Here is a 458,420-nt window from a genome sequence, read left to right as displayed (position 1 = left end):
GACGACGCCGTCCGCGTCCAGGCGCACAAGGCCGTCCCCCACGCGCGGGGAGGCGTCCATGTCGACCTGCTGCCCCTCGAAGGGAAACGATCCCGCGGCGATCATCTGCGCCAGGTCGGACGCCGACTGGAGGTAGGTGAGCTCCAGGCGCGAAGGGGTGCGCACCGTAAGGAGGTTGGTGTTGCGGGCGATGACTCCGAGGACGCGCCCCTCCCTGCGTACGGGGATGGACTCGACCCGCACCGGCACTTCCTCGCGCCACTCCGGGTCGCCCTCGCGCACGATGCGGCCCTCGTCGAGCGCCGCGTCGAGCAGCGGACGGCGGCCGCGCGGGACGAGGTGGCCGACCATGTCGTCCTGGTAGGACGTCGGTCCGGTGTTGGGGCGCATCTGCGCGACGGAGACGTAGCGCGTGCCGTCGCGCGTGGGCACCCACAGCACGAGGTCGGCGAAGGAGAGGTCGGAGAGCAGCTGCCACTCCGAGACCAGCAGATGGAGCCACTCGAGGTCGGAGTCGCCGAGGGCCGTGTGCTGGCGTACGAGGTCGTTCATGGAGGGCACGTGTGCGAGCGTACCTGGCGGTCCGGGCAGGTCCGGGGGTGTGCTGCTCCCGGCGCCGGTCCCCGTCGGGCAGCGGCGCCGGGGCGGGACCCTCAACCCGACCCCAACACCGCGGCCCTTCAGGTGCATCGGCGGCCAGAATGTGCGGTACCGGCCACCGATTGAGGAGTGCCCGGCGCGGTCAGGGCAGAGAGCACCGGCTCCTCGGCCGCTCTTCTGTGCGGGAAGAGCGGAGCTTTACTCCCGCATTGTGGACTAGACCATTCTCCCATGTCTATGCGCGGGACGGGGTTTGTTGTCGGATCTTCCTCCAGAATCGGGGGCAGGTCCGGGCCTGGCGGGGAGCCCGCGCCGACGCCTCACCCGACCGCCACCGGCCCCGGCGTCGACCCCGGTGTCGGCTCGCTCAGGCCTCCGGCCAGGCCCGCATCGCCAGGTCGACGACAACCTGGAGGTCTTCCCTGGTGGCGCCGTCGCGGGACTGCTGGGACAGGCCCTGGAACACCGCGCCGACATAGCGGGCGAGGTCCCCTGCGTCGACACCGGCCGCGATCTCACCCGCGTCGATGCCCTGCTGGATGCGGGCCGCGAAGGTCGCGACGTTCGCGTTGCGCTGCTCGCGCAGGGTCTGCTCGACCTCCGGCGTGGTGCAGTTGGTCGCGGCGTGGATGACGAGGCATCCGTGGGGAAGGCCCGGCTCGGTGAAGGCGTCGACGGCCTCGCGCAGGGTGCGCTCCATCGCGCCGCGGGCCGTCGGCTCCTCGGCGAGGACGCGCCCGCCGAAGGCTCCGTACGAGCTCGCATAGCGCACCAGGACCTCCTCGAAGAGCGTCCGCTTGTCGCCGAAGGCCGCGTACAGGCTCGGGGCGCCGATGCCCATCTCGCGGGTGAGGTCGGCGACGGACGTCGCCTCGTACCCGTGCTCCCAGAACTGTCGCAGGGCCTGCTCCAGCGCCGTCTCACGGTCGAAGGAACGCGGCCTGCCTCGCTGTTTCGTCGCCATGGGTGAATTTTATAGCGCGCGCTAGAAAAGCGGGTGGCGATCCGCTACGGTTCTTTGTGTAGCGACCGCTAGAGAAAGTTGGGGGGCGCCTGACCATGGGTGCACTGACGGAGACGACGGCAACCGGGCAGACCGCAGAGGCGGCGGAGGGGGCCGCGGGAGACGGGGCGCGGGTGCAGCGGCTCGCGGGCAAGACGGCCCTGGTCACGGGCGCAAGCCGGGGTATCGGGCGGGGGATCGCCGAGAGGCTGGCCCAGGACGGGGCGCGGGTCGCCGTGCATTACGGCAGCAATGAGGCGGCCGCGAAGGAGACGGTCTCGGCGATCGAGGGGGCGGGCGGCTCCGCCTTCGCGATCGGCGCGGAGCTGGGCGTGCCGGGCGACGCGGCAGCGCTGTGGGCGGCGTTCGACGCGCACGCGGACGGCCTGGACATCCTGGTGAACAACTCCGGGATCGGCACGTCGCACTCGTTCACGGAAACGGACGAGGACGAGCACGACCGGCTGTTCGCGGTGAACGTCAAAGCGCCGTTCTTCATCACCCAGCTCGGCGCGGAGCGACTGCGGGACGGCGGGCGCGTCATCAACATCTCATCGGGCCTCTCCCGCGCCGCCGTGATGCCCCAGATCATGACGTACGCCATGACCAAGGGCGCCCTGGACGTCTTCACGCAGAACCTGTCGAAGGTGCTCGGCGCCCGCGGCATCACGGTCAACTCGGTGGCCCCGGGCATCGTGGACACGGACGTCAACGCCGCCTGGCTGCGCGGCGAGGAGAACAAGCAGGCGTGGGAGGGTGCGGCGGCCATGTCGGCCCTCGGCAAGGTCGGGACACCGCAGGACATAGCCGACGCGGTCGCCTTCCTCGCCTCGGAGGACGGGCGCTGGGTGACGGGGCACTGGCTGGACGCGACGGGGGGTTCACTGACCTGAGGTGCCTCGGCCCGGCGGGGCGGGAGCGGGACGGCTGGCCCAGAGGGACGACAGCCCCGGGGGGACGACTGGCCGGGGGGCCGCCGGGCACCCCCTCACCTCACCTCCCTCACCTCGCCCCCGTCACTTCGCCCCCCCCTCACCTCGTCTCCGTCACCTCGTCTCCGTCACCTTGGCGAGAGCCCTGGGCGCGTCCGGGTCCTGGCCGCGGGCGATCGTCACCTCATAGGCGAGGAGTTGGAGGGGGATGATCTCCAGGATGGGCTGGACCTCCTCGGGGACCCCGTCCGTCGGCAGGGCGAATCCGGCGGAGGCCCGTTCGACCTGCGTCTTGGGCCCGATGACCACGAGGTCGGCGCCGCGCCCGCGGAGCCGGTCGAGGACAGGTTGGAGCGCCTCCCCTCCCCTGCCGTCCGGGACGACGGCGATGACCGGTGAGATGTTGTCGACCATGGCGAGGGGGCCGTGCAGCAGGTCGGCGCCGGAGTAGGCCAGGGCGGGGATGTAGCTGGTCTCCATCAGCTTCAGCGCGGCTTCCTTGGCCGTGGGATAGCCGTAGCCGCGAGAAGTGATCACCATGCGCTCGGCGAAGCGGTAGCGGGCGGCGAGCGTCCGGATCTCCGGCTGCCGGGCCAGGAGGTCGGCGGCGAGGTCGGGCAGCGGGCCCGCGGCGGCGCCGTCGCCGTCGCGCAGCCCCTCGATGAAGAGGTAGAGGGCGAGCAGGGACGCCGTATAGGTCTTCGTGGCCGGGAGGGCCTTCTCCGGGCCCGCGAGGATGTCGATGTGGTGCTCGGAGACGGCGGCGAGCGGGGAGTCGGGGTTGTTGGTGACCGCGAGGGTGATGGCGCCGGCCTCGCGGGCGGCCTGGGTGGAGGCGACGAGGTCGGGCGAGCCACCGGACTGGCTCACGGTGACGACCAGGACGTCCCGGAGGTCGGGCTTGGCGCCGTAGGCGGTGGTCGTGGACATGGAGGTGAGGCCGCAGGGCAGGCCGAGGCGGACTTCGAGGAGGTACTTGGCGTAGAGGGCGGCGTGGTCGGAGGTGCCGCGGGCGGTGAGGAGGACGAAGCGGGGGCGTTGCGCGGCCACCTGGCGGGCGGTCTCGCGGATCGCCGGGGCACCGGTGTCGAGGAGCCGCCGCAGGACCTCGGGCTGTTCGGCCATCTCACGGGACATGATGCGGCCGGGCTGCTCGCTGTAAGGGGAGGACGACATCGCAGTCATGCTTCCCACTGTGCTGGCTACTGGCCGGGAGCGCTTGCCCTCCGGGCGGGGAGGGGGACGGGGTTGGGTCGGGGGCGTGGTGCGGAGCCCCGGCCTCGGGGGTGCTGCGGCGTGGGGCAGGCGCTGCGGTGCGGTGCAGCGTAGGGCAGGCGCTGTGGTCCGGTGCGGCGTGGGGCAGGCGCTGCGGTCCGGGTGGCGCCACCGTGACGCGGGCGGTCGCCGGGGTCCAGGGGCAGGCGCCGGGGTCCAGCGGCAGCCGCCGCGACCTGGGCCGGCCGCCGCGCGAGGGAGACGTCGGACGCGGCCCAGCAGGCTCGATCCGGCGGGCACGACTCAGCGGGCTCGACCCGGCAGGCGCAGCACGGCAGGCGCAGCACGGCAGGCGCAACACGGCACACGGCAGGCGCAGCACGGCAGGCGCAACACGGCGGACACAGCAGGGCAGCTGAGGGCCACCGTCAGGTCGGCGCGCGGCGGCCCCAGCGCGGCGGCCGCTGCTCGGCAGGCGGAGGCCGGGGTCGGGTCGGAGCATGGACGTGTGGGGGCGTGCGCGTGTGCGGGCGGGAAAGTGCTGGTGTCGTGGGCGCCCGGGGCGTCCGACCCCTGCACCTGGGTGGTGCGGCTCTGCTAGATTGGTCTATACCACACTCTTCCGAGCGCCAGTCCCGCTCCTCCCCTACACCAGATCGGCAGGCCCAGCGTGGAAGTTGTCATCGTCCCGGACGCCAAGGCAGGCGGCGAGCTCATCGCGGAGGCCATGGCCGCCCTCGTGCGCCGCAAGTCCGACGCCCTGCTCGGTGTCGCCACCGGCTCGACCCCGCTGCCCATCTACGAGGCGCTGGCGGCGAAGGTCCGCGCGGGCGAGGTGGACGCGTCGCGGGCCCGGATCTGCCAGCTCGACGAGTATGTGGGGCTGCCGGCGGGGCACCCGGAGTCGTATCGCTCGGTGGTGCTGCGTGAGGTCGTGGCGCCGCTCGGGCTCGACGAGTCGGCCTTCATGGGGCCCGACGGCAGTGCCGCGGACGTGCAGGGCGCGTGTGAGGCGTACGACCGGGCGCTGGCGGAGGCGGGCGGTGTCGACCTGCAGTTGCTGGGGATCGGCACGGACGGGCACATCGGGTTCAACGAGCCCTGCTCGTCGTTGGCGTCGCGGACGCGGATCAAGACGCTGACCGAGCAGACCCGGGTGGACAACGCGCGGTTCTTCGACGGCGACATCGACCAGGTCCCGCACCACGTCATCACGCAGGGCATCGGCACGATCCTGGAGGCCCGGCACCTGGTGCTGCTCGCGACGGGTGAGGGCAAGGCCGACGCCGTGGCGGCGACGGTCGAGGGTCCGGTGGCCTCCGTGGTCCCCGCCTCCGCGCTCCAGCTGCACCCGCACGCGACGGTGATCGTGGACGAGGCGGCCGCGTCCAAGCTGAAGCTGGCGGACTACTTCCGGCACACGTACGCCAACAAGCCGGAGTGGCAGGGGCTGTAGGCGACACGGCGGCACGGCGGCACGGCCACATAGCCGCACAGCGACGTACGAAGCGTATGCAGGAGGGGGCGCCCCAGAGCCTGGGGCGCCCCCTCCTGCGTACGCGAACTGCTCCGGTCCGAGCCGCCCGGCGCCGCCGACCTGCATCGGCAGGCAACCGCACCGGCGCGGGCGCCCGCGCGGGGCATCGGCGCCAAGTCCGGCCCTGCCCGATGCCCCCGTCCGGACCCCGGGGTCACCCCCCGACAAGCACCTCCGCCGCGGCCTGGCCGCAGACCCGGGCGGCGCCGTACGTGGCGATGTGCAGGGAGCCGGTGGGCTTGGACTGGGGGACGCCCATCTCGACGACGACGGTGTCGGGGCGGGCGGTGAGGAGGTGGTCGACGGCGGCGGCCATCCACGGGTGGCGGTGGGCGTCGCGGACGACGGCGACCACGCGTCGGGAGCCCGCCGCCGCGAGAGCCTTCGCGCCCGCGTCGTCGCCGCTGAAGGAGCCGGTCTCGGTGCCGGGCAGACGACGGGTCAGCTCGGCGGCGACGCCCCACGGGGTCTCGTCGCCGACGGCGATGTTGGCCAGCGGGGTGAAGGCGGCGACGTAGGGCGCCTCGGTGAGCGCGCCCGCGGAGGACTCGGTGTGGGTGACCGTCAGGGCGCGGCGGGCCGCGCGCAGGCCGATCTCCGGGTCCGCCGCTCCCCCGGCGCCGGCCGCGCGCGAGGCCGAGGCCCAGTCGGCGAGGGCGCGCACCCGGGCGGCGGCGTCGGCGAGCCGCTCCTCGGGGAGTTCGCCCGCGCGCACGGCGGCCACCAGGGCGTCCCGCAGCCGCAGCACCGTCAGCTCGTCGTGCAGCCCGCCGCCCACGCAGATCGCGTCGCAGCCCGCGGCGACGGCGAGGACGGTGCCGCGCTCGATGCCGTAGGTCCCGGAGATGGCGCGCATCTCGATGCCGTCGGTGACGATCAGGCCGTCGAAGCCGAGTTCGCCGCGGAGCAGGTCGGTGAGGATGCGCCGGGACAGCGTGCCCGGCAGCTCCGGGTCGAGGGCGGGGACGCTGATGTGGGCACTCATCACCGCGCGCGTACCGGCGGCGATGGCCGCGCGGAAGGGGACGAGTTCGCGGGCGTTCAGGACGTCCGCGTCGACGTCGATGTGCGGCACGGCGTGGTGCGAGTCGACCGCGGTGTCCCCGTGGCCGGGGAAGTGCTTGGCGCAGGCGGCGACGCCCGAGGACTGCATGCCCTCGATGTAGGCGCCGGTGTGCCGGGCCACCAGGTCCGGGTCGGAGCCGAAGGAGCGTACGCCGATGACCGGGTTGCCGGGGTCGGAGTTGACGTCGGCGGACGGCGCCCAGTTGAAGGTCACCCCGCACTCGGCGAGGCGGCGGCCGAGCTCCGCGGCGACGCCCCGGGTGAGCGCGACGTCGTCCACGGCGCCGAGCGCGTGGTTGCCGGGGAAGGAGGAGCCGGTGCGCACCTCCAGGCGGGTGACGTCGCCGCTCTCCTCGTCGATGGCGACGACGATGTCCTCGCGCTCGGCCCGCAGTTGGGCGGTGAGCGCGGCGACCTGCTCGGGCGTCTGGATGTTGCGGCCGAACAGGCCGACGGAGGCGAGGCCCTCGCCGATGCGGCGCAGCAGCCAGTCGGGGGCGGTGGTGCCGCCGAAGCCGGGCTGGAGCACGGTCAGGGCGTCGCGCGTGAGGGAGTCCTGGGTGCCGGCGGAGGCGGTGTAGGAGGAGGTCATGGTGCGTTAGCCCTTCACGGCGCCGTCGGTCAGGCCGGCCACGGCCCTGCGCTGGAGGAAGACGAAGAGGATCAGGATCGGGATGGCGAACAGCGAGGCCGCGGCCATGGTGGCGCCCCAGTCGTCGCCGAACGCGGTCTGGAAGCTGGAGAGCCACACCGGCAGGGTCTTGGCGTCCGCTTCCTTGTTGAGCACGAGGACCAGCGGGAACTCGTTCCAGGCGGTGATGAAGCCGAAGAGCGAGGTCGACATCAGGCCCGGCGCGAGCAGCGGCAGGATCACCCGGCGGAAGGCCTGCATCCGGGTGCAGCCGTCGACCATGGCGGACTCCTCCAGCTCCCTCGGCACGGCGGCGACGAAGCCGCGGAGCGTGAGGAGGGTGAAGGGCAGGATCATCACCATGTAGAAGAGGGTCAGCGGGATCAGGCTGTTCAGCATGTCCGCGTCGCGCACGATGATGTAGATCGCGATGACCATGACTTCCCACGGCGCCATCTGCGCCAGCATGAAGCCGATGATGAAGCCGCGGCGTCCCTTGAAGCGCATCCGGGCGAGGGCGAACGCCGAGGTCACGCCGATGATGAGGGAGAAGACGACGGCGAGGATCGTGACGGTGAGGGAGTTGCCGACCATGGTCCAGAAGTGGTCGACGTCCATCGCGGTCTTGAAGTGTTCGAGCGTGGCGTCGGTCGGGAACCAGACCGGGTCCTCCGCGATGATGTCGCCGGTCGGCTTGAAGGCCGTCGCGAACATCCAGTACACGGGGAAGACGCAGAAGACGAACATGACGACGGCGACCAGGTTGGGCCACAGCCGGCCCATCAGCGAGCGCTTCACAGCTCGTCCTCCTCTTGCTTGAGCACGATCCGCAGGTAGAACGAGGTGATGGCCAGCAGGATGACGATGGTGAGCAGCGCGATCGCCGCGCCCATGCCGAAGTGCTGGTTGCCCATGCCCTCGATGTAGGCGTAGACGGGAAGGATCTCGGTGAGCCGGTCGGGGCCGCCCTCGTTGATCGTGAAGACCTGCACGAACGCCTTGAAGACCCAGATGATCTCCAGGAACGTCGTGGCGTAGAGGAAGGGCCGCAGGTACGGCAGCGTCACCTGGGTGAACTGCTTCCAGGCCCCGGCGCCGTCGAGCGACGCGGCCTCGTACAGCTCCTTGGGAATGGTGGTCGTGGCGGCGTACAGGTTGATCGCCACGAAGGGGATGGACATCCAGACGATGAGCAGCAGGACCACGAAGAAGGTGGAGTACTGCGTGGCCAGCCAGTCGTGGTCGGCCATCGAGTCGAAGCCGACCTTGGCGAGCACCCAGTTGACGACGCCGAAGCGCTGCGCGAACAGCCACTGGTAGACCGTGCTCGCCGCGACGACGGGCATCGCCCACGCGAGTACGAGGCCGACCAGGAGGAACGTGCGCATCTTCCGGCCGAGGCGGGCCAGGAGCAGTCCGACCAGCGTGCCGAGGATCATGATCAGCACGACGTTGACGGCGGTGAAGGCGACCGAGCGGCCGGTGACCCGCCAGAAGTCCTCGCTGCTGAGGACCTCCTTGTAGTTGTCGATTCCGTTCCACTCGGTCAAGTGCAGAATGAACTGCCGCATGTTGAGGTTCTGGAACGACAGGATCCCGTTGTTGACCAGCGGCCAGCCGAGCAGCAGCAGGGTGGCGATGATCGCGGGGGCAAGTAGCAGATAGGGCGTGAGGCCGGCGAGACGTCCTGGGGACCTGCGCGGGCCCTTTGGCCGTGGCCCGCCGTCCAGTGTCTGCACCTCCGTCGGGCCGGAGGGCGGCCGTTCGGTCTTCTGCACGGTCATGCTCGCCATCTCTTTCGTGGGCAACGCGAAACGCTGGGGGCCGGCGCGGGGGCGCCGTGGTCAGCGCGGGGAACGCGGGGTGGCGCCACCGGGGGGCGCGAAGAACGCGGAGTCGCGCGGGGAGCGCACGGAACCCATGGGTACGCCGGGGGCAGCGGGGTCGGTTCACCCGCCGCCCCCGGCGGGGTCAGTGTTCTCGGAGTTCTTACTGCTTCTGCGCCAGGCGCTTGTTGAGCTCGCCCTCGACCTTCTTGGCGGCGTCGGCGGGCGAATCGCCGTTGAGCACCGCGGTCATGTAGTTCTTGATCGGGTTCGGCGGGTTCTCGACCGCGCCCCACTCCGGGATCAGCGGGGTGGTGCCGCCGCCGGCGGTGGCGGGAGCGGCGGCCTCGGCGGCCGCGTTGCCCTTGAGGTTGGACTCCAGGGCCTTCTTGTTCGGGATCGTGCCGCCTTCCTTGGCGAACTGACCCTCGAACTTGTCGGACAGCGCGATCTTGAGGAACTCCTTGGCGAGCTCCTGCTTCTTGCTGGTCGCGGCGACGGCGAGGTTGGAGCCGCCGAGGAAGACGCCCTCGGGCTTGGCGGCGGTGGCGCCGGGGATCGTGAAGAAGCCGATGTCCTTCTCGATCTTCTTGTTGGCCTTGATCGCGGTCGCGGCCTCCCAGCTCATGCCGATGAAGGCGCCGGTCTTGCCCTTGGCGAAGACCTCGGCCTGCTGCGGGGTGGCCTCGTCCTTGTTCTTCGGCGCCTTGGAGAGGTCCGCGAACTGCTTGTACGTCTTCATGGCCGCGGCGACCTTGGGGTCGTCGAGGTTGGAGACGTACTTGTCGCCGTCCTTCTTGACCAGCTCGGCGCCCTCACCGATGGTCAGGCCGACGAAGTGGTACCAGTTCTGGCCGGGCAGGTAGATCGGCTCGGCGTCGGTCTTCTCGCCGATCTGCTTGAGGTTCTTGAGGAACTCGGCGCGGGTCTTCGGCGTCGTCTTGATGCCGGCGTCGGCCCAGACCTTCTTGTTGTAGACCACGACGCGGTTGAGGACGAACCACGGGGCGGCGTACTGCTTGCCGTCGATGACCGAGGCCTTGTTCATCGACTCGGTCCAGTCGGCGCCGATGGACTCCTTGAGGTCATCGAGCTCGGCGAGGCCACCGGTCTTGGCGTACGCGGCGGTCTGGGTGTTGCCGATCTCGAAGACGTCCGGCGGGTTCTCCTCGGAGAGGGCGGTCGTCAGCTTCTGCTGAATGCCGTTCCACTGCTGGACCTCGAACTTCAGCTTCGCGCCGGTCTTCTTCTCGAAGGCGGCCGTGACGTCCTTCTGCCACTGGTCCGGCGTCGAGCCGTCCATGGCCCAGAGCGTCAGCGTCTCGCCCTTGAAGCCGTCCGCCCCGGACTTCTTGTCGTCCTTGTCGTCGCCGCCACAGGCCGCGACGGAGACCAACATGCCCGCGACACCGATAGCCGCTATGAGCTTGCGCTTCACAGTCATCCTCCTTTGGATGCCAGCCAACCCCCCACCCGCAGCGACCAAGAGGACCGAAAGACTGCCCGTGGGACTGGACCTGGTCTTTAATGGTGTAGACCAGTACGGGGAGCTTGGCCTAGACCTTTATAGGTGTCAAGGGTGTATAAGAAGGGCAGTCACGTCCGTTATCGGACCGACACCTGAGTGGGTACGGGCCCGTGTCGCACCCCCGGAAACACCCCGGGACCGCGGCCCCGCGCGACCTTCGCGCGAGCAGGGGGCGCCCCTCGCCCCGGACCGTGCCACGATGTGAGCCGCGACAGACGGAGGACCCGGTGGCGACAGCGCAGGAGCCGGTGACAGCAGCAGCACAGGAGCCGGGAAGGCGGAGCATGGGCACAGAGGCGGGCAGTACCCAGGCCGGGGCGGGCGCGTCCGTGACGGGGGAAGCGTCCGTGACGGGAAACCCCACCGCCTCCACCACGGCGGACGGCCCGGGCCCCGGCAAGTCGGTACGTCCGGCGAGGGTGCCCAAGTACTACCGCCTGAAGCGGCACTTGCTCGACATGACCGAGACCCTGCCCCCCGGCACCCCGGTCCCGCCCGAGCGCACCCTCGCCGCCGAGTTCGACACCTCCCGCACGACGGTGCGCCAGGCCCTGCAGGAGCTGGTCGTCGAGGGCCGCCTGGAGCGGATCCAGGGCAAGGGCACGTTCGTGGCCAAGCCGAAGGTCTCGCAGGCGCTCCAACTCACCTCGTACACCGAGGACATGCGGGCCCAGGGCCTGGAGCCGACCTCCCAGCTGCTCGACATCGGCTACATCACCGCCGACGACACCCTCGCAGGCCTCCTCGACATCGCCACCGGCGGCCGCGTCCTGCGCATCGAGCGCCTGCGCCTGGCCAGCGGCGAGCCGATGGCCATCGAGACCACACACCTCTCGGCCAAGCGCTTCCCCGCGCTCAGACGCTCCCTGGTGAAGTACACGTCCCTCTACACGGCGCTCGCCGAGGTCTACGACGTGCACCTCGCGGAGGCCGAGGAGACCATCGAGACCTCCCTGGCCACCCCGCGCGAGGCCGGACTGCTCGGCACCGACGTCGGCCTGCCCATGCTGATGCTGTCGCGGCACTCGCTCGACGGATCGGGCCAGCCGGTGGAGTGGGTGCGGTCGGTGTACCGGGGCGACCGGTACAAGTTCGTGGCCCGGCTCAAACGCCCCCAGGACTGATCCCGTCCGCCCTGTAGCGCGGATCACGTTCCTGCCCTACCGTCCTCCCGTCACCGCAGATCGTGAACGGGAGGACGGCCCGTGCGCACAGCGAACCCCAAGAGCATCGCCCTCTGGACAGTCGTCGCGCTGGTCGGCGCCTCCGGCTGGACCGTACTCGCCCTCTCCCGGGACGAGGAGGTGTCCGCCGCCTGGATGGTGGCCGCCGCCCTCGGCTCGTACGCCATCGCCTACCGCTTCTACGCGAAGTTCATCGCGTACAAGGTGCTCAAGGTCGACAAGCGCCGGGCCACGCCCGCCGAGCGGCTCGACAACGGGATCGACTACCACCCGACCGACCGGCGGGTGCTTCTCGGCCATCACTTCGCGGCCATCGCGGGCGCCGGGCCGCTGGTCGGTCCCGTGCTCGCCGCCCAGATGGGCTATTTGCCGGGCACGATCTGGATCATCGCAGGAGTGATCTTCGCGGGGGCCGTGCAGGACATGGTGGTCCTGTTCTTCTCCACCCGCCGCGACGGCCGCTCGCTCGGCCAGATGGCGCGGGACGAGATCGGTCCCTTCGGCGGGGCCGCGGCGCTGCTCGCCGCCTTCGCCATCATGATCATCCTGCTCGGCGTGCTCGCCCTGGTGATCGTGAACGCGCTCGCCGAGTCGCCGTGGGGCACCTTCTCCATCGCGATGACGATCCCGATCGCCCTGTTCATGGGCTTCTACCTGCGGATCCTGCGGCCGGGGCGGGTCAGCGAGGTCTCCCTCATCGGGGTCGCGCTGCTGCTGTTCGCGCTGATCGCGGGCCGCTGGGTGGCGGAGTCCTCGTGGGCGGAGGCGTTCACGCTCGCGCCGTCGACGCTGGTGATCTGGCTGGTGGCGTACGGCTTCATCGCCTCGATCCTGCCGGTGTGGATGCTGCTCGCGCCGCGCGACTACCTGTCGACGTTCATGAAGATCGGCACCATCGTGCTGCTCGCGCTCGGCGTCCTCATCGCGCTGCCGACGCTGAAGATGGACCCGGTCACCGACTTCGCCTCGCGCGGCGACGGACCGGTCTTCGCGGGCTCGCTCTTCCCGTTCGTGTTCATCACCATCGCGTGCGGCGCGCTCTCCGGCTTCCACTCCCTGATCTCCTCCGGCACGACGCCGAAGATGATCCAGAAGGAGACGCAGGTCCGGATGATCGGGTACGGCTCCATGCTGATGGAGTCGGCGGTGGCGATCATGGCCCTGGTGGCCGCGTCGATCATCGACCCGGGCCTCTACTTCGCGATGAACGCGCCCGCGGGCGTGGTCGGCGACACCGTGCAGGAGGCGTCGAAGGCCGTCGCGGGCTTCGGATACACCATCTCCCCCGAGGACTTGGCGCAGGCCGCCAAGAACGTGGAGGAGAGTTCGCTGCTCTCGCGCACCGGCGGCGCGCCCACCCTCGCGATCGGCGTCTCGGAGATCTTCTCCAAGGTCACCGGCGGCTCGCTGAAGGCCTTCTGGTATCACTTCGCGATCATGTTCGAGGCGCTGTTCATCCTCACCGCGCTCGACGCGGGCACGCGCGTGGGCCGCTTCATGCTCCAGGACATGCTGGGCAACGTCTACAAGCCCTTCAAGAACATCAGCTGGAAGCCGGGCCTCGTCCTCACCAGCGCCGCCGTGACGGGCCTGTGGGGCTACTTCCTCTGGGTCGGCGTGCACGAGCCGCTCGGCGGCATCAACCAGCTCTTCCCGATCTTCGGCATCGCCAACCAGCTCCTCGCGGCCGTCGCGCTCGCCGTCTGCACCACCCTGCTCGTGAAGTCCGGGCGCCTCAAGTGGGCCTGGATCACGGGCGTTCCGCTGGTCTGGGACGCCACGGTGACGCTCACGGCGAGCTGGCAGAAGGTGTTCTCCAGCGACCCGCGCGTCGGCTTCTTCAAGCAGCGCTCGATCTACCAGGACGCCATCGACGACGGCAAGGTCCTGCCGCCCGCCAAGTCGATGGACGACATGCACACCGTCGTCACCAACTCCACGGTGGACGGCGTCCTTTCGGCCGCGCTCGCGCTCCTCATCGTGATCGTGATCGCCGACGCGCTGCGCATCTGCGTGCGCCACATCCGCGATCCGCTGTCGTCGAAGCTGAGCGAGGCGCCGTTCGAGGAGTCGAAGACGGTCGCGCCCGCCGGTCTTTTCGCGACGAAGGAGGAGAAGGCGGAAATCGCCGCGGCCCAGGAGCGCGAGACGGCGGGCTCGCCATGAGCGGCCCCCTCCTGCGCGCGCTGCGCGGACTGCGGTGGTACGTAAGGGAGTTGACCGACGAGTCCGCGTACGAGCGGTACGTGGCGCACCTCCGCAAAGATCATCCGGACGCCGTCGCGCCGAGCCGCCGCGCGTTCGAGCGGATGCGGACGGACCGGCAGGAGTCGGACCCCCGCGCGGGCTTCCGCTGCTGCTGAGTCCGTCGTTGAGCAGGCACGACGGCACTTCCGGTACCCGTCCGTTATACGGACAGGGGTTCCGTACCGCGAGATCTCTGACTTAGATTTCCCGCACGTTAAGAACGGGATAAGTGAGGGAACGGAGCCGCGGTATGTCAGATGCGCCTGAAGTGCCAGTTGCGCCTGAAGTGAGACAGCCGGTGGTCACGCCGGTCCGCGTGGTCATCGCCCTCTGCCTCGTGGCGCCCTTCGTGGCGATGCTCTGGGTGAGTTCGTACGCGAAGGCCGACCCGACCTTCATCGGGATCCCGTTCTTCTACTGGTACCAGATGCTGTGGGTGCTGATCTCGACCGCGCTCACGATGATCGCCTACCAGCTGTGGCAGCGTGACCAGCGCGCCCGCAAGGCCATCGAGGAAGGTGCGTCCCGGTGAACGACGGCGTGAACGGCGTCGCGCTCGCCGTCTTCATCTTCTTCTTCCTCGCGGTCACCGTCATGGGCTTCCTGGCGTCCCGCTGGCGCCGGGCCGAGAACGAGAACAGCCTCGACGAATGGGGCCTGGGCGGCCGGTCGTTCGGGACCTGGGTGACCTGGTTCCTGCTCGGCGGCGACCTCTACACCGCGTACACCTTCGTCGCCGTCCCGGCGGCGATCTACGCGGCGGGCGCGGCCGGCTTCTTCGCCGTGCCGTACACGATCCTCGTCTATCCGCTGATCTTCACCTTCCTGCCGCGCCTGTGGTCCGTCTCGCACAAGCACGGGTACGTGACGACGTCGGACTTCGTCCGGGGCCGCTTCGGCTCCAAGGGTCTTTCGCTCGCCGTGGCGGTCACCGGCATCCTCGCGACGATGCCCTACATCGCGCTCCAACTGGTCGGCATCCAGGCCGTCCTGGACGTGATGGGCGTCGGCGGCGGCGAGGACACGAACTGGTTCATCAAGGACCTGCCGCTGCTCATCGCCTTCGGCGTGCTCGCCGCGTACACCTACTCGTCCGGGCTGCGGGCGCCCGCGCTGATCGCGTTCGTGAAGGACACCCTGATCTACATCGTGATCGTGGTGGCCATCATCTACATCCCGATCAAGCTCGGCGGCTTCGACGACATCTTCAGCGCGGCCAATGAGAAGTTCTCCGCGACGAACGAGGCCACCGGCAAACCCGTCGGCTCCCTGGTCCCGGGCGACGCGGGCACCTGGACCTACGCGACCCTGGCCCTCGGCTCCGCGCTCGCCCTCTTCATGTACCCGCACTCGATCACGGCGACGCTGTCCTCGCGCAGCCGCGACGTGATCCGGCGCAACACCACCATCCTGCCGCTGTACTCGCTGATGCTCGGCCTGCTCGCGCTGCTCGGGTTCATGGCGATCGCGGCCGGAGTGAAGGTCGAGAACGGGCAGTTGGCGATCCCGCAGCTGTTCGAGGACATGTTCCCGGACTGGTTCACGGGCGTCGCCTTCGCGGCCATCGGCATCGGCGCGCTCGTCCCGGCCGCCATCATGTCCATCGCGGCCGCGAATCTCTTCACCCGCAACATCTACAAGGACTTCATCAGGCCCGACGCGACACCCGCCCAGGAGACGAAGGTCTCCAAGCTGGTCTCGCTCCTGGTGAAGGTGGGCGCGCTCGCCTTCGTCCTCACCATGGACAAGACGGTCGCCATCAACTTCCAGCTCCTCGGCGGCATCTGGATCCTGCAGACCATGCCCGCCCTGGTCGGCGGCCTGTTCACGCGCTGGTTCCACCGGTGGGCGCTGCTCGCGGGATGGGCGGTCGGCATGATCTACGGGACGGTCGCCGCGTACGGGGTCGCCTCGCCGACGCAGAAGCACTTCGGCGGCTCGTCCAAGGAGATCCCGGGCATCGGTGAGATCGGCTACATCGGCCTGACCGCGTTCGTCCTGAACGTCGTCGTGACCGTCGTCCTCACCTTCGTCCTGCGGGCCGCGGGCGCCCCCGACGGCGTCGACGAGACGTCCCCGGAGGACTACACCGCGGACGCCGGCGACAAGGGCGTGGCGGTCGAACTGCCGAAGGTGGGTGCCGGGCACTGACGCCCGGGGCCCCGGCCCCGCCTGGAGGCCGCCGCGTCCCCGCCCGGGGCGCGGCGGCCTTCGCCGTGCCGCCTCCGGCCCCGAACCGGCGTACGAAAGAATGGGCCCATGCCGCGCACTCACCTCCTGCTCCCCGCCGCCCTGCTGCTGCTCGCGCCCCTCGCCCTCACCGGGTGCGGCACCGAGACCGCCGGGTCCGAGAACAGGGCCTCCGAGGACGCGGGCTCCGGCGCCGGATCGACGCCCTCCCGGGCCGACCTGGAGGACCGCGCCCGCGCCGCCCAGACCCGGACGGCGCACGTGTACGTGACCGAGGCCGACGGGTTCACGCTGGCGGAGCAGTCCGTGGGCGTCCTCGGGGACGACGGCTTCCAGGCGGTGTACGTGGCGAGGAAGGGCGGCGCGCAGATCAAGGTCGGCGTGGAGCGGGGCACCGTCGACGACACGTCCTGCCGAGGCCTCCACCCGCCCGCGAAGCGCTGCGAGAAGGACGGCAAGGGCTGGTACCGCACGCCGGGCCCCGGCGCGCCCGACAGCACCGACGCGTCCGGCTCCTGGCACGCGTACGCCCGCTCCGAGCACGGCCTGCGCATCCAGCTCTCCGCCGACCCCGCCCTCGTGGACCGCGACACGCTGCGCGCCGCCGCCGAGGAGGCGCACCGCGCGGACGCGGCCGAGCTGGACGCCGTACTGCCGAAGAAGACCTCCCCCGCGACGCCGGTGGAGCGCGGCGACATCCCCCGCGACGGCGACGGCGCGCCCCAGGACCCGCCGGGCGCGGGTGGCTGAACGCCCCCTCGGAATGCCACGCCCCGCCCCCGAGTTGAGGTTCAGGGCGCCCCGTCGCGCGACAGCGCCACTACCCTCCGACACAACATCTAGGGGTGGCACCGAAAGCCAGCACAAGATGTATGCTCGTCCTCGCTGTCGCCGCAGGGGAATCCGGTGCAAGTCCGGAACTGTCCCGCAACGGTGTACTGGTACGCATTTGTGCGCTCGCGCCCGCAACATGCGCCGGTGAGTCCGACGACCTGCCGACAGCGCACCTGGACCGTCCGGTCCCGGTGCCAGAGACGTCCGGGCCTCGCGGAATGGGTTGGTGGACGCGGAGTCGCCCCTGCGCGGGCGCGTCCGTGCCGTCCTGCCCCCTCGAAGGCCCAGAGCCGAGCGAGGGAGAGCACCACGTGACCATCGCGCCCGCCGAACCCGCGTCAGCGCAGGCCGCCGAGCAGGCCGAGGCCCAGCAGGCCGCGCAGACCACCGACGGACCGGGGACCGCCCTGCTGCGCGTCCTGACCGACCTCACCGCCGACCTCCCCGACGCCGACCCCGGCCGGGTCGCCGCCGCCGCGCTGCGCGGCCGTTCGGCGAAGGCCGACGAGGTGGAGCTGCGGGAGCTCGCGATCGAGGCGGCCGCCGGCCTCATCTCCGAGGACCCCGCGTACTCGCAGCTCGCGGCCCGGCTCCTGACCATCGGCATCCGCGAGGAAGCCGCCTCGCAGGGCGTCACGTCGTTCTCCAAGTCCGTCGCCGTCGGCCACCGCGAGGGCCTGATCGCGGACCGCACCGCCGAGTTCGCCACGCTGCACGCGGAGCACCTCGACGGCCTCGTGGACGCCGCGCTCGCCGACGGCGCCGACCGCCGCTTCGGCTACTTCGGCCTGCGCACCCTGCACAGCCGCTACTTGCTCCGGCACCCGATCACCCGCAAGGTCGTCGAGACCCCGCAGCACTTCATGCTGCGCGTGGCCGCCGGTCTCGCCGAGGACGCCTCCGAGCGGGCCCTGGACGAGGTCGCCGCGCTCTACCGCCTGATGAGCCGTCTGGACTACCTGCCGTCCTCGCCGACGCTCTTCAACTCCGGCACCCGGCACCCGCAGATGTCGTCCTGCTACCTCCTGGACTCGCCGCTCGACGAGCTGGACTCGATCTACGACCGCTACCACCAGGTCGCGCGGCTCTCCAAGCACGCCGGCGGCATCGGGCTCTCGTACTCCCGTATCCGCTCGCGCGGCTCCCTGATCCGCGGCACCAACGGGCACTCCAACGGCATCGTGCCGTTCCTGAAGACGCTCGACGCCTCCGTCGCCGCCGTGAACCAGGGCGGCCGCCGCAAGGGCGCCGCCGCGGTCTATCTGGAGACCTGGCACTCCGACATCGAGGAGTTCCTGGAGCTGCGGGACAACACCGGCGAGGACGCCCGGCGCACCCACAACCTGAACCTGGCGCACTGGATCCCCGACGAGTTCATGCGCCGCGTCGCCGCCGACCAGCCGTGGTCGCTGTTCTCCCCGGCCGACGTGCCCGAGCTCGTCGACCTGTGGGGCGAGCAGTTCGACGCCGCGTACAAGAAGGCGGAGGCGGCCGGTCTCGCGCAGAAGACCATCCCCGCCCGTGAGCTGTACGGCCGGATGATGCGCACCCTCGCGCAGACCGGCAACGGCTGGATGACCTTCAAGGACACCGCCAACCGCACGGCCAACCAGACCGCCGAGCCCGGCCACACCGTCCACTCCTCCAACCTCTGCACGGAGATCCTGGAGGTCACGGACGACGGCGAGACGGCCGTGTGCAACCTGGGTTCGGTGAACCTGGGCGCGTTCGTCGACACGGCGAGCGGCGACATCGACTGGGAGCGGCTCGACGCCACCGTGCGCACGGCCGTCACCTTCCTCGACCGCGTCGTGGACATCAACTTCTACCCGACCGAGCAGGCCGGGCGCTCCAACGCCAAGTGGCGGCCCGTGGGCCTCGGCGCGATGGGCCTCCAGGACGTCTTCTTCCAGCTGAAGCTGCCGTTCGACTCGCCCGAGGCGCGCGCCCTTTCCACCCGCATCGCCGAGCGCATCATGCTCGCTTCGTACGAGGCGTCCGCCGACCTCGCCGAGCGCCCCCAAGCACCTTCGACAGGCTCCGGTGCAGGGGGGACCCCCATCGGCCCCTTCCCCGCCTGGGAGAAGACCCGCACCGCGCGCGGCGTCCTGCACCCCGACCACTACGACGTCGAGCTGACCTGGCCCGACCGCTGGGCGGCCCTGCGGGAACGTATCGGCAGGACGGGCATGCGCAACTCGCTGCTCCTCGCCATCGCGCCGACCGCCACCATCGCGTCCATCGCGGGCGTGTACGAGTGCATCGAGCCGCAGGTCTCCAACCTCTTCAAGCGCGAGACCCTGTCCGGCGAGTTCCTCCAGGTCAACTCCTACCTGGTGCAGGAGCTGAAGCGGCTCGGCGTGTGGGACGCGCAGACCCGCGAGGCGCTGCGCGAGTCCAACGGCTCGGTGCAGGGCTTCACCTGGGTCCCCCAGGACGTCCGCGACCTGTACCGCACGGCCTGGGAGATCCCGCAGCGCGGCCTCATCGACATGGCCGCCGACCGCACGCCGTTCCTGGACCAGGCGCAGTCCCTGAACCTGTTCCTGGAGACGCCGACCATCGGCAAGCTCTCCTCGATGTACGCCTACGCCTGGCAGCGCGGCCTGAAGACCACGTACTACCTGCGCTCGCGCCCGGCGACGCGCATCGCCCGCGCGGCGTCCGGCCAGGCCGCCGCCGCTGCCCCCGTCCCCCAGCAGGTGACCGACCCCGAGGCGATCGCCTGCTCCCTGGAAAACCCCGAGTCCTGCGAGGCCTGCCAGTAATGTCCCAGTCCGACCTGCACACCACCACGACATCTGGTGAGAAGAACCTGCTCGACCCCGGCTTCGAGCTGACGCTCCGCCCCATGCGCTACCCGGACTTCTACGAGCGCTACCGCGACGCGATCAAGAACACCTGGACCGTCGAGGAGGTCGACCTCCACTCGGACGTGGCCGACCTGGCCAAGCTCACGCCCGAGGAGCAGCACCTGATCGGCCGTCTGGTCGCGTTCTTCGCGACCGGCGACTCGATCGTGGCGAACAACCTCGTGCTCACGCTGTACAAGCACATCAACTCCCCCGAGGCGCGGCTCTACCTGAGCCGGCAGCTGTTCGAGGAGGCCGTGCACGTCCAGTTCTATCTGACGCTGCTCGACACCTACCTGCCGGACCCGGACGACCGCGCCGCCGCCTTCGCGGCCGTGGAGAACATCCCGTCCATCCGGGAGAAGGCCGAGTTCTGCTTCAAGTGGATGGACTCGGTGGAGAAGCTGGACCGCCTGGAGTCCCAGGCCGACCGGCGCAGGTTCGTGCTGAACCTGATCTGCTTCGCGGCGTGCATCGAGGGCCTGTTCTTCTACGGTGCCTTCGCGTACGTCTACTGGCTGCGCAGCCGGGGTCTGCTGCACGGCCTCGCGACCGGCACCAACTGGGTGTTCCGCGACGAGACGATGCACATGAGCTTCGCCTTCGAGGTCGTGGACACCGTCCGCAAGGAGGAGCCGGAGCTGTTCGACGACCGGCTGCAGCAGCAGGTCACGGACATGCTGAAGGAGGCGGTCGACGCCGAGCTGCAGTTCGCGCGCGACCTGTGCGGTGACGGCCTGCCCGGCATGAACACCGAGTCGATGCGCGAGTACCTGCAGTGCGTCGCCGACCAGCGCCTCCAGCGCCTCGGCTTCGCGCCGGTCTACGGCTCCGAGAACCCGTTCTCGTTCATGGAGCTGCAGGGCGTTCAGGAGCTGACCAACTTCTTCGAGCGGCGCCCCTCGGCGTACCAGGTCGCCGTGGAGGGCTCGGTCTCCTTCGACGACGAGTTCTGAGCGAGGTCCTGAGCCGGGACCCGGACCGGGTCCTGAGCCGGGCTCCGGCTTGAGAGCTGCTGCCCTCGCTCGGCCTCGCGCAGCTGGCGGTCGATCCGCCGGTCGTGCGCGTGGCCGATGAGCGAGGGCAGCGCCATGAGCAGGAAGACTCCGAGGACGGCCAGCGTGTTGAGTGCGTCGTGTGCGTTCATGACATCCACTCTCGCGCCGGCCGTCCTTCGCCGTCAGTGGCAGGACTGTCGTACGACCTCGATTTCCTGCCAGCCCTGCGGCACACTGGCAGGATGCTGACCAACGTGGCCGCCGTCGTGCTCGACGGCGTGCACCCCTTCGAGCTCGGCGTCGTGTGCGAGGTGTTCGGCCTCGACCGCAGCGACGAGGGGCTTCCCGTGTACGACTTCGCGGTCGCCTCCGCCGAGGGCCCCGTGCTCTCCACCCACGCCGGGTACTCGATCACCGCCGCGCACGGCCTCGACCGCCTGGAGGAGGCCGACCTCATCACCGTCCCGGCCGGCGACTCCTACGTCACCCGGGAGTTCCCGCCCGACCTGCTCGACGCCCTGCGCCGCGCCGCCGACCGCGGCACCCGGGTGCTCAGCGTGTGCACGGGCGTCTTCGTGCTCGCCGCCGCCGGGCTGCTCGACGGGCGGCGGTGCGCCGTGCACTGGCGGCACGCCGATGAGCTGAAGCGGCGCCATCCGCGCGCGATCGTCGAACCGGACGTGCTCTATGTGGACGCGGACCCCGTCATCACCTCCGCGGGCACCGCCGCGGGCATCGACGCCTGTCTGCACCTGGTCCGCAAGGAGAACGGCACGGAGGTCGCCAACGCCATCGCGCGCCGGATGATCGTCCCGCCGCACCGCGACGGCGGCCAGGCCCAGTACATCGAGCGGCCGCTGCCCCGCACCCGCTGCGACACCGTCGGCGAGGTGCTCGCGTGGATGGAGCGCCATCTCGACCGGGAGCTGACCGTCGACCAGCTCGCCGCCCGCGCCCATATGTCGCCGCGCACGTTCGCGCGCCGCTTCCAGCAGGAGACGGGCACGACGCCCTACCGCTGGCTGCTGCGCCAACGCCTCCTTCACGCCCAGGAGTTGCTGGAGGCGACGGACGAGACGGTGGACGCGATCGCGGGCCGCGCCGGATTCGGGAACGCGGCCGCGCTGCGCCATCAGTTCGTCCGCGCGCTCGGCACCACACCCAACGCCTACCGTCGGACGTTCCGCGGGCCCGGGGCCGACTCGGCCGCCTGAGAGCGGGGGCGAGCCGGCCACGGGCCCCGGGTCAGCGCCGTTCGGCGCGCAGGACCAGCTTCTTCGGGTGCAGCGTGATGCCGACCTTGGTGGCCGTGTCGGTCGACTCGACCGGGCTGAGGCGCCACTTCGGCAGGACGGTGGCCAGGATGAGGGTCAGCTCCGCCAGGCTGAAGTGATCCCCGGGGCACTTACGGTTGCCGACGCTGAACGGCATCATCGCGAACTCCGGGACGCTCGCGGCGCGTTCCGGATTCCAGCGGTCCGGGTCGAACTCCAGATGCCGCTCGAACGAACGCGGATCGCGCTGCATCGCGTACACGCTGTAGACGATGTCCGCGTCGGCCGGAATGCGATAGCCGCCGAGGTCGGTCTCGGCCACCGAGCGGCGCGTGAAAATCCACGCGGCCGGACGTATACGCATCGCCTCCGTGACGACATTGCGGGTGTGCGGCAGCTCCTTGAGATCGGCGAAGGCCACCGGGCGTCCCGACGCCACGGAATTTACTTCTTCAACCAACCGCCTTTCCTGCTCGGGGTGTTCGGTGAGCAGATGGAACGTCCACGCCAGCGTGGACGCGACATTCTCCGCGCCCGCGACGACGAGGGAGACCACATGGTCGTGGATCTCCTGATCGGCGAGCGGCTCTCCGGTTTCGTCGTGCGCGCGGAGCAATTCGGCCAGAAGGTCCTGTTCCTGGCCGGTGCCGAGGGCGCGGCGTTCGGCGATGATCTCGTCGACGAGCGCGTGCAGATCCGCGAGCGCGCGCTCGAAGCGCCGGTTGGCGGGGGTCGGCACCCGGTAGAGCGGGCCGACGGAGAGCACCATGCGGCGGTAGAGACCTTCGAAGACGGTGTGCAGCGAGTCGCTGATGCGTTCCGCCTTCTCGCCGATCGAGTCGACCTCCAGGAGCGAGCGGGACACGATGCGCACGGCGGTGCGGAACATCTCCGCGCTCACGTCCACCGTGCTGCCGTGGTCCCAGCGGGCCGCCGTCGCCTGTGCCTCCTCGGCCATCACGCGCGCGTAGTCGGCGATGCGCTCGGGCCGGAACGCGGGCTGCATCATGCGCCGCTGGCGGCGGTGCACCTGGCCGTTGCTGGTGGCCACGCCCTTGCCGAGCAGGACCTCCAGGGTGTCCCAGAGGGGCCCGCCGACGATGTACTCCGGGCTCTTGAGCATCCGCCCGACCAGTTCGGGATCGTTCACCGCGTACGCGGTCTTCGGCCCCAGCCTGATCCGGACGAGATCCCCATGGTCACGCAGGGCGGCGAGGAAGCCGAGCGGGTCGCGCACCAGGTTCCAGGCGTGGCCGAGAACCGGTGCTCCGCCCTGCACCACCGGTGGGGTGCGCAGCTGTGCGGTGGTCGTGGTCGCGGGTATCGCGGAGGCCGTGGATTCGACGGTCATTCTTCACCACCAGAGGGATCGGTTTCTGCCAGGTCGGTGCTCGGGAATTCGGGAACTCCGGCGTCGGACACATACGGGGGAAGGGACCTGTCGTCCCAACTCTCCACGCGATACCTGCCGGATTCGTGATGGAACCAGTACACGGAACTGAACCAGTTCCGCATGTTGAAGACACACGATTGGAGCGCGGCGCCGATACGCCTTCCGTAGGCGCCGTCCGCCGCCATTTCGTCGGCCAGCAGAATGAGTTCCGGCTCCACCGCCAGGAAATCACTGACGCAGTCGCTCACGCGTCGGTGGACTTCCGCGACCGTCTCCTGGAGCGAGAGTCCCTCGTGCTGCATGAGGGATATCCCGAGGTTGTGCACCTCGTCGCCCGCCAATTCCTTGGGGAGCGAGCAGAGGTCGTTGTACCAGGCGGAGAAATCCTGGGTCGCGAGCGCCGCCGCGCGATATGCCGGGTGTTTGCGGACGGCGTCCGGCAATTCGCAGCGCGCGGTGGGTTCGAGCAGATCGATCCACACCCAGTGCGCGAAGGTGAGGCGGCGCAGTTCCACGTACGCCTCGACGGCCGGGACGGTCCCGGTGCGCCGGTTGCCGAACTCGTGGTCGTAGGCGTCGATCACCGGATGGAAGTGCCGGGCGAACCGCGCGTTCCAGCGTGGCCCGAGGTGCGAGTAGAGCCTCAGGACACAGTCCGCGAAGCCCGCGACCAGTGGGTCCGGATGGGTCAGTTGCTGCCGCGGGTGCTCCAGGGTCGCGTGCAGCCCCTGGCACAGCCGCCGCCACTGCGCCGTCCTGCCGTGCACCGCGTCGCGGTCGTGCCGGTCGTCCCAGCCGAAGAACCAGGAGCTCAAGTCCGCGATGGCGGCGAGCAGTTCGTCAGGGGCGCCGATGTAGTACCCGGCGACCAGGTCGGTGTAGCAAAGGCTGTCGGCATATGCCGCAACCTTGTCGGGGGGCATGAGCCGCTTTTCCAGGAGCCATGCCCGTGAGTTCTCCTGAAGCTCTGGCCAATACGGATGCAGATGACGAGGAAACTCCGACTCCACCACCGGAAGGGCCAGTGGGGGCGGTACGGATACCGCCCGCGTTCGAACGGCTGGACGCATCGCCCCGGTCGGCTTGCGGCGTTGCCGCGGTACGCGTTCCGCCGCATATGCCGGAAGCCTTGTCGGTACCCGTGCCGTCCGGTCCGACTGCGAAGTGCTGTGTGAGGAAGCAGGCACGAACAAACCCCTCTCGACCGCCTGAGGACACACGCCCCTCCCGCCGTGCCGGGCGCGCGCCGTTGCGTATCCCCGCGCTTTCCATTCAGCACCACAACTGACCGTTCAGGGAACAGATTTGCGCCATTCACTACCCCGGTGTGCCGAGAACATCCCCTTACGTGACCGAATCTGGATCACCGGCGTCCGATCGTGGGCTAGTCCTGTCCGGTTCTGCACGGGTACGCCAACGGCCCCTGGTCAGTGGGGTGTTCCCGACCAGGGGCCGCTGCTGTCACGTACTGCTCGTGCGCCTCAACCGCTGCGCAGTTCAGTCATTCGGCACCACGGGGTAGCGCGGTGTGCCCTCTTCCATCTGCCGCAGCGCGTCCTTGCGCTCCCGCTTGGAGAGACGGTCGATGTAGAGATACCCGTACAGGTGGTCCGTCTCGTGCTGCAGGCAGCGTGCGAAGTAGCCGGTGCCGCGCACCTTGATGGCGTTGCCCTGCTCGTCCTGACCGGTCACGACGGCGTAGTCCGGGCGGGCCAGCGGTGCGTAGGCCGTCGGCACGGACAGGCAGCCCTCGCCCGAGTCGTCCAGGCTGCGCTGGTCGGCGGGCAGCTCCTGGAGCACGGGGTTGCACACCACGCCCACGTGCCGGACGCCCTCGTCGTCCATGCAGTCGTAGACGAAGACCTTCAGGTCCACGCCGATCTGGTTGGCGGCCAGGCCCACGCCCTGCGCGGTGCGCTGGCTGGCGAACATGTCGTCGACGAGCTTCGCGAGCTCGTCGTCGAAGGCGGTGACGTCCTTGCACTCCTTGTGCAGGACCGGGTTGCCGACGACCGTGATCGGCCGGGACGTGCCGCGCTCGCGGTAGTCCGTCTCGCGCTCCTCGGCGTCCTCGGTGTCGATGACGAAGCCCTCGTCGTCGACCGGGAGCACTCCACCCGTGAAACTCTGCTCAGTGTCCTGCGCCATGTCCGCCGTATGCCTTCTTCCTGGGACTTCCTGGGAACCGCTGCCTGTGGTGCCCGTACAGGGTACGGCGTCCGCACGCGCCGGACGGGCTCTGCCCAGGGCTGCCGGACAGGCTCTGCCCAGGGGCTAGCAGACCTCTTCCAGGTCCCGCCAGTCCCGTGAGTCCGGGCTGTCGGCCACCCAGCCGTCCAGGAGTCCCCGCACCAGGCCGGCCGGCGCGGCCAGGCCGCACTCGCGCTCCGGCACCCACAGCGCCCCCGGGCTGCGGTGCCCGAGCGGACCCGGGTGCCCGGGCTCGCTGTGGTCGTGGGGGTCCAGGTGCTCCCCGTCCCCCTCGTCGCTCGGCATCCGCGACTCCGAGCACATCCGGCACAGCAGCCGCACGGACGACGACCAGTCCTCGGCGGCGAACCCGGCGTCGGCGGCGAGCCGCTCCAGGGCGTCCCTGTCCTCCTCGGTGGCGGCCTCCAGGAGCACCACCCAGGTGGGCACCGGCGAGGGCGCCCACAGCTCGATCTCGTCGAAGACGGGGTACGCGTGCCCGGCGGCCGTGGTCCGCTCGCCGTGCGGCACCCCGTCGTGCAGGACGACCTCGCCCCAGCGGCGCCCGGAGGACGGCAGCGGGATGGAGAGCACCTCTATCCGCGCCGGGTCCAGCCTGCGCCCCCACACGACCTCCGCCTCGCCCTCCGGCGAGAGCCGCACGGCCGCGCTGCCCAGCTCCATGCCCATCGGTTCACCCGTGGCGGCGACACCGCCGGGGACCTTCAGGCCGTACGCCTGCCAGGCGCGGCGCGCGAGCGGCCAGTCCTGGAGCGCGGTCGCCGCGATGCCCACGTTCCACCAGTCGGGGGCCCCGGCCGAGCGGTCGAGCAGCGCCACGGCCCTGAGGCCAGCGGCCCGCGCCTGCTCCCAGTCGTGCCGGAACTTGTGCAGGAGCGCGAGGTTGAACCAGGACTCCGACAGCCAGGGTTCGAGATCGGCGGCGCGTGTCAGGAGCGCGCCCGCGTCCTCGTAGCGGCCGTCGCCGATGAGCGTGAACGCCCGGTCGGTGGCCTGCCGCCAGGAGGCGGAGGGCCGGTGCCGTCCCTTGCCGAAGATCCTCACGATTCCCGCCTGCCAGCTCTTGTCGGGGTTTCCCCGCTGCCGTGCTGTCGCGCTTCCGCGCTTCCTTCGCATCCAACCACGGACCGTCGGACGGCCGCTCATTACCCATGGGTTACCCAGCTGGGCACGGGGTCAGACGGCCCGTGGCGCACACCACCGCGCCGTCACCCGCACTCCCCCGCGGGCCCCCCACGAAGCCCGCCGGGACCCTCCTGGGGCTCCTTTGGCGGCCCGGGTACCTGCCGCCGCTCGCCCGGCCGCCCGCGGCCCCGCGCGAGCACCCGTGCCAGGGCCTCCACGACCTCCGGCTGGTACTCCCTGCCGGTGCCGAGGCGCAGCCGCTCCAGTGCGCTGAGCGGCCCCTGCGGCCCGTGTTCCCGAGCCATCTCGTCGTATGCGTTCGCGACGCGCACGATGCGCGCGGTGAGCGGCTGGTCGCGGTACGGATCGGCCTGGCGCTCCACCACCACGGCGACGTCGGCGGCGACACCTGTCTGGCGTACGACGGCGCCGCCGAGCAGGGCGATCCGGCGCTGCTCGGCCTCCGGCAGGGCCGCGGTGGCGCCCGCCGGGACGGGGTCGACGAGGGAGAGCTGGCCGATGTCGTGCATCAGGGCGGCGTGCTCGAGGACGCCCAGGTCGGCCCAGGAGAGGCCCAGCTCGCGGCCGGTGGCGCGGCTGAGGTCGGCGACGCGGCGGGCGTGGCCGGGCGGGGTGTACCCGGCGATCTCGGTGGCGCGGGCGAGGGAGGCGATGGTCTGCCGGTAGGTGGTCCGGACGGCCGCGTACCGGCGGAAGGCCAGCTGGGTCAGGAGCAGCGGCAGGCTGAAGACGGGCAGCGCCCACAGCCCGGCCACGGCGACCGCGAGCGCCATCACGGCCCCCGTCGCGCACACGGCGGACCCGATCCCGGCCATGCCCCGCAGCTCGTCCCGCAGCAGCGGCCCGAACGGCCACCCCGACCCGGCGTGCGCCATGGCGGCGGCGAGCACGGCGTCGCACAGGGCGGTGAGCGCGAGGAGGGTCACGATGACGGCGGCGTACCCCGGCCCGTGTCCGGCGACGGCCTCCAACCGCCCGGAGTTGTACAGGGGTTGGAAGCACAGCGCGGCGAAGGCCACGGCGAGGACCCGGCGGGCGATGTGGTCGGGGGACGGGCCGCGGCCGAGCGCCACGTGCGGCACGGCCGCGACCAGTCCCGCCGCGACGACGACGGCGACGACCTGGAGGACCCCGTGGTGCGTCGGCCGCCCGCCGCACTCGCCGAGCAGGGCGTACGCGAGCGCGCCCGCGGACCCGAGCGGCGCGGGCTCCCGCTCCGCGCCGCTCCCCCACCGCGCCAGCTCCCCGACGGCTATGAGCACCCCGAAGGCCAGCGCGACCCCGGGCTCCTCGGCCCCGTTCCAGAGGGTCGCCCCCAGCGCCCCGGCGGCGACGAGCCCGGCGGCCCCGCGCACCGCACCCGGCACGGCGGCGGGCAGCCGCGGCCCACGGCGAGCGGTCACCGGCTCAGGGGGCGGAACGCTTCGGGGAGGTGCGGGGCGGCGCCGGGGCGGGCCTCGGGGGCGGGCGCGGTGCCGTCCGGCGGGACGTCGTCCTGCGGGGCGCTCCCCGCCGTCACCTCCGAGTCCCACCCGTGCCGGTCAAGGGCCCGCACCAGCGCGCCGACCATCGCCGCGTCGAACTGGGCCCCGGCGCAGCGCCGCAGTTCGGCGAGGGCGGCGGGGACGGGGCGTGCGCGGCGGTAGGAGCGGGACGAGGTCATGGCGTCGAAGGCGTCGGCGACGGCCACCACGCGGGCGGACTCGGGGATCTGGGCGCCGGTCAGGCCGTAGGGGTAGCCGCTGCCGTCGATGCGTTCGTGGTGGTGCAGGATCGCCGCCCGCGCGTCGCCGAGGAAGCCGATGCCGCGGACCATCTCGTGCCCGTACTCGGGGTGCAGCTCGATCACCCGGCGCTCCTGCGGTGTCAGGGGTCCCTCCTTGCGCAACAGCCGGGTGGGGACGCCGAGTTTGCCGACGTCGTGCAGGATCCCGGCGAAGCGGAGGACCTCCACGCGCTCGTCGGGCATGCCGAGTTCGCGGGCGATCAGGACGGCGGCGCGGCCGACGCGCTCGCTGTGGCCGCGGGTGTAGCGGTCCTTGATGTCGACGGCCTGCACGAGGGCGCGGATGGTGGCCCGGTGGGCGGCGCGTTCGCGGTGGTACTGGGCGAACACCCAGCACGAGACGCCCATCGGAAGCAGGACGAGGAGGGCCGCGGGCGGGCCGTAGGGGCTCTGCCACAGGACGGCCATCATCAGTCCGGCGAGGCCGTGCACGGCGACGGGCGCGAGCGAGCGGGGCAGCGTGCCCTGCCAGGCGTTCCGCGCGGGCACCCGCTCCGCCGTCACGAGGATCCCGCCGTCGAGCGCGGCGAGGACCCCGGCGAAGGCGAGCACGGCGGCCGCGGCGGGCAGCAGGACGTACGGGAAGTGGGGCGCCGACGCGGCCCAGGGGCCTTCGAGCGCGGCGTACGCCTGTCCGGCGGCCCAGGCGGCCAGGGCGAGCTGCGCCGCGCGCCAGGCCCGGCGCAGCCACCGCGGGCGCCGCTCGACGCGGGCGCAGAGGGCTCCCGGGACGGCGACGAGGGCGGCGGCCGCGGGCGGCAGCAGGAAGACCCCGGCGAGCAGGACGGGGAAGAACGTGCGGGCGGCGACGCCGTGCCGCACGGCGCGCTCGCCCCCGGCGTACAGGGCGGCGAGCAGCGCGACGACGGTCCACCGGGTGTGCGGGCCGAGCGCGGGCGCGACGCAGGCGGCGCCGCCGAGGGCGACGCACAGGACGTATCCGCGGGCCCGTGCCGGAACCGAGCGCATGGCCGCCTCCTCCCCCGATCCAGGTCCGGAGATCCGGAGACTAGAACGGGGTTCGGGCATGCCACGGCTCGCAGCCGCGAATTAGCACCTTCGAGTGAGAAAGCGCGTGAGAAAGAAGAGAAACGAACGTCCGACGGCCGAATTACGCCGCCCGGATCAAGACCCCCCGGATCACGACCCGAGGGGTCGGGTCAGGCCGTGCCGTCCACCGGCGTGGCCGTCAGGTCCTGGTCGGGCACCGCCTGGCCCGAGCGGATCAGGTCGATCCGGCCCATGACCTTGGCCCGCAGGTCGGCGGGCACGTCGTCCTGGCCGCAGCAGCGCTTCACCAGCTTCTTGACCGCCTGCTCGAGGCCGTACTTCTCCAGGCACGGAGAGCACTCCTCGAAGTGCGTCTCGAACTTGGTGCAGTCACTGTCCGGCATCTCGTGGTCCAGGAACTCATAGAGATGGTCCAGGACCTCACTGCAGTCAGTCTCGTGCGGCTCTTCGCAGCTCATGAGCCCGAGCCTTTCGCTTCGTTCGACTCCCCGGCACCGGCCGGGACCAGCCCGCGGTCACGCGCGTAGTCCTCCAGCATGCCGCGGAGTTGGCGGCGGCCGCGGTGAAGACGGGACATCACCGTACCGATGGGTGTACCCATGATGTCGGCGATCTCCTTGTACGCAAAGCCCTCTACGTCCGCGAGATAGACGGCGATGCGGAATTCCTCCGGAATCGCCTGCAGCGCGTTCTTCACGTCCGAGTCCGGCAGGTGGTCGAGCGCCTGCGACTCGGCGGAGCGCAGACCGGTGGACATGTGCGACTCGGCACGCGCGAGCTGCCAGTCCTCGATCTCCTCGGCGGCGCTGCGCTGGGGCTCGCGCTGCTTCTTGCGGTACGAGTTGATGAACGTGTTCGTGAGGATCCGGTACAGCCACGCCTTGAGGTTGGTGCCCTCGCGGAACTGGTGGAACGACGCGTACGCCTTCGCGTAGGTCTCCTGCACCAGGTCCTCCGCGTCCGCAGGGTTGCGCGTCATGCGCAGCGCCGCGGAGTACATCTGGTCGAGGAACGTCAGGGCGTCCCGCTCGAAGCGGGCCGTGCGCTGCGCGGCCGTCTCCTCGGGCTGCCCGGACTGCTCGGCGTGGCCGTTCTCGGTCCCTGCGTCGGTCCCAGTGACCGGACCCACCTCCTCCAACGACGTGGCGGGTCCGAAAGCGGCCCCACTCGAATCGGAGGATAGACGACGACCCCCTCCGCGCGCCGCCCGAATAGGAGCGGCCTTGGGCGCGCTCAGCACCGTCCACTCCAGGTCAGAGGTGGTGGAGCGGTCCGGGCAGATGGTCGGTCCCATGCGGTGGGCTCCCTCTCGTACGAACGGCTGTCGGGGTCTGCTGGCGACAACAGCCGTCACGCACCCAACATTCCCGCCCACCGCGCGACGGCGTCCGTGATGCGTTTCACTGCCTCGTCCTGTCCGATGTCGGCCTTTTTGGGCACGGCGAAGGAGTGATCGCCGAAGGGGATCTCGACGAGTTCGTAGGCGCCGCCGGCGGGGAACTCCGCCGGTTTGCCGAAGGGATCGTTGCCGCCCTGGACGACGAGGGTCGGCACTCCGGCGCCCAGGAGCTCGTCCGCGCGGGACTTCTCCGGCTTGCCGGGCGGGTGCAGCGGGAAGCTGAGCGCCAGCACGGCCGCCGCGCCCAGTTCGCCCGCGGTGCGGCAGGCGACCCGGGCCCCGGCGCTGCGACCGCCCGCGATCACCGGGAGGCCGGGCTTCGTGAGCGCGGGCCACAGGCCGCGCCAGCCGACGTCGAGGGTCTTGGGGGCGGGCGCCACCTTCTTGCCCGCGACGCGCCACGGCTGCTCCACCAGGGCGACGGTCACGCCGTGCGCGGGCAGCCCGGCGGCGAGGGCCCGGAGGTCGCGCGCCTCGATGCCGCCGCCCGCGCCGTGGCTGACGGCGAGGACGAGCCGCGCCTTCTGCGCCGGGTGCCAGGTGATCCTGGCCGTTCCGGCGTCGGTCTCGACGGTCTCGCTCTTGGCCGTACCGGCCGACTCGCTCTTGGTCACGTCAGAAGAGTGTGCCCTCTTCCGGACCCTCCAGCTCCGTCAGCAGCTCCGGTCCGTTGTTCCTCACACTGCTCACGGCCGTGGACACGGGGTACGCCCGCATCAGCCCGTGCGGCGGCGGCTCCAGGAGGGAGCGCAGGTCGTCCACGTCCGTGCGGGCGGGGTCGAGCCAGGCGTCCCAGCGGTCGGGGGTCAGCATCAGCGGCATGCGCGGGTGGATGTCCGCGAGGGCCTGCGGGCCCTCCTTGGGGCCGACGGCCAGCGGGGCGGTCTCCGCCTCCGTGGTGATCACCGAGCACGTCACCCACCAGGCGAGCGGATGCTCGTCGGGGAGCGTCCTGTCCCGCCAGAACTCATAGAGCCCGGCCATCGCGAACACCGACCCGTCGGCCGGGGTCACGAAGTACGGCTGCTTGCGGGGCCGCTTCTTCTTGCCCTCGACCTCCAGCTCCCGCTCGGCCTCGCCGGTCACCCACTCGTAATAGCCGTCCGCGGGCAGCACGCACCGGCGGGTGGTGAAGGCCCGGCGGTACGACGGCTTCTCGTGCACCGTCTCGGCGCGCGCGTTGATCATCCGCGCGCCGCCCTCGGGCGTCTTCGCCCAGGACGGTACGAGTCCCCACTTCAGCTTGCGCAGCTGACGAACCGGACGGCGGTCCTCGGCGTCCTTAAGAGGACGGTCGAGGACGGCGTAGACCTCTTTGGTGGGAGCGACGTTGTAGTCGGGCTCAAGAGCCTCTCCCGGCTCCCACTTCTCGATCTCGAAGATTCCTGCGAGATCCTCTGGTCCACGACTCGATGCATACCGTCCGCACATACGTGCCAGACTGCCATGCTGCGGCCTACGACAGGGAGCCAACGAAGCAATGCACACCTCCGCTTCCGCCAGCCTGAGCGACCTCTGGGACCGCCTCACCGGCACCCAGGCCGCCCCCGAGCAGTGGCTCGTGCTCGTCACCGCGGCCGTCGCCCTCGCCGCCGTCCTGCCGCACGCCGTCTGGCGGGTCTCCCGCAACGCCGTCACCATCGCCCACGAGGGCGGCCACGGCCTGGTCGCTCTGCTCACCGGGCGCCGCCTCGACGGCATCCGGCTGCACTCCGACACCAGCGGCCTGACCGTCAGCCGCGGCAAGCCCACCGGCCTCGGCATGATCCTCACCGCCGCCGCGGGCTACACCGCGCCGCCGCTGCTCGGCCTCGCGGGCGCCGCGCTGCTCGGCGAGGGCCGCATCACGGCGCTGCTGTGGGTCGCCACGGCCCTGCTCGTCGCCATGCTGGTGATGATCCGCAACGCCTACGGCGCGCTGACCGTGATCATCTCGGGCGGGGTGTTCCTCGGCGTCTCCTGGCTCGCGGACACGGACGTCCAGGCGGCCTTCGCGTACACCGTGGTGTGGTTCCTGCTCCTTGGCGGCGTACGTCCCGCCTTCGAGCTGCAGGCCAAGCGTCGGCACGGCGGGGCCGGGGACTCCGACGCGGACCAGTTGTCGCGGCTCACGCACGTCCCGGCCGGGATGTGGCTGTTCCTGTTCCACGCGGTGTCGCTGTGCTCGCTCATAGGGGGAGCGCGCTGGATGCTCACGGTGTGACATCGGGCCGACGTCCCCCGGTCACCCCGTGGTGGCCCGGTACTCCCCGCCCGTTCCCTGGTTCGCCTGGGTTTCGCCACTTTTGATCAAGATCTGCGGTCGGCGCGAGACACTAAAGTGTGGGCATGACCGTGAACCCGACACACACCGCCCTCTGGCCCGCCCCGCACGCGAGCGGAGCCGTCGCCGCGACGGTCCACGTGCCGGGCTCGAAGTCGGTCACCAACCGTGGCCTCGTCCTGGCCGCGCTCGCCGCCGAGCCGGGCTGGCTGCGCCGCCCGCTGCGCTCCCGCGACACCCTCCTGATGGCGGCCGCGCTGCGCGCGATGGGCGTGGGCATCGAGGAAGGCGTAGGTCCCGACGGCTCCGGTGAGGCCTGGCGCGTGATCCCCTCGGGCCTGCGCGGCCCGGCCACGGTCGACGTCGGCAACGCGGGCACGGTCATGCGCTTCCTGCCGCCGGTCGCCGCCCTCGCCGACGGCCCGATCCGCTTCGACGGCGACCCCCGTTCGTACGAGCGCCCCCTGCACGGCGTGATCGACGCGCTGCGCGCCCTCGGCGCCCGCATCGACGACGGCGCCGACGGGAACCCCGGCGCCCTGCCCCTGACGGTGCACGGCGGCGGCGCCCTGGACGGCGGCCAGGTGGAGATCGACGCCTCCTCCTCGTCGCAGTTCGTGAGCGCCCTGCTGCTCTCGGGCCCGCGCTTCAACCAGGGCGTGGAGGTGCGCCACGTCGGCAGCGCCCTGCCCTCCATGCCGCACATCCGGATGACCGTCGACATGCTGCGCGCGTGCGGCGCCCAGGTCGACACCCCCGAGGCGGGCGGCGAGCCGAACGTCTGGCGGGTCACCCCCGGCGCCCTGCTCGGCCGCGACCTGACCGTCGAGCCCGACCTGTCCAACGCCCAGCCGTTCCTGGCCGCGGCCCTGGTCACCGGCGGCCGCGTCACCGTGCCCGACTGGCCCGCCCGCACCACCCAGCCCGGCGACGCGCTGCGCCGGATCTTCACCGAGATGGGCGGTTCCTGCGAGCTGACCGAGCAGGGCCTGACCTTCACCGGCACCGGCTCCGTGCACGGCATCGACGTCGACCTCAGCGAGGTCGGCGAGCTGACCCCCGGCATCGCCGCCGTCGCCGCCCTCGCCGACTCCCCCTCCACCCTGCGCGGCGTCGCCCACCTGCGCCTGCACGAGACGGACCGCCTGGCCGCGCTCACCAAGGAGATCAACGAGCTGGGCGGCGACGTCACCGAGACCGCCGACGGCCTGCACATCCGCCCGCGCCCGCTGCACGGCGGCGTCTTCCACACGTACGACGACCACCGCATGGCCACCGCCGGCGCCATCATCGGCCTCGCCGTGCCCGGGGTACAGATCGAGAACGTCGCGACCACCGCCAAGACGCTGCCCGACTTCCCCGAGCTGTGGGCCGGGATGCTCGGGAACTGACGGGCGATCACGACCATGCGCCGCTACGGCAAGAACCCGGACGAGGACGACATCCGCGTCCGCCCCAACCGCAAGGGCAACCGCCCGCGCACCCATATCCGCCCCAAGCACGAGGACGCCGCCGAGGGCATGGTCCTGACCGTCGACCGCGGCCGTCTCACCTGCCTCGTCGACGACCGCGTCATCGTCGCGATGAAGGCCCGCGAGCTGGGCCGCAAGGCCGCCGTCGTCGGCGACCGCGTCGGCATCGTCGGCGATCTCTCCGGCAAGAAGGACACCCTCGCGCGCATCGTCCGCATCGAGGGGCGCTCCTCCGTCCTGCGCCGCACCGCCGACGACGACGATCCCTACGAGCGCGTGGTCGTCGCCAACGCCGACCAGCTCGCCATCGTCACCGCCCTCGCCGACCCCGAGCCGCGCCCCCGCATGATCGACCGCTGCCTCGTCGCGGCCTACGACGGCGGCCTCACCCCGCTGCTCGTGCTCACCAAGTCCGACCTCGCGCCCCCGGACAAACTCCTCGAGCTGTACGGCGACTTGGACATCCCCTACGTCGTCACCAACCGCGAGGAGCTGGAGAACGGCGACGCCGCCGACCGCGTCCGCGCCGAACTCGCCGGAAAGATCACGGCGTTCGTCGGCCACTCCGGCGTCGGCAAGACGACCCTCGTGAACGCCCTGGTCCCGCCCGAGCGGCGGCGCAGCACCGGCCATGTGAACGCGGTGACGGGACGCGGCCGGCACACCACCACCTCCGCCCTGGCGCTGCCCCTGCCCGACGACGAGGGCTGGGTCGTCGACACCCCGGGCGTGCGCTCCTTCGGCCTGCACCACGTCGACCCCTCACGCGTCATCCACGCCTTCCCCGACCTGGAGCCCGGCACGGAGAACTGCCCGCGCGCGTGCGGCCACGACGAGCCGGACTGCGCGCTCGACGCGTGGGTGGCCGAGGGGCACGCGGATCCGGCGCGCCTCTACTCGCTGCGGCGGCTGCTCGCGACGCGCGAGCGGCACGAGGGCGACTGACACGAAGGCGGCTGGCACGAAGGCCGCTGACACGGAGACGGCTGATCGGCCCTGAACTCCGCGTTGTTTACGCCCCCGTCGCTCCGGTAAGTGCATAATCGCACCAAGATTGAATCAAGCTTTGGTGAAGCGGTCACGGAACGTACGGACGCGGGAGGCACAACCATGGCGTGGCTGCTGGTCATCGTCGCCGGGATCCTCGAAACGGGCTTCGCGGTCTGCCTGAAGCTGTCCCACGGCTTCACCCGTCTCTGGCCCACCATCGCATTCGCGGCCTTCGCGCTCGGCAGCTTCGGGCTGCTCACGCTGGCCCTGAAGAAGCTGGACGTGGGGCCCGCGTACGCGGTCTGGACCGGCATCGGGGCCGCGGGCACGGCGATCTACGGCATGATCTTCCTCGGCGACCTGGTCTCCACGCTGAAGATCGTCTCCATCTCGCTGGTGATCGTCGGCGTCATCGGCCTCCAGCTGTCGGGCTCGGCGCACTGACGCCGACCCATCGGACACGCCCTAGCGGCCCGCCGCCCCCGCGATCACCCTCCGCACAAGCCGCGCCGGGTCCTCCTCCCGCCCCGCGGGCGCCACCACGTACGACAGCGCCACCCGCACCGCGCTCTCGCACGCCCGTGCCAGCTCCTCCGTCTCCGAGGGGCGGCCGCGCTCGGTGAGTGCGGCCATCGCGCGGTCCCTGACCTGGGCGAGGAGTTCGGCGGGTGTGGGCACGCCCGCGTCGGCGCGGCGCTGGGCCGGGACCGGGGAGCTGGACACGGCCGCCCGGCTCGGCATCGGCAGCCGCTCGCCCCAGAAGCCGGTGAGCACGGCCCGTACCAGGACGTTGTCGCGCGCCGCCCCGATCGTCCACGCGCTCACCGCGGCAAGCCTGTCCACGGGGTCGCGGGCCTGCGCCAGCGCCCGCTCGACGCCCCGCAAGTACGCGTCGGTCTCGCGCCGGAGCAGCGCCCTGGCGAGGCCGTCCTTGCTGCCGAACTCGTTGTAGAGGGTCTGCCGGGACACCCCGGCGACGGCTGCCACGTCGACCATCCGCACCCCGGCCCACGGCCTGCGGGCCAGCGCGGTGTAGGCCGCGTCCAGCAGTGACTCCCGCGCTGCAGGCATCGTCGCCTCCCGCTGCCCCGGGCCTGGACGGCCCTTGCGGTCCTGTTCGCCAGAGTTGACGCGCCCGCGGGCACTGTCAAGGGTTCCTGCGGGCACCGCCCGATACGCGCTGTGGCCCGTGCGAAACGAGATCGATACTGTTCACCCATGCCCGACTACCACGATGATCTGCGCCTCGCCCACGTCCTCGCGGACGCCGCCGACGCCGCGACCATGGACCGGTTCAAGGCCCTCGACCTCAAGGTCGAGACCAAGCCGGACATGACGCCGGTCAGCGAGGCCGACAAGGCCGCCGAGGAGCTGATCCGCGGCCAGCTCCAGCGGGCCCGGCCGCGGGACGCGATCCTCGGCGAGGAGTACGGCATCGAGGGCACGGGCCCCCGCCGCTGGGTCATCGACCCGATCGACGGCACCAAGAACTACGTACGCGGCGTACCCGTCTGGGCCACGCTCATCTCCCTCATGGAGGCGGGCCCGATTGATCCTGCGCCGCAAAGCGGCTCGTTTGAGGGTGGTGGTGGGAGACGGGAGGGCGGTTATCAGCCGGTCGTCGGCGTCGTCTCCGCGCCCGCGCTCGGCCGCCGCTGGTGGGCGGCGAAGGGCGGCGGCGCGTACACGGGCCGCAGCCTGACGTCCGCGACGCGGCTGCGGGTCTCCCAGGTCTCGCGGCTCCAGGACGCCTCGCTCGCGTACTCCTCGCTGAGCGGCTGGGAGGACCAGGGGCGCCTCGACGGCTTCCTCGACCTCACCCGGGCCTGCTGGCGCACCCGTGGCTACGGGGACTTCTGGCCGTACATGATGGTCGCCGAGGGCTCCGTCGACCTGTGCGCCGAGCCGGAGCTGTCGCTCTGGGACATGGCGGCGAACGCGATCGTGGTGACCGAGGCGGGCGGCCGCTTCACCGGCCTCGACGGCACCCCGGGACCGCACAGCGGCAACGCGGCGGCGTCGAACGGCCTGCTCCACGACGAGCTGCTCGGCTACCTCAACCAGCGCTACTGACCCGGGCCACCGCCGCCGGCGTACGGCGAACGCCTGCGCTCCGGCGCTCGTGACGTCCGGTGAACTGACCCCGTACGCCCTCTTGTTGCCGCCCCGCGCGCCTGCGACTCTGAGAGTTCCCCCACTTGTGAACTTGTGAACCCGTTCTCCAAGTCGATGACGGGGAGGCCTGCCTCCGCCCTGAAGCGGAGGCAATCCTTCGGCATCGCGCGGACCACGGGTTCACCAAGGAGGTGGCTCCAGCCCATGCTCGTCCGCGACGCCATGAGCACGATGGTCCTCACCATCGGCCCCGCCCACACCCTTCGGCAGGCCGCCCGGCTGATGTCGGCCCGCCGCGTCGGCGCGGCCGTCGTCCTCGACCCCGACACCTACGGCCTCGGCATCCTGACCGAGCGCGACGTCCTGATCTCCCTCGGCCTCGGCCAGGACCCGAACGTCGAGACCGCGGGCACGCACACGACGACGGACGTCGTCTTCGCCGCGCCGACCTGGACCCTGGAGGACGCCGCCGACGCGATGTCGCACGGCGGGTTCCGGCACCTCATCGTGCTCGACGGCGACGAGCCGGTGGGCATCGTCTCCGTCCGCGACATCATCCGCTGCTGGGCGCCGATACGGCGGCGGGCGGCGACGCCGGCCTGAACACAGGCCTGAGCACGGGCCTGAGCACGCCCGACGGGCCGGACTCCCTGGGGGATCCGGCCCGTCGCCTACGGCAGGAACGCTGCTGGTCAGCCGCGGAGGGCCTGGACCGCGGCCTCCAGGCGCTTGCCGAAGTCACCGTCCGCCTGGCGGAAGTTGTCGATGGCGCGCTCCGCGATGTCGTCGCGGGAGACACCCGCGATGTTGCCCGCGAGGTTCTCGATCAGGCGCGCCTTCTCGTCCTCCGACATCAGTCGGTAGAGGTTGCCCGCCTGCACGAAGTCGTCGTCCTCGGCGTGGCTCGGGGTCTCGTGGTTGCCGGTGCCCCCGCTGACGGGCGTGGCCGCCCACAGCGCGCGGTCCGTCTGGAAGGGACCGCCGAAGCTGTTCGGCTCGTAGTTCTTCGCGCCCTTGTGGCGGCCGTCGTACAGGAAGCCGTCCCGGCTGTTCGTGCGCGCCTCGGTGGCGTGCGGGCGGTTCACCGGGAGGTGGTCGGCGTTGATGCCGACGCGGTACCGATGGGCATCGCCGTACGCGAACAGGCGGCCCTGGAGCATCTTGTCCGGCGACGGGCCGATGCCCGGCACGAAGTGGGCGGGGCTGAAGATGGCCTGCTCGACCTCCGCGAAGACGTTCTCCGGGTTGCGGTTGAGCTCCAGCTTGCCGATCTCGATCGGCGGGTAGTCCGCGTGCGGCCAGACCTTGGTGAGGTCGAAGGGGTTGAAGCGGTACTTCGCCGCGTCGGCCGCCGGCATGATCTGCACCTGCACGGTCCAGGACGGGAACTCGCCGCGCTCGATGGACTCGCGCAGGTCGCGCTGGTGGGAGTCGGGGTCCTTGCCCGCGAGGACCTCGGCGTCCGCGGCGGTCAGGTTCTTGATCCCCTGGTCCGTCTTGAAGTGGTACTTGACCCAGAAGACCTCGCCCGCCTCGTTGCTCCACTGGAACGTGTGCGAGCCGAAGCCGTCCATGTGCCGGTACGACGCCGGGATGCCGCGGTCGCCGAACAGCCAGGTCACCTGGTGCGTGGACTCCGGGCTCAGGCCCCAGAAGTCCCAGACGTTGTCGGCCTCCTGCGAGCCCGTGTACGGGTCGCGCTTCTGGGTGTGGATGAAGTCAGGGAACTTGATGGCGTCCCTGATGAAGAAGATCGGGGTGTTGTTGCCGACGAGGTCGTAGTTCCCCTCCTCGGTGTAGAACTTCAGCGAGAAGCCGCGCGGGTCGCGCACCGCGTCGGCCGCGCCCAGGTTGCCGGCCACCGTGGAGAAGCGGAGGAAGGTCTCCGTCTCCTTGCCGACCTCGGAGAGGAACGCGGCGCGCGTGTACTTCGTGACGTCCGCGGTCACCGTGAACGTGCCGTAGGCGCCCGCGCCCCGGGCGTGCACGACGCGCTCCGGGATGCGCTCGCGGTTGAAGTGCGCCAGCTTCTCCAGCAGCAGCTGGTCCTGCACCAGGACCGGTCCGCCGACGCCCGCGGTCTCGCTGTTCTGGTTGTCCGCGACCGGTGCGCCTGCCTCGGTCGTGAGGGGTCCCTGCGTCACGTGCGCCTCCTGCGTCATTTGGTGCAAGTCCTGTCCCTTGGCTTATGCCGAACTCGATCCTACGATAGACAATGTCTAAGTCAAGTAAGCTTCCAAAGTCACACCCGTTCGGGACCTGGTCCCCTTGCCTGTTAGGCTGGCTGCATGAGTGACCTGTTGGAACGACTGCGCGGACGCGGCTGGCGGATGACCGCGCAGCGGCGTGTCGTGGCCGAGGTCCTCGACGGAGAGCACGTGCATCTGACGGCGGACGAGGTCCACGCCCGCGCCGTCGACAAGCTGCCGGAGATCTCCCGGGCGACCGTCTACAACACCCTGGGCGAGCTGGTCTCGCTCGGCGAGGTCCTCGAGGTCTCGACGGACCGCAGAGCCAAGCGGTACGACCCGAACGCGCACCGCCCCCACCAGCACCTGGTGTGCGCCCGCTGCGGCGCCATCCGCGATGTGCACCCGACGGGGAACCCGCTGTCGGCGCTCCCCGACTCGGAGCGCTTCGGCTTCACGATCTCGGACGTGGAGGTCACGTATCGGGGCGTGTGCCCGAACTGCGTGGCGGCCGCGTAGGACCCGCTACTTCTCGTACGAAGGCCCGGCACCGTGGGGTGCCGGGCCTTCGCCGTTCTTCGCGCACGGGTGGGGCCGCACATGCCGAAGGCCCGGAATCGATGAACGATTCCGGGCCTTCGGTTTCAGTAGCGGGGACAGGATTTGAACCTGCGACCTCTGGGTTATGAGCCCAGCGAGCTACCGAGCTGCTCCACCCCGCGTCGGTGAACCCAACAGTACGCCAGGCCCACGACCAGCGCAAATCGCTTTCTGAAGCTACGCGGTCAGCTCCTGCCGCAGCGCCTCGCGCAACCGCGCGGCCCGCTCGGCGACCTCCGCGGGCCCGAGCTCCACGGCCCGCGAGGCCCACCGCTGCCCCTCGGTGAGCTGCCCCCGCCGCGCGTACAGCAGGGCGAGCCGCAGCGCCGCCCGTCCGTGCCCCGCGTCGGCGGCCCGGGTCCACCACAGCGCGGCCTCCGGCTCACTGCCCTCCCTGGCGAGCAGCAGCCCGAGGTTGAACGCCCCGTTCCGGCTCCCGGCCTCCGCGGCGAGCCGGTACCAGCGCGCGGCCTCGACCACGTCGCCCCGGCCCGCGGCGAGCATCCCGACCCGCACCTGGGCCCGCCGGTGCCCCTGCTCGGCCGCGCGCTCGTACCACTCCTCGCACTCGGTCTTCTGCGCGGCGGGCTCCCCGAGCGCGGGCGGCCCCGCGGGCGGCCGCCGCGCGTCGAGCACGGTGCCGAGCCGGTAGGCCGCCTCCGCGCTGCCGCCGCCCGCCGCGCACCGCAGGTGTCGCTCGGCGTCCCGCTCGTCGCCGTCGCGCAGCCGCGCCGTGCCGACCTGGAGGGCGGCCTCGGTGTGCCCGGCCGCGGCGGCCCGCTCGTACCACTTGAGGGCCGCCACGTCGTCACCCCGACTCGCGTACAGAATCCCGAGGTTGAACGCCGCGTCCACGCTGCCCGCCTCCGCGGCCTTGGAGAACCACGGCTCCGCGCCGGCCGCGTCGCCGCCCTGGAGCAGCAGCACGGCGAGCGCGTTGGCGGCCTCGCGGTGCCCTGCGTAGGCGGCGCGGCGGTACCACTGGTCGGCCTGCGCGGTGCGCTTCTGCTCGGCGCAGAGCAGGCCGAGGTTGTACGCGCCGTTGTTGTCGCCCGCGTCCATGGCCGCGCGGTACCAGCGCTCGGCGGTCTGGGTCTCGCCGCGCTCGGCGTGCAGCGCGCCCAGGGCGTTGGCGGCGTTCCCGTCGCCGTCCTGGGCGGCCCTGAGCCACCACACGGCGGCGTTCTCCTCGTCGCCCGCGTCACGCAGCAGGAAGCCGAGCGCGCAGGCGGCGCGCGCCTCGCCGTCCTTGGCGGACGTCAGGTACCAGCGCCCGGCCTCCTTGAGGTCGCCGCGCCGCTCCAGGATCGCGCCCAGGTGCAGGGCGGCCCTGCGGTGTCCGCGCGCGGCCGCCTGGCGGTACCACTGCTCGGCCTCGTCGGTGAGCGAGAGGCCGCGGTCGCCGCGCCGGGCCTCGGCGCCGCCCGCGCGGACACCGTCCTTGCGTCCGTTGTCAGAGCGCGCGTCACCGGAGCGCGCGCCACCAGCAGGGCGCATGGTGCCGATGCGCGCCCCCATGTCGGGGTGTACGAGACCGGGCTTCGCACCGTCGGTCCGCGCGCCCGCGCCGGGGCGCACGGGCTGACCCGGCTGGCCGGACAGCGCAGACAGCGCGGGGCGCAGACCGGTCCCGGTCCGGACTCCGGACTCCCCGGGCGCCTCCCGCTCCGCGCGCTTGTCGAGGACCCGCGCCAGGCGGTACGCCGCCTCGCGATGGCCGCGCTCGGCCGCCGTGCGCATCCAGCGCTCGGCGCCCACGTCACCGCGGTGCTCCAGGAGGTCGGCGAGGGCGTACGCCCCCAGCGTGTGGCCCTGCTCGGCGGACTGCCGGAGCCAGTACTCGGCGGCGGGCTCGTCGCCGCGCTCGCGGTGGTGCCTGCCGAGCGCGTGCGCCGCGGCGGCGGAACCGGCGACGGCGGCGATGCGCCACCACCCTGCCGCTTCGTCGACATATCCACGCTGGTGCAGAAGGACGCCGAGGTTGTTGGCCGCGGCACGGTCACCGGCCGCGGTCGCGGCCCGCAGCAAGGATTCGGCACCGTCGAGATCACCGCGGCGCAGCAGCAGGCTGCCGAGAACGCTCATCGCGTCCACGTCTCCGGCCTCAGCCGCGATCCGGTGCCGCATCTCCTCAGCGGCCGACCCGGGATCCTCCCGTTCGGCCGGCTGCGCAAACCGCCCACTCTCCAACAGAGTTGCCTTGTCCCCCATAACGTCCATCGTCGCACCACCTGCAACCTGGGTACACCTGGTATACCGCAGCCAGTGAGGTCACTTCAGCGTTTTGTCGACATGCCCACAGAGAGATAAGTGAAACACAGCTTTGCCCAACTCCCCCCGCCCGGACCACTCTTCGCACGAACCCCACACCGATGGCATGGGCCACCGGTATAGGCCCTGCTCACGCCCGGACCGCACCGGCACATGACGAAGGCCCGGATCCTCTAGAGGATCCGGGCCTTCGCTTGAGTAGCGGGGACAGGATTTGAACCTGCGACCTCTGGGTTATGAGCCCAGCGAGCTACCGAGCTGCTCCACCCCGCGCCGTTGTGTTGCAACCGTACCACGGCGCGAGGTGGTGCCCGTGCGCTGCCCGCGCGCTACGGGCGGGCAGCGCGGCGACTAGCCGCTGTCCCCGCCGCCCTTGTCCGGCTCCTTGTCCGGATCCTTGGCCGGCTCCTTGTCAGAGCCGTCCGACCCCTTGCCGTCACCACTGCCCGACGGCTTGGTCTGGGCGTCCTCGGCCCGCTGCAAGGCGTCCTGCAGCTTCTGCTGCGCCTTGCCGTAGGCCTCCCAGTCGTCGTTCTTGAGGGCCTCCTTGCCTTCGTCGATCGCCTTCTGGGCGTCGTCGATGGCCTTCTGGAGACTGGGGTTCCCCGTCGTCGGCGGCTTCTCCTTGTCGGGCTTGCCCGGCTCGTCGCCCTTGTCCGGTGGCTCGGTGGGCGTCTTGGCATCCGTACCGAAGACCACGTTGAGCGCCTTGTCCAAGGTGTCCTCGAAGGCGATCTTGTTGCCGTAGGTGACGAGGACCTTCTTCAGGAGCGGATACTTCAGCCCGCCGCCCTTGACGTAGACGGGCTCCACATAGAGCAGGCCTCCGTCCAACGGCACGGTGAGCAGATTTCCGTAGTCGACTTCGGAGTCGCCGCCCTTGAGAAGTCTGATCTGTTCCGCGATCGCTTCGTTGGAGTTGAACTTGCTCTGGACCTGTTTGGGTCCGTCGACCGTCGTGCTCGACGGCATCTTCAGGATTCTGATCTTGCCGTAGTCATCGGTCCCCGGCTCGGCGTTGACCGACATGAAGGCACTCAGGTTGTCCCGGCCGTTGGGATTGAAGGACGTCGTCAGCGAGAAGTCCTGCTGCTTCTGGCCGGGCATCTTCATGCTCAGGTAGTACGGCGGGACGGCGCTCGACGTCTGGTTCGTCGGGTCGTCCGGGACCTGCCACACCTCGCTGCCGCTCAGGAACGTCTCGGCGTCCTTCACGTGGTAGCGGGTGAGCAGTTCGCGCTGCACCTTGAACAGGTCCTGCGGATAGCGCAGGTGGTCCATCAGGGCCGGGGAGATCTCGCTCTTGTCCTTGACGGTGTCCGGGAACGCCTTGCGCCACGTCTTGAGGACGGGGTCCTTGGTGTCCCACTCGTAGAGCTTGACCTCGCCGGTGTAGGCGTCGACGGTCGCCTTCACCGAGTTGCGGATGTAGTTGACCTGGTTCTGCTGGGCCACCACCGCGCGCTGGTTGTTCTGCGCGGTCAGCGAGTCGGCCGTGGTGTCGCCGAGCGTGGTCCGCGACGCGTACGGATAGCCGTTCGTCGTGGTGTACGCGTCGACGATCCACTGGATCTTCTTGCCGACGACCGCGGGATAGGCGTCGCCGTCGATGGTCAGCCACGGGGCGACGGCCTCGACGCGCTCCTTCGGCGTGCGGTTGTACAGGATCCGCGAGCCCTCGCCGATCGCTCCGGAGTACAGCATCTGCGGTTCGCCGAACGACACCGCGTACGCCGCCCTGTTGAGCGGGTTGGAGAGGTTGACGCCGCTCTTGCCCTTGTAGCTGGTCGTCTTCTCGCCGTCGTCGTCCGAGTAGTCGATCTCCTTCTGGGGACCGCCGACGATCGAGTACTGCGTGGTCTTCTCGCCGTAGTAGATCCGCTGCTCGTACTTCCCGAGGCTGCCCTTGGACGGCAGATCGGACTCGGTGAACTTCGGCCTGCCCTGCTCGTCGGCCTCGGTGCCCTTGGCGGCGACCACTCCGTACCCGTGGGTGTAGCGGAAGTGGTCGTTGATCCAGTTGTTCTTCGGGATGCCGTCCAGGTTCAGCTCGCGCAGACCGATGACGGTGTCCTGCTCCTTGCCGTCCTTCGACTTGTACCGGTCGACGTCCAGGTTCGACGGGAAGCCGTAGTAGTTCTTCATCTGCTGGAGCTGCTGGAACGTCGGCGAGACGATGTTCGGGTCGAGCAGGCGCAGGCTCGCCGCGCCCGCCACGTCGTCGCGCAGCTTCGTCTTGTCGGTGGTCCGGCTGACGCCGGGGTACTCCGTGACGTCGGTGCCGCCGATGCCGTACGCCTTGCGGGTCGCCTCGAGGTTCTTCTCGACGTACGGCGACTCCTTGGCCTGCTCGTTCGGCTGGACCTGGAACTTCTGCACGATGGCCGGGTAGAGCCCGCCGATGAGGATCGCGGAGAGCACCATCAGGCCGAAGCCGATGACCGGCAGCTGCCAGGTGCGCCGCCACAGCGTCGCGAAGAACAGCAGCGCGCAGATGACGGCGATGCAGAACAGGATGGTCTTCGCCGGGAGGTAGGCGTTCGCGTCGACGTAGCGCAGGCCCGTCCAGTTGCCCGTGGCCTTGAAGTCACTGGACTTCACCGCGAGGCCGTACCGGTCGAGCCAGTAGGCGACCGCCTTGAGGGCCACGAAGATGCCGATGAGCACCGAGAGGTGACCGGTGGCCGCGGCCGTGGCCCGCCCGCCGGGGCTGGTGATGCGCAGCCCGCCGTACAGGTAGTGCGTCAGCGCGGCGGCGATCACCGCGAGCACCACGGCCGCGAAGCCGAAGCCCAGCAGGAAGCGGTACCAGGGCAGGTCGAAGGCGTAGAAGGACACGTCCAGGTGGAACTGGGGGTCCTTCTGGTGGAACGGGACGCCGTTGACCCACATCAGCCAGGTGCGCCACTGGCCGGCGGCGGACGCGCCCGCGATCAGGCCGACGAGGGCCGTGATGCCGATCAGCAGCCACTTCTTGTAGGGCGCGATCGCCATTCGGTACCGGTCGAGGCTCTGCTGCTCCATCGACATGGCGCTCAGCGGCGGGCGCAGCCGGTGCGCCAGCCAGATGTTCACGCCGACCGCGGCCGCCATGATGAGGCCGAAGACGAAGAACAGACCGATCTTGGTCCACAGGGTCGTGGTGAAGACGGATGAGTAGCCTACGGAGCGGTACCAGAGCCAGTCCGTCCAGAATCCCGCGAACATGACGAACGCCATGGCCAGGACGGCCAGGACGCCGAGCGTCATGAGCAGGGTCCGGACACGACGGGACGGTCGGCCCACTCTGATCCGTGGCCCCGTCGGGCCTCCGCCGCGGTCCGGCATCTGGAAAGCCAAGGTGCGCACCTCGAAGTTCGCTGTAGCTGTGGCTGGCTGAAACGGGCCCCGCGATCGTAGAGCCCACTCATGCAACTTACCGATGCTTTACTCAGTTCCCGTTCCCGGGTCCGAACGAGGCAGGATATTGGGTATGCCCAACGTTTCCCCCTCCGGCCCACCGATGGCCGCGAGTCCCCTCACCCGCGCAGTGCTCGAAATCGACGACTATGTCGCCGGACTCGGCTGGGATCAGCCCGCACGGCTCTTCGCGCTCGTCGACACCGCCCGGCTCCGTGTGCAGGAGCCCACCCTGGCGGACCGCCTCGGCCTCGCCGACGCCGCGGCCGCGGCGCCCCTGACCCCCATCGAGCAGGAGGAGCTGCCCGCGGGCTCCCCGCTCGACGAGTTCCTCGGCACCATCGCCTGGCCCGACTCGGTCGCCGGCTGCGCCCTGAGCGTGGAGCGCCTGATGCTCCCGCCGTCCGCGGAGGCGTCCGTCCCCGAGGGCATGAGCGAGAAGCAGCTCGCGAAGTGGGTGGCCAAGCACCCCGAGCGCCAGGAGGTCCGCATGACCGTCGCGGTGCTGCGTGACGGCGCCCGCGAGTCGGCGCTGCGGCTGCGCGAGAAGGACGCGGCGACGGACGTCCTCACCGGCTCGGACCTGGTTCCGGGGCTCGCTGAGGCGCTGGCGGCGACATTCGCGGAGTAGGCGGAGCAGGCGGAGCAGGCAGAGCAGCTTCCTGATCCGTCGCGGAGCGGCTCGCCGACGCTGCTCGCGCGTTACATGGCCGGGGCCGGCGTCCGCCGCCCCGGCCACTGCCGTCGGATCAGCCCTTGGTGGTGCACTTCGGCAGGTCGGCGGTGTCGCCCTCGCTGATGGCCTTGAGCGACTCCACGGCGTCCTTGATGGTGTTCACCTTGACCAGCGTGAGCCCGTCGGGGACGTCGCTCGCTGCGGACGCGCAGTTGTCCTTCGGCGTCAGGAAGTACTCGGCGCCCTTGTCGCGCGCGCCGACGGTCTTCATCTCGATGCCGCCGATCGGTCCGACCTTGCCGTTGTCCTCGATGGTGCCGGTGCCCGCGACGAACTTGCCGCCGGTGAGGTCGCCCGGCGTCAGCTTGTCGACGATGCCGAGGGCGAACATCAGCCCGGCGCTCGGCCCGCCCACGTCGGCGAGCTTGATGTCGATGGTGAACGGGTACGTGTGGTCGGTCCCGGCCTTGATGCCGACCATCGCGACCTTGGGGTCGTCCTCCGCCTTCGTCGTGGTGATCTTCACCTGCTCGGTCGCGGCCGGCCGCTTGTCGGCCTTCTCCGCGGCGGCCGCCTCCTTGACCGGGACGATGCCGAACACGACCCGCTCGCCGGGCTTGTGCTTCCTGACGAGCTTGGCGACGTCCGTGAACTGCTTCACGGGCTCGCCGTCGACGCTCCTGATGACGTCACCGGCGTGCAGCCTGCCCTCGGCCGGGCTGTCCTTGTAGACGGTGGAGACGACGACCTGGGACTTCACAGGGATCTTCAGTTCCTTCAGGGCGGCGACCTTGGCGCTCTCCTGGGACTGGCTGAACTCCTCCGCGTTCTCCTGCGTCGACTGCTGCTCGGTCTTGCCGTTCGGGTACAGCGTGTCGTGCGGCACGACGATGTTGTCGTGCGCCAGCCAGCCGTACACGGCCTCCGGGAGGTTCATCTTGTAGTCGGCGCTGGTCACCCTGACCGTCGTCATGTTCAGGTGACCGCTCGTCGGGTACGTCTTGCGGCCCGAGATCTGCAGCACCGGCTCGCCGTCGTGGTCCCCCAGGGTGTTCACCGTCGGGCCCGGTGACATCTCCGAGTACGGCACCTTGATGAGCACTCCGGCGCAGAGCAGCGCGATCAGCATCAGGGTGGAGGCGAGCATCGTCGCAGTGCGGCGTGGCATGGAACGACAGTACGGGACGGTCCTGTGGGTGCATCCCTGGGGCGTCCGTACGGGATCGGGCGGGGGCCCGGCAGGGAGCGGGCGGGGGCTCGGCAGGGATCGGGCGGGGATCAGGCAGGGGTGTCGGAGCCCGAGTGGGACTTCTCCATCGCCTCGCGGAAGGCCGCGTAGCCGTTCAGCTCGCTGATGTCACCGGTCCTGCCGCTCTTGCGGTTCCGGTTGGCCCAGCCGGCCCACAGACCGGCACCGACCGCCGCCAGAAGCGGAATCAGCAACCAGGCAAGCGACGCCACGTCGACCTCCCGACCCCATGAGCGACCAAAACTGACTGATCAGCAGATTAACCATCCGCTCCGTCAACGCTCACGGCAGGGGTCTGGTTACGCAACCGGAGCTCTCCTGGGCTACGCCCCGACCCACTCCTCCTGGCCGTCGGAGAACTTCTGGTGCTTCCAGATCGGCACCTCGTGCTTGAGGTCGTCGATCAGCTTGCGGCAGGCCGCGAAGGCCTCGGCCCGATGCGGGCAGGACACCGCGACGACGACCGCGAGGTCGCCCACGGCGAGGTCACCGACCCGGTGCACGGCCGCCAGGGCGCGCACGGGGAAGTCGGCGACGACCTTCTCTGCCACGCGGCGCAGCTCGGCCTCGGCGCTGGGGTGGCTGGAGTACCCCAGCTCGTCCACGTCGGCGCCGCCGTCGTGATCGCGCACCGTCCCGACGAACAGCGCCGTCCCGCCCGCGGAGTCGTCCCCGACGGCCTGGAAGACCTCGTCGAGCGAGAGCGGGATGTCCCGGATCGCCAGCAACCGAATCGGCTCATCACCAGCCCGCTCACCGGGGTGGTCCATCGGATTACGCACCATGCCCCCATCGTGCCCCACACCACTGACATCCAGGAATAGCCGTTTCCCCCGTCCCGGCCACCCCTCGCTTGGACGTCCCTACAGACCGCCGACGCCTCCACCGCTGTGGGCAGTCGTTCCGGCAGAGCGCTAGAGCCGCCGCCGAGCCTTCCGAGCCCGCCGCACCAACGCAGCCGTACCCAACAGAGCCACCGTCGCCCCCGCGGCCCCCGCAGCCGTGGCGTCCTTGCGCCCCAGCCGCCGCCCGGCGACAGTCCGCCGCCCGGCGACCTCCTCAAGCAGCTCCGCGAGCACCTCTTCGTTGGTCCACTGCGGCCGCCACCCGGCATCGTGCAGCCGACTGACGCTGACGACCCACGGGTACATCGTGTAGGCGAGATCCCCCGCCGGGGACGGCGTGAGCCCGATCCGGTGGAGCCGGGCCGCGGCCCCGAGAGCGACCGCGGACGGCAGTTCCATGCGCCGGATCCCGCTCAGCTCCTCGACCTCCTCCTGCTCCAGCCACCCGTCGCACCCGACGGCCAGATCCCCGTCGACCTTCTCCACGACGGCGTACTCAAGCGCGCTGCACAGATCGTCGACGTGACAGAACTGCCAGGCGGGCCGCGACCCGGCCACGACCAGCAGCCGAGGCGACTCGAAGTACCTGGTCAGCGCGGTATCGGTGCCGCCGACGAGGATCGCGGGCCGCACCACGGTGACGTTCAGACCGGGATGCGCGCGCGGCGCGCGGCGGGCGAGCCGCTCGATCTCCAGGAGGTCACCGACGCCCGTGGCCTCCGCGGTCGCCCGCAATTCGGCGTCTTCGGAGAGGGGCAGTTCGTTGTCGGCGAGCGCTCCGTAGACCATCGCCGAGGTGCACAGGACGACCCGGTGGACGCCCGCGGCGGCGGCCGCGGTGAGGACGGTCTGCGTGCCGCGCACGTTGTACGCGGTGCGGGCGGCGGCGTCGGTCTCCAGGTCGAGGTCGAGCGCCAGGTGCACGACGACGTCCACGCCGCGCAGCTTCTCGGCGATGGCCGGGTCCCGGACGTCGAGGATGTGCCACTGCGCCCGCGCGCACTCACCGCGGCGCTCGTCGATGGCCACGACCTGCTTGATCTCCTCGGACGCGGCCAGGCGCTCGGTGAGGAGCGCGCCCACGCCCGTGGCCGCGCCGGTGACGGCGACGACGGGGCCGCGCGAGGAGGACGGGGAGGCGGACGAGGAGGCGGACGGCGAGCCGTCGCGCAGCGGCACCACGGCGGGTGCCGTCTCCCGCGCCGTCTCGGAGTCCGGCCCTCCGCCTGCCTCGGGCGGCGTCGGGTCTTCGGGGTTTCGCGCTGCGCGAACCTGTGGATCTGGGGAACTCACCGGGCGTCTCCAGCGGTTGTCTTCAGTACAGACGCAAACTGACGCGTACGTACCAGGTGGCACCATCCTGCCGCAGCCCCCGGGGCGGCGGAGCACCGAGGCCCGAACCCGCCGCGGTGTCTACGCTGGGTGGTGTTGTCGGGCAGCCGCCGCCGGACCCAAGATCCGGTGGCCTTACGAGCCGAGGAATCCCGTGAGTGACACCCCATTCGGATTCGGCCTTCCGCCGGAGGAGCCGGAGAACGGCGACGAGGGCAAGAAGAAGGACACCCCCGGAGGGGGACAGGGTTCCGGCGGCCCTGCCAACCCGTTCGGCTTCGGGCCGCTGGGAGCGGGCGGCGCGGGGGGTGACAACCCCTTCGCCGCGATGTTCGGATCGATGAATCCGAACGACCTGGGGGCCGCGTTCCAGCAGCTCGGCCAGATGCTCTCGTACGAGGGCGGTCCCGTGAACTGGGACATGGCCAAGGACATCGCCCGCCAGACCGTCTCCCAGGGCACGGCGGACGGCACCAAGGACGCGAGCGTCGGCCCCGCCGAGCGGACCGCCGTCGAGGAGGCCGTGCGCCTGGCCGACCTGTGGCTGGACGACGCGACGTCCCTGCCGTCGGGCGCGGGCAGCGCCGTCGCCTGGAGCCGCGCCGAGTGGGTCGAGGCGACCCTGCCGGCCTGGAAGGAGCTCGTCGACCCGGTCGCCGAGCGGGTCGGCCTCGCCATGGGCGACGTCCTGCCGGACGAGATGCAGGCCATGGCGGGCCCGCTGATCGGCATGATGCGCTCCATGGGCGGCGCCATGTTCGGCCAGCAGATCGGCCAGGCCGTGGGCGTCCTCGCGGGCGAGGTCGTCGGCTCCACGGACATCGGGCTCCCCCTCGGCCCCGCGGGCAAGGCCGCGCTCCTGCCGGTGAACGTGGAGGCGTTCGGCAAGGACCTCGGCGTGCCGATGGACGAGGTGCGCCTGTATCTCGCCCTGCGCGAGGCGGCCCACCAGCGCCTCTTCGCACACGTGCCGTGGCTGCGCTCGCATCTGTTCGGCGCCGTCGAGGGGTACGCGCGCGGGATCAAGGTCGACACCTCCAAGCTGGAGGACGTCGTCGGCCAGTTCGACCCGCAGAACCCGGAGCAGCTGCAGGAGGCGCTCCAGCAGGGCATGTTCCAGCCCGAGGACACGGCCGAGCAGAAGGCCGCCCTCGCCCGCCTGGAGACCGCTCTCGCGCTCGTCGAGGGCTGGGTGGACGCGGTCGTGCACGCGGCGGCCAAGCCCCGGCTGACGTCCGCGGACGCGCTGCGCGAGACGCTGCGCAGGCGCCGGGCCACCGGCGGCCCCGCCGAGCAGACCTTCGCCACCCTGATCGGCCTGGAGCTGCGCCCGCGCCGCCTGCGGGACGCCTCGCGCCTGTGGGCCTCACTCACGGACGCGCGCGGTGTGGACGGCCGTGACGGCCTGTGGGCCCACCCGGACATGCTCCCGACGGCGTCGGACCTGGACGACCCGGACGGCTTCGTGCACCGCGAGCAGCTGGACTTCTCCGAGCTGGACAAGATGCTCGGCGAGGCGGCGAGCGGCGACACGTCCGGCAAGCCGGACCTCAAGAAGGGCGACGCCACGGACGGCGGCCCGGGCGAGGGCGGCTCCGGCGAGGGCAAGGACGACGACGGCAAGTGAGCCTGCACGACGACGCGGTTCTCGTACTGAAGGCATACGAAGACCGGTACGAGGGCCAGGACGAGCTGCGCCAGTACTACCTGGACCACCTGTCCGCGCACCCCGAGGACGGCCTCTGGAAGGCCTGCACGGACGGGCACGTGACCGCGAGCGCCCTGGTCGTGGACCCGGCGCGCGGGCGCGTGCTGCTCACGCTGCACAAGAAGCTGCGGATGTGGCTCCAGATGGGCGGCCACTGCGAGCCGGGCGACACGACGCTGGCCGGAGCCGCGCTGCGGGAGGCGACGGAGGAGTCCGGCATCCCCGCTCTGACGCTCCTGGCGGGCGGCCCGGTGCGCCTGGACCGGCACCCGATCCCCGGCCCGTGCACCCAGCACCTGGACGTGCAGTACGCCGCGCTGGCCCCGGCGGACGCGACCGAGGCGATCAGCGACGAGTCCCTGGACCTGCGCTGGTTCGCGTACGACGAGGTGGCGGACGTGGCGGACGAATCGGTTGTGCGCCTCGTGGAGGCGACCCGGGCGCGCCTCTAGGCGTGCCCCCGAAAGAGGCGCGGGGAACTGCGCGACCGGCCACAACCGGCCCGCAGCTCCCCGCGACCTGCTCCTGATCCCCGTCTCGTCCCCGGGGAAGCCCTCAGTTCCAGACGTTGCCCTGGTTCTGTCCCCGGGCGCCCTGCTGCCCCATGCCGAACTGGGCACGCGCGCCCTGGCCGATGTTGGCGTGCTGCGGCGGCAGCATCTCGCTGGGCTGGACGAGGGCGTAGCCCTGGCCCATGAAGCTGAGCTCCCAGCCCTCACCGGTGTTGCCGCGGCGCCGCCAGACGCCCGAGGAGTGCGTCTGGGCCTGCATCTGCACCCGCAGCCCGTTGGACCAGGCGACGATCGCGTCCGCGTCGGCGTTGACGTACCGGTCCGGGGTGACCTGGAGCATCAGCGGCTGGCCCGACGTCATCAGGGCGACCTTGCCGCGCCCGGTGATGTTGAGCTGGTACTTCCCGGAGCCGGAGATGCCGTACTGGCTGTCCACCGCGATGACCTGGTGGGTGAGGGACGAATCCATGGCGAGGACATAGGCGCTGTCCACCGTCAGGCCGTCCTGGTCCACGTCCACCAGGTGGATGTACTGCGCGAGGTTCGCGAGGTAGACGGTGCCCTGCCCGTGGCAGCGCATCAGGTCCAGGCCCTCGCCGGTGTGCGCGCGGGCGCGCTGCTGGCCGCGGCTCTGGAACTCGGCGTCGAACTCGATGAGCCCCTGGTAGGCGACCATCGAGCCCTTGCGGGCGAGCACGTCGTCGTGGCCCTCCAGGGCGACCCGCAGGAGCTGCGGGTTCTGGACGGAGTAGCGCTCCTGAGTCTGCTGCTCAGCGTGCGCGAAAAGCGAGCTCTGCATGGTGTGTTGCTCCCCCTCAGCTCCGGATCCGGAGGCGGTCGGTGCTGTCCTCACTGGGCTGTACGACGACGATGCCCTCTCCGGAGAAGCCCATCTGGTAGGCCTCGCCGCTGCCGCGCCCGATCAGGGAGCCGGCCCTGAAGCTGCGCTTGCCCTTCACCTTCAGGTTCGGCGACCAGGCGATCAGTGCGTCCGGGTCCACGTACGTCTCGTCCTCGCCGCGGCCGCAGTCGACGACGATCGGCGTGCCGCGGGAGGTCAGCGCCACCCAGCCCTGGCCGGAGACCTTGATGTTCCACAGGCCCTGCCCGGCGAACTTCGCCAGGCCCTTGACCCGCTCGACACCCCACTGGAGGCTCGCGTCGAAGGCGAGCAGGTTGGTGCCGTTCACGGAGAGCGAGTCGCCCGCCAGGTTGATGATGACGACATCGGCTCCGTAGTCGGCGAGGTAGAGCAGGCCGTCTCCGGAGCACTTCATCAGGGGGGCGCCCTCGCCGGTGATCCAGTCGCGTGCGATCTGGCGGACGGCGGGCGGGTTCGGCTCGTACTGCACGAAGCCTTCGTAGGCGACCATCGACCCCACGCGCGCGAGGAGGTCGTTCCCGGTCTGCATGGCGACCTTGACCATGTGGTGGCCGTGGTTCTCCATGCGGGCGGCGACGGGTGCCGGGGCAAAGCCCGCGAGCTGCTGGTTCATGACGGGCTCCCTCAGACCTCGAACGGCTGGACGACGATGAAATTGCCGGGCGCGCCACGGAACTGGAGGTTCACGCTCTCCCCCGTGGAGCCCGCGGAGGCGTTGCCACGCAGCCTGACCTGGCTGGACACGATGGCCTGTGCCGCCGCCGACCAGGCCACCACGGCGTGGCAGTCGGCGAACGTCGTCGGCGTGACGGGCAGCACGACAGGCATGCCGTGCGTCTTCACGACGACCGTGCCGGTCCCCTGGAACTGCATGACGAACAGCGCGCCACCGGGGATCCCGTGGCCCTCGATGCGGCGCACCTCGTGCTGCAGCGTCTCGTCGAAGGCGAGGACGTTCTCCGCGGAGACGCAGATCGCGTCGCCCTGGAGCTCGATGGGGTGCAGGTGCGTACCTTCCTCCGCGAGGAAGACCTGACCGCGTCCGGAGCAGCGCATGAGCTGCATCTCCTGGCCGGTCGCGTTGCCGACGATGCGGCCCTGGAAGCCCGCGCCCTTGTAGCTGAACTCGACCTTGCCCTGGTAGAGCACCATGCTGCCCTGGCGGGCGAGCACCGGCTGGGCGCCGACGCCGAGGTCGACGCGGACCAGCTTCTCGTTCTGCTGCGTCCAGCGCTGTCCCGTGCCCGCCTCGCGGTACTTCTGGAGCGCGGCGGCCACACCGGCGGCCTGCGGGGCGCCCTGCGGGACTCCGCCCGGGGCTGCCTGGCCGAACGGGGCCGGGGCCTGGCCGGGGATCTGACCGGGGACCTGGCCGGGCATCGGGGCCTGCGGCGGCTGGCCGTAGCCGGGCGGCGCGGGCGCGGCGGCCTGCTGGCCGTAGCCCGGGGGCAGGGGCGCCGAGGGCTGCTGCTGGTCGTAGCCGGGCGGGGGCGGTGCCGAGGGCTGGCCGTAGCCGGGCGGAAGGGGTGCAGAGGGCTGCTGGCCGTAGCCCGGGGGCGGGGGCGGGGTCTGGCCCGGCTGGGGCTGGCCCGGCTGGCCGTACGGGCCCGGGGCCTGCGGGGGCGGGACGGCGCCGCCCGGCTGGTTGAGCGGCGCGACGATGGTCTGCGCGGCGTGGACCGAGGGGTCGGGGGCCGGGGCGGGCGGCGGGGTCGCGCCGCCGGGGGCGCGAAGTGCTGGGCGGGAGCGGGGTCGGGCGCGGGGGCCGGAACCGGCGCCGGGGGCGGCGTGGCGGGACCCGCGGGCGCGCCGAACGCGGGCGGCGCCGCGGCGGCGGGCGCGGCACCGCCGGCGGGCGGCGCGAAGCCGGGGGCGGCCTGCGGCTCGGGGGCCGCGGGCTCCTCCTCGGCGACCTCGCCGCCGAAGTTCCTGATCAGCGCGTCGAGGCCGCCGTCGAAGCCCTGCCCGATCGCGGCGAAGCGCCAGACGTCCTTCAGGTAGAAGTCGCCCAGCATCAGGGCGCGCTCGGTGGAGAACTCCGAGCCGTTGAAGGAGTACCGGGCCACTTCCTCGCCGCCGGCCACGATCCGGATGTACCCGGAGGCGAGCTGCGACATCTGCCCGGCGCCGTCGATCGCCGCCGTGAACGACAGCTTCTGGATCTGCGGCGGGATCCGGTCCAGCGTGACCCGGAAGGACTCGTCGTCACCGGCCTGCGCGCCCAGGAGCTGAAGCGACTCCTCCGGAGACTTCGGCTGGTTGAAGAAGATGAAGTAACGGTCGTCCGACAGCCGCTCACTCGCGTCGAGGCCGAAGCAGCTGATGTCGAAGGTCACCCCTGGGGCAGCGATGTGCACGCCTACGTACAGATCGGTCCCCGCGGTGAGGTCACTGATCTTGGCCTTGTGGCCGCGTTGGAATTCCCTGGCCATACGTAACGACCGTCCCCCATCCCGAGTGGTTGCGTCGCGCCAGGCTAACCGCTCCGTCCGACAGCGGACGACGTCGGTACAGACCCGGTACACAACCGGCGCACCAGGCGCCCCTCACTCCTCGCGGGCGGCCGGAAGGTGCGGCAGCCGGTCCGCCGCGACCACCCCTTCGAGGTAGCCCCGGGCCCGCTCGGTGCGCGGATACGCGTCGAGGAGGCGCCAGAACCGGGGCCCGTGCCCGGGCACGAGGAGGTGCGCGAGCTCATGGAGCAGGACGTAGTCCACGACGTACTCGGGCATGCCCTGCAGCCGGTGGGAGAGCCGGATGCTGCCCTCCGACGGCGTGCACGAGCCCCACCTGGTGTTCTGATTCGTCACCCAGCGCACGGAGCTGGGCCGGGCCCGGCCCTCGAAGAACTGCTCGGACAGCCTGAGGGCCCGCTCGGACAGCTCGCTGTCGCCCAGAACCCGCTTGCTCTCCTGCGCCGCCAGCTTGTCCAGCATGACGCCCACCCAGCGCTGCTCCTCCGCCTCGGACATCCGGGCGGGGATCAGGACGACGGTCCGGTCGCCCTCCCGGTACGCCGAGACCGTTCTGCGGCGGCGGGCGCTCCTTCGCACCTCGACCGCGCTCGCCGCCGAGCCGGATGGCGGCGGGCTGGTCGCGCTGCGCTGTGGGCTTCCGCGATGCAGTGGGTCGGCGGGCACGCCATGACGTTACCCGCTTGGCGTGGGGGAAGTCCCGCCTCCGGGACGGTTCGGTCCCGATCCACTCCCCATGCGCTGCATTAGTACGACAAGTACTCAGCGCCTGTGGACAACCGCGCGCACGTCGGGCCCGGGCCGGGCATTCTGGCATGCGAGCGGCCGCACGACGACGACCACGACGACCACGACGTCCGGCCGGACCGACGGGGGGCCGAACGATGCATCCGATCCTGAAACCGAGCCTGCGCCGGGGCTGGCGCGACCTGAACACCGTCCAGTTCGGGGCGACGCGGGCACACGCCCGTGTCCTCGGGCCCGTGGACACGGCGACGGGCAGCTTCCTCTCTCTCCTCGACGGCACCCGCGGGCTGCCCCTGCTGCGCGCGGAAGGACAGCGGATAGGACTGCCGGACGGCCATGTGGACCGGCTCCTGCACCGGCTGGCCCGCGCCGGACTGCTCGACGACGCGACGGGCGGGGGCCCGGCGGCCGACGCCCTGCGCGCCCGCACGGACGTGATGGACCGGCTGCGCCCCGACCTCGCCGCGCTGTCGGTCGTCACCCCGGAGCCGAACCAGGCCGTCCGCACGATGGCCGCGCGCCGGGCCACCCGCGTGCGCGTCAAGGGCGGTGGCCGGGTGGGGGCGGTCGTCGCCTCGGTCCTGTCCGGGGCGGGGGTCGGCGAGGTCGATGTGATGGACGGCGGCTGCGTCGAGCCGTGGGACGTCGCTCCGGGCGGGGTGCCGCCGGATTCGGTGGGACAGCGAAGGGACGCCGCCGCGAGAACGGCCGCACGGCGCGCGGCGCCCGGACGTCCGCCCCGCCACCCCGAGGACCGGGGCGACGGCGAGCGCGCCTGGTCTCTGGTCGTCCTCGCCCCGCGCGACGGCCTGGACGCCTTCGCCCCCGACCCGGCCGCCGCCGAACCCCTGATCGCCACGGGGACCCCGCATCTGTACGCCGGGGTGATCGAGGGCACAGGCGTGGTCGGCCCGCTGGTCCTGCCCGGCGCGACCGCCTGCGCGGGCTGCCTCGCCCTGGACCGGGCCGACGCCGACGCGGCCTGGCCGCGGATGCTGGCCCAGTGGCGCTCGGGTCGTCGCCGCCAGGTCCCGGCCTGCGACCTCGCCCTCGCGGCGACGGTCGCGGGACTGGCCGCGGCGCACGCGCTCGCCTTCCTCGACGGGGCGGAGCCGGCCCTCGCGGGGGTGCGCTGGGAGGCCTCGACGCCCGGCTTCGACTGGCGCAGACACCGCGCGCGGGCGCATCGTTCGTGCCCCTGTGGGGCGAGTGAGCAAGTAAAGGGGGAGCGCGCCTCCGTGGATCGAGAGCCGCACGAGACAATGGCCGAGTAAGCGTCCGAAAGGGCGCGGCTGTCTGGGATTTGGAGGGGCGCATGTCTGATCTTCCCCGGAAGGCGGTCACCCGTACCGCCAAGCTGGCCGCGCTGCCGCTCGGCTTCGCCGGGCGGGCGACCTGGGGGCTCGGCAAACGCATCGGCGGCAAGTCGGCGGAGATCGTCGGCCGGGAGCTGCAACAGCGCACGGCGGAGCAACTGTTCAAGGTCCTCGGCGAGCTGAAGGGCGGCGCCATGAAGTTCGGGCAGGCGCTGTCCGTCTTCGAGTCGGCGCTCCCGGAAGAGGTGGCGGGGCCCTATCGAGCGGCGCTGACGAAGCTTCAGGAAGCGGCACCGCCGATGCCGACGCGCACGGTGCACGCGGTGCTCGCGGAGCGGCTCGGGGCGGACTGGCGTGATCGTTTCCAGGAGTTCGAGGACAAGCCCGCGGCGGCGGCCTCGATCGGCCAGGTGCACCGGGCGGTGTGGGAGGACGGGCGCGATGTCGCGGTGAAGGTGCAGTATCCGGGCGCGGGTGAGGCGCTGCTCTCGGACCTGAACCAGTTGAGCCGCTTCGCCCGGGTCCTCGGACCGCTGATCCCGGGCATGGACATCAAGCCGCTCATCGCCGAGCTGCGCGACCGCGTCTCCGAGGAGCTGGACTACGGCCTGGAGGCACAGGCCCAGCGCGTCCACGCCGAGGAGTTCGCGGACGACCCGGATGTCGTGGTACCGGACGTGGTCCACCAGAGCGAGCAGGTCCTGGTGACGGAGTGGATGGACGGGGTGCCGCTGTCGGAGGTGATCGCGGAGGGGACGCAGGAACAGAAGAACCGCGCCGGCCAGCTCCTGACGCGTTTCCTCTTCTCGGGACCGGCCCGCACGGGCCTGCTGCACGCCGACCCGCACCCGGGCAACTTCCGGCTGCTGACCGGCGAGAAGGGCGAATGGCGGCTCGGCGTCCTCGACTTCGGCACGGTGGACCGGCTGCCCGGCGGACTGCCCCCGACGATCGGCGACTCGCTGCGGATGACCGTCGAGGGCGAGGCGGACGCGGTCTACGACATGTTGTGCGAGGAGGGCTTCGTCAAGGAGACGGTCGACCTGGAGCCGGAGGCCGTCCTGGACTATCTGCTGCCGATCATCGAGCCCGCGGTGGCGGAGGAGTTCACGTTCACCCGTGGCTGGATGCGCAGCCAGGCGGCCCGGGTGGCCGACCCCCGCTCCCCCGCCCACCAGTTGGGCAAGCGGCTGAACCTCCCTCCGTCGTATCTCCTGATCCACCGCGTGACGCTCAGCACCATCGGGGTCCTGTGTCAGCTGGGCGCGACGGTGCGGATGCGGGAGGAACTGGAGGAGTGGCTGCCGGGGTTCGTCGCCCAGGACGGCGAGGAGTCGGCCGACGTGCCGGACGACCTGGTGGACGACGGGATCGGGGAGGCGGTGGAAGCGTGACCGTGCGCAGAACGCCCCGCCGCGCGGCGCGGGTTGCGGTGATCGCCCCGGACGACGCGGTCTTCCTCTTCGGTTACGACAACGAGGAAGTGGGGGTCCACTGGGCCATGCCAGGCGGTGGCCTGGAGCCGGACGAGGCGCCCCGGGAGGGCGTGTTGCGGGAGCTGCGCGAGGAGACCGGCTGGTGGGACGTGCGGCCCGGGGCCCTGCTGTGCACGTGGGAGCACGACTTCACCCGTGCGGGCGTGCCGGTGCGTCAGCACGAGCACATCTATCTGGCCCGCGGGCCACGGCGCGCGCCCACGGACGAGGCCGCCGCCGCGCACGCCGAGGACGGCATCCTGCGCTGGCGCTGGTGGACACCGCGGGAGCTGGCCGAATCGCCCGAGCCGCTGTGGCCGCCGCAGCTCCCGGAGCTGCTGGACGCGCTGCGCGCCGGGGGCGGCGCGGTGCCGCAGGCAGTCGATCTCGGGTACCAGCCCCAGGTGGCGGCGCGCCGGGGCTGACGCCCGGGCGGGCCGGGCCGCCGTCGGACCAAGGGGCGGCTCACCACCAGGCGGAGTCGAGTCGTCCCTCGATGGCCCGGATGTTGTCCCGGGAGCAGGCGTCGCAGAAGTAGTGCCGGGCGCCGTTCTCCACGGAGCAGATCCATGTCGGGGGCCGGCCGTCGGCGACCGTGCCGCAGCGGAAGCACACGACGTTCTCGGTGTCGTTCTCGACGTCGTGCCGGGCGTCCGCAGGTTCAGGAGGCTGCTGGTCCACGCGGCGACCCTATCGCCGCCACCGGAGGATCGGTGCGCACAACGCACCGCGGGGGCCGGTCCGTTCGGACCGGCCCCCGCGGGGTGATTCCGTGAAGCTCACCGGGAGCTTCGTCTGTGCCTGTGCCGCGGGCGCCGTGTGCGCCGCGCTGCCGTGCATGTCGTGGTGCCGTGCATGTCGTGCCTGCCGCGGCGGCCAGGGACCTCGCGGCCGCCGCGGTTCTCGCGGATTCGCAGGACTACTGCATGACCGCGATGGCGAGGGCACGCCTCGCGCGCAGGGACGCGCGCTCGGCGCGGCGCTGCATGCGGCGGGCCGCGATCAGGCGCGCGGCCGGGCGGTTCTCCTCGGCCTCACGCAGGCGTTCGTGCATATGCGCACGGGCCAGGGCTTCTGGGATGAGTTGCATTTCGCGGGTCCTGTTCTGGCGCGAGCCGGTCGCGCCGGTGGTGGTGAAGTCTGAGATGGCGGAGCCACTGGGCTCGCTCGTGGGTGCCTTCATCGGGGCCTGCTTCTTGGGGTCGTGCGTCACGGGGCGATCGATCGTTCCGGCGGTACTCATGCCACGACCGGGTTCTTCCGCGGACGGCCACGCGGCCGCTTGCGGGCGACGACCACGCCCTGGACGAACAGCTCGCCGCCCCAGACGCCCCACGGCTCACGCCGCTCCTTGGCGCCGGCCAGGCAGGCCTCCATCAGCGGGCAGGTACGGCAGAGGGACTTGGCGTACTCGACGTCGGCCGGGGACTCGGCGAAGAAGACCTCCGGGTCGTAGGCACGGCAGGGGACGGGTACGCCGAGGTTCTCGATGGCGTCGTCGAGCGCGGTGAGCGCGGTGAGGGGAGTCAAGGTCGGGTCCTCCGTGGGTGCGGGCGGCGGGAGAGTGTCTGAAGGCGGTACGGACGGGGCGTGCGCTTCGAGTTGCACGGTGGTGTTTTCCTCGTCTGGTCGTGCCGGCCTGGGTCGGCCGGTTGGCGGCTGGTACCGGGTCTTGCTCAGCCCCTTCGCTCTGTCTCCCGGTTTTGGGGAAAACAGAAGGGCCGCGGATCCCGGGTGGGGTTCCGCGGCCCTGAAGGCGCCGGTCTGATCGAGATCAGACTGGATCACTCCAGGGTTCGAGCCCACGGAAGGCCCACATCGTGTGGTGCTGCTGCTGCGTCTTGTTCCGGAATCCGGCACCGGCTGCCGCGAAGACATAGGCCTGTGCCTGTGCCGTCGCTACTGCTTCCGATGCCTTGGTCGGTCGCTCATTGCCCTCGCGGATCTCAAGACCCGACAGAGGCAGGGCGGGGGCGGCCGGACGCACGGCGGCGCTGCCGAGAGACGGAGCGGCGTTGCCGACGGACAGACCGGTGCCCTGGTTCGAGAAGCCGAGCAGGCAGGAAGCGACGACCGAGCGATCGGTCATTTTGACGGTGCTGATGAAGCTCTTGTTGTTGCTGATCACTGGAATCGCCTCCTCTCGGCGTCTAGGGGAGCGGCCGAAACCGTTCCTCGGACTGACAAGTACAGCACGGGACCAGGGCTTCGGAGAAGCCGCCGTTCCCGTGCTTAAGAACCTATGGGTCTTCCTTGCGCATGCGCAAACTATTTTTTCGACGAGTTTGAATCAGTTCGCCTCGTCGCCCTCCGCAAGCTCCTGACCTGCACAGATAGCGAGGACGTCGGCGCCGAAGTGACGCAGCTTGCGGACGACGACGCCCGGGATGCGGGCCAGCTCGCCCTCGTCCTCCGGCACGGCCTCCGCGATGGCGATCAAGGTTTTGTCCGTGAAGACGCAGAACGGGGGCTGTCCCAGGCGCCTCGCCTGGCCCGATCGCCACTCGAGGAGCCGTTCGTAGAGCCCTTCGTCCATGTCCGACGGGCAGTCCTCGCAGCGCATGAGCTTCATCTCACCGGCGTCGGTGAGGGTGCGGCCGCAGACACGGCAGCGCGCGGGGCTGCGGCCGCCGCGGGCGCTCCCGGGGCGCCCCGGGAGCGCCGGGCTCCCCGCTCCGGCCGGTGCCGCGCTCGATGCCGCCGGGTCCGCCCGCCGCGCGCGACCCCGCGGCCGCGCCCGAGCCGGGGCGCAGGCCGTCGAGGAAGCGGCTGGCCCGGCGGCCGGCGCGGCCGCCAGGGGACCGGGAGAGGGCCCAGGACAGGGAGAGGTGGACGCGGGCGCGGGTCACGCCCACGTACAGGAGCCTGCGCTCCTCCTCGACCTGCTCGGCGGTCTTGGCGTACGTGATCGGCATCATGCCCTCGGCCAGGCCGACCAGGAACACGGCGTCCCACTCCAGGCCCTTCGCGGCGTGCAGGGAGGCCAGCGTGACGCCCTCGACGGTGGGCGCGTGCTGCGCGGCGGCGCGCTCGTCCAGCTCGGCCACGAGGTCGGCCAGGGTGGCGTCGGGCCGGGCGGCGGCGAAGTCCTCGGCGAGGCGCACCAGGGCGGCCAGCGACTCCCAGCGGTCGCGGACCGCGCCGGAGCCCGCGGGCGCCTTGGTCGTCCAGCCCTTGGTGGAGAGCACGGCCCGCACCTGCGAGGGCAGGTCGACCATGTCGTCCAGGAGGGTGTCGTTGCCGCCGAAGCGGGCGGCGCCGCGCAGGGCCGCGCCCGCCTCGCGGACCTCGGTGCGCTCGAAGAAGCGCTCGGCCCCGCGGAGCAGGTAGGGGATGCCCAGGTCGGCGAGGGCCTGTTCGTAGATCTCCGACTGGGAGTTCGTGCGGAAGAGGATCGCGATGTCGCCTGCGGGGACGCCGTCGGCGATCAGGGCGCGGATGCGGCGGGCGGCGCCCTCGGCCTCGGCGGGCTCGTCCGCGTACTCCGTGTAGACGGGGTCGGTGCCGCGCTCGCGCTGCGAGACCAGTTCGAGGCGGTGGTCGGCGGCGCGGCCGACGGCCTGGGAGAGCAGGCCGTTGGCGAGGTGGACGACCTGGGGCGTGGAGCGGTAGTCCCGGACGAGCTTGACGAGGGTGGCGCCCGGGTGGCGGGTGCGGAAGTTCAGCAGGTGGTCGGGGGTCGCGCCGGTGAAGGAGTAGATCGTCTGGCTGGCGTCGCCGACGACGCACAGGTTGTCGCGGTCGCCGAGCCACAGCTCCAGGAGGCGCTGCTGGAGCGGGCTCACGTCCTGGTACTCGTCGACCACGAAGTGCTGGTACTGGGAGCGGACCTGGTCGGCGATGTCGTGGCGGTCCTGGAGGATGCCGACGGCCAGGAGCAGGACGTCCTCGAAGTCGATGACCGAGCGGTCGCGCTTGAGGTCCTCGTACGCCGCGTAGAGCTGGGAGATCTCGGCGGGGTCGCGGGGGGTGTCGCGGCCGGACTTGGCCGCGACGGCGGCGTAGTCGGCGGGGACGGTCTGGGTGACCTTGGACCACTCGATCTCGCCGGTCACATCCCGCAGTTCGTTGCGGTCGAGGCGGACGCGGCAGGCCGCCGCGGCCTCGGCGACGAGCTGGACCTTGCGCTCGACGAGGCGGGGCAGCGAACCGCCGACGGCCTTGGGCCAGAAGTACTGGAGCTGGCGCAGGGCGGCGGAGTGGAACGTGCGCGCCTGGACGCCGGTGGCACCGAGCTGGCGCAGGCGGCCGCGCATCTCCCCGGCCGCGCGGTTGGTGAACGTGACGGCGAGCACGCTGTGGGGCTGGAGGATCCCGGCCCGCACGCCATAGGCGATGCGGTGCGTGATGGCGCGGGTCTTGCCCGTGCCCGCGCCCGCGAGCACGCACACCGGCCCGTGCAGGGCGGTGGCGACCTCGCGCTGCTCCGGGTCGAGCCCGTCGAGCACCGCGTCGGCCGTGTCCGGGACCCGGGGGAAGAGGGTGGAGTGCGTTGCTGCTGTCACCCCGCCATGCTGCCAGGTCCCACGAGGCGGCCGTGCCGGTTGTCCACAGGGGGGCGCTCGCAGTCGTACTAATGCGGGAATGGTGACCGGGTCGCGTACGTTCGAGTCAGTGCGGCTACGCACACGACGTGCGGTGACGCACCCCGAGGCTTAAGGAGCGCGAGAGACATGCCGGGCACTGTGACGATGTACAGCACCACGTGGTGCGGCTACTGCCGCAGGCTGAAGAGCCAGATGGACCGCGAGGGCATCACGTACGAAGAGATCAACATCGAGCACGACCCGGACTCCGCGGCCTTCGTCGAGAAGGCGAACGGCGGCAACCAGACGGTTCCCACCGTTCTCTTCCCGGACGGCTCGACGCTGACCAACCCCTCGCTGGCCCAGGTGAAGCAGAAGCTCGCCGCCTGACCCACGGGCCGGTCGGCCGCCCGGCTCAGCCGAGCGTGCCGGGCCTCGGCAGGGGCTTGCCGTACCAGAGCTCGATCAAGCGGGCCGCAATCGAGATGCCGTAGGGAGGCAGGACCTCCCCGGACTCGAAGGCGGCCCGCAGGTCGTCGCGGGAGAACCAGCGCGCCTCGTGGATCTCCTCGCCGTCGACGTTGATCTCCGAGGACGTGGCGCTCGCCATGAAGCCCAGCATCAGGCTGGAGGGGAACGGCCAGGGCTGGCTCGCGACGTACTCGACGTCGCCGACCGTGACGCCCGCCTCCTCGAAGACCTCGCGGCGCACGGACTGCTCGATCGACTCGCCCGGCTCCACGAAGCCCGCGAGGGTCGAGAAGCGGCCCTCGGGCCAGTGCACCTGACGGCCGAGGAGCGCGCGGTCCTCGCTGTCCGTCACCAGCATGATCACGGCGGGGTCGGTGCGCGGGTAGTGCTCGGCGCCGCAGGCCTGGCAGCGGCGGATGTGGCCGGCCGCCGCGATGACCGTGCGCTCGCCGCAGCGCGAGCAGAAGCGGTGCATGCGCTGCCAGTTCTCCAGGGCCACGGCGTGCACCATCAGGCCCGCGTCGCGCGGGGAGAGCAGCAGGCCCGCTTCGCGCAGGCCCGCCGCGCGCGCGGAGGCGTCCATGCGTCCGGGCAGCGCGTCCTTCTGGAGCGCGAAGTAGCTCACACCGTCGTCGTCGGTCCCCAGGAAGTAGCGGTGCGCCTCGGTGAGGGGCGCCTCGAACGACGGGGTCATCACGAGTTCCGTGCGTCCTTCGGGGGTCTCGTCGATGAGCACCTGGCCGCCGGACACCACGAAGACCCGGGTCGAGGGGTGGCTCCACGCGGCGGCGAGCCAGGCCTCGTCGAGACGGTGGTGGGCCGCGCGGTCGATGCCGCTCGGCGCGGTGAGCGAGACGGGACGGTCAGCTGCGCGGTCGGTCCAGGTGGTCACTGGTGCTTCCAACTCCCCCGATGGAATGGGTGGTTCAGCGAGCGGGTCTCTTCAGTGTGCATCGCGGTGCGCGAGGCGTTTCGCCGGTTCAGTGGGCGCCGCGCCAGTGCTCCGCGAGGTCGCCCCACAGGTAGGCGCTTGTCTCGGCGCCCTTCAGGAGCAGATCGAGCTCGACCTTCTCGTTCGGCGCGTGCCAGCCGTCCGAGGGAATGGAGATGCCGAGGAAGAGCACGGGCGCCCCGAGGACGTCCTGGAGGTCGGCGGCGGGTCCCGAGCCGCCCTCCCGGGTGAAGCGGATGTCCTGCTCGAAGGCGCGGCCCATGGCGCGGACGACGGACTGCAGCGCCGGGTGGTCCAGGGGCGTCAGACAGGGGCGCGTGGCCCCGCTGAAGGTGATCGTGTGCCCGATGCCGGCGGGCAGCTGGTCGGCCACCCACGCGCGGACGGCCTTCTCGACGCGCTCCGGGTCCTGGCCGGCGACCAGCCGGAAGGAGAGCTTCAGGAAGGCGCTCGACGGGATGATCGTCTTGCCGCCGGGGCCTTGGTAGCCGCCGCCGATGCCGTTGACCTCGGCGGTCGGGCGGGCCCAGATGCGCTCCAGGGTGCTGTGTCCGGCCTCTCCGTAGGGCGCGTGCGACTTCGCCGTACGCAGCCACTCGGCCTCGTCGAACGGCAGCTCGGCGAAGAGCTCGCGCTCGCGGTCGGTCAGCTCGACGATGCCTTCGTAGAAGCCGGGCACGGCCACGCGCGCGTGCTCGTCGTGCAGGGCGGCCACGAGGCGGGCGGCGGCCGTCGCCGGGTTGGGCACGGCGCCGCCGAAGGAGCCGGAGTGGATGTCCTGGTCGGGTCCCGAAAGCTCGATCTCGCACTCGGCGAGGCCCCGCATGCCCGTGCACACCGTGGGGGTGTCCTTGGACCACATGCCGGTGTCGGAGACGATCACCGCGTCGGCGGCGAGGCGCTCGGCGCGCTCCTCGACCAGGGCGCGGAAGTTCGGGGAGCCGGACTCCTCCTCGCCCTCGACGAGCAGCTTCAGGTTCACCGCGGGCGCGCTGCGGCCGGTGACGGCGAGGTGGGCGCGGACGCCGAGGGTGTGGAAGAAGACCTGGCCCTTGTCGTCGGCTGCCCCGCGCGCGTAGAGGCGGTTGTCGCGGACGACGGGCTCGAAGGGGTCGGTGTCCCAGCCGTCCTCGACGGCGGCGGGCTGCACGTCGTGGTGGCCGTAGACGAGGACGGTGGGCGCGTCCGGGTCTCCGGAGGGCCACTCGGCGAACACCGCGGGGGCGTCGGCCGTCTCCCACACCTCGACCGTCGGGAAGCCGGTCGACGTGAGCCGCGCGGCGAGCCAGTCGGCGCTGCGGCGCACGTCGGGCGCGTGGTCGGGCTGTGCCGACACGGACGGGACGCGCAGCCACTCGGCGAGGTCGTCGAGGAAGGCGGCACGGTGGTCGTCCAGGTACGCGCGGACGGCGCTGACGACACTGTCAGAGCTGTTGACGGTCTTGCTCATGGTCACGAGCCTATCGGCCCGCGGGAGTGCTCCGGTCGGGCGGCCGGTCACCCCGCTGTCCGGCGGCCGCTGCGGCCTCGCCGAGCAGCATCCGCTCCAGCTCGGCCCGGCCCGGCAGGTTCGCCGGGCGGACGGTCTCGCCGCTGCGCACGTAGAGGAACGCGGCCCCCACGGACTCGGGCGGCAGGTCGTGCTGCTCGGCCCACGCGAGGCGGTAGACGGCGAGCTGGAGGGGGTCGGCGTCCTGGGTGTGACCGGTCTTCCAGTCGAGGATCTCGTACGTGGTGTCGTCGCCGTCGCCGTGCTTGTAGACGGCGTCCATGCGGCCGCGGATGACGCGGCCCGCGAGGGCGATCTGGAAGGGGTACTCGACGCGGTGGGGGGTGCGACGGGCGTACTCGGTGCGCTCGAAGGCCTCCTTGAGCGCCTCCAGGTCGCGTTCGTCCGCGATCTCCGCCTCGCCGGGGCCGCCGCCCGGCAGCTCGTCCGGGCCGAGCATGGGCAGCCGCAGCTCCTCGAAGCGTGCCTGCACCCAGGCGTGGAAGCGGGTGCCGCGGCGGGCCGCGGGCTGCGGCGGCCGGGGCATGGGCCGCGCGAGCTCCTGCGCGAGGGCGTCCGGGTCACCGGCGAGGCGAAGGAGCTGGGAGGCGGTGAGCGTGGTCGGCAGGAGGACGTCGCGGACGCTCTCGCGGGCCCGAAGCAGCTCGCCGGTCAGGGCGTCCAGGTCGCGGTCCCAGGAGGCGAGGGTGCGGGATTCCTCCGGGGTGAGGCGCGGGGGCGCCTGGGGGGTGCGGGCGTGCGGGATGGCGTCCGTGGTGGGGGCCGTCTCGTCGGAGGTGGTGTGCCTCGGGTGGGGCGGGGTCGGGGGCTCCGTGGACGCGGGGCGCTGCGCGGACGCCGACCGCCCCGGGGATGTCGGGTGCCCCGGAGACGTCGGGTGCCCCGGGGACGTCGGGCGCTCCGTGGACCAGGAGTGCCACTCCGAGGGGTCCTCGGTGCCCGTTCCGTGGGTGGCGTCGTCCCCGAAAACGTCGCCTTCGTAGACGTCGGCATCGCCTTCGTAGACGTCGGCACGGCCTTCGTAGGCGTCGATCTCGTCGTCGTCCGGCGGGGGCGGCCAGTCCGGGTCCGTCGCGTACTCCGGGGGCTCGGCGGCGTACGCGGAGACGGGGTCGCCCGCGGCGGGGTGGGGATCCTCGTGGGAGCGGGCGTTGTCGGCCGTGAGGCGGTCCAGGTGGGCGAGGACGGTGTCCGCGGCGGCGCGGCGGCGGGTCAGGGAGTCGGCGTCGAGGGGCAGCGGCCAGGCGTGGTCGGCGGTCTTCTCGTGCAGCGCCGGGTTCTCCTCGTCCTCGGCCGGCGCGTCCGCCCAGGCCTCGATCTCGCCGTGCCCCGCGGCGCAGTGGTCGTACAGGGCGGTGAGGAAGTCGGACGGGCCGCGGGGCTTCTTCTGGGTGGGGCCCCACCAGTGGCCCGAGCCGAGCAGGAGGCTGCGGGGGCGGGTGAACGTCACGTACCCGAGGCGCAGTTCCTCGGTGTGCTGGTGGTCCTTCATCTCGGCGTGGAAGGCCTTCATGCCCTTGGCGTCCCACGCGCCGACGTCGGGGAGCGTGTCGGCGTCCCCGCGCAGGGCGTGCGGGACGACCTTGGCCTGGGCCGTCCACTTCTCGCGGCCCTGCGTGCTCGGGAACGTGCCGGTGACCAGGCCGGGCACGGCGACGACGTCCCACTCCAGGCCCTTGGACTTGTGGGCGGTGAGGACCTTGACGGTGTTCTCGCCGCCGGGCAGGGCGTTGTCGAGGCCCTTCTCGTACTGGGCGGCGGTGCGCAGGAAGCCGAGGAAGGCGAGCAGGGAGGCCGAGGGGTCGTTGGCGGCGAAGGACGCGGCGATGTCCAGGAAGTTCGACAGGGTCTCGCGGCGGCGGGCAGCCAGGGCGTGCGGGGACGCGGAGAGCTCGACCTCCAGGCCGGTGACGGCGAGCACGCGGTGCAGGACGTCGAGGAGCGGGTCGGCCAGGGAGCGGCGCAGGTCGCGCAGTTCGGTGGCGAGGCGCGCGAACCGCACCCGGGCCTCGGCGGAGAACGGCAGCCCGTCGTCCCCGGAGCCGTCGCCGGGGGTCTCCAGGAACGTGTCGAGGGCGTCCGCGAGCGATATCACCTCGGACGGGTCGACGCCCTCGACGGCCTCGGCGAGCCGCCGGTCGGCGTCCTCGGGTCCTTCGGGCGCGCTGTGCCGCACGAGGAGGCGGGCGCGGCGGCCCAGGAGGGCGAGGTCGCGCGGGCCGATCCGCCAGCGGGGGCCGGTCAGGAGCCGCACCAGGGAGGCGTTGGCGCCCGGGTCCTGGAGGACTTCGCAGACGGCGACGAGGTCGGCGACCTCGGGCAGGTGCAGCAGGCCGGACAGGCCGACGACCTCGACGGGGATGTCGCGGGCGACGAGGGCGGCCTGGATCTCGGCGAAGTCGCCGGCCGTGCGGCACAGGACGGCGATCTCACCGGGGGCCTTGCCGGTGGCCACGAGGTGGGCGAGGGAGTCGGCGATCCAGTCGATCTCCTCGCTGTGCGTGCGCAGCAGGGCGCAGCGCACGCTGCCGTCGCGCTCGGCGCCCGGGGCGGGCCGCAGGGCCTCCACGCCCGCGTGCAGGGCGCGCAGCGGCGCGGCCAGGCCGTTGGCGAGGTCGAGGAGGCGGCCGCCGCTGCGGCGGTTCTCGCTGAGGGCGTGGCGCGTGGCGGGGCGGCCGTCGGCGTGCGCGAAGTGGTCGGGGAAGTCGTCGAGGTTGGCCACGGAGGCGCCGCGCCAGCCGTAGATTGCCTGGCAGGGGTCGCCGACCGCCGTCACGGGGTGGCCGGTGCCGCCGCCGAACAGGCCCGCGAGGAGGACGCGCTGGGCCACCGACGTGTCCTGGTACTCGTCGAGGAGGACGACGCGGAACTCCTCGCGCAGGATCTCGCCGACCTCCGGGCGGGTGCGGGCGAGGGTCGCGGAGTGGGCGATCTGGTCGCCGAAGTCGAGGAGGTCGCGGGCGCGCTTCGCCGTGCGGTACCGGTCGACGAGCTCGGCGAGCTGGAGGCGGGCGGTGGCCGTCTCGGGGACCTTGCGCAGGTCGGCGTTGGTGAGCTTGGCGCCCGCCAGGGTGCGGAGCAGGTCCACGTCGTGCGCCCGGAGGCGGTCGGGTGCCACCAGGTGCTCGGCCAGCTCGCCGTCGAGCGTGAGCAGGTCGCTGACGAGGTCGGGGAAGGAGCGGGTCAGCGCGGGATACGGTCCCGGGGCCTCGCGCAGGACGCGGGCGGCGAGCTGGAAGCGGGTGGCGTCGGCGAGGAGGCGGGCGGTGGGCTCCAGGCCGATGCGCAGGCCGTGGTCGGTGAGGAGGCGGCCCGCGAACGCGTGGTACGTGGAGATGACCGGCTCGCCCGGAGGGTTGTCCGGATCGACGGTCTCCGGGTCGGTGACGCCCGCCTTGATCAGCGCCTTGCGCACCCGCTCGGCGAGCTCGCCCGCCGCCTTGTTCGTGAACGTCAGGCCGAGCACCTGCTCCGGGGCGACCTGCCCGGTGCCGACCAGCCACACCACGCGCGCGGCCATCACCGTCGTCTTCCCCGACCCGGCTCCGGCCACGATCACCTGCGGGGCGGGCGGCGCGGTGATGCAGGCCGTCTGCTCCGGGGTGAACGGGATACCGAGGAGCTCTTTGAGCTGCTCGGGGTCGGTGAGGCGAGGAGACACGTCAGAGAGGCTAGCGGCGGCCACTGACAGTCGGGGCGGGACGGGATCGTCCGTCGCCGCCGCGCGCGTCCGTGGCCGCCGTCACAGGAGCGGGGCGGATCAGAGTCCGGCCAGCTGCTTCTGGTCGACGACCTCGCCGGGCGCCGGGGCCTTGACGTCGACGGGCTCGCCGTAGCCACTGAAGGTCGCCGTGCCCTTCTCGTCGCCGTCGTTGGTGACCTTCAGGAAGTAGGGCTTGCCCTCCATGGCGACGTAGAAGGTGGTGGTCTCGTCGCCCTTCTTCTTGACGAGGACTGCGGCCTTCTTGCCGTCGACCTCGGCGTCCTTCTCACGCTTGAGGTTCTTGAACTTCTTGCTCTCGAACATGTCGCCGAGGGCGCAGGCGCTGTCTCCCTTGGAGGGCGCCTTCACCCAACGTCCCTTGACGCGCCCGGCGATCGTGGCGCCGGCGGTCGTCTTCCAGTACTTCTCGTCGGCCTTCATGTACGAGGCATCGCCGACGGTGAGGATCTCGGAGTGGCCCTGCTTGCCCGAGTCGATCGTGGCCTTGCAGTCGCCGCCCTTGGCGACGGTGAACTCGCCGGTGGCCTGCCCGGTGCTCTCCTTGACCTGGCTCTTCATCGTGAAGGAGCCCGCGTTCTTGGAGGTCTTGGAAGCCTTCTTGGCGATCTTGTCGGCGCTCATGCCCTCGAAGGGGTCCTTGTCGCCGCCATTGTCGCCGCCGCAGCCCGTGACGCCGATGACGACGGCGGCGCAGGCGGCTGCCACTGCCAGGAGCTTCCGGTTGGCTGCCATGTGTGCTTCTCCTAGGAAAGACGTTCAGTTCAGCGAGACTTTAGATGGCCTGTGGGAGTGCTATGAGGCACGGGTGAGCGGACGTGACGTTGGCCACCGGCGGCTGCGCGCCGGTCACTCCACGACTTGCCTGCCCTCCGGGCGGGCGCTGCACGAGGCGCGGAAGGCGCAGTGCGTGCAGTGCTGGCCCGTGACGGGCGTGAAGCGCTCGTCGAGGACCTTGCCCGCCGCCGTGGCGAGGAGGTCGCCGACCCAGTCGCCGGACAGCGGCTCCTGGGCCTGGACCTTCGGCAGCGCGTCACCGCCGTCCTTCTTGGCCGCGCCCTGGCGCAGCTGGACCAGTTCCGCGCCGCCCACGTCGGGGCGTACGCCTTCGAAGACGTCGTCCGCGGCGCCCTCGCGCACGGCGAGCTGGTAGACGGCCAGTTGGGGGTGGCGCTCGACGTCGGCTGCGCTCGGGGACTGTTTGCCGGTCTTGAAGTCGACTACGTAGGCGCGGCCTTCGCCGTCGCGTTCGACGCGGTCCATGGAGCCGCGTACGCGTACTTCGTAGGGGCCCGCTTCGAGCGTCACGTCGAAGTCGTGCTCACTGGCGACCGGGGTGCGGCCCGTGTGGGCACCGCTGACGTGCCACTGGAGGAAGCGTTCGAGCGCCACACGCGCGTGCTCCTTCTCCTGGTCCGACTTCCAGGGGGCGTCGAAGACGAGGGCGTCCCAGACGGATTCGAGGCGTTCCATGAGGACGTCTAGGTCGGCGGGCGTGCGCCCGGACGCGACCTCGTCGGCGAGGACGTGCACGACGTTGCCGAAGCCCTGGGCGGCCGTCGCGGGCGCGTCGGCCTTCACCTCGCGGCCCAGGAACCACTGCAGGGCGCACGTGTTGGCGAGCTGGTCGAGCGCGCTCCCGGAGAGCGCGACGGGCTTGTCGCGGTCCCGCAGGGGCACCGCGCTCGCCGTCGGCTCGAACATCCCCCACCAGCGGTGCGGGTGCGCGGACGGCACCAGGGGGCGCTCGTCGGCGTCGGTGAGCGCCGCGAGACGGGCCAGGCGCTGGGCGGCGGCCGCGCGCAGGGCGTCCGACACGTGCGGGTCGACGGTGGTGGCCCGCAGCTCCGCGACGAGCGCGGAGACCGAGAGCGGGCGGCGTGGGCGGCCGGTCACGTCCTTCGGTTCGACGCCGAGTTCGGTGAGGAAGCGGGAGGGCTGGTCGCCGTCGTCGGCGGGCGCCTTGACAGCGGTGACGACGAGGCGCTCCCGCGCGCGCGTGGCGGCCACGTAGAACAGCCTGCGCTCTTCGGAGAGGAGCGCTCCCGGGGTCAGGGGCTCGGCGATGCCGTCGCGCCCGATGCGGTCGGCCTCGAGGAGGGAGCCGCGGCGGCGCAGGTCCGGCCAGAGGCCTTCCTGGACGCCCGCGACCACCACGAGCCGCCACTCCAGGCCCTTGGAGCGGTGTGCCGTCATCAGGCGTACGGCGTCGGGGCGCGCCGCGCGGCGCGTCAGCGTGTCCGCGGCGATGTCCTGCGCCTCGATCTCGTCGAGGAAGTTCAGGGCGCCGCGCCCGCCGGTGCGCTCCTCGGCGCGGGCCGCGGTCGCGAACAGGGCGCACACCGCGTCGAGGTCGCGGTCGGCGTTGCGCCCCGCCGCGCCGCCGCGCCGCGCGGCGCGCTCCAGGCGCCGCGGCCAGGGCGTGCCGTCCCACAGGTCCCACAGCGCCTGCTCGGCGGTGCCGCCGTCCGCCAGCCGCTTCCTGGCCCGGCTCAGGAGCTCGCCGAGCCGCTGGGCCCCCTTCGCGTACGAGGGGTCGTGCGCTGTCAGCCGCTCCGGCTCGGCGAGGGCGCGGGCGAGGAGCTCGTCGGACGGCGGCGGGACGTGGTTGCCCGCGGCCCGCTCCTCCTCGCGCAGGGCCCGCCCGAGGCGCCGCAGGTCGGCGGCGTCCATGGCCGCGAGGGGGGAGGTGAGCAGGGTGAGAGCGGTCTCGGTGTCGAGCCAGGCGGGGACGGTGGGTTCGGCTTCGCGGGGGCCGCCGGGGGACGGCTCGGTGGATTCCGGCACGGCTGCGGGGGACGGCTGCGGGGACTCGGGCGCGGCTTCGGACGACGGCTCCGAGGAGTCCGCCCCGGTCTCGGACACCCCCTCCGAGCCTTCGGCCTCTGCTTCGGACGCCCCCTCCGAGCCTTCAGCCTCTGCTTCGGACACCTCCTCCGGAGGTTCGCGCGTGACGTCGGACGCCATCTCCGTAGGCTCCGCCTCGGCTTGGGACGCCACCTCCGACTCCGCCCGAGCCACCGCCCGCAGCGCCGTGAGCAGTGCCGTCACGGCGGGCTCGTGGCGCAGGGCGATGTCGTCGCCGTCTATGTCCAGGGGGACGCCCGCCGCGGTGAGGGCGCGGCGGAGGGAGGGGATCGTGCGGGCGCCCGCACGGACGAGGACGGCCATCTCGTTCCAGGGGACGCCGTCCTCCAGGTGCGCGCGGCGCAGGATGTCCGCGATGTTGTCCAGTTCCGTGCCGGCGGTGGGGTACGTACGGACGTCGACGCGGCCGCCGTCCCGGACGGCCGTCAGCTCGCGGTGGGCGCGCACCTTCTCCGCGGGCAGCCGGGTGAGCGGCATGCGCGCGGTGACGAGACGGGTCGCCGCGAGGAGCCGTGCGCCGGAACGCCGGGACGACGTCAGGACCTCGACCGGCGCCTCGGTGCCGTCCGCGCGCGGGAAGTCGGACGGGAAGCGGAGGATGCCGTTCACATCGGCGCCCCGGAAGGCGTAGATCGACTGATCGGGGTCTCCGAAGGCGACGAGGTCGCGCCCGCCGCCCGCGAGCGCGTGCAGCAGCCGCACCTGCGAGGGATCCGTGTCCTGGTACTCGTCCACGAACACCGCGTCGTACTGGGCGGCGAGCGCCCCGGCGACCTCGGGGCGGCGGGCGAGCAGCACCGCGCGGTGGACCAGCTCCGCGTAGTCGAGCACCCCTTGGAGGTCGAGCACGTCCAGGTACTCGGCGAGGAAGGCCGCCGCCGCGCGCCAGTCCGGCCTGCCGCCGCGCCGGGCGAAGGCGTCCAGGGCGTCCGGGCCGAGGCCCAGTTCGCGGCTGCGCGCGAGCACCGCGCGGACCTCGTCGGCGAAGCCGCGCGTGGTCAGGCAGGCGCGCAGCTCGTCCGGCCAGCGCACCCGCGCCAGGCCCTCGCGCGCCAGGTCGGTCTGGCCCGCGAGGAGTTCGCGCACCGCCACGTCCTGCTCGGGTCCCGAAAGGAGTCGCAGGGGTTCCACGAAGAGGTCGGCGTCCTGGTGGGCGCGGACGAGGGCGTAGCAGAACGAGTGGAACGTGGTGGCCTGCGGGGCGTCGGCGGCGCCGATGCGCCGCGCCATGCGGTCGCGCAGCTCGACCGCCGCCCGGCGGCTGAACGTGAGCACGAGGACGCGCTCGGGATCGGTCCCCTTGGCCACCCGCGCGGCCACCGCCTCCACCAGCGTGGTGGTCTTGCCAGTGCCCGGACCTGCGAGAACGAGCAGCGGACCGCCCGCGTGGTCAACCACGGAGCGCTGCCGTGCGTCCAGCTGAGGGGGATCCGCGAGGACCGGAGGCGTACGCACAAGGCGATAGGCACCCGGAGTCCCCTGTCGTACCCGAAGGTGCGACGGGTGCCGGGCGTGCCGGGCGGATGAAAGGGAGCTCACGTGGATCGCCGGTCCTGGTGGGTCTAACGGGTCGAGGTGCGGCTGCGTGTCAGCTGCGGGGTGAGTGTGAATGCGTGCTGTCGACGCTACGCCAGCGGATGAGCGGGGCGCGTGGCTTCCCCCGTACGGACCTCGGGGCCGCCGCCCGGCCCGCGCGTGCCGGAAGCTGTCAGGTGTGAGCCTCCGGAGCCACGTCTGTCACGGCTGCCGTGCCTGTCGTGTCTGTCACGTCCGCCGCGCCTGTCGCGCCTTTCGTGACCGTCACGTCCGCCGCGGCCACCGCTCCGCCGTCCCACCGCGCCCTGCGCATGTCAAGGCGCGGCATGCTCCGCTCCGACGCCCGGCCCGGCTCCCGCAGCGGCGTGCCCTCCGCGCGGTACGCCTCCAGGGCCCGCAGTTCGTGTCCCGGCAGCAGCACGCCGTCCGAGCGCACCACGCGCCACCACGGCACCGCGCCGCCGTAGAGCGCCATCACCCGGCCGACCTGGCGCGGGCCACCCTCCTCCAGCCACTCGGCGACGTCTCCGTACGTCATCACCCGGCCCGGCGGAATGCGCTCCGCCACATCGAGCACCCGTTCCGCGTACTCGGGGTACTCGGGTACGTCGGGGTGGTCCACCAGCTCCGGTTCCGGTCGGCTCTCCTCGCTCATCCGGCCCATCCTGCCGCATGGCACCGACATGGTGACGGCTCCACGACAGAGGGTGCGGTAGGGCGTGCGACGAGGGACGAAGTGGCAAATCGTGACCGTTTCGCGCCCCCAGATTGCCCCCTGATGCCCCCCGTTGTCAGCGGGGCATGCCACCATCGTGCGGGCGGTGACTGGTGATACGAGATCAAGAAGAGGCGACGGAGCAGCAGGGCGTGCATTCCGACAAGACGGCTGGCACCTCTGCGGACACGGCGCGCCCGGACACCGATGAGCTGGTCGTGAAGCCCCAGGACGAGTCCGCCGAGCCGTCCCGCGGCGAGTCTCCGGAGCCGTCCCCGCCCGAGCCCTCCCGGCCCGAGTCATCCCACGACGAGTCCCCCGCCAAGCCCACCGAGCCCGCCCCCCACGACTGCGCCGAAGTCGACGACGACCCCCACTCCGAGCGCGTCGAGGGCGACGAACCCCTCCTCCCCGCGCGCGTGCACCGCCCCTCCGACCTCATGCGGCTGCTCGTCGGCATCCTGGCGATCGCCGCCCTGCTCCTGATCTCCGCGTTCGCGCACGGCACGACGTCGGGCCTGGAGCAGGACATCAACGCGGGCACGGGTGAGCCCCCGGACCTGCTGATGAAGCTGGCGGGGCTCACCGCGAGCATCGGGGTGCTGCTCGTCCCGGTGGCGTTCGCGATCGAGCGTCTGATCAAACGCGACGGGCTGCGCATCGCCGACGGGGTCCTCGCGGCGGTGCTCGCGCACGGCGTGACGCTGGCCACCGACCTGTGGGTGGCCAAGGCCGCCCCGGAGTCCATCCAGGACGCCCTCACCCAGCCCTCGCCGGGTGACATCAACTCGCTCACGGACCCGGTGCACGGCTATCTCGCGCCGGTCATCGCGTACATGACGGCCGTGGGCATGTCCCGCAGGCCGCGCTGGCGCGTCGTGCTGCTCGTGGTGCTGCTGCTCGAAGCCTTCACGATGCTGGTGTCGGGGAACACGACACCGTTCTCGATCATCCTGACGGTGCTCATCGGCTGGACCGTCGCCTACGGCACGCTGTACGCGGTCGGCTCGCCGAACGTGCAGCCCACAGGGCAGACCCTGCTCGCGGGCCTCCGGCACGTCGGCTTCCGGCCAGTGAGCGCGGCCCGTGAGGAGTCCGGCGACGCCTCCGACCAGGACAACCGCGGCAGACGCTACTTCGTGACGCTGGAGGAAGGCCCACCCCTCGACGTCACGGTCATCGACCGCGAACAACAGGCGCAGGGCTTCTTCTACCGGGTGTGGCGCAGGCTGACGCTGCGCGGCATCACCCAGCGCCGCAGCCTCCAGTCGCTGCGCCAGGCCCTGGAGCAGGAGGCCCTCCTCGCGTACGCGGCGATCGCGGCCGGGGCGAACGCGCCCAAGCTCATCGCCACCTCCGAGCTGGGCCCGGACGCCGTCATCCTCGTGTACGAGCACACGGGCGGCCGCTCCCTGGACTCGCTGCCGGACGCGGCCCTCACCGACGAGCTGCTGTGCGACACCTGGCGCCAGGTCAAGGCCCTCCAGTCGCGCCGGATCGCGCACCGCAGGCTCGCGGGTGACGCGATCCTGGTGGATCGTTCCGGCACGGTGATCCTGACGGATCTCCGGGGCGGCGAGATCGCGGCCGGCGACCTGGTCCTGCGCATGGACATCGCGCAGCTCCTGACGGCCTTCGGCCTGCGGGTCGGCGCGGAACGCGCCGTCGCCACGGCCGTCGAGGTCCTCGGCCCGGACGCCGTGGCGGACTGTCTGCCGCTGCTCCAGCCGATCGCGCTGACCCGCTCCACACGCGGGACGCTGCGCAAGCGGGCCCGCGAGCGCGCCCAGCGGGAGCGGGACGCCGTCCTGGAGGCCTCACGCAAGGCGAAGGCGGCCCGCACGGAGGCCGAGAGCGCGGAAGCCGAGAGCGCGGCGACGACGACCGAAGACACCGGGACCGCTGGGACCACCGAAGCCACCGGCGCCACCGAGTCCGCCCTCGCCCCCGACCCCGCCACCACCCGCCCCGACGACCCCGTCACCGTCCGCAAGACGGACCCGATCGCCGCCCGCACCGCCGACCCGGGAGCCGCCCGCAAGACCGAGACGGTCGCCGCCCGCAAGTCCCTGCGCGCCGAGAAGCAGGCTGAGAAGCAGGCCATAGACGAGGCCCTGGAGCAGGCCCGCGAGGAGGACCTGCTCACCCAGATCCGCCACCAGGTGCTGCTGATCCGGCCGACGGCCCCCGTGGAACCGGCGCAGCTGGAGCGGATCAGGCCGCGCACGCTGATCAGCTTCATCGCCGGCGCCTTCGGCGCGTACTTCCTGCTGTCCCAGCTCACGCACATCGACTTCGGCACCATCTTCGGAGAGGCCGAGTGGGGCTGGGTGGCCGCCGCCGTGGCGTTCTCGGCGCTCAGCTACTTCGCCGCGGCGATGAGCCTGCTCGGCTTCGTGCCGGAGCGGGTGCCGTTCCTGCGGGCCGTGTCCGCGCAGGTCGCCGGGTCCTTCGTGAAGATCGTGGCGCCCGCGGCGGTGGGCGGCGTGGCGCTGAACACCCGCTTCCTCCAGCGCTCGGGAGTGCGCTCGGGGCTCGCGGTGGCGAGCGTCGGCGCCTCGCAGCTCTTCGGCCTCGGCTCGCACATCCTGCTGCTGCTGATCTTCGGGTACGTCACCGGCACGCAGAAGACGCCGACGCTGACCCCGTCCCGTACGGTCATCGCGGGCCTCCTGACGGTCGCGGTGCTCGTCCTCGTGGTGACCGCCATCCCGTTCCTGCGGAAGTTCGTCGTCACGCGCGTGCGGTCGCTGTTCGCGGGTGTCGTGCCGCGCATGCTCGACGTCCTGCAGCGGCCGCAGAAGCTGCTCACCGGCATCGGCGGCATGCTGCTCCTGACGTTCCTCTTCGTGCTCTGTCTGGATGCCTCGGTGCGGGCCTTCGCCAGCGAGGAGATGGGCACCCTGAGCCTGGCCAGCGTCGCGGTGGTCTTCCTCGCGGGCAACGCGCTCGGCTCGGCGGCGCCCACCCCGGGCGGCGTCGGCGCCGTCGAGGCGACCCTGACGTTCGGCCTCATCGCGGTGGGCGTGCCGAAGGACGTGGCGGCGCCCGCCGTGCTCCTGTACCGACTGCTCACGCTGTGGCTGCCGGTGCTCCCCGGGTGGCTGTTCTTCAACCATCTCACCCGTAAGGGCCTGTTGTAGGCACAGGTCTCCGTAGCGGGCCCTGTAGGCACAGGTCTCCGTAGCGGGCCGCACACCGGGAGGTCACCCGCACGGCCCGTGTCCCGAGCGGCAGGGCCGCCGCCCCCGCAGGATGGAGCCATGCCCAAGCTCCCGCCGCGCGCCAAGGCCATGGCCGCCACCGCCGTCCTGCTGACCGCCGCGCTCGCCGCGTGCGGCGACTCCGACTCCGGTTCCTCGGACACGGCCCTGCCGGACCAGAAGCTCAGCTGGAAGGACTGCCCGGCCCCGTCCGCGGCGGAGGGCGGCGGGGACGCGCCCTCGCCGCTGCCCGGCGGCGCCGAGTGGCAGTGCTCGACCATGAAGGCGCCGCTCGACTGGGACGAGCCCAAGGGCGACACCGTCGACCTCGCGCTGATCCGGGCGAAGGCGAGCGGCGACGAGGACCGGCGCATCGGCTCGCTGATCTTCAACTTCGGCGGCCCCGGCGGCTCGGGCGTCACCACGCTGCCCGCGTTCGGCACGGACTACGCGAAGCTGCGCACCCGCTACGACCTGGTGAGCTTCGACCCGCGCGGCGTCGGCCGCAGCGCGGGCGTGAAGTGCGAGGACGACGAGCAGCTCGACGCGTACTACCAGCAGGACGCGACCCCCGACGACGCCGCCGAGCGCGACAAGCTCATGGACAACGTCAAGAGCTTCAACGGGGCGTGCGAGAAGAACTCCAAGAAGGTCCTCCCCCATGTGCGCACCACCGACGCGGCCCGCGACATGGACCTGATGCGCCAGGTGCTCGGCGACGACAAGCTGCACTACTTCGGCATCTCCTACGGCACCGAACTCGGCGGCGTGTACGCCCACTTGTTCCCCAAGAACGTGGGCCGCGCGGTGTTCGACGCGGTGGTCGACCCCACGGAGACACCGGAGCAGGGCTCGCTCGGGCAGGCCAAGGGCTTCCAGCGGGCGCTGGACAACTTCGCCGAGGACTGCGCGTCGCAGGCCGACGACTGCCCCGTCGGGGACGACGAGCAGGACGTCAAGGACCGCATCGCCAAGCTCCTCAAGGACCTCGACAAGAAGCCGCTGCCCGCCCTGCCGCCGCGCGAGCTGACCCAGACCGCGGCGACGAACGGCATCGCGCAGGCCCTGTATTCCAAGGACTTCTGGCCCTACCTCACCCAGGGCCTGGAGGACGCCTACGACGGCGACGGCAAGATCCTGATGGTCCTGTCCGACTCGATGAACGGGCGCAGCGAGAACGGCGAGTACAGCAACCTCCAGGCCGCGAACGTCGCCATCAACTGCGCCGACGACAAGCCGCGCTACACCCCCGAGGACGTCGAGAAGAAGCTGCCCGAGTTCCGCGAGGCCTCGCCCCTGTTCGGCGACTACCTGGCCTGGGGCATGGTCAACTGCTCCGACTGGGCCGTCGACGGCGCGGCCGACCACCCGGACGTGAGCGCGTCGGGCGCGGCCCCCGTCCTCGTCATCGGCAACACCGGCGACCCGGCCACGCCGTACGAGGGCGCGCGCAAGATGGTCGACGCGCTCGGCGAGGGCGTCGGCGTCGAGCTGACGTACAAGGGCGAGGGCCACGGAGCGTACGACAGCAAGAACAAGTGCGTGCGGGGCGCCGTGGACGGCTATCTCCTGAACGGCACGGTGCCGAAGGCGGGCACGGTCTGCTCCTGACCGCCCGCCGGAGCCCTTGTCAGTGGCCGTGCCTACTATGGCCTGACTGCCTTCCGAGGGGGGAAGCGTCATGCCGCGTTTCGTACGGTCAGCAGCTCTGGCCGCCGCAGGTGTTCTGGTGGCCGGGCTCGCCGTGGGATGCGGTGGCTCGTCCGACGACGAGGACAGGTCCGACGGGAAGCGGCCGGGGCCCACGGGCGCCGACCCGGCGCCGCGCCCCGACCCCTCCTCCACGCTGCCCGCGGCCGTCACGACGCAGAAGCTCGACTGGGGCGGCTGCAAGGCCTCGGGCGGCGAGCAGGCGCCGGGCGACGAGTGGCAGTGCGCCACCCTCAAGGTTCCGCTCGACTACGAGAAGCCGGACGGCGAGACCATCGGCGTCGCGCTGATCCGCGCCAAGTCCACCGGCGAGGGCGACCGCATCGGCTCGCTCCTGTTCAACTTCGGCGGCCCGGGCGGCTCCGGCGTCTCCATGCTGCCGTCCTTCGCCGATGGCTACAGCAAGCTCCGCGAGCGGTACGACCTGGTGAGCTTCGACCCCCGCGGAGTGGGCGCCAGCGAGGGCGTGCGCTGCCGCAGCGACAAGGACACGCAGGCCGCGGAGCGGACCGACCTCACGCCGGACACCCCGGCCGAGGAGAAGGCGTACTTCAAGGACGCCGCGGACTTCGGCGCGGGCTGCGCGCGCTCCGCGAAGAAGCTGCTCCCGCACGTCTCCACGGCCGAGGCCGCCCGCGACATGGACGTGATGCGCCAGGTCCTCGGCGACGCCAAGCTGCACTACTTCGGCATCTCGTACGGCACCGAACTCGGCGGTACGTACGCCCACTTGTTCCCCAAGAAGGTCGGCCGCCTCACGCTCGACGCGGTGGTGGACCCGACGGCGGGCGGGGTCGGCCACGCCGAGAACCAGGCGCGCGGCTTCCAGCGCGCCCTCGACAACTACCTGAAGGCCAACGGCCAGGACCCGAAGGCCGGCACGAAGAAGATCGTCGACCTGCTGCGCCGCATCGACGCGAAGCCGCTGCGCACGGACACCCCCGGGCGGAAGCTCAGCGAGTCCCTGGCGACGACCGGCATCACGGTCACGCTGTACAGCAAGCAGACCTGGCCCGCGCTGACCAACGCCCTGGAGGAGGCGGAGAAGGGCAACGGCACGGCGCTGCTTCAGCTGGCCGACGCGTACAACGAACGGGACGCGTCCGGGCGTTACAGCACACAGGCCCATTCGCAGCGCGCGATCTCCTGCCGGGACGGCAAGGAGCGGCCGACGCCGGAGCAGGCGAAGGCGAACCTCGACCGGTTCCGTGAGATATCCCCGCTGTTCGGCACGTTCATGGGCTGGGACACGGCGGGCTGGTGCCACGAGTGGCCGGTGGCCGGGCTGCACGACAGCCCCGAGGTGAGCGCGCCCGGCGCCGACCCCGTCCTGGTCGTCGGCAACACCGGCGACCCGGCGACGCCGTACGAGGGCGCGCGGAAAATGGCGGACGAGCTGGGCAAGGGCGTGGGCGTGCACCTGACGTGGAAGGGCGAGGGCCACGGGGCGTACGGCAACGGCAGCGACTGCGTGGACGGCACGATCAACGACTATCTGCTCGACGGCAAGGTCCCGGACGACAACAAGGTGTGCGAGTCCTAGGGTCCCCGGCCGACCCGGCCCCGGGCTGCCGGGGCCGGGCAGCCGAAGGCCCCGCCCACCGGAGGGTGAGCGGGGCCGGGAGAACGGCTCGGACCGGCTAGTACACCGGCTTCTCGGGCTCGATCTGGTTGACCCAGCCGATCACGCCGCCGCCGACGTGCACCGCGTCCGCGAAGCCCGCGGACTTCAGCACGGCGAGGACTTCCGCACTGCGGACACCTGTCTTGCAATGCAGGACGATCTTCTTGTCCTGGGGCAGCGTCTCCAGGGCGGTGCCCATGAGGAACTCGTTCTTCGGGATCAGCTTGGCGCCCGGGATGGAGACGATCTCGTACTCGTTCGGCTCGCGGACGTCGATGATCTCGATCTTCTCGTCGGCGTCGATCCACTCCTTGAGCTGCTTGGGAGTGATCGTCGATCCCGCCGCCGCCTCCTGGGCCTCCTCGGAGACGACGCCGCAGAAGGCCTCGTAGTCGATGAGCTCGGTGACGGTGGGGTTCTCGCCGCAGACCGCGCAGTTCGGGTCCTTGCGGACCTTGACCTGGCGGTACTGCATCTCCAGGGCGTCGTAGATCATCAGGCGGCCCACGAGCGGCTCGCCGATGCCCGCGAGGAGCTTGATGGCCTCGTTGACCTGGATGGAGCCGATGGAGGCGCAGAGCACGCCGAGCACGCCGCCCTCGGCGCAGGACGGGACCATGCCGGGGGGCGGGGGCTCCGGGTAGAGGCAGCGGTAGCAGGGGCCGTGCTCGGACCAGAAGACCGAGGCCTGGCCGTCGAAGCGGTAGATCGAGCCCCAGACGTAGGGCTTGTTGAGCAGCACGCACGCGTCGTTGACCAGGTAACGCGTGGCGAAGTTGTCCGTGCCGTCGACGATCAGGTCGTACTGGCTGAAGATGTCCATCACGTTCTCGGCCTCGAGCCGCTCTTCGTGGAGGATCACGTTCACGTACGGGTTGATGCCGAGGACGGAGTCCTTCGCGGACTCGGCCTTGGAGCGGCCGATGTCGGCCTGGCTGTGGATGATCTGACGCTGCAGGTTCGACTCGTCGACCTCGTCGAACTCCACGATGCCGAGGGTGCCGACGCCCGCCGCCGCGAGGTACATCAGCGCCGGTGACCCGAGGCCGCCGGCGCCCACACAGAGCACCTTGGCGTTCTTCAGCCGCTTCTGCCCGTCCATCCCGACGTCGGGGATGATCAGGTGGCGGGAGTACCTGCGGACCTCGTCGACGGTGAGCTCAGATGCTGGCTCGACCAGGGGTGGCAGCGACACGGGGACTCCGTTGGTCGGAAGTGCGATCGGGGTCCCCCGGCCCCGCCGCGGCCGGGCTGGGGGACATCAGTTCTCCTGGTAACACTGCCATGGCCATCTTCATTCCGAGACACCTGGTCCGACCCGCGAGACGATCTCGTCCCAGTAACCGGGCAGCGACTCCCAGGGGTCTCCGGCCGGGCCGGTGTCGGTGCGGTCGGTGAAGTAGATCGTCGAGGCGCCCTGCCAGCGGGCGACGCGCAGGGCCTCGTCGAGGTGGCCGCCCGGCATGCCGTGGACGAGGTGGCAGAAGCGTTCGGGCGGGTGGTCGGCGGTCCACTCCGCGGCCTGGGACCAGCGGTAGTCGCTCCAGGGCCCGGCGAAGGTCACCAACTGGTCGGCGGCGTCGGCGTATCCGGGGTACGGGTGGGTGCCGTGGCCGAAGACGATGTGGCCGTCGTCGGACCCGTCCCGGAGCAGGGCGCGCAGGGTGGTGACCGTGCGCGCGACCTCGGGGAGCGCGGTGCGTTCGGTGGGGCAGCGGCCGAGGAAGAAGCCGTCGACGAGGTACCAGTCGAGGTAGCGGTGGGCGTCGGAGACCAGCTCGCCGAAGCCGCGTGCACCGTAGGTCACATCGAGCCGGCCGAGGACGCGGACTCCGGCGTTCCGCAGCCGTCCCGCGGCGTCCAGGCAGTGCGGGTCGGGCCGGTCGCCCGGACCATTGTCGATATTCAGGACAACCCAGTGCAAAGGGGTGTCGGGTCGGGTGAGTTCGGCCCATTCGGTGGGCGCGAGCAGGGGGTGGGCGAAGCCGGGGACGCCGAATCCGACGGCTACGTCGGTCTGGGCGACGCCGGTGGCCGTGCTGCTCAGATGCGGCATGCCGCCTCCATCCAGATGTCGGCCAGGGACTCTTCGAGGTTGATGCGGGGCCGCCAGCCGAGCCGGTCGCGCGCGGTGCGCACGTCGGCCTGCTGCCAGCTGCCGCAGCCGTCGGGGTAGGGGTACGCGGTCGGGCCCGCGTGGTCGGGATCGGCGCGGGGGTGGCCGATGACGGGCCGGACGGAGGGCTGGTCGAGTTCGTGCAGGGCGCCGCCGTATCCGGCGACGCGGGCGAGGACGGCGGCCGCGTCCCGCAGCCGCACGGCCCGCCCGGAGCCGATGTTGACGATGCCCTGGGCGGCGGAGAGGGAGGCGGCGTGCACGGCGCGGGCGATGTCGCGTACGTCGATGAAGTCCCGTTGGACGCCGAGTCCGCCGAGTTTGAGCTCGCCGTCGCCGGACTGCATGGCGCGCCGCATGGCCTCGGCGAGGCGGCCGAGCGGTGAGCCCGCGGGGGTGCCGGGTCCTGCGGGTGAGAACACGCGCAGGACGACGGCGTCGAGGCCGGAGCCGAGGACGAGTTCGGTGGCGGCGAGCTTGCTGACGCCGTACGGCCCGCCGGGGCGTGGCACGGCGTCCTCGGCCGTGGACGATCCCGGCTGGCTGGGGCCGTATTCGGCGCCGCAGCCGAGCTGCACCAGGCGGGCGCCGCAGCCGCTGCGGCGCAGGGCCTCGCAGACGGTGGCGACGGCGACGGTGTTGTGCCGGGTGAGTTCGCGGGCGCCGCCGCGGGTCGCGCCGGCGCAGTTGATGACGACGCCCGGGTGCACGGCGTCCAGGAAGCGGGTGAGCGCGCCGGGGCTGCCGCTGGCGAGGTCGAACCGTACGTCCGAGTCGTCGCCCCGGCCGAGCGCGGTGAGCTGTACGGCGGGGTCGGCGAGCAGCCGGTCGGCGACGAAACGGCCGAGGTATCCGTTGGCTCCGATCAGCAGCACCCTCATCGGACGGCTCCCGGGACGGACGCTCGGAAGGTGGGGGTGGTCATCTGGGTTTCTCCTTCGGGGTGTTGCCGAGTGCGGGGAGGTTCGTGGTCTCGCGGTACGGGCGGGCTTCGGGGACCGGGTGCGCCGATCGGGCGGGGTGGGCCGGGGCTGCGGGGGCCGGGTGGGTCGATCGGGCGGGGTGGGCCGGGGCTGCGGGGGCCGGGTGGGTCGAGCCGGTCGAGTCGGCCGAGTCGGTCGACCGGGCGGGGCGGGTCGAGTCGGCCGACCGGGCTGATCTGGTCGAGCTGATCGACCGCGCCGCGTTGGCTTGAGGGCCGGGGCGGGGGCGGTGGGGCTGGTGGCCTTGGTGTGGCCACGGGGTCCGGTGGGGGTGACGGCGCTGATGGCGCTGGCCGCGCAGGAGGGGCGCGTGCGGGCGCCGCCGCCCGGCGCGGTCCCCGTGAGGGACGGCCGCCGCGGCCGCGTCGGCCCGCGCCGGGCCGCTCATCGGGCCCCCTCCGCCGCCGCGTGGGCGGAGGCCCGCCCGAGGACCCGGACCGCGCGCACCAGGAGCACCACGGCACCCGTGGCGCAGGTGAGGGCGGCGAGCGCCCCCGTCCCCGCCGCGTCGACCAGGCCCTCCACGGGCGCCGCCAGGAATCCGCAGCCCGGCAGGCGGCCCGCGAACAGCAGGGCCACCGCCGCGGCCTGGGCCGCGCCGACCGTCGCGTACACGAGGGCGGGCGCGCGCCGCGAGCCGTGGGCGCGCAGCATCCGGCCGAGCCACAGCAGCGCGGCCAGCGCACCGGCCCCGGCCGCCGACAGTGCCGTGCCCGGGCCCGGCACGGGCAGCGTGCGCACGCCGGTGATCAGCGCGCCGGCCGCGCCCAGGTACAGCGCGAAGACGACGATCAGCAACGGGCGTACGGAGGCGGCGAATTCGGCGAGGCCGCGGCTCGCGCCGAGCCTGCCGCCCGCCCGTACCGCGAAGAGCCGCGCGCACCACGTGCCGGGGGCGACGGCGCCCGCGAGGACGAGGGCCGCGGCGGCCGACGGCGCCCAGGGCCCGTCGGGTCCGCCGGACACGGCCGCCCGCAGGAGTCCGTCGCCGAGCAGGGCGTACGCGAGGAGCCAGCACACCCACATGTGCGTGGGCCGGGTGGCGGGGAGGGCGGCGCGCAACGGTCCGTACCGCAGGGCGATGCCCGCGGCCGCGGCCACGGCGAGGGCGCCGCCGAGCATCACGGCGAGGCGCGGGCGGCCCTCGACCAGGCCGAGCCCGGCGACGGCGAGGGCGCAGGCCGCGCCGGGGAGCAGCGCGAACACGGCCCACCCGGGCGGTACTTGAGCAGTGGTGTCGGCGCGGACCGCGTGGGTGTCACCGGCGAGGTCGTCCCACTCCGCGCTGTCCTGCGGCACGCGCGCGTACATCTCCTCCGCGAGCGCGAACACGTCCCGGTGCCGGAACCGCGCGGCCGTCCGGTCGGTCACCCCGTGCGCCTCCAGGCCCGCTGCGATCTCCAGCGGGTCCACGGCGCGCTCGCACAGGTCGCGGTGACGGTGCATCAGCGCCTTCACCGGGTCGGCGGGGCCGCGGCGGGGGGTGGTCGCGGGCGGTTGTGCGGGGGCTGTGGGGGCTGTGGGGGTCGGAGCGGGATCGTGTACAGGGGTCGAGACAGGGGCCTGTGCGGGGGTCGGTGCGGGATTCCGCAGGGGGGCCACTACGGGATCCCGTACGGGAGTCGGTGCAGGGCTCTGCACGGGAGCCGGTGCAGGGCTCTGCACGGGAGCCGGTACGGGGCTCCGTACGGGAGCCGGTACGAGGCCCTGCACGGGAGCCGGTACGAGGCCCTGCACGGGAGCCGCTGCGAGGCTCGGCGCAGGAGCCGCCCCGCCGACCGATCCGGGCGCTCCCTCCCCCGTACCCGCCGCCGCGCCTTCCGCCGTCCCACCCGCCAGCTCCGCCGACCGCGCGTCCCAGCCCCCCGCGCCACCGGGCGCCCGGGGCACGTCCACCGACCGTTCCGGCCGCCCCGTCATGACAGCGCCTCCCTGAACCCGAGGCCCAACCCGGGCCGCCCGCCGCCCTGTTGTCGCGCTTGCCGGGGCTGCCGTGCCGCGACCCAGCTCGGCGCGGGCGCGGGGGCGGACGCGGGCACACCGGAGGCCCCGCCCGGCCAGGGCGCGCCGGACGCACCGGCCGCACCGCCCGTCCGGCCCGTCCCGGTGTCGGCCGTGCCGCCGACGGCCCACCGCCCCGGCACGTACGCCTCGGCGGGGTGTGCGAACGGGACGGGCTCGCCCGCCTCGTTCACGGCCTCGCGACGGACCGGGCAGTGCGAGACGATCTCCAGGTAAATGCCGTTAAATGCTGCGAGGTTCTGCTCGACGGTGAAGAGTTCCAGGGCCCGTGCCCGCGCCGCCGCCCCCAGGCGTGCACGGCGCTCGGGGTCGCGCAGGAGCGCCACGCACGCCTGCGCGAGCGCCCGCGGGTTGCGCGGCGGCACCACGAGTCCGGTGCCGCCGATGACCTCGACCACGGCGCCGACGTCCGTCGAGACGGTCGCGCGGCCGCAGAGCATGGCCTCGATGAGGCTGATCGGGAAGCCCTCGACGACGCTGGACAGGACGACCACGCCGCCCGCCGCGTACGCGTCCGGGAGGTCGGGCAGCTCGGGGCCGCCGATCTCCTCGAAGGACACGGGGTTGGCGCCGACCGCGTGCGCGCCGTCCGCCTCGTCGGGGAAGAGCTGCGCGGCGAGGGCGCGGCAGTGCGCGAGGTACGCGGCCGCTTCGGGGCCGTCCGCGAGGGCGCCGACGATGCGCAGGCGCGCCTTGGGCTCCTCCTTGCGGACCTCGGCGAAGGCGTGCAGGAGCGAGATCAGGTCCTTCGACGGCTCGACGCGGCCGACCCAGATCAGGGTCTCGGGCTCGCCCGGGTCCTCCCGCTCGCCGACCTCGCCGAAGCGGGCCGCGGGCAGTCCGGGGTAGACCGTGCGCAGCTTGGCGCGGTCCGCGCCGCACCGTTCCTGCCAACGGCGGGCGTGCGCGTTGCCGGGGGTGATGAGGGCGGCCTGCCGGTACACCTCGGCGGCGAGGCGGCCGTGGAAGGAGGCGAGCAGGGCCCGGGCGGGCGCCGCGAGGCCCGCGTCACCGGCCCCACCACCACCGCCACCGACCTCGCGCCCACCGCCAGCCGCGCCGGCGCCACCGCCGGCCCCAAAGCCCGCCCCGGCCCCAAATCCCGCACCCGCACCCGCACCCGCACCCGCACCCGCACCCGCACCCGCCAAATAGTGCGCCCGAAGCTGCACCCCGTACTCGGTGACAAGGAGCGGCACCCCCGCGAAGTGCTTGGCCAGCAGCCCCGGCAGCGCGGCGCCGCCGCCCGCCGTGGCGTGGCAGACGTCGACCGCGCCGAGTTCGTCGTCCCCGTACCAGTCGAGGGACAGCGGGCGCAGCACGCGCTCCAGGCGGTCCACGACGGCGAGGAGGTCCGGTACGCGGGCGGCGCGCGCGGCACGCAGTGCGCCCGGCGCGCGGCAGGCGCTCTCCAGGGCGCGTACAGCGGCCTCGGAGCGCAGGGCACCGCCCAGGCCTCCCGTGTCACGGGCAAGGTCGGCGAGCGCGTACAACGCACTGCCGAAACGGTCCGCCAACTGGCCGGAGCCGTCCCGCTCCCCCGCTCCCGCCCCGCTTCCGGGCTCCGCACCCGCTCCCGAGCACACCACCCGCGCCAGCTCACCGAAGCTCTCGGCGAACCGCCGCCGCACCCGCCACCCGAAGCCGAACCCCGAACCGGACCCGAACCCCGAACCGGACCCGAACCCGGAACCGGAACCACCGAACGCGAACGCGGAGCCACCACCGACCCCGGCCCCCGAACCACCGGCCCCGAAGCCCCCTCCGACCCCCGACCCGCCCCCGGCCTCGACCCCCACCGCACCACCGGCCGCCGAACCCCCCGCCCCCCACAGCGGAGCGCTCCGCACCCGTCGCACCTGCGGCGGCAGCGCCACCCATCCGCGCGCCTCCTGCCGCTCGCTCCGGCTCAGCGCGTACACGTCGAACTCATGCTGCCCGAGCCCGCGCACGAGCCGGTCGCACCAGAGCCTGGCCTCACCGTCCACATACGGATAACCACCCTCCGTAAGCAGTCCTATGCGCACGCGTGCACCCCCGATCTCCCATATGGGGAGCCGCCGTTGGACCGGCGGCTCGCAGCGGGACGAACGTATGCGGACATGACGGTGGCGCGACGGACGGTTGTCCATCGCGCCACCAAAAGGGGTGAAGAGCCGTAACTTTCCCGCGCCGGTCGCGTTCCGTCGCGCTATAGCGGACGTACGACTGGCTTACAGCGCAGCAAAAGCCGCAAGAGACCAGAATCCACCCGGCAGATCCTCACGGTGTGTCACGCTGCGGCCAGCTCCTTCCCGGTGCCGCCGCCCTCGCCGCCCTCCGCGCTCTCTGCGCCCTCCGTGCCCGCCGCGCGCGCCTCCCGTGCGGCCGCCGCCACGCGCCGACGCGCCGCCCGCCGCTCCTGCGCGGCCGCCGGGTCGAGCGCGGGCACGGCCGCGAGGAGCTGCTGCGTGTACGGGTCCTGCGGCGCGCCGTACACCTCGTCCACGGAGCCGTACTCGACGATCCGTCCGCGCCGCATCACCGCGACCTTGTCGCTGACCTGACGGACCACCGCCAGGTCGTGCGCGACGAAGACGAGGGCGAGCCCCAGCTCCCGCTGGAGTTCGGCGAGCAGCGCCGTGACCTGCGCCTGCGTGGTGACGTCCAGGGCGGAGACCGGTTCGTCGCACACGATGAGGCGGGGCTCGGCGGCGAGGGCGCGGGCGATGCCGACGCGCTGGCGCTGACCGCCGCTGAACTCGTGCGGGTAGCGGCCGTAGTGCGCGGGGTCGAGGCCGACACGCGTCATCAGGTCGCGGACGCGGGTGCGGATCGCGTCCTCGTCGCGGTCGCCCCGCGCCCGCAGCGGGTCGGCGACGGACTCGCCGACCGAGCGGCGCGGGTTGAGCGAGGAGACGGGGTCCTGGAACACCATCTGCACCCCCGGCACGACGCCCTTGGCCTGCTTCTCCGCACCCCCGTAGCGGAGTTGCCCGGCCGTCGGTTCGAGGAGGCCGACGAGCATCCGGCCGAGGGTCGTCTTGCCGCTGCCGCTCTCGCCGACGACGCCGAGCGTCTCGCCGCGCCGCACGCTGAGCGACACCCCGTCGACGGCCGCGAAGGCCTTCTTGCCGCGCCCGAACTCCCGCCGCAGCCCGTCGGCCTCGACCACCACGTCGCCCAGGTCGGCGGAGCGCTCCTCGCGGACGGCGTCCACACGGGGCACGGCGCTCAGGAGCTGCCGGGTGTACGTCTCCCGGGGCGCCGACAGGACATCGGCGACGCCCCCGCTCTCGACGACGCGCCCGTGCCGCATGACGAGCACGTCGTCGATGCTCTCCGCCGCGACGCCGACGTCGTGCGTGACCAGGAGCAGACCCATGCCGGTCTCCTCGCGCAGGCCGTGCAGCAGGTCGAGGATCTGCGCCTGCACGGTCACGTCCAGGGCGGTCGTCGGCTCGTCGGCGATGAGCAGCTGGGGCTCGCAGGCGAGCGCCATGGCGATCAGGGCGCGCTGGCGCATGCCGCCGCTGAACTCGTGCGGCCTGGACCGGGCGCGGCGCGGCGCGTCGGGGATCCCGACGCGGTCGAGCACCTCGACGGCGCGGGCTCGGGCGGCGCGCCGGGAGGCCTTGGAGTGCGTCCGGTACACCTCGGCGATCTGGTCGCCGACCGCGTAGTACGGGTCGAGGGAGGACAGCGGGTCCTGGAAGACCATCGCGGCGACCGGGCCGCGCAGCCTGCGCAGTTCGGCGTCCGTGGCGGCGCCGACGTCGGTGCCGCCGACGCGTACGGAGCCCGTGACGCGGGCGCCCGTGTCCCGGTGGAGTCCGAGCAGCGCGGACGCGACGGTCGACTTGCCGGATCCCGACTCGCCGACGAGGCCTAGGGCGCCGCCGCGCTCCAACGTGAAGGAGACCGCGTCCACGGCGCGCACGTCGCCGAACTCGACGCTCAGGTCGTCCACTTGGACAAGACTGCGGACGAGGCTCTGGTCGGGGCTCATGACAGCACCACCCGTCGGTCGGCCACCGCGTACAGCACATCCGCGACGGCGTTGGCGAGGACCACGAAGAAGCCGGTGACCATGACCATGCCGACGACCACCGGCAGGTCGACGACCCGGACCGCGTGCACGAGTTCGCGTCCGAGCCCGGGCAGGCCGAACAGCGTCTCGGTGAGCAGCGCGCCGCCGAACATCGACCCGAAGTCGTTGGCGCTGAGCGCGATCACGGGGGCGAGCGCGCCGCGCAGGGCGTGCCGCCCGACGATGGACCGCTCCTTGACGCCGTACGCGCGGAAGGTGCGCACATGGTCCTCGGCGAGCGTCTCCAGCATCGAGGCGCGGGTGAGGCGGGCGTACTTGGCGGCCTCGATGAGCGCGAGCGACACCCAGGGCAGCAGCAGGTTCCACGCCCACTGCTGCGGGTCGTCGGTGAACGGCACGTACTGCGGGAACGGCAGCCACTGGAGCTGGCCGCAGACCACGATCATCAGGAGCAGGCCGATCACGAACACGGGCGTGGCCGTGCCCGCGAGGGTGACGCCGGTCAGGACGCGCTCCGTCAGACGGCCGCGCCGCCAGGCGGAGAGCACGCCGGTGCCGACGCCGAGGATCAGCCACAGCACCATCGCGCCGAGCGCGAGCGAACCGGTGACGGGCACCTTGTTCAGGATCAGCTCGGTGACCTGCTGGTCGGTCTGGTACGACAGGCCGAGGCAGGGCGCGTCGCAGTGCAGCACGCCGGTGCCGGTGGAGTAGTCGTGGCCGACGACGATGCCGCGCAGGAAGTCCAGGTAGCGCGTGTACAGCGGGTCGTCGAGCCGCAGCTGGTCCGAGACCTGCTGCACCTGGGCGGGCGAGCAGCGCGGGCCGCAGGTGATCTGGGCGACGTCGCCGGGCGCCACGTAGAAGACGGCGTAGATGACGACCGAGAGCACGAAGAGCGTGACGACGGCGCCGAGGACCCGGCGCAGGACGAAGCCGGTGAAGCCGCCGCCGAACAGACCGCCGAGCGAGCCACGGGCCTTGGTGGCCACGGAGGCGGAGAGGGTCGCGGTCACGATGCGCCCTCCCGCTTGCGTCCGGTGCCGATCCGCAGCCGGGACGCGGCGCGCGGGTCGAGGGCCGTGCGCACCCCGTCGCCGAGGACGGTGAGCGCGAGCACGGTCACGAACAGCGCGGCGGCGGGCAGCAGCAGGTACTGCGGGGCCGCCTGGTACCAGACGTCGGCCGAGGTCAGCATCTGTCCCCAGGAGGCGGTGGGCGGCTTCACGCCGACGCCGAGGAAGGACAGGGCCGCCTCGACGGTGATGTTGCCGGGGACGAGCAGCGCCGCGTACGTGATGACGGGCGCGGCGAGCGCGGGCAGCAGCTCGCGGCGGGCGATCCGGACGCCGCCCCAGCCGCTGAGCCGGGCCGCCGCCACGTGGTCGAGGGACTTCAGGGAGATGGCCTTGGCGCGCACGATCTTCGCGATCCCGCCCCAGCCCACGAACCCGATGACCAGCGCGACGAGCACGGGCCGCGGGAAGCTGGTGGGCACGACGGCCAGCAGCGCGAGCGCGAGGACCATCAGGGGCAGCGCCACCATGACGTCGGTGGCGCGGCTGAGCGTCTGGTCGAGCCAGCGCCCGCCGAGGCCGCTGGCGAGCCCGACGGCGACGCCGATGGCGACCTGGAGGACGGTGGCGACGACGGCGACGCCGAGGGACACCCGGGCGCCGTACACGAGCCGTGCGAACAGGTCGCGGCCGGTCTGCGGTTCGACGCCGAGCCAGTGGTCGGCGCTCATCCCGCCGAACGAGCCGACGGGCACACCGCCGCGGGCGGAGTCGACCAGACCGGGGTGGTACGAGGTGGGGTCCTGGCCCTCCAGGGCGGTGAGCAGGGGCGCGGCGAGCGCGACCAGGACGAGCAGCGCGACGACGGCCGCCGCGACGAGGGCGGCGCGCTGCGTGCGCAGCCGCCGCCAGAACTGACGGGCTCCGGAGGCGGGGGCGGGTGCCGTGGTGGCACCCGCCCCCGGGGTCTCCGAGGCCAACAGGGCCTCACTCATGACAGGTTGACCTGAATCCGTGCTTCGGTGCCGTGCTACTTGACCGCGACCTGGGAGACGTCGAGGACGCCCGTCCAGTCACTGATGACGACGTTCTTGACGTCCTTGCCGTACAGGCGCTTGTAGACGGGGTGGAACAGCGGCACGTTCAGGGCCTTGGCGCCGATCTTCTTGTCGAGGGCGCCCCAGCGCTTCGCGGCGGCGGCGTGGTCGGTCAGCTTGTTGATCTCGTCGATCTCCTGGTTGACCGACTTGTCGTTCAGGAAGCTGGAGTTGAAGTTGTAGCCGTCCTTGACGATCTGGCGGCCGTCGAAGATCGGGGCGAGGAAGGGGCCGCCGGAGGGCCAGTCGGCACCCCAGTGGGCGAGGAACAGGCCGGGCTCGTCCTTGGCGTCGTGGACCTTGTCCTCGTAGTCGTTGTCCTCCAGGCCCTGGAGCTTGACGGTGATGCCGGCCTTCTTGAGGGCGTCCTGGAGGGCGGTGGCGATCTCGGGGCTGGTCTCGAAGTTCTTGTCGTTGGAGTGCGTGAGCGTGATGGTCAGGCCGTCCTTGTGACCGGCCTGCTTCAGGAGCTCCTTGGCCTTCTCGGCGTTGCCGGAGGCGCCCGCGGGGAAGTGGTCGAACTTCGTGTATCCGAAGGATTCCTGGTTCGGCAGGAAGGTGGTGGCGGGCTCGGCGAGCGAGGAGCCGCCGGCGGCGTTGATGACGGAGGTGCGGTCGACGGCGTAGGAGATGGCCTGGCGGACCTTGGGGTCGTCGAACGGCTTCACCTTCGGGTTGAAGGCGAGGTAGTTGGTGTAGCCGAAGTGGCCGGTGCCGACCTGCGCGGCGAGCTTCTTGTCGCCGGTGACCTTGGCGAGCTCGGCGGGCCCGAGGTTGGTGTCGGTGGTGATCGCGGCGGCGTCGGCGCCCTGGCTCGCGGAGAGCCGCTGGTTGATGACGGACGAGTTGAGGCCGGAGCGGACGTCGATCTTGTCGGGGTAGGCCTTGCGCTCGGCGTCGGTCTTGGCGGACCAGTGCGGGTTGCGCTCCAGCTGGAGCCGCTCGCCGTCGCCGCTGTTCTTGACGACCTTGTAGGGGCCGGTCGAGACCGGGTGCTCCTCGTACTTGGTGCCCTTGTCCTTGGCCTTCGGGACGGGCGCGAACGAGGTCTGCGTGGCGACGTAGTCGAAGTCGCCGACGGGCTTGTTCAGGCGGAAGACGATCGTCTGGTCGTCCGGCGTCTCGACGGAGTCCAGGCCCTTCTTATCCTTGTAGGGGCCCTGGTACTTGTCGCCGCCGATGAGCCAGTCCCGCAGGAAGGGCGCGCCGCCGGACAGTTCGGCGGCGAAGGAGCGCTCGATGCCGTACTTGATGTCCTTGGTCGTGACGGGCGTGCCGTCCTCGAACTTGACCCCCTTCTTGATCTTGTACGTCCACACGGTGGCGTTCTTGCTCGGCTTGCCGAGGCCCTCGGCGAGGTCGGGGACGACCTTGGTGCCCTCGGCGCCGTCCTCGCGGTTGCGGGTGGTCAGGGTGCGAAAGACGAGGCTCGGGACGTTGCCGCCGCCGGAGGTGTAGAGGCGCGCCGGGTCGAAGTCGCTCTGCGGGTTGCTGTTGAGGACGGTGAGCGTGCCGCCCCGTTGCGGCTTGCCGCCGCCGCCCGCCTCGTTCTTGTCGTCCGGGCCCGCGCAGGCGGCGGCGCCGACGGACAGCACGACCAGGGTGGCGGACGCCACTGCCACGCGACGGGATATGACGGACCTTTGACGGTGCGGACGACGCAGACGCATCGGAGTGCCTCTCGGAAAGCGAAAGAGAAAGATTCAAGGATTCGCGAGAGCCCACCCAGGGCGAAGCGCGCCGAGCGCGGCTTCGGGCCTGCCGCGGCCCGCCGCGCGCACCGGCCGAAGGCGGTTCGGGCACACGACGGGGAGAAATGCGGCAGAGCCGAGAAAAACGAAGCAGAAGCGACGCACTCGCCGGGGGCGGGCGTCAGCGACAGTGAATGTCGGCCACGCAGAGCGCGGTCACGCCGAACAGCGCCAGCTCAAGGGCGGCGCTCACGGAGGCGTGACGGATCGACATGCGGAGAAATATGGACGATGCCGCGCGGAAAGTCAACGCGATGCCCGGTTCGTCCCCCGTTCCGGTGCCGGGACCGGCTCAACTCTCGGGGAACGCCCAGGGGTTGGCCTTGCAGCGGATCCCGTCGTGGTCGAGGAACTTGGTCTGCTGCTGCATGACCGGTGCCAGCTCGCCGTCGCGGCGGCAGTCGACGTGGCCGTAGCCGAGCCGGTGGCCGACCTCGTGGTTGATGAGCATCTGCCGGTAGGGGTGGATGCGGTCGCCGTAGGTCTTGGCACCCCGGGCCCACCGATAGGCGTTGATCATGACGCGTTCGGTCGACGCGGAATCGCACGACACATTCTGCTGGAGCGTGTCGAGTCCGGATTTGGCGCACCATTTCGCGGTGGTCACCGGGCTGGCCAGCGTGATGACGAAGTCGGGCTTCCCGGAGGAGATCCGCTCGAAGGTGCGGCCGCCGCCGTGCGCCCAACTCCGCTTGTCGTTCAGGGTCTTCTGCACGGCCTGCGCGAACAGGCCGCCGTCGAGGCCCATGCCCTTCTCGACGTCGACGCGGTAGCGGAATCTCTGTCCCTTGCCCGGCGCCTTGTCGAATCCGCGGACGGCGTCGAATTCCCCGGACGCGGCGAGTTTCGCGTCCAGCGGGTATTTCTTGCCCATTTTCTCGTCGTACGTCGCGGGGCGGGGCGGGGCGGGCTTGGTGGGCGTCGGCCGGTCGTCCGAGCGGGACGCCGGGTCGCGGCCGTCGCGGGTGTCGCCGCCCTTGTCCGCGGCCCGTGCGGGCGAGCTGTCGTCGCCTCCGCCGTCGGCGACCTGACCGGCCACGATGACGGCGAGGACGGTGGTGACGGCCGCGGCGGCGATGCCGGTGACGGTGCGGGCACGGTTCTTCTCGCGGCCCTTGGCGGTCCGCGCGTCGGGCCCGCCGTCGTCGTCGCCGTACGGGTCGCCGTCGCCATCGGCCCCACCACCGTCACCGCCGTCGAAGCCGTCGGACTCCCAGGCCGTCACGGACTCGTACGGGTCCCGGGGCGGGGTGCGCCGCGAGGGCACCCCGCGGGCACCGAAGAGGTCAGGCTCGTCGAAGTCAGCGAGGTCGGAGAGGTCGCCGTCGAAGGCGTCCACATAGTCACGCCGGGGCCCGGCCCCACGCGCCCCGGGCGGCACGACGCCGTACCCGGCCCCCATCCGGGACCCGGCGCCGGCGACCTCGCCCCAGCCGCCCCCGGCCTCCCGCTGCTCGGGGTGCCCGCCGCGCACGTGCGGGGTCCCGCCGGGCGGGGTCTGGCGGGGCACGCCGTGCGACGGGGTGTGCTGCGGCACGCCGTGCGGGGGCGTGTGCTGCGGGAACCCGTGGGCCGGGGTGTGCGCGGGGTCGCCGTAGGGCGGGGTCTGCCGGGGCAGGCCGTGCGGCGGGGTGCCGTGCGGGGGCGTCTGCTGGGGGACGCCGCGCGGCGGGGTGTGCTGCGGGATGCCGTGCGGAGGCGTCTGCTGCGGGACGCCGTGCGGCGGGGTGTGCTGCGGGACGCCGTGCGGAGGCGTGTGCTGCGGGAACCCGTGGGCGGGCGTGTGCGCGGGGTCGCCGTACGGAGGCACGGCCTGGGGGATGCCGTGGGCGGGCGTGCCGTCGGGGGCCGTGCCGCGTCTGCGACGGCCGGAGCCGCCGTCCTGCGCGGGGGCGGCCGGGGCCGACGGGGGCGCCTGCTGCGGCTGGGGCCTGGCGGCGGCGCCCCCTATGCCGGAGGTGCCGGTGGTGTCCGATGCGGCGGCCGGGCCGCGGCGGCTATGACGTCCCACGCGGCGCCTCAGCTCCTCGAACCCGAATCGCGATGGTCGCTCACACGGCCACCATCGCGCACACCAGGCGTCTCACTCAACTCATCCGGACCGGCCAACTCCCCTGTATCGGCCAGAAGTTCACGAATCGCGGTGGCCACGGTCTCCGGATACTCCATCATCGCCACGTGCCCCGCGTCCGGCAGCGTGAGCAGCCGGGAGTAGCGGAAGGCGGCCGACGCCCGGCGCGCCATCCGGTACGACACGAGCTGGTCCCGGCCGCCGTACACGAGCAGGGTCGGCGCGAGCACCCGCTCGGCCTGCCGCCACAGGCCGTGCTGGCCGCCGAGGGTGTACGCGTTCACGATGCCGCGGGCCGACCGGGCCATCGCGTCCCAGAAGTACGGCAGGGCCAGGCGCCGCTCCATCTCGCGCACCGCTGCCCGGAAGCCCTCGGGCGTGACCCGCCCCGGGTCGCCGTAACAGAGGCCGAGCACACCGCGCACCCGCTGCTCGGCCGTCCAGCCCTCGGTGAGCCGCGTGAACAGGCCCGCGACGCCGGGCACGGCGAGCAGGCCCGTGGGCACCGCCGTGCGCTGCACCCGCAGCTCGGGCAGCGCGGGCGAGATCAGCGTGAGCGTGCGCACCAGGTCCGGCCGGACCGCGGCGACGCGGGTCGTCACGGCGCCGCCCATCGAGTTGGCCACCAGGTGCACGGGGCCGCGGCCGCCGGCGTCCAGGTGGCGGATGACCGCGCGCGCGTGCCCGGTGAGCGAGTAGTCGCCGTCGTCCGGCGGCGGCGAGTCCCCGAAGCCGGGCAGGTCGAGGGCCTCGCAGTCCACCACGTCCTCGAGCAGCGGCATCAGCGCCGACCAGTTCAGGGAGGACCCGCCGAGCCCGTGCACGTACAGCGCGGGCGGCAGTCCGGAGCGCGTCGACGGTCGCGAGCGCACGTTCAGGGTGAGCCCGGGCAGCGCGACCGAGGCGAGCCGCTCGCCCTCGGCGACGGCGACGGCGCCCGGCTTGGGGGCGGCGGCAGCGGCCAGCGCGTGCGGCAACTCGGTCGAAGGCATGCGGGCAATGTTACGAGACGATCACGCGTGGGATCGCGTGTTCGGCATCACAGATCCCGTACAGATCGCGTAGCGCCCCCCGCACGTCTTCCCTAGGCTCGTAGACAAGCGAGCCTAGGAGTCCACATGACCGTCGACCCCACCGACCCCGAGACCTTCCAGGACGAGGGAACCGGGGACGAGAGCAGCCCGGAGACCCCCGAGGCGGACTCCGCCGAGCAGCACACCGACCTCACCCCCGAGCAGGACGACTCCCTCCAGGGCTTCGACTCCGACACCGCCAATGAGGCCGATGTGGCCGAGCAGGCGCGCGTGGTGTCCCTCGACGAGGACGACTACCGCTGATCCGGGCGGCCGACAAACACACAGCTGCCCGTGTTTGCCCTGCTACGCACGGCTGCGCGGATCTGTCGAGGGCATCCAGTCCGTGAAATTCTGCGCTCGCACCGCGCACATCACAGTTACCGAAAAGTACGATGGCGGCGCGGCGCACACCGCAGCACAAGGACGACTTTGGGAGGCGGCGTGACAGCCATCGAGCAGACAGAGGCGGCACGCCCGCGGGGCACACGCCTGCCGCGCCGTGCCCGACGCAACCAGCTCCTGGGCGCGGCCCAGGAGGTCTTCGTGGCCCAGGGGTACCACGCGGCCGCCATGGACGACATCGCCGAGCGGGCCGGCGTCAGCAAGCCGGTGCTCTACCAGCACTTCCCCGGCAAGCTCGACCTCTATCTGGCGCTGCTCGACCAGCACTGCGAGAACCTGCTGCAGGCGGTGCGCGCGGCGCTCGCGTCGACGACGGACAACAAGCAGCGCGTCGGCGCGACGATGGACGCCTACTTCGGGTACGTCGAGGACGACGGCGGCGCGTTCCGCCTGGTCTTCGAGTCGGACCTGACGAACGAGCCCGCGGTCCGCGAGCGCGTGGACAAGGTGACCCTGGAGTGCGCGGAGGCGATCTGCGAGGTCATCGCGGAGGACACCGGACTCTCCAAGTCCGAGTCGATGCTCCTGGCCTCGGGACTCGGCGGCCTCTCCCAGGTGGTCGCGCGCTACTGGCTGCACAGCGACGGCGGCGTCCCGCGCGAGAAGGCGGTGCAGCTGCTCACCTCGCTGGCCTGGCGCGGCATCGCGGGCTTCCCGCTGCACGGCGCCGAAGGTCACTGACCGCGCGTTTGTTCCCGTCCCCCGCGGCCGCCGTGTTCGCTCCTGGCGTGCACGGCCGGAACCGATCCTGTCCCCTCTCCGGGCTAATCTGTGCTGGGTACGGCGCGGGCGACCGCGCACATCACTGACCGTCGGAGGGACAAAGCGTGGAGGTCAAGATCGGCGTGCAGCACGCGCCTCGCGAGATCGTTCTGGAGAGCGGTCAGAGCGTCGAGGAGGTCGAGAGCGCGGTGGCCGACGCCCTGTCGGGCAAGGCCCAGCTGCTGACTCTGGCGGACGACAAGGGCCGCAAGGTCCTGGTGCCGGCCGACCGCCTCGCGTACGTGGAGATCGGCGAGCCGACCGTGCGCAAGGTGGGCTTCGGCGCCCTGTAGGACCGCACGCAGGACGACGGAAGGGCCCGGAGGCGATGCCTCCGGGCCCTTCCGTCATGTGCGCACACCACGGTGGCGGCTCCGCCGCGGGCGCCTCGACTGCGTGGCGGGTGCGCCGAGTTCACCGCCGTCCCGCGCTCCGGTGCGCGGTGGGTATGGAGGGTTGCGTTCCGGCAGCCGGGGTAAGACCGGCTACGACCGTTTTGCACCTGGTCCATTCAAGGGAGGGAACACACCGTGATCCTCGAAGCACTAGGCTCCGCACTGATCGGCCTGGCCCTCGCCTGGGCGACGGCCCGCCGCCTTCCGCACCGGCTGCCCGCACGGACGCTGGTCCTCGCGACCGGCGTGGGCGGAGCGCTGATCGGAGCGTTCATCACGCACATGGCGCTCGGCCCCGGGAGCAGCCCCGCGACCCTGGTCGGAGCCCTGGCCGTGTCGGCCGCGCTCCTCTCCCTGCTCCTTCGCCCCACCCGCCGTCTGCACCGCCGCCAGGCCCCTGCCTGACGGCGGAACGGAGTCACGAGCCAGGAGTCACGGGGCAGGAGTCAGGCGGCAAGACCCAGCGCCGCCATCCGCTTGGTGTGCGCCTCGGTGATCCGCGAGAACATCCGGCCGACCTCCGCCAGGTCGAACCCGTCGGCGACCCCGCCGACCAGCATCGTCGACAGGGCGTCCCGGTCGGCGACCACCCGCTGCGACTGCGAGAGCGCCTCGCCCATCAGCCGTCGCGCCCACAGCGCGAGCCGCCCGCCGACGCGCGGGTCGGCGTCGATCGCGGCCCGCACCTTCTCCACGGCGAAGCTGGCGTGGCCGGTGTCGTCGAGGACGCCGAGCACCAGGCTGCGGGTGTCCCCGTCCAGGCGGGCCGCGACCTCGCGGTAGAAGTCACTCGCGATCGAGTCGCCGACGTACGCCTTGACCAGGCCTTCGAGCCAGTCGGACGGCGCCGTCTGCCGGTGGAAGCCGTCGAGCGCCTCGACGAAGGGCTCCATCGCCGCCGTCGGCTCCTCGCCGACCGCCGCGAGCCGGTCCCGCAGCCGCTCGAAGTGGTGGAACTCGGCCGACGCCATCTTCGCCAGCTCCGCCTTGTCGCCGAGGGTCGGCGCCAGCTTCGCGTCCTCCGCGAGCCGCTCGAACGCCGCGAGCTCGCCGTAGGCGAGGGCGCCGAGGAGGTCCACGACGGCGGCGCGGTACTGCGGGTCGGCGGAGGCTGTCTTCCAGTCCTGGGCGGCGACCCCGGTGGGGGCGGCGGAATCGGTGTCCGCGTTGTCTTCGGGCGGCTGCGCGGCGGTGTCAGGCGTCTCCATGAAGCGCACAATAGCCCGCCCACCGGATGGCGTAAGGGCCTGGTCAACCACTGTGACGACAGCAACGTGAGGAATTCGCCGGACACGCATGCGAGATTCCGGGGTACAGTGGTAATGCGCCCGCCGAATATTCGACGGGCCGCATGAATGAGGATGCCCGGTCGGTGGCCCGATCGGCTCCGACCAGACAGCCCTCCAGGGCGTACGCACCGTGCGTACGGCAAGCGGAGGGACCCCCTCAGCGGTGTGAGCGCTCGAGCGTCGGCAGTGGTCCCGTACCACCCGGCTCGCCCGGCTCTTTCCAGCAGGCGGCCGGCAGTCCCCGGCACGGTCACGACCCCCAGCGTTCGCCTCGCGCCGCGTCTCACAGAAGAGGCATTGCCCTGACTACGACTTTCCGAGAGCTCGGGATTCTTCCCGAGACAGCCGAGGCCCTCGAGGCCGTCGGCATCATCAACCCCTTCCCCATCCAGGAGATGACGCTCCCCGTTGCCCTTTCCGGCACCGACGTCATCGGCCAGGCCAAGACCGGCACCGGCAAGACGCTGGGCTTCGGCCTGCCGCTCCTCGAGCGCGTCACCGTCCCCGCGGACGTCGAGGCCGGGCGTGCGGCGCCCGAGCAGCTGACGGAGGCCCCGCAGGCCCTCGTCGTCGTCCCCACCCGCGAGCTGTGCCAGCAGGTCACCAACGACCTGCTGACCGCAGGCAAGGCGCGCAACGTCCGCGTCCTCGCCATATACGGCGGCCGTGCCTACGAACCGCAGGTCGAGGCCCTCAAGAAGGGCATCGACGTCGTCGTCGGCACCCCGGGCCGCCTGCTCGACCTGGCCGGACAGCGCAAGCTGAACCTGAAGCACGTCAAGTGCCTCGTCCTCGACGAGGCCGACGAGATGCTCGACCTGGGCTTCCTGCCCGACGTCGAGAAGATCATCAACATGCTTCCGGCGAAGCGCCAGACGATGCTCTTCTCCGCGACGATGCCCGGCGCCGTCATCGGCCTCGCCCGGCGTTACATGTCGCAGCCCACGCACATCCGCGCCACCGCGCCGGACGACGAGGGCGCGACGGTCGCCAACACCACGCAGTTCGTGTACCGCGCGCACTCCATGGACAAGCCGGAGATGGTCTCCCGCATCCTGCAGGCCGACGGCCGCGGGCTCGCGATGATCTTCTGCCGTACGAAGCGGACGGCCGCGGACATCGCCGAGCAGCTGGAGCGGCGCGGCTTCGCCTCCGGCGCGGTCCACGGCGACCTCGGCCAGGGCGCCCGCGAGCAGGCCCTGCGGGCCTTCCGCAACGGCAAGGTCGACGTGCTCGTGTGCACCGACGTCGCCGCCCGCGGCATCGACGTCGAGGGCGTCACGCACGTCATCAACTACCAGTCGCCCGAGGACGAGAAGACCTACCTCCACCGGATCGGCCGCACCGGCCGCGCCGGTGCCTCCGGCACCGCGATCACGCTCGTCGACTGGGACGACATCCCGCGCTGGCAGCTCATCAACAAGGCGCTCGACCTGGGCTTCAACGACCCGGTCGAGACGTACTCCAGCTCTCCGCACCTGTACGAGGAGCTGAGCATCCCCGTCGGTACGAAGGGTGTCCTGCCGCGTGCCGAGCGCACCCGTGCCGGGCTCGACGCCGAGGAGATCGAGGACCTCGGCGAGACCGGCGCCCGTGGCTCGGGCTCGCGCGGCTCCCGTGGCGCGCCGCGCCGCGGTGAGCGTGCCGCTGCCCGGCCGCAGGCCGAGGAGGCCGAGCGTCCCGCGCGTACGCCGCGGCGTCGGCGTCGCACCCGTGCGGGGGCGCCGCTCGACGCCGAGGCCACGCCCTCGGCCGCGCCGGTCGAGGCGGCGCCTGCGGCTGCTGCCGCGGTGACCGAGGAAGCCGCGCCGCGTACACCGCGGCGTCGGCGTCGGACGCGTGCGGGCGACTCCGCGGCGGCCGAGCCGAAGTCGACAGCGTCGGCCCCGGCCGCCGCTGCCGCCGCCCCGGCCGCGGAGGAGGCCCCGGCCAAGCCGCGCCGCCGCCGCACCCGCAAGTCGGCCGAGCCCTCGGACAGCTAGCCCACAGGGTGGCCCCCGCGGCCACCCACCCCCCGCGCCCGGAGGCCCCGCCCCCGGGCGCGGCCACATCTCCCCCGCCGCTCCGCGGCAGAAACATCTCCCACCCCGCCCACCCGTTTCCACTGGTCCGCAGGCGTCAGCCCGCCAGTGCCCCCAGGGGCAGTTCGGCGTCAGCACCACATCTGTGCCCGGCGCCCATGCCTGAGCCCACCCCACCCGACACCCCTCCGCAGCGGCCGACGGCCACGGCCCGCCCCCTGCGGTGCCAGCCCCCTACGGAGCGGCAGCCACTGTCCGTCCCACCCTGTGGGCAGCTGGTCCGCCCAGAGGGCGGAACGGGTGGGCACAGCCCAGGCCGACGGCGCCCGTTGGTGTGCGGGGCCTCGTCCGGCCTTCGGTCGGCTAGGGGCGCAGTCGCTTCCAGCCGCCCCCGCTGTGGGCAATCGTTCCGCAGGGCGATGGGGGTCCCCCCTGCTCGAGCGAAGCCGAGAGCTTGGGGGAGGGTGGGCACAGCCCAGGCCGACGGCGCCCGTGGTGTGCGGGGAGGGGCACGGCCCCACGCCGACAGCGCCACGACGGCAAGGGCAGGGCATGCCCAGGTCGACGACCCCGCGCCGTCGGCGCAAGGGCACCGGCGGGGCAAGGGCACCGTCCCCCCAAGGCCCAGGGGCCAGTAGCCTCGGGGCCATGAGCAGGCCCCCCACCTTCACCCCGCCCGAGGGCACCCTCGCGTACCCCCTCCGGACGGAGCGCGGCGAGTTCGCCGTGCTCGACACCCGCCCGACCGGCCAGGTCAAGGGCACCGCCCTGCTCCTGCCGGGGTACACGGGGAGCAAGGAGGACTTCATCGCCCTGCTCCGCCCTCTCGCCGACGCCGGCTACCGCACCGTCTCCGTGGACGGCCGCGGCCAGTACGAATCCCCGGGCCCGGACGACGAATCGGCCTACGCCCAGGCGGAGTTGGCCAAGGACGTGCTCGCCCAGGCGGCGGCCGCCCGGACCCCGGACGAGGGCCCGCCGCACCTGATGGGCCACTCCCTGGGCGGCCTGGTGGCCCGCGCCGCCGTCCTCCTCGCCCCCGCGGGCACCTTCGCCTCGCTCACCCTCGTCGCCTCGGGCCCGGCCCGCGTCTCCCCGTCGCAGCGCACCCGCGCCACGCTCCTCACGGACGCCGTCGCGGCGCACCCGATGGACGTCGTGTGGGAGGCGATGCAGACCCTGGACCCGGTGGAGGACGTGAGCGTGCACGTAGACGGCGTCGCCGGCGTCGGCGCCGACGCCGCGGCGCTGCGGGCACGCTGGCTGCGCAACAACCCGTCCCAGCTCATCGCCACCGGCAGGCAACTGTGCGGCGAACCCGACCGCGTCGACGACCTCGCCGCCGTACCCCTGCCCAAGCACGTGCTGTCCGGCGAGAGCGACGACACCTGGCCCGTGCCGCTGCTCGACGAGATGGCGCGCCGCCTGCGCGCCCACCGCACCGTGGTCACCGGCGCGAACCACTCCCCCAACACCGACCGCCCGGCGGCGACGGCGACCGCGCTGGCCGCCTTCTGGGACCGGGCGGCCGACCGCAACGGAGGCCCGTGCTAGCTCAGTAGCACTTCTGCAAGTGGTCCCAGAAGCCGTCCCGCAGCACCCGCCGCAGGTCGGACTGGCCGCGCAGCGAGTAGTCGAGCAGCCGCTCCGCCTCGACGAGGAGTTCCTGGTCGACGGACCCGGGCAGGTAGGGGTGGCCGGGCAGCAGCCCCACCAGCGCCTCCCGGCCGCGGGCGGAGAGCCACCGCGCGGAGATCTGGGCGCCGACGAAGCGCACGTCCTCCCGGGAGGGCCGGGGCATGGCCTGCGCGCCCTCGTGCGGGACGGCGGGGCGGCGGGTCACGAACGGCTTGAAGAAGTCCGCGTCGAAGGTGCGCTGGCTGTCGACCTCCCACAGCAGCGGCTCCGCCTGGTTGCGGCCGTCGGGCGCGTCGATGCCCCAGAGGTGCACGCGGGCGCCGTACCCCTGCGCCGCCTCGACCGCGGAGACCAGGTCCTCGTCGCCGCCGATGAGCGCGGCGTCGCTGATGGCGCGGTGCCGTGCCAGGGACTCCAGGTCGCTGCGGATCAGCGAGTCGACGCCCTTCTGCTGGTTGTTGGCGTTGAGGTTGCCGAGCCGCACCTTGACGTCGGGGAGCTCCGCGATCGTCTGCTGTTCGGAGGTGTGGATGCGGCGTCTCGCGCCGTCGTACCAGTACACGCGCAGCAGTCTGCTGTCCGCGAAGATCGTGCGCGCCTTGTCGATCAGTGCGTCGATGAGCGCCTCCGCGTCGAGGTCGAAGGCCCGCCGGTCCTCGGTGCCCGCGGCGAGCCGTCCGGCGGCGGCGTACAGATAGCCGGCGTCGACGAAGATCGCGTGCGTGGACGGGGTCTTCGCGACCTCGGCGAGCATGCGCTCCAGGAGGCCGTTGGTGCGCTCAAGCCGGAGGGTGATCTCGCCGATCTCACGGACCGTGCTCTCACCGAACTCGTCAATGGTCTCGTCCATGTCCATACGGAACGCATTGTCTCGTCCGTCACTCGGCAGGCACAACCGGTAGCTGTCACTCAACGAACACAACCAGCCGCGATACAGTCACGAAACGCGGCGTTCATTAGTCTCGCGAAAATTTTCTTTAGCGTAGGGAATGTTTGAGGGAGTCAAGCCGTTGCACCCTACGTAGCCAGCAGTTCTCCTTCAGGAGGATCACCAGACGAAGGGAGAAGCCCATGCGCTTCGAAATCATGCGACTCGACGACGTCGACGGCACCGCCGTGGACACGACCGTCGTGGACGCCGCCTCCGTCAACCGGATCGTGCAGCAAGCCGCCGCCATAGGGCAGCGCCTCTACATCCGTCCGGCCGACGCCTCGGCCTCATAACGGCGCCGAACGGCCTCATCACACACTTCAGAGCCCTGTACGACACCGGCGCGTCCGGTGCCGTACAGGGCTCTGTGCGTGGGTCGCGGTCACCCGCACGGCTCAGCCGCCGCGGATGACCTGCGTGACGCCGTTGATGATCTGCTGCACGGCGATCGCCGACAGCATCATTCCGGCGAGCCGCGTCACGAGCACGACGCCGCCGTCCTTGATGACGCGGATGATCAGCAGCGAGAAGCGCATCGCCACGAACAGCACCACGTGGATGGCCAGGATCGCCGCCCACACGGAGACCTGCTCCATGCCGCTGGCGTGCTGGACGGCCAGGATCACCTGCACGATCGCGCCGGGGCCCGCGAGCAGCGGCATGCCGAGCGGGACCAGGGCGACGTTGACGTCCTTGGTCTGCTGCGGCTCGTCGGTCTTGCCGGTGAGCAGGTCGAGCGCGACCAGGAGCAGCAGCAGACCGCCCGCGATCATCAACGCCTGGGTGGAGACGTGCAGATAGTCGAGGATCTGCTGGCCCACGACGCCGAAGACGGCGATGACTCCGAAGGCCACGCACACGGCCTGGAAGGCCATCTTCTTCTGGACCTTGGCGGGGCGGCCCGAGGTCAGCGCGAGGAAGATCGGCGTGACCCCAGGGGGGTCCATGATGACAAAAAGGGTGAGAAAGAGGGATCCGAAGACGGCGACGTCGAACACAGTGATGGCCTTGCAGAGGAGAGTCGTACAGAACAGCGGGCGGTGGCCCGGGGACGCGTACCGCGGACGACGGCAGCGCGTGCCGCGGACGGTGACGGTGACGGTGGGGCGTTACGGGGACGGGGGCGGCGCGGGACGCGGACGGTGGCGCGTTACGCCGACGGGTCTCCGCCCGCGCCCGGCACCGGGAACGCTCCCGTCGCCCGGCGCGTGATCTCGCCGTAGATCTCGGGGTCGGTGGTGTACTCCCCGAGCACGCACGTCTTGCGCGTGCCGTGGTAGTCGCTCGACCCGGTGACGAGCAGCCCGAGGTCGGCGGCGAGGCCGCGCAGGCGGGGGCCGGACTCGGGCGCGTACGCCAGCTGTTCGGGGTGGTCGACCTCGATGCCGTCGAGGCCCGCCGCGGCCAGCTCGGCGATCGCCGACTCGGGCACCACCTTGCCGCGCTGGGCGGCGGCGGGGTGCGCGAAGACGGTGACGCCGCCCGCGGCCTTGACCAGGCGTATCGCGTCGAAGGGGTCGAGCTCGTGCTTCTCGGCGTAGGCGCGGCCGCCGGCGGCGAGCCAGTCGGGCGTGAAGGCGGCCGAGACGTCCGGTACGACGCCCAGCTCGACCAGGGCCTCCGCGACGTGCGGGCGGCCGACGGATCCTTCGCCCGCGATGCGCGCGACCTGCTCCCAGGTGACGGGGACGCCGAGCTCCTGGAGCTTGCCGACCATCGCCTTGGCGCGCGGCACCCGGTCGTCGCGGACGAGTTCGCGCTCCCGGGCCAGGTCCGGCTCCTCGGGGTCGAAGAGGTACGCCAGCACGTGCATCCCGACGCCGTCGAGGCGGCAGGACAGCTCGGCGCCGGTGACGAGGGTGAGGCCGGGCGGGAGTGCGGCGATCGCCTCCGCGTGGCCGCGGGTGGAGTCGTGGTCGGTCAGCGCGACCACGTCCAGGCCGGCCGCGGCGGCGTTGCGCACCAGCTCAGCCGGGGTGTCCGTGCCGTCGGACGCGGTGGAGTGGGTGTGCAGATCAATTCGCACGCAGGGCTCCACGCTTCTCGGGACGGCCGGGGGGACGCTCCAGTCTAACGTTCCCCCACGCCCACCTGGGGCGCCGCCGATCCGGCGCTCCGCGCCTGGTCCTCAATCGCCGGACGGGCTTTCTCCCACCCACCCGCCCGAACTCGCACCGGCCTGGCCAACGGCCCGGCACCGTCAGCCCCGCAGGGGGGCACCCCCGTATCGGCGCTCCGCGCCTCGTCCTCAAACGCCGGACGGGCTTTCTCCCACCCACCCGCCCGAACTCGCACCGGCCTGGCCAAGGCCCGGCACCGTCAGCCCTGCGGGGGGGGCACCCCCGTATCGGCGCTCCGCGCCTCGTCCTCAAACGCCGGACAGGCTCTCCCCGCCCGCCCGCCCCCATCCATTGCTTCGGCTGGGGCGGTCCGCACAGCCTGCCCGGTACGCCTTCAGCCCGTCTCGGGGAAGTTTTCAGCCCGTCCGGCGTTTGAGGACGAGGCCGCAGGCCGATCGGGGGCGGACCGTCCCACCCGGCGGGGACACCCACCCCCTGGGGCCCAGGGGCGCAGCCCCGGTTTCGGTGAAGGGGTGGGACTGGGGCGCCCCGCGAAGGACGGCGCACGCGCCCTACGGCATCAGCAGCCGCGGCGAGAGCGCCCCGCACGGCACCAGGTCGACCTCGGCACCGGCGTCGCGCAGGTCGGTGAGGACGAGCTCGTCGTACATGAGGAGCCCGGACTGCTCGGGCCAGGCGATGGCCCACAGCCAGAGCCCCCGCGCCTCACCGGCGAAGACGGCCCGGTCATCGGGCGCACCCGGCACGTGCCACATGGCCGTGGGCCGCCCGGCGGCAAGCACCTTGGCCTGGGCGGGCTTGCCGACGCTCATGGAGGGCCCGGGATCGGGCCCGTCGATCCCGGCGTACCGCGCCCCGAGCCCGACCCCCAACTCCTCGGCGACAAGCACGAGTTCCCCGACCCCGCCGAGCGGCGCGGGCCCGGAGCAGGCGACGGCGGTGGCCCGGCCACCACTGCGGTCGTCCCCGGCGCAGGCGACCCCGGTGAAGAGCCACCCGACGGGCAGCGGCCACGGCATCCACACGGGCACCTGCGCACGCCGCACGACGACCTGGAGGGCCTCGACGCTGGGCGGGATCACGGGCTGCAGCGGGTGCACCGTGCCGTGCACATCGCACTGCCAGGAGTCGGCAAAGAGGCCGGGAGCCCTGACCCGGCCACCACACTTCGGGCAACTGGGTTCGCCCCTCATAGCGCCCAACGGTCCTCCCCCCTCGCCGCCCCGTCAAGGACGATCACCCGTCCGGAGGCCGCCTCCACGAAACTGCCCGCTACTTTCCCGGGCCCACCACCAGGCAAAACTAGATGTAGCTTGCATTAGTTAGCTCAGCTAACTTATTATGTGTATACGTCAACGATCTACGTCCGGAAGCACACGAAGGAGCTGCGGATGACCACCCCCACAGCCGGAGCACACGAGGACCCCTTCGACGCCGGGGCCGGCGGCCTGCTGCGCCAGCCGAGGGCGGTGTGGGCCACGGCGGGCGCGTCCGTCGTGGCGTTCATGGGCATCGGCCTCGTCGACCCGATCCTGCCGTCCATCGCCCAGGGCCTGCAGGCCACGCCGAGCCAGGTCTCGCTCCTGTTCACCTCGTACTTCCTGATCACCGCCGTGGCGATGCTGGTGACCGGATTCGTCTCCAGCCGCATCGGCGGCAAGAAGACCCTCCTCGCCGGGCTCGCCCTGGTGATCGTCTTCGCCGCGCTCGCCGGTACGTCCGGCTCGGTCGGCGAACTCGTCGGGTTCCGGGCCGGCTGGGGCCTCGGCAACGCGCTGTTCGTGTCGACGGCGCTCGCCGTCATCGTGGGCGCGGCGGCGGGAGGCAGCGCCGCGGCGATCCTGCTGTACGAGTCCGCGCTCGGCCTCGGCATGGCCTGCGGGCCGCTCCTCGGCGCGCTGCTCGGCGACGCCAGCTGGCGCTACCCGTTCTTCGGCACCGCCGCCCTGATGGCCGTCGGCTTCCTGTGCATCACGGCGTTCCTGAAGGAGCAGCCGAAGCCCGCGCGGAAGACCTCACTGCTCGACCCCGTCAAGGCCCTCGGCCACGGCGGCCTCGCCTCGGTGGCCGCGTCGGCGTTCTTCTACAACTACACGTTCTTCACGGTCCTGGCCTTCACGCCGTTCGTCCTGAACATGACCCCGTACAAGTCGGGTGCGGTGTTCTTCGCCTGGGGCGTGCTGCTCGCGGTGTTCTCGGTGCTCGTCGCGCCCCGGCTCCAGGAGCGGTTCGGCTCCCTGAAGGTGCTCGGCGGTTCGCTGGTGCTGCTCGCCGCGGACGTCCTCGTGCTCGGGTACGGCAGCCGCACCGCCGCCGTCGTCTGCACGATCCTGTCCGGCGCCTTCATCGGCGTGAACAACACCGTCTACACGGAGCTGGCCCTCGGCGTCTCGGACGCGCCCCGGCCCGTGGCCAGCGCCGGTTACAACTTCGTACGCTGGTTCGCCGCCGCCGCGGCCCCCTACTTCGCGCCGAAGATCGAGGAGTGGAGCGACATCCACATCCCGTTCGTGGTCGCGGCCGTCACGGCGGTGCTCGGCGCGGTGGTGGTGTGGGTCCGCCGGAGCGCGCTCACGCACGAAGCCGAGGAGCTGGAGACCCGGCACGCGACGGAGGACAGTGTGGCCGTCTTCGCCAACTGACGCGGCGGAGGCGGACGTTCAGTCCAGCGGTACGGACGTGCGCAGGGGATCGCGCAGGTCCGTGCCGCTGTTCAGCCAGCGCTCCTGGAGGGCCCCGGCGCCGTGCACCCGCTTCCACGCCGCCTCGTTGGGCGTCATCGGAAGCAGCGGCAGGAACTGGACGGGGTCCATCGGCGCGTCCAGGTCCAGGTCCTCGACGAGGCCGCCGGGCTCGGCGACGAGGACCGAGGTGAACGGCGCGCCCGGCCACAGCGGCTCGCCCACGTCCAGGGAGGCGCCCGGCGCGACCACGAGGCCTTCCACCTGCGGCGACGCGGCGAGCACGGCCAGCGGGCGGAGCACCTTGTCGGTGTCGACGAGCCCGCCGCGCACGGAGAGCACCAGTTCGGCGCGCGGCCCCTGCACGGGGTCGGCGAGCACGGCCGTGGGGTCGGTCATCGGGTGGGCGGACATGCCGAGCGTGGCGTACCGCACGACGTCCCCGTCCGTGAAGCGCACCACTTCGATGCGGTCCGTGCCCAGGAACGTCACCGCCGCGCGTGCGTCCGGTTCCCCCAGGCCACTCCGGAGACGGGCCTCGACCAGCGCAAGAACATCAGCCATGACGCGAGCATAGAACTCGTCAGTGATGGGTAAAGGCGGGGGTTCGGCTGCCGGTCGGCTGATACTGTTGGCCGCTGGCCCGGGCAGCACGCAGAAGCGTCGCCTTCAAGCCCGGACGCAGGACGGCGCGTTACGCGCCAGGGACCTCCCCTACGGGGGACCGGCCGGAGGAGGTGGGGCTGCAGTGGATCGAAGTCGACCGTGCAGTACCACTCGCTCTTCCGCCCGCTGAACGTCCCGCAGCAGCGTAGCTGCGGCCGCGCGCACGGCCCCTCCCGGACGAAGCGTCCGCATCCGGCCCGTACCGCGCACGACGGAAGAGCACCGCGTTTCACCTGATCTGCATCAGTAGCGTTGCTGCCATCGCGACGGTGCGGTGCTCCCCGCTTTGTGGACGTGCCAGATCCCGCAGCAGGACGTCCCCATTCCGGGCAGTTCCACCCGTCGCCGGCGGCCCTTTCGTCGAAGGAGCCTGCCCATGTCGATGATCCGTGACCTGCGTGACGCCGTGCGCCCGTCCCAGCGCAAGGACACCTCCTACAGCTCGTACGACGCCACCCGCGACCCCAGCGCCGTCTCCGCCGTCGTCGACTGCGCCGTCTACCGCGACGGCCGCCGCGTCGCCTGCGACGACACCCTGACGCCGCACGAGGCGATGCTCCAGGTGCGCCGCGACGGGGGCTTCGCCTGGATCGGCCTGCACGAGCCGACGGAGGCCGAGTTCGCCGGGATCGCCGCCGAGTTCGGGCTGCACCCGCTGGCCGTGGAGGACGCCGTCCACGCCCACCAGCGGCCCAAGCTGGAGCGCTACGACGACACGCTCTTCACGGTCTTCAAGACCATCCACTACGTCGAGCACGCCGAGCTGACCGCCACCAGCGAGGTCGTCGAGACCGGCGAGGTCATGTGCTTCACCGGCCGGGACTTCTTCATCACCGTCCGGCACGGCGGCCACGGCTCGCTGCGCGCGCTGCGCCGCCGCCTCCAGGACGAGCCCGAGCTGCTCGCCAAGGGCCCCTCCTCGGTCCTGCACACCATCGCCGACCACGTCGTCGACGGCTATCTCGCGGTCGCCGACGCCATGCAGGTCGACATCGACGACGTCGAGAACGAGGTGTTCGCGGCCACCGGCAAGGGCGTCTCGCGCGGTGTCGACGCCGGGCGGATCTACCAGCTCAAGCGCGAGGTCCTGGAGTTCAAGCGCGCCGTGTCGCCGCTGCTCCGCCCCATGCAGCTGCTCAGCGAGCGGCCCATGCGGCTCGTCGACCCCGACATCCAGAAGTACTTCCGCGACGTCGCCGACCACCTCGCGCGCGTCCAGGAGCAGGTCCTCGGCTTCGACGAACTCCTCAACTCCATCCTCCAGGCCAACCTCGCCCAGGCCGCCGTCGCCCAGAACGAGGACATGCGCAAGATCACGTCCTGGGCGGCCATCATCGCCGTACCGACGGCCGTGTGCGGCGTGTACGGCATGAACTTCGACCACATGCCGGAGCTGCACTGGCGCTTCGGCTACCCGATGGTGCTCGGCCTCATCGGCACCGTCTGCTACACGATCCACCGCACCCTCAAGCGAAACGGCTGGCTCTGAGGCGCGTTGCGGGCCTCGCTAAGCTCTCCGCATGACTGCTGACGCGCTGTTCGACCGCGCCCTCGTCGAGGAGGCCACGAAGAAGTCGGGGCTGATCTGGGTGCGCGGCGCCGCGCCCGACGGCCCCGTGCGGGCCCTGTGGCACGTGTGGGTCGACGGCGCGGCCCACCTCGTCGGGGACGGCCCCGGCGAGCAGCCGCTGCCCGACCTCGTCGACGGGGCGGGCGCCGAGGTGACCGTGCGCAGCAAGGACAAGGGCGGCCGCGTGATCGCCTGGACCGCGGCGGTGACCGAGCTCGCGCCGCGCTCCGAGGCCTGGGAGGCGGCCGTCGCCGAGCTCAAGGGCAAGCGCCTCAACGCCCCGGACGGGGAGCGGATGGTGGAGCGCTGGGCCGCGGAGTGCCGGGTGCTGCGGCTCACGCCGGGCGCGGCGAGCACGGACCTGCCCGACGGCTCCCTCGCGGCGGCCCCCCTGCCGACGGACGCGACGACCCGCAAGCCCGTGCCTGCGGCGCTGCCCCGGCTGCTCCTGCGACGCAAGAAGAAGCAGAAGCGCTGACGCGCCCTCACTGCGTGGGCAGCTGCTTGCCGTAGTCCACCGTCTCGTCCTTGCCGGGCTCCTCCAAGACGAACTCCTTGCCCCACTCGGTGAGCCGCAGCGTGCCCGCGCCGCCCGCCCGCTGGAGCCGCAGCGGATACGGCGCGCCCTCCAGGGACACGTCCAGCGTGCCGCCCGCGCCCTCGTCCCCGGCGATCTTGATGACGCGCCGCGTGCCCGAGTCGGACCGCTCGCCCTTGGACAGCTTGCCGTGCAGGGCGAGGGTGCCGTCGAGCATCAGGTCCTTGTCGGTGAAGCCGCTGAGCTGCCGGTACGCGGGGTCGCCCGCGGGCACCTTCACGAACTTGCCGTTGAGTTTGGCCGCCGCGGCCTGGTCGCCCGCCCCGCCCGCCTTGCCCTCGGCACCCCCGGCGCCCTCGTTCTGGTGCTTCCAGAAGCCCGAGTCGGCCTTCAGATACAGGTGCTCGCCGACGCGGAGCAGCTGAAACGTCCCGCCCTTGACGGTCACCGTGCCCTCGCCGCCCGATCCCTTGAGCCGCATGTCGAGCTTGTACGTCTGGCCCTTGCTGACGACGGTGCCGGAGAGGCGGACCGCGTCGGCGCCCTTGGCCGCCTGCCGCGTCTTGCTCTGGATCTTCGCGGCGGACAGCTTGCCCACGCCGTTGGTGCCCGCGTCCGGGTCCTCGCCGCCGCCCCCGCAGCCCGTAAGACCGGCGCAGCCCGCCACGAGCCCCGCGCACACCGCGCTCAGCAGCGCCGACCTTCGGGTACGACGGGCCTGTCGCATCGCAGTCACAGGTGGCGCTGCCTCTCGTGCGGACGTCCTCTACGGCGGCGGCCGTAGCGCGGCTACGGCCTGGCGTACCGCAGCGTACCGGTGTCGCGGACCCGCCTCGGAGCCAGTCCGTACGGACGTCTCACCAGGGCGGATACGTCAGGCAGGGGCTAGCCTGGGGCGCGTACGAAAGATCGTATAAATGCACCTGAAAGCGACATCGCTCGATACGACCAGCGGTAGTGAGCAGCAGGGAGGCGCCGCGCATGGCGGCAAGCGCGCCCCGGATCTTCGTCTCGCACCTGGCCGGCACCGCCGTCTTCGACCCGAACGGCGACGAGGTCGGCCGGGTGCGGGACCTCGTCGTCATGCTCCGGGTGGGCCGCAGACCGCCGCGGCTGCTCGGCCTGGTCGTGGAACTCGCCACCCGCCGCCACATCTTCCTGCCCATCACCCGGGTCACCGGCATCGAGTCGGGCCAGGTCATCACCACCGGCGTCCTGAACGTGCGGCGCTTCGAGCAGCGCCCGACGGAGCGGCTGATCCTCGGCGAGATGCTGGACCGCCGGGTGCGCCTGGTGGAGAGCGGTGAGGAGGTGACCGTCCTCGACATCTCCGTGCAGCGGCTTCCGGCCCGCCGTGACTGGGAGGCGGACCGGGTCTTCGTACGGAAGGGCAAGGGAGGGGCCTTCCGGCGCAAGGGCGAGACGCTGACCGTCGACTGGTCGGCCGTGGACGGGTTCTCCCTGGAGGAGCACGGACAGGGCGCGGAGAGCCTGCTCGCCACGTTCGAGCAGCTGCGCCCCGCCGACCTCGCCAACGTGCTGCACCACCTGTCGCCGAAGCGGCGTGCGGAGGTCGCCGCCGCGCTCGACGACGACCGGCTCGCGGACGTCCTGGAGGAGCTGCCGGAGGACGACCAGATCGAGATCCTCGGCGCCCTCAAGGAGGAGCGCGCCGCCGACGTCCTGGAGGCGATGGACCCGGACGACGCCGCCGACCTCCTCTCCGAGCTGCCGGAGGACGACAAGGAGCGCCTACTCACCCTGATGCAGCCGGACGACGCGGCCGACGTGCGCCGCCTGATGGCGTACGAGGAGCGCACGGCGGGCGGTCTGATGACGACCGAGCCGATCGTGCTGCGCCCCGACGCCACGGTCGCCGACGCCCTCGCGCGGGTGCGCCAGGAGGACCTCTCCCCCGCGCTCGCCGCGCAGGTGTACGTGTGCCGCCCGCCGGACGAGACCCCGACGGGCAAGTACCTGGGCGCGGTGCACTTCCAGCGCCTCCTTCGCGACCCGCCGTACACGCTCGTCGGCTCGATCCTCGACGACGACCTGCGGCCGCTGCGCCCGGAGGCCGAGCTGCCGGTCGTGGCGGGCTTCTTCGCCGCGTACGACATGGTGTCGGCGCCGGTCGTCGACGAGAGCGGTTCGCTGCTCGGCGCGGTCACCGTCGACGACGTGCTCGACCACATGCTCCCCGAGGACTGGCGGGAGACGGAGTACCACCTCCAGGAGGGGGCCGGGCATGGCGGCAGCTGAGCGGGAGCGGGAGCGCGACAAGGACGGGCGCGGGCGGGAGCGGGAGGGGCGCGTCCGGTTCCGGCTCGACCAGCCGCGGGCGCCGCGCCGCAAGCTGCTGCCCGACTACGACCCGGAGGCCTTCGGGCGGCTCTCGGAGCGGATCGCGCGGTTCCTCGGCACGGGCCGGTTCATCGTCTGGATGACGGTCGTCATCATCATGTGGGTCGTCTGGAACGTCTCCGCCCCGGCCGGCCTGCGCTTCGACCAGTACCCGTTCATCTTCCTGACCCTGATGCTGTCGCTCCAGGCGTCGTACGCCGCCCCGCTGATCCTGCTCGCGCAGAACCGCCAGGACGACCGCGACCGCGTCACCCACGAGCAGGACCGCAAGAGCAACGAGCGGTCCATCGCGGACACCGAGTACCTCACCCGCGAGATCGCCTCGCTGCGCCTCGGCCTCGGCGAGGTCGCCACCCGCGACTGGATCCGCTCCGAACTCCAGGACCTGGTCAAGGAGCTGGAGGAGCAGCGCGAGGTATTCCCGTCCGAGAGCGCTGGGTCACGTGATGCAGGCGACCGCTGACGGCCCTTTCCCGCCTTCGGTTACCGCGCCGTACGCCCACCCGTCGCCCACCACCACCCTTCTAAGGAATGGCGCTGCGCGCCGCCGTACTATCGGGTGTATGGCTACGGAAGACGCGGTGCGTGAAGCACTGGCGACGGTGAACGACCCCGAGATCCAGCGACCCATCACCGAGTTGGGGATGGTCAAATCGGTGGAGATCGGCGCCGACGGCGCGGTCGCCGTCACCGTGTATCTGACGGTCTCCGGCTGCCCCATGCGCGAGACGATCACGAAGAACGTCACGGACGCGGTCGCCGCCGTCGAGGGCGTCACGCGCGTCGACGTGACCCTGGACGTGATGAGCGACGAGCAGCGCAAGGAGCTGGCCACCGCGCTGCGCGGCGGCACCGCCGAGCGCGAGGTGCCCTTCGCCAAGCCCGGCTCGCTGACCCGGGTGTACGCGGTCGCCTCCGGCAAGGGCGGCGTCGGCAAGTCGTCCGTGACGGTGAACCTGGCGGCGGCGATGGCCGCCGACGGCCTCAAGGTCGGCGTCGTGGACGCGGACATCTACGGCCACAGCGTGCCGCGCATGCTGGGCGCCGAGGGGCGCCCCACCCAGGTCGAGAACATGATCATGCCGCCGTCGGCGAACGGCGTGAAGGTCATCTCGATCGGCATGTTCACCCCGGGCAACGCACCCGTCGTGTGGCGCGGCCCGATGCTGCACCGCGCGCTCCAGCAGTTCCTCGCGGACGTCTTCTGGGGCGACCTGGACGTGCTGCTCCTGGACCTGCCGCCGGGCACGGGCGACATCGCGATCTCCGTCGCGCAGCTCGTCCCGAACGCGGAGATCCTCGTCGTCACCACCCCGCAGCAGGCCGCCGCCGAGGTCGCCGAGCGCGCGGGCTCCATCGCCGTGCAGACCCACCAGAAGATCGTCGGCGTGGTCGAGAACATGTCAGGCCTGCCCTGCCCGCACTGCGGCGAGATGGTCGACGTGTTCGGCACCGGCGGCGGCCAGAAGGTCGCGGAGGGCCTGACGAAGACCACGGGCGCGACCGTGCCGGTGCTCGGCTCCATCCCGATCGACGTGCGCCTGCGCGAGGGCGGCGACGAGGGCAAACCCGTCGTCCTCACCGACCCGGAGTCGCCCGCGGGCAGCGCCCTGCGCACCATCGCGGGCAAGCTGGGCGGCCGCCAGCGAGGGCTCTCGGGGATGTCGCTGGGGATCACGCCCAGGAACAAGTTCTGACGAAGGCCGGACGGGGGCATGACCAGCCCGTCCGGCGTTTGAGGACGAGGCGCGAAGCGCCGATCGGCGTGCACGCGAGTGTGGGGCACCGTCAAGGCGAACGGCGCCCCACACCCTGTACCGGTCCGGAGGACTACCCCGCGTATTCGGCGATGTCCTTGATCACCGAGAAGCCGAGGCCGTACGCGCTCATGCCGCGCCCGTACGCCCCCAGATGCACCCCTGACTCGGTGGACCCGGCGAGCACCCAGCCGTACTCGGACTCCCGGTAGTGGAACGAGGTCGGGACCCCGTCCACGGGCAGGGAGAGGGTCGACCAGTCGGACCCGTGCAGGTCGTCGGCGAGGACCCAGGCGGTCTCCGTCTGCTGGTCGAGCCAGTCGTCCCGCAGGCTGTGGTCCATCTGGCCGGGCCAGGTGAAGGACAGCAGCCCCACCCCGGCGAGCCAGGCCGCGGAGGACACCGAGGTCGCCTCCAGGACGCCGGTGCCGTCGGCGCTGCGCCGCACCGGGTTGGCGGCGATGGTCACCACGACCGCGAACCGCTCCTTGTCGCCGTTCCCGAAGGAACCCTCCGCCCTGACCGACGGCTCGTCACCGTGACCGATGGAGCCGTGCTCGACGGCCCCGTCCGCGGCGGTGCCGACCTGCATCAGCCAGCGCGGTCCCGTGAAGGCCTCGTCCAGGCCGTACCAGGGGAAGGGCGCCAGCAGGTAGCCGTCGACCGTACGCCGGGCGGAGGGCACCGCTTGCGCGGCACCATCCGCGGCCGGCGCCTGCGCGCCCACCCGACTTGTCGTCTCCATGTACCCGGCCGCCTCCTCGCTCTCGTCGGTCCGGAGCGGCCCGCCCCCCTCGGGCGTCCTCACGCCGGACAACAAGGCAGGATAGCCACACCGATTCCGGATGCCGGTGAACCGGTCGGCGGAAGGGGTGTTCGCGACCGTCCCGACCAGGCCGTACCGGGCGCCGGGCGGCGCATCTCGGACACGCACCGGCGCACGCGGGCGCCGGGGGCGGCGCGAGGTTCCGCCGGACCGCCGTGCGGTGCCCGCGGGGGCCGACGGGTGCCGTCAGGCGTCGGCGGGTCGCCTCAGGTGGCGTCCGCGTCGAACGGCGGCGGGTCGCCTGCCGCCGGTTTTCCGGGCTCGGGCCGCTTCTCCATGTCGATGCGGCCGCCGCCGGAGCCGTTCGCCGACGTCGTCGAGGAGCCCGCGGAACCCGTGGCCCGGCTGCCCGAGTCGTCGCCGGAATCGCTGTCGCGCCCGTGCACGGCGTCCGCGACTTCGGCCATTTCCTTCTTCAGGTCGAAGCCGTTGCGGATTTCCTTCAGACCGAGGTCGTCGTTCTCCATCTGCTTGCGGATGAACTTCTTCGGGTTCAGGTCTTCGAACTCGAAGTCCTTGAATTCCGGGCCCAGTTCATTCCGTATGTCCTGCTTCGCACTGTCGGAGAATTGGCGGATCTTGCGAATGGTCCGCGACACGTCCTGAATGAGCTTCGGCAGCTTGTCCGGGCCGAAGATGAGCACGGCGAGGATGACCAGCGTCACTATCTCGAGTGCGCCAATGTCGTTGAACACCTTGAAAGCTCCTTGCCGTCCGGACCGGGTCTACGGTACCCGCCGTGGTTGTCCGTCCGGTAGCCGCAGGGCGACACCGCGGACAACGCGGGGCGGTGCGGCGCGGCCTGGGCGCCGGACCTGGTGGGACCGCAGGCCGTCCGCAGGCTGCCCCCTGCCTACTCCCCGCTCGCCGTGCCGAGGACCAGCGTCACCTTGCGCTCGTCGCCGCCGCGCTCGACGGTCAGCTCCAGGCGGTCCTTCGGGCGGTGGGCGCGGACCTTGACGATCAGCTCGTCGCCGGAGTGCACGCGCTGGCCGTCCACGGCCGTGATCACGTCGCCCGCCTTCAGGCCCGCCTTGGCGCCGGGCCCGCCCCGGTTGACGGCGGGGCCGCCGTTCCGGCTCTCGCGCGCGATCCTGGCGCCGTCGCCGGTGAACTGCTTGTCGATGGTGACGCCGATGACGGGGTGCGTGGCCCGGCCGGTGTTGATGAGTTCCTCGGCGACCCGCTTGCCCTGGTTGATGGGTATGGCGAAGCCGAGGCCGATGGAGCCGGACTGGCCGCCGTCGGGGCCGGAGTCGTTGCCCGCGGAGCGGATGGCGCTGTTGATGCCGATGACACGGGCCCGGGAGTCGACGAGGGGTCCGCCGGAGTTGCCCGGGTTTATGGGCGCGTCGGTCTGCAGCGCGTTGACGTACGAGACGTCGCTGCCGTCACCCTTCTCGCCGCCCGCCGTGATGGGGCGCTCCTTGGCGCTGATGATGCCGGAGGTGACGGTGTTGGCGAGGTCGAAGGGCGCGCCGATGGCCACGACGGGGTCGCCGACCTGGACGTTCTCGGAGTTGCCGAGGGGCAGCGGCTTGAGTCCGCGGACGCCGGAGACCTTGACGACGGCCAGGTCGTAGCCCGCGTCCCGGCCGACGACCTTGGCGCTCGCGGTCTCGCCGCCGCTGAAGGTGACCGATATGTCGCCGCCGGAACCGCCGGGCTCGACCACGTGGTTGTTGGTGAGGATGTGGCCCTTGGCGTCGAGGACGAAGCCGGTCCCGGTGCCCGCGCCGTCGTCGCCGCGCACGTGCAGCGTCACGACGCCGGGCAGGGCGCTCGCCGCGATCCCGGCGACGCTGTCCTTGGACCGCTTCTGCGACCCGGACTCGGCCTGCGGCAACTCCACGTCGCCGCCGAACCCACCGTCCCGCTCCAACTGCGCCCCGACGACCCCACCGATCCCACCCGCGACCAACGCGATCACCGCGGCCCCGAGCACCAGCACCCGCCGCCCCCGCCGACGCCGCTGCCCCTCGGTCTCGACGGCGGCACCGGTCTGCTGCAGCGGCGCACTCCAGGGGTCATAACGCTGCCAGGGCCCACCGGCCCCGGCGGCACCTTGCCCAACGGCTCCTGTTCCGGCGCCCTCCGGCCCGGGATTCGGCTGGGCGAACGCGTCGGCCCCGGGCGGGGGCGTGCCGTGGGTTGGGGCGCCGTGCGGCGGGGGGCCCTGGGGCGAGGCGGCTTGGGGGTACGGGCCGGGGGCCGGGGTGGCGGGCACGGGGGCTCCGTGGGCCGCGGCGGCGTCCAGCGGGGTGCCGGACGCGGGCGTGGCCTGGGTCTGCGTGCCGTGGGCGTGCGGCACGTGGCCGTGGGCTGCGGAGGGCTGGGGGGTGCCGGGGGCCGGGGCGCCGGGCACGGGGGCACCCTGGGACACGGCGGCGTCCAGCGGGGTGCCGGGCGCGGGCGTGCCGTGGGTCTGCGTGCCGCGGGTGTGCGGCACGTGCCCCTGAGCAGCAGCGGGCTGAGGCGTACCGGGAGCCGGAGCGTCGGACGCGGGCATGCCCTGGTGCAGGGGGTTGGGGGCAGGGGTTCCGTGCGGCGCGGCCGCGTGCGTGGGGGTGCCCTGGGCGGGCGTGCCGTGGAGGGGCGCGCCGTGAGCTTGCTGGCCGTGTCCCTGGGGTCCGCTCTGTCCCTGGCTTCCGGGGTACGGGGATCCGGCTCCGGGCGGCGGTGTGCCGTGCGCGGGGGCGCCAGCGGCCGGGGCGCCGGGTATGGGGGCGCCGTGGCCCTGGGTCCCGTGGCCCTGGGTCCCGTGGACGGGGGTGCCTTGGGCCGGGGTCGCCACGGGGTGCTGTACCGGCGGGGCGGGGGCCCAGGGCCCGGGCTCGCCGTAGGGCGGTGTGCTGTACGGGTCGGGGTCGTGCAGGGGGCGGGGGCGGTCGGTGGGGGCGCGGTCGACGGGGGCGGGCACGGGGTCAGCAGGCGCAGCACCAGCACGACCGGCGTCAGCGGACGCGGAGGCCGTCGCACCGGCCGAGGTCACGTCGGCCTCCGGCCCGGCAGCCCCGGCCGTACCCGCACCTCCGCCACCAGCAGCACCACCACCCACACGAACCGTCCGGCCGCTCTCGACGTCCCCGGACGCGGAATCCGTGCCCCGAGGCAACTCGTCGTGAGGCCCCGCATCATGCGCCGCCACGTCGCGGGCCACCACGTCCAGACGCTGCTCGCCGGAGGCCACCTCGTCCCGGAGCTCCCCGCCCGGGGCCACCTCGCCGGACGGCCCGGCCAGGCGGTCCCGTCCCTCAGGCCCAGTGCCAACGTTCGGCTCGTCCATGCTCTCCCCACAACTGGCCCGCGGCGGACGCCGATTACGTGCTTGTCGCCGGGTCCGCCGAGTCCCCGGCGGGCACGGCCCACCGAGGATTCAACCAGGTCTGCTTCGCCGACGTGCAGCTCACGTCGGCGAAGGGGGGTGGTGGGCCGTCAGTGGTACTGCCTGCCGTAGAGCGGGTCGGGCCTGGGGGTGGCCTTGGGGGTGGAGTCCACCGTGGCGTTCAGGGTGAGGCCCTGGGGTGTGCCGTCCCTGGACTCGTCGGCGACGGCCCGCACCAGCGGGGACATGACGCCCGCCCCGGCCAGGAGCGGGGCCGTGACCTGCGGGGTGTCCGGCCCGTGCCCGGGGCGCAGCCGACCGCCCGCGAGCAGGGGTGCGGCGGCCGTGGTGGGCGCGAGGGCCGGGGACCGGGGTCCCTGGACGGAGAGCGGATTGGCGCCGCGACGCCGCACGGAGTCGGGCACCGCGGCGTTGGCGGTGCTCGGGGAACGCAGCGGCGAGGCGTTGCTGTTGGCTGCGCCGGCGCCGGCCGCACGCTGCTCGCCCGCGGTCAGGGGCGTGCCCATCGTGACCCCGCCGAGTGCTATCGCGGCCAGCGACACCGCCCCGGCCGCGGCGAACGCGAACCGGCGGCCGAGCCAGACGGACCGCTCGGCCTCGGGCCGGCCGACGTCATGGATGCGGAAGCCGCGCTGCTCACTGGGCAGCACCGCGGCGTGGGCGCCCGAAGGGTCGTACCCGGCGAAGGGCTCGGGTCTTCCCCCGCGGATGCTGAAGACACCGCCCTGGGGCAGGCCGGTGGTCTCCGACGACCCGGTGGCGAAGCCGTCCTCGACGGGCGTGCGCGGGCCCCCGGACCGACCGATGTCGTCGATGTCGGCGGCGGGAAGGCTCTGAAGGCGGGCGAGAAAGCTCTCGCTGGGGGGCGGCGCCGCGGTCTGCGCGAAGACGTTCTTGAGGCGGCGCTGCGCGTCGGCCTCGGCCTTGCACTTCGGACAGGTCGCGAGATGCGCGAGCACTCGCTCGCGCGCGTCATGACCGAGCTCACCGTCGACCAGCGCGGCGAGCCGGTCCCCCAGGTGCTGCTCGGCGAGATGCCGCTCGGCAGGATTGGACCGTGATCCACTCACGCGGTCGCGCCCCCTCCTCCCAGCGCCACGGCTCCGCTCACGGCCAGCGAGCGGCGCTCGGCGCGGGCCTCGGGGGAACGGTGCTGGAGGGCCTTGCGGAGCTGGGAGCGACCGCGGTGGATACGGCTGCGGACCGTACCGAGCTTGACGCCCAGGGTGGCGGCGATCTCCTCGTACGAAAGGCCTTCGATGTCGCACAGGACGACGGCGGCGCGGAACTCGGGCGCGAGGGTGTCCAGCGCCTGCTGGACGTCCGCGTCGAAGTGGGTGTCGTTGAACACCTGCTGGGGGGACGGCTCGCGGCTGGGGAGGCGCTCGGCGGCGTCGTCACCCAGGGCGTCGAACCGGATGCGCTGCTTGCGGCGCACCATGTCCAGGAAGAGGTTCGTGGTGATGCGGTGCAGCCAGCCCTCGAACGTGCCGGGCGTGTACGTCGACAGCGAGCGGAAGACGCGGACGAAGACCTCCTGCGTGAGGTCCTCGGCGTCGTGCTGGTTGCCCGTCAGGCGGTAGGCGAGGCGGTAGACGCGGCCGCTGTGCGTGCTGACGATCTCTTCCCAGGTGGGAGGAGTCCACGCCTGCGATTCCGCGTCAGCGGCAAAGGTCGCGGTCTGAGCGGAGTCGGTGGCGCGGGAACGGTCAGCGGTGTCGGTCACGGATTTCGGCTTGCCCGCCCGTCCGAGAAAGCGCTTGAGTGGCCTTCTCCGATCTGCGCGCGCAGCCGCACCTCCCCTGTCGGCTCTGGTGGTGTCCAGTGGAGCCCCTACCATAACCACCTCGCCCGTTAGCTCCGGATAAGCGTTTTTACGTGAATTTGGTACTTGGCTCTTGCCGTACCCGGCCCGTCGGGTCTGCTTCACGCAAACTCCGCGAGCCGACTTGAGTTCCAGATCCATGTCTATGCCCCCGCTGTCCTCACACCCCTTCTAAACGCACGGTCCCATCTGCGGGTTCCCGGCCCCAACGGATACAGTCACGGCCAGGCAACCACGGGGACAGGAGAGGGCCATTACCGGCAACCGGCAGACGAGCTGGGCGTTCGCCGACGCCTTTGTCGCCGAGGACGAGGCGCTGCGCTGGGCCCGGGACCGGGCGCGGGAGGCCGGGCTGCGCTCGGTGTCCCCCGGCACCGGCGCCGCGCTCGGCATGCTGGCCGCCACCGTGGACGCCAAGGCGGTCGCCGAGATCGGTACGGGCACGGGAGTGTCGGGCATCCACCTGCTGCACGGAATGCGCCCCGACGGCGTCCTGACCACGGTCGATCCGGAGCCGGAGCGCCAGCAGTTCGCCCGCACGGCCTTCCGCGCCGCCGGTTTCGCGGGCAACCGCGCCCGCTTCATCCCCGGGCGCGCCCTCGACGTACTGCCCCGCCTCGCGGACGGCGGCTACGACCTGGTCTTCTGCGACGGCGACCGCACGGAGTGCCTCGACTACCTCGCTGAATCGTTGCGCCTGCTCCGTCCGGGCGGCCTGGTCTGCTTCGAGGGCGTCTTCGCGGACGGCCGCACCGTGGACTCGGGGCCGCAGCCCGTGGAGGTGCTGCGGCTGCGTGAGCTGCTGCGGGCCGTCCGCGAGAGCCAGGACCTGGTGCCGTCGCTGCTCCCGGTGGGCGACGGCCTCCTCTGCGCCGTCAAGCGCTAGGCGCCGTCAGGCACCAGGTGCCGTCGAACGCCGGGCATTCGGCGCCCGGGCCGCCCGCCGACCCGGTGATTCCGGCCTTTCACCCCGGCGGAATCCGGACGTCCGCGCAGGCCGCGGACCCCGCGCGGGCCCCTCGCCCGTCAAGCCCACGTATGCCTTCGGCCCCCGTACACAGCGCTGCCCCGGCTCGTCGTACGATGCCGGGGCAGTGCAAAAAAACGGTGAACCCTGTGGGCGCTTTCGCGTCAGCCGACAACCTTTTTCAGGGCGTCGCCGAGGGCGTCGGCCTCGTCGGGGGTCAGTTCGACGACAAGTCGACCGCCGCCTTCGAGCGGAACGCGCATGACGATGCCCCGCCCCTCCTTGGTCACCTCGAGCGGGCCGTCGCCCGTCCGCGGCTTCATGGCCGCCATGCTCGTTCCCCTTCCTGAAACCAGCTTGTCGCAGCCGACAACCCAGGTGTCAGCGGCATCGAACACATTGCTTCCAGGTCATTATCCCGCATCGCGGGACCCGATGACCAACATCAGTCGGCATCGCTTGCGCAACGCGCGTCCGCAAAACCACTCAATTCGGCGATGTGACTGCAATACTTCGCCGCCCCACACGCTTCTCCCGCCCCGCGCACTTTGACGCAGGTCACATCGGCGACGGCGTACCGAGGGCCGATGATCTAGGTCATGCTGGGCCCGAAGCCCACCGGGCAGCGGACCACCACAGCGGACCACACAGGACAGCGGAGGGGACCCACCATGGCCGACACCGTGCTCTACGAGGTGAGCGACGGGCTCGCGACGATCACGCTGAACCGCCCCGACGCGATGAACGCGATGAACGTCGAGGCCAAGGTCGCCCTCCGGGAGGCGGCGCGCTCGGCCGCGGCGGACCCCGCCGTGCGCGCGGTGCTGCTCACCGCCACCGGACGCGCCTTCTGCGTGGGCCAGGACCTCAAGGAGCACGTCGGCCTGCTGCAGCAGGACCGCGAGACCGGCTCCGGGCAGACCATGAGCACCGTGCGTGAGCACTACAACCCGATCGTGCGGGCCCTGACCGGGATGCCGAAGCCGGTCGTCGCCGGGGTCAACGGCGTCGCGGCCGGCGCGGGCTTCGGCTTCGCCCTCGCCGCCGACTACCGGATCGTCGCGGACACGGCGTCGTTCAACACGTCCTTCGCGGGCGTCGCGCTGACCGCCGACTCCGGCGTCTCCTGGACCCTCTCGCGCCTCATCGGCCCGGGCCGCGCCGCCGACCTGCTGCTCTTCCCGCGCGGCATCAAGGCACAGGAGGCGTACGACCTGGGGATCGCCAACCAGGTCGTGCCCGCAGCCGAGCTCGCGGAGACCGCCCTCAAGACGGCCCGCGCGCTGGCCGAGGGCCCGACCCTGGCATACGCGGCGATCAAGGAGTCGCTCGCCTACGCCGCCGGGCACACCCTGGACCAGGCCCTCGACAAGGAGGACGAGCTGCAGACCCGGGCGGGCGCCTCCGAGGACCACACCATCGCGGTGAAGGCGTTCCTGGACAAGGCGAAGCCCGCGTACCTCGGCCGCTGAGCGACCCGGGGCCTCAGGCCCCGCCCGCCTCGCGGGCCACACAGTCCGCGAGGTGGTCGTTCACCAGGCCGCAGGCCTGCATCAGGGCATACGCCGTGGTGGGTCCGACGAAGCGCAGGCCGCGCTTCTTCAGCGCCTTGGACAGGGCCGTCGACGCGTCCGTGACCGCGGGCACGTCCGCGAGGGTCCGCGGCGCCGGGCGCCCGGCCGGGTCCGGGGCGAACGACCAGATCAGCTCGTCCAGTTCACCGGCGGACCAGTCGGCGAGCACGCGCGCGTTGGAGAGCGTCGCGTCCACCTTCGCGCGGTTGCGGATGATGCCCGCGTCGGCGAGCAGCCGCTCCCGGTCCGCGTCCCCGAACTCCGCGACTGCGGCGATCTTGAAGCCGGAGAACGCGGCGCGGAAGCCCTCGCGACGGCGCAGGATCGTGATCCACGACAGGCCCGACTGGAACGCCTCCAGGGACACGCGCTCGAACAGGGCGTCGTCGCCGTGCACCGGGCGGCCCCACTCCTCGTCGTGGTACGCCACGTAGTCCTCGGTGGACAGGCCCCAGGGGCAGCGCAGGCCGCCGTCCGGGCCCGGGATCGCCCCGCCGCTCATCTGCCGTCCTCCGGTCGCTCGTCCGCCGGCGCGGGGGCGCCGTGCCGCTCCTGCCCGCGCTGTGCCGCGTCGTACTTCTTGAACAGGCCGGGCCCGCCGACCGCCGTCGCCTGGGCGCCCGCGAGCGCTGACTCCAGCTCGGCGATGCGGGCGTCCCGCTCCGCCAGCTCGGCGGCGAGCCGGTCCAGGCACTCGTCCACGTCCACCATCCGATAGCCGCGGACCGTCATCGGGAAGCGCACCGCCTCCACGTCCGCGCGGCGCAGCGGGCGGTCCGGCGGCAGCGGGTCGGTCAGCCGCTCCGGCGGCGCCTCGGGCAGCGCGCCGCTCTCCCCGCCGCCGAGGACCGCCAAGGTCACCGCGCCCACCACGACGACGAGGGCGATGACCAGGAACAGGAACATGACCATCTCTGCGGTCCCCACGCTCGGATGCCGGCCGCACCGCGGCCGACACGGAAACTGTCTGGCTCCGATCGTGCCATGCGGGTGTGACAGTTAAGGTCGCAGGCGGCCGGACCGCGTGGCCGGACAGAGGAACGACAAGGAGGCTCACAGGGGATGCTCAGGCTGGGCAGGCGCGAGTTCGACGCGCACGAGCCGGTGATCATGGCGATCGTGAACCGGACCCCGGACTCCTTCTACGACCAGGGGGCCACGTTCCACGACGAACCCGCCCTCGCGCGCGTGGAGCAGGCCGTCGCCGAAGGCGCCGCGATCATCGACATCGGCGGGGTCAAGGCCGGGCCCGGCGAGGAGGTCACCGCCGAGGAGGAGGCGCGGCGGACCGTCGGCTTCGTCGCCGAGGTGCGGCGGCGCTTCCCCGACGTCGTCATCAGCGTCGACACCTGGCGGCACGAGGTCGGCGAGGCCGTCTGCGACGTCGGGGCCGATCTGCTCAACGACGCGTGGGGCGGGGTCGATCCCAAGCTCGCCGAGGTCGCCGCGCGGTACGGGGTGGGGCTCGTGTGCACCCACGCCGGTGGCGCCGAGCCGCGTACGCGGCCCCATCGCGTCCAGTACGACGACGTCGTCGCCGACATCCTCCGTGTGACCGTCGGGCTCGCCGAGCGGGCCGTCGAGCTCGGGGTGCCGCGGGAGTCCGTGCTCATCGATCCCGGGCACGACTTCGGGAAGAACACGCGGCACTCGCTGGAGGCCACGCGGCGGCTCGGGGAGCTCGTGGACACCGGGTGGCCCGTGCTCGTCTCCCTCTCCAACAAGGACTTCGTCGGGGAGACGTTGGACACTCCGCTCAAGGAGCGGGTGGTGGGGACGTTGGCCACGACCGCTGTGTCCGCGTGGCTGGGGGCGCAGGTGTATCGCGTCCACGAGGTCGCCGAGACGCGGCAGGTCGTCGACATGGTCGCCACGATCGCTGGCCACAGGCCTCCAGCGGTGGCCCGGCGGGGGCTGGCGTAGGCCCTGCGGGGCATTCCCCAATCCCGCCCCTTCCCGAAACCGGGGGCTGCGCCCCCGGACCCCCGCTATCGGCGCTCCGCGCCTCGTCCTCAATCGCCGGACGGGCTAGATGATGTGCTGCTGTATTTCAGCCCCTCCGGCGTTTGAGGAGCGGGGTCTGGGGCAGAGCCCCCCACGCGGCGGAGCCGCACAGTGTCACAGCCGGGAAGGGGCGGGACTGGGGCGCACCCGCGAGGGCAACGCCCTACCGGCCCACTTCCTTCGTCACCAGCGCCACCGCCTCCTCCACCTCGTCCGTGACGTGGAAGAGGAGGAGGTCCTTCTCGGAGGCCTTGCCCTGGGCGACCACGGTGTCGCGGAGCCAGTCGACGAGGCCGCCCCAGTAGGCGGTGCCGAAGAGGACGATGGGGAAGCGGGTGACCTTGCGGGTCTGGACGAGGGTGAGGGCCTCGAAGAGCTCGTCGAGGGTGCCGAGCCCGCCGGGCAGGACGACGAACCCCTGGGCGTACTTCACGAACATGGTCTTGCGGACGAAGAAGTAGCGGAAGTTGACGCCGATGTCGACGTGGGGGTTGAGCCCCTGCTCGAAGGGCAGCTCGATGCCGAGCCCGACGGAGATGCCGTTGGCCTCGCGGGCCCCCTTGTTGGCAGCCTCCATGGCGCCGGGCCCACCGCCGGTGATGACGGCGAAGCCCGCGTCGACGAGCGCCTTGCCGATCCGCACCCCGGCCTCGTACTCGGCGGTGCCCGGCTTGGTCCGGGCGGAGCCGAAGACGCTGATGGCGCTGGGGAGTTCGGCGAGCGCGCCGAAGCCCTCGACGAACTCGGACTGGATGCGCATGACCCGCCAGGGGTCGGTGTGCACCCACTCGGTGTCGCCCTCGGTGTCGAGGAGGCGCTGGTCGGTGGTGCCGGGCGTGATCTGATCGCGCCGCCGCACCACAGGACCCAGGTGCTGCTCCTCCGGCGGACCCTGTGCTTCCGGACTGCCCATGAACATCCCCTTCCACTGCCGGTCGACCCCGGCCCACCCGCACGGCCGCGCTCAACTCGTTCGTTGTGCCACTTCAGCGTAGGTCTACGGGCGTTACGCGGGGCGTAACTCCAGAAGTCGACAGGCCGCGTCAGGCCGCGGGGCCGGTCAGCCGGTGAGCCAGGCCCGCAGCCGCTCCTCGGCAAGCGGGATCTCGGACGCCCGGACGCGCTCGTCGACCTTGTGGGCGAGGATCGGGTTGCCGGGGCTGTAGTTGACCGCGGGCACGCCGAACGCGCTGAAGCGGGCGACGTCCGTCCAGCCGAACTTGGGCCGCGCCTCGCCGCCGACCGACGCCATGAACGCCGCCGCCACGGGGTGCGTGAGGCCGGGCCGGGCGGCCGGGGAGTGGTCGTCGACGATGAACTCGTCGATGCCGCAGTCGGCGAAGTACGCGCGCACGAAGGCCTCGGCCTCCTCGGGGGTGCGGTCGGGCGCGTAGCGGAAGTTGACGACGACGGTGCACTCGTCGGGGATGACGTTGGTGGCGACGCCGCCCTCGATGCGGACCGCGTTCAGGCCCTCGTGGTACTGGAGTCCGTCGACGACGGGCTTGCGCGGCTCGTACGCGGACAGCCGCTGCAGGATCGGCGTCGCGGCGTGGATCGCGTTGGAGCCCATCCACGCGCGCGCGGAGTGCGCCCGCTCGCCCTTGGTCTTCAGGAAGACGCGCAGGGTGCCCTGGCAGCCGCCCTCGACCTGGCTGTCGGTGGGTTCGAGGAGGACCGCGAAGTCGCCCGCCAGCCAGTCGGGGTGGGCCTCGGCGACCTTCCCCAGGCCGTTGAGGTGGGCGGCGACCTCTTCGTTGTCGTAGAAGACGAAGGTGAGGTCGCGGTTCGGCTCGGTGACCGTCTGCGCGATGCGCAGCTGCACCGCGACGCCCGCCTTCATGTCGCAGGTGCCGCAGCCCCACAGCATGCCGTCCTCGTCCAGGCGCGAGGGGACGTTGCCCGCGATCGGCACGGTGTCGATGTGGCCCGCGAGGACCACGCGCTCGGCGTGGCCCAGGTGCGTGCGGGCCACCACGTTGTTCCCGAACCGGTCGACCGTCAGGTGCGGCAGGGCGCGCAGGGCCGTCTCGATGGCGTCGGCGAGCGCCTTCTCCTCGCCGCTCGGCGACGGGAAGTCGACGAGCGCGGCGGTCAGCGCGGCGGCGTCGAGCGTGAGGTCGAGCGGGGCCGCGCCTGCCGTGGCGGGCTGAGCGGCGGTGTGAGCTGGCGTCCGGTCCATGGCTTCGACCCTAACTCTCCGCGCGGGGACACCCGCCCGGGGCCGCCCGGGCCCGTCCGCTCCAGTACCTTGGGGCCCGTGTCCGGAACCGCCGCCTCCGCTCGGCGCGGCCGCCTCCCGCGCGTCGGGGTGGCCGTGGCCGTCCTGCTCGCGGTCGTGGGCTACGGGGTCATGCAGTACGTGTCCGGGGAGCCGGGGCCCCGGTGCGCGGTGGTGTCGGGCGACGGCGACGGGGCCACGTACGAACTGAGCGCGGAGCAGGCCGTGCACGCCTCGACGGTCGCGGCCGTCGGCACCCGGCGCGGGATGCCGGAGCGCGCCGTGACGATCGCCCTCGCGACCGCGCTGCAGGAGTCCGGCCTGCACAACATCCGCCACGGCGACCGCGATTCGCTGGGCCTGTTCCAGCAGCGGCCCTCACAGGGCTGGGGCACCCGGCGGCAGATCATGGACCCGGTGTACGCGGCCGGGCGGTTCTACGCCCGCCTGGCGGAGGTGCCGGGCTATTCGCGGCTGCCCCTGACGGTGGCCGCGCAGCGGGTCCAGCGCAGCGGCTTCCCGCAGGCGTACGCCAAGCACGAGCCGGACGCCGTCCTGCTCGCCGCCGCCCTCACGGGCCGGGCGCCCGCCACCCTCACCTGCGAGGGGCGGCCCGGCACGGATCCCGGCGGACCGGAGCGGGTGCGCCGGGCACTGGTGCGGGACTTCGGGGCGGAGGTCCTGCCCGAGCGCGGCCGGGCCGAGCGCATCCGGCCGAAGGGCGACGCGGCGGGCGGCGGCGTGGTCCGCGTGCCGGTGCCGGACGCGGTCGCCGCGGGCGGCGGTGCCGCGCGGCGCGGCTGGGAGCTGGCCCACTGGGCCGTGGCCCACGCCTCCGCGCTGCGCATCGAGCGGGTCTCGTACGCGGGCCGTGAGTGGCGGGCCCGGAGCGACGGTTACGGCACGTACACGCCGTCCACCGGGGATTCTGTGGATTCCGCTGCGAATTCCGGGGATTCTGTGGATTCTGCGGATTCCGGGCATGGATGGCGAAAGGCGGAGGCCGGTCCGCAGAAGTCCGAAGTGAGGCAAAATACCGGGTCCGACGGTGCCGCGCATGACTCCGGCGGCGCATCCGGCGGGGTCGGCACGGGCTCCGGGCCCGCCGGTGAGGTCCGAATCGTCACTGGGCAATAGTGCGGCCGATCACCCGAAGGGGGCATGGCGGTCGCCGCGCGGTGACACCGGTGGCGGATGTTCGCGCGACCCTTCGCGCATGTCGCAAAGCCCTTGGGAACAAAGGGCTTTACGGGGTTCAAGCCTTCAGAAGCGAACGCTGTTTGCCCGATTTTATCCGGACCCGATTATGCGACGCATTGCCAACTCTTTACGTTGGCGCACCGCAACCTTCGGGACCTTCGAGCGGTAGTCACTGCGTCCGAGCGCCGCAGTCCGCACCGCGCCCCGCAGTGCGGATCGGCCGGGCACCTCACACGTTCTCTCCGTTCTGAAGGAGCATCATGTCCCTCCCCCTGACCCGTCGGATCGCCCGTGCCGCGCTGCTCGTTGCGGCAGCGGCACCCGTGGTCGGTGCGGCCGGCTCCGCCAGCGCCGCCGAGCTCCCGGCCGCCCCCGCACTCGGCGGGGTCACCGCCCTGGACGGCGCGAACCTGGGTGACGCCGTCGACGACGCGTCTCGGAACGTCACCGACCTGGCGGGGCAGGCCGGAAGCAAGGCCGTGAAGAAGGCCGTTCCCACCGCGGGCCAGGCCCTCGGCAAGAGCGTGCGGACCACGGCCCCTGCCGCCCAGCAGGTCGGCGGCGACCTCGCCGGATCCGCCGGTGACGTCGTCGGCGACACCGCGGGCACGGCCACCCAGGGCGGCCTGCCCACCGACGCGCTCGGCAAGGGCGCCCCGACCGACCAGCTGCCGCTCAAGGGCCTGCCCCTCGGCTGACCCCGCCGCGGGCACACGACCGATCCACCCGCGTACGCACCCCCCGCCCGCGTACGCCGAAGGGTGCGGGAGGCCCAGCGCCTCCCGCACCCCTTCGTCGCGTCGTGCGCGCCCCGGCAACGCCGGGACCCGGCTCACCGCAGGCGCGACACCGCCGCCGCCACCCGCTCGTCCGTCGCCGTCATGGCGACCCGGACGAAGTTCCGCCCGGCCTCGCCGTAGAAGTCGCCGGGAGCCACCAGGATGCCCAGGGAGGCGAGGTGGGCGACCGTGTCCCAGCACGACTCGTCGCGGGTGGCCCACAGGTACAGGCTCGCCTCGCTGTGCTCGATGCGGAAGCCGTGGCCGAGGAGGGCGTCGCGCAGAGCCGTGCGGCGGGCGGCGTACCGCTCGCGCTGCTCCTGGACGTGCGTGTCGTCGCCGAGGGCGGCCACCGCGGCCGCCTGCGTCGGGGCGGAGGTCATCATCCCGCCGTGCTTGCGGATCTGGAGCAGGTCGCCGAGCACGTCGGCGTCACCGGCCAGGAACGCCGCCCGGTACCCGGCGAGGTTCGAGCGCTTGGACAGCGAGTGCACCGCGACGAGGCCCTCGTAGGAGCCGCCGCACACGTCCGGGTGCAGGACCGACGTCGGCTCCGCCTCCCAGCCCAGCTCCAGGTAGCACTCGTCGCTCGCCACCAGCACTCCGTGGCCGCGCGCCCACGCCACGACGCGCGTCAGTTCGTCCTTTGACAGGACACGACCGGTCGGGTTCGAGGGCGAGTTGAGCCAGAGCAGCTTGAGGCCCGCCGGGTCGAGGCCCGAGCCCGCGGGGTCCGCCGCGAGCGCCTCCGTGTCGTACGTGACGTACTCCGCGCGGGCCAGACGGGCGCCCACCTCGTACGTCGGGTAGGCGAGCCGCGGGTAGGCGACCTTGTCCCCCGGGCCGAGGCCGAGCTGGGTCGGGAGCCAGGCCACCAGCTCCTTGGAGCCGACGATCGGGAGCACGTTCCGGTGCGTGACGCCGCGCGCGCCGAGGCGGCGCCCGCACCAGCCGGTGAGGGCGTCGCGCAGCTCCGCGGTGCCCCACACGGTGGGGTAGCCCGGCGAGTCGGCGGCGTCGATCAGCGCCTTCTGGATCAGCTCGGGCACGGGGTCGACCGGGGTGCCCACGGACAGGTCGACGATGCCGTCGGGGTGGGCGGCCGCCGTCGCCTTGTAGGGCTCCAGCTTGTCCCAGGGGAAGTCGGGGAGGCGGTCGCGCGGCGACGCTCCACGGGTGCCGGACGGGCGGTCGGTGGCTCCAGACACGGACGGGCTCCAGGTGTGTAGTTCGACAAACGCCCCGGTCCCGTACAGCGGAATGAGCCGTACGGGACCGGGGCGGCGCTTCGGCGGCCGCTTACTGGTTCTGCGGCGGCAGCGCGGCGATGAAGGCGTGGTCGCGCTCGATCAGGCCGAGCTTGCTGGCACCACCGGGCGAGCCGAGGTCGTCGAAGAACTCGACGTTCGCCTTGTAGTAGTCCTGCCACTCTTCAGGAGTGTCGTCTTCGTAGAAGATCGCCTCGACCGGGCAGACCGGTTCGCAGGCTCCACAGTCGACGCATTCGTCCGGGTGGATGTACAAGGACCGCTTGCCCTCGTAAATGCAGTCGACCGGGCACTCCTCGATGCACGCCTTGTCCTTGACGTCGACACAAGGCTGCGCGATGACGTAGGTCACGCTGTCGTTCCTCCTCGATACGGGCGTTGGCGGGCCGTCCTCAGGCTCCGCTCGCCTGGCGCGCGGGAGCGCGGCGTCGTCGATGCCCGCACCTAGTATCTCCGTTCCCGGGCATGATCCGAACAGGAGGGGCGTACAGAGCTGTGGAATTCACCGCCGGCGGACGGCTAGAGGTCCGAATCACCCCATCTGACGTGGGCAAACGTGTCTCTGTCCGACGCCTGGTCGAAGGTGGTGCACCGCCACAGGAGTTCACCGACACGGTGGGTGTTCTCACATCGTGGAATGACGGTGTGCTGGTGATCACACGCCGGGACGGGGAAATCGTCCGGATCGAGCAGCGGACGCTGGTCGCGGGCAAGACCGTGCCCGCCGCTCCCGCCCGCAGGCGCGGCCCCGCGGCCACGTACGAGGAGCTGGCGCGGGTCGCGGCGCGGGCCTGGCAGCCGGTGGAGAGCGAGCGGCTCGGCGACTGGGAGCTGCGGGCCGCGGTGCAGGAGGTGCGCGCCGACGGCGCGGGGGCCGGGCGCCGGGCGGGATTCACGCGGCGCGCCAACTCCGTGCTGCCGCTGGGGGATCCGGGGCGCCCGCTCGACGAGGCGCTCGGTGCCGTGCGGCGCTGGTACGCCGACCGGGGGCTGCCCGCCTACGTGCAGACCGCGACCGGGGGCGCGGGCACGCAGGAGCGGCTGTGCGCCGAGCTCGCCGAGCGGGGCTGGGAGCGGGAGGTGAGCGCCGAGCTGCGGGTGGGCGCGCTCGCGCCGGTCGGGGACCTCGACGCGGAGACCGGGCACGTGGCGCTCTCGCGGTCCGTGGACGCGGACTGGCTCGGCCGCTACCAGCGGTCCGGGGAGGTCGGGCCGCAGGTCCTGCACGTGCTCGGCAGCGGCCCTTCGGTGTGGTTCGCGACCGTGCCCGGCGGCGAGGGGCCGCCCGCGGCGATCGGGCGGTGCGTGGTGGACGGGCGGTGGGCCGGGTTCATGGCGGTCGAGGTGGATCCGGCGCGGCGGCGCGAGGGCCTGGCGACGGCCGTGATGGCGGCCCTCGCGCGCCGGGCGCTCACGGAGGGCGCGTCGGCCGCGTGGCTCCAGGTGGAGCAGGACAACGGCGGCGCGCGGGCCCTCTACGACGGGATGGGCTTCGCGACCCACCACCACTATCACCACTACCGAGAACCGGAAGGGGGCGGTCCGGGTGGTGGCGTAGGACAGTGAGCCACCGCGGGGATCCGTCGAGGGGGTGACCCGGAAGGGTGACGGGAGGTACGGGGCCGGGAGGCCGCCCGGGTCGTGACGGGCGGTGCGCGCGTGAGCTGTCCTGAGTGACGGAAACGACCAAGACGCGGTCGGTCCGGACGACGGAGAGTGCGGGCGGCGGGCGCGGGCATGAGCGGTGCGATATGGCCAGTCACCGGTGGACCCGACGCTTACGGCTAAGGTCCCCCGGGAATTTGCCTCACCGGCAACGCGACGGGGGACACCGCACGACCGCACCACCACAGGCCCCAGGGGCACCGCCCGACCTCGGCGCCCCGGCGACCGCACCACCGGCAACCGCACCACGGATGAACCCGACCGGAGAATCCCACCGGTGCCAGACAGAAACGACAGAGGCACGGATGCGCGCACAGCCCGCGAAGTCCAGTGAATGGCGGCGCAGGTTCGCCGACGAGGCCAGGTCCGAGCGGCCCGACCTGTCCCTGTTGTGCCTGCTGCTCAGCGGGGAGGCGGACCCGGAGCTGGACGAGGCGGGCATCGACGCGGCGCAGATCGAGCTGGACAAGCTCGCCGGACAGCTGCCCTTTCGCCCCGGCGGGCCACGCGAATGGGCGACGGCGGCGGCCGAACTCCTCGGCGGACAGCACGGGTTCCACGGCACCCCGCCGGACTACCAGCGCCTGGAGTCGTCCCTGCTCCACCAGGTCCTGCGGCGCAGGCGGGGCCTGCCGATCCTGCTCTCCGTCGTCTGGATCGAGGTTGCAAGGCGCGCCGGGGCGCCGGTGTACGGCGTGGCGCTGCCCGGCCATTTCGTCGTCGGCTTCGGCTCCCCCGACGCCTACGGCAAGCCGGAGCAGGTGCTCGCCGACCCGTTCAACGGCGGCCGGCTGCTGTCCACCGAGGACGCCGAGCAGCTGGTGGCGCAGGCGTCGGGCGGCAGGCTGAACCCCTCGCTCCTGTCGGCGGCCGACCCCCTGAACATCATGCTGCGCATCCTCAACAACATCCGCGCCTGGGCCGCGGCCCGCTCCGAGCGCTCCCACGTGGCGCTGTGGGCCCTCGAGCTGTCCCTGCTGCTGCCCTCGCACCCGGCCCGGCTGCGCTACGAACGCGCCCATCTGCTGGTCGAGCGCGGCGACTTCCTGGCGGGTGCGCGGGGACTGGACGAGTACGCCGAGGTGGTGGCGTCGATCGAGCCGACGACGGCGGAGCGGGTGCGCCTGGAGGCGCGGGCGGCGCGGGCGAAGCTGAACTGAGGGGCGGGGCGGGCGCAGCCGCCCTGGAGGGCGGGGCGGGCGCGGAGCCGGGCCAGAAGGGCCGGGGGTGCGCGCGGTGTTCGTATGCGATGACCGTAGGCGGTCCCTGTAGGCGAAGTGCTTGGCCCGGGCATCGACCGGTAGCGATCGGTCCGGACGGGCACCACGGACGTATGCACCCCCGACCCGCACGGACCACACCGTGGCGCCGGGCCTTCGCGGCCGAGGCCAGGGCCGAGCGGCCCGACCTCGCGCGGCTGTGCCTGCTGATCGGCACGGAGGCGGACCCCGCCCTCGACGCGCGGGGCATGGCGGCGGCACGGCGGCGTCTTGACCGGCTCGCGGCCCTGCTGCCCGCCGGCCCCTGCTGCCCGCGCGCGTGGGCGGCCGCCGTCGCCGAACTCCTCGGCGTGCGCTGCGGGTTCGGCGGGCGCCCCGGCGACTACCAGCGCCTGGATTCGTCCCTGCTCCACCAGGTCCTGCGGCGCGGGCGCGGCCTGCCGATCCTGCTCTCCGTCGTCTGGATCGAGGTCGCCCGGCGCGCCGGGGCGCCCGTCCACGGCGTCGCCCTGCCCGGCCACTTCGTCGTCGGCTTCGGTCCGCACGACGCGTACGAGAGATGCGTACTGGCCAATCCCTTCGACGGCGGACGGGTCCTGAGCGCCCTGGACGCGCAGCTGATGGTCGCCGGGGCCACCGGGGCGCCGCTCGACCCCGCGATGCTGCGGCCCGCCGGTGCCCTGGACATCGTGCGGCGCGTCCTCAACAACATCCGCGCCTGGGCCGCCACCCGCCCCGAGCGCGCCGACGTCGCCCTGTGGGCCGTCGAACTCGCCCTGCTCCTGCCCGCGCACGAGAACCGGCTGCACTACGACCGGGCCCAGCTCCTCGTCCGGCTCGGCGACTTCCGCACCGGCGCCGCCGAACTCGACGCGTACGCCGAGGCCCTCGCCGCCGACGACGCGGAGGCGGCGGACCGGGTGCGCAGGCAGGCGAGCGCGGCGCGGGCGCGGCTCAACTGACCGCTGCTCGACGGGCCGCCCCTCGACCGGCCGCCCTCGACCGACCGCCCCTCGACCGACCGCCCCCCGGCCGACCGGCCTTCCGCCGACCGCCCCTCCGCCGACCGCTCAGAGCCAGCCCTTCTCGCGGGCGATGCCGACCGCCTCCGCGCGGTTGCGGGCCGCCAGCTTCTGGATGGCCGTCGACAGGTAGTTGCGGACGGTGCCCTGGGAGAGGTGCAGGGCGGCGGCCAGCTCGGCGTTCGTGGCGCCGTCGGCCGCGGCGCGCAGGATCTCGCGCTCGCGTGCCGTCAGCGGGTTGGCGCCCTCGGCCAGGGCGGCGGCGGCCAGGGTGGGGTCGATGACGCGCTCCCCCGCCAGGACCCGGCGCACGGCGTCGGCGAGTTGGGACGCGGGCGCGTCCTTGACCAGGAAGGCGACGGCCCCGGCCTCCATGGCGCTGCGCAGATAGCCGGGCCGCCCGAAGGTGGTGAGCACGACGACCTTCAGCTCCGGCAGGGCCCCGCGCAGCTCCGCCGCCGCCTCGATGCCGGTGCGGCCCGGCATCTCGATGTCCAGGAGCGCCACGTCCACGTCCCCCGCCAGGGCGGCGGCGAGGACCTCGTCGCCGCGGGCGGCCTGCGCGACGACCTCGATGTCCGGCTCCAGGCCGAGCAGCGCGGCGAGCGCCTCGCGGACCATCGACTGGTCCTCGGCGAGGAGCACGCGGATGGGGCGGTCGGGGGCGGGGGTGCCGGGGGCGGGCCCCGTGCCGGGCGCCGACGCCGTCCCGGGGGCGGGCCCCGTGCCGCCGTCCGCCCCGGTCCCGCCCGCTGCCCCAGTGGCCCTCACAGGCCCGTCCGTACCGCTCATGCGGATGATCCTAGGGCGGTGGGCGCGACGCCCTCCTGGGGGCCCGCGACCAGCGGTACGCGCGCCGCGAGCCGGAACCCGGGCCGGTCACCGCCGTGCCACCGCCGCCCGCCGAACACCGCTCCCGCCCCGGCCCCGCCCCCGGACGACACGTCGAGGACCCCGCCGACCGCCTCAAGGCGCTCCGTGAGCCCCGTCAGGCCGTTGCCCTGCCTGCCGGGTCCGCTGCCGGGCGGGAGGCCCACGCCGTCCTCCCCCGGGCCCACCCCGTCGTCCTCGACCGCGAGTTCCAGGAAGGGCCCGGCGAGGGTCTGGTGGCGGGTCAGCGTGACCGCGCAGCGCCGGGCGCCGCTGTGCCGTACGACGTTGGTGACCGCCTCGCGCAGCGCCCAGGCGAGCGCGGCCTCCCGCTCCTCGTCGGGCGCGGCGTCGCCGCCGGGTGCCTCCAGGGGGACGTCGGCGTCGATGCCGGCGGCGGTGAGGGCCGTGCGGGCCCCTGCGAGCTGTCCGGCGAGGGTGAGCCGCCGATAGCCGGTGACGGCCTCGCGCACGTCCACCAGGGCCTGACGGCTGACCTGTTCGATGTCCGCGACCTGCTGGGCGGCCTTGTCGGGGTGGTCGGGGAGCATCCGCCCGGCCAGCTCGCTCTTCAGGGTGATCAGGGACAGGGAGTGGCCGAGCAGGTCGTGCAGGTCCCGGGAGAGGCGCAACCGTTCCTCGTTGGCGGCCAGTTGGGCGACCGTGGCGCGCGCCTGGCGCAGTTCGACGGTGGTGCGGATCAGCTGCCGCACGCCCGTCATCGCGAACCCGACGAGGAGCGTGGTCACGCCGAGGCCGGGGAACAGGTCGGCCGCGTCGGTCTCCCGCGTGCCGATCGCCACCATCAGGAGCGTGACCCCGGGGATGGCCCACACCGCCCGCCGCATCGGAAGCACCGCGCCCGCCGCCACCGCCACGTACACGAACAGACCGAGCCAGGCCGTCCCCATGGTGACGGCGAGGACCACCGCGAGGACGGTGAGCGCCGCGAGCGTCACGTACACCACGCCCCACTCCCGGATCCTCGTGGTGTACCGGAAGACCAGCGTCAGGTAGCAGCCGACGAACGCCGTCAGGCCCAGCGAGCCGAGGACGGTGGCGGTGACGCCGTGGCCGCCGTCGATCAGGTCGTTCACGGGCCCGGCGAGGAAGACCAGCCAGATGCCGATCCAGGCCAGCTTCACGCGGGCCTGGCGGCGGTCGAGGACGGGCTGCCCGAACGCGTGCATGGGGTGTCGGTCGGGGTCGTGTGGTTCGTTCACGCCTTCAGTGTGTCCTTCCGGTACAGCCAGGCCGCGCCGCCCGCGAACAGCAGGAAGTACGCGAGGAGCAGCACGACGTCCCCGGCGTGCGGCGCGCCGCCCAACTCGATGGACCTGCCGAGGGCCGCGTACGCGTGGGTCGGCGTCCAGTCGGCGAGCGTCCGGAGCCAGTGCGGGAACGTGGTGGTCGGCATCCACAGGCCGCCCAGCAGGGACAGGGCGAAGTACAGGATCATCGTGACGGGCCGCACCGCGTCACCCGTGGCGCTGTAGCCGACGGCCACGCCGAGCGCGGCGAAGCAGAGGCTGCCCGCCCAGATGGCGCCGGTGAGGGCCAGCCACTGCCAGGCGTCCAGGCGTACGTCCTTGACGGCGGCGGCGGTCACGAAGACCACCACGATCGACGGCAGGCTGACCACGGCGGCGCTCGCCGTCTTCGCGAGGACGTAGCCGCGCCCCGGCAGGCTGGTCAGCCTGAGCTGGCGCACCCAGCCGCTCTGCCGCTCCTTGGCGATGCGCTCGCTGTTGCCCATCAGGACGGCAGTGAGCGCGCCGAACGACGCCATCGACACCATCATGAACGCGGGCAGCGCGAGGCCGGTCCCGTCGACCTTCGTGGTGCTGTCGGCGCCGCCCGCGATGATCACGAAGAGCAGGGCCGGGTAGATCACGGAGAAGAACAGGAACTTCTTGTTCCGCAGGGCGCGCCTGACCTCCAGGGTGACCAGGGCACCCGAGGTGAAGCGCGGGCCGCCCGCGGTGCGGGGGTTCGGTGTGGCGTGCGTGGTCATGTGGTTCTCCTTGTGAGGCCCGCGGGTGCGGTGCTCCTTCTCCGGGCCGCGGGTGCGGGCGGCCTCGTCGATCGCGACGCTCGTTCCACTCGTTCCGCTCGTCCCGCTCATGCCGACCTCGCCTCCTCCGCCGCCGTGATCGCGACGAAGGCCTGCTCCAGGCCGAGGCCCGCGACCTCCAGGTTCCGCGGGTGGACGCCGAGGCCGTACAGCGCGTACACGGTGGCGTCGGCGTCGGTCGACTGGAGCCGGACGGTGTGGCCGGAGATGTCGAGCGCCGACAGGAACGGCAGCTCCCGCAGCCGCTGTTCGACGGCCGCCGCCCCGTCCGCGCGCAGCTCGTCCAGGTCGAAGCCGATCTTGCGGGCGCCCGCCCGCGCCTTGATCTCGGCGGCCGTGCCGTCGGCGAGGAGCCGGCCGCGGTGCAGCACCAGGACGCGGTCGGCGATCGCGTCGGCCTCCTCCAGGTAGTGCGTGGCGAACAGGACGGCGCGGCCCTGGTCGGCCTGCTCGCGCATGGTCGCCCAGAAGGCCTGGCGCGCGGTGACGTCCATGCCGGTCGTCGGCTCGTCGAGGACGATCAGGTCGTTGGCCCCGGCGGTGGCGAGGGCGAACCGGACGCGCTGCTCCTGGCCGCCGGAGAGCTTGTTGACCCTGCGGTCGGCGATCTGGGCGATCCCGGCGGCGGCGAGGACGTCCTGGACGCGGTACGGCCGCGGGTGCAGGTCGCAGGCGAGCCGGACCAGCTCGCCCACGGTGACCTCGTCCATGAGGCCGCCGGACTGCAGCATCGCGCCGACCCGCCCCGCGGTGATCGCCTCGCGCGGTCCTGTCCCGAACACGCTCACCGTGCCGCTGTCCGGGCGCCGCAGGCCGAGGAGCAGGTCGAGCGTGGACGACTTGCCCGCGCCGTTCGGCCCGAGCAGCGCCACGGTCTCGCCCGGGTACAGGTCGAGGCTGAGCCCGTCCACCGCCACCACGTCGCCGTACGCCTTGGTCACCCGGTCGAAGCGCACGGCGCTGCCGACTGCCCCCGCGGCCGTGCCCGCCGTTGTCTCTGTCGTCGTCATGTGCACCATCGTTGCTGGTCACAGCGGTGCCCCGGCAGTGTCGTGTGTGACAGGACCGGGATGACAGTTGTCATGTCGTACGGGTGACAGAGCGGCGCGGCGACCGGGCGGCGGGCCGTCCGGGGATCGGCGGAGGAACGCGGACGGGCGGGGCGCCTTCCGGCACCCCGCCCGTTTCGTCCCGCTCCGGCTTCGGCTAGCTCGGATTCGTCTCGATCACGCCGTTCCGCTCCGCGGGCGTCTTGCCGCGGAGCGCCTTGCCCATGGCCACGGCGACGTCCGTCGGCTGCACCGGCGTCTTCTTGCCGTTGGCGCGCTGGATCATGATGCCGTCGAACGTGTTGCCGTAGAGCTGCTTGAGCGCCTTGAGGTCGTACGTCTCCGTGAGCCTGCCGCTGCTCGCGGGCTTCGCGCCGAGGATCTGCGGCAGCGACTTGGCCGGGCCGAGCGGGATCGACGCGCTGGTCCCCTTGACGCTGATGGTGACGTTGGCGGACATGGCGGGCTTCGCGAACCGCGTCATGAACGCGTCGACCTCGGCGTCCGAGACCGTGGGCTTGCGGTTGGTGACCGGCACCGCGACCGTGCCCGCGCTGCCCGTCTCGACCTGCTTCTTGTACGCGGCGGCGACGGCCTCGGACGCCTTGGCGGCGTCGATGCCCTTGCCCGCCTTGCCGTAGACGGCGACGGCCTTGCCGGGCACGAACTTGACCGTGCCCTCCTTGGCAGAGCCCGAGCCGCCCGCGGCGCGCTCCAGGGCGGCCGCCAGCTTCTCCTCGTCGACGGGCATCTCGGGCTCGACGACGCGCTCGCCGCCGAAGAGGCCGCCGATCACCGACACCGGGTTGTAGTCGCTGCCCGCGGCGGCGCGCACGGTGGCCTGGCTGTCGAGGGTGAGGCCCGCCTGGTCCGGCTTGAGGGTGACCTGGTCGCCGCCCACCGTCAGCTTCAGGGGCTTGTTGACGCGCTCGCCGAGCGCCGCGTCGAGCTTCTTCACGGCCTCGTCGCGGGTGCCGCCGCCGACGTCGACGCCGAGGACGGTGGTGCCCTTCGGCACGTCGGCGTGGTTCATCAGGAGCCCGGCGCCGTACGCGCCGCAGCCGAGGACGACGACGACTCCGCCGAGCAGGACCACCTTGCTGCGGCCCTTTTTCTTCTTCTTGGCCGCGGGCGCCGCCGGCACGTTCGGCTGCACCGGCTCGGGCAGCTTCGGCGGCGTGTGCGGACCCGGCTCGTCGAGGTGCGCGCCGGGCGCGAACGGCGAGTTCTGCGCGGGCGGGACGACGGGGATGCCGCTGTTCAGCGTGTCGCCGGAGACGTTGCCGCCGGGGCCGCCGGGCACGCCGGGCGCGCCGGAGACGGGCGGACGCTGGCCGGAGGCGGGCTTCTGCGGCGTGAGGATGGCGGTGTCGTCGCTGAGGCGGGGGGTGACGGGGGCGCCGGGGCCGTTGGGGGCGACGGGGTTGCCGGGGCCACCGGGGGCGCCGGGGGCACCAGGTCCTCCGGGGTTGCCGGGGCCACCAGGGGCGCCCTGGCCGCCGGGTCCGCCCGGGCCGTCGCCCAGGGGGCCGCCGTCGGGGAAGGCGTCCGAGCCCGAGCCGTAGCCCGCGCTGCCGTAGAGGTCGGTGCCGTTCGGATAGCCGCCGAGGTCGGGGCCGGGGCCGGGCGGCAGCATCGGGCCGTCGCCGGTGACCGGTCCCCCGGTCGGCCCGACGGGGCTCTGGCCGGAGGCTCCGTACTCGCCCTCGCCGCCGGAGAAGTACGGCAGGTCCCCGCGCTGCGACTCGCCGCCGCGCGGCCCGCCCGAGCCCAGCGGCCCGTTCGCGACGGCACCGGACACGTCGTACGCACCGGTGCCGGACCCTGCGCCCGGACCGCCCGAACCGGAACCGGAAGCGCCGGAAGAGCCGGAGGACGGCGCGCCGGAGGACGGCGTGCCGGAGGACGCCGCGGGGCCCGGTGCGCCCTTCGGGGCGGACTTGCGCGGCGCGAACCAGTCGCTGGCCTTCTCGTCGCCGTCCTCGGCGCCCGCGGCGCCCTGGGGCGCGGCCGGACCCGAAGGGGCGGCACCGGCGGCCGGGGAGGCGGAAGCGGAGGATGCCCCGGTCGCGGAGGGACCCGACAGACCCGTCGTGCCCGCGCCACTGAGAGCGCTCGTGCCCGACCCCGCGCCCCCGGCGCCGTCCGCGCGCCGGTCGTCCGCGCCTCTGTCACCGTCGGCGTCACCGACGGGCGTGCGCATGACGACCGGGGGGATCGGCCGCGAACCGGGGATGTTGATCCGGATGCGGGTGGTCAGCGTGGTCTCGGTCTTGGGTTCGTCGTTCCGCTCGTCGCCGGCACCCCGGCCGACGCCGTCCGGACCGCCCTCGGGCGCGGCGCCCTGTGCGGGCGAGCCGTACGGCGGCGTGCCCGACGGGTACGCGGCCCCCGTGCGTCCCTGGGGACCGGAGGACGAACTGTCAGTTTCACGACTCAAGGCAGGTTCTCCTGGTTGGCTCCACCGCCCGTTTCGACCACTCGGGCGGCTCGGCGGCGCGCACCACCATACTGGCCGCCGCCCACGGTCATCCCGTGACCGGCGTCAAACCCGTGCGGGACACGGGCTCAAGTGGTACGTCACTTGCCAAGTCGGGCGTCGGACGCGCCCGGTTGCGGTGACTGCCCGAGGGTGGCACACATCACAGCCACCCCCATACCGCCCAACAGGAAGACGTACGAGCCGAGACCGGCGCCGAACACGAAGTCGCCCTCCGGCCGCGTCGCGGTGAGCAGCATGACGGCGACGAGCCAGCCCGCGGCGGGCGCGACGGCCCCGCCCCGGGTGCCGGTGGCGCGCGAGCCGCCGTAGAAGGCACCGGCGGAGCCGGCGAGCGCGAGCAGCAACCCGCCGGGGAACCAGCCCTGTTGGGCGAGCGCGCCCGCCACCCCGACGACCGCGCCGAGCAGGAAGAGCCCGGCGTACGCCACCAGGCGCACGGCGTTCAGCGGCTGCGCGAGGAAGCCTCCGGGCGCCGCGGACGCACCGGCACGGCCGGAACCGGCGGCCGGGCGGGCCGGGGTGGCGGCGGCCTTGGCGGCACCGCTCTTGCCGCTTGCGCTCGCCTTGCCGCCCCCGGCCGTCTTACCGCCGGATGTGGACGTATCACTTCCGCTCCCCTTGCCGACGGCTCCGGCGCGGGCCGCCTTGGCCGACTTGCCCGCCTGCACACCGGCTCCCTTGGCCGAGGGCGACGAAGAGGATGAAGAAGACGAAGAGGACGAAGCCCTCGAACGCGCGCTCACTTCGCTCCCTCCGCCACGCCGAGCCCCGCGAAGAGATCCGTCTCGCGTCCGCCGTCCACCGTGCCCGCCTCGCCTCTCACCAGTTCGTAGTACTCCACGTCGAAGATCGGCTGCGCCAGGCCGTTGGACAGGGCGAACAGCCGCTCGTGGACCTCGATCTGGGTCGCGTGGGCGCGCATCGCCGCCGCCTTGGCCGCCCCGAAGGCCCGCCCGTCGATCTCCGTCGTGACGCGCTCGTCGTCGGTGACGCCGGGCACGTCGGCCACCGCGGCGACGGCGGTGAAGGGGGAGGCGGGCAGCTCGTCCGGGAGCCGCCGGAAGCGGTCCTCGACGGTGGTGCGGGGCGCGCGGTTCCAGTAGACCTTGGCGACGGTGTGCGCGTCGCCGAGGTCGGCGCGGAAGGCGGGCTCGGCCGCGAGCTCGACGGCGCGCATGGCGACGCGGTGGGCCTGGATGTGGTCGGGGTGGCCGTAGCCGCCGTCCGGGTCGTACGTGACGAGCACCTGCGGGCGCAGTTCGCGGATCACCTCGACGAGGTCGGCCGCCGCCTCGTCGACGTCGGCGGACCAGAAGGCGCCGGGGCGGTGGTTCTGCTCGGTGCCCATCATCCCGGAGTCGCGGTGGCGGCCGGGGCCGCCGAGGAAGCGGTGGTCGGTGACGCCGACCTCCTTCATCGCGGCGGCGACCTCACCGATGCGGTGGGCGCCGAGCGTGTCCTCGCGGTCGGCGGCCAGATGGGCGAGGTCGGGCGGGATGACCTCGCCCTCCTCGCCGAGCGTGCACGTCACCACCGTGACTCGGGCGCCCTCGGCCGCGTACTTGGCCATGGTCGCGCCATTGTTGATCGACTCGTCGTCGGGGTGCGCGTGCACGAGCAGCAGGCGCCGGGCGGGCTGTTCCGTCATGGGAACAGCCTACGAGCCCGGAGCGCGCCCGCCGCGGGCCCGCGAGCCCCTCGCGCCCGCTCGCCTCCCGCTCCCCCCGGCCTCGGGCCCGCCCGCCCCGGTACTCCCCTCTCTGCCCCCTTTGTCCCCCTCTGCCCCTTGACCACCGGGCCCCCCTCCCCCTGTCCCCCCGCTCCCCTCGCCAGACCGAGTCCGGCCGCGGCGGCCCGTACCGCGGATGCCGTCAGAACTTGATGTCCTCGATGACCCCCGCCAGGTTCGTCGACAGCTCATCGATGGTCGGCGCGAGCGACGAGCTGGCCAGATAGAAGCCGAGCAGCGCACAGACGATCGCGTGGATCGTCTTGAGCCCCTGTTTCCGCACCAGCATGACCACGATGATCGCCAGCAGCAGCACCACCGATACCGAGAGTGCCACGGCGGTTCACCTCCCATTCCCATCACGCGACAACGTTCCGACCGACTGCCCCGAGCCGCCTCGGGACCGCCCCCTGCGTCCGGCCGACAGGACCCAACTCGCCGTGCCAGCAAGGTCATACCCACCAAGCGCTACGGATCATAACTATGTGTCGAGCCACATGAGTCGGAGCACCGCAGCACAAGGGGCGCATGAGCCATAGGCTCGGGGAATGACCACCGAGACCCCGGAAACCGACGGGCCCCAGGACGGTGCCGCGCAGCGGCTTTCGTTCCCGCGCCAGCACGCCCGCACGCAGCGCTTCTCCCTGGGCGCGCCGCGCGCCTTCACCGTGGCCCCCGACGGCTCCCGCGTCGTCTTCGTCCGCTCCGCGTCCGGCACGGACCGGACGGGCGCGCTCTGGGTCCTCGACCTGTCCGACGGCGGCGCCGAGCGGGTCGCCGCCGATCCGCGGGCGCTGCTCGACGGCTCCGCGGAGCGGCTGTCGGCGGCGGAGCGGGCGCGGCGCGAGCGCAGCCGCGAGGGCGGATCCGGCATCGTCGGGTACGCCACCGACGCGGCCGTGGAGCTCGCCGCCTTCGCCCTGTCGGGCCGCCTCTTCGTCGCGGAGCTGCGCGCGGGCACCGCCCGCGAACTGTCCGCCCCCGCCCCGGTGATCGACCCGCGACCCTCGCCGGACGGACGGCATGTCGCGTACGTGTCCGCGGGTGCCCTGCGCGTCACGGGCGCCGACGGCACGGGCGACAGGGCGCTCGCGGCGCCGGACGCGGTCGAGGCGGACACCGTGACGTACGGGCTCGCCGAGTTCATCGCGGCCGAGGAGATGGACCGCCACCGCGGCTTCTGGTGGTCGCCGGAGTCCGACCGGCTGCTCGTCGCGCGGGCCGACGACGCGCCCGTACAGCGCTGGTGGATCGCCGACCCGGCGCACCCGGACCGGGAGCCGACGTCGGTCGCCTATCCGGCGGCCGGCACCGACAACGCCGACGTACGGCTCTTCGTGGTCGGCCTGGACGGGGTGCGCACCGAGGTCGCGTGGGACCGGGCGCGCTATCCGTATCTGGCGCGGGTGCACTGGTCGGCGGACGGGGCGCCGCTGCTCCTCGTCCAGGCCCGGGACCAGCGCAGCGCGCTGTATCTCGCGGTGGACCCCGACAACGGCTCGACGCGGATGGTGCACGCCGACGAGGACGCCGACTGGCTCGAACTCTTCCCCGGTTCGCCCTCCTGGTCGCCCAGCGGGCGGCTCGTGCGCATCGCCGACGAGGGTGGCGCGCGCGTCCTCGCCTGGGGCGAGCGGCCGCTGACGGGCCCTCAGCTGCATGTCCGCGCCGTGCTCGACGTGACCGAGGACTCCGCGCTGATCTCGGCGTCCGCGGGTCCCGGCGCCGCCGGTCCGGAGATCGGCGAGGTGCATGTCTACCGCGTCAACGAACTCGGCGTGGAGCGGGTCTCGCAGGAGCCCGGGGTGCACTCGGCGGTCCGCGCGGGCGAGGTCACCGTGCTGGTTTCGGCCACTCTTGACCGTCCCGGCTCACGGGTGTCCGTGCTGCGCGACGGCAAGCAGGTGGCGACCGTCGCCTCGCACGCCCAGCGCCCGGGGCTCACCCCGCGCGTGACGCTTCTCGAAGGGGGCGCGCGGCGGGTTCCGTGCGCCGTGCTGCTCCCCACCGGGTACGAACCGGCGGACGGGCCGCTTCCCGTACTCATGGATCCGTACGGCGGTCCGCACGGGCAGCGTGTGATGAAGGCCCACAACGTCTATCTGACCTCGCAGTGGTTCGCCGACCAGGGCTTCGCCGTCGTCGTCGCCGACGGGCGCGGGACGCCGGGGCGGTCGCCTGCCTGGGAGAAGTCCGTCAAGGGCGATCTCACCCGGACCCTCGACGACCAGGTCGAGGCGCTGCACGCGCTCGCCGAGCGCTTTCCGCTCGACCTCGGCCGGGTCGCCATGCGCGGGTGGTCCTTCGGCGGCTATCTCTCCGCCATGGCCGTCCTGCGCCGGCCCGACGTCTTCCACGCCGCCGTCGCGGGGGCGCCCGTCACCGATCTCCGTCTCTACGACACCCACTACCAGGAGCGGTACCTGGACGATCCGCGGACCTCGCCCGAGGCCTATCGCAACAGCTCGCTCGTCTCCGACGACGGGCTCGTCGATCCCGGGGAGCCGCATCGGCCCATGCTCATCGTGCACGGGCTCGCCGACGACAACGTGGTCGTCGCGCACGCGTTGCGGCTGTCCTCGGCGTTGCTCGCCGCCGGGCGGCCGCACGAGGTCCTGCCCCTCTCCGGGGTCACCCATATGACCCCCCAGGAACAGGTGGCCGAAAACCTCCTGCTGCTCCAGGTCGACTTCCTGAAGCGCGCGCTGTCCCTGAACTGACCGCGCCCGTCCACGGCCCGCCGGCCGCGGGGGTGACCGGTCGGGGTGACATGGCGCACCCCGACCGGTCCAACGGCACCCGCACGGCCGTACTCCCCACCCTGCCCGCCCCATGTCTCCCCCACGGGTCAACGGGGTTGCCCACATGTTTCCTCGTCCCCCAACCCCACCCCTTCCCGAAACCGGGGCTCCGCCCCTGGACCCCGTAGGCGGTCGTCCCGTGGCGGTGGGACAGTCCTCCCCCGAATCGGCGCTCCGCGCCTCGTCCTCAAACGCCGGACGGGCTGAGATATCCCCCGCGGGGCGGGCCGGAAAGACACTGCGGAGCAGAGCAGAGCTGCGGGGCAAGGCTGAAGCGCGGAGCAGGGCTGGGATGCGAGGCAAGGCTGAATCACGGGACCGGGTTGGGCTGCGGGGCTGGGCCGAAGTGCGGTGTGAGCCGTTTCGCGGCTGAAGGTGCCGGGCTGTTGCGCAGCAAGGTGCAAGTTCGGACGGGCGGGCGGGAGAAAGCCCGTCCGGCGCTTGAGGACGAGCGCGCAGCGCGACCGGCGGTGCCCCCGGCGGGGCTGAGGGTGCCGGGCTGTCGCTCGGCTGGTCCAAGTTTGGGCGGGCGGGTGGGAGAAAGCCCGTCCGGCGCTTGAGGACGAGCGCGCAGCGCGACCGGCGGTGCCCCCGGCGGGGCTGAGGGTGCCGGGCTGTTGCTCGGCTGGTCCACGTTTGGGCGGGTGGGCGGGAGAAAGCCCGTCCGGCGCTTGAGGACGAGGCGCGGAGCGCCGATAGCGGGGGAGGACTGTCCCACCCGCCACGGGACGTCCAGAGAGCCGCCGCTCACGGCACCACGTGCTTCTCCTCCGCGAAATGACAAGCAGAATCATGCTCCGCAGGCCCCCCGACCCCCCGGAACTCCGCCGGAACGGCAAGGGCAGGCACCTCAAGCGCACACCGCTCCTGCGCCTTCCAGCACCGCGTCCGGAACCGACACCCGGAAGGGGGATTCGCGGGCGACGGCACATCCCCGCTCAGAATGATCCGCTCACGGTGCTCCCGGGCATCCGGATCGGGCACGGGCACGGCGGACAGCAGCGCCTGCGTGTAGGGATGCGTCGGATGCTCGTAGATCTCGGCGTCGGTCCCGGTCTCGACGATCCGCCCGAGGTACATGACCCCGACCCGGTCGGAGATGTGCCGCACGATGGACAGGTCGTGGGCGATGAACACGTACGAGAGGTGGAATTCGCTCTGCAGCCGATCGAGAAGGTTGACGACCTGCGCCTGGACGGAGACGTCGAGCGCGGAGACGGGCTCGTCGGCGACGATGACCTCGGGCCGCAGCGCGAGCCCGCGGGCGATGCCGATGCGCTGCCGCTGACCGCCGGAGAACTGGTGGGGGTAGCGGTTGATGTACTCGGGGTTGAGCCCGACGACGTCGAGGAGTTCCTGGACCTTGGCGCGCCGCGACCCCTTGGGGGCGACTTCGGGGTGGATCTCGTAGGGCTCCCCGATGATGTCGCCGACGGTCATGCGGGGGTTCAGGGACGTGTAGGGGTCCTGGAAGACCATCTGGATGTTGCGCCGGACGGCCTTGAGGGCCCGCCCGGACAGCTTGGTGATGTCCTCGCCCTTGTACTGGATCTCCCCGGCGGTGGGCCGCTCCAGGTTGACGAGCATCTTGGCGACGGTGGACTTCCCGCAGCCGGACTCCCCGACGATGCCGAGGGTCTCCCCGGCGCCGAGTTCGAAGTCGACGCCGTCGACGGCCTTGACGGCGCCGATCTGCCGTTTGATGAGGATGCCCTGCGTGAGCGGGTAGTGCTTGACGAGCCCGCGCACCCGGAGGAGCGGCTCGGTCGTGACCGGCTTCTCGGCCACGCCCGCCGTCTTGGCCATGTCAGCCACGGAGGGTCTCCTTCCAGAAGTGGCAGGCACTGCGCCGCTCCGCGGTGAGTCCCTCGTACGTGACCTGCGCGAGCGGCGGGACGTCGGTGCGGCACACGTCCTGGGCCATCGGGCAGCGCGGGTTGAAGGCGCAGCCCGGCGGGATGTTCATGAGGTTGGGCGGCAGGCCCTTGATGGCGAAGAGGTCCTGGCCCTTCTGGTCCAGGCGCGGGATGGATTCGAGCAGGCCCTTGGTGTACGGGTGCGCGGGGGCCTTGTAGATCTCGTGCACGGGGGCCTTCTCGACGATGCGGCCCGCGTACATGACGGCGATGGTGTCGGCGACGTCGGCGACCACACCGAGGTCGTGGGTGATCAGGATGAGGCCCATGTTCAGCTCGCGCTGGAGCTCGGCGAGGAGTTCCATGACCTGGGCCTGGACGGTGACGTCGAGGGCGGTGGTGGGCTCGTCGGCGATGATCAGGGAGGGTTCGAGCGCCATCGCCATGGCGATCATGATGCGCTGGCGCATGCCGCCGCTGAACTGGTGCGGGTACTGGGTGACGCGTTCCTTGGCGGCCGGGATGCGGACCCGGTCCATCAGCTCGACGGCCTTGGCGCGGGCGTCCTTGCGGGACATCCCGCGGTGCACGACGAACATCTCGCCGAGCTGGTCGCCGACGCTGAGCACGGGGTTCAGGGAGCTGAGGGCGTCCTGGAAGATCATGGCCATGCCCGCGCCGCGGATCTTGCGCCGCTCGTCCTCCTTGAGCCCGAGCAGGTCCTTGCCCTGGAAGAGGATCTCGCCGGAGGTGATGCGGCCCGGCGGGATGTCGAGGATGCCCATGACGGCCTGCGCGGTGACGGACTTGCCGGAGCCGGACTCGCCGAGCACGGCGAGGGTCTCGCCCGCGTCCACGGCGTAGTCGACGCCGTTGACGGCCTTGGCGACGCCGTCGCGGGTCCTGAACTCCACGTGCAGGTCGCGGACTTCGAGCAGCTTGGCTGCCGTACCGGATTCCGTGTTCGCCATGGGCGCTACCTCAGCTTCGGGTCGAGGGCGTCGCGCACCGCGTCGCCGAGCATGATGAACGCGAGCACGGTGACCGCGAGGGCGCCCGCGGGCCAGAGCAGCATGTGCGGGGCGTTGCGGATGTACTGGGACGCCGCGGAGATGTCGATGCCCCAGCTCACCGTGGGGGGCTTCAGGCCGACGCCCAGGTAGGACAGGGTGGCCTCGAGGGCGATGTAGGTGCCGAGGGCGATGGTCGCGACGACGATGACCGGGGCGACGGCGTTGGGCGTGATGTGCCGGAGCAGCATCCGGGAGTTGGAGGCGCCGAGGGCGCGGGCGGCCTGGACGTAGTCGTTCTGTTTGGCGGTGATGACGGAGCCGCGGGCGATGCGGGAGATCTGCGGCCAGCCGAGCAGCACCATGAAGCCGATCACGGGCCAGACGGTGTTGCTGGTGACGACGGAGAGCAGCACCAGGCCGCCGAGGACGACGGGGATCGCGAAGAAGATGTCGGTGATGCGGGAGAGGATCGCGTCCCACACGCCGCCGAAGAACCCGGCGAGCCCGCCGAGCACGCTGCCGAGGACCGCGACGCCGAGGGTGGCGCAGACGCCGACGGTGACGGAGGAGCGGGCGCCGTACACGGTGCGCGTGTAGACGTCGCAGCCCTGGCCGTTGAAGCCGAAGGGGTGGCCGGGCGAGGAGCCCTTCTGGGCGTTGGCGAGGTCGCAGTCCAGGGGGTCGCCGGAGGCGATCGCGGAGGGCCAGAGAGAGATGAAGACCAGGAAGAGGATGATCAGGCCCGAGATGACGAAGACCGGGTTGCGGCGCAGGTCGTGCCAGGCGTCGGACCACAGGCTGCGGGCGGGCGCGGCGGCGCCGGTGCCGCCGGGTCCGCCTTCGGGGCCGCCCGGGGCCAGCGTCGTCGCCTCACTCGCCGCGAGGTCCATCGCGCCGCCCGCGCCGGTCCCTGCGATGGCGCCCTCGGCGGGCTCATGGGGTTCAGGCATAGCGGATCCTCGGGTCGAGTACGGCGTACAACAGGTCGACGATCAGGTTCGCAAGCAGGAAGACGAGGACGAGCACCGTCACGAACCCGACGACGGTCTGGGTGCTCTGCCGCAGGATCCCCTGGTAGAGCTGGAAGCCGACGCCGTGGATGTTGAAGATCCGCTCGGTGACGATGGCGCCGCCCATGAGCGCGCCCACGTCCGTGCCGATGAAGGTGACGACCGGGATCAGTGAGTTGCGCAGCAGGTGCTTGGTGATCACGCGGCGCCGCGGCAGGCCCTTCGCCACGGCCGTGCGGACGTAGTCGGCGCGGCGGTTCTCGGCGATGGAGGTCCGGGTGAGGCGGGTGACGTACGCCAGGGAGACGGACGCGAGCACGAGTCCCGGCACGATCAGTTCGTCGACGGTCGCCTCGGTCGACACGGACGGTTTGATGACGCCCCACTCGACGCCGAGCAGCAGTTGCAGGAGCAGACCGGTCACGAACGTGGGGATGGAGATGACCACGAGCGTCAGGAGCAGCACGACCGTGTCGACGGGCTTGCCGCGCCGCAGGCCGGTGAGGACGCCCAGCGAGATGCCGATGACGATCTCGAAGACGATGGCGACGAGGGTGAGCCTGAGGGTCACGGGGAACGCCGAGGACATCAGCTCGGTGACCTTCTGGCCGTTGAAGGCGGTGCCGAAGTCGCCGGTGAAGACGTTGCCCATGTACGTCGCGTATTGCTGCCACACGGGCTTGTCGAGGCCGAACTCCTTCTTCAGCTGGGCGGCCGTCGCGGGGTCGCACTTGCGGTCGCCGCAGAGGCCCGCGATGGGGTCGCCCATCACGTTGACCATCAGGAAGATCAGCAGGGTGGCGCCGAAGAAGACCGGGATCATCTGCAGCAGACGCCGGATCACATAACGACCCATGGGGCTCGCTCCAGGAGTAGTGGGAGCGGCCGCCCGGCGGGGGTGCCGGACGGCCGCTCCACCGGCGTCAGTTGACCTTGATCTCCGAGTAGACCGGCACGCTGAACTGGTTCAGCGCGACGTCGGAGACCCGGTCCGAGTAGCCGGCGCTGCCGTTCTGGTACCAGAGCGGGATGGCGGGCATGTCCTTGGCGAGGATCTTCTCGGCGTCCTGGAACTTGGTGACGGCCTTGGCGGCGTCCGTCTCCCCGTTGGCCTCGTTGATGAGCTTGTCGAAGTCCTTGTCGGAGTACTTGCCGTCGTTGGACGAGGCGTCCGTGTAGTAGTTCGGCTCCAGGAAGTTCTGGATCAGCGGGTAGTCCATCTGCCAGCCCGCGCGCCAGGCCCCGTCGAGCTTCTGCTGGGACGCCTGGCTGCGGAAGTCGGCGAAGGTGCCGATGGGGTTGCCGACGCAGGCCTTGTCGTTGCCGAGGGCCCGGTTGATGGAGTTGCAGACGGCGTCCACCCACTCCTTGTGCGAGCCGGTGTCGGCGTTGTACGAGATCTTGAGGGTCCCCCCGGGAATGCCGCCCCCTTCCTCGACGAGCTTCTTCGCCTCCGCCGCGTCGTACTCGCACCACTCACCGCACACGCTGTCGCTGTAGCCGCCCTCCTCACCGAGCACCGGCGAGGTCCAGTCCTTGGCGGGCGTGCGGGTCTTCTGGAAGATCGTGTCGGTGATCTGCTCGCGGTTGATGGCCCGGGAGAGCCCCTGCCGGACCTTCTCCGACCCCGCCTTGTCCCACTTCTTGTCGTAGAAGGGGAAGGCGAGGGTCTGGATGATGCCGGCGGGGGTGTTGATGTACCGGTCCCCCAGGTCGCTCTTCACGTTCTTCAGCTGCGAGGCCGGAACGTCGTCGACGAGATCGAGGTTCCCCGCCATCAGATCCGTGTAGGCGGTGTTGTTGTCGGTGTAGACCTTGAGGTCCACGCCCCCGTTCTCCGCCTTGTCGTCCCCCTTGTAGCCGTCCCACTTCCTGAGCTCCATCTTGGAGCCCTTCTGGTACGACTTCACGGTGTACGGGCCGTTGCCGACGGGCTTGGACAGCCAGGCCGCGTGGTCGTCGAAGAACGCCTTGGGCAGCGGCGCGAAGGAGGGGTAGCCGAGGGTCTCGGGCCAGGTGGAGAACTTCTGCGTGAGCTTCACGGTGAAGGTCTTGGGGTCGACGACCTTGAGCCCGGACAGGGTCTCGGCCGTCGCGTCGCCCTTCTCCGGGTGCACCTCGGCGTACCCCTCGATGTACCCGAAGAAGTAGGCGTTCTTCTGGTTGTTCTTGAGGTGCGCCCCGTAGTTCCAGGCATCGACGAACGACTTGGCGGTGACGTCCTCACCGTTGCTGAACTTCCACCCGTCCTTGAGCTTGACGGTGAAGTTCTGCGAGTCCTTGCTCTCGATGGACTCGGCGATCATGTCCTTGGCCTCGCCGGTCTTCGGGTCGTACCGCTTCAGCCCCCGGAAGACCATGTCCAGGACCTTCCCGCCCTGGACCTCGTTCGTGTTCGCGGGCTCCAGCGGGTTCTGCGGATCCCCCCAGGACGACCCCACCACCCCGGAGCCGTCGCCGCCGCCACCGCTGCTCCCGCCCCCACAGGCCGTCGCCGCGAGTGCGACGGCCACCGCACCAGCGGCCCACTTGGCGTGCGTGGCTCCACGCATGGAGTGCCTCCTCGATCGCTCTGCGCGCCGACAGTGCGCGCGTTACCGCAAATATCGCGGCAGAGCGGACGAATCGCACATTTAGCCCGGCCGTATGAGGGGGAGGCCATCCGGATGCCGCATTCCGGGCCAAGAAGGGCTCGCTAGCCTGGGCGCATGGACTACGCCACGATGCGGGCGATCGCCGAGCAGCTCGGGGCCTACGCCGAGCAGTTCGAGGGCTCCTGGCGCGTCGAAATCGGCCCTTCCGGACCGATCCTGTCCATGACGTGCCCGTCTAAGAGGCACGCAGGCACAGTCCGCCGCATCCGCAGACAACTCCACGACCAGCTCCTCGCCACCCACCCCGGCTACATCTGCGCCAACGGCCCCGAGATCGAGCACTACCTGATCGTCGACCCCAGGAAGGGCACCGTCGAGGTGCACTCCGAGCCGTGCGGGACGCATTACGGGGAGAAGGAGCCCTACATCTTCGGCGACCAGGTCCCCCTGGGCCCCTGGACCGTGGACACGTCTGCCTTCCGGCGCTACGGAAAGACGGACCGCTGGCCGCGACGAAACGTGCGTGTGCCCCGCCGGGCTTGCCGGCGGGGCACACGCACAGCACCACGGCGCTACGCCGCGTGCACCACGTCCTTCTCCTCCGCGAAGTGGCACGCCGACTCGTGGGCGGCGGGCGTGTCCTTGCCCACGAAGCGCTCCGGGATCGCGAGGAGCGGGATCTCCTCGGCGCAGCGGTCCTGGGCCTTCCAGCAGCGGGTGCGGAAGCGGCAGCCCGAGGGCGGGTTGGCCGGGGACGGCACGTCGCCGGTGAGGATGATGCGCTCGCGGCCCTCGCGGGCCTCCGGGTCGGGGACCGGGACGGCCGAGAGGAGCGCCTGCGTGTACGGGTGCGTCGGGTGGTCGTAGATCTGCTCGTCGGAGCCGATCTCGGCCATCTTGCCGAGGTACATCACACCCACGCGGTCCGAGATGTGCCGGACGATCGACAGGTCGTGCGCGATGAAGAGGTAGGACAGGTTGAACTCGTCCTGGAGCTTCTCCATCAGGTTGATGACCTGGGCCTGGACGGACACGTCCAGGGCCGAGACCGGCTCGTCGCAGATGATGATCTCGGGGTTGAGCGCCAGGCCGCGCGCGATGCCGATGCGCTGGCGCTGACCGCCCGAGAACTGGTGCGGGTAGCGGTTGATGTACTCGGGGTTGAGGCCGACGACGTCGAGGAGCTCCTGGACCTTGCGGCGGCGGTCACCCTTCGGTGCCACCTCCGGGTGGATCTCGAAGGGCTCCCCGATGATGTCGCCCACCGTCATACGGGGGTTGAGCGAGGTGTACGGGTCCTGGAACACCATCTGGATGTTCCGGCGGACGGCCTTGAGCGCCCGGCCGGACAGCTTGGTGATGTCCTGGCCCTTGTAGAAGACCTCGCCCGCGGTGGCCTGCTCCAGGGTCATGAGCAGCTTGGCCACCGTCGACTTGCCGCAGCCCGACTCGCCCACGATGCCGAGCGTCTCGCCCTGGTAGAGGTCGAAGGAGATCCCGTCGACCGCCTTCACCGCCCCGACCTGGCGCTTGACGATGACGCCCTGGGTGAGCGGGAAGTGCTTCACCAGGTTGCGGACCTGGAGGATCGGCTCGCCGCGCTCGGCGGGGGCCTCGATGGCGGCCACCGCCTGCTCGGGCGTCTCCGCGTCGACCGTTTCCACCTCGGAGACGTTCGGCGTGGCGTCCGTCGGCTCGTCGTTCTTGCTGACCTCAGCCATGGATCGTCTCCTTCCAGAAGTGGCAGGCGCTGCCGCGGCCCACGAGCTCCGCGCCGTCCCGCTCCGTCACCGGAACCAGCGGCGGTACATCCGTGCGGCAGATGTCCGTCGCCTTGGGGCAGCGCGGGTTGAACGCGCAACCCGAGGGGATCTTCAGGAGGTTGGGCGGCAGGCCCTTGATCGCGTAGAGCTCCTGGCCCTTCTGGTCCAGGCGCGGGATCGAGTCGAGCAGACCGCGCGTGTACGGGTGCGCGGGCCGCTTGTACAGCTCGTGCACCGGCGCCGTCTCCACGATCCGGCCCGCGTACATGACGGCGATCTTGTCCGCCACGTCCGCGACCACACCGAGGTCGTGGGTGATGAGGATCAGACCCATGTTGTACTCGCGCTGGAGCTCGGCGAGCAGGTCCATGACCTGCGCCTGGACCGTCACGTCGAGCGCCGTGGTCGGCTCGTCGGCGATGATCAGGTCCGGCTCCAGGGCGAGCGCCATCGCGATCATGATGCGCTGGCGCATACCGCCGGAGAACTGGTGCGGGTAGTCGCTCACCCGCTGCTTGGCGGCCGGGATCTTCACCCGGTCCATCAGCTCGACGGCCTTGGCCTTGGCCTCCTTGCGGGACAGGCCCTCGTGCACCCGGAACATCTCGCCGAGCTGGTAGCCGACGGAGAGCACCGGGTTCAGGGACGAAAGCGCGTCCTGGAAGATCATCGCGATCTTGCGGCCGCGGATCTTCCTGCGCTCCTCGTTGGACATCTTCAGCATGTCCTGACCCCGGAAGACGATCTCGCCCTGCGGGATCTTTCCGGGCGGCATGTCGAGGATGCCCATGATGGCCTGCGCGGTCACGGACTTGCCCGAGCCGGACTCGCCGAGCACGGCGAGCGTCTCGCCCGCGTCCACGCTGTAGTTGACGCCGTTGACGGCCTTGACCACACCGTCGCGGGTGTGGAACTCGACGTGCAGGTCCTTCACGTCGAGCAGCCGGCCGCTCTTCTCCTCGCCCGAGCGGGGGGCGGGGACGTCCGCGGTTTTCTCTGTGATCGTCACGTACGCCTCCCTCAGCGCAGCTTCGGGTCGAGGGCTTCGCGTACCGCGTCGCCGAGCATGATGAACGCCAGCACGGTGATGCTGAGCATTCCGGCGGGGAAGATCAGCGTGTGCGGGTTGTTCCGGATGTCCTGCGTCGCGTCGGAGATGTCGGCACCCCAGGACACGGCGTCACTGCCGAAGCCGAGGCCCAGGTACGACAGCGTCGACTCCGCGACGATGTACGTGCCGAGGGCAATGGTCGCGACGACGATGACCGGGGCGACGGCGTTCGGCAGCACGTGCCGGAACAGGATCCGCTTGGTGCCGGCGCCGAGGGCCTTGGCCGCCATCACGTAGTCCGCGTGCTTGGTCGTGATGACCGCGCCACGCATGACGCGCGCGATCTGCGTCCAGCCGAGGAACGCGAGCGCACCGGTGATCACCCACACGTCGCGGTCGGTGAAGGCGTTCAGGACGACCATCGCGCCGAGCAGGAACGGGATGCCGAAGAACACGTCGGTGATCCGGGAGAGCAGGCTGTCCCAGAAGCCACCGAAGTAGCCCGCGAGCATGCCGACCAGACCGCCGAAGAAGGTGACGAGCAGCGTCACGCCGAGACCGACCATCACCGAGTTCCGGGCGCCGAAGACCACGCGGGCGTAGATGCTGCGGCCCTGCCGGTCGTACCCGAACCAGTCGTCCTGGAAGAAGTGGGTCAGGTTCGGCGAACCGAGGAAGTTCTTCGTCAGGTCGCCGCTGCCGGGGTCGGTGCTCGTGAACAGGCCGGGGAAGGCCGACACGAGGAGCACGAGGAGGATCAGCAGGCCGGAGACGACGAACAGCGGCCTGCGGCGCAGGTCGCGCCAGGCGTCGCCCCAGAGACTGCGGGCGCCGCCCACCTCGCCGGCTTCGGCAGCCTTGCCGCTCGGCGGCGCGAGCGCCACCTCCGGCTCGTCCGCGGCCGGGGTCTTCATCAGGTCAGGCATAACGGATCCTCGGGTCCAGGACCGCGTAGAGCAGGTCGACGAGCAGGCTGGCGAGGAGGTACACGATGACGAGGACGGTGACGATGCCCACGATGATCGCGCCCTCACGCCGGGCGATCCCCGTGTACAGCAGGTTGCCCACGCCCGTCACGTTGAAGATGCCCTCGGTGATGACCGCGCCGCCCATCAGGGCGCCGATGTCCGTACCGAGGTAAGTGACCACGGGGATCAGGGAGTTGCGCAACAGGTGCCGGGAGATGATGCGGCGTCTGGGCAGACCCTTGGCGACGGCGGTGCGGATGTAGTCCGCCGACCGGTTCTCCTTGATGGAGGTACGGGTCAGTCGGGCCACATAGGCGAGGCCGACGAGGCCGAGCACGAGCGCCGGCAGCATCAGCTGCTGGAAGTTCTCCGAGTCCTGCACGGTCGGTTTCACCCAGCCGAGTTCGTTGCCGAAGATCAGCTGGAAGCCGAGGCCGAACACGAAGATCGGGACGGAGATCACGAGGAGCGTGAAGAACGTCACGGTGGTGTCGATGATCCGGCCGCGCCGCACACCGGCGATCACACCGAGGGTGATGCCGACGACGAGCTCGAACGTCCAGGCCATCGCGGCGAGCCGCATGGAGACCGGGAAGGCCTGCGTGATCTCGTCGAGGATGGGTCGGTTGCCGGCGATGGTGTTGCCGAAGTCGCCCTGGAACAGACCCTTCATGTAGTGCAGATACTGCTCCCAGAGGGGCAGGTCCAGACCCCGGTCGTGCTTGATCTGCGCGACCTGTGCCGGGTCCGGCGGCTTGTCTCCCCACAGCGCCTTGACCGGGTCACCCGGGAGGGCGTTCACCATCAGGAAGATCAGCAGGGTGGTCCCGATGAAGACCGGGATCATCTGGAGCAGTCGCCTCGCGACGTAGCGCCCCATAGTGGTGCCTCCGTCCATTGCGGAGCCGCCCGGAAGCGACGCCCGGGATCGCCGGGCGTCGCTTCACGGTGCGGTACTCCGGCGACTGCTACTTCTCGAAGACCTCGACGTCGGACAGGATCGGGTCGCCCGCCTGGTCGAACTCGATCTTCTTGACGTTGTTCGAGTAGGCGGAGAGCGTCTTGTTGTACCAGAGCGGGATGCCCGGGAAGCTGTTGACCAGCTCCTTCTCGGCCTTCTGGTACAGCTCGGCGGAATCGTCGATCGTCTTGGCCTTGTCGGCCTCAGCGGTCAGCTTGTCGAACTTCTTGTCCGAGAAGCCGCCCTTGTTGCCGTCGACGCCGGTGCCGTAGAGGTCGGCGAGGAAGTTGCCGTTGAACGGGTAGTCGAGCACCCAGCCGGAGCGGTACATCGACTTGACCTTCTTCTGGTCACGGATCTCCGTGTCGGCCGCGAAGTCCGTCACCGCGTCGCCGGTGCACTTGACACCGGTGGCCTTGGTGATGGAGTTGCAGACCGCGACGACCCAGTCCTTGTGCGGCTGGTCGGCGTTGTACTGGATCTGGATCTTGTTGCCCGGGACACCGCCGCCGGCCTTGATCGAGTCCTTGGCGGCCTTCGGGTCGAACTTGCAGAACTTGCCACAGGCGTCGTCCTGGTAGCCCTTGACGCCCTTGGCGACCCAGCCGGTCGCGGACTCACGGGTGCCGTAGAACACCGTCTTGGCGATGGTGTCGCGGTCGATCGCCATCGACAGGCCCTGGAGGACCTTGATGTCGGTCTTCTTCCACTGCGGCTGGTAGAAGGCGAAGTTGACCGTGTTGAGCGCCGAGTAGTCGGAGACGATGGCGCGGTCGCCGAAGTCGTTCTTGAAGTTGGCGAGCTCGCTGTTCGGCACGATCGGCATCGTGTCGACGTTGTCCGACTTCAGGTCGGCGTAGGCCGCGGTGTCCTTGGTGTAGGCCTTGAAGTCGATGCCGCCGTTCTTCGGCTTGTCCTCGCCCTTGTAGCCGGGCCAGGTGCGGACCGAGATCAGCTTCTTGCGGTCCCACTTCGAGAACTTGTAGGGACCGTTGCCGACCGGCGCCTCGCCGTACTTCTTCGGGTCCTTCAGCGCGGCCGCGGGCAGCGGGAAGAAGGGCTTGTAGACCAGCTTGTACTGGTAGTACGGGATGCCGTTCTTCAGCGTGATGGTGAAGGTGTTCTCGTCGACGACCTTCAGGCCGGACATGGCCTTCTTCTTGGCCTTGCCCTTGGCCGGGTGGACGTCGTCGTAGCCGACGATGTCGCGGTACCAGGCGCTGTTCTGCTGGCCGTTGGCCGGGTCGGCGGCCCAGTTCCAGGCGTCCACGTACGACTTCGCCGTGACCGGCGTGTTGTCGTGGAACTTCCAGCCCTTCTTGAGCTTGACGGTCCACACCTTGTTCGCCTTGTCGGGCGTGACCGACTCGGCGTTCTCGTAGGTGATGTTGCCCTGCTTGTCGTAGTGGACAAGCCCCGTGAAGAGGGCGTCGATGACGACGCTGCCGTACGCCTCCATGGTGTTGGACGGCTGCAGCAGGTTCTGCGGCTCACCATTGGCGTAAGAGACGATCCCCTTCGGGTCGACCTTGCCGCTGCCCTTGTCGTCGTCGCCTCCACCACAGGCAGTAGCGGTAAGCGCCACAACACCGGCTATGGCGACCCACTTGGCGCTCTTGGCACCACGCATGGGGTTCCTCCTCATGAGTCCACTTGTTCACTACAAGAGGGGGTACGCGGAGCAGCGCCGACACCCCTGCCGGCGAAGATCGAGTACCCCAGTGTGCTCGTGAGTCGGCGCTCCCCACAGCGCGTGACCCATTGACCCGAGCTATACGCGGTCAACTATTAGCCATGAGGTACGGCCCGACCACACCCTTTTGGTCTCGGTTCAATCACACCTGGCACGTACAACTTCCAAAATCCGGACAAACCGATCCCAGATAGATGGTTGCGAAACGGACGTGTTACACATCTAACGGTCAAGGGGGTCCGCATACCGGACAGATCGCGGGTGAAAACCGGTTGCCAGACGGCCCGTCGACGGCCCCCGGGGTCGACGCGCGTCACACCCCGTCACCGTATCGCCCGGCGCAACGCGAGAAGCCGGTTTTCCCACACACGTCGTGTGCGGGAAAACCGGCCTCAGCGACCGAAGGGGCGCGGGGAACTGCGCGACCGGCCACGACGGAGTCGCGGACGAAGGACGGCAGGTGGCGGCCCGGCCCAGAGAGCCAGGCCACGCCCGCGTGGGTCAGCCGTGCTTGGCGCGCGAAGCCGTGCGGCCGCGCTCCTTCTGGTCCAGGACGACCTTGCGGATGCGCACGGCCTCCGGGGTCACCTCGACGCACTCGTCGTCGCGGCAGAACTCCAGGGACTGCTCCAGGGAGAGCTTGCGCGGCGGGACGATCGCCTCGAAGGAGTCGGCCGAGGAGGAGCGCATGTTGGTGAGCTTCTTCTCCTTGGTGATGTTCACGTCCATGTCGTCGGAGCGCGAGTTCTCGCCGACGATCATGCCCTCGTACACCTCGGTGCCGGGGTCGGTGAACAGCACGCCGCGCTCCTGGAGGTTCGTCATCGCGAACGCGGTGACGGCGCCGGCGCGGTCGGCGACCAGGGAGCCGTTGTTACGGGTCTTCAGCTCGCCGAACCACGGCTCGTGACCCTCGTGGATGGAGTGCGCGATGCCCGTGCCGCGGGTCTGGGTCAGGAACTCCGTACGGAAGCCGATGAGGCCGCGGGACGGGACGACGAACTCCAGACGGACCCAGCCGGAGCCGTGGTTCGACATGTTGTCCATGCGGCCCTTGCGGACGCCCATGAGCTGCGTGACCGCGCCCATGTGCTCCTCGGGCACGTCGATGGTCATGCGCTCGACGGGCTCGTACGTCTTGCCCTCGACCTCCTTGGTGACCACCTGCGGCTTGCCGATGGTCATCTCGAAGCCCTCGCGGCGCATCTGCTCGACCAGGATCGCGAGCGCCAGCTCGCCGCGGCCCTGCACCTCCCAGGCGTCGGGACGCGCGGTGTCCAGGACGCGCAGCGAGACGTTGCCGATCAGCTCGCGGTCCAGGCGGTCCTTGACCTGGCGGGCGGTCACCTTGCGGTCCTTGACGGCCGCCTTGGCGTCCGCGCCCTTGCCGGTGCCACCGCGGCCGACCAGCGGCGAGGTGTTCGTACCGATGGTCATGGAGATCGCCGGCTCGTCGACCGTGATCAGCGGGAGCGCGATCGGGTTCTCGGGGTCGGCCAGGGTCTCGCCGATCATGATGTCCGGGATACCGGCGACGGCGCAGATGTCGCCGGGCCCGGCGACCTCCGCGGGCTTGCGGGTGAGCGCCTCGGTCATCATCAGCTCGGTGATGCGGACGTTGGCGATCGAGCCGTCGCGCTTGATCCAGGCCACGGTCTGGCCCTTGCGCAGCTCGCCCTGCTCGACGCGGAGCAGCGCGATGCGGCCGAGGAAGTTGTCGGCGTCCAGGTTGGTGACGTGGGCCTGGAGCGGCGCGGTCTCGTCGTACTCGGGGGCCGGGACGTGCTGGAGCAGCGTGGTGAAGAACGGCTCCAGGTTGGTGCTGTCGGCCGGGACGGTGCCGTCCTCCGGCTTGGTCAGCGAGGCCACGCCGTCACGGCCGCAGGCGTAGACGATCGGGAACTCGATCTGGTCCTCGTCGGCGTCCAGGTCGAGGAAGAGGTCGTACGTCTCGTTCACGACCTCGTCGATGCGCGAGTCCGGACGGTCCGTCTTGTTGATGCAGAGGATGACGGGCAGGCGCTGCATCAGGGCCTTGCGGAGCACGAAGCGGGTCTGCGGCAGCGGACCCTCGGAGGCGTCCACGAGGAGGACGACCGCGTCCACCATCGACAGACCGCGCTCGACCTCGCCGCCGAAGTCGGCGTGGCCAGGGGTGTCGATGATGTTGATCGTGATCGGGTCGCCACCGTCCTTCGGGTGGTACTTGACCGCCGTGTTCTTGGCCAGGATCGTGATGCCCTTCTCACGCTCCAGGTCGTTGCTGTCCATCATGCGGTCGTCGAGGGACTCGGCGGCGTGCGCGGCGAAGGCGCCCGCCTGCTTGAGCATGGCGTCGACGATGGTCGTCTTGCCGTGGTCGACGTGGGCGACGATGGCGACGTTACGAATGTCGTGGCGCGTGGGCATGCGAGGTGCGCTTCTCCCGGGAGGCTTGGACGGCGGCGCGTACGTCCATTTCGTACGCGTGCCCTGCCGGGCAGACGTGCCACGGCCTTACCCCATCCTACGGTGCCTCGCCGGGGGCGGCTTGTCGGGCTCCTCGGGCGGCCCCGGAACGGGAGGTTCCGCCAGGCCGGGGGCGCCGTCGATCGCGGCCTCCGGCCTGGCTCGTCCTCAATCTCCCCCAAGCTCTCAAGGAGCAGGGAGGGGCCCCACTACGGGCGCTTGACGGCCTTGGTTCCCGGCTTCAGGAAGCCCATGTCCTCATACGTCGGCGTCTCGAAGCCGAACGCTCCCGCGTTGGCGAGGTTCGTGCGGGCCGCCACCAGCTGGGGGCGCTGGTAGAGGGGGACCGAGCCCGCCGCCGCCCAGATGCGGGCGTCGGCCTTCTTCACCAGGGAGCGGTTCTCGCCCTCGTCCAGCTCGCTCACGGCCTGGTCGAAGAGCTGGTCGATGTGGTCGGTGCCGACGCGGGTGTAGTTCTGCTCGACGTTCAGGGAGCCGTCCGCGGCGGGCACCGGCTTGGCGAAGATCGGGCGGGCGTCGGTCGCGGGGAACGCGGACGCCGGCCAGGAGTACAGCGCCAGGTCGTACTGGCCGGACGCGATGTGGTCCTTGAAGTAGCTGTCGTCGGCGACCTTGGCGATCTCCGTGCGCACCCCGATGCGCTGCAGCATCCGCGAGATCCGGTCGGCGACCCCGCGCAGCGACTCCGAGCCCGCCCCGGAGGGGAGCACGAAGCGCAGCGTCAGCGCCTTGCCGTCCTTGGCGAGCGGCCCCGCGGCGGCGCCCTTGGCGGCCTTGGGGGCGGCGGTGCCCTTGGGGGCGTACGCACCGGGGGCGCCGCCCTGGGCCTGCTTCTTCGCGTGCTGCTTGGCGTGGCCGCCGGGGTCCTTCTTCTGTTCCTTGTCGGCCTCGCGGCGCGCGGTGAGGGCGTCGGCCTGCCGCATCAGGACGGCCTGCTGGTAGGCGGCGGCGCGGTCGGGGCTGAGGAGGGCGGCGCGGGGGTCGCCGGGCTTCTGGTCGTCCTCGCCGACGATGTAGGTGCCGTCGTCGGACTCGGAGCCCGAGCCGGAGCCGGAGTCGGAGTCGTTCTCCGAGGACTCCGACCCTGCGTCGCCCCCGTCACCGTCCTTCTTCTTGCCCTCCCCCTTCTCCTTGCCCTTCTCCTTGAGCGGGCCGCCCGGCGTCCAGCCCGCGTCGGCGAGGAGGGCGGAGGCCTCCGCCGTGTCCTGGTCGCCGAGGGCGCCGCTGTTGTCGGCGTACGCGTCCTGACCGGCGAGGGCGAGGTGGCTGCCGACGGGCTCGGCGGGCAGGCCGAGGGGCTTCAGAACCGTTCTTGCGAGTTCGTCGCGGTTCAGGGCGCGGGCGACGGCGCGGCGGACGCGGTCGTCGGCGAGGGGGCCCTCGGAGCCGTTGAGGGCGAGCTGGGTGTAGGCGGGTTCGAGGGACTTGCGGACCTCGTAGCCGCGCAGGCCGGACTGTTCCTCGGCGTACCGCTCGACGGCCTTGCGGGTCTTCGCGCGGGCCTCCTGCTCGATCTCCGCGGCCTCCTCGTCGGAGCCGTGGGCGCGGGCCCAGGAGCGCAGCGCCCCGGCCGGGCCGATGGCGGCGCCGGGGCCGTGGGCGAGCGGGCCCCGGGCGCCCTTGTCGCGGGCGGCGAGGGCGATGCGGCCCGCCTCGTCGGCGTCGATCTCGGCGAGGTCGACCTTGCCCTCGGCGAGGGCGGCGGCGCGCTTGTCGCGGGGGACCTCGCGCAGGACCAGCTTGTCGAGCTTGGCGGGGCTGCCCCACCAGCGGGCGCTGCGGCGCAGGGTCAGCTCGCCGTCGTCGCGGTCGACGTCCTTCAGGGCGAAGGGGCCCGCGGTGACCTTGAGCTTGGTGCGGGCGCCGTCGTTGAAGGAGTCCGGGGTGCCCATGACGTCCTTCGGGTACAGCGGGGAGAACAGGGAGCGCCAGTCCGCGTAGGGCTTGTCGAAGGTGACGCGCACCTCCAGGTTGTTGGCGCCGCGTTCGATCTTGCCGATGCGGTCGTAGCCGGCGTTGCGGGCGGTCCAGTACGCGCTGTCCTTGCCGGAGAGTGCGCGCCACTGGGCGGCGAAGTCGTCGGCGCCGATCTCGCGGCCGTCGCTCCACACCGCCTGCTGGTTCAGCTTGTAGAGCACGACCTGCTGGGGCTCGCGCTCGACGACCTTCGCGGACTCCAGGAAGTCGGCGTCCGCCTCGGGTCTGCCGCGGGAGTCCAGGCGGAACATCGACGGCAGGACGGCGCCGGCGACGCGGGTGGTGGCCTCGTCGGCGTCGGACTGGAAGGAGTTGAAGGTCTCGGGGAGGGCGTCGACGGCCCACTTCACCGAGCCGCCGTCGGCGACCCGGTCCCGGGCCGCGGGGGCGATGTCCTGCCCGGCCGTCGGGGCGCTCGACTCCTCGCCGGAGCCGCACCCGGTGAGGGTGGGCAGCGCGAGGACTCCGGCGGCGAGGAAGACGGCGGATCGCCTGGAGCGGTCGAGGGGCATGACGGGTACCTCCGGGGGTTGCCCGTGCGGGGTGCACGTTTGGCGGTATCGCGGGGGAAATATGGAGTTGATCACACGTATGTCATCCACTGAACGTGAGGGATCTCTGGCGGGGGCGCCGACACGACGGGGTGCCCTCGGTAAGCCACCCGCTCGGCGCAACGGCCCCCTGGGCCGGGGTGGCCCCCGATCGCGCTGCGCGCTCGCCCTCAAACGCCGGGCGGGCTTTCTCCCACCTGCTCGCCCTCACTCGACCGGGCACCCGTGGAACGCACAGGGGGCTGACATTTTGAGCCCGTCCGGCGATTGAGGACGAGCGCGGAGCGCGATCGGGGGCGCCCCGGCGCACAGCCGGAGAACCCCTGCCCCCGGGCGCCCCCGTCCGACCAGGCGCCCCGCCGGAGACCTCACTCGGAGGGGGCGAATCCACGCACGTGGGTTCCCAACACGGGATGTGAGGAGCGACACTCTCAGGCGCATGAGCGTTGCCGCCGCACCTGTGAAGTGAGGGCAAGTCATGGCTCTGCACGACGATCTGACGGCCATTCAGCGCTGCGTGGACGACCTGGTCCGCACTGTGGGCAGGATCGCGCAACGCGCCGACGCGGACCTCGCGGGCGTCGACTTCCGCCGCGTCCGCATGGACACCGACCACCTGCGCGAGAGCGTCGCCCTGCTGCGCGCCGCGGCCACCTCCGCCGCGGCGCCACCGGCCCCGCCCGCGCCCCCCAAGACCCGCCCCGAGCTGGTCACCATCCCCGACACGCCGTACGACCGGTCCCTGTGGACGGACTCGGACGACGAGGGCCTGGGCGCCCGCGACCGCCGCGCGCCCTAGCGGCCCCCGCACCGAACCGCCCGTCGACGAAGGAGTGGAGCCTCGTTGGCCACTGGCACGGAACCCCATCTGAAGAAGGGCACGGGCCCCGGCGGCGTACGGCACGGCACGCGCGCCGCCATCACCGCTGCCCATTTGCGGACGGACCGCTGGTGGCTCCAGCCCGCCGCGACCGCCGCCGGACTGTTCGCCTTCGTCGTGTACTCGACGTGGCGGGCGTTCGCGAACGCCGACTACTACGAGGCGCCCTACGTCTCGCCGTTCTACTCCCCGTGCGTCGCGGAGAACTGCGAACCGATGCGGAACGGGCCCAACTGGGAGATCTTCGGCAGCTGGTGGGGCCTTTCCCCGGCGCTCCTGATCCTCATCTTCCCGCTGGGTTTCCGCCTCACCTGCTACTACTACCGCAAGGCCTACTACCGCGGCTTCTGGGCGTCACCGCCCGCCTGCGCGGTGGCGGAACCGCACGCGACGTACACGGGTGAGACGCGTTTCCCGCTGATCCTGCAGAACATCCACCGGTACTTCTTCTACGCGGCGGTGCCGGTCGCGGGCATTCTCACGTACGACACCGTCCTCGCCTTCCGCAACGAGGACTACGAGTGGGGACACATGGGGCTCGGCACCCTCGTGTTCCTGGTGAACATCACGCTGATCTGGGCGTACACGCTCTCCTGCCATTCCTGCCGGCACATCGTCGGCGGCAAGCTCAAACACTTCTCCAAGCATCCGGTGCGCTATCGGATGTGGCGCTGGGTCGGCTGGCTGAACGGCCGGCACATGCTGCTCGCCTGGGCGTCGCTGATCAGCGTCGCGCTCGCGGACTTCTATGTGTACCTGATCGCTTCCGGTGCTTTCGATGACCCGACCCTCTTCTGACAACGCAAAGGGTGCTTCTGATGTCTCAGGTGGAGCGGCAGCAGTGGGACGTCGTGGTCGTGGGCGCCGGTGGCGCCGGGCTGCGGGCCGCCATCGAGGCCCGTGAGCAGGGCGCCCGTACGGCCGTGATCTGCAAGTCGCTGTTCGGCAAGGCCCATACGGTGATGGCCGAGGGCGGCATCGCCGCGTCCATGGGCAATGTGAACTCCGGCGACAACTGGCAGGTGCACTTCCGCGACACCCTGCGCGGCGGCAAATTCCTCAACCAGTGGCGGATGGCGGAGCTGCACGCCCGCGAGGCGCCCGACCGGGTGTGGGAACTGGAGACGTGGGGCGCGCTCTTCGACCGTACGAAGGACGGGCGGATCTCGCAGCGGAACTTCGGCGGGCACGAATATCCGCGGCTCGCGCACGTCGGCGACCGCACCGGCCTCGAACTCATCCGCACGCTCCAGCAGAAGATCGTCGCCCTGCAACAGGAGGACGAGCGCGAATTCGGCGACTACGAAGCCCGGTTGAAGGTATTCCAGGAATGCACCGTCACCCGCGTCATGAAAGACGGCGAGCGCGTTTCGGGTGCCTTCTGCTACGAGCGCGAGAGCGGGCGCTTCTTCGTCATCGAGGCGCCGAGCGTGGTGCTCGCCACCGGCGGCATCGGCAAGTCCTTCAAGGTGACGTCGAATTCATGGGAGTACACCGGGGACGGGCACGCGCTCGCGCTGCTCGCCGGGGCGCCGCTCCTGAACATGGAATTCGTGCAGTTCCATCCGACCGGAATGGTCTGGCCGCCGTCGGTGAAGGGCATCCTCGTCACCGAGTCCGTGCGCGGCGACGGCGGAGTGCTGCGCAATTCCGACGGCAAACGCTTCATGTTCGACTACGTCCCGGACGTCTTCAAGGAGAAGTACGCGGAGTCGGAGGCGGAGGGCGACCGCTGGTACGACGACCCGGACAACAACCGCCGCCCGCCCGAGCTGCTCCCCCGCGACGAGGTGGCCCGCGCCATCAACTCCGAGGTGAAGGCGGGCCGCGGCTCCCCGCACGGCGGGGTGTTCCTGGACGTGTCGACGCGCATGCCCGCCGAGGTCATCCGGCGCCGACTGCCGTCCATGTACCACCAGTTCAAGGAGCTGGCGGACGTCGACATCACGGCCGAGGCGATGGAGGTCGGGCCGACCTGCCACTACGTGATGGGCGGCATCGCGGTCGAGTCGGACACGGCGGCGGCGCGCGGCGTGCCGGGGCTCTTCGCGGCCGGTGAGGTCGCGGGCGGCATGCACGGCTCGAACCGGCTCGGCGGCAACTCCCTGTCCGACCTCCTTGTGTTCGGGCGCCGGGCGGGGCTCCACGCGGCGCGGTACGCGGACGACCTCGCCACCGCCCCGGTCGTGGACGACGCGCAGGTGGACGCGGCCGCCGCCGAGGCGCTGCGCCCGTTCAGCGCCGAGGGCCCGGAGGCGGGCACGGCGCCCGAGAACCCGTACACCCTGCACCAGGAGCTCCAGCAGACCATGAACGACCTGGTCGGCATCATCCGCCGCGAGGGCGAGGTGGCCGAGGCCCTGGAGAAGCTGGCGGAGCTGCGGCGGCGCGCCCGCAGGGCCGGGGTCGAGGGGCACCGCCAGTTCAACCCGGGCTGGCACCTGGCGCTCGACCTGCGCAACATGCTGCTGGTCAGCGAGTGCGTGGCGCGCGCGGCCCTGGAGCGCACGGAGAGCCGCGGCGGGCACACCCGCGAGGACCACCCCGGCATGAACCGCGAGTGGCGCCGCGTGAACCTGCTGTGCGCCCTCGCCGACCCGACGGGCGTCCTCTCGGTGAGCGACCCGGCCCACGGCCAGATCGACCTCACCCGGGTCACGACCGACCCCATCCGCCCCGACCTGCTCGCCCTCTTCGACAAGGAGGAGCTGGTCAAGTACCTCGCCGAAGAGGAGCTCTACGAGTGAGTACGAGGACGACTTCCGGCACGGGTTCCGGCGCGGCCGGGAACGAGAGCGGGGCGACCGGGGGCGGCGACGAGGGCTCGGGGGCGTACGACGCGCGCTTCCGGGTCTGGCGCGGCGACGTCGAAGGCGGTGATCTGAAGGACTTCACCGTCCAGGTCAACGACGGCGAGGTGGTCCTCGACATCATCCACCGGCTCCAGGCCACCCAGGCCCCCGACCTCGCCGTGCGGTGGAACTGCAAGGCGGGCAAGTGCGGTTCGTGCTCCGCGGAGATCAACGGGCGGCCACGCCTGATGTGCATGACGCGCATGTCGGTGTTCGCACGCGACGAGGTCATCACGGTGACGCCGCTGCGCGCCTTCCCCGTGGTGCGGGACCTGGTGACCGACGTGGGCTTCAACTACACGAAGGCCAGGGAGGTCCCGGCGTTCGTACCGCCGAAGGAGCTCGGTCCCGGCGAGTACCGCATGATGCAGGAGGACGTGGACCGCTCCCAGGAGTTCCGCAAGTGCATCGAGTGCTTCCTGTGCCAGGACACCTGCCATGTGGTGCGTGACCACGAGGAGAACAAGACGGCCTTCGCCGGGCCCCGCTTCCTCATGCGCGTCGCCGAACTCGACATGCACCCCCTGGACGCGGCCGCCGCCACCGGCCTCGACCGCAAGGCGACGGCCCAGGAGGAACACGGCCTCGGCTACTGCAACATCACCAAGTGCTGCACGGAGGTGTGCCCCGAGGGCATCCACATCACCGACAACGCGCTGATCCCGCTGAAGGAGCGGGCCGTGGACCGCAAGTACGACCCGCTGGTCTGGCTCGGCAACAAGATCCGGCGGCGGCCGACGACGTAGCGGGCAGAGCGAGCAGAGCGGCCAAAGGGTCCTGGGTGGGGGTAATCCCCCACCCAGGATTCTCCGGATTGCCTCCATGGTCGCGGGCGTCATGCCAGGTCAGCATGGAGACATGAACCTTCGTGATCTCCGCTCCCCCCGCTCCCGCACCCGCAGGGGCGCGCTCGCCCTGGGGCTCGCCGTGGCCACCGTGATCGCCGCGGGGGCTGCCGCGCCGGTCTCCGCGCAGGACGCGGGCGGCGCCCAGGAGGCGCACGGCGTCCGGGCCGCGCTGCCCGCGCCCACAGGGCCGCACGCCGTCGGTACGTTCTCGACCCGCCTGGTCGACCGCTCCCGCCACGACCCGTGGGTCACCGCGCAGCCGTACCGGGAGCTGATGGTGAGCGTCTGGTACCCGGCGCGTGCCACCGGCGGGCACGGGTTCGCGCCGTACATGGCGAAGGGCGCCGCCGCGCGCTGGAACGCGGCCGCGCCGCACGGGATCCCGAAGGACGCCGTCGACTGGGCGGGCATGCGGACGCACGCCCGGGAGGGCGCCCGGGTCGAGACCGGCGGCGGGCGGCTGCCCGTGCTGCTGTACTCGGCGGGTGCCAACGACCCCCGGACCTGGGGCACTTCCCTCGTAGAGGAGATGGCGAGCCGCGGCTATGTCGTCGTCACCGTCGACCACACCTACGAGTCCCCGGGCGTCGCGTTCCCCGACGGCTCCGTGAAGACCGACGAGCCGCTGCGGGACGCGCTCGCGCAGACCCCGCCGGAGAAGCTGCCGGGGCTCATGAAGAAGGTCCTCGACGCCCGCGTCGCCGACGACAAGTTCGTGCTCGACCGGCTCGGCGCGCTGCCGCACGGCCTGGGCAGGGCGGTCGACCGGAGCCGCGTCGGCATGTTCGGCCACTCCGCCGGCGGGATGGCGGCCGCCGAGACCATGTACGAGGACAAGCGCGTGCGGGCGGGCGTCAACCTGGACGGCACCCTGGAGCACAACGCGGAGCCCCAGGGCACGAACCTCACACCCGTCGCCCGGCACGGCCTGGACCACCGGCCGTTCCTGCTGATGGGCCGGGACGGCAGCGACCACACCACCGAGCCGTCCTGGGGCTCCTTCTGGAAGCACGGCACCGGCTGGAAGCGGGACCTGAACCTGCGCGGCGCGAAGCACCAGACGTACACCGACCTCGCCGCGGTCCTGCCGCAGGCCGGGGTGGGGCGCGACGTGGTCGAGAAGAACATCGGCACCGTCGACCCGGCGCGCGCCACGGCCGCCCAGCGCGCGTACGTGGCCTCGTTCTTCGACCGCACGCTCGGCGGGCACGACGACCACCTCCTCGACGGTCCCTCGCCGCGCCACCCGGAGGTCCGGTTCGTGGGGCGCTAGGGCCTGTCCGAGGGGCCGGGGGCGTGCGGGCGGGGCGGCGACGGGGGTGCCGCCCCGCCCCGGTCGCGTGACCCCATGGGCGGCCATACGCTGCCACATGTGACGCCGTCCTCCCGCGCCCCGTCGCACATAGCCGCGCGGGCGGCGGCCGCCGCGCTGCTGCTCTGGTGCTGGCTCCCGCTGTCGGCACCCCCGGCGGGCGCCGCGTCCGCCCTGCCCGCCGCGCCCCCCGCGCGTGCCGCGCCCGCCGACGACCCGGTCCGCCTCGACCGCGACGGCCAGATCACCGACCGCACCGACGCGCTCGGCGACCGCCGCACGGCCGTGGCCGACGCCCTCGACCGGCTCTACGAGGAGCAGCGGATCCAGCTGTTCGTCGTGTACGTACGCGACTTCTCCGGGCGGTCCGCGCAGGGCTGGGCCGACACCACCGCCGACCGCAACGGCCTCGGCGCCGACGACGTGCTGCTCGCCGTCGCCACCCACGACCGGATGTACGCCTACTCCGTCGACGCGGCCGCGCGGCTCACCGACGGCCAGCTGCGGGAGGTCGCCGCCACCGCCGTCGAACCCGCCCTGCGGCGCCACGACTGGGCGGGGGCCGCCGTCGGCGCGGCGAACGGGTACGCGGCGGTGCTCGACGGGCAGCGGGTGGTGGCGCCGACGATCACCCCGGGCGAGGCCGACCCCGGCGGGAGCACCGCGGGCGGTGCGGACAGCGTGGATGACGGGGTGGCGGGCGATCTGGTGCTTCCGGTGGTCGCGGCCTGCGCGGCGGGCGGCTTCGCGCTGGTCGCGTACCGGCGTCGGCGGCGGCGCGTCACCTCCCGTACGACACCGGGACAGGGCACCGGGCCCGAGCCGCTGCCCGACCTCGACGCCCGGGCGAGGGCCCTGCTCGTGGAGACCGACGACGCGGTGCGCACCAGCGCCGAGGAACTGGGCTTCGCCACCGCCCAGTTCGGTGAGGAGGCCGCGCGGCCCTTCACGGCCGCCGTGGCCGCCGCGCGCGAGGAGCTGACGGCGGCCTTCCGGCTGCGACAGGAGCTCGACGACGCCTGTCCGGAGGACGACGCGACCCGGCGCCGCATGCTCGACGAGATCGTCGCCCGCTGCACCGAGGCGGACCGCCGCCTGGACGCCGAGGCCGCCGCCTTCGACCAGCTGCGCGCCCTCGAACGCGCCGCGCCCGCCGCCCTCGACCACGCCGAGGCGGTGTTCCAGCAGGTCAGTGCCCGCACCTTGGACGCCGAGAGCACCCTGAAGGAGCTGCGGTCCCGCTACTCCCCCGGCGCGAGCGAAGTGGTCGTCGGCAACGTCGAACAGGCCAAGGACCGCCTCGTGTTCGCCACCGCCCAGTTGCACCTGGCCCGTACGGCCGTCGACGGCGCCGACAACGGCACGGCCGCCGTCCATCTGCGCGCGGCCGAGGGCGCCGTCGACCAGGCCGACACGTTCCTCACCGCCGTCGAGCGGCTCGCCGGTGAACTCGCCGAGGCGGCGGGCCGGTTGCCGGGCGCCCTGAGCGAGGCGGATGCCGACCTCGCCGAGGCCCGCGGACGGCTCACCGGCTCCGGCGGCGCGCCCGACGCCGACCTGCGCGGGCGCGTGGCCCGGGCCGATGCCGTCACCGGCGAGGTGCGGCGGGCCGTCGCCGCAGGGCCGTACGACCCGATCGACGCCCTGCGCCGGGTGGAGGAGGCCGACGCCGCGCTCGACGCGGCCCTGTCCGGCGCACGCGAACGTGACGACGCCGATGCGCGCGCCCGCTCCCTCCTCGGCCAGGCCCTCCTCACCGCCCGCAGCGCCGTCGCCGCCGCCACGGACTACGTCACGACGCACCGGGGCGCGGTGGGCAGCGCGTCCCGGACACGGCTCGCGGAGGCGCAGCGGCACTTGGAGGAGGCGGAGCGGGCGGAGGGGGCGGAGGCGGTGTCGGGCGGTACGGGGGCGGGTGCGGCCCTCGCGGAGGCCCGGCGTGCCGACTCCCTGGCCCGCGAGGCCCAGGCGCTCGCCGAGCGGGACGTCCGGGCCTACGGCCATCCGTACGGCGGCGGGCGCGGGGGCGCGGGCGGGACGGGCGGGGCCGTGCTCGGCGGGATCGTCCTCGGGCAGATCCTCGGCGGGCTCGGGCGCGGGGGCCTCGGGGGGACGGGCGGGGGCGGCTTCGGCGGGGGCGGCGGGGGTGGCGGGGGTGGCGGTCCTGGGAGCTTCGGCGGGGGCGGGACCCGGGGTCGCAGGGGCGGGGGCGGGCGGTTCTGAGACTCGTCCGCGGGATCCGTACCCGTACGCACACACAAGGAGAGAGCCCTCATGGCCAAGCAGACCGTCCTCGGGCGCGTGGCGCAGTTGGCGAAGGCCAACGTCAACGCCCTCCTCGACCAGGCCGAGGACCCGCAGAAGATGCTGGACCAGCTGATCCGCGACTACACGGAGAACATCCGGGAGGCCGAGCAGGCCGTCGCGGCCACGATCGGGAACCTGCGCCTGATGGAGGAGGACCACAGGGAGGACGTGGCGGCCGCCGACGAGTGGGGCGGCAAGGCGCTCGCGGCCAGCAGGAAGGCGGACGCGCTGCGGATGGCGGGGAACGCCGGGGAGGCCGACCGGTTCGACGGGCTCGCCAAGGTGGCGCTCGGGCGGCAGCTGCGGTCCGAGAAGGAGGCGAAGGACGCCGAGCCGACGATCGCCGCGCAGTCCGAGGTGGTCGCCAGGCTCAAGGACGGCCTGGACTCGATGAAGATCAAGCTGACGGAGCTGCAGTCGAAGCGGGACCAGTTGGTGGCCCGGGCGAAGTCCGCGCAGGCGCAGAACCAGATGCTGGACGCCGCCCGCAGCATCGACGTCCTCGATCCGACGAGCGAGCTGAGCCGGTTCGAGGAGAAGGTGCGGCGCGAGGAGGCGCGGGCCCTCGGCAGGGAGGAGCTGGCCGCGTCCTCGCTGGACGCGCAGTTCGAGCAGTTGGACAGCCTGAGCGACACGGCGGAGGTGGAGGCGCGGCTGGCGGCGCTGAAGGCGACGACGTGAGCCGGACGGGGGCGCCTCGACCAGGACGGCGCCGCGCGCCTGTCCTTTCCCTCCCCCGCCCTCACTGTCCGCCCGGAGCCCACCGCGTGCTCAGAACAGGCTCATCAACGCCTCCGCCGCGTCCATCGGCTGCGATTCGCCGTCCGGCAGCGCCAGTTCGAACCACACCGTCTTGCCGCGCGGTGTCCGGCGTGAGCCCCAGGCCGCGCTGAGCAGGCCGACGAGCTGCAGGCCGCGCCCGCCCTCGTCGGTGTCGCGGGCGCGGCGGCGGCGCGGCTGGACGAGTCCGGCGTCCCAGACCTCGCAGACCAGGGTGCGGTCGAGCAGCAGGCGAAGGCGGATCTCGCCCTCGCCGTAGCGCAGGGCGTTGGTGACCAGCTCGCTGACGAGGAGTTCGGCGGTGTCGACGAGCGCTTCGAGGTCCCACTCGCGCAGCCGCTGACAGGCCAGTTCGCGGGCGCGGCCCACGGACTGCGGCTCGCGCGGCAGCGTCCAGTCGCCGACGTGCTCGGCGGGCAGGCCCTGCACCCGCGCCATGAGCAGTGCGATGTCGTCCTCGCCGTGGTGGGTGTCGAGCGTGTTCAGGACGTGGTCGCAGATGTCCTCAAGGGCCTGCGCGGGGTCGTCGAGGGCGCCCACGAAGGCGTTCAGGCCCTCGTCGAGGGGGTGGTCGCGGGACTCGACGAGGCCGTCGGTGTAGAGGGCGAGCAGCGCGCCCTCGGGCAGGTCGACGTCGACCTCCTCGAAGGGTTCGCCGCCGACGCCCAGCGGCATGCCCGGGGGCACGTCGAGCATGAGCGCGGACTCGCCGGGCTCGACGAGGACCGGCGGCAGATGCCCGGCGTTGGCGAAGGTGACGCGGCGGGTGACGGCGTCGTACACCGCGTACACGCAGGTCGCCAGGTAGACCTCGGCGAGGTCGTCGGTGTCGCGGCTCCGGGCGGGGGCGCCGCGGCGGGCGTGCTGCTGGCCCTGGGGGTTGCCGAGGCCGCGGGCGATCTCGTCGAGGGCGGAGAGCACCTCGGCGGGCTCCAGGTCGAGCAGCGCGAGGGTGCGTACGGCGGAGCGCAGTTCGCCCATGGCGACGGCGGCGCGCAGGCCGCGGCCCATGACGTCGCCGACGACCAGGGCGGTGCGGTGGCCCGGCAGTTCGATGACGTCGAACCAGTCGCCGCCGACCTCGGTGGCGGCGTTGCCGGGCAGATAGCGGCAGGCGATGTCGAGTCCGGCGGCCTCGGGGTCGCCGGGCGGGAGCAGGGACCGTTGCAGTATCAGCGCGCGCTCGTGCTCGCGGCGGTAGAGGCGGGCGTTGTCGATGCAGACGGCGGCGCGCGAGGCGAGTTCGACGGCGAGCGCACGGTCGCGTTCGCCGAAGGGTTCGCTGCCCTTCGTACGGGAGAACTGCGCGAGGCCGACGACGGTGTCGTGCGCGACCATCGGCACGGCGAGCGTGGACTGGATGAGTCCGCTGGTGAGCCGGCGGGCGGGCCCGCAGTCGTCGTCGGCGGCGACCAGGCGCGGGCGGGCCGTGCGCAGGGCCTCCGCACAGGGCGAGTTGAAGGCGAAGCGGTGCACGGAGCCGACGTCGACGGGGCCGGTGCCGTCGGGGAAGGGCGCGTCGGCGACGGCGCTCGCGAAGGCGACGCGGCGCAGTTCGGCGCTGCCCTCGGCGAGGCTCTGGCGGATGTGCGCGGCCTCGTCGCCGTCGAGGAGGCCTTGGTAGAGGTCGACGGATGCGAGGTCGCAGAAGCCGGGGACGCTGACGTCGAGGAGCTCGCGGGCGGTGGTCTCCAGGTCGAGGGAGTTGCCGATGCGGGCGCCGGCCTCGTTGAGGAGGGCGAGGTTGCGGCGGGCGTGGGCGGCCTCGCGGGCGGCGGCGTGCCGGTTGGTGACGTCGTTGCCGAGGCCGGCGACGCCGATGGGGCGGCCCGAACCGCTGTGCACGCGGTAGAGGTTGATCGACCAGTGGCGGCGTTCGTTGCTGCCCGGGGCGGGGCCGACGATCTGCATGTCCGTGACGGCCTCGCCGGTCTCCAGGACGCGGCGCATGGCGTCCTGCATGCGGTCGGCCTCGTGGCGGGGCAGATAGTCGTGGACCGTGCGGCCGCGGTGGTCGTCGACGGCGCCGCCGAAGACGGCGGCGAACCGGCGGTTGGCGCGCTGCACCTTGAGGTCGGTGCCGAACAGCAGGAAGCCGAAAGGAGATTGTCCGAAAATGGCCTGCGAGGCGGCGAGGTCGGTCTCGATCCGGCGGAGCGCGCGGACGTCGACGACGATACAGACGGCGGAGCGCTCGCCCTCCGGCGTCCGGGCGGGCATCACATAGACCTCGGCGATGCCTTCGAGCCCGGCGGCGGCCGGGGCGGACCCGCCGCCCCTGCCGGTGACCGGGGCGTCCGGTCCGGACTCCGGCACGTGGAGGGACGACTCCGGCACCCGGAACGGGACCGACCCGGTCCACTCCCGCCCGTCGAGGATCTCGGCCATCTTGCGCCGCCCCGCGGGCCGCAGCTCGGGCGCGATGAACGCGTCGATGGGGTCCTTGCCGACGGCGTCGCGCGCGGCCACGCCGAACAGCCGCTCGGCGCGGGCGCTCCACTGGTCGACCAGGCCGTCGGGGCCGATCGAGAAGGAGGCCACCTTGATGTAGTCGTAGATGGACCCGGGCGGGCTGCTCTGCCAGACGACGTCGTCCGTCGTGAGGGGCGGGTCGTCGACGCGGGCGGGCACCGCGCCGACGCCCCGGTGACGCGCGTCGGCGTCCCCGGGGGCCCCGGCTACGCCATGCGACCCACCGGCGCCTACGGTTCCGGGCGCGCCGGGGACTACGTCACGCGCGGGGCCTCCGGCGGCGGGGCCTCCGGCCGGGGCGTCCTCGTCGCCGGGGCCTTCGTCCGCGGGTCCGGGCGCGTCCTCGCCCGCGGGGTCGGCCGGTCCGTGTCCGGAGCCGTCCCCCGCGGCGACGCGCGCGCCGCCGCCGGCCGCGTCCGCCGCACCCGGCGCACCCGTCACGACGTCCGTGGTCCCCGTCGGCGCCGACGAGAGAGGTCCGCCCCCGGCTCCCGGCACCGGCCGTGCGGGCAGGGCCCCGCCCGACCGCGCCGCAGGCCGCGTCGAACCCGTCGCCTTCGCTGGTATCTCGCTCACGCGAACCGTCCCCTCCAGCTCACCGCGTCCGGTACCGGTCACCGGATGTGGCTGCCCGCAGTATCCAGCACTACGGTGCCGAGCCACACGCCGTTCACGATCACAGCACGGACCAATCGCTTTTTGGCCCGTGTCCGCCTTGTGCTCGTCCCGTGCACTTGTACGTACCGGCGCCCTCTGTCTTCTATCCGGGCAGCGCCAGCTCGAACCACACCGTCTTCCCCGTCGTGCCCGTACGTCCCGGACGCGTGCCCCAGCGCCGGGACGACCGGGCGACCAGCTGGATGCCGCGGCCGCCCTCGTCGTCGGGGGCGGCGGACCGTTCCGTGGGCGGATCGGGCAGCGGGTCGGACACCTCGACGAGCAGCGTGCCCAGCGGATCGCCCTGGCGCACCAGGCGGACGCCGATGGGGCCCGAGGCGTAGCGCAGGGAATTGGTCACCAGTTCGCTGACGAGCAGCACGGTGACGTCGCCGAGGGCGCCGAGCCCCCATGCGCCGAGCTGTGCGCGGACGACGGCGCGGGCGGTGCGGACGGCGCCCGGGTCCGCGGGAAAGTCCCACTCGGCGCACGCGCCTTCGGTGTCGATCACGCCGATCACTTCCCGGCCCAACGGCGGACCTATGTCCGGTTTCATGGGGTTAATGGGCACATACCCGATATCCAGGCGGAAGTACCGCGTTCCAGGTGGCGTTGTGGCACGAATGGCGTAGAGGGGCGTGCGGTCTGTCCCGCCATCACCTCGCGCGCCCCTGCTCCCCGGCCGCCGCAGGGTCCCGGCGGCGGCCGACCCGCCCGGCTCCGGTGGGGTGTTCCGGCAGGTCGGAGGGGCTGACGGAGGGGCCGCCAGACGGGGTGTGCCGAGGCGTCGACGGTAGCGCGGCGCGGGATCGGGCCGCCAGGAAAGTCAGGAGGGCGGTCCGTCAGGATTCCGTCAGGGCGTGGATCGCCGGTACGTCGCCGGGGAGCCAGTCCACGGTCCACAGTTCGCCGGGGCCGAGCCAGCGCAGTTCGTCGTGGTCCTCCAGGGGCTTCGGCTCCCCCGCGAGCAGCCGGGCCCGCCACACCCGCATCACATAGCCGCGCCCGAGGTCGAACTCCCCCGGCACCCGCGCGAGCGGCTCCGCCTCGACGCCCAGCTCCTCGCGCAGCTCGCGTACGAGCGCGTCCTCGCCGCGCTCGCCGGGCTCGACCTTTCCCCCGGGCAGCTCCCAGCGCCCGGCGAGTTCCTCGGGCGCGCTGCGGCGGGCGGCGAGCAGCCGTCCGTCGTCGTACAGGGCGGCGCCCACCACCACGATCCGATCGGTCATGCGCGGGAGCCTACGGCCTTCACCTCGCGCCGTTCTGGTTCAGCCGCTCCACCCAGTACAGCTGTTCCTTGCCGCGGTCGTCGAGGCTGTCCGCGATCTTCTGCGCCTCGGCCTTGGTCGCGTACCTGCCGACGCGGTAGCGGTTGCCGTTGTCGTCCTGACGTATCACGAGCCAGGGCAGTATGACCGTCCCGTCGTTCATGCCGTCCCTCCGCTCCCCGCCCCCGGCGCACCCCACGCCTCGATCAGTAAGGAAACCGCAATCCGCATATGCCCGAGCTTACGCCCGACCTTTACGCAGCGGATACGACTTTGCACAAAGAGATACGCAATCGGCCAGCACGGAGGGGGCGCGTCCGCAGGGACGCGCCCCCCACACCGGCCCCGGACGGGCACGGCAAGCCCGAACTCGGCCCGCTTTACGGTTCGTTGACGAATGACGCGCCCGCGTGCGCCCCGACCTACGGGGCCGGGTCCGGCGCGGGCACCGCCGGGACCGTCGGCACCGGCATGAGCACCGGCCCGCTCGCGGGCGACGTACGGCAGACGTCCCCGCACTCGGCGTCGAGGGAGCAGCACAGCGAGCAGATCGGCCCCGACCGGACGGGGCAGTCGGCGATGTCGGGGAGTTCGTACGCGGTCTCGCACACCGCGCAGGTGTGGGTGGCCGTGATGTCGGGGACCTCGACGTGCGGGCCGTTCACCGGGTTCGGCCGCGCCAGGTAGTACCTGCCGCGGGTGGCCCAGGCGATCAACGGGCACAGGAGCAGGGCGAGTCCGGCGGCGATGAAGGTCGAGAAGGCCTCGGCGTACCGGCCGAACAGGCCGAAGAACGCCAGGATGGAGACCGTCGAGGCGATCACCATCGCCCCGAATCCGGCCGGGTTCACCGCGTACAGATAGGCGCGTTTGAACTCGATGTACGGCGGGCTCCAGCCCACCCGCTTGTTGATGACCAGGTCGGCGGCGACGGCGACGATCCACGCGATGCCCACGTTGGCGTAGAAGCCGAGGAGCTTGTTGAGGGCCGCGAACATGTTCATCTCCATCAGCGTCAGCGCGATGGCGAGGTTGAGGAAGATGTACCAGACCCGGCCCGGGTGGCGGTGTGTGACGCGGGAGAAGAAGTTCGACCAGGACAGCGAACCGCTGTAGGCGTTGGTCACGTTGATCTTGATCTGCGAGACGATGACGAAGACCGCGGCGGCGGGCAGCGCGAAGGAGCCGAGCCAGGGGCGCAGCGCCTCGATCTGCGGGGCGATCGGCTCCAGGGCGTGCGTCTTGCCGACCGCTTCCAGGGCCACGAACGCCAGGAACGCGCCACCGAGCTGCTTGGCGGCGCCGATGATCACCCAGCCGGGTCCGGCCGCGAGAACGGCCAGATTCCATCGCCTTTTGTTCGCCTCGGTCTTGGCCGGCATGAAGCGCAAGTAGTCGGCCTGTTCACCGATCTGTGCGATGAGGGAGAGCGCGACGCCGGTGCCGAGCCCGAAGCCGATCCAGGAGAAGCCCTGGCCCGCGCCCTCGGTGCCCTCGAACGAGCCGAAGGCGCCCCAGGCGTCCGGCGCCTCGAAGGCGAGCACCACGAACGGCAGGACCATGCCGACGAGCCAGATCGGCTGGGTCCACGCCTGCACCTTGGCGAGCGCGCCCATGCCGCGGAAGACGATCGGGATGACGATCAGCGTCGTCACCAAGTAGCCGATCTCCACCGGGAGTCCGACCGCCTGGTGCATGGCCTGGGCCATGATCGAGCCTTCGAGGGCGAAGAAGATGAAGGTGAACGAGGCGTAGATCAGCGAGGTGAGGGTGGAGCCGAAGTAGCCGAAGCCCGCGCCGCGCGTGACCAGGTCCATGTCCAGGCCGTACTTCGCGCAGGCCCGCGCGATCGGCACGCCCGTGCCGAAGATGATCGTCGCGGCGCACAGGATGGACGCGAATCCGCTGGTGAAGCCGTACGTGAACACGATGGACGCGCCGATCGCGAAGTCCGCGAGGTAGGCGATGCCGCCGAGCGCCGTGGACGCGACCATGGTCGGCGACCAGCGGCGGAAGGAGTGCGGGGCGTAGCGCAGCGAGTAGTCCTCGCGGCTCTCGTCGGCGGCGAGCCGGGCGTAGCTGCGCTTGGGGCCTCCTTCGGCCGGGGTCACCTCACCCACCGGGCTCGCGTCGTCGCGCGTGACCGTATCCGTCATGAGGGCTCCTGGCTTCCGACCGGACTGCGGGTACGGAGGGGGAAGTTAGGAGCCGTGCGTGACGATCGGCTGCGGGGCGCGATTGCCCAGGCGTTACGGAACCCGGGCGGACGTTAACTCGCGATCACGCACCTGGTCACCGCACCGGCAGGTGATACGCGATGCGATAGCGGTCGGCGGGCACGACGATGTCGGCGGTCTCGACGGGGCGTCCCGAGGCGTAGTACGTCCGCTGGAGGGAGAGCACCACGTGGCCGGGGACGCCGCCGAGGGCGAGCAGTTCCTCGGCGAGGCCGGGGCGGGCGCCGACCTCCTCCGCGACGTTGTCCACGATCACGTCGATGGCGGCCATGCGGTCCACGACGCCGCAGCCGCCGAGTGGGCCCTCCTCCGGGAGCATCACGGGGGTGCGGCCGGTGACGGCCAGGGGCTCCCAGGACGTGGAGATCATCATGGCCTCGCCCGCGTCCCGGAAGACATAGCGCGTGCACATCACCCGGTCCCCGGGGCGGATGGCGAGGCGCTCGGCGACCTCGTCGGTCGCGTCCGTCTGCTCACTGCGGGACTCCCAGGTGCCGCGGGCGTTCTCGGCGGCCTGCTCCTGGCGGAAGGGGGTGGAGGTGCCGGGACCGCGGAAGCCGGTGCGCGCGACGCGGCGCGGGTCGGGGCGCTCGCGCACATAGGTGCCGGATCCTGAGCGCCCCTCGACCAGACCTTCGGCCATGAGCACCTTGCGGGCCTCGAGAGCGACCGTGTCCGACACCCCGTACTCCTCGCGGATCCTGGCCTGCGAGGGGAGCCGGGTGTGCGGGGGCAGCGAACCATCGGTGATCTTCTTACGGAGATCACCCGCGACGCGCAGATAGGCCGGCTGCTCACCGAATGTCACTGGCCACTCCCATCAGGTTGACAGACAGCAACAGCGTGGCAACCGTGGGTTGTTGGCCGCAACCCTAGGCCAAGGAATCACTCGAAGTGATGATTTCCTGGCCCGCAGGGCTTTACGCAGGACCTTTCGAGCGTTATAGCAATCAACTAACTGATCGCCCCCGGCGGTTGACCCACCGGCGCACACCGGTCGGCACACGGCTCACGCCGGGACCCGAGGGGGCGCACGCACCACCGAACGCACCTCGTCCCCGCGGTCGGCCGGGTCGAGGACCCGGAGCCGTTCCGCGAGGACGAGGGCGAAGAGGTGTGACGGTGAAGCGCGTTGATCAGTCGCGTCCGACGGGTGTCAGGGGGTCGGCGCCGGAATCGCCTGGCCCGAGGCCGTCAGACGGACGGCGTCAGAACTGCAGGCCCCAGGAGTCGAGGGTGCCGATGTCCTGGGCCGCGTTGTCGCTGACCCGGAGCTTCCAGGTGCCGTTGGCCGTCTCCGAGGAGGCGTTGACGGTGTACGAGGTGTTGATGTCGTCCGAGCTGCCGCCGACTCCGTAGTCCTTGAGGACGTAGGCGGAGCCGTCAGGGGCGAGGAGTTCGACCTTCAGGTCACCGACGTAGGTGTGCTTGATGGCCACCGGGACGCTGAGCGCCGAGGGGGCGTTGCCGGGGACACCGGTGACGGTCACCGGCGACTCGACGGTGGAGTTGTCGGTGATCGCGAAGTCCGCGCCGTTCTCGAACTTCGGTCCGGGCGGGTTGGTGCCGCCCGTGCCCACGTACAGCAGGCGGTTGGGCGAGCCGGTGCCGGGGCTGCCGACGACGTTCGGCGTGGCGGCGGTCGTCAGGGCCGTGGAGACCTGCGCCGGGGTGGCCGACGGGTTCTCCGCGACGTACAGGGCCGCGGCGCCCGCGACGTGCGGGGACGCCATCGACGTACCGGAGATCGTGTTGGTCGCCGTGTCGTTGGTGTTCCACGTCGACGTGATGCCGGAGCCGGGGGCGAACAGGTCGAGGACCGTGCCGAAGTTGGAGTAGTTGGCCTTGGCGTCGGTGTTGGTGGTGGCGCCGACGGTGATGGCCTCGGTGACGCGTGCGGGCGAGCGGGTGTTGGCGTTGGTGGTCTCGTTGCCCGCGGCGACGGCGTAGGTGATGCCGGCGGCTATGGAGTTGCGGACGGCGGTGTCGAGCGCGCTGTCGGCCGGGCCGCCGAGGCTCATGTTGGCGACGGCCGGCTTGGTGGCGTTGCGCGTCACCCAGTCGATGCCCGCGACGACCTGGGCGGTGGTGCCGGAGCCCGAGTTGTTGAGCACGCGGACGCCGACGATCTTGGCCTTCTTGGCGACGCCGTGCGCGGTGCCGCCGACGGTTCCGGCGACGTGCGTGCCGTGGCCGTGGCCGTCCTGCGCGACGTTGTCGTTGTCGATGGCGTCGAAGCCGTCGACGGCGCGGCCGCCGAAGTCCTGGTGACTCTTGCGGACACCGGTGTCGATGACGTAGACGGTGGCGCCCTCACCGGCCTTGTCCGGGTAGGTGTACTTCTGGTCCAGCGGGAGGTTGCGCTGGTCGATGCGGTCCAAACCCCACGACGGCGGGTTGGGCTGGGTCGCGGAGACCGTGTACGTGCGGTTCTGCACGACGGAGGCGACGGCCGGGTCGGCGGCGAACTTCTTCGCCTCGGCCTCGGACGCCTGCACCTCGTAGCCGTTCAGGACCTTCTTGTACGTCCGCTCGATCTCGGCGCCGTGCTTCTTCGCAAGCGCCTTGCCGGCGGGCGAGTCCGCCTTCGGGGCGTCCGCGTCGAGGGTGACGATGTAGCTGTTCGCGATCGAGCCGGGAGCGTCCGCGTACTGGATCCGGCCTTCCGCTGCCTTCGGCTGCGCGCTCGCGGGGAGCGCGGCGACGACACCGAGGGCGACGGCGGTGGCGGCGGTGAGGGCGAGGGTGCCCGTACCGGCCAGTCTTCGGCGGGGGTGACGCATCACTGCCATCTGAGGGGTCCTCCTCAATCGGTGGTGCGCTGGTGGGGGATGCGACAAGGGCATGACAATGTTTGGCCGACATGTGCACGCCGAGCTGATCAATGTTCAACTCTCTGTCGCCGACGAAAGATTGGCGGATCCATAGGAAACCCACAAGGGCGGTGTTCGGACGTAACACGACTGCCATGCACCGGCCATGACATGGCAGCAATAATCCGTGCATTCCCCCCGTAACAAGGGAGTGGCACGTGGGACGGGGTGGCACTGCCGGACTGCGGCTTCCACGAGACGGAGGGGGCGGGGGCGCGGCGTTGGCGGGATTTCAGCCACCATCGATTTCCCGGGGGCGGGACGGACGGGGGTGACACGGGAGGCGACCGGGCCGCGGCCGGTCCGCGGCACCTCCCGTGCGACCGCAATGCGCCATCCGCCCGGCCGCGGCTACGTGATCGACGTGTCGCCCTGCTGCTCCAGGAACGTGCGCAGCAGCGCGGCGGCGGCCTCGACCTCCGCGCGGTCGAGGTCGCCGAGGAGGCGGGCGTAGCGCTTCAGATGGTCGGCCATCAGGACGTCCGTGAGCTGCTTGCCGTGCTCGGTGAGCCCGATCCGGACCGTGCGGCGGTCGGCGCCGTCCCTGACCCGCTCGACCAGGCCCTTGGCCTCCATCTTGTCGATCCGGTTGGTGATCGCGCCCGAAGTCACCATGGCCGCCTTGAGGAAGGCGCCCGCGGTCAGGGCGTACGGCGGCCCGGAGCGGCGCAGCGTCGTCAGGACGTCGAACTCGCCCCACTCCACACCGTGCTCGGCGCAGAACACCTTGGCCCCGCGGTCCAGGACGCGGTTCATCCGCTGGACCCTCGCGATCAGCTGCACCGGCCAGAGGTCGTCCCCCCACTCGGGCCGCTCCTGCTCCCACTGCCCGACGATCGCGTCCACGGCGTCGCTCATGCCGACCACTCCCCTGCCTAGTCACCGCATCTTCTCAACAAGAACCTTCTCAATGTTAAGACACTTGACGCTGAAAGAACCCACGTGCTTTTATCTCAACGTTGAAACTTTCAGTCTTGAGAAGACGAACGCAGAGACAACGAAGGAGCCCCACCATGTCCGAGCTCGCCCTCGCCCCCGCCGCCCAGGACCTGCTCTTCCGCGAGGCCCGCACGGCCAACACCTTCACCGACGAGCCCGTCACCGAGGAGCAGCTCCAGGCGATCTACGACCTGGTGAAGTACGGCCCCACCGCCTTCAACCAGTCCCCGCTGCGCGTCATACTCGTCCGCACCCCCGAGAGCCGCGAGCGCCTCCTCAAGCACATGGCCGAGGGCAACCGCGCCAAGACCGCGACGGCCCCGCTGGTCGCGATCCTCGCCACGGACCACGAGTTCCACGAGGAGCTGCCCCAGCTGGTGCCGCACGCCCCGGGGATCGGCGACGTGTACTTCTCCGAGCGCTCCGTCCGCGAGCAGTCCGCCCTCGTCAACGGCACGCTCCAGGCCGCGTACTTCATCGTCGGCGTCCGCGCGGCGGGCCTCGCCGCCGGGCCCATGACCGGCTACGACGCCGAGGGCCTGCGCGCCGAGTTCCTGGACGACGACCACGAGCCGCTGATGGTGGTCAACATCGGCCGTCCCGGCGAGGACGCGTGGTTCCCGCGGTCGCCGCGGCTGGCGTACGAGGACGTCGTGACGTCGGTCTGAGCGCGGGGCGGGCGCCGCCTGCCCCTTCCCTTACGTCCACCATTCGCCGTTCCGCTCCAGGGGGTCCCCATGTCCAGCACCACCGCGCCCACAGCGTCCACCGCATCCGCCGCGTCCACCACCGCCGTCACAGCGCCCACCACGGACCGCGCCCCCCGCCAAGTCCCCGCCTTCTGGCTGGCGTTGCTGGCCGCCCCCGTGGCCGCCGGGGCCAACGCCCCCGTCCTGATCCTGCCGGACATGGCGCGCTCCCTCGGCGTCGCGACCGCCACGGCGACCTGGATGGTGACGGCGTTCGCCTGGGCGATGGCGGCGGGCACCCCGCTGCTCGCGGCCCTGCTGCGCCGCCGCGGCCTCAAGCCCCTGCTGCGCCTGAGCACGGCCCTGGTGCTCGGCGGCACGGCGCTGGTCGCGGTCGCGCCCTGGCTGCCGGTGGCCCTCGCGGGCCGGGTCGGACAGTCCCTCGGCGGGGCGGGCCTGGTCGCGGCGGCGATGAACCTGGCGGGCAGCGCGCGCCGGATGGGCGTGATCAGCTCCGGGTTCGGCGTCATGGGGGCGGCGGGACCGCTGCTCGGGGCGACGCTCACGGACGCGGTGTCGTGGCGGCTCGCGTTCGCGGTGTCGGCGATCGCACTGCTCGCCGTGCCGGCGGTGGCGCGCCACGCCCGCGACACGCAGCCCGGCGAGGGCCGCTTCGACGCACGCGGGGCGACCCTGCTCATCGCCCTCGCGACATCCCTGATCCTGCTGCCGACGGCCCCGCTCCCGGCCGTGGCGGCCGCCCTGCTCACCGCCGTGCTCCTGGCCCTGCACGTCCGCCGCCGCCCGGAGGGCTTCGTCCCCGCGACGCTCCTGCGCTCCCCCCTCTTCCTCGTCTCCGCGGCCCTCGGCGTCACCCTCTCCACCACCTACTTCACGCTCCTGTTCACCGTGCCGTCGCTGCTCCAGGACCGGGCGGGCTGGTCGAAGGGCGCGATCGGAACGGGCCAGCTGATCACCCTCCTGACCGCCTCGGCCCTGTCCTGGCTGCTCGCGGCGAGCTCGGCCCGCCTGGGCCGGACGACGGTCCGCGCGATCCTCATCACGGTCGGCGCGACGGCGGTGGCCACAGCCACCTTCACCAGCTCGGGCCCCCTGCTCCTCCTGGCCGCAGGCGCCGCGGCCTTCACCGCGACCGGCGCCAACGCCACCCTCTCGGTCCACGCGGCCTCCGCCACCACCCCCACCCAACGCCCCACGGCGATAGGCCTCTTCGCCCTCAGCTACCAACTGGGCGGCGCCTTCGGCCCGGGCATCACGACCCTCCTGATCCTGAGCTGACGTCCGCGCCCACCGCCGACGCCACGGCCCCCGCCCGCAAAGGGCGGGGGCCGCACCGCTGCGTACCGACCGACCCGCGACCCGCCATGTGCCGCTACCGTGATCCCATGACCGCACTGCCCGACTGGATGCGCCCGCCGCGCGCGGAAGGCTGGTTCGCGGAGGACCTCGACCGCCTCCCCGAGGCGCCTCGCCACACCGAGCTGATCGACGGAGCGCTCGTCTTCATGATGTCCCCGCAGCGTGCCTGGCACGGCCGTCTCGTCACCGCCCTCACCACGGAACTCATGGCACGGGTGCCGAACGGTTTCGAAGCGGAGCGAGAGATGACCATCCGGCTCGACGAACGCAATCGCCCCGAGCCGGACCTCCTCGTGACCACCGCCGCCTACGCCCCCGACCGCACCTGGTACGCGCCGGAGGACGTCCAGCTCGTCATCGAGGTCGTCTCCCCCGAATCCGCTCACCGCGACCACACCGTCAAGCTACGGAAGTACGCCGAGGCGGGCATCCCCCACTACTGGTGCATCGAGGACGAGGGCGGCGCACCCGTCGTACACGTCTACGAGCTCGACGAGCCGACCGGCGCCTACGCCCCCGCCGGAATCTTCCGGGGCACCCTCCAGCGCCCGGTGCCCTTCGAGATCAGCCTGGACCTCGACAAGCTCACGCCGCCGCACAGCAGCTGAACGCCAGCACCAAACCGGCACGGGAATGCGGAAGGGGTCGGGCTCACCAGAGCCCGACCCCTTCCGACCTGCGTACGTAACGCGGCTACCGCATGTGAGGCAGCGAACCGGCTACACGTTGAAGCGGGATTCCACCACAAGGCCGTGACCTGCGGAAATTCGGGCGCATCCCAGCACCATCCCAGCACGGGATGCGCGACAAAGTACAAGAAGACCGAAGATCGCCAACGCTACCCGGAAGCGCCCGCACATGCCTGAAGTCTGCGGAACTTCTACGAGCGCCACATCAGGCTCGTGCCACCGCACCGAGCCTCGCAGAGCAGCACAGCGCTCGCGCTCACTCGCGGCCTTCCCGGGCGTCGGCGGCCAGCTCCGCCGCCTGGCCGCCTCCCAGAATGCACGTCCAGACCTCGGGGTCGGCGCGAGCGTCCACAGATCCCGCATACCCCCGGTTTGGCGGGGCATAGTCAGAAGCTTCCGCGCTGTCGCAGGTCAGCCTGCATAGCTCAGCGGGTGGAGCAGGCGCCTTCTAAGCGCTTGGCAGCAGGTTCGAGTCCTGCCGGTGGCGCCCAAACATGGCTGGTCAGGGCTCTCTCGGACCGCCAGCGGAGAAACGGTGCGCGCGGTACTGCGCCGTTCGTTCAGAGCGTTGGATTCCGTGCTCCAGAGAGGGGTAACGTGGATCAGCTCGGCATTCAGCTGGCCGAGGTGAGACGCGCCAGGCCCCCCTTCTCCAGCTCGTGCACCACCAGCTCCTCCATCACGTGTCGCTCCCTGGCGGAGGCGTCGGCGAGGTCGTGCAGGGCAGCAGCACGCCTGGCGAAGTCCCGCCTCACCGCATCGGTCGGCCAGGGGATCTTGTAACGGGAAAAGCCCTTGCGCTTCATCGCGCGGGCCTGCTCACCCTGCGTAACGGCCGTCAACTCCCGCCTCCGGTAACGCAGCGAGTGCAACAACCACATCCGATCGACCTCGGACTCCGTGTAAATCGCGAGCGTCCGCCGACCTGGCACTACCGGGGTAGTAGTGAGCACGGTCCGCACCTCCCCGGGACGGGGCGCGATCAAGAGGCTGCCGGACGGGCATACAACCTCCGCTTGCGCCGCGGTGCGTGAAGTCACTGCACCCAGATGTACTGTCTTGCAGTTCAGTACTTCGCGGGGAGACACCCACGGCATAGCCGACTGCTCGCTGTCCGGCAGAGACTGTGCCGCACCAGCCGTAACCTGACAGACTTCGCCCACTGCACGCTCGGTAGCGGGACCTTGCCCGCACTTCTGCAGCGCCTCCATGAAATGCGCATCCGCTAGTTCCGTCGCGCAAGACACAATCCGGGTGTTCAACGCATTCTTGCGCTCAGCAAGCGAGATCAGCGAAAGCAGCCTCTCCCGCACCGGCGCTGGAGGCACTGGCACGGGAAGTCGGTTGAGTGCCTGCAGAGGCAAGGTCATGTGCTCGGCGTTCGACGAGGACAGCGTGAGATAGCTCTGGCTCTGCGAGGTCTTCAGCCACCATCGAAGCCACAGATCCCATTGTTGGGCGCGGCCCTCTGGTGTCCAGCGGACGACCGCGAGCGACCTGGCGACATTCCATCCTGCGTGCTCCTCCCCTGCAACTGCTGCCTCCCCCACACGCCCCACGAGCACGACAAGGAGGTCCCCAGACCTCAGCGTGCTGCGTGGGTGGCGTCTGGCCACATCGGGAGGCACAAATGTGAACTCCTGGACGTGCACACCTCCCTCGACGATCTCTGTGGCGCGGATCATCGGGATTCCGCCGGATGCCTTCTGCTGTCGCGCAATTCCGTAGGCGGCGTACTCGACCCCAGGGAACTCACGCAACTCAACGACGGGCCACGGAGTGGGGACATCATCCGATTCTGTAGTCATGCCTGCTCTCCAGGGCGTCACGGACTCGGTTCCTGGCTGCGGCGCTACGATCCATGCACTCATACAGCTCGGCCTTCCGGTTCCGGTCTCCGTCACTTGAATGCAACTGCGCGGTGCCCCCGTTCCGTACGTAGCGTGCGGGAGTCAGATCGAAGCCCGCCTCAGCGATTTCCTCGTACCTCGCCGCACGGCACCATGGGACGGATTCAGGGTCCCCCTCGCCCTCACGGCGTCGAAGTCCCTGCCATTCACCGAAGATCTGCAGCAGGCGTTCGGCCGAGTCCTTTGCGAAGTGACGCCGCTGCCCCTTCTTCGCTGCTGGCAGTTTCCCTGCATCCGCGAACAAGACCTGATCAGAGTGCGGCCGCTCCCCTTTGGCCAGCAGCCACAGCGCCGTGCTCGCGCTGGTGTGCGGAAAGAGCCACGTCGGCAAGGCCACGACGCCCACGACCAGACCGTTCTCCAGCAGCCCACGGCGGATCAGTCCGTCGGTGCTGTTACTGCTGTGCGCCGCGCCGGAAGACAGCAGAACGACGGCCCGTCCTTGTGGCGTGAGATCGGCAAGGATGTGCTGGACCCAGGCGAAGTTCGCGTTACCCGGACGTGGCACCCCCAGGGTCCACCGCCAGTCGTCCTTCAGTTCACCGTGCCCCCAGTCCCTCTGGTTCACAGGAGGGTTGGCGACGATCACGTCGGCCGCTATCGGTGAAGTGCCCGCCCTGAGGCTGTCAGCTCCTTCCTTGCCGAGGTCGGCGAGAAATCCGTGCAGGGCGAGGTTGACGGCTGCGGCATAACGCGCCGTCCGGTTGATATCCGAACCGGACAAGCGCACTTCACCCCCCTGTGCCCGAGCCCGGTGTGCGGCGGCGCGCAGCAGTCGCCCGCTGCCGCACACCGGGTCCCGAACAATCTCGCCTCCTCGGGGAGCGGCCAGCCCCGCGAAGAGGTACGCCAGGTCGTTTGACGTGAAGTAGTCATCGCCACGCGCATAGCGTGTCGAGTACGTGTCGAGGAGCACGTCAAGGAGCCTCGGGTCCGGATCCAGCTGCCGCACCTCCGCGATCAGCTCACGGAGGGCCGGGTCGATGAGCTCGAAGGGGCGGCTCACACCTTCGTCGCGATACGCAGGAAGACTGTGGGCGCGAGCAACGGGCGTACGCGGCCACACTGCGCCGAGCCTGGCCCCCGCTGACTCCGAATCCGGCCCCCACAACCGGTCCACCTCCGCCAGTGATCCATGGCGGGACCAGCAGTGAAGGTAGACCACTTGAAAGGCAAGACGGTACGTCGTCGCAGCATCGGCGACGCTGCGTAGCTTCTCGACGGCCCGCAGCACTCGCCGGTACTTCAGCCGCCCCTCTTCGTTCGCCCATTCCTCCTGGGTCACGACGACCTTAGCCAGGAGACGACCGCCAGTCCGATGAGAACAGTGGCTCCGCAGGCGGCACCACCGTTCTGGATGGCCGTGACGACCTCTCCCGCGCCCACGAACTCGAGGATTCCGGCCACGAGCCCCACCACCACGGACGCCAGGACGACCACCACCAAGAGCAGCGCTCGCTGCGACATGCCACAACTCCCTCGGTTCCACCAGAAGTTAGCAGTTCTGCGGTTCGTTCCGCGGACTTGAAAGTAGTGGCCTGACGCACCTCACGTCTCGCAGCACGAGAGTTTGCTTTTGCCATAAGGCGGTCGGGCGCAGCCCCTGCCGACGCCACGAAGGACATCCGGTCGGGCAGACGACCGCCCCGGCAAGCAGACGCTTGCCGGGGCCAGAAGCGAGATGAGCGAGGGCTATGCGCCCGCGGTCGAGCCGTCCTGGGACCACTTGTCGGCGAAGTGCTCCATCTGGCGGATCACCAGGTCGATCGCCTCCTTGGACTGCTCCGGCGGGTAGCCGTGGCGGGCCAGGAGGCGCCTGATCGTGGCGCGGAGCCTGGCCCGGACCGGTTCGCGGGCGATCCAGTCCTTCTTGAGGTTCTTGCGGACCTGGACCACAAGGTCCCGGGCGATACCGGAGAGGACCTCGTCGCCCATGAGGTCGCGGGCGCTGCCGAGGTCGGCGACCGCGTCGTAGAAGGCGAGTTCGTCGTTCCCCAGCGGCGGGGTGAATTTCTCACCTCGCCGGGCGTCTTCCGCAACCGTCTTGGCCAGTTCCACCAGCTGGGCGATGATCTCGGCGCTGGTGAGCTGCTGGCGCATGTAGCGGGTCATCAGGTCCTGGAGGCGCTCCGAGAACGCGGTCTGGCGGACGATGTTGTGCCGGGTCTGCTCGCGCATCTTCTGCTCGACGAGGCGGCGCAGGGCTTCGGCGGCCAGGTGTGGGGTTTCGCTGTTCTGAAGGCGGCCGACAAGGGCGTCGTTGAGGTGCGTGAGGTCGGCCTTGTCCAGTCCGGCCTCGGAGAAGAGGTCGGTGACGCCACCGGTCTCCACGACGGCAGAGGTGAGCTGGGAGAGGTAGAGAGCGACGTCACGGGCGACGGGCAGGCCCTGGGCCTCGCGGTCCATGGCGTCGAGCTTCGCCATGTATGTACGGACCTCGACGAGGAACTGGATGTCGCGCTTCCAGTAAGGCTGGTCGGTGAACCGGGAGGAGATGTCGGCGGAGGAGCCGGCGAGGGCGAAGAAGCGCTCCAAGCGGTAGCCGTGTTCGCGGAAGCGGCGGCTGAGGGTCTGGTTCGGGTCGTCGAGCTGGTCGGGGTTGTTGCCCGGGGTGGCGGGGCTGCGGAGGTACTCGGCCGTGGTGTAGGCCGCCTTGATGAAAGCCTTCGGGTCGGGGCGGGAGAGGCGTTCGCGCCAGTTCCAGCCGAGGAGCATCTGGTCGAGGATGTCGTACTCGTTGCGGAGTTCGTCCAGGGCGCGGTCGATGTCCTGGCCGAGGGTCCGGTCGGCCTGATCATCGGCGGAGTACTCGGCGATGGCCTTCTGGAGGTTCTCGGTGAGGGGGGCGTAGCCGACGAGGAGGCCCTCCTCCTTCTTGCGGAAGCGGCGGTTGACGCGGGCGAGGGCCTGCATCAGGCCGGCGCCGCGCAGCGGCCGGTCCAGGTACATGGTGTGGATGGACGGTGCGTCGAAGCCGGTCAGGAGCATGTTGTTGACGATGAGGAGCTGGAGTTCGTCCTCGGGGTCCTTGGCACGGTTGATGACGGCCTTGCGCTGGGAGTCGCGCAGGGCGTGGGCGCGCAGCTCCTTGGAGTCCTTTCGGGAGTCCGAGGAGTAGACGATCTTCATGGCGCCGGTGGTCGGGTCGTCCGTGTGCCAGTCGGGACGCAGGATCTTCAGGGCGTCGTAGACGCGGACGCAGATCTCGCGGGTGGCGCAGACGAGCATCGCCTTGCCGGGGGCGCCGCCGGGTACGTCATCGGCGTCCGCGACGAAGGGCAGCATGGCCCCACGGCGGGCTTCCCAGTGTTCGACCAGGTCCTGGGTCAGGTCGCGTATCCGGGCAGGGGCGCCGTACATCGCGTTCATGGTGGCGACGGCCTGTTCGACGCGGGAGCGCTCGGTGTCGTCCAGGCCGTCGGTGATGCGGTCGGCCTCGGTGTCGATCGTGGTGGGGTCGATGTCGTGGTCTAGGACGAGCTGGACGACTCGGCTCTCGTGGTAGACCTTCACGGTCGCGCCGTCGTCGGCGGCCCGCTTGAGGTCGTAGGTGTCGATGTAGTCGCCGAAGACCTCGCGGGTGTTGCGGTCGGCCTCGGAGATCGGGGTGCCGGTGAAGGCGAGGAGCGTGGCGTGCGGGAGCGCGTCGCGCAGGTGGCGGGCGTAGCCGTCGAGGTGGTCGTAGTGGCTGCGGTGGGCCTCGTCGACCACGACGACGATGTTGCGCCGCTCGGAAAGGAGCGGGTGGTCGGTCCCGGACTCCTTCTCCTGCTTGGTGCGGCCGAACTTCTGCAGAGTGGTGAAAAGGATTCCGCCAGTGCGCTTGGCGGCGAGCTCTTCGCGGAGTTCGGCGCGGTTGAGGAACTGGTGGGGCTGTTCCGGGAGGACCTCGCTCTCTTTGAACGTGTCGAAGAGCTGGTCGTCGAGGTCGGTACGGTCGGTGACGACCACCACGGTGGGGTTGTGCAGGGCGGGGTCGCGCATGACGAGGTTGGTGGTCAGCACCATCTCCTCGGACTTGCCCGAGCCCTGGGTGTGCCAGACCACGCCCGCCTTGCCGTCGGTCGCGGCGGCGCGGCGCACGGCGTCGGCGGCACGGGTGACCGCGAAGTACTGGTGCGGCTTGGCGATCCGCTTCATGCGCTTGGCGGGCACGAAGTTGATGAAGGACCGGACGAGGGCGAGGAAGCGGGGCTGGGTGAACAGGCCGTGCAGGGCCAGGTCCTGGCCAGTCGGGATGTCGGCATCGGCGTCGGCGTGGACGGCGGCAGCGTCCACGGTGTCCACGCGGGCGCCGAACTCGTCGGTGTTCCACGGGGCGAAGTGCTCGTACGGGGTGAAGGGCGTGCCGTACTTCGCGGTGATCCCGTCAGAGAGCAGCACGACCGCGTTGTAGCGGAAGGCGGTCGGGAACTCCTCGACGTAGTGCCGGATCTGGGTGTGCGCGGCGGCGAGGGTGGCGTTCGGGTCGCCGGCCCGCTTGAGCTCGACGACGGCGAGCGGAAGCCCGTTGACGTACAGGACGAGGTCGAAGCGGCGGTTGCGCTCACCGTTGATCACGGTCACCTGCCGGACGGCGCGGTACGTGTTCGCGTCCGCGAGCTCCAGGTCGACGATCCGGACGGTCGGCGTGTGCTCGGCGCCGAGCGCGTCGGTGTACGTCACGGAGTGGACGCCATCGGTCAGGTAGCCGTGCGCAGTCCGGTTCTCCTCGTATGTGTCCTGGGAGGTCGGGGTGGCGGCGGTCGCGAGGGCCTCACGGACGGCCTCCGGGGGGAGGGCGGGGTTGAGCCGCTCGATGGCCTCGCGGAGATCGGAGTAGAGGATCAGGTCGTCCCAGGAACGGCGGTGCCCGGAACCGGGCGCGAACTCGTTACCCTCGGCCTTGGGCCAGTCGAGTTCCACGAGCTCTTCGAGGGCGAGGAGCTCCCAGTCGATTTCGAAGGGGCGGAAGTTGTCGGGGGTGGGGGTGTCGGGGGTGGGGGTGTCGGGGGTGTCGCTGCCGCTGTTGCCGTGTGTGGTCATACGTGGTCCTCGACAATCTTCTCGGCGTCCTTGACGCGGAGGCGGCCAGTCATGAGTTGGGGGAGGAGGGTGTCGCGGAGGGTGGCGAGGCTCAGAGACTCTTTTTCAGCTACCAGTGCGCGCTCCCAGAGAGGGCTGATTACGCAATCCAGAGCCCCCAACGTCTTGGGGCGCGGAACCGGTACAGGCTCATCCAAGTGCCTCCGCTGAATGTGCCCCATCGTGGTTGCCTTGTCGGCAGCGATTGAACGGAACTCATCCAACTTCCGATGCACTAGCTGACTCACCAGCCAAATCGGATACTCACCCCTTGGAATACATTTGAAGATGTGCTGATTGATGATCGCTTCGGGCCGAAACCATCGCGCAGCAGTCAACGATCCAGACCACGCGAACAGCAAGTCGCCAGGGCGAGCCAAGTGCCGATCTGGAACGTCGATTTCGTTGTAAACCGTAGAGACCCCCGGACCGCTGTTGATTTCAGCAATCCGCGCAACCATTCGCCCCGTCCCGGTGGCATCCTTCGTGAAAGCCCGTCCGTTGATGAACTCTGCCACAGCCGACAGTGGCTGATCACTAAATCCATCGGCCGACTTCAGCAAAACCTCACCGAATAGCGCCCGGGAGAGATCATCAGCAGTTGCCGCAATGCGCTCATTGACGGCGATCTTGTCGTCCAGCGCCCCGAGAGCAGTCGCGATGGCCTGCTGCTCCTGGAGGGGTGGCATGAGAATCTCGTATTCGCAAATCCTTCCCGGACTCGTGTGCTTCACCGTAGTTCCAGTCGCGCCGCCAACAACATGACGCCTATATCCGTCCCCTCGGAGCGCATAGCCCAAGAATTCCTTGGAAACGACATCAGGAACGGTCACCTCAATACGTCCAACCCGCTGATTATGCAGGTAGGTTACACCTTCCGGAACGAACGCCGGGTAACCGAGAGTGTCAGACGCCTTACTGAGATCCGTCATCGTCACAACAAGATCGCCTGCATAAAGGGCGAACCCTTCCGGAATTTCACCAGAATAGCTTTTAGGGGACGTCTCTTTAAAGCCGCCACCGATGGCAAAATTTCCAGGTGTCACGAGGATCGGACCGGCAGGGTCACTTCCGAAAAACTCACCCTTGAAGGCAAACCCATGCCTAATATTGATCACGTTTCCCAGTTTTACGGAAGTCCACTCAGCCATCGATCCTCCCCATCTGCTCGCGCACCGTCTTCGCCAGCTCGTCCGACTTGTCGAACAGCTCGTACAGCTCCCCCGTCAGCCGCGCGATCTTCTCGGCGACCGCCTCGGCGTCTTCTTCCTCCGCCTCAGCCGCCCCGACGTACCGCCCGGGCGTCAGCACGTATCCATGCCCCTGAACCACCTTCAGGTCCGCGCTCGCGCAGAATCCCGGCACGTCCGCGTACGACTCCCCGGCATCCTTCGCGCTCGTCGTCCCGCGCCACGCGTGATAGGTCCCTGCGATCTTCGCGAGGTCGGCGTCTGTCAGGACCCGCTCGGTACGGTCAACCATCTCGCCCATGTCCCGAGCGTCGATGAACAGGATCTCGCCCCGGCGATCCGCAGCCGCAGCCTTCTGCCCCTTCACGCCCCCCGGCGACTTGTCCTTCGCCAGGAACCAGAGACAAGCAGGGATCGCCGTCGTCCGGAACAGCTGCGCCGGCAGCGCGACCATGCACGCCACCATGTCGCCGTCCACCAGGGACTGCCGGATCTCGCCCTCGCCGCTCTGCTGGCTGCTCATCGAGCCGTTGGCGAGGACGACGCCCGCCGTTCCCCGCTCCCCCAGCTTGCTGATCATGTGCTGGAGCCAGGCATAGTTGGCGTTACCCCTGGGCGGAACTCCGTACTTCCACCGCGCATCCGACTCGTTGCGCGCCCAGTCCTTGATGTTGAAGGGCGGGTTGGCCATCACGTAGTCGGCCTTGAGGTCCGGGTGCTTGTCGTCGGCGAAGGTGTCGCCCCAGCGGGCGGCGAGGTTGCCGTCGATGCCGTGGATGGCGAGGTTCATCTTGGCCAGGCGCCAGGTGCGTTCGTTGAGTTCCTGGCCGTAGACGGAGATGTCGGCCTTGTGGCCGCGGCCGCGGTGGGCCTCGATGAACTTGGCCGCCTGGACGAACATGCCGCCCGAGCCGCAGGCCGGGTCGTACACGCGGCCCTCGTACGGCTCCAGGACCTCCACAAGGAGGCGGACGACGCTGCTCGGGGTGTAGAACTCGCCGCCGCGCTTGCCCTCCGCACGGGCGAAGTTACCGAGGAAGTACTCGTAGACCTCGCCGAGGACGTCCTGGGCGGGCTTGTCGTCGCTGCCGCCGAAACGGGCGTCGGTGATGAGGTCGACGAGTTCGGCCAGGCGCTTCTTGTCGACGTTGTCCTTGTTGAAGATCTTGGGGAGGACGCCGGTCAGTGAAGGGTTGGCCTTCATGATGGCGTCCATAGCCTGGTCGAGGACCTCGCCGACGTTGCCACTCTTGGCGTTGGCGGAGATCGAGGTCCAGCGGGCGTTCTCGGGGACCCAGAAGACGTGGTGCCCGGTGTACTCGTCCTGGTCTTCCAGGAACTCCTCCAACCGGTCCTCGGCGATGCCTTCCTCCGCGAGCTCCTTGGCGAGCTGTTCGCGGCGCTCGGCGAAGGCGTCGGAGACGTACTTGAGGAAGATCAGGCCGAGGACGAACTCCTTGTACTGGTTGGCGTCCATGGAGCCGCGCAGCTTGTCGGCGGCCTTCCAGAGGATGGCCTGGATCTCCTTGGGCGTGGAGGCGGTGAACAGCTCCGCCTGGTCGGCGGGCTTCTTCTTCCGGGGAGGCATGGGCGCTCGGGTCTCCTTCACGAGTCGGACGAGGGTCGGACGAGAGGTGGTTCGGTGAGGGTCAGCGTGCCGTCGACGAGGCCGGCGGCAGTCAGGGAGGTCAGGTCGTCGAGGGCCGCCGCGTGCTGTCGCAGCAGGGCCGTGCGGCGGGCGATGTCGGACAGGAGGGCGTCGTAACGCTCGGCCTCGTCGTCGGGCAGGTCGGGGATGAGAAGGTCTTCTATGCGGCGGGCGGAGCGCACCGCGCCGCTCACCCGCCGATGTTCGGTCGCCGCCGAGCGCAGGAGCGCCGCCAGGACGCGGGGCCGTACGGGATGCTCGGCATCGGACCGTGCGCGCAGGACGCGGGCGGGGAAGGCGACCACGGACAGGCCCTCGTCGTCGACGTACGCGCCGAAACTCGGGGTGGCGGTGACGACGATGTCGCCGGGTTCGGTGAAGTAGGCGTGCTCGTAGGCATTGAGGAGTACGGCGCGGTCGATGCGGTGGCTGTCGACCGGCGCGCTGCCGGTGATCTCGGCCGGGGTGAGAACGGTGTAGTGGCCCGCGCCGCCGGTGAGGAGATGGTCGGCGGCGATGCGGTGGCCGGGCAGTCGGCGCAGGCGGCGGTCCTTGAGCAGGCGGGCCACGGTGGTGCGGCTGGCCGGCCGGTCGTCGGGGCGCAGGACGGCGTTGGCGCGGATCGTGGGCGCGTGGTCGAGGGCGCTGCGGGTGGCGTCGATCAGCTGCTGAAGTCGGAGTTCGGTCTCGGAGATGCGGGCCGGGCGTTCGACGACGGTGCGGGTGTAGCGGTCGGCGTGCGGGCGGTGCTGTGGGGTGAACGCGGCACCGGGTGCGTCGGTCAGCGTGGTGGCCCGGACGACGGCGGCGTTGCGCGGTTCGTGACGGCTGTCCGCCCGCCAGCCCGCGTCGCGGAAGATGTCGATGTCCTCGGCCAGCGCGTCCAGGGTCTGCGGGGTGAGGTTGCGTGAGGAGAGGTCGGCGAGGAGGACTTGGCCGGTGCGTTTGTCTTCGGGGGTGCGGTGCAGGATCCAGATCGCGGTGCGGTGGGCCGGGCGGAAGGGGAGTACGCCTTCGGGGAGGCTGATCGCGGCCTTGAGGAGGTGCTGTTCCAGGAAGTCCCGGCGCAGACGGTCCGCTTCCCCGCGTGCGGGCAGGGGCCGGACGAGCGCGTCAGCGGGTCCCAGGACGACGGCCGTGCGGTCCTCGGCGAGGAGGTCGGTGAGGTCCTGCAGGCTCTGCAGGACGGCGAGCGGGCTGCGGGTCTCGGCCGCCTCGTAAGGGAGGCAGCAGGCGATGACGTGCGGATTTCCCCAGTCTTCCGTGGCCAGTTCCTCGCCGTCGGCAAGGTCCATCTCGAATTCCTGAACGCCCTGTGCCATGAGGCGGCGACGAGCGAGCCGGGCCAGGTCCGGCATCGGGTCCGCGGAGAGGAAGAAAGGCGAATCCTCGGCATCGGACACGGATTCGCGCAGGGCGACTAGTAGATCGCCGCTCCGGGGGTGGAGGACGGCGGCCGTTGCCCCTTCTTCGCGTTCGTTCAGTCGCGCGAGGCCGGTCAGGCGGGCCATCGTCCGGCTCACCGGCGGAATCGGTTCCTCGGCGGCGAGGTCGTCGCAGCCCAGGCGGCAGCGTGCGTCCATGACGCGTTCGAGCGCTTCGGCCGGGGTGTAGGCGGCCTCGGTGAGCTGGTCGGCGAGCACGGCGAGCAGGGGGCCCTGCCGTTCGGCGTCCGGCAGTTCGCGCAGCTCTCTTCGGAGGAAGGTGTCGTCGAAGTCGATCTCGGCGGCACGCTCCAGGATCGTCTGCCAGGGCAGGTTGGCGAGCGGTTCATCGAGGAGCTGACGCAGGCAGAGCAGTGCGGTCACTGTGTCGACCAGGGTGCGGGCGGGGATCGCGCGCCGCCAGGCGGACAGGGTGTACAGCACCAGCTCCGCCCGGATCTGGCCGGCGTCGGCATTGCCGCGGCCCGTGGACAGAAGCCATTCGGCGACTTCACGGCCGTCGAAGAGCGGGCTGGCCCCCTCGTAAGCGACGGGCTCGGGAAAATCCGCGTGCCGGCGGGCCCAGGTGGTGACGACGGGGCGTTGGACCTGGGCCAAGGTCCCGATTTCGGCGTAACTGATCCGCCAGGAGATCTCCTCGGGCAGGATGGGAGCGGTTGCTTCACGTGTGCCGGCCATGCGGTTCCGCTCCCTTCGTGACAACTGCCTCGTGCTCTCGGTCGAGAACGTTTCTCCCAGGGCACCTCACACGCTACAGCCGGTCGCGGTCTCAGCGTCGCCAGCCGTTGATAACCAGGGTTATCAGGCTCTCGAATAATTTCACCTCCAATCTTCTGACACCTTCGTCACCATCACCCCGGCACCACCCGCCGGGACGCCAGCCCCATACGAGCCCGACCGCACCGGCATCCTCATTGCCGCACCTCCGCTCCCTTGCCGGGCACTCACCCCTGTCCGCCTCGACACCACCCGTCCCGTAAGGCCGCTCGGGTAACCGAACCGCACCGCAACCTCGCCCCAGGAGACCTCTGTGTCCAGCACCGCGTCGAAGCGCACCCTGTACCGCCTGACCCACGTCAAGGCGACCCCTGAGTCGATGCTCGAAGCCCTCGACGTCGACGCCCTCGACACCTTGGACGCGGTCGTGCGCGACGTCAGCGATCACATAGGAGTTCCCGCCCTCGCGGTGTCCTTCGCCGTAGCGAAGGAGGAAGCCTCCTGGGGCAAGGACGTCCTCCGGCTCGCCGGCGAATCGGACCTGCTGCAGAGCGAGCAGCGCACCGGCGCACTGCTCGTGCTCGCCGTCGACGACGTGGTGTACGCGATCGGCTTCGACCAGGGCTACCGGCTTCTCCCCGCCCAGCTCAAAGACGCGCACTTCGGTCTGTCCTTCGGTATCCGCGCCATCAACCCGCGTCAGGTGCGGGACTTCACCGCCAGCGCCCTCGGCCAGGCGCGCATCGACAGTTCCCTGATCCCTACCGGCGCCTCCGTACCGGCACTCGGACTCCGGGACCACGGGCGGATCATCCGCCACCTCGGCGGCTACCTCGACGAAGTCGACCTCACCGCAGGGAGGGGCACCAGGAACGGGGCCATGACCGCGGAGGGCGGCATCGGTCTCCGTATCAAACTCGGCACCACCCCCGCCACATTGATCAAGGACATCCGCGCCATCGCCGCGATCTGCGATCACGTCGTTCCCCACCCCGACCTGGCCTTCGTCGAGCACATCACCGCGGTCAAGGACCCTTCCCTCATCGACGCGCTCGACGCGGAACTGGACGCCACGCTCGGCCGTGCCGCAGACGGCCGGATCATCACCGCCGTCCCCTTCTCCCAGAGCACCGATCTGCCCCGGTCCACCGCCTGCACCATCAAGATCGGTTCCTGCCCGCCCCACCTCCGGGACGAGTTCAGTCTCGACTACGTCCTGGAGCGGGCCCGTGTGATCAAGGCAGGCACCCGCGTCACGGCGCTCCGGCAGGGCACCGTCGAACTGTTTCGTGACACGCACTCCGCGCGGACCGCGCTCGCCCCGCGCACCGCCTCCCTGGAAGCCCTGTCCAAGGAAACCGCCATGAAGTGGATCGAGGTCACCTTCTCCCTCGGCTCCCGCACGTTCTGTCTGCTCGACGGTGAGTGGTACGAGCTTGGGGCGGGCTACCTGCGCGACGTCAACGAGACCGTGGCTCCCCTGTTCCCCGACGCGCCCTCCGTCGCTCTCCCCCGCTGGCCGCTCGTCGAGAAGCTCAACAAGAAGGGCATGCGCGTGATGCGTCCCGTAGACGAAGGCGACTACAACAAGCTGGCCGCCCAGGCCCGTCGCGGCTGGGTCTGCCTTGACAAGAAGAATGTCCACAACCCCTTTCGGGCAAGCAACTCCGTTGAGATCTGCGACCTGTTCACCGAGGACGACACTCTTGTCCTCGTGAAGCCCGCGCACTCCTCCAGCCCGCTGAGTCACCTGTTCAGCCAGGCGCGCGTCGCCGTGGAGCTCCTGTTCGAGAACGCTTCCGTACGCGCGGAGTTCGCCCAGTCCGTACACGTCAACAGCGATCCGGCCCGCAGCATCCCCGAGGACTTCACCCCGCGCCGCGTCGTCTTCGCGATCCTTCTGAAGGACGGAGTCAAGCTCACGCCGGACTCCCTCTTCCCGTTCTCCGCCATCACCCTGGCCCAGACTGCGAAGGCCCTCGCCGCTCGTGGCGTGACCATCGAAGTCATCGGCATCGAAAGCGAGTCGGCCCAGTCCGCCATGCGCGACGAGGCTGCGTAGCCGCCCGGGACTCTCGCCGTAAACACGCCCTCTACATCTCTCATCCGAACGAGGAGTCCTTTCAACAACCCAGAATTCCCGCAAGGGCAACGGGCATCGTCTCCGGGGGCGGGGCACCCAGGGAACGGCGGGAGGCTATATGGAACAGGCCCTCAACAAGCGGCAGCAGGCCGTGCTCGGCTGGGTGGGCCAGGGGTGTCCCGACGGAGTCTGGCCAGACAGCACGTACAAGACCAGCGGACAAGCCCTGCAGAACCGAGGGCTCATCAAAGTCACCAAACGCCGCGGGCATTGGAGCGCCCACCTCACCGAGAAGGGGCGGCAGCATCTCATCGAACGCGGCATCCGCCCCGTGGAGCAGAGCACTCGGCCGCCGGAACGGCCCGCTCGAAAGCCGGCACCGCCGCGCCCCAGAGCCGCACCGAAGACCCTTGCGAACCACGCGGACCAGCTACTCGATGAACTGGCCGCTGCGAACGACGGCTGTCTCATCAAGCCCATCGAATCCGGCCCGCACGCGGTGAATTGGGCGTCTCGGGTCAACGCCGCCCGCAAGTCCGGCAAGATCCCCCACACGCAGGAAATCCACGGATACCGCACCCACCGCGGCTACGAGATCAAGCTGGTCGACATCCCTGCCTGGCGCCTCGCGGAACTCACCCCGCTCCCTGTGCCGGCCAGACTCACCAAACCCCATGCCGTCGTGGCCGCCCTCCAAAAGCAGCCGCAGCCCATGGGCCTGACCAAACCCCTCCAGGGCCGAGCCCTGCGCATCATCCAAACCCTCATCGCCGCCACCACAGCCCAAGGCCACAAGGCATCGGTCGGAACCACAGAGGGCGCGCCCCCGCCCCATCGGCGCCGCAAGGCACCACCGCACTTCTCCATCACCGCCCACGGCGAAAGTGTCGGATTCCTCGTCCTCCAAGAACAGGACCGCAGCGAACACGTCCCCACAGACAAGGAACTCGCCGACGCCAAGAAGTACTCATGGATGCGCATCCCCCGCTTCGACTACACCCCCTCCAGCCGCCTACGCTTCATACTCCGCGGCGGCAGCCCGCACCGTGCAAGCGAATGGGCAGATCTCCCCGACCGGCCTCTGGAAGAACAACTCGCCGAGATCGTGCAGGAGGTCGGACTCCGCGGCGAAGCCGCTGAACGCAAACGCCTTGCAGACCAGCAAGCCAGAGAGGTACAGCAAGAGCGCTGGGAAGCCGCCATGCAGGAAGCCCACGCCGCCTACGCCCACGCCTACCGTGTCAAACAACTCGGAAAACAGGCAGACACCTGGTACCAGGCCAGGCGCCTGACTGAATACGTCGCAGCAGTAGGCGTCCGTGCCACAACACTTCCGCCCGGGCAGGAGCGGGCCGAGGTCGAGGCGTGGCTCGCGTTCGCGGACGCGCACCTCCAAAACCTCACCGAATCGGCCTCAGCGCCGAAACTGCCCACGCCGCCGAAACCCAGCGGCGACGACCTCAAGCCCTTCCTCGGTCACTGGAGCCCCTACGGACCCCGCTCCTACTGAGCCGGACCAGGGGAAATCACACCGCCACGAGCCGGACCCGCTCGCCGCACAGCTTGGCCATGTCGTCAATATCGGAAGTCAGCATGACCACGGGGCGGTGCTGTCGCAGCGCGGCCTCGGCGACGGCCGCATCGATCGCGTACTTGTGTCCGTGCAAACCAGCATCCATCAGCAACTTCGAGGCAGCCCTCGCCTCCTCGTCACCGACCGGAACTACGCGCAGCCCGGAAAGCACCCAGTTCAGGCGTGACTTGTTCGTACGGGCATGGACGGCTTCGATGATGGTGAGCGCACTGATCACGACCTCCATGCCACGCGAGCGCGCCTCAGCGATCAGAGCCACCACCTGTTCTTCGTCAGCGAGCAGCTTCGAGAGTCCCTCGCTGTCGAGGACGAGCGTCCCCTCGTGACTCAGCCTGCGGCGGGCCACTCGGCCTCCTCGGCGAACACCTCGTCGAAGACCTGCCGCGCCCGCTGACGAGCCGGCTCGGAGACCGGCCCCTTGCGGCTCTCGTAGTCCGCCAGGTACTCGTCCAGGACCTGTCCGCGCAGCTCACGCTCGACCGCCTCGGCGATGAACGCGGAGAACTCCCGCTTGCCCACCCGAGCCCGGATCGCCTCCGCGGTCCCCTCCGGCAGCGACAAGCTCACCCGCGTCGCTGGCCCTTCCCCGATGCCGTACGTCGCCTCAGCCATGCCCCCGATTGTGTCAAACGAGTAGGAAAAGCGCCACGTCCGCACTACCTTCACAGCTCGGCCAGCGCCCCGCTCACACAAATCCCAGCACGGCCCCCCATCCCATCCCAGCACGATCCCAGCACGGTACGGATGACCAGGGATGACGACAGGTGACGAGGGATCAGCTATCCCAGCACCATCCCAGCACGGGGAAGAACAAAGGGCCCGACTCCGAAGAGTCGGACCCCATCTGACCTGCACGTTTGCCAGATCAGCGACGTGGTGTTATGTCACCCGTCACACATTGAACCGGAACTCCACCACATCCCCGTCCTGCATCACATACTCCTTGCCCTCCATGCGCGCCTTGCCCGCCGAGCGGGCCTCGGCGACCGAGCCGGTCTCCACCAGGTCGGCGAAGGAGATGACCTCGGCCTTGATGAAGCCCTTCTGGAAGTCGGTGTGGATGACGCCGGCTGCCTCGGGGGCGGTCGCGCCCTGCTTGATGGTCCAGGCGCGGGACTCCTTGGGGCCTGCCGTGAGGTAGGTCTGGAGGCCGAGGGTGCGGAAGCCGACGTGGGCGAGGGTGGCGAGGCCGGGCTCTTCCTGGCCGACGGACTGGAGGAGTTCGAGGGCCTCCTCGTCGTCCAGCTCGGCGAGGTCCGCCTCCAGCTTGGCGTTGAGGAAGATCGCCTCGGCCGGGGCGACCAAGGCGCGCTGCTCGGCCTTGAAGTCGTCGTCGGTCAGCTCGTCCTCGTCGACGTTGAAGACGTAGAGGAAGGGCTTGGTGGTGAGGAGGTGCAGGTCGTGGAGGAGTTCCTCGTTGCCCGAGCCCTGGACGATGCCCGCAGAGAAGAGCGTGTCGCCCTTCTCCAGGATCTCCTTGGCCGCCTCCACCGCCGCCACCTTCGGCGCGATGTCCTTCTTGATGCGCGACTCCTTCTGGAGGCGCGGCAGGACCTTCTCGATCGTCTGGAGGTCCGCGAGGATCAGCTCGGTGTTGATCGTCTCGATGTCGTCCTTGGGCGAGACCTTGCCGTCGACGTGCACGACGTTCTCGTCCTTGAAGGCGCGGATGACCTGGCAGATCGCGTCGGACTCGCGGATGTTCGCGAGGAACTTGTTGCCCAGGCCCTCGCCCTCGCTCGCGCCGCGCACGATGCCCGCGATGTCGACGAAGTCGACGGTGGCGGGGAGGATCTTCTGGGAGCTGAAGATCTCGGCGAGCTTGGTGAGGCGCGGGTCCGGGACGCCGACGACGCCCACGTTCGGCTCGATCGTCGCGAACGGGTAGTTGGCCGCAAGGACGTCGTTCTTGGTCAGGGCGTTGAACAGGGTCGACTTGCCGACGTTGGGCAGACCGACGATTCCGATCGTGAGCGACACGTTGCGACTTCCCGTACGTAAGGACTGTGAGGGCTGAAGGACTGGCGGACAGTCTGGCGATCCACCAGTCTACGGCGTGTCGCGCCCCGCCCCCGTACCCGCCCGAAGGCGCCGTAAGGCCCCGCCCCGGACACGCCGTCGCCCCCGCCCCGCGGCCCCCGCACCCCCGCCCCGTACCGCCGCCCTGTCGAACGCATCGCCAAGGTCGGCCAAAACGCGTGTCCCAATACGGTATGACCACCCGGGCCGACCTAGGTTGGACCGGTGGAGCAACACAGGACCCGTCCCCCGGGCGCAAGGCCGCGCCGCACCGCGCCGCTGCCCGAACAAGGCAGCCCCGCGGAGCCCCCCGTACCCCGTACCCCGCCGGGCCCCCGCAGGCCCGCCTCGCCGCTCGTCCGCGTCCTGCGCAGAACGCCGGTGTACCGCAAGGTCAGCCGGATGCCGCTGTACCGGCGGCTGCGCCGGATGCCCAACCCCCGGCTGACCGGGCTCGGCAGCGGGCTCTTCGCCGCGGCCGTGATGTTCGTGCTCGCGTGCCTGCTGCGGCTGCTCTTCGGCGGCTCGCTGGTCGCGTACGGCGTGCTGTTCCTGCCCGTGAGCGCCCTCACCGCGCTCTGGGTGCGGCCCGCCGACCTGGTCACCGCGCCCGTCGCGGTGCCGATCGCGTTCGCGGCCGGGGTGCTGCCGATCTCCGGCGGCACCGACGGCTTCGGCGGCCAGTTCATGGGGCTGCTGACGTCGCTCGCACTGCACGCGGGCTGGCTGTACGGCGGGACGCTGGTCGCCGGTGTCATCGTCACCGTGCGCAAGATCAAGCTCATGAACCGGCGGCGCCAGCAGCGGCAGTGGAAGGACCAGCAGCGGCAGGGCGGGCGGCTGCGGCCGCCGGGCGGCCCGGCGCAGCGGCGGGTGCCCGCCTCCTAGCCGGCCGCGAGGCGCGCGGCGCCGGCGGGCTACACCCCCTGCCCGGCCGCCCGCGCCGCCATCGCCGCGCCCACGATGCCCGCGTTGTTCTGCAGCTCCGCCGGGACGATCTCGGCCTCGATGCCCTTGATCAGGGGCAGGAACTTGTGGGCCTTGCGGCTCACGCCGCCGCCGATGATGAACAGCTCGGGCGAGAACAGCATCTCGACGTGCGCCAGGTACTTCTGGACGCGGTGCGCCCAGTGCTCCCAGGTCAGGTCCTCGTCCTCGCGGGCCTTGGACGAGGCCTTCTTCTCCGCGTCGTGGCCGTGCAGCTCCAGGTGGCCCAGCTCCGTGTTCGGCACGAGGTGGCCGCCGGTGAAGACGGCGCTGCCGATGCCCGTGCCGAGGGTGAGCGTGATGACCGTGCCGGTGCGGCCGCGGCCCGCGCCGAAGTGCATCTCGGCGACGCCCGCCGCGTCCGCGTCGTTCAGGACGGTCACCTGGGCGCCGCCGACGCGCTCGGAGATCAGGCCCTGGATGTCCGTGCCGATCCAGCTCTTGTCGACGTTCGCCGCCGTGCGCGCCGTGCCGTCCATGATCACGCCCGGGAACGTGGCGCCGACCGGTCCGGTCCAGCCGAAGTGCTCGACGACCTCGCGCACGCCCTCGACCACGCCGTCGGGCGTGGCCGGGTGCGGCGTCAGCACCTTGTGCCGCTCCTGGGCCAGGTCCCCGCGGTCCAGGTCGACGGGCGCGCCCTTGATCCCGGATCCGCCGATGTCCACACCGAAGATCTGCATGGACTCCACGTTACGACGCCGGACTGACAGTCACGCCCTGGTTGGACCAGTCGGCCAGACCCGCCGCCGCGCGGGCTACTGCTTCGCGGACAGCTCCGCCGCCTCCGCGCGCAGGTCCCGGCGCAGCTCCTTGGGCAGCGAGAACGTGATCGACTCGTTGGCCGTCTTCACCGTCTCCACGTCCGCGTACCCGCGCGCGGCCAGCCACTCCAGGACGCCGTCCACCAGGACGTCGGGGACGGACGCGCCCGAGGTCAGGCCGACCGTGGTGACGCCGTCGAGCCAGGCCTCGTCGATCTCCCCGGCGTTGTCCACCAGGTGCGAGGCGGGCACGCCGGCCTCCAGGGCGACCTCGACCATGCGAATGGAGTTCGAGGAGTTCTTGGAGCCGACGACGATGACCAGCTCGGCGTCCTCGGCGAGCTTCTTCACGGCGGTCTGGCGGTTCTGCGTGGCGTAGCAGATGTCGTCGCTCGGCGGCGAGAGGAGGTTCGGGAACTTGCCCTTGAGGGCGTCGACCGTCTCCATCGTCTCGTCCACGGAGAGCGTGGTCTGGGAGAGCCAGACGACCTTGTCCGGGTCGCGCACCTCGACGTTGGCGACGTCGTCGGGGCCGTCGACGAGCGTGATGTGGTCGGGGGCCTCGCCGGACGTGCCGATGACCTCCTCGTGGCCCTCGTGGCCGATCAGGAGGATGTCGAAGTCCTCCTTGGCGAACCGCACCGCTTCCTTGTGGACCTTGGTGACCAGGGGGCAGGTCGCGTCGATCGTGGCGAGCCTCCGCTCGGCGGCCTCCGTGTGGACGGTCGGGGCCACGCCGTGGGCGGAGAACATCACGATGGAGCCCTCCGGCACCTCCTCCACCTGGTCGACGAAGATGGCGCCCTTCTTCTCCAGGGTCTGCACGACGTACTTGTTGTGGACGATCTCGTGGCGGACATAGATCGGGGCCCCGTACTGCTCCAGGGCCTTCTCGACGGCGATCACGGCACGGTCCACACCCGCGCAGTAGCCACGGGGAGCGGCGAGCAGGACACGGCGGGAGCCAGGCGTTGCAGTCATACGGACCATCGTAAGGCCGCGTACGACAGGTCAAAGATCGCCTCAGTGGGGAGACTGGGAGCCACTGCGTGACCAGCGGAGACCCGGAGGCCCGATGTCCGCCCACACGACGAACGCGCCCCTGCCGCCCGACGGGGAAGGTGCCCCGAAGAACGGCGAGGGCCTGAGACGGAGCCTCGGCTTCCGGGACCTTGTCGTCTACGGCCTGCTGTTCATCGCCCCGATGGCCCCGGTGGGCGTCTTCGGGACGCTCGACGCGAAGTCGCACGGCGCGGTGGCACTGGTGTACGTCATCGCGACGATCGCCATGGCGTTCACCGCCTTCAGCTACGCCCAGATGGTGAAGGTGGTCCCCCTTGCGGGTTCCGTGTTCGCCTACGCGCGCGTGGGGCTCGGCAACGGCCCCGGGTTCATCGCGGGCTGGATGGCGATGCTGGACTATCTGCTCATCCCGGCCGTCGCGTATCTCTTCTCCGGGATCGCCATGCACGAGCTGGTGCCTTCGGTGTCCCAGTGGGTGTGGACGACGATCGCGGTGCTCCTGACGACGGCCCTGAACCTGTGGGGCGTGCGGCCGGCGGCGCGGGTCGGGTTCGCGGTGCTCGCCCTTGAGATCGTGGTCCTGCTGGTGTTCGTGGTGTCGGCCGTCGTGGTGCTCGCGCGGGACGGGGCGGAGCGGGGGTGGCTGTCGCCGCTGACGGGTGACGGGACGCAAGGGGCGTTCGCGTTGTCGGCGGTGGTCGGGGCCGTGTCCGTGGCCGTCCTGTCCTACCTCGGGTTCGACGCGATCGCCTCGTTCGCGGAGGAGGTCACCGGGGGCTCGGCGAAGGTGGCGCGGGCGGTGCTGTTCTGTCTGGCCCTCACGGGCGTGCTGTTCGTCCTGCAGACGTATCTGGTGGCGCTGCTGTCCCCGGTCTCGTCGGCCGACCTCGCCGCCAACCCCGGTGACCAGGGGTCCGCGTTCTACTCCTCCGTGGACGCGGCCGTCGGGGACTGGCTGCACGACCTGGTGGCCGTCAGCAAGGCGATCGGGGCGGCGTTCGCGGCGCTCGCCGGGCAGGCGGCCGCGGGGCGGCTGCTGTTCGCGATGGCGCGGGAGCGGAGGCTGCCGCGGCTGCTCTCGCGGACCGAGTCGGGTACGCCGCGGATCGCGCTGCTGTGCGCCGCCGTCGTCACGCTCGTGGCCGCCGTGTGGGCGTCCCGCCGGGACGACGGCATGGACCACCTGGTGTCGGTGGTCGACATCGGGGCGCTGACGGCCTTCTTCCTGCTGCACGCGAGCGTGGTGGGGTGGTTCGCGGTGCGGCGGCGGGGTGGTGCGGTGAGTTGGTGGCGGCACGTTCTCGTGCCGGTGCTCGGCGCCGCGATCGTCGTCGCCGTCATCGTGGAGGCGTCGGGGTCGGCGCAGGTGGTCGGGGCGATCTGGCTGGGGGTGGGGCTTGTGGTGCTGGTGGCTCAGGGGGTGCGGGGCAGACCTCGGGTTCCGTAGGACGCTTCCGCCCCCGCCCTGTGGGCAGCTGGGCCGCCCAGAGGGCGGAACGGGTGGGCACAGGGCGGGCCCCGGCGCCGGGCGACAACCCTCGCTGCAGCAACCCCGGCGGACGGGCGGCTGCCGCAGGGCAGGAGGATGGGCAAGCAGGGCGGGGGCGGTGTCAGTGTCGGCCGATACGCTCGGTTCATGGGTCTCAATACGTCTGCTGACGCGCCGCTTCCCGTCGGGGAGGTGTCCCGGCTCATCGGGGGCTGGATCGACCGGCTCGGGGCGATCTGGGTCGAGGGGCAGATCACGCAGCTGTCGCGGCGCCCGGGCGCGGGCGTGGTGTTCCTGACGCTGCGCGACCCCTCGCACGACATCTCCGTGAGCGTCACGTGCTACCGCCAGGTGTTCGACGCTGTGGCGGACGTGATCGCGGAGGGCGCCCGCGTCGTGGTGCACGCCAAGCCGGAGTGGTACGCACCACGGGGCCAGCTGTCCCTGCGGGCGGCGGAGATCAAGCCGGTCGGCGTCGGGGAGCTGCTCGCCCGCCTGGAGCAGCTGAAGAAGTCGCTGGCCGCCGAGGGCCTGTTCGCGCCGGACCGCAAGAAGCCGCTGCCGTTCCTGCCGCAGCTCATCGGCCTGGTCTGCGGCCGCGCCTCGGCCGCCGAGCGGGACGTCCTGGAGAACGCCCGGCACCGCTGGCCGGCCGTCCGCTTCGAGGTGCGCAACGTCCCGGTGCAGGGCGTGCACGCCGTCCCCCAGGTGGTGCAGGCGGTGAAGGAGCTGGACGCGCTCGACGAGGTCGACGTGATCGTCGTCGCGCGCGGCGGCGGCAGCGTGGAGGACCTGCTGCCGTTCTCCGACGAGCAGCTGGTGCGCACGGTCGCCTCGTGCCGTACGCCCGTGGTCTCCGCGATCGGCCACGAACCCGACACCCCCCTCCTGGACTACGTGGCCGACCTGCGCGCCTCGACCCCCACGGACGCGGCGAAGCGGGTCGTGCCGGACGTCGGCGAGGAGTACGAGCGCGTGGCGTTCCTGCGGGACCGCGCGCGCCGCAGCGTCGAGGCGTTCCTGGACCGCGAGGAGCGCGGCCTCGCGCACGCCCTGGCCCGCCCCTGCATGGAGCACCCGCACCGCATGGTCGAGGACCGCGAGGAGCAGATCACGGCGTACGTGGACCGGGCGCGCCGCACCCTCGGCCACCTCCTGGACCGCGCGGAGTCGGAGCTGACCCACACCCACGCGCGCGTGGTGGCCCTCTCCCCCGCCGCCACCCTCCAGCGGGGGTACGCGGTGCTGCAGAAGAAGCAGGGCGGCGCGGTGGTCCGCGCGGCGGACGAGGTGGCGTCCGGCGAGGAACTGAGGGCCCGGGTCGCCGACGGCGAATTCACGGTACGAGTCGACATCTAGGGTGGGCGCATGACCAGCAAGACGGACACCGAGGCCACGGCGCTCGGGTACGAGCAGGCCCGGGACGAGCTGATCGAGGTGGTGCGCCGCCTGGAGGCCGGGGGCACGAGCCTGGAGGAGTCGCTCGCCCTGTGGGAGCGCGGCGAGGAGCTGGCCGCCGCGTGCCGCCGCTGGCTGGACGGCGCCCGCGCCCGCCTGGACGCGGCGCTCGCGGCCCCGGACGCCGAGGGTGCCGAGGGTGCCGAGGGTGCCGAGGACAACACCGACACTGAGGACGCGTAGGACATATCGACCCCTCCCTGTGAAGCGGATCACCACGCCCCGCTTTTAGTTGAAGATTGAACCTCGCTGTCGTACTGTCGATGTCACCGGCAGGCACCGGGCACCCCCCAAGCGCCCGAGCACCCCGCCGGAGCCCTCAGCCACGCATCGAGAAGGTTGTAAAGATGTCCCTCGTTCTTGACCCCGCCGCCCAGGACCTGCTCTTCCGCGAGGCCCGCACCGCGAACACCTTCACCGACGAGCCCGTCACCGAGGAGCAGGTCCAGGCCATCTACGACCTGGTCAAGTACGGCCCCACCGCGTTCAACCAGTCGCCCCTGCGGGTGACCCTGGTCCGCTCCCCCGAGGCCCGCGAGCGCCTGGTGCAGCACATGGCCGAGGGCAACCGCCCGAAGACCGCCACGGCGCCGCTCGTCGCGATCCTGTCCGCGGACAACGAGTTCCACGAGGAGCTCCCGGCCCTGTTCCCGCACTTCCCGCAGGCCAAGGACGCGTTCTTCGCCGAGCGCCCCGTCCGTGAGCAGGCCGCGGGCCTGAACGCCGCGCTGCAGGCCGCGTACTTCATCGTCGGCATCCGCGCCGCCGGCCTCGCCGCCGGACCGATGACCGGCTTCGACTTCGCGGGCGTGCAGAAGGAGTTCCTGGACGACGACCACACCCCGCTGATGGTGATCAACATCGGCAAGCCGGGCGACGACGCCTGGTTCCCGCGCTCCCCGCGCCTGGAGTACGAGGACGTCATCACGACCGTCTGAGTCCCGGCAGCAGGACGCGGCAGGACACAGCAGAACGCCAGAGGCCCCCGGCAACCGCCGGGGGCCTCTCGTCGTACCGCTGTCGCTCCTCGTGGCGCGAACCGCTACACGCTGGTCTTGACCGGCGTCCGCTTCATCTCCAGGGACTCCGCCATCGCCGTCAGCTGACGGAACGAGGCCGTCCCCGCGACGACCGTCGTGGCGCCCTTGTCCTGGAGGACGAGCGCGTCGTAGCGGGAGCCCTGGTAGCGGTGCCAGGTCTTGCCCGCGATCTCCTGGGTCCGCTCGGTCTTGCGGGCCTCCTGCGTGGCCGACTCGATGAACTCGGACGGCTTGCCCGTGGACTGCTTGACCGTCACGTACTCCCCGGCCGGGTCGAGGAAGCCCAGGTGCCAGCTGTCGTGGTCGGCGCCGTTGTACCGCACCGAGGTCGGCTTCCACGACTTGGGGAGGCCCTGGGGCGCGGCCACCGGATAGGGCGCGGCCCGCCTGGCGGTCAGGAGCTCGACGCGGTAGTCGACCCGCTTGACCGGTTTCTCGGAATCGTCGTGCGGGATGAAGACGTAGATCCCTGCCACCACGATGCCGATGACGGCCATCGAGAGCAGCATGTTCCGCACGGTCTGCTTGCCATTTCTGCCTGCCACGCCCCCAATCGTCGCAGGTCCCCCCGGCACACCGACCCGCACCCCCACCCGCGCTCACGTGTGGGGCCCTCTGCTCATTCTTTCGACCTGCGGATAGAGTCAAGGGCATATCCCTCATCCGGCCGCCCACCCGTCTCCCACCGCCGCCCTTCCAAGGACGCCCTGCGGGCGCAGTTTCTATATCGCATCAGAAAGGTGCGCCTCGATGACCGAGCATCATTCGCTGCCGTCCGAACTCGTGGTCTCCCCGGAGGCTCCCGACCGCAACCTCGCCCTGGAGCTCGTCCGGGTCACCGAAGCCGCCGCCATGGCCGCGGGCCGCTGGGTCGGCCGCGGCGACAAGATCGGCGCGGACGGGGCCGCCGTCAGGGCCATGCGGACCCTCGTCCACACCGTCTCGATGAACGGCGTCGTCGTCATCGGGGAGGGCGAGAAGGACGAGGCGCCGATGCTCTTCAACGGCGAGCGCATCGGCGACGGCACCGGCGCCGAGGTCGACATCGCCGTCGACCCGATCGACGGCACCACCCTGACCGCCAAGGGCATGCCGAACGCCATCGCCGTCCTCGCCGCCGCCGACCGCGGCACCATGTTCGACCCGTCCGCCGTGTTCTACATGGACAAGCTGGTCACGGGCCCCGAGGCCGCCGACTACGTGGACATCAACGCGCCCGCCGCGGTCAACATCCGCCGCGTCGCCAAGGCCAAGAAGTCCTCGCCCGAGGACGTCACCGTGATGATCCTTGACCGGCCCCGGCACGAGGGCATCGTCAAGGAGATCCGCGAGACCGGCGCCCGCATCAAGTTCATCTCGGACGGCGACGTGGCCGGTTCGGTCATGGCCGTCCGCGAGGGCACCGGCGTCGACCTGCTGATGGGCGTCGGCGGCACCCCCGAGGGCATCATCAGCGCCTGCGCGATCAAATGCCTGGGCGGTGTCATCCAGGGCAAGCTGTGGCCCAAGGACGAGGCGGAGAAGCAGCGCGCGATCGACGCCGGGCACGACCTGGACCGCACGCTCTCCACGAACGACCTGGTCAGCGGCGACAACGTGTTCTTCGTCGCGACCGGCATCACCGACGGCGAGCTGCTCCAGGGCGTGCGCTACCGCGCCGAGAACGCCTCGACGTCCTCGCTCGTGATGCGCTCCAAGTCCGGCACCATCCGGAAGATCGAATCCGACCACCGGCTCTCGAAGCTGCGCGCGTACAGCGCCATCGACTTCGACCGCGCCAAGTAGGCGCGGGTCGGCGGCAGAACACAGCACCGCGGCATACGACAGCTCCGCGGCGTACGACGACGGGGGCGCTCCGTGCGGGGAGCGCCCCCGTCGTCGTACGCGGACGAGGTCTCGTGCGCGCCGGAGTTCGCGGTGGGCTCAGCCCGCGGCGGCGATGGTGCCCGCGGCGGTGCGGGTGGCCTTCTGGAGCTCCAGGTCGCGCCGGCGGCGCCGGGCCAGGACCACGCGGCGCTCGGCGGCGGTCAGGCCGCCCCAGACGCCGTACGGCTCGGGCTGGAGCAGGGCGTGCTCGCGGCACTCGACCATCACCGGACAGCGGGCGCAGACGCGCTTCGCCGCCTCCTCGCGGGAGAGCCGGGCGGCGGTGGGCTCCTTGGACGGGGCGAAGAACAGTCCGGCCTCGTCCCGGCGGCACACGGCGTCGGAGTGCCATGGGTTGTCCTGGTCCCGCTCGCGCGCTGGCACCCTTCCCCAAGCGCCCGACTGCGCTCGTGCCGGGGAGGCCCCCTCCGCCGGCACGGCGACCTGCAGGGACTGATGCGTCGGTTGCAGCACGGTCTACTCCTGACGACGGCTTCGCGAGCGAGAGACGATGCCCGAAGCTCTACCCGCTGTGTGCGGGCCTATGCACTGTGTTCCGGTGTACGGAAGCTCCGGTTCCTGCCGGATGACGCGGGTGGCCGGAACGTGTCGTCGTCGAGCGGGTGCCCGGGCGCCGCGGCGGCGGGCGGGGCGCTCAGCCCTCCAGCCGCTTGCGCAGATATCCGCGCAGGTCACGGATGAGCTTGCCGCGCTTGGGGCGAGCCTTGATGTCGCCGAAGACGGCGAATCCCTCGACGAAGACGACCGGCGCGTCCTTCTCCTCGGCGTCCAGGGTGTCCACTTCGACGGTGCCGAAGACGCCCGTGCCGCGGCCGCGCAGCGAGATGTTCTCGGGGACGCGCACCTTCACGTCGCCGAACAGCGCGAATCCCTTGATCACGACCTGCCGGTGCTCGAAGACGGCCTCGCTGAGGTCGAGCACGACGTCACTGAACACGGCGTACGCGTGCGTGCGGCGGCCGACGCGCCAGCGGCCCTTGCGGACGGCGTCGCCGAAGACCGCGTGCAGGGTCTCGTCGGCGGTCTCGGGGACCTCGCCCGGCGTGGGCCTCGCGGGCGCCTTCTCGAACGAGGGGCCCTTGTCGCCGGGGGCGGGCAGGTCCTCGACGAAGGGCTCGAGCTCGGCGACGGTCTTCGCGCCGTAGACCCCGTCGATCCGCTCGCCGTGCTCCTCCGGGTCGATCCGGCCCGTGGCGAGCGCCTCGGCGAGGATGTCGGCGGCGCGGTCTCGGTCGGCGTCCGAGGCGCGCAGCGGCGCGGGCGCCTTGGCGGCAGGGGTCTGGGAACGCTTCTCTAGGTCCACGCCGTCAGCGTACCCAAACGCGATAGATCGCGACTAGACCCCACAAGGGGCGGACCGGGCACCGGCGTCAAGTGAGCCTTACCTCACCGGACCGGCACTCCCGAGGCGCTCTACGCTGGTCGGGCGCCACCAATGGAGGTCGCGCCGCTGTCTGCCGAGTGAGGAATTGGGCGTCATGCCAGAGTTTGCGTACTCCGATCTGCTCCCGCTGGGAGAGGACACCACCCCGTACCGGCTGGTGACCTCCGAGGGTGTGTCCACCTTCGAGGCCGACGGGCGCACGTTCCTCAAGGTCGAGCCGGAGGCGCTGCGCAAGCTCGCCGCCGAGGCGATCCACGACATCCAGCACTATCTGCGCCCGGCCCACCTGGCGCAGCTGCGCCGCATCGTGGACGACCCGGAGGCCTCGGGCAACGACAAGTTCGTCGCCCTTGACCTGCTGAAGAACGCGAACATCGCCGCCGCGGGCGTGCTCCCGATGTGCCAGGACACCGGCACGGCCATCGTCATGGGCAAGCGCGGCCAGAACGTCCTCACCGAGGGCGGCGACGAAGAAGCCCTGTCGCGCGGCATCTACGACGCGTACACGAAGCTGAACCTGCGCTACTCGCAGATGGCCCCGCTGACGATGTGGGACGAGAAGAACACCGGCTCGAACCTGCCGGCGCAGATCGAGCTGTACGCGACCGACGGCGGCGCCTACAAGTTCCTCTTCATGGCCAAGGGCGGCGGCTCCGCCAACAAGTCGTTCCTCTACCAGGAGACCAAGGCGGTCCTGAACGAGGCCTCCATGATGAAGTTCCTGGAGGAGAAGATCCGTTCGCTCGGTACGGCCGCCTGCCCGCCGTACCACCTGGCGATCGTCGTCGGCGGCACGTCCGCCGAGTTCGCCCTGAAGACCGCGAAGTACGCCTCCGCGCACTACCTGGACGAGCTGCCCTCCGAGGGCGCGCCGACCGGCCACGGCTTCCGGGACAAGGACCTCGAGGAGAAGGTCTTCGAGCTGACGCAGAAGATCGGCATCGGCGCGCAGTTCGGCGGCAAGTACTTCTGCCACGACGTGCGCGTGGTGCGCCTGCCCCGGCACGGCGCCTCGCTGCCCGTCGCCATCGCCGTGTCCTGCTCGGCCGACCGGCAGGCCACCGCGAAGATCACCGCCGAGGGCGTGTTCCTGGAGCAGTTGGAGACCGACCCGGCGCGGTTCCTGCCGGAGACCGAGGACTCGCACCTGGAGGAGTCCGGCGACGTCGTCAGGATCGACCTCAACCAGCCCATGGACGCCATCCTCGCCGAGCTGACCAAGCACCCGGTGAAGACCCGGCTCTCCCTCACCGGGCCGCTCGTCGTCGCCCGTGACATCGCGCACGCCAAGATCAAGGAGCGGCTCGACGCGGGCGAGGAGATGCCGCAGTACCTCAAGGACCACCCCGTGTACTACGCCGGTCCGGCCAAGACCCCCGAGGGGTACGCCTCCGGGTCCTTCGGGCCGACGACCGCCGGGCGCATGGACTCCTACGTGGAGCAGTTCCAGGCGGCCGGCGGGTCCAAGGTGATGCTGGCCAAGGGGAATCGCTCCAAGCAGGTCACGGACGCGTGTGACGCGCACGGCGGCTTCTACCTGGGGTCGATCGGTGGGCCCGCCGCGCGGCTCGCGCAGGACTGCATCAAGAAGGTCGAGGTCGTCGAGTACGAGGAGCTCGGTATGGAGGCCGTCTGGAAGATCGAGGTCGAGGACTTCCCGGCGTTCGTCGTCGTCGACGACAAGGGCAACGACTTCTTCCAGAATCCGGCTCCTGAGCCGACGTTCACCTCCATTCCGGTGCGGGGGCCCGGGCTGGCTTAGCGCCTGCGGGCGGCGGGGGATGGATTTCGCCCCCGCCGCCCCTACCCGTCCCGTACGGGGGCTTCGCCCCCTGGCCCCCCTCTTTGGCGCTTCGCGCCTCGTCCTCAAACGCCGGACGGGCTAGATCTCCTACGCGAACCGTTGGTTCGGTGCTCCCGTGCACTTCTGGAGGCGCAGGGGATCCTTGGTGCCTGCCAGGGTCAGGCAGAGTGTGGTGTCCGCCGCCGGGCGCAGGGTCCCGGACTGCTTGACGAACTTCTGGTTGGCGGCGCCGTGGCAGTTCCACAGCGTGACCGCGGTGCCTTCCTTGTACGCGCCCTCGGGGACGTCCAGGCAGCGGTCCTGGGTCAGGCCGGTGTGGAGGGAGCGCTGCGCGGAGTCGTACCACCAGGTCTGGTTGCGGTTGCCGGTGCAGTCCCAGCCCTGGACCTTGGTGCCGTTGCGGCTGCTTGATGCGTCCACGTCGACGCAGGTCTTCGTGGCCTCGTTCGTCAGCGGCTCGTACGCGTCGTCCCAGCCGCCCTCGTACAGCTTGGCGCTGCCCGTGGACGCCGGGTCGGCGCAGCTGCCCTCGCGCCAGCCCGAGTTGTGGAGCTGGGTGAGGCAGGAGGCGAAGGCGCCGTGGCCGCGGGCGTTGGGGTGGAAGGACTGGCGCACCGAGTTGGAGTCCGGCGGGAACGGGTTGGTCAGGTCCACGTACAGGCCGCGGGCCCAGGTGTCCTCCATGCAGACCTCGTGGCCGTGGAAGAGCCGGGAGTTGTCGAGGTAGAGCGCGCCGGAGTTCTTGGCGGCCCTGCGCATGCCGCGCTCGAAGGCGGGCACGGCCTCGTTGCGGCCCCACTCGGTGTCGGAGTCGTACCCGAGGCCGCCGCAGGCCGGCTTGCCGGGGAACTTCGGGTTGTCGCGGAAGTCGGGGCCGATCGGGCTCGGGTAGCCCATGACGACGAGCTTGTAGGCGTCGCCCGCGTAGCCCGCCTGGTCCATGACGGTGCGCAGGTCGCGCACGGACTGCTCGACCTTGGGCACGAGCGCGTCGACGCGGGCCTGCCAGCCGTCCTTGTACTTGGGCGCGCACGGGCCCTGGAGGGTGAGGTAGCGGGTCACGCAGTCGGTCATGACCGGCGCGAACTGCAGGTCGTCATTGGCGCCGATGACGAGCAGGATCGTCTTGATCCGGGTGTTGCGGGCCTTGATGGCGAGGTTGTCGCTCTGCACCAGCTCGTCCGCGTACTGCTTCTGGCCGCCGATCCTGATGTTGACGGTCTGCGCGCCCGAGCAGGCCACGTTGTACGTGACGTCCGCGGGGATGCCGGTGCGGTGGATGGCGGCGTCCGGCGAGCGGTGGCACCAGTTGTCGGGGCCGTTGGTGCCCGGCTCGTACGTCCCGACGCCCTCGCCGCTGATCTCGCTGTCGCCGAGCGAGATCAGGCCGGTCTTGCGGTCGGCGAGCGGGCGCTCGGCGGGGTCGCCGTACAGCTTGGTGGCCTCGGCGGCCCGGATCTTCTCAAGGTCCGGCGACAGGGGCGTCGCCGCGGGGGCGGGACCCTTGGGGTCCGCCGCCTGCGCCGGGACGGCCGTGGCGGCCCCGGCGATCAGGACCGTGACGGCGGCCGCCGCCGTGAGTGTGCCGCGCAGTCGGCTCGCGCCGACTCTTCCGACGCGTTGAACGCGCTTCATTGCGCCTCCCCGGTTTCGTGTTACCCACGGTTTTTACTGGTGGGTAGGGAGCTTGGGAATACTCCGAACAAGACAAGTGCTCAACTTTTTGAGGCAGTTGCGTACCCACAAGCACGGAAGGACCAGCGGACATGAGCGGCGGCGACAGCGGCGAGCAGGGCCGAGACAACGGCGTTGACCAGGGCGGATACCGCGTCGAACACGACTCCATGGGCGAGGTGCGGGTGCCGGCCGACGCCAAGTGGCGGGCCCAGACCCAGCGCGCCGTGGAGAACTTCCCCATCTCCGGCCAGCGCCTGGAGCGCGCCCACATCGCGGCCCTCGCCGAGATCAAGGCGGCCGCCGCGAAGGTCAACGCCGACCTCGGCGTCCTCGACAAGGACATCGCCGAGGCCGTCGCGTCCGCCGCCCGCGAGGTCGCCGAGGGCCGCTGGGACGCGCACTTCCCCGTCGACGTCTTCCAGACCGGCTCCGGCACCTCGTCCAACATGAACACCAACGAGGTCATCGCCACCCTCGCCACCGAGCGGCTCGGCCGGGACGTCCACCCCAACGACCACGTCAACGCCTCGCAGTCCTCGAACGACGTCTTCCCCTCCTCCCTCCACATCGCGGCCACCGCCGCCGTCACCGGCGATCTGATCCCCGCCCTCGACCACCTCGCCGATGCCCTCTCGCGCAAGGCCGAGGAGTTCGCGGACGTCGTCAAGTCCGGGCGTACGCATCTGATGGACGCCACGCCCGTCACCCTCGGGCAGGAGTTCGGGGGGTACGCGGCACAGGTGCGGTACGGGGTCGAGCGGCTGCGGGCCTCGCTGCCGCGGCTCGCCGAACTGCCGCTCGGCGGGACCGCCGTGGGCACCGGCATCAACACCCCGCCCGGGTTCTCCGCCGCCGTCATCGCCGAGGTCGCCCGGGCCACCGGGCTTCCGCTGACCGAGGCGCGCGATCACTTCGAGGCGCAGGGGGCGCGCGACGGGGTCGTCGAGACCTCCGGGCAGCTGCGGACCATCGCCGTCGGGCTCACCAAGATCTCCAACGACCTGCGCTGGATGGCCTCCGGGCCGCGGACCGGGCTCGCCGAGATCAGCCTCCCCGACCTCCAGCCCGGGTCCTCGATCATGCCCGGCAAGGTCAACCCCGTCATCCCCGAGGCCGTCCTCATGGTCGCCGCGCAGGTCACCGGCAACGACACCACCGTCGCCGTCGCCGGGGCCTCCGGGAACTTCGAGCTCAACGTCATGCTGCCCGTCATCGCCAAGAACGTCCTGGAGTCGGTGCGGCTGCTCGCCAACGCGGCGCGGCTGCTCGCCGACCGGACGGTCGACGGGATCGTCGCCCATCGCGAGCGGGCCCTGGAGTACGCCGAGTCGTCGCCGTCCGTCGTCACGCCCCTCAACAAGTACATCGGGTACGAGGAGGCGGCGAAGGTGGCGAAGCGGGCTCTGGCGGAGCGCCGGACCATTCGTGAGGTGGTTCTTGACGCGGGGTACGTCGAGCGGGGGGATCTGACGCTGGAGCAGTTGGACGCCGCGTTGGACGTGCTGCGGATGACGCGGCCGTAGGCCTTCGCGGGGCGCCCCAGGCCCGCCCCTTCTCCGAAACCGGGGGCTGCGCCCCCTGGACCCCCCTCATCGGCGCTTCGCGCCTCGTCCTCAAACGCCGGACGGGCTGGAAAATCCAGCCCCTCCGGCGTTTGAGGAGCGGGGTCTGGGGCGGAGCCCCGGTTTCGGTGAAGGGGCGGGACTGGGGCGCCCCCGCGAGGCCCCCGGCCGCAGACCCTAATATCTGTTCATGACAGACGACGGTGGCGGCGCGGGTGGCGCGGCGAAGGCGGCTCGGTGGGAGCCGGGGACGCAGGTTCTGTGGCGGTACCGGGAGAACGCCGGTGACGGGTTCCACATCTGTCGGCCCGTCACCGTCGTGCGGGACGAGGACGACCTCCTCGCCGTCTGGATGGCACCGGGCACGGAGTGCGTGAAGCCGGTCCTTGAAGACGGCACTCCGGTGCACCGGGAGCCGCTGGCCACGCGGTACACGAAGCCGAGGACGACGCGCAGGGACCACTGGTTCGGCACGGGCGTGCTGAAGCTGGCGCGTCCGGACGAGCCGTGGTCGGTGTGGCTGTTCTGGGAGCCGGGCTGGCGGTTCAAGAACTGGTACGTGAACCTGGAGGAGCCGAGGGCCCGCTGGCACGGCGGGGTGGACTCCGAGGACCACTTCCTGGACATCTCCGTACGCCCGGACGGGACTTGGCGCTGGCACGACGAGGACGAGTTCGCCCAGGCGCAGCGGGCGGGCCTGATGAGCGAGCGGAAGGCGGCGGCGGTGCGCGAGGCGGGTCACGCGGCCGTGGACGTCATCCGCGCCTGGGGCCCTCCTTTCGGGGACGACTGGCCGAGCTGGCGCCCGGACCCGTCGTGGCGAATTCCCGCCCTCCCCCATGACTGGGACCGTACGCCCGCGCACGTGTCCTCATGAGACCCTTGATGCGCCCCCGTGGTTCAAACGTAGGATCGTCCTCCGCAAGGGCGCACAGCGACAACTCCTCGTGCCCCCGCAGCGCCTGACAGGATGTCATCAAGGAGCGGCTGAACGTGAGCGAGGCATACGACGCGCCTGGCGGCCACGACCGCACGGGCCAGGCCGAGGCGTTCGACGCCATCGGCTCGGCCTACGACGTCGCGTTCCCGCACAAGTCGGGCCAACTCGCGGCCGGCCGCCGCCTCGCCGAGGAACTTCCCGCGGGCTCCCGGATCCTGGACGTGGGCTGCGGCACGGGCCTGCCCACGGCCCGGCAGCTGGCCGACGCGGGCCACTCGGTGCTCGGCGTCGACCTGTCGGCGGGCATGCTGGACCTGGCCCGGGTGAACGTACCGCCGCCGATGGCCGAGTTCCGCCGGGTGGATCTGGCGGATCTGCGCCCCTCGGGTGAAGGGCCGGGCGCTGTGGGGCAGTTCGACGGAATTGCCTGTTTCTTCGCGCTGTTGATGCTGCCCCGGAAGGAGATACCGTCTGCTCTTCGACTGCTGCGGTCCCTGCTCAGGCCCGGCGGTCTGCTGAGCCTTTCCATGGTCGAGGCCGACCTTGACGACGCGGCAATTCCGTTCCTGGGGCACACGATCCGGGTATCCGGTTACCTGCGGGACGAACTGCGGCAGGTCGTGCGGGACGCCGGCTTCGACATCGCCCACGAGGAGTCGTACTCGTACGCCCCGGCGAGGATCGATGCACCACCCGAGCACCAGTTATTCCTGCACTGCCGACGCGGCTGAGCAACGCTTGGACGGCGCGCGCGGCGCGCAGCCCCGGACGGACGGATTCGAAACGCGTGACGGAGCACCTCAGCCCCTACGAGGGCCGCAAGGCACCAGTTGCCCGGCCGACCGCCCCCGCGGATCCCCGCGGGGCGCTGCTGCGTGCCCCGGAGACGGACACGTTCGGCTCCGGGGGCGTGAACGCCCTGCCCGCGCAGGCGCGCACGGGTGAACAGGGCACGGGCAGCGAGCACGCCCAGTCGTCCACACCCGCCACGGAAGGCCCCGGCAGCCACCGCCCGCGCCCGGCCCCCGAGGGCGTGCCGACCCAGCCGCACCCCGGACCCGATGCCGCGAGGCCGGGCACCGAGGGCCCTGCGGGCATCGCCGGCGTGAGTGACGTGCCGGGCGCCCCCGGTGGCGCCGAGCGCCGTTCGGGCCGCCCCCGGCCGCCGGGTCCGGCGGCGATGCGGCGCGACGGGGACCGGCTGCGCTTCGTGGGCGCCGCCACCCGGCGCATCGCCCGCGGCATCGACCTCGACGAGATCGTGATGGGCCTGTGCCGGGCCACGGTGCCGACGTTCTCGGACGCGATCCTCGTCTATCTGCGCGACCCGCTGCCGGTGGGCGACGAGCGCCCCGCGGGACCGCTGCTGCTCCGCCTTCGCCGCACCGACCGCATCCCGGAGGACCAGGACACCGACGGCGGCACGCTGCCCGCCCTCCAGGTCCAGTCCGACCTGTCGTCGGCCGCCGAGCTGTGCGAGGTCCGGGTGGGCAGCGCGCTCGCCGAGGTCCTGCGCGGGGTGCGGCCGGTTTTCGCGGACGCCGCGACGGCGTTCGGCGCGCTGCCGGAGCTGCTCGGCGAGGGGCGCACGGTGCCCGGCGGACAGCGCGCGATCCTGGCGCCGCTGCGGGGGCGGCGTCGGGTCATCGGGGCCGCGGTCTTCCTGCGCCGCCCGGACCGGCACGCCTTCGAGGCCGACGACCTCCTGGTCGCCGCCCAGCTCGCCACGCACAGCGCGCTCGGCATCGACAAGGCCGTCCTGTACGGCCGCGAGGCGTACATCGCCGACGAGCTGCAGCGCACGATGCTCCCCGAGACCCTGCCGCGCGCCACCGGCGTGCGCCTGGCCTCGCGCTACCTCCCGGCCGCCGAGACCGCCCGCGTCGGCGGCGACTGGTACGACGCCATCCCGCTGCCCGGCAGCCGTGTCGCCCTGGTCGTCGGTGACGTCATGGGGCACTCCATGACGTCCGCCGCGATCATGGGCCAGCTGCGCACCACCGCGCAGACCCTCGCCGGTCTCGACCTGCCGCCCCAGGAGGTCCTGCACCACCTGGACGAGCAGGCCCAGCGCCTCGGCTCCGACCGCATGGCGACCTGCCTGTACGCGGTGTACGACCCGGTGTCGCACCGCATCACCATCGCCAACGCGGGCCACCCGCCGCCCGTCCTGCTGCACCTGGGCGGCCGCGCGGAGGTCCTGCGGGTGCCGCCGGGCGCGCCGATCGGCGTGGGCGGCGTCGACTTCGAGGCCGTCGAGCTGGACGCGCCCGCGGGCGCCACGCTGCTCCTGTACACGGACGGCCTGGTCGAGTCCCGCCTGCGTGACGTCTGGACCGGCATAGAGCAGCTGCGCGAGCGGCTCGCCGCGACCGCCCAGCTCACCGGGCCCGACCACCCGCCGCCCCTGGAGGCCCTGTGCGACGAGGTCCTCGACATGCTCGGCCCCGGCGACCGCGACGACGACATCGCGCTGCTCGCCGCCCGCTTCGACGGGATCGCGCCGAGCGACGTGGCGTACTGGTTCCTGGAACCGGAGGACGCCACGCCGTCGCGCGCCCGCAGGCTGGCCCGCAGCGCCCTGGAGCGCTGGGGCCTGACCGAGCTGAACGACGCCGTGGAGCTGCTCGTCAGCGAGGTCGTCACGAACGCCGTGCGGTACGCCACGCGGCCGATCACGCTGCGCCTCCTGCGCACGGACGTGCTGCGCTGCGAGGTCGGCGACGACGTGCCGCAGCTCCCGCGGCTGCGCCAGGCCCGCGCGACGGACGAGGGCGGACGCGGGCTCTACCTGGTCAACAGGCTGGCGCGGCGCTGGGGTGCCACGCGCCTGAGCACGGGAAAGGTGGTCTGGTTCGAGCTGAACCAGAACGGCTGACGGGGATCGTCCGGGGCCGGTCGTGGGCTGCGGCCCCGGCCGGCCCCTGTACGTGCCCGGTCGCCTCCGCTCGCGCTCACGTGCCCTGCCGCCGGAATCGGACCGGAACTGGACCCCGTCCAAATGTTGCCGACACCCAGTCGGCGGAGTTCACTGGCCTGTGTGCCCGAGCTCCGTCCGATGGGAGGACGCTCATGAAGTACACGACGAACAACGCCGGGATCCCGGTGGAGAGCGACGAACACTCGCTGACCGTCGGGTCCGAAGGACCGATCCTGCTCCAGGACCATCACCTCATCGAGAAGATGGCCCAGTTCAACCGGGAGCGCGTGCCCGAACGGGTGGTGCACGCCAAGGGGTCGGGGGCGTACGGGACCTTCGAGGTCACCAACGACGTCAGCCAGTTCACCAAGGCCGACCTCTTCCAGCCCGGCAGGCGCACCGAGATGCTGGCGCGCTTCTCGACGGTCGCCGGTGAGCAGGGCTCGCCCGACACCTGGCGCGACCCCCGCGGTTTCGCCCTGAAGTTCTACACCGAGCAGGGCAATTACGACCTGGTCGGCAACAACACGCCGATCTTCTTCGTCCGCGACCCGATCAAGTTCCAGGACTTCATCCGCTCCCAGAAGCGCACCCCCGCCAGCGGCCTGCGCGACCACGACATGCAGTGGGACTTCTGGACACTGTCCCCGGAGTCCGCGCACATGGTGACGTGGCTGATGGGCGACCGGGGCATCCCGAAGACGTACCGCCACATGAACGGCTACTCCTCGCACACCTATATGTGGATCAACGGCGGCGGCGAGAAGTTCTGGGTGAAGTACCACTTCAAGACCGACCAGGGCATCGACTTCCTCACCCAGGCCGAGGCCGACGAACTCGCGGGGACGGACGGCGACGCCCACCGGCGGGACCTGTTCGAGTCGATCGCGCGGGGCGAGCACCCGAGCTGGACGCTCAAGGTCCAGATCATGCCGTTCGAGGACGCACCGGACTACCGCTTCAACCCGTTCGACCTGACGAAGGTGTGGCCGCACGGCGACTACCCGCTGATCGAGGTCGGCCGGATGCGCCTCGACAAGAACCCCGAGGACTTCCACATCCACATCGAGCAGGCCGCGTTCGAGCCGTCCAGCATGGTGCCCGGCATCGGCCCGTCCCCGGACAAGATGCTGCTCGGTCGGCTGTTCTCGTACCCCGACACACACCGCTACCGCATCGGCCCCAACTACGCCCAGCTGCCCCCGAACCGCCCGCACACGGCCGTCGCCTCGTACGCGAAGGACGGTCCGATGCGGTACGAGGCCGCCGACGTGGCCCGGCCGTACGCGCCCAACTCCTACGGCGGTCCGGCCGCCCCCGTCCAGGAGTCCGTGGACCCCGCGGGCTGGCGGACGGCGGGCGAGATGGTGCGCGAGGCGTACAAACTGCACCGCGAGGACGACGACTTCGGTCAGGCGGGCACGCAGGTGCGGCAGGTGCTCGACGACGCGCAGCGCGAACGGCTCGTGTCGAACATCAGCGGCCACCTCCTCGACGGCGTCTCCCGCCCCGTCCTCGACCGGGCGCTCGCGTACTGGCGCAGCGTGGACAAGGGGCTGGGCGACCGGGTCGCGGCGAAGGTGAACGGCGGCGGCTGAGCGCGAAGGACCGGACCAGGTCACCCTGGTCCGGTCCTTCGGTCACCTTTGTCCCGGCGGTCGGTCGTTGCCGTGGCGCCCGGTCAGTCGGCCCGGTCCGAGCGGTCCGCTCTGTCGTCCGGGTCGTCCGGGATGCCCCACGTCGGTGGTGGCGTCGTCGGGGTCGTCGGCGGGTTCGTCGGCGTCGTCGGGGTTGTGGGCGGCTTCGTCGACGGGGTCGTCGGGGGCGAGGTCGTCGGGGGCTTCGTCGACGGCGGCTTCGTCGACGGCTTGTCCTTGTCCTCGTCGTCCGTCTCGGTGGGCGGCGCCGTCGGGGTCCGGGGGGCCTGCGTCGTCGGCTCGGGGGGCGCCTCGACGCCGGAGCCCATGTCCGTCTTCAGGTTGAACTTGGTGCGCGAGCCCGTCGCGTTGAACGTGTACGCCGCCCAGACCTCGGCGGGGAAGCTGCCGCCGTCGACGCGCGGCTTGCCGCCCGCGCCCCGCATGGACACCTGCTGGCCGCGCTTGAACTTGCCGTCGTCCTTGGGCTGCTCGCCGAACAGGCCGACGGACGTGACCAGCTTCGGGGTGTAGCCCACGAACCAGGCCGACTTGTTGTCGTCGGACGTGCCGGTCTTGCCCGCGACCGACTGGCCCTTGCGGTTGCTCGCGTCGCGCACCGAGGTCCGCGCCGTACCGTCGTCGACCACGCCGGTCAGGACGGAGGTGACGGAGTCCGCGGCGCCGCGGCTGATGACCTCGTCGCCGATGGCGTCGGGCAGGTCGACGGAGCGGTCCTTGTGCTCGACCGACTTCACGAGCTGCGGCGTGACCTGCTTGCCGTGGTTGTCGAGCGTCGCGTACACGGCCGCCATCTCCAGCGGGCTCGCGCCCATCGACCCGAGGGTCTGCGCGGGCACGGCGGGCAGGCCCTTGACGTCCATGCCGAGTTTGCCCGCGGTCTGCAGGACCTTGTCCATGTCGACGTCCACGCCCATCTGCGCGAACACCGAGTTCACGGACTTGTTCATCGCCGTCTGGACGGTGACGGGGCCGTACGAGCGGCCGTCCTCGTTGGGCGGTGCGAAGCCGATGGCGCTGCCCTTGACGGGGCGCTTGCTGCGGCCGCTGTAGATGGTGTCCGCCGTGATCGGCTTGCCCTCCTGCGTCTTCGCGCCCTGCTCCAGGGCGGCGGCGAGGATCAGCGGCTTGAAGGTGGAGGCGGGCTGGTAGTCGGCGCGGGTGGCGTTGTTCGTGAAGTGCTTCAGATAGTCGCGGCCGCCGTACATCGCGACGATCCCGCCGGTCTTCGGGTCGACGGACACCGCCCCGGCCTGCACGCGCGCGTCGGCCTTGCTCTTGCCCGGCTCCAGCTTGTCGTTGAGCTTCCTGTCGACCGCCTTCTCCAGCTGGCGCTGCTTCTTGGGGTCGATGTTGAGCGTGATGGTGTAGCCGCCCGCCTTGAGCTGCGCCTCCGCCTCGGACTTGGTGTAGCCCTCCTTGACGAGCTGCGCCTCGATGGCCTCGTTGGCGGCCCGGACCAGATAGCCGGTCTGCCCCTTCATCTCGGGGTCGGGCTTCGGCTCGTGCGGCTTCGGGAACTTCAGGCGGTCGCGCTCGGCGGAGTCGAGCCAGCCCTGCCCGACCATGTTGTTCAGTACGTAGTCCCAGCGCTCCCTGACCAGCTTCTTGCCGGTGGGCGTGGCCGTCGCCCAGTCGTAGGAGCTGGGGGCCTGGAGCAGCGCGGCGAGGTAGGCGCCCTGGGCGACGTTCAGCTTCTCGGCGTCGACGCCGTAGTAGGCCTGGGCGGCGGCCTGGATGCCGTAGGCGCCGCGGCCGTAGTACACGGTGTTGAGGTAGCCCGCGAGGATGTCGTCCTTGCTCTTCTCGCGGTCCACCTTCAGCGAGATGACCAGTTCCTTGAGCTTGCGCGAGACGGTCTGGTCCTGCGTGAGGTAGTAGTTCTTCACGTACTGCTGGGTGATCGTCGAGCCGCCCTGCTTGCCCTTGCCGGCCAGCGTGTTGAGGACACCGCGGGCGGTGCCCTTCAGGTCGACGCCCGAGTCCTTGTAGAAGGACTTGTTCTCGGCGGCGACGAACGTGCGCTGCACCGGCTTCGGGATCTTGTCCAGGTCGATGATCTCGCGGTTCACGTCGCCGTCGCCGTCGCGGGCGAGGAGCGTGCCGTCGCTGTACTTGTAGACGTTGCTCTGCAGCCGCGCGGCGGCGTTGCCCTTGGGGATGTCCACGACCAGATAGAGGACGACGAAGCCGAGCATCAGGAGCAGGATGAAGGAGAAGAACGCGCCGAGGAGCTTCTTCCACGTGAAGAAGCGGCGGATGCCGGTCTTCTTGGGCTTGGCCGGGCGGCCGCGGCGGGCGGCACGGCGGCCGCCGCCCTCGCCGGACTCGCCCGGGCCGGATATGCCCTCGCGGGAGGTGTCCTCGCCGACGGGGCCCGCGCCTGCCGGTCCGTTCCCGGCGGGGCCGCCGGCGGAGGGACTGCCGGTGGCAGGGGCGCCGTCGGACGGGCGGGGGCGCGCTGCTCGGCGCGCTCCGCGCTGCCGCGCTTTTCGCTCTTCCGCTCGGCCCATGACTGTGGCGCTCCGCTTCGTCTCGTCGTGTTCGTACCGCGTGTGTGCGTCGTACTCGGGTCCCTGCCGCCGTATGCCCGCCGACACCTCAGGTCAGCTCACGAAGCTAACACCGCGCCAGTGGACAAACGCCCCACGATCCGGCCTTTTCCGGACGTGACAATCAGCACCCGGCACAGGGGAACCAGTGCTGTCCCACCCAAATCGACTCACCAGGGCCACGGACGGTTGCCCGCGAACCGAACACACAGGCGCCCGCCGACCTAGACACTGCGCGTATACACACCACGTATACGTGGTGTGTATAGTGCTCCGCATGTCCATCGGTCACACCCTCCTCGGGCTCCTCGAATCAGGGCCCCGCCACGGCTACGACCTCAAGCGCGCCTTCGACGAGAAGTTCGGGCACGACAAGCCGCTGCACTACGGCCAGGTCTACTCGACCATGTCCCGGCTCCTGAAGAACGGCCTCGTCGAGGTCGACGGCGTGGAGGCGGGCGGCGGCCCGGAGCGGAAGCGGTACGCCATCACCGAGGCGGGCATCACCGATGTCCAGCGGTGGCTCGCGACGCCGGAGAAGCCCGAGCCGTACCTCCAGTCGACGCTCTACACCAAAGTCGTCCTCGCGCTGCTCACCCACCGCGACGCCGCCGACATCCTCGACACCCAGCGCGCGGAGCATCTGCGCCTGATGCGGATCCTCACCGACCGCAAGCGGAAGGGCGATCTCGCCGATCAGCTCATCTGCGACCACGCCCTGTTCCATCTCGAAGCCGACCTGCGCTGGCTGGAGCTCACCTCCGCCCGACTGGGCAAGCTCGCCAAGGAGGTGCTCCCCTCATGACCCCCGCTGGTTCCCTGCTCACCGCAGACGGGCTGCGCAAGGCCTACGGCCCGACCACCGCGCTCGACGGCGCCGCGTTCTCCATCCACCCCGGCGAGGTCGTCGCCGTGATGGGCCCCTCCGGCTCCGGCAAGTCCACGCTCCTGCACTGCCTCGCCGGGATCGTGCGGCCGGACGCGGGCGAGATCACGTACAACGGGCGGAGCCTGACCGGCATGAGTGACGCCGCGCTCAGCGCGCTGCGCCGCAGCGAGTTCGGGTTCGTGTTCCAGTTCGGCCAGCTCGTCCCGGAGCTGACGTGCCTGGAGAACGTCGCGCTGCCGCTCAGGCTCAACGGCGCCAAGCGCAAGGACGCCGAGCGGACCGCGCTGACCTGGATGGAGCGCCTGGAGGTCGACGACGTGCGCGACAAGCGCCCCGGCCAGGCCTCCGGCGGCCAGGGCCAGCGCGTCGCCGTGGCCCGCTCCCTCGTCACCAACCCGCGCGTGCTGTTCGCGGACGAGCCCACCGGCGCCCTCGACTCCCTCAACGGCGAGCGCGTGATGGAGCTGCTCACCGACGCCGCCCGCTCCACCCACGCCGCCGTCGTCCTCGTCACCCACGAGACCCGGGTCGCCGCCTACTCCGACCGCGAGGTCGTCGTGCGCGACGGCAAGTCCCGTGACATGGAGCGCCTGGTATGAGCACGACCCGTACGAAGCCGGTGGCGCCGCCCGACGCCGGGGACCGGCCGACCGGTCCCACCGGCGTCCGCGCCTGGCTCCGCGACCTCGTCATGGGCATGCGGTTCGCGGTCGGCGGCGGCCGGGAGGGCTGGGTGCGCACCGGGCTCACCGCCGTCGGCGTGGGCCTCGGCGTCGCGCTCCTTCTCGGCGCCGCCTCGGTGCCCGACCTGCTCGCCAACCGCGACGCCCGCGCGACGGCCCGCCATCCCGCGGACACGATGGCCGCCAAGAAGATCGACCGCTCCGACTCGACGATCCTGATCGTCGACGCGGGCACCGACTTCCGCGACTCGGAGATCGGCGGCCGCTCGGTGCGCGCCGACGGCGACCACCCGGTGCTCCCGCCCGGGGTGAGCGAGCTGCCCAAGGGCGGCGAGATGGTGGTCTCGCCCGCCCTGCGCGACCTGATGAACAGCTCCGAGGGCAAGCTCCTCAAGGAGCGCTTCGAGGGCTACCGCGTCACGGGCACCATCGGCGACGCGGGCCTGATGAGCCCCAAGGAGCTGTACTACTACACGGGTTCCGACACCCTCACCAAGGAGCAGGGCGCCCACCGCATCAAGGCGTTCGGCTACGAGGACCCGGCCGAGCCGCTCGACCCCCTCCTCGTCGTGCTCGTCGTCCTGATCTGCGTCGTGCTGCTCACGCCGGTGCTCATCTTCATCGGCACCGCGGTGCGCTTCGGCGGCGAGCGGCGCGACCAGCGCCTCGCGGCGCTGCGGCTCGTCGGCGCCGACCGGCGGGCGGTGCGCCGGATCGCGGCGGGCGAGGCGCTCTTCGGCGCCCTCCTCGGTCTCGCGCTCGGTGCCGTGTTCTTCCTCGGCGTACGGCAGTTGGTGGGCGTCGTCGACATCTGGAAGGTCAGCGCGTTCCCCTCCGACATGGTGCCGCTGCCCGGGCTGGCGGTGCTGATCGCGCTGGCCGTGCCGGTCTCGTCCGTGCTCGTCACAGTGATCTCGCTGCGCGCCGTCGCCATCGAGCCGCTCGGCGTCGTCCGCAGCACGACGGCACGCAAGCGGCGGCTGTGGTGGCGGCTGATCCTGCCCGTCGGCGGCCTGGTGATCCTGCTCAACCAGGACCAGGTGACCCGCACCGCGGGCGAGAACGTGCAGGTGTACTCCATCGCCGCGGGCGCCACCCTCGTCCTGGTGGGCCTCGCGACGCTGATGCCCTGGCTGGTCGAGGCGGCCGTGGCGCGGCTGCGCGGCGGACCCGTGCCGTGGCAGCTCGCCACCCGGCGGCTGCAGTTGAGCAGCGGCACGGCGGCCCGCGCGGTCAGCGGCATCACGGTCGCGGTGGCGGGAGCGGTCGCGCTGCAGATGCTCTTCGCGTCCATGCACGACGACTTCAACACCACCACCGACCAGGACCCCCGGCGCGCCCAGCTCAACATCAGCTCGCCGGAGGCCAGCGGACCGCTCGCCCAGCGGATGATCGACGACTTCCGCACCGCGAAGGGCGTCAAGGGCGTCATCGGCCGGGTCTCGTCGTACGTGGTCAAGCCGGGTGAGCTGAAGAAGGCCGACGACATGCGGCCCACCACGGAGCTGTCCGTCGGCACCTGCGCGACCCTGCGCGAGCTGGCGCGGGTGAAATCCTGCAAGGACGGCGACACCTTCGTCGTGCACACCGGGGACCGGGACCTGGACCACTGGGTGGACCAGACGGCACGGCCCGGCCAGAAGGTCGACCTCAACAGCGAGAGCTGGGGCGACTACGCGGGCGAGGGGCGCGGCGAGCACGTCCCGTGGACGCTGCCGAAGTCGTCGCGCACGATCACCTCGCGCCCCGACCCGGTGGGCGACCGCTACAACGGCATCTTCGTGACGCCCAAGGCGATCGACGTGGCCAAGTTGAAGGGCGCCGACACCCAGGCCCTGGTGCAGATCGACCCGAAGGTCGAGGACGCCGAGGAGTACGTGCGCAACGCGGCCACGCAGATCGACCCGCTGATCCGCGTGTACACGATCCGCATGATCGAGCGCGACAAGCAGTACGCCTCGGTGCAGAAGGGCCTGCAGGCGGGCGCGATCGCCACCATGATGCTGATCGCGGCGTCCATGCTGGTCTCGACCCTGGAGCAACTGCGGGAGCGCAAGCGGCTCCTGGCGGCCCTGACGGCCTTCGGCACCCGGCGCTCGTCGATGGCCTGGTCGGTGCTGTGGCAGACGGCCGTCCCCGTGGTGCTCGGCCTCGGCCTCGCCATCACCGGCGGTCTGGCGCTCGGCGCCGTGATGTGCCGGATGGTGGACAAGGGGGTCACCGACTGGCTGGTGTTCCTGCCGCTGGGCGCGGCGGGCGCGGCGCTGGTCGCGGTGGTGACGCTGCTGAGCCTGCCCGCCCTGTGGCGGATGATGCGGCCGGACGGGCTCCGTACGGAGTAGCTCCCGAGGGGGGAACCGTCAGGCGTGGGTAGGGGCACACAGCTCGGCTGTGTGCCCCCACCCATTGCGTCGCCCCACGCGTCACCTCACCCCACGCGTCACCTCACCCGGCCCGCCGCCTCACAACACCCGTACCGGCAGCGGCCGCAGCGCCTCCCGCAGGGCGCCCGCCAGTTCCTCGTACTCCGCCGCCCGCGCGGCACCCGTACGCATCGCGAGGGCCACCCTCCGCGTCGGCGCCGGGTCGGCGAAGTACCCCGTCAGGAGCTGGCTGCTGCGGCTCGTCTCGACGCGGACCGCCGTGCGCGGAAGCAGGGTCACGCCGAGGCCGCCCGCGACGAGTTGGACGAGGGTGGAGAGCCCGGCGGCGGTCGTGGTCACCGGCAGGTCACCCCTGCCCGCCTCCCGGCAGATGTCCAGCGCCTGGTCCCGCAGGCAGTGGCCCTCGTCGAGCAGCAGCAGGTTCAGCTCGCGCAGCGCCTCGCGCGGAATGCCCTCGCGGCCGCCCAGCCAGTGGTCGAGCGGCGTCACGAGCACGAAGTCCTCGTCGAAGAGCGGCAGTTCGGTGACGCCGGGCACCCCGAGCGGCACGGCGAGAAGGAGCAGGTCGAGCCGTCCCGCCGCGAGGCCTTCCAGCAGCGAGGACGTCTGCTCCTCGTGCACCTGGAGGTCCAGGTCCGGATACTTCTCGTGGACGAGGGCGAGCACCGTCGGCAGCAGGTACGGCGCCACCGTCGGGATCACGCCGAGCCGCAGCGCGCCCGTGAACGGCGCCTTCACCGCGTCCGCCTCCTCCATCAGCGCCTCGACCTCGTCGAGGACCGCCTTCGCGCGCACCGCGAGCCGCTCCCCCGCCGGGGACAGCAGCACCTTGCGCGTCGTGCGCTCCAGGAGCTGGACACCCAGTGCCTCCTCCAGGGCGGACACCGCGCCGGACAGCGCGGGCTGACTCATCCCGATTGCTGCCGCCGCGTCCCTGAAGTGCAGATGCTCGGCCACGGCCGCGAAGGCGCGCAGCTGCGCCAGGCTGGGTTGCTTGCCCCTATTTACGGCTCGCACTGATAGCTACCTCCGATCAACACAACCGAGTGTAGCTATTTCCCTAATCAATGCACCCTGTGCCACGATCGACAGCAGTCCAACCCCCTGGAGCCCCTTACCGGGCTCCTACGCTGCAAGGAGAGCGCGTGCTCACTGTCGGTGACAAGTTCCCCGAGTTCGACCTGACTGCCTGTGTCTCGCTGGAGAAGGGCAAGGAGTTCGAGCAGATCAACCACAAGACCTACGAAGGCAAGTGGAAGATCGTCTTCGCGTGGCCCAAGGACTTCACCTTCGTGTGCCCGACCGAGATCGCCGCCTTCGGCAAGCTGAACGACGAGTTCGCCGACCGTGACGCCCAGGTCCTCGGCTTCTCCGGCGACTCCGAGTTCGTGCACCACGCCTGGCGCAAGGACCACCCGGACCTGACGGACCTGCCCTTCCCGATGCTGGCCGACTCCAAGCACGAGCTCATGCGTGACCTCGGCATCGAGGGCGAGGACGGCTTCGCGCAGCGCGCCGTCTTCATCGTGGACCAGAACAACGAGATCCAGTTCACGATGGTGACCGCCGGTTCCGTCGGCCGTAACCCCAAGGAGGTCCTGCGGGTCCTCGACGCCCTCCAGACGGACGAGCTGTGCCCGTGCAACTGGAGCAAGGGCGACGAGACCCTGGACCCGGTCGCGCTGCTCTCCGGCGAGTGAACGGAGCGTACTGACGTGGCTCTCGACGAACTCAAGTCCGCCGTACCGGACTACGCCAAGGACCTGAAGCTGAACCTCGGCTCGGTCATCGGCAACTCGGACCTTCCGCAGCAGCAGCTGTGGGGCACGGTGCTCGCCTGCGCGATCGCCTCCCGCTCGCCGCGCGTGCTGCGTGAGCTGGAGCCCGAGGCCAAGACGAACCTCTCCCCCGAGGCGTACACCGCCGCCAAGTCGGCTGCCGCCGTCATGGCGATGAACAACGTCTTCTACCGCACGCGTCACCTGCTCTCCGACCCGGAGTACGGGACGATGCGGGCCGGTCTGCGGATGAACGTCATCGGCAACCCGGGCGTGGAGAAGGTCGACTTCGAGCTCTGGTCCCTCGCGGTGTCCGCGATCAACGGCTGTGGGCAGTGCCTCGACTCGCACGAGCAGGTGCTGCGCAAGGCCGGCGTCGACCGCGAGACCATCCAGGAAGCCTTCAAGATCGCCGCCGTCATCCAGGCGGTCGGGGTCACCCTGGACTCCGAGGAGCACCTGGCCGGCTGACCCCAGCCGACCACTCCTGTACGTCACGTAGGGCCCCGCTCACATCGAGCGGGGCCCTACGCGTGCACGCCCCCGCCCGGCGCTCCGCGCCGACTTGCACCTGCCGACCAACCCGGCACCCCGGGCCTCGAACCGGGGCACCCCCGATCGGCCTCCGGCCTCGTCCTCAAACTCCCCCAAGCTCTCAAGGAGCAGGGGGGACCCCCACGACGGGCTCTTCCCCACCCACCCGCCCGAACCATCCCTTCGGCCTGAGCAGTCGGCACTGCCTGCCCGAGGGTGCCGGGCTGTTGCTCAGCCCCGGAGAGGGATGGGGGGGCGGGTGGGAGAGAGCCCGTCCGGCGCTTGAGGACGAGGCGCGGAGCGCCGATTCGGGGGTGGGGTGGCCCACCCGCACGGGACGACGAGCCCCGCACCGGACAAGGCGCCCCCGCCAGATCAGGCGTCGGGCTCCGTGGGGGTGGGGGCGAGTTCGGATGCCGTCGCCCCCCGAGGCTGCGGCGCCTGCTTCAACGCGGCCTCGCGAGCGTACGCACGGAGATAGCCGACGACCGTGTTCGTGACGGCGACCAGCGGCACCGCCACCACCGCCCCGCCGATCCCGGCGACCATCCCACCGGCGGCCACGGAAAGGACCACGGCCAGCGGATGCACGGCCACGGCCCGCCCCAGAATGAACGGCTGCAGGATGTGGCCCTCGATCTGCTGCACGGCGAGCACCACGATCAGCGCCATCACCGCCGTGAACACGCCCTGCGTGACGAGCGCGACGACCACGGCGAGCGCGCCGGAGATCACCGCGCCCACCAGCGGGATGAACGCGAACAGGAAGATGAACACGGCGAGCGGCACGGCCATGGGCACGCCGAGGAAGTAGATGCCGACGCCGATGAACACGGCGTCGATGAGAGCCACTATCACCGTGCCCCGCACATACGCGGTGAGCGTCCGCCAGGCCCGCGGCCCCGCGCCCGCGACCCCCGGCCGGGCCGCGGCGGGCACCAGCTTCAGGAACCACTTCCAGATGCGCGGCCCGTCGTACAGCAGGAAGAGCGTGGAGAACATGGCGAGGAGGATCCCGGTCATCGCCTCCACGATGACGGTGACGCCCTCGAGCCCGGCGGAGGTGATCTCCTCGGAGTTGGCGCCGACCGCCTCGCGCAGGGACTTGGCGATGTCGTTGATCTGGTCCTCGGTGACGTGGAAGGGGCTGTTGAGCAGCCACTTCCGCAAGTCCTCGATGCCGTCCTGGACTTGGCTGGAGAGCGTGTCCACGTTCTCCATGACCTGCCAGACCACGAACCAGCCGACGAGCCCCATGATCACGAAGCCGAGCACGGCGGTGCACACGGTGGCGAGCCCCCGCGGCAGCCCGAGCCGCTTGAGGCGGGCCACGGTCGGCTGGAGCAGCGCGGTGATGAGGAGCGCGGCGACGAACGCGAAGACGACGAGCTGGACGGCGCTGATGACCTTCATCAGGACCCAGACGGTCCCGGCGAGGACGAGCAGCCGCCAGCCGGCCTCCGCGGCGACCCGCACGCCCCAGGGCACGGCGGCGACGGGGTCGGGCCGTGCTCCTATGTCGGGCGCGTAGGCGGGCGGGGCGGGGACCTGGTCGGCGGCGCCGGAGCCGCCCGCACCGGACTCCCCCGGCGCGTCGTCGCCGAGGCCGTCGAGGTCGTCCTCGGCGGCAGCGGCGGCCCGCACCCGGTCCGCGTACCGCTTGCGCAGCGACAGCTTCCCGTGGGCGCCGGTGCCGACGGCGGCGGCGCCGTCAGCCGGGGCGCTCCCGGCGGCACCCGAGGCGGAGGCACCCGCGTCGGACGCGACCGCTCCGGACGGCGTCGAGTCGGCCGGCACGTCCCGCGCACCGGCGCCGGACTCGTCCGCCGCCGTGCCCGCGACCGCCGCCGGCCGCTCCTTGGAGCCGCCCAGGCGTTCACCCATCCTGGTCAGCGCGCCGCCCACGCGGCCGCGCCACCCTGGAACTCGCGCCATGATCCGTCCTCTACCCCCGTCTTGCCCCACCACGTACCAAGTCCCCCGCACATCTCTCGGGGGACCGCCGGACCGACCGTACACGGGCGGGACCCCTCACCGTAGGACGGTGAGGGGTCCCTGAAGGTTGAGAGCGATCTCGGCGCTGTTCACTGCTGGTCAGCGCCGGTCGCACACCTCAGTACCAGTTGTTGTTCTGCCAGAAGTCCCAGGCACCGCAGGGGCTGCCGTACCGGTCGTTCATGTAGTTGAGGCCCCACTTGATCTGGGTGGCCGGGTTGGTGCGCCAGTCCGCGCCCGCCGAGGACATCTTCGAGGCGGGGAGCGCCTGGACCAGGCCGTACGCGCCGGAGGAGGCGTTGGTGGCCTTGTAGTTCCAGGTCGACTCGTGGTTCACGATGTTGCTGAAGCACTGGAACTGACCGGCCGGGACCATCTGCCGGGCCATCGCCTGGACCTGCGCCACGGAGTAGGAGCTCTGCGGCGCGAAGTCGGAGGCGTCGCGTCCGGAGGAGCGGCTCGCCTTGGACTCGGCGGCCTTCTCACGCTCCTTCTTCTCCGCGGCCTTCTTCGCGGCGGCTTCCTTCTCGGCCTTCTCCGCCTTCTCGGCCGCCTGCTGCTTGGCGACGGCGTCCTTGGCGGCCTGCTTGCGCGCCGCTTCCGCGGCGGACTTCTTCGCGGCCGTGTCGGCGGCCATCGCCTGGGCGTCGGCCTGCTGCGCCACGGAGGTGGTCTGCACCTGGGCGTGCTGACCCGCGGGTATGTCTGCGAGGAGAGTCGCGTCGCTTGCCGTCGCCTCGAGGTCGTTGGACTTCGAGGACTGGGTGTCGCCCGAGGCGACTCCCACGACAGCGCCGACGGTGGTGACCGCAGTGGCCGAAGCCACCGCGAATCCCCGGACCGAGATCCGGCTCACACGGTTTCCTTCCAGCATCGCCCGCATAGGTGACCCCGCGGACGCAATCGTGCCCCTGACGCTGGCCTCCGCTGGGTACATCGGTCACGGGAGGCGCGGGCCCGGTGGACAACTCCTGGGAAAGGAGCGCCGCTTGGTGCTCGGGCGGCATACGGCTACCACTATGAAGTTCTGTTGTTCCGTACCGCTGGGGGTACAGGAGTGCCGTATGCGGGGCCTGACAGGACCCAGACTCTGCCGTAGCGAGACACCGGGAGGCAATTCTGCGTTGCGTGTGAAAGCTCACACCCCGTTTGCCTCAGGAGTTTTGCGGAAACACCCGCACACCAAGACGCCGCCCGGCTAGGCTCACTCGCTTCGCCGGGCGGCGCCAACTACCCCACAGGGGAACCGAACTTGGGCAGAGGCCCAAGATCAGGGTCAGATCTGTCCGTCCTCCAGCATTTCGGTCACAAGCGCCGCGATCTGCGACCTCTCGGACCTGGTGAGGGTGACGTGCGCGAAGAGCGGATGCCCCTTCAGTTTCTCGATGACGGCCACGACTCCGTCGTACCGGCCGACCCGGAGGTTGTCGCGCTGGGCGACGTCATGGGTCAGTACGACACGTGAATTCGCCCCGATCCGGGACAGAACGGTCAAGAGGACGTTCCGTTCCAGGGATTGGGCCTCGTCCACGATGACGAAGGCGTCGTGCAGCGAGCGGCCCCGGATGTGCGTCAGCGGCAGGACCTCCAGCATGCCGCGCGCCGAGACCTCCTCGATGACCGCCTTGCCCGCGACGGACCCGAGGGTGTCGAAGACGGCCTGCGCCCAGGGCCCCATCTTCTCGGCCTCGGTGCCCGGCAGATAGCCGAGCTCCTGCCCGCCCACCGCGTACAGCGGCCGGAACACCATCACCTTCTGGTGCTGGCGGCGCTCCAGGACGGCCTCCAGGCCCGCGCACAGGGCGAGCGCTGACTTGCCGGTGCCCGCGCGTCCGCCCATCGACATGATGCCGACGTCCCCGTCGAGCAGGAGGTCGAGGGCGATGCGCTGCTCGGCGCTGCGGCCCTTGATGCCGAAGGCCTCGCGATCGCCGCGTACGAGACGGACGTTGCCCTCGGGCGAGATCCGGCCGAGCGCCTTCCCCCGCTCGGACTGGATGGTCAGGCCCGTGTGCACGGGCAGGTCCGCGACCTCGGGGACGTACAGGCTCTCCGTCTCGAAGAGAAGGTCGACCTGCTCCCCCGAGAGGGTCAGCTCGGACATTCCGGTCCAGCCGGAGGCGTCCGTGATGGCGAGCTCCGCGCGGTACTCCTCGGCGAGGAGTCCGACGGACGACGCCTTGATTCTGAGCGGCAGGTCCTTGGAGACGACCGTGACCTCGTACCCCTCCGCCTGGAGGTTGCGTGCCACCGCGAGGATCCGTGAGTCGTTGTCGCCCAGGCGGTAGCCCGCCGGGAGCACGCCGGGGTCGGAGTGGTTGAGCTCGACGCGCAGCGTGCCGCCGAGACCGCCGATCGGGATCGGCGCGTCCAGGCGCCCGAAGCGGATCCGGCAGTCGTCGAGCAGGCGCAGGGCCTGCCGGGCGAAGTAGCCGAGCTCGGGATGGTGCCGCTTGGCCTCGAGCTCCGTCACGACGACGATCGGCAGCACGACTTCGTGCTCGTCGAAGCGGGACAGGGCGTTCGGGTCGGCGAGCAGAACGCTGGTGTCAAGAACATAGGTGCGCCGGCCTTGCTGGCGCTTTGTGCTGGTCACCACGGAAGGACGTACCCCCTCGGATGAGGTCGGGGAGCGACGGAGGGAACTGGGCCGGTGACTGGCCACCCTGCGCGGGCCGAGCACCGGCCCTCCCTGTCGTCCGCGCTCGGCGCGCGGTCGTCCTGGTGCAAAGGGCCTCCCGGGCGGACGGCCCCGTGCCGTCCGCTGAGATCCGGCGTCCGTGAATCGGACGCCGACCTGCAAGTGGTATTCCCTCGAACAAGCGCAGCCATGCCATGGCATATGACGGCGCGTTGGTTAACTCCTGGTTACCGAGACCTCATCGGAGTGCTTGTGTCAGCCGCCGTAACGGCGGTGGCGCGCGGCGTAATCGCGCAGCGCACGCAGGAAGTCGACCTTCCGGAAGGCCGGCCAGAAGACTTCGCAGAAGTAGTACTCGGAGTGAGCGGACTGCCAGAGCATGAAGCCCGAAAGCCGCTGTTCTCCACTCGTCCGGATCACCAGATCGGGGTCGGGCTGGCCGCTCGTGTAGAGGTGCTTGGAGATCTGTTCGACGTCGACGCTCTCGGCGATGTCCTCGATGGAGGTGCCGCGGTCCGCGTGGTCGAGCAGCAGGGAGCGGACGGCGTCGGCGATCTCCTGGCGGCCGCCGTAGCCCACGGCGACGTTGACCAGTATTCCGGTACGGGTGTGGGTGGCCTGTTCCGCTTCCTTCAGGACGCCCTGGGTGCGGGAGGGCAGCAGATCGAGGGCGCCGACGTGGTGGACGCGCCAGCGGCCGTCGTCGACGAGGCTGCGGACGGTGTCCTCGATGATGCCGAGGAGCGGGACCAGCTCGTCCTCGGGGCGGTCGAAGTTGTCCGTGGAGAGCATCCACAGCGTGACGACCTCGACGTCCGTCTCGGCACACCAGCCGAGGAACTCCTCGATCTTGTACGCGCCCGCCTGGTGGCCCTGGGCGGTGGTGCCGCCGGAGGCCTTCGCCCAGCGGCGGTTGCCGTCGAGGATGACGCCGATGTGCTTGGGCACCTGGTCGTGGTCGAGGCGGCCTTCCACCCGGCGTGCGTAGAGTCCGTACACCAGGTCGCGCAGCTTCACCTTTGTCAGCCCCTCCATACAGACGGCAGTCCCCGAAGGCGAAAGCGTACCGCTGCGCGGGCGCCTCCAGAGCCGGGGTGCGGCCCGCCTTCCGGTTTCCCGGCACGGACCCTTTGAGTACACGCGCGCGACCCGCGTCCCGGTTCCCTGAAGTAGCTTCGTCCTCATGAACGACACCTCCGAATACCGCGCGGCAGCGGACCGTTACGACTCCATGGAGTACCGGCGCAGCGGCCGCAGCGGTCTGAAGCTGCCCGCCGTCTCCCTCGGCCTCTGGCACAACTTCGGCGACGACCGCGCCCTGGACTCGCAGCGCGCGATCCTGCGCCGCGCCTTCGACCTGGGCGTCACCCACTTCGACCTGGCGAACAACTACGGCCCGCCGCCCGGCAGCGCGGAGCTGAACTTCGGCAAGCTCTTCGCCCAGGACTTCGCCCCCTACCGGGACGAGCTGGTCATCTCGACCAAGGCGGGCTACCTGATGAACCCCGGCCCGTACGGCGAGTGGGGTTCCCGCAAGTACCTGCTGTCCTCACTCGACGCGTCCCTGTCCCGCATGGGCCTGGACTACGTCGACATCTTCTACTCGCACCGCTTCGACCCGGACACCCCGCTGGAAGAGACGATGGGCGCGCTCGCCTCGGCCGTCCAGCAGGGCAAGGCGCTGTACGTCGGGGTCTCCTCGTACAGCAGCGAGCAGACGGCGGAGGCGGCGCGGCTCCTTCGCGAGATGGGTGTGCGTCCCCTCATCCACCAGCCGTCGTACTCGATGATCAACCGCTGGACCGAGGACGACGGCCTGCTCGACACCCTGGAGACGGCCGGCATGGGCTGCATCTCCTTCGTGCCGCTCGCCCAGGGCCTGCTCACGAACAAGTACCTGAAGGGCATCCCCGAGGGCTCCCGCGCCACCCAGGGCAAGTCCCTCGACCCGCAGCTGCTCAACGACGAGGTCGTACGCCGCCTCAATGGCCTGAACGACATCGCCGCCCGCCGCGACCAGTCGCTCGCGCAACTGGCGCTGAACTGGGTCCTGCGGGACGAGCGCATGACGTCGGCGCTCATCGGCGCCTCCAGCGTGAAGCAGCTGGAGGAGAACGTGGCGGCGCTCGCGGGTCCGAAGCTGACGGATGCGGAGCTCTCCGAGATCGACACGTTCGCCGTGTCCACGCCGGGGACGAACATCTGGGCAGGCCGGGGCTGAGGGCTCGTGCCCTGCAGCGGTGCGGGTTCGTCGTGGCTTGTCGCGCAGTTCCCCGCGCCCCTACGGGGCACGTCTGCGGGCGCTCGAACGCGGATTCGGCGGCGCGCGCGTGGGCGCAAAAAAACGGGCCGGTCCGTGGGGGGGAGACGGACCGGCCCGAGGGGGGGTTTCCACCATAACCCTTCGTAAGTGGTTCGCGGTGCATCGGCGTGCCACAACTACGCTCCGAAATCGCCCGACAACTGGCTGAGCCTGTTCTCCCACCGGATTTCGGCCCTCTCGGCGGGATCCGGTCGCCGGGGGCGAGTACTCCCGAAGGGTGACGGGGGTGAGGGGCGCGGGCTTGACGGCGATGGTCGGGCCGGCGGGCGGGGGCGGAGCCCGGCGGGTGGAGGCCGGGCGGAAGCCGGGGCGGGGCCGGGCTTCGAGGGGTGCGCGTGGCCGCGCAGCCCCCTCCACTGCGCGGCACCGCCCGCGCAACTTTGCTCACGCGAATTAGCGTTGGTCTGAACTTACGGGAGGTGCGAGGCGGAATCGAGCCAGTTCGCATAACGATGCGGAATCGACTGGCGGGACCTCGTCGATTTGCCCCCATTCACACCGGGTCGGGGTCGCTTCAGGCGGACTGGGCGGCGACGCCGCCCCCCTCCTTCTCCTTCTCCCTGCTGCCGCCGACCCTCTCGGCGTGCCGCTCCACCAGCCGCTGCATGTGCTGGTCGCCCCAGATGCCGAGGGGCTCGAGGGCCTTGTTCAGGGTCTGGCCGAGCTCGGTGAGGGAGTACTCGACCTTGGGCGGCACCTCGCGGTAGACCTCGCGGTGCACGATGCCGTCGGCCTCCATCTCGCGGAGCTGCTGGATGAGCATCTTCTCGCTGACGCCGGGCACGTGCCGTCGCAGCTCACCGAAGCGGAGCGTACGACCGGCGTACAGCGCCCACAGGATCAGGGGCTTCCACTTGCCGCCGACGACATCGACGGCCGCGTCCAGGCCGCAGAGGTACGGTTCCTTGCGATTCGCCATGCCAACTCCTCGTCCACGTACCGGCTCCACCGCATCACTTACCGAACCGACAGTACCGCCGAACGGATGAACAGGGCCCCGGCTTCTCTCGGCTCCCACCGGCTCCCGCCGGCTCCCGCCGGCTCCCACCGGCTCCCACCGACTATCGCTTGACCGCGTCGAACAGATGCCGGGTGCTGTGGGCGACGAAGGGCCCCTCCTCGCGGATCCGCTCGTGCAGCTCGCGCAGGCGCGGCCGGTAGGCGTCGACCGTGAAGCCGGGCACCATCCACACGACCTTGCGCAGGAAGTGGACGACGGCCCCGATGTCGTAGAACTCCATCCGCAGCCGCTCGGCGCGCAGCGAGACGACATCGAGCCCGGCGGCCTCGGCGGCGGCGCGCTCCCCCTCCGGATCCCGCGCCCCCCGGACCTCCTCGGACTGCTCCCCCAGGAAGTACTCGACCACCTCGAACACGCTGCTCGGCCCCACGTGCTGGGCGAAGTACGTCCCGCCGGGCCGCAGCACGCGGGCGATCTCGTCGAAGTGCGGCGTCACCGGATGCCTGCTGGTGACGAGGTCGAACACCCCGTCCGCGAACGGCAGCGGCGCGTCCTCGGGCGAGGCCACGACGACCACGCCGCGCGGGTGCAGCAGCCCGGAGGCCTTGGCGACGTTGGGCGCCCACCCTTCGGTGGCGACGGCGAGCGGCGGCAGCACGGGCGCGGAGGCGAGCACCTCACCCCCACCCGTCTGCACGTCCAGCGCCGCCCCGGCCCGCCCGAGCCGCTCCCCCATGGCCCGCGCGTACCCCCACGAGGGCCGGGCCTCGGTGGCGCGCCCCTCGAACCAGGAGAAGTCCCAGCCTTCGGTGGGGGCTGATTCGGCTTCGGCTACGAGTTGGTCGAATGTGGGGGGTGTGGGGGTGGGCATGGGGTGATCGTAGGCATCTGGGCTTCGGGCGGGCCACGCGTTTTGTGGGGTGTCGGGTGAGCGTCCCACCGTCGGCCGCGCTGCCGGCTGCCTCGCGGCGCGCAGCCGCTGTGAGGGGTCGTTCGCACGCCAACTGGCATGTCCTGAAACGGAGATCGCTGGGATCTTCCCCGCCCCGAACGTAGTCTCATGGCTACGACATCTGTACCTGCGCAGGGACCCGGACCCGGGTCGGTCCCGATCCCGGTAATCCCGGTCCCGATCCCACCAACGATCTCCGAGGAGTCCCCCACATGGCCGAGCCCAAAGTCGACCACTCCGGACTGCCGTCCGCCGCTGACGGAACGGTGAGCAGCGCGCGGTTCTGGAACGCGGCTCAGGGCGGGAAGGACAACTACGAGCGGGACCGGCAGGCCGTGGAGGCGGTGGAGAAGGTCGCGCCCGGCATCTCCGCCGACGCCCGCTCGGCCCGGCAGTTCCTGCGCAGGACCGTCCGGTGGGCGGCGGCCGAGGCGGGGGTGACGCAGTTCCTTGACCTCGGGGCGGGGCTGCCGCTGGCGCCCGACATCCACCACATAGTCAGCCGCCACCAGCCCGACGCGCGCGTGCTGTACGTCGACAGCGACCCCGTCGTCCTCGCCCACCAGAGCGCGTACCAGGACCCGCCCCTGAGCGGCTACATCGACACCGACATGCGCGACACCGACACCGTCCTGACCCACGCCGCCGAGCGCTTCGACCTCACCAAGCCCGTGATGCTGACCTTCAGCAGCGTTCTGGGGCACTTCTCGGACGACGAGGCGCACGCGTTCATCGGCCGCCTCCTCGCTCCCCTCGCCCCCGGCAGCTGCCTCATGCTCAGCCACGACATCCCCACGCCCACGATCATCGCCGCGTGCGAGGTCTACTCCGCCGCACCCGGGGCGCTGCCCTACCAGCCGCGCACCATCGAGCAGTTGCAGGCGTTCTTCGAGGGGATGGACCTCGTCGAGCCGGGGCTTGTGCCGCTGTTCGAGTGGCGGCCGGACGAGGCTACGGAGGTCACCGAGGTGATGGGGTACGGGGCGGTGGGGCGTACGCGGAGCTGAGGGGTCTTGGGGTGAGGCGGGGGCGGGTGAGGCATGCGGGCGGGGCGGGGCGGGGCGGGGCGCAGGCCGCCGCGCCGGCCCTCGCCTCAGCTCCCGCCTTCCGCCGTGGGACCGCTCGACGTGCCGCCCCTCGGGAACGACACCTCCACCCGCCGGTTCTTCTTCCGTCCCTCCTCCGACCCGTTGTCCGCGATCGGATAGTCCTCGCTGTAGCCGCGCACGGCGTACGTGACCTCCGGGCCCAGGTGGGTCGCCAGCTCGTCGTGGACCGCCTCGGCACGGTCCTTGGAGAGCTTCTTGCCGTGGCCGTACGAGCCGAGGTTGTCCGTGAAGCCGAAGACGCGGACGTCGGTCGCCTTCTGGGCCTTGGCCTCCTCGGCGATCGCCTTGATGCGGGCCGCCGCCTCCGGGTTCAGCTTGGAGCTGTCCTTGGGGAAGAGGACTTCGGCCTGGAGGGCGAACTTCACGTCCGTGTTGGTGTCCTCGCGGCGTTCCTCACCGCCCATGTCCTCCACGACGGACTTGATGTCGAGGACTTTGGCGGGGGCGAGGGTGGCGCCGTCGGCGAGCTTCAGGCCGGGGCTGTTGGGGTCGACCTTGGGGGGTGGGGAGGTGGTGGTGCTGCCGGGGGGCGCGCTGGGGTCGTCGTCGTCCGCCCAGGCGGGTGCGGGTGCCATGAGGACAAGAGCCGTCAACGCGGTGGCGGTTGTCGCCGCCCACGTTGCCCCTAGAGCCGGAATTCGAGGGCGGGCCATGGCTTACTCACCCTCGCTGATCTCGATGGAGGCGGGGGGCATGGACGGCACCTGGAACTGCACCTTGTCCGTGCCTTCCGGCGGCGCCGGGAACTGCGCGAACCAGTCGACGGACCCGTTCTGGTCGACGCCTCCTTCAAACTTGGTGCACAAGCACCTGCCCGTCGTGTCGCGCAGCACGAGATACCTCTTCTTGCCCTCCGGGTCCACCAGTGCCGCACCCGCCAACGAACCGCCGTTCTGCTTCAGCTCGCTCTCGTCGCTCTGCCACTCACGCGCGACCCAAATCCCTGAAGTCCCGTTGGTCACACGCCCGCTGACGGTCAGGAAGCCGCCCTCGTCACGCGAAGCCGAACTGACCGTCAGAGTGATCCCGTTGTTGCGCACCTCCGCCAGGGCCTCCTGCTGCGGAGTATCGTCGGATCCCTTGTCATCGCCGGCGCCATCCCCCTTAGGAGACGACGATGAGGAGCCCTTGTCGGGCTTGTCTCCGTCGCCGCCGCCGTCATCCCCGCCTCCGCAGCCGGCCACCGCGAGGACCAGCCCAGTCGTGATCGCCACGGCGGTCATTGCCCTGCGGTCCTTCATGGTGCGCCGAAGTTTCATCTCAGCGGCTTCCTTTTCTCATTGAGCGCTCGTCAGTCGGCCAGGTGAACGGAGAAGAGATCGGATGCGTCCGGAAGGTCCTCCGGATCGAAGTCATCCGGATCGATCTCTATCGGCTCATCGTCACCGTCGCAGATGAACTCCACAACCTTCTCCGGGTCAGCGGCCTCGGCCAGGTCACAACGGGGCTTGATGACAGCGGTGGCCTCAGCCTTCGCGTGCTTCGACTCTGTGCCCGGGATGATCGAGTCGCCCACTGTGTAGTTGGTGGTGACCTCGGCCCAGTAGCCCGGGTATCCGTTCACCTCATCCGGCTCGAATCCCGACACATGAGCGTCGTTCTCGGCAGCCAACGCGTCAGCCGCAGCCTTGGCCTCACCATCCGGCGTGGCCATGGCGCCGTCGAGCCAATCGAGCCAGTCGTCGTCCTCGCCGGTCGCGATGGCCTTCCCCAGGCCATCGACCAACTCGTCGCGAGCGGCCTGCGCGGCCGCCAACGCGGCGGCGTCCGCGGCTGATTGCGCGCCGTTGCGTGCGGACGCAGCCTGAGCGAAGGCGAAGAATGCCAACGAGACGAAGAGCAGAATGCCCGTCACCCAGATGTAGAGGGGAAGCGTTGACCCGCGGTCGTCCCGCAGCCAGCGCCAGGTCAGCCGATGACGCGCCCGACAGCGTTTCCGATCGCCGTAGAGATCTTGCCGTCCAGCCCCAACTGGTCGATGAACGTGTAGATCCCGGCAATCAGAATCATCAACCCCGCGTACTCCACGAACCCTGCTCCCCGGTCGCCCGCGCTCCCACGGACCCGGCTCGTCCGGGAGGACACTGTCAGCGTCCACTTCACCCACGCCCCTAGAACGCGATCCTTCAGCACGACGGACGACCTTTCTCTCCCACCCGATACCGCGACCTTCACCGACGCCGCTGTTGTCATGGGGCAACGTACGCGACAACACGTATCTCGGCAGCAACTCTGCGCGACCGATGCGGCTCCAGGCACGCCTGATCCGCAAGTTGGCGAGTTCTCTTCCCTCCCGAGGTGATCACCATGCACGCCGAGGGGCGGATGTACAGAGCTCCACGACGCGCCTCCTCGGTCGGACTCTCCTGCTCCAGGAGCCGTCTGGCTCACCCAGTCGACTCTGGCACATCCCTTCCCGACCGCTGAGGGCTTTCACTCACTTCGTACGGGAGCTGTCGTGTTGTCGCCGTCCGGTGCCCCGCGGGCCATCTCCACGTCACCCAAGGGCGTCTGAGCCTGCGACGGGGCCCGGGCTTCACCTGCCGTCGTACGCGACGACCACACCGCCCAGGTCCCGTGCGACCAACGACCCGATCGTCCTGTCGCACAGATTGACCGTCCAGTTGCCCGCCGTGACCAACTGGGCAGGCACACCTCGATACTTGATCGCCTCGCGGAGCACCGCGTCCCGCTGCGCGTCGGTCTTGTGGAGCGCCAGGACCGCGCAGTTCGTCAGCCCGGGCTTCCCCGTGAGGCACTTCAGGGTTCCGACGGCGGTGGTCTCCCGCTTCGTGCACCCCACGGACTTGTCCAGGGCGTCGGCGAGGTCGTCGACCTTCTGGTAGCGCGGCTTGCTCGGGATGTCGGGAAGCGGGTACTTCGGGGTCTTGGGGCCCTTGCCTTGCAGGACCACGGCATCCAGGGCCTTGGCGATCGCGGGGGCGGAGTCGGGGTGGCTCTGTGCGCCTCGTACCCAGATGTACCAGTTTCCCGCGGCCACAAGGGTTTGCTGGTACGGGGGCCTGCGTCGTGAGGCGATGGACGCGCCGATGTCCGCTCTGCTTGTCCGGTCCGAGAAGACGGAGATCTCGATCTCCGTCTTCCCGCCATCGACCTCTGCCGCGCAATCGAGTCCCCTGTTCCTGCGGCGCAGGACCTCGCACTCGATGCCTTCCTTGCCCAGCGCCACAACCACGTCTTCGGCCTCGCTGAAGCTCGGCCTGGACGGCACATTGCTCGGCATCGGCGTCTTGGGCGGCTTGTACGGCTCGGCACTGTCACAGCCGACAAGCACGAGCGCGGCCAGCACCGCGCACAACGCAAGCATGGTCTTCTTCACCGGTCAGCTGCCTTCCGGCGGAACGGGGGCGGGGAGGGGACTCGGGTCAGGCGTGCCGGGCTCGGGATCGCTCGGCGAAGCGGGCGCCGGAGGCCGGAGACCCGGTCCGCCCTCACCTACCGGCGTAGCTCCGTAGATGGGGTTCAAGGAGACCTGCTCCCCCGGGGCCTGGGACTGCAACTGGGCCATGGTGTCCGCCCGCTCCTTGTCCGACAGGTCCCACCAGGCCAACGCGTCATCAAGGTGCGGCTCGACCTTGTCCCAGCTCTCGCTCCGGGTACGGACGACATTCTCGCGGTACTCCGACTCGTCTCCGTACCGTTCGTTGTCCCCACGCACCTGGGGTGTGTCCGCCGCGTAGAGCACGAAGAGCTGCTTGTCGGTGTCGGATCCCTCTGGATCATCGCCGTTGTGCCTCAGGAGGTACGCGCTCAGCCGTACGTCGAGGTCCGGGTTGCCCTCGATCTTCGCGGCCAGTTCGGTGTCGCTCACATCGCGGAGCGATCGTCCGTCCTCAAGCAGGAACTGGTCTGGGTACTGCTCGAGCACCGTGCGCGCCGTCTCCAGCTTCATGTGCGTAATCCCGAGCGACTTGTCCGGCTTGAACGAGGAAGCCGCGATCCACTCGGCGACCCGCCAGGCCTCACTGACGGGAGAGCGCAGGCCACGGTCGAAGTTCTGATACCACTGCTGCTCCTGCCACAGTGTGGCCAGGAGCAGCTTGCGGCTCACGCCCGTTTCCTTGGCGGCCTCGTTCACCGCGTCGAGCACGGATGGTGGAACGTTGATGCGATGCACCCCGTCGAGCCCTCCCGACAACCGCAGCGCGATGGCGAGCGGGCTGCCGGGGTCCAGTGCCTGGCGGGCCAGCTCGGGGTCCTTGATGGCGGTCAGGCCCTCGATCGTGCGGAGTCGGGCTGCGGTCTCGGTGTCGGCTCGGGACGCCTGCTGCAAGGCCGCGGAGACGACCTCGGTGGTGTGCCGGATGTGCCTGTCGGCCTCGGCCTCGTACGCGTCCTTGCCCGGCGCGGTGGCCATCGGGGCGGCGAGTTCCGCGCGGCCGCTGGGGTACACCTTCAGGCCGTGTCTGCTCGCGTAATCGAGGCCGCTGCGCAGGTCGCGCTGAGCATCCGTGATGTCCGCGGCCAGGTCGTCGTACGCCTTGGCCAGGGCCTTGAGCGCGATCTCCGCCGCCTCGTAGTCGTCGGCGTGCTTGACGAAGTTCGCGCGTGCCGCGCGACCCGCGTCGCCGGCCCAGTTCGCCTTGAGGGTGTCGGCCATCTCGTCCCGCGCGTAGTCGGCGATGGTCGCGCACTGCTTCGCCGCTCGGAGTGCGTCGTCGGCCGCGTCTCGCCACTGCTGCGGCCGCGCGGCATCCAGCTCCTTGACGGATATCACTGCTCAGCTCCCCTGGGACGGTACCGGCCGTCAGGCCTTCTCCAGCCAGCTGCCCGCCGCCCTGAGGCGGGCAGCGATCGACACGTCCTCGCTGATCTGCTGGTCCATCGCCTTGGTGAGCGCCTTCGTCGCGTCCTCCACCCGGTCACCCAGCTTGTGGAGGTGTCGCTGCCACGCGCCCACACAGTCGTTGCTCGCGCCACCCGCCGCCCAGTCGGCGTGCGTCTTGCCGACGGCCTCGCAGTCGTTCAGCTTGGACTTGTCGCGGGCATCGGTCTTCACCGTCTCGAAGTCGGACGCCTTCTTCCGGATGGGGGAGTCCTTCAGTCCGAGGTCGGCAGCAGGGACACCGGAGCCCGCCATCGGCGTCACCCCGTCCGCCTTCGCCAACTGCATCCGCGCGTCCCCGGCGTGTCTCTCCTGTGCGTCCCGCTTGAGCTGAGCCCACTCCTCGGCGAAGTCGTACGTCATGCCCCACCCCCATGTCCGCAGTTCGCTTCGCGGATGGCAACAGTAATCGACCGCCGTTCCGAACAGGAGCGGGATTCAGCCCTCTTGGCTCCGCAGGCCCCCTGGTTCCCTAGTCCCCCAGAATCGACCCGAAGTCCGACCCCGACCCCAGGAACATCCCGGACGCGATCAGGATCATCGTTGCCGGAAGCATGAAGACAAGCGTCACCATTGTTGCCTTGGGGATGGTTTTCGCCGCCCGGCGGCGGGAGTTCTGGGCGTCGGTGCGGCGCATGTCGGTGGCGAGTTGGATGAGGGTTTCGGCGATGGGGGAGCCCAGTTCCTCGCCTTGTTGGAGGGCGGAGACGAACTGGGCCACCTGCTCGGACGCGTTGCGTTTGCGTAGTTCGTCGAAGGCCTGGCGGCGGCTGACGCCCATGTCCATCTGGCGGAGGGTGATGCGGAGTTCGTCGGCCCACGGGCCCTCGTACTTATCCGCGACGCGGTCCAGGGCCTGGCGGAAGCCGAGGCCCGCGGAGACGACCACGGCGAGGACGTCGAGGAAGTCGGGGAGGGTGCGGTCGATGACCTCGCGGCGTTCGCGTACCGCCTGCCAGATCAGGGCGTCCGCGGCCACCGCGCCGAAGACGAAGGTCATGGCCGCGAAGAGGGGTTGGGCGTTGGTAAGGAAGATCAGGCCGAGGACGAGGCCGAAGATTCCGTACACCGCCCGCCGAGCCGCGTAGCGGTCGATCGTCAGGCCCCCCGGATTCCCCGCCATGTCGATACGCCGACGCTTCGCCGTCACCCGCTTCGGGCCCATCAGGCGCAGCACGAGTGGCGCGAACCGCATGCCGAGGCGGTCGACCGCGCCGCCTGCCACGGAGACGCGGGACGCGCCCACCTCCAGGGCCACGGCGAGGTCCGCGGGGAGTTTCGCCTCGGCGCGGTACATGCGGATGCCCTGTGCGGCGCCGGCGACGGCCAGGCCCATGAGGGCGGCGAGGAGCAGGGCGGTCATCGGGGGCTCAGCTCCCCTCGTACGCGTACGGAGTTCACGTTCACACCTCGATCTTTCCGAGGCGCCTGATCACGAAGAAGCCGACGGCGTAGAGGCCGAGGGAGATCAGGATCAGGGTCTGGCCGAGGGGGGAGCCCGTCACGCGCTCCAGGGCGCCCTCGTTCGACGAGTTGATCAGGAGCAGCGAGCCGAGGCCCAGGAGCGGGACCGTGAAGGCCGTCGCGTGCACCTCCGACAGCATCGTGCGGACCTCGCGCCGGGTCTCCTTGCGGTCCTCCAGGGTCTGGGTGAGGTTGCGGAGGGAGTTGACGACCGAGCCGCCCGCCTTGTTGGAGAGGACCAGGGTGGTCACGAGGACTATCAGTTCGCGGGAGGGGAGGCGTTGGGCCAGCTCCTCCAAGGTGTCGTCGATCGAGCGGCCGAGGGTGAGCTGGTGCGCCACGTGGGAGAGTTCCTCGCCCGCAGGGGCCTCCAGCTCCTCCGCAGCCATCGCGAGCGACGTGCGCAGGGCCAGGCCCGCCGCCGTCGCGTTCGCGAGGATGCGGGCGACGTCCGGGAGTTGGTTGATGAAGGCCTCGATGCGTTTCTGGCGTTGCCAGTTGAGGAAGATGACCGCGCTCCAGACGGCCACGATCCCGGCGATGGGGCCGAAGAAGGGGGCCAGCGACGCGGCCGCCATCAGCCAGAGGGCGGCGACGACCGCCGTGACGTAGGTGAAGAACTCACCGGGGGTGAGGTCCAGGCCGGTGGCGGAGAGGCGGAGTTGGAGTTCGCGGCCGAGGCGCGTGCGGCGCAGGCGACGGTCCACGGACGTGAAGCGGCGGACGCGGCCCCCGCTCTCCAGGGCCGGTCGGGTGCCCTCGCCCGTCAGCCGGTCCTCCAGGGCCTGGCGCTGGGCGCGCCCGGAGGCGTACGTCTGGAGGCCTGCGACGGCCAGGGTGCCGGTGAGGAGGGTGGCGCCGAGGGCCAGGAGCGTGGGGTTGTCCATCAGCCGATCGCTTCTCTCGTGTACGTGTACGTGTCCGCGTCCATCAGCCGATCGCCTCGCGGGTGTTCAGTACGTCGATCGCCTCGGCCACGCCGTACGCCGGCGGCACCGGCTCGCCCGCCACGTACAGCTTCTCCGCCACGGCGCGCGGCAGCGGCAGATGCTCGAAGTAGCCGTGGACGATGCGGTCCGGGCCGACCGGGTGGGCCACGAAGCGGGTGACGGGGGCGATGCGGAAGTGCTCGCGGCCGTGCGAGACGAGCAGCACGATCTCGGCGACCTTGCGGGAGCCGTCGGCGTGCCGGGAGAGCTGGACGACGACGTCGACGGCCGAGTTGATCTGGTCCTTCAGCGCCTCGAAGGGGATCTGCACCTCGGACATGGAGCCGAGGGTCTGGAGCCGCATCAGGGCGTCCTCGGCGGTGTTCGCGTGGACGGTCGCGAGGGAGCCGTCGTGGCCCGTGGACATCGCCTGGAGCATGTCCAGGGTCTCGCCGCCGCGGACCTCGCCGACGATGATGCGGTCGGGGCGCATGCGCAGGGAGTTGCGTACGAGGTCGCGGATGGTGATCTGGCCCTTGCCCTCGACGTTCGGGGGGCGGGATTCGAGGCGGATCACATGGTCCTGCTGGAGCTGGAGTTCCGCGGAGTCCTCGATGGTGATGATGCGCTCGTGGCCGGGGAGGAGGCCGGAGAGGGCGTTCAGGAGGGTGGTCTTCCCCGAGCCCGTGCCGCCGCTGACGATGATGTTGAAGCGGGCCCGTACGAACGCGGCGAGCAGCATCAGCATGTGCTCGTCGAGCGAGCCCAGGCCGATGAGTTCGGGGAGCGTGTACGCGCGCGGGAAGCGGCGGATGGTGAGGGTCGCGCCGGTCAGGGCGAGCGGCGGGATGATGACGTTGACGCGTTCGCCGGTGGGGAGGCGGGCGTCGACCATGGGGTTGGACTCGTCGACGCGGCGGTTCACGGTGGAGACGATGCGTTCGATCGTCTGCATGAGCTGGTCCTCGGAGGCGAAGCGCAGAGGGAGCTGTTCGACCCGGCCCGCGCGCTCCACGAAGATCGAGTCGGGGCCGTTGACCATGATCTCCGTGATGGAGGCGTCCGCGAGGAGCGGTTCGAGCACGCCGAGGCCCAGGGCCTCGTCGACGACGCGGCGGACCAGGTGGGCGCGTTCGGAGGAGGAGAGGACCGGGCCCTCGCGGCTGATGATGTGGTTGAGCACGCGCTCCAGGCGCAGCCGCCGGTCGGCCGCCGCGAGCGAGGACATCTCGGCGAGGTCTATCTCCTCGAGGAGCTTCGCGCGGTACGTCGCCACGAGGCCCTCGTCGCGGTCGGGCGTGACCGCGTCGGCGGGCGAGGCGATGCGGGCTCTCAGGCTCATCCGGGTCAGCCTCCGGCCTCGGGGTCGTCGTTGGGCATCGTCGCGGACTTCTTGACGGTCCAGTCGGTGTCCACGAAGGGGAGGAGGGTGGGGACCTGGACGGTGACGGTCGCCTTCGAGGTGTCGCCGCCCGGGTCGACGGCCACGTCGGCGTCCAGGCCGTCGTGCATGGCCGCGTGGCCCGCCGCCTCGCCGCCGCCCTCCCCCTGCGAGGCCACCCGGGCGGCGGCGCGGGCGCCGGAACCGGCCTGGTTCGCGGCGTAGCCGACGAGGCCGAGCTGGATCGCGGCCATGCCGATGATGAGGAGGATGGGGAGGAAGCCGGCGAATTCGAGGATGGAGACGCCTGCGTCGTCGTAGGGGTGACGGCTCCTCGGGGTGCGCGAGCCGGTGGACCGGGTACGGGACCCGGCGTTCCGGTGCGCGGGCACCCACGCCCGGCCCGCCGCACTGCGGCGACAGCGGCGCGGGGCGCCGGACGTACGCTGCAGCACGCCCCTCACGGCGAGTCCTCCCCCTCGCGAGCCGCCCCCGCCTCCGCCTTCACGGTCCACCCGGCGTCGACGCCCGGGAAGAACAGCGGGACCTCCACGTCCACGCGGGCCTTCCACACGTCGCCCTCCGGCGCGCAGTCGATGCCGGCGTCCTGCCAGGCGCCGGGCAGGTGCTCCTTGCCCGCGGCCTCGCAGGCACCCGCCGTGTCGCCGTGCACCGCCGCCGCGGCCGTCGCGGCCCGGGCCGCCTCGTCGGCCGCGTTCCCGGCGAGCGAGTAGGAGTAGCCGTACAGCGCGCACTGCCAGAGCAGCCCGATGACGGTGAGCAGGAGCGGGAACAACCCGGCGAACTCAAGGGTGACGGCGCCCCGGTCGGACCGCAGCCCGTCCTTGCCCGCCCCGGCGCCCGCTCCGGCACCGCCCCCGTCCCCCCGGCCCCGCTCCGCCTTCCCGAGCCGCCGCGTCCCCCGCCCGCCCTTCCGCCCGTGCCCCGCCGGCTCCGGCTCCACCAGCCCCAGTTCCCCCGCGAGGCCCCACAGCGCCTGCTTGACCGTCGACTTGCTGTCGAGGTCCTGGAGGCGGCCCGCGTCGACGGGGGCCTGGAGTTCCTTGGGGGCGTCGGGCACGGTGGCGCGGGCGGCGCGGGTGCCGGTGACGCGGGAGACGAGGGTCGGCTGGATCTCGGTGCCGCGGGCGGCGCGGTTGACGACCGTGACCGTCTCCTCGGCCTTGCGGATCTGGAGCCGGTCCCAGAGCCGCACCATGCGTTTGGCGGCGCGCACGGCGACCACGTCGGGGGTCACCAGGAGCACGGCCTGGTCGGCCATCTCGACGGCGGTGGCGGTGGCGGACGTGACGTACGTACCGCAGTCGACGACCACGACGTCGTACCGCCCGCGCAGCGCGTTGACCGTCTGCCGGGCGACCCGGTCGGTGATCTCCTCGCCGCGCTCGCCCTCGGCCGGGGCGAGCAGCAGGCCGACGCCGGACTCGTGGGCGTACACGGCGTCCTGGACCACGCGCGGCGAGATGTCGCTGATGGCGGCGAGGTCGGCGACGGAGCGGCGGAACTGCACGTCGAGGTACGAGGCGACGTCGCCGGACTGGAGGTCGAGGTCGAGCAGGGCGGTGCTGCGGCCGGAGGCCTGGGCGGCGAGGGCGAGCTGGACGGCGGCGAGGGTGGTGCCGACGCCGCCCTTGGCGCCGGTGACGGCCACGACCTGGCCGCCCCCGGGGACGGCCGCGCCGGGCCCGCCGCCGTACAGCTCGACGGCGCTCGACCCCAGGTGCCGCCGCATGCCGCTGGACCAGGCCGAGGCGGCCTGCACCCGTTCGGCGAGGGCGTCGTAGGCGAGCGGGAAGGTGACGATGCCGCGGGCGCCGCTGTCCATCGCGGCGGTGAGCAGCGCCGGGCTGGTGTCGGCCGTGACCAGCACGACGCCCACCGCCGGGAAGCGCAGGACCAGGTCGCGGATCAGGTCGAGCGCGGGCACGGGCGCGATGCGTTCGTGGACGAGGACGACCTCGGGCAGCTCGTCGACGGAGACCGCGGCGAGCCGGGCCAGGGTGTCGAGCAGGGCCGTGGAGTCGGTGACGGGCGGGGCGGGTTCGGCGTCGGGGAGCTGCGCGGCGAGGCCGGTGAGGGCGCGGGCGGCGTCCACGTCGCCGACGGCGGGCAGGATGCGGGTGATCACGCGCGGCCTCCCCGGGGCCGGACCCAGCGGGTGCGCTGAGAGGGAACGTACATAGGCCTGCTCCCCTTACTTGTCCTCGTCCAGGGTGTACGTACGGTCCCCGCGCGGCACGTCGGCCTCGCCCCCCTGCCCGACCAGGGCGAGCCGCACGTGGGAGGCGAACGACTCGGCGTACGCGACGCGTTGGGCGTCCCGCGTGTCGAGGGCGAACGTGATGGGCACGGCTTCGTCGTCGCGGCGGCGGCTGCGGTCGTCGCGGTCGCCGTCGAGGGCGGTCAGCTTCCCGACGTCGATGACCCTGGCGCCCTCCACGATGACCTTCGACTGGTCCTTGCCGCGTTCGCTCTCGGCCTTGAAGGTGGCGTAGATGTTGACGGTGGAACCGGGCGTGATCTTCCCCGCCACGCCCGTCGCCGCGTCGATCATGATCGCGATCTCCTGCTGCCCCGGCTCCAGTTGAGGCCGCTTCACGATCATGTCGGTCTGCAGCAGCGAGCCCTTCTGCAGCTGTGTGACGGCGATCTTCCCGCGGATCTCCCGCAGGTTGGTCACGGCGTTGTCGGACAGCCACCGCTCGGGCATCTCGACCTTCTTGAACTGGTCCGGCTCCAGCTCCTTGTACGGCGCGATGTCCCTCTTCAGCTCGTACGCCTCGACCTCGGGCCCGACCTTGGAGTTCACGTCGCGGATCACCGAGAGCACCCCGGCGAACGCGCCGAGCGCGCACAGGACCGACAGGACCAGCAGGATGACGCCTCGGCGCTGGCGTGAGTTCATGGACCGGACTACCTACCTCGTTCGTGCAGCGAGTGCGTGTGGCTACGGACAGTGAGCGGGGTGGTGCGTGGGTGTCGTACGCGTGCGTACGCGCGCGGGTGCGGCGTTAGGTCCCGCCGCGGGGCAGGGCGTGCACCGTCGGTTCGGGTACGGCCGGTGGCATCGGCGCGGCGCAGAAGGCGCAGCGGTCCCCGATGAGTTCGAGACCGCACCAGTGGCAGTCCTCCCTCCGCACGGACGACACCAGTTGGTAGAGCACGGAGATGTCCGGGATGGCCGCGGCGAACTCGACGAGCTTGCCGGTGGCCCACCAGCGGGGCGAGTCCCCGGGCAGCTCCACGTCGGCGCAGCCCTGGACGTTCCAGGCGGGCGCGAGCGTGTCCACGACCCAGTCGGGGGCGAGCTGCCCGGCCGCGTACAGGAGCTTCGTGCTGAACGCGGGCCCGGCGGGGAGCCCGTCGCCGCCCACCTTCACCAGCTCGGGCCGCGGCGCGGCGAGTACCGCGAACTGGGCGCCCGGAACCCATGACTTGGTGTGCGACCGCAGCGTCACCGGCACCCGGTCGAGCTTGGCGACGGAGCCGAGGAGCGCGCCCGCGTAGATGTAGTGGCTGAGCAGCCGGGCGGCGCAGGCGAGCACGCCCGGGCTGAAGTCGCATATCGACAACTGCCGCAGCTGGAGCGCGAGGACGGAGAGCCCGAGGGGCGGCAGGTCGCTGCGCACGAGCGCGATGCGGTCGCTCTCAAGGACGGACCGGATGGCGTGCAGGCGGTGCAGGACGGCGGGCGGCGCGGAGGACGGGCAGAGCACGATCACGTAGCCGTGGTGCTCGATGAGGGTGTGCATCTCGGTGAGGGCCTGGTCCAGCGACTGCTCCGCGGACCCCTTCCCCGTGGAGGCCTTCGTGGCCGCCGACTTGGCGGCGTACCCCTTGCCCGCGTGCGCCCGCGCGGCCTGCACGGCGCTCTGCAGGACGGCGGCGGTCGGGGTGTGCCGGTCGGGCGAGGGCAGCACCAGCTCGGGGCTGGTGACGGCTATCGCGGTCGGCATGCGCACACCCCCGGCTCCGAGTCCTCACGCTCCCGTCCGCACGCCAGCGTTCACGTGCGCCTCTGACTGTGCACCATATCCACGCGGAGGCTCGGCTAACACCCAACTTCGCACTGTTCACCTCCGGGTTGTCGTGTTGCGTGTGCGCACGGGAGTTCCCGGAGCGCTCCCGGTCACGCGAGAACTCTTGACAACCCCATTGGTCTGGACCACGTTGTACGACCAAGCAGCAGCGGTGGCCACCGTTTTCGTACCTCCTTCCCGACTCCCCCCACGGAGGCAGAAGATGGACCGCGCACGCAGCAGAAGGAGCGCCCTCGTCGGTGGGCTCGCCGCGCTCGGGCTTGCGATCGCCGGGCTCGCGACCGGTGGCACCGCGAGCGCCGACGCGTCGCCGGGCGCGCAGGACAGCGGCACCCGGGCCGCGGCCGGGGCGCAGGCAGCCGCCGGGGCCAAGGCCGTGCCCAAGCACGCCGTCACCGGCTACTGGCAGAACTTCAACAACGGCGCCACCGTGCAGAAGCTCAGCCAGGTGCAGAACCAGTACGACATCATCGCCGTCGCCTTCGCCGACGCCACCGGGACGCCGGGGCAGGTGACCTTCAACCTGGACTCGGCCGGGCTCGGCGGGTACACCGTCGACCAGTTCAAGGCCGACATCAAGGCGAAGAAGGCGGCGGGCAAGTCCGTCATCATCTCGGTCGGCGGTGAGCGCGGCGCCGTCGCGGTGAACAGCTCCGCCGCCGCGACGAACTTCGCGAACTCCGTCCACTCCCTCATGCGGGAGTACGGGTTCGACGGCGTCGACATCGACCTGGAGAACGGGCTCAACTCCACGTACATGACGCAGGCGTTGAAGTCGCTGGGGCAGAAGGCGGGTCCCGGGTTCGTGCTCACCATGGCGCCGCAGACCATCGACATGCAGAACAAGAACAACGAGTACTTCAAGACGGCCCTGAACGTGAAGGACATCCTCACGGTCGTCAACATGCAGTACTACAACAGCGGTTCGATGCTCGGGTGCGACGGCAAGGTGTACAGCCAGGGGTCCGTGGACTTCCTGACCGCCCTCGCCTGCATCCAGTTGGAGGGCGGGCTCGCGCCGTCCCAGGTCGGCATCGGCACCCCCGCGTCGACGCGCGGCGCCGGTTCGGGCTACGTCGCCCCGTCCGTCGTCAACAACGCCCTCGACTGCCTCGCCAGGGGCACCAACTGCGGCTCCTTCAAGCCGTCCAAGACCTACCCCGGCATCCGGGGCGCGATGACCTGGTCGACCAACTGGGACGCGGCCAACGGCAACGCGTGGTCCAACGCCGTGGGTCCGCACGTCCACGGGCTCCCGTAGGCCTCCTGCCCTACGTCAGCCCCCTCCCTCCGCAGCGCCGCCGCTCCCCCGGCGGCGCTGCTGTCTTGTACGGGAGCGTGTACCGGGGCGTGTACGGGGACGCGTACGGGATCTCGTACGCGTCAGAAGAGGCGTTCCCAGTCCACGTCGATGACCTGCTTCACGCACAGCACCAGGAACAGCAGGCCCGCGATCGTCAGCATGCCGTTGCTCAGCCAGCTGTTGCGCCACGGGGCGGGCGTGCGCGAGGTGTTGAGGAGCCAGAGCAGGGTGAGGGCGAGGAAGGGCATGAAGAACGCGCCGAGCACGCCGTACGCCACCACCAGGCCGAAGGGCTCGTCGAGGAAGAGCAGGCCCATGGGCGGGAAGGTGAGCCAGAGGAGGTAGGCGCGGAACGGGAGGGACTTCTCGCGCTTGCCCTCGGCGACCTCCTTGACCATGTCGCTCTCGGCGGCGACGCCTGTGTCGGCGGCGCCCGTGTCGGCGGCGCCCGTGTCAGCGGCGGCAGCCTCCTTGGCGCCGCCGGACGCCGCGGCGCCGTCCCCCGACCCCCGCTCCCGCAGGAACCGCTCCACGAAGTCCGCGAACATCAGGCTGACCCCGTGCCACACGCCCATCAGCGCGCCGAACGACGTCGCGAAGAAGCCGATGAGGAACAGGTTCGCGGTGACCGCGCCGAAGCGGTCCTCCAGGACGTCGCCGAGCTGGATCAGGCCCTTGTCGCCCGAGGTCAGCGCGATGTGCGAGGAGTGCAGGAGCTCCGCGCCGATGATGAGCATGGCGACGACGAAGATGCCGGTGGTGACGTACGCGACGCGGTTGTCCAGGCGCATCACCCGGATCCAGGTGATGTCGGTCCAGCCCTTGGAGTTCACCCAGTATCCGTACGCCGCCATCGTGATCGTGCCGCCGACGCCGCCGATCAGGCCGAGGGTGTAGAGGATGGAGCCGTCCGGCAGGACCGGCGCGAGGCCCGCGAACGCGTTGCCGATGTCGGGGGCGACCCTGATCGCGACGTACACGACGACCAGGAACTTCATCCCGATCACGACCGTCATGACCTTCTCGAAGACGGCGTACCGGTTGAACCACACGAAGGCCAGGCCGAGCAGCCCGCAGATGACCGCCCAGGTCTTCAGGCCTGGGCCGTCCGGGAAGAGCGCGACCAGCGGCAGCGCGCTGGACGACATCGCCGTGGCGCCGTACACGAAGCCCCACACGATGACGTAGACGCCGAAGTAGTACGTCGTCCATTGGCCGAGGCTGCGCCAGCCCTCGAAGAGGGTGCGGCCGGTGGCCAGATGCCAGCGGCCGGTGGCCTCCGCGAGGGAGATCTTGACCAGACAGCCGATGATCGCCGCCCACAGCAGGGTGTAGCCGAACTTGCTGCCCGCGATCAGGGTGGCGACGAGGTCGCCCGCTCCGACGCCGGTCGCGGCGACGACGATGCCCGGACCCACGTACTTCCAGCTGGGTTTGCGCAGCGGGACCTTGGCCCCGGACGCGCCCGCTCCGCCGTTCTCACCGACCTCGCCACCCGTGATTTCAGCCATGCGATCAAGAAAGCGCAAAGACTCCTGGTGCACAAGAGGTACGTCGGGACGGCTCAAAGGGGCCATTGACCGGAGCATGCCACGCCGCGACCATGGGGCCGCACGCCCGCACGTCGCACGGCTCGACCCCCCACCCCCACAGGAGCACACATGCGACTTCGCATACGCGGAAAGAGATCAGCGGCCCTCGCGGCCATGCTGGCCCTCGCGGTCGCGGCGCCCCTCAGCGCCAACGCGTCCGACTCCTCCTCGCCCTCCGCCAGGAAGGCGGCCGCCGCCACCGCGGCCGACGAGGACGTACGCCAGTACTCCATCCCCGGCCCCTCGACGACCGCCGCGCGCACGGCGGTCGCCGCCACCGGCGTGTCCATCGACGAGGCCGACGACCACGCGGTCGTCGTCACCGCGGACGCCGCCCAGGCCAGAAAGCTGCGCGCCCTCGGGTACACACTCAAGGTCCTGCCCGCGCCGCCCGCCCGCACCGACGGCAAGCGCGCCGAGGTACGGGACTTCCCGCCCGCCGACTCCCGCTACCACAACTACGCCGAGATGAACGCGGAGATCGACCAGCGGCTCCAGCAGTACCCGAACCTGATGAGCAAGCGCGTCATCGGCAAGACGCACCAGGGCCGCGACATCGTCGCCATCAAGATCAGCGACAACGTCGGCACGGACGAGACCGAGCCCGAGGTCCTCTTCACCCACCACCAGCACGCCCGTGAGCACCTCACGGTGGAGATGGCCCTCTACCTGATGCGCGAGCTGGGCGCCGGCTACTCCGCCGACGACCGCGTCAAGAAGATCGTCGACTCCCGCGAGATCTGGATCGTGCCGGACCTCAACCCCGACGGCGGCGAGTACGACATCGCCAGCGGGTCCTACCGGAGCTGGCGCAAGAACCGCCAGCCCAACGCCGGTTCGGCCAACGTCGGCACCGACATGAACCGCAACTGGAACTTCAAGTGGGGCTGCTGCGGCGGTTCCTCCGGCTCCACCGGCTCCGAGACCTACCGCGGCCCGCGCGCCGAGTCGGCCCCCGAGGTCAAGGTCGTCGCGGACTTCGTACGCAGCCGGGTCGTCGGCGGCAAGCAGCAGATCAAGGCCGGCATCGACTTCCACACGTACAGCGAACTGATCCTGTGGCCCTACGGCTACACCACCGCCGACACGGCCCCCGGCCTCACCCAGGACGACCGCGACGCCTTCGCCGCGGTGGGCCGTAAGATGGGCGCGAGCAACGGCTACACCCCCGAACAGTCCAGCGACCTCTACATCACCGACGGCTCCATCGACGACTGGCTGTGGGGCAACCAGAAGATCTTCGGCTACACCTTCGAGATGTACCCGCGGTCTGCCGGTGGCGGCGGGTTCTATCCGCCCGACGAGGTCATCGAACGCGAGACGTCCCGGAACCGGGACGCTGTGCTCCAGCTTCTGGAGAACGCGGATTGCATGTATCGGTCCATTGGGAAGGAGCAGCAGTACTGCTCCGGTAGCTGAGGGCAGTCCTGGGAACGTATGGGCGCGGCGAGGGATGCCTCATCGGGACCCCCTCGCCGTGCCCCTGCCGTCACCCGGCTCGCGGTTGGCCGAGGCTCGGCGAGCCGGTCGGAAGGGCTGAGCTGCTAGCGCACTTGTACACGTCCCGGGCGGCCACACGGAGGGTCTCTGCGGTCAATTCGGCGAAGGCCTTCTCATCAGACCTGCCTGGAGGGAAGCCGCTTATGCCGAACACGCTCGCTGTGATCGTTCCTGGGGCACCCTGCATGGGACAGTTCAGGCGCAGAATGGCGACGTGCTTCGAGACGTATCCCCGAGCTTCGCCGAGCCGCAGCGGGACGCTTCCCGGGTTGTTCGCGATGCGCTCGACTTTGTCTTCAGCATCGTGACGAGCCTTGTACCTTCCTGTGTCCAAGAACTTGTTGTACTCCACCATCACTCGCCGACCACCAGCGGAGAGAATGCATTCTGGAGTTGGTCCAGTGTAAGGAACTCCAAACTCATCCCCGACGTTCTCCCAGTACTGCTCCCCTGCCTCTGGCAGGAAGTCAGCTACCAGATGCCCGGGCAGCGTTCTCCCGCACACGCGATCTGGCACGGCAATGGCGGGGTCACTGGCAGGCCACAGCTGCCAGACAGCTACACCAGCAGCAGTCACCAGGGCCACAGCAACGGCCGTCCAGAGATTCCTCTTGCGCTTCGGCGCTACGGTCCCGGGCATCAACCCGCTCCACCTTCACTCTGACTCGCAAGTCCGTAGTGCAGTTTGGCTCTTTGCCGTGCAGAGTCCGCCACGACGTCTGCGTCAGCGGAACTCTGCCCCTGCTGCCTCGCTGCGCTGTGCACAGCGTCGTACGTGGCATCAGCAGACTGCAAGAACTGCTCGTCCAGGAGGTTCTGCCTCTCCTTCATCGCGTCTTCGCTGGAATCTCTGCTGTACTTGTCGACAACGCTCTCCCGCGCGTCCTCAGCGATCCAACCAACGGCTTCGCCTGCATACGGAATCTCACTGGCCCCGATCTTGATGGCGCGTTCCGCCCACTTTCCCGCCGTATCGACGCTGCTGTTGAACTCCTCGTCAGCCGCGATTCGTTCATCGTAAACAGCTCGCGTCCGCGCTTCGGCCATGATTCCGGCGATGTCGGCGCCTGGGGAAACCTTGTTACTCACATCGCTCTTGACCGTCTCCTCAGAAAGACCATCGGGGTTCTGGAACGTCTCGTGAACGAGCTGGGTCGTGGTGGACTGCTGGGCGTTGAGGATGGCGCCATAGGCTCCGGGGTCCGTGCCCACCGTCCCCAGGAAATCTCGCACAGTGGCCATGGGAAGGTTGCCGATGTTCGCATTGCTGCCGTACGTCTTCAGCTCCCGCGGCCCGTTCATCCCGTCCTGGAAGTCCCTCATGTACTCCGCCGTGATGTTCCCCATGCTGCCCCGCAGCTTCGAGTCCTCCAGGTGCTGCGGATTGCTTCCGTAGTAGTCCACGAGGCGGTTGACGAAGGACGCGCTGGCGTCCGAGTGGGGGCGTGGGGAGGCTTCGGCGTCGTAGGGGGTCTGGTTGGCTGCCGATTCGAGGGCGTGGCCGAGGCTGGTTTCGTACTGGTTGCGGAGGTCGCTGCCGAGCAGCGGTGCGGCGGCGTCGTAGAGGCTGTTGCGGGAGCCCTCGCCGTGGCCGACGAGGTAGTCCCAGTGGCTCTGGGCGTCAGGGCCGCTGTGGAAGAACTGGAGGGATGCCTCGGGGTTGTGGCCGAGGGACTCCATGAAGCCGGAGACGGCGTCGCCGGGGGCGTCGCCGGGGAGGTGGTTGAAGCGGCTCGCGGGCGGGCGCGGCTCGAAGGGGGAGAGTTCCTTCTCGTGCTCCAGCAGTGCGCCGCCGTAGTCCTGAAGGAACTTCGTGTCGAACTTCCCCTTCAGCATCAGGCTCGACATGACGTCGAACCCGTACGGCGAGGCGCCCGCGGCGGCTCCCGGTGCGGTGGGAAGGCGTTGGCCTCCGGCCTCGATCAGGTCCTTCTTCCAGGCCTCCATCGCCGGGCTGTCGACCCTGGTCGCCGCGGCCAGCGTGAGGCTCAGGTTCTCCTGTACGCCGCCGAGGATCTCGGCGCGTTCGCGATCCACCGCGCCCAACGTGTCGGCGGGGTGGGCGAGGTCGCGCCAGAAGCGGAGGGTGCCCTCGGCGCCCAGCTCGGTGGCGAGGCGCGCGGCGAAGGCGGGGGTGTCGCGGTAGCGGGCGAGGTCGTCGTTGAAGCGTTTGAGCTTCGCTTCGCTCCAGTCGGCGACGCCGCCCTTGGCGATCTCCTTGGCCCAGCGGTCCGCGTCCGCCCGGCCCTGGAGGTCCTTCGCGTGGTCGAGGCTGTCCACGCGGACGTCGGAGAAGTCGTGTGTGCCGCGTGCCAGCGCCCGCAGGGCCCGTTCGGCGATGCGGTCCGTCTCGTCCGCCTCCTGGAGGATGTGCGTTGCGTCCCGCATGGTCGCGATCAGGTCCATCTGCGTGGGAGCGCCGTCCTTGGCCGCGTCCCCCGGAGAGCGGGCCTCCGCCCCGCCCTCGGGCGTGATGCGGATGTTGCGCTTCGCGGCGCTGTCCGCCACCCGTTCCATCTCGTCCTTGTGGTGGGCGAACGCCTTGTGCGCGCCCTGCAGGACCGCGAGGACGCTCCGCGCGGAGGTGACGGCGTCGTCGAACTCGGATGCCGTCCTGACCACGAACGCCTTGCCCACGGTGGCGTTCACGCCCTTCCAGTCGGCCAGCTCCGCCCTGCGCTTGAGCAGGGCCGCGCTGTCGCCGCCGCCCCCGCCGCCGGCCAGCTCGCCCAGGCGCCGCGCCATCACCTCCCAGTCGTCGACGGCGGAGGCCAGCTTGCCGAGACGCAGCCCGAGAAGGTCCTGAACGGTCAGCAAGTCCTCGCCCCTGTACCCGTACCCGTACCCGTGCCCGTGCCCGTCCTCATCCCCGCCCCGTCACTTCATGTACGTGTAGATGACCGACGCCGAGACGGACGTGGCGACCTTGTCGTCGTCCTTCCTGTGCTGTGCTCGGGTGAAGTCCAAGTGGTTGGAGATGTGACCGCACGCGTCCACGAGGGTCCTCGACTTGGAGTTCCAGGCGTCGTGCAGCTCGGTGAGCGCGGTGCCCATGCCGAGCCCTTCGTTGGACAGTTCGACGGCGGCGCCGAAGGTGGCCTCGCGGGCGTGGTCGGAGTCCTTGCGGAGGCGGTCGCGCAGCCTGTACGCGATGCCGCCGAGCGCGCCCAGCTCGTCGTCATGGACGACGAGGTCCGCCGCCGTGCCGGGCTGCGTCACGCTGTTGAGGCGGGTGCGGTCCGCGTGCCTCCGCGCGGCCGCGGCCTTCAGTTGCTCCCACTCGTCCCATGTCATCTCACGGTCTCCCTGTGACGTGCGCGTGCGCGACGGATCTGCGCCTGCGGACGGCCATGGCGGCGGCCGCCCCACCGATCAACGCCGCGGCGCCCACGCCCGTCACGATCCACGTCGTGGTGTTTGTTCCGCCGCCCCCGTCCTCGGCGGCTGCCGGGGCTGCGGCTGGGGTCCGCCGATCGTCGGGGGTCTCCGCTTCGGGGGACGAAGGGGCAGGTGGGGAGGGCTTCTTCAGGTCCGGGAGGGGGTACTCGTCGGCGGGGCCGGGGTCGCCCGGCTTCTCCAGGGCGACCCGGGGGCGCACGATGCCGTACCCGATGGAGTCGTTGCGCTTCGCGCCGTCCGTGGGGCCGCCGATGGTGTTGAGCATGACCCGAAGGACCTGGTTGTTCGTCCAGTCCGGGTGCTTGGACCAGATCAACGCGGCGCTGGCGGAGGCGAGGGCGGTGGCGTCGCTGGTGCCGTGGCCTTCGCATGTGCCTTTGCCGTTCCGGCACAGCGCGTGGATCTCGTCGCCCGGCGCGGCGATGTCCACCTGCGGACCGCGCTGGGACCACGATGCCCGCCGGAGGTTCTTGCCCACTGCCGCCACACCGACGACACCAGGCGTGGCGGCGGGGTAGGCGACGCCCTGCTTCTTCTCGGCGTCGTTGCCCGTCCCGGCGAGTACCAACGCCCCCTTGTAGAGGGCGTACTCGACCGCCTTCGTCAGCTCTGCGCTGTCCATGCCGCCGCCCATGGAGACGTTGATGATCCGGGCGCCGGAGTCGGCTGCGTAGCGGATGCCCTTGCTGAAGTACGTGGGCACTTCGAACGGGCTGACGTCCTTGGTGTCGGGCATCCGCACCGGCAGGATGTCGGCACCGGGTGCGAGCCCGAAGGCGCCGTTCCCGCCGCCGTACTCCCCCGAACCGGCGATGAGTCCGGCCATCGCCGTGCCGTGCCCGTCGTAGTCCGTGTGCTCGTCGCCCGCGCGGCTGGAGGGCGCGAAGTCCTTCCCGTCGAGGACCCTGCCCTCCAAGCCGGGGCTTTCCGGGTCCACTCCGGTGTCGATGACGGCGACCGTGAGCCCCTTCCCCTTGCTGGTCTGCCACATCTGCTCGGCCTTCATCGCGCCGAGGTGCCACTGCTTGCCGGGTACAGGCTCCGCGTGCGCGGGAGCGGCGGCGGAGCCGACCAGCAGCAGGCTCACGGCACCGGTGATGATGCTCCGGAGTCGCCCACCGCACAGCCCGCGGACAGGCATCTGCTTCCTCATGATGTCTCGGTCTCTCGGTGCGGGATCAGTCGATGACGGGAGGTACGACCCGGCGGCCGTCCTGCCGCCAGGTGTCCTGGTCCTCGGTGAGGTGGTCGGGCCGGTCGCGCCGTTCGTCGTCGCCTCGCGAGCCGGGCGGCCGGGAACCCCTCGGCGCCGTACCGCCCTGCGGAGGCCCCTGAGCACCGCCCGTACGTCCCTGCCGCCTCGGCTGCCCGCCCACAATGCCGTTGGGCGCACCCATCGGCCGTTGCCCCGGCATGGCCGCGCCCCGCCCGGCACCGGGACCTCCCGTGCCGGTACCGGCAGTCGGGCCGCCCAGGACCGTCCCTCGTGGCAGCCCGCCCGACGGTCCGCCGGGGCCCGCCGGAACGGGACGGCCACCGACGATTCCGTCACGGCCCTGCGGACGTCCAGGGGCCGGATTCCCGGACGCCGGGGAAGGCGTGCCCACCACCGGCCGTGCGGGGCCCGTCGGGTTCGGAGACGCCGACGGCGGGAGTGGGCCGACACCGGGCACACGCCCAGGAGCAGGTTCCGTCCGCCCGGTACTCGGCGGTGCGGACGTACGCCTGCCGGATTCCGTTCGCCGCGGGCCCGGCAGCTTCGACGGGCTCGCAGGCGGCCTCGGAACACGGCCAGGAACCGGCGGAATTGTGCTCACGGGCTGCGCTGTGCCGCCGTCGAGCCGGACTCCGCTCGGCGGGACCTCAGGATTCGCCGGGGGCGCCTGGGGCAGCGACTGCCCCACGCCGTCGATCTCGACGCCGACAGGCTCGACAGGCACGGGGCCAGGGGCCGACGGGAGAGGCGGCCGCCGCGCCTGGTCCGGCGTGTCATGCCCCGCACCTCCACCTCCGGGGCCGCCGCCTTCGGCCCGTGGATGATCCGTTCCGCCGGACGACGGGATCGCCAGCCCGCCCGGGGGCGCTCCAGAGCCAGCAGGGGCGCCTCCGTGGGGCGACGCTCCCGCGGGAGTGTCGTGGCGCCCCCGGTCCGGGGCCAACGGCACCATGTCCCCCGGCAATGGCCGAAACCGAGGCCTCTCCAACCCCTCCAACTGCTCCGCCGACAACCGATACGCCTGTCCCAACTTGCGCATCTCCGCCGCGGCCTCCTGCCGCACCTTCTCCTCGGCCGCCTCGAGCCGCGCCAGCTCGCCCGCCGACTTCGCGCCCACCGCGCGCGCGTCCGGGTCGTTGGGGGACGACTGCGCCGCCTTCACGTTGCCCTCGGCGCCGGCCTTGTCACGGGGGATCGACGCCTGCGCGGTGGCGATCGCCTCCGAGGCGCGGGTGAGCCACTTCGCGGAGTCCTCGCTGAAGTCGCCCAGACGGTGGGTGGAGTTGGCCAGGTCCGCGCTCCACGTACGGAACGCCGTCGCGCCCTCGCCCTTCCACCGCACCCACTGCGGCCGCACCTTCAGCTCGTCCGCGATCTTGCGGATCTCCGTGGCCGCGGCGACGAGCCGGTCGGCGGCCGCCTGGACCACGCCGCTGTTCGCCTGGTCCAGCCACGCCAGCATCTGCTCGTGGCTCATGGACTCGAAAGAGGTGCCGCCCCCGCCGCTTCCTCTGCCGCCCATCAGATGGTCCCTCCCGCGTCGCCCGCCCCGTCCGACGGCCCTCGCCGGTCCGCGCGGCCCGGGACCTCCCTGCCACCGGCGCCATCGGCCCCGTACCGCTCCGCGATCCCCGCGCTGATCTCCGCCATGCGATCGCGAACGTCGTCGTCGACGTTCCGATAGCCCTTGTGCGAGGCGAGGACCGCGATGCCCATGCCCTCGATGGAGTCGGAGAGGAGTTTGGACAGGTTCTCCAGCTCGGAGATCACGGTCTCGTAGGCGCCGAAGACGCCGGACGCCTCCGCCCACGCCCCGTCGCCGCCGCCGAACTGGCCCCGTGCCAGCGGCTCTTGTCCCACCTCGCCCGGCCCCGCCGGGGATCCCTCGAGGTTCCGGATCAGCTCGTCCACGCGCTCCTGGAACCGGACGAACGACGAGAACTCCGTGGCCACGTCGGCGGCGGCGTCCCGCACGCCGCCGAGCACATCCGGCAGCCCCGACGCGCCGCCCGGCCTCCCCGCCGAAGCCGCACCACCGGATCCTGACAGCACCAGTCCCACCCCCGCGGCGACCAAAGCCACATCGCAAGCCACATCGCATAGCTATCGCGAACTGCCAAGCAACTCTAGCCACAGAGGGCGACACTTCGTAGCCGGGTGATCACAGGGGTGATCGAGTTCAAGCCAGTGCGCGACCCGAGTTGGACCCAAAGGCGGTCAGGGGGCGCCCAGTTGAAGGGTGTGCCGCGCGCAGCCGGGCTGGCAGACTCCCGGCATGGGTTCGATCTTCGCGTTCCTCGCGGGCGTCAACGCCTACGATCCGCGGCTCGCCAGGCCCCTGCGCGGCTGCGTCAACGACGTCACCGCCGCCCGTGAGCTGCTCACGCGGCGCACGAACGGCGCGGCGAGGACCGCCGTGGTGTGCGACGGCGAGGTGACCGTGGCCGTGGTCGAGGACGGCATCCGCCGCTTCCTGGGCGCGGCGGGGCCCGGCGACACGGCGCTGTTCTGGTTCTCCGGTCACGGCACGCACACCTGGGCCACCGGCGCCGACCTGCTCGTCGAGCCGACCGGCCGCAACCAGGCCCTGCTGTGCACGGACGGGCCGCTGCCCGACAAGCGCCTCGGCGCGCTGCTCGACGCGGTCGCCGCGCGCGGCGCACACGTGGCCGCCGTCCTCGACTGCTGTTTCTCGGGCGGCGCGACACGGGAACCGGAGGGCCTCACCGCCCGGTTCGCGCCCCCCGCGGAGGCGTCGCCCGGCGCGGAGCCGTGGCGCCCGCGTGAGCCGCGCGCTGCCGGAGGGCGGGACGTGCCGGTACGCGACGACGCCGGGCGGCACGTCCTGCTCGCCGCGAGCCGGCTCGACCAGCTGTCGTACGAGGGGTGGTTCGGCGACCGGCCGCACGGAGCGTTCACGTACGCGCTCCTCGGCGCGGTCCGGGACGCGGGGCCCGACGCGACGTACCGGAACCTCCTCGCCGCGGCGGACGCACGGGTGCAGCGCGGCGGCGTCGGCCAGCAGCCGGTCCTGTATCCGGCGGCTCCCGGGGGCGTCGCCGACCTGCCGTTCCTGGGCGGGGCCGTGGCCCGCGCGCCGGGCCCGTATCTGCTGCGGTGCGGCGCGCGGGGGTGGGAGGTCGACTGCGGTACGGGGCACGGCCTGCGGGACGGGGAGGGGGCGTCCGGGACGGAGTTCCGGGTGGTGGGGGACGGAGGGGATGCGGGAGGTGAAGGGGAAGCACCTGAGGCCGTCGGGGGCGGCGGGGATGGAGAGGGTGCGGCTGACGGTTCCGTGCGGGGGCGGGTGGTGCGGGCGCGGGAGGTGTTCGCCGACCGGGCGCTCGTGGATCCGCTGGGGTGGGAGCCCGACGCCGGGCAGGTGTATCCGGTGGCCCTGTCCGCGCTGGCGCTGGCGCCCTCCACGGTGAGCTTCGGGGCGGAACCGGGCGGGCCGCACACGAGTGGGCCGTCCGGCGGAGCGCAACCTCCCGGCGGCCCAGTCCCCGCTCTCCAACCCCCGCCCCTCGAAGCCGACTTCAGGAACGCCCTCGCCACCTCCGGCCCCGGCAACGGCCCCTCCCCCTTGCTCCGCCTGACCAACACCCCCGCCGACCTCCACTTCCACGTGGAGCCCCGAGACGGCCTCGCCCATGTCCTGCGGCGCGACGGCACCCCCTTCACCGCCCCGCTGCCCCTCGCGGGACCCGGTGACGTACCGCGCCTCGTGGACTGCCTCTCGCACCTCACCCGCTGGCACCAGATCCGCGATCTGGCGCCGCGCCCCTCGGTCCTGGACAACCTGGTCCAGGTGGAGATCGCGCCGTGGGGCGCCCCGCCGGGACAGGTGCTCGTGCCGGACGGCAGCGGGGAGATCGTCTGCGCGTACGGTCCCGAAGGGGCGGAGCCGCGCGAGCCGTGGGTGTCGATCCGGCTGCACAACCGCTCCCCCGGACGCACCCTGTGGTGCCTGCTGCTCGACCTCACCGACAGCTACGGCAGCCACTCCGCGCTGTTCCCCGGCCGGTTCATCGGCCCCGGCCGCACCGGCCACGCGCTGGACGGCGACCCCGTGCAGCTGTACCTGCCCGCGTCGCGGCCCGCCGTGCCGGGGGCGTCGGCGCGCGACTGGCTGAAGCTCGTCGTCGCCGAGGGCGAGCTGAACACGGTGCCGTTCCACCTGCCCGCGTGGGACGCGGACCGATCGGGGGCGCGGGACGACGCCGTCGGCTTCGGCACCGGGGCGCTGCGGCTCGACCCGCCCGAGGCGGCCGTCGGCAGCCGCGACCTCGGGGGCGTCGCCCCGGGCTCCCCCGGCCGCTGGACCGCCCGCACGATCAGCCTGCGCACGGTCGTTCCCGAGGGCTACTGACGGCTGCTGACGGCTGCTGACGGCACTGGCGGCTACTGGCCCAGGTGCGTGAACCCCGCCCACGCGCTCAGGTCGTCCGGGTCGATGCGGCGGGCCCGGAACGCGAGGGACGCGGGCAGCGTGGGCGGCAGGACCCGGTGCGGGTCGACCATCCACAGCTGGGCGCGGCGCAGGGCCCGCGCGGGCGGCTCGCCCTCGGCCCGCAGGTAGTGGTGGGCCATGAACATCAGGACCGACGTGGCGTCGTCGGGCACCGGCCACAGCGAGCCCACGACGGACCGCGCGCCCGCCACCAGGAACGCGGTCGCGAGGCTGTACGCCTCGTTGTGGCCGTGCCCGGACACATGGCTGCGGCAGGCCGCGAGCAGGACGAGGCCGAGCCGCCCCCGTCGGCCCGCGCCCACCGCCTCGGTGAGCTCCTCGGCCGACAACTCGCCGCCGTGCAGGCTCAGGTGGGAGCTGCGGCGGGCGCTGGGCGTGACGGCGGCGTGGCAGGCGAGGTGCAGGACGGCGCCGTCGTCGCCGCCGTCGCGCGTCAGCCAGGACACCACCTCGCGGGGCGTCCCAGGACCGGTGCCTTCCCCGCCCGCGCGGCGCCCGAGGAACTGGCCGCGCGGGTAGAAGACGCGCTGCACGGCGTCCGCCTCCTCGCCCGCGTACCGCAGGTCGCCGGTGGGGTCGCCGACGACCAGGGCGGCGCCCGTGTGCGGGGCGGCGGGGCGGGCGGCGACCTCGCAGAGCAGCCGCGCCGACGCGGCGTAGGAGATCTCCGCCTCGGCGAGCGCGTACCGGCGGCGGCCCTCGGGCCCTTCGGTCCACGCCGCGTGCCAGGGCACGAGGCCGAGGGTGCCCATCGGCACGAGCACCAGGCGCGGGCCGCGCCCCGTGGCCGTGGCGAGGGTGTCGAACAGCGGCTTGACCCCGGCGTACCAGGCCCAGCCGCAGAGCCGGTCGAGCTGGGCGCGCAGGGGCGGCGGGCGGTGGTCCGGTGCCGCGCCGGGCACGGGGCCGAGGTCGCGGGCGGCGACGGCGTCCGGCCGGTACGCGCGCAGGGGCGCCGCGTCCTCGGTGAGCCGGGGCAGCGGCACGGCGTGCACGTCGGCGCGGGAGGTGACGACGACGGCGGTGCCGCCGACGTCGTCGGACGCGGGCACCAGGTAGACCAGGGCGTCCTTGCCCTGGGTGCGCAGCGCCGCCGCGATCTCGGCCGTCGTGGGCGGGTCGAGGAGGCGGTCCTGGGCGCCGTCGGATCCGGTGAGGGCGGCGAGGACGCGGCGGCGCAGGGAGCTGGGCACGGTGGGCGCGGCGGCGGCCGGGTCGAGTGCCGCGTCCGCCCCGGACTCCCGCCACTCCCGGGCCAGTTCGCCGTGGCCGGCGGCGACGAGTCGTTCGGGCACGGTGCTCGACGTGGTGGCCGCGTGCAGGACCAGGCCGCGGCAGGCGTCGAGCGCCTGCACCGCCTCCTGCGGGGCGTTGTCGCGCAGGCACCAGCCCGCGACTTCGAGCGCGGCGTCGGTGGCCTGCGCGGCGGCCTGCGCGGCGTGGCCGGTGCCGGACTGCAGGAGCGCCGCCCAGGCGTGGCCGCGCAGCGCGTCGAGTCCGGTGCGGCGGCCCGCCTCGCGATCGCCCCGGCGGGCGTCGCCCCGGGTGCGGTAGGCGCGGCCGAGCGCGAGGCCGGTGGAGGCGTAGAGGCGGTGCTCGGGGCCGCCGCAGCCGCGCAGGGTCCGCTCCAGGAGGTCGAGGCCGCGCGCGACGCCCTCGGTGCGGGCGGCCGGGTCGCGCTGCTGCTCGGCGTGCGTGCAGTGACAGACGCCCAGGCCCGCGCCGTACCGCAGTTGGTCGTCGGCGCCCTCCGGGGCCAGGTCGTACGCCTCCCCCAGCAGCTCCATCGCCTCCCGGGCCGCCGCCTCGTCCCAGGGGTCGGTGGCGCGGGCGAAGCGGATGAGGCCCTGGTCGCCGAGGACCCAGGCCCGGCGGTCGCGGGTCAGCCGCCGGGCCTCGACGCGGAGCCGGTCCGCCGACCGTCGCGCGACCGGCCGGGGCGCGGCGGGGGCGCCGAGTGCGGCGGCGAGCGCGTCCCTGGCCATGAGGGCGTTCTCGATCAGCGTGCCGATCTCGGCGCGCACGGGGTCGTCGTCCGCCAGCCCGCGGTAGACCTGCGCCACTTCGCCGATGTGCCGGTCCGCCGCGCGCAGGTCGCCGCGGTCGACGGCCTCCTGGGCGTCGACCGCGGAGTGCTGGGCGCCGACGAGGCGGCGGGTGTGCTCGGCGATGTGCGGGCTGTCGCGCAGCTCCGCCCACGCGGCGCGGGCCTCCTCCCGGTCGTCGGCGGTTCCCGCGGACCGCCCGCGCTGGCCGAGTGCCTGCATGCGGCCGAGGTTCACGAGGTGGCGCTGCTCCTCGTCGGCCGCGCCGCCGGGGTGCGTACCGGCCCGGACGAAGTGGTCGATGACCTCGTCGATGGCGTCGTCGGCGCCCGCCATGGCGTCCCGCAGCCGTACGTTGCCGACGACGGCGTGGGCCCTGCGCTGCCACTCGGGGTCGTCGGGGCGGAAGGCGAGGACGCAGTCGATGAGGGCGTACTTCTGCCGTGCGGTGGGGTACGGGGCGTGCGGGTCGAGCACCGCGAAGTACTGCAGGAGCTCCAGGGCCGTCCGGGCGCGCGACTCCTCGGACTCCGTCCGGCTCCAGGCCGCGAACCCCCGGTCGAAGCGGTCGGGCACCTCCTCCATGCCGGTGCGGCCCGCCGACATGCCGGGGAACCCCTCGACGCTCCGGCTGTGGTCGATGTAAGTACGCCCCGCCGCAAGCGAGTTCATGAATCCCAGGATGACCTCGCGCAGCCCGAGCTCGTCCCCGGCGGGCCCCTCGGGACCGGCGTCGGGCCCCGGGTCGACGCCGAGTTCGGCGCACATGAACCGGGCCCAGCCGGCCCACACCTTCCCCGCCTCCCGCGCCCTGTTCCCCAGTTCGTCGTCGAGGGGGTCGGCGACCAGGAGCCGCGCGGCCCTCGCCACGTCGTGGACGCGCTCCGGGTCCCTGTCGTCCCAGAAGCGCGACTGCTGGAACATGGCCAGGAAGAACGCGGGCGCGGCGATCCTGCCGTGCCGCTCCTCCTGCCATTCACCGACCGCGCGCCGGATGAGTCCGATGCCGCGGTCACGGACCTCGCCGTCGCCGCGGAGGGTGGCCCGCTCGTACAGCACCCGTCCGAAGCCGTCGAGCTGGACCGGGTTCATCGCCTTCTCGGTCTCCGGGTCGGCGAGCAGCGCGAGCACGTCGGTCTCGGCGGCGACGGACTGGGCCTGGTCCTGGAAGTTGCTCCAGATGATGACGCGGATGAACGCGGCCCGGATCGCGGCCTCCCGGGCCCACTCGGGCGCGGCACCGGGCCGCTGCCCCGCCTCGTGCAGGGCGCGCTCCAACTCCTCTCTGGCCGCCGTGAGTCCGGCGCGGTCCTGGGTCTGCCACGCGGACTCCATCAGCGCGATCCCTCTGCTGCACCGCAGGTGCGGCAGGTCACTGCCCGCGGGGGCCGTCTCCAGCGCGGCCCCGTAGTGCGCGGCGGCCGTCGCCGCGTCGGCGGGCCCGCCGCCGTGCCGCATGGACCGCTCCGCGTACAAGGCGCCCTGGTCCGCGCTCAGTTCGGCCCGCACGTCGGTGTCGAGGTCCGCGCACCGGACCGCTTCGTCGTAGCGCCGCAGCGCCTCTTCGAGGACGGGCCGCCGCGGGTCCGCCAGGTACTGGAACAGCGCGACCTGGGCGTACGCGGCCCGCCACAGCCCGAAGTGGACCGGATCGCTGGGCGGCGTCCGGACCGGCGCCGCGCCGCCGAAGGCCACCTCGAACGCCTCGTCGGCCCGGCGCAGGTCGTCCGGGCGCTCACCCGCGCGGAAGGCCTGGTAGCTCACGAACCCTATGCGGGCGTGCAGTTCGGGCGCGCCCGGGCCGTCCGGGCCGGGTGCGGCGAGGATCCCCCGGAGCTCGTCACGCTGGGCGTACAGCTCGTCGATGGCTGCGGGGGATGCGGGCGCTGCGGCGTCGTCAGGGGACACGGGTACGGCCCTTCGCGGGAAGAGGGAGGGAAGAGGGCGGGAAGAGGGGGAGCGGGACGGCTCGGGAAGCCGGACGGCGCGCGGCTCAGGGCGCGATCCGGACGAAGTACGGCTCCAGGAGGGCGTCGAGCCACTCCTGGCCGTCCTCCGTGCCGAAGTCCACGACGCCGTCCTCGACGACCTCGACGGTCCCCGGCGGGCAGCGGTCGCCGAAGAGGACCACCGCGCGGTCGCCGGGCTCCCGCTTGGAGGCCCAGACCAGACCCTTGGCCCAGGGGCCCGTGCGGCCGCGGATCCAGTGCGCCCAGTCACGGGTGTACGCGTACTCGCTCGCCTCGGTGTGCACCAGCCAGCTGTCCTGGTGCACGGCGGCGAGATCGCGCGCGGTGGTGAGGGAGACGACGTCGGTGTCGGCGGCGAGCCGCAGGGTGCTCAGGCGCCGGTGCTCGACGCTCACCCGGGGCAGCAGGCGGGGCCCGCCGTCCGGGTCGAAGGGCAGCGAGCGCAGCAGGGTCTCGCAGACGGCGGCGGCCGTGCCGATGCCCGCGTAGAGGTAGGGGTACGGGTCGCAGGACGTGCCGTCGAACCGGCCGCCGCCGTACAGGCAGTGGGCGGGTCTCGGGTTGAAGGCGGCGGCGTCGCGGTGGCCCGCGTGCACGCGGTACAGGGTGGTGCCGCGCGGCAGCGTCGCCTTGGTGGGCGTGCCCTGCGGCCGCTCCGGGGGGCGGTAGTTCGGCACGTCTACCCCTCCTCCATCAAGAGCCGCGCGGTGTCGGCGAGTTGGCGGTCCCGGTCGGTGCCGAGGAGCCGGGCGGGCCGGGCGCCGAGCCAGGCGTTCTCCGACAGCCACCAGTCGGCGGCGCCCCACGGGTCCCGGTCGGCCGCGAGGTGGGTGTTGACCTCGATGACGACGGGCCGGGCCGCCCCGGCGGCGGTGAACTGGAACCGGGGCAGCCGTGGCCGCCCGCCCGCGCCGGGGAGCCTGATGAGTCCTGGCTGGTCGGGGGCGCCGCCGAGCCGCGTCAGGGCGTCCGCGTCCCAGGCGGGCGCGGCGAGCAGCCGTTCCCGTACGGGTCCGAGCACCGGCCCGACCATGCGGTGCCCGTCGGTCAGCAGGACGGCGAGGTCCTCGGCCGAGAAGCCCTGGTAGGAGGGGTGCGGTGCGGCGTCGGGGGTGTCGGCGTCGACGAGGGCGCCGCCCGCGAACCGGCCCTGCGGTCCCGCGCCGCCGAACTCCTCCGGGAGGTGGCGCACCAGGAGCGCGGCGGCCTCGTCGGCCGCGGCCCGCCGTTCGGCCTCCGGCGCGCCCCGGCGGCGTACGACGGCGAGGAGGCCGGTGAGGGTGTCGCGGGGCGGCCCGGTGAGCCGGTCGGCGACGCGGTCCCAGGCCGCGGCGGCGGCGGCCAGGACGACGTAGGGATTCACGGTGCTCCCACCCCTTTTCTGCGGCTCGCCCCGGTGCTCCTGGGCGCGCTGGTCGGTCCTGGTCCCGTGTTCGCCACGGACGACGTCACGGCCGGCTCCCGCCGGGTCCGCCCGCGTCGCCTCTGTCCGCTCTGTCCGCGCCGACTCCGGCGAGGAGGCGTTCGACGAGGTCGGCGCGGGCGTGCCTGCGCACCACGAAGTGCACGTCGAGCTCGGCGCCGCGGACGAGTTCCGCCTCCACGGCCGCCCACAGCGCGGAGAAGCTCTCCAGCGGCGAGAGGCCGCCGCGGCCCGCGCCGAGGAGCGGCAGGCAGACGGAGGTGAGCGGCGGTTCGGCGTGCGCGTTCTCGGCCGTGAGGAGCGCGAGGGCGCGGGCGACGCCGCGGGTCAGGTCGGCGGGCTGGACGTCGTAGTCGTTGGTGCCGGGCCGGGGCACGGCCACGGCGACGTGGTAGATCCGCCGGATGCCCTGCGCGGTGAGCGCCCCCGCCGAGGTGGCGGCGACCGTGCCGGGCAGCGCCTCCCGCCCGGGTGCCGCGTGGCGCCCGGCCCAGCGCGCCAACTCGTCGTGGACGCGGTCCTCGACGAGTCCCCCCGACGCGTCCCTGCGCGCCCCGGCCCGGCGCAGGGTCGCGGCCACGGACGACTTGTAGGCGGCGGGCAGCGAGAAGTAGGTGTTGGACGGCGAGAGGACGACGTCGACGTCGCGCAGGAGGTCCACCGAGTGGACGTGCACGGTGACGGGGACCGTGCGATGGGCGAGGCGGACGGGGACGGTGCGGTGGGCGGGCGGGAGGGCGAGGGGGGCCGTGGGTCGCCCCGGGAAAGGGGTCGCGGTGGCCGCCGAGGCGTGCCCGGGGGCCGGTCCTTCGCCCTTCGCGGGCGCCTCGCCGAGGGGCCGCGGCTGCCCCGGGGCCACCGGGGGCGCGGGCTGCGGGCCGCGCGCCGCGATGTCGACGATCCGCTCGGCTATCTGCCCGAGCACCATCAACTCGTGGTGTTTGCGGAAGCGTTCGACGCTGACGCCGTACACCTGCGCGGCGCGCCTGCGGCGGGAGGAGGCGGGCCAGTCCCGGGTGCCCTGGGCGAGCCCGAGGGTGAACTCGGCGGCCTCCTGGAGCGTGCCGCCGCCGACCGCGGCGACGGCGGTCCGCAACAGCCGCTCCACGGCCCCGCTGTCCGTCGGCTGCGCGGCGGCCGAGGGTAACTCGCGGCCGACGCGGACCAGTTCGGGCACGTCGAGTTCGCGCAGCCTGAGGAGTCCGGCACGCCGCACTCTCCTCACCTCCGCGAGAACCGATCCGTGATCGGGTGGGCGGGGAGTGACCGGCATGGCGGCAAGGATCGCACCGCCCCACACCCACCACAAGCCCCGCCCACCCGGCTCCCCCCTGCTTCTCCATTGCACACGAGGGGCCGGTCGGGGACGGGGCGCGGCGGGGCGGTTCGGGGGCGGATCCGGGGCGAAGGCGGGCCTGTCCGCGCCGGATCGGCCCTTACGGCGTCGCCGGGTACTTGCGGGCCGACGTCACCTGGCAGGAGTAGACGAGGCGGTCGTTGGTGCTGTACGACGCGTGCATCTTGATGGTGCGGTCGCCGCCCGACGAGACGGTCGCCGTGTCGCTCCGGTAGGCGATGGTCCTGGTCGCGGTCGCGGAGCCGGCGGACTGGCCGACCTTGAACACCACCGAGAAGGAGTACCGGAAGGCCTGGTCGGAGGAGGAGTTCTGGATGTCGACGTCGTAGTTGATCCGCCCGGTGCTGCGCTCGTAGCTGCAGTTCTGGCCGATCACCTCGCCCAGGGCGTTCGGGTCGTACGTCGGCTGGCCGCTGCTGCCGCCGGAGCTGAGCCCGCCCGAGCCGCTGGACCCGCCGGACGTGAGCCCGCCGGAGCCGCTGGAGCCACCGGAGCTGAGCCCGCCCGACTCGCTGGAGCCGCCCGACGACGTGCCCGGGGTGTCGGGCAGCCCGCTGGGCGGCGGCGACAGCGACGGGTTCGGCATGGTCGGCATGGTCGGTGGCGCGGGCGCGTCGCCGCCGCCGAAGGCCTTGTCCTCCGGGTCGTCGGTGCAACCGGAGAGCACGGCGACGGCGGCGATGGCGAGAGCGGCGGCGCCGACGGTGCGACGAACACGCATGTACTGATCCCCCGAGTACTGAATTTCCGACAGTTCGCACAGTTCGCACGATTGACGCGAAGCGGACGGCGCGAACAGGTGATTGAAAGGCGAAGAGCCCCGGGCAGGCTACCCGGTCGCTCCCGGAAATCCGTGGGAGGTCGCACCCGTAGCAGTCCCGTTGCGCTCCTGTGCCCATCCTGTGGCTCGCCCCGCTCGGACTCCGTGGCCGCGCGGACCCCTTGGTACCTTGACCGCTCCCGCACCCATGTGCAGCGAACGCATCCACCATCGGGGGACCCATGAGCCATCCCTGGCAGCCACAGCCACCGCAGTACGGTCAGCAGCCGCAGTACGGCCAGCCGCCGCAGCAGCCGGGATACGGCTATCCGGGCCCGGGCCCGAACATGGCCCCCTACCCTCCGCAGCAGCCGATGCCGCACGGCTACCCCTACGCCCCCGGCTTCCCGCCGCCCGGTGGCGCGCAGCCGGGCAGGGCCTTCTTCCTCGGCCTGATCATCTCGATGGGCCTCGGCCTCGCCTACGCGGGCATCCTGTTCGCCGCCCACGAGGACCTCTCGCGGGTGGGGCTCCAGGTCAGCTATCTGGCCTGTGCCGCGGTGCTCGCGGTGGTCGTGGGCGTGGTGACCGGTCGCACCGGCGGCCGCGAAGCGGGACCGGCCGTCTGGGCCGCCGTCCTGGCCGCGCTCGGCGCGTACCTGGGTGTCGCCAACGGCTATGTGTTCACCCTGCTCGACATCGGCGGCACCGACCTCCTTGAGACGATGCTCGACAACGAGCCGATGGCTCCGCACAAGTTCTGGTGGAAGCGCGTCGACGCCGGCTTCGCCCTCGCGGGCCTGGCCGTGGCCATGGTCGGCGCGTTCGCCGTGAACCGCGCGGTCAGCAAGAAGCAGCCGCACTGAGCAGCCAAGAACTGAGCAGGTGAAGGGGGATGCGCGGCCGGGTCGCCGCGCATCCCCCTTCACGTACCGCCGGAATCCGGTGACGTACCGCCGGACACCGGAGCCACGGCTACACGAACAGGCTCACCACCGCCGCCACCGCGAACCCCGCGACCGAGAGCACCGACTCCAGGACCGTCCAGGTCTTCAGGGTGTCGCGCTCGGAGATGCCGAAGTACTTCGCCACGATCCAGAAGCCGCCGTCGTTGACGTGCGAGGCGAAGATCGAGCCCGCGGAGATGGCCATGATGACCAGGGCGGTGAAGGCGTGGGAGTAGTCGCCCTCGGCGAGCAGCGGCGCGACGATGCCCGCCGTGGTGACGATCGCGACCGTCGCCGAACCCTGGGCCACGCGAAGGACCAGGGAGATGAGGTACGCGAGGACGATGACCGGCAGGCCCACGTCGTTGAAGGTGTCGGCGAGGGCGCCCGCGACGCCGCTGCCCTTGAGCACGGCGCCGAAGACGCCGCCCGCGCCGACCACGAGCAGGATGTTGCCGACCGGCTTCAGGGACGCCGTGGACACCGTCTCCAGGGACTTGCGGGACCAGCCGCGGCGGATGCCGAGCAGGTAGTACGCCATCAGGAGCGCGATCGTCAGGGCGACGAAGGGGTGGCCGAAGAACTCGATCACGCTGCGGAGCGTGGACGGGTCGAAGGCGATGGAGGAGAACGTCGCGAGCAGGATGAGAAGGAGCGGGGTGCCGATGATCAGGAAGACGGTGCTCAGCGCGACCGGCTCCTCCGTCGGGGTCAGGCCCTGTGCGCGCTGCTCCTCGGCGACGGCCGCCTTCGCCTCCTCGGAGGCCTCCAGCATGTCCTGCGGTACGGGGACGAAGATCCGCTTGCCGATCCAGGCGGCGAAGACCCAGGCCGCGAGCACGGCCGGGACGCCGCAGACGACGCCCATGAGGATGACCCAGCCGAGGTCCACGTTCAGGAGTCCCGCGGCGGCCACGGGGCCGGGGTGCGGGGGCAGGAAGGCGTGGGTCATGGACAGGCCGGCGAGCAGCGGCAGGCAGTAGAGCAGGATCGACTTGCCGCTGCGCTTGGCGGCGGCGTACACGATCGGCGCGAGGACGAAGATGCCGACGTCGAAGAAGACCGGGATGCCGAAGATGAGGCCGGTCAGGCCCATGGCGACGGGGGCGCGCTTCTCGCCGAAGAGGTCGAGGAGGCGCTTGGACAGCACCTCGGCGCCGCCGGAGACCTCCAGGATCGCGCCGAGCATGGTGCCGAGGCCGATGATGATCGCGACATGGCCGAGGATGCCGCCCATGCCGGACTCGATGAGGGAGACCGCGTCCGACTTCTGGACGGTGCCGAAGAGTTCGGTGACGGAGAGTCCCGCGGCCAGGCCGACGGCTATGGAGACCGCGAGGAGGGCCACGAACGGCTGGAGCCTGACCTTGATGATCAGGTAGAGGAGCAGCAGGATGCCGAGGGCCGCGACGGTCAGCAGTCCCGCCGTGCCGTCGATCAGGGCCATCAGGCCGCCGGTGTGCGGTGGGGTCTCTTGCGCGGGGGCGGTGGCCGCGAGCGTCGCGGACACGGGGGAGGACGGGGACATCGTTGACCTCGTAAGTGCATGGGGCTTTCTTGGGCAGGGGGGATCGCGGCGCGGCGCCCCGGATGGGGGTCCCCCCTGCTCGAGCGAAGCCGAGAGCTTGGGGGAATGGGGCGCGGCGCCGTGACGACGTGCGGCTTGCGTGGGGTGGGGGGTGCGGCGGGAGGCGGGGAGGCCGGGTGCGGCCTCCCCCCTCCTCAGCCCGCGATGGCGACGGCGGTCAGCCGAGTACGGCCAGCGCGTCGATCTCGATGAGCAGGCCCTTGGGCAGGCCGACGTACACGGTGGTACGGGCGGACGCCGGGGCCTTGAGGCCCTGCTCCTCGAAGTACTGGTTGTAGATCTCGTTCATCTCCGCGAAGTGGTCCACGTCCGTGAGGTAGACGCGCATCATCATCACGTCGTCCCAGGTGGCGCCGCCCTCTTCGAGGATCGCCTTGACGTTGGCGAAGGTCTGCAGGGTCTGCTCGCGCAGGGTGGGGCCCGCGGGGGTGGGGGCCTTGCCCTCCTCGGCGGGCAGGAAGCCGACCTGGCCTGCGACCTGGAGGATGTTGCCCTTCTTGACGCCGTGCGAGAACTTCGCGGGCGGCGCGGTGTGGGTGGCGGGGGTGAGGGCCGTCTTCTCGCTCATGAACTTGCTCTTTCCTTCAGGGTGTTACGGGTGCTGGGTGCGGCTCGGGACGCCGGGTCCCGCGGGGTACTACTTCTCCGGGGCGTGGCCCGAGTACTCCCTGCTGATGGCCTCCGCCGTGCGCCGCACCAGCGGCAGCAGGCGCAGGAGTTCCTCGGCGGTGACCACGACGTTCGGGGCGGACACCGACATGGCGGCGACGACCCGGCCGTCGGCGCCGCGGATGGGGGCGCCGACGCAGTTGATGGACTCCTCGTGGCCGCCGAGGTCGGTGGCCCAGCCCTGCTCGCGGACCTGCGCGAGCTCCTTGAGGAAGGCGGCGGCGTTGGGGGTCGAACGGGAGGTGTACGCGGGATAGTCGAGCTTCTCCGCGAAGGCGCGGCGCTCGGCCTCGGGGAAGTCGGAGAGCAGCAGCTTGGCGACGGCGGCGACGGTGATGGCGACGGGCTTGCCGATGCGCGAGTACATGCGGACCGGGTAGCGGCTCTCGACCTTGTCGATGTAGAGGACCTCCTGCTCCTCGTACACGGCGAGGTGGACGGTGTGGCCGCACTTCTCGTTCAGGGCGAGGAGGTGGGGGTGGGCGATCTCGCGCACGTCGAGGTTCTCCACGGCCTCCTGGGCGAGCGCGAACAGCCGGGCGCCCAGGCGGTAGCGCTGGTCGGACTGGCGGAAGACCAGGCCGTGTTCGTGCAGGGTGCGCAGCAGGCGCAGGGCCGTGGACTTGTGCACGCCGAGGCGCTCCGCGACCTGGCCGAGGTCGGCGGGGCCCTCGGCGAGCAGCGGCAGGATCGACAGGGCGCGGTCGACGGTCTGGCTCATGACGTACGTACCTCCTCGTCGGCCACGGCGGTGGCCCGGGTGGGATCGGCCGCCGTCCAGCCGGGACCGAGACGCAGTGTCTCCCAGTCGGCGGGGTCCAGGGCGGCGAGGGTGTCGGCGTGGGCGCGCGACGGCGGGGTCGCGAGGTCGCCGGGCACGGTGAGGGCGGCGGCGGCCATCAGGTGGCCGTGGCGCAGGCGGTGCTCGGCGGGCAGGCCGCGCAGGGTCGCGGAGAGGAAGCCGGCGGCGAAGGCGTCACCGGCGCCGACGGGGGCGACGACGTCGACGCTCAGGGCGGGCGCGAAGGTGGTGGTGTCGCACCCGGTGGCGTGGTCGGCGGCGAAGACGGTCGCGCCGCGGGCGCCCTGCTTGACGACGAGCACGGCGGGCTCGGGGAGCGCGGCCCGGACGGCGGCCGGGCCGCCGGTGACGTCCCAGGCCGCCGCGGCCTCGTCCTCGCCGACGAAGACGAGGTCGGCGCCGCGCGCGAGGTCGAGCAGTACGTCGGCACCGTCGCCGTCACGCCACAGTCCTGGCCGGTGGTTGACGTCGAAGGAGACCAGGGAGCGGCGTCCTGGCTTGCGGTCGCACAGGTCGCGGACGAGGGCGAGGCAGTCGGCGGAGAGGGCGGCGGTGATGCCGGAGAGGTGCAGGACGCGGCCCGACCACAGGGCGTCGTACGGCATGGTCGCGGGCGACATCGCGGAGGCGGCGGAGCCCGCGCGGTAGTAGACGACCTCGTGGGCGTCGGTGCCGCGGTCGTCGGCGGTGCGGAAGTAGATGCCGGTGGGGCGGTGCGGGTCGCGGCCGACGGCGGAGGTGTCGACGCCGTAGTGCCCGATCGTCTCGACCAGGTGGTCGCCGAATCCGTCGGCGCCGACGCGGGAGACCCAGCGGGTGCGGTGGCCCGCGGCGGCCAGGGCGCAGGCCACGTTCGACTCGGCGCCGCCGATGCCGCGCTCGAAGGACGGTACGTCGGCGAGCCGTCCCGGGCGCGAGGGCAGGAACGTCACCATGGACTCGCCCACCGCCACCACGTCGGTGTCCAGGGAGTTCGTGTCTCCGGCGGCGCCTGCTCGGGTCACGTCGGTGTCAGCCTCTCGCTCGCTTCGCTCGCCCGCCGGATCCGTTGACCCGGCGTTGGCTCGGATGTTAGACAGCAGTAAGCGACATACGCAATGAACGTTGCATATTGTGCAACGCCCACGTTGGGGGGCGTTGCGAAGCCACACCGACGAGCTCGGGCAGCGCAAGGCTGACGGGCCCGAAGAGCCGAGGAGGCGCCCCATGGCCGCCGACAAGCCCGCCCCCGCCGACCGCCGCGCGCACGCCGTCGCACGCCTCGCCGACGAGCGGATCGACCACCGCTTCAAGGCGCTGCCGCCGGACGCCGACGGGCTGACCGTCGGCGAGCTGGCCGCGCAGCGCCGCAACCTCTTCACCGGCGGCTTCACCACCCCCGTGCTCGCCCTGTCCGCCGAGCGCCTCGAACACAACCTCGCGCTCATGGAGGAGTACGCCACCCGGCACGCCCTCGCCTTCGCGCCGCACGGCAAGACGTCCATGGCCCCCCAGCTCTTCGAGCGCCAACTCGCCCACGGTGCCTGGGGGATCACCCTCGCCGTGCCCCACCAGGTGCGCGTGGCCCGCGCGTTCGGCATCTCCCGGATCTTCCTCGCCAACGAGCTCGTCGACGCGGCCGCCCTCGCCTGGCTCGCCGCCGAGCTCGACGCCGACCCCGGCTTCCGCTTCGTCTGCTACGTCGACTCCGTACGCGGCGTCGAGCTGATGGACGCCGCCCTGCGCTCGGCGGGCGCGCGGCGTCCCGTCGACGTCGTCGTCGAGCTCGCCGCCGGTGACGGTGCCCGCACCGGCGCCCGCACCGAGGCCGACTGCGCCGCCGTCGCCGACGCCGTCGCCGCCGTCGGGACGCTGCGGCTCGTCGGTGTCGCCGGGTACGAGGGGGAGGTGCCGGACGCCACGCCCGAGCGGGTGCACGCCTGGCTGCGGCGTCTCGTCGCGCTCGCCGAGGAGTTCGACGTGGCGGGGCGGTTCAAGTCCGGCGGGGTCGACGAGATCGTCGTCAGCGCCGGGGGGTCTGCGTGGTTCGACGCGGTGGCCGACGAGTTCGCCTCCGTCCCGGCGCTCTCCCTCCCCGTCCTCAAGCTCCTTCGCTCCGGAGCGTACGTCTCCCACGACGACGGGCACTACGCGCATCTCACCCCGTTCAACCGCGTCCCCTCGGAGGGGGCCCTCCAGCCCGCCTTCCGGCTGTGGGCGCAGGTCGTCTCGCGTCCCACGCCGGAGCAGGCCTTCGTCAACGCCGGGAAGCGGGACGCCGCGTACGACCTGGACCTGCCCGCCGCGCAGGTCGTGCGGCGCGCCGACGGGGCCGAGGTCGGCGCCGACGGGGTCACCGTGACCGGGCTCTCCGACCAGCACGGGTGGCTGCGGACCGCCTCCGGCGCGGAGTTGGAGGTCGGCGACTGGGTCGGCCTCGGCCTCTCCCACCCCTGCACGTCCTTCGACAAGTGGCAGCTGATCCCCCTCGTCGAGGCCGACGGAACGGTCACGGACTACATCCGCACGTACTTCTGACCACCGGCCCTCGTGCGGGTGGGCCGGGGCCACCCCGATCGGCGCTCCGCGCCTCGTCCTCAATCGCCGGACAGGCTCTCTCCCACCCACCCGCCGAACCCTTGGACCGGCCAACCGGAAGCCCGGCACCGTCAGCCCCAAAAGGGGCACCCTCATATCGGCGCTCCGCGCCTCGTCCTCAAACGCCGGACGGGCTCTCTCCCGCCCACCCGCCCAAACCATTCGTTCAACCAGGCAGTAGGCACCATCAGGCCCGCCCCACAGCGCCTTCCCGCCCGCCCCACACCCCCCCCTTCCAGCCCGCCCCGGGGAAATTTTCAGCCCGTCCGGCGTTTGAGGACGAGGCGCGGAGCGCCGATTCGAGGGAGGACTGTCCCACCCGCCACGGGACACCCACCCCCGGGGTCCAGGGGCGCAGCCCCGGTTTCGGAGAAGGGGTGGGACCGGGGCGCCCCCGCGAGGACGCAACCACCCGCACCAGAAAGGCACCCCACCATGGACCTGGTCATCCGCGGAGCCCGCCTCATCGACGGCACGGGCGACGCCTCGTACAGAGCCGACGTGGCCATAGCAGAGGGCCGCATCACGGAGATCCACCGAGAGGGCACGGGCCCCCGCCCGACCGCACCGGCGGGCACGAGGACGGTGGAGGCCGACGGCCTGGCCGTCAGCCCCGGCTTCATCGACATGCACGCCCACAGCGACCTCGCCCTCCTCCGCGACCCGGACCACAGCGCGAAGGCGGCCCAGGGCGTCACCCTGGAGGTCATCGGCCAGGACGGCCTGTCGTACGCGCCGGTGGACGACGCCACCCTCACCCAGGTCCGCCAGGCCATCACGGGCTGGAACGGCGGCGCGCCCGGGGACACCTCCGTCGACTTCGACTGGCGCACCGTCGGCGAGTACCTGGACCGCCTGGACCGGGCGCACGGCGGCCGCGGCATCGCGGTGAACGCCGCGTACCTGATCCCGCAGGGCACGGTCCGGATGCTCGCGATGGGCTGGGAGGACCGCGAGGCCGCCCCGGCCGAGCTGGAGCGGATGAAGGACCTGGTCGCGCAGGGCATGCGGGAGGGCGCCGTCGGCATGTCGTCGGGCCTGACGTACACCCCGGGCATGTACGCGAAGGACGCCGAACTCACCGAACTGTGCCGCGTGGTGGCGGCACACGGCGGCTACTACTGCCCGCACCACCGCAGTTACGGCGCGGGCGCCCTGGAGGCGTACCAGGAGATGGTGGAGCTGACGCGCTCCGCGGACTGCCCCCTCCACCTCGCCCACGCCACCATGAACTTCGGCGTGAACAAGGGCAGGGCCCCGGACCTCCTCGCGCTCCTGGACGACGCCCTCGCGGCCGGCGCCGACATCACCCTGGACACGTACCCGTACACACCCGGCTGCACGACCCTCGTGGCGATGCTGCCGAGCTGGGCGAGCGAGGGCGGCCCGGACGCGATCCTCGCCCGCCTCCAGGACGACGACACGGCGGCGCGGATCCGCCACCACATGGAGGTCATCGGCGCGGACGGCTGCCACGGCGTGCCCATCGAGTGGGACACCATCGAGATCTCCGGCGTCTCGGACCCGGGCCTCGCGTCCTGCGTGGGCAAGACGATCCAGCAGTCGGCGGACATGCGCGGCGAGGAGCCGTGGGTGACGGCACGACGGCTGCTGATCAACGACCGGCTCGGCTCGACGATCCTCCAGCACGTGGGCCACGAGGAGAACGTCCGGGCGATCATGCGCCACCCCGTGCACACGGGCGGCAGCGACGGCATCCTGCAGGGCTTCAAGCCGCACCCGCGGGCGTACGGCACTTTCCCGCAGTATCTCGGCCGGTACGTACGGGAGTTGGGGGTGCTGTCCCTGGAGGAGTGCGTCGCGCACCTCACCTCGCGCCCCGCGGCCCGCCTCCGGCTCCCCGACCGGGGCATCGTCCGCGAGGGCTACCGCGCCGACCTGGTCCTCTTCGACCCGGACACGGTCGCGGCGGGCTCGACGTTCGAGGCGCCGCGCACCCTGCCGGTGGGCATCCCGCACGTCCTCATCGACGGCGAGTTCGTGATCGAGGACGGCCGGCGCACGGACGTCCTCGCGGGACGTGCCGTGCGCCGGACCGAGACCTGAGCCCCGGGGAGGGTCAGGGCTTGGGCAGCGTGCAGCCCGGACGGTTCAGGTCGATCTTGTTGCCCGCGCCGACGCACGGCACGATCGTGTACGTCTGCTGGCCGTAGTTGATGCCCTGGCGGACGGTCACCTTGCCGTTCTGGTCGACCTCGCACGGGTTGTTGTCCGTGCACCGCTCGCCGTTCTCATTGCCGGTGTTGTTGACGGCGACGACCTTGCCGGTCGCGTCGTCGACCACCGGCGAGCCCGACGTACCGCCGATCGTCTGGCACGCGGAGGTGTAGCGGACCGAGTCCTTCCAGGTCCAGCGCCCCTCCTTGAGCCGGTACGCGAAGCCGTCGACGTTGCACTTGTACATCCGCTTCCAGTAGCCGGACACGACCGTGATGGCCTTGCCCTGCGTCGGACGCGCGGAGTCCAGTTCGAGCGCCTTGATGCCGTACCGGCTCTCGATGTCCTTGTAGGTGCTGGTGAGCTGGTAAAGCGAGACGTCGTTGTCGGTCATCGTGCCGTAGGCGATCTTGCTGGCGCGCACGGTGCCCGCGTTGCCGCCGCTCGCGTTCAGGAGCGTGAAGCTGCGGGACGAGGCGCGGTCGACGATGACCTGGCCCGGGGCCGGGAAACCGGTCTCCAGGCAGTGCCCGTTGGACATCACGAGCGCGGGGTCGGTCGGCTGCGACGACGGTACGCGGACGACGGAGCCGGAACAGTTGCTGAGCGCCACGGTGCCGGCGAAGCTCACGGCCTTGGCCGCCGGCGCCTTGACGGCGGCCGCCGTCCGCTTGTCGGACGACGGCGCGTCATTGCTGACGGCCGCCGCGGGCACGCTCGCGGCACCGAGAAGCACGGCGGCGAGCGCGGTTCCGACGAGAGGCTTGTTCATGTGGGGGTCCCCTCTGGATGACGAAGTGGCCGAAGGTCCTTCGGCCCTCCTCTTTTGTCATGCGCATTGTTGGGCCCCACGGGCACCACCACAAGACCGCGTACAGCCAAGAACAGGCCTGAAGGAGGGCACCCCAAAGGGACGCAGTCCCGAGGGGGAGCGCCCGAAGGGGCGCGGGGAACTGCGCGAGCAACCACAACGAACCCGCACCCGCCGACGGGCACAGGTGACCGAGCTCTCCCCACCCAAGGCGCCCCCGCCAGCTACCCTCGGGGGATGCAGGTGATCCAGTCGACCAAGCTCGCCAACGTCTGTTACGAGATCCGGGGCCCGGTCCTCGAGGAGGCGATGCGCCTGGAAGCCGCAGGCCACCGCATCCTCAAGCTCAACACGGGCAACCCCGCGGCCTTCGGCTTCGAGTGCCCCCCGGAGATCCTGGAGGACATCCTCCGCAACGTCGGCGACGCCCATGGGTACGGCGACGCGAAGGGCCTGCTCGCGGCGCGCCGCGCCGTGGTGATGCACAACCAGACCCTCGGCATCGAGACCGACGTCGAGCACGTCTTCATCGGCAACGGCGTCTCCGAGCTGATCGTGATGGCCATGCAGGGCCTGCTCGACGACGGCGACGAGGTCCTGGTCCCCGCGCCCGACTACCCCCTGTGGACCGCCGCGGTCTCCCTGTCCGGCGGCACCGCCGTGCACTACCGCTGCGACGAGCAGGCGGACTGGATGCCCGACCTCGCCGACATCGAGCGCAAGATCACCGACCGCACCAAGGCGATGGTGATCATCAACCCGAACAACCCGACCGGGGCGGTCTACGACGAGGCCATGGTCCGCGCCCTCACCGACATCGCGCGCCGCCACAACCTCCTGGTCTGCTCGGACGAGATCTACGACAAGATCCTCTACGACGGCGCGACGCACACGCCGACCGCCGCGGTCGCCCCGGACCTCCTTACACTCACGTTCAACGGCATGTCGAAGGCGTACCGCGTGGCCGGGTACCGCGTCGGCTGGATGTCGGTCTCCGGGCCGAAGGCCCACGCCGCCTCGTACATCGAGGGCCTGACGATCCTGGCGAACATGCGCCTGTGCGCGAACATGCCGGGCCAGCACGGCGTGGTCGCCGCGCTCAGCGGCCGGCAGACCATCAACGACCTGGTGCTCCCGGGCGGCCGTCTGCTCGAACAGCGCGACACGGCGTACGACCTGCTGACCCAGATCCCCGGCGTCACCTGCGTGAAGCCGAAGGGCTCCCTGTACCTCTTCCCGCGGCTCGACCCGAAGGTCTTCAAGGTCAAGGACGACCGCCGGCTGGTCCTCGACCTGCTCCGCGCCGAGAAGATCATGGTGGTCCACGGCACCGGCTTCAACTGGCCCGAGCCCGACCACTTCCGCGTGGTGACGCTGCCGACGGCGCCGGACCTGGCGGACGCGGTGACCCGGATCGGCAGCTTCCTGGACGGCTACAGCCAGCCGTAACCCGCTCGCGGCCGGACGCGCCCCCGCTTTCCAGGATCGACTCAACTTTAGACAGAATCTAAGCTAGGATGGCTTTCAAGCAACCGCCTGGAGGCCTTCTCATGTACGAGCCGATCCGCACCAAGTCGGTCCACGCCATGGCCGACCCGGGCGACTTCCCGCACCGCTCCCGCGAGGAGGAGCTGGACATCCAGCTCGCCGGACACCTCGCGGCGCTGCTCGCCGTCACCGACGAGCTGCGCGGACTCACCCCCTCCCCCGGCCTCGACGCCGCCGCCGAGCAGCTCGCGGCCCAGGTGACCCGGCTGCGCGGCGGCCTGCCGCCGGTCCGCGCGGGCGTGGTCGCCGCCATCCACGAGCCGCACGTGTCCGGCCTGCACCAGCGCGCGCACGCCCTCGCGGGCCGCGCCCTGGTGGTGGCCGCGTCCCGCGCCGACACCGGCGCGGCGATCCTGGCCGCCGAGCGCATGGACGCGCACGCGGCCGCCGCCCACCTCGTGGGCGCCGCCTGAAACGACCCCGGGCCGCGCGCCTCAGCGGCGTGCGGCCCGGGTGTCATCTGCCGGTCGGGATGCCGGTCGGGATGCCGGTCGGAGTGCCGGTCAGGTACCGGTCGGGTCAGCCCAGACGGGCGACCAGCGCGCGGTACTCGTCCCACAGCTCCTTCGGGGTGTGGTCCCCGAACGTGTTCAGGTGCTCGGGCACGAGCGCGGCCTCCTCGCGCCAGACCTCCTTGTCGACCGTGAGCAGGAACTCCAGGTCGGCGGCGGGCAGTTCGAGGCCGTTCGTGTCCAGGGACGCGGGCGTCGGCAGGACGCCGATGGGGGTCTCCACGCCCTCGGCGCGCCCGTCGAGACGGTCGACGATCCACTTCAGGACGCGGGAGTTCTCACCGAAGCCGGGCCACACGAACTTGCCGTCCGCGTTCTTGCGGAACCAGTTCACGTAATAGATCTTGGGCAGCTTCGCCTGACCACCTTCTGTCCGCGCGGCGGCCGCGCCCACCTTGACCCAGTGGGCCATGTAGTCCCCCATGTTGTAGCCGCAGAACGGCAGCATGGCGAACGGGTCGCGGCGCAGCTCGCCGACCTTGCCCTCGGCCGCGGCGGTCTTCTCGGAGGCGACGTTCGCACCCAGGAAGACACCGTGGTTCCAGCTGAGGGACTCGGTGACCAGCGGCACCGCGGAGGCGCGGCGGCCGCCGAAGAGGATCGCCGAGATCGGCACGCCCTTGGGGTCCTCCCACTCGGGCGCGATGATCGGGCACTGCGACGCGGGGACGGTGAAGCGGGCGTTCGGGTGGGCCGCCGGGGCCTCGGAGTCCGGCGTCCAGTCGTTGCCCTTCCAGTCCGTGAGGTGCTTGGGCTGCTCCTCGGTCATGCCCTCCCACCAGACGTCGTTGTCGTCGGTGAGGGCGACGTTGGTGAAGACGGAGTTGCCCCACAGCGTCTTCATCGCGTTGGCGTTGGTGTGCTCGCCGGTGCCGGGCGCGACGCCGAAGAAGCCGGCCTCGGGGTTGATCGCGTAGAGGCGACCGTCCTCGCCGAACCGCATCCAGGCGATGTCGTCGCCGATGGTCTCCACGGTCCAGCCGGAGATCGTGGGCTCCAGCATGGCGAGGTTGGTCTTGCCGCAGGCGCTCGGGAAGGCGGCGGCGACGTACTTGCTCTCACCCTGCGGCGGCGTCAGCTTGAGGATCAGCATGTGCTCGGCGAGCCAGCCCTCGTCGCGCGCCATGACGGACGCGATGCGCAGGGCGTAGCACTTCTTGCCGAGCAGGGCGTTGCCGCCGTAGCCGGAGCCGTACGACCAGATCTCGCGGGACTCCGGGAAGTGCGAGATGTACTTCGTGGAGTTGCAGGGCCACGGCACGTCGGCCTGGCCGTCCGCCAGCGGGGCACCGAGGGTGTGCACGGCCTTCACGAAGAAGCCGTCGGAGCCGAGCTCGTCGAGGACCGGCTGCCCCATGCGGGTCATGGTGCGCATGGACACGGCGACGTACGCGGAGTCGGTGATCTCGACGCCGATCGCGGACAGCGGCGAGCCGAGCGGGCCCATGCAGAACGGCACGACGTACATCGTGCGCCCGCGCATGGAGCCCCGGAAGATGCCGCCCTCGCCGCCCGTGCCGGAGAAGACCTCCCGCATCTCGGCGGGGGCCTTCCAGTGGTTCGTGGGCCCGGCGTCCGCCTCCTTCTCGGAGCAGATGTACGTGCGGTCCTCGACGCGGGCGACGTCGGTCGGGTCGGAGGCCGCGTAGTAGGAGTTGGGCCGCTTGATCGGGTCCAGCTTCTTGAAGGTGCCCTTGGCCACGAGCTCCTCGCACAGGCGCTCGTACTCGGCCTCGGAGCCGTCGCACCAGACCACCCTGTCCGGCTGGGTCAGTTCGGCGATCTCGTTCACCCAGGACACGAGTGCCTGGTGGTCGGTGGGGACGGTGCCCGGGGACGTCACTGACGGGGGAGCCGCGATATCGCGCGCCACGATTGCTCCTATACGAGGGTTTTGTGGTTGGGGCCCCGTGGGGGCTGCGACCCGGATGCTTCACTGCTTCGATCTTCCTGGCGCTCATCCGGTGCCGACCGCACTCATTTGATCATCCGACGCATATGCGCATCTGTCCAGAGTGCCTCACAACTGAGCGGCGTGAGCATTGCCACTCCCCGGGTCCCCCATCCGGGCACCCCCGCACCCTGTGACCGTGAGCCTCACCACTAGTAAGCTCTGCCCACGCCACCTTTGACACCTAACTTACGGTTGCGTAGGTACGATGCCGCCCATGACTTCACCCGTCCCCGACGCGCTCGTGAACTCCCCCGCAGGCGGCTCCGACCCGGCCGCGGCCGAGACGTCCGCGCCGGTGCAGCCGGTGAAGCCCAAGCTGCGCGGCTGGCTGCACGCCGGGATGTTCCCCGCGGTGCTGGTCTCGGGCCTGTTCCTGACGGCACTCGCCGACTCCACCCGCGGCCGCATAGCGTGCGGGATCTACGTCCTCACGGCGTGCCTGCTGTTCGGCGTCAGCGCGCTCTACCACCGCGGCAACTGGTCCCCCCGCGCGGACGGCGTCCTGCGCAGGCTCGACCACGCCAACATCTTCCTGATCATCGCGGGCACGTACACCCCCCTGACCCTCCTGCTCCTGCCCGACGCCAAGGGCCAGTGGCTGATGTGGGGCATCTGGGCGGCCGCCGCCGCGGGCATCGTCTTCCGCGTCTTCTGGGTCGGCGCCCCGCGCTGGCTCTACACCCCCTGCTACCTGGCCATGGGCTGGGCAGCCGTCTTCTTCCTCCCCGACTTCCTGCGCACGGGCGGCATCGCCGTCCTGGTCCTCGTCATCGTCGGCGGCCTCCTCTACAGCGTCGGCGGCGTGGTCTACGGCTTCAAACGCCCCAACCCCTCCCCCCGCTGGTTCGGCTTCCACGAGGTCTTCCACTCGTTCACGCTGGCGGCGTTCGCGGTGCACTACGTGGGGATCTCGCTGGTGGCGTACCAGCACGCGTGAGGTCGCGGGGCATGACGGGGCGCAGGGCACGGTGGGGTGCATGACGAGGGGTTCTGACCCGCACGTCTGAGCGAACAGGAGGACGGTCCAGCCCGTCCGGCGCTTGAGGACGAGGCGCGAAGCGCCAACAGGGGGGGAGAGGGGCGCAGCCCCAGCCGACAGCGGCAAGCCGTAAACCCAAGGGCGCCCCGCCAGAACCTGCCATGCTGGGCCGCATGAACGGTCCGGAGATCCTCATCGACTTCGCCCCAGACCTGGCCCTGTTCGTCCCGCACGACCGGCGCGGCCGCACCACCACCGCCGTCACCGACGGCGCGTCCTCCCTGGGGCACGTCGTGGAGTCGCTCGGCGTCCCCCTCACCGAGGTCGGCGCGCTCGTCGTGGACGGCCACGAGGTCCCCGTCGGGCACGTGCCCGCCGCGGGGCAGCGCGTCGAGGTGCGGTGCGTGCCGCGGCCGCAGCGGGTGCGCCCCGACGAGCAGCCCCCCGAGGAGCCCCTGCGCTTCCTCCTCGACGTACACCTCGGCACCCTCGCCCGGCGCCTGCGGCTGCTCGGCGTCGACACCGCGTACGAGAGCACGGACATCGGCGACCCCGCGCTCGCCGCCCGGTCCGCCGCCGAGCGCCGCGTGCTCCTGAGCCGGGACCGGGGGCTGCTGCGCCGCCGCGAGCTGTGGGCGGGCGCGTACGTCTACAGCGACCGGCCCGAGGACCAGCTCAGCGACGTCCTGGAGCGGTTCGCGCCGCCGCTCAGGCCGTGGACGCGCTGCACGGCCTGCAACGGGACGCTGCGGGCCGCCACCAAGGAGGACGTGGCGGAGCGGCTCGAAGGCGGCACCCGGGGGACGTACGACGTGTTCGCGGAGTGCGGCGACTGCGCCCGCGTGTACTGGCGGGGCGCCCACCACGAACGCCTCCAGTCCATCGTCCGGCAGGCCGTCGCGGCGTCGGAGGGCACGGTCGCGCTGCCGCCGGGCTGATCCCGCGCCCGGAAGCCGCCGCGGTCAGGAGGCCCCCGGGAGCCGCCGCGGTCAAGAACCCGCCGGAAGCCGCGCGAAGAAGTACGACCCGCCGCCCTCCGTGCTGCCGCCGAGCCACAGCGCCCCGTCCGGGCCCGAGGCCAGTGCGCCCACGGTCAGCGGCTCCGGCTCGGGCCCGGCCGCCGCCGCCCAGGTGCCGCCGGTCCAGCGCTGCAGCGGCGTGCCCCTGCCCGCGACCCGCACCTCCGTGCCGTACACCGCCAACTGCGTGGCCTCGGAGGCCTCCTGGCCCGCCGGGTGCCGCGCCGACCACGCGCTGCCGCTCCACGCGGCCACGGCGGCACGGTCGCCGACCCCACCGCCGACGCCGGGGCCGGTGAAGCCCCCGGCCCACAGCACGCCGTCGTGCACGAGCAGCGAGGACACCTGCCCGTCGGCCGTGCCGAAGGGGTTGGGCAGCCGCTTCCAGGACGAGCCGTTCCAGTGCAGCACCAACGGCGTCCGCCTCCCGAAGGCCTCGGCGGCCGTGAAGCCCCCCACCCAGACGTCGTCGGCGGCCTCGACCCGCACGGTGAGCAGCCGGGCGCCCGCGCCGAGCCCGGAGGGCAGGGCGACCGGGGCCCAGCCCGAGCCGCTGCGGCGCAGCGCGACCGCCCCGGTCGCCGGGTGCTTCGCGCCGCCGACCACCCAGACGTCGGCGCCGGTCCCGTCGACGTCATGGGGTTCGCCGATGGCGGCCCCCGCGGTCCGGTCGGTCCACGTGCTGCCGTTCCAGTACAGGATCTGGGCGTCGTCCCGCATCGGCTGCCTGTTCCACCTCAGGCCCACGCCCCAGGCGCCGCCCGCCTCGACGGACAGGCCGTTCAGGGGTCTGGTGCCCTCGGGGAAGCGGCTGTGCCGGTAGGACTCCCAGGCCTTCCCGTCGAACCCGAAGGCAGCCGGCTCGTACTGAGTGGTCTGCCCGTCGAAGGTGACGTACGTGGCGAGCGCGAGTGCGCCGCCGTCCGGGGCGAGACCGAGCCGGTTGAACGCGTAGCCGCCCCCCGACCCGCCGACCGGGAAGACCTGCCACTGCGCCTGGGCCGCGCCCGCCGCCGAGGCCGCGCCGGGCAGCGCGCCCCCGATCGCGAGCGCCGGTACGACGACTGCGGCGGAACGCAGCAGGGTGCGACGGCTGACTGCCATGGGACCTCCATCAAAGGGTGCCGATGGCGGTCGATCCTGGCCGGGGGGCGCTGACGGGCCGCTGACGGATCGGGGCCGGGGGCTCGGGGTGGGCGGGAGCGCGGCCCAGGGCGGGCAGCGCCCACAGCCCAAGTCGGCCGGGGCCGCTACCGGGACACCCCCAAGGCCCGCGCCAGCTCCTCCCCGTCCGTTGTCGGGCGGTCGCACACGAACCCCCGGCACACGTACGCCGTCTCCTCGCCGTCCACCAGCGACCGCCCCGCGAGCAGCGGGAGTTCGCCGTCCGGGCGCCCCGCGGCGACGACGGCGCCGGGCGCGGTCGCGAGGAGTGCGACGCGGTGCAGGGCGCCGCCGACCTCCCCGGCGACGGCCACCTCGCGCGGCCCGTCGAGCGCGGCCTCCGCCACGGCGAGCCCGTGGCCGATGAACCGCGGCGCACGCGGCGCGAGGGACGCGACGACGCCGAGCGCCCGCTCGGCCGCCTCCCGGTGGGGCGTCGCGCCGGTCTGGGCCGCGTACGACAGGAGCGCGCCCGCCGCCGCGGTCCACCCGGAGGGCGCCGCGTTGTCCGTGGGGTCCTGCGGGCGCCGGATGAGCCGTTCGCCGTCGGCCGCCGTGTCGTAGAGGGCCCCGGACTCCGCGTCGACGAACTGCGCGAGGACGTGGTCGAGCAGGAACCCGGCGAACTCCAGCCACACGCCCTCGCCGGTCACGGAGGCGAGGGCGAGGAAGCCCTCGGCGACGTCGGCGTAGTCCTCCAGGACCCCGGCGTTGGCGCCGACGTGCCCGTCCTTGGAGGTGCGGGCGAGCCGGGCGCGGTCGTCGAGGTGGAGGCGGACGAGCAGGTCACCGGCGGCGACGGCGGCGGCGACCAGGTCGGGGCGGTCGAAGAGGGCGCCGGTTTCGGCGAGCGCGGCGATGGCGAGGCCGTTCCAGGCGGCGACCACCTTGTCGTCGCGGGCGGGCGCGGGCCGCTCGGCGCGGGCGGCGAGGAGGCGGGCGCGGATGCCGGCGATCCGGTCGGCGTCGGCGACGGCGCCGTCCTCTCCACGGGGGAGCTGGAGGACGGACGCGCCCTCCTCGAAGGTGCCCTCCTCGGTCACGCCGAAGTACGCGGCGGCGAGGCCGCCGTCGTCCTCGCCGAGGACCTCGCGCAGCTGCGCGGGCGTCCAGACGTAGTACGCGCCCTCGACGAGCCTGCCCGTGGCGTCGGGGCTGTCGGCGTCCAGGGCGGAGGCGAACCCGCCCTCGTCGGTACGCAGTTCGCGGACCATGAAGTCGGCCGTCTCCAGGGCGACGCGGCGCGCCAGGTCCGATCCGGTCGTCCGCCACAGGTGGGCGTAGGCGCGGCACAGCAGCACGTTGTCGTACAGCATCTTCTCGAAGTGCGGCACGACCCACGCGCGGTCGACGGAGTAGCGGGCGAAGCCGCCGCCGAGCTGGTCGTAGATGCCGCCGCGGGCCATGTGCTCGCAGGTGTCGGCGGCCATCTGCAGGGCGCCCTCGGAGCCGGTGCGGGCGTGGGTGCGCAGCAGGAACTCGACGACCATGGACGGCGGGAACTTGGGGGCGCCGCCGAAGCCGCCGTGCGTGGCGTCGTAGTCCCGGGTCAGGCCGAGGAGCGCCTGGGCCAGCTCCTCCTCGCCGGGCCGGCCGCCGTCCCCGAAGGCCAGTTGACGCTCCGACAGATCCTGCGTGATCTTCGCGGCGACCTCGCCGACCTCGTCGCGCCGGTCCGTCCACGCCCGGTGCACGCCGTCGAGGACCTGCGGGAAGGACGGCATGCCGTGGCGGGGCTCGGGCGGGAAGTAGGTGCCGAAGTAGAAGGGTTCGGCGTCGGCGGTGAGGAAGACCGTCATGGGCCAGCCGCCCTGCCCGGTCGCGGCCTGCACGGCCTCCATGTAGACGGCGTCGACGTCGGGGCGCTCCTCACGGTCCACCTTGATGTTCACGAAGTGCTCGTTCATGAGTGCGGCCGTCGACTCGTCCTCGAACGATTCGTGCGCCATCACATGACACCAGTGGCAGCTTGAATACCCGACGGAGAGGAGCACCGGCACACCGCGCTCCCGGGCGGCGGCGAACGCCTCGGCCGACCAGGGCCACCAGTCGACGGGGTTGTCGGCGTGCTGGAGGAGGTAGGGGGACGTCTCATGGGCCAGTCGGTTCGGCATGGCTCCATCCTCGCGCACACCGGCCCCTGATCCGCCGACTCCCTCGCGCCGACGCCCCGTACGCAGGACACTGACACGTACATGTAGAGGTACGGGGCAGACGTACCCCTGCACGGGGCACACGCACGGACACGTGCCGACGGCACGTGCCGCTCTCGGAGGGGGACCACATGCGGGACAGCCATCGGGCCGAAGCCGAGCGGCTGTTGGCACGGGCGGTCGAGGAGGAGGTGCGGCGCACCGGTGGGCGCACGGACGGCGGGGTGCTCCTTTCGCGGGCGCGCGGCGCGCTCGACGCCATGGCGCAGACGGCGGCGGAGGAGTACGAGGCGTACACGCGGGCCCTGGACGAGGCGGCGGCCGGACAGCTCACCTTCGGCCAGCGGTACGCGAAGGAGGGCGCGGGCACGCCGCTGCTCGTCGTGGCCGTCGCCGCCGTCGCGGCCACGGCCGCCGACCTCGCGCTCGGCACGGGCGGCGGCACGGCCCTCGGCGCGGGCGCGGCGGTCGCGGTGGCGGGCGCCGCCGCGACGGTGGTGAAGGTGACCGCGTCGCACGTCCCGGCCGCGCAGCGGCACGCGGGCGCGGTGAGCCAGCCGGGCGGGCCCGAGCAGCTGCGGCTCCAGTGGCTGACGGCCCTGGAGGTGCGCGGGATCCGGCCGTTCCTCGACCAGCAGCGGGTCTTCAACGCCGCGAGCGGCGCCGGGGTGACCGGCGGCAGCGGCGGGCAGAAGAAGCCGGCGCCGCAGCTGCGCCGCACCGACAAGAGCGCGGCGGCCCGGCGGCGTACCGTCCTGGAGCAGTCCTTCGCCCAACTGCCGCAGCCAGGCGGCACGTTCGCGGGGCGGCGGGCCGAGCTGGGCCGGATCGCGCAGTGGGTGCACGCGGCGCGCGCCAGCACCCAGACCAAGCCGACGGTCGTCGTGCTGCACGGAGCGCCCGGCGCGGGCCGCTCCTCGCTCGCCGTGCGGGCCGCGCACGACGTGAAGGACCAGTTCCGCGGGGCCTGCCTGGTGGACCTGCGCGGCGAGAGCCCCGACACCCCGCCCCTGTCGACCCGCGACGCGCTCCTGCACCTTCTCAACCGCCTCGGCGCGCCCCGCGAACAGCTTCTGTTCCGTGAGCGCTCCACGCAGGAACAGCAGCTCAGACGACTCAGCGAGATCTACCACCAGTATCTGACGGGCCTTGAGGTGGTCGTCGTCCTCGACGACGCCTGCGACCCGGAACAGGTCCGCACCCTCATCCCCGAGCGCTCCGACAGCCTCGTCCTCGTCACCGCCCGCAAACCCCTCGACCTGCCCGAGGACCTGCCCGCCTGGGTGCACCAGCTGCCCGTGGCGGAGCTGGACGCGGCGGGCGCCGAGCAGTTGCTGCGCACCTCGGCGGAGGAGCTGACCGGGCCCTACGACGCGGCGTCCCTGGAGACCGTGCGGGACCTGTGCGGCGGCCTTCCGCTGGCGCTGCGCGCCGCCGGGTCCTCACTCGGGCCGCGCACCCCGCTGGAGCTGGTCAACGACCTCTCCGCGTACGGGCCCCTCGCCCCCGTCGAGCGCGCCCTCTCGCTGCGCTACGCCGACCAGGCGGAGCCCGCGCGCCGCCTGCTGCGCCGCCTCGCGCTCGCGGGCCGTGCCTCACTCGGCGCGGCCGCGGCCGCCGCGCTGCTCGCCACCGACGAGGCCGAGGCGGGCCGCCAGCTCACCGCGCTGTCCCGGGCGGGCCTCGTCGACCACGTCCGCGGCGACCGCTACCGGCTGCACGACCTCGTGCGCTCCTTCGCCCAGGCCCGGCTCGCCGACGAGGAGGAGCCCGGCGAGCGCACCGCCGCGCAGGAACGTCTCATCGTCAGCTACGGCGAGCTGGCCGACTCCGTGATCCGCCTCGTCGACGGCAAGACCTCCACCCGCGCCGACCACTTCGGGCAGCACGGCTTCACGTCCCTGGACTCCGCGCTGCGCTGGCTCGACGACGAGTCGAGCTTCATCACGGCGGCGTTGCGGCACGCCGAGGGCGTCGACCCGCAGGCCGTCCTCAATCTGCTCGGCGCCCTGTGCGACTACTGCCTGCTGCGCGGCGACCTCTACCGCCTCGGCGAGATCAGCGAGTTCGCGCAGTCCCTGGAGAAGCTGGAGCAGGGCAGCACGGCCGCCGGGGGCGCGGCGGGGCGGGGCCGGATGGAGCGCAGCGTGCAGTGGCGCACCGGCATCGCGGCCCGCCAGATCGGCGACCTCGACCAGGCCCGCTCCACCCTGTCGTCCGTCGTCGACCTGTACTTCGAGGCCCACCAGGACGCGGGCGCGGCCCGCGCGCTCGGCTCCCTCGGCATCACCCTGCACCACCAGGGCAATCTGTCCGAGGCCGCCGCCCGCCTGCGCGAGGCCCTGGACCTCCAGGTGTCCGAGCAGCTCGCGGGCGACCGCGCCTGGACCCTGCACGCCCTGGCCGCCGTCGAACGCGACCGGTCCCGCCTCGGCGAGGCCGAGGACATGCTGCGCACCGCCCTGGTCCTGCACCGCGAGAGCGAGTCCGTGCACGGCGAGGCCTGGGCCCACTTCCAGCTCGGCCAGGTGTGCCTGCGCAAGGGCGACGTGCCGCGCGCGGAGGAGGAGCTGCGGCGCGCCCTCGACCTGTACGGCAGCACGCGCGACGCCCGCGGCGAGGCCTGGGCCCTCACCCAGCTCGCCCGCGCCCGGCTCGTCGCGGGCGACCCCGCGCCCGCCGTCGACAGCCTGCGCCAGGCCGTCTCCCGGCACCGCGACAACGAGGACGCCCGCGGCGAGGCCTGGTCCCTGTACTACCTCGGCCAGGCCCTGGAGGAGACCGGCAACCTCGAACAGGCCGTCCGCGACCTGGAGCGGGCCCGCACGATGTTCTCCCGCATGCGGGACGTCTACGGCCTCGCCTGCGCCCGCCACCACTCGGCCCGCGTCACCCGCGACCAGCGCGCCGCCCAGACCGGCTCCCTGCGCAACTCCGGCTTCGCCCGCCAGCTCCTGATGGACGCCCGCGCCGACTTCCAGCGCATCGGGGTCGCCCACGGCGAGGCCTGGACGTGCCTGGAGCTGGCCGTCGTCGACGCGGGCAACGCCCGCACGCAGGCGGCCCTCTCCCTCTGCGACGAGGCCATCGCCCTCTTCGCCTCCTACGGCGACCGCCGCGGCGAGGACTGGGCCCACTTCCTGCGCGCCACGCTCCTGCCCTACGCGTCCCCCGGCGGCTGGGAGATCGGCACGGCGGTCGCCCAGGAAGAGCTGGTCCAACTCGCCCGCGCCGTCCACCCGTTGCGCGACGGCAAGCTCGACCAGTACGTCGAGGCGTACCTGCTGCTCCTGGAGCGCGGCGCCGAGCTGGACGCGGGGTGGCAGGCGTGGCGGCTCGGGATGACGCCGGACCGGCACGCCAGGGAGATCATGGGGGTTTCGGTGACCACGCCCTGAGCGGGGCGCCATAGTGGGGAGTTGAGGGGAACAGGGGCGGGGGGTGGGGTACGTGGAGGGGTGGCTGCCGGACGACCTGTCGCCGTACGACGGGCCTCGTGAGGTGGCGGAGCTGCCGCCCGCGCTGCGGGCTTTCCTCCAGCCCGGCGGCTGGAACCCCGCGATCCTGGAGCTGTACGGGGCACCGGGCGCCGGGACGTATCGGCTGGCTGTCCGGCTTGCGCATCTGGCGCGGGACACGGCGGACGAGGCGGCGCGGTTCACACCCTGCTGGCTGCCGCTCGGCGCCGTGGGCACCACGCCCGACCTCGTCCTGTTGCCGCTCGTGGAGCAGTTGCTCGACGGCCGCCCTCCGCGTTCCTTGTACGACCTGGTGCTGGCCGAACCCGCCGGGCTTGAACAGGCGCTGACCTGGCCGTGCCGTGAAATTCTGCGGCACGGGCGCCGCCTGGTGGTGCTCGACGGACTGCCCGCCGGACAGCCCGGGCTCGATCTGCTGCGCGTGGTCCACTGGCTTGTGGCGGGCACGGGCTCCCGGGTCCTGGCCGTCTCCGAGGCCGTGCACGAGGCACCCGTGGTGCCGTTGATCGCCTACGAGGTGACGGATGGCCCGGAGAGCCATGCACCCGAGATCGGCACACTGGCCCGGACGCTGCTGAAGTCACTTGAACGCTGGCAGGGCGACGAGGTCAACGCACCGGTGGCAGCCAGGCTGCGCACGGGGCGGTCGCAGCCCGTCGGTCAGGTCCGGAGGGCGCTGCGGGACCTGTACGCGAGCGGGCTGCTCCGGGCCACGCGGCACGATTGGTACCGCCTGCGCCCGGACCAGCGCACAGGGGCCGCCCTCCCCCACCCGGATCTCGATCTCGCCAAGGCGGTGCTTGACGGCTCCGCCGACCCGCGCGACGGCGCGGACGCGTACGTCGACCTCGTGGCACGCCTCACCCGCGCCGGGTCGGCGGAGACGGCCGCCGCGCTGCTCGATCGACTCGAACCTCAGCTGATGGGTCGACAGGGCCTGTTCAGGCTGCTGCGGCTCAAGCAGTCCCACTGGCACGCGACGGGCGACTGGGAGTCGCTGAAGCTCGTGGCGGCCGCCTCCGCCAGGGATACCGGCAGCCCCCTGCCCGCCCTGGAAGCCCTCGCCGCCCTCGACTCCTCGCGCGCCGCCGTCCACACGGCGATCACCCACCACCGCCTGGGCCTGCTGCACGAGGCCGCAGCCGCGCTCGACGCGATCCCCGACGCCGTACCGCCGGACGGCTGGGTGCTGCACACCCGCGCCGCCGTCCAGTGCGACACGGGCCAACTCCACGGCGTCGACCGGCTGTTGCGCAGCGCCGTCGAAGCCCATCAGGTACGAGGGGATGCGCGCGGCGAAGCCTGGGCCATTCACCACTACGGGCGACTGCGGATGCTGCGCGGCGACCTGGAGGAGGCACAGAAGCGCCTTGAGGCCGCCCGGCACATGTTCATGGAGCTCGGTGACCACCAGGGCCAGGCCTGGACGGAGACCGAACTCGGCAGGAACCAGACGCTGTTCGGGAGCCACGCCGAGGCCCTTCACCAGCTGCACAAGGCGCTCGGTCTCCACCTGGCGAACGGTGACGCGCGCGGCAAGGGGTGGACGTACCTGTATCTCGCCGTGGCTCACGAGGCTTCCGGCGACCGGAAGGGGGCCACGCCTCTGGCGTGCTCCGCCGAACGAGAACTGCTCAACGTTCCCGACCAGCTGGGCGCCGCCTGGGCTCAACACTGTCGCGCGCTCCTGCCGTTCGCCAGTCGTGCGACCTCACCGACGGCGGAGGCGCAGCTCCAATCGGCGATGGAAGGCTTCCGACTTTCCGGCTGCCTCCACGGCCAGGCCTGGAACACCCTGGAGCTGGCGCGGCTGTTGCGGCGGAAGGGGGCACGTTCGTTGGCCAGGGCCGAGGTGGAGGTCTACCGGGACGCCGAGCGCCGGTTCGAGGCCATCGGTGACTCCTATGGTCAGCGGTGGGCCATGTCGCTGCGCGCCAACACCTTCGACCCGAGCCACCGCCCGGAGCACATCCCCCTGACCGCCCGCCACCTCATCCGCGAACCAGGCGCCCCCGACCTCGGCACCCCCTTCCCCACCACGCTCTCCTACGTCCGCCTCACCCTCCTCGACGACGAATCCACCGCCGGTACGGCGTCCCGCATCGCCCTGCACGTCGAACCGGGCCCCGAGCACCCCTGGTCGACCCGCGCCCCCGACCTGCCCTGGCTGACCGCCCGGGCCACGCCCCTCACGGCCGCCGACGTCGAGCCCGCGCACGCGGTGACCATCAAGCCCTCGCCCCGCGAGCAGGACGGCGCCGAATTCCTCTTCACCCCCCGCCGGGCAGGCCGCCACCGCCTCCTCTTCACCATCGAGGACTCCGCGACGGCGACCGTCCTCCAGCAGGTCGAGACGTACATCGACGTCACCGACGGCGAGAGCGGCCCGCGGGACGCCCTGTCGCCCGAAGCGCTGCGGAGGGCCTAGGACCCATGGCCCACGAACTCCCGACGCGCGTCACGCACGACCCCAGCCTCGGCTTCACCCGTCTCCCCCGGCATGTGATCCGCCACCCCGACCTGGTCGTCGGCCTCGACGCACGCCGCGAGGACGAACCCGTGCAGGCCCGGATGTACGGCCCCGCGGTGCCCTCCCTCAGCGGCTCCGAGCACACGGTCACGCTCAACGTCCGCCCCCGCGAGGTCCGTTCGGTGGCGGCGCGGCTGCGGCAGGTGTGGAAGGACGAGTTCGTGGCGCTCCAGCCGGTGGACGAGGCCGGCCGCCCCGCGGTCGGCCGCACCCCGCTCCCGTACGCCTCCCTCGTCGACCTGACCGGCCGGCCCCCGGCCGAACTGCGGGCCGTGCTCGCCCGCCTTGCCCTGGACGGCACCCAGTTGCTGTACGACGTCCTCCTCGGCGGCGAGTCCGAGGAGCTGAAGCTCTTCCGCGGCTTCCTGACGGACGTCCTCGGCAGCGACCGGCCGCTGCGGGTCCGCTTCCACTCGGACCTGTACCTGCCGTGGCCGATGCTGTGCCTGCCCGCCGCTCCGGACGAGGACCCGGGGCCGGGCCCCGAGAGCCTGTTCGGCCGCTTCCTCGGCTACCGCCACCAGCTCGAACACACCGGCGGCAACGCGTACGCCCGCGTCGCCGACGACCGCGACCCGCCGCCCCGCTCCGCCCCCACCGTCAGCCTCAACCACGACACGGGCGTCGACGCACAGGGCCTGACCCGGGCCGCCGACGTCGCCACCGCCCTCGCCGACGGCGGCGACCTCGTCGAGCGCACCACCCGCGACCAGCTGGAACGCGCCCTCGGCGACACCCTCCTCGACGAGCAGCTGATGTACTTCTGGTGCCACGGCCACTTCACCGCGTCCGGCGACGAACCCCCGTACCTCGTCCTGAAGTTGACCGACCAGCGGGCCATCGACGCGCACAGCCTGCGCGCCCACCGCCCGCCCCCGCACTCCTGCGTGCCGTTCCGCCCCTTCGTCCTGCTCAACGCCTGCTACGCGGGGCTCCCCGGCAACGCCGACCTGGCCTACCTCGGCCGGGCCCTGTTCGACGCGGGCGCCAGCGGCATCCTCGGCCCCCAGATCGAGATGCCCCAGCGCTTCGCCGCCGAGTACGCGCTCGCCTTCGTCACCCGCTACCTGACCGGCCACGAAACAGCGGGCGACATCGCCCACGCCCTGTCCCGCCACTTCGCCGACACCTGCCACAACCCGCTGGGCTTCGCGTACGCACTGCACAGCGGCATGGACAGCCGATTGGAGCGCACGGCGTGACCGAGGACGATCCCGTTGCCGTCGTCGACCTCGACGCGACCGGCTGGCCCCTGCGGCCCACCCGCGAAGGACCGCGCCCCGTGCCGCCGCCCGGCCTGGACGCGTACCTCGCGCAGCGGCTGACGCCACCGCCGTGGGCCACCGACATCGTCGTGTACGTCCACGGGTGGCAGACCTCGCAGGCGTCGGCGCTGGGGGCGCTGCGGACGTTGATGGGCCTGGTGGAGACGCAGCGGGTCGAGCGGGCGAAGCTGTATCCGCGGCTTCGGGGGGACGCTTCCGGGCGGCTTCGGGAGGACGCCCCCGCGCACCGGGACTTCGCCCCGTGGCCGGTCCTGGTCCGGTGGCCGTCGCGCTCCCTGCCGTCCCTCGGCGGCTACCGTCGCATCCGGGACCGCGCCCACGCGATGGGCACCGAGGGCCACGCGGCCCGTGTGATCGCGCAGCTCCTGGGCTATCTGGACGCGCACCGGGGCGACCCGCGCGCCACCCCCGTCCTCGCGGGGCGCGGCGGCCAGTACCTGCACCTCGTCGGGCACTCGTTCGGCTGCCGCCTGCTGTGCGAGGCGGTGCAGTGGGCGGCGGCGCCGCCGGGCGGGACGCTGGGCTGGAGCACGCCCGCGCCGCCGGGGCGGCCGTTCACCGTCGACTCGATGCTGCTGTTGCAGATGGCGGCGGCCCGGGACGCCTTCGCGGCCACGTTCACCGCGCTTGCCGGGGCACCGCTGCGCGGCCCGGTGGTGGCGACGTACTCACAACACGACCGCGCGACCGGCTTCTGGCACCTGCGGGCCGAGAAACGTGCAGGCATCGGCTACGCGGGCATCGGCACGGCCCCCGCACCCGTCTCAGCCATCCGCATGCACCCCACCGACGAGCCGTACCCCCACGCCGCCCTCGACCACCGCTTCGTCAGCGTCGACGCGAGCACCGTCTTCACCCACGGCCGGGGCCCGGCGGGCGCCCACTCCGACCACGTGCGCCCGGAGTCGGCCCACCTGCTGCTGTCACTGGCGGACCACTCGCGGTGAAGGTGACGGCGCGGGGGGGGCTGATGTCAGCCCGTCCGGCGTTTGAGGACGAGGCGCGGAGCGCCGATCAGCGGGGGCCCGGGGGCGCAGCCCCCGAGAGGGGCGCCCCGGCCTACCTGCCCCGGGCGCCCCCGCCAGCCTCAAGCTTCCTTCGTCCCCTGACCGCCGGAGGCACCCGCAGGCTCAGACCGCTCGGGGTCACCCGCGCCCTCGGACGGATCCGGGGACTCCTTGAAGTCCACCTTCCCCATGTGCCGGTTCATGGACTTCATCAGTCGCCACACCGCGAGCGCCATCACCGCGAACACGATGAACCCCAGGACCCCGGGGGTCACCTTGTTCTCGTCGACCTCCTTGGCGAGGGGGACGAGGTGCGTCACTGCCAGGCTTGCGCTTCCGCTCATGTCAGGCATTGTCGCGGATGCCCGCGAAGAGGTCGTCCTCGGGGAGGGAGGTATCGACCAGAGACTTCGCGAGCTCGTACTCCTCGGTCGGCCAGACCTCCCGCTGGATGTCCATCGGGACGCGGAACCAGCCGCCGTCGGGGTCGATCTGCGTGGCGTGCGCGATCAGCGCCTTGTCGCGGATCTCATAGAAGTCGCCGCACGGAACGTGCGTGGTCAGCGTGCGCTCGACCCGCTCGAACTCGTCCCAGCGCTTCAGCCACTCCCCGTACGGCGACTCCAGGCCGCGGTCCAGCATCGCCTGGTGCAGCGCCTCGGTGCGCGGCCGGTTGAAGCCCTGGTTGTAGTACAGCTTCTGCGGCGTGAAGACGGGGCCGAACTCGCTCTCCGGGTACTTCTCCGCGTCCGCGGCGCCCTCGAAGGCCACCATCGAGATCTTGTGGGTCATGATGTGGTCCGGGTGCGGATACCCGCCGTTCTCGTCGTACGTCGTGATCACCTGCGGGCGGAACGTACGGATCTGCTTCACCAGCTCCCCGGCCGCCTTGTCGACGTCCTCCAGGGCGAAGCAGCCCTCGGGCAGCGGCGGCAGCGGGTCGCCCTCGGGCAGGCCCGAGTCGACGAAGCCGAGCCACTCCTGCTTGACGCCGAGGATCTCGCGCGCCTCGTCCATCTCCTTCTTGCGCACCTCGTGGATGTGCTCCTGGATGTACGTGTCGCCCTGGAGCTTGGGGTTGAGGATGTCACCGCGCTCTCCGCCCGTGCAGGTCACGACGAGCACGTCCACCCCTTCGGACACGTACTTGGCCATGGTGGCCGCGCCCTTGCTCGACTCGTCGTCGGGGTGGGCGTGAACGGCCATCAGTCGAAGCTGCTCAGTCAAGACTCGATCCTCAGGTGTCCGGCGCCGACGCGTGCTGCGGCGCCCTCGGTCATCAGGCGTTGTACGGGGCTTCTATAGTGACGGAACCGGGGGGCGGAAAATTCCGGCATTCCCTGCCCGTCTGGAGGACGATCATGACCGCGGTGAGCGGCGGCGACAGCGGCGGTGTGGCCACGCGCGTTCCGGAGGACCGCTACGGCAGGTCCGCGGACGAGCGCGCCGACCGCACGCTGAAGATCGTCGGCTCCGTTCTCGGCGTGCTGCTGCTGGGTGTGGTCGGCTGGATCGGGTACGGCTCGATCTCCGCCGGGTCCAGGCTCAGCGGCGAGATGATCAAGTTCGACGTGGTCTCGGACAAGGCCGTCGAGGTGCACCTGGAAGTGCGCAAGGACGCGGATGCGAACGGCTACTGCACGCTGCGCTCCCAGGCCGAGGACGGCTCCGAGGTGGGCCGCGCCGACTTCCGCTTCGACCAGGACAAGGGGCGTGTCGACAAGGTCGTCACGCTGCGTACGACGGAGCGCGCCACCAGCGCGGAGCTCATCGGCTGCCAGGCCGACTGAAGGACCGCACGGACGCGGCGACACGCCTCACTGCTCCGGGCATCCCCGCCTTCACCTGCGCTAACACTTTTCTGATGGCTTATGTCCTCCCCCTCAGGCACCGAAATTGTTAGGCTCGTGGTTTCGCCCACCCGTTAGGGAACATCCTTCTGGGTAGGGCGATGCTTTGTATTCCCAGTACCTACGAGGAGCACCTGTGACCCAGACCAGCGACAACGTCACCTGGCTGACCCAGGAGGCGTACGACCAGCTCAAGGCCGAGCTGGAGTACCTGTCTGGTCCTGCGCGCACCGAGATCGCATCCAAGATCGCGGCGGCGCGTGAGGAAGGCGACCTGCGCGAGAACGGCGGGTACCACGCGGCCAAGGAGGAGCAGGGCAAGCAGGAGCTCCGCGTCCGCCAGCTGACCCAGCTCCTGGAGCATGCCAAGGTCGGTGAGGCGCCCGCCGAGTCGGGCGTCGTCGCCCCCGGCATGGTCGTCACGATCGCCTTCGACGGCGACGAGGACGACACGCTGACCTTCCTGCTCGCCTCACGCGAGTACGCCAGCGACGACATCGAGACGTACTCCCCGCAGTCGCCGCTCGGCAGCGGCGTCAACGGCAAGAAGATCGGCGAGGACGCCCAGTACGAACTGCCGAACGGCAAGCTGGCCTCCGTCAAGATCCTCGAGGCCAAGCCGTACCAGGGCTGAGTCCCCTCGGGACACCCGAAGACCCCCGGCGCGATCGGCGCCGGGGGTCTCGTGCGTTCCGGGTGTCACCCGCGGGCGAGGGTCCCGGCCGTCACCTGCATTCGAGGTAGATGCCGCCGGACTGCTTCACGTCCACCCTGTTGTTGGTCCTGGTGCCCGACAGGAAGGTCTTGAAGGCGCCCCGGGTGGGGCACTTCACGGACGTGTTGATGCTGCCCAGCGAGCTGGGCGACACGTTCTGGCACTTGTTGGTGAGCTGCACCCAGCCGGAGAGCGTCTGCCCGAGCAGCGAGACACAGACCTTCTTGTAGCCCTCGTAGAACCCGTTGCCCCAGATCTTGCCGTTCTGGACCTTCGGGGTGTACGCGATCAGTTCCAGCTCCTGAGCCGCGGCCGACGACTGGGACGCCGCCCCCATCACCATTCCGGCCGCCATCACGGCCGCGGCCGCGCTCATCCGCGCCTTGGACACCTTGGACACCTTGGACACCTTGGACATGGACTTCCCCTCGTTCCGTCGGTCGATCGTGCCCGCGCCGGTCACCTGCACTTGACGAAGCGGGGCGCCGAGTCCTTGATGTCCTTGCGGTTGTTGGTCCTTGTGCCCGAGAGCAGGGTCCGGAAGATGCCCTCGCGCGGACAGTCGGCGCCGATGCTGATGCTGCCCAGCGAACTCGGCGACACGTTCTGGCACTTGCCCTTCACCGGGATCGGCGGGAGCGTCCCGAGGCCCTCCTGGAGCAGCGTGACGCAGACCTTCTTGTAACCCTCGTAGAACCCGCTGGCCCACACCTTGCCGTTCTGCGCCTTGGGCTGGTACGCCACCAGCTCCAACTCCTGGGCCGCCGCGGACGACTGGGACGCCGCACCCGCCACCATCGCCGCCGCCATCACGGCCGCGGCCGCACCCATCCGCACCTTCGACATGGATTTCCCCTCGTTGGCTGTACGTCGGTCGGCCGGACCGGCCGGGGCGCGCCACCCGGACGTTCTCGACGTCTGTAGCCTCCAGCCCCGCGCGCCCCGGCAGTACCCCCCGCCCAGGGGATCTTTTGCGCCACGCCCGGGACACTTTCCTGCCGATGATTCATGTTCATGTCACTCGCAGTTCACCTTCGGCGTCGCACCATCTTGGGCGTACGCAGCCTGATCACGTAGTCACTGCCGTGATGGACCACTGGCTGCGCACTCACCACGGGGAAGCAGTGAGACACGGGGGTCAACTGTGATTTCGGTCGGTGTCATCGCGCGCGGCGGACCGGAACGGGCGGAGCTGCGGGCCGCCCTGGAGGCGGAGGGGCGGCATCTGGTCGCCGACGAGGACGAGCCGGGCCGGGAGGTGGCACTCGTGCGCCGCGCCCGGCCCCGGGTGCTCGTGGTCAGCCAGGGCGACGAGGAGTCAGCGGTCACCGCCCTGCACCGGCTCGCCGCCGCGCCCGCGCCGGTGGCCGTGCTGCTGCTCGCGGGCCGCTTCACCTGTGGCGGCCTGCGCCGGATCCTGTCCTGCCGCCCGGCGGGCGTCCTGCTCCGGGCCACGGCGGCCGCCCATCTGCCCTGGGCCGTCGGCGCGGCGGCCGCGGGCGGGCCGGTCCTCGGCCCCGAGCTGGTCGACGTCGTGGCCGGTGCCTGTCCGTGCCCCGGCTGCGCCCCGTCGGCGCGGGACGAGGCGCGGGCCCTGCTCGCCACCCTGTCCGCCCGCGAGCTGGAAGTGCTCGAACTCGTCGGCGACGGCCTGTCGAACCCGCAGATCGCCGCGGCCCTCACCATCAGCTGCGACACCGCCAAGGACCACGTGGGCAGCATCTGCGCCAAGCTCGGCATCCGCGGGCGGCTCCAGGTCGCCCGGGTCGCCTGGCAGGCGGGGCTCACCGGGCGGCGGGCCCCCGCGGGCGGGCGGGTGCACGCCGCCTGCGGGTGACCGGCGCGCGGGTGTCGGGCCGCCGGATGCCGGGCCGCCGAGGTGCCGGGCGGCCGGGTGTCAGGCGGCCGCCGAGCGGTACTTGCGCACCGCGAGCGTGCGGAAGACCACCAGGATCAGGATCGACCAGAGCACCGAGGCCAGGACCGGGTGCTGCATGGGCCAGGCGTCCGGCGTCTTGAAGCCGGGCGGCAGATTGCCGAACAGCTCGCGGCACGCCTGCACGGTGGTGCTGAACGGGTTCCACTCGGCGATGTGCCGGAAGAACGTCGGGAGGTTGTTGGAGTCGACGAAGGCGTTCGAGATGAACGTCAGCGGGAACAGCCAGATGAGCCCGCCGGAGGTCGCGGCCTCCGGGGTGCGCACCGACAGGCCGATCAGGGCTCCGATCCACGAGAAGGCGTACCCGAGCAGGAGGAGCAGCGCGAAGCCCGCGAGGATCTTGCCGACGTTCTCATGGGTGCGCCAGCCGATGAGGAGCGCGACCAGGGCGAGCACGACCAGGGTCAGGGCGGTCTGCACCAGGTCCGCCACGGTGCGGCCGGTGAGGACGGCGCCGCGCGCCATGGGCAGCGAGCGGAAGCGGTCGATGAGGCCCTTGTGCATGTCGTCCGCGATGCCGGCGCCCGCGCCGGCCGTCGCGAACGTGACCGTCTGGGCGAAGATGCCCGCCATCAGGAACTCGCGGTAGTCCTGCGACGAGAGCGAGCCGCCGACCTGGATGGACCCGCCGAAGACGTACGTGAACAGGACCACGAACATCACCGGCTGGATGAGGCCGAAAAGCACCATCTCAGGAATCCGGGACATTCTGATCAGATTCCGGCGGGCGATGACCAGGGAGTCGCGGACGGACTTGCCGATGCCGCCGGCCGGCCTGGGGGCGGGAGCGGTACGCGTGACGGCACTCACGGAGCGGCCTCCTTCTTGTGCTTGTCCTTGGCGACGGGCACGCCCTTGACGTCCCTGCCGCCGCTCGCGCCGCTCGCGCCGTTCGCGCCGTTCTCTTCGTCCCTGACCTCCGCCATGTGGCCCGTCAGGGAGATGAACACGTCGTCGAGCGTGGGGCGGCGCAGGCCGATGTCGTCGATCTCGATGGCGCGGGTGTCGAGCTCGCGGATGACCTCGGCGAGCAGCTTCGCGCCGCCGGTGACGGGGACGGTCAGCTTGCGGGTGTGCCGGTCGACGGCGGCCTCGCCCTTGCCGAAGCCGGTGAGGACCTCGACGGCGGTCGTGATGTGGTCCGGATCGTGCACCACGACCTCGACGCGCTCGCCGCCGATCTGGGCCTTGAGCTGGTCGGCGGTGCCGCGGGCGATGACGCGGCCGTGGTCGACGACGCAGATGTCGTGCGCCAGGTGGTCGGCCTCCTCCAGATACTGCGTGGTCAGCAGGAGGGTGGTGCCGCCGGCGACGAGCTCCTGGATGACCTCCCACAGCTGCTGGCGGTTGCGCGGGTCCAGGCCGGTCGTGGGCTCGTCCATGAACATCACCGGCGGCGACACGACCAGGGCGGCGGCGAGGTCGAGGCGGCGGCGCATACCGCCCGAGTACGTCTTGGAGGGGCGGTCCGCCGCGTCCGAGAGGTTGAAGCGCTCAAGCAGCTCGCCCGCCCGCTCCTTGGCCTCCTTGGCCCGCATCTCGTAGAGCTGGCCGACCATCTGGAGATTCTCACGGCCCGTCAGATACTCGTCCACGGCAGCGAATTGGCCGGAGAGGCCGATCGAGCGCCGCACTTCGTTCGGATGCTTCAGGACGTCGATCCCGGCGACGAACGCCTTGCCGCTGTCGGGGGTGAGCAGCGTGGTCAGACAGCGCACCGCCGTCGTCTTTCCCGCGCCGTTCGGCCCGAGGAGGCCGAGGACGGTGCCTTCCGGGACATCGAGATCGACGCCGTCCAGAGCCTTGACGTCGCCGAAGGTCTTCACCAGACCTTCGGCGTAGATGGCGCCTGGCATAGGGGGTCTCCCATGTTTTGGGTGGTTTCCTAGCGAAAGCTTAGAATCGCCGGGTTCCGATCGCCCGGCGCTCAGTGGCGTGAATCACAACACTAACGCGATACATCGCGTCACTCAACGCATTCGCCGAATCTTGCGGAAACCAGCGGGGCACAGGATCCGTCGCGCGCCCCCCGCGTCGCCTGCGCGCCCTCACTGCCGTACGCGACGTAGCCGGCGTCAGTCGATCTACGTGCCCGACATCAGCCGATCGACGTGTCCCGTCGTCAGCCGATGACCGTGTACCCGGCGTCCCGCAACGCCGTCGCGACCTCCGCGCAGTGCTCGGGCCCCTTGGTCTCCAGGTGCAGCTCCACCTCCGCCTCCGTGAGCCCGAGCCGGGGATCGGTCCGCACATGGCTCACGTCGAGGACATTGGCGTCCACCTCCGACAGCACCCCGAGCAGAGTCGCCAGGGCGCCGGGCCGGTCCGTCAGACGCAGCCGCAGCGACAGATAGCGGCCCGCCGCCGCCATGCCGTGGCGCAGGATGCGCTGCATCAGCAGCGGGTCCACGTTGCCGCCGGAGAGCAGCGCGACGACCGGGCCCTCGAAGGCACGCGGATCGCTCAGCAGCGCCGCCACCGGGCTCGCGCCCGCGGGTTCGACGACCATCTTGGCCCGCTCCAGGCAGAGCAGCAAGGCACTCGACAGCTCGTCCTCGGACACCGTGACGACGTCGTCCACGAGCTCCTCGACGAGCCGGAAGGGCACGTCTCCCGGGCGGCCCACCTTGATGCCGTCCGCCATGGTCACGGGGTTGTCGATCGACGTCGGGCGGCCCGCGGCCAGCGACGGCGGGTACGCCGCGGCGCCCGCCGCCTGCACCCCGACCAGGCGTACGTCCGGGCGCAGCGACTTGACCGCGACCGCGATGCCCGCGACGAGGCCGCCGCCGCCCACGCCGACGACGAGCGTGCGCAGCTCCGGGCACTGCTCCAGGATCTCCAGGCCGACGGTGCCCTGTCCGGCGACGATGTCCGGGTGGTCGAAGGGGTGGATGAAGACCGCGCCCGTCTCGCGCGCGTAGTCCTGCGCGGCGGCCAGCGTCTCGTCGATGACGTTGCCGCGCAGCCGGACCTCCGCGCCGTAGTCCCGGGTCGCCGCGACCTTCGGCAGCGGGGCCCCGGCCGGCATGAACACCGTGGCGCGGACGCCGAGCAGGGAGGAGGCGAGGGCCACGCCCTGGGCGTGGTTCCCGGCGCTGGCCGCGACGACTCCGGCGGCACGCTCCTCGGGCAGAAGGCCGGAGATGCGCACATAGGCGCCGCGGAGCTTGAAGGAGCCGGTCCGCTGGAGGTTCTCGCACTTCAGGTGCACCGGCGCGCCGACCAGCTGCGACAGGTGCCTGCTGCCTTCCATGGCGGTCACCCTGGAGACGCCGACGAGCATCTTCTGGGCGCCCCGTACGTCGTCGAGCGTGACAGCGGGAAGGGAACGAGGAAAGGAGCGAGTCGTGCGGTGGCTCATGACTGCAGTCTCGCAGTTCACGCCCGTCCCCTCCCGGCGTGACCAAGCGGCGAGACGGGTTTGCGCAGCGCCGGTACGGGTAGCGCCCGGGCCGCGTACCCTGTCCCCCAACCCACCACCCTTCCCATGAAGTGAGCCCCCGGCCATGCCCACAACTCCGGACATGACGACCGCCAGCGATCCCGGCCTCCTCGATACGCTGCAGCACCAGGTTGCGGTGTTCGCACGGCGTGCGGAGCAGACCCGCCTCGGCGGCGTCGGACAGGTCCGCAACTCCATGGACCGCGCCGCGTACTTGCTGCTCAACCGCCTCGACAAGGAAGGTCCCATGGGCGTCAAGGCGCTCGCGGCGAGCATGGGCATCGACTCGTCGACCGTGACCCGGCAGGTCGCGCCCCTGGTCGACACCGGCCTGGTCAAGCGCACCTCCCACCCCGAGGACGGCCGTGCCGTCGTCCTCCAGCTGTCCCCGCGCGGGCAGGCCCGCCTGGACGAGGTCCGCTCCTCGCGGCGCGAGCTGATGGCGGAGCTCACGCAGGACTGGGCCCCGGCGGAACGCGAGAGCTTCACCGCGCTCCTCACCCGCTTCAACACCGCGCTCTCGGCGCGGCAGTCCTCCCAGGGGGTACCGGACTCCGTCGCTCCGACCGACTCCTGAGCCCCCGGCCGCGGTACGCCGACCACCGCGGCCGGGCGCCGGGCGGCAGGGTCCGCTCGCGCAGGGCTCTTGACCTGGGCACCGTGCCTGGCCTCAGATGAAACCGAGTCCCCCTACGCCGGACGGCGGGAGGCACGGTGCGAGAGCGGCAGGCCGCCCAACAGGCCCGCCGTGCCCGGGAGTTCCAGGCGTTCGTCGCGGGCGCGGCAGGGCGTCTCCTGCATGCCGCCACGCTGCTCACCGGTGAGCGCCCTGACGCCAACCCGCGCGCGCGGGCGTTGCTCACGGCCGCGCTCGCGTCCACGTACGCCTCCTGGGACAGGCTGCGCGGCGAGGATCCCTACGACCGCACCCGCACCGTCCTCGTCGTCCGCTTCGCCCGGGGCGCCTGGCGGCGGTCCCGCGGACGCGGTGGGCTGCTCGCCCGGCTGTCCCCGCAGGAGCGGCTCGTCGTCGTTCTCCGCCTGTACGAGGGTGTGGCGGAGGAGCAGACGGCGGCGCTGCTCGGCCTCGGCGTGGAGCGGGTGCGGGTGCTGTCGGCGCGGGCCGTCGCCGCGGTGCTGCATCCGCCGCGGGGGCCGGCGCCCGCGCCCGCCATGCCGCCCGGTGCGCCGCTCGGGAAGGCGGCCTCGCCATGAGCCAGCAGGAGCGGCGGGAGGCCGTCGTACGGGGGATGCTCGACGCCGAGGGACCCGTGTCGGTACCGCCCGACCTGCACGCGGACGCGGTGCGGCGCGGGGCCCGGATGCTGCGGCGCCGCACGGTCGTGCGGCGCCTGATGTGGCTGCTCCTGCTCATCGCCGTCATCGCGTTCACCGTCTGGGCGGCGGAGACCCAACCCTGGGTGGAGCCCCCCTCGAACCGCACCCCGCCCCTGACCAGCTGGTAGCGCTGCGGCGGGCCGGGGAGCCCCTGTCCCACCGCTCCCCCGCTGTGGGCGGCCGGGGAGACCCCCGACCGCCCCGTAGCGCCGAAGCGCCCGCGCGCCTAGCCCAGCGCCTGCTGCAGGTCCGCCAGCAGATCGTCCGCCGACTCGATGCCCACGGAGAGGCGCACCAGGTCGGCCGGGACCTCCAGGGCGGAGCCCGCGACGGAGGCGTGGGTCATGCGGCCGGGGTGCTCGATGAGCGACTCGACGCCGCCGAGGGACTCGCCGAGGGTGAAGAGGCGGGCCCGGTCGCAGACCGCGACGGCCGCTTCCTCGCCGCCCTCGACCTGGAAGGACACCATCCCGCCGAAGGACTTCATCTGCTTGGCGGCGACCTCGTGCCCGGGGTGCGAGGCGAGCCCCGGGTACAGCACCTTGGTCACGCGCGCGTGCCGCGTGAGCATCTCGACGACGCGCTCGGCGTTCTCGCTGTGCCGGTCCATGCGGACGGCCAGCGTCTTGATGCCCCGCAGGACGAGCCAGGAGTCGAAGGGCCCGGCGACGGCCCCCATCGCGTTCTGGTGGAACGCCAACTCCTCGCCGAGTCCGGCGTCGTTGACGACGAGCGCGCCGCCGACGACGTCGGAGTGCCCGCCCATGTACTTCGTCATGGAGTGCACGACGACGTCCGCGCCGAGGGCGAGCGGCTGCTGCAGATAAGGGCTGGCGAAGGTGTTGTCGACGACGAGCTTCGCCTCGGCCTCGCGGGCGATCTGGGCGACGGCCTCGATGTCGGTGATGCCGAGCAGCGGGTTGGAGGGGGTCTCCACCCACACGGCCTTGGTACGCGGCGTGAGCGCGGCCCGCACCGACTCCGGGTCGGAGGTGTCGGCGACCGACCACTCCACGCCCCAGCGCGAGACGACCTTGGCGAACAGGCGGAACGTACCGCCGTACGCGTCATTGGGGATGACGACGTGGTCGCCGGGGCCGAGCAGCGTACGCAGCAGGCAGTCCTCGGCGGCGAGGCCGGAGGCGAAGGCGAGGCCGCGGCGGCCGCCTTCCAGGGCGGCGAGGTTCTCCTCCAGGGCGGTGCGCGTCGGGTTGGCGCTGCGGCTGTACTCGTAGCCGCCGCGGAGTCCGCCGACTCCGTCCTGCTTGTACGTGGACACCTGGTAGATGGGCGGGACGACGGCGCCGGTGAGCGGGTCGGCGGTGTTGCCCGCGTGAATGGCGACGGTCTCGAAATTCTGGCTGCTGTGCGAGTCACTCATGCGGCCTGAGCGTAATGCGGCGCGGCCCCGGGGGCCGGGCGGGGCGAGGGGTGGCCCGGGTCGGGCGGCGCGGGTTGACCGGCGGGGACGGCCACGTTGGCCAATTGTCACCGGCGTCTGGTTCGCTTGTACGTATGGAGATTCTCTGGGTCCTGATGGCAGTGGTCATGATCGGGGCGGTGCTCGGGCCGGTCCTGCTGCGCAGGCGCGGCGGAATCCGCCAGGTGCACCCGGGCGCGCCGGACGCGGCGGACCCGGCGAACTACGGCTTCGCACGCCAGGAGGAGCTGGACATCCGCATGCCGGGACCGGACCCGGACCTGATCGAGGTCCTCGACCTGGTGCAGCGCACGCAGGACTGGCGTGCCGCGTCGCAGCTGCTCGCCGGGACAGAGGTGCACGGTGAGCAGCGGTGGCAGCGCGTGCAGGCGTTCGCGGGCGCGGCGTCCCTGGAGCTGGCGCAGCGGCCGGGCGGGGTGAGCGACAACCCGGGCGGGCAGTGGCTGCGGGTGTGGCGTGCGGAGGCGCCGAAGGACGCGGGTGGCGCGGCCGTGCACGCGGAGTTTCTGGTGCAGCAGGCGTGGCGGTCCTCGACGGCCGGGACGGACGAGTTCCGGATCATCCTGGAGGAGGCGAAGGAGGCCTGCGGGCAGGCGGCACTCCTCTCCCCCGGCGACCCGATTCCGTACATCGTCGAGTTGTCGATCGCCCGCGGCATGGCCTATCCGCGCGCGGACTTCGAGCAGCTGTGGCTGAAGATCCTGGACCGCGCCCCGGCCCACATGGGGGCGCATCTGGCGGCGCTGCACTACTGGTGCGAGAAGTGGCACGGCACCCGCGAGGAGGCGTACTCCTTCGCGGAGGCCGCGGCGGCCCGCGCCCCCAAGGGCTCCCTGCTCTCCGCGCTCCCCCTGTTCGCGGTGTACGAGCACCTGCCCGAGGTCAACCTGGTGCGGGGGTTCTACCAGAGCGAGGTCGTCACCAAGGCGATCGAGGGCGCCAAGTTCGCGGTGCACTCCGCCCGCCCGGACGACCCGATGCTGGCCCACGTCCGCCATCTCCTGGTCTTCTTCCTGGTGCGCTGCGAGCGCTGGGGCGAGGCCATGGACCAGCTGATCCACGTCGACGGCCACGTCGGCGCCCTCCCCTGGACCCTGTCCCCCGACCCGGCCGCGGACTACGCGGTCTACCGTGCCCTGGCCGTCGCGGGCTACGAGGCCAACGGCGGCAGCCCCGCGACGCTGCCGCGCTGACCGGCAGGAATGCGGGGCCCGACCCCGGCGTTCCAGTGACGCGCCCCGCCCCACCCCGCCCCACCCCGCCACAAGGAGTGAACCCTCATGATCTTCGGCCGCACGCCCGTCCTCCCCACCCCCGAGGAAGCCCTGAAGGGCCGCGAGACGCCCGAGTTCGAGGTCCCCTCCCGGCACACGGTGCTCGGCAACGCCCTGCTCGGCCCCTACCCCGACGGCCTGGAGGTCGCGGACTTCGGCCTGGGCTGCTTCTGGGGCGCCGAGCGCAAGTTCTGGCAGACCGACGGCGTCTGGACGACCCTCGTCGGCTACCAGGGCGGCTACACGCAGAACCCCTCCTACGAAGAGGTCTGCTCCGGCCTGACCGGCCACACGGAGGTCGTGCGCGTCGTCTTCGACCCCGAGAAGGTCACGTACGCCGAACTGCTGAAGCTCTTCTGGGAGTCCCACAACCCCACCCAGGGCTTCCGCCAGGGCAACGACGTGGGCACCCAGTACCGCTCCGCGATCTACACCCACACCCCCGCCCAGGAGACCACCGCCACGGCCTCCCGCGACGCCTACCAGCAGGTCCTCACGGCAGCGGGCCACAGCGAGATCACCACCACGGTCCTCCCGGCGGCCGACCGCACCTTCTGGCCGGCCGAGGCCTACCACCAGCAGTACCTGGACAAGAACCCCGACGGCTACTGCGGCATCGGCGGCACGGGCGTCAAGCTGGGCGACCCCTTCGAGACCAACTGGGGCGTCTCCTGCCCGACGGGAATCGCCCCGGCCGACGGCTGAACCTGTCGACCGGACGATTTTCGGTCACGCGGTCCGCTTGCCGCATGAATCACCGAGCCGATCGCCACGATTACAGGCATGGCGACTTCGGGGGCAAGAAGCAAGCAGCTCGGTGGCTTGGGGCAGTGGTGGGGCGTCCTGGCGGGCGCCCTGCTCATCGCCGCGTGGGTCAACGAGGCAGCGGGCCCGGCAGTGATCATCACACTGTCCGCCGTGGTCGTCCTCTGGTCCTTCTTCCAAGCGCCGGTGACCTGCGGAGCCCCGGTCCGAGGGCGGAAGGACGGCTGCCGCAACAACGCGACCGGCATCCTCATGGGCTGCCACATCCATCAGCACCGCTGGCAGAAGCTCAAGATGCTGATCCTCCGGCGGCGCGTGCGCGAGTTCTGCTCCGGGCTCTTCTCGGACGGCAAGGCCGCCGTGGTCACCCTGGCAGCGGTAGGCAGCTTCCTGTCCGGGCTGGTGGCGCTGATACCTGGCGTCGCCGTCTGACGGAGGACGCCGCAGCGCAGCGGGATGGTCCCTGCAACGTATCGTTCGATCGCATACGTACCCGTACGCGTCCGTCCCCCCGTGCAGCCCCCGCCAAGGACCCCCATGCCCCACGCCTACGCCCCCGACGGCACCGCCCTGTCCTACGAACTCCGTGGCTCCGGTGAGCCGTTGGTGTTGTTGAGCGGGCAGTCCAACAGTCGGCACTGGTGGGACCCGGTGGTCGAGGACTTCGCCGCCGTGTTCACCGTGGTCACGGTGGACTGGCGGGGTACGGGGGACAGTGATCGGCCCGACACCGACTCCTACAGCACGCGGGGGTTCGCCGAGGATGTCGTCGCCGTGCTCGATGACGCGGGGATCGGGCGGGCGCATGTGTACGGGACGTCGATGGGTGGGCGGGTCGCGCAGTGGTTCGCCGCTGAGTTTCCGGAGCGGGTGGGGCGGCTCGTGCTCGGGTGCACGTCGCCGGGGGCGCCGCACGGTGTCGAGCGCGGGCCCGAGGTGCGGCGGGCGCTCGCGCAGGGCGATCCGGAGGCGGCGCGGCGGGTGCTGCTCGAGCTGATGTACACGCCCGCCTGGATCGCCGCCCAGGAGGCGGGCGGGCGGCGGGAGTTCGGGACCCTCGGCGATCCCTCCATGCCCGCGCACGCCCGCCGCCGCCATCTGCGGGCCAGCGCCCGGCACGACGCGTGGGACGCGCTCGTCAGGATCAAGGCGCCGACCCTCGTCGTGCACGGCGGCGACGACACCTTCAACCCCACCGCCAACGCGCCCCTGCTCACGCAGCGCCTGCCGGACGCCCGGATGCGGCTCGTCCCGGGCGCGCGGCACGCCTATTTCGAGGAGTTCGCGGAGGTCGCCACGCCTCTGGTCCTCGGGTTCCTCCGCGACGGCGAGGCGTGAGGCGAGGGCGGTGCGTGAGGCGGTAGAGAGGCGTGAGGCCGCGTCACGCCGCCTCGCGGAGCTACTCCCCCGATCCGTACGCCCTCGTGATGATCTCCAGCTTGTGGCCGTCCGGGTCGTCCCAGTACACCCCGCGGCCGCCGTCGTTCGTGTTGATCTGGTTCTCCTGCGTGTGGTACGGGTCCGCCCAGTAGGTCAAGCCCCGCTCCTTGATGCGGCCGAAGATCGCGTCGAACTCGTCCTCGGAGACCAGGAACGCGTAGTGCTGCGGGACCAGCGGGCCGCCGTCGCCCTCGTAGTAGTCGAGGGTGACGCCGTTGGGGATCTCCACGGGGATGAACGGACCGTACTGCGGGCTGACTTCGAGACCCAGGATGTCGGCGAGGAACTGCGCGGACGCCTTCTTGTCCGTGGCCGCCACAATCGTGTGGTTCAGCTCGATGGTCATCGTGCGGACCTCCTCGGACTTGCCGTGTTCGACCTGTGTACCTGACATCGACCACGTTATGTCCGGGCGTCCGGGCCGACATCGGTCAGCGGTTCGGCGCGCCCTGCGCATTGCGCCCTAGGCCCCTGGTCCCAGGCGAAATCCGGTCAGGGGGCGGCGGTGGCGCGTACGCCCCAGGCCGCCGGCCCCCAGGCCGCCGGCCCCCAGGCCGGGCCGTCCCACCAGGTCAGATCGTCGCCGCGTCGATCACGAAGCGGTAGCGCACGTCGCTCGCGAGCACCCGCTCGTACGCCTCGTTGATCTGCTCGGCCGAGATCAGCTCGATCTCCGCGCCCAGGCCGTGCTCGGCGCAGAAGTCCAGCATCTCCTGGGTCTCCTGGATGCCGCCGATGCCGGAGCCCGCGAGGCTCCTGCGGCCGAGGATCAGGGAGAAGAGGTTCAGCGACACGGGCTCCTCGGGGGCGCCCACGTTCACGAACGCGCCGTCCGTCTTCAGCAGGCCGAGGTACTTGTCCAGGGGCAGCGGCGCCGACACCGTGGAGACGACCAGGTCGAGGCTGCCCGCGAGCTGCTCGAAGGTGGCGTCGTCGCTGGTCGCGTAGTAGTGGTCGGCGCCGAGGCGCAGGCCGTCGTCCTTCTTGCGCAGGGACTGCGAGAGGACGGTCACCTCGGCGCCCATGGCGTGCGCGATCTTGACGGCCATGTGGCCGAGGCCGCCGAGCCCGACGACGGCGACCTTCTTGCCGGGGCCCGCGTTCCAGTGGGCCAGCGGGGAGTACGTGGTGATGCCCGCGCACAGCAGCGGCGCGGCGACGTCCAGGGAGAGGCCGTCGGGGATGCGGAGGGTGAAGGCCTCGTCGACGACGATGCGGGTGGAGTAGCCGCCGTAGGTGGGCCTGCCCTCCTTGTCGAGGGCGTTGTACGTCTGGATGTTGCCCTGGGCGCAGTACTGCTCGAGGCCCGCCTTGCAGTTCTCGCACTCGCGGCAGGAGTCGACCATGCAGCCGACACCGACGCGGTCGCCGACCCTGAACTTCGTGACGTCGGCGCCGACCTCCGCCACCACACCGGCGATCTCGTGGCCGGGCACCATCGGGAAGATGCCCTCGCCCCAGCCGTCGCGGGCCTGGTGGATGTCGGAGTGGCAGATGCCGGCGTACTTGACGTCGATCAGGACGTCGGACGCGCCGACGGCGCGGCGCTCGATCGTGGTGCGCGCCAGCGGGGCGCCTGCCGCGGGGGCTGCGTAAGCGGGGACGTTCGTGGTCTGTGCGGTCATGCCATCGACGCTGTCACCTGCGCGAAGACCTACCCAGCCCTCCATTGCGCGTACGTCCGGCAGGCCTACCACGGGCCGTCGTACCCCTGCCCTGCCTACCACTGGCAGTGTCAGGCTCCCGCGCCGGCGAGACGGAATACTGGACATCATGGACGACAACGCGCCCACCCCCCGGCGGCAGCCGGAGACCCTCGACCCGCGCGCCGAGCTGAGCGAGTTCCTGCGCACCCGCAGGGCCCGGCTGCAGCCGCACGACGTCGGCCTGCCCAGCTTCGGGCGGCACCGGCGGGTGCCGGGGCTCAGGCGCGAGGAGCTGGCGCAGCTCGCCGGGGTGTCGGTGGCGTACTACACCCGCCTCGAGCAGGGCAACGGCCGCAACGTCTCGGGCGAGGTCCTGGACTCCATCGCGCGCGCCCTGCGCCTGAGCGACGCCGAGCACGCGCACCTCACGCACCTGGCGCGGCCGACCGCCCACAAGAAGAAGAAGGCGACACGGCCCCAGCACCTGCGGCCCGCGGTGCAGCACCTGATGGACGCCATGGACGGCGTCCCCGCCTACGCCCTCGGGCGGCGCTCGGAGATCCTCGGCTGGAACAGGCTGGCGGCCGCGCTCTTCGGCGACTGGGGGCTGCTTCCGCCCGAGGAGCGGAACTGGGCGCGGCTCACGTTCCTGAGCGAGGACATGCGGACGCTGTTCGACGAGACCTGGCAGCAGAAGGCCTCGGACATGGTCAGCTTCCTGCGGATGGAGGCGGGCTGCTATCCGAACGACCCGCTGCTTTCCGCCCTGGTGGGCGAACTCTCCGTGAAGAGCGAGGAGTTCAGGCGGCTGTGGGCCGAGCACGACGTGCGCGAGAAGGGCCACGGCGTCAAGCGCCTGCGCCACCCCCTGGTCGGCGAGCTGACCCTGTCGTTCGAGTCCATGCGCCTGCCCGACGACTACGAACAGACGCTGGTGACGTACCACGCGGAGCCGGGGTCGCCGTCGGCGGAGGGCTTGCAGCTGCTGGCGAGCTGGGGTGTGGACGCGGTGGATCCGGAGCGCCGGAGGGTCCCGTAGGCCCTCCGGCGGGCGGCCGTCCGGCGGGTCAGACGCGGTACCGGGGGAACTTCGCGGTTTCGATGGTCCACGCGCCCATCGGGACGGCGTCGCCGAACTTGTAGCGGCGCGGGTTGTCGGCGTACCGGGGCTCGCCACTGGCCGAGTCGGGGCCTGAGTGCACGGTGACCGTGCCGTCCCGGGGGTCGATGATCACGTAGACGGGAACGCCCATGCGGGGGTAGTCGCGGAGCTTGGTGATGTAGTCGTTGCCGGGGTTCGAGGGGGAAATTACCTCTACGGCCACGGCCACGTCGGGGGCGAAGGTCGCGAAGTCGTCGGTCTGCCGCTGACGGGCATCCGTCGTCAGAATCATGAGGTCTGCTGTGCGGCACAGGCCGAGCCCGGGGTGATGCACGCGGTTCTCGACGGGAGCGATGGCGTCAGCGTCCTGCGAGCGAACCTGGAAGACGACCTCCTGCACGATGTCCGCGTGAGGGTTGGACGGACTCATCATGTGGACTTTGATCCCCTGCTCGCTGATGTCTGCCCGCACACGCATGCCACGCCGATCCGCCTCAGTCACTATGCCGTCAGCGAGGGCACGGAGTTCGTCGTACGTGACTGTCGACCTGTACGGCTCAATCGGCTGCGCACTCATGCTGCGACTCCCTTGCGCGTGTATGGTGCCCGGCCGCGCGGCGGGCCCGTCTTCACGGTACCCGCCGCGCGCCCGCGCCCGCCCGCTCGTTCCCCGACCGAGGGATCAGGGCTGGTACGGCGGCGCCGCCCCCCAGTTCCACAGCGGCACCGGCTGGCTGGCGGGGCGGGCCGCGTCCGGGCCCGAGAAGTAGACCGCGAGCCGCGTGCCCCACTCGACGTACGCGAGGAACGCCGAGCGGAACTCCGCGTCCGTCGGCAGGCCCGCCTCGTCCGCCGCGTCCTGGATGAGGTTCACCCAGCGGCGCCGCTGGGGCTCCGTGATGCCCTTGCCGACGTGCTTGCCGACCATGTGGGCGTGGGCGCCGTCGCCGCCGTTCTCCTTCGAGTACGCCGCGGGGCCGCCGAAGACCTCGCCGAGCCACTGCGCGACGTGCGCGGCGTGCTCGGGCGCGAGGCCCGCGAAGACCGGCGCGAGCAGGTCGTCGGCGAGCACCTTCTCGTAGAAGACCTCGGTGAGGCGGTCGAAGCGCTCCGCGCCGCCCGCCCACGCGTACAGCGTCGGCGTGGAGGCGCCGGACCCGCGCACGGACGTCGGCGTGTAGTGCCGCATCTCCTCGATGTTCTCGACGTAGGGACGGATGTGCGCGAAGAAGTCCTGGAACTGCTGGGAGGATCTGAAGCCCTCCAGGTGGTCTTTCGTGGACGTCCAGGTGATGCGCAGGATGAAGTGCTCGAAGTCCTCCTCGCAGCGCGTGAGTTCGTAGTCCACGCACTGCGGCGCGGCGGCCAGCGGGACGGCGGCGAGGGTGTACGCGGCGAGGAACTCGGCGGCGCGGTCCTCGGGGACGCGGTAGCGGATGTACTCGACGGTGTGGGCGCTCATGGGGCGACGGCTTCCTTACTCCCTGGCGGCCGGGGCCTTGGCGCCCCAGTCCCAGAGTGCTTGCAGGACTTGACCCAACTCCCGGCCGTGCGAAGTCAGCTCATAGGTGACGGCGGGCGGCCAGCCGGGCGTCCGCGTGCGCCGGACGACCCCGGCGTCGGTCAGCTGGGTCAACCGCTCCACAAGTACTTTGTCGGACAACTGCGGGAGGGCGGAGGCCAGTTCGCTGTACGCGTACACGTCACCTGTGAGCAACTCGCGGACCAGGAGCGTCGTCCAGCGCCCCCGCAGCGCCGCAAGGGTGACCTCGACGGGGCACTCGGCGGAGGGCGCGGTGACGCGGGCGCGGGGGTCGTCGGGCAGGCCGGGGCGCGGCTCCCCGGGGGCCGGGGATGCCTGCCTTACCGTTCGGTGAGCCACGGGCGCGCCTCCTACTGTGCCGGTCATGAGCACTTTCATCCTGCCCCAGCGCCCCGAGGACGTCCCGACGGCGTTCGCCGAGCGGTTCAACAGCGGCGACGCCGACGCCGTCCGTGAGCTGTACGAACCCGGGGCCTGTTTCGTCCCCGAGTCGGGTGCCCCCGTGCGCGGCGCCGACGCCATCGCCGCGCAGAACGCCCCGTTCCTCGCCCTCGGCCTGCCCATCTCCGTGACGCCGCGGCGCGTGCACGTCGTGGACGACATCGCGCTCCTGCTCGTCGACTGGGAGATCGGCGGGAAGGTGGCGGCCACCGCCACGGACGTGGCGCGCCGGGGCGCCGACGGGTACTGGCGCTATCTGATCGACAGCCCGTTCGGTGCGGGGCGCCGCGGAGCGGAGGATCAGGACCAGGCGGAGGACTAGGACCCGGGCGGAGGACCAGGACCGGGCGGAGGCCTAGAACCGGGCGGAGGCCTAGAACCGGCTACTTCCCGATGTACGCGTCGCGGATCGTCACCGTCGCCCTGTTCCCCTTCTTGTCCTCGACCTCGGCGCGGAAGGACACCGACTTGCCCGCGGCCGGGTTCCGCACGGGGATCCGGCCGTCGCGGACCGTCGCCTTCTTCCAGGTGCGGCCCCGGTCGTGGGAGACGTACACGGCAAGGGACTTGAGGTTCCCGCCCGCGGCGCTGCCCTGGACCGTCACGGGAACGGACTGGGTGACCCCGGCGGGTACCCGGCTGTCCAGGCCCACCTTCGGCGTGAAGCGGACCGTGGAGGCGGGCAGCCGGACCTCGCCGCTCGCCTTCTGGGAGCGGAACGTCCAGCTCGCGTCGACGCGCGAGGAGACGGGCGCGACGCGCGGGTCCCGCCGTACGGACGTGGTCAGGCGGTAGTCGGCGGCCGCCGCGGGGACCTTGAAGGACTCGTCACCGGAGAGCGGGTCCCTGTTCGTGGCGATCCTGCGGCCGTCGCGGTAGAGGGTCGTCCGCACCGAGGAGAAGACCGACCCGCCCTCGTGCCCCTCGCCGTCGGAGACCACCGGCACGTGACCGGTGATCCTGTCGCCCTCGCGGGAGATCCCGTGGTCGTGCCCGAGGCGCGGCCCGAACACGGCCGTGTTGAACGCCTTCGTGTAGGTCCTGCCCGCCCTGAACGTCTCCGGCGCGAAGAGGAAGTACGTCGCCTCGGAGGCCAGGTCGCCGTTCTCGTTCTCGACGAGCTGGTCGAAGACCGAGTCCCACGCCACCTTGTCCGCGGTGGACAGGTGGAACGTACGGGTGCTGTGGGCGCGCTGCGGCACACTCCAGCCGGAGGCGATCCCGCTGCCGTCGGGCAGCCACCCGTGGACGCCGGCGACGCCCTTCTTGCCCTGGGCCGACGCCCCCAGACGCATCTTCACCGTGGCGAGTTCGCGGGCCTCGTAGTGCTTGGTGTAGCCGGTCGCGAGCCGGTCGGCCCTGCCGCCGACGAGGATGTCGTACTGCTCGTCGTCACCCTTGATCCAGTGCCCGGACCACTGCTGGTGCAGGGAGCCGTCCGTGACCGCGGGGCCCAGGTGCGCGGTGCGCACCTCGGCGAAGGAGTCGACGTTCACTCCCGAGCCCATGTCGTCGGGCAGGACGAGCTGGAGAAAGCCGGACACCTGCCTGGCGTGCCTGTCGGGCACCGTGATGTCCACCGGCTCGGCCCTCCGCGCGTCCACCGTCAGCGTCATGTCCTTGGTGACGTCCAGCTTCGGCCGGGCGAGCCAGTCGACGCCCTTCGCGGCGTCCTGCGGGTCCTGGTAGATCTTGGCGTCGAGGAGGTAACCGCCCCTGGGCACCCGGAGCTCGACCGTTCCGGAGACGTCGTGGACCTCGAAGTCCGCGTCAGCGGCGGGCCCGCTCAGGCCGAGGAGGCCGGACGAGTAGAACCGCGCGGGCTTGCCGTCCCGCCCGACGTACTTGAGCGTCACGTCGAACGTCTCCCCCTCGCGCTGCACCACGGCGGCCGTGCGCACGGACTGGCCGTCGCCCTTCGCCACGACGTACGCGGAGTAGGTGCCGTGCCCCGCTCCGCCGAGCCTGGTGCGGGCCGTCAGGGCGACCGCCGCGCGCCCGCCCGCGGGCACCGTCACCTTCTTGGCGCCGAGCGTGTAGAAGCCGCGCGGGGCCGGACGCCCCTTCGGGTCGGTGGCGGTCACCGAGAGGTCGAGGGTGACGTCCTTCGTACCGAGGTTCCTGTACGTCACCTTCCTGGTGACCGGCTTGTCGTCGGTGTGCGGCCACTTCGGGGCGCCGAGGTTCAGCGACACCGGGTCGGCGACCACCGTCTGCCCGACGGCCCTGTCGACGGCGACGCGCCCGGAGCCCTGCTGGTACGGCGTGTACGTGCCGCCCTTCGCGAACGAGGCGGACGAGGCAGACGAGGCGGACGACGTCAGGGCCCGCTTGAGGTCGGCCGCCGTCCAGTCGGGGTGCCGCTGCTTGAGCAGGGCGGCGGCGCCCGCGACGTGCGGGGTCGCCATCGACGTACCGGAGATCGTCAGATAGCCCTCGGGCTTCTGGCCGACCTCCTTCTCGATCTCGCTGCCGGGGGCCGCGGCGGCCGTGATGCCGACGCCGGGCGCGGTCACGTCGGGCTTGACCGCGCCGTCACCGGCGCGCGGCCCTTGGCTGGAGAAGCCCGCGAGCTTGTCCTTGCCGTCGACCGCGCCGACGGTGAGCGCCGCGTCCGCGCTGCCCGGTGAGTCGATGGAGCCGCGGTAGCCCTCGTTGCCCGCCGCGACGGCGAACAGGACGCCCTTCTCGGCGGAGATCGTGTTGACGGCCTCCTCCAGCGGGTCGACGCCGATGTCGTCGGCGCCGCCGAGGCTCAGGTTCACGATGTCGGCGCCCTGCGCGGCCGCCCACTCCATGCCCGCGACGATCCCGGAGTCGCTGCCCCTGCCGTCGTCGTCCAGGACCTTGCCGTTCAGGACCCTCGCGCCCGGTGCGACGCCCTTGAACGTCCCGCCCGACTTCGCCCCCGTACCGGCCGCCGTGGACGCGACGTGCGTGCCGTGCCCGACGCGGTCCTCGGTGTCCGGCGAGGGCGTGAAGTTCCTGGCCCCGACGACCTGCCCCTTCAGGTCCGGGTGCGTGGCGTCGACGCCGGTGTCCAGGACGGCGATCCTGACGCCCCTGCCGTCGTACCCGGCGCCCCACGCCTTCGGGGCGCCGATCTGCCGGACGCTCTTGTCCAGGCTCGCCCTCCGCGTCCCGTCCAGCCAGACGCGGCTGACGCCGGACGCGGTGCCGCGCTTGCCGGTGAGGGTCTTCCAGAGGGCCGCCGCGTCCCGCTTCGGGGTGGTCACGGCGTCCGCGTTCAGGGACGAAAGGGTGCGGCGGACGGCGGTGTCGCCCGCCGCGCGGACCCCGGCCCTGGCGCCGCGCGCGCTGCCCTCGTAGCCGACGATCAGCTTCAGGCCCTCGCCCTGGGCCCGCCGGTTCGCCCGGCTCGTCAGCTCCGACACGTCGAAGAGCCGCTGGTCGACCTTGCCGTCGGCGATGAGCCGCTCGGCGTCGTACGGCAGGACGAGGGCGTGCCCCCGCACGGTCCTGGTGCTCACGGGGATGCGCTCGCGCCCCTCGGCCGGCACGAAGCCGACCAGGCGGCCCCTGCCGTCGACGGTGACCCGGTCGCCGGTGACGAGGGTCAGCCGGTGCACGGCCCCGGCCTGCCCGGACGCCCGTTGGTGGCCCCGGGGCTGTGCCCCGCCGTCCGCTCCCGCCGACGCGGGCCCGACCACCCCCGCCGCGAGCAGCGCGGCGACCACGGCCGCGTACGCCTTCTTCCTGTGCTGTCGCAAGATTCCCCCTGCCGTCGAAGTGTGTTCCGGAAAACGGGAAGCGGCTCCCGGGGCCTGTCGGGCCCCGGGAGCCGCTCCTCACACTCCTTCAACTGTCCGCGGGAATCAGGTGGGTTCCCCCGGCGGGAAGGTCACTTCCCGTAGTACGCGTTGTAGATCGAGATCGTGGACTTGTTGCCCTTCTTGTCCGTGATCTTGGCGTGGAACGAGATCCCCTTGCCCTTCTCCGGGTTCTTGACCTCGACCTTGCCGTCGGTGACCTTCAGCGGGTCCCCCCAGTGCTGGCCGTAGTCGTAACTCACGTAGAAGTGGAGCGACTTGAGGTTGTTCCCGGCCGCCGCGCCCGTGACCTTCAGCGGCACCGACTGCTTGGCGCCCGCGGGGGCCCGGCTGTCGAGGCCGACCGCCGCGTCGACGCGCACGCCGGAGACGGGCAGCTTCGTGGCGGAGGCGGTCTTCTTGGAGCGGAACGTCCAGCTCGCGTCGACCCGCGTGGAGGCCGCGGACACGGCCACCGAACGCTTCACGGACGTCGACAGCTTGTACTCGGCGTCACCGGCGGGGACCGTGAACGGCTTTTCGCCGGTCAGCGGGTCGTCGTTGGTGCCGACCTGGGTGCCGTCGCGGGTCAGCGTCGTCTTCACCGAGGTGTAGAGCGAGCCGCCCGCGTGGGTCTTGCCGTCGGCGAACACCGGCAGATAGCCCCTGAGCTTGTCGCCGTCGCGCACGACGCCGAACTCACCGCCGACGCGCGGCCCGATGACGGCCGTGTTGAACGTCTTGGTGTACGTCTTGCCCGCGGCGAACGTCTGCGGCTTGCCCAGCGTGTACTGCGCGTCGATGATCGGCCAGCCGTCATCGCCGACGCCGCCGCGCTGCTCGTACTCCAGGCCCCACTTGACCTTGTCGTCCGTGGAGACGTACAGGGTGCGGGTGCTCGGCGCCTTCTGCGGGGCGCTGAAGCCGGTGGCGCTGAAGCTGCCGGGGAGGCGGCCGTAGCCGGTGACCGTGGCCTGCTTGCCGCTGGAGGACGCGCCGAGGCCCGCCTTCACGGTGGCGAGGTCGGCGTCCTTGTACTCACGCGTGAAGCCGGTCGCGAGCTTCTTCACGGGGCCGCCGGCGACGGTGCTGTACTGCGCCTTCTCGCCCTTCGTCCAGTGCCCCTCCCACTTCTGCAGCAGCGAGCCGTCGGTGACCTGCGGGCCGAGGTGCGCGCTGCGCAGACCGGTGTAGGAGTCCAGCCACCAGCCGAAGCCGTAGCCGTTGCCGCCCGCGGTGATCTCGTAGCTGGGCGAGGCGAACACGGACTTCGCGGCGGACGACGGCACGCTGATGTCGACCGGCTTGGCGGTGCGGGCGTCCACCGTCAGCGTCGCGTCCTTGGTGACGTCGAGCTTCGGCTGCGCGATCCAGTCGGCGCCCTTGGTGAAGTCCCGCGGGTCGACGAGGACACCGGCGTCCAGGACGTAACCGCCCTTGGGCACCCGGACCTTGGCGGTCCCGGACTCGTCGAACACCGGGACGAACTGATCCTCGGCGAGCCCGGAGAGGCCGACGAGCGAGGTGTTGTAGTGCTTCGCGGGCTGTCCGTCGCGGCCGATGTGCTTGACCGTCAGGTCGTACGACTCGACCTCGCGGTCGACCGCGGCGGCGGTGCGGACGCTCTGGCCGCCGCCGTTCGCCACGATGTACGCGGAGTAGGCGCCGTCGACCGTCCCGCCGAGGCGCGTGTCGGCCGTGACATCCACGGAGGCCGTGCCGCCCGCGGGGACGGTGACCTTCTTCGCGCCGAGCGTGAAGAACCCGTCCGGCGCGGGATTGCCCTTCGGGTCGAGGGACTCGGCGGTGAGGTCGAGGGTGACCTCGTCCTTGCCGAGGTTGCGATAGGTGACCTTCTTGGTGACCGGCTTGTCGTCGGTGTGCGGCCACAGCTGGGTGCCGAAGCTGACCGACACCGGGTCGGCGATCACCGTCTGCTTGATGGCCCGGTCGACGGCGATGCGGCCCGAACCCTGCTGGAACGCCGTGTACTTGCCGCCCTTGGTGGACGCGGTGAGGGCGCCCTTGAGCTCCGGCTGCTTCCAGTCGGGGTGCTGCTGCTTGAGCAGGGCGGCGGCGCCCGCGGCGTGCGGGGTCGCCATCGACGTACCGGAGATCGTCAGATAGCCCTCGGGCTTCTGGCCGACCTCCTTCTCGATCTCGCTGCCGGGCGCGGCGGCCGCCGTGATGCCGACGCCGGGCGCGGTCACGTCCGGCTTGATGGCGCCGTCCCCGACGCGCGGGCCCTGGCTGGAGAAGGGCGCCAGCTTGTCGTTGTCGTCGACCGCGCCGACGGTCAGCGCCGCGTCCGCGCTGCCGGGCGAGCCGACCGAGCGGGGCGAGCCGTCGTTCCCCGCGGCGATGGCGAAGAGGATGCCCTTGTCGGCGGAGACCTTGTTGACCGCGGCCTCCAGCGGGTCGACACCCGGGGTGTCACCGCCGCCGAGGCTGAGGTTCACGACGTCCGCGCCCTCGGCCGCGGCCCAGTCGATGCCCGCGATGATGCCCGAGTCGTCGCCGGAGCCGGTGTCCCCGAGGACCTTGCCGCTGAGGACCTTGGCGCCGGGCGCCACGCCCTTGTACGCGGCGTTCTTGGCGCCGGTGCCCGCCGCGATGGACGCGACGTGCGTGCCGTGCCCGACGCGGTCCTTGGTGTCCGGCGAGGGCGTGAAGTTCTTGTCCCCGACGACCTGCTCCTTCAGGTCGGGGTGAGTCGCGTCGACACCGGTGTCCAGGACGGCGATCTTGACGCCCTTGCCGTCGTACCCGGCCTCCCAGGCCTTCGGGGCGCCGATCTGCTTCACGGACTTGTCCAGGCTGGCCTTGCGCACCCCGTCGAGCCAGACGCGGCTGATGCCCGCGGCGGTCGTGCGCGCGCCGTCCCGCTCGGCCGTCAGGGCCTGCCACAGCTCGGCGGCGTCCCGCTTGGGGGTCTGGACCGCGTCGGCGTTGAGGGTCTTCAGGGTGCGGCGGAGCTTGGTTCCGCCCGCGTCGCGCACCTCGGCCCTGGCCGCGCCCGCCGCGCCCTTGTAGCCGACGATGACCTTCAGGCCCTGCTTCTGTGCGGTGCGGTTGGCCTTCTTGCTCAGCTCGGTGACGTCGAACAGACGCTGGTCGAGCGTGCCGTCGGCGATCAGACGCTGGGCGTCCGCCGGTACGACGAGGATGTGGCCGTCCCGCTGGGTGGTCCGCACGGGTATCCGCTCACGGCCCTTCGCGGGGTCGAACGCGATGGGGCGCCCCGAGCTGTCGAGGGTGACGCGGTCGCCGGTGAGCAGGGTGACGTGGTGGCGTACCGGCACCCTGACCTCGTCGGCCGCGGTGCCTGTCGTGCGGCCCTGGCGGGCCGCGTCCGGGTCGGCCTGCGCCGGGCTGGTCATGCCCGCCGCGAGTGCCACGGCCGCGGCGGTGGCGACGGCGGCAGCGGCCGCACGCCGCGCTGCGACCGGTCTCTTCGCTTTCTGTACTTGTCTGAGCAAGTTTCCCCCTCAAGGTGAAAGCACTGAGTCACGCAGTATGTCGAGGGGGACGATATCTGCTCAACTATGAGACAGAAGTGATTAGTTGGTGTTGTTGGCCGGTTCAACATGGTGCCGCAACACCACGGACACGACGATGGCCCGCACCCCGGTGGGGTGCGGGCCACTGCGCGTGGGCGAAAGGGGTGCGCCGGTCAGACGGCGGAGCCCGCCTTCCACTGCGCCCAGCTCATGTTCCAGCCGTTGAGGCCGTTGTCCGGAGCGATCGTCTTGTCGCCGGTGTTGCGGACGTCCACGACGTCACCGGTGATCGAGTTGTTGAAGAACCAGGCACCGGGCTTCGACTTGTCGCCCGCGCCCTTGGCGTCCTGAAGGCCGATGCAGCCGTGGCTGGTGTTCGCGTTGCCGAAGATCGACGGCGAGCCCCAGTAGTTGCCGTGGATGAAGGTGCCGGAGGAGGACAGGCGCATGGCGTGCGGCACGTCCTTGATGTCGTACTCGCCCTTGCCGTCGTTGTCCGTGAAGCCGACGGTGGCGCCGTTCATCCGGGTCTCCTTGAACTTCTCGGAGATCACCATCTTGCCGTTGTACGTCTTGTTCTCCGGCGAGCCCGCGGAGATCGGGATGGTCTTGACGACCTTGCCGTCCCGCATGATCTTCATCTGCTTGGTCTTGGCGTCCACGACCGAGACCTGGTTGCGGCCGATCTTGAAGGTGACCGTCTTCTGCTGGACGCCGTAGACACCCTCCGCGCCCTCGACGCCGTCGAGGTTCAGCTTCAGGGTGACCGTGGAGTTGCCCTTCCAGTAGTCCTGGGGGCGGAAGTCCAGGCGGTTGCCGCCGAACCAGTGCCCGACGACCTCCTGGCCGCTGCTGGAGGACACCTGGATCTTGGACTGCACGGACTTCTTGTTCGTGATCGCCTTGTCGAAGTTGATCGACACCGGCATGCCGACGCCGACCGTCGAGCCGTCCTCCGGCGTGAAGCTGCCGATGAAGCTGTTGGCCTTCGAGACTGTGGTGAACGAGGAGTTCTCGTGCGCCTTGCGGCCCTCGGAGTCCTTCGCCGTCACCGCGATCTTGTAGGTGGTGGCGCGCTCCAGCTGGCCGCTGGGCTTCCAGCTCTTCTTGTCCGCGGATATGTCGCCCGCGACCGCGGCGCCGCCCTCCGCCTTCATGACGACACTCGTGAGCGTGCCCTCGCTCACGGTGACCTTGGCGTCCTTGTTGATGCCGGTGTTGTCGGAGCCGTTCTTCGGCGCGATCTCGATCTTGGCTTCCGAGGTCTTCTCGGCCGCCGCCTCGTCGACCTGGTTCTGCGACTTCTTGCCGCTGCCCGAGCCGCCCTTGTCGCCGCCGTCGTCGCTACAGGCGGAGAGCACAAGCACCCCGCCGACCAGGGCGGACACGGCCATCAGACCCCTGCGCCGCTTACTGTCCGTCATTACACGCTTCTCCATCGTCGCCGAATCCCCAAGACCCCGCGGGTCCCCCCGTAACCCCGCCTAACGCCTTGCCCGGTGCATCCCGTTCCATTTCTGCCGAAGATGTGGTGAACGCCACGTCGGCGGTGCGGCCGGGACGGCCGTGCGTTCAGGAGACGACTGAGCCCCGGGCGGCGGTTGCCGCCCGGGGCTCCCCATTTCAGAAAGCGCTTCCCGGGGCGCTGTACGCCCGCCGCGGCTACGGCTCGTCGCCGTCCTCGGCGTCATCATGCTCGTCGGGGTCCCAATCCGGCGAATCGGGGTCGTAGTCGATCACCTCGCTGCTCCAGGAGGCCTGGGTCAGCTCCACGCCGGGGATGTCGCCGACGAGGTCCACGGGGTCCACGAGGTAGGCGAGCGCCTCCGCGTCGTCCTCCTTCACCGTGGCCTGGGCGTGCGCCCGCTCGTCCTCCGGCATGTACGTGTCCCGGGCGATGCGCCCGAGGGCGGTGGAGCGCAGGTCCTCGGGTCCTTCGACCTCGACCACCAATTCGACGCGCAGTCGCACAAAGCGTGATGTCTCGTCCGTACTCATACGCCGGAGCGTACGGCCCGGGACCGGCGCGGCTTTCCCGCGACCCGCGCCTTTCACTAGCATCGCCCCAGACGGCCAATTCGCCAGCTCCACAAGGGGGATCCGTTTCCCGTGATCGCACGTCGACCGTTGCTGACCGCAGCCGCAGCCGGGGCCCTGCTCGGCGCCCTGTGGTTCGTCCCCTCCGCGAAGGCGACCGCGTCACCGGGCTCGCCCGGCGACATCGCGCGCCACTCGGCGAGCTCGACGCACGAGACAGCCCACAGCGACGACCGCCTCGCCGACTCCGGCGGCATCGACACGACTCCGTACGTGGCCGGTGGCACGGCGTTCCTGGGCCTGGGTGCGGGGTTCGTCCTGTACTCGGTGCGCAGGGAGCGGGCGGAGATGTACTGAGCCCTCGCCGGGCCCACCTGGGACCGGCCGGGCCTTGACGGACCCGTACGGCGTGTGGCCCCGACTCCGGGTACGTCCGGAGCGGGGCCACACGCCGTACTGCTGAGATCAGGTCAGGCCAGCGGTCCCGTGACCTGCTCCACGGCCGCGACGAGCCGGCCCTCGCGGACGAAGGTGTCGGCGGCGGCCAGGTCCGGGGCCAGATAGCGGTCGGGGCCCGGACCCTCGACGCCCGCCTTGCGGACGGCGTCGATGGCGGCGCGGCTCGCGGGGGCCGGGGTCAGGCCGGTGCGCAGCTCGATCGCGCGGGTGGCGGCGTACAGCTCCACGGCGATGATCCGGTTGAGGTTGCCCACGGCCGTACGCAGCTTGCGCGCGGCCGACCAGCCCATGGAGACGTGGTCCTCCTGCATCGCCGAGGACGGGATGGAGTCGGCGGAGGCCGGGACGGCGAGCCGCTTCATCTCGCTGACCAGGGCGGCCTGCGTGTACTGGGCGATCATCAGGCCGGAGTCGACGCCCGCGTCGTCCGCGAGGAACGGCGGCAGGCCGTGGCTGCGGTTCTTGTCGAGGAGGCGGTCGGTGCGGCGCTCGGCGATCGAGCCGAGGTCGGCGGCGGCGATGGCGAGGAAGTCCAGGACGTACGCCACGGGGGCGCCGTGGAAGTTGCCGTTGGACTCGACGCGGCCGTCGGGCAGCACCACGGGGTTGTCGACGGCGGAGGCCAGCTCGCGCTCGGCGACCGTACGGGCGTGCGCGAGGGTGTCCCGGCCCGCGCCCGCGACCTGCGGGGCGCAGCGCACCGAGTACGCGTCCTGCACGCGGGGCGCGTCGTCCTGGTGATGGCCCGTCAGGCCCGAACCGGCGAGCACGGCCAGCATGTTGGCGGCCGAGGCGGACTGGCCCGGGTGCGGGCGGATCGCGTGCAGCTCGGGGGCGAGGACCTTGTCGGTGCCGAGCAGCGCCTCCAGGCTGAGGGCGGCGGTGACGTCGGCGGACTTGTACAGCGTGTCGAGGTCGGCGAGGGCCATGACCAGCATGCCGAGCATGCCGTCGGTGCCGTTGAGGAGGGCGAGGCCTTCCTTCTCGCGCAGCTCGACGGGGGCGATGCCGTGCGCGGCGAGCAGTTCGCCCGCGGGCTTCAGCTCTCCGTCCGGGCCCTCCGCCTCGCCCTCGCCCATCAGGGTCAGGGCGCAGTGGCTGAGCGGGGCGAGGTCGCCGGAGCAGCCGAGGGAGCCGTACTCGTGGACGACCGGGGTGATGCCGGCGTTCAGGATGTCGGCCATGGTCTGCGCGACCTCGGGGCGGACGCCGGTGTGGCCCGAGCAGACCGTCTTCAGGCGCAGGAACATCAGGGCGCGCACGACCTCGCGCTCCACCCGCGGGCCCATGCCGGCCGCGTGCGAGCGGACGATGTTGCGCTGCAGCTGGGCGCGGAGGTCCGGGCCGATGTGGCGGGTGGCGAGCGCGCCGAAGCCGGTGCTGACGCCGTAGACGGGGTCCGGCTTGGCCGCGAGGGCGTCCACGATCTCGCGGGCCGCGGCGAGGGCGGTGACGGCGTTCTCGCCGAGTTCGACGCGGGCGTTGTGTCGGGCGACGGCTACGACGTCCTCTGCGGTTGTGCCGGTGGTTCCCAGCACCACGGTCTGCATATCCATATTCAGGGAGCCTACGCACTGAATCGCCTCGTGTCACGAGTCCGTCTGCCCCGGGTGCCCCACCGCTCCGCGCCGGGGATCCCCACCCCTCCCCCAAGCTCTCGACTTCGCTCGAGCAGGGGCCCCCATCCCGTTTCCAGTCGACCGTGGGCTTCTGGCCGCCTGTGCCACGGCCGGTCCGTCGGCGGCTGCGGGCCGTCGGCCCTTTCGCCGCTCCGCGGCGGGATACCCCACCCGCCCGCCCGTTTCCAGCCCACCGCGGGCTTCTGGCCGCCTGTGCCACGGCCGGTCCGCAGGCGGCTGCGGGCCGGCTGCGCCGGGCGCGGCCTCCGCGCCTGCCCCCGTTGTCGCAACCGCTGTGGGCAATCGTTCCGCAGGGCGGAACGGGTGGGCACAGCCCCAGTCCGACGGTTCCCTTGATGTAGGCAGAGGGGCACGGCGCAGGCCAACGGCGACCTTGCACCCGGGGAGGGTGCAGCCCCAGCCCCCACGCCCCCTGGCACCCAGGGCACCCAGGGCACCCAGGGCACCCAGGGCACCCCACCCCTACCTCCCGCGGAAGCGCCTCCGCTCACCCGCCCCCGCGGGCCGCACCGAATCGGCCAGCCGAATCACCGGATCCTCGCCCCCCGCGGGGCCCTCCCGCCCCGCCACCACCGGCTTGGCCGCCCCCGCCGCCTTGGCCCGGTACTGGGCCGCGTCCGCGAGCCGGAACAAGCGTCGAGCCGACCGCACGGCCCCGATCGGATCCCCGGTCGACGCCACGCCGCAGGCGACCCCGTCCCCGAATTCCAACTCGTCCGCCCGCACACACAGTTCATCGGCGACCCGCACCACCTCGTCCGCCGAAGGCCCCACCGAGAGCAGACAGAACTCGTCCCCGCCGAGCCGCGCTGCCAGCGCCCCCGGCAACATCGCCCCGCACAGCGAGAGCACCGACCCGAACCGTTCGAGGAGCCGGTCCCCCACCGCGTGCCCGAGGCTGTCGTTGACCCGCTTGAGCCCGTTCAGGTCGCACACGACGAGGCTGACCACCGCCCCCTCGACCCGGTGCCGCTCCACGGCCTCGTCGAGCCGCAGATCGACCGCGCGCCGATTGGCGAGCCCGGTCAGGGAGTCCGTGAAGGCGAGCCGCCGCGCCTCCTCCAGGCGCTCCGTCTGAGCGATGCCCGCGGCGACGACGGCCGCGAGCACGGAGGCGAAGTCCGCGTCACCCCGCTCGAAGACGTGCTCCCCCACGGGCCGCGCCACATACAGCTCACCCCAGGCCCGCCCGTGCAGCACGATCGGCGCGACCACGCAACACCCGCGCCCGCGCCTGCGCAGCGCGGCCACCCGCTGGTGGCAGTACCCCGCACGCTCCCGGTCCCCGGGCCCACCCGCCGTCTCCACCCACGCGTGCGGCTCCCCACCCCCGGCCCACCGCTCGTGCAGGAACTCGGTGATCTCCGGAAACTGATGCACGGGATAGGCCTCCCCCTCGGGGAACTCCTCCTCCCCCGGGGCCCGTTCACCGACGTTGGCGAGCACCCGAAGCCGCCCGCGCTCCCGCTCCCACACGGACAGCGCGGCAAAGCTCCCGCCCAGGGCGAGCAGCGCCCCCTGGGCGGCCGCCCGCCAGGACTCACGCGGAGTGTGCGCGGCAGCCATGCCCTGCGCCAGGGCCACTACGGCACGCAGCCGAATGTCCTCACCCATTGCTCCAGGTTACGGACATTTCACCCATAGAGAGATCCGACGAACAAATTCCCACACCTGCCCCGCCTCGGGGCGCCTGGCCCCAGGGTTCCGGACCCGGGGGCGCCTGGTCCGAGGTTCCGGCCCCGGTGCGACTGGCCCAGAGTTCCGGTCCCGGTGCGACTGGCCCGAGAGTTCCGGGCGGGCGGGTAGGAAACCCGCCGCGGTAGCGGCGGGGCGGTTGCAGCCGGGCGGCAGCCCGCAACGCACCCCCGCCCGGGACGGCGCGCCCCGGACAGTGCGACTGGCCCCCACAGTCACGGGCGGGCGGGTGGGGAAAACCCGCCGCGACAGCGGCGGGACGGCTGCAGTGGGCCCAGGCACGCCCACCACACCCCAAGTCCCCCAGGGCGCCCTCGCCAGCCTATTCTCCGGGCCACTCCGGCTTCCGCTTCTCGTTGAAGGCGGCAACCCCCTCCGCCCGGTCCCCGGAAAAGGCCACCGACCGCCAGGCCGCGTCCTCGACCTCCAGGCCGGCCCGGAGGTCGAGCCCGTGTCCGAGGCGGAGGGCGCGCTTGGCGGCGCGCAGGCCGACGGGCGAGTTCGCGGCGATGCGGCCCGCGAGGGCGAGGGCCTCGTCGCGGTCCTCCCCGGCCCCGGCGACGAGGTCGACGAGGCCCAACTCCTTGGCCTCGGCGGCCTCCACCCGCCGCGCGGAGAAGATCAGCTCGGCGGCCCGGGCCGCCCCCACGCGCCGGGGCAGGAGCTGCGTACCGCCGCCACCGGGAATGACACCGACGGACACCTCGGGGAGCCCGACCACGGCGGTGGGGTCGGCGACGATGATGTCGCAGGACAGGGCGAGTTCGAAGCCGCCGCCGAGGGCGAAGCCGTGGACGGCCGCGACGGTGGGCATGGGGAGTTCGAGGACGCCGGTGTAGGCGGCGCGGGCGACGGGCCGCTGGCGCACCAACTCGGCGTCGGAGAAGGAGTTCCGCTCCTTGAGGTCGGCGCCGACGCAGAAGGCGCGCTCATGGGTGGAGGTGAGCACGACGACCCGTGCGTCCGGGTCGGCGGCGAGCGCCGCGCAAGCCTCGCCGATGGACCGGGCCATGGCGCTGGACACGGCGTTCATGGCCTTCGGCCGGTCCAGCGCGAGCTCGGCCACGTACCCGTGCCGCCGGACCTCCACGAACTCCCCGAACCGACGCTCGCCCATGACCCCTCCACCTGACGGTTAACGATCGTTACCCGGCGATCATGTCAGCCACCGCGCCCGTTGGGTACCCGGCCCGGCGGCCGGTTCAGCCGCGGCGGGCGAGCAGCCAGGGCTCGACGATGCCGAGCCCGCGGACCGGCCGCTGCCACATGGGCTGCAGGGCGAAGCGGTAGCCGGGCGGCTCCTCGCCCTCCTTCTCGGCCTTCTCGGCGAGGGCGGCGGCCTCGGTCTCGGAGGCGGGCGCGTCACCGGTGCGCACCAGTTCCTCGGCGAGCGCGCCGTCGACGAGCACGGCGTCGCGGGGCGCTATCGAGGTGAGCCGGGACGCGAGGTTCACGGTGGTGCCGAAGACGTCGCCCATGCGCGTGGTGACGGTGCCGAAGGCGATGCCGACGCGCAGCTCGGGCATGGTCTCGTCGTTGGCCATGGTCTCGATGAGGCGCAGCGCGATCTCCGCGGCGGTGCCCGCGTCGTCGGCGGCGTACAGGACCTCGTCGCCGAGGGTCTTGATGAGCCGTCCGCCGTGCGCGGCGACCAGGTCGGCGGCGGTGGTCTCGAACGCCTCGACCAGCTCGCCCAGTTCCTCTTCCTCCATGCGCCGGGTGAGCCGCGTGAACCCGACGAGGTCGGCGAACCCGACGGCGAGCCGCCGGTCGACCATCTCCTCGTCGTCGGCGGCCTGCACGACGCGCCCGGTGGCGGCGGCGAGCTGGCGCCGCCACACGTACACGAGGAACTCCTCCAGCTCCGGCAGGAGCAGTTCGACGAGGGGGTACGTGACCTCGGTGCGGGTCATGCCCGGCTCCGGGGGCTCCGTCAGGCCCTCCAGGAAGGAGTCGATCTGCCATTCGGCCAGGCGGGCGGTGGTCTGCCCGGTGGAGCGCGCCACCTGCACGGCCATGGCCTCGCTGAGCAGCCCCGCCTCCACGAGGCCCGCGAGCCGCCGCAGCGCGAGCACGTCGGCCTCGGTCAGGGCCTTGGCCTGGCCGATGTCGGGGAAGCCCATGGCCCGCCAGAAGCGCGAGGCCAGCTCCATGGAGACACCGGCGCTGCGGGCCGCCTGGAAGGGGGTGTAGCGGCGGTCGGCGCCGAGGATGAGCTGTTCGAGGCGGAGCGCGAGCGGGTCCTTGTCGGCGCCGTCCGCGCCGTCCGCACCGTCGAGTCCGGCCGTGCCGTCCAGGCCCCCGGCAAGGTCCGGTTCGTCCGGCTTCTCGTCGGCCGGTGGGTGGTCGTCGGCCGCGTCGCCCGCGTCGCGTTCCGGGTACGCCGATTCCGCCGGGCGGGGGTCACCGTCGGGGCCGGGGGGTGTGCCCTGGCCGGAGCCGGTGTCGTCGACGGTCACGCCTGCTGCCCTTCCGATCTGCCGTGGTCAGATATCGACCGGCGCCAACTTTACGGCAGGTGTGCCGCAGCTCACTCCCGACTCCGGCGTGCCGGGGTGCCCGATGTCCGCGGGGCGCCCGCGCGAGGCCGCGAACGGGGGCGCCGGGGCCCTCCTCAGCCCTCCCGCGCGGGCCGCAGGTGCACCACGTCCCCGGCCCCCACCGGCTCCCGCCCCCCGTCCTCCGTGGCGAGGACGAGACGCCCGTCGCCGTCCACGGCCACGGCCTCGCCCGTGACGTCACGCCCGCCGGGCAGTTCGGCCCGGACCCGGCGCCCGAGCGTGGCGCACCCGGCCGCGTACGCCTCCTGCAGCCGGGACGGCGCCGGGTCGCCGCCCGCCGCACGCCAGTCCCCGTACCAGCGCTCCAGCTCGCGCAGCACGGCCCGCAGCACCGGATCGCGGTCGGTTCCCGCGGCCCCGGCGAGGGCGAGGGACCCGGCGCCGGGCACGGGCAGCTCGTCGGCGCGCAGGGAGACGTTGACGCCGATGCCGACGACGATCCCGCCGCCGCCGACGGACCCGGCGCGCTCCGCGAGGATGCCGCCCGCCTTGCGCTCCTCGCCGTCGACCGTGACCAGGAGGTCGTTGGGCCACTTCAGGGCGGTGTCGACCCCGGCGGCGCGGGCGATGCCCGCGGCGACGGCGACGCCGGTGAGCAGCGGCAGCCACCCCCACCGCTCCACCGGCACGTCGTCCGGCTTGAGCAGGACGGAGAAGAAGAGGCCTGAGCGCGGGGGCGCGCTCCAGCGCCGATCGAGGCGGCCGCGCCCCGCGCTCTGCTCCTCGGCGACGAGGATCGCGCCCTCGGGCAGTTCGTCGGCGCGGGCGGCGAGGTCGGTGTTGGTGGAGCCGGTGGCGGCGACGACGTCGAGGGAGGTCCACAGGCCGCCCTCGCGGACGAGGGCGCGGCGCAGCGAGGCGGCGGAGAGCGGCGGCCGGTCCAGGTCGGACCAGCGGTTCGGGGGGTCGTTTGCGTCATTCGGCGGCGTCATGCAAGCCACCCTAGGTGTGGTAAACGCCGCACTGCACAGGCGTATGCGCGCCGATACGCTACGGGGCAGTAGCCAGCTGGCACAGCGTGCCACCGACGCACGCCGTCACCCGCCCCAGTCCCCATTGAGCAGGCAGGGAGCCGCGACCCGATGTCCGAGCCGCAAGAGCCCGACAAGGCCGACACGCCCGACACTGAGATCGACATCCACACGACGGCCGGCAAGCTCGCCGATCTGCGGCGCCGCATCGACGAGGCGAAGCACGCGGGTTCCGCGCGGGCGGTCGAGAAGCAGCACGCGAAGGGGAAGCTGACGGCGCGCGAGCGGGTCGAACTGCTTCTGGACGAAGGCTCGTTCGTCGAGCTCGACGAGTTCGCCAGGCACCGCTCCACGAACTTCGGCCTGGAGGCCAACCGGCCGTACGGCGACGGGGTGGTGACCGGGTACGGCACGGTGGACGGCCGCCCGGTGGCGGTGTTCTCGCAGGACTTCACCGTGTTCGGCGGCGCGCTCGGCGAGGTCTTCGGCCAGAAGATCGTGAAGGTCATGGACTTCGCCCTGAAGACGGGCTGTCCGGTGGTCGGCATCAACGACTCGGGCGGCGCCCGCATCCAGGAGGGCGTGATGGCGCTCGGGATGTACGGGGAGATCTTCCGCAGGAACACCCACGCCTCCGGTGTGATCCCGCAGATCAGCCTGGTGGTCGGCCCGTGCGCGGGCGGCGCGGTGTACTCCCCCGCGATCACGGACTTCACGGTCATGGTCGACCAGACCTCGCACATGTTCATCACGGGCCCGGACGTCATCAAGACGGTCACCGGCGAGGACGTCGGCTTCGAGGAGCTGGGCGGCGCCCGCACGCACAACGCGACCTCGGGCGTGGCGCACCACATGGCGGGCGACGAGAAGGACGCCATCGAGTACGTGAAGTCGCTGCTCTCGTACCTGCCGTCGAACAACCTGACCGAGCCCCCGGCCTTCCCCGAGGAGGCGGACCTCGAACCGTCCGACGAGGACCGCGAGCTGGACACGCTCGTCCCGGACAGCGCGAACCAGCCGTACGACATGCACACGGTGCTCGAGCACGTCCTGGACGACGCCGAGTTCTTCGAAACCCAGCCGCTGTTCGCGCCGAACATCATCACGGGCTTCGGCCGCGTCGAGGGCCACCCGGTGGGCCTGGTCGCCAACCAGCCGATGCAGTTCGCGGGCTGCCTGGACATCGACGCGTCCGAGAAGGCGGCGCGGTTCGTGCGCACCTGCGACGCGTTCAACGTGCCCGTGATCACCTTCGTGGACGTGCCGGGCTTCCTGCCGGGCGTGGACCAGGAGCACACGGGCATCATCCGCCGCGGCGCCAAGCTCATCTACGCCTACGCCGAGGCCACCGTCCCCCTCATCACCGTCATCACGCGCAAGGCCTTCGGCGGGGCCTACGACGTGATGGGCTCCAAGCACCTGGGCGCCGACCTGAACCTCGCCTGGCCGACGGCGCAGATCGCGGTGATGGGCGCGCAGGGAGCGGTGAACATCCTGCACCGCCGCACGATCGCGGCGGCGGACCCCGAGGACCAGGAGGCCACCCGGGCCCGCCTGATCCAGGAGTACGAGGACGCGCTCCTGAACCCGTACACCGCGGCCGAGCGCGGCTACATCGACGCCGTGATCCTGCCGTCCGAGACCCGCTCGCACCTCGTACGGGGTCTGCGTCAGCTGCGTACGAAGCGGGAGTCCCTGCCTCCGAAGAAGCACGGCAACATCCCGCTGTAGCCCGCGCCGCCCGCTTCATCCGCTTCGTCCCCGAAGGGAGCCACTGTGATCAAGGTCGTACGGGGCAATCCCACCCCCGAGGAGCTGGCCGCCGCCCTGGCGGTGGTCCAGGCGCGCGCCGCGGCGGCAGCGCAGGCGCCGTCCGGCGCGCCCCCGGTCCCGGCCGCCTGGGCGGACCCGGCGCGGGTGGCCCGGGAGCGGATGCCCGCACCGGGCGCGGCGGCGTGGAGCCGCACGTACTGGCCGGGGTGACCCGAGGTGCCCGTGGGGCGCGCGATCCGTCCGCGCGCCCCACGGCCTGCCTCCGGGTCAGCTCCCGAGCACCGACCCGAAGCTCTTGTTCTGATAGGTGAGGCCGAACGCCTTCTCGCTGAGCGCGTACGCCCCGGTCACCGTGACGCCGGCCGCCGACCCGCGCAGCACCCAGTCCGAGCCGTCGGACCAGCGCGCCCCGGCGAACACGTCCTCGTCGGCCGCCGCGACGACGACCTCGGCGCGGCCGTCGCCGTCGGTGTCCTGCACGCGGACGGCGGAGCCGAAGCGGTCGTCGTCCTCGGCGGCGCCGGGCACGCCCGCGGTGCCCTGGTTGAGGGCCTGCGCGCCCGCGCCGGTCAGGCCGGACGCGGAGCCCTTGAGGAGGGTGACGGCGCCGGTGGCGATCCGGCCGTCCACGTTCTCGGCGGGCGCGCCGACCGCGACGTCCGCGTAGCCGTCGCCGTCGACGTCGCCGACCGCGGCGCTCCCGCCGAACTCGTCGGCGCCCTCGTCCGTGCCCGGCACTCCGGGGCTGTCCTGGTCGAGGACGGTCCTGCCGCCGGTGCCCGGCCCCGCGGGGCCGCCGTAGTAGACGCCCACGCCGCCGCCCTTGCCGACGTTGAAGTCGGTGACGACGACGTCGGCGTAGCCGTCCTTGTCGATGTCGCCGGAGCCCTTCAGGCCGGTGCGGGTCGGGGGCAGCGCGGCGGGCTTGTCGGTGAACGTCATGCCGTCGCGGCCGCCGGCCCAGTGGCCGAACCAGCCGTTCAGCTCGTCGCCCTCGATGTTCTCGATGCCGGAGGCGAGCAGGTCGTCGTCGCCGTCGCCGTCGTAGTCACCGGCGTCCAGGCGCTCGACGACCCGGAAGCCGTCGCCGCCGCCCATGGGCAGCCGCCGCTGCTCGGGCGCCGTGGTGCGGGTGAAGCCGTCGCCGGACATGCTGACGGCGCCGTAGTACGAGTGCGTGGCGAGCTGCTGCCTGCCGTCGCCGTCGAAGTCGCCGACGACCACGGACCGGCCGTAGTGCAGGTCGAGGTCGGGGTGCGGCGTGGACGTGCTCAGGCCGCCCTCGACGAGCCCGCCGCGGCCGCCCCACAGGACGGTCACGATCCCGGCGTCGTCGTTCTCGCCGGGGACGCCGACGACCAGGTCGGTGTAGCCGTCGCCGTCGAGGTCCCCGGTGTCGTACGACCCGCCGAACAGGTCGTCGGCCTCCGGGGTGCCCGGCACCTTCGCGGAGGCCTGGCTGATGAGCGCCTTGCGGCCGCCCTCGACGCCCCGCGCGGTGCCGTAGAGGACGGCGATGTGCCCGGCCTTCTTGACGCCGTTCACGGTGGCCTTGGGGGTGGCGAGCACGACGTCTCCGTAGCCGTCCCCGTTGAAGTCGGCGGCCTTGGGGGCGGCGGGTCCCGCGGGGGCCGCGGCGGCCGTGCCCGACAGCGGGACCAGCAGGCCCGCGGCGGCCGTCACGGCCGTCGCCGCCGCAGTCAGGACACTTCTGCGCATCTTGCGCATATCGGTTCGCTCCGTTCCCTGGAAACCCTCGGCTGGTTGACACCGGGCGGCGCCCGGGGGTTGTACGGGTGAACGGAGCCGGAGCGGGAAGCACGGCAACTTGAGTACGCGTACTCAGGCGCGCGGCGCGGCGCGGTCGCACCATCGGAGCCATGCTGTGGTCCGACCCGGAGAACGACCCGCCCAAGGACATGCGGGACATGCAGGCGAAGATGCGCCGTGCGGGTGTCCTGCTCGCCCTGGCGATGGTCGTCGCGATGCTCGTCCTGGGCGTGATCTGAGCCGTCCCGAGACGCTCGTCCCGGTGGTGATCCGACCGCGCTGCGGCGCTCGCTAGGCTGACCGCATGAGCGATCAACCCCGCCGTCTCGTCCTCGCCTCCCAGTCCCCGGCCCGGCTCGGCCTGCTGCGCCAGGCGGGCCTCGCGCCCGAGGTCGTCGTCAGCGGCGTCGACGAGGACGCGGTGACCGCGCCGACCCCCGCCGAGCTGGCCAAGGCCCTCGCCGAGGCGAAGGCGTCGGTGGTCGCGGCCCGCCCGGAGGTCAAGGGCGCCCTGGTCATCGGCTGCGACTCGGTCCTTGAGCTGGACGGCCGGGCGCTCGGCAAGCCCGCGGACGCCACGGAGGCCACCGCGCGCTGGCAGGACATGCGGGGCCGCGCGGGCGTCCTGCAGACCGGACACTGTGTGTACGACACGCTCTCGGGCGAGCACGTGGCGGCGACCGCGTCGACGGTGGTCCGCTTCGGCAAGCCGTCCGACGCGGAGATCGCCGCGTACGTGGCCAGCGGCGAACCGCTGCACGTGGCGGGCGCGTTCACGCTCGACGGCCGCTCGGCGCCGTTCATCGACGGCATCGAGGGCGACCACGGCAACGTCATCGGCCTGTCGCTGCCGATGCTGCGGCGCCTGCTCGGGGAACTGGGCGTCGGGATCACGGAGTTGTGGGCGGACTAGGGGCGCGCGAGGGCACGCACGGGGGCAGCACCCCGCGGCCCGCCCGGACAGCCCCGTAGGACCGCTCAGGCAGCCTGCGGGGCACCGTCCACACCCACGGCGTCCCTCCTGTCGTACGCGATGAGCGGCAGCACGATGAGGCCGAGCACCGCCATCATGAGGACGAACGCGAGCCAGCCCACCAGGCCGACCGCGAACGCGCCGAGCAGACCGTGCGTCACGGCGGCGCTGATCAGCAGGATCTTGCCGAAGCGTCCCGGCGCACGGTCGGTGGCGGCGGTGCGGGCGAGGACGAGGCCGCACAGCGCGAGGTAGAGCCCGAAGAGGCCGCCCGCGACCCACGCGCCCACGCTCATCGCGTGCGGGTCGAGCCCGCCCATGGACATGTCCTGCTTGTCGACGACGAGCCCGAGGAACCAGTTGAGGAGGACGATCCCGACCGCCTCGGCCCAGAGCGCGACCGCGCCCACCCACGCCACCGGCCTGCGCGCCACGGCGCCCACCCACTCTCTGCCTACCGCTGTTACCGCTAGTACGTTGAGACATCGGCACGCTACTAACGGGTAAACCCAGGGACAAGGGCTGCACCGCAGGCAAAGAATCCTTGGGCCATTCGTAGGGACTCCACAAAGAATGGCCTCGCGCCGCAGCGCTGCCTCACAGAGACCTTGACCACACCGGAGGGCTACGCTGCCGGGAAAGGACCCTGCGTACCACGGTGCGACAAGGGATTTCGGGGATCGACAGGGCCTCGGATCACGCTCCGTGTGGGCAAGCTCACCATTGGGGACGGGTCGTAAGGCCGTGTCGGCAGTCCCTAAACTCGGCTTGTTTCAAGGAGGGAGCCATCGTGCGCAAGGTGCTCATCGCCAACCGTGGCGAAATCGCTGTCCGGGTCGCCCGGGCGTGCCGGGATGCCGGGATCGCGAGCGTTGCCGTCTACGCGGACCCCGACCGGGACGCACTGCATGTGCGGGCCGCTGACGAGGCGTTCGCTCTTGGCGGTGACACTCCGGCCACCAGCTACCTGGACATGGCGAAGGTGCTCGCCGCGGCCAAGGACTCCGGGGCGGACGCGGTCCACCCGGGCTACGGCTTCCTCTCCGAGAACGCGGAGTTCGCCCAGGCGGTCCTGGACGCCGGTCTGACCTGGATCGGCCCGCCGCCGCAGGCGATCCGGGACCTGGGCGACAAGGTCGCCGCCCGGCACATCGCGCAGCGCGCGGGTGCCCCGCTGGTCGCGGGCACGCCGGACCCGGTCTCCGGCTCCGACGAGGTCGTCGCCTTCGCCGAGGAGCACGGCCTGCCGATCGCCATCAAGGCGGCGTTCGGCGGCGGCGGCCGCGGCCTGAAGGTCGCCCGCACCCTCGAAGAGGTGCCGGAGCTGTACGACTCCGCGGTGCGCGAGGCCGTCGCGGCCTTCGGCCGCGGCGAGTGCTTCGTGGAGCGCTACCTGGACAAGCCGCGGCACGTGGAGACCCAGTGCCTGGCCGACCGCCACGGCAACGTGGTCGTCGTGTCGACCCGTGACTGCTCGCTGCAGCGCCGCCACCAGAAGCTGGTGGAGGAGGCCCCGGCCCCGTTCCTCTCGGACGCCCAGCTGGAGGAGCTGTACAGCTCCTCGAAGGCGATCCTGAAGGAGGCCGGCTACGTCGGCGCGGGCACCGTGGAGTTCCTGGTCGGCGCCGACGGCACGATCTCCTTCCTGGAGGTCAACACCCGCCTCCAGGTGGAGCACCCGGTCACCGAGGAGGTCGCCGGGATCGATCTGGTCCGCGAGATGTTCCGCATCGCCGACGGCGAGGAACTGGGCTACGACGACCCGGCGCTGCGCGGTCACTCCTTCGAGTTCCGCATCAACGGCGAGGACCCGGGCCGGGGCTTCCTGCCCGCACCCGGCACCGTCACCAAGTTCGAGGCCCCGTCCGGCCCCGGTGTCCGCCTCGACGCGGGCGTCGAGTCCGGCTCGGTCATCGGCCCGGCCTGGGACTCGCTGCTCGCCAAGCTGATCGTCACCGGCCGTACGCGCAAGGAGGCCCTGGAGCGGGCCGCGCGCGCCCTGGCCGAGTTCGAGGTCGAGGGCATGGCCACCGCCATCCCGTTCCACCGCAAGGTCGTCGCCGACCCGGCGTTCGCGCCCGAACTGACCGGCTCCGACGCGCCGTTCACGGTCTTCACCCGGTGGATCGAGACCGAGTTCGTCAACGACATCCCGCCGTTCGCCCCCGTCGGCGGCGACGCCGACGAGGAGGACGGCGACCGCGAGACGATCGTCGTCGAGGTCGGCGGCAAGCGCCTGGAGGTCTCCCTGCCCGCCGGCATGGGCATGTCCCTCGCGCGGACGGGCCTCTCGGCGGGCGCCAAGCCGAAGCGCCGCGCGGCCAAGAAGTCCGGCCCCGCGGCGTCCGGCGACACCCTCGCCTCGCCCATGCAGGGCACGATCGTCAAGGTCGCCGTCGAGGAGGGCCAGGAGGTCAAGGAGGGCGACCTCATCGTGGTCCTCGAGGCCATGAAGATGGAACAGCCCCTCAACGCCCACCGCTCCGGTACGGTCAAGGGCCTGCAGGCGGAGGTCGGGGCGTCGCTGACGTCGGGCGCCGCGATCTGCGAGATCAAGGACTGAGTTCTCCCCAACCCCGCCCTTTCCCGAAACCGGGGCTCCGCCCCGGACCCCGCATCGGCGCTCCGCGCCTCGTCCTCAATCGCCGGACGGGCTAGATCATGTGCTGCATGTATTTCAGCCCCTCCGGCGTTTGAGGAGCGGGGTCTGGGACGGAGCCCCAGTTTCGGGAAAGGGGCGGGACTGGGGCGCCCCCGCGAGGAGACCCATGCGCGCCGACGCCCGCCGCAACCACCACCGGCTCCTGAGCGAGGCCCGCACCGCGTTCGCGGAACACGGCACGGACACCTCCCTGGAGGACGTGGCCCGCCGAGCGGGCGTGGGCATCGGCACCCTGTACCGCCACTTCCCCACCCGCCACGCCCTCCTGAGCGCCGTCTTCGAGGACGCGGTCAGCGACCTGTTGACCCGCTCCCACGACCTCCTGGACGCCCCCCAGCCCTGCACGGCCCTGGTGGAGTGGCTCCGGGCGATCATCACTCATGCGGGTGAGTACCGCGGCCTCGCCCACGCCCTCATGTCGGCCTCACGGGACGACAGTTCCGCGCTCGCGCGGTGCAGCCGCCCGATGCGGGAGGCGGGCACAGAGCTCCTGGAGCGCGCCCAGTCGTCGGGCGCGGTGCGCGAGGGCGTGTCGATCGACGATCTGCTCCAGCTGACGAACGCGATCGCGCTGGCGGCGGAGCAGTCCCCGGACGACCCGGAGTTGGCGGACCGCCTCCTGACACTGACGCTGCGCGGCCTGAAGGCAGAGCCGGGCGGACGAGCGGGGCAAAGCCCGTCCGGCGATTGAGGACGAGGCGCGAAGCGCCGATCAGCGGGCGCCCCGGCCCAGGGCAGGCGCAGGGCGACCCTGACCTGCCCAAGGCCCAGGAGTCGGCCCACCCGCCTATCGACGCCGCAGGTCGGCGACCCTAGCCCCCCGTTCCCCGGCAGGCTGCTCGCCGAGTACGGACGCGCTGCGCAACTGCGGCCCGGCGCCGGGCCCCGCGCCATGGCCCCCGTGCCCCCGCCGCTGACCGGGCAGCGGCACGTCCCTGCGTGGCTGCCGTCCGGCTGGGACGGAGTCAACTCCGGGGGCCTGGCCGGGGCCCGTCGACGCTCCGGCGACCGCGATCTGCACGCCCTGGTCGGCCAGTGCCTGCAACTCGGTCGCCGCGCGGTCGTCGTGCGCGGGCGGCTCGTCCGTGACCAGACGTGTGATGACGTCCGTCGGCACCGTCTGGAACATGGTGTCGGTGCCGAGCTTGGTGTGGTCGGCGAGGACCACCACCTCCGCTGCGGCCTGCACGAGCGCGCGGTCCACGCTCGCCGACAGCATGTTGGACGTGGACAGGCCGCGTTCGGCGGTCAGGCCGCTGCCCGACAGGAACGCCCGCGACACCCTGAGCCCCTGGAGGGACTGCTCGGCGCCGCTGCCCACCAGCGCGTAGTTCGAGCCGCGCAGGGTGCCGCCGGTCATGACGACTTCCACCCGGTTGGCGTGGGCGAGGGCCTGTGCCACCAACAGGGAGTTGGTGACGACGGTCAGGCCGGGCACCCTCGCGAGCCGGCGGGCCAGCTCCTGCGTGGTCGTACCCGCCCCGACGACGATGGCTTCGCCCTCTTCGACGAGACCCGCCGCGAGATCGGCGATGGCCGTCTTCTCGGCGGACGCGAGATGTGATTTCTGCGGAAAGCCGGACTCCCGCGTGAATCCGCCCGGCAATACCGCACCGCCATGTCGGCGGTCGAGGAGTCCTTCTGCCTCCAGCGCGCGCACGTCCCGCCGTACGGTCACTTCGGAGGTCTGGACGACGCGGGCGAGCTCACGGAGCGACACCGCTCCGTTGGCCCGCACCATTTCGAGGATCAATTGGCGACGTTCTGCAGCGAACACGAAACTGACAGTAACCCCAACGACCGTCTGCTTTCAGCAGTTTGCGCCGAATTACAGAAGTTGTTCGCACAGGAGGGGTGGAAGTGGTATAGGGGGTACTCTCCCCGCCTATGCCGTGCGAATGGGCCGCAACAGGCTGTGACCTGCGGAGAGTTGATTCCGGCCGACCGGACGATCACATCGCCCGATCGGCGCCCACTGACCGAACGGTCGGGATCAGGCCTCCCCGGCGACCTTACGCGTGTGCAACTGCCGCGCGACTTCGGCGATCGAGCCCGAAAGCGATGGGTACACGGTGAAGGCGTTAGCGATCTGCTCCACCGTCAGATTGTTGTCGACCGCGATCGAGATGGGGTGGATCAGTTCCGAGGCGCGGGGCGAGACGACGACTCCGCCGACCACGATTCCCGTACCCGGACGGCAGAAGATCTTTACGAAGCCGTCGCGGATGCCCTGCATCTTCGCGCGCGGGTTGCGAAGCAGCGGCAGCTTGACGACGCGGGCGTCGATCTTTCCGGCGTCGACGTCGGCCTGGCTGTAGCCGACGGTCGCGATCTCCGGGTCGGTGAAGACGTTCGACGAGACGGTCTTCAGGTTCAGCGGGGTGACCGCGTCGCCCAGGAAGTGGTACATCGCGATGCGGCCCTGCATGGCGGCGACCGAGGCGAGGGCGAAGATGCCGGTGACGTCACCGGCGGCGTACACGCCGGGCGCGGAGGTCCTGGAGACCCGGTCGGTCCAGATGTGCCCGGACTCCTTGACCTTGACCCCGGCCTCCTCCAGGCCCATCCCGTCGCTGTTCGGGATGGCGCCGACGGCCATCAGGCAGTGCGATCCGGAGATGACGCGGCCGTCGGCGAGGGTGACCTCGACGCGGTCGCCGACGCGCTTGGCGGAGGCGGCGCGGGTCCGGCCCATGACGTTCATGCCGCGGCGGCGGAAGACGTCCTCGAGCACCGCGGCGGCGTCCGGGTCCTCGCCCGGCAGCACGCGGTCGCGCGAGGACACCAGCGTGACCCGGGAGCCGAGCGCCTGGTAGGCACCGGCGAACTCGGCGCCCGTCACACCCGACCCGACCACGATGAGCTCCTCGGGCAGCTCGTCGAGGTCGTACACCTGCGTCCAGTTCAGGATCCGCTCGCCGTCCGGCTGGGCGTCCGGGAGCTCGCGCGGGTGGCCGCCGGTGGCGATCAGGACGGCGTCGGCGACGAGCGTCTCCTCCGTGCCGTCGGCGGCGCGCACGACGACCTTGCGGGAGCCGTCCATGGCCTGCTGGCCCTCGAGCCGGCCGCGGCCGCGCATGACCCGGGCGCCCGCACGCGTCACGGACGCCGTGATGTCGTGCGACTGCGCGAGCGCGAGCCGCTTCACACGCCGGTTGACCTTGCCGAGGTCCACGCCCACGACCCGTGCCGCCTGGTCGATGTGGGGCGTGTCGTCCTCGACGATGATGCCCAGCTCCTCGTACGAGGAGTCGAAGGTCGTCATCACCTCGGCCGTCGCGATCAGGGTCTTCGACGGTACGCAGTCGGTGAGCACCGACGCCCCGCCCAGACCGTCGCAGTCGACGACGGTCACCTCCGCGCCGAGCTGGGCGGCCACCAGGGCCGCCTCATATCCGCCGGGTCCGCCGCCAATGATCACGATCCGAGTCACGTACGCCATTGTCCCGCACAGCCCGAGCAGACGACGAACCGGGGCGTCGAAGCCCGTCCGGCGCTTGAGGACGAGGCGCGAAGCGCCAAGGGGCGGGGGAAAGGGGCGCAGCCCCATAGAACCCCATCCCGTAAGGCGCCCACGCCAGGAGGACGTACTCTCGGTCCCATGTCGCTCTACGCCGCGTACGCCGGCAATCTCGACGCGCGGCTGATGACGCGCCGCGCCCCGCACTCGCCGCTGCGCGCGACCGGCTGGCTCAACGACTGGCGGCTGACGTTCGGCGGCGAGCACATGGGCTGGGAGGGCGCGCTCGCGACGATCGTCGAGGCGCCGCGCTCGCAGGTCTTCGTCGCGCTGTACGACATCGCCCCGATGGACGAGGACTCCATGGACCGGTGGGAGGGGGTCGGGCTCGACATCTACCGGCGCATGCGGGTGCGGGTGCACACCCTCGAGGGCGAGGAGGCCGCCTGGGTGTACGTCCTCAACGGGTACGAGGGCGGGTTGCCCTCCGCCCGCTACCTCGGCGAGCTCGCCGACGCCGCGGAGTCGGCCGGCGCCCCCCACGACTACGTCATGAACCTCCGCAAACGCCCCTGCTGACCCGCCCCACCTCGGACCGGCCTGCCCGAAAGCCCGGCACCTTCACCCCCTCGCGAGCCACCCCCGAATCGGCGCTCCGCGCCTCGTCCTCAATCGCCGGACGGGCTCTCTCCCACCCGCCCGCCCGAACTCGCACCGGCCTAGCCACCAGCCCGGCACCCCCAGCCCTGCCGGGGGCACCGCCGATCGCGCTCCGCGCTCGTCCTCAAACGCCGGACAGGCTCTCTCCCACCCGCCCGCCCCCGCCTGCACTTGGCTGAGCAACGGCCCGGCACCCTCAGCCCCGAAACGGCTCACGCAGCAGCACCTTTCCGACCCGCCCCGCGGCACCTTTCCGGCCCGCCCCGGGGATATTTCAGCCCGTCCGGCGCTTGAGGACGAGGCGCGAAGCGCCGATTTCGGGGGAGGACTGTCCCACCCGCCACGGGACGCCTGCCTACGAGGTCCAGGGGCGAAGCCCCGGTTTCGGGAAAGGGGCGGGACTGGGGCGCCCCGCGAAGGACAGCGCCCCGCCCACCCCCTTCGTCGGAAACGACAAGGCAACGATCCGGATCCCGTGGGCATCGTCATCTACGCGCGTAGGGCGTAACCGGCTACCCTCGTCGGCGTGAACGCTTCAGTTATTCCGGACGACATCCAGGGCGACCCCTACGCCGCCGCCGACGCCGCCGCCGCCCGCCTGCGCGAGCTGACAGGCGCCGAGACCCACGACGTAGCCCTCGTGATGGGCTCCGGCTGGGCCCCGGCCGTGGAGGCGCTCGGCGCCCCCGAGGCCGAGTTCCCGGTCACCGAGCTGCCGGGCTTCCCGCCGCCGGCCGTCGCGGGCCACGGCGGCCGGATCCGCTCCTTCAAGATCGGTGAGAAGCGCGCCCTGGTCTTCCTGGGCCGCACGCACTACTACGAGGGCCGCGGCGTCGCCGCCGTGGCGCACGGCGTACGCACCGCCGTGGCGGCCGGCTGCAAGACGATCGTGCTGACGAACGGCTGCGGCGGCCTCCGCGAGGGCATGCGCCCGGGCCAGCCCGTCCTGATCAGCGACCACCTGAACCTGACGGCGACGTCCCCGATCGTCGGCGCGAACTTCGTGGACCTGACCGACCTGTACTCGCCGCGCCTGCGCGCGCTGTGCAAGGAGATCGACCCGAGCCTGGAAGAGGGCGTGTACGCCCAGTTCCCCGGCCCGCACTACGAGACCCCGGCCGAGATCCGGATGGCCCGCACGATCGGCGCGGACCTGGTCGGCATGTCGACGGTGCTCGAGGCCATCGCCGCGCGCGAGGCGGGCGCCGAGGTGCTCGGCATCTCCCTGGTGACGAACCTCGCCGCGGGCATGACGGGCGAGCCGCTGAACCACGAAGAGGTCCTGCAGGCGGGCCGCGACTCCGCCACGCGGATGGGCGAGCTGCTCGGGAAGGTCCTGGGCCGCATCTGACCCGCGCACCCCACCCGACCCACCTGATCCACCTGCCCCCGTCCGGCCGCGCGGCGGGTACCGACGCGCGCCGGGCGGGAAAGCCGGAAGAGCAAGACCCCCGTCACGGAGAGGCCGACCAGACGTGCAGGACCACGGAGAACTCATCACCCGCGCCCAGGCCTGGCTGGCCGAGGACCCGGACCCGGAGACCCGCGAGGAGCTGGCGAAGCTCGTCGACGCGGCGCCGGGCAGCCCGGCCGTCCTCGCCGAGCTGGCCGCGCGGTTCGCGGGCACGCTGCAGTTCGGCACCGCCGGTCTGCGCGGCGAGCTGGGCGCGGGCCCGCTGCGGATGAACCGTTCCGTGGTCATCCGCGCGGCCGCGGGCCTGGCGGCGTACCTGAAGGGCAAGGGCCGGACGGGCGGCCTGGTCGTGATCGGCTACGACGCGCGCCACAAGTCGGCGGACTTCGCCAGGGACACGGCCGCCGTGATGACCGGCGCGGGCCTGCGCGCCGCCGTCCTGCCGCGCCCCCTGCCGACCCCGGTCCTCGCCTTCGCCATACGGCACCTGGGCGCGGTCGCGGGCGTGGAGGTCACCGCCAGCCACAACCCGCCGCGCGACAACGGCTACAAGGTCTATCTGGGCGACGGCTCGCAGATCGTGCCGCCCGCCGACGGCGAGATCGCCGCCGAGATCGCGGCCGTGCGCAGCCTGCACGACGTACCGCGTCCGGAGAGCGGCTGGCAGACCCTCGGCGAGGACGTCCTGGAGGCCTATCTGGCGCGTACGGACGCCGTTCTGGCCCAGGGCTCCCCGCGGACCGCCACGACCGTCTACACGGCCATGCACGGCGTCGGCAAGGACACGCTCCTCGCGGCGTTCGCGCGGGCCGGTTTCCCCGCGCCGGTGCTCGTCGCGGAGCAGGCGGAGCCCGACCCGGACTTCCCGACGGTCGCCTTCCCGAACCCGGAGGAGCCGGGCGCGATGGACCTGGCGTTCGCCACGGCCCGCGAGGCCCGCCCCGACCTGGTGATCGCCAACGACCCGGACGCGGACCGCTGCGCGGTGGCCGTCCCGGTGGGCGACGGCGACTGGCGGATGCTGCGCGGCGACGAGGTCGGCGCGCTGCTCGCCGCGCACCTGGTGCGCCGGGGTGTCGCCGCGGACGGGCCGCGCACCTTCGCCGAGTCGATCGTGTCGTCGTCGCTGCTCGGCCGCATCGCCGAGAAGGCGGGCCTCGGCTACGAGGAGACGCTGACGGGCTTCAAGTGGATCGCCCGCGTCGACGGCCTGCGGTACGGCTACGAGGAGGCGCTCGGCTACTGCGTCGACCCCGAGGGCGTACGCGACAAGGACGGCATCACGGCGGCGCTGCTCGTCACGGAGCTGGCCTCCGGCCTGAAGGAGGAGGGGCGCACCCTCCTGGACCTGCTCGACGACCTGGCGGTGGAGCACGGCCTGCACGCCACCGACCAGTTGTCGGTGCGGGTGGAGGACCTGTCGCTGATCGCGGCCGCGATGCGCCGGCTGCGCGAGCAGCAGCCGGAGCGCCTCGCCGGGCTCGCGGTGACCCGCGCGGAGGACCTGACCAAGGGCACGGAGACGCTGCCGCCCACGGACGGCCTCCGGTACACCCTCGACGGCGCGCGCGTCATCGTGCGCCCCAGCGGCACCGAGCCGAAGCTCAAGTGCTACCTGGAGGTCGTGGTGCCGGTGACGGACCGCGCCGCGCTGCCCGCGGCCCACACGAAGGCGGCGGAGCTGCTCGCGGCGCTGAAGCGGGATCTGGCGGAGGCCGCGGGGATCTGAGGGGCGGTCCAGAGGGTCTGAGGGGCGGCCTCGGGGATCTGGGGGCGGCGGTCGCGTACGGGGCCGTGTGGGTGGCGTCAGCTCCGCGCCGCCCAGCCACCCGTACGGGTGGGCGCACGCCCTGCCACCCGAAGGGGTGGTTCCGGTACGGCGCCTGACGCGGCTCCCCGGTGAGCCACCGGTCCCTCGGGAAGGGTCGACCGGTAGCGCACCTTCTCGTACCGGGAGCCGCAGTGCCGTACGGACCCCCTTCCGACCTCTCGACCACCGCGCCGTCCCGCGTCCCCGCCTCCCGCCGCCCCCGCGCCACGGCCCCGCGCGCCGCCGCGCACCGGCGTGCGGCCCGCGCGCTGCGGTACGCGGCGCCCGCGCTCCTCGCGTACGCCGCCGTCCGCGCCCTCGGCCTGCTCGTCCTCGCCGTCTGGGCCCGCCGCGAACACCGTGAGCTGTGGCATCTGCTCGCCGAGTCCTGGGACTGCGACTGGTACTTGAGGATCGCGGCGCACGGGTACGCGGACACGCTCGGGCACGCCTTCGACACCAACAACCTGGCGTTCTTCCCGCTGTTCCCGCTCCTGATCCGGGCGGGCGACGCGCTGCTCCCGGCCCCGCGCGGCGCCGTCGGGCTCGCGCTCGCCGTCGGCTGCTCCTTCCTCGCGGCGTGGGGGATCTTCAAGGTCGGCGACCGGCTGCACGGGCGGCGCGCGGGCGTGCTCCTGGTGACCCTGTGGGCCTGTCTGCCGGTCGCGCTCGTGCAGTGGATGGGCTACACGGAGTCGCTGTTCACGGCGCTCGCGGCCTGGTCGCTGTACGCGGTGCTCACCGGCCGCTGGGTGTGGGCGGGCGCCCTCGCCGCCCTCGCGGGCCTCACCCGCCCCACCGGCATCGCCGTCGCCGCCGCCGTGTCCGTCACCGCGCTGCTCGCGCTGCGCCGCGGCTTCGACGCCCGCGCCCTGACCGGCGCGCTGCTCGCGCCGCTCGGCTGGCTCGCGTACGTCGGCTGGGTGGGGGCGCGCCTCGGCCGCTGGGACGGCTACTTCGCGGTGCAGAGGCTGTGGCACAACGAGTGGGACGGCGGCGTCGGCACCCTGCGCTGGATGAAGCAGCTGTTCCTGGTGGAGCGTCCGCAGCTGTTCCTGGTGATGGTGACGCTCGTCCTGCTCGGCGCGCTCGTGCTGTACGTCCTGTCGGTGACCGGGCGCGAACAGCCCCTGCCGCTCCTGGTGTTCACGGGCCTGCTGGTCGCGATCGTGCTCGGCTCCAGCGGCGTCTACTTCCCGCGCGCCCGCTTCCTGCTGCCCGGCTTCCCGCTGCTCCTGCCGGTGGCCCTCGCGCTCGCCCGGGCGCGGAAGCGGGTGACGCTCGCGGTGCTCTCGACGGCGGCGCTGACCTCGGCGGCGTTCGGCGGGCACATGCTGTTGGTGTGGTTGGGGCCGCCGTGATCCGGGGGGTCTGCGGGGCGGTGGCTCCGCGAGCGCGGGGGATCCAGGCGATCGGCGCCGGGATCGGCGCGGGAAAACGGTGCGGGAAATTGGGGGTCCGGGGTTGGGAACCTCGGGGCGGTGGGCGGTGTATCAGGGGTAGTTGCTGATTCGTCGTGGAGTGGGGGGCGTCGCATGAAGGGGCGTGGGCTTCGGGGAGTGGTGGCCCTGGTGGGGGTCTGGGTGCTGGTGGCGTGCGGGGGCGGGGAGGGCGGCGGGGGTGGTGGAGGCTCGGGGTCCGGCGGCGGCCGGGGCGCGGAGAGGGCGGCGGAGGGCCGGGCCCAGGCGCCGCGAACGCCGCCGCCCCGGATCCCGTCGGCGCCGGACCTGCCCGGCTCGCCGTTCGGCATCGGCTTCGCGGCGGACGGCTCCGGCTTCGCGCTGCTCGCCGAGTGCTCGGAGCGCCGGTGCCGACAGCGCGTGGCGGTGCTCGACGGGGGTGCGAAGGCATGGCGCCCGCGTGGTTCGCCGCTGCGGGATGTGACGGGCGACCGGGGCCTGTCGGCGGACCTGACGGTGCTCGGGCCGGGGCGGGCGCTGATAGTCGAGGGCTCGGAGCGGGCGGACACTCCGGGGCGCACGTGGTTCACGGGCGACGGCGGCCGGACGTGGCGGCGCGGGACGACGGAGGCGGCGGGTGCGGTGGCGGCCGTGGCGCGGGGCGGCGTCCTCGCCCCGGAGTGCCTGGAGCGCGACAGGTCCGACCCGAACGACTGTGTGCGGGAGCGGCTGCTCGCCGTGTCGCCGAGGACGGGCGAGCACCATGCCCTGGCCCACCAGCCGCCGCTGCGGAGCCCGTTGCGTCAGGCCGGTGGCCTCGCCGGTGAACTCCCCGGGGCAGGCCTGTTCGTCTCCGGCACGGACCCGCGCACGGGCCTGCCCGCGCTGGCCAGGAGCACGGACCGGGGCCGCACGTGGCAGCGCCCGCGCCTGACGGGCGTCGGCGCCGAGGGCACGGTGTTCCGGGTGGTCGCGGGCCGGGGCGGGCTGTACGCCACCCAGCACGGACCGGTGTCACCGCCGGCGAAGAACGGCCTGGTCACGATCCACGTCAGCAAGGACGAGGGCCTGACGTGGACGCGGCTCTGGCGACACCGGAAGGACGTCGAGCCCCGCACGCTCGTCGGCGATCTGCTGGTGGCCGACGACTCCAGCCTGACGGTGCACGGCGAGGACGGCGGGTGGCGCAGCACGGACGGCGCGCGGACGTTCGTCCGGACCACGGCAAGGGCGCCGTCGGGCTCGGTGGTCCGCACACCGGTGGGCTGGCTGCGGCAGGACAGCTTCGGCGGGAGCGGGTTCCGGATATCGGCGGACGGGGTGCGCTGGACGGGGTTCCGGCTGGGGCGGGGGAACTGACGGGCCGGGGACCTCGGACCCGTCGGCCCAGGGCGAGCGGCACCGCGAGGACCGGTCAGCGCAGAGCGATCAGCCCGGGACGATCAGCCCGGGGCGAGCGGCACGGCCAGGACCGGTCCACCGAGGGCGGGCGGCACCGCCAGGACCGGTCCACCCACGCCGGGCGGCACCGCCAGGACCCGTCAGCCCACGGCGAGCAGCACCGCGAGCAGCACCGCCCCGGCGGCGCTCGGCGCCAGGATCTCGTACGCCCAGTGCGCGACCGGCTCGCCCTGCGCGGCCTCGGCGCCCTCGCGCCGCTCGGCGATCTCCCGCAGGTCGTCCATGGTCTGGTCGCCGGCGTCGCGGGCGACGGGCTGTGCCGTGCCCCGGGCGCCGGGCCGGACCCGGCTCGCGACCGGGTCGTCGGCGGCGACCTGCTGGGCGTGCCGCCGTGCGGCCTTCTTGCGGCCGCGCAGCGAGACGGGGATGGCCCACAGCTGGAACTTGGTGCCGTCCTGGGTGAAGACCTCGTTCGAGTATCCGGAGCGCAGCCCGGAGATCGCGCCCCAGGGCAGCGTGATGGTGCGGAACGGGTTGCGGATGCGCAGCCGGTCCTCGTTGGCGTAGACGGCGGGCCGCAGGGTGTAGGCGATGACGAGGGGCACCGCGAAGAGGAGCCCGGCGAGGGCGAGCCACGGGGTGCGTCCCTCGCCCCGGACCAGCGCGTCGACGCCGAGCCAGCCGCCGATCGCGAGCAGCAGGACGCCTCCGGCGATGGCTCCGTGGGACCGGTGGACGCGGTCCTTGTAGGCCGGGTCGTCCGGGTCGGCCGTGGTGCTCTGGTCGGCCTTGGCGGCCGTGGCGCTCTGGTCGGCCTTGGCGGCCGGGGTGGCGGCGACGGTCGGCTTCGGCCGGGCTGCCGAGTTCGGGCGGGCGGCGCTCGCCGGGGCGGCCGCGGTCGCCGGGGCAGCCGACTGCTCCGGGGCAGCGGGCTTCTCCAGAGTGGCGGGCGTCTCCGGGGCGCCGGGCTTCTCCGGGGCAGCGGCCTTCGCCGGAGCGGCGGGCTCCTCCGCGGCAGCGGCCTTCGCCGGAGCGGCGGGCTCCTCCGCGGCAGCGGGCGTCTCCGGAGCGGCCGGCGTCTCCGGTTCGGTCGGCTTGCCGGGGGCGGCCGACGCTTCCGGTTCGGCCGGGCTCGCCGGGTTCGCCGGGTCCTGCTCCGCCGGAGTGGGCTGCGGGTCGCTCGTCATGGGCCTGATTCTGCCTGACGCGATGACGTCGGCCGCGCGCGGCGGGGGTATGGGGATTGGTCCAGACCTAGTACGGTCGAGGGTTGTCATGTACGCCGACAATCGGTCGGCGACGCGACGCACCGGCGCCACCCGAACCCCCGAGGAGCCACCCGCACGCCACACCCCCGAGGAGAGCCATGACCCCCACGGAAAGAGGATCCAGGAGAACGCCAGGAGTCTTACGAAGAGCGACCGAGGCCACGCGCGGCCGCACCGCCGCCCTGCTCGTCGCCCTGCTGCTCCCCCTGTCCCTGCTCACCGCCCTGACGGCGACCCCCGCGCACGCGGCGGGCACGCTCACCGCGACCTTCACGACGGAGGGCAGCGGCTCGTCCTGGCAGGGCAAGTACGTCGTCCGCAACAGCGGCACCGCCCCGTCGACGGCCTGGACGCTGGAGTTCGACCTGCCGCCGGGCGTCACCGTCAGCGGCCACACCCACGGCGAGGCGACCGTCTCGGGCAGCCACGTCACCGTGAAGAACGCGTACTACAACGGCCGGGTCCCGGCGGGCGGCTCGACCGAGCCGTACAGCTACACGTTCACGGGCCGGGGCCCGGTCGGGACGCCGACGGGCTGCACGATCAACGGCGACAAGTGCGACGGCACGCCGGACAAGCCCCCGACGGCCCCCGGCGCCCCGACGGTCACCACCGCCACGTCCCGCACGATCTCCCTGACCTGGCCCCCGGCCGGGGCGGGCGACTACCCGGTCACGAAGTACGAGGTCCTGAGCGGGTCCACCGTGGTGGCGACCTCGGCGACGAACAGCGCGACGGTCACCGACCTGACCCCGGCCACGCGCTACAGCTTCACCGTCCGCGCCAAGGACCGGCGCGACAACACCAGCCCCGAGAGCCCCGCGGTCACCGCGACGACCGTCGACCCGGCGACCGACCCGACCCCGCCGACCGCGCCGGGCAATCTGCGCACCACCGGCAAGACACAGGTCTCGGCGAGCCTGACCTGGGAGAAGTCGACGGACAACGTGGCCGTGGCCGCGTACGACATCTACCGCGGCAGCACCCTGGCGAAGACCGTCCCGGCCTCGGCGACCACCGCGACCGTCGAGGGCCTGGCCCCCGCCACCGCCTACACCTTCACCGTGAAGGCACGTGACACGGCCGACAACGCCTCGCCCGCGTCGAACGCCGTGAACGTCACCACCGACGACGCGGCGGGCCCCGGCAGCCACCTCAAGGTCGGCTACTTCGCGCAGTGGGGCATCTACGGCCGCCAGCACTTCGTGAAGCACCTGGACACGTCCGGGGCGGCGGCGAAGCTCGACGTCATCAACTACGCCTTCGAGAACGTCGACCCGGTCAACCACACCTGCCTGGCCGGCGTGGTGAAGGGCGTCTCCGGCAATCCGCAGGACCCGGACGAGGGCACGGGCGCGGGCGACGCCGAGGCGGACTACGGCCGCGCCTTCTCCGCCGCGCAGTCGGTGGACGGGGTCGCGGACGACGGCTGGGGCAAGCTGCGCGGCAACTTCAACCAGCTGAAGAAGCTCAAGGCCAAGCACCCGCACCTGAAGGTCGTGGTCTCGCTGGGCGGCTGGACGTTCTCGAAGTTCTTCGCGGACGCGGCGGCCACCCCGGCCTCCCGGACGAAGTTCGTCAAGTCCTGCGTGGACACCTGGATCAAGGGCGACCTGCCCGTCTACAACGGCGCGGGCGGCCCCGGCACCGGCGCGGGCGTGTTCGACGGCATCGACATCGACTGGGAGTGGCCGGGCTCGGAGGGCCACCCGGGCAACCGCTGGGGCCCCGCCGACAAGGACAACCTCACCGCGCTCCTCGCCGAGTTCCGCAAGCAGCTCGACGCCACCGGCGGCAGCCACAAGCTCCTGACCGCGTTCACCCCGGCCGACCCGGCGAAGATCGAGGCGGGCTGGGACATCAAGAAGATCTTCGAGTACCTGGACTTCGCCAACGTCCAGGGCTACGACTTCCACGGCGCCGGAAGCGACAACTCCTGGGAGCCCAAGCGCACCGGCCACCAGGCCAACCTGCACCGCGACGCCCAGGACCCCTACCCCTTCGACTTCAGCATCGAGAAAGCCGTCCAGACCTACCTGGACGCCGGGGTGAACCCGCGCAAGCTCACCATCGGCTTCCCGTTCTACGGCCGCGGCTGGAAGGAAGTGGCCGACGGCGGCGTGAAGGGCGAGTGGCAGTCGGCGAACGGCGCGGCCCCCGGCCAGTTCCCCGAGGAGGCGGGCACCAAGGGCTACCACAACCTCCTCACCACGGTCCCCAACCTCACCGTCCACCACGACGAACAGTCCATATCCACCTACGGCTACACCGGCAACAACGGCCAGTGGTGGAGCTTCGACGACCCCTGGTCCATCGGCAAGAAGACCGCGTGGCTCAGATCGAAGGGCCTCCTGGGCGGCATGATCTGGGAGATGTCGGGAGACACCCCCACAGGCACCCTCATGACGGCACTGGACAACGGCTTGAAGTGACGTCCACGAGCGGACCGAGCTGACCCTTCGAGCGCCGGGCGGGCCATTTTCAGCCCGTCCGGCGATTGAGGACGAGCCGCGAAGCGGCGACAGCGGGGGTCCAGGGGGCGGCAGCCCCCGGTTACGGTGAAGGGGCGGGCCTGGGGCGCCCCGCGAGGGCACCCACCGACCTCGCCCCCTGTACAGGCCGCTACGCGCGTAGATATGCTCCCCTCGTGACTATGCCGACGACGCCATCACCCCCAAGGACAGCCGCGCCCGCAGGGCCGCCGCAACCCTTCGCTGACGTCACCACGTCGGCATCCACACTCCGCCGCTTCCTGCACGGCCTGCCGGGCGTGGACGCGGTCGGCCTGGAGGCCCGCGCCGCCGCGCTCGGGACGCGTTCGATCAAGACCTCGGCCAAGGCGTACGCCATCGACCTGGCCATCTCCATGATCGACCTGACGACCCTGGAGGGCGCCGACACCGCGGGCAAGGTCCGCGCGCTCGGCGCGAAGGCCGTCCACCCGGACCCGACGGACCGCACGACGCCGCGCACGGCCGCCGTCTGCGTGTACCCGGACATGGTGGCCACGGCGAAGCAGGCCGTGGCGGGCACGGACGTGAAGGTCGCCTCGGTGGCGACGGCGTTCCCCGCGGGCCGCGCGGCCCTGGACGTGAAGCTGGCGGACGTCCGCGACGCGGTGGCCGCGGGCGCCGACGAGATCGACATGGTCATCGACCGGGGCGCGTTCCTCTCCGGCGACTACATGAAGGTGTACGAGGAGATCGTCGCCGTGAAGGAGGCCTCCGCGCAGGCCCGCCTGAAGGTGATCTTCGAGACCGGCGAACTCTCGACGTACGACAACATCCGGCGCGCGAGCTGGATCGGCATGCTCGCGGGCGCGGACTTCATCAAGACGTCCACCGGCAAGGTCGGGGTGAACGCGACGCCCGCGAACACCCTCCTGATGCTGGAGGCCGTCCGCGACTTCCGCGCGCAGACCGGCGTCCAGGTGGGCGTGAAGCCGGCCGGCGGCATCCGGACGACCAAGGACGCGATCAAGTTCCTGGTCCTGGTCAACGAGACCGCGGGCCCGGACTGGCTGGACGACCACTGGTTCCGCTTCGGCGCGTCCAGCCTGCTCAACGACCTGTTGATGCAGCGCCAGAAGCTGGCCACCGGACGCTACTCCGGCCCTGACTACGTGACGGTGGACTGAGACCTCATGAAGAGCGAGAACAGCGAAAACGCAGCATCCGCGTTCGAGTACGCACCGGCGCCCGAGTCCCGCTCGGTCGTCGACATCGCCCCCTCCTACGGCCTGTTCATCGACGGCGAGTTCGCCGAGGCGGCCGACGGCAAGGTCTTCAAGTCCGTCTCCCCGTCGACCGAGGAGGTCCTCTCCGAGGTCGCGCAGGCGGGCGAAGCCGATGTCGACCGGGCCGTGAAGGCGGCCCGCAAGGCCTTCGAGAAGTGGTCCGCGCTGCCGGGCGCCGAGCGGGCGAAGTACCTCTTCCGCATCGCCCGCATCATCCAGGAGCGCAGCCGCGAGCTGGCCGTCCTGGAGACCCTCGACAACGGCAAGCCGATCAAGGAGACCCGCGACGCGGACCTCCCCCTGGTCGCGGCGCACTTCTTCTACTACGCGGGCTGGGCCGACAAGCTCGACCACGCCGGCTACGGCGCGAATCCGCGCCCGCTGGGCGTCGCGGGCCAGGTCATCCCCTGGAACTTCCCGCTCCTGATGCTGGCGTGGAAGATCGCCCCGGCGCTCGCCACGGGCAACACGGTGGTCCTCAAGCCCGCCGAGACGACCCCCCTGTCGGCCCTCTTCTTCGCGGACATCTGCCGCCAGGCGGGCCTGCCCAAGGGCGTCGTCAACATCCTCCCCGGGTACGGCGACGCGGGCGCGGCCCTGACCGCGCACCCGGACGTGAACAAGGTGGCCTTCACCGGCTCCACGGCCGTCGGCAAGCAGATCGCGCGTACCGTCGCGGGCACGGACAAGAAGCTCACCCTGGAGCTCGGCGGCAAGGGCGCGAACATCGTCTTCGACGACGCTCCGATCGACCAGGCCGTCGAGGGCATCGTCACGGGCATCTTCTTCAACCAGGGCCAGGTCTGCTGCGCGGGCAGCCGCCTGCTGGTGCAGGAGTCGATCCAGGACGAGCTCCTCGACGCGCTCAAGCGCCGTCTGTCCACGCTCCGCCTCGGCGACCCGCTGGACAAGAACACCGACATCGGCGCGATCAACTCCGCCGAGCAGCTGGCCCGCATCACGGCACTGGCCGAGACGGGCGAGGCGGAGGGCGCCGAGCGCTGGTCGGCCCCGTGCGAGCTGCCCACGTCGGGCTACTGGTTCGCCCCGACGCTGTTCACGAACGTCACACAGGCGCACACCGTGGCCCGCGACGAGATCTTCGGCCCGGTCCTGTCCGTCCTCAGCTTCCGCACCCCGGAAGAGGCCGTGGCCAAGGCCAACAACACGCAGTACGGCCTGTCGGCGGGCATCTGGACGGAGAAGGGCTCGCGCATCCTCGCGGTCGCGAACAGGCTCCGCGCCGGGGTCGTCTGGGCCAACACGTTCAACAAGTTCGACCCGACCTCGCCCTTCGGCGGCTACAAGGAGTCGGGCTTCGGCCGCGAGGGCGGTCGCCACGGCCTGGAGGCGTACCTCGATGTCTGAGAAGTCCGAGCGCTTGACTGTGTTCAAGACCTACAAGCTGTACGTGGGCGGCAAGTTCCCGCGTTCCGAGAGCGGCCGGGTGTACGAGGTGAGCGACTCGAAGGGCAACTGGCTGGCGAACGCCCCCCTCTCCTCCCGCAAGGACGCGCGGGACGCCGTCGTGGCGGCGCGCAAGGCGTTCGGAGGCTGGTCGACGGCGACGGCGTACCTGCGCGGCCAGATCCTCTACCGCGTGGCCGAGATGCTGGAGGGCCGCCGCGAGCAGTTCGTGCGCGAGGTCGCCGAGGCGGAGGGCCTGTCGAAGTCCAAGGCGGCCGCCGCCGTGGACGCGACGATCGACCGCTGGGTCTGGTACGCGGGCTGGACCGACAAGGTCGCGCAGGTCGTGGGCGGGGCGAACCCGGTCGCGGGCCCGTTCTTCAACCTCTCCACGCCCGAACCGACCGGCGTCGTCACCGTCGTCGCCCCCCAGGAGTCGTCGTTCCTGGGCCTGGTGTCGGTGGTGGCCCCCGTGATCGCGGCGGGCAACACGGCGGTCGTCATCGCCTCCGAGAAGTCCCCGCTGCCCGCCCTCTCCCTCGGCGAGGTCCTGGCCACGTCGGACCTGCCGGGCGGCGTCGTCAACGTCCTCAGCGGCAGGACCGCGGAGCTGGCCCTCCCCCTCGCCGCCCACCAGGACGTGAACGGCCTGGACCTGGCCGGCGCGGACGCCGACCTGGCGAAGGACCTGGAGATCGCGGCGGCGGACAACCTCAAGCGCGTACTGCGTCCACAGGCTGTGGAAACCGACGCGGACTTCACCACCGCCCCCGGCACCCACCGCCTGACCCACTTCCTGGAAACCAAGACGGTCTGGCACCCCACGGGCTCCCTCGGCGCCTCGGGCTCGGCGTACTAGCCACCCCTTGGATCAGCCCCCAGCCCGCCCGCCGTCCAGGGCGGGCTGAGGGCGTTCTCTGGCGGGGCGCCACAACACGTTCCGGCCCCGCCCGCCGCGGCACCTCACCGCGTCGCGGCACCTCACCGCGCCCCGGCACCTTCCAGCCCGTCCGGCGTTTGAGGACGAGCGCGCAGCGCGATCGGCGGCGCCCCGTCCCACCCGAAGGGAACACCCACCCCGGGGCCCAGGGGCGAAGCCCCGGTTTCGGGAAGGGGCGGGATCGGGGAAAGCCCCGCAGGGCCCTACCCAGGCAAGATGCCAGCCACCGCCCCCACAACGGGCATCTCCCCCAACGACCCGCCCTGGGTCAACGGCCCCGTGGCCATGGCCGTGGACACCGGCTTGAAGTCGGCCACCTGAGTCCCCACCGCGTTGTCGAGCGGATCGACCCCCGTCCCGGCCAACGGATTGAGCCGAAGATCCTTCACGGCCCCGAGCCCCCCGGCCGTGGCCCGATGCACCCCGTCGGCCAGCGCGTTCCCAGCCACGTCGGGATCAACCTCCCCCACCGGCGTGGCAAGACCCGCCGCAGGCACCACCGCGGGCGCCGCCCCGGCGACCCCACCCCCAAGGCCCAACGCCGCCCCCACCACGGAGACACCGAGCCCCGCGCGCAGCAGCGCCCGGGAAGCGGGAGAAGTCTTCGACGCCGAGTGCCGCGCCGCGTCACGTGCAGGGTTTCGAGCCATGGGGACCGCCTCTACGGAACATACGTAAGTAATCGAGCGTGCACGAAGAGTAGTTGAGCGGCCCCCCGCATATCAAAGACCCCCCGCACCCCCACGCCCCCGAGAATCCCGCGACAACCCGCCCCGAGCGCCCGCGTCCCCCCACAGAGCTACGCCACGAAACCGCCCCTGAGCGGGACGCACACCACCCCTGCGGTCGCATAGCGTCACCACCACCGGGCTCACCGGCACCCACCACGCCCGCCCGAAGGACCGCCCGTGCCAGCCACGCCTCCCCCTACCGACCCCGTCCCCCGCAACCCCCTCAAGCCCCTCAAGCCCCTCAAGCCCCTCATCCTCCTCCTGGCCCCCCTCCTCACCCCCACCCCCGACCCCCTCCCCCCACTCACCTGGCCCCGCCCCCTCCGCTACCTCCCGCACACCCTGGTCGCCCTCGCGGCCACAGCGCTCGCCGCGACGGGCGCGGACCTGACGGCCCGCCTCCTGGCGGTGACCCACGCGGCCACCCTGCTCCTGGCCCTGCGCAGACCGGCCCCGGCGTACTGGCTTTCCCTCACCTGCTGCGCGGCGATCCCCCTCGCCCACCCGCCCACGCACGACAACGAGTTGTGGGCGTGGGCGGTCCACGCGGGCGTCCTGCTCCTGCTCGCCCTGCGCGTCCCGCTGCTCCCGGCGGCGACGGCGACAGCCTTGAGCGCGGCTCTGGGGGCGGCCCTGAAGCTGCTCGGCGTGGGCGTCGGCTCCTGGCCGACCGTCGCGACCGGCACCGCGCTGTACGCGACCGCCCTGCTCGCGGGAGCGATCCGCAGGGGCCGCCGCGAGGACCGCGCCCGCCTCGCCGAGCAGATCGAGGCGACGGCGGCGGAGCGGGCCCGGCGCACGGTCCTCGAGGAGCGCGCCCGCATCGCCCGCGAGCTGCACGACGTGGTGGCCCACCACATGTCGCTGATCTCCATCCAGGCCGACGCCGCGCCCTACCGCGTCCCGGACCCGCCGGGCGAACTGGTCACGGAGCTGGCGGCGATCCGCGCCAACGCCCTGGAGGGCCTCGCCGAACTGCGCCGCCTGCTGGGCCTGCTGCGCGCGGAGTCCGCCGACGACGCCCCGGCCGACATCACCCCGCAGCCCTCCCTGGACCAGCTCGACGCCCTCCTGTCCCAGGTGCGGGCCACCGGCCTGCCGGTGTCCGCGCGCGTGACGGGAACCCGCCGCGCGCTCCCGCCGGGCGTGGAGCTGTCGGCGTACCGCATCGTCCAGGAGGCGCTCAGCAACACCCTGCGCCACGCCCCGGGCGCCGCCACGGCCGTGGAACTCGGCTACGGTCGCACCACGTTGACCCTGCGCGTCACCAACGGCCCGGCCACCGGGACCGCCCCGCCCTCGCCGGGCGCGGGCCACGGCCTTACGGGCATGCGGGAGCGCGTCGCCATGCTCGGCGGCGACTTCGCCGCGGGCCCCGCACCGGAGGGCGGGTACGAAGTGACCGCGACCCTGCCCACCCACACCGCCCCGCCGCTCTCCCCCGACAAGGACTCCCCCGCATGACGATCCGCGTGGTGATCGCCGACGACCAGGCGATGGTCCGGGACGCGTTCTCGGTCCTGCTCGGCGCCCAGCCGGACATCGAGGTCGTCGGCACGGCAGCGGACGGGGCGGAGGCCGTGGACCTCGCGGCGGACCTGCGTCCCGACGTGATCGTCATGGACATCCGCATGCCCGGCGTCGACGGCATCGAAGCGACCCGCCGCATCACCGCGCACCCCGAAACCCACCCGAAGGTCCTGGTCCTGACCACCTTCAACCTCGACGAGTACGTGTACGAGGCGCTGCGCGCGGGCGCCGCGGGCTTCCTGCTCAAGGACGCGTCGGGCGTCGAACTCGCCGAGGCCGTACGCGTCGTGGCGGGCGGCGCCGCGCTGCTCTCGCCGGACCTCACCCGGCGCCTCATCGCGGAGTTCGCCCGCATCGGCACCGGGCCCGTGCGGGCCTCCGGCGCCCGGGTCGAGGGGCTGACCGGCCGGGAGACGGAGGTGCTCGCCCGGATCGCGCAGGGCCTGTCCAACACGGAGATCGCCGCGGCCCTCACCGTCGCCGAGGAGACGGTCAAGACCCACGTGGGCCGCATCCTGCACAAGCTCCAGCTGCGCGACCGCACCCAGGCCGCGGTGTTCGCGTACGAGAGCGGCCTCGTCGTACCGGGCGGCGGGCGGAGCTGAGGACGGACGGCCGTCGCGGGGCGACTGACTCCCCGGACCGGCCTGCCCCGAACCGACTGGCTCCCCGGAGCCACCCCCGGAGTTGGCTCTCCGGCGGGACTCGCCCGGCCGCCCCCGGTTCCTACGGTGAAGTCGCCGAGGCCGCCCGCAGTGAACGGGTGCGGCCGTGAGACAAGGAGCCCACCGCCATGAAGTCGCGCCGCCACAGGGCCGTCGCCGCCCTCCTCACCTGCGCCCTCACCGGCGGGGCCACGGCCCTCGCCACCGGCGCCCAAGCGGCCCCCGCCCGGGAGCACACCGCGAACGCCGGACCCGCGTCCACCCGCACCGAGGCCCCGACCCCACCACTGCGCCTGCCGAAACCGACCGGCCCCCGCGCCGTCGGCCGCACCTCCCTGCACCTGACGGACCACAGCCGCCGCGACCCGTGGGTGCCGAGGTCCGGCGACCGGGAGCTGATGGTGTCGCTGTACTACCCCGCGCGGAAGGGCACCGGCACCCCGGCGCCGTACATGAGCGCCGAAGGCGCCCGGCTCTTCCTGGCGGACCGGGGCATCGAGGGCGTCCCCGCCGAGGTCCTGAGCGGCACCCGCACCCACACCCGCGCCGGCGCGCGCCCCGCCCCCGGCTCGTACCCCCTGCTGGTCCTCTCGCCCGGCTTCTCCGTGCCCGGCACCACCCTCACGGGCCTGGCCGAGGAGCTGACGAGCCGGGGGTACGTCGTCGCGGTCGTCGACCACGCCCACGAGGCCGTCGGCGTGGAGTTCCCCGGCCGGGGCATCCTGCCGTGCGCGGCCTGCGGGCGGGTCGACGAGAACACCGTCGGGCCCGCCGCGAAGGGCCGCGCCAAGGACCTGCGCTTCGTCCTCGACCGGCTGACCGGCTCCCGGCCGGTGTGGCGGCACGCGGACCTGATCGACGACAAGCGCGTCGGCATGGCCGGGCACTCGCTGGGCGGCGCGGGCGCGGCGGCGGCCGCTGCGGGCGACGCGCGGGTGCGGGCCGCGGCGAACCTGGACGGTCCTTTCGTCGACGTCGGCCCCTCGTCGGGCCTGTCGGGACGCCCGATGCTGCTGATGGGGACGGCGGCGGACCACAGCGGCAGGGACAAGGCGTGGGAGGCGGCCTGGACCCGGCTCAGCGGCTGGAAGCGGTGGCTGCGGGTGGCGGGGGCGGACCACTTCGCCTTCACCGACCTGGCACCGCTGGCCGGGCAGTTGGGCGAGGACACCCCGGACGGCCTGCCGGGCCGCCGCGCGGCGGCGATCACCGGCGCCTACGTAGGCGCGTTCTTCGACCAGCACCTGCGCGGCCGCCCGCAGCCGCTCCTGAACGGCCCGAGCGCCGCGAACCCGGAGGTCGCCTTCCATCACCTCGCCCGCCCCGGCACACAGAAGTAGCGTTTCCGCAAGCCGGTCCGGGGTGGTCGCACATTGCCGCCGCCCCGGGTCTGGGCACCCGGAGCACAGCGGTTGATAATGGCTCGGACCACCGCCGACGAGCCATGCCCGCAGGGCGGGGCCGACCAGGGCCACGGGGGTCAGCAGGGCCGAGAGGGGCAGCCACAGCCGCCCCGTCGGCGAGACCACTGGTGAGAAGGTTCACAGCTTTGGGTTCCCATCCCCCGATACCCACCCGAGTCGTGCTGCTCGCCGGCCCCTCCGGCTCGGGCAAGTCGTCGTTCGCGTCCCGCACGGGGCTGCCCGTGCTGTGCCTCGACGACTTCTACAAGGAAGGCACCGACCCGTCGCTGCCTCAGGTCGCCGGCACTTCGGACATCGACTGGGACTCCCCGCTGTCCTGGGACGCCGACGTGGCCCTCGCCGCGATCGGCGAGCTGTGCCGCACCGGCCGCACCCGGGTCCCGGTGTACGACATCGCGACGAGCGCGCGGACCGGCGAGGAGGCCCTCGACATCGAGCGCACGCCGCTGTTCATCGCGGAGGGCATCTTCGCCGCCGACATCGTGGAGCGCTGCCGTGAGATGGGGGTCCTCGCGGACGCGATCTGTCTGCGCGGCCGCCCCTCGACGACGTTCCGGCGCCGCCTCCTGCGCGATCTGCGCGAGGGCCGCAAGTCCGTGCCGTTCCTGCTGCGCCGCGGCTGGCGCCTGATGCGCGCGGAGCGCTCCATCGTGGCCCGCCAGACGGCGCTCGGCGCGCACGCCTGCGGCAAGGAGGAGGCCCTCGGCCGCCTCGCGGCCGCGGCGGCGGGCCGCTGTGTCAAGGCCCGCGCGGCGGCCTGAGGCAAACGCCGAAGACCCTGAGGCCGGCCGCCTCAGGGCGTGACGCCGGCGCCGGAGAACTCGCGGACAACGCCAGACAGCGGGCCCGGAAAGACCCCCCGGCCTTCCGGTCCCGCTGTCTGTTTCCCCCGTTGGTCCCCGTATCCCCCGTGGACCCCCGTTCCCCCCTGTTCCCCCTTGTTTCCCCCGTGGGTTCCCACCACCCCCCAGTTCCCCCGGGTGGGTCCCCCTTACTGCTTCCGCCGCCTCCCCCGAAGCGACGGCCCCGTGTCCCCCCGTCCTCAGGCGACCAGTTCGCCGAAGGACTCCTCCTGGTCACGGCCGAAGCTGAGGACCTCGTCCTCGCGCAGCCGGCGGAGCGACCGCCAGATGCTGGACTTCACCGTGCCCACGCTGATGTCGAGGATGTCCGCGATCTCCGGGTCCGTGCGGCCCTCGTAGTAACGAAGGACCAGCATGGTGCGCTGGAGTTCGGGCAGCCGGGCCAGGGCCTGCCACAGCACGGCGCGCAGCTCGGTGCCGCGCATCGCGTCCGTGTCGCCCACCGTCTCCGGCAGTTCCTCGGTCGGGTACTCGTTGAGCTTGCGGCGGCGCCAGGCGCTGATGTGCAGGTTCGTCATCGTGCGCCGCAGATAGCCGCCGACGGCGGCCTTGTCGCTGATCCTGTCCCAGGCGCGGTACGTGGAGAAGAGGGCGCTCTGCAGCAGGTCCTCGGCCTCGAACCGGTCACCGGTCAGGTGGTAGGCGGTGGCGTACAGGGAGGCGCGGCGCTCCTGGACGTAGGCGGTGAACGCCGCTTCGGCGTCCTCGCTGTCCGTCCGGGTCTGCGTCCGCTCCCCCGAGACCTCCCTGTACGCGGCTCCCCCGTGAGCTCCCCCGTCACCGCCGCCCTTGAGTGCGTCAACCACCGTCATGTACGCGGTGTGCTGACGCCCGGTGCCGCGAGCGCACCCCCGCCCGCTCACGGCACCGGACTTCTCGTGCTTCTCAGAACTCCGGTGGACGTCGTGCAGACGCGTGACAACTGCGCTTGAGCTGGTGCTGTGCAGCGTGTTCATCTCGCGCCCCCCGTCGTGGAGTCTGGGATTTCCGTGTGACCAAAACTCTGCCCGGCCCACTTCATGGCGGTGTCCCCCGACTGTCACAGGCCTGCAACAGGCCTCGTGGCACCGAAAGGGCTCCCCTTACTCGTGTGGGTGCGGTGTGAGACCCCCGCCAACAGTCGAACTGGGCCCGCACCATGGGACAGAATGACGTTTGTGCCTTCCCTGTTGCTGATCGAGGACGACGACGCCATCCGGACGGCCCTGGAGCTTTCGCTGACGCGCCAGGGCCACCGGGTGGCCACCGCTGCCACCGGCGAGGACGGTCTGAAGCTGCTCGGCGAGCAGCGGCCGGACCTGATCGTGCTGGATGTGATGCTGCCGGGCATCGACGGCTTCGAGGTGTGCCGTCGCATCCGGCGCACCGACCAGCTGCCGATCATCCTGCTGACCGCGCGCAACGACGACATCGACGTGGTCGTGGGCCTGGAGTCCGGTGCCGACGACTATGTGGTCAAACCCGTGCAGGGGCGGGTGCTCGACGCTCGTATCCGCGCGGTGCTCCGCCGCGGCGAGCGCGAGGCCAACGACGCGGCCACGTTCGGTTCGCTGGTGATCGACCGCGCGGCGATGACGGTGACGAAGAACGGCGAGGACCTGCAGCTGACGCCGACGGAGCTGCGGCTGCTCCTGGAGCTGAGCCGCAGGCCCGGGCAGGCGCTGTCGCGCCAGCAGCTGCTCCGCCTGGTGTGGGAGCACGACTACCTCGGTGACTCGCGGCTCGTCGACGCCTGTGTGCAGCGGCTGCGCGCGAAGGTGGAGGACGTGCCGTCCTCGCCGACGCTGATCCGTACGGTGCGCGGCGTGGGATACCGGCTGGACACGCCTCAGTGACCAAACCGCACGACAAGCTCCGCGGTCTGCCCGCGGCCCGCAAGGCGTTCCTGTCCGGCCTGCGCTTCACCAGTCTGCGGCTGCGCCTCGTCGTGGTGTTCGCGCTGGTGGCGCTGACGGCCGCCGTGTCCGCGTCCGGCATCGCGTACTGGCTGAACCGCGAGGCGGTCCTGACGCGTGCGCAGGACGCGGCCCTGAAGGACTTCCGGCAGCAGTTGCAGACCCGTGCGGGCGCGCTGCCGCTGAATCCCACGCAGGACGAGCTGCAGGCCGCCGCCGGGCAGATGGCGAACAGCAGCCAGCGCTACAGCGTGCTCCTGATCAGCGAGAACGCCAGCGGCGACCAGGTGTTCGGCTACTCCGACCTGGACGCCTTCACGCTCGCCAAGGTGCCGAAGTCGCTGCGGGACGCGGTCAAGAAGGAGCAGTCGGTCTCGTCCGGCAACAAGAGCCCGTACCACCTGTACTGGCAGCGGACGGTGGACCACGGCACGCCGTACCTGGTGGGCGGGGCGAAGGTGATCGGCGGCGGGCCGACGGGCTACATGCTCAAGTCGCTGGAGCCGGAGGCCAAGGACCTCAGCTCGCTCGGCTGGTCCCTCGCCATCGCGACGGCGCTCGCGCTCGTCGGCTCGGCGCTGCTCGCACAGGCCGCCGCGACGACCGTCCTGAAACCCGTGCACCGCCTGGGGGTGGCCGCGCGCAGGCTCGGCGAGGGCAAGCTGGACACGCGCCTTCGGGTGTCGGGCACGGACGAGCTGGCGGATCTGTCGCGTACGTTCAACCGCACCGCGGAGAACCTGGAGAAGAAGGTCGCGGACATGAGCGCCCGCGACGAGGCGAGCCGTCGCTTCGTGGCGGACATGTCGCACGAGCTGCGCACCCCGCTGACCGCGATCACCGCGGTCACGGAGGTCCTCGAGGAGGAGCTGGACGCCGAGACCGGCTCCGTCGACCCCATGATCGAGCCCGCCGTCCGCCTCGTCGTCAGCGAGACCCGGCGCCTGAACGACCTGGTCGAGAACCTGATGGAGGTCACCCGCTTCGACGCGGGCACCGCCCGCCTGGTCCTCGACGACGTCGACCTCGCCGACCAGATCACCGCCTGCATCGACGCCCGCGCCTGGCTCGACGCCGTCGACCTGGACGCCGAGCGCGGCATCCACGCCCGGCTGGACCCGCGCCGCCTCGACGTGATCCTCGCCAACCTCATCGGCAACGCCCTCAAGCACGGCGGCTCCCCGGTGAAGGTGTCGGTGCGCCTGGACGGCGACAGCCTGGTGATCTCCGTGCGCGACGGGGGCCCCGGCATCCCCGAGGACGTCCTGCCGCACGTCTTCGACCGGTTCTACAAGGCCAGCGCGTCCCGGCCGCGGTCGGAGGGCAGCGGGCTCGGGCTCTCCATCGCGCTGGAGAACGCGCACATCCACGGCGGCGAGATCACCGCGGCCAACTCGCCGGACGGGGGCGCGGTGTTCACGCTGCGGCTGCCGCGGGACGCCTCGCCGCTGACGGCGGAGCCCGGTCCCGACCAGGAGGCCGGGGCGGACGCCGACGGGGAACGGGGCGAAGGGCGCCCCGAGGAAGGCAAGGAAGCGACATGACCGGGCGACGGCTGAGCGCCGCGCTGTCCACCGCCGTGCTCACCGCCACGCTGGCCGGCTGCGGCATCCGCTCCACGGAGGTGCCGACCGACTTCGGTGCGGCGCCCTCGCGGGTGCCGTGCGTGGCGTCGGGCCCGGACATCTCCTCGCGCGCCGAGTCCACCGGCGTGCCCGTGCAGATCTTCCTGGTGTGCGCCTCGCAGCTGGTGATCGTCGACCGGACGGTGCGGATCCCGACGGAGAAGGCGACCACGGACCGGGTGCGGATCGCGCAGGCGCTCCTCGACGAGCTGTCGGTGCCGCCGTCGCAGGCCGCCAAGCAGGCCGGTTACGCCACGGACGTGCGCCGCGGCATGACCGTCACGGGCCCGCAGCGGGACGACCCGGACGAGGCGCTGCGGCTGAGCACCCGCCCGCAGAGCCTGTCCTCGCACGCGCTCGCGCAGATCGTGTGCACGTACGCGGACAGCGCGGCGTCGGACGGCGACGGCTCCGTCGTCCTCGGCGGCCCCCCGGGGACCGGCCTGGAGCGGTACGAGTGCACCCAGGCCGTGCGGGCCCGCCCCGGCACGGTGTCGCCGCCGTCGCAGTCCCTCGACTCCTAGGGCGTGAACGGCGGGGCGGGGCCGGGGCCCTCCCGGCCTCACCCGCAGGAGTCGGGGAGGCTGCGGAACCGATCCCGCCGCCACCGGCGTCTTGGGGGGCGTGCGTCAAGGCTCGGGCGGGCGCGGTGCCGCCATTCGCTTTCGCGCGGCGGGAGGGGTTCTCCTCGCCGCGCATCTCCTGGTCGTCGCGTGGATCACGCTGCGCCCGCTGGACGTGCCCTGGGTGAGCGCCGCGAACCTGGAGCCGCTGGCCGGCATCAAGGCGGACCTGGAGCGCGGCCCGGAGCAGGCGGCCCGGCAGATCGGCGGGGCGCTGCTCCTGCTCGCGCCGCTCGGGGTGCTGCTCCCGCTGGTCGGGGGGCGCCTCGACGTCTCGCGGCTCGCCTCCCTGGCCCGTACGGTCGCGGCGGGCGCGCTGCTGTCCCTCGGCATCGAGCTGTTGCAGACCGGGGTGCCCGGTCAGGTCGTCGACGTCGACTCGCTGCTCCTGAACACGCTGGGCGTGGCGCTCGCCCATGTCGCCGTGGTGCCCGCGGCGCGGGCCCGGCTCCGCCGCCGTTCCTCCGTGCGGCCCCGTGCGGCCCGCCTCAGGGAGGAGACCCCGCAGGGGGCGACCCCGAAGATTCCCAGGGTCGGCATCGCTCCGTAGCCTGACGCTTTGCCCGTTTCGTGGACCTACCTTGGGTATACCGAGGCGACGACAAGCCGAAGCCTCCCGCCCCCGACCCGACCACGGTCCACGAGGAGCCCCCATGTCCGCCCTTGCCCGCCCCACCGACGGCCGCATGATCGGCGGCGTGTGCGCTGCCATCGCCCGCCGCTTCGGCTGGTCCGCCACGACCGTGCGCGTCGCGTTCGTGCTCTCCTGCCTGCTGCCCGGACCGCAGTTCCTGCTCTACATCGCGATGTGGATCGTGCTCCCGAACGAGAACAAGGCGAAGACGGCCTGGTGACGACGGCCGCGGTCCGCCGCGCCGACGGGCCCGTTCCGGTACGGCGACGGGGCGCACCCCCAAAAGGGGTGCGCCCCGTCGTGCGTGTGCCGGGTGCTTCGGGTCAGCCGAGCGGCAGGCCCTGGACCGGGAGGCCCTGCAGGCCCTGGGTGGGCAGCGCGTTCGTGGGCAGGGCGCCGGCGGGCAGCACGTTGGTGGGCAGGGCGTTGGCCGGCAGCGCGCCGGTCACCGTGTCGGTGGGGAGGGCGTTGGTGCCGAGGCCCTGGGCGACGGGGATGCCGCCGAGCAGGCCCTTGACCGGGTCGGCGGGCTTCGGGGCGGGCTTGGTGGCCATCGCGCGGTCGGCGCCGCCGTCCTCGCCCTGGTCGTCGCCCTCGTCGCCGCCGAGCGGCAGGAGCTTGTCGGTGGTGGGCTTGGCGGACTTCAGGCCGCTCTGCAGGGCGCTGTGTCCTGCGGCCAGGGCCTCGGGGGCCCCGTCGGGCAGGCTCTGGGCGGTCTCCTCCAGCGGCAGCGTCGAGGCGACCGTGCCCAGGGCGCCCACGGCGTCCGGACCGGCGGCGGCGCTCGCGGCACCGGCGCCCGTGGCGGCGAAGGCGGCACCGAGGGCGGCGACACCGAGGGTCTTGACGGCAGACTGCTTCATGTTGAATGCGTCCTTGATGACGGGGGCGTTGAGCGGGGCTCGACGGTAAGCACCCGCTGGTACAGCCCGCAAACAGTCGAAAGCGGCCGGGAGTTACTGCCCCCGGCCGCCGTGTTGACGTACAAAATCCGCTTAGCTGTCGGCGGACCCGCTGGTCGAGACCGTCTGGCGGAAGAGCCACTCGGACTTCAGCTCGGCGTAGCCGGGCTTGATGACGTCATTGATCATGGCGAGGCGTTCGTCGAAAGGAATGAACGCCGACTTCATCGCATTGACGGTGAACCACTGCATGTCGTCGAGCGTGTAGCCGAAGGTGCCGACCAGGTGCTCGAACTCGCGGCTCATGCTGGTGCCGGACATCAGGCGGTTGTCCGTGTTGACGGTCGCCCGGAAGTGCAGCTTGCGGAGCAGGCCGATGGGGTGCTCCGCGTACGAGGTCGCGGCGCCCGTCTGGAGGTTCGAGCTGGGGCACAGCTCCAGCGGGATCCGCTTGTCGCGGACGTAGGAGGCGAGGCGGCCGAGCTGGACCGTGCCGTCGTCGGCGACCTTGATGTCGTCGATGATGCGCACGCCGTGGCCGAGGCGGTCGGCGCCGCACCACTGGAGCGCCTGCCAGATGGAGGGCAGGCCGAAGGCCTCGCCGGCGTGGATGGTGAAGTGGTTGTTCTCGCGCTTCAGGTACTCGAAGGCGTCGAGGTGGCGGGTGGGAGGGAAGCCCGCCTCGGCGCCCGCGATGTCGAAGCCGACGACTCCGAGGTCGCGGTAGCGGTTGGCGAGCTCGGCGATCTCCAGGGCGCGGGCGGCGTGCCGCATGGCGGTGAGGAGCGCGCCGACGCGGATGCGGTGGCCGTTCGCCTTGGCGCGGCGCTCGCCCTCGCGGAAGCCCTCGTTCACGGCCTCGACGACCTCTTCGAGGGTCAGGCCCGCTTCCAGGTGCTGCTCGGGGGCGTAGCGGATCTCGGCGTAGACGACGCCGTCCTCGGCCAGGTCCTCGGCGCACTCGGCGGCGACGCGCTTGAGCGCCTCCTTGGTCTGCATGACGGCGCAGGTGTGCGCGAACGTCTCCAAGTACCGCTCCAGGGAGCCGGAGTCGGCCGCCTCGCGGAACCAGACGCCGAGCTTGTCGGGGTCGGTCTCGGGCAGGCCCTCGTATCCGCATTCCCGGGCCAGCTCGACGATCGTGCCGGGGCGCAGGCCGCCGTCGAGGTGGTCGTGGAGGAGGACCTTCGGGGCGCGGCGGATCTGCTCCGGGTCGGGGGTGCCGGGGTGGCCCGCGCGGTCGCTCGCTGCGCTGATCTTGCTGGTCTGGCTCGTCATTTCCGCACTCTAACTCCTACGCGCGTAGAACTCACCGGGTCGATATGTAACAGTGACCCTGCGGACAGGTGGCATACACCATGACTTCTGACACTGTTCTGCCATGGCACAGCAAGCGACGTCCCGTCCCGTGCGCACGGCCAGGCTCGGGCGTGTGGTCGGCACGCGCCCCTCGACGGTGGGCGCGGTGGCACTGCTTCTTCCCGGTGGCCACGAGACGTCCGCCCGCAAGCCGTTCCCCTTCGCCGCCGCGGCGATACGTTCCCTCGGGCGGCACCTCGCCCGGGCCGGGCGGGCCGACGGGCTCGCCGTGCACGTCGTGCACTATCGGGTCGGCGGCTGGAACGGGGCGGAGGCGCAGCTCGCGCGGGACGCCGAGTGGGCCGCCGACGAGGTCGTGCGGCGCTACGGCGATGTGCCCGTGTGTCTCGTCGGTGTCGACATGGGCGGGCGGGCCGCGCTGCGGGCCGCCGCGCACACCGCCGTCAACTCCGTTCTGGCGCTGGCCCCTTGGCTGCCCGAGGACGATGTGGCCGCGCCGCCAGAGCCGGTGAAGCAGCTGGCCGGGCGGCAGGTGATGATCGTGCACGGCACGAATGACGAGCGGACCGATCCCGAGTTGTCGTTCCGGCTCGCCGAGCGGGCGAAGAAGGCGAACCGGGATGTGTGTCGGTTCGAGGTGCACTCGGACGGGCACCGGCTGAGTCAGCATCACGCCGAGGTGCAGGCGCTGGCCGCGAACTTCGTGCAGGGGGCGTTGTTCGGGCATCGGTACGCGCGGCCGGTCGAGGACGCGTTGGCCGCGCCGCCGCCGCTGGGGTTACGGATGCCGTTGGCCTCCGGCTTCGGTAAGACGCTGCGCTGAGCCAGGTTCCGGGTGCGGGTGGGACTCCGCGCCTTCGAGGGTCAGTCGGGACCTTCGAGGATCAGTCGGCGCCTTCGGGGATCGTCTCGGGCGCCGGGCCCGGCCTACCCGCGCGCTTGGTGGCCGCGCGGAACCAGATCTCCGTGCCCAGGCTGGAGCTGAGGGAGCGCAGGCCCTCCGGGATGGGGTGAACGCCCAGGAGGGACGCGCGGACGGCCGCGTCGTCGATCAGTCCGGCGCGGGCGAGCCACGAGTCGTCGAACAACTCGACCAGGGCGGCGCGGTTGTGGCGCAGGGCCGCGTGGAAGTCGGTGCTGTACTCGCCCTTGGTGTGGCGGCGCAGGACGTCGTCGGGCACGGTGCCGCGCACCGCCTCGGCGAGCACCGGCTTGTACCGGCCGGGGGTGCTGCGCTCGGCCACGCGGATGGCGAGGGCCGCCTCGATCACCTGGTCGTCGAGGAAGGGCGCGGCCTGCCCGAGGCCGCGGGCTGAGGTGACCTGGTCCAGTTGGCGCAGGCCGCGCCCGCCGGTGCGGACGCACGCGAGCGCCGTGTGCTGGCCGCGCTGGGGCGCGAGGGGTTCGGCGGTCTCCGCGGTCTCGGCCGCCTCCAGGAGCAGGCCGCGGACGGCCCGGACCGCGTCGGGGGTGGCCCAGGGCGGCATGCGCAGGTCCACGCCCCACGCCGTGGAGGGCGCGCCGCGCACCAGGGCGGCCGACGAGGGCTCGGCGACGCCCAGGCCCTCGGCCCACGCGGTCAGCCACTGGCCGAACGTCCTGCGGTCGGCGAGCTGGCGCAGGAGCGGTCCGAGCGGCCAGTGCTGGGAGGCGCGCTGGGTGCGGATGCGGCCGTACGCGGCCAGCGGATGGCTGCGTACGTAGTCGTGCAGGTGGGGCGGGAACGTGCTGAACAGCTCGTCCCCGCCGCCGCCCATCAGGTGCAGCCGGGAGCCGCGGCCGGTCATGAGGCGGCAGAGTTCCGCCATCCTGGCGCCGTCGCGCACCCACGGTCCCGGCTCGTCGGTGGGGACGGCGTCGCCGGTGAGGGCCGCCAAGTCGCTGTACCAGAGGGGCCATCGGTCGGGGTCGGGCGTGACGTGCTCGCTGTCGGGCAGGTGGGCGGCGGCGCGCGCGGCCCAGGTCGCGTCGTCGTTCTCCGGGTCGACGCTCCGCCAGCGCAGGGTCACCAGCCTCGCCCCGGGCGGACGCGTCCGCTCCTGCTCGCGGGCGGCCAGGAAGCACAGGCTGGTGGAGTCCAGGCCGCCCGAGAGGTCCGCGCTGACGGTGCCCCCGCCGTCCGTGCAGGCGGCCACGGCGGCACGCAACGCGGCGCGCACCTCGGGCAGTCCGTCCTGCCAGGCGCGGTGCGGCTCCGGCGGGGTCCACCAACGCCCGGTGCGGGCCCGCCCGTCCGCGTCGATCAGCAGGCTGTCGCAGGACCGTACGGCCTCGACGCCCCGCCAGACGCAGCGGTCGTCCAGCGGGTACGGCAGCGGCGACGCGAGCAGGTGGGCCGCCAGGATCCGCTCGTCGGGAGCCGCCCCGATCGCGGCGGCGAGCCGGTCCGACCGGTCGGCGGCGACCCGGGCCCCGGCCACTCGCGCGTGGAAGAGCCGCCGCACCCCGGACGCGCTCCCCCGCGCCCGGACCGCGCCGTCGACGGCGGCGACGAGGTGGAAGCTGCCGGTCAGGCCGTGGGCGATGGCCTCGACGTCCTCGACGGCGGCGACGCCCCGCAGCCGTCCCGCCCGCGCGGACAGCTCGTCGGCGGTGACCGGGCAGCGCCCGATCACCGCGACGCGCCGCGCCCCCGCCGATCCCACCGTCACGTGTCCGTCCGGCCAACTGCCGAGCAGCCAGGGCCGGCCGGAGGGGTGTGCGACGGTGTCGGTGGCGCGCGGGCGCAGGACGCGCGCCGCGGCCGCGCCGGATTCACCGTCCGGAAGGATCGTGAACCACACGTCACCGCTCATGGCACGTCACCCGTCATGTGCTGTCGGTCCGCGGTCAGTTGGGGCCGAGATACCACTCGTAGGGCGGCATGCCGCCCTCGTGGAACGCGCCCAGGGCCTCGCCGCGGATCAGTTCGGCGAAGTCGCCGACTTCCACCATGGCCGGGGGTTCGTACAGGTCGTCCTGCTGCATGAGGGGCCATCCCTCTCGTCCGCGGACGGCGTGGAACCCCACGCCGATGCGGACCGTGCCCATGGCCCTGTCGCGCTACGCCCCGGGGACGGCCGTCCCACCTGATCCGGTGAAGTGGAGGGGATTTCGCCCCTCCGAGGAGGCACGGGGGAGGTGCCGTGTGCGCCGTGCGCGCCCGGGGTCGGGGCACCACCGATGAGTTCCGGGGGCGCGGGCGGTCCCCCCTGACGTGGCAGTCTCTCAAGCACATTCGCCGAACCTGCTGGTCATGAGCGGGCCCGTCCGCCAGGACGACATACCGCGGCTCGTCGCCGACCTGCACTCCGTCCTGCTCGCGTCCGGCACCGCCGAGGTGGTCTGCGACGTCGGCGGGGTGACCACCGCCGACCTCGTGACCGTGGAGGCGGTGGCGCGGCTCAGACTCGCCGCCCGCAGGGCGGGCGTGGGGCTGCTGCTGCGGGGCCCCACCCCGGCCCTGTGGGCGCTGCTCCGGCTGGTCGGTCTCGCGGAGCTATGCGTCGAGGTGGAGGGGGACCCCGAAGAGCGGGAACCACCGCTGGGTGTCGAGGAAGCAGTGGAATCCGGCGACGCGACCCGCTGAGATCTCGATGACCTGGATCGCCCAGGGCATGTACCCGCCCTGGTCGGGGTCGGGCTTGTACTGCGCGAAGCCGGGGGTGCCGTTGACCGCGACGGGCAGCAGCCGGGAGCCCTCGCACTGGGCGCCCATGGTCGACATGAAGCCCGTGATGTCCTGCGGGCCGCGCAGCCACAGGTCGAACGGGGGCATCGTCATGATCGCGTCTTCGTGCAGCAGGGCCGTGAGCGCCGCCATGTCATAGCCCTCGAAGGCGGTGACGTAGCGGTCGAGGAGCTTCTGCTGCTCGTCGTCCAGCGGGTCGGACGTCGCCGTGTCGTCGGCCGGGCGCTCGGCGAGGGTGGCGCGGGCGCGCTGGAGGGCGCTGTTGACGGACGCGACCGTCGTGCCGAGGAGCTCGGCGACCTCGCTGGCCTTCCACGCCAGGACCTCGCGCAGGATCAGCACCGCCCGCTGCTTGGCGGGCAGTTGCTGCAGGGCGGCGATGAAGGCGAGGCGCACCGACTCCTTGGCGACGGCGGCCTCGGCGGGGTCGCCGATGGTGGGCAGGACCCGGCCGTCCGGTATCGGCTCCAGCCAGACGTTGTCCGCGCGGGGGGTCAGGGCCGCCTGGGCGAGGGGCGTGGAGGCGGTGAGGTCCATGGGGCGGGCGCGGCGGTTGCCCGCGTTCAGCATGTCCAGGCAGACGTTCGTCGCGATGCGGTACAGCCAGGAGCGGAGGCTGGAGCGGCCCTCGAACTTGTCGAAGCTGCGCCAGGCGCGGACCATCGTGTCCTGCACGGCGTCCTCGGCCTCGAAGGCCGAGCCCAGCATGCGATAGCAGTACCCCGTCAGCTCGGTGCGGTGCTTCTCCAGGCCCGCGTCCAGCTCCACCGTCGCGCTGTCACTCATCCCAACCCACCCCTGTGCCTCTGCGTGCCCGTGTGTGTGCCTGTGTGTCCGTGTGCGCCTGTCCGCCCGTGTCGTTTTGCGGCCACGGAAGTCCCAGCACCTCGGAAGCTACCGCAGCCCACTGACAATGGCCTGCGGAGCGGCGAAAACGGCAGTTCACAGAGGTTGTTTGCGGTAAGGAGCGGGAGGCGTCAGGCGGTGCGGGCCGCCGTCACCCGCTCCACGCGCGCCACCCGGCTCCCGTACAGCGTGATCGACACGACGCCGAGGACGGCGAGGATGCCGAGGCCGACCGTGCCGCCCCAGCCGCCCGCGTGGAAGGCCATCGCGCCGAGGGTGCCGCCGAGGCTGGAGCCCACGTAGTACGCGGACTGGTAGAGGGCGGAGGCCTGGGCGCGGCCCGTGGTGGCCGTGCGGCTCACCGACGAGGACGCGACCGCGTGGCCCGCGAAGAAGCCGGCCGTGATCAGGACCAGGCCGAGCAGGACGAGGACCAGCGAGGTGGACAGGGACAGGAGCAGGCCGCCCGCGGTGGTGCTCACGGCCAGGTACAGGGCGCCGCGCCTGCCGAGCCGCGTCACCAGCTTCCCGGCCGCCGCCGACGACGCCGTACCGACGAGGTAGACGAGGAAGATCGAGCCGATGACGCCCTGCGGGAGCGAGAACGGGCCCTCGGTGAGGCGGTAGCCGATCACCGTGTAGACGGCGCCGAAGACGGTCATGAACAGCGCGCCGATCGCGTACAGGCGGCACAGGAGCGGGTTCGACAGGTGCGAACGGACCGTGCGGGCCAGCGACTTGGGGCTGAGCGTGCCCGGCGTGAAGTGGCGCGGGGCGGGCAGCAGGGCGCGGAAGGCGAGCGCGCCCGCCACCGCGAGCAGGCCGACCACGGCGAGCGCCCAGCGCCAGCCCCAGGCCTGCGCGGCCCAGCCCGTGACGATGCGGCCGCTCATGCCGCCGATGGAGTTGCCCGCGACGAACATGCCGATCGCGGCGACCAGCGCCTTGGGGCGGACCTCCTCCGCGAGGTAGGCCATCGCGGACGCCGGGAGTCCGGCGAGCGCGGCGCCCTGCACGGCGCGCAGCGCGATCAGGACGCCGATGTTCGGCGCGAACGGGACCAGCAGGCCCACGGCGACGGCCACCGTCAGCGAGACCGTCATCAGCGTGCGCCGCCCGAACCGCTCCGACAGGGCGCTCAGCGGAAGCACGAACAGGGCGAGCGCGCCGGTCGCCGCCGACACCGTCCAGCTCGCCGTGGACGCGCTCACGCCGAGGTCGGCGGAGATCAGCGGGAGCAGGGCCTGGGTGGAGTACAGGAGCGCGAAGGTGGCGACGCCCGCCAGGAAGAGGGCGAAGCTCATGCGGCGAAAGCCGGGGCCTCCCGGTGCCATGCGCGTGTCGTGCGGGGTGGTGGATGCGGGGGACTTGGAGTCGGGGGACGACGGGGTGAGGGCGACCGCGTGGGTGGCGGACGCCCCGCTACTGGCAGGAGGCATGCCACGAACGTACGACCACGATTCTCATGCGTCCAATGCATGGAATCGCCATAATCGTTCCCATGCAGCATCAGCAGAGGTCAGGCGCTCGCCTGTCGCAGAACAGTGACACAGAGGACACAGCTCACATCGTGCGGCTGCTCGCTCCGCGGCTCGCGTACTTCGCCGGGGTCGCCCGGACCGAGCACGTCACGCGGGCCGCGCGGGAGCTGGGGGTGCCGCAGTCCACGTTGTCGCGCGCGCTGGTGCGGCTCGAACAGGACCTGGGCGTCGACCTGTTCGCCCGGCACGGTCGTACGGTGTCGCTGACGCCCGCCGGGCGGACCTTCCTCGCCTCCGCCGAGCGGGCCCTCGCGGAGGTGGGGCGGGCCGCGGAGTCCGTGCGGGCCGACGCGGATCCGGCCGGCGGGAAGGTGGCGTTCGGGTTCCTGCACACCATGGGGTCCGAGACCGTGCCCGGGCTCATCCGGGCCTTTCGCGCGGATCATCCTCGGGTGCGGTTCAGTCTCGTGCAGAACTATGGCGAGGCCATGCTGGAGCGGCTGCGGGCCGGGGAGCTCGACCTCTGTCTCACCTCCCCCGTCCCCGACGCTCCCGGGCTCGTGGCCCGGCGCCTCGACGAGCAGCGGCTGCGGCTCGTCGTCCCCGACGACCACCGGCTCGCCTCGCGCAAGCGCGTCCGGCTCTCCGAGGCCGCCGACGAGGCCTTCGTGACCCTCGAACCCGGGTACGGCCTGCGGCGCATCACCGACGATCTGTGCGCCGATGCCGGGTTCCGGCCTCGGATCGCCTTCGAGGGCGAGGAAGCGGAGACCCTACGCGGGTTGGTCGCCGCCGGACTCGGCGTGGCCCTCCTCCCGCCCCCCGCCGTGGCCCGGCCCGGCGTCGTCGAACTCACCGTCACCGGGCAGCGGGCCGTCCGCGAGATCGGGGTGGCCTGGTTGGAGGGCCACCCCGACACGGCGCCGGTGGCCGCCTTCAAGAAGTTCCTGCTGAGCAGGAGGGGGAAGCTGCTCCCGGAACAAGCGGGCGTCTCGCCTTGAGGGACGTGGGCGGGCGCTCGCCTTGGTGGGACTCCCGTGCGGCTGGGAGTGGTCCGCCCCGATCGGCGCTCCGCGCCTCGTCCTCAATCGCCGGACGGGCTTTCCCCACCCACCCACCCTTATCCGCCCTCCGGGCGGGGGGGTGGGCGGGGCGTTGCCCTCCCGGCGGGGGTGGGCGGGCCGTTGCCCACCCGGCGGGGGTGGGCGGGCCGTTGCCCACCCGGCGGGGGTGGGCGGGCCGTTGCCCACCCGGCGGGGGTGGGCGGGCCGTTGCCCACCCGGCGGGGGTGGGCGGGCCGTTGCCCACCCGGCGCAGGCGAGTGGGGCGTTGCCCCCACCCGCCCTCCGCCCGAGAGGAGCACCCCGCCCCTCCCCCGCCCGAAGGGCGGAAAAGGGGCGGGTGGGTGGGGAGACAGCCCGTCCGGCGATTGAGGACGAGGCCGTTCAGGCCGATGGGGGGCCGGGGGCGGAGCCCCCTGGGGTGGTGGCGGCGCCTGGGGTCAGCTGATGCGGTCCAGGATCGTGGGGCGGGGGGAGAAGTCCGTTCCCGTCGGGGACACGTCGTACGTGGAGTTCAGGGCCTCCAGGGCGTACTCGAAGCGCTCGGGGGTGTCCGTGTGGAGGGTGAGGAGGGGCTGGCCCGCCACGACGGAGTCGCCCGGCTTGGCGTGCAGGACGACGCCCGCGCCCGCCTGGACGGGGTCCTCCTTGCGGGCCCGCCCGGCGCCGAGACGCCATGCGGCGACGCCGATGTCGTACGCGTCGAGGCGGGTGAGCACACCGGAAGAGGGCGCCGTGACGGTGTGCGTCTCGCGGGCCTCGGGGAGCTCCGCGTCCGGGTCGCCGCCCTGGGCGGAGATCATCCGGCGCCAGACGTCCATCGCGGAGCCGTCGGCGAGCGCCTTCGCGGGGTCCGCGTCCGGCAGCCCCGCCGCGTCGAGCATCTCGCGGGCCAGGGCGAGGGTGAGGTCGACGACGTCGGCGGGCCCACCGCCCGCCAGGACCTCGACGGACTCGCGGACTTCGAGGGCGTTGCCCGCGGTCAGGCCGAGGGGCGTCGACATGTCGGTGAGGAGGGCGACCGTGCGGACGCCGTGGTCGGTGCCGAGGCCGACCATCGTGGAGGCCAGTTCGCGGGCGTCGTCCAGGGTCTTCATGAAGGCGCCGGAGCCCACCTTCACGTCCAGGACCAGCGAACCCGTACCCTCGGCGATCTTCTTGGACATGATGGAGGAGGCGATGAGCGGGATCGCCTCGACGGTGCCGGTCACGTCGCGGAGGGCGTACAGCTTCTTGTCGGCGGGGGCCAGACCGTCGCCCGCCGCGCAGATGACGGAGCCCGCGCCGTTCAGGACGTCCAGCATCTCCTCGTTGGAGAGCAGCGCCCGCCAGCCGGGGATCGACTCCAGCTTGTCGAGGGTGCCGCCGGTGTGGCCGAGCCCGCGCCCGGACAGCTGCGGCACGGCCGCGCCGCAGGCCGCGACCAGCGGCGCGAGCGGCAGCGTGATCTTGTCGCCCACGCCGCCCGTGGAGTGCTTGTCGGCGGTGGGGCGGGACAGCGAGGAGAAGTCCATGCGCTCGCCGGAGGCGATCATCGCCGCCGTCCAGCGGGCGATCTCACGGCGGTTCATGCCGTTCAGGAGGATCGCCATGGCCAGGGCCGACATCTGCTCGTCGGCGACGGCGCCGTGCGTGTACGCGTCGATGACCCAGTCGATCTGCTCGTCGCTCAGTTCGCCCCGGTCCCGCTTCGTACGGATGACGGAGATTACGTCCATGGCGGCAATTCCCTTCCGGCGGTGCCGGTCGTCAGTGACCGACGTGCGTCCGCACGACTCTACGCGCATAGAGCAAGGAAGCGGCAGGGCCCCCGCCAACTCGGCGGGGGCCCTGTCAGGTTGGGCTCAGTTCAGGTGCTCGGGCCCGAACGCGTCCGGCAGCATCTCACCGAGCGACCGCACCCCGGCCGACGTCTCAAGCAGCAGCCCAGGACCGCCGAACTCGTACAGGAGCTGACGGCACCGGCCGCACGGCATCAGGATGTCGCCCTTGCCGTCCACGCAGGTGAAGTGCGTGAGGCGGCCGCCGCCGGTCAGCTGGAGCTGCGAGATCAGGCCGCACTCGGCGCACAGGCCGAGGCCGTACGAGGCGTTCTCGACGTTGCAGCCGGTGACGGTGCGGCCGTCGTCGGCGCGGGCCGCGGCGCCGACCGGGAAGCCCGAGTAGGGCGCGTACGCGCGGGACATGGCCGCGCGCGCGGCATCCCGCAGGTCGTCCCAGTCGACGTCCGCGGCGGCGGTCACCGTCCCCGCCCCTCGGCAGAGTGCGTCATTTCCCTTGTCCCTTCCGGTACGGCATCCCGTCCGCCTTCGGCATCCGCAGGCGCTGGGCGGAGAGCGAGAGCACCAGCAGCGTGACGACGTACGGCGTGGCGGTGACGACCTGGTTCGGCACCTCGTCGGTGAGGCCGTACCAGAGGAACATCAGCGCCGACGCCGCCGCGGTGATCACCGCGGGGACGTAGCGCTTGCGCCAGATCAGGTAGGCCGCGCCGATGAGGAGAAGGATGGCGATCAGGAGCAGCAGGGCGTGGACATTCGTGCCGCCGCCCCGCAGCTTCAGGCTGTCGGTGTAACCGAACAGGCCGGCGCCGAGCGCGAGTCCGCCTGGCATCCAGTTGCCGAAGATCATGGCGGCGAGGCCGATGTAGCCGCGCTGCCCGGTCTGGCCCTCCAGGTAGATGTTGGAGGCGACCAGGGACAGGAACGCGCCGCCGAGGCCCGCGAGGCCGCCGGAGATGATGACGGCCAGGTACTTGTACTTGTAGACGTTGACGCCGAGGGACTCCGCCGCGATCGGGTTCTCGCCGCAGGAGCGCAGGCGCAGGCCGAACGCCGTGCGCCAGAGGATGAACCAGCTGAGCGGCACCATCGCGACGGCGATGAGGGTCAGCGGCGACACGTCGGTGAGCAGACCGCCGAGCAGGCCCGCGATGTCGGACACCAGGAACCAGTGCTTCTGGTTGAGGTCGTGCAGCCAGTCCGAGAGCCCCGGCACGGAGAACTTGCCGAGGGACTCGACGCCGGGCGACTGCTTCGACGTACCGCCCTCCTCGCCCTCGAAGGCGAAGGTGGAGAGGTAGCGCGTGGTGCCGAGGGCGAGGATGTTCAGGGCCACACCGGAGACGATGTGGTTGACGTTGAAGGTGACCGTGACGATGGCGTGCAGCAGGCCGCCGAGCGCCCCGCCGAGCACGCCGAAGACGATGCCGACCCACGGCCCCCACTGGTAGCCCGCCCAGGCGCCGAACCAGGTGCCGAGGATCAGCATGCCCTCGAGGCCGATGTTGACGACGCCCGCGCGCTCGGCCCACAGACCGCCGAGGCCCGCGAGGCCGATCGGCACCGCCAGGCGCAGGGCGCCGGACATCTGGCCGGTGGAGGTGATGCCGTGGGCGTCGGTGATGAGCCGGACCACGGAGGTCAGGACCAGGACGCCCGCGATGATCAGGAGCAGGACGGGGAGCGAGATCCGGCGGCGGCCCGGCTGGGGAGCGGCGGGCGCGGCCTTGGTGACGGTTGCCGTGCTCATCGGGCAGCCACCTCCTTCACGGTGTCGTTGTTGCCGTTGTTGCCGTTGTTGCCGTTGTCGGCACCGGCGGCACGGGCCGCGGCGGCCAGTTCCTCACCGACGCGCTGCTGCTGGCGGCGCAGGCCCCAGCGGCGTACCGCCTCGTAGGAGACGACGACCGCGATCACGATGAGGCCCTGCATGATCACCGCGATCTCCTTGTCGTACGCCACCGGCTGGGCGTAGTCGAGAGCGGGCGACGCCTTGTCGAGGAAGGCGATGAGCAGGGCGGCGAAGGCGATGCCGACCGGGTTGTTGCGGCCGAGCAGGGCGATGGTGATGCCGGTGAAGCCGAGGCCGGTGGGGAAGCTCAGGCTGTAGGTGTGGACGTCGCCGAGGAGGATCGGCATGCCCGCGAGGCCCGCGACCGCGCCCGAGATGATCATGGCGGTGAGCACCATGCGCTTGGCGTTCACACCGGAGGCGGCGGCCGCCGACTGCGAGGCGCCGGTGGCGCGCAGGTCGAAGCCGAAGCGGGTGCGGTTCAGGACCAGCCAGTACAGGACGCCGCCGAGGGCCGCGATGACCACGAAGCCGTAGATCTCGCCGGAGTCGCCCATGGAGATGCCGGGGAACCAGCCGGACTTGTGCATGACGCCGGTGGTCTGGTTGTTGCCCACCGGGACGCCGAAGTTCTCGGTGAGGGTGAGGTAGCCGATGACGCTCGTCGCGATGGCGTTGAGCATGATCGTGGCGACCACCTCGCTGACGCCCCGGGTGGTCTTCAGGATGCCCGCGATGCCCGCCCAGAACGCGCCGGTCAGCATCGCGACCAGGATGAGCAGCGGGATCTGCAGGCCGGACGGCAGCGAGACGTGCGCGCCGACGACGGCCGTGACCATCGCGGCGAGCCGGTACTGGCCGTCCACACCGATGTTGAACAGGTTCATGCGGAAGCCGATGGCCACCGCGAGAGCCGCCAGGTAGTACATCCCGGCCTGGTTGATGATCAGGACCTGGACGTCGGAGAACCCGGCCTGCTCGAACATCAGGCTGTACGGCTCGATCGGGCTCTTGCCCGAGGCGAGCAGCACGACCGACGTCAGGGCGACGGCCGCGATGAGCGCGATGACCGGACCGGCCACCGCGAGGAGCACCCGCTCCTTGTCGAACTTCTTCATCGGGCCTCGTCCTCCGGGGCGGCTTCTTCGGTTGCGTCGGCGGGGGCGTCGGCGGCGGACCCGGCGTCCGCGGCCTCGCCGTCCTCGACGTGCTCCAGGTGTCCGGAGGCCGCGCCCGTCATCGCCGAGCCCAGCTCCTCCGGGGTGACCGTCGCCGGGTCGGCGTCCGCGACGAGCCGGCCCCGGTAGATCACGCGGAGGGTGTCGGACAGGCCGATCAGCTCGTCCAGGTCGGCGGAGATGAGCAGCACCGCGAGGCCCTCGCGGCGCGCCTCGCGGATCTGGTCCCAGATCTGCGCCTGCGCGCCGACGTCCACGCCGCGGGTCGGGTGCGCGGCGATGAGGAAGCGCGGCTTGTGGCTCATCTCGCGGCCGACGATCAGCTTCTGCTGGTTGCCGCCGGACAGGGAGGCCGCGGTGACGTCGATGCCGGGCGTACGGACGTCGTACTCCTCGACGATGCGCCGGGTGTCGGCCTGCGCGCCCTTGGTGTCGAGCCAGAAGCCGCGGCTGTTGGGCTTCTCGGTGACGTGGCCGAGGATGCGGTTCTCCCAGAGCGGGGCGTCCAGGAGCAGGCCGTGGCGGTGGCGGTCCTCGGGGATGTAGCCGACGCCGCCCTCGCGCCGCCTGCGGGTGGCCCAGTCGGTGACGTCCTCGCCGGACATGCGGATGACGCCGGAGTCGGCGTGCTTGAGGCCGATGAGGGCGTCGATGAGCTCGGTCTGGCCGTTGCCCTCCACGCCCGCGAGGCCGAGCACCTCGCCCTCGTGGATGGTGAAGGAGATGTCGTCGAGGAGGGCGCGGCCCGACTCGCCATCGGCGAGCAGCTTCAGGCCCTCGACCTGGATCATCGGCCGGTCGGTGACCGTGGACTCCGCGGTCTCCGGCGTCGGCAGCTCGCTGCCCACCATCAGCTCGGCGAGCTGGCGCGGGGTGGTCTCGGACGGGACGGCCGTGCCGACCGTCGTGCCGCGCCGGATGACGGTGATGTCGTCGGCGACGGAGAGGACCTCGCCGAGCTTGTGCGAGATGAAGATGACGGACAGGCCCTCGGACTTGAGCTCGCGCAGGTTGTCGAAGAGCGCGTCGACCTCCTGCGGCACGAGCACGGCCGTGGGCTCGTCGAGGATCAGCGTGGTGGCGCCGCGGTAGAGGACCTTGAGGATCTCCACGCGCTGGCGGTCGGCGACGCCGAGGTCCTCGACGTAGACGTCGGGGCGCACGCCGAGGCCGTAGCGGTCGGAGATCTCCACGATCTTGCGGCGGGCCCCGGCACCGATGCCGTACAGCTTCTCGCTGCCGAGCACGATGTTCTCCAGGACGGTCAGCTGGTCGGCCAGCATGAAGTGCTGGTGGACCATGCCGATGCCGCGGCTGATGGCGTCCGCGGGGCTGTTGAAGGCGACCTTGTCGCCGTCCACGGCGATGGTGCCCTCGTCCGGCTTCTGCATGCCGTAGAGGATCTTCATCAGCGTCGACTTGCCGGCGCCGTTCTCGCCGACGAGGGCGTGGACGGTGCCCTTGCGGACACTGAGGTGGATGTCGTGGTTGGCCACGACGCCCGGGAACCGCTTGGTGATGCCGACGAGTTCGACGGCACAGGCTGCGGGGCGGTCTGCGGGCGGAGGGCTGGTGGACGCGTCGATGGCGCACTCTCCTGAAGGACTTAAGGAAAGGGGCCGGACCCGCACACGCGGTGTGTGCCCCTGCTTCACGCCTCAGTGGCCACCGGACGACCGCCCGAGCTCACGGCGTACGACGCCGTCCGGCGGTCGTACTCCGTCAACTGGGGTGCCGGGCGCGGTGGTTGAGGCCCTGGCCGCGCGAACGGGGCGCGAGGAGGCCGCCTTCGCCAGTGTCCTCACACCCCGTTCCGCTGCCGTAACGGCACCATTACAGCGCCGTCTTGACCTTGATCTTGCCGCTGGTGATGCCCTGCTCGGCCTTCTTCAGGGCGGCCTGCAGGTCCTTCATCTTGGTGAACTCGGGGTTGGAGTCGGCGAGGCCGACACCGCCCGACTTGAGGTCCGCGCGCACGACGCCGCCCTCGGCGTTGTCATCCTTCACCGACTTCACCAGGTTGTACACCGCTCCGGCGACGTCCTTGGTGGCCGAGGTGAGGATGTACTTCTTGTACTTGTCGAGCGCCTTCTGCTTGTACTGGTCGGAGTCGACGCCGATCGCCCAGACCTTCTTGGCGGCGGCGGCCTCGATGACGCCCTGACCGGAGAGACCGGCGGCGTGGTAGACCACGTCGGCGTCGCCCTCGATCTGACCGCTGGCCGCCTCCTTGCCCTTGTCCGGGCTGGAGAAGCCGCCGTCCTCGGCCTTCTCGGTGAGGAACTGGCGCTTGACCTTGACCGACTTGTCGGTGTCCTGGACGCCCTGGACGAAGCCCGCCTCGAACTTGCGGATCAGCGGGTTGTCGACACCGCCGATGAAGCCGACGGTCTTGGTCTTGGTGGCCTTCGCCGCGGCGACACCGGCCAGGTACGAGGACTGCTCCTCGTTGAAGACCAGGTCGGCGACGTTCTTGGCCTTGATGGTGGCGTCGTCGACGATGCCGAAGGTGACGTCCGGGTTCTTGGCCGCGACCTCCTTGATGGCCGGCGCGTAGGCGTAGCCGACCCCGATGACCGGGTTGTAGCCCTGCTTGGCCAGCTCGGTGAGGCGCTGGACCTTGTCGGCGTCGGACTCGCCGTCCGTGGGCTCGACGGCCTTCTTGCCGACCTTGAGCTCCTTGGAGGCGCGGTCCATGCCCGCGGTGGCGGCGTCGTTGAACGACTGGTCGCCGGCGCCGCCGATGTCGTACGCGATCGCGACACCCTTGCTCTTGCCGTCGTCGGTCTTGGCGGCGTCGCTGGAGGTACCGCCGCAGGCGGTGGCGGAAACGGCGAGAGCGGCGGTCGCGGCAGACGCGAGCGCTATTCGGGACACCCGGCGCATAGAGACGAACTCCTTATGTACAAGGACGTGAGTACGGACGCGGCTTCACGGACCTGGGGACACACGACGAGCCACGTACGTGCAGTGCGCCTCACCCGGCGCTGATTTCGCCGCAGCGTAACGCGCGTAGACCTGACATAAGAACCCTTCTGTCCGGTCCGTTATCGAGCTGTGGCCACCAGGCGTCGGGCGGGTGACGGCCCGGTGCGGCGGCCATCGGAGGCCTGAACTGCGACGGATTCACCGGGGCCCAACGGGTTATACGTACGACTCGAGGACGGGTGCCCGACGCCGTTATACGTACGACGTCGGACACACCACACAAAACCCGGATCAAGGCCGGGTCTTGACCGTCACCTTGCCGTCGACGATGTCCTTCTTGGCCTTCTCGACGGCGGCCACGACGTCCTTCATGTCCCGGTACGCCGGGTTGGCGTCGGAGAAGCCGACGCGGCCCGACTTGAGGTCGTAGCGCTGGGTGCCGGTCATCGGCTTGCCCTCGACGACGGACTTGGTGAGGTCGTAGACGGCGCCGCCGACGTCCTTCAGGGCGGAGCCGAGGATGTACTTCTTGTACTTGGCGAGCGCCTTCTGCTTGTACTGGTCGGAGTCGACGCCGATCGCCCATTTCTTCTGCGACCCGGCCTCCTGGATCACGCCCTGCCCGGAGAGTCCGGCCGCGTGGTAGAGCACGTCGGCCCCGGCTTCGAGCTGCCCGCTCGCCGCGTCCTGCCCCTTGTCGGGGCTGGCGAATCCGCCCTCCTCGGGCTTCTCCGTCAGATACCGCTTCTCGATTTTGATCTTCGGGTCGACGGACTTCACGCCCTGCACGAAGCCGGCCTCGAATTTGTGGATGATCGGGATGTCCACGCCCCCGATGAATCCGACGTGTTTGACCTTGGTCGCCTTCGCCGCGGCGACTCCTGCGAGATACGAACCCTGTTCCTCGTGGAATACGAGATCCGCCACGTTGTCGGCCTTGACGGTGTCGTCGTCGACGATCCCGAAAGTGATCTTCGGGTACTTCTTCGCGACTTCCTGAACGGCGGGCGCGTACACGAATCCGACGCCGATCACCGGGTTGTAGCCCTGCCGGGCCAGGGTCTCGATGCGCTGGGTCTTGTCGGCGCTGGACTCGCCGTCGCCCGGCTCCATGGCGATGCCGCCGATCTTCAGGTCCTTGCGAGCCCGCTCGTAGCCGGTGAACGCGGCGTCGTTGAAGGACTGGTCGCCCCGGCCGCCGATGTCGTACGCGAGGCCGATGCCCTTGCCGCCGTACGTCCCGTCGCCCTTCTTCCCCCCGTCGTCGTCCTTGGCGGCATCGCTGCTGGTGCCGCCGCACGCGGAGGCCACGAGGGCGAACGTCGCCACCGTCACGGCCACTTGGGAAATCCTCGATACTCGACGCCGACGCATAGGACGCACCCCTTACGTTTCGAACGTTCCCCAACGCACCGGTGACGGCGCTGATTTCGGCGCACATTAACGCGCGTAGAAAGGGAGGGGAACGGTTTCGGCGGTGGCCGTTATCGATTCGTGGCGGGGTGGGTCGGGTGGTGTCGGGCGGTACGGGTTACGCCCGCGTAAGGGGAGTTACGCGGGCGTGGGGCCGGGGGTGGTGGCCCTGATGCGGAATGGGTCGCGCCGTCTGTGCCGAACGCATCGCGTCGTCTGTACTGAACGCGTCGCGTCGTCTGTACCGAACGCGTCGTCCCGTTGTGCGGAACGTGTCGCGTCAACTGTGCGGAACGGGTCGCGCCGTTATGCGGAACGCGTGGCGGCGTCGATGAGGGCGGCGGCCGTGAAGAGTTCCACGCCGACCGTGATCGCGTGTTCGTCGGCGTCGAAGTCGCCCTGGTGCAGATCGCGGATGCCGCGCTCGCCGGGGGTGCGGACGCCGAGCCGGGCCATGGCGCCGGGGACGCGCTCCAGGTACCAGGAGAAGTCCTCGCCGCCGAGGCTCTGCTCGGTGTCCTCGACGGAGGCGTGCCCGCGCCGGGCGGCCATGGCGTCCCGGAGCAGGTCCGTGACCACCGGTTCGTTGACGACGGGCGGGACGCCGCGGACGTAGTTGATCTCCGACTTGGCGCGGTAGAGGTCGGCGATCTCCTGGATGGCGGCGTGCACGAGGTCGGGGGCCTGCCGCCAGGCCGCGAGGTCGAGGCAGCGGATGGTGCCGGACAGCTCGGCGTGCTGGGGGATGACGTTGCAGGCGTGGCCCGCCTCGATGCGGCCCCAGGTGACGGCGAGGCCCGAGCGGGCGTCGATGCGGCGGGCGACCAGGGCGGGGACCTCGGTGACGACCTTGGCGGCGGCGGTGACGAGGTCCGTCGTCAGGTGCGGCCGTGCGGTGTGGCCGCCGGGGCCGTCGAGCGAGACCTCCAGGCGGTCGCAGGCGGAGGTGATGGGTCCGTGCCGCAGGCCGATGCGGCCCGCGTCCACGCGCGGGTCGCAGTGCACGCCGATGATCCGGCCGACGCCGTCGAGCGCGCCGCACTCGATGGCGTCCGTGGCACCGCCGGGCAGGACCTCCTCGGCGGGCTGGAAGATCAGCCGCACCGGGTGCGGCAGCAGCCCCTGCTTGGCCAGCTCGGCGAGGACGAGTCCGGCGCCGAGGACGACGGTGGTGTGCACGTCGTGGCCGCAGGCGTGGGCGCGGTCGGGGACCGTGGAGCGGTAGGACACGCCTGTCTTGGTGTCGGGGATGGGCAGGGCGTCGATGTCGGCGCGCAGGGCCAGGACGGGGCGGGCGGGGCGGTCGGCGTGGGCTGGGCGGTCGGCGCGGGCTGGGCGGGAGGTGCCTGCGGGGGTGCCTCCGATGTCGCAGATGAGTCCGGTGCCGATGCGCAGGACGCGGGGTTCGAGCCCCGCTGCCTCAAGGCGGGCCTTGAGGGCCGCGGTGGTGCGGAACTCCTGGTGGCCCAGCTCCGGGTGCATGTGCAAGTCGCGACGGAAGGCCACGAGTTCGGCGCGCAGCTCTTCTGGCAGCGCGCCGGGCAGATCTCCGGGCGGCACGGACTCGGATTCGGACTCGCGGGACATCAATTGGTTCACCCTGTGAAGGGTAAGGCGACCGAAGGGTCAACTAAGGCTCGATCAACAAAAGTTCAGCCAGATTGAGGTAAGAAAGCTGGCCGCGTGCGCATGTCCGGCTGGTACGGCGGGTATGAAGAATAGTTACCTCCGCTAGGCGGAGAGCGATCACCGCAGGTCAGGGGGGTCCACCTCTGGGTGTGGGGTCATCCTTGCGACGGAGGGGTTTCCAAGATCGCGCCAAGCGGCTGACGGGCAGCGCGGCGCGCTCCGGCCCGTGGGACGACGGCGCCGCCCCTCCCCTGCCGAGGGCGGCGCCGTCGTGGTTCACCCGCTCACGGGCGTACGCCTGCTACTGGCTCCTGGCCATCGGCCGCCGACTACCGGCCGGCGAACTTCCAGACGTACGGCTCCCCGTCCTCCTTCTCGGCCCAGTGGACCTCAAGGGCCTTGGAGCCCTTGGGCACGAGGTAGGTCTCGCAGAGCACATGGCTCTCGCCCTGCTTCCAGCCCTCGATGTCGAGCGGGTCGTCGCAGCCGGGCGCGTCCTCGGAGGCACCGATGACGAGGCCCCCGCGCCGGCCGTCGGCCCAGATCTCCGTGGTGTCGGCGGCGTCGGGCGTCTCCTTCACGACGCCACCGCCCTTGTGCGTGAACTTCAGGTGCGCGACGGCGGGGACGAGCCCCTTGGCCTTCTTCGGGTCCCGCACCAGCTTCTGCGTGTCGGCCTCGGTCCCGACGTCGACCTTCCGCGCGAGGACTTCGTACGTGACGGGGGTGGTGCCCTCCTTCACCTTGCCGGTGGCGCTCTTGCCGGTGCCGAGCGCGCCGCCGCCGCCCGGCTTGTCCCCGGCGGGCTTCTCCTTCGAGTTCCCTGCCGGCGCCTCGTTGTTGGATTTGCTGTTCGACTTCTTCGAACCGCCGTCGTCCCCTCCGCACGCGGTGAGCGTGAGGGCGAGGACGGCTGCGGGCACGCCGAAGCGAAGGATGTTCTTTCGGTAGAGCAAAGGTGACTCCTGATACGGAAACTGAGTGAGCGGCAAGCGTAGGAGCCCGCCACACGGGGAGTCCAGGCGCCCCCTCCCTGTGACGCAAGCCTCGCACTTGACATACGCAAACACCGACAGAGAAGACGAGTTCAGACAGAAGCACCGGAAGTAGCCACTGCACCACGTGTTCTGACGAACCATTCGCCACGACAAATCAGCAACGATGCCCAATCCTCCCCGCCCGACGCTCCGAACGTAGGGAGTCACGGCCCGGTCCCGGGCCCTCTGGCCTTCCGGGGCTCTCCCGGTCCCCGGAAGCGGTCGGCGCCACCATCGCCTCCCCGCGAGGCGGCGCCGACCGGCTCCCCGGAACCTCGAATTCCCACCCTTTTATGACCCGCGTTGACACCGCAGCCCTCGCCATGAATTCACTTTCCCCACACACAGGGAAAGACCGAACTCCGGAAGAGATCCGTGTCGCGGTGGCGATGAGGCCTGCCCTGACGACGAACCGACGACACGGCGACACCGGCGACACGGTGACACCGGCGACTCCGACGACACGGCGACGACGACCCGAGGGGCCCGACAAATTGAAGATCGAATTCCTGCTCCACAACGCGTACGGAATCGGCGGCACCATCCGCTCCACCGCGAACCTCTCCGGCGCGCTCGCGGCCGCCGGGCACGAAGTGCAGGTCACGAGCGTGCACCGGGTCGCGGAGAGACCGGAGTTACCCTTCGACCCACGCGTACGACTGCGCTCCCTCATCGAGATGCGCGAGGACTCCCCCGCGTACCAGGGCGACCACGAACTGACCCGGCTCCCGAACAGCATGTTCCCGGAAAAGGGAGTGGACTTCGGCCGCCTGCGCTACACGGCGCTGCACGACAAAGTCATCGCCGAATACCTCCGTGAGACCGACGCGGACGTGCTGACAGCGACACGTCCGATCCTCAACGGCTACCTCGCACGCCACGGAAAAGCACGGAAATCAAGCCGCCGCGGATATCTCCGCATCGGCCAGGAACACCTCTCCTACGACGCCCACGGCGACCAGCTCCGCGGTGACCAGAACGCCGCGATCGCCACGGGCCTGGACGCCTTCGTCACGGTCTCCGAGGCTGACGCGGCGCTGTACCGGGCGGCACTCCCCGACGTACGTACGAAGATCCTCTGCATCCCGAACGGCGTCACCGCACCCGCGGTCCGCCCGTCCCCGCTCGACTCGAAGATCGTCGTGGCGGCGGGCCGACTCGTCGCGGTGAAGCGGTACGACCGCCTCATCGCCGCCTTCGCCAAGGTGTCCGCCGAGTACCCCGACTGGACGCTGCGCCTCTACGGCCGCGGCCCCGACCGGGCCCGCCTGCGCCGCCGGATCGACGAACTCGGCCTCTACAACCAGGTGTTGATGATGGGCCCGGCCGCACCCATCGAGACGGAGTGGGCCAAGGGCGCGATCGCGGCGGTCTCCTCCGACATGGAGTCGTTCGGCATGACCATCGTCGAGGCGATGCACTGCGGCGTCCCGGTCGTCGCGACGGACTGCCCGCACGGCCCTGCGGAGATCATCTCGGACGGGGAGGACGGGGTGCTCGTGCCGCTGTCGGGTGGGGTGGACGCGTACGCGGACGCGCTCAGTTCCCTGATGAAGGACCAGGACCTACGCACACGCCTGGGCGCGGCGGCCCGCACGAAGGCGTCGACGTACGTGCCGTCGGTGATCGCGCGCCGGTACCTCGACCTGATCGAGAGCCTGCGCCCCGAGCCCCCGTCCCGCCCCCGCCTCACCACCCGCGTCCGCAGAGCGCTGACGGGCCCCGACCGCCCCACACCACCCCAGCCCCCACTGCCCGCCCCTCCCCTCACAGCTTCCGCCCGCATCACCCCGGCCGGCGATCTGGCCGTCGTCCTCGCCCCCGCCGACCTCCCCCGAGGCCCCCTCGACCTCCTCCTCCGCAAACGCAAGGACCCCGAACGCCGCGAGATCCGCGTCCCGGTGCCACCCCTGACCCCCGTGGCTCCGGGGGTGGTGGAGTCGATCGTCACGGTCGACCGCGCGGCGCACACACTCCAGGAGGGCCGCTGGGACTGCTACATCACCCTTCACGACACCCCCGGCAGCACCCCTGCCCGCACCCGCCTCCGCGCCCACCTCATCGAAACGGCCCCCCTCCTTACCCTCCCCCCGACCGTCACCCCCGAGGGCCTGACCTCCTGGATCCCGTACGCCACATCCGACGGCTACCTGGCCGTGCGCACCTGGCTGCGTCCGGCGCACGCGGAGGTGGACCAGGTCCTGGTCGGCGAGACCTCGGCCACGGTGACGGCCCGCCTACTGGGCCACGCCCAACTCCCACCCGAGGGAACGACGGTGACCCTCACCCCCCGCACCACGAGCCCCCCGCACACCCCACCGACCGCTGACATCACCGTGCCGGCCCACACCCTGTCGCCGACCCACTTCCACTTCACGATCCCCTACGCCGAAGCCCAGTCCCACCACGGCACGGCGGACCACACAGTCTGGGACCTCCACGTGCACACCACGGCGGGCCGGGTCCCCCTGGGCCGCATCACGGGAGACACGGTCGAACGCAAGAAGACGAACACGTACCCCGCAACAGAACTCCCCCACACCGACCCCACCGCCACCACCCGCCTGAGGCCCTACTGCACAGCCACAAACGCCCTCGCCGTAAGCGTCCGCACCGTCCCCAGCAGCCAGGCCTGACCTGCCTGCACCCGCCTTCACAGGGCTACGACCGGCGGCCAAGGATCGAGCCCCGGATCCGAGTAGAGACAGACCAACGGCCGTTTCGCGCAAACCGCCAACTCCAGGGACTCCTCGAAGGTCGCCCCCAACTCCCAGATCCACCCCATGCCGGCGGCGACGACTCTTCCTCCGGCTTCCAGGAAGACGCTCGAATGACTGAGCCATTCACCGATTGGGAAATAGTCCCCACCGAGGACACCCTCCACCTCCACAGCCAGATCACGCTGACCTGCCCCGGCCTCAAGGGGATCGAAGTTGTAAGGCTCGTCATTGCTGAAGTTCGGGCCGACCCGATTGACCGGCTCGACCGAGAGTCCACCCACCACAGCGAGGACCTCTTCCGCCAAGGGGTGGACCCGATACCCCTCACGCTCCAGCGGCTCCACCCACCGGTCAGGGTCAACGGCCCGCTCAGCACTCCACCCGGACGCGACAAGCGCCCCGAGAAGATCTCGGCCGAGCGCATCGGATCGAATCGCAGGCATCAGCGATCCCAGCCCTCCCTCACCCCGGACGAGAAGGTGCCGACAGGGCCGCCTTCGGAACGGATGACCCGAATATCGAAACTTCGCCGAGAATGATTCATTGCACCACGAATTTCATCTCGCCGACATTCGGCTCGAACTAACGGCAGCCCTCATGGCTCCTCTCCCCTGGGTCAGCCGTCTTGAGAGAACGCCTGCTGGCCACGGGAAGGTCGGTATCCCCCAGCGGAATGACGCCCTCGCGCCGCACGCGAGAAACGGGTGAGACCACCGAGCATCGCCTCCCCGTTCCCGCGAGCGTCAAGAGCTACCTACCCTCTTCTCTCAACACGATCTGGACCTTTGACGGAAACTGTGGATCATCCACCATTACCGAACAGATCACAGAGCCACGGAATCCCGTGAATTGCATTCGAGCGTAATCATTCGGGTCGTGCAGTACGAGCCATCCGGATGGACACGGGAGTGACACTTCAAAGAGGTTCGCAGTCGGCGTGGAAGACGGAGCCGACTTCCACACCTCACATTCGACAGGACCGTCAACACCGGCCTGAACGCCGAAGATCAGTGAGCTGCCCTCTCGATACCAGCTGCTCAAGACCGGATCCCAGTCGCTGACGTCATCGTCACTTCCTGCATCCCGCAAGATCAGACATCCATGCTCGATTTTCGCCAGGAATGAAACCACAGGACCATTAGCTACCATTCCTTATTGCTCTTTCCCTGTGAAAGTCGCGAGACGACTCCACCCTACCTTCTGACGCAGGGCAGGCAATACGGCAGCCGTTCGCGTTTCCTGATTCATTGATCAGATCACGAACGCCATCTTCCTCAATATCACCGTTCTCCAGGGCTACCCCCTATCAGGCGTTGGCTACGCTGCTGCCTCTACCTACTTTTTCGCAGGTCAAGTGCGGTTTGCTGGTCCGGTGAGGTGCGTGGTTTTCCGGGGTTGTTGCCGTCGCCACTGCCGTCAGTTGGTTCAGCCCAGGTACGGCTTCTCGCGCTGTTCCAGGAAGTGCTGGAGCCTGAGCCGTTGGGTGTGGTGCATCGGCATCTGCTCGATCTCTTCCGGCGGCACGAACCGGAGTTCGGTGGACTCGTCGGAGATCTCCAGTTGGCCGCCGGTGATGCGGGCGGTGAAACAGACGTTGAACTGGCGGCGGACCTCTCCGTCGGTGTAGGCGATGATGTGTTTCGGGTCGGTGTAGGTGCCGACCAGGCCGGTGATCTCGACGTTCAGGCCGGTCTCTTCCTTGACTTCGCGGACGGCCGTGCCTGGCAGGGAGTCGGTGAGGTCCATTCCTCCGCCGGGCAGCGCCCACAGGTCGTTGTCGCGGCGGCGCTGGAGGAGGATGCGACCGTGATCGTCGGTGACGACGGCGGATGCGGCGACGACCATGCTGTTCGGCTTAGGCGCGTTCGGGTCGTCGTAGTACTCGGTGCGGACCACGGTCAGCCTTCCTCTCGTACGGGGGTTGCCGTCGTCCACACCACGTCGAAGCTCTCGGCGTAGGTGTCGAACATGCCGCCTGCCTCGTGCTGGCGAAGATGCCATACGGGGGCGGCGTAGGCGTTGACGCCCCAGACGTGTGCGTTGACGAGTTGCTGGTCGTCGGCGCGGTACAGGGAGTTGTAGAGCGTGGTGCCGTGGGTGCGGACTTCGATGCCCGGGGTGTCGGCGAGGGGTCTGTAGTGCATGAGCGCGAGGCGGCAGCGGGATTCGATGCCGTGGCCGAACCGCTCCTCCTGGCCGCGGACTTGGACGTTGTCGCTGTCGGGGTCCCCGATCGCGATGCGGATGGTGCAGCCTTCGGCGGCGCGTTCGGTGAGGAGTTCGTTCAAGCGCGGGTATGCCTCGTGGAGGAAGACGGCCGCGTAGACGAGGATGTCGATCCGTTCCCGCGCCTGGGCCATCAGGTCGGTGAACGTCGAGACGGGGAGGTCGGCCCGCTGGTCGTAGAGCGCCACCAGTTCGGGGCTGATGGCGCGGGCTGGGCGGGCCTGGCGGAGCGCCGGCCAGAGTGCGTGCACGTCTTCTCCCAGGGCTCGGGCCGCCTGGAGGGCAGTGGCACGACGTGGGATGCGCCCGAGGTTCACCCAGCGCTCGACCGACTTGGGGTCGACCTCGACCTGCTGAGCGAGTGCGGCGTACGTCCAGCCTCCCGCCGCCATGACGGCTCGTAGTCTCTCGTTCGGCACGAGTCTCCCCCTTCGTCTCAGGACGACACCAGGGACGTTCTACGCGATGCAGGACGTCCCGAAGTGGGGTTTGGTGGAGGTTCCTTCGTCCCGGTGACCGGCGTGAGGATCGGTGCCGACCCTGCGGCACCAACAGGCCCAGGGGCACGCATCCACGCCGCGGAGGAGCGTCACCGTGCGAAAGAGCGCCACCCCATGTGTTCCCGCCCTGCGACTGGACGCCGGGTCGCGCGCCGCCTCGCCGGGGTGGTCACGATGACGGCCCCCACCCCTGATCCCGGCGGGCAGACCGTCTCACCCAATACCGGCGCCCTGGTGGTCGACCGGCGGAGCGGCAAGGCGGGCGTGGTGATGGGACATGTGGGGCCGTACGTACAGCTTCGACCGCCACGCGGCGGCCGGGAGTGGGACGTGCCGCCCGAGGACGTTCGCCCACCGACTCCGACGGAGGAGTTGAGCGCGAAGGTGGCCGTGGCCAACCGGAGGTGGGGACCGTGACCCTTCGCTCGGTCCTGCGCTACGAGACCTGGACGCTCCAGCCCGACCGCGAGCCGGACGCGGAGCCGGTCCTGTACGCGATGCAGTGCGCCGTGGACGGAGAGACCTCGCCGACAAGCGAGGACTTCGCCGAACCGCAGGACTGGGTGCTGCGGCACTGCGGCCAGAACCCGTCCCACCACACCTACCGGGAGATCATCACCCGGCCCTGGCGGACCTGGCGCCAGATGTGACCTGCCTCGCTCGCCCGGGCGGCGCCCATGACCGTGAGGTTCTGGCCTCAGCCCCAGAAAGTCAGCCACAACGGCCGCGTTCCGGACGACAGCACCGCCGGGGTATCGACGCCGCACGGTACGTACGACTCCGCCTCCAATGCCAGGCCATCGACACCCTCGGCAACGGCGACGACGCCCCCCGACGACCCACCCGCCGCATCCCTAGTCCGCTGACGTTGCCGTCAAGGCACCCAAAAGCCCCACCGGCACCATTGCCGGTGGGGCTTTCAGATTCACGATTCCAGACTAATTCCGCGGAATCAGAAGAACGTTCTGGGCGCCACCTTCTGAGAGCCACTCCTCGGATTCATGGAACTCTACAAGTTCACGAACCGATACCCGAACGTCCGGGTCGACTGTCTGAATAGCTTCATTGAAGGCATGCACTGCTGCCGGACCAGAACGGGTCAGGATTAGCAGCACGTTCCCACTCTGATCCTGAGGGATGGAAATAAGCCCCTTGGACGCCTCGGCCACCCCCTGACCGAGGTCCGAATGAGGGAAGCGACCCAAAGCAGCATGCGCCGCCTGGTAGGCCCCGTAATCCTCCTCGGCCTTCAGGGAAGAAACGATCGCAGCGACACCGGAGGGCCCTTCACTTCCAGTCACTGAATCGGCCAGCTCGACATACCGATTCCAGCGGCGCTCAGCCTCGCCAGGCGGGGTGACCTCGTCATCGTCTTGCACCAGGTCACCGCACTCCACGATCTCTACTTTCCAGTCTGACGACACGTGAGTCCAATTCCGTTCCGTGCGATTTCCTGGCTAGGGGTTCTGCCCTGACGCCCACTTCCGAAGGGCCTTGTTTTGACTGAGACTCATCCACATTTCCGTGATTGCCCCGTCATATTTGTTGCCAAACCGGGAGCGAATGTCATCCACATCCATCTGCATCGCACCCCGGAAGTCGCCGCCATCTATCAACTCCTTCTGCCTCATGCGCCACGCCTTCGACTCAAGAGGAGATCCGGTGCTGTAAACGGCACGATGGTCAGCATAATCCATTCGAATCGACGGCCCGCTGTACTTACTGAGAGGACTGGACGAGTTGGCAGGAATGTGGTTGATCTCGTTTCCCGCCCCCGCAGGTTGCAGGTCTCCGTATTTCCCACCATTCGCGCCACCGCAGTTGTGAACGAGGACCGGCGCAACCCCCGCCCCCACATAGTACGTATGCAGATCCGCAACCGTCAGGTTGTGCACCGCCGCCGACTGCGTCCACCGCTCGACGGCCGTGATCTGGACGTACGTCCCCGAACTCGTCCGCAGCCACTGCCCCGGACGCAGGTCCGTCGCGTCGAGCCACCTGTCCAACTCCGGGACCCAGAAGGGGTGTCCGTCCGTCGCCGTGACGGAGGCCGTCCTGGCGGACTTCTTGCCGTCGACGTCGAGCGTGACCTTGACGAGGTTCTTGGGGCCCTTGCCCTTGATCTCCGCTGTGACCGTGCGGACCTTCGTCTTGCCGGTCTTGGGGTCGGTGGCGAGGACCTTGTCGCCTATGTCGACGTCTCTGATGGATTTGGTGGAGCCGTCGGCCATCAGGATCTTGGTGCCGGGTGTGAAGCTGTTGGCGGCACATGACTTCTCGGCCGCGTCCTCCAGCTTGTCGGCCTTCTTGTCCAGGCTGCGCCACTTGCCGTAGCTGCTCTTGAGTTTGTCGAGCAGGCCCCAGACCCGTTTGGCGAGTGCGATGCCCTTCTTCCAGTTCCACACGTATTTCTTGGCGAGTTGGCCGATCTTCGCGCCGATCGCGCTCGTGACGACGTTGAGGATGGTCGCCCCGCAGGAGCCGAGGCTGCCCGTGCTGAAGCAGTCGAGGGCGTCGGTGATGCCCAGCTCGTCCTGGACGATCTTGCCGAGTTCCTTGGCGGCCAGGACGGCACGGCTCTGCTCGACATTGGCCCTGGTGCGGACGATGACCGCTTTCCGCTGGGCCGGTGTCTTGTCGAGCATGTAGTACTTCTTGTAGACCGGCGTCGGCTTGGAGGTCCAGCCGCCGTTGTCCTTCAGCCGGCACTGGACACCGATGAGGGCGCACTCGTCGGGCTTCTCACCCGTCGGGTCCGACAGCGTCACAGGGCTGTTGTTGGCGTACGCGTACCCGTTGATCTGCTGCGGATCCTGGAAGTCGATCAGCGGGTCGACCGAGATGAAGCGGCCGTTCTCGGGTTCGTACTCCCGGGCCCCGATGTGGGTCAGACCGGTGGACGCGTCGACGGGCTTGCCGAGGAAGCCCTTGTCGTCCACCCAGGGATCGGTCACACCGGCGTCGCGCGCGTTGCCGAAGGGGTCCATGCGACGCCGGGTCACGGCACCGGACTGGGCGTCGACCGCCGCGAGCGACGTCCCGTGGTGGTCGCCCGCCAGGAACTGCACGCCCTTCGTCGTACGCATCGCCACCGTCTGGCCGGCGAAGGAGTAGTAGCGGGTCGCCTGCACCGCGCGGGTGTCGGTGTTCAGGCTGAGTTCCATGCCGGGCAGGTACAGCGTCTGCTCGCCGGGTTCCTTGCGCAGCAGGCGGTTGCCGCCGGCGTCGTAGGAGAAGGCCGAGGCCTCCGTGTCCGGCTTCGCCGACTTCGTCAGCTTGCCCTCGGCGTTCCAGGTCAGGTCCTGCGTGGTGCCGTTGAGGACCCTTCGGCGGGTGTTGCCGGAGGCGTCGTAGGCGAAGGTGTCCTGCGACTTCACGGCGGGGCCGCTGCCGCCTGCGGGCGTGTCCGTGACGACCTTGGTCAAGGTGTGCGGGCCGCCATTGCCTTCCGCGTCCTTGCCGTAGGTGTACGTCCGCGTGACGTCGGGCTTGCCGCCGACCCCGTGCAGGACCTGCTTGCTGCGGTTGCCGGAGGCGTCGTAGTCGAAGTCCTGCCAGTACGCCCCGGGGCCGCCGAGGGTCGGCGCGGTCGGGTCGTCCGCGCAGGCCTTGTTCTGCTTGCCGGTGCCCGCGGCCTCGTCGGCCGCGTTGGCTGTCGCCCAGGCGGACTTGAGCCTGCGCTGCCCGTCGTAGCGGAAACACTGGACGTCCGCCTGGCCGCCGGTGGGCGTGTCGGCGACGGAGGTGACGTTGCCGGACGCGTCGTACGTGTAGTCGGCGTCGTACGTCACCGCGTCGACACCCGAGACGTCCACCCGGGAGTTCGAGAGCCGGTCGGTGCCGCGTTCACGCTCGAAGGTGAGCCAGGTCTTCTTGCCGTCCGAGCCGCCGATGGTGCCCAGCTCCAGCTGCTGGAGCTGGGAGGTCGGGGCGTACGACGCCTGTCCGACGTACGCTCCCTGGCGCTTGCCGTCCAGGGTGGACAGGAGCTGGGTGGGGCGCTGCAGCTCGTCGTAGGTGTAGGTGAGCGTCTCGGAGCCGAGGCCGCCCGCGGCGGGGACGCTCTGCGACTGGACACTGCCGTCCGGGTTGTACTGGGTGCCGAACTCGTAGGTGCCCGCGAGTTCGGCGGCCGTGTCACCGCCCAGCGCCACCTTCGTCAGCGTCGGCTGGTACATCTCGTCCAGCTGGACGTTGAGCGTCGAGGTCTGGACCTTGCCGTTCTCGTACTTGTACGTGCCGTACGGCTGGCCCTTGGCGACGTGGTCGTACGTCGTCGCGGTCAGCTGGGTGCCCTCGTCGGGCTTGCCCTCCCACGTGGACGTCGGACGGCTCAGCTCGTCGTACTTCGTGGACACGCTCTTGCCGCGCATGTCCGTCGTGGCGATGAGCCGGTCGAGCACGTCGTAGGAGTACGTGGACTTGCCCGTGTCCGGGTCGGTGGCCGACGTCTTGCGGCCCCGCTGGTCGTATCCGTACGACCAGGTGTTGCCCGCCGGGTCCTCGACGGACTTCAGCTGTCCGGCCGGGGCGTAGGTGTAGGACGTGGCCTCGTAGTCCGCCGCGGTGCCCGTGGGCACGGGCTTGTCGCCCTTGTAGCGGCGGATCTCGCTCGTCCTGCCGCGGCCGTCGGTGACCGTCGTGGTGGGCACGGCACCGGCCGGCGGATCGACGTGGACACGGTCGCCGCCGTAGGCGTACGTGGTGCGCCACTTCTCCTCGTCGGCGACCTGGAAGATCTCCGCCGTCTTGCGGCCCGCGCCGTCGTACCGGGTCACGGTCTGGCCGTCCACCTCACCGGTGGGGCTGAAGATCTGGTCCGTGGGAGCGAGCTTGGTGTAGTAGTCGGTGGTCGTCTCGACCACGTTGCCGAAGGCGTCGTGGCGCGTGTCGGCGATGATCCGGCCGCCGCCCGGGCCCTCGGACTGCTGCTGACGCGGCCTCAGCATGCCGTCGTAGAGCGTGTACTCGGTGCCGTAGGACGTGCCGTTGTTCTCGATCTTCTCCGTCTTGACCGCGGTCGGGGATTTCTGACGGATCAGATAGCTGTACTTGATCGACGGGGAGAAGTCCTTGTCCCTGTTCCGGTCCGGCATCCACACCGAGGTGAGCCGTCCGAGGGCGTCGTACCCGAGGTCGCTGCGCTTGCCGTTCATGTCGACCTGCGCGGACGGGGATCCCCAGGAGCGGACGTACTCCGTGGACACCTGCCAGCCGAGCGGATTGGTCTCCGTCTGCTTGGTCGTCAGGCCGTCGGTCTCGGTGTACTTGAACGTGGTCTCGGTGCCCTTGGCGTCCTTGACCTTCAGAGGCCGCCCGAACCTGTCGAAGTCCGCCGCCGCGGTCTCGGTCACCGTCTGGTAGGTGGCCGTGGTGCCGTCGTGCTTGGACAGCCGCTGCACCTTCGTGGTGTCGCCCTGGGTGGGCGCCTCGCCCAGGCCCTTGCCGTCGTAGAACGTCAGGTCGTCGGAGATGACCTGGGTCTTGCGGTCCGGCTTCGTGTCGCACGTGACGGCGACCTTCTCGACGCGGGAGACCAGGTCGTAGATGTGCGCGGCCTTGCTGTCCGCGAACTCGGTGCGGACGCACTGGTTGTCGGTGCCGTCGCCGATCTCGCCGAAGTCGTCGGTCTCGACCGCGCGGCCGGTGGCGGAGTCGTACCGCGTGGTGGCGACCACCTCCTGCCACTTGCCGCCGCCGAGCGCGGTGTACGTCCGCGTGGTCTGGGGGCGCACGTAGTACGCCTTGCGGGTCCCCCAGTCCCGCTTGCGGGTCGCGGTGGTGTGGGTCCACGCCGTGCTGATGCTCTTGGAGACGACCTTGTCGGCGCTGAAGCCGCCGTTGTACGTGGTCGTCTCCAGCTCCTGACCGGAGAGCTCGTCCGCGTCGGTGTGCTTGGTGCCGGTCGAGTCCGTGACCTCACCGCCGAGCCCGCGCAGGAAGACATGCTCCGTGCGCTGGTCGGAGGAGCTGACGGTGCCGTTGGACTTGGTCACGCGGACCTTGCCGTAGCCGCGCCAGTCGCTGTGCGTGCGGTACTCGTCCTTGGTGATGCCGTCGGCCTTGGCCTTCTTCCAGCCCGCGTCGCCCTCGTACTCGTACGAGCTGACGCTGTCCGGTGCGTCCGCGGCGACGTCGTCCTCGGTCACCCGCTCCACCAGGTACTTGTGGAACCAGTCGGTGATCGGTTTCTCCGCGCCGGGCGGACTCCACTTCACCGGGAAGCAGGCCGTCTTGGGCGAGTCCGCCGATGGCAGGTCGTTCGCGTCGCACTCGGCGCGGCGGTAGAGGACGCTCAGCCGTCCGCCGGAGCCGTTGTCGACCGAGCTGAGGCGGAAGCGCTTCATGCTCTGGATCGGGTCGTTGTCCTTGCGGATACGGTTGGCCAGCTGAGTTCCGCCCAGCTCGACGGTCGGGGTCTCGGCCGTGCCGGACCCCGCGTGACCGGTCTGCTTGATGGTGTTGAGCCACAGCGACCGGGAACTGTCGCCGTTGTCGGTGAACAGGTGGCCGAGGTCCCAGGAGTCCACGTCCGCGTAGCCGTCGCCGTAGCGGATCTGCGTGGTGACCTTGCTCAGCTTCTTGCGGGTCCAGAACGTGGGACTGTTCTGGCCCTTGCACTTGGTGTCCGCCTTGCAGTTGAGGTCCCAGGGCACGTCGGGCCAGCGCTTGGCCGTCGCGTCCGTGAGGTCGCCCGGCTGGCAGTCCGCGGCCGCGCCCTCGCAGCGCTCGTCGGTGTCGAACACCATGCGGGCGGCGGCGGGGGTGCTGTACACCTTCTCGTGGCGCTGGCCGTAGTCGATGCGCTTGAGGTAGCCGCCGCGCGTGTAGGACTTGCCGTTCTCGTCGGTCTTCAGGCCCTGGGTGTAGTAGTTGGTCTCCTTGCCGTAGAAGTACGACATGGCGTTGCCGTGCGGGTCCACGACGTAGTCGAGGTTCCAGCGCCAGGCCTGCTTGCAGTGGGCGTTGGCGAACGTCGCGTCGTAGCAGGGCTCTTTGTCGTCGTCGCCGTAGACCGGGACGGTCCAGGTCGATCCGGTCTGTTCCTTGCCGGAGGTGTATCCGGGCAGGTTGTCCAGGCCGAAGTAGTACTCGGTGCCGTCAGTCGTGGTGACGCGCCAGTGCTCGCCGTTGTCGTCGCCGTTGCTGGCCCCGGACAGCTTCTCGACCTTGCTGTTGTCGTCGCCGCTGATCCGCCATCTGTCGGTGGCGTCGTCCAGGATCAGCTCGCCGGACGCGCCACCGGCCAGCTGGATGGTGGCGTTGCTGTAAGCCCAGCACTGGTCGCCGTTGGCCTTGCCGTGTCCCGCGTCGGCGCACGGCTTGTACCGCCGCTCGATGAAGCCGGGCTCGTAGCCGAAGCCCTGGCCGATCCAGGAGCCCTGGTTGTTGGTCGCGGCGGTCTGGCCGTCGACGGACTGCGAGTTGTAGCCGAGCGCGACCGACGGCACGAGCCCGCCCGGGGCGGGCGGTGTGCGCAGCGGGTACGTCCAGTTGAAGGCGCCGGAGGAGTTGGAGACGCTCCACTCGGCGGACGGGGCGAGCGGGGTGGCGCCGAAGCTGCCCTGGTCGCCGGAGGCCCCTGCGGTCGCCGCGAGGACGGTGGCCGCGGACCGGTCTCCGCGGGCCCCGACCGGGACGTCGGCGCTCAGGGTCCTGGCGGTGGTGTCATTGGCCGTGGGCAGCTCGCGCACGGTGGCGCAGCCGCGCTTCCGCGGCGTGCTCAGAGCACACTCCGGGAGCTGTACGAGGCGGAGGCGGGAGCCGTATCCGGCGCCGTACGCCTGGGCGAAGCCGGAGTAGTCGAAGGTGAGGCGCGCGGCCCCGGGGCGATCGGTTCCGCCCGCCGGTGCGTCCTTGGGCGCGTCGGTCCCGGCCTTGCGTTCGCCCTCGGACCCTTTCGCCCCGCCCTTCCCCGCCGCCTTCCCGGCATCGGCGACCGTGAGCAGAACGCCGTCGACGCCCGCCGCCTTCGTCTGCTCCCGGCCGACCACGCCGACCTTGACGGTGTCCGGGACCTCCGGTCCGGATCTCCCGCGTTCCTCGGGCGGCCCGATCTTCACGGGCAGGCCGGTCGCCTTGGTCGGCCGTGCCGTGGAGCCGAGCGACACCGCGTCGCTCCCGGGCTTCGGCCAGCCGACCCGGGCGGGCTTGTCCACCCGTGCCTTCTCCTCCGGGTCGGGTTTGCGGCCCTCGGGCTTGAGGTCCTTGCCGGGCACGGGCTTGCCGAGGTCCTTCTGGAGCCCCGGGCGGGTCCGGCCGTTGTCGTCGGCCGCCGCCTGCGGGACGTACTGCGGGAGCAGGCTCACGGCCAGGGAGACGCCGAGGGCGAGGATCACCTGGCGGCGCGCTCCTGGGTGTGCCGACCAGGAGGGCAGGCGGAACCGACGGGACGTAGACATGTCATCACTCCGGGAAGGTCGCGGAAGCGGAAGAGGGGGGTGTCAGCGGGGTGTGCGGCGGACGGGACGGCCGGTTCTCGGCGCCGCCCCGTCCGGCTGCCCGCGCCTACGTCACCGTTCCGTCCAGGTTCACGCCGGACTCCAGGCGCGCGACGGTCGCCACCAGGGCTTCGTCGAAGGCCCCCTCGAAGACCCGCACTTCGTCGATCGCGCCGGAGAAGTACTGCGACCCCGACGTCAGCCCGGAGCGGCCCACCTGCACGCCGGCCGTGGCGAAGTCCCAGTCGTTGGGCCACTTCACGACCTGGTCGGTCCACTGGCCGTTCACGTAGAGCCGGACCTCTTCGAAGAGCGCGTTGTAGGAGAGCGCGAGGTGGTCGCCGTCGCCCGAACTGCTGGGCTGGACTCCCTTCGCGGTGACCTCCTGCAGGGCCGCGTCCGGCTTGTCCTTCTCGGTCAGCCGCAGCTGCCAGCGGCCGGAGTCCTTGTCGAACCGCACGGTGGCCGCCGAGCCCTCGGTCCCGGGCAGCGAGAACACCGTCTGGTCGGCCGTGGCGTCGGGCGAGGCGAGCCTGGCCCGTGCCGTGACCGTGAAGCTGGCCTTGGACTTCAGGAGTCCGGCCGGGCGGCTCGCGTAGCCGTCCTTGCCGTCGAGCGCGAGATGCCCGTCGCCCCACACCGGCTGCTCGGCCGGCTTGCAGTTCGGGTCGAGGACGTCGCAGGAGTCGTCCGCCTGGTGGACGGACGCCCCGCCGCGCATCGTCAGGCCCTTGCCCTCGGAACGGTCCGGGACCACCCCGCCGGCGGACTCGTCCATGTCCCAGTAGGCGCGCTGCAGCGGCGGGATCCCGCCCAGGCTCTGTGTCTCACCGGCGGAGAGGACCCGGTCGAAGGCCTGGACGTCCGCGACGGTTCCCTTGAGGTGCGCGGTGTACCCGTCGGGCTCCAGGGCGCGCCCGATCTGCAGCGAGCCGGTCGCGTTCCAGGTGGTCGGGCGTTCCTGGATGTCTCCCTGCACGAGCGTGCCGTTGACGTACATGCGCATGGTGCCCTGGGTTCCGGCCTTGACCTCGTCCTTGTCGTAGACGCCGACGAGGTGGGTCCACTCGCCGGGCACGGGCCTGGGTCCCAGGACCTGCCACGAGACCATCGAGTCGATCTCGCTGTCGGGTGCCAGGAAGGACCAGCGCCTGGACGTGGCGTCGTATCCGAGCGAGAAGCCCGACTGGGCCGTGCCGTCCTGGCTGATCACGCTCATCGAGCCCTTCGGCAGCTCGGGGAGCTGCACCCAGGCCGCCACGGAGAACGTCTTGTCGGTGTCGACGACGTGCTGACCGGTGTTGAGATAGGCCCCGCTGCCGCCGTTCAGGGTCGCCGCCGTGCGCACGGAGCCGTGCGGGCCGTCCTCGCCGAACGTCACGCCCGATCCCGCCGTCGCCGCCGGGGTGCCGTCGTTGCCCGCGGCCTGCTTGGACCCGACCGGGTCCGCGAGAGCCCAGGAGGCCTTGGCAGAGCGTCCCTTGGCGACCCGGAACCGATAGGACCTGCTGATGTCCTTGCTGTTGCCCGCCCGGTCCTCCGCCCTGACGAACAGGGTCATGGGGGCTTCCCTGCGCGGCATCCAGCGCACGGTGACCGGTCTGCCGGGTGCGCTCGGCGTGACGGTCCGCTCCTCCTCGCCGGTGAACCGGTAGCGGTACTTGACCACGTCGGTCCCCTCGGAGTGCAGCTCGAAGGTGCCGTAGTCACCCACGCCCGGGTGCCACTTGTCGTCGTCGGGGTACCTCTCCGACTTCACTCCGGGCGCGTCGGGCTTGGTCGAGTCGAGGATGAACTCGCACCGGGTGCCGGAGCCTTCGTGGCTCCACGGCCCCCAGGACGCGTCCGGCCCTTCGATGTCGTCACCGCCGCGCACCCACCACCCGATGACAGTGTTCTGCGGCAGCGTGAAGGAGCCCGTGCCGTCGCCGGGAATGTCCTCGCCGACCTTGTAGTCGAATCCGGCGACGCCGCTGTTCCGACCGCGCTGCGACACCGACTGTTTGTAGCCGGTGGTGACGACGTGTTTCTTCTCGTCGCCGTTCTTGTCCGTCCAGAAGATCTCGAACTGGGCCCTGAGCTTCTCCGAGTTGCCGTGCGCGTCCCCGTGGTCCGGGTCCCAGATGTCCGCGGACAGCGTCGGCACCTTCTTCGTGTAGTGCTTCGTGGCCTCTCCGTAGGCGCACTCGCCCCCGTAGTTCATGGACAGGTCGTCCATCCTCGGCTGGTAGGGCGCCCTGTTGTACGTGACTTCCAGCGCCGCGTTGTTGCAGAACCGCTTCCACGACACGTACGAGTCCTCGCTCGCGGCCTGCAGCCCGAACGTGGTGGTGTCCCAGCCGCTGGACGCCGCCTTCTGCAGGGTGCCCTTCACGTTGAACCGCACGTTCTGGTTGGTGGCCGAGCAGGAGCCGGTCGGGTTGGTCGGCGACTCCGACGTGATGTGGTCCTTGCTGGAGGGCCTGTTGGACCAGTTCGTACGGGAGTTGATGGCGCTGCCGCCGGAGCTGTTCACGCGGTGCAGCTGCACGGAGCGGGCCTCGCTGTTGTACGTGTGCACCAGCGTGATCGCGAACTCGGCCTCGAGGATCCGCTTGTCCTCGAAGCTCCCGGTCGGCATCGCGTAGTACTGCCGCTGCACGTCGTCGCTGCCGGTGCAGCGCACGGAGAAGTTCGCCGGGCAGCGGCCGACGCCCTTGCCGGACTCGACGCCGTCGTCGGAGTTGGGGAACTTCCAGCCCTCCAGGCCGGGCTTCGCGGACGACACCCAGGTCCACGCCGTGCGGCTCTTCGTCCTCGCCACCGGGTCGATGATCACCGGGAAGCGGGTGTGGTCGCCCCGGAGCAGCTTCATGTCCGGCTTCAGAGTCATGACGTCGTCGCGCAGGCCGAGCGCGACATCCGCGACCCGGGCCCCGTCGCCGGGTGCGGCCTGCGGTGCCGCGCCTGCGCCCTTGTCGCGCCCCGCGGCCCGGCCGTCACCGCTCGAGTCCCACATCACCGGCTGCGGTGCCTCGAAGACCGTGCCTCCGGTCCGTCCGTCCTTGGCGACGAGTCCGCCTTCGGCGTCCCTGCGGACCTCGACGCCCCGGGCGTCGACGGGAAGGTCGATGGCGGCCAGCCTCGGATCGGCCGCCGCCTTCGCGGACTTGACGACCAGCAGATGCGCGAATCCCTCGGGCTCCGCGCGCACGACGAGGTCGACGTCGGGGAGCACCGCGCGGTACGTGGCCGTGGCGCCCTCGACCTCGGGTGCGGGCAGCTTGCCGGGCCAGGACAGGGAGAGCGTCCTGCCGTCGCGCGCCATCGTGGCGAACGGGCCCTCACCGCCGCCGGAAAGGGTCACAGCGGTGGGCGTGGCCTTGGGGGCGAGGGAACCGTTCGGCTGCTTGACCAGCGTCGTGTCGATGTCGGCCCACGTGCCGTCCGTCCGCGTCCGGACCGGCTGCGCGAACTCCTTGACGGTGAAGGTGCCGTCCGGGTTGGCGAAGGTCTGGCCGCGTTCGGTACGTCGGCCGAGTACCTCGACCCGCTTCCCGGACGCGTCCGCGCTCCGGGCGGCCTCGTCGTCCGTGAACGCGGTGCGCGGTGCCTTGTCCGTGGCAGCGGACGGCCCTTCGGACGGTGCCGCGGTCGCCGCGGGCAGTCCGGTGACCCCGGCCGCCAGCACAGAGGTGATCACCGCGGCCACCACGGCCGTTCTTCGCGCACGCCGTACTGCCCTGCTCTTCACCATTCCCCCTGGTCCCCCTGCTGCCCCTGCTGCCCCTGCTGCCCCTGCGTCGAAAGCCCCGCTCGCGCCGCGGGCGGAGCCGGCTCGCGCCCCGTGGCGCGTGCGGCCGCCCGGCATCGGCTACCGGATGTGCGAGCCGAACGCCTTGCCCTCGTCCGGGATGCCGTCCGCGCCCGGCTTCACCGTGCGCACCGACCCGGTGCCGTCCTCGATGTGCTTCCAGGACGCCGCGAACACCAGGCCCCTGCGGTCCCCCGACGTCTTGCTGTACGGCACGCCGACGTAGACGTCCTTGTACGTGGCCCACAGCCCGAGCCCCGCGAAGTCGCGCGACTCCGCCGGGCCGGGCAGACCGTGGCCGCGCGAGAGGACCTTGCTCCCCCGCCCCGGCGATCCGAGGGCGGAAAGGACGTGCACGGCGCCCGCGTTCTCCGCGGTCCCCACCTCCTGGTTGGGGACGCCCACGGCGAGCTTGATGGTCTCGGCGGTGCCGGTCTCGCCCGGTTCGGTGTTGGCGAGGGCGACCCGCTGGCCGAAGAAGTCCGACGCGGCGGGCCGGTCGTCGCCGCCGGACGCGAGGCGGTCGATGAAGTTGACCTCGGTGACGGCACCGGACGGCTTGATCCGCAGAACGGTGACGGCGCCCGCGTCCGCGACCGTGCCCACGTTCTCGTTGGGTGTGCCGACGGCCAGCAGCGCATCGGTCTCTGAGTCCGCGCCCGACGGCCGGTACGGGACCATCGACAGCGCCGTGCTGAAGCGGTCGTCCTTGGCGGACGCGCCGGACACCAGAGCCGGGTGGTTCTCGTCCACCCCGTCGAGCGAGGTCGGCCGCCCGTCCTCGATCGTGTGGTTGAACAGCGTCACCGCCCCGGCGAACGACTCGTCACCGATCGCCTCACCGGGCGCCCCGGCCGCGATGAAACGGCTCGTGGCCGCGAGGGTCTGCCCGAACCGGTCGTGGGCCTCGGCCACGCCGGGCACGTCCGGGTCGTCCTGGTTGACCGTGGTCTTGGCGGTGCCCTGGACGTAGTGGATGCAGCCCGCGTCCGAGAGGCTGCCGATGGCTTCGCCCGGCACGCCGATGGCGAGGTACGGCTTGCCGGCCGCCTTGGTGCCGGCCGCGAGGGCGTAGCCGAAGAGGTCGCCCGCTTCCGTCGCCGTGTCGCCGTCGAGACCGGCCTGGGTGTAGCTCTTGATGGTGGAGCCCTGGCCGATGCCCGCCGGTCGGCCGTGGATGACATAGACCGCGCCGGCGTCCGCCTGGGCGCCGTCGGTGGTGGTGACGTCCTCGTAGGGAGCGCCCACGACGAGGTCGTCGCAGCCGTCCTTGTCGGCGTCGTACACGGCGATCGACGAGCCGAACTTGTCGCCCGTCTCCGGGTTGGCGCTCATGCCGCTCAGCGACTGCGAGATCTCCGTGACGCCCTTGTCCCCGCCGAGGACGACCCGGACCAGGCCCGCGTTCGCCTTGCCGTCGACGGTCGCCTCGGGGTCGGCCACGGCCATGTCGCGAATGCCGTCACCGTTGAAGTCCGGCAGTGTGCCGGTGGTGCACGTCGCGGCGGCCGCCGGCGTCGATCCCAGGGACAGCGACGTCGTGGCCGCCACCACCAGGGCCGCGGCCACTCCCCACCTCGTCGTCCGCGCACACTCGTGCGACCTTCGACTCAACTCCACAGTCCCCACCCCAGAGTTACAGATCGCCGTCACAGAATGTTCACGGCGGAGGTGAGTAAATGCCGGGCCCACAGAAGTGGTCAATGTGACTCAGGACACACTGCGTCGCCTGTTGTCACGGCCCCTGACTGGGCGTGCGCACCCGAGGGCGAGTGTCGGCCAATGAGCCTTCACCACGTGACACCTGCGAATCAGGGGTCCGCTACAGCCTCATCAAGCCTTTGCTCACCAGTGAATCCTTAAGGGGAGCCGGAGTTCGCCATCAGCAAGCATGGAGGACAGGGATGCCGTTTTTCGGCCAGGTGGGCGGAGCGGGCAGGTCCTGATGTCACGCACCGCAGTCGAAAGATTTTGCCAAGTAGCCGCCGGTGTGACGGGGGCGAGCCGCACGCCCCCGTCTATGCCGGGGCCGTCTGTCCCACCGTCGAAGGCGACCCCGCGGCAGGTCCAAGGCCCCCCGAGCCCTCCGCAGCCACGGAAGCATCGACCTCCGAAGCCAGCCGATGCACATCCCGCGCCGTCCCCGTGACCCCCGACAAGAACCCCTGCGCCCGGGGCGACGCCGTGTCGGTGAGCCAGGACGGGTCGATGTCCATGACGGCGACCTTGACCTCGGTGCCGGCGAGGGCGAGGGGGAGGGTGTGGACGACGGTGGAGGGGAAGCTGAGGATGGTGCGGCCGATGGGGCCCCTGCGGGCGATGAGTTCGAGGGGGAGGTCGGGGCGTACGACCTGGAGGCCCGTGTCGACTGCCAGGCGGTGGAGTTTCTCCGCGCTCTCGCGGCGGTGCGCGAAGTAGCGCGTCGCGCCGTGCGTCCGCGCCAGCGCCGCCACCGCGTCCACATAGCGGTCCAGGTCCACCACGCCCGTCTCCACGAGCGACGTGCCGACCAGGTCCGCGCCCTTGGTGATGCGCGGCGGGCCGAAGCGGGCCCTGGTCCAGGCGAAGGCGTTCGGCGTGACCGTCACGCCGTCCGGCGCCGACTCGATCGGCATCGACGAGAACACCTCGACCGTGCGGTCGCCGTTCGGCGTCAGGCGGCGGCGTGCCTTCGACGACACCGGCATGAACACCATGTCCCGCGCGCCCGGGCGGCCGCCCCTGCGGTGCCAGCGCACCAGGCGTTCGCCGCGCGCCAGTTGGGAGATGAACTCCATCGTCGCGGTGCCGTCGTCCACGACCACCAGGTCGCGGGCGCGCGTGATCGACAGGAGCAGTTGTACGTAGCGGGAGAACGGGTCGCCGATCACTATCCGGTGGGCCCTGCGCAGCGGTCCCGCCAGGCCGCCGATCGTGTGGAAGGGCGCCGTGGTGCCGCCCCGCGCCTCCTCCCAGCGCACATGGAAGCCCTCGCCGCGCGCCAGTTCGCACATGCGGCGCAGCTGGCCCCGGGTCATGGGGTCGGTGGGCGAGAGGACGACGAGGGTGAGGGCGCGGGGTTCAGGGGTGGCCGACGGGTGGGGTGCGGTGTCGGGGTCCCAGTCCCCCTCCGGCCCCCCGGCCACCCCCGCCGCGTACGCCCACTCCAGCACGTTCAGCAACTGCACCGGCGACTCGACGAACGCCAGCGTGCCGCCGTCGGTCGTCGGGGTGGCGGTGCGCCGACCGCTTCGTACTGACATGAGTCCTCCCGTGTACAGCGGTGCGGCGGTCCCCCGTGGAGCCGCCGGAGGTCCGGCCGGGCGGGCCGGATCCGACCCGGCCCCGGTGGCCGGGGCCTGAGCCGACGAAGCCGCGGTCTCCGGGAGCGGAGACCGCGGGACGCGCCGCCCGGGACTGCGGGGCGCGGAAGCCGGCGCCCCGGTGGTCCCGGGGGCGCCGACGTGCGGACGGACGGGTCGGGGCGGGCGGGTCCGGGCAGTCGTCCTGCCCGGAGCCGCCCGGCACCACATCCGCGTCCGCATCCACATCCGCGTCCGCGTCCGCGTCCGCGTCCGCGTTCACATGCGTGTCCGTCCGCGTGTTCCTGTGCGCGTCAGACCGCGACCGGCTCGCGGTCACCCGACTCCGACTCGGCGACGACGCCCGCGACGCGGCGCAGCTTCTTCATCGGGCCGAGCTCGGACTCGTACACCTTCTTGACGCCGTCGCCGAGCGAGGCCTCGATGGTGCGGATGTCGCGGACGAGGCGGGACAGGCCCTGCGGCTCGACGGAGGCGGCCTGGTCGGAGCCCCACATCGCGCGGTCGAGGGTGATGTGGCGCTCGACGAAGGTGGCGCCGAGGGCGACGGCCGCGAGGGTGGTCTGCAGGCCCGTCTCGTGGCCGGAGTAGCCGATCGGGACGTTCGGGTACTCGGCCTGGAGGGTGTTGATGACGCGGAGGTTCAGCTCCTCGGCCTTCGCCGGGTACGTCGACGTGGCGTGGCAGAGGAGGATGTTGTCCGAGCCGAGGACCTCGACCGCGTGGCGGATCTGCTTCGGGGTGGACATGCCCGTGGAGAGGATGACCGTGCGGCCCGTCGCGCGCAGGGCGCGGAGCAGCTCGTCGTCCGTGAGGGATGCGGAGGCGACCTTGTGGGCCGGGACGTCGAACTTCTCCAGGAAGGCGACGGCCTCGGTGTCCCACGGGGACGCGAACCAGTCGATGCCGCGCTTGGCGCAGTGCTCGCTGATGGCCTGGTACTCGGACTCGCCGAACTCCACGCGGTGGCGGTAGTCGATGTACGTCATCCGGCCCCAGGGGGTGTCGCGCTCGATGTCCCACTGGTCGCGCGGGGTGCAGATCTCCGGGGTGCGCTTCTGGAACTTCACCGCGTCGCAGCCGGCGTCGGCGGCCACGTCGATGAGCGCGAAGGCGTTCTCCAGGTCGCCGTTGTGGTTGATGCCGATCTCACCCGTGATGTAGACGGGGTGGCCGGGTCCCGCGGTCTTCGAACCGAAGGTGCGCAGGCGGTCGTTGGAGGACGTGTTGCTCATGGGGGGACTTTCCTTAACTGTTGAGGGAGGGGCCGAGGATCCAGGCGGCGATCTCTCGGATCGCGCCGTCACCGCCGGGGACGGAGGTGACCGCGCGTGCGGCGCCGCGTACGACGTCGTGGGCGCTCGCGACCGCCACGGGCCAGCCGACGAGGCCGAAGCACGGGAGGTCATTGACGTCGTTGCCGACGTAGAGCACGCGCTCGGGAGCGATGCCCTGCTCCTCGCACCACTGCTTCAGTGCGAGGTCTTTGCGGTCGATGCCGTGCAGGACGGGGATCTTGAGCTTCCGTCCGCGGGCGGCGACGACCGGGTTCTGTTCCGTGGACAGGATCAGCATCGTCAGGCCCGACCTGCGCAGGGCGGCGATGCCGAGGCCGTCACCGCGGTGCACGGTGACGAACTCCCGTCCGTCGGAGTCGATCAGCACCCTGTCGTCGGTCTGTGTGCCGTCGAAGTCGAGTACGACCGCGTCGATGTCGTCGCGGGTCGGGAGGGCGCCGTCGCGGTCCGCGTCGAAGAGCGGGGCGAGGGCGCGGGCGCGGGCGAGGTCGTGCGGGTCGTCGATCTCCAGGACCCGCGCGGGGTCGGTGCGGACGAGTTCCGTGTGCCCGAAGAAGCGGTGCTTGTGGGTACGGAAACCGGTGGCCGCCATGCCGTAGACCGCGCCGGTCTCCAGGAGGTCCTGGGGGCGGTCCTGGCGGCGGGGGCGGAAGGACTTGTCGTGGTTGACGCCGTAGCCGCCGGAGGTGGTGGTGTCGGTGACGACGGTGGTCGTCCCGCCCTCGGCCGCGGTGCGCTCGCCCTCTATGGCGGGCGGCTCGTCGCTCGCGTCGCGCCACACGAAGCCGTGGAAGGGGGCGACGGTGTGCGCGGTGTCGGCGCCGCCGCGGGTGATCGCGCCGACCACGCCGTCGACGTCCTCGCGGACGATGAAGGGGCTGGTGCACTGCACGAGCAGGACCACGTCGACGGTGACGCCGTGCCGCTGCTCGTAGCCGTCCATGGCGTGCAGGACCGCGGCCTCGCTGGTCGCGGTGTCCCCGGCGATGGCGGCGGGGCGCAGCACGACCTCGGCCCCGGCGGCCCGCGCGGTCTCGGCGATCACCGTGTCGTCGGTGGACACGACGACGTCGGTGACCAGCGGCGAGGCCACGCAGGCGCGGATCGCCCGGGCCACCAGCGGGACGCCGCCGACCGGCGCGAGGTTCTTGGCGGGCACGCCCTTGGAGCCGCCGCGCGCGGGGATGACGGCGAGGACGCGGCGCACCGGTTCGCCCTCCGGGTGGGACGGGCCCGCTGGGTGGGGCTTGGACATGGAGGCTCCTTCAGGGATGCCTGGTGGGGGGCTGGTCGGGGCGGCGGGCCGGGGGAAGGGGGTGGGGTCCGGGGTGGACCGCGTGGGGGCGGTCGGCCCGGGCTGGGCGGGCGCGGTCGGCCCCGGGTGGGCGGGCGCGGTCGGCCCCGGGTGGGCCGGTGTCTGGGGCGGGATCGCGGCGGCTTCGGAGCCCGCCGCCCCCGTCGCGCTCACAGCTCGCCCGCCGGCCCCGGGCCCCCTCACAGCTCCCCCATCCGCCGGATCACCGGCGCCACCCGCTGCACGCCGTGCCGGTACGCCCCGCGCGCCGCGCTGCGGACGGCCTGGCGGACCGGGCCGGGGTCGCGGTCGGCGGCGGGGGCGCCGGGGAGCGGGGTGGCGTCGGGGCCGAGGTGGTGGCGGGCCAGGATGCCGGGGAGGTAGCCGGGGGCGGTGACCTCGGTGTAGTACGGCTGGATCGGCGGGAGCGAGCCGTCGCGGGCGCGGCCGGTCAGCTTCGCCACCCGCTCGCGGGCCGCGTCGAACGCCGTCTCGTACGCCCCGTCGGCGGCGACGCCCTGGCGCGCGACCCAGTCGGGGTCGGGCTCGGGGCTCTGTCCTGCGTCGAGCTGGTCCCAGGAGGCGAGGCAGCCGGAGCCGATGAAGGCGTGGTTGCCGAGGGCCTCGCGGATGCCGAGGTCGGTGAGGACGGCCGTCGGGATGCGCCGGTGCAGCGCTTCGAGGGCGGCGGTGGAGCTGACCGTGACGAGCAGGTCGGTGCGGTCGAGGACCTCGCCCATGTGCCCGTAGACGAGGCGGAAGTTGGCTGGCTGCTCCTCGCCGCGGACCAGCTTCTGGTACGGCAGCTCCTCGATGTGCGTGGTGTGCTCGCCGGGCTTGCTGCGCAGCTTGAGCAGGACCTCGCGCTCGGGGTGGCGGCGGGCGTGCTGGATGAGGCGGGACAGCAGGTAGGCCCGGTCGGCCCGCTTCTCCGGCACGGAGGGCTGGGCGGCGAAGACGACGGTGTAGGGGTCGCGGGGCGCGTACGGCTCGCCGCCGAGGAACGGCAGCGCGGCCTCCACGACGCCGGACGCGTCGGCGCCCACGCCCTCGTACACGGCGCGGAACCGCTCCGCGTCCTGACGGGAGTTGGCGAGGACGACGTCCGCGCCGTGCCGCAGGAGCAGTCCGTCGGCCAGCTTCTCGTAGACGACGCCGACGTAGCCGGTGACGACGACGGGACGGCGGGCCGCGCCGGCGAAGGCGCGGGCGAGGCCGTGCAGGACGGCCTGGACGGCGCCGCCGACGAGGGCGAGCACGATGACGTCGGGGACGCCGGGGGCGCCGGGCGCGTCCTCGTCACGGCCTGACCCCACCGCGTTCAGGAACTCGATGGCGGTGACCTCGCGCATGGTGTCCGCGCGCACCCCGACCTCTTCGAGCTGGCGGGGGGTGGGGGTGGCCCGGCCGCGGAGCAGATAACCGTCGAGGCGGAGGTCCGGTGCGGCCTCTTCGCCCTCGGCGGCTCCCGTGAGGCGCTTCGCGGTGAGCGAGCCCCATTTCCACCGGGTGTCGGAGTCGGCGAGCACGGCGACCCGCGTCGTCTTGTTGCTTACTGGCACAGCGAAGACGCTAGGAAGGCATTCCGATTGATGGCCCAACTCAGGTGCAACAAACGGTTAACAGCATGCCGACGAATGGCGAAGGGGGCTGGCAAACGTGTGACGGGGTGCCCGGTTAACCATTCCGCCACGCTTCGTTCACCTGACATCCCACTGCGGGACAAGACGAATGCCGGGCCGACACCTAACGTCTCGCACGTGGTTAAGCTCTCCGTCATCGTGCCGTTCTACAACGTGCAGCAATACGCGCCCGACACCTTGAAGTCCCTGCACGCGAACGTGCGTGGAGACTTCGAATTCATTTTCGTCGACGACTGTTCGACGGACGAAACCCCGGACGTGCTCGAGCGTGCCGCGCGCGAGCTGCCCGGCGCCGTCCACCTCAGACATGAACAGAACGGGGGCCTGGCCACGGCCCGCAACACGGGTCTGGACGCGGCCCGCGGCGAGTACATCACCTTCCTCGACGGCGACGACTGGCTCGCGCCCGGATACTACGAGCAACTGCTCCGCGCGATCGAGGAGTTGGGCTGCGACTTCGTCCGCACCGACCATGTGCAGTGCACCGCGCGCGCCCGCAGCGTGCACCGGGTGCCGCACGGCCTGCGCGGCGTGGTGATGTCGCCGCGCGACGTGATCCTGCCCGCCGACCGCTCCACGTCCGTGGACTACGCCTTCGCCTGGGCCGGGATGTACCACCGCCGCCTGCTCGACCAGGGCCTGCTGCACTTCACGCACGGGCTGCGCACGGCCGAGGACCGGCCGTGGATCTGGCGGCTGCACCGGGAGGCGAAGTCGTTCGCCGCGGTGGGGCTGCTCGGCGTCTTCTACCGGCGCGGGGTCGCCTCGTCGCTCACGCAGATCGGCGACGTCCGCCAGCTCGACTTCATCAAGGCGTTCGACCAGGTGGTGCGGGAGACGGCCGAGGACCGCGACGCGGACGTCCTGCTGCCGAAGGCCGTGCGCACGTACTGCGCGATCATCTCCCACCACCTGGGATCCATCGAAAGGTTCGAGCCGGCCGTGGCCCGGAAACTGAAGTCGCTGAGCGCCGCCGCGCTCAAGCGCATGCCGCAGGGCGTCCTCGACGAGGCCCTGGACTCCATGGACGTGCAGCGCGCGACCCGCCTTCGCCGACTGCGCCGCCGCGCCGTCGGCGCCGGGGAGGTGGCCGCGTGAGCCCCGCAGGCCAGGCCGTGCCCGACCCGCACGCCGCCGCCCTCGCCGCCGCGCGCCCCGACGCCCGCCGCCGCACCACGCAGATCTTCTTCGCGTCCACGCTGTACGGCGTCGCCACCCTGGCCGCCGCCCTGGACGCCGACCGCTTCGGCCCGGCCGACCGGCGCGTCCTGCTGATCGCCAACAACGCGGCGACCCCGGAGACCACGCCGTCCGTCGACACGATGCCCGGCTTCGAGCGGCTGCGCGGCCGCTTCGACGACGTGCTCTCCTGGAACGAGGCGATCTCGCCGTTCCACCCGGGCAGTTGGTCCCCGCGCGGCGACGACCTGCCGCTGTGGCAGCGCTATCTGCGGCTCGCCTGGGACCTCGGCGACGACAACGTCGAGCTGGCGGTGGAGTCCATCCAGGTCAACCCGGCGCTCGCGCTGTCGCAGATCTTCACGGGCGCGCCCGTCGACGTCTACGCCGACGGCCTGATGAGCTACGGCCCCACCCGCAACAAGATCGACCCACTGGTCGGCACCCGGGTGCGGCGGCTGCTCCACCTCGACCTGGTGCCAGGCCTCAAGCCGCTGCTGCTCACCGAGTTCGGCGTCGAGCCCGAACTCGTACCGACCGACACGTTCCTGAAGGTCCTCGGCGAACTCGCCGACGGCGAGGCGGACTCGGGCGCCCTGGACGCCCTTTCGCGGATCGGCGAACCGGCGCTGCTGCTCGGCCAGTACCTCTCCGCCCTCAACATCCTCACCACCGAGGAGGAAGAGGACCTGCACGCGCGGATGCTGCGCGGCGCGGCGGCGCTCGGGCACAAGCGGGTGGTGTTCAAGCCCCACCCGACGGCCCCCGCGCGCTGGTCGCGGCAGCTGGAACAGGAGGCGGAGCGGCTCGGCGTGGAGCTGACCGTCCTGGAGTCGCCGGTTCTCGCCGAAGTGCTCTACCAGCGGATGCGGCCGGCCCTCGTCGTCGGCTGCTTCTCCACGGCGCTGCTCACGGCCTCCGCGTTCTACGACCTGCCGGTGGCGCGCATCGGCACGGAGACGCTCCTGGAGCGCCTGAAGCCGTACGAGAACAGCAACCGCATCCCGGTCACGCTGGTCGACGCGCTGCTGCCCGACCTCGGCGACCGCGAGGCCGTCTCCGGGCGGCGCGCGGAGCCGGACACGGCGGCGCTGAGCGGTCTGGTGCGCGCGGTGGGCTTCGCCATGCAGCCCAAGATCTACCCGAGCCTGCGCCCGGCCACGGAGCGCTATCTCGCGACGCAGCTGAACGAGCGCACCTGGCGGTACTTCAAGAAGCGCAGGCTGACCGCGCTCGCGCTGCCCGGCGGGATCCCGGTGCAGCTCGCGTTCATCCCGCGCAACGCGGCGGTGCGCAAGGTGGCGCGGCGGGCCCGGTCGATCAAGCGGGCGGCGCTGGGCTGAGCCGGGGCGTTGTGCCGCGGTTTCCGGGGTGCGAGGCATCGGCGTGCCGCGCACCCCGGCTGCGGGTAAGGTGAAAATCCGCTCGCGTTCACGGGGAATTCATCTTCCCGGACCTTCTCGGCCGTTCCTGCGGATGTCCAAAAGCAGCATTGCGGCACGCGCCTTGACCGCTTCCGGGGTATCCCCTAGTTTCCCGGGAAGCTTGCGTCCGCAACAAGAGAGTGGTTTTCCCTCATGCCTGCTGCGCACGACATATCCACGCCGCCGCAAGAGCTCAGTGACGTTCCCGGCTGGTTCCCGAATCTTGATCAAATGCTGTTCGACTGGCTGCTGACCCGGCAGGAGAGCCGGGGAGTTCGGGGCGATCTCCTGGAGATCGGCGTCTACATGGGCAAGAGTGCGATTTTCCTCGGCCATCATCTGGTCGACGGCGAGGGCTACACGGTCTGTGACCTCTTCGAGGACGAGGCACCGGACGGCGCCAACAAGGCGGAGTCCGACAAGTCCTACCCGACGCTGACCAAGCAGGTCTTCGAGCGGAACTACCTGTCGTTCCACGACGCGTTGCCGCGCGTCCTGCGCGCACCCAGCTCGGTGGTGCCGGACGAGGTCACGCCGAAGTCCTGCCGGTTCGTGCACGTCGACGCCTCGCACCTGTACGAGCACGTGCACGGCGACATCGGCGCGGCCAGGGACACGCTGCTGCCCGAGGGCATCGTGGTCCTGGACGACTTCCGCTCCGAGCACACGCCGGGCGTGTCCATAGCGGCCTGGGAGGCGGTGCTCAACCGCGGCCTGAAGCCGATCTGCCTGAGCACGCAGAAGCTGTACGGCACCTGGGACGAGCCGGGGCCCGTGCAGGAGGAGCTGCTCGACATGGTGCGGCGGCGGGACGACTGCCATCTGAGCGTGCAGGAGGCCGCCGGGCACCGGATCATCCGGGTCAAGTCCAAGAAGGGCATGCGGGCCCCCGAGTTCCCGCCCTCACGGCACTACCGCGCCCCCTCGGCCACCCGGCCCGCCTCCCAGGACCACGGCGCCCGCACCGCCGCGCAGCCCCCCGCGCCCGGGGCCAGGCGCCCCGCCGCCGCCCGCGCCCGCCGCCTCGCCGCCGACCTGCTCCCGCCGGTCGTCACGCGGGCCGTGCGCCGGGGCCGAGCAGGGTGACGCCGACCCCGGCCACCACCGCCGCGAGGCCCGCCTCGAAGCCGTCCTCGTAGCCCCGGAACATCTCCTCGCCCGCGGCCGCGGCCAGCGGGTAGTCCTTCAGGCGCTCGGCGCGCGCGGCGAGGTCGTACCCCTCGCCGCCCGCGCCCTCAGCGCCCTCAGCGCCCCCTGAGCCCGCCGCCCCCGGGCGCGGCGCCGTGGCCTGCTCCTCGATGACGTACCCGATGGTGTAGCTCGTCGCGGTCACCAGGGCGCGGGCCGCCGCGCGCGGGGTGAAGCCCGCCTCGGTGAGGCGGCGCAGCTGGGCCTCCACGGGCGCCGCGTACGACGTGTCCGTGAAGTACGTGCCGCTGTAGACCTTCGCGCCGTCGCGGTGGCGCAGGAGCATGCGGCGCAGGGCGCGCATCGCCGTCGTGACGGAGGTCTGCCAGTCGGCGTCCGGTACGCCCGCGAGGTCGGCCGCCGCGCCGCGCACCATCTCCGTCGCCATCTCGTCGAGCAGCGCCTGCTTGTCCTTGAAGTGCCAGTACAGAGCCGGGGCCTTGACGTCCAGCTCCTTGGCGATGGCGCGCAGGGTCAGGCCGTCGAGCCCGGTCTCGTTCAGGAGGTCGAGCGCGACGCGCGCCACCCGCCGCCGGTCCAGTCGTGTCGTAGCCACCTTGACAACTTAACACCGTTAAGCGCATCCTCGGAGGCATGGCACTTAACAGCGTTAAGGCAATGGGTGGAAACCCCCAGGAATCACCGATGGCCGCCACGACCGACGTCCTGGTCGTCGGCGCGGGCCCCACCGGGCTGACCCTCGCCTGCGACCTGGCCCGCCGGGGCGTGCGCGCCGTCGTCGTGGAGCGGGCGGCGGGCCTCTTCCCCGGTTCGCGCGGCAAGGGCGTGCAGCCGCGCACGCTGGAGGTCTTCGACGACCTCGGGGTGGTGGCGGCGATCCTGGCGGCGGGCTACGAGCCGCCGGTCGGGATGGTGTGGCGGGACGGCGTCCGGCAGGGCGAGTACCGCATGTTCGACGAGCCGGAGCCGGTGGACTCGGCGCCGTACGCGGGTCCGGTGCTCGTGCCGCAGTGGCGCACGCAGGAGATCCTGTACGCCCGCCTGACGGAGCTGGGCGGGTCGGTCGCCTTCGGCACGGAGGTCACCGGGATCGCGCAGGACGCGGACGGGGTCACGGCGAGCCTTGCGGGCGGCGGCACGGTCCGCGCGGCGTACGCGGTGGCGGCCGACGGCGGGCGCTCCGCCGTGCGGCGCGCGCTCGGCATCGGCATGACGGGCGAGACGGTGGACCCGCAGCCGATGCTGGTGGCCGACATACGCATCGCCGACGGCGCGCTCGACCGGGACAACTGGCATGTGTTCCCGGCGGCCGGCGCCCACCCGTCCGAAGGGGCCGCGAGCGGCGGCGACTTCGCGGCGATCTGCCCGCTGCCGGGGATCCCGGACTTCCAGCTGGTCGCCCGGTTCACGGGCGGCGCCGAGCCCGACCTCTCCCCCGACGGCGTACGCGAAGCGGTGGCCGCGCGCACCCACCTCACCGCCGCCGACGTCACCGAGGTCCGCTGGGCCTCCGACTTCCGGCCGCGTGCCGCGCTCGCGGACGCCTTCCGCTCCGGGCGCGTCTTCCTCGCGGGCGACGCGGCGCACGTGCACTCCCCGGCGGGCGGCCAGGGCCTGAACACCAGCGTGCAGGACGCCTACAACCTGGGCTGGAAGCTGGGCGCGGTGCTGCGGCACGGGGCGGACACGGGGCTGCTCGACACGTACGAGGAGGAGCGGCGGGCGGTCGCCGCGCGGATGCTCGACCTGTCCACGCGCATCCACCACGGCACCGGCAGGCGCGGCGCGGCCACCCGCCAACTCGGCCTGGGCTACCGGGAATCCACCCTCTCCCTGGACACGTCGACAGCCACCTCCGACAGCGCCCCGCGGGCGGGCGACCGCGCCCCGGACGCCCCGCTGGGCGCCGGACGCCTCTTCGACGCTCTGCGCGGCCCGCACTTCACGCTGCTCGCGGTGGCCACGGACGCCGAACTCCCGTCGCTGGACGGCGACATGGCGCACGTACAGCGCACAGGCGACTGCGCCCCCTACGAACCGGGGCTGTACCTGATCCGTCCGGACGGATACCTGGCCTGGACGGGACAGCACGAAGAGGACCTCAGGAAGTATTTGACCTCAACCAAACTTGAGGTCCTAAGTTCAGGGACATGACGAACACGAATGCGAACACGACCGCGACCACCACGACCACCACCGCCCCCCGGAGGAAGCCCCCCTTCGCCCCGTCCCACAGCGACGCCGGCCTGATCGACCAGCCCATCGGCTACTGGAGTTCGGCGGCGGGCAAGGCCGTCGTGCACCACATCCGCGCCATGCTCGCCGAGAACGGGCTGACCCAGCCCCAGTGGTGGGTCCTGAACCAGGTCGTCGGCCACGAGAACGGCCGCGACCGCAAGGAGGTCGTCCAAGTCCTGCGCGGCTACCTGGAGTTCGGCGAGGGCCCGCTGGAGCACGACATCGACTCCCTGATCGGCCGGGGCCTGCTCACCCAGGACCCGGACGTCGCGGGCGCCCCGCTGCACGTCACGGACGCGGGCGCGGAGCTGCGCGACCGGGTCGCCGCACTGCAGGAGCGGACGCGTGCGGAGATCCACGAGGGCATCGACGACGCGGACTACGTACAGGCCCTGAAGGTCCTCCAGCGCATGATCCACAACGTGGACGGGCAGGCCTGGCACCACTGACGCAGGCTTCCCAAGCATTCGCCAATGGGAAACACTTCGGGGTGTGTTGTCCGGTGGAGCGGTGTGGGGGATGCGATGAGCAGGGACGCGATAGCCAGGGGACGCGCGGCGGCGGGAGCCGTCGTCGCCCTGGCCCTGGCGTGCGGGTGCACGGCACAGGCCGTGGAGACGGCGGGCAAGGACGAGAAGTCGCCAACCACCCGGCCGCCTTCGGCCAACTCCTCGCCCACGCCGAGCGAATCACCCCTGAAGAAGATGAAGTCCCCGGTTTCGCGTGCCGAGTTGCCGCAGTCGAGGACTCCGGACGTGCCGTCCACGCCGCCGCCCCGGCCGCGCACGAGCACTCCGCCGCCCCCGGCCCCGCCGGAGCCGGGCCCGGTCGTCCTGGCGCGCGGACAGGACGGCAAGAAGGTGCGGGAACTCCAGGCGCGGCTGCGGCAGATCGGCTGGTTCGGGCAGCACCCGACGGGGACGTACGGCCCGGTCACGGCGACCGCGGTCGAGGGCTTCCAGGGCAAGCGCGGACTCCTTCGCACCGGCGCGACCGACACCCGCACCTGGGACAGGCTGCTCGCCATGACGCGCGAGCCGACGCGGCACGAGCTGTACCCCGACGGCGGCATGCCGCCCGCCAAGCCGGACCGGCGCTGTCTGACCGGCCGGGTCATGTGCATCAGCAAGGAGAGCCGCACGCTGACCTGGATGGTCGACGGCAAGGCCGTGACGACGGTCGACGTCCGCTTCGGCTCGGAGTTCACGCCGACGCGCGAGGGCGAGTTCCAGGTGTTCTGGAAGAACCGCGACCACGTCTCGACGCTGTACGACACCCCGATGCCCTACGCCATGTTCTTCAGCGGCGGCCAGGCCGTGCACTACTCGTCCGACTTCGCAGCCAGGGGCTACAACGGCGCCTCACACGGCTGCGTGAACGTACGCGACAAGAAGGGCATCGCAAAGCTCTTCAAGCAGGTCAAAACGGGCGACAAGGTAGTCATCTACAAGTAACCCCAACCGCTCCGCAACCACCCATTGAGCAACCCCAACGGCGATCAATTTGGTCCGCGAGAGCGGCGCCGGTTTAGGCGCAAAGAGCGGCGCGGGCGGGATCGGGGGAACGTATCCCGCCCGCGCCAGTGGCACTGAGCCGTAGGTACGGGGGGAACCCCGGCTCGTGCGCAGCCGATGACCAGTCGGCTCACTTCTTACTGCGCCGCCGATTCGGAAAACGTCACACCCTGGGGGTGCGGCCTGGATCACACTTTCGTGGCGGGTGCACGGAGTGCGGTCAGCGGACCGGCAGGGCGCTGTACGAGGCCGAGGGGCGCGGCAGCGGGGCGGGCAGCATGACGGGCGGGGCGTGGCCGCCGGAGCCGCCGCCGCTGTGGCCGTCGCCGGGGCCGTGGTCGCCGCCTCCGTTGTGCCCGTCGTCGCCGCCGTCGCCCTGGCCGCCGTCGCCGCCGCCGTGGCCGTCGTCGCCCTTGCCGCCGCCCTTGTTGCCGTCGAGGACGCGCTCGCAGAACCGCTGGACGCGTTCGGCGCCGCGCGCGGCCTCTTCCAGGCGGCGGCGCTTGTCGCCCTGGAGGGCGCCGCTGCGGTAGTCGCGGCAGGCGGAGATCACGCGCTTGCGCCACTTCCTGGCGTCGCCGCGCTGCTCGCCCTCGCCCGTGCCGGGGCCGGGGCCCTTGTCCGGCTTGTCAGCTTTGTCCTTGTCGCCGCCGGTGCCCGCCGTCTGGCCGGGGGACTTGGTGTCCTCGGGCGGCGTGCTGCGCTCGGGGCGCTGGGACGGGTCGTCCTCGGGGGCGGAGCTGACGTCGTCGGGTACCTCATCAGGCGGGTCGACGGCGTCGTCGGAGGGTGTGCTGAGCGGCTGCTCCGGCGTCTCCACCGGGGACGCGCTGGTCGCGGGGCCCTGCTCGGTCCGTGTGAACGGCGAGGGGATCACCCCGGCCCCGGCCGCGACGGCGACTCCGCCGGCCATGCAGGCGGCGAGCGCGGCGGCGACGCCGAGGCGGACGGGCCGCGCCCAGCGGGTGGGGCGGGGGGCGGTGCGGCCGATGCGGACGGCCTGGTCGGCCGGGCCGGTCCGGCCGGTCCGGTCGGGGGGCGTGGCCAGGGCGGTGGGCGTGCCGGACGCACCGGGCCCACTGGGACCACTGGGCGCACCGGACCCGCTGAGCGCACCAGGCCCACTGTGCGCACCCGCACCGGATACACCGGCGGCCCCGGAAACCTCACTCGCCCCAGCAACCCCACCGGCCCCCCGAGCAGCCCGGAACGCCGCCAGCGCCCCCGCCTCACCGGGCAGTTCGGCCTTCACGGCGGGGGTGGTCGCGGGAGCGGCTTCGGCGGGACTCGACGGGGTGGGCGGGGTGGGCGGGGTGGGCGCGCGGAGTGCGATCAAGGCCTCGGTGAGGCGTTCCGCCTGTTCGCGCTCGTGATCGCCGATGCCGTCGAGCCGCTCGCCGCGGAGCAATCGCTCCGCCGCATCGCGGTCCAGCCACTTGTACTGCTCGTCGGCCATCACATGTCCTTCTGCGTCCGCGTACGCGAATGCGTCACACACGGGGACGGTGGCACCGCACGTCCGTGCGGGTCAGGCTGCGGGGGTACGGCGCCGAGTCCCCGCCCCTTGGCGGGGTCGTCGGCGCCCATCAGCTCGGCGAGGCGCTTGAGGCCGCGGTGGGCCGCGGTGCGGACCGCGCCGGGGCGTTTGCCCAGCGTCTCGGCGGCGCTCTTGGCGTCGAGGCCGACCACGACCCGCAGCACGACGGCCTCCGCCTGGTCCTGCGGGAGCTGGGCTATGAGGGCGAGGGCGGCGCCGGTGGAGAGGGACTCGATGGCCTCCCCGGCGGTGTCGGCCTCGCCTGGCTTGCCGGTCAGCTCCGTCTCGTCGCCGCCGATGGCGGGGCGGCGGCCGCGCATCCGGATGTGGTCGAGGGCGCGGTTGCGGGCGATGCGCGCGGCCCAGCCGCGGAAGCGGTCCGCGTCGCCGCTGAACCGGTCGAGGTCGCGGGCGATCTGGAGCCACGCCTCGGACGCGACGTCCTCCGCGTCGAGGTCGCCGACGAGCGTACGTACGTAGCCGAGCAGCCGCGGGTGCACGGAGCGGTACACAGTACGGAACGCGGTCTCGTCCCCGTCCTGTGCCGCAAGCACGGCGGCGGTCAGCTCAGCGTCGTCCTCCCCCTGCACTGCGTGCCCCTCTGCGCCTGGTCAGGCGCCGCTCTCACGGGTCTGTCTTCTCGCGGTCGTGCGCCGCTGCACCGCTCGCGGTTCTCCGGTCGGCGGTCGCGTAGGTGGGTCGCAACGCGGCGCGAACCTGCACGCTACGGCGTGAAACCGGTGCGCGTCCATGTTTGTACAACATGCAACTAGCGGGTGACGGATCGCGGTGTGACAGAAAACGCACCCGGGACGCAGAAGGGAGTACGGACCGCCACGCGGTTCGTGCCGTGTGACGGCCGGGGCCTCTCCTGTGGGGGGTGGCGGCCCCGGCCGCTCACTCGCCGGCGGTGCGGCTCAGACCTCGAAGAGGTCGGCCCCCGCCGGTCCCCCGAACTCGCTCGCGTCGACGACCTCGGCCGCGGGCGGCGTCGCCACCTGGAACGGCTCGTTGTAGTCGGACAGCTTCAGGACCCGGCGCTCGCCGTTCTGCTCGGCCTCGTAGGCCGTGATGCGGTGCCGGCCCTCGGCGGCGACGTACATGACGTTCTTGTCGCCGGGCTCCACGTCGACGACCGGGATGACCCGCCGGCCGTGGCGGTACGTCGGCTGCTCGGCCCGGACGGTGCCGTTGAAGTCCTCGTCGCCGAGGCCGTCGAACGCCTGGGACAGACTGCCCAGGTCGCACATGCCCTTGGAGAACGCGACCTTGTCCGTCGGCATCCGCAGGAACTTGCCGCGGACCAGCGCGACCCGCTGCCTGATCCCCGCGGCGGCGGCCGGGTCCTGTGCCTCGGCCTGGGCGAGCAGTCCGTCCAGCGAGGCCTCGCTGAAACGTATGTGGGTGGCGCCGCCCTTGACCACGAGCAGCTCGCCGCGCTGCCCCTGGCCGCCGTCGAACGTGCCCGTGCAGTTGGCGTCGCGGTCGACGCGCAGCGAGACCTCGATGCGCTGGGCCGTGCCCGCGGTCGCCGAGCCCTTGGTGATCGCGGCGTTCAGACGCAGCGACCGCGCCGACGTGAGCTGCCGCATGCCCTCCGTGGCGAGCTGCGCGCCGCGCGCCTGGTCCGGCGGCAGTTGCTGCTCGAAGGTCCCGTCGAGCCGCACCGGCTTGTCGTCGGTGCCGCAGGCCGTCAGCGTGGCCGCCGTCGCCGCGGCCACGAGCACAGCGGCCACGCCCCGGGACCGGCTCCGGCGCCCGCCGCCCCGCGTCCCGTGCCCCGTCCTCAGCCCCACAGTGCCCACCCGTCCCGCCGACCTTTCCCGTTCCCGACCTCGCACACGGGCGCCCGCGTGTTCGCGTACGCCTTCTCACGCTTTTCTCATGCAACTCGTCCCATGAACCCTGCGTGGCCGTCCGCCCGGTTGTCACACCAGCGCGATGAGGGAAAGGTCACGCGGCATTTCGCCCCGTCCTGTACAACCCTTCCGTTCCTCGGGCAGTCATACGAACTCGCTGATTCACCAGGAGCTCACCAGAGGGGTTGGGGCATTTGAGCCTGCGAAAGGCGCATCGCGGGGCGTGGCTGGCCGTCGGGGCGGTCGTGCTCGGCGGCACCGGAGTCATGGCGGGCACGGGGACGGCGGCGTACGCGGCCGACGCGACGCCCGCCGCGCCCACGGCCGACTTCGACCGCGACGGCACCGCGGACCTCGTCGTGGCCACGCCGCGCGCGTCCGGCGCGAAGGGGTCGGTGACCGTCGTGCCGGGCGGCACGGGCGGTCCTGCGGCCGGGAAGAAGAAGACGCTCACGCAGTCCAGCACGGGCGTGCCGGGCGTGAGCGAGTCCGGCGACGAGTGGGGCGCGGCCACGGCCTGGGGCGACATCGACGGCGACGGCAACGCGGACCTCGTGATCGGCGCGCCGGGCGAGGACGACACCTCGGGCCACAAGGACCGCGGTGCCGTGACGATGCTGTACGGCCCGAAGTTCACGTCCGGCACGGACATGCAGCTGTCCGAGGACTTCGCCTACGGCGGCGCCCGGTTCGGCTCGGCGGTCGCCGTCGGCGACTTCGACGCCGACGGCAAGGCGGACGTGTTCGCCGCGGCCACGGGCACGGGCGGCAGCTGGTCGGCGCGGTTCGCGGCGGGCCGCGAGACGGCGGGCACCGTCACGTCCGGCGACCGGGCCATCGCGTACGCGGACGCCGCTTCCGGCGACTTCAACGGCGACAAGTACGCCGACGTGGCCCTCACCTACCGCGACGCGGCCGGGCAGGGGAAGGTCGTCTGGTTCAAGGGCACCCGCTCCGGGCTCAGCCGCGTGAGCACGCTGACGGCCAAGGGCGGCCGGGCGGTCGCGGCGGGCGACGTGACCGGTGACGGCCGCGACGACCTGGTCATCGGCCAGCCGTACACCTCGGAGTCCGGCGCGCACGCGGGCGGCCAGGTGACGGTGGTGCCCGGCACGTCGTCGGGCCTGTCATCGGCCGGGGCGACCACGGTCCACCAGGCGAGCCCCGGAGTGGTGGGCGCCGCCGAGGCGGGCGACGCGCTCGGCTGGTCGGTGGCGGTGGGCGACGTCGACAAGGACGGGCACGCGGACGTGCTCGCGGGCGCCCCCGGCGAGGACATCACGCGCGCGGGCAAGTCCCGTACGGACGCCGGAACGTCACTGCTCTTCAAGGGCACCGCGTCCGGCCTGACGGGCGCGGGCGCGCTCGCCGTCAGCCAGGACGAGCCCGACGTGCCCGGCTCCACCGAGTCCGGCGACCGGCTCGGCTCGGCCGTCTCGCTGGCCGACTTCGACGGCGACGGCCGCGCGGACCTCGCGATCGGCGCGGACGGCGAGGACGAGGGCGCGGGGACGGTCCTGCAGGTGGACACCGACGCCTCGGGGGCACCGGTGCTCAAGAGCGGGGTCTACTACGGGCGTACGCAGCTCGGCACGCCCGCGACGGCGCACCTGGGCGAGGCGCTCACGCCCTGACAGACCCCGGCGCGGGGTGCGCTCGAGCGATCACGGAGCGGGCGGTGCCCCGGGTCCGGCCTCGGCAGGCCGGGGCCCGGGCACCGCCCGCTCCAGTGCGTCGAAGGCCCGGTGGACCAGCGCGCGGTGTCCCGCGGCGGCCTCGTCGACGCCGGTGCCCGCGAGCTGGCGGCGGGCCGTCGTGGCGTACGCGGTGCGGTAGGCCGCCGTCGTCAGGGCGGCCGTGAGGCGGGTGTCGTCCCCGGGCGCCGCGGGGTCCTCGCCCGCGGCCCCGGCGAGGGCCGCCGCGAGGGCGCCCTCCAGCTCCTCCAGGGCCTCGCGGGCGCGGGAGCGCAGCGCGGGCGAGTCGAGGACGACCTGCCAGAAGCGCGGGAAGGACTCGCCGACGGCGCCGAACGGGTGCCGTTCGTCGAGGAGTTCGAGGGCGCGGCGGCGCAGGGCGGCGAGCGGCGTCTCGTCCGGGCGGCGGTCGGCGACGGCCCGGGTCACCGTCTCGACGGCCTCCGGGACGCGGTCGAGGAACAGGTCCTCCTTCCGCGCGAAGTGGTTGAAGACCGTCATCGTCGAGACCTCGGCCGCGGCCGCCACCTCCGCGACGGTCACCTGCTCGAAGCCGCGCCGCAGGATCAGCAGCGTCGCCTCGTCGGCGATGCGCTGCCGGGTCCGCCGCTTCTTGCGCTCCCGCAGGCCGAGCTCCTCGTCCCGCGGCGGCCCCGTATGCCTCTCCATGACCATCACTATACTCGCTATAAACTTTTAGCGACTACAGTCAATTGCATGACGGCGAACTCATGCGACGTGGTCGTGGCCGGCGGCGGCCCCGTGGGCCTGATGCTGGCCTGCGAACTCCGGCTCGGCGGCGCCTCCGTGGTCGTCCTCGAACGGCTCACGGAGATCGACAGGACCATCAAGGCCGGCGCGGTGAACACCCCGAGCGCCGAGGCCTTCCACCGGCGCGGCCTGCTCCCCGCCCTCGCGGCCGAACAGGAGCGCACCCTGCGGAAGTTCAGGGAGTTCGCCGGGCGGCACACGGCGGCGCCCGGCACCCCGGCGAGCCCGACCACCCCGGCCGCCCCTGTCAAAGTGGCCCCGCGCTTCGCCGGGCACTTCGCGGGGATCCCGCTGAGCGCCGACCTCCTGGACGCGGACGACCCCGACTTCGAGGGCCGGGGCCCCGCCGACCGCGTCGGCCTGGTGCCGCAGGCCACGGTCGAGGAGGTGCTCGCGGCCCGCGCCGACGCGCTCGGCGTGGACGTGCGCAGGGGCACGGAGGTGACGGGCTTCGAGCAGCGCGCGGACGGCGTGACCGTGCGGACGTCCGCCGGGGAGCTCCGCGCGGGCTGGCTCGTCGGCTGCGACGGCGGCCGCAGCCTGGTCCGCAAGACCGCGGGCTTCGACTTCCCCGGCACGGAGCCGGAGATCACAGGGCGTCAGGCCCTGGTCGACCTGGAGCACGCCGAGGGCCTGCGCGTCGGCTGGAACAGCACGGCCACCGGGATCTACTCGTACGGCCCGATCCCCGGCCGCGTCCTGACCGTCGAGTTCGACGGCGCTCCCCGGGACCGGGACGCGCCCGTCACGGCGGCGGAGATGCAGACGAGCATCAGGGCCGTGACCGGCGTGGACGTCACCGTCACCCGCGTGCACACCGCGACCCGCTTCACCGACAACGCCCGGCAGGCGACGACGTACCGCAAGGGCCGGGTGCTGCTCGCGGGCGACGCCGCCCACGTCCACTCGCCGTTCGGCGGCCAGGGCCTGAACCTCGGCATCGGCGACGCCCTGAACCTCGGCTGGAAGCTCGCCGCCACCGCGCGCGGCGACGCGCCCGAGGGCCTGCTCGACACCTACACCGCCGAGCGGCATCCCCTCGGCTCCTGGGTCCTGGACTGGACACGGGCGCAGATCGCCCTGATGCGCCCGGACCCGCGGGCGCGCGCCCTGCGGGACATCGTCGGCGACCTGATGGGGACGGTCACCGGCACGACGTACTTCGTCAAGAAGATCTCGGGCGTACGGCAGCGGTACGACCTCGGCGGCTCCCACCCGCTCGTCGGCGCGAGCGCCCCCGACCTCGTGCTCGCCGACGGCGACCGCCTCGCCGACCTGCTCCACGACGGCCGCGCCCTGCTCCTCGACCTCACGGACGACGCGGCGCTGCGGGCCCGCGCCGAGGGGTACGGCGACCGGCTGCGCACGCACACCGCCGCCTGCCCGGACCGGCCGAAGCCGGCGGCCGTGCTGGTGCGTCCGGACGGGTACGTGGCGTGGGCGGCGGACGCCGGGGGTGCGACGGGGTCCGTGCTGGACGAGTTGACGGCGGCACTGGCGCGTTGGCTGGGCGAGCCCGCGTGCTGATCCGCCCGCGGAGACCCGTCGGGCAGGGCTCGGGCAGGACCTAGTCCGCCCCCGCCACCGACCTCCGCGACCGCGACACCACCGCCCGAAGGACCCGCCGCCCCTCGGTCGACACGTCGAGCACCTGGCGCAGCCCGCCGCCGGTGCCCGCGCGGCCGCCGAGCAGTTCGAGGACCCGTACCTGGCGCCGGAGTTCGGCGGCGACGAGCGGTGACACGCCGTCGTTCCCCGCGTCCAGGAGCCGGTGGATCTGCAGGGCGGCGGCCGAGCAGCCGTCGGCCCAGGTCCGCAGGGAGTCGGCCGAGCGGGCGGCGGGGACGGCGTCGAGCATGCGCCGGGCGAGGGCGACGGCGTCGGAGTCCGCACCGGGCCCACGGGGCGCACCGGACCCACGGGACGCACCAGATACACCGGACCCACCGGACGCAGCAGCCCCACCGGACCCATCGGCCCCGAGCACCCCCCGCACCTCCCCCAACGCCCCTTCCCACGCCGTGCCGTCGGCGAGGCTCACCCACAGGGGGCGCAGGACCTGGTCGTCGTCGCCGAGCAGGGGCAGACAGCGGTCGAGGCAGCCGAGGCCGCTGGCGGCCAGGGCCCTCTCGTCGGCGAGGGCGATGAGGTCGACCAGGCTCGGCTGGCCGGTATCCGACGGTCCGGCGGCGCGGAGCGCGCTATCCGGCCATGCGTCGTCCTCCCGCGCCTGCGGGTCGGAACTGGGCAAAGGGCTCGTACTCATGACGTACGCCGTCTCCTGTCGCGGACTGGGCACCTCCGCATGCCCCACTTGCCCTTACTGCGTGCGGAGGCTCAGTAACGTCACAGCGGCCGGAATTCGACGCTGCGCGCGACAGGCTACTGCGGGAACACCCCGAGCCGGTCGAGAAACCGGAAGAACAGTTCTTCCGCGGACGGTTCGGGGTCCGCGGTGAGGACGTCGAGGAGCGCGGCGGTCCTGGCGGTGCGGCCCGACTCGGCGGCCCAGGCGACGGCGCGCTCGGCGGCGTCGCGCGGCTCCAGGAAGTAGTCCTCGACGGTCAGTTCGTCCTCGCCGAGGTAGGAGGCCATCGCCTCGCGGGCCAGACACGTCGTCCACGCGCCGCTCTCCGGCGCCGCCGCCTCGACGACCACGCAGTCGCTGTCCAGGACGTACCCGAAGAGCGCGGGCGCCTGAGTCTCCCGGGCGAGCGCGTTCATGTTGCCGACGTCCACCGAACCGTCGCCCGGGCACTCCCAGACCTGCCAGCCGTCGGGCCGCTCCTCGAGGAGCGTGAGCCGGTCGCGTACGCCCGCCACCGCGGCGAACTCCCCGAGCGGCCGCGCGCTCCTGCCCACGACGTAGTACCCCCAGTAGCCCATCTCCGTGCCCCCGTTGTGCTCGAACCGCTGTTTCCGGCTTCCGGCCGAATACACCACAGGGCGCGTGCGTGCGCCACCGAAAGCACGGATCACGCACAGCACGCGCGGATGATCCACGCGTTCGGCCACGGATGGTCCACGCGCCCCGCGGCGGCCGGCCTAGGCGAAGGGGCGCCCCGGGCCCGAGCGGGCCAGCGCGTCCTGCATCGCGGTGAGCCGGCGCACGAAGAGCATCGCGACGACGGCGGCGGCGATGTTGATGAGGTCGGAGGCCATCAGGGAGACGACGGCCTGCTTGATCTTCTCGGGCTCCTCGGCGGCCCGGTACTGGCGCGAGGCGATCTGCCCGAAGATTCCGGTCGTGAGCCACATCGTCCACCAGGCGTTGAGCAGCGTGCGCCGCTTGTGCTCACGGCCCGCGCCCGGCAGCCAGCGGTCGCCGGAGCTGGCGTCCCAGATGTCGACGGCGATCCGGCGCGGGAACCACAGGTTCGCGATCGGCACGAACCAGCCGCCGATCGCCCAGCCCCGCGACTTGCGGTGCGCGTCCGGCGCGAACACCTCGGCGTTCACGCGCACCCGGTGGAACCAGCAGAGGAAGAGGACGACGGTGCCGAGCATCACCGCGCCCTGGAGGATCCCGGAGACGCCGTACAGCGAGTCGGCCCGGTCGAGGCGGTCCTCGGTGACGGCGCCGTAGTCCCCGTCGATCACGTCGCTCACGACGCCGAAGACCCCGCCGCCCGCCCACAGCGAGAACAGGTCGGCGGCGATGCCGGCCCCGAGCAGCGCCACCGTGGCGTTCGCGAGGCCCGTCGGCGGCTTCAGCCACGCACCGGGCCCGGGGGCGGACGGGGGCGGCGGGGCCGAGGGCATGAGTGGTGGCGTGTACGACATGACGGAGCGGTCCCCCACGGATCGAGAGCGAATGAGCGCCGGGCGAACGGGCGCTGCGAGAGCGAGGCCGCCGCCCACACCCCTCCCCGGGCGTCGGCGCGGCACGACCGGCGCAATGTACGCGTCAGGCCCAGGGGTGTCCACCCGCGGAGCATTCGGGACATCGCTGAATATTCACGGCGGAAGGGGCACCCGAACGCCCGGGGCCGCCGGTCCTGGCCGCGCGTTCAGCGCGCGGGCCGCTCCACCTCGCCCGCGAGCCGCACGAACGCGTCCCACGGCCGCGTCGGCCCCCGCTCGTCCCACAGCTTCTGCGCCGTCGCCCGCAGCGGCATCCGGACCCCGCGCGCCACCTGCTCCTGCGTCTGAGCTCCGGCGAGGTCGCACCAGACGGCGAAGGTGCCGCCGAGGATCCTGCGGTCGTAGGAGGCGGGGACGGGGCGGGTGCCGCGCAGGACCAGGGGGGTCCACTGCTCGTAGATGCGCTGCCCGGTGGGGTAGCGGAAGTCGTTGGGCTGGCCGAGGACGTAGTAGAGGTACTCGTCGTTGTAGTTGAGGACGTCGCGGCCCTCGCGCAGGTACTCGACGGGCTCGCGGGCGCCGATCTCCTTGCCGGTCCAGTACGCGACCTCGATCCGGTCGTCGGCCTCGGTCACTCCGCCGCGGAAGAACCCGTCGTTCCAGGCCCGCACCGCGCGGCCAGGGCCGACCGCCTTCGCCCGGTCGTTCAGCCACGCCGTCGCCAGGTCCTGGACGCGGGCGTCCGGGCCGAGCCGGTCGCGCGCGGCGGCGGCGAGCCGCGGGTAGGACGCCTCGGGGTCGCTGCGGGTCAGCGCCTGGTACTCGTCGGCGCCGAGGTGCCAGCGGGCGCCGGGGAACAGCTCGTCGTACTCGCGCAGCAGGTCGTCGACGATCTCGGCGGCCTTCGGCTTCGCTATGTCGACGGCTCCCTGTGTGGCCACACCCCGGGCGTCGCGCAGTTGCAGGTCGGGGTGGGCGGCTATGACCGCGCCGAGGTGTCCCGGCGAGTCGATCTCCGGTACGACGGTGATGTGCCGCTCGGCGGCGAGGTCGACGATGCGGCGGACCTGCGCCTTGCCGAGGTGGTCGGCGGAGACGACCTCGGGGTGCGAGTCGGACGCGATGCGGAAGGCCTGGTCGTCGGAGAAGTGCAGGCCCAGCTCGTTGTACTTGAGGTCGCCGAGCTCCCGGATCCGGTCCTCGATCCACTCGGCGGAGAAGTGCTTGCGGGCGATGTCGACCATGAAGCCCCGGCGCGGCTTGGCGGGCCGGTCCCGCACGACGCCCTCCGGTGCGGTGCGGCCGCCCGCGACCTCCTGCTTGAGGGTGCGGGTGCCGTAGAAGACCCCGGCCGCGGCGGGCGCGGCTATGCGCACGGTGCGGTCCTTGACGGTGAGGGTGTACGACTCGGCGCCACCGCCGCCCCGCCCCTGGTCCTCGGACAGGTCGAGGCGCACGTCGCCCGCGCGCGGCTTCGCCTCGCCCGCGTACCGCAGCCGCAGCTCCCCGGCGAGCAGCCGGGCCTCGTCCGCGAGGGCCCGGTCCCCGACGACGACCCGGCCGCCGTCGCCCGGCCGCCAGCCGGGGCCGCGGGCGGGGGTGTGCTCGCGGACGGCGGGGACGGTGGCGGGCGCCTCGGAGAGGGCGTACGACTTCGTGGGCGAGGGCGAGCGGGGGGCGGGCTCGGACGCCGTCGCCGTCCCCGGCGTGCGGCCACCGGCACCGGAGCCGCCGCCCCCGTCTCCGGACCCGTCCGGCCAGAACCCGACCGCGAGGGCCACCGCCCCCGCCGCGACGATCCCCGTCCCGACGGCGAGCCGCCCCCGGATCACGACCCGCCCCCCACCGACACGCCCACCGGCCCGGGCGCCGCGCCCGGGACCGCACCCGCCACGGAACCCACGACACTCGCGACGGCCGACATGCCCGCCACCCCGGAAGCCACCCCCGTCCCGAGCACCCCGACGACCATGCCCGGATCCGCCACCCCGCAAGCCACCCCCGTCCCGAGCACCCCGACGACCATGCCCGGATCCGCCACCCCGCAAGCCACCCCCGTCCCGAGCACCCCGACGACCATGCCCGGATCCGCCACCCCGGAAATCACCCCCGCACCCACCGCACCAGAACCCACCGCCGGACCCGCCGCACCAGAAGTCAGAGCCTCCATGCCCCCACGCTAAGCCCGCCCCGGCGCAGCCCGCTCGTCCACCCCACGGGGGCCCGCGCGTCCACCGATCAACCCCAAACTCTCCCATTCGGATGAAATCCGGGTGCCTCACGGACACCTCTCTCCCCTCCCCGCTAGCGTTGCCCCAGACCTCGCGCCGGGATCCCACCCCGCGCCGGGACCACCCGACACCCGCTGCTCTGTGCCGAGGAGCTCCCCTGCCGCCGCACCGCGCCATACCGGACGCCCTGAACGCCGCACAGCCGAAGGACGCCGAGCGCACCCTGCTGACCAGCTGCGGAAGCCGTCACTGGGCCCACCGCGTCGCCGCCCACCGGCCCTACCCCGACCTGGACGCGCTGCTCGCCGCCGCCGACGAGGCGGCCTACGACCTCGCGCCCGACGACCTCGCCGAGGCCCTGGCCGCCGAACCCCTGGAACCCTCGCTCCCGCCCGGCCACGGCTACGAGGCCGCGGCCACCGCCCTGCGCGCCGCCACCGCCGCGTACGAGAGCCGCTTCGGCCACGCCTTCGTGGTCTGCCTCGACGCCGTCGCCCCCAGCGAGGCCCTCGACCACCTGCTCGCCTCCATCCGCGACCGCCTCGGCAACGACCCGGAGGAGGAGCGCGCCGTGGCCGCCGAGGAACTGCGGCGCCTGGCCCGCGGCCGCCTCACCCGCCTGGTCCACGCCCAGGCCGCGCCGACCCCCCGGGACCACCCCGGCGCGCCGCAGGCCCGCCGCGGCGAACCCCGCCGCGATAGCCCGTACGTACCAGTTTGATTGCCTGTTTGATCACACCAGCGGACCCCGGGCGGGGAAGCCGACAACTCGTCGATACGATGTCGAGCGGCCGGTGGACCGTACCCGGCCGGGCTCGTCCGACCGAGAAGCCGGCCGGCCCCAATCCCCGCTCCCGGAGGGTTCTTCCGTGCCGGCTGGAACGCTGTACCGCGGCCGGGAAGGCATGTGGTCATGGGTGGCTCATCGAGTCACCGGTGTCCTCATCTTCTTCTTCCTGTTCGTGCATGTCCTCGACACCGCTCTCGTCCGCGTCTCCCCCGAGGCGTACGACGAAGTCGTGGCCACCTACAAGACACCTCTCGTCGCGCTCCTGGAGTACGGCCTCGTCGCCGCGATCCTCTTCCACGCGCTGAACGGTCTGCGTGTCATCGCCGTCGACTTCTGGTCGAAGGGCCCCCGCTACCAGAAGCAGATGCTCTGGACCGTCGTGGGCATCTGGGTCGTGCTGATGGTCGGCGCGCTCTACCCGGTCCTCGGCCACGCCGTCCGTGAAGTATTCGGGAGCTGAGGCCAGACATGTCCACTGACACGACCGTAGAGAAGTCCGGCGGCTCCGGAGTCGGCCCCGTCGAGGACGTCTCGCTGTACGACGTCGACCACCCGGCCCCCCTCATCGAGGCCCCCCGCAAGCGCACCTCGAAGACCCCGCGCGCCACGCGCGGCAACTTCGAGATGGCCGCGTGGCTGTTCATGCGCCTGTCCGGCGTCGTCCTCGTCGTCCTCGTCATCACGCACCTGCTGATCCAGCTGGTCCTCGACGGCGGCGTGAGCAAGATCGGCTTCGCGTTCGTCGCCGGCCGCTGGGCCTCGCCGTTCTGGCAGGTCTGGGACCTGCTGATGCTGTGGCTCGCGATGCTGCACGGCGCGAACGGTCTGCGCACGGTCATCAACGACTACGCGGAGCGCCCGAACACGCGCCTGTGGCTGAAGGGCCTGCTGTACACCGCCACGGTGTTCACCATCCTGCTGGGCACGCTGGTGATCTTCACCTTCGACCCGAACATCCGCTAGGCACGGGGCTGAGGTAACCACCCATGAAGATCCACAAGTACGACACCGTCATCGTCGGCGCGGGCGGCGCCGGCATGCGCGCCGCCATCGAGGCGACGAAGCGCAGCCGCACCGCCGTGCTCACCAAGCTCTACCCCACGCGTTCCCACACGGGCGCGGCGCAGGGCGGCATGGCCGCCGCGCTCGCCAACGTGGAGGAGGACAACTGGGAGTGGCACACCTTCGACACGATCAAGGGCGGCGACTACCTGGTCGACCAGGACGCCGCCGAGATCCTGGCGAAGGAGGCCATCGACGCGGTCCTCGACCTCGAGAAGATGGGCCTGCCGTTCGGCCGGACGCCCGAGGGCCAGATCGACCAGCGCCGGTTCGGCGGTCACTCCCGTAACCACGGCGAGGCCCCGGTCCGCCGGTCCTGCTACTCGGGCGACCGCACCGGCCACATGATCCTCCAGACCCTCTACCAGAACTGCATCAAGGAGGGTGTGGAGTTCTTCAACGAGTTCTACGTCCTCGATCAGCTCATCGTGGAGGAGGACGGCGTCAGGAAGTCGGCGGGCGTCGTCGCGTACGAGCTGGCCACCGGCGAGATCCACGTCTTCCAGGCGAAGGCCGTCATCTACGCCTCGGGCGGCACCGGCAAGTTCTTCAAGGTGACCTCCAACGCGCACACCCTGACCGGTGACGGCCAGGCGGCCTGCTACCGGCGCGGGCTTCCGCTGGAGGACATGGAGTTCTTCCAGTTCCACCCGACCGGCATCTGGCGCATGGGCATCCTGCTCACGGAGGGCGCCCGCGGTGAGGGCGGCATCCTGCGCAACAAGGACGGCGAGCGCTTCATGGAGAAGTACGCGCCGGTCATGAAGGACCTCGCGTCCCGTGACGTCGTGTCCCGCTCCATCTACACGGAGATCCGTGAGGGCCGCGGCTGCGGTCCCGAGGGCGACCACGTCTACCTCGACCTCACGCACCTCCCGCCGGAGCAGCTCGACGCCAAGCTCCCGGACATCACGGAGTTCGCGCGTACGTACCTCGGCATCGAGCCCTACACGGACCCGATCCCGATCCAGCCGACCGCGCACTACGCCATGGGCGGCATCCCGACGAACGTCGAGGGTGAGGTCCTGAGCGACAACACCACCGTCGTCCCGGGCCTGTACGCGGCCGGCGAGGTCGCCTGCGTGTCGGTGCACGGCGCCAACCGCCTGGGCACCAACTCGCTCCTGGACATCAACGTCTTCGGGCGCCGCGCGGGCATCGCCGCCGCGGAGTACTCCGAGAAGGCCGACTTCGTCGAGCTTCCCGAGAACCCGGCGGAGCTCGTGGTCAGCCTGGTGGAGCAGCTGCGCGACTCCACGGGCACGGAGCGCGTCGCGGACATCCGCAAGGAGCTCCAGGAGACGATGGACGCCAACGTGATGGTGTTCCGTACGGAGCAGACCATCAAGACGGCCGTCGAGAAGATCGCCGAGCTGCGCGAGCGCTACAAGAACGTCTCGGTCCAGGACAAGGGCAAGCGCTTCAACACCGACCTCCTGGAGGCCATCGAGCTGGGCAACCTGCTCGACCTCGCCGAGGTCATGGCGGTCTCGGCCCTCGCCCGCAAGGAGTCCCGCGGCGGCCACTACCGCGAGGACTACCCCAACCGCGACGACGTCAACTTCATGCGCCACACCATGGCGTACCGCGAGGTCGCCGACGACGGCAAGGACTCGATCCGCCTCGACTACAAGCCGGTCGTCCAGACCCGCTACCAGCCGATGGAGCGTAAGTACTGATGGCAACTCCGACGATGGACAAGGTCGAGGCGGAAGCCGCGGCCTCGTCCCACCTCATCACCGTCACCTTCCGGATCCGCCGCTTCAACCCGGAGATCTCGGCGGACGCGGTCTGGGAAGACTTCCAGCTGGAGATCGACCCCAAGGAGCGGGTCCTCGACGGTCTGCACAAGATCAAGTGGGACCTGGACGGCACCCTGACGTTCCGCCGCTCCTGCGCGCACGGCATCTGCGGCTCGGACGCCATGCGCATCAACGGCAAGAACCGCCTTGCCTGCAAGACCCTGATCAAGGACATCAACCCGGCCAAGCCGATCACGGTCGAGCCCATCAAGGGCCTGACGGTCCTGAAGGACCTCGTCGTGGACATGGAGCCGTTCTTCCAGGCCTACCGCGACGTGATGCCCTTCCTGGTCACCACGGGCAACGAGCCGACGCGCGAGCGCCTCCAGTCCCCCGAGGACCGCGAGCGCTTCGACGACACCACGAAGTGCATCCTGTGCGCCGCGTGCACGTCGTCCTGCCCGGTCTTCTGGAACGACGGCCAGTACTTCGGCCCGGCCGCGATCGTCAACGCGCACCGCTTCATCTTCGACTCGCGTGACGAGGCGGGCGAGCAGCGCCTGGAGATCCTGAACGACAAGGACGGCGTGTGGCGCTGCCGCACGACGTTCAACTGCACCGACGCCTGCCCGCGTGGCATCGAGGTCACCAAGGCGATCCAGGAAGTGAAGCGGGCGCTGATCACGCGTCGCTTCTGAGTCTCCGGCTCGGCTTGCAGTGAGGGCCCCGCCCCCGGTTTCGCACCGGGAGCGGGGCCCTCACTCGTTCTGGTGAACGATTCGGTTCGGGACGCCCGAGCCTGGTTCGTCTTACGATGATGGTCTCGACACCAGCCCTTAGGAGGCACGCGATGTCCGCCGCCAGCGTCGAGCAGCCCTACGAGGACGAAGAGCCGTTCTCCCTCACGGCGATCGCCGACGAAATCATGGAGCGTCATCCGGGCTACCGCGTCGAGATCATCGGAGGACATCTCCTCGTGACCCCCTCACCGGACGCCCCGCACGCCCGTGCCCTGACAGACCTCATGATTCCCTTCATCTCCGCAGGGCTGCATGGCGAGGAGACCCAGGTCCTCCAGAGCGTCGGTCTCTGGCTCCCCACCGCCATCGAGGACTACGCGATCCCCGACCTGGCGGTCGTGGACGCCGACATCGACGACCACCTCGTCGAGAACAACGCCTACGACCCGGTGTGCTTCCGACTCGTCCTGGAGGTCACCTCCAGCAACTGGAGGGACGACCTGAAGACCAAGGTCACCGCCTACGCCGAGGCCAAGGTTCCCGTCTATGTCGTCGTCGACCGCAAGCACCAGCGCCTGCACGTCCTCACCGACCCCAAGGGCGGCGAGTACGGGAACCATCAAGTGCACGCCTCCGGCCAGGTGGTCGCCCTCCCCGACTCGATCGGTACCAAGGTGTCGCTGGACGTGACGGCGATCCTCGAGGCGGCCCAGCCCAAGCGGCAGACCGACTGAACCCTACGAGTCCACCTTCTCCCACCCCCGCCGCTCCCTCCGCCGCCCCGGCTCCCCCGCCCCCCGGCTCCGGTACACCACATACGGCCGGAACAGGTACTGCACCGGCGCGCTGAACATGTGGACGAGGCGGGTGAAAGGGACCAGGGCGATCAGGGTCATGCCGATGACCGCGTGGAGCTGGAAAGTGAGGGGGACGCCCACCATGGCGTCGACGTCCGGCTGGAACGTGAAGATGCTGCGGGCCCAAGGGGCGATCGTCTCGCGGTAGTTGTAGCCGGAGCTGACCGACGAGTTCGTCAGCTTGGCCCACATGCCCATGATGATCGCGGCCAGGAGCACCGCGTACATGAGCTTGTCGTTGCGGGTCGTCGCGCGGAAGACCGGGGTGTTGGTGCGGCGGCGGTAGAGGAGCAGGGCGATGCCCGCCACCGCGAGGAGCCCGGCCGCCGTCCCGCCGAACAGGGACAGCAGGTGGTACCCGTGCTCCTTCAGGCCGACCGCGTCCGTCCAGGACTCCGGGACGAACAGGCCCATGAGGTGGCCGACGAGGACGAAGAGGATGCCGTAGTGGAAGGCGGGGGACGCGATGTTCAGGAGCTTCGACTCGTACACCTGTGAGGAACGCGTCGTCCAGCCGAACTTGTCGTAGCGGTAGCGCCAGACGGTGCCCGCGATCAGCAGGGTCAGGGCGACGTAGGGCAGGACCGCCCAGATGAGGGTGTGCATCAGTCGACTCCGACCGTCTCGGTGGGCGGGCCCGAGCGGGCCAGGGCGCGGGCCTCGGCACGGTCCTTGGGCGAGGGTCCGGGGAGGGTGCGGCAGACGGCTTCGAGGACCGAGGCGTAGGGGGTGCCGTTCTCGGTGAGGGCGATGCGGAGGAGTTCGAGGCCCGCGCGGTGGGCGAGGAGCAGGTCCGGGGAGCCGGTCGCCGCCGTGAACTCCAGGACCGTGGGGAGGTGGTCGGGGAGTTCCTCGCCGGTCGGCTCCAAGGCGTGGGCCCGGTAGGACTCCTTGAAGGCGACGAGGGACGCGCCCCTGCGCCGGGTGTCGCCGTCCAGCCACCAGCTCAGGTAGAGGCTGTGGCGGTTCTTGAAGTCGAAGGTGCGGACGTAGTGCTCGGCGAGTGCGGTCGGGGCCGTGGCCTCGGCGTGGTCCAGGAACGGGGCCAGCTGTGGGACCGCCTCGCGGATCAGGGGCAGGTGGGAGCGGGTCCGGGCGTCGGGGTAGCACAGGCAGTGCGCGGCGCCCTGGTAGAGGGCGGCGTGCGGGGTCATCGGTCCTCCTCCCCCGGCGTCGGGGTGTCGGCGGTCTGGCGGCCGCGCGCGGCGTGGAAGTTCTCGATGGTGACCAGGGGCAGGCCGTTGTGCGTGCCCGAGTCGTCGCCGAAGGGCCCGGGCCCGCCCATCCCCGGCCCGCCCGCCGCGTCCAACGAGCACCCGTCCGGCACCGCCGACTCCTCCAGGCGCCGCGCGTCCGCCATGGCCGCCGTCGGGATGACGTACCGCTCGTCGTACTTGGCGATGGCCAGGAGCCGGTACATGTCCTCGACGCCGGGGCCCGTCATGCCGACCGCCTCGACGGCCGCGCTGTCCGGCGGGTCGCCCAGGTTGACGCTCCGCATGTACGACCGCATCGCCGCGAGCCGTTCGAGCGCGGCCCGCACCGGTCCGACGTCCCCGGCGGTGAAGAGTTCCGCGAGGTATTCGAGGGGGATCCGCAGGGTGTCGATGGCGCCGAAGAGGTTGTCCGCGTCCTCGCCGTCGTGCCCGGTCCCGGCGAGGGCCTCCACGACCGGGGAGAGCGGCGGGACGTACCAGACCATGGGCAGGGTGCGGTACTCCGGGTGCAGCGGGAGCGCGACCCGGTAGGTGCTGATCAGGGCGTGCACGGGTGAGCGCCGGGCCGCCTCGATCCAGTCGTGCGGGACGCCGTCGCGCTCGGCGGCACGTCGCACCTCCGGGTCCTCGGGATCGAGGAAGACGCCCAACTGGGCCTCGTACAGATCCTGTTCGGAAGGCGTGGAGGCGGCGGCGGTGACCTTGTCGGCGTCGTAGAGGACCACGCCGAGATAGCGCAGGCGGCCCACGCACGTCTCGGAGCAGACCGTCGGCAGGCCCACTTCGAGGCGCGGGTAGCAGAGCGTGCACTTCTCGGCCTTGCCGGTGCGGTGGTTGAAGTAGACCTTCTTGTACGGGCAGCCCGTCACGCACTTGCGCCAGCCCCGGCAGCCGTCCTGGTCGACGAGGACGATGCCGTCCTCCGCCCGCTTGTACATCGCGCCGGACGGGCAGGACGCCACGCACGCCGGGTTCAGGCAGTGCTCGCAGATGCGCGGCAGATAGAACATGAAGGTCTCTTCGAAGGTGGCGCGGATCTGCCGGGAGATCCGCTCGGCGGTGCCACGGGCCTGGTCGCGGGCCCGCTCGACCATGGGGTCCGCGTCGAGGCCGGGCGCGCCGCCGCCCAGGTTGTCGTCCCAGTTCGAGCTCCACTCGATCTTCATGGGCTTGCCGGTGAGCAGGGAGCGGGGCTCCGCGACCGGGTAGTCCTCGCCGAGGGGCGCGTCAGTGAGGTTCTTGTACTCGTAGGTCCAGGGCTCGTAGTAGTCCTTGATCTCGGGCAGGACCGGGTTGGAGAAGATCGTGGCGAGGGCGTGGAAGCGGCCGCCGGACTTGAGCTTCAGGGCGCCGCGCCGGTTCAGCTCCCAGCCGCCGCGCCACTTCTCCTGGTCCTCGTAGCGGCGCGGATAGCCCTGGCCCGGGCGGGTCTCGACGTTGTTGAACCAGACGTACTCCATGCCGGAGCGGTTGGTCCACGTCTGTTTGCAGGTGACGGAGCAGGTGTGGCAGCCGATGCACTTGTCGAGGTTCATGACCATCGCGATCTGTGCGAGTACCCGCATGGCTAGTACGTCACCTCCTGCTCGGTCCTGCGGCGGATCACGGTGACCTCGTCGCGCTGGTTGCCCGTCGGGCCCAGGTAGTTGAAGGCCCAGGAGAGCTGGGCGTAGCCGCCGATGAGGTGGGTGGGCTTGAGGAGGAGGCGGGTCAGGGAGTTGTGGATGCCGCCGCGCCTGCCGGTCGTCTCCGCCTTGGGGACGTTCACGGTGCGCTCCTGCGCGTGGTGCATGTAGACGGTGCCGGTCGGCATGCGATGGGAGACCACGGCCCTCGCGGCGACCACGCCGTTCCTGTTGACCGCCTCGATCCAGTCGTTGTCCTTCACGCCGATCGCCGCCGCGTCGGCCGGGGACATCCAGATGACCTGGCCGCCCCGGGACAGGGACAGCATGAACAGGTTGTCCTGGTACTCGGAGTGGATGGACCACTTGTTGTGCGGGGTGAGGTAGCGGACCGTCACCTCCCGTTCCCCGTCGGGCCCGAGGCGCGGTTCGCCGAAGAGGCGGTGCAGGTCGAGCGGCGGCCGGTACACGGGCAGGGCCTCGCCCAGCTCGTGGATCCAGTCGTGGTCGAGGAAGAAGTGCTGGCGGCCGGTGAGGGTGTGCCAGGGCTTGAGGTGCTCGGTGTTGAGGGTGAAGGCGGTGTAGCGGCGCCCGCCGGACTCGCTGCCGGACCACTCCGGCGAGGTGATCACGGGGACGGGCGCGGCCTGCGTGTCGGCGTAGCTGATGCGCTTGCCCTCGTGCTCGGCGGCGAGGTGCGCCATCTCCTGGCCGGTGCGCGCCTCCAGGGTGCGGAAGCCCTGAGTGGCGAGGCGGCCGTTGGTGGTGCCGGACAGGGCGAGGATGGTGTTGGCGGCCTTCACGGCGGTGTCCAGGCGGGGGCGGCCTGCGGCGGGTCCGCCCCGGACCGTGCCGTTGAGCGCTTTCAGCGACTCCACCTCCTCGTCGGGGTGCAGGGCGATGCCCTTCGCGGGCAGGCCGAGCTTCTCCACGAGCGGGCCGAGGGCGGCGAACTTGGCGCCGATCGCGGTGTAGTCGCGCTCGACGACGGTCAGTGCGGGCATGGTCTTGCCCGGCACGGGCTCGCACTCGCCGCGCCGCCAGTCCAGGGCGACGCCGCCGGGCTGTGCGGTCTCGCCGGGCGTGTCGTGCTGGAGGGCGGTGGCGACCAGGTCGCGGCGGGTGCCGAGGTGGCCGGCGGCCAGTTCGCTGAGCCGGTCGGCGATGGCGCGGAACGCGTCGAAGTCGGTGCGGGCCTGCCAGGGCGGGTCGACGGCGGGGGTGAAGGCGTGCACGAAGGGGTGCATGTCGGTGGTGGAGAGGTCGTGCTTCTCGTACCAGGTGGCGGCCGGGAGCGTGATGTCGGACAGGAGGGTGGAGGACGTCATGCGGAAGTCGAGGGAGAGGAGCAGGTCCAACTTCCCCTCGGGGGCGTGCTCGTGCCAGGTCACGTCGCGGGGGCGCGCCCCGGCCGGGGCCTCTTCCGCCCGCAGGGACGAGTGGGTGCCCAGCAGATGCTTGGTGAAGTACTCGGCGCCCTTCGCGGAGGAGCCGAGGAGGTTGGCCCGCCACAGGGTGAGGACGCGCGGCCAGTTCCCCGGCGCGTCGGGGTCCTCGCAGGCGAACTTCAGCTCCCCGGAGCGCAGTCGCTCGACGGCCGCCGTCACCGGGTCGTCGCCCTCGCCCAGGTCCAGGGGGTTCCGGTCGAACGTCGGGTACGACGGCATCCAGCCCGACCGGGTCGCCTGCGCCAGGCAGTCCGCCGCCGTCATCCCCTCGAACCGGCCCTCACCGAGCGGTGAGGCGAGCACGTCGGCGCCGAAGGTGTCGTAGCGCCACTGGTCGGTGTTGAGGAACCAGTACGCGGAGCCGATCATCTGGCGCGGCGGGCGCGACCAGTCGCCGGCGCCCGCGAGGGTGGCCCAGCCGGTGGCCGGGCGGCACTTCTCCTGGCCGACGTAGTGCGCCCAGCCGCCGCCGTTGCGGCCCTGGCAGCCGGTGAGCTGGAGCAGGGCGAGGAAGGACCGGTAGATGGTCTCGGAGTGGAACCAGTGGTTGGTGCCCGCGCCCATGAGGATCATGCAGCGGCCCTTGGACTTCTCGGCGGTCCGCGCGAACTCCCGGGCGATCCGCACGCACTTGGCGGCCGGGACGGAGGTGTGCGCCTCCTGCCAGCCGGGGGTGCCGGGCGCCGACACGTCGTCGTACCCGGAAGGCCACTGCCCCGCCAGGCCCTCGCGCCCCACGCCGTACTGCGCGAGCAGCAGGTCGAAGACGGTGGTGACCAGCGGACTCCCCGGCCCCGCGAGCCGGATCGCGGGCACCCCGCGCCGCACCACGTCGCCCCGCCCCTGCCCGTGCGTGCCGCCCTCGGTGTCGAAGCGCGGAAGGAGCACCTCGACGCCGCGCGCGTCCTCCTCGTACAGCGAAAGGCGCGGCCGTACGTCCCCGAGGTCCAGGTTCCACCTGCCCTTGCCTGACTCCGTCCAGCGGAAGCCCAGCGAGCCGCCGGGGACGACCGGGCGCCCGGTGACCTCGTCGTACACGACCGTCTTCCACTCGGCGCCCTCGCCGCCGTCGCCGAGGTCGGCGGCGCGCACGAACTTCCCCGGCACGTACGCCCCGTCGCGCTCGGTCAGGGTGACCAGGAAGGGCAGGTCGGTGAAGCGGCGTACGTAGTCGTCGAAGAACGGCACGCTCCGTTCGACGAAGCACTCGCGCAGGATCACATGCCCCATCGCCAGGGCGAGGGCGCCGTCCGTGCCCGGGTGGGGGTGCAGCCACTCGTCCGCGAACTTGGCGTTGTCGGCGTAGTCCGGGGCGACGACCACGACCTTCTGGCCCCGGTAGCGCGCCTCCGCCATCCAGTGCGCGTCGGGCGTGCGCGTCACCGGGACGTTCGAACCCCACATGATCAGGTAGGCCGCGTCCCACCAGTCGCCGGACTCCGGCACGTCCGTCTGGTCGCCGAAGACCTGCGGGGAAGCGACCGGCAGGTCCGCGTACCAGTCGTAGAACGACAGCATGGGCGCGCCGATCAGCGACATGAAACGGGCCCCGGCCGCGTGCGACACCATCGACATGGCGGGGATGGGCGAGAAGCCCGCGACGCGGTCGGGGCCGTACGTCTTGATGGTGTGGACGTGGGCGGCCGCGATGATCTCGACGGCCTCGTCCCAACCGGCCCGCACAAGCCCGCCCTTGCCGCGGGCCTGCTGGTAGGTCCGCCGCCGCTCGGGGTCCGCCTGGATGTCGGCCCAGGCGAGCACGGGGTCGCCGAGGCGCTGCTTGGCCTCCCGGTACAGGTCGAGCAGCACGCCCCTGACATACGGATAGCGCACCCGGGTCGGGGAGTACGTGTACCAGGAGAAGGCGGCGCCGCGCGGGCAGCCGCGGGGCTCGTACTCGGGGCGGTCGGGGCCCGCCGTCGGGTAGTCCGTGGCCTGCGTCTCCCAGGTGATGATGCCGTCCTTGACGTACACCTTCCAGCGGCAGGAGCCGGTGCAGTTCACGCCGTGCGTGGAGTGGACGACCTTGTCGTGGCTCCATCGGTCCCGGTAGAAGACGTCGCCCTGCCGGCCGCCCTCGATCCGGACGCTGTGCAGGTCGGGCGCGGCCTCGCCCCGGCGCAGGAAGCGGCCGGTCTTCAGGAGGAGGGCGGCGGGCTCGGCGGCGGTGCCGGGCCCGGCGGCGTCGGGGCCGTCCGGGGCGTCGGGGCCGCTCGGGGCGTCCGGTTCGGTGGAGGCAGTCACACCGCCATCCCAAGCCGTGCCGTGCGGGTCCGCAGCTCGGCCTAGGCTAAGTGGTGGCGGGCCCGGGGCCGGGTTGTCATGGCGGGGTGAGACACCAGTGGTGGGACGAGGTCACCCCGGCGGCCGGGGCCTGTGTGATGGCGACCGGCATCATCTCCGTCGGCCTGCATCTGACCGGCCACGAGATCCTGTCCAAGATCCTGCTGGCCGTCGCGGCCCTCGTGTGGCTGCTGCTCGCGGCGGACTTCGTGACGCTGCTCGCGCGCGACCGGGCGCGCTGGACGGCGGCGGCGGTGACTCCGCCCGCGCTCACCGCGGTCGCGGCGACGGCCGTGCTCGGCACCCGCTTCTCGCTCCTGGACCGGCAGGGCCTCGCGGTCGCGCTGCTCGTGCTCGCCGCTGTGGTGTGGCCGGGGCTGCTCGTCGCCGTCGTGCGGCACTGGGGGCGGGACGTGCCCCGGCCGCACTGGGGGCAGGGGCTGCCCGGCGGCGTGTTCCTGGTGTGCGTGGCGACGCAGGGCCTCGCCGTGCTCGCCGCCACGCTGTGCCTCGCGGGCGAGGGCGACTGGCTGGGCGACGCGGCGCTCGCCTGCTTCGCCCTGGGGCTGCTCCTGTACGCCTACGCGCTGCTGCGCTTCGACTTCCGGCAGACCCTGACGGGGGCCGGGGACCACTGGGTGGCGGGCGGCGCGCTCGCCATCTCGGCGCTCGCCGCCTCCAAGCTGACCCCCCTGCCCCTCTGGCCGGGCACGGGCCACGACGTGCTGCGCACCCTCACCTTCGTCCTCCTCGGCCTCGCGCTCGCCTGGTACGCGGCACTGCTCGCCGCGGAGGTGGCCCGGCCTCGCTTCCACTACGACGTGCGGCGGTGGGCCACCGTGTTCCCGCTCGGCATGACGGCGGTGGCCGCGCTGTCCACCGGCGTGGTGGCGGATGTGCCGTGGCTGCGGACCCTTGGGCGGGTGCTGTTGTGGGTGGCTGTGGCGGGGTGGGGGCTGGTGTGGGTGGGGTTCGCCTGGGCGCGGGCCGGGGGGCCTCGCGGGGGCGCCCCACACCGGCGGAGTTCCAGCCCGTCCGGCGATTGAGGACGAGGCGCGAAGCGCCGATTCGGCGGAGGACTGTCCCACCCGCCACGGGGCGCCCGCCCCCGGGGTCCAGAGGCGCCCCCGCGCGGCCCCTCAGCCCGTCGCCGTCACCGCCGTCAGCAGGACCACCGAGTCCTCCAGGCCCAGCAACCCATGCCGCTCCCGCGGCACCGCGCACAGCTGCCCGGCGGCGAGGACGATGTCGGTGCCGCCGGACGCGGTGGTGAGCCGCACCTTCCCCCGCAGGGCCTGGAGGCTCGCCGCAGGCGGGGTGTTGTGCTCGTCGAGCGCGGAGCCCGCCGCCAGCGCGATCACGCTCTGACGCAGCGCGCCGTCGTGCACGATCACGCGCGCGCTGCGCCCGTGCGCGGCGGTGCGGGCCTCGTTCAGGTGCTCCTCGGCCAGGGCGGTGAGGTCCTGAGGGTCGGACATCGCGGGGTCCTCCGTACGTGGGCGGGACGGTCGGGTCGCGTACCAGGGTTCCCGGCGGGAAACGCGCCGTACGGCATCGACACGGCGGCAACGCCCGACCCGACCCGTATTCTGACGTTATGTCAGACAATCAGCCGTCTCCCGGCGCCCCCGGCACCGACCTGCTCGGCATCGACAACGCGCTGTTCCCGGTCGGCGACCTGGACGAGGCCGTCGGCTTCTACGAGCGCGCCGGGTTCCCGGTCGCGCACCGCCTCGACGAGGCCGGGCTCGCCATCCTGAAGGCGGGCGCCGAGACCCCCGGCGTGCTGCTGCGCGTGGAGGACGGCATCGGGCGCCGGCCGCCCTCGTGGCCCGCCTCGCGCCTCTGGCTGGAGGTGGGGGACGCCCGCGCCAAGGCCCGCGCCCTCGGCGAGGCCGGCGTCCCGGCCCTCACCGAGCCGTTCTCCACGGCGACCGGCTGGACGGTGGAGATCGCCGACCCGTGGGGGAACGTCGTCGGCTTCACGGACTACTCCAAGAGGCCCGAGCTGGCCCGGAGTTAGCTCCGGCCGCCCGCGTCCCCGCGCTCCGCCACCACCATGATCCGGCGCAGCATGTCGGACAGCTGCGCCCGCTCCTCGGCCGACAGCACCCCGAGCAGCCGGTACTCCTCGTGGCCCAGTACGTCCATCGCGCCCAGCCACACCGCCCTGCCGGACTCGGTCAGCTCCACGTCCACGCGGCGGCGGTCCTTCTTGGACGGCGTGCGGCGCAGCAGGCCGCGCCGCTCCAGGCCGTCGAGCCTGCCGGTGACCGAGGCCGGGGCGAGGTCGAGGTCGGCGGCCAGCTCGGAGGGGGTGGCCCGGCCGCCACGACCCGACAGCTTGTGCAGGGTGTCGAACTCGTGGCGCTCCAGGTCGAAGTCCACCAGGGACTGTTCGCGCACCCGGCGCAGATGGACGGTGAGCCGCTTGATCCGCGTGACGGCGCCCTCGATGTCGGGGTTCAGGTCGGGCAGCACGGGCAGCCACTGGGCCACATGCCCGTCGGTCCAGTCCTGGGGCGCGTCCGGAGCCCCGTCCTGGGCCCCGCCCTTGACCCCGTCCTGGGCGCGGGCCCCGTCGGGCGACTTCGTCTCGTCGAGCGTCATGCCCACAGATTACTTCGGCTTCAGATAATTCGTTGACGAATAGTTCGGTGCCGAAATAAAGTCCGGCAGCATGTCATCCGGGACCGACTCCGCCACGGACGCTTCGCCGCGCCCACCCCGCGCCTCCCAACTGCTCCGCCACAACCGCCCCTTCCGCCTCTTCTTCACCGGCCGCTCCCTCTCCCTCATCGGCGACGCCGTCATCCCCGCGGCCCTCGCCCTGGCCGTCCTGCGGGTCACCGGCTCCGCGTCCGCGCTGGCCCTCGTGCTCGGCTGCGCGATGGGCACGCGCCTGTTGCTGCTTCCGCTCGGCGGCGTCCTCGGCGACCGCTTCGACGCGCGGAGGATCGCCCTCACCACGGACCTCGTACGCTGCGCCACCCAGCTCTTCGTGGGCGTCCAACTCCTCTCCGGAAGCCCCGAGTTGTGGCACATGGCCGCCGCCGAGGCGGTGAGCGGCGCCGCCACCGCCTTCGCCCTGCCCACGCTGCCGACGCTGGTCACCGCCATGGTCGACGGCGAGGACCGGCACGCGGCCAACACCGCGCTCGGCGTGGTCAGGAGCGGCACCCGGGTCGGCGGGCCCGCGCTGGCCGGGGCGCTGGTCCTGATGGCGGGGCCGGGCCTGGCGTTCCTGCTGCAAGGGCTGTGCTTCGCGGCGAGCGCCTGCCTCCTTTCGGCGGTGCGGGTGCCGACGCGGCGGGCGGAACCCGGCCGGGGCGAGGACCGGCGCTCCCTGCGCAAGGACCTCGTGGAGGGCTGGCACGAGGTGCGTTCCCGCGACTGGTACTGGACGAGCCTGGTCGCGCACGCCGCCTGGAACGGCGCGGCCGCCGTCCTGATGACGCTCGGACCGGCCCTGGCGGTCGAGGAGTTGGGCGGCGAGGGCGTGTGGGTGGCGATGCTGCAGACGGGCGCGGTCGGCCTGCTGCTCGGCTCCCTGCTCGCGGGCCGCGCCCGCCCGCGCCGCCCGATCCTCACGGCCAACCTGGGCCTCGCGACGTACGCGCTCCCCCTGGTCCTGCTGGCCGCCGCGGCCCCCGCCCCCGCCGTCATCGCCGCGTACGGCGTCGCACAGGCCGGGCTCGGCTTCCTCTCCCCCGTGTGGGAGACGTCCGTGCAGTCGGCGATACCGTCCGGCGTGCTCGCCCGCGTCACCTCGTACGACTGGCTGCTCTCGATGGCGGCGATGCCGCTCGGCTACGTCCTCGGCCCGCTGGCGGCCGACGCGTGGGGCCCGGCCGTCCCGCTGTACGCGGCGGCCCTGACGGTGGGCGTGGTGTGCGCGGGCACGGCGGCGGTACCGGGCGTACGCGACTTCCGGCAGCCGTCCGTCACGTCACCGCTCGCTCCCGCGCCCGACAGCCCGCCCGAAGCGGAAGCCGACCGGCCGACCGGAGCCAAAGCCGAAGCCGGACCGAGCACCTGACCGGAGCCGGAACCCCGCACCAGCGCAGCCGCCGCCATCTCGGACGTGACGCACCCCGGACGCAGGCCCCCGGCCAGAACCCTCACCCCACCCGCACACTGCAGGTCGCCCGCCCGAACGCCCCCGCCGTCACGTCCCGGTGCCGGTGCTTCCCGCCCACCGCGAGGGCGCAGCGCGCCTCCCCACCGCCCTCGTCCAGGCGGACGCTCACCACCGGACGCTCCCCCGCCGGTACGAAC

Annotated in this window: 381 protein-coding genes, 2 tRNA genes, 3 pseudogenes and 1 riboswitch (2 of these 387 cut by a window edge); of the genes and pseudogenes, 155 read left to right on the top strand and 231 right to left on the bottom strand. The window is 71.7% G+C overall.

What is annotated here, in order from left to right; translation table 11 throughout:
* Positions 1-552, bottom strand: the beginning of a protein-coding gene (locus AB6L24_RS31635) for a sensor histidine kinase (RefSeq protein WP_380848254.1). 915 nt of this gene lie to the left of the window's left edge; only the first 552 of its 1,467 coding nucleotides appear in the window; it begins with the start codon at positions 550-552; the stop codon falls past the left edge of the window.
* Positions 553-967: 415 nt separating this feature from the next.
* Positions 968-1,564, bottom strand: a complete 597-nt coding sequence (locus tag AB6L24_RS31630; RefSeq protein WP_405660969.1) for a TetR/AcrR family transcriptional regulator — start codon at positions 1,562-1,564, stop codon at positions 968-970.
* A gap of 95 nt (positions 1,565-1,659) precedes the next feature.
* Between AB6L24_RS31630 and AB6L24_RS31625 the strand changes: the two genes are divergently transcribed.
* Positions 1,660-2,496: an SDR family oxidoreductase gene (locus AB6L24_RS31625; RefSeq protein ID WP_405660967.1), complete on the top strand. Its 837-nt coding sequence runs from the start codon at positions 1,660-1,662 to the stop codon at positions 2,494-2,496.
* Positions 2,497-2,649: 153 nt separating this feature from the next.
* Here the strand turns inward: AB6L24_RS31625 and AB6L24_RS31620 are convergent, their stop codons facing one another.
* Positions 2,650-3,720, bottom strand: coding sequence for an SIS domain-containing protein (locus AB6L24_RS31620; RefSeq protein ID WP_405660964.1), 1,071 nt, complete (start codon positions 3,718-3,720; stop codon positions 2,650-2,652).
* Between the two features lie 700 nt (positions 3,721-4,420).
* On the opposite strand from AB6L24_RS31620, the gene nagB reads away from it, so the two are divergent.
* Positions 4,421-5,206, top strand: coding sequence for a glucosamine-6-phosphate deaminase (gene nagB / locus AB6L24_RS31615; protein WP_030359869.1), 786 nt, complete (start codon positions 4,421-4,423; stop codon positions 5,204-5,206).
* Positions 5,207-5,441: 235 nt separating this feature from the next.
* On the opposite strand, the gene AB6L24_RS31610 is transcribed toward nagB, so the two are convergent.
* The 4 genes from AB6L24_RS31610 to AB6L24_RS31595 all read right to left on the bottom strand — a co-directional run bounded on the left by AB6L24_RS31610 (position 5,442) and on the right by AB6L24_RS31595 (position 10,247).
* Complete coding sequence (locus tag AB6L24_RS31610) at positions 5,442-6,944, bottom strand: glycoside hydrolase family 3 protein (protein WP_405660961.1); 1,503 nt, start codon at positions 6,942-6,944, stop codon at positions 5,442-5,444.
* Positions 6,945-6,950: 6 nt separating this feature from the next.
* On the bottom strand, positions 6,951-7,781 hold the full coding sequence (locus AB6L24_RS31605; protein WP_405660958.1) for a carbohydrate ABC transporter permease: 831 nt from the start codon (positions 7,779-7,781) through the stop codon (positions 6,951-6,953).
* Entirely contained in the window at positions 7,778-8,767 is a 990-nt protein-coding gene (locus AB6L24_RS31600) for a carbohydrate ABC transporter permease (RefSeq protein ID WP_380848073.1), read from the bottom strand. The genes AB6L24_RS31605 and AB6L24_RS31600 overlap by 4 nt, the downstream gene beginning before the upstream one ends.
* 205 nt (positions 8,768-8,972) lie before the next feature.
* Positions 8,973-10,247 (bottom strand): extracellular solute-binding protein, encoded by a 1,275-nt coding sequence (locus AB6L24_RS31595; RefSeq protein WP_380848076.1) that lies wholly within the window; start codon positions 10,245-10,247, stop codon positions 8,973-8,975.
* Positions 10,248-10,621: 374 nt separating this feature from the next.
* Here AB6L24_RS31595 and AB6L24_RS31590 point away from each other — a divergent pair, with 374 nt between their 5' ends.
* The 8 genes from AB6L24_RS31590 (at position 10,622) to AB6L24_RS31555 (ending at position 20,600) form a co-directional block, all read left to right on the top strand.
* Positions 10,622-11,461: a GntR family transcriptional regulator gene (locus AB6L24_RS31590; protein WP_405660955.1), complete on the top strand. Its 840-nt coding sequence runs from the start codon at positions 10,622-10,624 to the stop codon at positions 11,459-11,461.
* An 81-nt stretch (positions 11,462-11,542) separates the two neighbouring features.
* On the top strand, positions 11,543-13,687 hold the full coding sequence (locus tag AB6L24_RS31585) for a carbon starvation CstA family protein (RefSeq protein ID WP_405660953.1): 2,145 nt from the start codon (positions 11,543-11,545) through the stop codon (positions 13,685-13,687).
* Complete coding sequence (locus AB6L24_RS31580; RefSeq protein ID WP_405660950.1) at positions 13,684-13,884, top strand: YbdD/YjiX family protein; 201 nt, start codon at positions 13,684-13,686, stop codon at positions 13,882-13,884. Before AB6L24_RS31585 ends, AB6L24_RS31580 begins: the two co-directional genes overlap by 4 nt.
* A 134-nt stretch (positions 13,885-14,018) precedes the next feature.
* Positions 14,019-14,300: a DUF3311 domain-containing protein gene (locus AB6L24_RS31575; protein WP_405660948.1), complete on the top strand. Its 282-nt coding sequence runs from the start codon at positions 14,019-14,021 to the stop codon at positions 14,298-14,300.
* Entirely contained in the window at positions 14,297-15,919 is a 1,623-nt protein-coding gene (mctP, locus tag AB6L24_RS31570) for a monocarboxylate uptake permease MctP (RefSeq protein ID WP_405660946.1), read from the top strand. The genes AB6L24_RS31575 and mctP overlap by 4 nt, the downstream gene beginning before the upstream one ends.
* Positions 15,920-16,027: 108 nt before the next feature.
* Positions 16,028-16,708 (top strand): hypothetical protein, encoded by a 681-nt coding sequence (locus AB6L24_RS31565; RefSeq protein ID WP_405660944.1) that lies wholly within the window; start codon positions 16,028-16,030, stop codon positions 16,706-16,708.
* Between the two features lie 105 nt (positions 16,709-16,813).
* Positions 16,814-16,973: riboswitch (cobalamin riboswitch) on the top strand.
* Positions 16,974-17,103: 130 nt separating this feature from the next.
* Positions 17,104-19,560, top strand: coding sequence for a ribonucleoside-diphosphate reductase subunit alpha (locus AB6L24_RS31560; protein WP_405660941.1), 2,457 nt, complete (start codon positions 17,104-17,106; stop codon positions 19,558-19,560).
* A complete protein-coding gene (locus tag AB6L24_RS31555) occupies positions 19,560-20,600 on the top strand; it encodes a ribonucleotide-diphosphate reductase subunit beta (protein WP_405660938.1) in 1,041 nt (346 codons plus the stop codon). Before AB6L24_RS31560 ends, AB6L24_RS31555 begins: the two co-directional genes overlap by 1 nt.
* Here AB6L24_RS31555 and AB6L24_RS31550 read toward each other — a convergent pair.
* A complete protein-coding gene (locus AB6L24_RS31550; protein WP_405660936.1) occupies positions 20,513-20,791 on the bottom strand; it encodes a hypothetical protein in 279 nt (92 codons plus the stop codon). The two genes, AB6L24_RS31555 and AB6L24_RS31550, sit on opposite strands and share 88 nt — an antisense overlap.
* 93 nt (positions 20,792-20,884) lie before the next feature.
* Here AB6L24_RS31550 and AB6L24_RS31545 point away from each other — a divergent pair, with 93 nt between their 5' ends.
* Positions 20,885-21,856, top strand: coding sequence for a GlxA family transcriptional regulator (locus AB6L24_RS31545; protein WP_405660934.1), 972 nt, complete (start codon positions 20,885-20,887; stop codon positions 21,854-21,856).
* Between the two features lie 31 nt (positions 21,857-21,887).
* On the opposite strand, the gene AB6L24_RS31540 is transcribed toward AB6L24_RS31545, so the two are convergent.
* The 10 genes from AB6L24_RS31540 to AB6L24_RS31495 all read right to left on the bottom strand — a co-directional run bounded on the left by AB6L24_RS31540 (position 21,888) and on the right by AB6L24_RS31495 (position 32,293).
* On the bottom strand, positions 21,888-23,267 hold the full coding sequence (locus AB6L24_RS31540; RefSeq protein WP_405660932.1) for a cytochrome P450: 1,380 nt from the start codon (positions 23,265-23,267) through the stop codon (positions 21,888-21,890).
* Positions 23,264-24,379, bottom strand: coding sequence for a multidrug MFS transporter (locus tag AB6L24_RS31535; protein ID WP_405660930.1), 1,116 nt, complete (start codon positions 24,377-24,379; stop codon positions 23,264-23,266). Before AB6L24_RS31535 ends, AB6L24_RS31540 begins: the two co-directional genes overlap by 4 nt.
* Before the next feature lie 427 nt (positions 24,380-24,806).
* On the bottom strand, positions 24,807-25,457 hold the full coding sequence (def, locus tag AB6L24_RS31530; protein ID WP_405660928.1) for a peptide deformylase: 651 nt from the start codon (positions 25,455-25,457) through the stop codon (positions 24,807-24,809).
* Positions 25,458-25,583: 126 nt separating this feature from the next.
* A complete protein-coding gene (locus AB6L24_RS31525) occupies positions 25,584-26,564 on the bottom strand; it encodes a hypothetical protein (RefSeq protein WP_030359852.1) in 981 nt (326 codons plus the stop codon).
* A gap of 164 nt (positions 26,565-26,728) precedes the next feature.
* The gene (locus AB6L24_RS31520; RefSeq protein WP_405660924.1) at positions 26,729-28,069 is read right to left on the bottom strand and encodes an HD-GYP domain-containing protein; all 1,341 of its coding nucleotides are present in this window, start codon (positions 28,067-28,069) and stop codon (positions 26,729-26,731) included.
* On the bottom strand, positions 28,066-29,421 hold the full coding sequence (locus AB6L24_RS31515; protein ID WP_405660922.1) for an HD-GYP domain-containing protein: 1,356 nt from the start codon (positions 29,419-29,421) through the stop codon (positions 28,066-28,068). The genes AB6L24_RS31520 and AB6L24_RS31515 overlap by 4 nt, the downstream gene beginning before the upstream one ends.
* Before the next feature lie 191 nt (positions 29,422-29,612).
* Complete coding sequence (rsrA, locus tag AB6L24_RS31510) at positions 29,613-29,921, bottom strand: mycothiol system anti-sigma-R factor (RefSeq protein ID WP_030359849.1); 309 nt, start codon at positions 29,919-29,921, stop codon at positions 29,613-29,615.
* Positions 29,918-30,592 (bottom strand): sigma-70 family RNA polymerase sigma factor, encoded by a 675-nt coding sequence (locus AB6L24_RS31505; RefSeq protein WP_030359848.1) that lies wholly within the window; start codon positions 30,590-30,592, stop codon positions 29,918-29,920. Before AB6L24_RS31505 ends, rsrA begins: the two co-directional genes overlap by 4 nt.
* A gap of 221 nt (positions 30,593-30,813) precedes the next feature.
* The gene (locus AB6L24_RS31500; protein WP_405660919.1) at positions 30,814-31,476 is read right to left on the bottom strand and encodes an alpha/beta family hydrolase; all 663 of its coding nucleotides are present in this window, start codon (positions 31,474-31,476) and stop codon (positions 30,814-30,816) included.
* Between the two features lies 1 nt (position 31,477).
* Positions 31,478-32,293, bottom strand: coding sequence for an SOS response-associated peptidase (locus AB6L24_RS31495; RefSeq protein WP_405660917.1), 816 nt, complete (start codon positions 32,291-32,293; stop codon positions 31,478-31,480).
* Positions 32,294-32,342: 49 nt separating this feature from the next.
* On the opposite strand from AB6L24_RS31495, the gene AB6L24_RS31490 reads away from it, so the two are divergent.
* The 4 genes from AB6L24_RS31490 (at position 32,343) to AB6L24_RS31475 (ending at position 36,031) form a co-directional block, all read left to right on the top strand.
* Positions 32,343-33,065: a M50 family metallopeptidase gene (locus AB6L24_RS31490; RefSeq protein WP_405660915.1), complete on the top strand. Its 723-nt coding sequence runs from the start codon at positions 32,343-32,345 to the stop codon at positions 33,063-33,065.
* Between the two features lie 125 nt (positions 33,066-33,190).
* Positions 33,191-34,516, top strand: coding sequence for a 3-phosphoshikimate 1-carboxyvinyltransferase (aroA, locus tag AB6L24_RS31485; protein WP_405660912.1), 1,326 nt, complete (start codon positions 33,191-33,193; stop codon positions 34,514-34,516).
* A gap of 15 nt (positions 34,517-34,531) precedes the next feature.
* Complete coding sequence (rsgA, locus tag AB6L24_RS31480) at positions 34,532-35,542, top strand: ribosome small subunit-dependent GTPase A (protein WP_405660909.1); 1,011 nt, start codon at positions 34,532-34,534, stop codon at positions 35,540-35,542.
* Between the two features lie 165 nt (positions 35,543-35,707).
* Positions 35,708-36,031, top strand: coding sequence for a multidrug efflux SMR transporter (locus AB6L24_RS31475; RefSeq protein ID WP_030359842.1), 324 nt, complete (start codon positions 35,708-35,710; stop codon positions 36,029-36,031).
* A gap of 21 nt (positions 36,032-36,052) precedes the next feature.
* Here AB6L24_RS31475 and AB6L24_RS31470 read toward each other — a convergent pair whose 3' ends face one another.
* Positions 36,053-36,658 carry a TetR/AcrR family transcriptional regulator gene (locus AB6L24_RS31470; RefSeq protein ID WP_405660906.1) on the bottom strand — a complete coding sequence of 202 codons (606 nt, stop codon included), beginning with the start codon at positions 36,656-36,658 and terminating at the stop codon, positions 36,053-36,055.
* Positions 36,659-36,805: 147 nt separating this feature from the next.
* Between AB6L24_RS31470 and AB6L24_RS31465 the strand changes: the two genes are divergently transcribed.
* On the top strand, positions 36,806-37,660 hold the full coding sequence (locus AB6L24_RS31465; RefSeq protein ID WP_405660904.1) for an inositol monophosphatase family protein: 855 nt from the start codon (positions 36,806-36,808) through the stop codon (positions 37,658-37,660).
* A gap of 246 nt (positions 37,661-37,906) precedes the next feature.
* Positions 37,907-38,305 (top strand): cyclic nucleotide-binding/CBS domain-containing protein, encoded by a 399-nt coding sequence (locus AB6L24_RS31460; RefSeq protein ID WP_405660902.1) that lies wholly within the window; start codon positions 37,907-37,909, stop codon positions 38,303-38,305.
* Positions 38,306-38,394: 89 nt separating this feature from the next.
* Here AB6L24_RS31460 and AB6L24_RS31455 read toward each other — a convergent pair whose 3' ends face one another.
* Positions 38,395-39,846, bottom strand: coding sequence for a catalase (locus AB6L24_RS31455; protein ID WP_405660900.1), 1,452 nt, complete (start codon positions 39,844-39,846; stop codon positions 38,395-38,397).
* Positions 39,847-39,990: 144 nt separating this feature from the next.
* On the opposite strand from AB6L24_RS31455, the gene AB6L24_RS31450 reads away from it, so the two are divergent.
* Positions 39,991-40,410 carry a Fur family transcriptional regulator gene (locus AB6L24_RS31450; protein ID WP_380848145.1) on the top strand — a complete coding sequence of 140 codons (420 nt, stop codon included), beginning with the start codon at positions 39,991-39,993 and terminating at the stop codon, positions 40,408-40,410.
* Between the two features lie 129 nt (positions 40,411-40,539).
* Here AB6L24_RS31450 and AB6L24_RS31445 read toward each other — a convergent pair.
* The 4 genes from AB6L24_RS31445 to AB6L24_RS31430 form a co-directional block, all read right to left on the bottom strand.
* Positions 40,540-40,613 (bottom strand) — tRNA-Met (locus AB6L24_RS31445).
* Between the two features lie 55 nt (positions 40,614-40,668).
* Positions 40,669-42,618: a tetratricopeptide repeat protein gene (locus tag AB6L24_RS31440; RefSeq protein WP_405660896.1), complete on the bottom strand. Its 1,950-nt coding sequence runs from the start codon at positions 42,616-42,618 to the stop codon at positions 40,669-40,671.
* A gap of 343 nt (positions 42,619-42,961) precedes the next feature.
* A tRNA-Met gene (locus tag AB6L24_RS31435) sits at positions 42,962-43,035 on the bottom strand.
* A 78-nt stretch (positions 43,036-43,113) separates the two neighbouring features.
* Positions 43,114-46,089 carry a UPF0182 family protein gene (locus AB6L24_RS31430; RefSeq protein ID WP_405663469.1) on the bottom strand — a complete coding sequence of 992 codons (2,976 nt, stop codon included), beginning with the start codon at positions 46,087-46,089 and terminating at the stop codon, positions 43,114-43,116.
* A gap of 145 nt (positions 46,090-46,234) precedes the next feature.
* On the opposite strand from AB6L24_RS31430, the gene AB6L24_RS31425 reads away from it, so the two are divergent.
* The gene (locus AB6L24_RS31425) at positions 46,235-46,792 is read left to right on the top strand and encodes a PPA1309 family protein (protein WP_030359834.1); all 558 of its coding nucleotides are present in this window, start codon (positions 46,235-46,237) and stop codon (positions 46,790-46,792) included.
* A gap of 118 nt (positions 46,793-46,910) precedes the next feature.
* On the opposite strand, the gene AB6L24_RS31420 is transcribed toward AB6L24_RS31425, so the two are convergent.
* From AB6L24_RS31420 to AB6L24_RS31405, 4 genes are all read right to left on the bottom strand, one after another.
* The gene (locus AB6L24_RS31420) at positions 46,911-48,005 is read right to left on the bottom strand and encodes a PDZ domain-containing protein (protein ID WP_405660893.1); all 1,095 of its coding nucleotides are present in this window, start codon (positions 48,003-48,005) and stop codon (positions 46,911-46,913) included.
* A 110-nt stretch (positions 48,006-48,115) separates the two neighbouring features.
* A complete protein-coding gene (locus AB6L24_RS31415) occupies positions 48,116-48,280 on the bottom strand; it encodes a hypothetical protein (protein ID WP_405660891.1) in 165 nt (54 codons plus the stop codon).
* Between the two features lie 129 nt (positions 48,281-48,409).
* Positions 48,410-48,871: a molybdenum cofactor biosynthesis protein MoaE gene (locus tag AB6L24_RS31410; protein ID WP_405660888.1), complete on the bottom strand. Its 462-nt coding sequence runs from the start codon at positions 48,869-48,871 to the stop codon at positions 48,410-48,412.
* Between the two features lie 129 nt (positions 48,872-49,000).
* Entirely contained in the window at positions 49,001-50,224 is a 1,224-nt protein-coding gene (locus AB6L24_RS31405; protein ID WP_405660885.1) for an SDR family oxidoreductase, read from the bottom strand.
* Positions 50,225-50,417: 193 nt separating this feature from the next.
* On the opposite strand from AB6L24_RS31405, the gene AB6L24_RS31400 reads away from it, so the two are divergent.
* Positions 50,418-51,890 carry a zinc-dependent metalloprotease gene (locus AB6L24_RS31400; RefSeq protein ID WP_405660882.1) on the top strand — a complete coding sequence of 491 codons (1,473 nt, stop codon included), beginning with the start codon at positions 50,418-50,420 and terminating at the stop codon, positions 51,888-51,890.
* Positions 51,887-52,423 (top strand): NUDIX hydrolase, encoded by a 537-nt coding sequence (locus AB6L24_RS31395; RefSeq protein WP_405660879.1) that lies wholly within the window; start codon positions 51,887-51,889, stop codon positions 52,421-52,423. Before AB6L24_RS31400 ends, AB6L24_RS31395 begins: the two co-directional genes overlap by 4 nt.
* A 103-nt stretch (positions 52,424-52,526) precedes the next feature.
* On the opposite strand, the gene AB6L24_RS31390 is transcribed toward AB6L24_RS31395, so the two are convergent.
* The 4 genes and pseudogenes from AB6L24_RS31390 to AB6L24_RS31375 form a co-directional block, all read right to left on the bottom strand.
* The gene (locus tag AB6L24_RS31390) at positions 52,527-53,282 is read right to left on the bottom strand and encodes an AIM24 family protein (RefSeq protein WP_030359827.1); all 756 of its coding nucleotides are present in this window, start codon (positions 53,280-53,282) and stop codon (positions 52,527-52,529) included.
* Between the two features lie 16 nt (positions 53,283-53,298).
* On the bottom strand, positions 53,299-53,979 hold the full coding sequence (locus AB6L24_RS31385; RefSeq protein ID WP_030359826.1) for an AIM24 family protein: 681 nt from the start codon (positions 53,977-53,979) through the stop codon (positions 53,299-53,301).
* Positions 53,980-53,990: 11 nt separating this feature from the next.
* Positions 53,991-55,798 (bottom strand): annotated as a pseudogene (locus tag AB6L24_RS31380) (TerD family protein).
* Between the two features lie 114 nt (positions 55,799-55,912).
* Positions 55,913-56,506: a M48 family metallopeptidase gene (locus tag AB6L24_RS31375; RefSeq protein WP_380857512.1), complete on the bottom strand. Its 594-nt coding sequence runs from the start codon at positions 56,504-56,506 to the stop codon at positions 55,913-55,915.
* A gap of 218 nt (positions 56,507-56,724) precedes the next feature.
* On the opposite strand from AB6L24_RS31375, the gene AB6L24_RS31370 reads away from it, so the two are divergent.
* The 3 genes from AB6L24_RS31370 to AB6L24_RS31360 are packed head-to-tail and all read left to right on the top strand — an operon-like array spanning position 56,725 to position 59,803.
* Positions 56,725-57,861, top strand: coding sequence for a TOMM precursor leader peptide-binding protein (locus tag AB6L24_RS31370; RefSeq protein ID WP_405660876.1), 1,137 nt, complete (start codon positions 56,725-56,727; stop codon positions 57,859-57,861).
* A gap of 41 nt (positions 57,862-57,902) precedes the next feature.
* Complete coding sequence (locus AB6L24_RS31365; RefSeq protein WP_405660873.1) at positions 57,903-59,297, top strand: ABC1 kinase family protein; 1,395 nt, start codon at positions 57,903-57,905, stop codon at positions 59,295-59,297.
* Entirely contained in the window at positions 59,294-59,803 is a 510-nt protein-coding gene (locus AB6L24_RS31360) for an NUDIX hydrolase (RefSeq protein WP_405660871.1), read from the top strand. The genes AB6L24_RS31365 and AB6L24_RS31360 overlap by 4 nt, the downstream gene beginning before the upstream one ends.
* 40 nt (positions 59,804-59,843) lie before the next feature.
* On the opposite strand, the gene AB6L24_RS31355 is transcribed toward AB6L24_RS31360, so the two are convergent.
* The 5 genes and pseudogenes from AB6L24_RS31355 to AB6L24_RS31335 all read right to left on the bottom strand — a co-directional run bounded on the left by AB6L24_RS31355 (position 59,844) and on the right by AB6L24_RS31335 (position 63,883).
* Complete coding sequence (locus AB6L24_RS31355; RefSeq protein WP_380857524.1) at positions 59,844-60,059, bottom strand: hypothetical protein; 216 nt, start codon at positions 60,057-60,059, stop codon at positions 59,844-59,846.
* 238 nt (positions 60,060-60,297) lie between these two features.
* Complete coding sequence (locus tag AB6L24_RS31350; RefSeq protein WP_405660868.1) at positions 60,298-60,621, bottom strand: hypothetical protein; 324 nt, start codon at positions 60,619-60,621, stop codon at positions 60,298-60,300.
* On the bottom strand, positions 60,618-60,986 hold the full coding sequence (locus tag AB6L24_RS31345) for a WhiB family transcriptional regulator (RefSeq protein ID WP_030359819.1): 369 nt from the start codon (positions 60,984-60,986) through the stop codon (positions 60,618-60,620). The genes AB6L24_RS31350 and AB6L24_RS31345 overlap by 4 nt, the downstream gene beginning before the upstream one ends.
* Before the next feature lie 166 nt (positions 60,987-61,152).
* Positions 61,153-61,506 carry a hypothetical protein gene (locus AB6L24_RS31340; RefSeq protein ID WP_380857530.1) on the bottom strand — a complete coding sequence of 118 codons (354 nt, stop codon included), beginning with the start codon at positions 61,504-61,506 and terminating at the stop codon, positions 61,153-61,155.
* 162 nt (positions 61,507-61,668) lie between these two features.
* A pseudogene (locus AB6L24_RS31335) lies at positions 61,669-63,883 on the bottom strand (ATP-dependent DNA helicase UvrD2).
* A 168-nt stretch (positions 63,884-64,051) separates the two neighbouring features.
* Between AB6L24_RS31335 and AB6L24_RS31330 the strand changes: the two are divergent.
* On the top strand, positions 64,052-64,294 hold the full coding sequence (locus tag AB6L24_RS31330) for a mycoredoxin (protein WP_030359816.1): 243 nt from the start codon (positions 64,052-64,054) through the stop codon (positions 64,292-64,294).
* Positions 64,295-64,319: 25 nt separating this feature from the next.
* Here the strand turns inward: AB6L24_RS31330 and nudC are convergent, their stop codons facing one another.
* The 6 genes and pseudogenes from nudC to AB6L24_RS31300 form a co-directional block, all read right to left on the bottom strand.
* Positions 64,320-65,267, bottom strand: a complete 948-nt coding sequence (gene nudC, locus AB6L24_RS31325) for an NAD(+) diphosphatase (protein WP_405660865.1) — start codon at positions 65,265-65,267, stop codon at positions 64,320-64,322.
* An 88-nt stretch (positions 65,268-65,355) separates the two neighbouring features.
* Positions 65,356-66,777: a dipeptidase gene (locus tag AB6L24_RS31320; RefSeq protein WP_030359814.1), complete on the bottom strand. Its 1,422-nt coding sequence runs from the start codon at positions 66,775-66,777 to the stop codon at positions 65,356-65,358.
* Positions 66,778-66,787: 10 nt separating this feature from the next.
* Entirely contained in the window at positions 66,788-70,498 is a 3,711-nt protein-coding gene (locus AB6L24_RS31315) for a UvrD-helicase domain-containing protein (RefSeq protein WP_405660862.1), read from the bottom strand.
* Between the two features lie 99 nt (positions 70,499-70,597).
* Positions 70,598-71,293, bottom strand: a complete 696-nt coding sequence (locus tag AB6L24_RS31310; RefSeq protein ID WP_405660858.1) for a hypothetical protein — start codon at positions 71,291-71,293, stop codon at positions 70,598-70,600.
* Between the two features lie 114 nt (positions 71,294-71,407).
* Positions 71,408-74,965, bottom strand: a complete 3,558-nt coding sequence (locus AB6L24_RS31305; RefSeq protein ID WP_405660856.1) for a UvrD-helicase domain-containing protein — start codon at positions 74,963-74,965, stop codon at positions 71,408-71,410.
* 274 nt (positions 74,966-75,239) lie between these two features.
* Positions 75,240-75,617: pseudogene (locus tag AB6L24_RS31300) on the bottom strand (MGMT family protein); the annotation flags it as partial.
* A gap of 173 nt (positions 75,618-75,790) precedes the next feature.
* On the opposite strand from AB6L24_RS31300, the gene AB6L24_RS31295 reads away from it, so the two are divergent.
* The 3 genes from AB6L24_RS31295 to AB6L24_RS31285 all read left to right on the top strand — a co-directional run bounded on the left by AB6L24_RS31295 (position 75,791) and on the right by AB6L24_RS31285 (position 82,133).
* Positions 75,791-78,820 (top strand): YbhN family protein, encoded by a 3,030-nt coding sequence (locus tag AB6L24_RS31295; protein ID WP_405660854.1) that lies wholly within the window; start codon positions 75,791-75,793, stop codon positions 78,818-78,820.
* A 120-nt stretch (positions 78,821-78,940) separates the two neighbouring features.
* Positions 78,941-80,491, top strand: a complete 1,551-nt coding sequence (locus AB6L24_RS31290) for an alpha/beta hydrolase (RefSeq protein ID WP_405660852.1) — start codon at positions 78,941-78,943, stop codon at positions 80,489-80,491.
* 70 nt (positions 80,492-80,561) lie between these two features.
* Entirely contained in the window at positions 80,562-82,133 is a 1,572-nt protein-coding gene (locus AB6L24_RS31285; RefSeq protein WP_405660849.1) for an alpha/beta hydrolase, read from the top strand.
* Between the two features lie 97 nt (positions 82,134-82,230).
* Here AB6L24_RS31285 and moeZ read toward each other — a convergent pair whose 3' ends face one another.
* The 12 genes from moeZ to AB6L24_RS31225 all read right to left on the bottom strand — a co-directional run bounded on the left by moeZ (position 82,231) and on the right by AB6L24_RS31225 (position 98,292).
* Positions 82,231-83,409 (bottom strand): adenylyltransferase/sulfurtransferase MoeZ, encoded by a 1,179-nt coding sequence (gene moeZ, locus AB6L24_RS31280; RefSeq protein WP_087885769.1) that lies wholly within the window; start codon positions 83,407-83,409, stop codon positions 82,231-82,233.
* A gap of 99 nt (positions 83,410-83,508) precedes the next feature.
* Positions 83,509-84,270 (bottom strand): spherulation-specific family 4 protein, encoded by a 762-nt coding sequence (locus AB6L24_RS31275; protein WP_405660846.1) that lies wholly within the window; start codon positions 84,268-84,270, stop codon positions 83,509-83,511.
* Entirely contained in the window at positions 84,258-85,211 is a 954-nt protein-coding gene (locus AB6L24_RS31270; RefSeq protein ID WP_380857565.1) for an NAD-dependent epimerase/dehydratase family protein, read from the bottom strand. The genes AB6L24_RS31275 and AB6L24_RS31270 overlap by 13 nt, the downstream gene beginning before the upstream one ends.
* Before the next feature lie 486 nt (positions 85,212-85,697).
* Positions 85,698-86,759, bottom strand: coding sequence for a hypothetical protein (locus AB6L24_RS31265; protein WP_405660843.1), 1,062 nt, complete (start codon positions 86,757-86,759; stop codon positions 85,698-85,700).
* A gap of 470 nt (positions 86,760-87,229) precedes the next feature.
* Entirely contained in the window at positions 87,230-89,362 is a 2,133-nt protein-coding gene (locus AB6L24_RS31260; protein ID WP_405660841.1) for a glycosyltransferase, read from the bottom strand.
* A gap of 245 nt (positions 89,363-89,607) precedes the next feature.
* Positions 89,608-91,323: a dipeptide ABC transporter ATP-binding protein gene (locus tag AB6L24_RS31255; RefSeq protein ID WP_405660838.1), complete on the bottom strand. Its 1,716-nt coding sequence runs from the start codon at positions 91,321-91,323 to the stop codon at positions 89,608-89,610.
* Entirely contained in the window at positions 91,320-92,324 is a 1,005-nt protein-coding gene (locus AB6L24_RS31250) for an ABC transporter permease (protein WP_405663466.1), read from the bottom strand. The genes AB6L24_RS31255 and AB6L24_RS31250 overlap by 4 nt, the downstream gene beginning before the upstream one ends.
* 53 nt (positions 92,325-92,377) lie before the next feature.
* Positions 92,378-93,376, bottom strand: a complete 999-nt coding sequence (locus AB6L24_RS31245; RefSeq protein WP_405660836.1) for an ABC transporter permease — start codon at positions 93,374-93,376, stop codon at positions 92,378-92,380.
* A 35-nt stretch (positions 93,377-93,411) separates the two neighbouring features.
* Positions 93,412-95,148 (bottom strand): ABC transporter substrate-binding protein, encoded by a 1,737-nt coding sequence (locus tag AB6L24_RS31240; protein ID WP_405660834.1) that lies wholly within the window; start codon positions 95,146-95,148, stop codon positions 93,412-93,414.
* Positions 95,149-95,350: 202 nt separating this feature from the next.
* Positions 95,351-95,443 carry an Ms4533A family Cys-rich leader peptide gene (locus tag AB6L24_RS31235; RefSeq protein WP_335756093.1) on the bottom strand — a complete coding sequence of 31 codons (93 nt, stop codon included), beginning with the start codon at positions 95,441-95,443 and terminating at the stop codon, positions 95,351-95,353.
* 78 nt (positions 95,444-95,521) lie between these two features.
* Positions 95,522-97,240: a DUF3152 domain-containing protein gene (locus AB6L24_RS31230; RefSeq protein WP_405660831.1), complete on the bottom strand. Its 1,719-nt coding sequence runs from the start codon at positions 97,238-97,240 to the stop codon at positions 95,522-95,524.
* Positions 97,241-97,248: 8 nt separating this feature from the next.
* Positions 97,249-98,292, bottom strand: coding sequence for an alpha/beta fold hydrolase (locus AB6L24_RS31225; RefSeq protein ID WP_405660830.1), 1,044 nt, complete (start codon positions 98,290-98,292; stop codon positions 97,249-97,251).
* 126 nt (positions 98,293-98,418) lie between these two features.
* Here AB6L24_RS31225 and AB6L24_RS31220 point away from each other — a divergent pair, with 126 nt between their 5' ends.
* From AB6L24_RS31220 to AB6L24_RS31205, 4 genes are all read left to right on the top strand, one after another.
* Complete coding sequence (locus tag AB6L24_RS31220; protein WP_405660828.1) at positions 98,419-98,637, top strand: hypothetical protein; 219 nt, start codon at positions 98,419-98,421, stop codon at positions 98,635-98,637.
* Positions 98,638-98,817: 180 nt separating this feature from the next.
* Positions 98,818-99,459, top strand: a complete 642-nt coding sequence (locus tag AB6L24_RS31215; protein ID WP_380857592.1) for a TetR/AcrR family transcriptional regulator — start codon at positions 98,818-98,820, stop codon at positions 99,457-99,459.
* A gap of 146 nt (positions 99,460-99,605) precedes the next feature.
* Positions 99,606-99,833, top strand: a complete 228-nt coding sequence (locus AB6L24_RS31210; protein WP_030359794.1) for a DUF3107 domain-containing protein — start codon at positions 99,606-99,608, stop codon at positions 99,831-99,833.
* Positions 99,834-100,070: 237 nt separating this feature from the next.
* Entirely contained in the window at positions 100,071-100,340 is a 270-nt protein-coding gene (locus AB6L24_RS31205) for a hypothetical protein (RefSeq protein ID WP_190114479.1), read from the top strand.
* A gap of 41 nt (positions 100,341-100,381) precedes the next feature.
* Here the strand turns inward: AB6L24_RS31205 and AB6L24_RS31200 are convergent, their stop codons facing one another.
* Complete coding sequence (locus AB6L24_RS31200; RefSeq protein WP_380857595.1) at positions 100,382-101,152, bottom strand: ferritin-like fold-containing protein; 771 nt, start codon at positions 101,150-101,152, stop codon at positions 100,382-100,384.
* 467 nt (positions 101,153-101,619) lie between these two features.
* Between AB6L24_RS31200 and AB6L24_RS31195 the strand changes: the two genes are divergently transcribed.
* Both AB6L24_RS31195 and AB6L24_RS31190 read left to right on the top strand, forming a co-directional pair.
* Positions 101,620-103,206, top strand: a complete 1,587-nt coding sequence (locus AB6L24_RS31195; RefSeq protein WP_405660826.1) for a DEAD/DEAH box helicase — start codon at positions 101,620-101,622, stop codon at positions 103,204-103,206.
* 687 nt (positions 103,207-103,893) lie between these two features.
* Positions 103,894-104,799, top strand: coding sequence for an alpha/beta fold hydrolase (locus AB6L24_RS31190; protein WP_405660824.1), 906 nt, complete (start codon positions 103,894-103,896; stop codon positions 104,797-104,799).
* 1 nt (position 104,800) lies between these two features.
* Here AB6L24_RS31190 and AB6L24_RS31185 read toward each other — a convergent pair whose 3' ends face one another.
* Entirely contained in the window at positions 104,801-105,739 is a 939-nt protein-coding gene (locus AB6L24_RS31185; protein WP_405660822.1) for an NYN domain-containing protein, read from the bottom strand.
* Between the two features lie 215 nt (positions 105,740-105,954).
* On the opposite strand from AB6L24_RS31185, the gene AB6L24_RS31180 reads away from it, so the two are divergent.
* A complete protein-coding gene (locus tag AB6L24_RS31180) occupies positions 105,955-106,107 on the top strand; it encodes a hypothetical protein (protein WP_016644538.1) in 153 nt (50 codons plus the stop codon).
* A 102-nt stretch (positions 106,108-106,209) separates the two neighbouring features.
* Here AB6L24_RS31180 and AB6L24_RS31175 read toward each other — a convergent pair whose 3' ends face one another.
* The 3 genes from AB6L24_RS31175 to AB6L24_RS31165 all read right to left on the bottom strand — a co-directional run bounded on the left by AB6L24_RS31175 (position 106,210) and on the right by AB6L24_RS31165 (position 109,088).
* Complete coding sequence (locus AB6L24_RS31175; RefSeq protein WP_030359788.1) at positions 106,210-106,812, bottom strand: MarC family protein; 603 nt, start codon at positions 106,810-106,812, stop codon at positions 106,210-106,212.
* Between the two features lie 152 nt (positions 106,813-106,964).
* Positions 106,965-107,840, bottom strand: a complete 876-nt coding sequence (locus tag AB6L24_RS31170) for a PHP domain-containing protein (protein WP_405660818.1) — start codon at positions 107,838-107,840, stop codon at positions 106,965-106,967.
* Between the two features lie 606 nt (positions 107,841-108,446).
* Positions 108,447-109,088, bottom strand: a complete 642-nt coding sequence (locus AB6L24_RS31165) for a DUF6758 family protein (RefSeq protein WP_030359786.1) — start codon at positions 109,086-109,088, stop codon at positions 108,447-108,449.
* Positions 109,089-109,286: 198 nt separating this feature from the next.
* On the opposite strand from AB6L24_RS31165, the gene AB6L24_RS31160 reads away from it, so the two are divergent.
* Positions 109,287-110,537, top strand: coding sequence for an MFS transporter (locus AB6L24_RS31160; RefSeq protein WP_405660815.1), 1,251 nt, complete (start codon positions 109,287-109,289; stop codon positions 110,535-110,537).
* Between the two features lie 18 nt (positions 110,538-110,555).
* Here AB6L24_RS31160 and AB6L24_RS31155 read toward each other — a convergent pair whose 3' ends face one another.
* Positions 110,556-111,140 carry a suppressor of fused domain protein gene (locus tag AB6L24_RS31155; protein ID WP_405660812.1) on the bottom strand — a complete coding sequence of 195 codons (585 nt, stop codon included), beginning with the start codon at positions 111,138-111,140 and terminating at the stop codon, positions 110,556-110,558.
* Positions 111,141-111,618: 478 nt separating this feature from the next.
* Here AB6L24_RS31155 and AB6L24_RS31150 point away from each other — a divergent pair, with 478 nt between their 5' ends.
* Together AB6L24_RS31150 and AB6L24_RS31145 are read left to right on the top strand one after the other, a co-directional pair.
* A complete protein-coding gene (locus tag AB6L24_RS31150; protein ID WP_405660810.1) occupies positions 111,619-112,731 on the top strand; it encodes a magnesium and cobalt transport protein CorA in 1,113 nt (370 codons plus the stop codon).
* A 31-nt stretch (positions 112,732-112,762) separates the two neighbouring features.
* Positions 112,763-113,290, top strand: a complete 528-nt coding sequence (locus AB6L24_RS31145; RefSeq protein WP_405660808.1) for a hypothetical protein — start codon at positions 112,763-112,765, stop codon at positions 113,288-113,290.
* Between the two features lie 7 nt (positions 113,291-113,297).
* On the opposite strand, the gene AB6L24_RS31140 is transcribed toward AB6L24_RS31145, so the two are convergent.
* On the bottom strand, positions 113,298-114,077 hold the full coding sequence (locus AB6L24_RS31140) for a hypothetical protein (RefSeq protein ID WP_405663463.1): 780 nt from the start codon (positions 114,075-114,077) through the stop codon (positions 113,298-113,300).
* Between the two features lie 254 nt (positions 114,078-114,331).
* Here AB6L24_RS31140 and AB6L24_RS31135 point away from each other — a divergent pair, with 254 nt between their 5' ends.
* The 3 genes from AB6L24_RS31135 (at position 114,332) to AB6L24_RS31125 (ending at position 117,408) form a co-directional block, all read left to right on the top strand.
* Entirely contained in the window at positions 114,332-115,609 is a 1,278-nt protein-coding gene (locus AB6L24_RS31135) for a magnesium transporter MgtE N-terminal domain-containing protein (protein WP_405660807.1), read from the top strand.
* On the top strand, positions 115,596-116,174 hold the full coding sequence (locus AB6L24_RS31130) for a DUF1003 domain-containing protein (RefSeq protein WP_405660805.1): 579 nt from the start codon (positions 115,596-115,598) through the stop codon (positions 116,172-116,174). The genes AB6L24_RS31135 and AB6L24_RS31130 overlap by 14 nt, the downstream gene beginning before the upstream one ends.
* A gap of 100 nt (positions 116,175-116,274) precedes the next feature.
* Positions 116,275-117,408, top strand: a complete 1,134-nt coding sequence (locus tag AB6L24_RS31125) for an Mrp/NBP35 family ATP-binding protein (RefSeq protein WP_405660802.1) — start codon at positions 116,275-116,277, stop codon at positions 117,406-117,408.
* A 133-nt stretch (positions 117,409-117,541) separates the two neighbouring features.
* On the opposite strand, the gene AB6L24_RS31120 is transcribed toward AB6L24_RS31125, so the two are convergent.
* From AB6L24_RS31120 to sigE, 5 genes are all read right to left on the bottom strand, one after another.
* On the bottom strand, positions 117,542-118,213 hold the full coding sequence (locus tag AB6L24_RS31120) for a hypothetical protein (protein WP_380857631.1): 672 nt from the start codon (positions 118,211-118,213) through the stop codon (positions 117,542-117,544).
* A gap of 287 nt (positions 118,214-118,500) precedes the next feature.
* Entirely contained in the window at positions 118,501-118,989 is a 489-nt protein-coding gene (locus AB6L24_RS31115; RefSeq protein WP_030359776.1) for a sec-independent translocase, read from the bottom strand.
* Positions 118,990-119,147: 158 nt separating this feature from the next.
* On the bottom strand, positions 119,148-121,214 hold the full coding sequence (locus tag AB6L24_RS31110) for a trypsin-like peptidase domain-containing protein (protein WP_405660799.1): 2,067 nt from the start codon (positions 121,212-121,214) through the stop codon (positions 119,148-119,150).
* A 515-nt stretch (positions 121,215-121,729) separates the two neighbouring features.
* Positions 121,730-122,710: an anti-sigma factor family protein gene (locus AB6L24_RS31105; protein WP_405660797.1), complete on the bottom strand. Its 981-nt coding sequence runs from the start codon at positions 122,708-122,710 to the stop codon at positions 121,730-121,732.
* Positions 122,707-123,480 (bottom strand): RNA polymerase sigma factor SigE, encoded by a 774-nt coding sequence (gene sigE / locus AB6L24_RS31100; RefSeq protein ID WP_405660794.1) that lies wholly within the window; start codon positions 123,478-123,480, stop codon positions 122,707-122,709. Before sigE ends, AB6L24_RS31105 begins: the two co-directional genes overlap by 4 nt.
* Positions 123,481-123,652: 172 nt before the next feature.
* On the opposite strand from sigE, the gene AB6L24_RS31095 reads away from it, so the two are divergent.
* Complete coding sequence (locus tag AB6L24_RS31095; protein WP_380857996.1) at positions 123,653-124,351, top strand: O-methyltransferase; 699 nt, start codon at positions 123,653-123,655, stop codon at positions 124,349-124,351.
* Positions 124,352-124,596: 245 nt separating this feature from the next.
* Here the strand turns inward: AB6L24_RS31095 and AB6L24_RS31090 are convergent, their stop codons facing one another.
* The gene (locus AB6L24_RS31090) at positions 124,597-124,764 is read right to left on the bottom strand and encodes a DUF3117 domain-containing protein (protein ID WP_003966491.1); all 168 of its coding nucleotides are present in this window, start codon (positions 124,762-124,764) and stop codon (positions 124,597-124,599) included.
* A 339-nt stretch (positions 124,765-125,103) separates the two neighbouring features.
* Between AB6L24_RS31090 and AB6L24_RS31085 the strand changes: the two genes are divergently transcribed.
* A complete protein-coding gene (locus tag AB6L24_RS31085; RefSeq protein ID WP_405660790.1) occupies positions 125,104-125,904 on the top strand; it encodes an enoyl-CoA hydratase/isomerase family protein in 801 nt (266 codons plus the stop codon).
* Between the two features lie 13 nt (positions 125,905-125,917).
* Here the strand turns inward: AB6L24_RS31085 and AB6L24_RS31080 are convergent, their stop codons facing one another.
* On the bottom strand, positions 125,918-126,508 hold the full coding sequence (locus AB6L24_RS31080) for a DNA-3-methyladenine glycosylase I (protein ID WP_405660789.1): 591 nt from the start codon (positions 126,506-126,508) through the stop codon (positions 125,918-125,920).
* Positions 126,505-126,918 carry a DivIVA domain-containing protein gene (locus AB6L24_RS31075; RefSeq protein WP_405663460.1) on the bottom strand — a complete coding sequence of 138 codons (414 nt, stop codon included), beginning with the start codon at positions 126,916-126,918 and terminating at the stop codon, positions 126,505-126,507. The genes AB6L24_RS31080 and AB6L24_RS31075 overlap by 4 nt, the downstream gene beginning before the upstream one ends.
* 150 nt (positions 126,919-127,068) lie before the next feature.
* Between AB6L24_RS31075 and folP the strand changes: the two genes are divergently transcribed.
* Positions 127,069-127,929: a dihydropteroate synthase gene (gene folP, locus AB6L24_RS31070; RefSeq protein ID WP_380857646.1), complete on the top strand. Its 861-nt coding sequence runs from the start codon at positions 127,069-127,071 to the stop codon at positions 127,927-127,929.
* Positions 127,930-128,173: 244 nt separating this feature from the next.
* Here folP and AB6L24_RS31065 read toward each other — a convergent pair whose 3' ends face one another.
* Both AB6L24_RS31065 and dapE read right to left on the bottom strand, forming a co-directional pair.
* On the bottom strand, positions 128,174-128,923 hold the full coding sequence (locus AB6L24_RS31065) for a TIGR00730 family Rossman fold protein (RefSeq protein ID WP_405660786.1): 750 nt from the start codon (positions 128,921-128,923) through the stop codon (positions 128,174-128,176).
* A 147-nt stretch (positions 128,924-129,070) separates the two neighbouring features.
* Positions 129,071-130,192, bottom strand: coding sequence for a succinyl-diaminopimelate desuccinylase (dapE, locus tag AB6L24_RS31060; protein ID WP_405660785.1), 1,122 nt, complete (start codon positions 130,190-130,192; stop codon positions 129,071-129,073).
* A 69-nt stretch (positions 130,193-130,261) separates the two neighbouring features.
* On the opposite strand from dapE, the gene AB6L24_RS31055 reads away from it, so the two are divergent.
* Both AB6L24_RS31055 and AB6L24_RS31050 read left to right on the top strand, forming a co-directional pair.
* Positions 130,262-131,368, top strand: coding sequence for a heavy metal transporter (locus AB6L24_RS31055; protein WP_405660782.1), 1,107 nt, complete (start codon positions 130,262-130,264; stop codon positions 131,366-131,368).
* 323 nt (positions 131,369-131,691) lie between these two features.
* Complete coding sequence (locus AB6L24_RS31050; protein WP_405660780.1) at positions 131,692-132,129, top strand: ATP-binding protein; 438 nt, start codon at positions 131,692-131,694, stop codon at positions 132,127-132,129.
* A gap of 134 nt (positions 132,130-132,263) precedes the next feature.
* Here the strand turns inward: AB6L24_RS31050 and AB6L24_RS31045 are convergent, their stop codons facing one another.
* Both AB6L24_RS31045 and fdxA read right to left on the bottom strand, forming a co-directional pair.
* Positions 132,264-133,418: a bifunctional succinyldiaminopimelate transaminase/glutamate-prephenate aminotransferase gene (locus tag AB6L24_RS31045; RefSeq protein ID WP_405660778.1), complete on the bottom strand. Its 1,155-nt coding sequence runs from the start codon at positions 133,416-133,418 to the stop codon at positions 132,264-132,266.
* 91 nt (positions 133,419-133,509) lie between these two features.
* On the bottom strand, positions 133,510-133,830 hold the full coding sequence (gene fdxA / locus AB6L24_RS31040) for a ferredoxin (protein WP_030359762.1): 321 nt from the start codon (positions 133,828-133,830) through the stop codon (positions 133,510-133,512).
* A 143-nt stretch (positions 133,831-133,973) separates the two neighbouring features.
* Here fdxA and AB6L24_RS31035 point away from each other — a divergent pair, with 143 nt between their 5' ends.
* The 3 genes from AB6L24_RS31035 (at position 133,974) to AB6L24_RS31025 (ending at position 137,325) form a co-directional block, all read left to right on the top strand.
* On the top strand, positions 133,974-135,044 hold the full coding sequence (locus AB6L24_RS31035) for a GNAT family N-acetyltransferase (protein WP_405660775.1): 1,071 nt from the start codon (positions 133,974-133,976) through the stop codon (positions 135,042-135,044).
* 404 nt (positions 135,045-135,448) lie between these two features.
* The gene (locus tag AB6L24_RS31030) at positions 135,449-136,303 is read left to right on the top strand and encodes a transglutaminase-like domain-containing protein (protein ID WP_405660772.1); all 855 of its coding nucleotides are present in this window, start codon (positions 135,449-135,451) and stop codon (positions 136,301-136,303) included.
* Positions 136,304-136,476: 173 nt separating this feature from the next.
* A complete protein-coding gene (locus AB6L24_RS31025) occupies positions 136,477-137,325 on the top strand; it encodes a tetratricopeptide repeat protein (RefSeq protein ID WP_405660770.1) in 849 nt (282 codons plus the stop codon).
* A 108-nt stretch (positions 137,326-137,433) separates the two neighbouring features.
* On the opposite strand, the gene AB6L24_RS31020 is transcribed toward AB6L24_RS31025, so the two are convergent.
* The 8 genes from AB6L24_RS31020 to AB6L24_RS30985 form a co-directional block, all read right to left on the bottom strand.
* Positions 137,434-138,177 (bottom strand): response regulator transcription factor, encoded by a 744-nt coding sequence (locus AB6L24_RS31020; RefSeq protein ID WP_405660768.1) that lies wholly within the window; start codon positions 138,175-138,177, stop codon positions 137,434-137,436.
* Positions 138,174-139,445, bottom strand: a complete 1,272-nt coding sequence (locus tag AB6L24_RS31015) for a sensor histidine kinase (protein WP_405663457.1) — start codon at positions 139,443-139,445, stop codon at positions 138,174-138,176. The genes AB6L24_RS31020 and AB6L24_RS31015 overlap by 4 nt, the downstream gene beginning before the upstream one ends.
* A 29-nt stretch (positions 139,446-139,474) precedes the next feature.
* Positions 139,475-140,269 carry an ABC transporter permease gene (locus AB6L24_RS31010; RefSeq protein ID WP_405663454.1) on the bottom strand — a complete coding sequence of 265 codons (795 nt, stop codon included), beginning with the start codon at positions 140,267-140,269 and terminating at the stop codon, positions 139,475-139,477.
* A gap of 107 nt (positions 140,270-140,376) precedes the next feature.
* Entirely contained in the window at positions 140,377-141,339 is a 963-nt protein-coding gene (locus AB6L24_RS31005; protein WP_405660767.1) for an ABC transporter ATP-binding protein, read from the bottom strand.
* 196 nt (positions 141,340-141,535) lie between these two features.
* Positions 141,536-143,818, bottom strand: coding sequence for a hypothetical protein (locus AB6L24_RS31000; RefSeq protein ID WP_405660765.1), 2,283 nt, complete (start codon positions 143,816-143,818; stop codon positions 141,536-141,538).
* Between the two features lie 140 nt (positions 143,819-143,958).
* Positions 143,959-144,312, bottom strand: a complete 354-nt coding sequence (locus AB6L24_RS30995) for a DUF6113 family protein (protein ID WP_380858009.1) — start codon at positions 144,310-144,312, stop codon at positions 143,959-143,961.
* A 308-nt stretch (positions 144,313-144,620) separates the two neighbouring features.
* A complete protein-coding gene (gene mshB, locus AB6L24_RS30990) occupies positions 144,621-145,529 on the bottom strand; it encodes an N-acetyl-1-D-myo-inositol-2-amino-2-deoxy-alpha-D-glucopyranoside deacetylase (protein WP_405660764.1) in 909 nt (302 codons plus the stop codon).
* 223 nt (positions 145,530-145,752) lie between these two features.
* Positions 145,753-145,947 (bottom strand): hypothetical protein, encoded by a 195-nt coding sequence (locus AB6L24_RS30985; RefSeq protein ID WP_030359751.1) that lies wholly within the window; start codon positions 145,945-145,947, stop codon positions 145,753-145,755.
* Between the two features lie 211 nt (positions 145,948-146,158).
* Here AB6L24_RS30985 and AB6L24_RS30980 point away from each other — a divergent pair, with 211 nt between their 5' ends.
* The gene (locus tag AB6L24_RS30980; protein WP_405660761.1) at positions 146,159-148,330 is read left to right on the top strand and encodes a prolyl oligopeptidase family serine peptidase; all 2,172 of its coding nucleotides are present in this window, start codon (positions 146,159-146,161) and stop codon (positions 148,328-148,330) included.
* Between the two features lie 828 nt (positions 148,331-149,158).
* Here the strand turns inward: AB6L24_RS30980 and AB6L24_RS30975 are convergent.
* The 12 genes from AB6L24_RS30975 to AB6L24_RS30920 all read right to left on the bottom strand — a co-directional run bounded on the left by AB6L24_RS30975 (position 149,159) and on the right by AB6L24_RS30920 (position 166,278).
* Positions 149,159-150,217, bottom strand: a complete 1,059-nt coding sequence (locus AB6L24_RS30975; protein WP_405663451.1) for an ABC transporter ATP-binding protein — start codon at positions 150,215-150,217, stop codon at positions 149,159-149,161.
* 1 nt (position 150,218) lies between these two features.
* Positions 150,219-151,238: an ABC transporter ATP-binding protein gene (locus tag AB6L24_RS30970; RefSeq protein ID WP_405660758.1), complete on the bottom strand. Its 1,020-nt coding sequence runs from the start codon at positions 151,236-151,238 to the stop codon at positions 150,219-150,221.
* Between the two features lie 5 nt (positions 151,239-151,243).
* Positions 151,244-152,230 (bottom strand): ABC transporter permease, encoded by a 987-nt coding sequence (locus AB6L24_RS30965; protein WP_030359747.1) that lies wholly within the window; start codon positions 152,228-152,230, stop codon positions 151,244-151,246.
* On the bottom strand, positions 152,223-153,146 hold the full coding sequence (locus AB6L24_RS30960) for an ABC transporter permease (protein WP_405660756.1): 924 nt from the start codon (positions 153,144-153,146) through the stop codon (positions 152,223-152,225). Before AB6L24_RS30960 ends, AB6L24_RS30965 begins: the two co-directional genes overlap by 8 nt.
* 67 nt (positions 153,147-153,213) lie before the next feature.
* Positions 153,214-154,842, bottom strand: a complete 1,629-nt coding sequence (locus AB6L24_RS30955) for an ABC transporter substrate-binding protein (protein ID WP_405660755.1) — start codon at positions 154,840-154,842, stop codon at positions 153,214-153,216.
* A gap of 614 nt (positions 154,843-155,456) precedes the next feature.
* Positions 155,457-156,605, bottom strand: a complete 1,149-nt coding sequence (locus tag AB6L24_RS30950) for an ABC transporter ATP-binding protein (protein WP_380857699.1) — start codon at positions 156,603-156,605, stop codon at positions 155,457-155,459.
* The gene (locus tag AB6L24_RS30945) at positions 156,598-157,656 is read right to left on the bottom strand and encodes an ABC transporter ATP-binding protein (protein WP_405660754.1); all 1,059 of its coding nucleotides are present in this window, start codon (positions 157,654-157,656) and stop codon (positions 156,598-156,600) included. Before AB6L24_RS30945 ends, AB6L24_RS30950 begins: the two co-directional genes overlap by 8 nt.
* 11 nt (positions 157,657-157,667) lie before the next feature.
* Positions 157,668-158,624, bottom strand: a complete 957-nt coding sequence (locus tag AB6L24_RS30940) for an ABC transporter permease (RefSeq protein WP_380857705.1) — start codon at positions 158,622-158,624, stop codon at positions 157,668-157,670.
* Positions 158,617-159,546 (bottom strand): ABC transporter permease, encoded by a 930-nt coding sequence (locus AB6L24_RS30935; RefSeq protein WP_030359740.1) that lies wholly within the window; start codon positions 159,544-159,546, stop codon positions 158,617-158,619. The genes AB6L24_RS30940 and AB6L24_RS30935 overlap by 8 nt, the downstream gene beginning before the upstream one ends.
* Positions 159,547-159,634: 88 nt before the next feature.
* The gene (locus tag AB6L24_RS30930) at positions 159,635-161,257 is read right to left on the bottom strand and encodes an ABC transporter substrate-binding protein (RefSeq protein WP_405660751.1); all 1,623 of its coding nucleotides are present in this window, start codon (positions 161,255-161,257) and stop codon (positions 159,635-159,637) included.
* Positions 161,258-161,821: 564 nt separating this feature from the next.
* Complete coding sequence (gene typA, locus AB6L24_RS30925) at positions 161,822-163,729, bottom strand: translational GTPase TypA (RefSeq protein WP_405660748.1); 1,908 nt, start codon at positions 163,727-163,729, stop codon at positions 161,822-161,824.
* Positions 163,730-163,977: 248 nt separating this feature from the next.
* Positions 163,978-166,278 carry an ABC transporter family substrate-binding protein gene (locus AB6L24_RS30920; protein ID WP_405660746.1) on the bottom strand — a complete coding sequence of 767 codons (2,301 nt, stop codon included), beginning with the start codon at positions 166,276-166,278 and terminating at the stop codon, positions 163,978-163,980.
* 517 nt (positions 166,279-166,795) lie between these two features.
* On the opposite strand from AB6L24_RS30920, the gene AB6L24_RS30915 reads away from it, so the two are divergent.
* From AB6L24_RS30915 to AB6L24_RS30885, 7 genes are all read left to right on the top strand, one after another.
* Positions 166,796-167,116: a hypothetical protein gene (locus tag AB6L24_RS30915; RefSeq protein ID WP_405660743.1), complete on the top strand. Its 321-nt coding sequence runs from the start codon at positions 166,796-166,798 to the stop codon at positions 167,114-167,116.
* Between the two features lie 45 nt (positions 167,117-167,161).
* Entirely contained in the window at positions 167,162-167,995 is an 834-nt protein-coding gene (locus AB6L24_RS30910; protein WP_405660741.1) for a hypothetical protein, read from the top strand.
* 20 nt (positions 167,996-168,015) lie between these two features.
* On the top strand, positions 168,016-169,944 hold the full coding sequence (locus AB6L24_RS30905; RefSeq protein ID WP_405660738.1) for a fumarate reductase/succinate dehydrogenase flavoprotein subunit: 1,929 nt from the start codon (positions 168,016-168,018) through the stop codon (positions 169,942-169,944).
* Positions 169,941-170,795 (top strand): succinate dehydrogenase/fumarate reductase iron-sulfur subunit, encoded by an 855-nt coding sequence (locus AB6L24_RS30900; protein ID WP_405660736.1) that lies wholly within the window; start codon positions 169,941-169,943, stop codon positions 170,793-170,795. Before AB6L24_RS30905 ends, AB6L24_RS30900 begins: the two co-directional genes overlap by 4 nt.
* Before the next feature lie 112 nt (positions 170,796-170,907).
* Positions 170,908-172,170, top strand: a complete 1,263-nt coding sequence (locus AB6L24_RS30895) for an alpha/beta hydrolase family protein (protein ID WP_405660734.1) — start codon at positions 170,908-170,910, stop codon at positions 172,168-172,170.
* Between the two features lie 99 nt (positions 172,171-172,269).
* On the top strand, positions 172,270-174,432 hold the full coding sequence (locus tag AB6L24_RS30890) for a TPM domain-containing protein (protein WP_405660732.1): 2,163 nt from the start codon (positions 172,270-172,272) through the stop codon (positions 174,430-174,432).
* A 51-nt stretch (positions 174,433-174,483) separates the two neighbouring features.
* A complete protein-coding gene (locus AB6L24_RS30885) occupies positions 174,484-175,197 on the top strand; it encodes a PspA/IM30 family protein (RefSeq protein WP_405660729.1) in 714 nt (237 codons plus the stop codon).
* Between the two features lie 90 nt (positions 175,198-175,287).
* On the opposite strand, the gene AB6L24_RS30880 is transcribed toward AB6L24_RS30885, so the two are convergent.
* The 8 genes from AB6L24_RS30880 to AB6L24_RS30845 all read right to left on the bottom strand — a co-directional run bounded on the left by AB6L24_RS30880 (position 175,288) and on the right by AB6L24_RS30845 (position 185,661).
* Positions 175,288-178,344 carry a SpoIIE family protein phosphatase gene (locus AB6L24_RS30880; RefSeq protein ID WP_405660727.1) on the bottom strand — a complete coding sequence of 1,019 codons (3,057 nt, stop codon included), beginning with the start codon at positions 178,342-178,344 and terminating at the stop codon, positions 175,288-175,290.
* Positions 178,345-178,528: 184 nt separating this feature from the next.
* On the bottom strand, positions 178,529-178,945 hold the full coding sequence (locus AB6L24_RS30875; RefSeq protein WP_405663449.1) for an ATP-binding protein: 417 nt from the start codon (positions 178,943-178,945) through the stop codon (positions 178,529-178,531).
* Positions 178,946-179,267: 322 nt separating this feature from the next.
* Complete coding sequence (locus AB6L24_RS30870) at positions 179,268-179,654, bottom strand: (deoxy)nucleoside triphosphate pyrophosphohydrolase (RefSeq protein WP_405660725.1); 387 nt, start codon at positions 179,652-179,654, stop codon at positions 179,268-179,270.
* Between the two features lie 19 nt (positions 179,655-179,673).
* A complete protein-coding gene (locus tag AB6L24_RS30865) occupies positions 179,674-179,856 on the bottom strand; it encodes an SPOR domain-containing protein (RefSeq protein ID WP_016641997.1) in 183 nt (60 codons plus the stop codon).
* A 259-nt stretch (positions 179,857-180,115) separates the two neighbouring features.
* A complete protein-coding gene (locus AB6L24_RS30860) occupies positions 180,116-181,849 on the bottom strand; it encodes a purine-cytosine permease family protein (protein ID WP_405660723.1) in 1,734 nt (577 codons plus the stop codon).
* Between the two features lie 136 nt (positions 181,850-181,985).
* Positions 181,986-182,738, bottom strand: coding sequence for a GntR family transcriptional regulator (locus AB6L24_RS30855; protein WP_405660721.1), 753 nt, complete (start codon positions 182,736-182,738; stop codon positions 181,986-181,988).
* A gap of 400 nt (positions 182,739-183,138) precedes the next feature.
* On the bottom strand, positions 183,139-184,722 hold the full coding sequence (locus tag AB6L24_RS30850) for a S8 family peptidase (protein ID WP_405660719.1): 1,584 nt from the start codon (positions 184,720-184,722) through the stop codon (positions 183,139-183,141).
* Between the two features lie 432 nt (positions 184,723-185,154).
* A complete protein-coding gene (locus AB6L24_RS30845) occupies positions 185,155-185,661 on the bottom strand; it encodes a MarR family winged helix-turn-helix transcriptional regulator (protein ID WP_405660717.1) in 507 nt (168 codons plus the stop codon).
* Between the two features lie 155 nt (positions 185,662-185,816).
* Here AB6L24_RS30845 and AB6L24_RS30840 point away from each other — a divergent pair, with 155 nt between their 5' ends.
* The 3 genes from AB6L24_RS30840 to AB6L24_RS30830 all read left to right on the top strand — a co-directional run bounded on the left by AB6L24_RS30840 (position 185,817) and on the right by AB6L24_RS30830 (position 188,419).
* On the top strand, positions 185,817-186,410 hold the full coding sequence (locus AB6L24_RS30840) for a malonic semialdehyde reductase (protein ID WP_405660715.1): 594 nt from the start codon (positions 185,817-185,819) through the stop codon (positions 186,408-186,410).
* 69 nt (positions 186,411-186,479) lie between these two features.
* A complete protein-coding gene (locus AB6L24_RS30835; RefSeq protein ID WP_405660712.1) occupies positions 186,480-187,730 on the top strand; it encodes an MFS transporter in 1,251 nt (416 codons plus the stop codon).
* 107 nt (positions 187,731-187,837) lie between these two features.
* The gene (locus AB6L24_RS30830) at positions 187,838-188,419 is read left to right on the top strand and encodes a Uma2 family endonuclease (RefSeq protein WP_405660709.1); all 582 of its coding nucleotides are present in this window, start codon (positions 187,838-187,840) and stop codon (positions 188,417-188,419) included.
* Positions 188,420-189,114: 695 nt separating this feature from the next.
* On the opposite strand, the gene AB6L24_RS30825 is transcribed toward AB6L24_RS30830, so the two are convergent.
* From AB6L24_RS30825 to AB6L24_RS30795, 7 genes are all read right to left on the bottom strand, one after another.
* Positions 189,115-190,308, bottom strand: coding sequence for a hypothetical protein (locus AB6L24_RS30825; protein ID WP_405660707.1), 1,194 nt, complete (start codon positions 190,306-190,308; stop codon positions 189,115-189,117).
* Positions 190,289-191,695, bottom strand: coding sequence for an N-6 DNA methylase (locus tag AB6L24_RS30820; RefSeq protein WP_405660704.1), 1,407 nt, complete (start codon positions 191,693-191,695; stop codon positions 190,289-190,291). Before AB6L24_RS30820 ends, AB6L24_RS30825 begins: the two co-directional genes overlap by 20 nt.
* Positions 191,692-191,877 (bottom strand): hypothetical protein, encoded by a 186-nt coding sequence (locus AB6L24_RS30815; RefSeq protein ID WP_207824155.1) that lies wholly within the window; start codon positions 191,875-191,877, stop codon positions 191,692-191,694. Before AB6L24_RS30815 ends, AB6L24_RS30820 begins: the two co-directional genes overlap by 4 nt.
* A gap of 225 nt (positions 191,878-192,102) precedes the next feature.
* Entirely contained in the window at positions 192,103-195,435 is a 3,333-nt protein-coding gene (locus tag AB6L24_RS30810; RefSeq protein WP_405660701.1) for a type I restriction endonuclease subunit R, read from the bottom strand.
* Complete coding sequence (locus AB6L24_RS30805; protein WP_405660698.1) at positions 195,432-196,625, bottom strand: restriction endonuclease subunit S; 1,194 nt, start codon at positions 196,623-196,625, stop codon at positions 195,432-195,434. Before AB6L24_RS30805 ends, AB6L24_RS30810 begins: the two co-directional genes overlap by 4 nt.
* On the bottom strand, positions 196,618-198,252 hold the full coding sequence (locus tag AB6L24_RS30800) for a type I restriction-modification system subunit M (protein ID WP_405660695.1): 1,635 nt from the start codon (positions 198,250-198,252) through the stop codon (positions 196,618-196,620). The genes AB6L24_RS30805 and AB6L24_RS30800 overlap by 8 nt, the downstream gene beginning before the upstream one ends.
* A gap of 17 nt (positions 198,253-198,269) precedes the next feature.
* Positions 198,270-200,435 carry a hypothetical protein gene (locus tag AB6L24_RS30795; protein WP_405660692.1) on the bottom strand — a complete coding sequence of 722 codons (2,166 nt, stop codon included), beginning with the start codon at positions 200,433-200,435 and terminating at the stop codon, positions 198,270-198,272.
* A gap of 352 nt (positions 200,436-200,787) precedes the next feature.
* Between AB6L24_RS30795 and AB6L24_RS30790 the strand changes: the two genes are divergently transcribed.
* On the top strand, positions 200,788-202,536 hold the full coding sequence (locus AB6L24_RS30790) for a DUF6119 family protein (RefSeq protein ID WP_405660689.1): 1,749 nt from the start codon (positions 200,788-200,790) through the stop codon (positions 202,534-202,536).
* Between the two features lie 139 nt (positions 202,537-202,675).
* Positions 202,676-204,067 carry a hypothetical protein gene (locus tag AB6L24_RS30785; protein WP_405660686.1) on the top strand — a complete coding sequence of 464 codons (1,392 nt, stop codon included), beginning with the start codon at positions 202,676-202,678 and terminating at the stop codon, positions 204,065-204,067.
* 16 nt (positions 204,068-204,083) lie between these two features.
* On the opposite strand, the gene AB6L24_RS30780 is transcribed toward AB6L24_RS30785, so the two are convergent.
* The 3 genes from AB6L24_RS30780 to ychF all read right to left on the bottom strand — a co-directional run bounded on the left by AB6L24_RS30780 (position 204,084) and on the right by ychF (position 206,131).
* Complete coding sequence (locus AB6L24_RS30780; RefSeq protein ID WP_405660683.1) at positions 204,084-204,497, bottom strand: DNA-binding protein; 414 nt, start codon at positions 204,495-204,497, stop codon at positions 204,084-204,086.
* Positions 204,479-204,763, bottom strand: coding sequence for a hypothetical protein (locus AB6L24_RS30775; protein WP_081219171.1), 285 nt, complete (start codon positions 204,761-204,763; stop codon positions 204,479-204,481). The genes AB6L24_RS30780 and AB6L24_RS30775 overlap by 19 nt, the downstream gene beginning before the upstream one ends.
* Positions 204,764-205,042: 279 nt before the next feature.
* Positions 205,043-206,131: a redox-regulated ATPase YchF gene (gene ychF, locus AB6L24_RS30770; protein WP_030358065.1), complete on the bottom strand. Its 1,089-nt coding sequence runs from the start codon at positions 206,129-206,131 to the stop codon at positions 205,043-205,045.
* Between the two features lie 264 nt (positions 206,132-206,395).
* On the opposite strand from ychF, the gene AB6L24_RS30765 reads away from it, so the two are divergent.
* Positions 206,396-207,058 carry a DUF6542 domain-containing protein gene (locus tag AB6L24_RS30765; RefSeq protein ID WP_405660679.1) on the top strand — a complete coding sequence of 221 codons (663 nt, stop codon included), beginning with the start codon at positions 206,396-206,398 and terminating at the stop codon, positions 207,056-207,058.
* Positions 207,059-207,087: 29 nt separating this feature from the next.
* Here AB6L24_RS30765 and ppgK read toward each other — a convergent pair whose 3' ends face one another.
* Together ppgK and AB6L24_RS30755 are read right to left on the bottom strand one after the other, a co-directional pair.
* Entirely contained in the window at positions 207,088-207,840 is a 753-nt protein-coding gene (gene ppgK / locus AB6L24_RS30760) for a polyphosphate--glucose phosphotransferase (protein ID WP_405660676.1), read from the bottom strand.
* Positions 207,841-207,915: 75 nt separating this feature from the next.
* Positions 207,916-208,911, bottom strand: coding sequence for a 4-hydroxy-3-methylbut-2-enyl diphosphate reductase (locus tag AB6L24_RS30755; RefSeq protein ID WP_405660674.1), 996 nt, complete (start codon positions 208,909-208,911; stop codon positions 207,916-207,918).
* A gap of 85 nt (positions 208,912-208,996) precedes the next feature.
* Here AB6L24_RS30755 and AB6L24_RS30750 point away from each other — a divergent pair, with 85 nt between their 5' ends.
* From AB6L24_RS30750 to AB6L24_RS30735, 4 genes are all read left to right on the top strand, one after another.
* Positions 208,997-210,391 (top strand): APC family permease, encoded by a 1,395-nt coding sequence (locus tag AB6L24_RS30750; protein ID WP_380857798.1) that lies wholly within the window; start codon positions 208,997-208,999, stop codon positions 210,389-210,391.
* Between the two features lie 189 nt (positions 210,392-210,580).
* Positions 210,581-211,792, top strand: coding sequence for an exodeoxyribonuclease VII large subunit (gene xseA / locus AB6L24_RS30745; protein WP_405660672.1), 1,212 nt, complete (start codon positions 210,581-210,583; stop codon positions 211,790-211,792).
* Between the two features lie 9 nt (positions 211,793-211,801).
* Entirely contained in the window at positions 211,802-212,074 is a 273-nt protein-coding gene (locus AB6L24_RS30740; protein ID WP_405660670.1) for an exodeoxyribonuclease VII small subunit, read from the top strand.
* A gap of 164 nt (positions 212,075-212,238) precedes the next feature.
* Positions 212,239-212,829, top strand: a complete 591-nt coding sequence (locus tag AB6L24_RS30735) for a malonic semialdehyde reductase (protein ID WP_030358058.1) — start codon at positions 212,239-212,241, stop codon at positions 212,827-212,829.
* A gap of 104 nt (positions 212,830-212,933) precedes the next feature.
* On the opposite strand, the gene AB6L24_RS30730 is transcribed toward AB6L24_RS30735, so the two are convergent.
* Positions 212,934-213,476, bottom strand: coding sequence for a DUF4245 domain-containing protein (locus AB6L24_RS30730; RefSeq protein WP_405660668.1), 543 nt, complete (start codon positions 213,474-213,476; stop codon positions 212,934-212,936).
* A 205-nt stretch (positions 213,477-213,681) separates the two neighbouring features.
* On the opposite strand from AB6L24_RS30730, the gene glpX reads away from it, so the two are divergent.
* A complete protein-coding gene (gene glpX / locus AB6L24_RS30725) occupies positions 213,682-214,716 on the top strand; it encodes a class II fructose-bisphosphatase (protein WP_030358056.1) in 1,035 nt (344 codons plus the stop codon).
* A 138-nt stretch (positions 214,717-214,854) separates the two neighbouring features.
* On the opposite strand, the gene AB6L24_RS30720 is transcribed toward glpX, so the two are convergent.
* Both AB6L24_RS30720 and AB6L24_RS30715 read right to left on the bottom strand, forming a co-directional pair.
* Positions 214,855-215,271: a WhiB family transcriptional regulator gene (locus tag AB6L24_RS30720; RefSeq protein ID WP_030358055.1), complete on the bottom strand. Its 417-nt coding sequence runs from the start codon at positions 215,269-215,271 to the stop codon at positions 214,855-214,857.
* Positions 215,272-215,452: 181 nt separating this feature from the next.
* Complete coding sequence (locus AB6L24_RS30715) at positions 215,453-216,121, bottom strand: DUF1707 domain-containing protein (protein ID WP_405660665.1); 669 nt, start codon at positions 216,119-216,121, stop codon at positions 215,453-215,455.
* Positions 216,122-216,296: 175 nt separating this feature from the next.
* Between AB6L24_RS30715 and AB6L24_RS30710 the strand changes: the two genes are divergently transcribed.
* Positions 216,297-217,964, top strand: coding sequence for a fumarate hydratase (locus tag AB6L24_RS30710; RefSeq protein WP_405660663.1), 1,668 nt, complete (start codon positions 216,297-216,299; stop codon positions 217,962-217,964).
* 129 nt (positions 217,965-218,093) lie between these two features.
* Here the strand turns inward: AB6L24_RS30710 and AB6L24_RS30705 are convergent, their stop codons facing one another.
* The gene (locus AB6L24_RS30705; protein ID WP_405660660.1) at positions 218,094-219,641 is read right to left on the bottom strand and encodes a ricin-type beta-trefoil lectin domain protein; all 1,548 of its coding nucleotides are present in this window, start codon (positions 219,639-219,641) and stop codon (positions 218,094-218,096) included.
* Positions 219,642-219,772: 131 nt separating this feature from the next.
* Here AB6L24_RS30705 and AB6L24_RS30700 point away from each other — a divergent pair, with 131 nt between their 5' ends.
* The 5 genes from AB6L24_RS30700 (at position 219,773) to AB6L24_RS30680 (ending at position 226,703) form a co-directional block, all read left to right on the top strand.
* Positions 219,773-221,206, top strand: coding sequence for a class II fumarate hydratase (locus AB6L24_RS30700; protein ID WP_405660658.1), 1,434 nt, complete (start codon positions 219,773-219,775; stop codon positions 221,204-221,206).
* Positions 221,207-221,435: 229 nt separating this feature from the next.
* Entirely contained in the window at positions 221,436-222,122 is a 687-nt protein-coding gene (locus tag AB6L24_RS30695) for a DUF402 domain-containing protein (protein WP_405660655.1), read from the top strand.
* Between the two features lie 116 nt (positions 222,123-222,238).
* Positions 222,239-222,916: a class I SAM-dependent methyltransferase gene (locus AB6L24_RS30690; RefSeq protein ID WP_405660652.1), complete on the top strand. Its 678-nt coding sequence runs from the start codon at positions 222,239-222,241 to the stop codon at positions 222,914-222,916.
* Between the two features lie 56 nt (positions 222,917-222,972).
* On the top strand, positions 222,973-225,063 hold the full coding sequence (locus tag AB6L24_RS30685; RefSeq protein ID WP_405660649.1) for a SpoIIE family protein phosphatase: 2,091 nt from the start codon (positions 222,973-222,975) through the stop codon (positions 225,061-225,063).
* A 194-nt stretch (positions 225,064-225,257) separates the two neighbouring features.
* Positions 225,258-226,703: a catalase gene (locus AB6L24_RS30680; protein ID WP_405660646.1), complete on the top strand. Its 1,446-nt coding sequence runs from the start codon at positions 225,258-225,260 to the stop codon at positions 226,701-226,703.
* A gap of 83 nt (positions 226,704-226,786) precedes the next feature.
* Here AB6L24_RS30680 and AB6L24_RS30675 read toward each other — a convergent pair whose 3' ends face one another.
* Positions 226,787-229,276, bottom strand: a complete 2,490-nt coding sequence (locus AB6L24_RS30675) for a transglycosylase domain-containing protein (RefSeq protein ID WP_405660644.1) — start codon at positions 229,274-229,276, stop codon at positions 226,787-226,789.
* A 316-nt stretch (positions 229,277-229,592) separates the two neighbouring features.
* On the opposite strand from AB6L24_RS30675, the gene AB6L24_RS30670 reads away from it, so the two are divergent.
* From AB6L24_RS30670 to AB6L24_RS30660, 3 genes are read left to right on the top strand one after another with little or no spacing between them, the layout of a single operon-like run.
* Entirely contained in the window at positions 229,593-230,120 is a 528-nt protein-coding gene (locus AB6L24_RS30670) for a PadR family transcriptional regulator (protein WP_030358046.1), read from the top strand.
* Positions 230,117-230,803 carry an ABC transporter ATP-binding protein gene (locus AB6L24_RS30665; protein WP_087885710.1) on the top strand — a complete coding sequence of 229 codons (687 nt, stop codon included), beginning with the start codon at positions 230,117-230,119 and terminating at the stop codon, positions 230,801-230,803. The genes AB6L24_RS30670 and AB6L24_RS30665 overlap by 4 nt, the downstream gene beginning before the upstream one ends.
* Complete coding sequence (locus AB6L24_RS30660) at positions 230,800-233,229, top strand: FtsX-like permease family protein (RefSeq protein WP_405660641.1); 2,430 nt, start codon at positions 230,800-230,802, stop codon at positions 233,227-233,229. Before AB6L24_RS30665 ends, AB6L24_RS30660 begins: the two co-directional genes overlap by 4 nt.
* Before the next feature lie 120 nt (positions 233,230-233,349).
* On the opposite strand, the gene AB6L24_RS30655 is transcribed toward AB6L24_RS30660, so the two are convergent.
* Entirely contained in the window at positions 233,350-234,288 is a 939-nt protein-coding gene (locus tag AB6L24_RS30655) for a LysR substrate-binding domain-containing protein (protein WP_405660638.1), read from the bottom strand.
* Between the two features lie 128 nt (positions 234,289-234,416).
* On the opposite strand from AB6L24_RS30655, the gene AB6L24_RS30650 reads away from it, so the two are divergent.
* Both AB6L24_RS30650 and AB6L24_RS30645 read left to right on the top strand, forming a co-directional pair.
* On the top strand, positions 234,417-234,971 hold the full coding sequence (locus AB6L24_RS30650; protein WP_016641682.1) for a peroxiredoxin: 555 nt from the start codon (positions 234,417-234,419) through the stop codon (positions 234,969-234,971).
* 15 nt (positions 234,972-234,986) lie between these two features.
* Complete coding sequence (locus AB6L24_RS30645) at positions 234,987-235,520, top strand: alkyl hydroperoxide reductase (protein ID WP_380844956.1); 534 nt, start codon at positions 234,987-234,989, stop codon at positions 235,518-235,520.
* 438 nt (positions 235,521-235,958) lie between these two features.
* On the opposite strand, the gene AB6L24_RS30640 is transcribed toward AB6L24_RS30645, so the two are convergent.
* From AB6L24_RS30640 to AB6L24_RS30625, 4 genes are all read right to left on the bottom strand, one after another.
* Complete coding sequence (locus AB6L24_RS30640) at positions 235,959-237,518, bottom strand: AI-2E family transporter (protein WP_405660635.1); 1,560 nt, start codon at positions 237,516-237,518, stop codon at positions 235,959-235,961.
* Between the two features lie 178 nt (positions 237,519-237,696).
* Positions 237,697-238,452 (bottom strand): transglycosylase SLT domain-containing protein, encoded by a 756-nt coding sequence (locus AB6L24_RS30635; RefSeq protein WP_405660633.1) that lies wholly within the window; start codon positions 238,450-238,452, stop codon positions 237,697-237,699.
* 402 nt (positions 238,453-238,854) lie between these two features.
* A complete protein-coding gene (locus AB6L24_RS30630; protein ID WP_405660631.1) occupies positions 238,855-240,177 on the bottom strand; it encodes a PhoH family protein in 1,323 nt (440 codons plus the stop codon).
* A 297-nt stretch (positions 240,178-240,474) separates the two neighbouring features.
* On the bottom strand, positions 240,475-241,236 hold the full coding sequence (locus AB6L24_RS30625; RefSeq protein WP_087885707.1) for an isoprenyl transferase: 762 nt from the start codon (positions 241,234-241,236) through the stop codon (positions 240,475-240,477).
* A gap of 166 nt (positions 241,237-241,402) precedes the next feature.
* Between AB6L24_RS30625 and mgrA the strand changes: the two genes are divergently transcribed.
* Positions 241,403-242,440, top strand: coding sequence for an L-glyceraldehyde 3-phosphate reductase (mgrA, locus tag AB6L24_RS30620; RefSeq protein WP_405660629.1), 1,038 nt, complete (start codon positions 241,403-241,405; stop codon positions 242,438-242,440).
* 616 nt (positions 242,441-243,056) lie between these two features.
* On the opposite strand, the gene AB6L24_RS30615 is transcribed toward mgrA, so the two are convergent.
* Both AB6L24_RS30615 and AB6L24_RS30610 read right to left on the bottom strand, forming a co-directional pair.
* Complete coding sequence (locus AB6L24_RS30615) at positions 243,057-243,461, bottom strand: winged helix-turn-helix transcriptional regulator (protein WP_405660626.1); 405 nt, start codon at positions 243,459-243,461, stop codon at positions 243,057-243,059.
* A 142-nt stretch (positions 243,462-243,603) separates the two neighbouring features.
* Positions 243,604-244,374, bottom strand: a complete 771-nt coding sequence (locus AB6L24_RS30610; protein WP_405660623.1) for a class I SAM-dependent methyltransferase — start codon at positions 244,372-244,374, stop codon at positions 243,604-243,606.
* 293 nt (positions 244,375-244,667) lie between these two features.
* Between AB6L24_RS30610 and AB6L24_RS30605 the strand changes: the two genes are divergently transcribed.
* Positions 244,668-245,462 (top strand): SAM-dependent methyltransferase, encoded by a 795-nt coding sequence (locus tag AB6L24_RS30605; RefSeq protein WP_405660621.1) that lies wholly within the window; start codon positions 244,668-244,670, stop codon positions 245,460-245,462.
* A gap of 86 nt (positions 245,463-245,548) precedes the next feature.
* Here AB6L24_RS30605 and AB6L24_RS30600 read toward each other — a convergent pair whose 3' ends face one another.
* From AB6L24_RS30600 to AB6L24_RS30535, 14 genes are all read right to left on the bottom strand, one after another.
* The gene (locus tag AB6L24_RS30600) at positions 245,549-246,139 is read right to left on the bottom strand and encodes an OmpA family protein (protein WP_405660619.1); all 591 of its coding nucleotides are present in this window, start codon (positions 246,137-246,139) and stop codon (positions 245,549-245,551) included.
* Between the two features lie 81 nt (positions 246,140-246,220).
* Positions 246,221-246,823 carry a hypothetical protein gene (locus AB6L24_RS30595; protein WP_405660616.1) on the bottom strand — a complete coding sequence of 201 codons (603 nt, stop codon included), beginning with the start codon at positions 246,821-246,823 and terminating at the stop codon, positions 246,221-246,223.
* A gap of 32 nt (positions 246,824-246,855) precedes the next feature.
* The gene (locus AB6L24_RS30590) at positions 246,856-247,461 is read right to left on the bottom strand and encodes a pilus assembly protein TadG-related protein (RefSeq protein WP_405663446.1); all 606 of its coding nucleotides are present in this window, start codon (positions 247,459-247,461) and stop codon (positions 246,856-246,858) included.
* A gap of 11 nt (positions 247,462-247,472) precedes the next feature.
* Positions 247,473-247,697 carry a hypothetical protein gene (locus AB6L24_RS30585; protein ID WP_405663445.1) on the bottom strand — a complete coding sequence of 75 codons (225 nt, stop codon included), beginning with the start codon at positions 247,695-247,697 and terminating at the stop codon, positions 247,473-247,475.
* 403 nt (positions 247,698-248,100) lie between these two features.
* Entirely contained in the window at positions 248,101-248,904 is an 804-nt protein-coding gene (locus tag AB6L24_RS30580; RefSeq protein ID WP_405660614.1) for a hypothetical protein, read from the bottom strand.
* Positions 248,905-248,907: 3 nt separating this feature from the next.
* Entirely contained in the window at positions 248,908-250,302 is a 1,395-nt protein-coding gene (locus tag AB6L24_RS30575) for a hypothetical protein (RefSeq protein ID WP_405660612.1), read from the bottom strand.
* A gap of 30 nt (positions 250,303-250,332) precedes the next feature.
* Entirely contained in the window at positions 250,333-250,773 is a 441-nt protein-coding gene (locus AB6L24_RS30570; protein ID WP_405660611.1) for a hypothetical protein, read from the bottom strand.
* A gap of 109 nt (positions 250,774-250,882) precedes the next feature.
* A complete protein-coding gene (locus AB6L24_RS30565; RefSeq protein ID WP_405660609.1) occupies positions 250,883-251,773 on the bottom strand; it encodes a DUF5936 domain-containing protein in 891 nt (296 codons plus the stop codon).
* A gap of 40 nt (positions 251,774-251,813) precedes the next feature.
* Positions 251,814-252,761: a type II secretion system F family protein gene (locus AB6L24_RS30560; RefSeq protein ID WP_405660607.1), complete on the bottom strand. Its 948-nt coding sequence runs from the start codon at positions 252,759-252,761 to the stop codon at positions 251,814-251,816.
* Between the two features lie 43 nt (positions 252,762-252,804).
* Positions 252,805-254,145, bottom strand: a complete 1,341-nt coding sequence (locus AB6L24_RS30555) for a CpaF family protein (RefSeq protein ID WP_405660605.1) — start codon at positions 254,143-254,145, stop codon at positions 252,805-252,807.
* 5 nt (positions 254,146-254,150) lie between these two features.
* Positions 254,151-254,639 (bottom strand): TadE family protein, encoded by a 489-nt coding sequence (locus tag AB6L24_RS30550; RefSeq protein ID WP_405660602.1) that lies wholly within the window; start codon positions 254,637-254,639, stop codon positions 254,151-254,153.
* Positions 254,640-254,644: 5 nt separating this feature from the next.
* On the bottom strand, positions 254,645-256,333 hold the full coding sequence (locus AB6L24_RS30545) for a CpaE family protein (RefSeq protein WP_405660600.1): 1,689 nt from the start codon (positions 256,331-256,333) through the stop codon (positions 254,645-254,647).
* Positions 256,334-256,399: 66 nt separating this feature from the next.
* Positions 256,400-257,110 (bottom strand): Flp pilus assembly protein CpaB, encoded by a 711-nt coding sequence (gene cpaB / locus AB6L24_RS30540; protein WP_405660597.1) that lies wholly within the window; start codon positions 257,108-257,110, stop codon positions 256,400-256,402.
* A gap of 106 nt (positions 257,111-257,216) precedes the next feature.
* Complete coding sequence (locus AB6L24_RS30535; protein ID WP_405660595.1) at positions 257,217-258,161, bottom strand: hypothetical protein; 945 nt, start codon at positions 258,159-258,161, stop codon at positions 257,217-257,219.
* 286 nt (positions 258,162-258,447) lie between these two features.
* Between AB6L24_RS30535 and AB6L24_RS30530 the strand changes: the two genes are divergently transcribed.
* Positions 258,448-259,506, top strand: a complete 1,059-nt coding sequence (locus AB6L24_RS30530) for a chitinase (protein WP_405660593.1) — start codon at positions 258,448-258,450, stop codon at positions 259,504-259,506.
* 122 nt (positions 259,507-259,628) lie between these two features.
* Here the strand turns inward: AB6L24_RS30530 and AB6L24_RS30525 are convergent, their stop codons facing one another.
* The gene (locus AB6L24_RS30525) at positions 259,629-261,059 is read right to left on the bottom strand and encodes an Nramp family divalent metal transporter (RefSeq protein WP_405660592.1); all 1,431 of its coding nucleotides are present in this window, start codon (positions 261,057-261,059) and stop codon (positions 259,629-259,631) included.
* A 150-nt stretch (positions 261,060-261,209) separates the two neighbouring features.
* On the opposite strand from AB6L24_RS30525, the gene AB6L24_RS30520 reads away from it, so the two are divergent.
* On the top strand, positions 261,210-262,559 hold the full coding sequence (locus tag AB6L24_RS30520; RefSeq protein ID WP_405660589.1) for a M14 family metallopeptidase: 1,350 nt from the start codon (positions 261,210-261,212) through the stop codon (positions 262,557-262,559).
* A 70-nt stretch (positions 262,560-262,629) separates the two neighbouring features.
* On the opposite strand, the gene AB6L24_RS30515 is transcribed toward AB6L24_RS30520, so the two are convergent.
* From AB6L24_RS30515 to AB6L24_RS30495, 5 genes are all read right to left on the bottom strand, one after another.
* A complete protein-coding gene (locus AB6L24_RS30515) occupies positions 262,630-263,280 on the bottom strand; it encodes a hypothetical protein (protein ID WP_405660587.1) in 651 nt (216 codons plus the stop codon).
* The gene (locus tag AB6L24_RS30510; protein WP_405660585.1) at positions 263,280-265,457 is read right to left on the bottom strand and encodes a hypothetical protein; all 2,178 of its coding nucleotides are present in this window, start codon (positions 265,455-265,457) and stop codon (positions 263,280-263,282) included. The genes AB6L24_RS30515 and AB6L24_RS30510 overlap by 1 nt, the downstream gene beginning before the upstream one ends.
* Before the next feature lie 60 nt (positions 265,458-265,517).
* Positions 265,518-265,934 (bottom strand): hypothetical protein, encoded by a 417-nt coding sequence (locus AB6L24_RS30505; RefSeq protein ID WP_405660583.1) that lies wholly within the window; start codon positions 265,932-265,934, stop codon positions 265,518-265,520.
* A gap of 1 nt (position 265,935) precedes the next feature.
* Positions 265,936-267,126, bottom strand: a complete 1,191-nt coding sequence (gene mycP, locus AB6L24_RS30500) for a type VII secretion-associated serine protease mycosin (RefSeq protein WP_405660580.1) — start codon at positions 267,124-267,126, stop codon at positions 265,936-265,938.
* Between the two features lie 1,650 nt (positions 267,127-268,776).
* Positions 268,777-269,307: a hypothetical protein gene (locus tag AB6L24_RS30495; RefSeq protein ID WP_405660579.1), complete on the bottom strand. Its 531-nt coding sequence runs from the start codon at positions 269,305-269,307 to the stop codon at positions 268,777-268,779.
* A 223-nt stretch (positions 269,308-269,530) separates the two neighbouring features.
* Between AB6L24_RS30495 and AB6L24_RS30490 the strand changes: the two genes are divergently transcribed.
* Entirely contained in the window at positions 269,531-271,627 is a 2,097-nt protein-coding gene (locus AB6L24_RS30490) for a caspase domain-containing protein (RefSeq protein WP_405660577.1), read from the top strand.
* Positions 271,628-271,659: 32 nt separating this feature from the next.
* Here AB6L24_RS30490 and AB6L24_RS30485 read toward each other — a convergent pair whose 3' ends face one another.
* From AB6L24_RS30485 to AB6L24_RS30465, 5 genes are all read right to left on the bottom strand, one after another.
* Positions 271,660-275,682, bottom strand: coding sequence for a CHAT domain-containing protein (locus AB6L24_RS30485; RefSeq protein ID WP_405660575.1), 4,023 nt, complete (start codon positions 275,680-275,682; stop codon positions 271,660-271,662).
* A gap of 85 nt (positions 275,683-275,767) precedes the next feature.
* Positions 275,768-276,421 carry an RES family NAD+ phosphorylase gene (locus AB6L24_RS30480; protein WP_405660572.1) on the bottom strand — a complete coding sequence of 218 codons (654 nt, stop codon included), beginning with the start codon at positions 276,419-276,421 and terminating at the stop codon, positions 275,768-275,770.
* A gap of 2 nt (positions 276,422-276,423) precedes the next feature.
* The gene (locus tag AB6L24_RS30475; RefSeq protein ID WP_405660570.1) at positions 276,424-277,107 is read right to left on the bottom strand and encodes a hypothetical protein; all 684 of its coding nucleotides are present in this window, start codon (positions 277,105-277,107) and stop codon (positions 276,424-276,426) included.
* A gap of 85 nt (positions 277,108-277,192) precedes the next feature.
* The gene (locus tag AB6L24_RS30470; RefSeq protein ID WP_405660568.1) at positions 277,193-278,440 is read right to left on the bottom strand and encodes a hypothetical protein; all 1,248 of its coding nucleotides are present in this window, start codon (positions 278,438-278,440) and stop codon (positions 277,193-277,195) included.
* A gap of 163 nt (positions 278,441-278,603) precedes the next feature.
* Positions 278,604-279,245 carry a hypothetical protein gene (locus AB6L24_RS30465; protein ID WP_405660566.1) on the bottom strand — a complete coding sequence of 214 codons (642 nt, stop codon included), beginning with the start codon at positions 279,243-279,245 and terminating at the stop codon, positions 278,604-278,606.
* 281 nt (positions 279,246-279,526) lie between these two features.
* Here AB6L24_RS30465 and AB6L24_RS30460 point away from each other — a divergent pair, with 281 nt between their 5' ends.
* Positions 279,527-280,150, top strand: coding sequence for a hypothetical protein (locus AB6L24_RS30460; protein WP_405660563.1), 624 nt, complete (start codon positions 279,527-279,529; stop codon positions 280,148-280,150).
* Positions 280,151-280,259: 109 nt separating this feature from the next.
* Here the strand turns inward: AB6L24_RS30460 and AB6L24_RS30455 are convergent, their stop codons facing one another.
* The 4 genes from AB6L24_RS30455 to AB6L24_RS30440 form a co-directional block, all read right to left on the bottom strand.
* Positions 280,260-281,759: a GntP family permease gene (locus AB6L24_RS30455; RefSeq protein ID WP_405660561.1), complete on the bottom strand. Its 1,500-nt coding sequence runs from the start codon at positions 281,757-281,759 to the stop codon at positions 280,260-280,262.
* A 217-nt stretch (positions 281,760-281,976) separates the two neighbouring features.
* Positions 281,977-282,387 carry a RidA family protein gene (locus tag AB6L24_RS30450; protein ID WP_380844867.1) on the bottom strand — a complete coding sequence of 137 codons (411 nt, stop codon included), beginning with the start codon at positions 282,385-282,387 and terminating at the stop codon, positions 281,977-281,979.
* Between the two features lie 69 nt (positions 282,388-282,456).
* On the bottom strand, positions 282,457-283,209 hold the full coding sequence (locus AB6L24_RS30445; protein WP_380844864.1) for an IclR family transcriptional regulator: 753 nt from the start codon (positions 283,207-283,209) through the stop codon (positions 282,457-282,459).
* On the bottom strand, positions 283,206-284,294 hold the full coding sequence (locus tag AB6L24_RS30440) for a sugar kinase (RefSeq protein WP_405660558.1): 1,089 nt from the start codon (positions 284,292-284,294) through the stop codon (positions 283,206-283,208). Before AB6L24_RS30440 ends, AB6L24_RS30445 begins: the two co-directional genes overlap by 4 nt.
* Positions 284,295-284,496: 202 nt before the next feature.
* On the opposite strand from AB6L24_RS30440, the gene AB6L24_RS30435 reads away from it, so the two are divergent.
* On the top strand, positions 284,497-285,807 hold the full coding sequence (locus AB6L24_RS30435; RefSeq protein WP_405660556.1) for an alanine racemase: 1,311 nt from the start codon (positions 284,497-284,499) through the stop codon (positions 285,805-285,807).
* A gap of 495 nt (positions 285,808-286,302) precedes the next feature.
* Positions 286,303-287,934, top strand: a complete 1,632-nt coding sequence (locus AB6L24_RS30430) for an amidohydrolase family protein (protein WP_405660553.1) — start codon at positions 286,303-286,305, stop codon at positions 287,932-287,934.
* Positions 287,935-287,947: 13 nt separating this feature from the next.
* On the opposite strand, the gene AB6L24_RS30425 is transcribed toward AB6L24_RS30430, so the two are convergent.
* Positions 287,948-288,817 carry a serine protease gene (locus AB6L24_RS30425; RefSeq protein ID WP_405660552.1) on the bottom strand — a complete coding sequence of 290 codons (870 nt, stop codon included), beginning with the start codon at positions 288,815-288,817 and terminating at the stop codon, positions 287,948-287,950.
* 276 nt (positions 288,818-289,093) lie between these two features.
* On the opposite strand from AB6L24_RS30425, the gene AB6L24_RS30420 reads away from it, so the two are divergent.
* Both AB6L24_RS30420 and AB6L24_RS30415 read left to right on the top strand, forming a co-directional pair.
* Positions 289,094-290,305: a pyridoxal phosphate-dependent aminotransferase gene (locus tag AB6L24_RS30420; RefSeq protein WP_405660549.1), complete on the top strand. Its 1,212-nt coding sequence runs from the start codon at positions 289,094-289,096 to the stop codon at positions 290,303-290,305.
* 101 nt (positions 290,306-290,406) lie between these two features.
* Positions 290,407-290,817, top strand: coding sequence for a hypothetical protein (locus AB6L24_RS30415; protein WP_405660547.1), 411 nt, complete (start codon positions 290,407-290,409; stop codon positions 290,815-290,817).
* Positions 290,818-290,923: 106 nt separating this feature from the next.
* On the opposite strand, the gene AB6L24_RS30410 is transcribed toward AB6L24_RS30415, so the two are convergent.
* Positions 290,924-292,789, bottom strand: a complete 1,866-nt coding sequence (locus AB6L24_RS30410) for a phosphoenolpyruvate carboxykinase (GTP) (RefSeq protein WP_405660545.1) — start codon at positions 292,787-292,789, stop codon at positions 290,924-290,926.
* A 295-nt stretch (positions 292,790-293,084) separates the two neighbouring features.
* On the opposite strand from AB6L24_RS30410, the gene AB6L24_RS30405 reads away from it, so the two are divergent.
* Complete coding sequence (locus tag AB6L24_RS30405) at positions 293,085-293,807, top strand: hemolysin III family protein (protein ID WP_405660543.1); 723 nt, start codon at positions 293,085-293,087, stop codon at positions 293,805-293,807.
* A 215-nt stretch (positions 293,808-294,022) separates the two neighbouring features.
* Positions 294,023-294,787, top strand: coding sequence for a Mut7-C RNAse domain-containing protein (locus AB6L24_RS30400; RefSeq protein WP_405660540.1), 765 nt, complete (start codon positions 294,023-294,025; stop codon positions 294,785-294,787).
* Between the two features lie 51 nt (positions 294,788-294,838).
* Here the strand turns inward: AB6L24_RS30400 and AB6L24_RS30395 are convergent, their stop codons facing one another.
* Both AB6L24_RS30395 and AB6L24_RS30390 read right to left on the bottom strand, forming a co-directional pair.
* Positions 294,839-295,972, bottom strand: coding sequence for a hypothetical protein (locus tag AB6L24_RS30395; RefSeq protein ID WP_405660537.1), 1,134 nt, complete (start codon positions 295,970-295,972; stop codon positions 294,839-294,841).
* Between the two features lie 146 nt (positions 295,973-296,118).
* Complete coding sequence (locus AB6L24_RS30390) at positions 296,119-298,146, bottom strand: thioredoxin domain-containing protein (protein ID WP_405660535.1); 2,028 nt, start codon at positions 298,144-298,146, stop codon at positions 296,119-296,121.
* Positions 298,147-298,316: 170 nt separating this feature from the next.
* Between AB6L24_RS30390 and AB6L24_RS30385 the strand changes: the two genes are divergently transcribed.
* The 4 genes from AB6L24_RS30385 to AB6L24_RS30370 are packed head-to-tail and all read left to right on the top strand — an operon-like array spanning position 298,317 to position 306,427.
* On the top strand, positions 298,317-301,583 hold the full coding sequence (locus AB6L24_RS30385) for a tetratricopeptide repeat protein (protein ID WP_405660531.1): 3,267 nt from the start codon (positions 298,317-298,319) through the stop codon (positions 301,581-301,583).
* 43 nt (positions 301,584-301,626) lie between these two features.
* On the top strand, positions 301,627-304,092 hold the full coding sequence (locus tag AB6L24_RS30380; RefSeq protein WP_405660529.1) for a hypothetical protein: 2,466 nt from the start codon (positions 301,627-301,629) through the stop codon (positions 304,090-304,092).
* 5 nt (positions 304,093-304,097) lie between these two features.
* Positions 304,098-305,396: a CHAT domain-containing protein gene (locus AB6L24_RS30375; protein ID WP_405660527.1), complete on the top strand. Its 1,299-nt coding sequence runs from the start codon at positions 304,098-304,100 to the stop codon at positions 305,394-305,396.
* A complete protein-coding gene (locus AB6L24_RS30370) occupies positions 305,393-306,427 on the top strand; it encodes a hypothetical protein (RefSeq protein ID WP_405660526.1) in 1,035 nt (344 codons plus the stop codon). Before AB6L24_RS30375 ends, AB6L24_RS30370 begins: the two co-directional genes overlap by 4 nt.
* A gap of 140 nt (positions 306,428-306,567) precedes the next feature.
* Here the strand turns inward: AB6L24_RS30370 and AB6L24_RS30365 are convergent, their stop codons facing one another.
* Positions 306,568-306,840: a hypothetical protein gene (locus AB6L24_RS30365; protein WP_405660524.1), complete on the bottom strand. Its 273-nt coding sequence runs from the start codon at positions 306,838-306,840 to the stop codon at positions 306,568-306,570.
* A complete protein-coding gene (mca, locus tag AB6L24_RS30360) occupies positions 306,833-307,714 on the bottom strand; it encodes a mycothiol conjugate amidase Mca (RefSeq protein ID WP_380844817.1) in 882 nt (293 codons plus the stop codon). The genes AB6L24_RS30365 and mca overlap by 8 nt, the downstream gene beginning before the upstream one ends.
* 134 nt (positions 307,715-307,848) lie before the next feature.
* Between mca and AB6L24_RS30355 the strand changes: the two genes are divergently transcribed.
* Both AB6L24_RS30355 and greA read left to right on the top strand, forming a co-directional pair.
* Positions 307,849-308,277 (top strand): DUF4307 domain-containing protein, encoded by a 429-nt coding sequence (locus AB6L24_RS30355; RefSeq protein WP_405660522.1) that lies wholly within the window; start codon positions 307,849-307,851, stop codon positions 308,275-308,277.
* A 196-nt stretch (positions 308,278-308,473) separates the two neighbouring features.
* Complete coding sequence (gene greA, locus AB6L24_RS30350; RefSeq protein ID WP_405660520.1) at positions 308,474-308,971, top strand: transcription elongation factor GreA; 498 nt, start codon at positions 308,474-308,476, stop codon at positions 308,969-308,971.
* Positions 308,972-309,062: 91 nt separating this feature from the next.
* On the opposite strand, the gene AB6L24_RS30345 is transcribed toward greA, so the two are convergent.
* Both AB6L24_RS30345 and AB6L24_RS30340 read right to left on the bottom strand, forming a co-directional pair.
* Positions 309,063-309,470 (bottom strand): hypothetical protein, encoded by a 408-nt coding sequence (locus tag AB6L24_RS30345; RefSeq protein WP_405660517.1) that lies wholly within the window; start codon positions 309,468-309,470, stop codon positions 309,063-309,065.
* A gap of 41 nt (positions 309,471-309,511) precedes the next feature.
* Positions 309,512-309,898, bottom strand: coding sequence for a hypothetical protein (locus AB6L24_RS30340; RefSeq protein WP_380844805.1), 387 nt, complete (start codon positions 309,896-309,898; stop codon positions 309,512-309,514).
* Positions 309,899-310,196: 298 nt separating this feature from the next.
* Between AB6L24_RS30340 and AB6L24_RS30335 the strand changes: the two genes are divergently transcribed.
* Complete coding sequence (locus AB6L24_RS30335) at positions 310,197-310,889, top strand: LuxR C-terminal-related transcriptional regulator (RefSeq protein ID WP_405660515.1); 693 nt, start codon at positions 310,197-310,199, stop codon at positions 310,887-310,889.
* 60 nt (positions 310,890-310,949) lie between these two features.
* Here AB6L24_RS30335 and AB6L24_RS30330 read toward each other — a convergent pair whose 3' ends face one another.
* From AB6L24_RS30330 to ilvA, 3 genes are all read right to left on the bottom strand, one after another.
* Positions 310,950-311,801 (bottom strand): ABC transporter permease, encoded by an 852-nt coding sequence (locus AB6L24_RS30330; protein WP_030362679.1) that lies wholly within the window; start codon positions 311,799-311,801, stop codon positions 310,950-310,952.
* Complete coding sequence (locus AB6L24_RS30325) at positions 311,798-312,847, bottom strand: ATP-binding cassette domain-containing protein (RefSeq protein ID WP_405660512.1); 1,050 nt, start codon at positions 312,845-312,847, stop codon at positions 311,798-311,800. Before AB6L24_RS30325 ends, AB6L24_RS30330 begins: the two co-directional genes overlap by 4 nt.
* A gap of 266 nt (positions 312,848-313,113) precedes the next feature.
* Positions 313,114-314,355 (bottom strand): threonine ammonia-lyase, encoded by a 1,242-nt coding sequence (ilvA, locus tag AB6L24_RS30320; protein WP_405660510.1) that lies wholly within the window; start codon positions 314,353-314,355, stop codon positions 313,114-313,116.
* 145 nt (positions 314,356-314,500) lie between these two features.
* Here ilvA and AB6L24_RS30315 point away from each other — a divergent pair, with 145 nt between their 5' ends.
* The 3 genes from AB6L24_RS30315 to AB6L24_RS30305 all read left to right on the top strand — a co-directional run bounded on the left by AB6L24_RS30315 (position 314,501) and on the right by AB6L24_RS30305 (position 315,902).
* Complete coding sequence (locus AB6L24_RS30315) at positions 314,501-315,013, top strand: MarR family winged helix-turn-helix transcriptional regulator (protein WP_030362682.1); 513 nt, start codon at positions 314,501-314,503, stop codon at positions 315,011-315,013.
* Between the two features lie 137 nt (positions 315,014-315,150).
* Positions 315,151-315,651 (top strand): sigma factor-like helix-turn-helix DNA-binding protein, encoded by a 501-nt coding sequence (locus tag AB6L24_RS30310; protein ID WP_380844790.1) that lies wholly within the window; start codon positions 315,151-315,153, stop codon positions 315,649-315,651.
* The gene (locus AB6L24_RS30305; RefSeq protein WP_380844787.1) at positions 315,648-315,902 is read left to right on the top strand and encodes a hypothetical protein; all 255 of its coding nucleotides are present in this window, start codon (positions 315,648-315,650) and stop codon (positions 315,900-315,902) included. The genes AB6L24_RS30310 and AB6L24_RS30305 overlap by 4 nt, the downstream gene beginning before the upstream one ends.
* A 98-nt stretch (positions 315,903-316,000) precedes the next feature.
* Here the strand turns inward: AB6L24_RS30305 and AB6L24_RS30300 are convergent, their stop codons facing one another.
* Positions 316,001-317,155: a cystathionine gamma-synthase gene (locus tag AB6L24_RS30300; protein ID WP_405660507.1), complete on the bottom strand. Its 1,155-nt coding sequence runs from the start codon at positions 317,153-317,155 to the stop codon at positions 316,001-316,003.
* Positions 317,156-317,289: 134 nt separating this feature from the next.
* Here AB6L24_RS30300 and AB6L24_RS30295 point away from each other — a divergent pair, with 134 nt between their 5' ends.
* The 4 genes from AB6L24_RS30295 (at position 317,290) to AB6L24_RS30280 (ending at position 320,592) form a co-directional block, all read left to right on the top strand.
* Positions 317,290-318,408, top strand: coding sequence for a hypothetical protein (locus AB6L24_RS30295; RefSeq protein ID WP_405660505.1), 1,119 nt, complete (start codon positions 317,290-317,292; stop codon positions 318,406-318,408).
* A gap of 87 nt (positions 318,409-318,495) precedes the next feature.
* Complete coding sequence (msrA, locus tag AB6L24_RS30290) at positions 318,496-319,194, top strand: peptide-methionine (S)-S-oxide reductase MsrA (protein ID WP_405660503.1); 699 nt, start codon at positions 318,496-318,498, stop codon at positions 319,192-319,194.
* 78 nt (positions 319,195-319,272) lie between these two features.
* Positions 319,273-319,686 carry a hypothetical protein gene (locus AB6L24_RS30285; protein WP_405660500.1) on the top strand — a complete coding sequence of 138 codons (414 nt, stop codon included), beginning with the start codon at positions 319,273-319,275 and terminating at the stop codon, positions 319,684-319,686.
* A gap of 105 nt (positions 319,687-319,791) precedes the next feature.
* Positions 319,792-320,592, top strand: coding sequence for an alpha/beta fold hydrolase (locus AB6L24_RS30280; RefSeq protein ID WP_405660498.1), 801 nt, complete (start codon positions 319,792-319,794; stop codon positions 320,590-320,592).
* A 61-nt stretch (positions 320,593-320,653) separates the two neighbouring features.
* Here the strand turns inward: AB6L24_RS30280 and AB6L24_RS30275 are convergent, their stop codons facing one another.
* Positions 320,654-321,040 (bottom strand): VOC family protein, encoded by a 387-nt coding sequence (locus AB6L24_RS30275; protein WP_405663442.1) that lies wholly within the window; start codon positions 321,038-321,040, stop codon positions 320,654-320,656.
* 226 nt (positions 321,041-321,266) lie between these two features.
* Complete coding sequence (locus AB6L24_RS30270; protein WP_405660496.1) at positions 321,267-322,319, bottom strand: NAD(P)-dependent alcohol dehydrogenase; 1,053 nt, start codon at positions 322,317-322,319, stop codon at positions 321,267-321,269.
* Positions 322,320-322,467: 148 nt separating this feature from the next.
* Here AB6L24_RS30270 and AB6L24_RS30265 point away from each other — a divergent pair, with 148 nt between their 5' ends.
* Complete coding sequence (locus tag AB6L24_RS30265) at positions 322,468-323,379, top strand: helix-turn-helix transcriptional regulator (protein WP_405660495.1); 912 nt, start codon at positions 322,468-322,470, stop codon at positions 323,377-323,379.
* A gap of 28 nt (positions 323,380-323,407) precedes the next feature.
* Here AB6L24_RS30265 and AB6L24_RS30260 read toward each other — a convergent pair whose 3' ends face one another.
* The 3 genes from AB6L24_RS30260 to AB6L24_RS30250 all read right to left on the bottom strand — a co-directional run bounded on the left by AB6L24_RS30260 (position 323,408) and on the right by AB6L24_RS30250 (position 325,324).
* Positions 323,408-323,920, bottom strand: coding sequence for a Uma2 family endonuclease (locus tag AB6L24_RS30260; protein ID WP_405660493.1), 513 nt, complete (start codon positions 323,918-323,920; stop codon positions 323,408-323,410).
* Between the two features lie 204 nt (positions 323,921-324,124).
* Positions 324,125-324,904, bottom strand: coding sequence for a group II truncated hemoglobin (locus AB6L24_RS30255; protein WP_405660491.1), 780 nt, complete (start codon positions 324,902-324,904; stop codon positions 324,125-324,127).
* A gap of 15 nt (positions 324,905-324,919) precedes the next feature.
* Positions 324,920-325,324, bottom strand: a complete 405-nt coding sequence (locus tag AB6L24_RS30250) for a winged helix-turn-helix transcriptional regulator (RefSeq protein WP_405660488.1) — start codon at positions 325,322-325,324, stop codon at positions 324,920-324,922.
* Positions 325,325-325,349: 25 nt separating this feature from the next.
* On the opposite strand from AB6L24_RS30250, the gene AB6L24_RS30245 reads away from it, so the two are divergent.
* Positions 325,350-325,748 carry a YybH family protein gene (locus AB6L24_RS30245; RefSeq protein WP_405660486.1) on the top strand — a complete coding sequence of 133 codons (399 nt, stop codon included), beginning with the start codon at positions 325,350-325,352 and terminating at the stop codon, positions 325,746-325,748.
* A gap of 61 nt (positions 325,749-325,809) precedes the next feature.
* Here AB6L24_RS30245 and AB6L24_RS30240 read toward each other — a convergent pair whose 3' ends face one another.
* From AB6L24_RS30240 to AB6L24_RS30225, 4 genes are all read right to left on the bottom strand, one after another.
* Positions 325,810-329,157 (bottom strand): S8 family peptidase, encoded by a 3,348-nt coding sequence (locus AB6L24_RS30240; protein WP_405660484.1) that lies wholly within the window; start codon positions 329,155-329,157, stop codon positions 325,810-325,812.
* A gap of 131 nt (positions 329,158-329,288) precedes the next feature.
* A complete protein-coding gene (locus AB6L24_RS30235; protein WP_405663440.1) occupies positions 329,289-332,576 on the bottom strand; it encodes a S8 family peptidase in 3,288 nt (1,095 codons plus the stop codon).
* A 293-nt stretch (positions 332,577-332,869) separates the two neighbouring features.
* A complete protein-coding gene (locus tag AB6L24_RS30230) occupies positions 332,870-334,120 on the bottom strand; it encodes an Ig-like domain-containing protein (RefSeq protein WP_405660482.1) in 1,251 nt (416 codons plus the stop codon).
* Between the two features lie 238 nt (positions 334,121-334,358).
* The gene (locus AB6L24_RS30225) at positions 334,359-334,694 is read right to left on the bottom strand and encodes a hypothetical protein (RefSeq protein ID WP_405660480.1); all 336 of its coding nucleotides are present in this window, start codon (positions 334,692-334,694) and stop codon (positions 334,359-334,361) included.
* Positions 334,695-334,805: 111 nt separating this feature from the next.
* On the opposite strand from AB6L24_RS30225, the gene AB6L24_RS30220 reads away from it, so the two are divergent.
* Positions 334,806-335,090, top strand: coding sequence for a hypothetical protein (locus tag AB6L24_RS30220; protein ID WP_405660477.1), 285 nt, complete (start codon positions 334,806-334,808; stop codon positions 335,088-335,090).
* 113 nt (positions 335,091-335,203) lie between these two features.
* On the opposite strand, the gene hutH is transcribed toward AB6L24_RS30220, so the two are convergent.
* The 5 genes from hutH to AB6L24_RS30195 form a co-directional block, all read right to left on the bottom strand.
* Positions 335,204-336,742 (bottom strand): histidine ammonia-lyase, encoded by a 1,539-nt coding sequence (gene hutH, locus AB6L24_RS30215; RefSeq protein WP_405663437.1) that lies wholly within the window; start codon positions 336,740-336,742, stop codon positions 335,204-335,206.
* Between the two features lie 552 nt (positions 336,743-337,294).
* Positions 337,295-338,446 (bottom strand): diguanylate cyclase domain-containing protein, encoded by a 1,152-nt coding sequence (locus AB6L24_RS30210; protein WP_405660475.1) that lies wholly within the window; start codon positions 338,444-338,446, stop codon positions 337,295-337,297.
* A 403-nt stretch (positions 338,447-338,849) separates the two neighbouring features.
* Entirely contained in the window at positions 338,850-339,644 is a 795-nt protein-coding gene (locus tag AB6L24_RS30205; RefSeq protein ID WP_405660473.1) for an enoyl-CoA hydratase/isomerase family protein, read from the bottom strand.
* Positions 339,645-339,729: 85 nt separating this feature from the next.
* Positions 339,730-340,986 (bottom strand): adenylate/guanylate cyclase domain-containing protein, encoded by a 1,257-nt coding sequence (locus AB6L24_RS30200; protein WP_405660470.1) that lies wholly within the window; start codon positions 340,984-340,986, stop codon positions 339,730-339,732.
* Between the two features lie 155 nt (positions 340,987-341,141).
* Positions 341,142-342,020 (bottom strand): biotin--[acetyl-CoA-carboxylase] ligase, encoded by an 879-nt coding sequence (locus tag AB6L24_RS30195; protein WP_405660468.1) that lies wholly within the window; start codon positions 342,018-342,020, stop codon positions 341,142-341,144.
* A gap of 150 nt (positions 342,021-342,170) precedes the next feature.
* Here AB6L24_RS30195 and AB6L24_RS30190 point away from each other — a divergent pair, with 150 nt between their 5' ends.
* Both AB6L24_RS30190 and AB6L24_RS30185 read left to right on the top strand, forming a co-directional pair.
* Positions 342,171-343,790, top strand: a complete 1,620-nt coding sequence (locus AB6L24_RS30190; protein WP_405660465.1) for an acyl-CoA carboxylase subunit beta — start codon at positions 342,171-342,173, stop codon at positions 343,788-343,790.
* Positions 343,791-343,835: 45 nt separating this feature from the next.
* Positions 343,836-344,042, top strand: a complete 207-nt coding sequence (locus AB6L24_RS30185; protein WP_030363570.1) for an acyl-CoA carboxylase epsilon subunit — start codon at positions 343,836-343,838, stop codon at positions 344,040-344,042.
* Positions 344,043-344,099: 57 nt separating this feature from the next.
* Here the strand turns inward: AB6L24_RS30185 and AB6L24_RS30180 are convergent, their stop codons facing one another.
* A complete protein-coding gene (locus tag AB6L24_RS30180; RefSeq protein ID WP_405660463.1) occupies positions 344,100-345,560 on the bottom strand; it encodes an FG-GAP repeat protein in 1,461 nt (486 codons plus the stop codon).
* 152 nt (positions 345,561-345,712) lie between these two features.
* Here AB6L24_RS30180 and mmpB point away from each other — a divergent pair, with 152 nt between their 5' ends.
* Together mmpB and AB6L24_RS30170 are read left to right on the top strand one after the other, a co-directional pair.
* Complete coding sequence (mmpB, locus tag AB6L24_RS30175; RefSeq protein WP_087887828.1) at positions 345,713-345,841, top strand: morphogenic membrane protein MmpB; 129 nt, start codon at positions 345,713-345,715, stop codon at positions 345,839-345,841.
* A gap of 65 nt (positions 345,842-345,906) precedes the next feature.
* Positions 345,907-346,515, top strand: coding sequence for a nucleoside triphosphate pyrophosphatase (locus AB6L24_RS30170; protein WP_030363568.1), 609 nt, complete (start codon positions 345,907-345,909; stop codon positions 346,513-346,515).
* Between the two features lie 65 nt (positions 346,516-346,580).
* Here AB6L24_RS30170 and AB6L24_RS30165 read toward each other — a convergent pair whose 3' ends face one another.
* Positions 346,581-347,009 carry a hypothetical protein gene (locus AB6L24_RS30165; protein WP_380844729.1) on the bottom strand — a complete coding sequence of 143 codons (429 nt, stop codon included), beginning with the start codon at positions 347,007-347,009 and terminating at the stop codon, positions 346,581-346,583.
* Between the two features lie 356 nt (positions 347,010-347,365).
* On the opposite strand from AB6L24_RS30165, the gene AB6L24_RS30160 reads away from it, so the two are divergent.
* Both AB6L24_RS30160 and AB6L24_RS30155 read left to right on the top strand, forming a co-directional pair.
* Positions 347,366-349,138, top strand: coding sequence for an acetyl/propionyl/methylcrotonyl-CoA carboxylase subunit alpha (locus tag AB6L24_RS30160; protein ID WP_405660460.1), 1,773 nt, complete (start codon positions 347,366-347,368; stop codon positions 349,136-349,138).
* 205 nt (positions 349,139-349,343) lie between these two features.
* Positions 349,344-349,928, top strand: coding sequence for a TetR/AcrR family transcriptional regulator (locus AB6L24_RS30155; RefSeq protein ID WP_405660458.1), 585 nt, complete (start codon positions 349,344-349,346; stop codon positions 349,926-349,928).
* 96 nt (positions 349,929-350,024) lie between these two features.
* Here the strand turns inward: AB6L24_RS30155 and AB6L24_RS30150 are convergent, their stop codons facing one another.
* Positions 350,025-351,014 (bottom strand): DeoR/GlpR family DNA-binding transcription regulator, encoded by a 990-nt coding sequence (locus AB6L24_RS30150; RefSeq protein WP_380844720.1) that lies wholly within the window; start codon positions 351,012-351,014, stop codon positions 350,025-350,027.
* A gap of 216 nt (positions 351,015-351,230) precedes the next feature.
* Positions 351,231-352,679, bottom strand: coding sequence for an NAD(P)H-quinone dehydrogenase (locus AB6L24_RS30145; RefSeq protein WP_405660456.1), 1,449 nt, complete (start codon positions 352,677-352,679; stop codon positions 351,231-351,233).
* A 159-nt stretch (positions 352,680-352,838) separates the two neighbouring features.
* Here AB6L24_RS30145 and AB6L24_RS30140 point away from each other — a divergent pair, with 159 nt between their 5' ends.
* The 5 genes from AB6L24_RS30140 to AB6L24_RS30120 all read left to right on the top strand — a co-directional run bounded on the left by AB6L24_RS30140 (position 352,839) and on the right by AB6L24_RS30120 (position 359,340).
* Entirely contained in the window at positions 352,839-353,276 is a 438-nt protein-coding gene (locus AB6L24_RS30140) for a gamma-glutamylcyclotransferase (protein ID WP_380844717.1), read from the top strand.
* A 607-nt stretch (positions 353,277-353,883) separates the two neighbouring features.
* Complete coding sequence (locus tag AB6L24_RS30135; protein WP_405660453.1) at positions 353,884-354,708, top strand: purine-nucleoside phosphorylase; 825 nt, start codon at positions 353,884-353,886, stop codon at positions 354,706-354,708.
* A 124-nt stretch (positions 354,709-354,832) separates the two neighbouring features.
* Entirely contained in the window at positions 354,833-356,500 is a 1,668-nt protein-coding gene (locus AB6L24_RS30130; protein ID WP_405660451.1) for a phospho-sugar mutase, read from the top strand.
* Positions 356,501-356,733: 233 nt separating this feature from the next.
* Entirely contained in the window at positions 356,734-357,942 is a 1,209-nt protein-coding gene (locus AB6L24_RS30125) for a hypothetical protein (RefSeq protein ID WP_405660448.1), read from the top strand.
* Between the two features lie 174 nt (positions 357,943-358,116).
* Positions 358,117-359,340, top strand: coding sequence for a sialidase family protein (locus AB6L24_RS30120; RefSeq protein WP_405660446.1), 1,224 nt, complete (start codon positions 358,117-358,119; stop codon positions 359,338-359,340).
* A 182-nt stretch (positions 359,341-359,522) separates the two neighbouring features.
* On the opposite strand, the gene AB6L24_RS30115 is transcribed toward AB6L24_RS30120, so the two are convergent.
* Entirely contained in the window at positions 359,523-360,569 is a 1,047-nt protein-coding gene (locus AB6L24_RS30115) for a PH domain-containing protein (protein WP_405660444.1), read from the bottom strand.
* 179 nt (positions 360,570-360,748) lie between these two features.
* Between AB6L24_RS30115 and AB6L24_RS30110 the strand changes: the two genes are divergently transcribed.
* The 4 genes from AB6L24_RS30110 to AB6L24_RS30095 all read left to right on the top strand — a co-directional run bounded on the left by AB6L24_RS30110 (position 360,749) and on the right by AB6L24_RS30095 (position 366,652).
* Entirely contained in the window at positions 360,749-363,082 is a 2,334-nt protein-coding gene (locus tag AB6L24_RS30110; RefSeq protein WP_405660442.1) for a glycosyl hydrolase family 18 protein, read from the top strand.
* 221 nt (positions 363,083-363,303) lie between these two features.
* Positions 363,304-364,287, top strand: coding sequence for a deoxyribose-phosphate aldolase (deoC, locus tag AB6L24_RS30105; protein ID WP_405663434.1), 984 nt, complete (start codon positions 363,304-363,306; stop codon positions 364,285-364,287).
* Positions 364,288-364,293: 6 nt separating this feature from the next.
* On the top strand, positions 364,294-365,754 hold the full coding sequence (locus AB6L24_RS30100) for an aldehyde dehydrogenase family protein (RefSeq protein WP_405660440.1): 1,461 nt from the start codon (positions 364,294-364,296) through the stop codon (positions 365,752-365,754).
* On the top strand, positions 365,747-366,652 hold the full coding sequence (locus AB6L24_RS30095; RefSeq protein ID WP_405660437.1) for an aldehyde dehydrogenase family protein: 906 nt from the start codon (positions 365,747-365,749) through the stop codon (positions 366,650-366,652). Before AB6L24_RS30100 ends, AB6L24_RS30095 begins: the two co-directional genes overlap by 8 nt.
* Before the next feature lie 284 nt (positions 366,653-366,936).
* Here the strand turns inward: AB6L24_RS30095 and AB6L24_RS30090 are convergent, their stop codons facing one another.
* Positions 366,937-367,383 (bottom strand): hypothetical protein, encoded by a 447-nt coding sequence (locus AB6L24_RS30090; protein ID WP_405660435.1) that lies wholly within the window; start codon positions 367,381-367,383, stop codon positions 366,937-366,939.
* A 258-nt stretch (positions 367,384-367,641) separates the two neighbouring features.
* Here AB6L24_RS30090 and AB6L24_RS30085 point away from each other — a divergent pair, with 258 nt between their 5' ends.
* The 4 genes from AB6L24_RS30085 (at position 367,642) to AB6L24_RS30070 (ending at position 371,844) form a co-directional block, all read left to right on the top strand.
* Positions 367,642-368,928, top strand: coding sequence for a sensor histidine kinase (locus tag AB6L24_RS30085; RefSeq protein WP_405660433.1), 1,287 nt, complete (start codon positions 367,642-367,644; stop codon positions 368,926-368,928).
* Positions 368,925-369,599 (top strand): response regulator, encoded by a 675-nt coding sequence (locus tag AB6L24_RS30080; RefSeq protein WP_405660430.1) that lies wholly within the window; start codon positions 368,925-368,927, stop codon positions 369,597-369,599. The genes AB6L24_RS30085 and AB6L24_RS30080 overlap by 4 nt, the downstream gene beginning before the upstream one ends.
* Before the next feature lie 188 nt (positions 369,600-369,787).
* Positions 369,788-370,999 (top strand): alpha/beta hydrolase family protein, encoded by a 1,212-nt coding sequence (locus AB6L24_RS30075; protein ID WP_405660428.1) that lies wholly within the window; start codon positions 369,788-369,790, stop codon positions 370,997-370,999.
* 209 nt (positions 371,000-371,208) lie between these two features.
* The gene (locus tag AB6L24_RS30070; protein WP_405660426.1) at positions 371,209-371,844 is read left to right on the top strand and encodes a uridine kinase; all 636 of its coding nucleotides are present in this window, start codon (positions 371,209-371,211) and stop codon (positions 371,842-371,844) included.
* A 281-nt stretch (positions 371,845-372,125) separates the two neighbouring features.
* Here AB6L24_RS30070 and AB6L24_RS30065 read toward each other — a convergent pair whose 3' ends face one another.
* Positions 372,126-372,902: a SigE family RNA polymerase sigma factor gene (locus AB6L24_RS30065; RefSeq protein WP_405660424.1), complete on the bottom strand. Its 777-nt coding sequence runs from the start codon at positions 372,900-372,902 to the stop codon at positions 372,126-372,128.
* Positions 372,903-373,103: 201 nt separating this feature from the next.
* Here AB6L24_RS30065 and afsQ1 point away from each other — a divergent pair, with 201 nt between their 5' ends.
* The 5 genes from afsQ1 (at position 373,104) to AB6L24_RS30040 (ending at position 376,943) form a co-directional block, all read left to right on the top strand.
* Positions 373,104-373,781 carry a two-component system response regulator AfsQ1 gene (gene afsQ1 / locus AB6L24_RS30060; protein ID WP_033264947.1) on the top strand — a complete coding sequence of 226 codons (678 nt, stop codon included), beginning with the start codon at positions 373,104-373,106 and terminating at the stop codon, positions 373,779-373,781.
* Positions 373,778-375,385, top strand: coding sequence for an ATP-binding protein (locus AB6L24_RS30055; RefSeq protein ID WP_380844675.1), 1,608 nt, complete (start codon positions 373,778-373,780; stop codon positions 375,383-375,385). The genes afsQ1 and AB6L24_RS30055 overlap by 4 nt, the downstream gene beginning before the upstream one ends.
* Positions 375,382-375,990, top strand: a complete 609-nt coding sequence (locus AB6L24_RS30050; RefSeq protein WP_405660421.1) for a hypothetical protein — start codon at positions 375,382-375,384, stop codon at positions 375,988-375,990. The genes AB6L24_RS30055 and AB6L24_RS30050 overlap by 4 nt, the downstream gene beginning before the upstream one ends.
* 100 nt (positions 375,991-376,090) lie before the next feature.
* On the top strand, positions 376,091-376,639 hold the full coding sequence (locus tag AB6L24_RS30045) for a VanZ family protein (protein WP_051811747.1): 549 nt from the start codon (positions 376,091-376,093) through the stop codon (positions 376,637-376,639).
* Positions 376,640-376,742: 103 nt separating this feature from the next.
* Entirely contained in the window at positions 376,743-376,943 is a 201-nt protein-coding gene (locus AB6L24_RS30040; protein WP_030362876.1) for a PspC domain-containing protein, read from the top strand.
* 103 nt (positions 376,944-377,046) lie between these two features.
* On the opposite strand, the gene AB6L24_RS30035 is transcribed toward AB6L24_RS30040, so the two are convergent.
* Together AB6L24_RS30035 and AB6L24_RS30030 are read right to left on the bottom strand one after the other, a co-directional pair.
* On the bottom strand, positions 377,047-377,586 hold the full coding sequence (locus AB6L24_RS30035) for an ATP-binding protein (RefSeq protein ID WP_405660419.1): 540 nt from the start codon (positions 377,584-377,586) through the stop codon (positions 377,047-377,049).
* Between the two features lie 132 nt (positions 377,587-377,718).
* Positions 377,719-378,903 carry an adenosine deaminase gene (locus AB6L24_RS30030; protein ID WP_405660417.1) on the bottom strand — a complete coding sequence of 395 codons (1,185 nt, stop codon included), beginning with the start codon at positions 378,901-378,903 and terminating at the stop codon, positions 377,719-377,721.
* A 103-nt stretch (positions 378,904-379,006) separates the two neighbouring features.
* Here AB6L24_RS30030 and AB6L24_RS30025 point away from each other — a divergent pair, with 103 nt between their 5' ends.
* The gene (locus AB6L24_RS30025) at positions 379,007-379,768 is read left to right on the top strand and encodes an alpha/beta hydrolase (RefSeq protein ID WP_405660415.1); all 762 of its coding nucleotides are present in this window, start codon (positions 379,007-379,009) and stop codon (positions 379,766-379,768) included.
* Between the two features lie 61 nt (positions 379,769-379,829).
* On the opposite strand, the gene AB6L24_RS30020 is transcribed toward AB6L24_RS30025, so the two are convergent.
* Both AB6L24_RS30020 and AB6L24_RS30015 read right to left on the bottom strand, forming a co-directional pair.
* Positions 379,830-381,740 carry an asparagine synthase-related protein gene (locus tag AB6L24_RS30020; protein ID WP_405660413.1) on the bottom strand — a complete coding sequence of 637 codons (1,911 nt, stop codon included), beginning with the start codon at positions 381,738-381,740 and terminating at the stop codon, positions 379,830-379,832.
* Between the two features lie 34 nt (positions 381,741-381,774).
* Positions 381,775-381,912: a lasso RiPP family leader peptide-containing protein gene (locus AB6L24_RS30015; protein ID WP_405660411.1), complete on the bottom strand. Its 138-nt coding sequence runs from the start codon at positions 381,910-381,912 to the stop codon at positions 381,775-381,777.
* A 268-nt stretch (positions 381,913-382,180) separates the two neighbouring features.
* On the opposite strand from AB6L24_RS30015, the gene AB6L24_RS30010 reads away from it, so the two are divergent.
* The gene (locus tag AB6L24_RS30010) at positions 382,181-382,513 is read left to right on the top strand and encodes an STAS domain-containing protein (RefSeq protein ID WP_405660409.1); all 333 of its coding nucleotides are present in this window, start codon (positions 382,181-382,183) and stop codon (positions 382,511-382,513) included.
* On the opposite strand, the gene AB6L24_RS30005 is transcribed toward AB6L24_RS30010, so the two are convergent.
* The gene (locus tag AB6L24_RS30005) at positions 382,424-383,401 is read right to left on the bottom strand and encodes a sigma-70 family RNA polymerase sigma factor (protein WP_405660407.1); all 978 of its coding nucleotides are present in this window, start codon (positions 383,399-383,401) and stop codon (positions 382,424-382,426) included. The two genes, AB6L24_RS30010 and AB6L24_RS30005, sit on opposite strands and share 90 nt — an antisense overlap.
* 191 nt (positions 383,402-383,592) lie before the next feature.
* Complete coding sequence (locus AB6L24_RS30000) at positions 383,593-384,900, bottom strand: MFS transporter (protein ID WP_380844640.1); 1,308 nt, start codon at positions 384,898-384,900, stop codon at positions 383,593-383,595.
* A 62-nt stretch (positions 384,901-384,962) separates the two neighbouring features.
* Here AB6L24_RS30000 and AB6L24_RS29995 point away from each other — a divergent pair, with 62 nt between their 5' ends.
* Positions 384,963-385,943, top strand: a complete 981-nt coding sequence (locus AB6L24_RS29995; protein WP_405660405.1) for a LysR family transcriptional regulator — start codon at positions 384,963-384,965, stop codon at positions 385,941-385,943.
* 500 nt (positions 385,944-386,443) lie between these two features.
* Here AB6L24_RS29995 and AB6L24_RS29990 read toward each other — a convergent pair whose 3' ends face one another.
* From AB6L24_RS29990 to AB6L24_RS29950, 9 genes are all read right to left on the bottom strand, one after another.
* Entirely contained in the window at positions 386,444-387,721 is a 1,278-nt protein-coding gene (locus AB6L24_RS29990; RefSeq protein WP_405660403.1) for a thymidine phosphorylase, read from the bottom strand.
* A gap of 126 nt (positions 387,722-387,847) precedes the next feature.
* Positions 387,848-388,189: a cytidine deaminase gene (locus AB6L24_RS29985; protein ID WP_380845074.1), complete on the bottom strand. Its 342-nt coding sequence runs from the start codon at positions 388,187-388,189 to the stop codon at positions 387,848-387,850.
* An 82-nt stretch (positions 388,190-388,271) separates the two neighbouring features.
* Complete coding sequence (locus AB6L24_RS29980; protein ID WP_030363480.1) at positions 388,272-389,534, bottom strand: ABC transporter permease; 1,263 nt, start codon at positions 389,532-389,534, stop codon at positions 388,272-388,274.
* Entirely contained in the window at positions 389,531-390,694 is a 1,164-nt protein-coding gene (locus tag AB6L24_RS29975; RefSeq protein WP_405660400.1) for an ABC transporter permease, read from the bottom strand. Before AB6L24_RS29975 ends, AB6L24_RS29980 begins: the two co-directional genes overlap by 4 nt.
* Positions 390,691-392,340, bottom strand: a complete 1,650-nt coding sequence (locus AB6L24_RS29970; protein WP_405663430.1) for an ABC transporter ATP-binding protein — start codon at positions 392,338-392,340, stop codon at positions 390,691-390,693. Before AB6L24_RS29970 ends, AB6L24_RS29975 begins: the two co-directional genes overlap by 4 nt.
* Before the next feature lie 247 nt (positions 392,341-392,587).
* Positions 392,588-393,640: a BMP family protein gene (locus AB6L24_RS29965; protein WP_030363483.1), complete on the bottom strand. Its 1,053-nt coding sequence runs from the start codon at positions 393,638-393,640 to the stop codon at positions 392,588-392,590.
* Positions 393,641-393,973: 333 nt separating this feature from the next.
* A complete protein-coding gene (locus AB6L24_RS29960) occupies positions 393,974-395,056 on the bottom strand; it encodes a BMP family protein (RefSeq protein ID WP_405660398.1) in 1,083 nt (360 codons plus the stop codon).
* Between the two features lie 345 nt (positions 395,057-395,401).
* Positions 395,402-396,682, bottom strand: a complete 1,281-nt coding sequence (locus tag AB6L24_RS29955; protein ID WP_405663429.1) for an amidohydrolase — start codon at positions 396,680-396,682, stop codon at positions 395,402-395,404.
* Between the two features lie 371 nt (positions 396,683-397,053).
* Complete coding sequence (locus AB6L24_RS29950) at positions 397,054-397,680, bottom strand: hypothetical protein (protein WP_405660395.1); 627 nt, start codon at positions 397,678-397,680, stop codon at positions 397,054-397,056.
* Positions 397,681-398,255: 575 nt separating this feature from the next.
* On the opposite strand from AB6L24_RS29950, the gene AB6L24_RS29945 reads away from it, so the two are divergent.
* Positions 398,256-400,397, top strand: coding sequence for a glycosyltransferase family 4 protein (locus AB6L24_RS29945; protein WP_405660393.1), 2,142 nt, complete (start codon positions 398,256-398,258; stop codon positions 400,395-400,397).
* A 17-nt stretch (positions 400,398-400,414) separates the two neighbouring features.
* Here the strand turns inward: AB6L24_RS29945 and AB6L24_RS29940 are convergent, their stop codons facing one another.
* From AB6L24_RS29940 to AB6L24_RS29930, 3 genes are all read right to left on the bottom strand, one after another.
* The gene (locus AB6L24_RS29940; RefSeq protein WP_405660391.1) at positions 400,415-400,924 is read right to left on the bottom strand and encodes an SUKH-3 domain-containing protein; all 510 of its coding nucleotides are present in this window, start codon (positions 400,922-400,924) and stop codon (positions 400,415-400,417) included.
* A gap of 982 nt (positions 400,925-401,906) precedes the next feature.
* Complete coding sequence (locus AB6L24_RS29935; protein ID WP_405660389.1) at positions 401,907-402,377, bottom strand: NUDIX domain-containing protein; 471 nt, start codon at positions 402,375-402,377, stop codon at positions 401,907-401,909.
* A gap of 2 nt (positions 402,378-402,379) precedes the next feature.
* Positions 402,380-403,099 (bottom strand): XRE family transcriptional regulator, encoded by a 720-nt coding sequence (locus tag AB6L24_RS29930; protein ID WP_405663426.1) that lies wholly within the window; start codon positions 403,097-403,099, stop codon positions 402,380-402,382.
* 273 nt (positions 403,100-403,372) lie between these two features.
* Between AB6L24_RS29930 and AB6L24_RS29925 the strand changes: the two genes are divergently transcribed.
* Both AB6L24_RS29925 and AB6L24_RS29920 read left to right on the top strand, forming a co-directional pair.
* Positions 403,373-403,624, top strand: a complete 252-nt coding sequence (locus AB6L24_RS29925; protein ID WP_405663423.1) for a hypothetical protein — start codon at positions 403,373-403,375, stop codon at positions 403,622-403,624.
* Positions 403,612-403,857 (top strand): hypothetical protein, encoded by a 246-nt coding sequence (locus AB6L24_RS29920; protein ID WP_405660388.1) that lies wholly within the window; start codon positions 403,612-403,614, stop codon positions 403,855-403,857. The genes AB6L24_RS29925 and AB6L24_RS29920 overlap by 13 nt, the downstream gene beginning before the upstream one ends.
* Before the next feature lie 288 nt (positions 403,858-404,145).
* Here the strand turns inward: AB6L24_RS29920 and AB6L24_RS29915 are convergent, their stop codons facing one another.
* The 8 genes from AB6L24_RS29915 to AB6L24_RS29880 all read right to left on the bottom strand — a co-directional run bounded on the left by AB6L24_RS29915 (position 404,146) and on the right by AB6L24_RS29880 (position 422,897).
* Complete coding sequence (locus AB6L24_RS29915; RefSeq protein ID WP_405660386.1) at positions 404,146-404,631, bottom strand: hypothetical protein; 486 nt, start codon at positions 404,629-404,631, stop codon at positions 404,146-404,148.
* A 33-nt stretch (positions 404,632-404,664) separates the two neighbouring features.
* Positions 404,665-411,609 (bottom strand): polymorphic toxin-type HINT domain-containing protein, encoded by a 6,945-nt coding sequence (locus tag AB6L24_RS29910; RefSeq protein WP_405660383.1) that lies wholly within the window; start codon positions 411,607-411,609, stop codon positions 404,665-404,667.
* A 106-nt stretch (positions 411,610-411,715) separates the two neighbouring features.
* Positions 411,716-415,330 carry a LamG-like jellyroll fold domain-containing protein gene (locus AB6L24_RS29905; protein WP_405660380.1) on the bottom strand — a complete coding sequence of 1,205 codons (3,615 nt, stop codon included), beginning with the start codon at positions 415,328-415,330 and terminating at the stop codon, positions 411,716-411,718.
* A gap of 171 nt (positions 415,331-415,501) precedes the next feature.
* Positions 415,502-417,010 carry a VCBS repeat-containing protein gene (locus AB6L24_RS29900; protein WP_405660378.1) on the bottom strand — a complete coding sequence of 503 codons (1,509 nt, stop codon included), beginning with the start codon at positions 417,008-417,010 and terminating at the stop codon, positions 415,502-415,504.
* 449 nt (positions 417,011-417,459) lie between these two features.
* Positions 417,460-418,683 carry a hypothetical protein gene (locus tag AB6L24_RS29895; RefSeq protein WP_405660375.1) on the bottom strand — a complete coding sequence of 408 codons (1,224 nt, stop codon included), beginning with the start codon at positions 418,681-418,683 and terminating at the stop codon, positions 417,460-417,462.
* Positions 418,684-419,036: 353 nt separating this feature from the next.
* Positions 419,037-419,978 (bottom strand): N-acetylneuraminate synthase family protein, encoded by a 942-nt coding sequence (locus AB6L24_RS29890; RefSeq protein ID WP_030363491.1) that lies wholly within the window; start codon positions 419,976-419,978, stop codon positions 419,037-419,039.
* A 13-nt stretch (positions 419,979-419,991) separates the two neighbouring features.
* Positions 419,992-421,296 (bottom strand): N-acylneuraminate cytidylyltransferase, encoded by a 1,305-nt coding sequence (locus AB6L24_RS29885; protein WP_030363492.1) that lies wholly within the window; start codon positions 421,294-421,296, stop codon positions 419,992-419,994.
* Between the two features lie 239 nt (positions 421,297-421,535).
* A complete protein-coding gene (locus tag AB6L24_RS29880) occupies positions 421,536-422,897 on the bottom strand; it encodes a DUF6716 putative glycosyltransferase (RefSeq protein ID WP_405660372.1) in 1,362 nt (453 codons plus the stop codon).
* Positions 422,898-423,095: 198 nt separating this feature from the next.
* Here AB6L24_RS29880 and AB6L24_RS29875 point away from each other — a divergent pair, with 198 nt between their 5' ends.
* From AB6L24_RS29875 to AB6L24_RS29865, 3 genes are all read left to right on the top strand, one after another.
* A complete protein-coding gene (locus AB6L24_RS29875; RefSeq protein WP_405660370.1) occupies positions 423,096-424,076 on the top strand; it encodes a glycosyltransferase family 2 protein in 981 nt (326 codons plus the stop codon).
* 17 nt (positions 424,077-424,093) lie between these two features.
* Positions 424,094-425,500 (top strand): polysialyltransferase family glycosyltransferase, encoded by a 1,407-nt coding sequence (locus tag AB6L24_RS29870; protein ID WP_405663421.1) that lies wholly within the window; start codon positions 424,094-424,096, stop codon positions 425,498-425,500.
* Positions 425,501-425,812: 312 nt separating this feature from the next.
* A complete protein-coding gene (locus AB6L24_RS29865) occupies positions 425,813-426,667 on the top strand; it encodes a class I SAM-dependent methyltransferase (RefSeq protein ID WP_405660367.1) in 855 nt (284 codons plus the stop codon).
* On the opposite strand, the gene AB6L24_RS29860 is transcribed toward AB6L24_RS29865, so the two are convergent.
* Positions 426,633-427,325: a TetR/AcrR family transcriptional regulator C-terminal domain-containing protein gene (locus AB6L24_RS29860; RefSeq protein WP_405660364.1), complete on the bottom strand. Its 693-nt coding sequence runs from the start codon at positions 427,323-427,325 to the stop codon at positions 426,633-426,635. The two genes, AB6L24_RS29865 and AB6L24_RS29860, sit on opposite strands and share 35 nt — an antisense overlap.
* Positions 427,326-427,414: 89 nt before the next feature.
* Here AB6L24_RS29860 and AB6L24_RS29855 point away from each other — a divergent pair, with 89 nt between their 5' ends.
* The 3 genes from AB6L24_RS29855 (at position 427,415) to AB6L24_RS29845 (ending at position 430,422) form a co-directional block, all read left to right on the top strand.
* Complete coding sequence (locus AB6L24_RS29855) at positions 427,415-428,884, top strand: FAD-dependent monooxygenase (RefSeq protein ID WP_405660362.1); 1,470 nt, start codon at positions 427,415-427,417, stop codon at positions 428,882-428,884.
* Positions 428,881-429,417, top strand: a complete 537-nt coding sequence (locus AB6L24_RS29850; RefSeq protein WP_405660359.1) for a MarR family winged helix-turn-helix transcriptional regulator — start codon at positions 428,881-428,883, stop codon at positions 429,415-429,417. Before AB6L24_RS29855 ends, AB6L24_RS29850 begins: the two co-directional genes overlap by 4 nt.
* 75 nt (positions 429,418-429,492) lie before the next feature.
* The gene (locus tag AB6L24_RS29845; RefSeq protein ID WP_405660356.1) at positions 429,493-430,422 is read left to right on the top strand and encodes a L,D-transpeptidase family protein; all 930 of its coding nucleotides are present in this window, start codon (positions 429,493-429,495) and stop codon (positions 430,420-430,422) included.
* A gap of 280 nt (positions 430,423-430,702) precedes the next feature.
* Here AB6L24_RS29845 and AB6L24_RS29840 read toward each other — a convergent pair whose 3' ends face one another.
* The 3 genes from AB6L24_RS29840 to AB6L24_RS29830 all read right to left on the bottom strand — a co-directional run bounded on the left by AB6L24_RS29840 (position 430,703) and on the right by AB6L24_RS29830 (position 433,755).
* Positions 430,703-431,938, bottom strand: coding sequence for a hypothetical protein (locus tag AB6L24_RS29840; RefSeq protein WP_405660355.1), 1,236 nt, complete (start codon positions 431,936-431,938; stop codon positions 430,703-430,705).
* Positions 431,938-432,609, bottom strand: a complete 672-nt coding sequence (locus AB6L24_RS29835) for an RNA polymerase sigma factor (RefSeq protein ID WP_405660353.1) — start codon at positions 432,607-432,609, stop codon at positions 431,938-431,940. The genes AB6L24_RS29840 and AB6L24_RS29835 overlap by 1 nt, the downstream gene beginning before the upstream one ends.
* A 327-nt stretch (positions 432,610-432,936) precedes the next feature.
* Entirely contained in the window at positions 432,937-433,755 is an 819-nt protein-coding gene (locus AB6L24_RS29830; RefSeq protein WP_405660351.1) for a hypothetical protein, read from the bottom strand.
* Positions 433,756-434,072: 317 nt separating this feature from the next.
* Here AB6L24_RS29830 and AB6L24_RS29825 point away from each other — a divergent pair, with 317 nt between their 5' ends.
* Positions 434,073-435,512 carry an FG-GAP-like repeat-containing protein gene (locus AB6L24_RS29825; RefSeq protein ID WP_405660348.1) on the top strand — a complete coding sequence of 480 codons (1,440 nt, stop codon included), beginning with the start codon at positions 434,073-434,075 and terminating at the stop codon, positions 435,510-435,512.
* A gap of 30 nt (positions 435,513-435,542) precedes the next feature.
* Here AB6L24_RS29825 and AB6L24_RS29820 read toward each other — a convergent pair whose 3' ends face one another.
* Positions 435,543-436,241 carry a TetR/AcrR family transcriptional regulator gene (locus AB6L24_RS29820; RefSeq protein ID WP_405660346.1) on the bottom strand — a complete coding sequence of 233 codons (699 nt, stop codon included), beginning with the start codon at positions 436,239-436,241 and terminating at the stop codon, positions 435,543-435,545.
* A gap of 48 nt (positions 436,242-436,289) precedes the next feature.
* Between AB6L24_RS29820 and AB6L24_RS29815 the strand changes: the two genes are divergently transcribed.
* Positions 436,290-437,870, top strand: a complete 1,581-nt coding sequence (locus AB6L24_RS29815; RefSeq protein WP_405660344.1) for an FAD-dependent oxidoreductase — start codon at positions 436,290-436,292, stop codon at positions 437,868-437,870.
* Positions 437,871-437,910: 40 nt separating this feature from the next.
* Here AB6L24_RS29815 and AB6L24_RS29810 read toward each other — a convergent pair whose 3' ends face one another.
* The 5 genes from AB6L24_RS29810 to AB6L24_RS29790 form a co-directional block, all read right to left on the bottom strand.
* On the bottom strand, positions 437,911-438,609 hold the full coding sequence (locus AB6L24_RS29810) for a hypothetical protein (protein ID WP_405660341.1): 699 nt from the start codon (positions 438,607-438,609) through the stop codon (positions 437,911-437,913).
* Positions 438,610-438,725: 116 nt separating this feature from the next.
* Entirely contained in the window at positions 438,726-439,229 is a 504-nt protein-coding gene (locus AB6L24_RS29805) for a hypothetical protein (protein WP_405660339.1), read from the bottom strand.
* A 159-nt stretch (positions 439,230-439,388) separates the two neighbouring features.
* Positions 439,389-440,105 carry a DUF4328 domain-containing protein gene (locus tag AB6L24_RS29800; RefSeq protein ID WP_405660337.1) on the bottom strand — a complete coding sequence of 239 codons (717 nt, stop codon included), beginning with the start codon at positions 440,103-440,105 and terminating at the stop codon, positions 439,389-439,391.
* Positions 440,106-440,353: 248 nt separating this feature from the next.
* Positions 440,354-441,979, bottom strand: a complete 1,626-nt coding sequence (locus tag AB6L24_RS29795; protein ID WP_405660334.1) for a beta-N-acetylhexosaminidase — start codon at positions 441,977-441,979, stop codon at positions 440,354-440,356.
* Positions 441,976-442,317 (bottom strand): hypothetical protein, encoded by a 342-nt coding sequence (locus AB6L24_RS29790; RefSeq protein ID WP_405660333.1) that lies wholly within the window; start codon positions 442,315-442,317, stop codon positions 441,976-441,978. Before AB6L24_RS29790 ends, AB6L24_RS29795 begins: the two co-directional genes overlap by 4 nt.
* 218 nt (positions 442,318-442,535) lie before the next feature.
* Between AB6L24_RS29790 and AB6L24_RS29785 the strand changes: the two genes are divergently transcribed.
* The 6 genes from AB6L24_RS29785 to AB6L24_RS29760 all read left to right on the top strand — a co-directional run bounded on the left by AB6L24_RS29785 (position 442,536) and on the right by AB6L24_RS29760 (position 447,446).
* On the top strand, positions 442,536-443,099 hold the full coding sequence (locus AB6L24_RS29785; protein WP_405663418.1) for a 2-oxo-4-hydroxy-4-carboxy-5-ureidoimidazoline decarboxylase: 564 nt from the start codon (positions 442,536-442,538) through the stop codon (positions 443,097-443,099).
* A gap of 148 nt (positions 443,100-443,247) precedes the next feature.
* On the top strand, positions 443,248-443,628 hold the full coding sequence (gene sdhC, locus AB6L24_RS29780) for a succinate dehydrogenase, cytochrome b556 subunit (protein WP_078619514.1): 381 nt from the start codon (positions 443,248-443,250) through the stop codon (positions 443,626-443,628).
* A gap of 8 nt (positions 443,629-443,636) precedes the next feature.
* Positions 443,637-444,131 (top strand): succinate dehydrogenase hydrophobic membrane anchor subunit, encoded by a 495-nt coding sequence (locus AB6L24_RS29775; protein ID WP_087885611.1) that lies wholly within the window; start codon positions 443,637-443,639, stop codon positions 444,129-444,131.
* Between the two features lie 23 nt (positions 444,132-444,154).
* Entirely contained in the window at positions 444,155-445,909 is a 1,755-nt protein-coding gene (sdhA, locus tag AB6L24_RS29770) for a succinate dehydrogenase flavoprotein subunit (RefSeq protein WP_030363053.1), read from the top strand.
* Positions 445,909-446,670, top strand: a complete 762-nt coding sequence (locus AB6L24_RS29765) for a succinate dehydrogenase iron-sulfur subunit (RefSeq protein ID WP_030363054.1) — start codon at positions 445,909-445,911, stop codon at positions 446,668-446,670. The genes sdhA and AB6L24_RS29765 overlap by 1 nt, the downstream gene beginning before the upstream one ends.
* A 152-nt stretch (positions 446,671-446,822) precedes the next feature.
* A complete protein-coding gene (locus tag AB6L24_RS29760) occupies positions 446,823-447,446 on the top strand; it encodes a Uma2 family endonuclease (protein ID WP_405660328.1) in 624 nt (207 codons plus the stop codon).
* Positions 447,447-447,449: 3 nt separating this feature from the next.
* Here the strand turns inward: AB6L24_RS29760 and narI are convergent, their stop codons facing one another.
* From narI to AB6L24_RS29740, 4 genes are read right to left on the bottom strand one after another with little or no spacing between them, the layout of a single operon-like run.
* On the bottom strand, positions 447,450-448,175 hold the full coding sequence (gene narI, locus AB6L24_RS29755) for a respiratory nitrate reductase subunit gamma (RefSeq protein ID WP_405660325.1): 726 nt from the start codon (positions 448,173-448,175) through the stop codon (positions 447,450-447,452).
* Entirely contained in the window at positions 448,175-448,723 is a 549-nt protein-coding gene (narJ, locus tag AB6L24_RS29750; RefSeq protein WP_405660323.1) for a nitrate reductase molybdenum cofactor assembly chaperone, read from the bottom strand. The genes narI and narJ overlap by 1 nt, the downstream gene beginning before the upstream one ends.
* Complete coding sequence (narH, locus tag AB6L24_RS29745; protein WP_405660321.1) at positions 448,720-450,351, bottom strand: nitrate reductase subunit beta; 1,632 nt, start codon at positions 450,349-450,351, stop codon at positions 448,720-448,722. Before narH ends, narJ begins: the two co-directional genes overlap by 4 nt.
* A 2-nt stretch (positions 450,352-450,353) precedes the next feature.
* Complete coding sequence (locus AB6L24_RS29740; protein WP_405663416.1) at positions 450,354-454,001, bottom strand: nitrate reductase subunit alpha; 3,648 nt, start codon at positions 453,999-454,001, stop codon at positions 450,354-450,356.
* Between the two features lie 188 nt (positions 454,002-454,189).
* On the opposite strand from AB6L24_RS29740, the gene AB6L24_RS29735 reads away from it, so the two are divergent.
* Complete coding sequence (locus tag AB6L24_RS29735) at positions 454,190-455,188, top strand: tellurite resistance/C4-dicarboxylate transporter family protein (protein ID WP_405660319.1); 999 nt, start codon at positions 454,190-454,192, stop codon at positions 455,186-455,188.
* A gap of 93 nt (positions 455,189-455,281) precedes the next feature.
* On the opposite strand, the gene AB6L24_RS29730 is transcribed toward AB6L24_RS29735, so the two are convergent.
* Positions 455,282-455,620 carry a cupin gene (locus AB6L24_RS29730; RefSeq protein ID WP_405660317.1) on the bottom strand — a complete coding sequence of 113 codons (339 nt, stop codon included), beginning with the start codon at positions 455,618-455,620 and terminating at the stop codon, positions 455,282-455,284.
* Between the two features lie 119 nt (positions 455,621-455,739).
* On the opposite strand from AB6L24_RS29730, the gene AB6L24_RS29725 reads away from it, so the two are divergent.
* Positions 455,740-456,165 (top strand): VOC family protein, encoded by a 426-nt coding sequence (locus AB6L24_RS29725; RefSeq protein WP_030363062.1) that lies wholly within the window; start codon positions 455,740-455,742, stop codon positions 456,163-456,165.
* On the opposite strand, the gene AB6L24_RS29720 is transcribed toward AB6L24_RS29725, so the two are convergent.
* Positions 456,162-456,752 carry a MarR family winged helix-turn-helix transcriptional regulator gene (locus AB6L24_RS29720; protein WP_405660315.1) on the bottom strand — a complete coding sequence of 197 codons (591 nt, stop codon included), beginning with the start codon at positions 456,750-456,752 and terminating at the stop codon, positions 456,162-456,164. The two genes, AB6L24_RS29725 and AB6L24_RS29720, sit on opposite strands and share 4 nt — an antisense overlap.
* 70 nt (positions 456,753-456,822) lie before the next feature.
* Here AB6L24_RS29720 and AB6L24_RS29715 point away from each other — a divergent pair, with 70 nt between their 5' ends.
* Positions 456,823-458,181 (top strand): MFS transporter, encoded by a 1,359-nt coding sequence (locus AB6L24_RS29715; protein WP_405660313.1) that lies wholly within the window; start codon positions 456,823-456,825, stop codon positions 458,179-458,181.
* Between the two features lie 82 nt (positions 458,182-458,263).
* Here the strand turns inward: AB6L24_RS29715 and AB6L24_RS29710 are convergent, their stop codons facing one another.
* A protein-coding gene (locus tag AB6L24_RS29710) for a hypothetical protein (protein WP_405660311.1) crosses the window boundary here: on the bottom strand, positions 458,264-458,420 show its final stretch. 380 nt of this gene lie beyond the right edge of the window; only the last 157 of its 537 coding nucleotides appear in the window; its start codon lies off the right edge, out of view; its stop codon occupies positions 458,264-458,266.

The sequence above is a fragment of the Streptomyces sp. RK9 genome (assembly GCF_045070545.1).
Classification (GTDB): domain Bacteria; phylum Actinomycetota; class Actinomycetes; order Streptomycetales; family Streptomycetaceae; genus Streptomyces; species Streptomyces alboflavus.
The sequence above is the reverse complement of the archived record's forward strand: the minus strand, read 5'-3'. Positions and strand labels throughout refer to the sequence as shown.

Excerpts from the sequence above, each read along its gene's own strand:
- AB6L24_RS29975 (WP_405660400.1), bottom strand. The coding sequence starts at position 390,694 with ATGAAGAAGTTCGACAAGGAGCGGGTGCTCCTCGCGGTGGCCGGTCCG.
- sigE (WP_405660794.1), bottom strand. The coding sequence starts at position 123,480 with ATGGTAGGGGCTCCACTGGACACCACCAGAGCCGACAGGGGAGGTGCG.
- cpaB (WP_405660597.1), bottom strand. The coding sequence starts at position 257,110 with ATGAACTCACGCCAGCGCCGAGGCGTCATCCTGCTGGTCCTGTCGGTC.
- AB6L24_RS31390 (WP_030359827.1), bottom strand. The coding sequence starts at position 53,282 with ATGCAGAGCTCGCTTTTCGCGCACGCTGAGCAGCAGACTCAGGAGCGC.
- AB6L24_RS31075 (WP_405663460.1), bottom strand. The coding sequence starts at position 126,918 with ATGGTCATGTTCCTGTTCCTGGTCATCGCCCTCGTCGTCGTGGTGGGC.
- AB6L24_RS30365 (WP_405660524.1), bottom strand. The coding sequence starts at position 306,840 with ATGCCTGACATGAGCGGAAGCGCAAGCCTGGCAGTGACGCACCTCGTC.
- AB6L24_RS30180 (WP_405660463.1), bottom strand. The coding sequence starts at position 345,560 with ATGCGCAAGATGCGCAGAAGTGTCCTGACTGCGGCGGCGACGGCCGTG.
- AB6L24_RS29820 (WP_405660346.1), bottom strand. The coding sequence starts at position 436,241 with ATGGAGAGGCATACGGGGCCGCCGCGGGACGAGGAGCTCGGCCTGCGG.
- AB6L24_RS30490 (WP_405660577.1), top strand. The coding sequence starts at position 269,531 with ATGGGTTCGATCTTCGCGTTCCTCGCGGGCGTCAACGCCTACGATCCG.
- AB6L24_RS30530 (WP_405660593.1), top strand. The coding sequence starts at position 258,448 with ATGGACCGCGCACGCAGCAGAAGGAGCGCCCTCGTCGGTGGGCTCGCC.
- AB6L24_RS30615 (WP_405660626.1), bottom strand. The coding sequence starts at position 243,461 with ATGGCGAATCGCAAGGAACCGTACCTCTGCGGCCTGGACGCGGCCGTC.
- AB6L24_RS30375 (WP_405660527.1), top strand. The coding sequence starts at position 304,098 with ATGGCCCACGAACTCCCGACGCGCGTCACGCACGACCCCAGCCTCGGC.
- AB6L24_RS31195 (WP_405660826.1), top strand. The coding sequence starts at position 101,620 with ATGACGCTCCCCGTTGCCCTTTCCGGCACCGACGTCATCGGCCAGGCC.
- AB6L24_RS30095 (WP_405660437.1), top strand. The coding sequence starts at position 365,747 with ATGTCTGAGAAGTCCGAGCGCTTGACTGTGTTCAAGACCTACAAGCTG.
- AB6L24_RS30435 (WP_405660556.1), top strand. The coding sequence starts at position 284,497 with ATGGCCGCCGACAAGCCCGCCCCCGCCGACCGCCGCGCGCACGCCGTC.
- AB6L24_RS31245 (WP_405660836.1), bottom strand. The coding sequence starts at position 93,376 with ATGAGTGAGGCCCTGTTGGCCTCGGAGACCCCGGGGGCGGGTGCCACC.
- AB6L24_RS31410 (WP_405660888.1), bottom strand. The coding sequence starts at position 48,871 with ATGGTGCGTAATCCGATGGACCACCCCGGTGAGCGGGCTGGTGATGAG.
- AB6L24_RS29840 (WP_405660355.1), bottom strand. The coding sequence starts at position 431,938 with ATGGCCGACGAGCAGTACAAGTGGCTGGACCGCGATGCGGCGGAGCGA.
- AB6L24_RS30040 (WP_030362876.1), top strand. The coding sequence starts at position 376,743 with ATGTCCGCCCTTGCCCGCCCCACCGACGGCCGCATGATCGGCGGCGTG.
- AB6L24_RS29895 (WP_405660375.1), bottom strand. The coding sequence starts at position 418,683 with ATGTCAGTACGAAGCGGTCGGCGCACCGCCACCCCGACGACCGACGGC.
- AB6L24_RS31090 (WP_003966491.1), bottom strand. The coding sequence starts at position 124,764 with ATGGCGGCCATGAAGCCGCGGACGGGCGACGGCCCGCTCGAGGTGACC.
- AB6L24_RS31330 (WP_030359816.1), top strand. The coding sequence starts at position 64,052 with ATGCCGGGCACTGTGACGATGTACAGCACCACGTGGTGCGGCTACTGC.
- AB6L24_RS30795 (WP_405660692.1), bottom strand. The coding sequence starts at position 200,435 with ATGGCCGGCACACGTGAAGCAACCGCTCCCATCCTGCCCGAGGAGATC.
- AB6L24_RS31270 (WP_380857565.1), bottom strand. The coding sequence starts at position 85,211 with ATGAGGGTGCTGCTGATCGGAGCCAACGGATACCTCGGCCGTTTCGTC.
- AB6L24_RS30600 (WP_405660619.1), bottom strand. The coding sequence starts at position 246,139 with ATGGCACCCGCACCCGCCTGGGCGGACGACGACGACCCCAGCGCGCCC.
- AB6L24_RS30395 (WP_405660537.1), bottom strand. The coding sequence starts at position 295,972 with ATGGCAGTCAGCCGTCGCACCCTGCTGCGTTCCGCCGCAGTCGTCGTA.
- AB6L24_RS30155 (WP_405660458.1), top strand. The coding sequence starts at position 349,344 with ATGCGCGCCGACGCCCGCCGCAACCACCACCGGCTCCTGAGCGAGGCC.
- folP (WP_380857646.1), top strand. The coding sequence starts at position 127,069 with ATGCTCAGGCTGGGCAGGCGCGAGTTCGACGCGCACGAGCCGGTGATC.
- AB6L24_RS30840 (WP_405660715.1), top strand. The coding sequence starts at position 185,817 with ATGTCCGAGCTCGCCCTCGCCCCCGCCGCCCAGGACCTGCTCTTCCGC.
- AB6L24_RS30295 (WP_405660505.1), top strand. The coding sequence starts at position 317,290 with ATGGAGATTCTCTGGGTCCTGATGGCAGTGGTCATGATCGGGGCGGTG.
- AB6L24_RS30675 (WP_405660644.1), bottom strand. The coding sequence starts at position 229,276 with ATGGGCCGAGCGGAAGAGCGAAAAGCGCGGCAGCGCGGAGCGCGCCGA.
- AB6L24_RS30660 (WP_405660641.1), top strand. The coding sequence starts at position 230,800 with ATGAGCACGACCCGTACGAAGCCGGTGGCGCCGCCCGACGCCGGGGAC.
- AB6L24_RS30225 (WP_405660480.1), bottom strand. The coding sequence starts at position 334,694 with ATGAGTACGGACGAGACATCACGCTTTGTGCGACTGCGCGTCGAATTG.
- AB6L24_RS30700 (WP_405660658.1), top strand. The coding sequence starts at position 219,773 with ATGAGCGGCGGCGACAGCGGCGAGCAGGGCCGAGACAACGGCGTTGAC.
- AB6L24_RS31050 (WP_405660780.1), top strand. The coding sequence starts at position 131,692 with ATGTCCCTCCCCCTGACCCGTCGGATCGCCCGTGCCGCGCTGCTCGTT.
- AB6L24_RS31515 (WP_405660922.1), bottom strand. The coding sequence starts at position 29,421 with ATGCGCTCGGTTCCGGCACGGGCCCGCGGATACGTCCTGTGCGTCGCC.
- AB6L24_RS30750 (WP_380857798.1), top strand. The coding sequence starts at position 208,997 with ATGTCCGCCCACACGACGAACGCGCCCCTGCCGCCCGACGGGGAAGGT.
- AB6L24_RS31460 (WP_405660902.1), top strand. The coding sequence starts at position 37,907 with ATGCTCGTCCGCGACGCCATGAGCACGATGGTCCTCACCATCGGCCCC.
- AB6L24_RS29965 (WP_030363483.1), bottom strand. The coding sequence starts at position 393,640 with ATGCGCCGGGTGTCCCGAATAGCGCTCGCGTCTGCCGCGACCGCCGCT.
- AB6L24_RS30565 (WP_405660609.1), bottom strand. The coding sequence starts at position 251,773 with ATGACCGCCCTGCTCCTCGCCGCCCTCATGGGCCTGGCCGTCGCCGGC.
- AB6L24_RS30735 (WP_030358058.1), top strand. The coding sequence starts at position 212,239 with ATGTCCCTCGTTCTTGACCCCGCCGCCCAGGACCTGCTCTTCCGCGAG.
- AB6L24_RS31180 (WP_016644538.1), top strand. The coding sequence starts at position 105,955 with ATGCGCTTCGAAATCATGCGACTCGACGACGTCGACGGCACCGCCGTG.
- AB6L24_RS31240 (WP_405660834.1), bottom strand. The coding sequence starts at position 95,148 with ATGCGTCTGCGTCGTCCGCACCGTCAAAGGTCCGTCATATCCCGTCGC.
- AB6L24_RS30940 (WP_380857705.1), bottom strand. The coding sequence starts at position 158,624 with ATGCCTGACCTGATGAAGACCCCGGCCGCGGACGAGCCGGAGGTGGCG.
- xseA (WP_405660672.1), top strand. The coding sequence starts at position 210,581 with ATGGGTCTCAATACGTCTGCTGACGCGCCGCTTCCCGTCGGGGAGGTG.
- AB6L24_RS30120 (WP_405660446.1), top strand. The coding sequence starts at position 358,117 with ATGAAGGGGCGTGGGCTTCGGGGAGTGGTGGCCCTGGTGGGGGTCTGG.
- AB6L24_RS29910 (WP_405660383.1), bottom strand. The coding sequence starts at position 411,609 with ATGTCTACGTCCCGTCGGTTCCGCCTGCCCTCCTGGTCGGCACACCCA.
- AB6L24_RS31590 (WP_405660955.1), top strand. The coding sequence starts at position 10,622 with ATGGGCACAGAGGCGGGCAGTACCCAGGCCGGGGCGGGCGCGTCCGTG.
- AB6L24_RS31165 (WP_030359786.1), bottom strand. The coding sequence starts at position 109,088 with ATGAGGGGCGAACCCAGTTGCCCGAAGTGTGGTGGCCGGGTCAGGGCT.
- AB6L24_RS30285 (WP_405660500.1), top strand. The coding sequence starts at position 319,273 with ATGGCGACTTCGGGGGCAAGAAGCAAGCAGCTCGGTGGCTTGGGGCAG.
- AB6L24_RS30445 (WP_380844864.1), bottom strand. The coding sequence starts at position 283,209 with ATGAGCCAGACCGTCGACCGCGCCCTGTCGATCCTGCCGCTGCTCGCC.
- AB6L24_RS30970 (WP_405660758.1), bottom strand. The coding sequence starts at position 151,238 with ATGGCGAACACGGAATCCGGTACGGCAGCCAAGCTGCTCGAAGTCCGC.
- AB6L24_RS29960 (WP_405660398.1), bottom strand. The coding sequence starts at position 395,056 with ATGCGTCGGCGTCGAGTATCGAGGATTTCCCAAGTGGCCGTGACGGTG.
- AB6L24_RS30895 (WP_405660734.1), top strand. The coding sequence starts at position 170,908 with ATGAACCTTCGTGATCTCCGCTCCCCCCGCTCCCGCACCCGCAGGGGC.
- AB6L24_RS29855 (WP_405660362.1), top strand. The coding sequence starts at position 427,415 with ATGGCCGCCACGACCGACGTCCTGGTCGTCGGCGCGGGCCCCACCGGG.
- AB6L24_RS30140 (WP_380844717.1), top strand. The coding sequence starts at position 352,839 with ATGTCGCTCTACGCCGCGTACGCCGGCAATCTCGACGCGCGGCTGATG.
- AB6L24_RS30950 (WP_380857699.1), bottom strand. The coding sequence starts at position 156,605 with ATGGCTGAGGTCAGCAAGAACGACGAGCCGACGGACGCCACGCCGAAC.
- AB6L24_RS30930 (WP_405660751.1), bottom strand. The coding sequence starts at position 161,257 with ATGCGTGGTGCCAAGAGCGCCAAGTGGGTCGCCATAGCCGGTGTTGTG.
- AB6L24_RS30115 (WP_405660444.1), bottom strand. The coding sequence starts at position 360,569 with ATGACGAGCGACCCGCAGCCCACTCCGGCGGAGCAGGACCCGGCGAAC.
- AB6L24_RS30270 (WP_405660496.1), bottom strand. The coding sequence starts at position 322,319 with ATGACCGCACAGACCACGAACGTCCCCGCTTACGCAGCCCCCGCGGCA.
- AB6L24_RS30695 (WP_405660655.1), top strand. The coding sequence starts at position 221,436 with ATGACAGACGACGGTGGCGGCGCGGGTGGCGCGGCGAAGGCGGCTCGG.
- AB6L24_RS30000 (WP_380844640.1), bottom strand. The coding sequence starts at position 384,900 with ATGCCTCCTGCCAGTAGCGGGGCGTCCGCCACCCACGCGGTCGCCCTC.
- AB6L24_RS29885 (WP_030363492.1), bottom strand. The coding sequence starts at position 421,296 with ATGTCCAAGCCCCACCCAGCGGGCCCGTCCCACCCGGAGGGCGAACCG.
- mgrA (WP_405660629.1), top strand. The coding sequence starts at position 241,403 with ATGAACGACACCTCCGAATACCGCGCGGCAGCGGACCGTTACGACTCC.
- AB6L24_RS29815 (WP_405660344.1), top strand. The coding sequence starts at position 436,290 with ATGACGGCGAACTCATGCGACGTGGTCGTGGCCGGCGGCGGCCCCGTG.
- AB6L24_RS30920 (WP_405660746.1), bottom strand. The coding sequence starts at position 166,278 with ATGCCCCTCGACCGCTCCAGGCGATCCGCCGTCTTCCTCGCCGCCGGA.
- AB6L24_RS30915 (WP_405660743.1), top strand. The coding sequence starts at position 166,796 with ATGGCTCTGCACGACGATCTGACGGCCATTCAGCGCTGCGTGGACGAC.
- deoC (WP_405663434.1), top strand. The coding sequence starts at position 363,304 with ATGCCGACGACGCCATCACCCCCAAGGACAGCCGCGCCCGCAGGGCCG.
- AB6L24_RS29845 (WP_405660356.1), top strand. The coding sequence starts at position 429,493 with ATGAGCAGGGACGCGATAGCCAGGGGACGCGCGGCGGCGGGAGCCGTC.
- AB6L24_RS30665 (WP_087885710.1), top strand. The coding sequence starts at position 230,117 with ATGACCCCCGCTGGTTCCCTGCTCACCGCAGACGGGCTGCGCAAGGCC.
- AB6L24_RS30460 (WP_405660563.1), top strand. The coding sequence starts at position 279,527 with ATGAGCCATCCCTGGCAGCCACAGCCACCGCAGTACGGTCAGCAGCCG.
- AB6L24_RS30030 (WP_405660417.1), bottom strand. The coding sequence starts at position 378,903 with ATGACGAGCCAGACCAGCAAGATCAGCGCAGCGAGCGACCGCGCGGGC.
- AB6L24_RS30570 (WP_405660611.1), bottom strand. The coding sequence starts at position 250,773 with ATGACGTACGACTTCGCCGAGGAGTGGGCTCAGCTCAAGCGGGACGCA.
- AB6L24_RS30740 (WP_405660670.1), top strand. The coding sequence starts at position 211,802 with ATGACCAGCAAGACGGACACCGAGGCCACGGCGCTCGGGTACGAGCAG.
- AB6L24_RS30065 (WP_405660424.1), bottom strand. The coding sequence starts at position 372,902 with ATGAACACGCTGCACAGCACCAGCTCAAGCGCAGTTGTCACGCGTCTG.
- AB6L24_RS30520 (WP_405660589.1), top strand. The coding sequence starts at position 261,210 with ATGCGACTTCGCATACGCGGAAAGAGATCAGCGGCCCTCGCGGCCATG.
- AB6L24_RS30170 (WP_030363568.1), top strand. The coding sequence starts at position 345,907 with ATGAGCGATCAACCCCGCCGTCTCGTCCTCGCCTCCCAGTCCCCGGCC.
- AB6L24_RS29930 (WP_405663426.1), bottom strand. The coding sequence starts at position 403,099 with ATGGCGGCGGGAGGCTGGACGTACGCCGCACTCGCTCAGCAGGTCGAG.
- AB6L24_RS30025 (WP_405660415.1), top strand. The coding sequence starts at position 379,007 with ATGGCACAGCAAGCGACGTCCCGTCCCGTGCGCACGGCCAGGCTCGGG.
- AB6L24_RS29725 (WP_030363062.1), top strand. The coding sequence starts at position 455,740 with ATGTCAGACAATCAGCCGTCTCCCGGCGCCCCCGGCACCGACCTGCTC.
- AB6L24_RS30640 (WP_405660635.1), bottom strand. The coding sequence starts at position 237,518 with ATGGCGCGAGTTCCAGGGTGGCGCGGCCGCGTGGGCGGCGCGCTGACC.
- AB6L24_RS30390 (WP_405660535.1), bottom strand. The coding sequence starts at position 298,146 with ATGCCGAACCGACTGGCCCATGAGACGTCCCCCTACCTCCTCCAGCAC.
- AB6L24_RS31030 (WP_405660772.1), top strand. The coding sequence starts at position 135,449 with ATGCGCGCACAGCCCGCGAAGTCCAGTGAATGGCGGCGCAGGTTCGCC.
- AB6L24_RS31085 (WP_405660790.1), top strand. The coding sequence starts at position 125,104 with ATGGCCGACACCGTGCTCTACGAGGTGAGCGACGGGCTCGCGACGATC.
- AB6L24_RS30205 (WP_405660473.1), bottom strand. The coding sequence starts at position 339,644 with ATGGGCGAGCGTCGGTTCGGGGAGTTCGTGGAGGTCCGGCGGCACGGG.
- AB6L24_RS31430 (WP_405663469.1), bottom strand. The coding sequence starts at position 46,089 with ATGCCGGACCGCGGCGGAGGCCCGACGGGGCCACGGATCAGAGTGGGC.
- AB6L24_RS31015 (WP_405663457.1), bottom strand. The coding sequence starts at position 139,445 with ATGCACGCGTTCGGGCAGCCCGTCCTCGACCGCCGCCAGGCCCGCGTG.
- AB6L24_RS30560 (WP_405660607.1), bottom strand. The coding sequence starts at position 252,761 with ATGGACAACCCCACGCTCCTGGCCCTCGGCGCCACCCTCCTCACCGGC.
- mshB (WP_405660764.1), bottom strand. The coding sequence starts at position 145,529 with ATGACGGAACAGCCCGCCCGGCGCCTGCTGCTCGTGCACGCGCACCCC.
- msrA (WP_405660503.1), top strand. The coding sequence starts at position 318,496 with ATGATCTTCGGCCGCACGCCCGTCCTCCCCACCCCCGAGGAAGCCCTG.
- AB6L24_RS30775 (WP_081219171.1), bottom strand. The coding sequence starts at position 204,763 with ATGGCTGAGGCGACGTACGGCATCGGGGAAGGGCCAGCGACGCGGGTG.
- AB6L24_RS30280 (WP_405660498.1), top strand. The coding sequence starts at position 319,792 with ATGCCCCACGCCTACGCCCCCGACGGCACCGCCCTGTCCTACGAACTC.
- AB6L24_RS29760 (WP_405660328.1), top strand. The coding sequence starts at position 446,823 with ATGTCCGCCGCCAGCGTCGAGCAGCCCTACGAGGACGAAGAGCCGTTC.
- AB6L24_RS31285 (WP_405660849.1), top strand. The coding sequence starts at position 80,562 with ATGCCGCGTTTCGTACGGTCAGCAGCTCTGGCCGCCGCAGGTGTTCTG.
- AB6L24_RS30505 (WP_405660583.1), bottom strand. The coding sequence starts at position 265,934 with ATGACATGGGACGAGTGGGAGCAACTGAAGGCCGCGGCCGCGCGGAGG.
- AB6L24_RS29890 (WP_030363491.1), bottom strand. The coding sequence starts at position 419,978 with ATGAGCAACACGTCCTCCAACGACCGCCTGCGCACCTTCGGTTCGAAG.
- AB6L24_RS30100 (WP_405660440.1), top strand. The coding sequence starts at position 364,294 with ATGAAGAGCGAGAACAGCGAAAACGCAGCATCCGCGTTCGAGTACGCA.
- AB6L24_RS31540 (WP_405660932.1), bottom strand. The coding sequence starts at position 23,267 with ATGACCGTCGAATCCACGGCCTCCGCGATACCCGCGACCACGACCACC.
- AB6L24_RS30555 (WP_405660605.1), bottom strand. The coding sequence starts at position 254,145 with ATGAGCCTGAGAGCCCGCATCGCCTCGCCCGCCGACGCGGTCACGCCC.
- AB6L24_RS30050 (WP_405660421.1), top strand. The coding sequence starts at position 375,382 with ATGACCGGGCGACGGCTGAGCGCCGCGCTGTCCACCGCCGTGCTCACC.
- ilvA (WP_405660510.1), bottom strand. The coding sequence starts at position 314,355 with ATGAGCCACCGCACGACTCGCTCCTTTCCTCGTTCCCTTCCCGCTGTC.
- AB6L24_RS29730 (WP_405660317.1), bottom strand. The coding sequence starts at position 455,620 with ATGTCCGACCCTCAGGACCTCACCGCCCTGGCCGAGGAGCACCTGAAC.
- rsrA (WP_030359849.1), bottom strand. The coding sequence starts at position 29,921 with ATGAGCTGCGAAGAGCCGCACGAGACTGACTGCAGTGAGGTCCTGGAC.
- sdhA (WP_030363053.1), top strand. The coding sequence starts at position 444,155 with ATGAAGATCCACAAGTACGACACCGTCATCGTCGGCGCGGGCGGCGCC.
- AB6L24_RS31425 (WP_030359834.1), top strand. The coding sequence starts at position 46,235 with ATGCCCAACGTTTCCCCCTCCGGCCCACCGATGGCCGCGAGTCCCCTC.
- AB6L24_RS31155 (WP_405660812.1), bottom strand. The coding sequence starts at position 111,140 with ATGGCTGATGTTCTTGCGCTGGTCGAGGCCCGTCTCCGGAGTGGCCTG.
- AB6L24_RS30525 (WP_405660592.1), bottom strand. The coding sequence starts at position 261,059 with ATGGCTGAAATCACGGGTGGCGAGGTCGGTGAGAACGGCGGAGCGGGC.
- glpX (WP_030358056.1), top strand. The coding sequence starts at position 213,682 with ATGACCGAGCATCATTCGCTGCCGTCCGAACTCGTGGTCTCCCCGGAG.
- AB6L24_RS31130 (WP_405660805.1), top strand. The coding sequence starts at position 115,596 with ATGGCGGCAGCTGAGCGGGAGCGGGAGCGCGACAAGGACGGGCGCGGG.
- AB6L24_RS30230 (WP_405660482.1), bottom strand. The coding sequence starts at position 334,120 with ATGACGGACAGTAAGCGGCGCAGGGGTCTGATGGCCGTGTCCGCCCTG.
- AB6L24_RS31350 (WP_405660868.1), bottom strand. The coding sequence starts at position 60,621 with ATGAGTACCGCCGGAACGATCGATCGCCCCGTGACGCACGACCCCAAG.
- AB6L24_RS30400 (WP_405660540.1), top strand. The coding sequence starts at position 294,023 with ATGAACGGTCCGGAGATCCTCATCGACTTCGCCCCAGACCTGGCCCTG.
- AB6L24_RS30010 (WP_405660409.1), top strand. The coding sequence starts at position 382,181 with ATGAGCGGGCCCGTCCGCCAGGACGACATACCGCGGCTCGTCGCCGAC.
- AB6L24_RS31475 (WP_030359842.1), top strand. The coding sequence starts at position 35,708 with ATGGCGTGGCTGCTGGTCATCGTCGCCGGGATCCTCGAAACGGGCTTC.
- AB6L24_RS30245 (WP_405660486.1), top strand. The coding sequence starts at position 325,350 with ATGAGCACTTTCATCCTGCCCCAGCGCCCCGAGGACGTCCCGACGGCG.
- AB6L24_RS30815 (WP_207824155.1), bottom strand. The coding sequence starts at position 191,877 with ATGTCGCAGCGAGCGCTGCTCTTGGTGGTGGTCGTCCTGGCGTCCGTG.
- AB6L24_RS30870 (WP_405660725.1), bottom strand. The coding sequence starts at position 179,654 with ATGACCGATCGGATCGTGGTGGTGGGCGCCGCCCTGTACGACGACGGA.
- AB6L24_RS31575 (WP_405660948.1), top strand. The coding sequence starts at position 14,019 with ATGTCAGATGCGCCTGAAGTGCCAGTTGCGCCTGAAGTGAGACAGCCG.
- AB6L24_RS30955 (WP_405660755.1), bottom strand. The coding sequence starts at position 154,842 with ATGCGTGGAGCCACGCACGCCAAGTGGGCCGCTGGTGCGGTGGCCGTC.
- narJ (WP_405660323.1), bottom strand. The coding sequence starts at position 448,723 with ATGACCCCGCACGCCGCCCTCTACCAGGGCGCCGCGCACTGCCTGTGC.
- AB6L24_RS31185 (WP_405660822.1), bottom strand. The coding sequence starts at position 105,739 with ATGGACATGGACGAGACCATTGACGAGTTCGGTGAGAGCACGGTCCGT.
- AB6L24_RS31005 (WP_405660767.1), bottom strand. The coding sequence starts at position 141,339 with ATGACGACGACAGAGACAACGGCGGGCACGGCCGCGGGGGCAGTCGGC.
- hutH (WP_405663437.1), bottom strand. The coding sequence starts at position 336,742 with ATGCAGACCGTGGTGCTGGGAACCACCGGCACAACCGCAGAGGACGTC.
- AB6L24_RS29980 (WP_030363480.1), bottom strand. The coding sequence starts at position 389,534 with ATGAGCACGGCAACCGTCACCAAGGCCGCGCCCGCCGCTCCCCAGCCG.
- AB6L24_RS30680 (WP_405660646.1), top strand. The coding sequence starts at position 225,258 with ATGAAGTACACGACGAACAACGCCGGGATCCCGGTGGAGAGCGACGAA.
- AB6L24_RS30935 (WP_030359740.1), bottom strand. The coding sequence starts at position 159,546 with ATGGGGCGCTACGTCGCGAGGCGACTGCTCCAGATGATCCCGGTCTTC.
- AB6L24_RS30300 (WP_405660507.1), bottom strand. The coding sequence starts at position 317,155 with ATGAGTGACTCGCACAGCAGCCAGAATTTCGAGACCGTCGCCATTCAC.
- AB6L24_RS31225 (WP_405660830.1), bottom strand. The coding sequence starts at position 98,292 with ATGCCTTCGACCGAGTTGCCGCACGCGCTGGCCGCTGCCGCCGCCCCC.
- AB6L24_RS30980 (WP_405660761.1), top strand. The coding sequence starts at position 146,159 with ATGACCACCGAGACCCCGGAAACCGACGGGCCCCAGGACGGTGCCGCG.
- AB6L24_RS31135 (WP_405660807.1), top strand. The coding sequence starts at position 114,332 with ATGGCGGCAAGCGCGCCCCGGATCTTCGTCTCGCACCTGGCCGGCACC.
- AB6L24_RS30315 (WP_030362682.1), top strand. The coding sequence starts at position 314,501 with ATGCCCACAACTCCGGACATGACGACCGCCAGCGATCCCGGCCTCCTC.
- AB6L24_RS31160 (WP_405660815.1), top strand. The coding sequence starts at position 109,287 with ATGACCACCCCCACAGCCGGAGCACACGAGGACCCCTTCGACGCCGGG.
- AB6L24_RS31025 (WP_405660770.1), top strand. The coding sequence starts at position 136,477 with ATGCACCCCCGACCCGCACGGACCACACCGTGGCGCCGGGCCTTCGCG.
- AB6L24_RS30305 (WP_380844787.1), top strand. The coding sequence starts at position 315,648 with ATGAGCCAGCAGGAGCGGCGGGAGGCCGTCGTACGGGGGATGCTCGAC.
- AB6L24_RS31580 (WP_405660950.1), top strand. The coding sequence starts at position 13,684 with ATGAGCGGCCCCCTCCTGCGCGCGCTGCGCGGACTGCGGTGGTACGTA.
- AB6L24_RS30075 (WP_405660428.1), top strand. The coding sequence starts at position 369,788 with ATGAAGTCGCGCCGCCACAGGGCCGTCGCCGCCCTCCTCACCTGCGCC.
- def (WP_405660928.1), bottom strand. The coding sequence starts at position 25,457 with ATGGCGCAGGACACTGAGCAGAGTTTCACGGGTGGAGTGCTCCCGGTC.
- AB6L24_RS30960 (WP_405660756.1), bottom strand. The coding sequence starts at position 153,146 with ATGGGTCGTTATGTGATCCGGCGTCTGCTGCAGATGATCCCGGTCTTC.
- AB6L24_RS29790 (WP_405660333.1), bottom strand. The coding sequence starts at position 442,317 with ATGGAGGCTCTGACTTCTGGTGCGGCGGGTCCGGCGGTGGGTTCTGGT.
- AB6L24_RS30535 (WP_405660595.1), bottom strand. The coding sequence starts at position 258,161 with ATGCCGACCGCGATAGCCGTCACCAGCCCCGAGCTGGTGCTGCCCTCG.
- AB6L24_RS30845 (WP_405660717.1), bottom strand. The coding sequence starts at position 185,661 with ATGAGCGACGCCGTGGACGCGATCGTCGGGCAGTGGGAGCAGGAGCGG.
- ppgK (WP_405660676.1), bottom strand. The coding sequence starts at position 207,840 with ATGCAGATCTTCGGTGTGGACATCGGCGGATCCGGGATCAAGGGCGCG.
- AB6L24_RS31545 (WP_405660934.1), top strand. The coding sequence starts at position 20,885 with ATGCTGACCAACGTGGCCGCCGTCGTGCTCGACGGCGTGCACCCCTTC.
- AB6L24_RS30810 (WP_405660701.1), bottom strand. The coding sequence starts at position 195,435 with ATGACCACACACGGCAACAGCGGCAGCGACACCCCCGACACCCCCACC.
- AB6L24_RS31010 (WP_405663454.1), bottom strand. The coding sequence starts at position 140,269 with ATGACCACGCACGCCACACCGAACCCCCGCACCGCGGGCGGCCCGCGC.
- AB6L24_RS29715 (WP_405660313.1), top strand. The coding sequence starts at position 456,823 with ATGTCATCCGGGACCGACTCCGCCACGGACGCTTCGCCGCGCCCACCC.
- dapE (WP_405660785.1), bottom strand. The coding sequence starts at position 130,192 with ATGGACCGGACGCCAGCTCACACCGCCGCTCAGCCCGCCACGGCAGGC.
- AB6L24_RS30605 (WP_405660621.1), top strand. The coding sequence starts at position 244,668 with ATGGCCGAGCCCAAAGTCGACCACTCCGGACTGCCGTCCGCCGCTGAC.
- mmpB (WP_087887828.1), top strand. The coding sequence starts at position 345,713 with ATGCTGTGGTCCGACCCGGAGAACGACCCGCCCAAGGACATGCGGGAC.
- AB6L24_RS31490 (WP_405660915.1), top strand. The coding sequence starts at position 32,343 with ATGCACACCTCCGCTTCCGCCAGCCTGAGCGACCTCTGGGACCGCCTC.
- AB6L24_RS30195 (WP_405660468.1), bottom strand. The coding sequence starts at position 342,020 with ATGACGCCGCCGAATGACGCAAACGACCCCCCGAACCGCTGGTCCGAC.
- AB6L24_RS30595 (WP_405660616.1), bottom strand. The coding sequence starts at position 246,823 with ATGAAACTTCGGCGCACCATGAAGGACCGCAGGGCAATGACCGCCGTG.
- AB6L24_RS30015 (WP_405660411.1), bottom strand. The coding sequence starts at position 381,912 with ATGCAGCAGGACGACCTGTACGAACCCCCGGCCATGGTGGAAGTCGGC.
- AB6L24_RS29865 (WP_405660367.1), top strand. The coding sequence starts at position 425,813 with ATGCTGTTCGACTGGCTGCTGACCCGGCAGGAGAGCCGGGGAGTTCGG.
- AB6L24_RS30255 (WP_405660491.1), bottom strand. The coding sequence starts at position 324,904 with ATGAGCGCCCACACCGTCGAGTACATCCGCTACCGCGTCCCCGAGGAC.
- AB6L24_RS30035 (WP_405660419.1), bottom strand. The coding sequence starts at position 377,586 with ATGAAGCAGTCTGCCGTCAAGACCCTCGGTGTCGCCGCCCTCGGTGCC.
- AB6L24_RS30710 (WP_405660663.1), top strand. The coding sequence starts at position 216,297 with ATGCCAGAGTTTGCGTACTCCGATCTGCTCCCGCTGGGAGAGGACACC.
- AB6L24_RS30340 (WP_380844805.1), bottom strand. The coding sequence starts at position 309,898 with ATGTCGAAGGTGCGGATGGGTGCGGCCGCGGCCGTGATGGCGGCGGCG.
- AB6L24_RS31620 (WP_405660964.1), bottom strand. The coding sequence starts at position 3,720 with ATGACTGCGATGTCGTCCTCCCCTTACAGCGAGCAGCCCGGCCGCATC.
- AB6L24_RS31420 (WP_405660893.1), bottom strand. The coding sequence starts at position 48,005 with ATGCCACGCCGCACTGCGACGATGCTCGCCTCCACCCTGATGCTGATC.
- AB6L24_RS30265 (WP_405660495.1), top strand. The coding sequence starts at position 322,468 with ATGGACGACAACGCGCCCACCCCCCGGCGGCAGCCGGAGACCCTCGAC.
- AB6L24_RS30425 (WP_405660552.1), bottom strand. The coding sequence starts at position 288,817 with ATGAACAAGCCTCTCGTCGGAACCGCGCTCGCCGCCGTGCTTCTCGGT.
- narH (WP_405660321.1), bottom strand. The coding sequence starts at position 450,351 with ATGCGGGTACTCGCACAGATCGCGATGGTCATGAACCTCGACAAGTGC.
- AB6L24_RS30210 (WP_405660475.1), bottom strand. The coding sequence starts at position 338,446 with ATGGGTGAGGACATTCGGCTGCGTGCCGTAGTGGCCCTGGCGCAGGGC.
- AB6L24_RS31275 (WP_405660846.1), bottom strand. The coding sequence starts at position 84,270 with ATGCCGCATCTGAGCAGCACGGCCACCGGCGTCGCCCAGACCGACGTA.
- AB6L24_RS31310 (WP_405660858.1), bottom strand. The coding sequence starts at position 71,293 with ATGGCAGCCAACCGGAAGCTCCTGGCAGTGGCAGCCGCCTGCGCCGCC.
- AB6L24_RS30755 (WP_405660674.1), bottom strand. The coding sequence starts at position 208,911 with ATGGTCCGTATGACTGCAACGCCTGGCTCCCGCCGTGTCCTGCTCGCC.
- narI (WP_405660325.1), bottom strand. The coding sequence starts at position 448,175 with ATGCACACCCTCATCTGGGCGGTCCTGCCCTACGTCGCCCTGACCCTG.
- AB6L24_RS30885 (WP_405660729.1), top strand. The coding sequence starts at position 174,484 with ATGGCCAAGCAGACCGTCCTCGGGCGCGTGGCGCAGTTGGCGAAGGCC.
- AB6L24_RS31370 (WP_405660876.1), top strand. The coding sequence starts at position 56,725 with ATGCATCCGATCCTGAAACCGAGCCTGCGCCGGGGCTGGCGCGACCTG.
- AB6L24_RS30865 (WP_016641997.1), bottom strand. The coding sequence starts at position 179,856 with ATGAACGACGGGACGGTCATACTGCCCTGGCTCGTGATACGTCAGGAC.
- AB6L24_RS31555 (WP_405660938.1), top strand. The coding sequence starts at position 19,560 with ATGTCCCAGTCCGACCTGCACACCACCACGACATCTGGTGAGAAGAAC.
- AB6L24_RS30260 (WP_405660493.1), bottom strand. The coding sequence starts at position 323,920 with ATGCGTGTGCGGGCAGACATCAGCGAGCAGGGGATCAAAGTCCACATG.
- AB6L24_RS29940 (WP_405660391.1), bottom strand. The coding sequence starts at position 400,924 with ATGCCTGCGATTCGATCCGATGCGCTCGGCCGAGATCTTCTCGGGGCG.
- AB6L24_RS30145 (WP_405660456.1), bottom strand. The coding sequence starts at position 352,679 with ATGGCGTACGTGACTCGGATCGTGATCATTGGCGGCGGACCCGGCGGA.
- AB6L24_RS30805 (WP_405660698.1), bottom strand. The coding sequence starts at position 196,625 with ATGGCTGAGTGGACTTCCGTAAAACTGGGAAACGTGATCAATATTAGG.
- AB6L24_RS30835 (WP_405660712.1), top strand. The coding sequence starts at position 186,480 with ATGTCCAGCACCACCGCGCCCACAGCGTCCACCGCATCCGCCGCGTCC.
- AB6L24_RS30830 (WP_405660709.1), top strand. The coding sequence starts at position 187,838 with ATGACCGCACTGCCCGACTGGATGCGCCCGCCGCGCGCGGAAGGCTGG.
- AB6L24_RS30020 (WP_405660413.1), bottom strand. The coding sequence starts at position 381,740 with ATGAGCGGTGACGTGTGGTTCACGATCCTTCCGGACGGTGAATCCGGC.
- AB6L24_RS31235 (WP_335756093.1), bottom strand. The coding sequence starts at position 95,443 with ATGTCGATCCGTCACGCCTCCGTGAGCGCCGCCCTTGAGCTGGCGCTG.
- AB6L24_RS29850 (WP_405660359.1), top strand. The coding sequence starts at position 428,881 with ATGACGAACACGAATGCGAACACGACCGCGACCACCACGACCACCACC.
- AB6L24_RS30705 (WP_405660660.1), bottom strand. The coding sequence starts at position 219,641 with ATGAAGCGCGTTCAACGCGTCGGAAGAGTCGGCGCGAGCCGACTGCGC.
- AB6L24_RS30800 (WP_405660695.1), bottom strand. The coding sequence starts at position 198,252 with ATGCCTCCCCGGAAGAAGAAGCCCGCCGACCAGGCGGAGCTGTTCACC.
- AB6L24_RS31470 (WP_405660906.1), bottom strand. The coding sequence starts at position 36,658 with ATGCCTGCAGCGCGGGAGTCACTGCTGGACGCGGCCTACACCGCGCTG.
- AB6L24_RS30420 (WP_405660549.1), top strand. The coding sequence starts at position 289,094 with ATGCAGGTGATCCAGTCGACCAAGCTCGCCAACGTCTGTTACGAGATC.
- AB6L24_RS31220 (WP_405660828.1), top strand. The coding sequence starts at position 98,419 with ATGACCGTCGACCCCACCGACCCCGAGACCTTCCAGGACGAGGGAACC.
- AB6L24_RS31630 (WP_405660969.1), bottom strand. The coding sequence starts at position 1,564 with ATGGCGACGAAACAGCGAGGCAGGCCGCGTTCCTTCGACCGTGAGACG.
- AB6L24_RS31290 (WP_405660852.1), top strand. The coding sequence starts at position 78,941 with ATGCCCAAGCTCCCGCCGCGCGCCAAGGCCATGGCCGCCACCGCCGTC.
- AB6L24_RS29765 (WP_030363054.1), top strand. The coding sequence starts at position 445,909 with ATGGCAACTCCGACGATGGACAAGGTCGAGGCGGAAGCCGCGGCCTCG.
- AB6L24_RS31440 (WP_405660896.1), bottom strand. The coding sequence starts at position 42,618 with ATGCGGCACCGGATCGCGGCTGAGGCCGGAGACGTGGACGCGATGAGC.
- AB6L24_RS30325 (WP_405660512.1), bottom strand. The coding sequence starts at position 312,847 with ATGCCAGGCGCCATCTACGCCGAAGGTCTGGTGAAGACCTTCGGCGAC.
- AB6L24_RS30090 (WP_405660435.1), bottom strand. The coding sequence starts at position 367,383 with ATGGCTCGAAACCCTGCACGTGACGCGGCGCGGCACTCGGCGTCGAAG.
- AB6L24_RS30975 (WP_405663451.1), bottom strand. The coding sequence starts at position 150,217 with ATGGCCAAGACGGCGGGCGTGGCCGAGAAGCCGGTCACGACCGAGCCG.
- AB6L24_RS31145 (WP_405660808.1), top strand. The coding sequence starts at position 112,763 with ATGACTGCTGACGCGCTGTTCGACCGCGCCCTCGTCGAGGAGGCCACG.
- AB6L24_RS31255 (WP_405660838.1), bottom strand. The coding sequence starts at position 91,323 with ATGAGCCCCGACCAGAGCCTCGTCCGCAGTCTTGTCCAAGTGGACGAC.
- AB6L24_RS31550 (WP_405660936.1), bottom strand. The coding sequence starts at position 20,791 with ATGAACGCACACGACGCACTCAACACGCTGGCCGTCCTCGGAGTCTTC.
- AB6L24_RS31600 (WP_380848073.1), bottom strand. The coding sequence starts at position 8,767 with ATGACCGTGCAGAAGACCGAACGGCCGCCCTCCGGCCCGACGGAGGTG.
- AB6L24_RS29995 (WP_405660405.1), top strand. The coding sequence starts at position 384,963 with ATGCAGCATCAGCAGAGGTCAGGCGCTCGCCTGTCGCAGAACAGTGAC.
- AB6L24_RS30850 (WP_405660719.1), bottom strand. The coding sequence starts at position 184,722 with ATGGCAGTGATGCGTCACCCCCGCCGAAGACTGGCCGGTACGGGCACC.
- AB6L24_RS31320 (WP_030359814.1), bottom strand. The coding sequence starts at position 66,777 with ATGAGCAAGACCGTCAACAGCTCTGACAGTGTCGTCAGCGCCGTCCGC.
- AB6L24_RS31125 (WP_405660802.1), top strand. The coding sequence starts at position 116,275 with ATGGCTACGGAAGACGCGGTGCGTGAAGCACTGGCGACGGTGAACGAC.
- AB6L24_RS30190 (WP_405660465.1), top strand. The coding sequence starts at position 342,171 with ATGTCCGAGCCGCAAGAGCCCGACAAGGCCGACACGCCCGACACTGAG.
- rsgA (WP_405660909.1), top strand. The coding sequence starts at position 34,532 with ATGCGCCGCTACGGCAAGAACCCGGACGAGGACGACATCCGCGTCCGC.
- AB6L24_RS30465 (WP_405660566.1), bottom strand. The coding sequence starts at position 279,245 with ATGCGTGTTCGTCGCACCGTCGGCGCCGCCGCTCTCGCCATCGCCGCC.
- AB6L24_RS30450 (WP_380844867.1), bottom strand. The coding sequence starts at position 282,387 with ATGAGCGAGAAGACGGCCCTCACCCCCGCCACCCACACCGCGCCGCCC.
- AB6L24_RS30860 (WP_405660723.1), bottom strand. The coding sequence starts at position 181,849 with ATGACGGATACGGTCACGCGCGACGACGCGAGCCCGGTGGGTGAGGTG.
- AB6L24_RS29955 (WP_405663429.1), bottom strand. The coding sequence starts at position 396,682 with ATGTCCCGCGAGTCCGAATCCGAGTCCGTGCCGCCCGGAGATCTGCCC.
- AB6L24_RS30785 (WP_405660686.1), top strand. The coding sequence starts at position 202,676 with ATGGAACAGGCCCTCAACAAGCGGCAGCAGGCCGTGCTCGGCTGGGTG.
- AB6L24_RS30110 (WP_405660442.1), top strand. The coding sequence starts at position 360,749 with ATGACCCCCACGGAAAGAGGATCCAGGAGAACGCCAGGAGTCTTACGA.
- AB6L24_RS31625 (WP_405660967.1), top strand. The coding sequence starts at position 1,660 with ATGGGTGCACTGACGGAGACGACGGCAACCGGGCAGACCGCAGAGGCG.
- AB6L24_RS30430 (WP_405660553.1), top strand. The coding sequence starts at position 286,303 with ATGGACCTGGTCATCCGCGGAGCCCGCCTCATCGACGGCACGGGCGAC.
- AB6L24_RS29990 (WP_405660403.1), bottom strand. The coding sequence starts at position 387,721 with ATGGACGTAATCTCCGTCATCCGTACGAAGCGGGACCGGGGCGAACTG.
- AB6L24_RS31450 (WP_380848145.1), top strand. The coding sequence starts at position 39,991 with ATGAGTGACCTGTTGGAACGACTGCGCGGACGCGGCTGGCGGATGACC.
- AB6L24_RS30415 (WP_405660547.1), top strand. The coding sequence starts at position 290,407 with ATGTACGAGCCGATCCGCACCAAGTCGGTCCACGCCATGGCCGACCCG.
- AB6L24_RS30515 (WP_405660587.1), bottom strand. The coding sequence starts at position 263,280 with ATGCCCGGGACCGTAGCGCCGAAGCGCAAGAGGAATCTCTGGACGGCC.
- typA (WP_405660748.1), bottom strand. The coding sequence starts at position 163,729 with ATGCCCACGCGCCACGACATTCGTAACGTCGCCATCGTCGCCCACGTC.
- AB6L24_RS30345 (WP_405660517.1), bottom strand. The coding sequence starts at position 309,470 with ATGTCCAAGGTGTCCAAGGTGTCCAAGGTGTCCAAGGCGCGGATGAGC.
- AB6L24_RS30965 (WP_030359747.1), bottom strand. The coding sequence starts at position 152,230 with ATGCCTGAACCCCATGAGCCCGCCGAGGGCGCCATCGCAGGGACCGGC.
- AB6L24_RS30610 (WP_405660623.1), bottom strand. The coding sequence starts at position 244,374 with ATGCCCACCCCCACACCCCCCACATTCGACCAACTCGTAGCCGAAGCC.
- AB6L24_RS30355 (WP_405660522.1), top strand. The coding sequence starts at position 307,849 with ATGACCGCGGTGAGCGGCGGCGACAGCGGCGGTGTGGCCACGCGCGTT.
- AB6L24_RS30470 (WP_405660568.1), bottom strand. The coding sequence starts at position 278,440 with ATGCCGGTCACTCCCCGCCCACCCGATCACGGATCGGTTCTCGCGGAG.
- AB6L24_RS30455 (WP_405660561.1), bottom strand. The coding sequence starts at position 281,759 with ATGTCCCCGTCCTCCCCCGTGTCCGCGACGCTCGCGGCCACCGCCCCC.
- AB6L24_RS29720 (WP_405660315.1), bottom strand. The coding sequence starts at position 456,752 with ATGACGCTCGACGAGACGAAGTCGCCCGACGGGGCCCGCGCCCAGGAC.
- AB6L24_RS29810 (WP_405660341.1), bottom strand. The coding sequence starts at position 438,609 with ATGAGTACGAGCCCTTTGCCCAGTTCCGACCCGCAGGCGCGGGAGGAC.
- AB6L24_RS30080 (WP_405660430.1), top strand. The coding sequence starts at position 368,925 with ATGACGATCCGCGTGGTGATCGCCGACGACCAGGCGATGGTCCGGGAC.
- AB6L24_RS29800 (WP_405660337.1), bottom strand. The coding sequence starts at position 440,105 with ATGCCCTCGGCCCCGCCGCCCCCGTCCGCCCCCGGGCCCGGTGCGTGG.
- AB6L24_RS30005 (WP_405660407.1), bottom strand. The coding sequence starts at position 383,401 with ATGAGTGACAGCGCGACGGTGGAGCTGGACGCGGGCCTGGAGAAGCAC.
- AB6L24_RS31150 (WP_405660810.1), top strand. The coding sequence starts at position 111,619 with ATGTCGATGATCCGTGACCTGCGTGACGCCGTGCGCCCGTCCCAGCGC.
- AB6L24_RS30385 (WP_405660531.1), top strand. The coding sequence starts at position 298,317 with ATGCGGGACAGCCATCGGGCCGAAGCCGAGCGGCTGTTGGCACGGGCG.
- AB6L24_RS31610 (WP_405660961.1), bottom strand. The coding sequence starts at position 6,944 with ATGACCTCCTCCTACACCGCCTCCGCCGGCACCCAGGACTCCCTCACG.
- AB6L24_RS31495 (WP_405660917.1), bottom strand. The coding sequence starts at position 32,293 with ATGTGCGGACGGTATGCATCGAGTCGTGGACCAGAGGATCTCGCAGGA.
- AB6L24_RS31535 (WP_405660930.1), bottom strand. The coding sequence starts at position 24,379 with ATGCGTCCAGCCGTTCGAACGCGGGCGGTATCCGTACCGCCCCCACTG.
- AB6L24_RS30235 (WP_405663440.1), bottom strand. The coding sequence starts at position 332,576 with ATGACCAGCCCGGCGCAGGCCGACCCGGACGCGGCCCGCCAGGGCCGC.
- AB6L24_RS31465 (WP_405660904.1), top strand. The coding sequence starts at position 36,806 with ATGCCCGACTACCACGATGATCTGCGCCTCGCCCACGTCCTCGCGGAC.
- AB6L24_RS31365 (WP_405660873.1), top strand. The coding sequence starts at position 57,903 with ATGTCTGATCTTCCCCGGAAGGCGGTCACCCGTACCGCCAAGCTGGCC.
- AB6L24_RS31140 (WP_405663463.1), bottom strand. The coding sequence starts at position 114,077 with ATGCGACAGGCCCGTCGTACCCGAAGGTCGGCGCTGCTGAGCGCGGTG.
- AB6L24_RS30275 (WP_405663442.1), bottom strand. The coding sequence starts at position 321,040 with ATGACCATCGAGCTGAACCACACGATTGTGGCGGCCACGGACAAGAAG.
- AB6L24_RS31065 (WP_405660786.1), bottom strand. The coding sequence starts at position 128,923 with ATGGGCAGTCCGGAAGCACAGGGTCCGCCGGAGGAGCAGCACCTGGGT.
- AB6L24_RS30905 (WP_405660738.1), top strand. The coding sequence starts at position 168,016 with ATGTCTCAGGTGGAGCGGCAGCAGTGGGACGTCGTGGTCGTGGGCGCC.
- AB6L24_RS31080 (WP_405660789.1), bottom strand. The coding sequence starts at position 126,508 with ATGAGCGGCGGGGCGATCCCGGGCCCGGACGGCGGCCTGCGCTGCCCC.
- AB6L24_RS29805 (WP_405660339.1), bottom strand. The coding sequence starts at position 439,229 with ATGGGCTACTGGGGGTACTACGTCGTGGGCAGGAGCGCGCGGCCGCTC.
- aroA (WP_405660912.1), top strand. The coding sequence starts at position 33,191 with ATGACCGTGAACCCGACACACACCGCCCTCTGGCCCGCCCCGCACGCG.
- AB6L24_RS31265 (WP_405660843.1), bottom strand. The coding sequence starts at position 86,759 with ATGCACCGTCACCGCGACCTGTGCGAGCGCGCCGTGGACCCGCTGGAG.
- AB6L24_RS31190 (WP_405660824.1), top strand. The coding sequence starts at position 103,894 with ATGAGCAGGCCCCCCACCTTCACCCCGCCCGAGGGCACCCTCGCGTAC.
- AB6L24_RS29985 (WP_380845074.1), bottom strand. The coding sequence starts at position 388,189 with ATGTCCCGCGCGTACGCGCCCTACTCGGGCTTCCCGGTCGGCGCCGCG.
- AB6L24_RS29775 (WP_087885611.1), top strand. The coding sequence starts at position 443,637 with ATGTCCACTGACACGACCGTAGAGAAGTCCGGCGGCTCCGGAGTCGGC.
- AB6L24_RS31385 (WP_030359826.1), bottom strand. The coding sequence starts at position 53,979 with ATGAACCAGCAGCTCGCGGGCTTTGCCCCGGCACCCGTCGCCGCCCGC.
- AB6L24_RS30635 (WP_405660633.1), bottom strand. The coding sequence starts at position 238,452 with ATGCTGGAAGGAAACCGTGTGAGCCGGATCTCGGTCCGGGGATTCGCG.
- AB6L24_RS31565 (WP_405660944.1), top strand. The coding sequence starts at position 16,028 with ATGCCGCGCACTCACCTCCTGCTCCCCGCCGCCCTGCTGCTGCTCGCG.
- AB6L24_RS31120 (WP_380857631.1), bottom strand. The coding sequence starts at position 118,213 with ATGGAGACGACAAGTCGGGTGGGCGCGCAGGCGCCGGCCGCGGATGGT.
- AB6L24_RS30825 (WP_405660707.1), bottom strand. The coding sequence starts at position 190,308 with ATGACTACAGAATCGGATGATGTCCCCACTCCGTGGCCCGTCGTTGAG.
- AB6L24_RS31020 (WP_405660768.1), bottom strand. The coding sequence starts at position 138,177 with ATGAGCGGTACGGACGGGCCTGTGAGGGCCACTGGGGCAGCGGGCGGG.
- AB6L24_RS30670 (WP_030358046.1), top strand. The coding sequence starts at position 229,593 with ATGTCCATCGGTCACACCCTCCTCGGGCTCCTCGAATCAGGGCCCCGC.
- AB6L24_RS30405 (WP_405660543.1), top strand. The coding sequence starts at position 293,085 with ATGACTTCACCCGTCCCCGACGCGCTCGTGAACTCCCCCGCAGGCGGC.